We start from the raw sequence: 330,097 nt of genomic DNA, 5'->3' as shown, positions 1-330,097 counted from the left end.
CTGCCCACCCACCCCAACAGCAAGCCCCTCCAGCCCAGCCGCAGGCATCTCAGCCCGTCCGGCGATTGAGGACGAACTCGCCGAAGGCGGTGATCGGCGGCCACCTCGCGGCCGGCGAAGCCGGAAGGTTTCGGGAAGGGGCGGGGTTGGGGAAAGTTAACGGCGTTCCAGTGGCCGCAGCCCTAAGCGCGTCTTGGCCTTCGGCATCGCCGGGTGCAACCCGAGCAGCACGATGCCGCCCACGATGGCCGCGAGGCCGACCACCTGCCAGGTCAGCGCGGCCGCATCCATCCGCAGCTGGTCCCCGAGAAAACCCACCCCGCACACAATCCCCGCCAAGGGCTGCGCAGCAGTCAGCGCGGGCAGCGACATCCGCAGCGGCGCGGTCTCGAACGCGCTCTGGACGAGCAGCAGCCCCGTCACGCCGAGCACAAGCACCGCGTACGGCTGCCACCCCGTGAGCAGATGGGTCAGACCCCCGTCGTCGAACCGCTGCCCGCTCACCCGCGTCAACGCGTCCTGGACTCCGTAAAGGAGACCCGCCGCCATCCCGAGCAGCACGGGCCCGACCGTCCACCGGTGCCTGGACGCCTTCGCGTACGCCGTGAGGAGCATCGCCGTACCCACCATCACGCCCATGATCAGCCACTGCCGCAGCTGATCGGACTCCGCGGTCCCGCCCTGCGGCTGTCCCGCCACGATGAACGCCGTCACCCCGCCCGCGAGCAGCACGAGACCCGCCCAGCCCTGCCGTCCCAGGGGCTGCTTCGTCCGGTACCGGGAGAGTGTCAGCGCGAACAGCAGGTTCGTGGCGAGGAGCGGTTCCACCAGGGAGATCTCACCTTGGGCCAGCGCGAGCGCGCCGAGGACCATGCCGCACACCATCAGGCCGATCCCGCCGAGCCACTCCGGCACCTTCACCAGGTCGAGCAGGAGCCGCGGCGAGAGGAAGTCGCTCAGCGGGGCGCGCTGGGCGGCGTCCTGCTGGAACACGAAGCCGAAGCCCAGGCAGCAGGCGGCCGATACGCCGAGGACGAGGATCAGGACCGACACGTCGTACCTCGAGACGGGGGACGGGACAGGCGCTCAAGGCGGGCCACGGGGTGGGGACTTGGCGGGTACCCGGCCGACGATAGTCCCGTTCTCCGTGCCCCGCTCCGCGAGTGACCCGAACCGGGTAGTTGACGTGGGTCACCCGGGTACTCAGGATCTGACTCACCAGTAACTCCCCCCTTTGGTGCGCCCCCGCCCCCGTACTAGGAGGAACGACCCTTATGGCCTACGACGCAGATGTGATCGTGATCGGCGCGGGTCTCGCCGGGCTCGCCGCGACGGCCGAGCTCGTCGACGCCGGCCGCCGGGTCATCCTGCTTGACCAGGAACCCGAACAGTCCATCGGCGGGCAGGCGCACTGGTCCTTCGGGGGACTGTTCTTCGTGGACTCGCCGGAGCAGCGGCGCCTGCGGATCAAGGACTCGCACGCGCTCGCCCTGCAGGACTGGATGGGCACGGCCGCCTTCGACAGGCCCGAGGACCACTGGCCGCGGAAATGGGCCGAGGCGTACGTCGACTTCGCGGCCGGCGAGAAGCGGTCCTGGCTGCACGGGATGGGCGTGCGGTTCTTCCCCGTCGTGGGGTGGGCCGAGCGCGGCGGGTACGACGCGCAGGGGCACGGGAACTCCGTGCCGCGCTTCCACATCACCTGGGGGACGGGACCGGGCCTTGTCGCACCGTTCGAGCGACGGGTCCGCGAAGGCGTCGCCCGCGGCCTCGTCCAGCTCAAGTTCCGCCACCGTGTCTCCGGCCTCTCCCGCAGCGCGGGCAGCGTCGACACCGTCACCGGAGAGGTCCTTGAACCCTCCGGCGTCGAGCGCGGCAAGGCCAGCAGCCGTGAGGTCACCGGATCCTTCGAGTACCGGGCCCAGGCGGTGATCGTGACGTCCGGCGGCATCGGCGGCAACCACGATCTCGTACGTGCCAACTGGCCCGAGCGGCTCGGCACTCCGCCCGAGCGGATGGTCGCGGGCGTGCCCGCACACGTCGACGGGCGGATGCTCGGCATCGCCGAGGACGCGGGTGCCCGCCTGATCAACCGCGACCGCATGTGGCACTACACCGAGGGCATCCAGAACTGGAACCCCATCTGGGAGAACCACGGCATCCGCATCCTGCCGGGCCCCTCGTCGCTCTGGCTCGACGCGCGCGGCGACCGCCTGCCGGTGCCGCTCTTCCCCGGCTTCGACACGCTGGGCACGCTGGAACACATCATGAAGTCCGGGTACGAGTACACGTGGTTCGTGCTCAACCAGCGCATCATCGGCAAGGAGTTCACGCTCAGCGGCTCGGAGCAGAACCCCGATCTGACCGGGAAGTCCGTGCGCGGTGTCATCGAGCGGGCGCGTGCCGATGTGGCGGCCCCCGTCAAGGCGTTCATGGACCACGGCGCCGACTTCGTCGTGGAGAAGGACCTCGGCGCGCTCGTGCGCGGCATGAACGCGCTGACCAAGGAGCCCCTCATCGACGAGGCGGCGCTGCGCCGCACACTCCAGGCGCGCGACCGCGAGATCGTCAACCCCTTCACCAAGGACCTGCAGATCACCGCGATCCGCGGCGCCCGCAAGTTCGTCGGGGAGCGGCTCATCAGGGCGGCTCCCCTGCACCCGATCCTCGACCCGAAGGCGGGCCCGCTCATCGCGGTGCGGCTCAACATCCTCACCCGCAAGACACTCGGCGGCCTGGAGACCGACCTCTCGTCACGCGTCCTGGCGCAGGGAGGGGATCCGCTTCCCGGTGTGTACGCCGCCGGAGAGGCCGCCGGATTCGGCGGCGGGGGAGTGCACGGCTACCGCTCGCTCGAAGGCACCTTCCTCGGCGGCTGTCTCTTCTCGGGGCGCGCGGCCGGGCGTGCAGCCGCCAAGTCCGTGAGCTGAGAGGTCCGTTCGCCGCTGCCGCCGAGCGATCGGCGGCAGTTGTCCCCATCGTGTCCGAGCGGGCAACCACGCAGGTCGGGATGAAGTCTGAGGGATTCGAAACGAGTTGGTGAAGGCCGTCACGACGGGCTGACCTTGACTGGAGCGCTGCCTGCCGCTTTGCTAAGCGTGATCATCCGTAAGCGAGCCGCGCCGGGGAGGAAGTCCCGCGGTGTCACCACCCCCACCCCCCTTGGGCCGTTCCCGCAAGCGAGCGGCGCACACCTTCGACGCCGCGCTCGACGACGCCGAACTGGTCACCGCCCGCACCGCGTTGGCCCAGGGCCGCTGGACCGAGGTCCGTGCGCTGTTCGCCGACACCGGCGACGACTGGGACCGCAGGGGCCACCGGTTCGACGTACTCGCGCAGGAGCACTCCACCACCGCCTGGACCCGTGACTGGCGGCTCGCCGAGCCCGAGAGCACCGACGCCGCCGTGCTGCTCGGCCATGCCGCGGTGCATCTCGCGCTGCGCGGCAAGGGGCGCCCGGAGAAGGCGAGGGAAGCCTGCCGGGAGGCGGCGGCGCTGGTCCCCGCCGACCCCACGCCCTGGCTCGCGCTGCTCACCCTGGAGCGCACCCTTGGCCGCGAGGAGGACGTCGTCCGGCTCTTCGACGAGGTCCGCCACCGCCACCCCGAGCACCACCACGCCCACCATCTGATGGTGGCCAGGCTCGCCGAGCGGCGCCCCGACGCGGGCCAGGACCCGCTGCACGAGGTGTACGACTTCGCCGCCTGGGCCGCCGAACAGGCGCCCGCGGACTCGCCGTTGGCGGTCCTTCCCGTCGTCGCCCACGCCGAGCGCTACCGCGTCCTCGCCACCGTCGGCAGCGAGCCCGCCGACCCCGCAGCCTCCGGGCACTGGACGGGCCGCCGGGCCCGCCAGGTCATGAAGGCGGCCTTCGACTGGTGGCTGGAGTGGGAGATGCCCGAGAGCAGGGCCCATCCGCGCTGCCGCGTCGACCTCAACTTCCTCGCCCACGCGAAGTTCTGCGAGGGCCGGGCCGCCGAGGCGGCCGCGCTCTTCGCGCGCATCGGGCGGCACGCGACCAAAGACCCCTGGTCTTATCCGGACCGGGACCCGTACACGGCGTTCACCGCCGCGCGCGACGTCGCGCGCGGAGCAGCCTGACCCACCGCACCATTCGTCCCCTGAAAGGACCACCGCGCCATGGCGACGGGAAGTTCGAGCAGTACGAGCGGCACCAGAGCCGCCGGCGCACCCGACAGCGGGATCAGCACCTACGTGGGCGAGGAGCGGGCCCTGCGCGCGGGCCGCCTCGGCACCGCGGGACTGCTGCTCTCCGTGCTCGCGGCGACCGGTCCCCTGATGGTCGTGGCCGGCGTCATGCCCACCACGTACGGCGTGATGGGTGTCGTCGGACAGCCGCTGCTCTTCCTCGTCCTCGGCGTGGTCCTCGGTCTCTTCAGCTTCGGGTACGCGGAGATGAGCCGTCACGTGCACAACGCGGGCGCCTTCTACGCGTACATATCGCGCGGCCTCGGCGGCACCGCGGGCGCCGGTGCCTCGCTGGTCGCGCTCGTCGCCTACAGCGCCCTGCAGGCGGGCCTCTACGGCCTCCTCGGCTTCGAGGTCTCCGGGCTGCTCAACACATACTTCGAGGTCGAAGTCGCCTGGTGGATACCGGCACTTGTCGCCGTCGCCGTCGTCGCCGTGCTCGCCTGGCTGAAGATCGACCTGAACGCGCGGGTCCTCGGCGTGCTGCTCCTGATCGAGGTGGCGCTCGTCGTCATCTTCGACATCGCGGCCATCGCCGACCCGGCCAAGGAAGGCCTGTCCCTGCACGCCTTCAACCCGGACACCCTCACCGGCGCGGGCGTCGCCACCTCGCTCTGCTTCTGCATCGCGGCCTTCACCGGCTTCGAACAGGCGCCGGTGTACGCCGAGGAGACCAGCCGCCCGCAGGTCGTCGTCGCCCGCGTGATGTTCTTCGCCGTGGGCTTCGTCGCGCTCTTCTTCGCGATCAGCTCCTGGGCGCTCACGGTCGCGGCGGGCCCCTCCGGCATCGTCCCGGCCGCGCAGGAACAGAGCGCGGGGCTGCTCTTCGGGCTCACCGAGTCCCGGCTCGGCTCCACCTTCACCGACGTACTCCATGTCCTGTTCGTGACCGGCATGTTCGCGGCGATCCTCTCCTTCCACAACGTGGTCGCGCGGTACGCCTTCGCCATGGGCCGCGAGGGACTGCTGCCCGCCGCGTTCGGGAAGACCAACACCTCCACCGGCGCCCCCGGCACCGGCTCCCTGCTCCAGACGGTCGTCTCCGTCCTGATCGTGGTGGCCTTCGCGGTGACCGACGACGGCCCGTTCGGCGACCCCACCGCACCGGTCCTGCACCTGTTCACCTGGCTCGGCAACATCGGCGCCCTGGGCGTCATCCTCCTCATGGCCACGGCGTCCGTCGCGGTCATCGTCTTCTTCGTCCGCCGCGGCGCCGCTCGCCCCCAGGCCTGGCGCATCACCGCGTCCGCGCTCGCCGCGATCGGCCTGCTCGTCATCGCGGGCTACACGGTCAAGGACTTCGACGTCCTGGTCGGCGCGGGCCCCGGCTCGGCGCTCAGCTGGGTGCTGCCCGGCATCATCCTGCTGGCCGCCCTGATCGGTGTGGTCTACGGCGCGATCCTGCGCTCCACCAAGCCGGACGCGCACGCCAGGATCGGCCTGGGCAACGAGGCGTTCCAGCTGGAGAAGGCGGCGCGTCCGGATATGACGGAACGCTGACGGACACCCGCGGCCCCTGTACCCCGGGGGCCGCGGGTGCTCGAATCGGAGGGTGACAACTCCCCATCCGCACCAGCCCGAAGAGGACCACGGCGAGCGCGGCGGCGCGCCGGTCGGCCGCCGTCTCGTCCTCGGGATGCTCGGCCTGGGCGTCGCGGGCGTGGCCGCCGCGCCGCCCCTCCAGCGGGGCCTGGAGTCCTTCCTGGGCGCCGCCTCCGACAAGGACCCCACCGGCCTGACGGACCTGCTCCCCAACGGCGGCGGCTTCCGCTACTACTCGGTGGCCTCGTCCGTCCCGCACCGCGACGCGTCGTCGTACCGCCTGAAGATCGACGGCCTGGTGGACAGGCCGACGACGCACTCACTGGCGGACCTGCGTGCCCTGCCCCAGACCCGCCTGGTCCGCGACGTCCAGTGCGTGACGGGCTGGCGGGTGCCGAGCACCCCCTTTGAGGGCGTACGGCTCTCCCGGCTCCTGGACGCGGCGGGCGTGCGCCCCACGGCCCGCGCCGTGCGCTTCACCTGCTTCGACGGGACGTACAGCGAGAGCCTTACGTTGCGGCAGGCGCGGCGGGCGGATGTGCTGGTGGCCCTGCGCATGCAGGACAAGGACCTGGGCCACAGCCACGGCGGCCCGGTCCGCCTCTATGTCGCCCCCATGTACTTCTACAAGTCGGCGAAGTGGCTCTCCGGGATCGAGCTCACCGACGAGGTGGTGCCGGGGTACTGGGAGCGCCGGGGTTACGACGTCGACGCCTGGGTGGGTGATTCGAATGGCCGTGACGACGAGCCGACGGAGGTCTGAGGTCGCGCGGTTCAGCCCTGCGCAACGGTGGGCGCATCGCCTGACGGCGCTCCTGACGGGCGTCTGCGTGGCGACGGCGGCCTGCCTCTACCTCCCGTTCCTCGCCGAACTGGTCGGCCGCCGGGCCCTGGTGGTGACCCTCCACACATGGTCGGGCCTGCTGCTTCCGGCCCCCTTCCTGGCGGGCCTGGCCTCCCGCGCCTTCCGCGGCGACCTGCGGCTCCTGAACCGCTTCGGTGCGCACGACAAGGTCTGGCTCCGGTCGGCCCTGCGCCGCAGGGCCGCGCCGCGCCCGGCGGGCAAGTTCAACGCGGGGCAGAAGCTGTACGCCGGCTGGATCGGCGGGGCGGTCCTGGTGATGCTGGGTACGGGCCTGCTGATGTGGTTCACGCATCTCGCCCCGCTGGCTTGGCGGACGGGAAGCACGTTCGTCCACGACTGGCTGGCCCTGGCGATGGGGGTGGTCCTTGCCGGGCATGTGGGGATGGCACTGGGGGACCCGGAGGCGAGGCGCGGAATGCGGACCGGCTCGGTGGACCCGGAGTGGGCGCAACGGAAACACCCACTGTGGCGCAGGTAGCTGCCTCCCCTCCCAACCCCGCCGCTCCGCGGCGGATCTTTCCCGCCCACCCGCCCGATTGCCCCGGAGTTGCCCGCCCACCCCGTCGGTAGGTCTTCCAGCCCGGCCGCAGACCTTTCAGCCCGTCCGGCGTTTGAGGACGAACTCGGCGGAGCCGGTGATGGACGGTCACCCCGGCCGGCGGAGCCGGAAGTGATTCGGGTAGGGGCGGGGTTGGGGAAAAGAACCCCGCCCTGACCCCGGCTAAAGCACCAGCGAAAGCAGCAGCACGAACCCACCCGCGACCACGGAGATGATCGTCTCCATGACCGACCAGGTCTTGATCGTCTGCCCCACGTCAAGCCCGAAGTACTCCTTCACCAGCCAGAACCCCGCATCGTTCACATGCGAGAAGAACAGCGACCCCGCACCGATCGCCAGCACCAGCAGCGCCGTATGCGAGTCGGACATGTCCGCCGCCAGCGGAGCCACAAGCCCCGCCGCAGAGATCGTGGCCACCGTCGCCGACCCCGTCGCGAGCCGGATCACCACAGCGATCAGCCACGCGAGCAACAGCGCCGGAATCGACCAGTCCTTGGAGATGTCAAGGACCATCTGACCGACACCCGAGTCGATCAGCGTCTGCTTGAAGCCACCACCCGCACCGACGATCATCAGCACACCGGCGATCGGCGCGAGCGACTTCTCGACCGTCGTCGAGAGACGGTCCTTGGTGAAGCCGGCCGCCCGGCCCAGCGTGAACATGCCCACGATGACCGCGGTGAGCAGCGCGATCAGCGGCGACCCGATGACGTCGAAGACGCGCTGCACGGTGTGCTCGGGGTTGTCGACGATGATGTCGACCAGCGCCTTGGCCAGCATCATGACCACCGGAAGCAGGATGGTCGCGACGGAGGCGCCGAAGCTGGGGCGCTTGTCCAGGTTGTCCGAGGTGCGCTCGGGGATCATGCGGTCGGGCACCGGGACGTCGACCCAGCGGGCGGCGTACTTCGAGAAGACCGGACCGGCGATGATCACCGTCGGGATGGCGACCAGAACGCCGAGCGCCAGCGTGATCCCCAGGTTCGCGCCCACCGCGTCGATCGCGACGAGCGGACCGGGGTGCGGCGGAATGAGGCCGTGCATCACGGACAGGCCGGCGAGGGCTGGGATGCCGATCCGCATCAGCGAGTAGTTGCCGCGCTTGGCGACCATCAGGACGACCGGGATCAGCAGCACGATGCCGACCTCGAAGAAGAGCGGAAGGCCGATCACCGAGGCGATGAGGACCATCGCCCAGGGCATCGCCTTGCCGCCGGACTTCCCCGCCTTGGCCAGGATCGTGTCGACGATCTGGTCGGCGCCGCCGGAGTCGGCGAGCAGCTTGCCGAGGATCGCGCCGAGGGCGATCAGGACACCCACGCCCGCGACCGTGGAACCGAGCCCCGCCGTGAAGCTGGCGATCGCCTTGTCGAGCGGGGCGCCCGCGAAGGCGCCGAGGGCGAGCGATCCGATGGTCAGGGCCAGGAACGCGTGCAGCTTGAACTTCGTGATGAGCAGGACGATGACGGCGATGCCCGCGAGGACGGCGATACCCAGCTGGGCATGGCCAGCGGAGGTGATCGGCTCGAGGGGGTCCGCTGCCAGCATCTCAACGCTGAGACTGGTCACGGTGGCTTCCTTGTACGTCAGGGGAGAGGGGACGGTGGTGCGGGTGAGGGGGGTTGCGCGCCGGCGGAGCCACCCGCCGGGCGGGTCTACTTGTCGAGGGCGAGCAGGGCCTCGTACGCCCGCTCGCTGATCTCTTGGGGAGTGCCGGTGACATCGACGGCGACGCCCGCCTCGTCCGCGCCGAGCGGCTGGAGCGTGGCGAACTGCGAGTCGAGGAGGGCCGTCGGCATGAAGTGGCCCTGCCGGTGGGACATCCGGTCCTCGATGAGCTCGCGGGTGCCGGTGAGGTGGACGAAAACGAGGCCGGGGGCCTCGGCCCGCAGCCGGTCGCGATAGCTGCGCTTGAGCGCCGAGCTGCTGACCACACCGCCGCGTCCGGCGCGGCCGTGCGCCCAGGCGCCGATGGCGTCGAGCCAGGGCCAGCGGTCGTCGTCGGTCAGCGGGGTGCCGGCCGACATCTTGGCGATGTTCGCCGGGGGGTGGAAGTCGTCGCCTTCGGCGTAGGGAACGCCGAGCCGATCTGCGAGCAGGGGGCCGATCGTGGTCTTGCCGGTTCCTGCCACGCCCATCACTACGACGACGTGTGGGGTGCTCATCGCTGTCCTGCCTCGCTGTCTTCATCGACATCTTCGACGTCATCGACATCGGTCGTGCACGGACCGCCGGTCGGGGGAGAGCCGACGGTCCGTTCACGTCACTGAAACCCATTAGGTCTGACGAATTCAAGAGGCTGTGACGCAAAAGTCTGACTTTTTGTTCCCGAGGGTCCCCACATACCCTGACGTCATGACCGAACCTGCCCGTGGGCTGCACGCTCGTGTACTGGAAAGCCTCGGGCCCGCCATCACCGGCGGTGAGTACCCGCCGGGCAGTGTCTTGCGTACGGATGAACTGGCGCAGCGCTTCGAGGTGTCACGTTCCGTCATCAGGGAAGCCGTGCGGGTGCTCGAGTCCATGCACCTCGTCGAGTCGCGGCGCCGGGTGGGCGTGACCGTACGGCCCACCGAGGAGTGGAACGTCTACGACCCGCAGGTCATCCGGTGGCGGCTCGCGGGCGCCGACCGGCCGCGCCAGCTGCGCTCCCTCACCGTCCTGCGCTCTGCGGTCGAACCGGTCGCCGCGGGGCTCGCCGCGCAGCACGCCACGCCCGAGCAGTGTGCCGCCCTCACGGAGTGCGCGCTCGGCATGGTCGCCACCTCGCGGGGGCAGCAGCTGGAGGGCTACCTCTTCCACGACATCAACTTCCACCGCATTGTTCTGAACGCTTCCGGCAACGAGATGTTTGCTCGGCTTGGCGATGTCGTTGCTGAGGTGCTCGCCGGGCGTACGCATCACCAGGTGATGTTCGAGGATCCGGATCCGGCCGCCGTCACGTTGCACGTGCGGGTCGCCGAGGCCGTGCGCGAAGGCGACGCCGTCCGTGCGGAGGCTCTGACGCGGGAGATTGCGGTGGGTGCGCTGCAGGAGCTGGACATTCTCGCCCCGTAGCTGGGCTTCCCCTGCTGGGGCGCCGTGTGTGTCTGCGGGTGCTTTGTGGCTTGTCGCGCAGTTCCCCGCGCCCCCTGAGGGGCGTCGGCCTGGCCCGCAGCTCATTGGGGCGTCCCCGTCGGGGACAATGAGACCCATGTCCCGACGCCCCACCCGCCGCCCCAAGACCTGCCCCTGCGGGCGCCCCGAGCCGTACGAGTCGTGCTGTGGACGGCTGCACCGGGGGGAGGCGAAGGCCGCCGTGCCCGAGGAGCTGATGCGCTCCCGCTACAGCGCCTTCGTGAAGCGGGACGAGGCGTACCTCCTGCGCACCTGGCACCCGAGGACCCGGCCGCCCCGCGTCGAGTTCGACCCCGGCATGCGCTGGGTGGGCCTGGAGATCCTGGCGACCGCCGAAGGCACGGCGTTCCACAGCACGGGCACGGTCGAGTTCCGGGCCCGGTACACCGACGGGGGCCGCCAGGACGCGCTGCACGAGCGCAGCAGGTTCGAGCGGGTCCACGGGGCCTGGGTGTACGTCGACGGCGACTTCATCGAGTAGCGGGGGGCGCGCGGCGACCCGTACGGGACCGGCCATCAGCGCCCTCTCGCTCTTGGGGCTGCTGTGGGTGGAGGCCCCAGAGGGACTCGCGGACGATCACACGCGCCACGCCACGCCCCCGCCACGGCCCGCCGACGGGCCCAAATACCGCCGCCCGCCTGCCTGTTCGAGCTGCGACGCAGGCCCCACATATAGGCGAGATCCCGCGCTGCGGCCGTCCGGTGCCGCCACTAGCGTCCTAGGCCCTGTCGTCGGACTCCCGCCTGCCCCGCGACGCCTGGCACGTACTCTCCCCGCACCGGGCGAAAGCCCGAGTACGCCCAGTACGAGGGCTTCCACCCGGCACGCCGACAGCACGCACCAGACGCCGCGAGGCCCGCCCTTCGGGCGGACGGCGGGAGTCCGACGACAGGGCCTAGCCCCGTCCCGTACGCCTGCGTGCGAAGGAAACGCCTGATGGCCGACACCGGACAGTACGAGCAGAGTTACGAGCGTTACGTGGGCGGCAGCCCCGAGGCGGAGCGGCGGCTTTTCGAGCGCCTGGCACGCGAACTGATGAAGGTTCAGGTCAAGAACCGGCGGGCGGGCGGCGCCGGTTCACTCGCCCGCACCCAGCATGCGAAGTCCGCACTCGGCGTGGAGAACGCCCGCTTCTCCTTCCGCGACGACCTGCCCGATGCGCTGCGCACCGGGTTCGCCCGGCCCGGCGCCGAGTACCCGGCGACCGTGCGGCTCTCCAACGCGAGCGGCATCCGGCAGGGCGACGGGGTGGCCGATCTGCGCGGCGTCGCCGTGCGGGTGACGGTGTCGGCCGAGGAGAGCCACGACCTGCTCGCCACCAACTACCCGGTGTCGCACGCCCGTGACGCCCGCGAGTTCGTCGCCTTCGCCAAGGCCATGGCGGGCGCGACGAGCCCGCTGAAGAAGGCCCTTGGCCTGTTCGTGAAGCTTCCGCTCGCCGTCGGTCTCTCCGCCGCGACGCGGATGCGCCGCAACATCCAGGCAGCCACCCGCCACAAGGTCGACAGCCTTGCCAGGGAGACCTATTGGAGCCGCGGCGCGATCCTGTGGGGCGACGCGGGCCCGGTCCGCTATCTGCTGCGCCCCGTCGTGGGCAGCGCCCCCGAGCCCAGGCCCGAGCGCCGCGATCCCCGCTTCCTGCACCGCGAACTCGCCCACCGCCTCGTCACGTCGGACGTCGCCTTCGAGCTGTGCGTACAGCGCTACGTCGACGAGCGGCGCACGCCCGTCGAGGACGGCTCCGTGGACTGGAAGGACGCCATCACCCCCGCGGTTCCCATCGGGCGCCTCACCGTGCCACGCCAGGACATCACCACCGCCGAGGCGCAGGCCGCCGCCGGGCGCGTCGAAGAGCTCGCCTTCAACCCCTGGTACACGACCGACGAATTCCGCCCCCTGGGCAACCTCAACCGCGCCCGCAAGGCCGCGTACGAAGCGAGCGCCGCCCACCGCCAGGGGCTGCGCTTCAGCACGGAGGAACCGCTGCGCAACCGCGTGCTCGGCATCCCCGTCGGCGGCTTCTTCCGCGTACTCAACCGCTATGTCCCCTGGCACAAGCTGCCGTTGGAGCCGAGCCTGCTGAACCTGGTCTTCCTGCGCAAGGTGCTCAGGCGCCTCAACCTCATCGACACCGACGTGCACGAGGCGCCCCCGAAGGCCGTCCCCGTGCCGGCGCCCGTCGACGAGCGGCTGCGCACGGCCCGGTCCTACGACGGCACGTCCAACGATCTCTCCGCGCCGTCCATGGGAGCCGTCGGCGCGGCCTTCGGACGCAACCTGAAGCCGGACTACCGGCCCGACCTCTTCGACACCCCGAACCCGGTCACCGTCAGCCGCGAACTCCTGCAGCGCGACACCTTCGTACCGGCGACCACGCTCAACATCCTGGCCGCCGCGTGGATCCAGTTCCAGGTCCACGACTGGGTCAACCACCGCCGCTACCCGGCCGGCGGCAAGACCGTCGAGGTCCCGCTGCCGCCCGGCAGCACCTGGCACAACACCCCGGGCGGGCCACCCGAGAACGTGATGCGCTTCGCCGAGAACGAGGGCATCCAACTGCCGGGCAATCAGCCGCCGATCCTCTTCGCCAACACCGCGTCGCACTGGTGGGACGGCTCCGAGGTGTACGGCGCCGACGAGCGCACCGCCAGGTTCCTGCGCGCCCCGGACGGCGGCGCCGATCTGCGCCTGGAGGACGGGCATCTGCCCATCGGCCAGAACGGCGTCCCGCTCACCGGCTTCAACGACAGCTGGTGGCTCGGTCTCAGCGCGATGCACACCCTCTTCGCCCGTGAGCACAACGCGGTCTGCGCGGCGCTGCGCGGCGAGTACCCGGCGATGAGCGAGGACAGCGTCTACCACACGGCACGCCTGGTCGTCTCCGCCCTCATCGCCAAGATCCACACCGTGGAGTGGACCCCCGCGATCCTCGCCACCAAGGCCATCGACCTCGGCCTGCACACCAACTGGGAGGGCCCGCCCGACAATTGGCTCAACAAACTGGGCCTGTGGCTCCTGGAGTCCCACTCGCTGACCGGGATCCCCAAGACCCTGCCGGACCACCACGCGGCGCCGTACTCCCTCACCGAGGACTTCGTCACCGTCTACCGGATGCATCCGCTGATCCCCGACGACTACGTGATGCGCGAGCACCACTTCGGGCAGCGCCTGGAGAGCCTCGGCTTCAACGACATCCAGGGCGCCGCCGCCGAGGCCGCCATCCGCAAGACGGGCCTGGCCGACACCCTCTACTCCTTCGGCATCGCCCACCCCGGCGCGATCACCCTGAACAACTTCCCGCGCGCGCTGCAGCGCTTCGAGCGCGACGGGGAGATCATCGACCTGTCCGTCGTCGACCTCGTGCGCACCCGCAGGCGGGGCGTGCCGCGCTACAACGACTTCCGCGCGGGCCTGCACAAGCCGCGGATCAGCCGCTTCGAGGACCTGACCCAGGACCCCGAGACCCTGGCACGCCTCAAGGACGTCTACGACTCGGTCGACGAGATCGACACCGTGGTCGGCCTGTTCGCCGAGAACCCGCCGACCGGCTTCGGCTTCAGCGACACCGCCTTCCGCATCTTCATCCTGATGGCCACGCGCCGCCTGCAGAGCGACCGCTTCCTGACCGTCGACTACCGCCCCGAGATCTACACGCCGCTCGGCATGGACTGGGTCGAGAAGGGCGGCATGAAGTCCGTCATCCTGCGGCACGCCCCGGACCTCGCGGGGCTGCTGCCGCGCGAGGCGAGCGCGTTCGCGCCGTGGCGGCAGGTGCAGCCGATGCGGGACGGCGGCAGCGATGCCGCGGGATGACGGCGGGGACGGGCCCCGGGCGGACGGGCACCACCCGGGGCTCGACGACCTCTTCGTACGCCCCCTCCTGGAGACGGTCTGGCGCCGCCGCACCCACCGGGTGAGCCGCGGCGCCAACGTCCCGGCGGGGTCGATGAGTCACGTGTCCGAGCAGGCCCCGCAGCCGCTCACCGAACTGGAGGAGGCGGTCCTGATCGCCCTGACCGGCTGCACCGGTCTGACGATGCCGGACCGCCCCTTCGACGACCCGCGCAACGGCAAACCGATCATGGCGAAGCCGAACCTGACGATGGCGGGGCGCACGGCCGGCAGCCCCGACAACGCGCAGGGCACGCACTTCTTCCTGATCAACGACACGGGGACGTACTACCTGCGCAAGCTGGACCCGGCGCCCGGGGAACCCTTCGACGCGCTGACCCTGACCGACCGCGCCCGGCAGTCCAAGGTCCAGGTCCTCGACCACCGCCTCGACGTCGCCGAGGGCCTGCGGGACTTCCCCGCCTACCTGGACTCGAACCGCTTCCTGTCCAACCTGCCCGGTACGACGCTGCTGTTCCCGGTGGTGGACCTCTCCCACCAGTACATCAACGCCCTGATGTACCTGCTCACACAGCCGGACGGCGCCCGCCCCACCCTGGTGGACGACCGCAACTTCTACCGCCCGGCGGGCGTGAAGAAGTGGATCCGCAACGGCTTCCTGAACGAGAAGCTGAAGCTGCCGCTGGGCGCGCTCGGCCCCCTGCGCACCCAGATCGAGGCGGACCTGCTCCTCCAGAACCTCATGCTGGTGGCCGAGGGGATGGGCCTCGGCGCCTGGATCCACGCCTCCATCAACCCCCAAATAGCGCTGGGCGACCCGAAGTTCAGCCGTGCGTACGGCAAGATGCTCGGCTTCACCTTCGTCACCCCGCGCTGGCGCGTCGCCGACCTGTGGCGCTGGCACATCCCTCTTCCCAGGTACGCCAACGTCCGCTCGCACCCCGTGGGGCTCAAGGCACCGAATGGCGAGCCACTGATCTCCGCCATGTGCCCGCCCGCGTTCGCGTCGATGTCCGACGCGGTGGACGCCGTCATCCGCGAGAAGTTCGGCCCCGGCGGCGTCTACGGCGACAAGGACGTCTTCTCCCGCATCTACCGGGAGGACTACGGCCGGCGCTATCTGGCGGAGGCGAGCGAGTACGAGGACCGGGTCGTCGAATGCGCCCGCGACATCTGCGCGTACATCCTGCGCACCCACCGCCGCTTCCCCGCGCACACGGACGCGATCCACGTCCCCGGCGTCTGGCTCCAGGCGCACCACGTGGAGCGGCCCTACTACGAGAAGTACTTCACGAACGGTCTGACGGACGCCCATCGCCGGCACGGGGAGCTGTGGGACGACTGACCCGCGGTGCGATCCAGCCACCGCCCGCACCCCTGGCCGAAGATCACCTACCGTCGCCGTCCGCTGACCGACCGGGTTGATCAACACCATGCCCCACCAGATAAGCTCCGCTGCAGCGCCGTGAGTTGACGCGATATCGAGATTCGCGCACCCACGGCGCCGTCGCGCTGTCGTACGGGGGATCACGCAGGTGATCGAGGGGGTGCCGCCGTCCCGGGGTACCGAGATGCGATGGGTGCGACCCCTTGGTTGGGTTGTCCACTCTTCGATCGCGTTGGTTTGAGGATGCAGATGGAACTTGCCACTCCGCCGCCGACCGCGGCCCGTGCACCGGCGGCCTGGTACAGCTGGTGGCTGCTGCCGACCGGTCTCGGCGCCGGCAGCGTCGTCATGCTGGTCGCCGGCTCCGAACCGGCCCGAATACCCGCCGCGCTCGTCGGCCTCGCCGGCACCGCCGCCGCCGCGGCATGTGTCCGCCTCCTGTTGCGTACGCGACAGGGCCTGAGCCGCGCCGCCGACGAGTCGCGCACCGCACAGCTCAGCCACTCCCAGCAGTGGCAGCAGCACCTCGCCGCCCTGGAGCGGCAGCACGAGGACAAGAACGCCGCCCAGGAGGCCCAGTGGGCCGACGAGGCCAAGGCGTGGCAGTGGCAGCTCGACCGCCAGCAGGCGCTGGTCGCCCGCCTCGCGGAGGAATTCCTGCCCTCGGCCATCGCGGGCCTGCGCGGCGGCGCGGCGATCGACGACGTGCTGCCCGTCGAGCTTGAGCAAGAGACCGAGATCACACCGGAGTTCAGGCTCGAAGTGCGCAAGGCCCTGCGGACCGGCCTGATCGCCGTCGAGGAGGAGCTCAACCGCAGCACCTCCGCCGAGCAGGCCGTCATCAGCATCGGCAGCCGGATCCACGTACTGACCGGAAAGATCCGTGGCCGGCTGCACGAGATGCAGGGCGAGCACGGCAGGACCCCGGCCGTCGCCCAGGGCCTGATGGAGCTCGACCAGGCGATCGGCCCCGCCGACTGTCTGGCCGCCAGCATCGGCGTGCTCGGCGGCACGGACCGTCCAGGCCGCCAGTGGCAGGAGCCGCAGCGTCTGCTCAGCGTCGTACGCGGCGGCATCGGGCGCATCAAGGACTTCGACCGGATCCAGCTGCGCCAGTTGCCCGAACTCGGCGTCGACGGCGGTCTGGTGGACCACCTCACGCTGATCTTCGCCCACCTCCTGGACAACGCGGCGCGCTACTCGCCGCCCACCGAGCCGGTCGTCGTGTCCGGCAAGGAGGTGCCCAACGGCGTCGGCATCGAGATCCAGGACGCCGGCAAGGGCCTGACCGACGAGAAGAAGCAGCAGGCGCTGCAGGCGCTCGAAGGCATCGCCGAGGGCCCCGGCATCGGCGGCCTCGCGGAGGACGCGCACCTGGGCCTGCGGGTCGTCGGCACGCTGGCCCGCAAGTACGGCATCCGGGTCACCTTCGCCGACTCGCCCTGGCTGGGCACCTCGGTGGTCGTCGTCGTACCGCACAAGTACTTCAGCCCGCTTCCGGCCGCGTCCGTGTCCGTCCCCGCCGCCGCCCAGGCCGGGTCCACCACCGCCGAGGCGCCCGTCGCCGCCACCGCCCCGGCCGCCGAGCCGGTCGCCGCCCCCGAGCAGGCCTCTCCCGCCGAGCCGAACGGCGCCGGCGAAGCCACCGCGGACGTCACTCCGGGCGGTCTGCCCCGGCGCAGGAGCAAGCGTGCCGAGGCCCCCAAGGCGGTCGAGCGGCCGGCGGCCACTCCCGCGCAGCCCGTAGCGCCGCCGGACGCGTCCTTCACCGGCCTGGCGGCCTTCGCCACCGCTGGACGAGAGACCGACGAGCCCCGCACCGAAGAGAGCGACTAGCCACATGACGCAACACGAAACCGACGTGAGCTGGGCGCTCCGCGATCTGACCGAGAGCATCCAGGAGATCCGCTTCGCCCTGGTCGCGTCGAGCGACGGCAAGGCCATCACGTCGTACGGAGCCGACGACCCGGACGACGTGGACCGCTTCGCCGCCGTGGTCGCCGGACTGCAGGCGCTCGCGCAGCCGGTGGCGGACCAATTCCCGAAATTCGGCGGCCAGTTGCGCCTGGCGATGATCGAGGTGGACGGCGGGCACCTGTTCGTGGTGCGGGCCGGAGTGGAGACGTACCTCGGCGTCCTCGCCAAGGAAGGGCTCGATCAAGGGCTGCTCGGGCACCAGATGAGGGACCTGTCCCGCAGGATGGGTGAGCTCCTCGGCACCACTCCGCGCCAGGAGGAGCAGTCTGGATGAGTGGCCCCCACCGGTCCGGCCCCCCACGGCCCACGGAACCGTCCGGTCTCGAGCGCTACTACGTGCTCACCGGCGGTCGCAGTGGTCCAGGTGGGCCGGCGGCCGGCCTCGACGTGGCGACCCTCATCGTCTCCCGCTCCGCCCCCGCTCCCGGTATGCAGCACGAGCACGAGGACATCGTGCGCCGGTGCCGCGATCCGCTGTCGGTGGCCGAGCTGGGCGCCCATCTCGGACTGCCGTTCAACATTCTCGCGGTGCTCGTGGCCGACCTGCTGGAAGCGGGCCTGGTGGACGCCCGTGATCCCATCCCGGCTTCCACACCCGGCCATGGGGCGGACCTCGCGCTCCTTGAGGAGGTACTCAGTGGACTTCAAAGGCTTTGACCGTCCGGACCAGCCGACGACAGCGGGCTCACTGCCCGCCGAGAGCCGCTCGGTCAAAGTGATGATCGCCGGGGGCTTCGGCACCGGCAAGACCACCATGGTCCGCTCCGTGAGCGACATCAAACCGCTCACCACCGAGGAGACCCTGACCCAGGCGAGCATCGACGTCGACCACCTCATCGGCGTCGCCGACAAGACCGAGACCACGGTCAGCCTGGACTTCGGACGGATCGGACTCAACGAACAGCTGGTGCTCTACCTGTTCGGCACGCCGGGCCAGGAGCGCTTCTGGTTCCTGTGGAACGGCCTGTTCAAGGGGGCACTCGGCGCGGTCGTCCTGGTGGACACGCGGCGCCTCGCGTCCAGCTTCCGGGCGATCGAGGAGATGGAGCGGCAGGGCGTGCCGTTCGTCATCGCCCTGAACGTCTTCCCCGACTCCCAGGAGCACCCCATCGAGGAGATACGCGACGCCCTGGACATCTCCGAGCACACCCCGGTCGTCGCCTGCGACGCCAGGGACCGGGGGTCCAGCCGCGATGTCCTCATCGCCCTGATCCGCCATCTCAAGGAACGCTCCGCCGCCGCCCTGGAGGCCGCCCGATGAACTCCCCGACCCCGGCTTCCGAGGGCTGCCCGGTCGCCCACGGCGGTCCGAACGGGCTCGCCCGTCTGTACGGGGAGCACGCGGCCAAGGACCAGCAGGGCATCTACGAGCGGCTGCGCAAGCAGCACGGCTCGGTCGCGCCCGTCCTCCTCGAAGGGGACATACCGGCCTGGCTGGTCCTCGGCTACCGCGAGAACCGGCGGGTCCTTGAGAACCCGCGCCAGTTCGCCCGTGACTCGCGGATCTGGCGGGACTGGAAGGAGGGGCGCGTCGAGAACACCTCGCCCCTGATCCCGATGCTCGCCTGGCGCCCCGACTGCGTCTCCCAGGACGGTGAGCCGCACCGGAGGCTGCGCGCGGCGGTCACGGACAATCTGCAGGCCCTGGCGGACCGCGGCGTCAAGCGGCACGTCACGTACTTCGCCAACAAGCAGATCGACGCGTTCGCCGAGGAGGGCAGCGCGGATCTCGTCGCGCAGTACGCCGAGTACCTGCCGATGCTGGTCCTGACGCGGCTGTTCGGCCTGCCCGAGCGGGAGGGGCGACAGCTCGCGGTGTCCTGTGCGCAGGTCATCAAGGGTGGCGCGGACGCCGTGGCGCACAACGACCGCATCATGCAGATCCTGGAGGCGCTGGCCGAGCGCAAGCGCGCCGAGCCGGGCGCCGACTTCACGACCGGGCTCCTCAGCCACCACGCCGACCTGGACGAGGGCGAGATCCTCAGCCATCTGCGTCTGGTCCTGATCACCGCGCACACCACCACGAGCAACCTGCTCGCCCGGGTCCTGCAGTCCGTGCTCACGCACGCCTCGCACATGGCCGGTCTGGTGAGCGGGCAGCTGAACATCTCCGCCGTGGTGCAGGAGGTCATGTGGAACACGCCGCCGCTCGCCGTCTGCCCGGGGCGCTTCGCCACGGCCGACCTGGAGCTCGGCGGCCAGCAGATCAAGTCGGGCGACCTGCTCGTCCTCGGCCTCGCGGCCGGCAATCTGGACCCGGAGATCCGGCCGGACGCCTCGACCGACCTGCACGGCAACCAGGCCCATCTCGCGTTCAGCGGCGGCGCGCACGAATGCCCGGGGCAGGGTCTCGGCCAGGGCATCATCGAGACGTCCGTCGACGTCCTGCTGCACCGGCTCTCCGGGCTGCGCCTGTCGGTCGAGCCCGGGGAACTCACCACCACCGCCTCCACGTGGGAGGCGCGCCTCGACCGCCTGCCCGTCGAGTTCGCGGCACAGACCGCCGGAGTCTGAGACGCCCCGGGCCGGACCGCGATCGGCGGTCCGGCTCGGGGTTCCTCTGTGTCAGACCGCGGTCAGCAGGTCGTCGAGCGAGCCGCGGCCCTGCTCCTCGGCCACGGCGGCGGGGCTGTCCTTGACCGCCGCGTACCGCCCGGTGGTCAGGGCCCACTCGTAGTTGCCGTTGATCCAGTGCCGCGCGGCCTCCACGCCCATCCGCACCAGGTCACGGTCGGCTTCCGACAGGTTCAGCTCGTCGCACATGGCGGGCACCTTCGCCTCGTACTCCAGGTAGTCGGCAAGGCGCTCCGTGGTCATCCGGATCGCGTCGTCGGCGGCCTCCTCCCAGGAGCAGCCGCGCTCGTGACGCAGCACGACGATGAGGTTGTGGCCGTCCCCCCGGCGCTTCTCGCGCTCGAAGGAGTGGATGTCGTTCATGAACCCGATGGTGTCCGCGGCGGCGTCCCGCAGCCCGATCATCACCGGATGCGCCTGCACCTGGGCGGGCACCTCGAAGCGGCGGCTGCGCTCACCCGCGTCGATGCTGTGGTGGATGCCCACGGTGCGCCGCCGGAAGTCGGTGTACTCCTCGAGCCCCAGGGCGGCGCCCCGCGCCGCCAGGTCGACCTCCTCGGAGTGCGCGACCAGGAACCGCCCCCAGGACGCCGCGAACCGGGTCCGCCATGCCAGGGACATGCCATCCGAGAGCTGCGCCCACACCTCGGCCCAGGCCACCGTGATCGGGCAGACGACACGGGGCTCGCTGCCGGCGGGACGCAGCGGGGTCGCGATGAGCTCACGGGCGACCTCGGCGATGCGGTCGGCGCGGTCGGGCCGGCCCGTGTCGAACTGGTCGTCGAAGAGGAAGGCCAGCGAGAACCAGTTCATCAGGACGACCATGTCGTCGGCCGAGGCGTGCGGATAGGTGCGTATGGCCGCCTGCGGCAGATCCCAGCTCACATACTCCTCGAACCCGGCCTGACTTCGCACCAGGCCCATCTCCCTCACCCATCGCAGGTGTTGCTCACGCGCATAGGCGAGGTGCTCGCTGACGGGGGTGGTGAAGGGGAGGTCGAACCGGACATCCTGCGGCATTCACGGTCTCCTAGAAAGGCGCACGCGGAGTCCCCCCTGAATCCGGCGTGCGAGCGTGTGTTCGATTTATCGATCAACTGCGCTACCAGGCTGCCCGTGTCGTAAACGATCTATGCTGTGACCGAGATCATTCAGTGCGTCAGGAGTGGTCTGTGGGACTGGGGTTGAAGCGTGAGGAAGCAGACGTCGTCAGTTGTTCATCGGCAATTGCCTGCACGACCGACGGCGCCGTGAACGCCCCATGGGCCAGGTAATCGGCCCAGCTTTCTATGCTGAGAACCCTCGCCCACAGACGTCTGGCGTGCCGCTCTTCCACATGATTCGCCAACTCCGCGAGGGCATGTACCTGCTGCTGGGCCTCGGGGATCCGCAGGGCCGTCTCTTCCGCGCGCTCGTAGAGCCCGAGCAGCGTGAGAATCTTCGTCGACTCGGCCAGAACGCGGGACCGTTCCCCCTGGATACGCAAGGTTTCGGACAGGGAATCGATGTCCGCCAGCAATGCGAGGCAACGGTTCGGAGCGCCGGCATCCGCCCATGCGCGGGCGACTCCGAGGAGGGCCAAGGCCTGTTTGTAGGGGTCATGGAGTCCCGGCGCGAGGGCCTGGGCCCAGTCGAGGTCGCCGGCAGCGACGGCGAGGTCGATCAACTCCGTCTGGATCTTTGTCCGTTCGCCTGCCTGCCCGATGCCGCCGGCCAACACTTCAGCCTGGTGTCCGAGGCCCTTGGCCCGTGCGGCATCTCCCATCGTCATCATGGCGCGAGCGAGGTTGAGCAGAGCACGGCTCTGATGGCAGACATTGCTGGTGCGGTCACGCAGACGCGCTTCCGCCGTCTCGGCGAGTTGAAGGGCGCGTTCACGGTGCCCCAGCAGAGCATCGAGGCGCGCTGTGCCCACCATGGCCTCGATCTGCTCCTGCGGGTCGACCAGCGACAGGCCGGTCTCTTCGGCCTGTGCCCGCAACGTGTGGGCGAGGCTGTGTGCACCATCGACGGCATACTTCCGGGCCAGTTCGAGGAGGAGGTGGAGCCGCCTGGCAGGCGTGCGGATCCTTTCGGCGAAGGCCTGTGCCAGTGCGGGCTCCTTCATTTCCACCGCCGCGACCCGTACGAAGGAGACGAGTTCCCCGTCCCTGACGCGAGAGTCCCCCTCCCCGGGCAACTCCGCGATACATTCCGGAACGCTGATGGCTCCACCCCTGACGAGCTGTATAAGCGCCCACATACGTCTGCCCGGGACGGAAATGCTCTGTGCCAGGAGCCGGGCGCGTCCGGGATCTCCCGCCGCCGACACCGCGGCGACGACCGGGACGAGGGCCACCGCCCGCTCGGCGGAAGTCCCCAGCCCTTGGGCCAGTTCTGTGGCGTCCTGCGACAAATCCCTGGCGAGTTCGCGCCGTCCGGCGCTCGCTGCCGTACGGGCCAGGGATGTCAGCAGCTTGGCCCGGGCGGCCGGGTGGGGCAGAGCACGTGCGATGGCCTCGGCCTCAGCCGAGAGCGCCTCCCATCGGGCATGGTCCTCCGCGAGAATGGCCGCGAGCGCCAGACTGTTCAGCGCGCGTGCCCTGTGGAACGGCCCAGGAATCGTGCGCACGAGGCTGAGGGCACTGGTGTGCTCGCCCATGTGCGCAAAGGATCCGGCCACACTCCCGATCGCAGCTGCCCTGTGCGTCGGTTTGGTGATGTCCAGCGCTGTCCGTTCGGCTTGCTCGACGAGCAGCCGGGCGCGAGCCGGTTCACCTGAGGACACCGCTGCCCGAGCCAGCTCCGACAGCGCGCTGACCTGCTGTCGCGGGTCCTCCACCAGGAGAACGACCTCCTCGGCTTCGGCCAAGTCACCTGCCGCGCACAGTGCTTTGGCCACGTCGGCCAAGGCGCGGGCAAGTACGCCTGCTTGACCGGCCGTCACGGCAAGGGCTCGGGCCCGGGCCAGGTCTCCAGTGGTGATCAGCGTCTCTATCAGCGCCAGGAGAGCCCGGTTGCGCTGGTCCGGCATGACGATGCTGTTCAGCACGGCTTCCGCCCGCTCCGGCGCGCCCAGGGCAGCCCACAGCGCCGGCAGCGCAACGGGAACGTTGTCGTTCCTCGCCGTCAGCTCGTCGCGATGCACCGCCAGCCGGGCCATGGCGAGCAGATCCGGGTCCTCGCGCCCGAGGATCATCTCCTGCGCGGCCTTGACCTCCGTGAAGGCCGCGGCGTCGCCGCCCGTCACCTGGAGCATCCGGTTGTGGCGAGCGGAGTCTGTGGCGTGTGTGACCACCCGCGGGAGGTCGTCCGCCATCTGCAGGGCGCGGAAGTAGCCGTGCAGCAGATACTCCGGAGTGTGGACGGGCCAGCCGTCGTTCCGGTGTCCCTCGGCCCACTGATGGAGCCGCTCGCGATATCCGGCCACGCCCTTGCTGCCCAACATGCGCAAAGCCGTGCTGCGCAGCTCGTCGTGGCCAAAGACGTACACCTCTTCCTTGGTCCACGAGCTCAGGAGTGAAGCGAACGTCCGGCCCGAAACCGTATGGATGTGCCGCCCGACCGTGTAGGCGGATTCGCCCGTGAGTTCGGCCAGGTCCTGCTCCCTCAGGCCACCGTCGGCGGCGGTGATGAGGCCGAGGATCTCCCGCTCAAGGCCGGGCGCATCCGCCAGCCGCTGAAGCTCGCGCTCCGCGTCGGCCCTGCATGCCTCGGCATGGGGTGACACCGAGAGGTCCCGCACGACCCCCGGATCGCGCAGCGGGTGGTCATTCGGTACATCGGCGGGAATCGGGGGGTGCGGCCGGCCGGCGACGATGACGCGCAATCCGGCCTGGGGCCTTGCGGGGAGCAGGGCCGCGATGCTGTAGGACTCCGGGTGGGCGGTCACGCCTTGGTCCTCGTCAAGGCCGTCCACGACCAGGACGAGTCGCGTGGCGTTCGCCTGGCACACGCGGGCCGCCTCGTCCATCAGGCCGAGCAGATGGCCGTCGCGTGTCGCGTCGGTCACCTGGGCGGGCATGGGCTGGCCGAGGAAGGCCGCCAACTGCTCCATCACCACATCACAGAACCCGATGCGGTCGTTCTGGCCGGCGAACCCGCCGGTGATGAAGAAGGGGATGAGGTGCACGCCTCTGGGCGGATGCAGGGCGAACCACGAAAGCAGCGCCGACTTACCGGCCCACGCCGGCCCTCGCAGCCACAGATAGGGGCCCTCGTCCGGCTCGGTGCAGAAGGCGGCCAAGGCGGCCAGTTCTTCCGTACGTTCCCGCAGGTGCTCAGGCGCCTTTCGCCGGATCTGCTCTCGGTATCCGGTCCGGGCGACGCTGCCGGGAGCGGTCACGTGGACGCCGCCGTCCACGATCAGAGCGCCGGACACCGCCACGCCACCGACGGCTTGGGCGTGCCCCGTGGCGGTCGCCCCCGCATCCGTCCGCCGCCCCCACAGGGATCCTTGACCGGCCAACAGCACCATCCTTGTGTTCGCTCGCCAGGTCGCGTCACCGACGGCCTCGGCGCCGTGACGCTCTCATGGGCGATGGTGTCAGAACTGGCGGATGCCGCTGGTGGCTTCGCCGTCATCAGCTGCATCGGCTGTACCCGAGCGTGAGACCTCGATCGCCTCGGCGCCGTTCGTGACCGAAACGGCAGCCCCTGACACGGCCGACCCGGATCCCCTTGCCGTCGCTGCTCCGGTGTCCGTCGCCCGGATGCTCTGCCTTGCGGGCGTCCCCGGTGCGGCCGCCGCGACCGCGACGCCCAGTCCGACGACGGCGACGAGAGCCGAGGCCAGAGTCGCAATGTGGTCCGCTTGTCGCGGACCCACAACGGCGAAGACGGTCGCGAGGATGCCCGTCGTCGCGCTGGTGACAAGGAGAACAGCACGCCGTGCGCTCATCGCAGCAGTATCGAGCACGCTCAGCTTGTCCGGGGCCGGATCGGCAGAACAGGAGAGCACCGTCGGCTGAGCCGGTCCCTCCCTCAAGTGGGGGGACAGAACGAAGGCCCCCAGTTGCCTGGGGGCCTTCGTGTTGGTGTCCGAGGGGGGACTTGAACCCCCACGCCCGTTAAAGGGCACTAGCACCTCAAGCTAGCGCGTCTGCCATTCCGCCACCCGGACCAGGTGGTGTCTGTCGCGGTTTCCCGCGGCGACGTGGAAAACCATAGCAAACATTCGGGGCCCTCTGATCACACAGGTCACGCGCGTGAACGGCGTATGTCGGCCGGTGCCCGGCCTTGGGCGTCAGGGGGTGGGCGCGGGAGGATGAAGGGGACCACCAGGAGCGATAGCGGGAGGAACCAGCGTGAGCGAGTCGAGCAGGGCCGACAGGGCAGGCAAGACGGACCGGTCGCAGCCCGTGACCGGCGAGGACGAGGTCGTCGATCTCTGCCGCGATCTCATCCGCATCGACACCAGCAACTACGGCGACCACTCCGGCCCCGGCGAGCGCAAGGCGGCCGAGTACGTCGCGGAGAAGCTCGCCGAGGTGGGTCTGGAGCCGCAGATCTTCGAATCGCACCCCGGACGGGCCTCCACGGTGGCGCGCATCGAGGGCGAGGACCGCTCCCGGCCCGCGTTGCTCATCCACGGCCACACCGATGTCGTACCGGCGAACGCCCAGGACTGGACGCACCACCCCTTCTCCGGGGAGATCGCGGACGGCTGTGTCTGGGGCCGTGGCGCCGTCGACATGAAGGACATGGACGCGATGACCCTCGCGGTCGTGCGCGAGCGCATGCGCAGCGGCCGCAAGCCCCCGCGCGACATCGTGCTGTCGTTCATGGCCGACGAGGAGGCCGGCGGCACGTACGGCGCCCGGTACCTGGTCGACAACCACCGGGAGCTCTTCGACGGCGTCACGGAGGCGATCAGCGAGGTCGGCGGCTTCTCCTTCACCGTCAACGAGCAGTTGCGCCTCTACCTCGTCGAGACGGCCCAGAAGGGCATGCACTGGATGAAGCTGACCGTGGACGGTACCGCGGGCCACGGTTCGATGATCCACAAGGACAATGCGATCACCGAACTGTCCGAGGCGGTCGGGCGGTTGGGGCGGCACAAGTTCCCGGTGCGGGTCACCAAGACGCTGCGGCACTTCCTCGACGAGCTCGGCGACGCCCTCGGCACCGAGCTCGACCCCGAGAACATGGACGAGACGCTCGCCAAGCTCGGCGGCATCGCCAAGCTCATCGGCGCCTCGCTGCAGAACACCGCCAACCCGACCCAGCTGGGCGCGGGCTACAAGGTCAACGTCATCCCGGGCCAGGCCACGGCGCACGTCGACGGCCGCTTCCTGCCGGGGTACGAGGAGGAGTTCCTCGCCGACCTGGACCGGATTCTCGGCCCGAACGTGAAGCGCGAGGACGTGCACGCGGACAAGGCCCTGGAGACCACCTTCGACGGCGCGCTCGTCGACGCCATGCAGACGGCGCTGCAGGCGGAGGACCCCATCGCCCGCGCCGTCCCGTACATGCTCTCCGCGGGCACGGACGCCAAGTCCTTCGACGACCTCGGCATCCGCGGCTTCGGCTTCGCGCCGCTGAAGCTGCCGCCGGAGCTGGACTTCGCCGGCATGTTCCACGGTGTCGACGAGCGGGTTCCGGTGGACGGCCTGAAGTTCGGGGTGCGCGTGCTCGACCGGTTCATCGACGCGTCCTGAACGCCGGTCCGTGCGCCCCCGATTGACCGTATTGCGTGCTGAAACGACACACCGGTAATCGTCAGCGCGTACGCACCGGACTGAAAAGAGTGAAAGCGACCATAAGCTCGTAGCCCCATTAGTTCCTCCTCGTTACAGGTGGTGCGGTCCGCGGCTGGGATCGCATTGCCAACAAGGAGGAATAATGATCAAGAAGGTCGTCGCTGCTGCGGCTGCCACTGGTGGTCTGGTGCTCGCGGGTGCGGGCATGGCCGTCGCCGACGCCGGTGCCCAGGGTGCCGCCGTGAAGTCTCCCGGTGTGCTTTCGGGCAATGTCGTTCAGGCCCCGGTGCACGTCCCGGTGAACGCCTGTGGCAACACGGTCTCCGTGATCGGGCTGCTGAACCCCGCCTTCGGCAACACCTGCGTCAACAAGTGACGTTGCTGTGCCTCACCCCATGAGGGTCTGAGCCGGTCGGCCCCGGAGTGCGTGCCATGCGCTCCGGGGCCTTCGGGCATACCGCGCACGTGCCCCGAGGCGCGTGCGCCTTCCAGAAGGTCATAAGGCAGGTAGAACCTATGCGACAGGTCACTCGAAAAGGCCTGATCACAGTGGCGGCCGCGACCGGCGTACTCGCCATCGGCGGTGGCTACGCACAGGCCGACTCGGGCGCCGCCGGAAGCAGTTCGGATTCGCCGGGTGTGCTTTCCGGCAATTCCGTGCAGCTCCCCGTGCACGTTCCGGTCAACGTGTGCGGCAACAGCGTCAATGTGGTCGGCGTACTCAATCCCGCGGCGGGCAACAACTGCGCCAACACCTCCGACGGGGGCGACAGCGGTGCGCAGCCCTCGGGGGGCGGGGCGCAGGCCGACGTGCACACCGGTGACTCGCCGGGCGTCGGCTCCGGCAACAGCGTCCAGGTGCCGGTCGACGTGCCCGTGAACGTCTGCGGCAACAGCGTCACCATCGGTGGTCTCGGCAACGCGACCACCGGCAACGAGTGTGCCAACGACTCGGGCGAAGGGTCCCCGCCGGGCGGCGAGAAGCCGCCGACGGAGCCGCCGGGCAAGCCTCAGCCGCCCGAGAAGCCGCAGGATCCGGGCAACCCGGAGCACCCCAGCACGCCGGGGGAGAAGCCGCCGGGCGACCGGACCGAGCCGAACCGGCCGGGTACGCAGCTCGTCACCCCGCCCAAGGGCTCCGACCAGCTCGCTCAGACCGGCAGCTCGCTGCCGGTGGGTGTGGCGCTGCCGGTGGGCGCGGGCATGCTGCTCGCGGGGACGGTGCTGTACCGCAGGGCGCGGTCCGCGGCCTGATCGTGGGCGCCGCGTCAGGCGTCAGGCGTCAGCGCGGAACGGAGTGGGCCCCGCCTCGGCGGGGCCCACTCCGTTCCGTACGTATCAGGTCACTCTGTGTCCGTCTCGCGTTACCAAGTGGCCCGCAGCTGGCGGATGATCCGCCGCTTCAGCCGCACCCTGCGGCTGCCGTCCGAGTGCAGGCTCAGGCGGTCCAACTCCCAGTGTCCGTACTCCGCGTGGTCTGTCAGCAGACGCGTGGTTTCCTTGCGGGTGACCCCGCGTGGCACATACACGTCGACAAATTCGTATTCCGGCATCGCATCTATTGTGCAAGTACAGCCCCGGTACGGATAGCGTCTGCACTATGTCTGATGCTGCGCAGCCCACCGCTGCCGAGGTACGTGCCGCCGCCGAGGCGGTCAAGACCGCGCTCGACCGCCACCTTGCCGCGGTCGAACGCAGGTCGGGGGAGGATGACCCGGCCGTCTACGAAGCGTTCAACGAGCTGGCCGCCGCGGCCGAGACCTATGACGAGCTGCTCTACGACCGCTACGACGAGGTCACGCCCTTCGAGATCCCCGGCGCGGACGGCGACGTGCCGCCGTACCAGGGACCCGAGGAGCCGAACGCGCTCAGCGTGCTGATCCGCAGGGACTACACCGTGGCGGAGCCGCATCGGCTGCTCGCCCAGGCCCAGCGGGTCGCGGACCTCGACGCGGACACGGTGGCGGGCGAGAGTCCGGCCGCCGTGGCGGCCGGCAGCAGTGTGCACGCCGCGCTCGGCGTGCTCTTCGGCGAGTTCGAACCGGACGAAATCGCCTCCCGGCACAAGGAGTTCGGCCTGGCGGAGGGCGACTCCACGCTCTGGGTGACCGCCCTCGACGAGCCCGCCGAGCCGGGGGAGTGGCTTGAGCTCCCCTTCGACCAGGCGGACCCGCACCGGATCGTCTGCCGCTTCGACGTCAGCACCGTCTTCGACGACGAACTGGACGACGAGGACCTCGACGCGGAGGTCGCGGCCGCTGCCGCGCTGGCGCTGGAGGCGGTGGAGGAACTGGACGAGTCCGATGACCTCGACGATGCGGACGAGGCGGACGCGGTCGACGTCGTCGACGTGGACGACGACCGCAGTCCGCTGGACGCCGATCGCTGAGCGACCTGCTGCTTCGCCTCAGGTGAGTGGTGTGGTGCCCCCGCCTCCCCCACCCAGCCGCCGGGTCAGCGACAGACCGGGCGGTCAGGCCAAGGGGGGACGGGGGCTTCCCCCGCCCCCCTTCCGGCTTGCCGTCAGGTCGTTGCCGGGACCTGGGGGCGCAGGAGGGTCTGCAGGCGGGTGGTGCGGTCCTTCGGGAGGACTTCCGCGACCGCCCGAGGCAGCGCCTGTTCCGCGCCCTGGACCACCGACAGGTGGCGCTCTCCGCGGCTGAACGCGGTGTAGACCCAGGACCGGGTCAACGCGGCCGTCGCGTCGCCCGGCAGCACCACGACCACCGCGGGCCACGTCAGACCCACCGCCTGGTGCGCGGTCAGCGCCCAGGCGTGGCGGACCGTCTGCTCCACCCGCTCCTTCGGTACGACGACGGGCGCGCCGTCACACTCCAGGTGCAGCCCCTCCGCGTCGGCCCGGACCACCCGGCCCAGAGTCGTGCGGCCCGGCGCCGGGACATGGGCTACGCGGTCGCCCGGGTCGAAGCCGCCGAACCGGCCGGGGCCGGGGTTCAGCCGCTCCTTGAGCGCCGCGTTCAACGCGCGCGTGCCCGCCGCCCCGCCGTGCCCGGGGGTGATGACCTGGGTGTCCTGCGGGGGCACCCCGATCGCCCGCGGCACGGAGTCGGCCACGAGCTGCACCGTGCGGTGCACCGCCTCGCCCGCGTCCCGCACGGGGACGATCACGACCTCCTTGCCCGGTGCGTCGACCTGGTTCAGCTCGCCGATGCCGACACCGGAGACCAGCTCCCCGATGGGACCCGGATCCGGCGTGCGGGAGACGACCTGCGGGCAGCAGCGCGCCGCGACGAGGTCCGCGAAGACCCGTCCGGGGCCCGCCGACCACAGCACGCCCGGGTCACCGCTGAGCACCAGACGGGCGCCGTCCGGCAGGGACTCCACCAGCATCGCGGCGCTCTCCACGTCCAGCTGCGGTGCGTCCAGGACCACCAGGAGGTCGAGGGCGAGCGCACCGTCCCTGTCCCGCCCCGGCCCCTCCACCCCGGAGAGCAGCCCTGCCACGGTCACGGCGGCCGCCTCGTCAGAGCCGACGAGCCCGGCCAGGCGCCGGCGCCCCGCGGCGCTGTGCGTGGCGGCGCACACCCGCAGGCCGAGCGCCTCGGCGGCGGCCGCCAGGGCGGCGGGCTCCGCGCGGGCCGTCTCGCCGCCGGTGTGCAGGACAAGCCCGTGCCCGGCGACCGCGCGGATCAGCTCGGCGGTGGAACCTGTCGCCTCGCCCGCTGCGGCCTCCCAGTCGGCCGCCGACGGTCCCGAACCGTCCTCCTTCGGCAGGGAGTTGATCACCCGGGCGAGCCCGTCGGCGAGGCTCTCCTCGGCCAGTGCGTACTGCTCGAGGCCCACCAGGACGCGGACCGGGCGCTCGGTCTCCTCGCCCTCGCCCTCGTCGTCCGCCGGTGCCGGTGCCGGTGCCGGTGCTCCGGGCGTCTCGATGGCGTCCTGGAAGACGAGGATGTCGCCCTCCGCGATGGCGCCCTGGACCGCCGCGTCCGGGTCCGGCACGGCACGCTGCCCGAGCGCGGCGGTGAGCGCCGACGCGTCCAGGGCCGTGTGCCCGGCGGCCGCCGCCTGCTCCAGGAGCCATACGGTGATCGCGCGCCCTCGGCGCTCGTCGTCGGGCCCGCACTCCGCGCCGAGCAGCGCCCGCGCGAACCCGTCGGCCTGCTCGGTGCGCACGCCGCCGACCCGGAGCAACTGCCAGGGGTCGTCCCGCAGTTGAGCGTCGGCGCCCTCGCCGAGCGCCGCCGCCGTGCGCGCGGCGAGGGCTGCGGGGGCCCCGCCTTCGGCGAGCACGGCACGGACCGCCTCGACGGCCTCGTCGTCGGGCCCCGCGGCGGCCGCCACGGGCTGGGGCCGGCGCACCGGCTGGGGCTCGGGCGCCCTGCGCGGTGCCGGCGCGGGCTCGCGGAAGGCGCTGGCCACCGGCTGCTCGCCGCTCTCCACCGCACGGACGGCCGCCAGCAGGTCGGCGGCCTTGCCGCTGAGCTTCGCCCCCGCGTCGACGGGGCCCTGCTTGGCGGCCTTGCGCTCCTCGATCCGCTCCCGCAGCTCGCGCTGGGCGGCGATCTCGGCCTCGGTCTCGGAGAGTTCCTTGGCTTCGGTGGCGGCCGCTTCGGTGCTGGCGGCGTCGGCCGCGTCGCTCTCGGCGCCGTCAGTGCGGGCAGCCTCCGGCTCGGCGGCTGCCTCCGTGTCGGCCGCGCTGCTCTCGCCTGCCGCCTCCGGTGGTGTCGCGCCCAGCACGCTCTCCGAGCTCGGGGCCTGCGGCCCGTTGCCATCGGGGGCGGCGGCAGTGTCGGGGGTGGCGTCCGCCCCCGCCGTCGCGTCGGAACCGTCCGTGGCGGTGTCGGTGTCGGCCGCGCCGTCGGGCTCCGGCGCCTGCGCCCCGGTCTCCTCCGCGGCAGCGGCCTCCGCTTCCTCCGCGGCAGCGGCTTCCGGCTCCGTACTCACAGCGTGCTCCAGTCCTGATCGGGGTAGCGGTGCACGGGCGCCGACACATCGTCGAGCGCCTGGCAGATCTCGTCAGGAAGACTAAGGGTCTCCACTGACAAAGCGGCCGTGAGCTGCTGCGCGTTGCGCGCGCCGACGATCGGCGCGGTCACTCCGGGGCGGTCGCGCACCCAGGCCAGGGCGACTTGGAGGGGTGTCGCCGCGAGGCCGTCCGCGGCCGTGGCGACCGCGTCGACGATGCGGCTCGCGGCGTCGTCGAGGTAGGGCGCGACGAACGGCGCGAGATGCTCGGAGCCGCCCCGCGAGTCGGCGGGGGTGGAGTGCCGGTACTTGCCCGTGAGCACCCCACGGCCCAGCGGCGACGACGGCAGCAGGCCCACCCCCAGGTCCTGCGCGGCGGGCAGCACTTCGCGCTCGATGCCGCGCTGCAGCAGGGAGTACTCCATCTGCGTACTGGCCAGGCGGGTGCGGGTGCCCGGCGCCGCGAGCTGCCATGTCGCCGCCTTGGCGAGCTGCCAGCCGGAGAAGTTCGAGATGCCCGCATAGCGCGCGCGGCCGCTGCTGACGGCGATGTCCAGGGCCTGGAGCGTCTCGTCGAGCGGTGTGGCGGGGTCGAAGGCGTGCACCTGCCACAGGTCGACGTGGTCCGTGCCGAGCCGGGCGAGCGACGCGTCGAGCGCGGAGAGCAGATGGCCCCGCGAGCCGTCGAAGCGCCGCTCCGGGTCGGGGACGCTGCCCGCCTTGGTGGCGATGACCAGGTCACGCCGCGGCACGAGCCGTTCTATGAGCCTGCCGAGCAGATACTCGGCCTCCCCGTCGCCGTACACATCCGCTGTGTCGACGAGGCTGCCGCCCGCTTCCCAGAACACCTTCAACAGGTCGGCGGCGTCGCTCTCGTCGGTATGCCCCCAGGTGAGGGTGCCGAGTCCGATCCGGGACACGCGAAGGCCGGTACGGCCGAGATGCCTCTGCTCCATGGGCGCTGAGGTTACTGGCCGGGCCCCCGCGGCGGGTGGGGCTGTGGGCAAACCGGCGCCTGTGGACAACTCCGCCACCCGTCCGCCCGCCCCTGACGGCCCTCACCGGCACGCGCTACAGTCCCCGGCACAGGGACGTTACTGCGCAGTAAGGGGATTCGGCCATGCAGCTCGGGATCAACCTCGGCTACTGGGGCGCGGGAATGGACGGCGACAATCTCGCCGTCGCCAAGGAGGCCGACAAGCTCGGCTACGCGGTCTGCTGGGCCGCCGAGGCGTACGGCTCGGACGCCGCGACGGTGCTGTCCTGGGTGGCCGCACAGACCGAACGTATCGACATCGGATCCGCGATCTTCCAGATCCCGGCCCGGCAGCCCGCGATGACCGCCATGACGGCAGCCACGCTCGACTCGCTCTCCGGCGGCCGCTTCCGCCTGGGCCTCGGCGTCTCCGGACCGCAGGTCTCCGAGGGCTGGTACGGCGTCAGGTTCGACAAGCCGCTCGCCCGCACCCGCGAGTACGTCGAGATCGTCCGCAAGGCGATGACGCGCGAGCGCCTCTCCTACGAGGGCGAGCACTGGACGCTGCCGCTGCCGGACGGCCCCGGCAAGCCCATCAAGCTCACGGTCCACCCGCAGCGCGAGCACATCCCGCTGTACATCGCGGCGATCGGCCCCAAGAACCTGGAGCAGACCGGCGAGATCGCCGACGGCGCCCTGCTGATCTTCCCCGCGGCCGAGCACCTGGAGGAGACCGCCATCCGCCACCTGCGCGCCGGGCGCGAGAAGGCGGGCAAGACCATGGACGGCTTCGACATCGTCCCGACGCTGCCGCTCGCGGTCGGCGACGACGTGCGCGGCCTCGCCGACATGTTCCGCCCGTACACCGCCCTCTACGTGGGCGGCATGGGCAGCCGCAAGCAGAACTTCTACAACCAGCTCGCCCAGCGCATGGGCTACGAGAAGGAAGCCGCCGAGATCCAGGACAAGTACCTGTCCGGCGACAAGGAAGGAGCTGCGGCCGCCGTGCCGCACGAGCTGATCGACTCGACCACGCTGCTCGGCTCCGTGGACCGCATCGCCGAGCGGATGCAGGCCTACGCGGCGGCCGGCGTCACCACCCTCACGCTGTCCCCTGCGGGCTTCACCCTGGAGGAGCGGATCAAGGCCCTGCGCGCGGGCACGGAAGCACTGGAGCGCGCCGGACTGGCGTAAGGGGAGGGGAGAGTTTCTGCGGCCGTGGTGGGGGCTCGGGGGGTCTTCCCCGCCACGGCCGTCACGGGGAACAACGCGCCGTGGAGCCCGTCGGTTACGGCCTGGTCCGGCCTGACCGTCCTCCATTTGGCGGAGCCGCCTCGTAGCCCTGTTGCCCGGAAGCCGACATCGCATTTGACTAGTTCTTTGCGGACGTCCGCGCGGAGGGCATGGAGGTGCCACTGATGCTTTCGGCCAAGAGTGTCTTCGAGGAGATCCTCGACAACGACGAGTCGTTCCGGCTGTTCTGCTCCATCGCGGCCAGCGGCGAGTCGCAGGGCGGCTGGGAGAACGGGCGCATCGCGGCGCTGATCCCCGAGAGCGAGCGTGCCCTGGCCCCCAAGGTGGTCCGGCACGGCGCCGACGAGGACAAGCACGGGCGGATCTTCAACGCGCTGATGCGCAAGCGCGGCCTCGAACCGGTCGAGGTCCCGCACGAGACCGACTACACGATGCTTCTGGAGAAGTACGGCATCGGCCTCGCGCACGAGCAGCTGAAGGCCGACGAGCCGCTCACCGTGCAGGACATCGTCACGTATCTCGCGCACAGCAGGGTCACCGAACAGCGCGCCTCCGAGCAGATGCAGCTGCTGCGCAAGCACTTCTCCGACCACCCCGACATCGGCCGCGCGGTCAAGATGATCTCGAACGACGAGGACAACCATCTGGCGTACTGCCACGAGGAGTTGCTCCGCTTCGCCCACGCCGGGCACGGCCGGGCCATTCAGCGCACCCTGCGCGAGAGCGCGCTCGCCGAGATCCGCGTCTACCGCGACGTCAGCCTCGCCGTGATGGACCACATGGGACGCATCCTGGGCTGGCCGAAGGCCAAGTCGGCGGTGCTCGCCGCGGGCATCCACGGCGTCTACGCGTACGAACGTCTTGGCGGCTGGCGGCGGATGGTGTCCCTGAAGATGCCCGAGCGGCGCGACGCGCTGGGCGGGCCCGCCACCTCGGCGCCCGAGTTCGCCTGACGGGAGCCGCAGCCGCCCCTAGAGCCAGCCGCGGCTCTTGAACGTCCGGTGGAGGAACACTTCGAGCGCCGCCATCAGCAGGATCAGGGCCGGGTACGACCACACCCAGTGCAGCTCGGGCATGTGGTCGAAGTTCATGCCGTAGACCCCCGCGATCATCGTGGGGACCGCGGCCATGGCGGCCCACGCCGAGATCTTCCGCATGTCGTCGTTCTGCCGCACGCTCATCTGCGCCAGATGCGCGGAGAGGATGTCGGACACCAGACGGTCGAGGCTGTCCACCGAGTCGTTCACCCGCGTCAGATGGTCGCTGACGTCACGGAAGAACGGCCGGGCCGTGTCCTCCACGAACGGCACGTCCGGCGCGGAAGGGCCCGCTCCGGAGAGGCGCATCATGGGCATCGCCAACGGTCCCGTGGCCCGGCGGAACTCGACGATCTGACGCTTGAACGTGTAGATCGCGGACGCCGTGTTGCGGGTGCCGCCGCTGTCCGGCGAGAAGACCTCCGTCTCCAGGACCTCCAGGTCCGTGTGCAGCTCGCCGGCCACGTCCAAGTAGTGGTCGACCGTGGCGTCGGCGATCGCGTACAGGACGGACGTCGGGCCGTGCTTGAGCACCTCGGGGTCCGCCTCCATGCGATGGCGTACGGCAGCCAGTGGCGACTCCTCGCCGTGCCGGACGGTCACCACGAAGCAGTCGCCGATGAAGACCATGATCTCGCCGGACGAGACGACGTCGCTCTCCGGCTCGTACGCGACCGGCTTCAGGACCACGAACAGCGAGTCGTCGAACACTTCGAGCTTGGGCCGCTGATGCGCCTTCAGGGCGTCCTCCACCGCCAGCGGATGCAGCCCGAACTCCTCGCTGACCTGGTCGAACTCCGACTCCGTCGGCTCGTACAGACCGATCCAGACGAACGCGTCGCCGGTGGCGCGCGCCTCGGCGAGCGCGTCCGAGAAGTGGCCGGAGCACTCGGTCCTCCGCCCGTCGCGGTACAGCGCGCAGTCCACGATCACGGAGCGCATTCTTCCGAACCTCCGCTCGGGGCGCACCCCGTCGGCGGCTTAGGCTGGCCCGCATGCCCACGCTGATCCTCGTCCGGCACGGACGATCCACCGCCAACACCGCGGGCCTGCTCGCCGGGTGGACCCCCGGCGTGGCTCTGGACGAGCGCGGTGCCGCGCAGGCCGCCGCGCTCCCCGGACGCCTCGCGGACCTGCCGCTCGCCGAAGTCGTCACGAGCCCGCTGCAGCGCTGCCAGGAGACCGTCGCGCCGCTGCTCGCCGCGCGGCCGGGACTGCGGTCGCACACCGACGACCGCATCGGGGAGTGCCACTACGGAGACTGGTCGGGCCGCAAGCTCGCCGAGCTGTCCGACGAACCACTCATGGAGGTCGTGCAGCAGCATCCGTCGGCGGCCGCCTTCCCCGGCGGCGAGTCCATGCGGGCCATGCAGACGCGCGCCGCCGAGGCGGTACGCGAGTGGAACGCGCGCGTGGAGCGCGACCACGGCGCGGACGCGGTGTACCTGATGTGCTCGCACGGCGACATCATCAAGTCCCTGATCGCCGACGCCATCGGGCTCCACCTCGACCTCTTCCAGCGCATCTCCGTAGAGCCCTGCTCCGTCACCGCCATCCGGTACACGCGCCTTCGCCCGTTCCTCGTACGTCTGGGCGACACCGGTGACTTCGGGTCGCTCGCGCCCCGCGAGGTACCCGCCGGGGGCGACGCGGCGGTGGGTGGCGATGCGGGAGCACCGTGATCGTCCGCCGCAGTAGGGTGCAGAGGTCACGCCGCACCACCGCAAGTGATCCATCGCAGTCGATCCCAATGGAGACAGGACGTGTCGCGTCAGGTGTTCCTCTACGACCCGCCGGAACGCTTCGTGGCCGGAACGGTCGGGCTCCCCGGTCGGCGTACCTTCTTCCTCCAGGCCACCGCCGGAGCCCGGGTGACCAGCGTCGCCCTGGAGAAGACCCAAGTGGCCGCGCTCGCCGAACGCATGGAGGAACTGCTCGACGAGGTCGTCCGCCGCAGCGGCGGCAACGCCCCCGTGCCGGCCGTCGCGCCCAGCGAGGTCAGTGACAGCGCGCCCCTGGACTCGCCCGTCGAGGAGGAGTTCCGGGTCGGCACGATGGCGCTCGCCTGGGACGGCGACGAGGAGCGGATGATCGTCGAGGCGCAGGCCCTGGTGGAGCTGGACGCCGAATCGGACGAGGATCTCGCCGAGGCCGAGGAAAGGCTTCTGCAGGACGAGGAGAACGGGCCGCCGATGCTGCGCGTCCGGCTCACCGGCGCGCAGGCCCGTGCCTTCGCCAAGCGCGCCCTCGACGTGGTGAACGCGGGGCGGCCGCCGTGCCCGCTGTGCAGTCTGCCGCTCGACCCGGAAGGACACGTATGCCCGCGCCAGAACGGATACCGGCGGGGCGCGTGAGTCCGGCCTCCGGCGCCGACGCCATGGAGCTGCTCACCCGCGGGGAGCTGACCGTGCGCGGGCGGATCCGCGAGGCGTCGAACGCGGTGCTGTACTGCACGGTCGCGTACGAGGGCGAGACGGCAGCCTGCGTCTACAAGCCCGTCGCCGGGGAGCGGCCCCTGTGGGACTTTCCCGACGGGACCCTCGCCCAGCGCGAGGTGGCGGCGTACGAGGTCTCCGAGGCGACGGGGTGGGGTCTTGTGCCGCCGACCGTCCTGCGGGACGGGCCGCACGGCGAGGGCATGTGCCAGCTGTGGATCGAGGGCTCCGAGGAGGAGGCGGACTCGGCGGAGCTGCTTGCCCTCGTCGAGGGCGAGGAGCCGGGGGAGGGCTGGAAGGCGATCGGGTTCGCCGATGTGGGGGAGGGGCGGACCGCGCTGCTCGTCCACGCGGACGATGTGAGGCTGCGGCGGCTCGCCGTGCTCGACGCGGTGATCAACAACGCGGATCGCAAGGGCGGGCATCTGCTGGTCGCTTCCGGGGGGCGGTTGTACGGGATCGACCACGGGGTCACGTTCAACGCCGAGGACAAGCTGCGGACGCTGTTGTGGGGGTGGGCGGGGGAGCCGCTGGGCGCCGAGGCGGTGGCGGTCCTGGAGTCCCTGCGGGACGCGCTGGGGGAGGCGGGCCCGCTTGCGCTGCGGCTGGGCAAGCTGATCACTGGGGCCGAGGTGGACGCGCTCCGCACGCGGGTGGATGCGTTGCTGGCGTCTGGCCTCTACCCGGCGCCCAGCGGGGAGTGGCCGGCAATTCCCTGGCCCCCGGTGTAACGGCACCCGGCAGTGTTGCGTTGTGCCCACCCGTTCCGCCGTGCGGAACGCCTGCCCACAACGAGGAGGGCGGGTGGGCGACTGCGGGGTAATCGGGTGGGTGGGCGGGAAAGATCCGCCGCGCAGCGGCGGTGCAGCCGGCTCCGCACAAGGCGCCCCCGCCCGGTGAAGGCGCCTCCGCCACGATAAACCTTGATCCCCGCTCGTATACGGATGGCCCGTCCGGTTAGGCTCATGACATGCATGCCTGGCCCGCTTCTGAGGTCCCCGCCCTTCCTGGCAAGGGCCGCGACCTCCGGATCCACGACACCGCGACCGGCGGTCTTGTCACCCTTGACCCCGGTCCCGTCGCCCGTATCTACGTCTGCGGCATCACTCCGTACGACGCGACCCACATGGGTCACGCGGCGACCTACAACGCGTTCGACCTTGTGCAGCGCGTGTGGCTCGACACCAAGCGGCAGGTTCATTACGTCCAGAACGTGACCGACGTGGACGACCCGCTCCTCGAACGCGCGAACCGCGACGGCAAGGACTGGGTCGAGCTCGCCGAGGGCGAGACCGCGCTGTTCCGCGAGGACATGACCGCGCTGCGGCTCCTGCCGCCCCAGCACTACATCGGAGCCGTCGAGGCGATACCCGGCATCGTGCCGCTCGTCGAACGGCTCCGTGACATGGGCGCCGCCTATGAGCTGGAGGGGGACGTCTACTTCTCCGTCGAGTCCGACGCCCACTTCGGCGAGGTCTCCGGCCTCGACCGTGCCGCGATGAAACTGCTCTCCGCCGAGCGCGGCGGCGACCCGGAGCGCCCCGGCAAGAAGGACCCGCTGGACCCGATGCTCTGGATGGCCGCCCGCGAGGGCGAGCCGAGCTGGGACGGGGCCTCTCTCGGCCGCGGCCGGCCCGGCTGGCACATCGAGTGTGTGGCCATCGCCCTCGACCATCTGGGGATGGGCTTCGACGTGCAGGGCGGCGGATCGGATCTCGCCTTCCCGCACCACGAGATGGGCGCCTCGCACGCGCAGGTCCTGACCGGCGAGCACCCGTTCGCCAAGGCGTATGTGCACGCCGGCATGGTCGCCCTGGACGGCGCGAAGATGTCCAAGTCCAAGGGCAACCTCGTCTTCGTGTCGAAGCTGCGGCGGGACGGGACCGACCCGGCCGCCATCCGTCTCGCCCTCCTCGCGCACCACTACCGCGCGGACTGGGAGTGGACCGACGACGTCCTGCGGGACGCCGTCGAGCGCCTCGGGCGCTGGCGGGCCGCCGTCTCCCGCCCCGACGGGCCGTCGGCCGACGCGCTGGTCGAGGAGATCCGCGAGGCCCTCGCGAACGACCTGGACGCACCGACGGCGCTCGCCGCCGTCGACCGCTGGGCCGCCCGCCAGGACGCCGACGGCGGTACGGACGAGGGCGCCCCCGGCGTCGTATCGCGTGCCGTTGACGCGTTGCTCGGCGTGGCCCTGTAGCTGCTACCCCCGGGGTCGAATCGCCCTTCGGGCTCGTCCTCAATCTCCCCCAAGCTCTTAAAGAGCAGGGGGGACCCCCTCGACAGGCTCTATACCGAGCCCCTCCGGCTCATCTCGCCCGCATGGGCCGCTCCGGAAATCCAGGAGCGGCCCATCAAAGTCCATGGCCGCGGCGGCCGTTGAAGCGCTAGACCTCCGCCATGAGATCACCCACTCGCTTCAGACGGGCGGCGCTCGCCGCCGCCCTGCTAGGACTCCTCGCGGCCTTCGCCGGACCCGGCGGCGGTGCCGCGCAGGCCGCCGACGAGCCCGCGACCACCGTCGGGGACGTCACGGACTTCGCCGCCGACGGGTCCGTCTACCGGATCGGCGCGGGCAAGGCCGAGGCCCGCGTCAGCTTCGTATCGAAGGAGACGTTCCGGCTCGAACTCGCCCCCGAGGGCGACTTCACCGACCCGACCGGCAAGGACATCGTCCTTCCGCAGGGCGAGCCGCCGAGCACCAAGTGGGCCGACAAGGGCGACCGCTACGAACTGAGCACCTCCCAAGTGACCCTGCGCGCCTACAAGTCGCCCCTCCGGTTCGCGCTCCACCGCGCCGACGGGACCGAGATCTGGGCCGAGTCCAAGGGCCTGTCCTGGACGAAGGACGCCACCACGCAGAGCCTGGCGCGCGGCGCCGACGAGCAGTTCTACGGCGCCGGCATGCAGAACGGGCGCGGCAACACCTCGCACCGCGGCAAGAAGGTCGAGGTGAGCGTCGACTACAACTGGGACGACGGCGGGCACCCCAACTCCGTGCCCTTCTACCTGTCTTCGGAGGGGTACGGCGTCTTCCGTAATACGTACGCGCCGGGCACCTACGACTTCGCCGAGCCGGTGACGGCCACCGCCAAGGAACAGCGCTTCGACGCCTACTACTTCGCCGGACGCGGCAGCGACGCCGCCAAGGACGTCATCGGGCAGTACACGAAGCTCACCGGAAAGCCGTTCCTGCCGCCCGTCTACGGGCTGGAGATCGGTGACGCCGACTGCTATCTCCACAACGCCAACCAAGGGGAACGGCACACCCTCGACTCCCTGAAGGTCGCCGACGAGTATCTGAAGCACGACATGCCGGGCGGGTGGATGCTCGTCAACGACGGCTACGGCTGCGGCTACGAAGACCTCGCCGAGACCGCCAAGGGCCTCCAGGACCGCGACATGCAGCTCGGCCTGTGGACCGAGGACGGCATCGACCAGATCGGCGACCAGGTCAAGGCGGGCCAGCGCGTCGCCAAGCTCGACGTCGCCTGGGTCGGCGACGGCTACAAGAAGGCGCTCGACGGCTGCAAGGACGCGTACAAGGGGATCGAGGACAACAGCGATGCGCGGGGCTTCACTTGGGCCCCGGAGAGCTGGTCGGGCGCCCAGCGCTGCGGGGTGCAGTGGTCCGGCGACCAGAGCGGCAGCTGGGAGTACATCCGCTGGCAGATCCCCACGTACGCGGGCGCGACCATGTCCGGCCTTGCCTACACGACGGGTGACGTGGACGGCATCTTCGGCGGCAGCGCCAAGACGTACGTACGTGACCTTCAGTGGAAGTCGTTCCTGCCGGTCACGATGACGATGGACGGCTGGGCCGCCACCGACAAGCAGCCCTTCCGGCACGGGGAGCCCTACACCTCCATCAACCGCAAGTACCTCAAGCTGCACGAGGCGCTGCTGCCCTATCTCTACTCGCACGGGCACGAGGCGACGAAGACGGGAGTGGGTGCCGTACGGCCGCTGGCACTCGAATACCCCGACGACCCGAAGGCCGCCACCGACGCCGCCAAGTACGAGTTCCTGACGGGCGAGGACTTCCTTGTGGCGCCCGTCTACAAGGACACCACCGTCCGGGACGGCATCTACCTCCCGAAGGGGACGTGGACCGACTACTGGAGCGGTCGTACGTATCAGGGGCCGACGACCGTAGACGGCTACAGCGCCCCCATCGACACCCTGCCGCTCTTCGTCAAGGGCGGTGCCACCGTGCCGATGTGGCCCGGCGGCATCAGGTCCTACAAGGACCGCACCGCCGATTCGCCGATGGCCTGGGACATCTACCCGCAGGGCAGTTCCTCCTTCGAGCTGTACGAGGACGACGGCGTGACCCGGCAGCACCGCGACGGCAAGTACGCCACCCAGCGCGCCGAGGTCGAGGCGCCCCGCGCGGGCAAGGGCGACGTGCGGGTGCGGATCGGCGCGAGCAAGGGTGCGTTCAGCGGGAAGCAGACCAAGCGGCCTTACGCGTTCACGCTGCACACCGGGGACGCGCCCAGCGGCGTGGAGCTCTCCGGCAGGGAGCTGCCCCGGTTCGTGTCGAAGGACGCGTACGAGAAGGCGGCGCAGGGCTGGTTCTACGACCGGGACGACCGGGGCGGGGTCGTCAAGGTGAAGACGGCGGCGCTCCGTACCGACCGGGCCTTCGAGCTCGACCTGGACGACACCAGCGCGGTCGGCGGTGCCGTGCCCGGCGCGACCGCGGCGGTGAGCGCCCCCGCCGGCCAGGAGCTGGGCGCGGGAGCCGCCGGCAAGGTCGCCGTCGACATCACGGCGGGCACGCGGGACGCCACGGCTGTCGAGGTCACCCTCGACGCACCCGATGGCTGGACGGTCGGAACCGCGAAGGCCGACCGCGTACCCGCAGGAACCACCCGCCGCGTCGAGGTGGCCGTCACCCCGGCCAAGGACGCCGACCCCGGTGAGCAGCCGCTCGACGCGAGCGCCCGCTACCGCTCGGCGGGACAGGACCGCACCGCGGGACAGCGGATCGCGGTCGCCGTCATGCCGCCGGCGCCGACGGCCGACACCTGGGCGAGCGACATGGTCTGGCTGAAGGCCGCCAATGGCTACGGACCCGCCGAACGCGACCGCAGCAACGGCGAGTCGGGAGCCGATGACGGCCACACGCTGACCCTCGCGGGAAAGACGTACGAGAAGGGGATCGGCGTGCACGCCGACTCCGTGATCGAGGTCTACACGGGCGGGCAGTGCACGAAGTTCACCGCCGACGCGGGCATCGACGACGAGATCAACGGCTACGGAGAGGTCGCCTTCTCGGTCGAGGCCGACGGCAAGGTGCTGTGGACCTCGCCGAAGGTGACGGGCGCATCGGCGACCGTGCCCGTGGACGTCGATGTCAGCGGGGCCCGGCACGTGGAGCTGAAGGTGAGCGACACCAACGGCTCCAAGAGCGGGGACCACGGGGACTGGGCCGCGGCGAGGTTCAGCTGCGCCTAGCCCCCGCGGGCAGGGAGCGACGCCGGGCGGGAAGGACTCCGCCCGGCGCCGCCGTCTGTTCACGTGGCGGTGGTGACCGTCACTTCGTGACCACGATGGCCAGCAGGTAGCCCGGGTTGTTGGTGTCGTAGTAGCCGATCACCGGCTGCCCGAAGGCGAACGCCTCCTGGACCTCGTCGTGGGTCTGCGGGTTGGGGTTGATGAACGCCCGCCAGGCGCCGTCGACGTGCAGGTAAAGGACCGATGCCTGGCCGGGCAGCGGCTGGACGACGTCCCAGAACGTCGTCGCGATGTTGGACGCGAGCGCCTGCGTCGTGATCTGGGGGGCCTGCGCCTGCGGGACCTGCTCCTGGCCGAACTGCTGGAGCAGCTGCTGGAACGGCTGCTGCTGGCCGAGCTGCTGCAGCTGCTGGCGCAGCTGCGGCGGGACCTGCTGCATGCCCTGCTGTCCCTGCATGCCCTGTTGCCCCTGCATGCCCTGCATGCCCTGCTGGCCGAACGGCTGCTGCTGACCGAACGGCTGCTGGCCCTGCTGCTGGCCGAACTGCTGCGGCGGGGCCGTGCTGGGGCCCTGCTGCTGGCCCTGCTGGGAGCCGTACTGCTGCTGAGGTCCGTACTGCTGGCCTTGCTGCTGCATGGGACTCATTTGCGGGGTGGTGCTCATGCGGGTGCCACCTTCCCTCAATGGTTGTGGTGCTTCAGCAATGCGCGTGCTGCTTTGGTGCCCGTGACGGCGCGTCGTGCGTCAGCCCGTGACGACCAGACCGACGACCTCGTCGTCCGAGAACCAGACCCGTACGTCGGGATGTCCCCCCGCGAAGGCGGCGTGCACCGCCTGGCGGATGTCCGGGGACGGGTCGTTGAGGTTGCGCCACTCCCCGGCGACGAACAGCCGGAGCCGTGGCGGGAGTTCGGGCGGATAGGGCAACAGCTCGTCCCAGTAGCGCTCGGCACGTCCGGAGCCCACCGCGGAGGGCAGCAGGTTCGTGACCGCCGCCTTGATGTCGGGCCGGTTGCCGATCCGCTGGGACGCGGGGCGCCCCGGTGCGTCCTGCTGCGGAGAGCCCGTCGACCTGAGCATCGCCCGCGCCCGGTCCGGGGTCATCAGCTGCTGGCCCGCGGCCTTCAGCATGCCCTGCAGACAGGCCAGGGCGCCGACGACGATCGGCGATGCGGACGAGGTGCCGGAGAACGTGTCCGTGTACCAGGCGATCTCGTCGGCGCCGCCCTGGAGGTCCCCGGGCCGGTCCCAGAAGCCGCCGGTCGTGGTGGTCTCGCGGCCCCAGCCCTGGGCGTCCACGCGGGCCCCGTAGTTGGAGAACGCGAGGCGCGAGCGGTCCGGGCCGTGGTCGCGGCCGTGCGTGCCGGGCGGCGGTGCGCCCGCGCCGACCAGGACGGCGCCCGAAGGCCGGTTGGACGGGTTGAAGGGGTTGCGCCACCACTCGGGGAATTCGTCGGGCCTGCGCTCGTACACCGCGTCGTCCAGGGACTCGGCGCCGTTGCCGGCCGCGCCGACGACGATGACGCCCTTCGCGGTGGCGTACCGGATCGCCGCGTAGTCGTCCGGCCACCACTCCAGGGCGATGTAGCCCTTCTGGTCGTCGCGCGGCTCGAAGTCGAACCGCGGTCCCGGGCGGTGCAGTTCGATGAGGATGATGTCGCCGGGGGACAGGCGCTCCGCCGCCGCGTGGATCGTGGCCGCGGTGCCGAGCGGCTGGAAGGAGGCGGCCGCGGTCACCGACTCCGGCGCGATGCCGGAGATGCCCACGTAGTTGCGGTCGCCGCCGATCACGCCGATCACCGCCGTGCCGTGGTTGCGCCAGGCGATGTCCTGGAGGGGGGTCCCGATGACCACCCCGGCGAGCTTGGACGTGAGGTCCTCGTGCCCGAGCTGCCAGGCGCCCTCGATGTCGATCACCGTCACGCCCTCGCCCGAACCGCCGAGCCGCTGCCAGGCCCAGAGCGCGTCGACGCCCTCGGGGGCCGGGCGCAGATAGCCCTGGCGGCCGGTGAAGTCGGGGGTGACGGGGGCGCCTTCCTTGCGCCGCCCGGAGTCGCCCTCCGGGGACAGCTCCTGGCGCTGCGGCGGTGGCTGCGGCCTGCCCGTCGCGCCGAGCGAGGCGGGGACGGCACCGGGCTTGACGTACGCCGTGTCGATCCCGGGCAGCGCCGCCATCCGCGAGCGCAGCTCCTGGGCGCGGCTCTCGCCGCCGCGGACCCGGTAGAAGAGCGCCAGATCCGGTACGTCGTCGCCGCCGTCACCGTCCCGCTGCATGGCGGACCGCAGTCGGTCCTCGTTGCCGAACAGCGGCTCCAGGGCGAGCTGTTCATCGCTGAGGAACATGTTCAGGGCCGACACATCGGAGCCCGCCGCCGAGCGGATGCCCTGCGTACCGGCCCGCAGCCGGGCCTCGGGCCGTGCGACGACGATCAGCTCCTGCTCGGCCGGCCGGTAGGTGAATCCCGCTCCGTCGGGCCCAGGGCCACTGGCTCCCGGGCCTCCCGCGGGCTCTGCCTGGTCGGTCATCGCTTCACCGCTCCCTTCGGTACTCGGGGTCCTGCGGGTGCCGTGCTGCGCGCTGTGGCCGCGCCTTCGGGGCACACCTTGCTACCGCCCGGCGCGCTCGTCCACCCCCCATTGCCCCAACTGAGTTTGAAATCAAGGTGACCGGGGAAGCCCGTGCAATTCGTCCGGAAGGCGATGTCACGGTGCGATCCGGCCAAGTTCGGGGCAACGCGACGGGGCGGCATCCTTCAGGATGCCGCCCCGCGCTCGTTCAGTCCTCGTGTCCTCGTCAGTCCTCGGAGGAATCAGAGGGTCCGGATTCCTCGCCGGTGCCGCTGCCGCTGCTGCCGGCGCCGCCGCTGTCCTCGTCCGTCCCCGGCCGCTGCTGAGGCTTCGGCGGCCGGGTGCGCTCACCCGGCGTCGGACCCCCGCCGTCGCGCCGCCGCAGATAGCGCTCGAACTCGCGGGCGATGGCCTCGCCGGACGCCTCCGGCAGCTCGGCCGTGTCCCTGGCCTCCTCGAGCGACTGGACGTACTCGGCGACCTCGCTGTCCTCGGCCGCGAGCTGGTCCACGCCCACCTGCCAGGCGCGGGCGTCCTCGGCGAGGTCGCCCAGCGGGATCCGCAGGTCGATGAGGTCCTCCAGGCGGTTCAGGAGCGCGAGCGTGGCCTTCGGGTTCGGCGGCTGCGATACGTAGTGCGGCACCGCGGCCCAGAGGCTGACCGCCGGGACGCCCGCGTGCGTGCACGCCTCCTGGAGGATGCCGACGATGCCCGTCGGGCCCTCGTACTTCGTCTCCTCCAGGTCCATGGTCCGCGCCAGGTCCGGGTCGGAGGTGACGCCGCTGACCGGCACCGGGCGGGTGTGCGGGGTGTCGCCGAGCAGCGCGCCCATGATCACCACCAGCTCCACGCCCAGCTCGTGGGCGAAGCCCAGGATCTCGTTGCAGAACGAACGCCAGCGCATCGACGGCTCGATCCCGCGCACCAGGACGAGGTCGCGCGGCTTGTCGCCGCCCACGCGGATCACCGAGAGCCGGGTCGTCGGCCAGGTGATCTTGCGGACGCCGCCCTCCAGGAAGACCGTGGGGCGGTTGACCTGGAAGTCGTAGTAGTCCTCGGCGTCCAGCGCCGCGAAGACCTCGCCCTTCCACTCCTTGTCGAGATGCGCGACCGCTGTGGAGGCGGCGTCGCCGGCGTCGTTCCAGCCCTCGAACGCGGCCACCATGACCGGGTCGACCAGCTCGGGTACCCCCTCGAGCTCGATCACCCAGGCCTCCTTCCGACGTCCTTTACGTACGCCCCAACCTTACGGCGTCCGCCGGGGCCCTCCGCAGCCCCCTTATGGCCGCTCGGTGACCGGATCACTGCCCCGCCGGAGGGCCGCGCACTCCCTCGGCGCCATGTGCTTTGCCATGTGCTTTACAGCGTCGAGGCGCAGTGCCGGGTCACAGCGTCGAGCGCAGCCACTGCTCGACGCTCGCGATGTGTACCGTCGCCCACGACCTGGCCGCCTCCGCGTCGCGGTCCCGCAGTGCGGTGAGGATCGCCCGGTGCTCGTGCAGGGTGCGGCTGACGGCGTCCTCCTGGGTGAGGCCGCGCCAGATGCGGGCCCGGGTGGTGGGCCCGGAGAGACCGTCGAGGAGCGAACAGAGCACCGAGTTGCCGGACGACTGCACGATGCCGCGGTGGAACTCCAGGTCGCAGGCGACCAGTTCCTCCACCGAAGGGGCCGCGCCGAGGGCATCCAACTGGGAGGTAAGTACGTCCAGTTCGGCCTCGGTGATGTGAGCGCTCGCCATGGCCGTGGCCGCCGGCTCCAGGATGCGGCGCACCGCGAGGAACTCCAGGACCGTGTCGTCGCGGTGGAAGTCGACGACGAAGCTCAGTGCTTCGAGGAGCAGTTGAGGATCCAGGCTGGTGACATAGGTGCCGTCGCCCTGTCGTACGTCGAGGATGCGGATCAGGGAGAGTGCGCGCACCGCCTCGCGCAGTGAGTTGCGCGAAAGGCCCAGGTCGGCGGCGAGTTCACTCTCCTTGGGCAGCCGGTCGCCGGGGCGCAGCGCGCCGGAGACGATCATGCCCTTGATCTTTTCGATGGCTTCGTCGGTGACAGCCATGGGGACCTCGCCTCACAAGACAGAAGACATCCGATGTATTCGGATGATTATGGCGTGTCCCAGGGTTCTTGCGCACGTGGGTCAGGCGAATACGTACATCTCTCAGGGCTAAGATTTCCGTACGGATCGGTCCGAACGGATGTTTCCGTACGGGGCCAGAGAGCGGCCCGAGCTCGACACCTCGCCCCTGGAGGTGCTCGCCCGGCTGCACCGCACCTTCCTGCCCTACAACACCAGGCTCACCACCGCGATCGAGCGGCACGGCCTCGCGGTCGCCGGATTCGACGTACTGACCGCGCTGCGCAGGGCCGGGGCGCCCTACCGGCTCACCGCAGGGCAGCTCGCGGACTCCGGGCTGGTCTCGTCGGCCGGGGTGACGCTGCGCATCGACCGTCTGGAGAAGGACGGCCTGGCCCGTCTGATGTCCAAGCTGGAGCGGTCGATCACGGACTCCGACGGACCTCACGAAGCAGAGGCCTGAGCCTCCGCCTCCGCGCGGTACATCCGGCGCAGCCGCACCGGACGGGATGCGCTGCAGGGCAATGGGGAAGGGGGTCCCCCTGCTCATTAAGAGCTTGGGGGAGGGCGGGAATGATCCGCCGCGAAGCGGCGGTCTAGCCGAACCGCTCGATCCGGACCCGGTCCACCGGCTGGCCCGCGGCCACCAGCAGGCGCGACGCATGCTCCGCGAAACCGTTCGAGCCGCAGATGTACGCCTCCCAGCCGCCATCGGGCAGCGAGGACGAGGAAAGCAGCGGGGCCAGGTGCCGCGCTGCCAGGCGGCCCTCCGTACCCGTGAGGATCACCCGCGTCTCGTCCCCGTACTCATCCGCGTAGATGAGATCCGCCGGCGTACGGGCGGAGACCAGGAGCCGCAGCGGGACGCTCGGCCCCGCCTTCCGCCAGTGCCGCAGCATCGACATCAGGGGGACCACCCCAGAGCCTGCCCCCAGGAGCAGTGCCGGCCGGTCTCCGGGCCAGGCGAAGAAGCCGGACAGCGGGCCCCGCACCTCGACGGTGTCGCCGACGCGGGCCACCGTGTGGAGGTGCCCGGACACCTCGCCGCCCGGCACATGGTCCAGGGTCAGTTCGATCTCGCCGGACGCCTCCGCGTCCCCAGGAGCGGACGCGATCGAGTAGTGGCGCTGGGCGACATAGCCGTCCGGAGCCGTCAGGCGCAGCATCAGGTGCTGGCCCGGCAGATGTCCCTGCCAGTCGGGCACCTTGAGACGGAACGTCGAAGCGGCGGGCGTCTCCCGGCGGATCTCGACGACCGTCGCCCGCTGCCAGACGGCCGCCGCGCGATTGCTCACCGCGATCCTGCCGGGCACGGCGAACCGCGTAGGGGGTACGAAGGTGTCAGTCACCGGAGTAGCGCTCCTCCCGCCAGGGATTGCCCCGGTGGTGATAGCCGTTCTGTTCCCAGAAGCCCGGCTCGTCGTGGTCGAGGAGCCGCAGCCCCGCGATCCACTTCGCGCTCTTCCAGAAGTAGAGGTGCGGGACGATCAGGCGGGCGGGCCCGCCGTGCTCGGGCGGCAGGGGACCGACCCCGTACTCCCAGACGATCCAGGCCCTGCCCTCCGTGACGTCGGACAGGGGGAGGTTCGTGGTGTAGCCGGTGTGCGAGTACGCGACGACGTGCGTGGCCTCGGGGCGCGGCCCCGCGGCGGCCAGGAACGCGTCGAGGCTCACCCCGCCGAAGCGCACCCCGAACTTGGACCAGCTGGTCACGCAGTGGATGTCCCCGCGGTACTCGGACGCGGGCAGCGCGTGCGCCTCGTCCCACGTCCAGGTGCGGGGCGCCGCGACGAGGCCGTCGACGCGGAACGTCCAGTCGTCGGGCGTCAGCTCGGGCGTCACCTCGGCGGACAGGACGGGCCAGCCGTCGGCCGCGTCGTACTGGCCGGGCGGCAGCCGCGGATCGCGGTCGGCGGCACGGGCGCGGCCGGTGAAGCCGCGGGTGGGCTCGAAGGCCGTTTCGGAGGTCATACGGTGCTTGCCACTTCGGAGGTGCTGATCGGTGCGGTGGATGCCGCCGCGTCCCGCAGGGCGCCGAGCGCTTGCTGTTCGTCCACGGTTTCCAGCGTACGGTCGCGCATCAGGACCCGGCCGTCGACGACCGTGTCGCGGACGTCGCAGGACGCGGCGCTGTACGCCAGCATCGACCACGGGTCGTGCCGGGGCGTGAGGTGCGGCCGCGAGAGGTCCAGGACGATCAGGTCCGCTCGCTTGCCCGGTTCGAGCGAGCCGAGCTGGTCGGCGAGGCCCAGCGCCCGCGCCGACTCGATGGTCGCCATGCGGACCGCCTGCTCGGCGCCGACCGCCGTCGGGTCGCCGCCCGCCTTGTGCACCAGCGCCGCGAGGTTCACCGCGCCGAGCAGGTCGAGGGTGTTGGAGCTCACCGCGCCGTCCGTGCCGAGGCCCACCGTGACGCCCGCTTCGAGGAGGTCGGGGACGCGGGCTATGCCGCAGCCCAGCTTCAGGTTCGACACCGGGCAGTGCGCTACCGCCGTGCCGGTGCGGGCGATGGCCGCGATCTCCGCGTCCGTGAGGTCGACGGCGTGGGCGAGCAGCGTGTCGGGGCCGAGCACGCCGAGCGATTCGAGCAGCTCCACGGGGCGCATGCCGTGCTGCTCGACGACGGTTGCCACCTCGCCCGCGTTCTCGGCGGCGTGGATGTGAAGGAGGGCCCCGTGCTCACGGGCGAGCGCTGTGATCGCCGTCAGCTGCTCGGGCACCAGGGTGTACACGGAGTGCGCGAAGAGCACCGGGCGTGTGCCCGGCGCCGGGGTGCGGGCGGCGAGGTCGGCCGCCGCCCAGCCGAGCCGGTCGGCGTAGGCGCGGCCGTCCGGCGGGCCCGGCACGTCCATGAACGTGGGTCCGGTGAGCAGCCGCCACCCGGCGTCGCGGGCCACCGCCTCGGCCGCCTCGTGGAACCAGTACATGTCGAGCGCGGCGGTGACCCCGGCGCGTACGGACTCGGCGATCGCGCCGAGCATCCCCGCCGTGACCGTCTCGGGCGAGAGCCGCTCCGCCTCGGCCGGGATCACCCGGGCCAGAAAGCCCTGCAGCGTGACGTCGTCGGCGATGCCGCGGAACAGCGTCATCGCCAGGTGCGTGTGCGTGTTGATGAGGCCGGGAAGGACGAGACAGCCCTGGGCGTCCAGCTCGTCGGCCGCCTCGTACGTGGCCCGCAGCCGCTCCGCAGGGCCGACCTCGATGATCTTCCCGTCGCGGACGGCGACCGCGCCGTCCGTCACGACGGTGCCCGACGGGTCGACGGTGAGTACGTCGCCGCCGTGGACCAGGAGATCGACGGAGCCGCCCCGGTCCTGGGCCGGCAGGTCAGTGGGGTGCATCGGTTCCGTTCTCCGTGGTCTTCGTCGGCCTGGGGGCGGGGGCGCGGCTCAGTGGTCGGCGCCGGCCAGCAGGCGCAGCGCGTCCAAGGTTATCCGGGCGCCCCGGTCGACTCCCTCGGCGACCACGTTGCGGTGCGGGTTGTAGCCGCCGGTGGCCTCCTCGTCGACCAGCTCGTCGGCGTTGGCGCCGTCCACGACGAGCGCGCCGCCGGCGACCAGGCCGTGCGTGGCGGCGAAGACGAGCAGCGCCGAGAGCTCCATCTCGATGGCGGCGATCCCGGCCGCCGCGTACGCCTCGCCGGGCAGCGGCAGGAAGCCCGGCTGGAACGCGGCCCGCGTCCACACCACGCCCCGGTGGTACGGCGCGTCGGCCGCCCGCGCGGCGCGCTGGAGCGCGATGACCGCCTCCGGGGTCGAGAACGCCGGGTACTCGGCGGGGATCAGCTGCCCCGTCACGCCGTCGTCGCGCACCGCCGCGTCGGCGATGACCAGGTCGCCGTCGCCGATGCCGGGGCGGATCGCGCCCGCCGTGCCGAGCCTCAGGATGGTGGTGACGCCCGCCTCGGCCAGCTCCTGGAAGAGGAGGATCGCCCCCGGCGCGCCGACGCCGTGCGATGCGACCACGACGGGCGTGCCCTGCCAGGTGCCGGTGAAGGTGCGGTACTCGCGGTGGTACGACACCTCCTTCGCGTCGGCGAGGAGGTCGGCGACGGCCGCCGCGCGGGCCGGGTCGCCGACGACGACCGCGCTGGTGGGCAGGCCGGTGCGGGGGACGCGGGTGATGGGCAGTGTGTCGCCGGGCGACGTCGTCATGCGGGTTCTCCTACCGGGGATACGGGAGATGCCGGGGATGGCGGGGATGCCGGGGACTTGCGGCGGCGCCTGCGCGCCGTGGACAGGAAGAGGGCGACCAGCGTCACCACGTACGGAGCCGCGTCGGTCGCCTGCTGCGGCATGCCGAGCCCCTGCAGCCGGAAGCCGACGGCCTCCGCGATGCCGAAGAGCAGCCCCGCGAGCAGCACGCCAAGGGGCAGCGCGCGGCCCAGCATCACGGCCACCACGGCGATCCAGCCACGGCCCGCCGTCATGTTCTCGGAGAACAACGTGACGTTGCCCAGGGCGAGTTGAGCGCCCGCGAGCCCGCACAGGACCCCGGACGTCAGGACGGCCGCGTACTGGTACTTCGCCGGACCGACGCCCAGCGTCGCCGCGGCGTCGGGCGCCTCGCCGACGCCGCGAAGCCGCAGGCCCCAGGGGTGGCGGGCGAGGAACACCGCCGCCACGGCGACGGCGGCCCACGACAGATACACGAGGGCGGAGTGCCCGGACAGGACGGGACCGACGAACGGGATGCCGATGCCGCCGAGCCCCGCCAACTCCGGGTCGGAGAAGGTGCCTTGCACGCCGAAGACCGTACGCAACAGGAATCCGGTGAGCCCGACCGCGAGGAGGTTCAGCGCGACGCCGAGGACGACGGCGTCGCCGCGCAGACTGATCGTCCCGACGGCCAGGATCATCGAGTACGCCGCCGAAGCGAGGGCGGCGAACAAGACACCCAGCCAGGCGCTTCCGGTGAACCAGCTGCCCGCGACGCCGCTGAAGCAGCCGACCAGCATCATGCCTTCGAGGCCGATGTTGAAGACGCCGGCCCGCTCACAGATCGCGCCGCCGAGCGCGGCGAGCAGGATCGGGGTGAGCGCGAGCAGCGCGGAGTGGAACAGGGCGGAGTCGACGCTCATCGCACGCTCACTTCCTTCGCGTCCTGCGGGTCGGTGGGCTTCTTCCTGGCGCGCCGCCACGTCAGATTCAGCCGGGCGGCGAGGAAGACGATGACGACGGCCTGCAGGACCTGGGTCAGCTCGCGCGGCACCTCCGTGGTCCGCTCCATGGCGAGCCCGCCCACTTCGAGCGCGGCGAAGAACAGCGCGGCGAGCGCGGTCCCGATGGGCGCGGCGGCGGCGAGCAGGGCGGCGGTGAGGCCGGTCCAGGTGTGCCCGGCGGCGGTGAGCGACCCGTCGATGAAGCGGTACGGGAAGCTGAGCACGCCGATCGCGCCGACCAGGCCCGCGACGGCGCCGGACAGCGCCATCAGACGCAGCGTCAGCTTGGGCCGGTCGACCCCGGCGTACGCGGCGAAACGCGGATTGAGTCCCGTCATGCGGATCTCGTATCCGGCGGCGGTACGGGCGTCCGCGAAGAGGTACACGGCGGCGGCGACCGCCACGAGCACAAGGCCCACGGTGACGGTCGAAGCCCCGAAGGCGGGCAGCTCCACCCCGTCCGGCAGCCGCCGGGTCTGCGGCAGGCTCGACCCCTCCTCCTTGAGCGGGAAGCGCGCGAGATAGGAGGCGAAGGACATGGCCGGATACCCGAGCAGCAGACTGCTGACCAACAGCGGTACGCCGAACCGGTTCTGGCACACCGCGGCGAGCGCGGCGTACGCGCCGCCGGCCGCCATCCCCGCGAGCAGCGCGGCGACGACGGTGAGCGGCGCGGGCAGCGGCGAGTAGAGCCCCGTGGCGGCGGCCGCGATCCCACCGAGCACCAACTGCCCGTCCCCGCCGAGGTTCAGCAGCCCGGCCCGCATCGGAATGGCGAGGGCGACGGCGAGCCCGATGATGCTGGTTCCGGTGGTCAGCGTGGCCCCGATCCCGTCGGGCCCGAGCGCCCCACTGACGACGGAGCCGTACGCCCCGATGGGATCGGCCCCGGTCCCGATCAGGAAGAGCGCGCCGACGAGAACGGCGGCGACGACGGAGTGCAGAGCGGGCGCACGAAGCACACGCACGCCGAACGCCCCCAAGCTGCCGGGGGACTGCGTCTCGACGGCCATGTCAGGGGGCCTCCTTCACGGGGGCGGTGTCGTCACTCTCGCGCGGAGCGGGGACGACGGAGGGACCGCCATCGGGCCGACTGCCGTGGGAGGCAGCGGCATCGGCACTGCCCGCCGTCGCGGGCCCGAGTGCCCGCTCGTCCGCGGAGGGCGCCGTCTCCGCCGCGGTGTCGCCCGCCACATCGGTCGGTGCCGCGGCGCCGGAGCCGTCCGCCGGGCCCGCCGTGGGGTGCGCGTCGGCCCCGCTTGCCTTCTTGAGCCCGAGTGCCTGTGTGTCCGATGCGGTGCGCGCGGAAGGTGCTGCCTTCGGCCGGTCGTTGCCCGGCTGGCCCGCTGCCGTCGCGGCGTCGGAGCTGTCCCTCGAGCCCGCCGCGGCGCTCGCGTCGGCCCCGCCCGCCATCGCAAGACCGAGCGTCTGCTCGTCCGCCTCGTCGCGGGCGTACTCCGCTGCCACCCGGCCCTCGTACATCACCAGGACGCGGTCCGAGAGGCCGCGGATCTCGCTGAGTTCGGCGGAGACCAGGAGGATCGCGTGGCCCGCGTCGCGGTGGGCGATCAGTTGGTCGTGGATGGTCTGGATGGCGCCGATGTCGACGCCTCGGGTGGGCTGTTCGACGATCAACAGGGGGGATTCATGGGCCAGTTCGCGGCCGATGACCAGTTTTTGGAGGTTGCCGCCGGACAGTGAGCCCGCCGTGTGCCGGGACGACGCCGCCTTGATGCCGAAGCGGTCGATCAGGACGCGGGCGTGTTCGCGGAGCCAGGAGGGGCGGAGCAGGCCGTGGCCCCGGTGGTGGCCCATGGCCAGGTTGTCGGCGATCGTCGCGGCCGGTGCCGTGCCGACCGCCGTGCGGTCCTCGGGGACGTACGCCAGACCCGCCGCACGGCGGCCCGCGGCCGTCGCCTCGGTGATGTCCTGCCCGGAGAGGGTGACGTGACCGGCGGTGAGCGGACGCAGGCCCGCGACCGCCTCGGCCAGTTCGGACTGGCCGTTGCCCGCCACGCCCGCGACGCCGACGATCTCCCCGGCGCGCACGGTGAGCGAGACGTCGTGGACGGCGTCCGTGCTCAGGCCCGTCACGGTCAAGACCTGACCGCCCGGTGTGCCCGATGGGTGCACCCGGTCCAGTTCGACCGCGCGGCCCGTCATCGCCGCCGCGATCCCGTCCGCCGTGGTGTCAGAGGTGCGCATCCGTGCGGCCACCCGGCCGTCCCGCAGGACCGTCACCGCGTCGCTGCCCTCCATCACCTCACGCAGCTTGTGGGTGACCAGGAGGACCGTGCGGCCGTCGTCCGCGAGGGAGCGGAGAACCGCGAAGAGCGCGTCGGCCTCCGCCGGAGTCAGCACCGCCGTCGGCTCGTCGAGGATGAGCGTACGGGCGCCCCGGTAAAGGAGTTTGAGGATCTCGACGCGCTGACGCACACCCACCGGCAGGTCCCCGACCTTCGCCGCCGGATCCACCGCGAGCCCGTGCTCCTTCGCGAGCGCACCCACACGCCGCACCGCCTCCGCCCGGTCCGTCAGACCGAAGCGGCGCGGCTCGGCGGCGTACACCACGTTCTCCGCGACCGTGAAGGAAGGGAAGAGCTTGAAGCTCTGGTGCACCATGCCGAGCCCGGCGGCGATCGCCTCGCTCGGACTGGCGAACGTCACCTCGCGCCCGTCGAGCAGGATCTGCCCGGCGTCCGGCCGCCGGAGGCCGTAGAGCACCGACATCAGCGTCGACTTGCCCGCGCCGTTCTCGCCCATCAGGGCGTGGATCTCACCGCGCGCGACGGTCAGATCCACCCGGTCGTTGGCGAGTGTGCCGGGGAACTCCTTGGTGATCCCGCGGAGTTCGACGGCGGGCGTACCGGCCGTGACGGACTCAGGCCGCGGGGTCATTGACCTTCAGCTTCCCGGCGACGATGTCGTCCCGCAGCGACTCGACGCGCTTGAGCACGTCCTTGTGGCCGGCGATCAGGCACTTGGAGTCCGCGAGCCCCGGCTCGAGCGCCGTCAGCGACATGCCGCCTTCCTTCAGGCCGTACGACACCGTGCTGCCGCCCTTGCCCTTCAGGATCTGCGCGATGCCCTTCTCGACGGCGACATCGGTCTTCTTCAGTACGTTGTCCACGACGTTGCCGGGGCTCGTCAGGCACTGGTTGGCGTCCACGCCGTACGCCTTGAAGCCACCGGACTTCGCCGCCTGGAAGACGCCCGTGTTGCCGCCCGCCGCGGCCGCCATCACCTGGTCGGCCCCGCCCGAACCGAGCGTCGCCGCCTGATCCTTGGCGCGCGCCGCGTCATTGAACGGCGACTGCCCGCCCACGAACAGCGTGCGCGACGTGGCCTTCGGCCGGACCTTCTTCGCACCGGCCGCGAACGGCTCGCTGTAGCGCCGGAACTGCGGGGTGTCGAGGACGTCGACGGCGCCCACCTTCTTGCTCTTGGTGAGCAGACCCGCCTCCGCGCCCGCGAGATACACCGCCTCGTGCTCCCGGAAGACCGCGCACGTGACGTTCTTGTACGTCTTCTTCGTGCAAGCGTCGACCAGCAGGAACTGCTGCTTGGGGTGCGCCTCGGCCTGCTGCGCCGCGATGTCCGAGAACTCGAAGCCGACCAGCGCGATGACGTCGGGCGCGGAGTCCACGGCCGACTGCACGTTCTGCTGCCGCGAGGACGTGTCGCTGCTCTGGAAGACCTTCGGCGTCCCGGCGCCCTGCGCCTTCGCGGCCGACTTCACACCGGAGACGGCCAGTTTGAGGAACTCGTTCTGGGCCACGGGGTCCGGCGTGACGAGCGTGAACGCCTTGGCGCCCTTGTCGCCGTCGGAGCCGCCCTTGTCGGCGGCGGCGTTGCAGCCGGAGGCGAGGAGGACGGCGCCGAAGGTGGCGGCGGCGATCCGGAGGGATATGCGCGTGGAGAGGGACATAGGGGAGCGCCTTCTCGAAGGTGCCTGGGAGCCCAGGCGGCGGCGGGGAGCGGACGGTGCGGAGCAGTGTCGCTCAGCGGCGACAGGAGCGACAGCAACGACAGCGGCACATGCGCCGGGCGTCGCAGGACACGGCGGGGCAGCGCATGACGTCCGTGCCGTAGATGGCGTCGTACATGGCTGTCCTCCTCGCACCGTGGGTCGATCCGTCCTGGGTGGCGGTGAGGGTAACACCGGATTTCGGACAGCCGCACGAACGTCTCGAAATATGGTTCGAGCCCGTCGGGTACGGTGACGGCACCCCTCCTCCCAAGGCCCTAATCGCCCCTGTTTCTTCGGAGTTGACCACCATGACCAGCCAGGATCTGCGCGCCGTCACGTGGACGGCGGCCGCGGAGGGCGGCGCTGTCCCGTCCCTCTCGCTCATCGACCAGACCGCGCTGCCGCACGCCCTGAACCGCCTCGACGTCACCACCGTCGACCAGTTGATCGACGCCATCGTGCGGCTCGTGGTGCGCGGCGCGCCCGCGATCGGCGCGGCCGGTGGTTACGGCGTCGCGCTCGCCATGGCGCAGGGCGAACGCGAGGGCTGGGACCGGGCGCGCCTTGACGCGGAGGTGGCCCGCGTGCGCGCGGCACGACCCACTGCCGTGAACCTGATGGTCTGCGTGGACCGGGTCGCCCCGCTCATCGACGCGGGTCTGCCGGCGGTGCTCGCCGAGGCGGACGCGATCGTGCGGGAGGACCTGGAGGCGAACCACGCGATGGGCGCGTTCGGCGCCGACTGGCTCCTCAAGCGCGTCCCCGCGGCCGCGGACCGCCCGCTGCGGATCCTCACCCACTGCAACACGGGCGCGCTCGCCACGGCGGGCTGGGGCACGGCGCTCGGCGTCATACGCGAACTCCACGGCCGTGGCCGCCTGGAGACCGTGTACGCCGATGAGACCCGCCCCCTGCTGCAGGGCGCGCGGCTCACCGCGTGGGAGCTGGTGCAGGAGGGGATACCCCACTTCGTGCAGGCGGACGGCGCCGCGGCGGGGACGATCCTGCGGGGTGAGGTGGACGCGGCGATCGTCGGGGCGGACCGGATCGCGGCGAACGGCGACACGGCCAACAAGGTCGGCACGGTGGGGATCGCGCTGGCGTGCGCGCACGCGGGGATCCCGTTCGTGGTGGCCGCGCCGACGACGACGGTCGATCTCGCCACGGCGACGGGTTCGGACATCCACATCGAACTGCGGGGCGAGGACGAGGTGTTGGAGTGGGCGGGCGTCCGCACGGCACCGGTCGGCTCGCGCGGCCACAACCCCGCGTTCGACGTGACGCCGGGTTCGCTGGTGACGGGGCTGGTGACGGAGCGGGGTGTGCTGGAGGTTTCGGCGGGCGAGTTGCCGGTGGGCGGGCTGGGCTAAGGGCGCTTTCCTTTCCCCAACCCCGCCTCGGACCCCGCTCTAGACCGCCGCTTCGCGGCGGATCTTTCCCACCCGCCCACCCGATTGCCCGGCAGTCGCCATCTTTATCAGCCCGTCCGGAGGGGCGGGGTTGGGGAAGGCCCCGCAGGGCTACCCCCGGGTCAGCTCCAGCTCCAGGAGCCACTCCACGACCTCCGTACGGTGCCGCGCCTCGCGAGGATCCGCACCCCAGACGTAGATCCCGTGCCCGGCCACCACCACCGCCGGCATCCCCGGCGAAAGCGCCGCCTCCAGCCGATCGCCCAGCACCGCCATGTCCTGACTGTTGGCGATCACCGGCAGCGTCACCTCGACCTCGTGCGTCCCGTGCCCGAGCCCCTTCAGCATCTCCAGGTCACGGAACACCACACCCTCCGGCTTCCGTTGCCCCATGGCCACCGACGCCACCGTGTGGACATGGACGACCGCCCCCGCCCCGGTGAGCCGCGCAACCCGCGCATGCAGCGCGGCCTCCGCCGACGGCCGCCCCGGCCCCAGCGCGGCGCCCGACGCGTCCGTCAACACCACGTCCGCAGACGTGAGTTCACCCTTGTCCCGCCCGCTCGCCGTGACGGCAAGCTGCAGCGGCGTACGCGAGAGGACCACGGACAGGTTCCCTGACGTACCCCGCATCCACCCGAACGAGGCGAACCGCGCCGCCTCGGCGGCCAGGACGGCGCCCGCCTCCTCCAGGTCCAGCGCAGTGGTCCCGCTCATGCCGTGCCCCTCGAAGTCGAAGTCGAAGCCGAAGCCGAAGCCGAAAGATTGATCTCGTCGAAGGCGAACGCCTCCGGATGCCCGCCGACCCCGGCGGCGAAACAGGGCTCCCCGGCCCGCCGGACGCCCACCGTCAGCCACCCGGCCTCCCGCGCCGCGTCCAGCTCACCGGGCCGGTCGGAGAGGAACAGCGTGCGATCCGCACGCACCCCCACCGCCGCCGAAATGGCCCGGTAGGAGTCCGCCTCCTGCTTGGGCCCCGCGTTCTCGGTGTCGTAGAAGCCACTCACGAGCTCCATCAACGACCCCTCGGGCGAGTACGTGAACCACGCGCGCTGCGCCGCCACCGACCCGGACGAGTAGACGTAAAGACGCACTCCGTGCGCCGCCCACCCCCGCAGCACCCCGATCACCTCGGGGTAGAAGTGCGAGACCAGCTCGCCGCGCGCGAACCCCTCCGCCCAGAGGATCCCCTGCAGGGTCTTCAGGGGTGTCGCCTTGCGGTCCTCGTCCACCCAGCCGTGCAGGATCTTCTCGATCCGTCCCGCATCGGCGTCCGGCTCGCCGGCCAACTCCCGTACCTGCGCGACGGCCCGCGCCACCTCCGGCTCATCGCCCCGCGAGGCCAGCAGCGTCCCGAACCGTTCACGCGCGTACGGATAGAGCACGTCCACCACGAACCCCGTGGCGCTCGTGGTGCCCTCGATGTCGAGCACCACGGCATCCACGGAGCCCGCGCTGAAAGAGACACTCACGCGGCGTACCCCGCGTGAATCGTGTCGAAGTCCGGGAAGCGGTCGGCGATCGGGCTGCCGGTGAACGTGCCGATCCAGCCGTCCTCCTCGTGGAAGAAGCGGATCGCCGTGAACGCGGGGGACGTGCCCATGTCGAACCAGTGCGTGGTGCCGCGCGGAACGCCGAGCAGGTCGCCCTTCTCGCAGTAGACCGCGTGCACTTCGCCGCCGACGTGGAGGTAGAAGATCCCGGCGCCCGCGACGAAGAACCGGACCTCGTCATCGTCGTCGTGCGTGTGCTCGGCGAGGAACTTCTGCCGGGCCGCCTTCGCCTTCTCGGGCCAGGCGGGGTCGTCGCTGGGGTGCAGTGCCACCACGTCGACCGTCTGGAAGCCCTCTTCGGCGTTGAGCTTGTCGATCTCCGTGCGGTACGCGGCGAAGACCGTGTCGCTGTCCGTGTCGGCGGGCACGTCCTCGCGCACCGGCCACTGCTCGTAGCGCACGCCGACGGGGGCGAGCGCGGCGGCGATCTCGGCCGGGTCAGTTGTGCGGCGTATGACGGTCTCGGGGCCGGACTCGGCCCATGTCGTCAGGAGAGTCATTGATCACTCCAGGGCAGGTCAGGGATGTCTTCGGATCGTAGCTCCCGGTGTCTGCCCGTCACACGGCGTCCCACAGCGTGGACGGCGCGGCCCTGCGCACCGCCGGCGCGATCTCCTCGGCGAAGCGCTGGAGCGTCTCGATCTGTTCGGCCCGCTCGAGGCCGAACCCGTCCACGGTGATGGACTGCAGGTCATGGCCGTACACCTCGTGGTAGCCGAGGATCTTGTCGATGATCTGCTGCGGGGAGCCGATCAGCTGGGGCCCGTCCGCGATCGCGTCCTCGATGGTGCGGAAGGGCGTGTTGTAGCCCGCCTTGCCCTCCAGGTGTGGCCTGAAAGACTGCCGCACCTTCGCCTCGTACAGCTCGCGGTAGCGCGCGACTGCCTGTTCCGCCGAGTCCGCGACGAGCAGACCGCCGGAGCCCGCCGCCACATGGGCGCGGGCCGGATCATGTCCGTACGCCTCGAACCGCTCGCGGTAGTGCGCGATCAGCTTCGCGTACGCGGCGCGCGGCTGGACGGCGTTGGCGGTGAAGAGCGGGTCCCCATGTCGGGCCGCCAGATCGGGGGAGTTGAGGGACGTCGCCGAGCCGTGCCAGACCCTCGGCACTCCCGCGTACGGGCGCGGCACCGTCGTCACGTTCTTCAGGGCGGGCCTGAACTCGCCCTCCCAGTCGACGTTCTCCTCGCTCCACAGCCGCCGGAGGAGCTCGTACTTCTCCTTCTGCAGATCCCACTGCCGCTCCTCGTCGAGCCCGAAGAGGTCGAAGTGCCCAGCCTCCGCGCCCTTGCCGATGACCAACTCGATGCGCCCGCGGGAGATCTGATCGAGCGTCGCGTAGTCCTCGGCGACCCGCACGGGGTCGAGGATCGCGACGACGGTGACTCCGGTGAGCAGCTTGATGCGCGTGGTCCGCGCCGCCAGCGCGCCGAGCACGACCGTCGGGCTCGACGACAGGAAGGCTCCCGCGTGCCGCTCGCCGACGGCGTATGCGTCATAGCCGAGCTCCTCCGCGGCCACACCGACCTCGATCACATCGGCCAACCGGTCGGCAGAGGAAGGGAGTTGGCCGGTCAGCGGGTGCGGGGCATGACCGATGATCGACAGTACCTGGAACTTCATGACGTCTCTTCCTTGTCTCGGGCCTGCTTGCTCTCAGGCCCGCTTGAACCAGGCCTGGGCGAGCAGCTCGTACGAACGCAGCCGGTCCGCGTGGTCGTGCGTGATGGTGGTGATCAGCAACTCGTCTGCTCCGGTGGCCCGTTGCAGCACGTCGAGCTGCTCCGTCACCGTCTCGGGCGCGCCCACGAACTGGGTGTCGACGCGGTCGGCCACCAACTCCCGGTCCTCGTCCGTCCATTGATGGCGGGCGGCTTCCTCGGGAGTGGGGAACTCGATCGCGCCCTCGGCGCTGCGGATGGACCGCACCCACGGCGCGTATCCGGCCGCGAGCCGCCGCGCTGTCTCGTCGTCCGGCGCGACGACGACATCGGCGGACACCGCCACATACGGCTCGGACAGCACGGCGGAGGGCCGGAACGCCGCACGGTAGGCCTCCACGGCCTCCACCACCGTGCCCGGACTGACGTGGTAGTTCGCCCCGAAGGGCAGCCCCCGCGCCCCCGCGACCTCGGCGCTCTCCCCGGCACTGCTGCCCAGGATCCATACGTCGACGTCGGCGCCGTCACCCGGCGTCGCGTGCGCCTCGACGCCGTCCTCGTCGCGGTAGGTCCCGGCGAGGAGCGCGAGGATGTCGTCGATCTGCGCGTCGTACGCCGGGGTCTGCGCGCCCGGCTGCTGGAGCAGGCTCAACTGCAGCCGGAAGCGCGGCGATCGAAGGAGTCGGGCGAAGCCCGTGAACTTGGGCGGCAGATAGAGGCCCTCGTCCGTGAAGGTGCCCCCGCGCTCGGCTGCGGGCGCCACCGGGGGAGTGCCGCGCGGCCGCCCCGACCGCCCCACGCCCAGGTCGATCCGCCCCGGATGCAGCGCGTCCAGGATCCCGAACTGCTCCACGACCGACAGCGGCGTCTGATGCCCGAGCAGCACCGCGCCCGAACCCACCCGGATCTCCCGCGTCGCCTGCGCGACGGCCTGGATCACCAGGGCGGGCGCGGAACCGGCGACGCCCGGATTGAGATGGTGCTCCGCAAGCCAGTAGCGGCGGTAGCCGAACTCCTCGGCGGCGCGGGCCAGTTCGACGGTGTTGCGCAACGCCGTCGGGGCATCGGAGCCGGAGCTGATGGGGACCAGGTCAAGGACTGCGAGAGGAACCGGAGGCATCCTCCAACTCTCCCCGCGGCGTATTGCACGCGTATGTACGCGGTATGGCAGCGCGGCCGGGTACGCCGAAGGGGCGGCCCCCCAGAGGGAGCCGCCCCTTCGACGATCGACCAGTGCCTACTTCTTGTCGAGCACGTCCTGGACCTTGGCGCGGACGTCGTCCGACGCGAGGCCACGGATCGTCAGGGTCGTGCGGCGGCGAAGGACGTCGTCCGCCGTCTCGGCCCACTCGTGGTCACGGGCGTAGACGACCTGCGCCCAGATCTCCGGCGCGTCCGGCGAGATCCGCTCGGCGAGCGCCGGGTCCTCGTTCGCCAGGCGGGCGATGTCGAAGGAGAGCGAGCCGTAGTGCGTCGCCAGGTGCTTGGCGGTGTCGGCGGCCATCCGCGGTCCTGGCGCGGGGCCGTCGACAAGGAGGCGGTGCGCGACCGCGCGCGGGTTGGCGATGCCGGGCAGCGGAAGCCGCTTCTGCAGCTGCGAGATCGGCTCGTAGTCGTCGCCGAGCGGGTGGCCCGGCAGCGACTCCAGCTTCTTCATCACCGTACGGCCGATGTGGCGGAAGGTCGTCCACTTGCCGCCCGCGACGGAGAGCATGCCGCCCGCGCCCTCGGTGACGACCGTCTCGCGCTTGGCCTTCGAGGTGTCGCCGGGGCCGCCGGGCAGGACCCGCAGACCCGCGAAGGAGTACGTGATCAGGTCACGGGACAGCTGCTGGTCGCGGATGGAGAACGCGGCCTCGTCCAGTATCTGCGCGGTGTCGGCCTCGGTGACCTTGACGTCGGCCGGGTCGCCCTCGAACTCCTCGTCGGTGGTGCCGAGCAGGAGCATGTCCTCCCAGGGGAGGGCGAAGGTGATGCGGTACTTGTCGATCGGGGTCGCGAGCGCGGCCTTCCAGGGGGCGGTGCGCTTGAGGACCAGGTGCGCGCCCTTGGAGAGGCGGATGGAGGGCGCCGCGTCCGGGTTCTCCATCTTGCGCAGGTGGTCGACCCACGGACCGGTCGCGTTGAGCACGAGCCGCGCGTTGACGCCGAACTCGTCGCCGCTCATACGGTCCTTGAGCTCTGCGCCGGTGACCCGGCCCTTGGTGAAGCGCAGGCCCGTGACCTCGGCGTGGTTGAGGACGGAGGCACCGGCCTCGACGGCCGCGCGGACCGTCATCAGGGCCATGCGGGAGTCGTTCATCTGGTCGTCGCCGTACACGGCAACGGCCTTCAGGTTGTCCGTGCGCAGCTCCGGCACGTCCTGCGCGGCCTTGGAGGGGCTGAGCAGGTGGCCGACGCCGTCACCGAACGCGGACAGCGCGCTGTACGCGAAGACGCCCGCGCCCAGCTTGGCCGCGCCGTGCGGGCCGCCCTTGTAGACGGGCAGGTAGAAGGTGAGCGGGTTCGCCAGGTGGGGGGCCACCTGACGGGACACCGCGCGACGCTCGAAGTGGTTCTCCGCGACCAGCTTCACCGCGCCGGTCTGCAGGTAGCGCAGACCGCCGTGGAGCAGCTTGGAGGAGGCGGAGGAGGTGGCGCCGGCGAAGTCACCGGCGTCCACCAGGGCCACCCGCAGTCCCGACTGCGCGGCATGCCAGGCGGTGGAGATGCCCAGGATCCCGCCGCCGATCACCAGGAGGTCGTACGTCGCCTTGGAAAGCTGCTCCCGGGTCTCGGCGCGGCTCGCCACTCCAAAGGAAGCGCGCGAACCGGCAGCCGGATGCGTCCCGAGGGCGGGGACGCTCTGCAGGGTGGTCATGACTTACTCCTCGTCAGCTTTCGTCGTCCTCGAGCCAGCCCATGGTCCGCTCGACGGCCTTGAGCCAGCTCTTGTACTCACGGTCGCGGGTGTCCGCGTCCATGCGGGGGGTCCACTCCGCCGCCCGGCGCCAGTTGGCGCGCAGCTCGTCGGTCGAGGACCAGAAGCCGACGGCGAGACCGGCGGCATAGGCGGCACCGAGGCAGGTGGTCTCGGCGACCATCGGGCGCACCACGGGGGCGTCCAGGAAGTCCGAGAGCGTCTGCATCAGCAGGTTGTTGGAGGTCATGCCGCCGTCGACCTTGAGGGCCGTGAGCTCGACGCCGGAGTCCTTCGTCATGGCGTCGGTGATCTCACGGGTCTGCCAGGCCGTGGCCTCCAGGACGGCGCGCGCGATGTGCGCCTTGGTGACGTACCGGGTCAGACCGGCGATCACACCGCGGGCGTCGGAGCGCCAGTACGGGGCGAACAGGCCGGAGAAGGCCGGTACGAAGTAGGCACCGCCGTTGTCCTCGACCGACGACGCGAGCGTCTCGATCTCGGCGGCGGAGTTGATCAGGCCCATCTGGTCGCGCATCCACTGCACCAGCGAGCCGGTGACGGCGATGGAACCCTCGAGCGCGTAGACCGGCTTCTGGTCGCCGATCTGGTAGCCGACCGTGGTCAGCAGGCCCGAGTAGGAGTTGATGGCCGTCTCACCGGTGTTCATCAGCATGAAGGTGCCGGTGCCGTACGTGGACTTGGCCTCGCCCTGGGCGAAACAGGTCTGGCCGAAGAGGGCCGCCTGCTGGTCGCCGAGCGCGGAGGCGACGGGGATGCCGCCGAGGACGTCGCCGAGGGTGCCGCCGGTAACCTCGCCGTAGACCTCGGCGGAGGAGCGGATCTCGGGGAGCATCGCGAGCGGCACGCCGATGGACTCGGCGATCTTCTCGTCCCACTGCATGGTGTGCAGGTTCATCAGCATGGTGCGCGAGGCGTTGGTGACGTCGGTGACGTGCCGGCCGCCGTTGACACCGCCCGTCAGGTTCCAGATGACCCAGGAGTCCATGGTCCCGAAGAGGATGTCGCCGGCCTCGGCGCGCTCGCGCAGGCCCTCGACGTTGTCGAGCAGCCAGCGGGCCTTCGGCCCGGCGAAGTAGCTGGCCAGCGGCAGGCCCGTCTCACGGCGGAAACGGTCCTGGCCGACGTTGCGGCCGAGCTCCTTGCACAGGGCGTCGGTGCGGGTGTCCTGCCAGACGATGGCGTTGTGCACCGGCTCGCCGGTGTTCTTGTCCCAGAGCAGCGTGGTCTCACGCTGGTTGGTGATGCCGATCGCCTTGATGTCGTCGCGGGTGATCTCGGCCTTGGCGATGGCGCTCGCGACGACCTCCTGGACGTTGGTCCAGATCTCGGCGGCGTCGTGCTCGACCCAGCCCGGCTTCGGGAAGATCTGCTCGTGCTCCTTCTGGTCGACCGAGACGATCCGGCCGTCCTTGTCGAAGACGATGCAGCGGCTGGACGTGGTGCCCTGGTCGATGGCCGCGATGAAGGGGCCTGCGGTGTGTGCGTCGGTGGTCACGGTGTGCTCCAGAGTTCTTGCTCGGCGGTCTCAGGCAGTCTCAGGCGGTCATCGGTAGCGGTCGCGGTCCTACTTGAACGCGAGGTTGTAGATACCGCCCGCGATGGCTCCGCCGATCAGCGGACCGACGACCGGCACCCAGGCGTACGTCCAGTCCGAGCCGCCCTTGTTCGGCAGCGGGAGCAGGGAGTGCACGATGCGCGGACCCAGGTCACGGACCGGGTTGATGGCGTAGCCCGTCGGGCCGCCCAGCGAGAGGCCGATGCCGACCACGACGAGCGCGGTGACCAGGGCGCCGAGCACGCCGATGCCGTTGCCGCCGTCGTTCAGGCCCTGGGTGAGGATCGCCAGGACCAGTACGACGGTCGCGATGACCTCGGTGAGCACGTTCTGCGCGTAGTTCCGGATCTCGGGGCCTGTCGAGAAGATGCCGAGCACGGGGCCGGCCTTGGGCGCGGCCTTCTCGTCGACCATGCCCTCCTCGTGGGGCTTCGAGGCCAGGATCGCCGGGTCGGTCAGATGCGCCTGGAACTGGCCCAGGTAGGTGAGCCACACCAGGACGGCACCGATCATCGCGCCGAACAGCTGCGAGACCAGGTAGAGCGGAACGTCGCTCCACTTGGTGCCGCCCTCGATCGCGAGACCGATGGTGACCGCCGGGTTGAGGTGGGCGCCAGAGACGCCACCCGCCAGGTAGGCGGCAGTCAGCACCGCGAAGCCCCACCCGAAGGTGATCGCGAGCCAACCTGCGTCCTTGGCCTTGGAGGCCTTGAGCGTGACGGCGGCGCAGACGCCACCGCCGAGCAAGATGAGTACGGCGGTACCGATGGTCTCGCCGATGAAGATGTCGGAGCTGGACACCCGCGACTCCTTTGTCCTTCGTCCAGGGGAAGGCGAACCCCGGGTCCCTCCGGTGGTCCGCGACCTCAGGTGAGGTCGTTGCCGGCCCTTGGCCTTGCCACACTCTAGCGCGTAATGCCGGTAGGTGTTCGACAATGCCGACCGATGGACGCGAGTCTCACCCCGGGGTCAGTAGCTCGTCAAGAGCTCTGTTATTGAAAGCACGATCGTTATTGATCGTTCCGGGTTATCGGTGATCACGGGGGTGAAACCGTCCATCGATGGTCGCGCAGAAGGGTGCACCCTGCATGTTGAGCAGGGCCCCGAAGGGGCGCGGGGCTGTGACATGTGCGGCTCCGCCGCGTGGGCGCGACCAGCCACGACGGGCTCGCAGGTGATGGACCGGCCTACCAGCGGAGCTAGAACCGCCCAGCGCCCAGGTCCCGCGACACAGCCCGCGCACAATCCCGTACGGCGGCAATCAGGTCAGACCGGAGCTCGCCGTCCTTCTGGACGCGCTCCACGGCCCCCGTGATGCCGACCGCCCCGACCGGCATGCGCCGCCGGTCGTGAATGGGGGCCGCCACCGAGGCGATGCCCTCCCAGGTCTCCTCGACGTCGGCCGCGTACCCGCGCGCGCGGGTCAGATCGAGTACGCCCTCGAAGTCGTCGGGGTCGACGACGGTGCGCGAGGTGAAGGTCTGCCAGTCGGCCTCGGCGGCCTCGCTGTGCGCCACCGGGTCGTACGCGGCGAGCACCTTGCCGAGCGCCGTGGAGTGCAGCGGCTGCATGGCGCCCACCTCCAGGACCTGGCGGCTGTCGTCGGGCCGGAAGACGTGGTGCACGATCAGGACGCCCTGCTGGTGCAGGACCCCCAGGTAGACGCTCTCGCCGCTGGAGCGGGCCAGGTCGTCGGTCCACACCAGGGCGCGGGCCCGCAGCTCGTGCACGTCCAGATAGCTGTTGCCCAGGCGCAGCAGTTCGGCGCCGAGCTGATAGCGGCCCGACGCGGAGTCCTGCTCGACGAAGCCCTCCGCCTGCAGGGTGCGCAGAATGCCGTGGGCCGTGCCCTTGGCCAGGCCAAGGGCGGAAGCGATTTCCGAGAGGCCGAGCCGTCGCTCCCCGCCCGCGAGCAGCCGCAGCATCGCGGCGGCCCGTTCGAGCGACTGGATGTTGCGTGCCATCGCAGCCCCTTCCTCCGTCCCCTCAGTCACCAACGTTCGACAATGCTGAACACTATCGGTCGTTGTCGACCTCCCGCTAATGAGCGGCAGGCGGTGTTTCCGGCCGTTTCCCCCTCGTTCTACGTGATCACCCTCCGAGCTCCGACGAGGGGTGCCGGGGGCGGGGCGTCCGGCCCGTGAACACCTGAGCGCTTCGGACCTTCGTCCGGCTACCCTGACCGAGTGCGCCTCCAACCGAAGCGCAAAGCCGACAGCCGTCGCACCTCAGGGAGCTCTTTCATGGCCTCGTTGCCGACCCCCTCGTCCGGTCTCTACGACGGGACCCGAGTCGAAGCCTTCCGCGAAGCCCTCGCCACCAGGGTGGTGGTGGCCGACGGAGCGATGGGCACGATGCTCCAGGCGCAGGACCCCACGCTCGACGACTTCCAGCAGCTCGAGGGCTGCAACGAGATCCTGAACGTGACCCGGCCGGACATCGTCCGCTCGGTCCACGAGGAGTACTTCGCCGTCGGTGTCGACTGTGTCGAGACGAACACGTTCGGTGCGAACTACGCCGCCCTGAACGAGTACGACATCCCCGAGCGGAACTTCGAGCTCTCCGAGGCCGGCGCCCGCATCGCCCGCGAGGTCGCCGACGAGTTCACCGAGAAGACCGGGCAGCAGCGCTGGGTCCTCGGCTCCATGGGCCCCGGCACCAAGCTGCCCACCCTCGGTCACGCCCCGTACACCGTGCTGCGCGACGCCTACCAGATCAACGCCGAAGGCATGATCGCCGGCGGCGCCGACGCGCTCCTGGTGGAGACCACCCAGGACCTCCTGCAGACGAAGTCCGCGATCCTCGGCGCCCGCCGCGCCCTGGAAGCCACCGGCGCGAACCTCCCGCTGATCTGCTCGGTCACGGTCGAGACCACCGGCACCATGCTCCTCGGCTCCGAGATCGGCGCCGCCCTGACGGCCCTGGAGCCGCTCGGCATCGACATGATCGGCCTGAACTGCGCCACGGGTCCGGCCGAGATGAGCGAGCACCTGCGCTATCTCGCCCGCCACTCGCGCGTCCCGATCTCCTGCATGCCCAACGCGGGCCTGCCGGTCCTGGGCAAGGACGGCGCCCACTACCCCCTGACGGCGCCCGAGCTCGCCGACGCCCAGGAGACCTTCGTACGCGAATACGGCCTCTCCCTGGTCGGCGGCTGCTGCGGCACCACCCCCGAGCACCTGCGCCAGGTCGTCGAGCGGGTGCGCGGCGTGCAGACGCCCGCCCGTCAGCCGCACCCCGAGCCGGGTGCCGCCTCGCTCTACCAGACCGTGCCGTTCCGCCAGGACACCTCGTACATGGCGATCGGCGAGCGCACGAACGCCAACGGCTCGAAGAAGTTCCGCGAGGCCATGCTGGAGGGCCGCTGGGACGACTGCGTGGAGATGGCCCGCGACCAGATCCGCGAGGGCGCGCACATGCTCGACCTGTGCGTCGACTACGTCGGCCGTGACGGCGTCGCCGACATGGAGGAGCTTGCGGGCCGCTTCGCCACCGCCTCCACCCTGCCCATCGTCCTGGACTCCACGGAGCTGCCCGTCATCCAGGCCGGCCTGGAGAAGCTGGGTGGCCGCGCGGTCATCAACTCGGTCAACTACGAGGACGGCGACGGCCCCGAGTCGCGCTTCACGAAGGTCACCGCGCTCGCCAAGGAGCACGGCGCCGCGCTGATCGCGCTGACCATCGACGAGGAGGGCCAGGCCCGCACCGTCGAGCACAAGGTCGCCATCGCCGAGCGGCTCATCGAGGACCTGACCGGCAACTGGGGCATCCACGAGTCGGACATCCTCATCGACACCCTGACCTTCACCATCTGCACCGGTCAGGAGGAGTCCCGCAAGGACGGCATCCACACCATCGAGGCCATCCGGGAGCTCAAGCGCCGCCGCCCTGACGTGCAGACCACCCTGGGTCTGTCCAACATCTCCTTCGGCCTCAATCCGGCCGCCCGCGTGCTGCTCAACTCCGTCTTTCTCGACGAGTGCGTCAAGGCGGGCCTGGACTCGGCGATCGTGCACGCCTCCAAGATCCTGCCGATCGCGCGCTTCGACGACGAGCAGGTGAAGGTCGCCACCGACCTCATCTACGACCGCAGGGAAGAGGGCTACGACCCCCTGCAGAAGCTCATGGAGCTCTTCGAGGGCGTCTCCACCAAGTCGATGAAGGCGGGCAAGGCCGAGGAGCTCCTGGCCCTGCCGCTTGACGAGCGCCTGCAGCGCCGCATCATCGACGGCGAGAAGAACGGCCTGGAGGCCGACCTCGACGAGGCCCTCCAGGACACGCCCGCCCTCGACATCGTCAACAACACCCTCCTTGAGGGCATGAAGGTCGTCGGCGAGCTCTTCGGATCCGGCCAGATGCAGCTGCCGTTCGTGCTGCAGTCCGCCGAGGTCATGAAGACCGCGGTCGCCCACCTCGAACCGCACATGGAGAAGTCCGACGCCGAGGGCAAGGGCACGATCGTGCTCGCCACGGTGCGCGGCGACGTGCACGACATCGGCAAGAACCTCGTCGACATCATCCTGTCCAACAACGGCTACAACGTGGTCAACCTGGGCATCAAGCAGCCCGTCGCCGCGATCTTGGACGCCGCCGAGGAGCACCGCGCGGACGTCATCGGCATGTCGGGCCTCCTGGTCAAGTCGACGGTGATCATGAAGGAGAACCTGGAGGAGCTCAACCAGCGCAAGCTGGCGGCCGACTTCCCGGTGATCCTCGGCGGCGCCGCCCTGACCCGTGCGTACGTCGAACAGGACCTGCACGAGATCTACGAGGGCGAAGTGCGCTACGCCCGCGACGCGTTCGAGGGCCTGCGTCTGATGGACGCCCTCATCGCGGTCAAGCGCGGGGTGCCCGGTGCGACCCTGCCGGAGCTCAAGCAGCGGCGTGTCCAGAGCAAGGCATCTGCCGCCGTCCTTGAGGTCAACGAGGACGAGGGGCCCGCCCGCTCGGACGTCTCCACCGACAACCCCGTCCCCACGCCGCCGTTCTGGGGCACCCGCGTCGTCAAGGGCATCCAGCTCAAGGAGTACGCGTCCTGGCTGGACGAGGGCGCCCTCTTCAAGGGCCAGTGGGGCCTGAAGCAGGCGCGGACCGGTGACGGTCCGACGTACGAGGAGCTGGTGGAGACCGAGGGCCGCCCGCGCCTTCGCGGCTGGCTGGACGAGCTGCACACCAAGAACATGCTCGAAGCGGCCGTCGTGCACGGCTACTTCCCGTGCGTGTCCAAGGGCGACGACCTGATCCTCCTCAACGACGACGGCTCGGAGCGCACCCGCTTCTCCTTCCCGCGCCAGCGCCGCGGCCGCCGGCTCTGCCTCGCGGACTTCTTCCGCCCGGAGGAGTCCGGCGAGATCGACGTCGTCGGCCTGCAGGTCGTCACCGTCGGCTCGAAGATCGGCGAGGAGACCGCCAAGCTGTTCGCCGCCGACTCCTACCGCGACTACCTCGAACTGCACGGCCTGTCCGTGCAGTTGGCCGAGGCGCTCGCCGAGTACTGGCACGCCCGGGTCCGTGCCGAGCTGGGCTTCGGCGGCGAGGACCCCGCGAATGTCGAGGACATGTTCGACCTGAAGTACCGCGGCGCGCGCTTCTCGCTCGGTTACGGCGCCTGCCCCGACCTGGAGGACCGCGCGAAGATCGCCGAGCTCCTTCAGCCGGAGCGGATCGGCGTACAGCTCTCCGAGGAGTTCCAGCTGCACCCCGAGCAGTCCACGGACGCGATCGTCATCCACCACCCCGAGGCGAAGTACTTCAACGCGCGTTAATCCGCCGCAGTCGTACACTGGTCGGTCCAGTGCAGGCCGGTTGCCCTCTGTCAGAAATGTCTGTCAGAAGGGCGGCCGGCCTTCTCGTCCCTCATGGAAGGTGTGGTCGCATGACCAGTACGGTTCCCGCGCTCGGCACCCGAACGGCCGAAGGCTCCGCGCTGCAGGGCGTTCTTCTCGACATGGACGGAACGCTCGTCGACACCGAGGGGTTCTGGTGGGACGCCGAGGTCGAGGTCTTCGCCGCACTCGGACACACGCTCGACGAGGCCTGGCGCGACGTGGTCGTGGGCGGCCCCATGACGCGCAGCGCGGGTTTCCTCATCGAGTCCACCGGTGCGGACATCACCCTTGCCGAGCTGACCGTGCTGCTCAACAACGGCTTCGAGGACCGCATCGGCCGCACGCTGCCGCTGATGCCGGGCGCCGCGCGGCTGCTCGCGGAACTCGCCGCGCACGAGGTGCCGATGGCGCTGGTGTCCGCGTCCCACCGGCGCATCATCGACCGCGTACTCGACTCGATCGGATCCCACCACTTCGTCCTGACCGTCGCGGGCGACGAGGTGACGCGGACCAAGCCGCACCCGGACCCCTATCTCCTCGCGGCGGCCGGAATCGGTGCGGAACCGGCCAGATGCGCCGTCATCGAGGACACCGCGACCGGTGTCGCCGCGGCCGAGGCCGCGGGCTGCCGGGTGGTCGCCGTACCATCTGTCGCGCCGATTGACCCCGCATCCGGCAGAACCGTCGTCCCCTCGCTCGAACACGTCAACCTGCCTTTCCTGCAAGGCCTGATGGCCGGAAATCGCTGAACCGACGCAGGTGTGACCTTTCCCACTCGACGGGGCATCGACAGTCGTCCTGGAGTGTGCAGGGGAACCGAAATGCGCCGGTTGTGGCGTGGCATTGTGTCCTGATTGAGGGGAACCTGCACGAATCCTTCCGGTGTCGGGTTATCGGTGCGTCCGCGCCCGGTTTCGCTGCGTGATTGAGGGTCAACTCCGGTCTCTTCCGGCGCTTGAGGTGGTGCGGACTAATGTCGACGCGAGAACATCGCCCCACCCCCCAAGAACCGGCTGACCCCACCCCTCGTTGCCGGTTCGTGCGGGATTCAACAGCTCTGGAGAACGTCGAGCATGAACCGTAAGACTTTGGTGCTGCCGGCCGTCATAGGTCTGCTCGCCCCCGCGCTCGCCGCGTGCGGCGGAGCGGGTGGTGGAGGGGGAGACGACGAGATCGCCGTCGGCACCACGGACCGGTTCGCCACCTCGGCCGAGGTTCCGGCGCCCTTCGACCCGGCGTACGCCTATGACGCGGGCTCCTGGAGCGTCCTGCGCCAGACCCTCCAGACGCTGATGATCATGCCGCGCGGCGACGGCGATCCGGAGCCGGAGGCCGCCGAGCGGTGCGGCTTCACCGACACCGGCAACGAGCGCTACGAGTGCACGCTGCGCAAGGGCCTGAAGTTCGCCGACGGCTCGTCGCTGACGGCCGCCGATGTGAAGTTCTCCATCGAGCGCGTGCGCGACATCAAGATCAAGAACCCCAGCGGCTCCGACGGCCTGGTGGCCAACGTCGACGAGATCGAGACGCAGGGCGACCGCGGCGTCGTCTTCCACCTCAAGAGCCCCGACGCGACGTTCCCGTACAAGCTGGCCACGCCCACGGCGGGCATCATCAGCAAGGACAAGTACGGCAAGAACAAGCTGCGCGACGGCTTCGACGTCGACGGCTCGGGCCCCTACACCGCCGAGCACGAGGTCGAGGGCGGCCAGCTGGTCAAGACGGTGTTCTCCAAGAACCCCCATTACAAGGGCGCGTTGACGCCCAAGAGCGACACGATCGAGATGCGCAACTACGCCTCCACCGAGGCGATGGGCAAGGCGCTCGAGAGCGGCGACATCGACATGATGACCCGCACCATGTCGCCCGAGCAGATCAAGAATCTCGACGAGAACCCGTCGAAGAACATCGAGCTGGTCGAGATGCCCGGCCTCGAGATCCGCTACCTCGGCTTCAACACGGACGCGAGCACCGTCAAGTCCAGGGCCGTCCGCCAGGCCATGGCGCAGGTCGTCGACCGCGGCGCCCTCGCGACCGGCGTGTACGGAACCGCCGCCGAGCCGCTCTTCTCGCTGGTGCCGACCACCGTCACGGGGCACACCAACTCGTTCTTCAACAAGTACGGCAACCCCAGCCCGGCCAAGGCCCGCGCCCTGCTGCAGCGGGCCGACATCACCACCCCGGTGAAGCTCACCCTGCACTACACGACCGACCACTACGGCCCGGCCACCAAGAAGGAGTTCCAGCTGCTGCAGAAGCAGCTGAACGACAGCGGCCTGTTCGACGTGTCGATCAAGGGCGCCCCCTGGAGCACCTTCCGCGCCGCCGAGCAGAAGGGCGCGTACGACGTCTACGGAATGGGCTGGTTCCCCGACTTCCCCGACGCCGACAACTTCCTCGCGCCGTTCCTCGACAAGGACAACTTCCTCGGATCGCCGTACGAGAACAGCACCATCAACGAAGAGCTGATCCCGCACTCGCGCCGCGAGGCGGACCGGCTCACGGCCTCCAAGAGCATCAAGAAGATCCAGGACATCGTCGCCGAGGACGTGCCGGTGCTTCCCCTGTGGCAGGGCAAGCAGTACATCGCCGCCCGCGACGACATCACCGGCGTCGAGTGGGCCCTCAACTCCTCGTCGAATCTGCAGCTGTGGGAGCTCGGCCGCGGTGTGAGCGGCTGACCTCCGCACGCACCGGCAGCGAACGCCGAGCTCCGCTCGACGCATGCCGAGTTCCGCTCCACCGATGGACAACAACGACAAGGTACGTACGTGAACTTGCGTAACCAGTGGCTGGCCCTTCCCCTCACGGGAGGACTGGCCGCCGCCCTGCTGACCGGCTGCGGTTCGGAGACGGGCGATGCGGGGGAATCCGGTGACGCGGTGGTCGTGGGGATGTCCGACGACATCCTGGCCACCGACCCGGCTTCCGGCTACGACCCCGGGTCGTGGCTGCTCTTCAACAACGTCTTCCAGTCCCTGATGAGCTTCCCGAACGGGGCCACGGAGCCGGAGCCCGAGGCCGCCAAGGAGTGCGGCTTCACGGACACGGAGACCAAGGTCTTCAAATGCACGCTCCGTGACGGCCTCAAGTTCAGCAACGGCAAGTCGCTGACCTCGAAGGACGTCAAGTTCTCCTTCGACCGCATGCGCACGATCGGCGACGAAGCCGGTCCCGCGATCATGTTCCCGATGCTCGACCGCGTCGAGACGCCGGACACCAAGACCGTCGTCTTCAAGCTCAAGTACCCCGACGCGACCTTCCCCAGCAAGATCGCGTCCGGCGCCGGGTCCATCGTCGACCACCGCTCGTACGACATGAACGCGCTGCGCCGCGACGACCAGGCCACCGGCTCGGGGCCCTACAAGCTGGACTCCTTCTCCAAGGAGGAGGCGGTGTTCTCGGTCAACCCCGAGTACAAGGGCACCGCCAAGGTGAAGAACAAGGGCCTCACCATCAAGTTCTTCCACAACGACCGGAAGAGCCTTAAGCGGGCGATCCTGGACAACAAGGTCGACATCGCCTACCGAGGCCTCGCCGCCTCCGACGTCGCGGACATCGAGCAGGACACCTCCAGCGAGAGCCAGAGCATCGACGTCGTCGAGGGCACCAGCGCCGAGGTGCAGCACCTGGTCTTCAACATGAAGGACCCGGTCGCGGGCAAGCTCGGCGTGCGCAAGGCCATGGCCTATCTCCTGGACCGGGACGCCCTGGTCAAGGAGGTCTACCAGGACACGGCCACGCCGCTGTACTCGATCGTCCCGGCCGGCATCGGCGGTCACAACACCGCCTTCTTCGACACCTACGGCGCCCGCCCGCAGCGCGCCAAGGCCGCGGCCGCCCTGCGCGCCGACGGCGTGAGCGGCAAGGTCAAGCTCACGCTCTGGTCCACGCCCTCGCGTTACGGCCCCTCGACGGACGACGAGCTGAAGGCGATCGCCAAGCAGCTCAACAAGAGCGGTCTGTTCGACGCCGAGGTGAAGTCCATCGAGTTCAAGCAGTACGAGAAGGACATCAAGGCCGGCAAGTACGGCGTCTACGTCAAGGGCTGGGTGCCGGACTACCCGGACCCGGACAACTTCACCCAGCCGTTCTTCGGCAAGGGCAACGTCCTCGACAACGGCTACACGAACAGCGACATCACCGGGAAGATCATCCCCGACACCGCGGCCCAGAGCGACCGCACCAAGACGAACAAGGACTACGCGAGGCTGCAGGACACGGTGGCGAACGAGCTGCCGATCCTGCCGGTCTGGCAGGCCAAGCAGTACGCGGTGATCCGCGACGACGTGTACGGCGTGGAGTCCTGCCTCGACGCGTCGACGGTGTTCCGCTTCTGGGAGATCAGCAAGGGCTGATTCCGGCCGCGTACGTCCGCATACAGAAGAAGGTGGCCGCCCCGAGGGGCGGCCACCTTCTTCTGTCATCCGTTGAACTACTGCGCGCCGGGACGCACCAGACCGCTCTCGTACGCGTACACCGCGGCCTGTACGCGGTCGCGCAGGCCCAGCTTGGTGAGCACATGGCCCACATGCGTCTTGACCGTCGTCTCGCTGACGAACAGGTCCGCCGCGATCTCCGCGTTCGACAGACCGCGGGCCACCAGCTTCAGGACCTCGACCTCGCGCTCGGTCAGCGTGTGCAGGGTGTCCGGCACGGGCTCGTCGCCCGACGGGAGATGCCCCGCGTACTTGTCCAGAAGCCTGCGGGTGATGCTCGGCGCGAGCATCGCCTCGCCGGACGCGACCACCCGGATCGCCTGCACCAGCTCGTTCGCCGGGGCGTCCTTGAGCAGGAAGCCGCTGGCGCCCGCGCGCAGCGCCTCCACCACGTACTCATCCAGGTCGAAGGTGGTCAGGACAAGGACCTTCGCCGGGCCGTCCCGGCCGGGCCCGGTGATCTGCCGGGTCGCCTCGACACCGTCCATCCGCGGCATGCGGATGTCCATCAGGACCACGTCGGGCTGCAGCGCCCGCACCTGGTCGAGAGCCTGCAGGCCGTCTCCGGCCTCGCCGACGACCGCGACGTCCTGCTCGGCCTCCAGAATCATCCGGAACCCGGTGCGCAGCAGTGGCTGGTCGTCGACCAGTAGGACACGGATCGCCACGTAACTCTCCTTCGCTAGCCCGGCCCCATTCTGCCCTGCGCGCCCTCTCCGGACTCGGGCACCCTCACCGCAAGCGGGTACGGCGGGGGAGTCCCGCCGAATTCCGGACATACGGCCTGGTGGTCGCACCAGCCACAGAGCTTCGTCGGCCGCGGCCGCCAGTCACCCGTCTCGGTGGCGAGCGTGATGGCCTCCCACAGGGCGTGCAGCTTCCGCTCGACCTGCTCCAGGTCGGCGATCACCGGGTCGTACGTGATGACGTCGCCGCTGCCCAGATAGACGAGCTGGAGGCGGCGCGGGACCACGCCCTTCAGGCGCCACACCACCAGGGCGTAGAACTTCATCTGGAAGAGCGCGCCCTCCGAATACTCGGGGCGGGGGGCCTTGCCCGTCTTGTAGTCGACGATCCGCACCTCGCCGGTGGGCGCCACGTCCACGCGGTCGATGATGCCGCGCAGCTTCAGGCCGGATTCCAGCTCGGCCTGCACGAACAGTTCCCGCTCGGCGGGCTCCAGACGCGTCGGGTCCTCCAGCGTGAACCACCGCTCGACGAGCTTCTCCGCGTCCCCGAGCCAGCGCGCGAGCCGCCGGCCTTCCTCGTCGTCCGCGAACAGCTCCGTCAGCTCCGGTCTGGCTTCCCGCAGCTTGTCCCACTGCCCCGGGATCAGCGCCTTGGCGCGCGGGGCGGTCCGCTCACCGGCCGGGGCGTCGAAAAGCCGCTCAAGGACGGCGTGCACCAGCGTGCCGCGGGTCGCCGCCTCGCTCGGCTTCTCCGGCAGCTTGTCGATCACCCGGAACCGGTAGAGCAGCGGGCACTGCATGAAGTCGCTGGCGCGCGAGGGCGATAGCGACGCCGGGCGCACGGCCGCCACGGCACCGTCGGTGCTGGTTTCCATGAGGACAGACCCTACGACCCGCCACTGACAACGGCCGCATACCATCGACGACAGACCCTCTCGCCCTGCATGATCGTGCGTGTACCGCGCCGGACAGGGGCGAGGGACGCTTCGAACGAGGGGACATCGTGGACGAAAGCGGCGGGAGCGGCAGGCCGCGGTCCGACGGCACGGACGGCCGGCGGCCGGGCGCGGGCCACGTGAATCCGCCGCGCCCGGTGGACTCGGCCGAGCCCGCGGGGCCGACCCGGAGCGAACCGGACGGCGCCGCACACCCCGGTCCGGAAGCCACGCCGGACGACACGAACCCCGAACGCCCGCCCGCCGACGCCACCGCGCGTCCCGAGGCCCGCGAGGAGACCCCGGGGCAGGAACCCGCCGAGGACACACCGCAGCCGCCCCGCGAGGACGAATCCGGGCCTGCTGATCCCGCCACGACTGGCTCCGCCGAGTCCGGGTCCGCCGCGCCCGGCCCCAACCCGCAGCCCGGCGACGGCCCCGAGAGCCCCCGGTCCGGCGACCGGCTCGTCAAGGCTCCCCGTACGGAGCCGACCGGCGACGCCGCGCCCCGCTCCACCGACACCCACCCCGAGTTCGCGCATGCCAGCCACGGGCCCGCCCCGAAGCCCAAGGCGCAGAAGGGGCCCGGGGGAGGGCTGCTCATGGGGCGGCCGTTCGGCGTGCCGGTGTATGTGGCGCCGAGCTGGTTCCTCGTCGCCGCCCTGATCACCTGGGTCTTCGGCGGGCAGCTCGACCGCGTGCTGCCCGAACTCGGCGGCGCCCGCTATCTCGTGTCGCTGTTCTTCGCCGTCGCCTTCTACGCATCCGTACTCGTCCACGAGCTGGCCCACACCGTCGCCGCCCTGCGCTTCAAGCTGCCGGTGCGCCGCATCCAGCTGCAGTTCTTCGGCGGCGTATCCGAGATCGAGAAGGAGAGCGAGACCCCGGGGCGCGAGTTCATCCTCGCCTTCGTCGGACCGCTGCTCTCCCTCGTGCTCGCCGGGGTGTTCTACGCCGGCATGCGCGTCGTCGAGCCCGGCACCGTCCCCGGCGTACTGCTCGCCGGCCTGATGATCTCCAACCTCATCGTCGCCGCCTTCAACCTCCTGCCGGGGCTGCCCCTGGACGGCGGCCGCATGCTCCGCGCCGTCGTCTGGAAGATCACCGGCAAGCCCATGAGCGGCACGGTCGCCGCCGCCTGGGTCGGCCGCGCGCTCGCCATCTCCGTCCTCATCGGGCTGCCCATCCTCAACCAGTCCGGCGCGCTCGGCGGCGACGCCCAGGACATCGGCGGCATGGACACCGTCACGGACGCCCTGCTCGCCGCGATCCTCGCCGCGATCATCTGGACCGGTGCGGGCAACAGCCTGCGCATGGCCCGGCTGCGCGAACACCTGCCCGAGCTGCGGGCCCGCGCCCTGACCCGCCGCGCCGTCCCGGTCGAGACCGACACCCCGCTCTCCGAAGCGCTGCGCCGCGCCAACGCCGCGGGGGCCCGCGCCCTGGTCGTCGTCGACGCCGACGGCGACCCCATGGCCGTGGTCCGCGAGGCCGCGATCGTCGGCGTGCCCGAACACCGGCGCCCCTGGGTCACCGTCAGCGGCCTCGCCCAGGACATCACCGAGGGCATGCGCGTCTCCGCCGAGCTCGCGGGCGAGGAACTGCTCGACACCCTGCGGGCGACACCTGCCACGGAGTACCTCGTCGTCGAGGACTCCGGCGAGATCTACGGAGTGCTCTCCGCCGCCGACGTGGAGCGCGCCTTCGTGAAGGCCATGGCCCGCCCCAGCTGACGTACGCCACCGTGGTCGGCGGCCCCCGCACGGGCCGGTAGGCTGGTCACATGTCCGAACCGACCGGTGCCGCCCGCCGACGCGGGCCCTTCAAGGTCGGGGACCAGGTTCAGCTGACCGACCCCAAGGGCCGCCACTACACGTTCACGCTCGAGGCCGGGAAGAACTTCCACACCCACAAGGGTTCCTTCCCCCACGACGAGCTGATCGGTGCTCCCGAGGGCAGCGTTGTCCGCACCACGGGAAACGTCGCCTACCTCGCGCTGCGCCCCCTGCTCCCCGACTATGTCCTGTCCATGCCCCGCGGCGCCGCCGTGGTCTACCCCAAGGACGCGGGGCAGATCCTGGCCTTCGCCGACATCTTCCCCGGCGCCCGCGTCGTCGAGGCCGGCGTCGGCTCAGGATCGCTCAGCAGCTTCCTCCTGCGCGCCATCGGCGACCAGGGCATGCTGCACTCCTACGAGCGCCGCGAGGACTTCGCCGAGATCGCCCAGCAGAACGTGGAGCGCTACTTCGGCGCCCCGCACCCCGCCTGGCAGCTCACCGTCGGCGACCTCCAGGACAACCTGAGCGACACCGACGTCGACCGCGTCATCCTCGACATGCTCGCCCCCTGGGAGTGCCTGGACGTCGTCTCCAAGGCGCTCGTCCCGGGCGGCATCCTCTGCTGCTACGTCGCGACGACCACCCAGCTCGCCAGGACCGTCGAGTCCATCCGCGAGATCGGCGGCTTCAACGAGCCGACCGCCTGGGAGTCGATGATCCGCAACTGGCACATCGAGGGCCTCGCCGTCCGCCCCGACCACCGCATGATCGGCCACACCGGCTTCCTGCTCACCGCCCGCCGCCTCGCGGACGGCGTCGAGCCCCCCATGCGCCGCCGCCGCCCCGCCAAGGGTGCGTACGGCGAGGACTACTCGGGTCCCAACGCCGACGGCGGCACCCCGCGCTGACCGGCGCGGCGAGCCACCTCCAACAAGCAGGCGCCGCCGCCGAGTTCCCCGACCGACCGGGGAACTCGGCGGCGGCGCCTTTTCGTTGACAGGACGCCAGACGCGTACCAGAAGAACATCGGCGTACCAGAAACCCATCGGCGCATCAGAAGAACGGCGATTCCCACCGGACCCCGGTGTTCCACCTCACTGTGAGGTATGGCACGATGCTGGCCACCTCCCCCACCGGCACAGCCCTCACAGGAGACCCTCCTAGTGCAGAACCCCGCCGTCCCGGAACTGGCACACACCACCACCCGCCCCATCCACTGGCTGGCCACCGCGGCCGCACTCGCCGCCGTCATCGCGGGCTCCTCCTTCCTGCAGCCCGACCCGGCGAACGCCGCACAGACCGGCTCCAAGCCCTCCGCCAAGAGCGCGGCCGCCCCCGCGCCCGCCCCTGACGCCGATGCCGTCACGTACCCCATCACCTGCGGAAACGTGAAACCCGTCGTCAAGAAGAAAGCCTCCGGCGACCTCGACGGCGACGGCAGACCCGAGACCGTCGCCGTGGTGCACTGCGCCGCCGGATCGGGCACCCCGCCCGACGGCGTCTACGTGATCACCCGCGCCACGGAGGGCAAGTCCCGCGTCGTCGCCACCCTCGTCGACCCGCACGACCGGCAGAACGTCAGCGACTTCGCCGTACGTGACGGAGCGATCACCGCCACGCTCCTCGGCTACTCCTCGACCGACGTGCCCCGCTGCTGTCCCGATCAGCGGGACGACGCCAAGTGGCAGTGGAAGGACGGCACGTTCGCACGGTCCACACCGGCCGGAGCACACAGCGTGTGACGGAACCGACACGAGCAAGGGGTCTGTGCCCGCCGGTCACCGGCGGGCACAGACCCCTTGCTCATCGTTGAGTTCGCGGCGGCCTCAGGCCGCGTCGGGACCATAGACCTCGACGCTGTCCGAAACGCGACGCACATGAATGCAGTCGCCCGGACACTCCTTCGCCGAGTCCACCACATCCCGCAGAAGCGTCAGCGGAACGGGCGTTGTGGCCCCCGGCGCCTGCAACAGCTCGTCGTCGGAGCTCTTCACGTACGCGAGACCGTCGATGTCCAGCTCGAAGACCTCGGGCGCGTACTGCGCGCAGATGCCGTCGCCGGTACAGAGGTCCTGGTCGATCCAGACCTCCAGGGGATCGCCCTCAGGGCCGGTCCCAGCCTCGTTCTGCACGGTCATCTCTCCTGCCGATCGCTGCGTCGAGCCAACCGACTTTGCGGTAAGTCGGGCCAGCCCTGACGGGTGTTGAACGCTTCGACGATACAACCGCCCGCTTTCCGATGTTGTTGGGTGGGTATTCACCTGGCGTGAGGGAGAGCGCAAGGGTGAAGATCGGACACACCCCGACCGTCTTTGTGATCTAGGGGTTTCAATCGACACCCACCCAGGTAGGGTCTGGAAGCGTCCAGCTCCCCTTGGAGGAGGTGAGGACCGTGGCAGCCCACGACGACGACATCAACCGCGGCATCCGGCCGGGGCGAGGGTCTGAAGACCCCGCCGGTCAGGTTGCCTATCTCGAGCAGGAAATCGCCGTCCTGCGACGCAAGCTCGCCGACTCTCCGCGTCATACGAGGATTCTCGAAGAGCGGATCGTCGAGCTGCAGACCAACCTGGCCGGCGTATCCGCACAGAACGAGCGGCTCGCCAACACGCTCCGTGAGGCCCGAGACCAGATCGTGGCCCTCAAGGAAGAGGTCGACCGGCTCGCACAGCCACCGGCCGGCTTCGGAGTCTTCCTCGTGGCGAACGAGGACGGCACGGCGGACATCTTCACCGGGGGCCGCAAGCTCCGGGTGAACGTCAGCCCCAGCGTGGAGCTCGAAGAGCTCAGGCGCGGCCAGGAAGTCATGCTCAACGAAGCGCTCAACGTGGTCGAGGCCATGGAGTACGAGAGCGTCGGAGACATCGTCACCCTCAAGGAGATCCTCGAGGACGGCGAGCGAGCCCTGGTGGTCGGACACACCGACGAAGAGAGGGTGGTCAGGCTCGCCGAACCACTCCTCGACGTCACCATCAGGGCCGGCGACGCGCTCCTTCTCGAACCCCGCTCCGGCTACGTATATGAAGTGGTTCCCAAGAGCGAGGTCGAAGAGCTCGTCCTCGAAGAGGTTCCGGACATCGGCTACGAACAGATCGGCGGTCTGGGCAACCAGATCGAGCTGATCCGTGACGCGGTCGAACTGCCCTACCTCTACCCGGACCTCTTCAGGGAGCACGAACTGCGGCCGCCCAAGGGCGTGCTGCTCTACGGGCCCCCTGGTTGCGGCAAGACGCTGATCGCGAAGGCCGTCGCCAACTCCCTTGCCAAGAAGGTCGCCGAGGTGACCGGACAGGCCGCGGGGAAGAGCTACTTCCTCAACATCAAGGGACCCGAACTCCTCAACAAGTACGTCGGCGAGACCGAGCGTCACATCCGCCTGGTCTTCCAGCGTGCGAGGGAGAAGGCGAGCGAGGGCACCCCCGTCATCGTCTTCTTCGACGAGATGGAATCCCTCTTCCGCACCCGCGGATCCGGTGTCAGCTCGGACGTGGAGAACACCATCGTCCCCCAGCTGCTCGCCGAGATCGACGGCGTGGAAGGCCTGGAGAACGTCATCGTCATCGGCGCCTCCAACCGCGAGGACATGATCGACCCCGCGATCCTGCGCCCCGGACGACTCGACGTGAAGATCAAGATCGAGCGCCCGGACGCCGAGGCGGCGAAGGACATCTTCGCCAAGTACCTCACCGAGCGGCTCCCGCTGCACGCGGACGACCTCGCCGAGCACAGCGCCGACCGGCGCGCCACGGTGCACGGCATGATCCAGTCCGTCGTGGAGCAGATGTACGCGGAGTCCGAGGAGAACCGGTTCCTCGAGGTGACGTACGCCAACGGCGACAAGGAAGTCCTCTACTTCAAGGACTTCAACTCCGGCGCCATGATCGAGAACATCGTCGGCCGCGCCAAGAAGATGGCCATCAAGGCCTTCCTCGAAGCCAACCAGAAGGGCCTCAGGGTCGCTCACCTCCTCCAGGCTTGCATCGACGAGTTCAAGGAGAACGAGGACCTGCCCAACACCACCAACCCGGACGACTGGGCCCGCATCTCCGGCAAGAAGGGCGAACGGATCGTGTACATCCGTACGCTCGTCACCGGAAAGCAGGGCGCGGACACCGGACGCTCCATCGACACGGTGGCGAACACCGGTCAGTACCTGTAGAAGACAGGGCGGCTGCGGGTGTCCTTCACGGGTACCCGCAGCTGTCTGTTTTTCAATGAAGGCAATGATCTCCCCACCAGCGCAAAGGCGCTCTAGGCTCTTCGGTACCGCCGAGTCGCGCAGTGCGGGGACGGGCACCGCACACGCACCGGAGAACCAGCGGTACTTGAGCGCCGTTCCCGAAGGGGAGCGCCGCCGGGCAAGGAGGGCCGCATGACCGTACGGCGAGTAATGGGCATCGAGACGGAGTACGGCATCTCCGTCCCCGGGCACCCCAACGCCAATGCCATGCTCACCTCGTCCCAGATCGTCAACGCCTACGCCGCGGCGATGCACCGGGCGCGACGCGCCCGCTGGGACTTCGAGGAGGAGAACCCCCTGCGGGACGCTCGGGGCTTCGACCTCGCACGCGAGTCCGCCGACGCCAGCCAGCTCACCGACGAGGACATCGGCCTCGCCAACGTCATCCTCACCAACGGGGCACGGCTCTACGTAGACCACGCACACCCCGAATACAGCTCACCCGAGGTCACCAACCCCTGGGACGCCGTCCTGTGGGACAAGGCCGGCGAGCGCATCATGGCGGAGGCCGCCGAACGCGCGGCCCAGCTCCCCGGCGCCCAGCCGATCCACCTCTACAAGAACAACACCGACAACAAGGGCGCCTCCTACGGCACGCACGAGAACTACCTGATGAAGCGGGAGACCCCCTTCTCGGACATCGTGCGCCACCTCACGCCGTTCTTCGTCTCCCGCCAGGTCGTCACCGGCGCGGGACGCGTCGGCATCGGCCAGGACGGCCACGAGCACGGCTTCCAGCTCAGCCAGCGCGCCGACTACTTCGAGGTCGAGGTGGGCCTGGAGACCACCCTCAAGCGGCCCATCATCAACACCCGGGACGAGCCGCACTCCGACGCGGAGAAGTACCGCCGACTGCACGTGATCATCGGCGACGCGAACCTCTCCGAGATCTCGACCTATCTCAAACTGGGCACCACATCCCTGGTCCTCGCCATGATCGAGGACGGGTTCATCGCGGTGGACCTCGCCGTCGACCAGCCCGTGCGCACCCTGCACCAGGTCTCCCACGACCCCACCCTCAAGCGTCTCGTCACGCTCCGTAGCGGCCGCACACTCACCGCTGTCCAGCTCCAGATGGAGTACTTCGAGCTGGCCCGCAAGTATGTGGAGGAGCGGTACGGCTCCGACGCCGACGAACAGACCAAGGACGTCCTCACCCGCTGGGAAGACGTCCTGGGCCGCCTGGAGACCGATCCGATGAGCCTCTCCGGGGAGCTCGACTGGGTCGCCAAGCGGGAGCTCATGGAGGGCTACCGCCGCCGGGACAGCCTCGACTGGGACGCCGCGAGGCTCCACCTGGTCGACCTCCAGTACGCGGACGTACGCCCCGACAAGGGCCTCTACAACCGCCTGGCGGCCCGCGGCAAGATGAAGCGCCTCCTGGACGATCCGGCGGTCGAGCGCGCCCAGGCGAAGCCTCCTGAGGACACCCGCGCGTACTTCCGCGGCCGCTGTCTGGAGCAGTACGCGGACGACGTGGCGGCCGCCTCGTGGGATTCGGTCATTTTCGACCTGCCCGGTCGCGACTCGCTCCAGCGGGTGCCCACACTGGAGCCCCTGCGCGGGACGCGGAACCACGTCAAGGAGCTCCTGGACCGCTGCCGCACGGCAGAGGACCTGGTTCGGGTGCTCTCCGGAGGCTGAAAGACCCGGCGTATGGGAATCATCGAGGTGGTCCCCGGACGTTGCAGTAACTACGGGGCCGATGTCAGACCTGGCTTATAGGGTCTGATCACGTACATCGAACCGAAATGAGCGGGGTGAGGTACATGGCGACCAAGGACACCGGCGGCGGACAGCAGAAGGCGACACGTTCCACCGAGGAGACCGAGGAGCAGACGCAGGAAGCGCAGGGCTCCGAGGACCTCAAGGAGCGGCAGGAGAAGTTGAGCGACGACGTGGACTCCGTTCTGGACGAGATCGACGACGTCCTTGAGGAGAACGCCGAGGACTTCGTGCGCTCCTTTGTGCAAAAGGGTGGTCAGTAACGGGCATGGCGGAGCCGGGGGCGAGTGGTGCCGGGAATGCGTGGCGCACGACCGGGCCGCGCATGACCGGCGGCGTCGACGAGCGTCGATGTGATCCGTCTCAACGCCCCTGCCGTACATGTGGATCACCGCCATGAGACGGGTAGGGTCCGTGGCGTACTGTGCTTCAACTGCAATTCGGCCATCGGCAAGTTGGGGGATGAACCCGACACCGTCCGCCGCGCGGCCGCATACCTGGAAGGAAACGCGTGGAAGCCAACACTCGTAGCACCGGGCGTCTACCAGCTGCCTTCCTGACGCCTGGTTCTTCGTCCTTCATGGACTTTCTGTCGGAGCATCAGCCCGAGATCCTGCCGGGCAACCGGCAGTTGCCGCCCACGCACGGTGTGATCGAGGCGCCGCACGGCACGACGATCGTGGCGACGACGTTCCCCGGGGGCGTGGTGCTCGCCGGTGACCGGCGGGCGACGATGGGCAATGTCATCGCTCAGCGCGACATCGAGAAGGTCTTCCCGGCCGACGAGTATTCGGCCGTCGGCATCGCCGGCACCGCCGGTCTGGCCGTGGAAATGGTCAAGCTCTTCCAGTTGGAACTGGAGCACTTCGAGAAGGTCGAAGGCGCCACGCTCTCCCTGGAGGGCAAGGCGAATCGGCTCTCCACGATGATCCGCAGCAATCTCGGGATGGCCATGCAGGGCCTGGCCGTCGTCCCGCTCTTCGCGGGGTACGACGTGGACCGCGGGAAGGGGCGCATTTTCTCGTACGACGTCACGGGCGGGCGTTCCGAGGAGCACGGCTTCGCGGCCACCGGTTCCGGTTCGGTCTTCGCGCGTGGTGCGATGAAGAAGCTCTACCGCAACGATCTGACGGAGCAGGAAGCGACGACGCTCGTCGTGCAGGCGTTGTACGACGCGGCGGACGACGACTCGGCCACGGGTGGTCCGGATGTCGCCCGCCGGATCTATCCGATCGTCACCGTGATCTCCGACGAGGGTTTCCGGCGGCTGGGGGACGAGGAGTCCTCCGAGATCGCCCGCTCGATCCTTGAGCGGCGCCTGGAGCAGCCCGACGGCCCGCGGGCCTCGCTGCTCTGATCGATCCGTATTCGCCACTGACTGAGTCACTGACAGAAAGGGACGGATAGCCGGTGTCGACGCCGTTCTATGTCTCACCCCAGCAGGCCATGGCCGACCGGGCGGAGTACGCCCGCAAGGGCATCGCCCGTGGTCGCAGCCTTGTTGTGCTGCAGTTCGCCGATGGCATCGTGTTCGTCGGCGAGAACCCGTCCCGTGCGCTGCACAAGTTCAGCGAGATCTATGACCGGATCGGCTTCGCGGCCGCCGGCAAGTACAACGAGTACGAGAACCTGCGGATCGGTGGCGTGCGCTATGCCGATCTGCGCGGATACACCTACGACCGCGACGATGTGACGGCCCGTGGGCTCGCGAACGTCTACGCCCAGACGCTGGGCACGATCTTCTCGAGCCAGGCGGAGAAGCCGTACGAGGTGGAGTTGGTCGTCGCCGAGGTCGGGGAGACGGCCGAGGGCGATCAGATCTACCGCCTGCCGCATGACGGTTCGATCGTGGACGAGCACGGCTCGGTCGCGGTCGGCGGCAACGCGGAGCAGATCAGTACGTATCTGGATCAGCGTCACCGGGACAGCATGACGTTGGCCGAGGCGCTGAAGCTGGCCGTGCAGGCGCTGTCCCGTGACACCAACGGCAGTGAGCGGGAGATCCCCGCGGAGCGGCTCGAGGTGGCGGTGCTCGACCGGACGCGGCCGCAGCAGCGGAAGTTCAAGCGGATCGTCGGGCGGCAGCTCGCGCGGCTGCTCGAAGGGGACGCTTCGGCGCCCACGGATGCCGCCTCCGACACGGAGGAGCCGGACGCGGGTTCCGACTCCGCTTCCGAGTCCGGGTCCACCGAGGAGTAGTTCGGTTCGGCGTACGCCCCGTGTCCTGGCCTTCGGGCCGGGGCGCGGGGCGTACGTGTGTGCGCGGTACGTGGTTAGGGCGCGGGGGCGGTCGAGCCGCGGACGACGAGCTCCACGGGGAGGGTGTCGAGGCGGGGTGTGCGGCCGTCGAGGACGGCGAGCAGCGAGGTCATGCCGTGTTCGCCGAAGCGCTCGGCGGGCAGTCGGACGGTGGTGAGCTCGGGCTCCACTGCGGTGGCCAGGGTGAGGTCGTCGAAGCCGGTCACCGAGAGGTCCTCGGGCACCCGCAGGCCCAGTCTGCGGGCCGCTTTGCAGGCGCCCGCGGCGAGGATGTCGTCGTCGCAGACGAGTGCGGTGGGGCGGGGTCCTGGCGCGGCGAGGGCGGTCTCTGTGACGGCGCGGGCGTCGTCGACGGTGAGGGGTGCCCGCACGGTGCGTACGGCGGCTCCGGTGCCGCGCAGCGCCCCGGCGAGGGCGTCGGCGCGTACGTCGAAGGTCCAAGTGTCGACGCCTGCCGCGAGGTGCAGGAAGTCGCGGTGGCCGAGGGACAGCAGATGTTCGGTGACGCGGCGCATGCCGTCGGCGATGTCGAGATTGACGGTGGCGGTGCCGAGGCTGCCCGCGGGGTCGCTGTCGAGCATGACCAGGGGGAGTTCGTCGCCCTGGATGGTGGCGAGGGCGTCGGAGGCCATGGAGGAGGCGAGGACGCCGTCCAGGGAGGCGCGCGCGGAGTCGAAGGGGTCGCGGGCGGGGCCGATGCCGTCGGGGGAGGGGTAGAGCACGACGCCGAAGCCGTGCTCGGCGGCGACGCGGGCGGCTCCGGTGTAGACGCGGGCGAAGAATTCGTTGGTGAGGGCGGGGACGACCAGGAGCGCGGTCCTGGTCCTGCCGAGGCGGAGGTTGCGGGCCGCGAGATTGGGCCGGTAGCCCAGATCCCGGGCGGTGGCGCGGACCCGCTCGGCGGTGCGCTCGGCGACCCGGCCGCGCCATTTCTCGCCGAACACGAGGGAGACGGTGGCCTGGGACACCCCGGCGGCGCGCGCGACGTCGCGGCTGGTGGGGCGTGTGCCCGCGGTCTCCTGCTGTGGCCCGGCCACTCCTGGTACCTCCCCGGTCGGTGCCGCGGGACGTCGGTGAGGTGGACCCGCGGTGAGCGCTCATGGTACGTATGACGCTCGACGTTATACGTAAAACCTTGGCGCGTCGGTGCCGGGCGAGGGGCGGGAAGCATGGCTGCCGGATACGTGGAGATCCTCCGGACGAGATACGCCGGGCGGCTGCTCGCCGGCACGCTGGTGGGCAGGCTGCCGAACGCGACGGCCGCGATCGCCATCGTGCTGTTCATCCGCGCCGAGGGCGGGACGTACAGCCTGGCCGGCGGTCTGGCCGCGGTGTACGGCGTCGCCAACGCGGTGGGGCAGCCGCTGCTCGGCCGCCTGGTGGACCTCTACGGACAGCCGCGGATCCAGCTCCCGGCGGCGGTGCTCTCCGCGCTCGGCATGGGGGCCTTCGCGTTCACCGGGCCCGACTCGCTCGCCGCGGCCTATGTGGCGGTGGGCGCGGCCGGACTGTTCACGCCGCCCCTGGAGGGCGGCCTGCGCGCGCTGTGGCCCGGCGTCCTCGGCAAGGAGGAGCAGGTGCACACGGCGTACGCGATGGACGCCATAGCCCAGGAAGTCATGTTCACCGTGGGCCCGTTGCTCATCACCGGCAGCGTCGCGCTCTGGTCGGAGCGGGCGGCGCTGCTCGTCGTGAACGCCATCGGCGTCCTGGGCGCCCTCTCCGTAGTGGTGTCGAAGCCCTCGCGCGCGTGGCGCTCGGCGCCCCGCGAGGCGCACTGGCTCGGCGCGCTGCGCTCCAACGGGCTGCTCGCGCTGCTCGGCGCGTTCCTCTTCATCGGCATGGCGCTGGGCTCCATCACCGTGGCCGGCGTCTCGTACGCCGACGGGCACGGCGGTGACGCGGTCTACGGCTGGATGATGGCGGCGATAGGTCTCGGCGCCCTGGTCGGCGGTTCCGTGTACGGGGCGCGGCAGTGGAGCGGCGTACCGGAGAAGCGTCTTACGGTCCTGGTGGCTCTCCTGGCGCTCTGCTACTGGCCGTTGACGCTGGCCCCGGGGCCGGTCGCCATGGTGGCGCTCACGGCCGTGGCGGGTGTCTTCCTGGCGCCCGCGCTCGCCTGCGCGTTCATCATCGTCGACCGGCACGCACCGCGGGGCACGGTCACCGAGGCGTTCTCCTGGCTCGTGACCACGTTCACCGTCGGCGCGTCCCTCGGAACGGCCGCCGCGGGCCCGGTCGTCGAGTGGGGCGGGACGGTGTGGGGCTTCGCGGTGCCGGGCCTCGCCGGTGTGGCCGCGCTGCTTGTTCTGCTGGCCACGGGCCGGGTGCTCGCGCTGCCCGTGGATTCGGCGGTCGTTGCAGGTTCATCGGAAAATGATCGAAACGGTGCTGTCGAACCCGGTTTCAGTGCAGGGCATAAGGCGTAATGTTCAGTCATGGACCGCCGCATTTTCGGGCTGGAGAACGAGTACGGCGTCACGTGCACGTTTAGGGGGCAGCGCCGTCTGTCACCTGACGAGGTGGCGCGCTACCTCTTCCGCCGTGTTGTGTCATGGGGCCGCAGCAGCAACGTCTTTCTGCGGAACGGCGCCCGCCTCTATCTTGACGTCGGGTCACATCCGGAATACGCGACACCGGAATGTGACAACGTGACCGAGCTGGTCACCCACGACAAAGCGGGCGAGCGCATTCTGGAAGGCCTGCTCGTCGACGCCGAACGCCGCCTGCACGAGGAGGGAATCGCGGGCGACGTCTATCTCTTCAAGAACAACACCGACTCGGCGGGAAACTCCTACGGCTGCCACGAGAACTATCTGGTGGCCCGGCACGGGGAGTTCTCGCGGCTCGCGGACATCCTCATCCCGTTCCTGGTCACGCGGCAGCTGCTGTGCGGCGCGGGCAAGGTGCTGCAGACTCCGCGCGGCGCCGTGTACTGCGTCAGTCAGCGGGCCGAGCACATCTGGGAGGGGGTCTCCTCCGCGACCACCCGCTCCCGGCCGATCATCAACACCCGCGACGAACCGCACGCGGACGCCGAGCGCTACCGCAGGCTGCACGTCATCGTCGGCGACTCGAACATGTCCGAGACGACCATGCTCCTCAAGGTCGGCGCCACCGACCTCGTGCTCCGCATGATCGAGGCGGGCACCGTCATGCGCGACCTCACCCTGGAGAACCCGATCCGGGCCATCCGCGAGGTCAGCCACGACATCACGGGCCGCCGCAAGGTGCGCCTGGCCAGCGGCCGCGAGGCCTCGGCCCTCGAGGTGCAGCGCGAGTACTACGAAAAGGCCGTGGACTTCGTGGAGCGCCGCGGCATCCGCACGGGCACGGTCGAGCAGGTCCTCGAACTGTGGGGCCGCACGCTGGACGCGATCGAGGCCGAGGACCTCGACCGGATCGGCACCGAGATCGACTGGGTCATGAAGTACAAGCTCATCGAGCGGTACCGCGCGAAGAACAACATGACCATGTCGCACCCCCGGGTCGCGCAGATAGACCTCGCTTACCACGACATCCACCGTCGTCGTGGTCTGTACTATCTCCTGGAGCGAAAGGGACAAGCCGCCCGTATCTGCAACGACTTGAAGATCTTCGAGGGCAAGTCGGTGCCCCCGCAGACGACCCGCGCGCGGCTGCGCGGCGACTTCATCCGCCGGGCCCAGGAGCAGCGCCGCGACTTCACGGTCGACTGGGTGCACCTGAAGCTCAACGACCAGGCGCAGCGCACGGTTTTGTGCAAGGACCCCTTCCGGTCGGTGGACGACCGGGTGGAGAAGCTCATCGCCGGTATGTGATCGCCGGTTTGTAAACCCCTGAGACGGGTGGTGCGTTGCGGGAACGCAACGCGGGGCGCCGTACGTTCCTCGTACGGCGCCCTTCTCCATGCGTAGAGTTGCGCGCACGCCAACCGACAAGATCGACCGATACGAGGCCCCCACCGTGCGCCGACGCTCACTTCTCCTTGCCGTTCCGGCCGGCCTGCTCACGCTGGCCGGGTGTGGTGACGACAAGGCCGACAAGGCCAAGTCCAGCGACAGCCCGTCCCCTTCCAACCCGAACTCGGCCGCGCCGAAGGCGAAGATCGTGGACGGGCCCGTGCCCGAGATCACGAAGGGGACGAAGTTCGGCCAGAAGCCGACCGTCGCGAAGGGGAACGGCAAGCCGTCCTCCGACCTCGCGGTCAAGACCCTGATCCAGGGCAAGGGGGCCGAGGTCAAGAAGGGCGACTACCTCCAGGCCAACTACCTCGGCCAGATCTGGGCCACGGCGAAGGTCTTCGACAACTCCTACGACCGGGGCAACCCCACGGTCTTCCCGATCGGCGTCGGCCAGGTCATTCCCGGCTGGGACCAGGCCCTGGTCGGCAAGAAGCTCGACAGCCGAGTGGAGCTCGCCATCCCCCCGAAGCTGGGATATGGCAAGGAGGGCAACAAGCAGGCGGGCATCAAGGGCGACGACACCCTGGTCTTCGTCGTCGACCTGGTGAACACCTTCAACGCCAAGAGCTCGGCCAAGGGCGACGAGGTCGCGCAGTCCAACATCGACCTCCCCAAGGTCGGCACGAACACGGACGGCAAGGCCCCCTCGATCGACGTCCCGAAGAAGGACGCCCCGAAGAAGCTCGTCGCGAACTACGTCATCGAGGGCGACGGCGACGAGATCAAGGAGACCGACAGCCTGCTGTGCCAGTACAAGGGCGTGCTGTGGGCCGACGGCAAGGAGTTCGACTCCTCGTACAAGAGCGGTCAGCTCGCCTCGTTCCAGCTTGCGCAGGTCGTCAAGGGCTGGGCGCAGGGCCTGACCGGCAAGAAGGTCGGCAGCCGTGTCCTGATCGTCGTCCCGCCGGAGCTCGGGTACGGTGACCAGCCGCCGCAGGGCAGCACCATCAAGAAGGACTCCACGCTGGTCTTCTCCGTGGACATCCTCGCGAAGATGTGACGCCGGGCGAAGATGTAAGACTGTCCGCGCATGACCATCCGTATCAAGCAGGAGCATTTTCGTGAGCATTGACAAGCCCGAGGTCGATTTCCCGGGCGGCGAGCCGCCGGCCGAGCTGCAGATCAGGGACATCTGGGAGGGTGACGGCGCGGTCGCGAAGGCCGGCGACTTCGTCAAGGTCCACTACGTGGGCGTGGCCTTCGGCACGGGCGAGGAGTTCGACGCGAGCTGGAACCGCGGCAACCCGCTGGAGTTCCAGCTCGGTGCCGGTCAGGTCATCTCCGGCTGGGACCAGGGTGTCCAGGGCATGAAGGTCGGTGGCCGGCGCGAGCTGATCATCCCCGCCAAGCTTGCCTACGGCGACCGCGGCGCCGGCGGCGGCCGCATCGCCCCGGGCGAGACGCTGATCTTCGTCTGCGATCTCGTCTCCGTCTGAGCGCCTTCTGAGCGACGACTGAGGCCAGGGTCTGATCAGACCTGTCCACCGAGGGTCCATGCCTGTCCTGGCATGGGCCCTCGGCTTTTGCCACGACACCCCGGGGCGGTACGGTCGGCGGTCGGAAGCACTGTTGAGAAAGGGCGTCGATGGCCATTGCCAAGGCCGAGCGGCTGATGAACCTGGCGCTGTGTCTGCTCGGGACGCGGCGGCCGCTCAGCAAGCGCGAGCTGCGCGAGTCCATCGAGGCCTACGTCGAGGCGTTCGGGCCCGGCGGCGGTGCCCCGGGCTCCGACGACTCCTTCAACCGGATGTTCGAGCGCGACAAGGACGATCTGCGCGAACTCGGCCTGGTCATCGAGACGGTGGAGAATCTCGACGGTGACGTGGGCTATCTCGCCCGGCGCGACAGCAACCGCCTTCCGCCCATCACCATCGACGCCGAGGAAGCCGCCGCGCTCGGCCTCGCGGCCAAGGTCTGGCAGCAGGCCCGCCTCGCCGGAGCCGCCAGCGGCGCCCTGCAGAAGCTGCGCGCCGCCGGGCTGCCCGAGGACGTCGACCCGTACGAGGCACACAGCGCCCTCGAACCGCGCATCCCCGTGCACGAGGCGTCCTTCGAGCCGCTGATGCTCGCCTGCCGCGACCGCCGCCCCGTCGCCTTCGACTACCGCAAGGCCACCGCGGCCCGCCCCGAGCAGCGGCACGTCGAGCCGTGGGCGCTCGAATGCTGGCGCGGCCACTGGTACCTGGCCGGCTGGGACCGCGACCGCGGGGCCGAGCGGGTCTTCCGGCTCTCCCGCATCACGGGCAAGGTGCGCGCCCGCGCCGGAAAGTTCACCGCCGACGTCCCCGACGTCGTCACGGTGCGCGAGACCGTGGCGAGCTGGGCGGGGGAGAGCGCCGACCGCTCCGCCCTCATCCGGCTGCGCACGGGCGCGGGCTATCCGCTGCGGGCCAAGGCCGCCCACATACGCGAACTGGGCGAGGGGTGGGACGAGTTGGAGATTCCGTACGGGCACGGGCTCGATGCCTGGCTGGTGGAGTTCGGGCCCGATGTGGTGGTCCTGGAGCCCGCGGAGCTGCGGGCCGACGTCGTGGACCGGCTGCGCGCCGTGGCCAAGGGCTGAGGGGACGTACCGAGAATGGCCTCGAACGCCATCGACCAGACCCGGCGGATGCTCTCCCTGGTGACCTATCTGCGCGAGCGCCCGGGCGCCCACGTCAGCGACGTCGCCCGCGCCTTCGGGATCACCCAGGACGAGCTGATCTCCGACCTGGACGTGCTGCCGCTGTGCGGGACCAGCTTCCGCGGCGGCGACCTCCTCGACATCGACACCGACGGCGACCGCATCTGGTGGCACAACCCGGACGACGTGGCGGCCCCTCTGCGGCTCGCCGCCGACGAGGCCACCGCGCTCCTGGTGGCCGCCCGCGCGGTGTCCACCCTGCCCGGGCTGCGCGAGAGCGACCGTCAGGCGCTGCTGCGTGCCACCGCCAAGCTGGAGACGGCCGCCGGCGAGGCCGCAGGGGCCAGCGCACGTCTTTCGGTCACCTTCGAGTCCGAGGGCGGCGTCTTCGCGGACGTCGACCGCGCGATTTCCGAGCGGCGCAGGCTCTGGCTGCGCTATTACTCACCGGCGCGCGACGAGCTGACCGAGCGCGAGGTCGACCCGATCCGGCTCTTCGCCGTCGGGCACACGTATATGGAGGCGTGGTGCTACCTCTCCGAGGCGCGCCGCACCTTCCGCCTCGACCGGGTCGCCGAGATCAGGATCATGGACGAGGCGTCGTCGCCGCCCGAGGTCGAACTGCGGGATCTCTCCGAGGGGCTCGTGCAGCCCGCCGCCGAGGACCCCGAGGTGGTCATCGAGGTGGGGCCCGGCGGCCGCTGGGTCGCCGAGTACTACCCGCACGACAGCGCCGAGGAACTCCCCGACGGCGGCCTGCGGATCACGCTGCGCACCCCGGATCCCACCTCGCTGCGCAGGCTCGCGCTGCGGCTCGGCGGCGACGGGCACATCGTCTCCCCGGCCGATCTCGCGGACAGCGCGCGGCAGGCGGCGCGTGAGGCCCTCGCGGCCTATGACCGACACCCCGAAGGGCCGTACGACAGGCAGGAGCAAGGACGTTGAACACCAGCATCATGTCCGAGATTCCCGGAATGTCGAGAATCGCCCCTGTGCTCTTCAAGGCCGCCTGCCCCGACTGCCGCGCCCGCTTCGAACTCTCCGCGGGCGCCCTGCGGTTGGCCATCGGCGCGTCGGCCCGCACCACCTTCTACTCCTTCACCTGCCCCGAGTGCGGGGTCGCGGTGCGCAAGCCCGCGGGCGAGCGCATCATCGAACTCCTCACCGGCGGCGGGGTGCGGACGCTGCGTCTGCACTCGACCGTCTAGGCTCGGCGCATGTTCTGGGCGATGCTGGCGATTGCCGTGGGGTTCTGCGGCCTGGCCGTGCTCGGCGTTCTGGCGATCCGGGTCTTCCTGGAGGCGCAGCGCCTGAGCTGTCAAGTGACGGAGACCACACAGCGGATCAATCGCGCGGCGGAGGATCTTGAGGCGGCTGCGACGGGCGTGGCCCGTGCGGGCCGGGATGTCCTTTAGGTCCTGTGAATCCCGCGGGTGCCGGGGAGACGCGCATCGACACCGCGGCCTGTCAACTTCCCTTGTACGGCAGGTACGCTGCTGAAGTGGCCCGGAGTGCGAGGCGCGGGCCGCGACCGGGAGTACGCACAGGGATTGCCCTGCGTTCACCCCTGAGCGTTACGATCGCTGCCAGCACGGTGGCCGGACAGCAAGTCCGGCCTGTCCGGCAGCCCCGCCCCTGCCGCCTCGGTGAGAAGGTAAAGACCTATGTTCGGAAAGATCGGCGCCCCCGAGATCATTCTCATTCTCGTCGTCATCGTTCTGCTGTTCGGCGCGAAGAAGCTTCCCGACATGGCCCGGTCGCTCGGCAAGTCCGCGCGCATCCTCAAGAGCGAGGCCAAGGCGATGAAGACGGACGGCAAGAAGGACGAAGCCGCCCCGGCCGACCCGCCCAGCGACCCTTCCGCCGCCCAGCCGCGCACCATCCAGGCCGCGCCCGGCGACGTGACCAGCTCGCGCCCGGTCACCGAGCCCACCGACAGCACGACTAAGCGCTGATCCAAGGCCGGCGACGGCCGGCCTGCCGCACGAGATGAGGACGTGGGTTGCTCAAGTCTGCCCGCAAGAAGGAACAGGATCCCGAGGGGCGGATGCCTCTTGCGGAGCACCTGCGTGAGCTCCGCAACCGGCTCGCGAAGGCCGTGCTGGCCATCATCGTCGTCGCGATCGTCGCTGCCTTCTTCTACAAGGACATCATCGAGTTCTTCACGGACCCGATACTGAGTTCCGTAGGGTGCGAGTCCAGCTTCGCCGAGCTGGCGAAGAAGGGCGGGGACGAGACCTGCGCACGCATCGTGCTGAACGGTCTGATCACGCCGTTCACACTTGCCCTGAAGATCTCCCTGATGGCCGGCGTGGTGCTCGCGTCGCCGATCTGGCTGTACCAGCTGTGGGCGTTCGTCGCCCCTGGCCTGCACAAGAGCGAGAAGAAGTACGCCTACGCATTCGTGGGCGCAGGCTTCCCGCTGTTCATGTGCGGTGGGTTCTTCGCGTACAAGACGCTGCCGACCATGGCGCGTGTGCTGCTCGACTTCTCACCCGGCGGTGTCGACAACCAGCTCCCGCTGGATGAACTGATCGACCTGGTCACCCGCATGGTGATCGTTTTCGGTCTCTCCTTCGAGCTGCCGCTGCTCCTGGTCATGCTCAACCTCACCGGAGCCATCACCGGCAAGCGGATGCTCGGCTGGTGGCGCGGGATGATCATGGGCATCACGGTCTTCGCGGCCGTGGCGACGCCCAGCACGGACCCGCTGACCATGATCATGCTCGCCGGGCCGATCTGGGTGCTGTACTTCGCGGCCACCGCGTTCTCGCTCCTCAACGACCGGCGCAAGGCCAGGATCGATGCCGCAGGGCCCGACGACGACGAGGCGTCCGACCTCGATCTGACGCCCGAGGACGTCGGCGAGATCGAGTCCGTTTCGGCCAGTCGCGCCCTTCCGCAGCAGAGCAGCCCGGACCGGGACCGGGTAAACGGTTTCGACGACGTGACCTGACCTTGTAGGGTCCGGCCGTGACCAGCGAGATCACCCTCTTCGTCAATCCCACCGCGGGACGCGGCCGGGGCGCCCACGCGGCGCAGCCGGCCGCTTCCTCGTTGCGGGCAGCAGGCTTCTCCGTACGCACGGTCATCGGCGAGGACGCCGCCGATGCGCTGCGCAGGGCGCGGGACGCCGTCGAGGGCGGCACGGGGGCGCTGATAGCCGTCGGCGGCGACGGCATGACGAGCCTCGCGCTGCAGGCCGTCGCGCAGACGGACACTCCGCTGGGGGTGATCGCCGTGGGCACCGGCAACGACTTCGCACGGGCGCTCGGGCTCCCGGTGCGGGACCCGGCGGCCGCCGGGGCGGTCGTCGCCGACGCGCTCGACGCCGGACGCACCCGCGCCGTCGACCTGGGGCGGGTCGGCAAGACCTGGTTCGGCACGGTGCTCGCATCCGGCTTCGACTCACGGGTCAACGACCGCGGCAATCGCATGCGCTGGCCCACCGGCCGCTTCAAGTACGACCTCGCGATGGTCGCCGAGCTTGCCGCCTTCAAACCCGTCCCGTACCGGATCACGCTTGACGGCGGCGAGGTCCACGAGGTCGCGGCGACGCTCGTCGCCGTCGGGAACGGATCCTCGTACGGCGGCGGCATGAAGATCTGCGCCGGCGCCGACATGAGCGACGGACTCTTCGACGTCACGGTCGTCGGCGACTGCAGCCGCACGACGCTCCTGAAGGTCTTCCCGCGCGTCTACAAGGGCACGCACCTGGACCATCCCAAGGTCACCGTCCACCGGGCGCGGAAGGTCGAACTGGCCGCCTCGGGTGTGACCGGGTACGCGGACGGAGAGCAGCTAGGAGCGCTGCCGCTGACAGCGGAGTGTGTGGCGGGAGCCGTGCGGATCCTGGTGCCCGAAGGGTCTTGAAGGGTCTTCGGGGCCGTAAGGCAGATAATGATCGTCCGTTGTCAGTGGTGGCCGGTAGGCTCGAAAGCACGATGACAGAGGACCTCTCACCGGCCGAGCGGTACGCGGCGGCGCGCGAGCGCGCTGCCGAGCAGGCCACCGCACTCGCGGGCTTCCGCGAGATGTACGAATTCGGCCTCGACCCCTTCCAGATCGAGGCCTGTCGGGCGCTCGAGACGGGCAAGGGCGTGCTCGTGGCCGCCCCCACGGGCTCGGGCAAGACGATCGTCGGCGAGTTCGCCGTGCACCTGGCCCTGCTGCAGGGCAAGAAATGCTTCTACACGACGCCGATCAAGGCGCTCTCCAACCAGAAGTACGCCGACCTGGCGAAGCGGTACGGCGCGGACAAGGTCGGCCTGCTGACCGGCGACAACAGCGTCAACTCCGATGCGCCGGTGGTCGTGATGACCACCGAAGTGCTGCGCAACATGCTGTATTCGGGCTCGCAGTCGCTGCTGAACCTCGGCTATGTGGTGATGGACGAGGTGCACTACCTCTCCGACCGCTTCCGGGGAGCCGTCTGGGAAGAGGTGATCATCCACCTCCAGGAGTCCGTCACGCTGGTCTCCCTGTCGGCGACGGTTTCGAACGCGGAGGAGTTCGGCGATTGGCTGGACACCGTACGCGGCGACACCCAGGTGATCGTCTCCGAGCACCGGCCCGTGCCGCTGTTCCAGCATGTGCTTGCCGGGCGCCGGATGTACGACCTCTTCGAGGAGGGCGAGGGCCGGAAGAAGACGGTCAACCCCGACCTCACGCGCATGGCGCGCATGGAGGCCAGCCGTTCGTACAACCCGCGCGACCGCCGCAAGGGCAAGATGGTCCGCGAGGCCGACCGTGAGCGCGAGCGCCGACAGCGGTCGCGGATCTGGACGCCGGGCCGCCCCGAGGTCATCGACCGGCTCGACTCCGAGGGCCTGCTGCCCGCCATCACGTTCATCTTCAGCCGCGCGGCCTGCGAGGCCGCCGTGCAGCAGTGTCTGCACGCGGGTCTTCGGCTGAACGACGACGATGCGCGGATGCAGGTCCGCGAGATCGTCGAGGAGCGCACGGCCGCCATCCCGGACGAGGACCTGCACGTCCTCGGCTACTACGAATGGCTCGAAGGCCTGGAGCGCGGCATCGCCGCGCACCACGCGGGCATGCTGCCCACCTTCAAGGAGGTCGTCGAGGAGCTCTTCGTACGCGGGCTCGTGCGCGCCGTCTTCGCCACCGAGACGCTCGCCCTGGGCATCAACATGCCCGCGCGCAGCGTGGTGTTGGAGAAGCTCGTCAAGTGGAACGGCGAACAGCACGCCGACATCACCCCCGGCGAGTACACGCAGTTGACCGGCCGCGCCGGGCGGCGCGGCATCGACATCGAGGGCCATGCGGTCGTGCTGTGGCAGCGGGCCATGAGCCCGGAGCACCTCGCGGGGCTCGCCGGCACGCGTACGTATCCGCTGCGGTCCAGCTTCAAGCCGTCGTACAACATGGCGGTGAACCTGACCGAGCAGTTCGGCCGGCACCGCTCGCGTGAGCTGCTCGAAACGTCCTTCGCGCAGTTCCAGGCCGACAAGTCGGTCGTGGGTATTTCGCGGCAGGTGCAGAAGAACGAAGAGGGGCTTGAGGGCTACAAGGCCTCCATGACCTGCCACTTGGGGGACTTCGACGAGTACGCGCGGCTGCGCCGCGAGCTCAAGGACCGGGAGACCGAGCTCGCCAAGCAGGGGGCCAACCAGCGCAGGGCCGCCGCGGCCGCCGCCCTGGAGAAGCTCAAGCCGGGCGACGTCATCCATGTCCCGACCGGCAAGTACGCGGGGCTCGCGCTCGTCCTCGACCCGGGGCTGCCCGCGGGACGGGTCAACGGCCACCGGGGCCTCGAGCACCAGGACGGTCCGCGGCCGCTGGTGCTTACCGCCGAGCGGCAGGTCAAGCGGCTCGCGGCGATGGACTTCCCGGTGGCGGTGGAAGCCCTCGACCGGATGCGGATCCCGAAGTCGTTCAACGCGCGTTCCCCGCAGTCGCGCCGCGACCTGGCGTCCGCGCTGCGCACCAAGGCCGGGCACATCGTGCCCGAGCGGCACCGCAAGGGGCGCGCTGCCGCCGCCGACGACCAGGAGATCGCCCGGCTGCGCGCGGAGCTGCGCGCACACCCCTGCCACGGCTGCGACGAGCGCGAGGACCACGCGCGCTGGGCCGAGCGCTACTACCGCCTGCGGCGGGACACCGTGCAGCTGGAGCGGCGCATCGAGGGGCGGACGAACACCATCGCGCGCACCTTCGACCGGATCGTCGCGCTGCTCACCGAGATGGACTATCTCCGGGGTGACGAGGTCACCGAGGACGGCAAGCGGCTCGCCCGGCTGTATGGAGAGCTGGATCTGCTGGCGAGCGAATGCCTGCGGGAAGGCGTGTGGGAGGGGCTCAGCCCGGCCGAACTGGCCGCCTGCGTCTCGGCGTTGGTCTTCGAGGCCCGGATGGCGGACGACGCGCTCGCGCCCAAGCTGCCGTCGGGGAAGGTGAAGGCCTCCCTCGGCGAGATGGTGCGGATCTGGGGGCGGCTCGATGCCCTGGAGGAAGAGTTCAAGATCAACCAGACGGAAGGGGTCGGACAGCGCGAGCCCGACCTCAACTTCGCCTGGGCGGCGTACATGTGGGCGTCGGACAAGGGCCTCGACGAGGTGCTGCGGGAGATCGAGATGCCTGCCGGGGACTTTGTCCGATGGTGCAAGCAGGTGATCGATGTGCTGGGGCAGATTGCTGCGGCGGCTCCGCGGGAGGGGTCCACTGTGGCGAAGAATGCGCGTAAGGCTGTGGATCAGTTGCTGCGGGGGGTTGTGGCTTACAGCTCCGTCGGCTGACGGTGGGTGGGGGCGGGCGGGGTTTTTTCTTCCCCGATCCCGCCCCTTCCCGGCTGTGACATTTTGCGGCTCCGCCGCGTGGGGGGCTCTGCCCCCCAGACCCCCGCTCCTCAAACGCCGGAGGGGATGAAAACTACGCCGCCGAGCTCGATCGCGCGGCGTCTCGCTTCGCGACCTCTTCGCGCACGATCGGGATCACCTGGCGGCCGAAGTCGATCGCGTCGTCCAGGAGGTCGTAGCCGCGGACCGAGAGGATGTCGACGCCCAGGTCGTAGTAGTCGAGCAGGGCCTGGGCGACCGTCTCCGGAGTGCCCACCAGGGCCGTTGAGTTGCCGGCGCCGCCGGTCTCCGCCGCGGTCGGCGTCCACAGGGCGCGGTCGTGCCGCTCGCCCGATGCCGCCACCGCCAGGAGCCGCTGCGAGCCCGAGTTCTCCGGGTTCTTCAGCGGGTGGCGGCGGGACGGCGGCGCGCCCGCCTTGCGTGCCTTGATGCGGGCCAGCGTCGCATGCGCCTTCTCCCAGGCCAGTTCCTCCGTCGGCGCGATGATCGGGCGGAACGCCACCTGGATCCGGGGGACGTCGGTGCGGCCCGCGGCCTTCGCCGCCGCCTTCACCGACTCGATCTGTTCGGCGGTCTGCGCCAAAGGCTCGCCCCACAGGCAGTAGATGTCGGCCTCGGCGCCCCCGGCTGCGTACGCGGCGGGCGATGAACCCCCGAACGAGACGCGCGGATGCGGCTGTTGGACCGGGAAGGTGTCGCTGACGAAGTCCTTGAAGCGGTAGTGCGCGCCCTCGTGGTCGAAGGGCTCGTGCGAGGTCCACGCCTTCTTGATGATCTGGATGGCCTCGCGGGTGCGTGCGTACCGCTCGTCCTTGGTGAGGAAGTCGCCCTCGCGCTGCTGCTCTTGGTCGTTGCCGCCGGTGATGAAGTGCACCGCGAGGCGGCCGTCGCTGATCCGGTCCAGGGTCGCGAAGGTCTTGGCGGCGAAGGTGGGGTACGAGACGTTCGGGCGGTGCGCGACCAGGATCTGGAGCTTGTCCGTGCGGGCCGCTATGTAGGCGGCGGCGGGGGAGGGGTCGGGGGAGCCGGATCCGTAGGCGAACAGGACGCGGTCCCAGCCGTGGTCCTCGTGGGCCCGGGCGAGCCTGAGCGTGTAGTCCTTGTCGAAGGAGGCGCCGGAGCGCGCGGTGACTTCGGAGCCTTCGTTGGTCGCTGCGATGCCGAGGAACTCGACGGGCATGGTGGAGCCTCATCTCAACTGGTCGTGGTGTGCGCTGACTTGGAAGCGGTCAGGAGCAACACGACGCGGACCACACGCGACCGAAGTCGATGTGGTCGCGGGTGACCAGCCGGAGCTGAGGGCGCATGCGCCCAGTGGAACAGCCGTCCATACGGAGCGTCAACCACGGCCGGGCGGTGGCGATTCCCCTCCCGCCGAAGTCTCGCCGAAGCCGTGTTCGCGCATGTTCGACGTCATCACTCCACGTGTTCGAATGATCGCCACGCGTGTAAATGAGGCCGAGTGTATGCCTGTCGGTGAGGCCTCTGCAGAGGGTTGCGGAATATGACTCGGCGATGATTCCGGCGGACTAAGCTCGCCCGGAGCGCGGCGAGTTGAAACGAGTTGCGATAGATTCGCGCGCTTGTTCCCAGATCTGTAGATAGTTCGCATACGTCTTCCGTTCTCAACTCCCCACAGAATCCCCCTATTTCCCAGCATCACACCCAATTCCTCCCCCCAAGACGAGTGTTCAGAGGGCATACATGGTGAGTGTTCAATCGCCTCCCGGTGGCCGAGAAGTCCCTTACGCACGTGTGCTGTTGCTGCCCGCCATGCTGATGGCCGCGGCAACCGGAGCCGCCGTCGCGGCGGTCACGGAACCCGCCCGCATCGCGGTCGGCTGGTGCGGCGCGATCGCGACCCTCGTGGTCATCGCGGTCGGCGCCGAAGCGGTGCGCCGCGGCCGGTCCATCCGCGAGAACCACGCGCAGTACGCACAGCGGCTCGCCTCCCTGGAACGGCGCATCGCATCCCATGACGACGAGACCATCCGCCTGGGCAGCGAGATCATCCCCGAGGCTGTGTTCCGGCTCCGGCAGGGCGAAGCACCCTCGGAAGTGATCCGCCACCTGGTCGACGGTGACGAGTCCTTCGCCGAACTCCCGGATTCACAGCGGCAGATGCTCCGCGACGTCCTGGACACCCTGGACACCGGAGAGGCGATGCGCGAGTCCTCGCAGCGCGCCTTCGTCAACATCGCCCGGCGCGTCCAGTCCATCGTCCACCAACAGTCCGCGGAACTGCGCGAGATGGAGGAGTTCCACGGCCGCAACCCCGAGGTCTTCGACGACCTGCTTCGCATCGACCACGGCACCGCGCTGATCGGCCGCCTCGCCGACTCGATCACCGTGCTCGGCGGCGCCCGACCCGGACGCCAATGGCCCAAGCCCGTACCGCTGTACAGCGTGTTGCGCGGCGCCATGTCGCGGATCCTTGAGTACCAGCGCGTCGATCTGCACTCGATCGCCAAGATCGCCATCCGCGGCATCTCGGTCGAACCGCTCATCCACGCCTGCGCCGAGCTCCTCGACAACGCCACCCGCTACTCGCCGCCGCAGACCCGCGTCCATGTGACCGCCGTCGAGGTGCAGACCGGCATCGCGATCGAGATCGAGGACGGCGGCGTCAGCCTCAGCGAGGAGGCCAGGGCGCGGGCCGAGCGCATGCTCGCCCAGGCCCAGGCCGGCATCGACCTGAACGACCTCGGTGAGACCCCGCGCCTGGGCATGGCCGTCGTGGGCCGGCTCTCGCAGATGTACAACCTGCAGGTCTCGCTGCGGCAGTCCGCGTACGGCGGGGTCCGGGCGGTACTCATCGTCCCGCGCGAGATGATCAGCAGCGGGCCCGCGCCCGGCCTCGCGCACGGCATCGGCGCCTCCGCGGTGCCCCGGGTGAACGCGGACGGCGAGCCGATCAAGGAGCCCCACGGCATCCGGCGCAAGAAGCCCCGCGTCATGACGGCGGGACCGCCGCTCTCGAAGTCACAACTCACCGCGGCCATGGAGGACGACGTCCCCGAGGTCACCGAGTGGACGTCGAACGGACTGCCGCAGCGCCGCAGCCGGGTCCGCACATCGTTCAGCCAGCGGGTCGCCCAGGAGGCCGAGGACGCGAAGTACGCGGCCCAGGCCGCGCAGTACGCCCAGCCCTCGACGACACCGGTCGTACCCGAACCGGTGAAGAAGAAGGAGGAGAAGGAGCCCGGTCTGTGGATCGAGGCCTTCATGAAGGGCGTCAAGGGCGACGGGACCACCGCCGGCGATCCGCCGTCCCCCGGGGACCAGACCGAGAACGACCACGGCAACGCCGACAACGCGGACGAGGGGGGCTGGAAGTGATCCAGCAACGGGCCAATTTCGACTGGATGCTCAAGGAGCTCGCCGACGGGGTGCCGCAGACCCGGCAGATCGTGGTGCTCTCCGCGGACGGTCTGCGGATCGCGCGCTACGGCGGCGACCCCGACGGAGCCGACCGGATCGCCGCCGCCTGCGCGGGACTTCAGTCCCTGGCCGCGGCCGTCGCCACCGAGATCCCGCACAGCGAAGGCGGGATGCGCATGGTGATCATCGAGATCGACGGCGGCTACTTCTACATGATGGCCGCGGGCGCCGGTGCCTATCTGGCCGTGCTCGCGGAGGAGACCGTGGACGCGGGCCTCATCGCCAACCGCATGCGGGACCTGGTCGTCCGGATCGGCGCCCATCTGACGAGCCCGCCCCGGCGAGACGGGCAGGCCGTATGACTCCTCCGGAAGGCGACCCTCCTGCCCACCGCGACGACCCTCCCCGGCGTGTACGGCGCAGCCCGGAGAACCCCGAGCGGCTCTACACCATCACGGGTGAGGACACGGAACGGGCGCCGATCGACCTGGTCACCCTGATCGTCGCGCACGGCGAGGCGGCACCCGCGGCGCAACCGGAGCACGCCGTCGTACTGCGGTTATGCAAACAGCCGCTGTCCGTCGCCGAGCTTTCGGCCTATCTGGCGCTGCCGTTCAGCGTGGTCACGATTCTGCTGACGAGAATGCTCGCCGTCGACCTCGTACAGGCGCGCGAGCCGATCGTCCGCTCCACGCTCCCCGACCGTTCCCTCCTCGAAGCGGTGATGCATGGACTTCAGAAACTCTGAGAACACCGACACGATCACCGGACCCAGCAGCGAGGACGTGCTGCCGCACACGGCCACGGCCGCGGTGAAGGTCGTGATCGTGGGCGGGTTCGGGGTCGGCAAGACGACGATGGTCGGTTCGGTCAGCGAGATCAGGCCGCTGACCACCGAAGAGACCATGACCCAGGCCGGCATCGGCGTGGACGACAACTACGGCTCCGAGTCCAAGACGGCCACAACCGTGGCGATGGACTTCGGCCGGATCAGCATCTCCGAAGAGCTGGTGCTCTATCTGTTCGGCACCCCGGGACAGGAGCGCTTCTGGTTCCTGTGGAACGGGCTCTTCGAAGGCGCGCTCGGCGCGGTCGTCCTCGTCGACACCCGGCGCCTGGAAGTCAGCTTCGACGTGATCGGCCGCCTCGAGGAGCGCGGAGTGCCCTTCGTCGTCGCGATCAACGACTTTCCCGACGCGCCGCAGCACGCGATCCCGGCGCTGCGTGGCGCCCTCGACCTGGACGAGGCGGTGCCGATCGTGAAGTGCGACGCCCGGCAGCGCGTGTCGAGCCGGGACACCCTGCTGACCCTCATGCGGTATCTGCACTCCCTGACCGTGGCCCGCGTCTGACCCTCATCTCATCCGCAACCCCGGAGCGACGAACGTGACGACCCCCTCCCACTCCCACCCCGGCACGGACGACCCATCCCTGCCGCCCCCCGGCTGCCCCGCCCACGGCCTCGGACCCGGCGGCCTGCGCCGCCTTTATGGTCCCGAGGCGGATACCGACCTCGCAGGCGTGTACGAGAAGCTGCGCGCCGAACACGGAGCGGTGGCCCCGGCCCTGCTGCACAACGACGTACCGATCTGGGCGGTCCTCGGCCACAGCGAGAACCTCCACATGGTGCGCACCCCCTCGCAGTTCACCCGCGACTCGCGCCAGTGGCGGGCCGTCATGGACGGCACCATGGGCCCCGACAACCCGCTCGCCCCCGTCGTCACCTGGCAGCCCATGGCCACCTTCGCGGAGGGCGCCGAGCATGAGCGGCTGCGCGGCGCGGTCACCGGCGCCATGGGAGGCCTCGACCACCGGGGCATCCGCCGCTACATCAACCGCTACAGCAACCTGCTGCTCAACGACATCTGCCAGGACGGCAAGGCCGACCTGGTGAGCGGGTACGCCGAGCATCTGCCGATGATGGTGATGTGCCATGTCCTCGGCATGCCCGAGGAGTACAACGAGCGGATGGTGCAGGCCGTCCGCGACATGATCAGGGGCACCGAGACCGCCATCGCCAGCAACGCGTACATCATGGAGGCGCTGCTGCGCCTGGTGGCGCGGCGCCGGGCGAAGGCGGAGGAGGACTTCACCAGCAACCTCATGGCCCAGCCCGCGCAGCTCACGGACGACGAGGTCGCGGCGCATCTGCGGCTCGTGCTCTGCGCCGCGTACGAGGCGACGGTCAACCTCATCTCCAACGCCCTGCGGATGGTCCTCACCGACCCGCGCTTCCGTGCCCAGCTCAGCGGCGGCCAGATGACCGTCCCGGAGGCGGTCGAGCAGTCGCTGTGGGACGAGCCGCCGTTCAGCGCCATGGTCGGCTACTTCGCCAAGCAGGACACGCAGCTCGGCGGCAAGCAGATCAAGGCGGGCGACGGTCTGATCTTCGGCATCGCGCCGGGCAACGTGGACCCCGTCGTACGCCCGGATCTCGCCGCCAATATGCAGGGCAACCGCTCCCATCTGGCATTCGGCGGCGGTCCGCACGAGTGCCCGGGGCAGGACATCGGGCGCGCCATCGCCGACACCGGCGTCGACGCGCTGCTGATGCGCTTCCCGGATGTGGAACTCGACGTCGAGGAACACGAGTTGAGGTGGAACTCGTCGATCCTCTCGCGGCATCTGGTGTCGCTGCCGGTGCATTTCGCGCCCAGGCCGCCGCAGGATGTGACGGCCCGGCCGATGGCGAAGGTGCCGGGGCCGCGCAACGACTGGCAGGTGTCGTCCCCGGCACCCCGGCCCGCCCAGCCGGCGCCGGTCGTGCCCCAGCCGGGGCCCACGCCGCCGCCCGCACCGGAGCCGGTGGCCGCGACCGTGCCGCGCCAGGGCGCGTGGCGGCGCTTCGTCACCTGGTGGCGCGGCTACTGACGGGCGTCCGGCCCCTGCCAGGTGTCGTACGCGGTCCAGGCGCCGAGCCCGCGCGCGCTGACGAAGCGGTGCTCGGCGCCCGTGACGGGGTCGGTGAACTCCAGGACACGGGAGAGGAGTTGGAGCGGCCGCCGGAAATCGTCCGGCGGCACGGGCCCCCGCACCACGGGGTAGATCGGATCGCCGAGGATCGGCAGACCCAGGGTGCTCATGTGGAGGCGCAGCTGGTGGGTGCGGCCGGTGTGCGGGGTCAGCCGGTAGCGGGCCAACTCGCCGTTGTGCTCGGCGAGTTGGATCTCGCTCTCGCTGTTCGGCTCGGCGCCCGGCACTTCGTAGGCGGCGATGACACCGCGTTCCTTCACGATGTGACTGCGTACGGTGCGGGGCAGTTCGGCCGCTGGATCGTACGCCGCCACGGCCTCGTACTCCTTGCGGACCCGCCGCTCGCCGAACAGCGTCTGGTAGGCGCCGCGTTCGGCGGGCCGCACGGTGAATAGGATCAGGCCCGCGGTGAGCCGGTCCAGGCGGTGCGCGGCGCCCAGCGTGGGCAGATCGAGCTCCGTGCGGAGCCGGGCGAGCGCGGTCTCGGTGACATGGCTGCCGCGGGGTGTGGTGGCGAGGAAATGCGGTTTGTCGGCGACGACGATGTGCTCGTCGCGGTAGACGACGTCGATGGCGTACGGCACCGGGACCTCGTCCGGCAGATCGCGGTGGAACCACACGAAGGCGCCGGGCACATAGGGCGCGTCCGCCGTCACCGGCACGCCGTCGGCCCCGACGATCCGCCCGTCCCGCAGCATCCCGTCGATCACTCCCGGCCCGGCCTTGAGCCGTGCCACGAGGTGATCCCGCACGGTCTCCCACGCCCCGTCGGCCGGCAGTTTGACCCGCACGGGGTCGACGCCGCGGCGCTGGGGCAGGGGAGAGGGCGGGATGCGGGGCTTGCGGGTCACAGGTTGAAGGGTACGGGGGCTGGCGGGGCGCCTACCGGGTGCGAGGTTGCTTCGTGCGTGGCCCGGCAGCTTCGGCCCGCGCAAGGCCTTCCCGCCCACCCACCCGAATCCCGGGGTCGGGCGTCAGCTGTCGTCCTTGACCCGTGCATGCAGATGCATGTCATGCCAGCCGTCCGCGTGGAGGACCGCGCTGCGCTTGGTGCCCTCCACGGCGAAGCCCGTCTTGAGGGCCACCCGGCACGATGCCTCGTTGGCCACGGAGTGGGTGAGTTCGAGGCGGTGCAGGCCCAACTCGTCGAAGGCCCAGTGCGACAGCGCGGTCAGGGCGCGCGGGGCGATGCCACGGCCGCGGGCCGAAGGCATGGTCCAGTAGGCGACTTCGGCCTGTCCGTCGGCGAGCACGATCAGGCGCAGCGCGATCCGGCCCACCAGCTCGTCCGTGGCGGCGTCGGCGATCGCCCAGTACGCGTCCTTCTCCTCGGACCAGGCCTTGCGCCAGCCGTCGATCCAGCCCCGGGCCTCGTCGACCGACTCGGCGTCCCGCGCGTGCCAGCGCTGTATCAGCGGGTCCTGGAACGCCTCGTACACGGCGGGCGCGTCATCCGGCGACCAGGGTCGGATGACGAGGCCGCCGGGGACGGGAATGGTGGGCTGCGCCTGCCGGGCGAGCGTCCCCGCTGCGACTACGTCAGAGATCTTGAAGGGCATGGGCTCATCGTGACAGCGCCCACCGCTACAGGGGGCCGATTTTCGAGGCCCCGTAGGGGGCGCGGGGCTGTGCCGATATGCGGCTCCGCCGCGTGGGCGCGACAAGCCCCCACCGGCGGGCGGACGGGAGAGGCCCCGTCCCGCCCAGCCAAGCGCAGCGCTACGCCGCAGCCTCCTGCTCAGCCTCCACCTGCGCGTTCCACTCCCGCTTCGACGCCTGCCAGCCATCCTCATTGTGGCCGAGCCGCCAATACCCGGAGATGGAAAGCCGCTCGCGCGGCACCTCACGCTCCACGCGCAGATAGCGGCGCAGCTCCTTCACGAAGCCTGCCTCGCCGTGCACGAACGCCTGGAGGTCGCCGTCGGGGAAGTCCAGCGAGCGCACCGCTTCGACCAGGGCCTCGCCGACAGGGCGCTGCCCGCGGTGCAGCCACTCGATGTCCGCGGCCGAATCGACCTTCTGCTCCTCGTCCGCGTCGCCGACCTCCACGAAGGCGTACGCCTTGGCCCCCTCGGGCAGCGCCTCCAGCGCGGCGGCGATTGCGGGCAGTGCGCTCTCGTCACCGGCGAGCAGGTGCCAGTCGGCCGCGGCGTCCGGGGCATAGCCGCCGCCCGGGCCGAGGAAGCGCACCGTGGTGCCGGGCTGCACGCGCCGGGCCCACGGCCCCGCCAGGCCCTCGTCGCCGTGGATGACGAAGTCGAGGGCAAGCTCGCGGGCCTGCGGGTCCCACCGGCGGACCGTGTACGTACGCGTCACGGGCCACTGGTCGCGCGGGAACTCCGCACGGATCCGCTGGATGTCGAAGGGCTCCGGATACGTCGCACCCTCGGCGGGGAAGAGCAGTTTCACGTAGTGATCCGTGGAATCGCCCGCCGTGAACTCGGCGAGGCCCTCGCCGCCGAGGACCACGCGCTGCATATGTGGGGTGAGGCGTTCGGTGCGCACGACCTGCGCCACATGGGTCTTGGGTGCTGTGCGTGCAGGACGTTCTGCCATGGCGGACGCCTCCCCTGATCAAAATTTGCTTAGGCTTACCTAAGCTAGCACCTCAGTCCTGAAGGGTGGACAACAACCGCTGGAGCGCGCCACCGAGTCCCCATCGCGCAGCGAGCTCGTCCAGGGCCGCCGGATCGCGCGGCTCGCTCGGCAGCGCGAGGTCGATGTCCGGCAGCGGCACGTCGTCCGCGACGCGGACCACCGTCGGAGCGACCGCCACATATGGCCGGGATTCGTCGAGCCGCTTGCGCTGAGATGGCGTCAGCTTGCTCTTCGGGTCGTCCACGGCGGCCATGATTCCGGCCAGATTTCCGTACGCGTCGAGGAGCTTGGCCGCGGTCTTCTCGCCGATGCCGGGCACGCCGGGCAGCCCGTCGCTCGGGTCGCCGCGCAGCAGCGCGAGGTCGACATAGCCGCCGCCGTCCACGCCGTACTTCTCCCGCAGCCAGTTCTCGTCCGTGAGCTGGAGGCTGCCGACGCCCTTGAGGGGGTAGAGGACGCGGATGCCGCGCTCGTCGTCGACCAGCTGATAGAGGTCGCGGTCGCCGGTGACGATGTCGACGGGGCCGGTGGCCCGGGCGGCGTACGAACCGATCACGTCGTCGGCCTCGTACGACGCCGCGCCCACGCGGGCGATGCCGAGTGCGTCCAGGACGTCCTCGATGATCGGGACCTGCGGCGCGAGCGTGTCCGGGGTCTCTTCGGCGTCCGGTCCCTGCTCGACCTCCTCGGCGACGCGATGCGCCTTGTACGAGGGGATCAGCTCGACCCGCCAGTGCGGGCGCCAGTCCGCGTCCCAGCAGGCGACCAGGTCGTCGGGCCGGTGGTCCTGGACGAGCCGGGCGATGAAGTCGAGCAGACCGCGCACCGCGTTGACCGGGGTGCCGTCCGGGGCCTTCACGGAATCGGGGACCCCGAAATAGGCGCGGTAGTACAGAGAGGCCGTGTCGAGCAGCATGAGCCGTCGCGTTTGCTGAGTCACGTTCGCATCATGCCGCACGGCACTGACAGCGCACGGTCTGTTGCGCATCGCGCCGCGCAGTGCAGAGCATGCAACAAATGTGAACTGGAACACGCCTGCGTTTGATTCTTGTATGCGAGGGCAGGCGCGCACGCGGAGCGCTCCCGGTCGATGATTCAACTATTGCATCGGGCACGTAAGCGGGCGGAACCCGCGTCGCTCCACGGCCCGCCGGCGGGGGAGGCGGGCCGTTGTGGTTCAACCCGAGAGGTGTATGTGTCCAGGCTGCAAGCCGAGCACTTGTACAAGGTGTTCGGCAGACGACCCGCTGACGCGGTGGAGAAACTCCGCCACGGAACCGACCGCGATGAGCTGCGCGCCGAAGGCACCACTGCCGCGGTGATCGACGCCTCCTTCACGGTCGAGCCGGGCCAGATCTTCGTCGTCATGGGTCTCTCCGGATCCGGCAAGTCCACGTTGTTGCGCATGCTCAACGGTCTGTCGGAACCAACGGCCGGACAGGTGCTCTTCGACGGACAGGATCTGACCGGTCTGAGCGCCCGTGAGCTGCGCGAGGTGCGCTCCAAGAAGATCAGCATGGTCTTCCAGCACTTCGCCCTCTTCCCGCACCGCAGCGTCCTGGAGAACGCCGGTTACGGCCTCGAGGTGCAGGGCGTGCCCCGCGCAGAGCGCGAGGAGCGCGCCACGGTCGCGCTCGAACTCGCCGGACTGAAGGGCTGGGAGAAGTCCTGGCCCGACGAGCTGTCCGGCGGCATGCAGCAGCGCGTGGGCCTGGCCCGCGCCCTGGCCACCGACGCCGACCTGCTCCTCATGGACGAGTCGTTCAGCGCGCTCGACCCGCTGATCCGCCGCGACATGCAGGACCAGCTCCTCGAACTCCAGAAGCGGCTGAAGAAGACCATCGTCTTCATCACCCACGACCTGAACGAGGCCATGCGCCTGGGCGACCAGATCGCCGTCATGCGCGACGGCCGCATCGTCCAGATCGGCACCGCCGAGGACATCCTCGTGACCCCGGCCAACGACTACGTCGCGTCGTTCACGCAGGACGTCGACCGGGCCCGCGTGCTCACGGCGGGCGCGATCATGGACGAGCCCGAGACCGCCTTCGGTACGAAGACGCCCGAGGGCAAGGAGCTGCATACCGCACAGGACGTGTTGTCCGCCGCTCCGGCGACCGTCTCCGCCGCTACGCCGATCATCGAGCTGTTCACGCCGTGCTCCACCAGCACCGTCGCCGTGGCCGTCACCGACGGCGAAGGCGCGCTCATCGGTGTCGTACCGAGTGAGCGGCTGCTCGCCGTGCTCGGCGAGCCGATGCCCGCCGCGGAGGAGAACAAGGTGATCGCCAGTGCCTAGGATCCACATCGGCGACTGGGTCGCCTCCGGAGTCGACTGGCTGCGTGACAACTGCGAGTGGCTCTTCGACTTCATCAAGCTGGTCGTCGGGAACGCCTACGACGGCGTCAACGCGGTCCTCACCTCGCCCGAACCGCTCATCCTCATCGGCATCTTCGCCGTGTTCGCCTTCTGGCTGCGCGGGCTGCTCGCCGCAGTGGCGACCTTCGCGGGATTCGCCCTTATCGACTCGATCGAGCAGTGGGAACCGGCGATGAACACGCTGTCCCTCGTGCTCGTCTCCTGCTTGATCATCTTCCTGTTCGCGCTGCCGATCGGCATCTGGGCGGCCAAGAACCGCACCGTCAGCGGTCTGATACGCCCGGTGCTCGACTTCATGCAGACCATGCCCGCCATGGTCTATCTGATCCCGGGCATCTTCTTCTTCGGCGTCGGCCCGGTCCCCGGCATGGTCGCGACCATCGTGTTCGCGATGCCGCCGGCCGTCCGTCTCGCCGAGCTCGGCATCCGGCAGGTCGACGAGGAACTGATCGAGGCCGCCGAGGCGTTCGGCACGCACCCGCGCAACACGCTGTGGCGCGTCCAGCTCCCCCTTGCCCTGCCCACGATCATGGCGGGCGTCAATCAGGCGATCATGCTCGCCCTGTCGATGGTGGTCGTCGCCGGCATGGTCGGCGGTGGCGGTCTCGGCTCCACCGTGTACGACGGCATCAGCTCCGTCGATGTCGCGCTCGGCTTCGAGGGCGGTATCGCGGTGGTCATTCTCGCGATGTACCTGGACCGCATGACCGGCGCCCTCAACCAGCGGGTCTCGCCGCTCGGCCGACGCGCCCTGGCCAAGGCCGACTCCGCGCTCGGCGGCCTGAAGATCATGCGGTGGAAGCCGGCCACGCCGGTCGCCATGGTCGGTGTCCTGGTCCTGGCGCTCGTCGCCGGTGGCCTGAACATCTTCGGCAAGGACGACGAAGGCCCCAAGGTCTCCGCGAACGTCGGCCAGGGCCGCACGATCAACATGGGCTACATCGACTGGCCCGAGGGCACCGCCTCCACGTACCTGTGGAAGAACGTCCTCGAGCAGCGTGGCTTCAAGCCCGATGTGAAGGCCCTCGAAGTGGGCGCCCTCTACAACGGCCAGGCGCAGGGCAGCATCGACGTACAGACCAACTCCTGGCTGCCGGCCACGCACGCCCCGTACTGGAGCAAGTACAAGGACCAGCTGGAGGACTACGGCAGCTGGTACGAGCCGACCTCGCTCGAGATCGCGGTGCCCAAGTACGTCAAGGGCGTCAAGACGCTCGACGACCTCAAGGGCAAGAGCGACCTCTTCAAGGGCAAGATCTACGGCATCGAGCCCGGCGCCGGCGAGACGAAGCTCTACGAGGACAAGGTCCAGCGCGACTACGGCCTCAAGGGCAAGTACGAGCTGGTCAAGTCCAACACCTCGGCGATGCTCGCCCAGCTCGACCGCGCGTACGCGAAGAAGGAGCCCATCGCGGTCACGCTCTGGTCGCCGCACTGGGCGTACGACAAGTACGAGCTGACCAAGCTGAAGGACCCCAAGGGCTCCTTCGGTTCGGGCGACGGCATCCACACCCTCGGCCGCAAGGGCTTCGCCGAGAAGGAGCCGCAGGTCGCGCAGTGGCTGAAGGACTTCAAGCTCAGTGAGGCGCAGCTGACCTCCCTCGAAGGCGAGATCCAGGACGCCGGCAAGGGCAAGCAGGACCAGGGCGTCAAGGCCTGGATGAAGAAGAACCCGGGCATCGTCGACAAGATGGCCCCGGTCGCCAAGGCCACGTACGAGAAGGGCAGGCAGGCCGGCGCCGCGCCGAACATCGGCTACCCGGCGTGGGACGAGGGCATCGCCACCACGTACCTGTGGAAGAACGTCCTGGAGAAGCGCGGCTACAAGCCGAAGACCACCAAGCTCGACGTCGGCCCGCTGTTCACGGGCCTGTCCACCGGGCAGATCGACGTCGAACTCGACGGCTGGCTGCCGGTCGCGCAGAAGCAGTACTGGGAGAAGTACAAGAAGGATCTCGTCGACGTCGGTGCGTGGTACGACAAGACGTCGCTCGAAGTCGCGGTCCCGTCCTACGTCAAGGGCGTGAAGACCATGGACGATCTGCGCAAGAACAAGGACAAGTTCAAGGGCAGGATCGTCGGCATCGAGCCGGGCACCGGCCAGATGACGCGCCTCAAGGACAAGGTCATGCCGGCCTACGGCTTGGACGACTTCAACCTGACCAGCGCGGGCACGAGTTCGATGCTCGCCGAGCTGGAGCGCGCGTACGCGAAGAAGGAGCCGGTCGCGGTCGTGCTCTGGTCGCCGCACTGGGCGTACGACAAGTACGACCTCACGCGCCTTGAGGACCCCAAGAAGACCTGGGGTGCCAACAACCAGATCAAGACGCTGGCCAACAAGGGCTTCCCGAAGAAGTACTCGGAGCTGGGCGGCTGGCTGAAGAACTGGCACATGAGCCCTGACGAGCTGATGAGTCTCGAGCAGGCCGTCCAGAAGGCAGGCAAGGGCAAGGAAGAAGCCGGCGTGCAGAAGTGGGTCGAGGCCCACCCGGGCATCGTCGACAAGATGGCGCCGGTGAAGTAGCCGGAACCGCAGCACAGTTGAGCCCCGCCGACGGCAGCGTGCCGTCGGCGGGGCTCAGTCGTTCATGGGCCCAGTAGTTCATGGGCTCAGGAATGCTGGTCGCATTCGCAATGTGCTGGCGTAAGAGCACATCGGAGGCTTTGGGTGACATTGGCTCCTTTCGCAGGTCGCAGGCAGCAACAGCACGGTCAGCGCCCGCAGTTGGTCGGGGACGAGACGGTGACATTTCTGCCTCACTACTGCGAACACCTTGGCCTACAGTGCGTGTTGAGAGTCATGACAACGGGGAACGGGGAACGGGGAAAGTGACCATCGAAGTGACCACTCAGAACACCGAGCAGGAGCCCCACTGTCCGTGCCGGTCCGCACTCCACTCGGGCCTGGAGCCGCCGGCCGTCAGTGATCTGACGGTCCGTGAGAGGGAAGTGATGCTGCTCCTGGGGGCCGGGTTGCCCAACCCCGCCCTCGCCCGGCAGCTCGGGATAGCGGAGCGCACGGTGAAGGCGCATGTCGCGCGCATCATCGAGAAGTTGGGGCTCAGAACCCGTCTCGACGCCGTCGTTCTCGCCATAGTCCACCACGGCCTGTTGTGCCCGGACGGGACAAAAGGCTCCTTGCACTAAAAGGGGCTCCTTGCGCTCGAAGGGGCTCCTTGCACTAAAGGGCAGTGCACAAAGATTCACTATGAAGCGTTCTCCGGGATTCATACGATCCTGCCGGTTGGTCGAGCAAGATCGATGAACGATGAACGGGGAACAACAGAATGGTCATCACGCGCATCTCGCGCATCACCGTCGCGTCGCTGGCTGCGGCGGGAGCTCTGGTCGCGGGTTCGGGCGTGGCCACGGCCACGTCCGAACCCAGTCCTGAGGCCGCGGCGGCCACGGCCGGCGGCGCCGAATCGGCGGCGGGCGGCTCGAGCAAGCTGCGGCGTCTGTACGAGCTGACCCGCTCCACGGAGACGAGCGTCACGGACTGGCGTCAGGCACGCAGGCTCGCCAAGACAGGGGTCGACCGCTGGAACTTCCGGTGGGACACCGACTGGTGCACACGTCTCGCCGACAAGCCGGGCGGCTTCGACTTCCGCCTCTCCTGCGCGCGGCACGACTTCGGGTACCGCAATTACAAGGAACTGATAGGCAAGAAGGCGTTCGCGGGCTCGACGCACGAGCGCCGCGTCGACAAGGCGTTCCTCTTCGACATGAACCGGCAGTGCGCCGCCCAGCCGAACAAGACCAAGGCCGAGCGGGCGCAGTGCCGCAAGAAGGCGAAGGCGTACTACGACCGGGTCAGCTGACCCGGGTGGCTTGACGCCGCTCGAGGCTGCTTGACGGGGGCGGGGTGGGACGTGCCGTGTGGCGCATCCCACCCCGCCTGTCGTACCGGTTGACGGGACGATTCCTTAACCTCGGTGAGGTTCCCGCCAACCTCTGTGAGCCCCCTCCCCGTGACCGTCACCCGCTCCTCCCGGGCCCTGCCCCTCCTGGTCACTCTGGCCCTCGCCCTCATCGGGGTGCTGCTCATCTCGCGCATGCCGACCGCGAGCGCGGCCCCCGCGTCCGCCGGCACCGCACGGTTCGCCGCGCTCGCCGGTGACGTGCGCGCCGCCGACGGGCACCGCTACGACGCCCGGGACGACACCGGCCGCACCATGGACGCCGCCCAGATCACCCAGCGCTCCGACGGCACCTATCTGGCCGTCTACCACACGCTTCTGGACGACGGCCGCTTCCACGCAGCCGTCGCCACCTCCACCGATCTGCGGCACTGGCAGCGCCGCCACGACTTCGGCCCCGGCACCCATCAGGCGTCCCTCGCCGATGACGGGCGCGGTGGATATGTCCTCGCGTACGAGAAGGACCCGGAGAACCACATAGCGGTGCGCGCGTACGCCGACGAGGACGCGCTGCTCGACGGGCGCGCGGCACGGGCCTATGACGCGCCGCGCACCCTCTCGCGGTGCGCGGAGGGCACGCCCGACATCACCGCCGTACACGGCGACACCGTCCACCTCACCGGGCACTACCGCGCCGGCTGCGACACCGACCGCCAGCTGCGCGCCACGCTCACCGGCTTCCGGCACTGGCACGCGGAGCCGGACCGGCGGCTCGACCGGGCCCTGCAGACCTGGGGCAACAGCGGGAACATCGGCGACCGGGCGCCCGTCGAGCTCGACGGGCGGCGGGTGCTCCTCGTGGAGGGGCAGCGGTGGCGCGGCGACTTCGGGAGCTGGCGGACCTATGCCTACGACCCCGTGAGCGGCACCGCGGACCGCCTCGCCATCCGCACGCACGGCGGCAGCAGCGCCTTCGCCAACCCTTCGGCGACGCTCCTGACCGATCCTCAAGGCAGACCTGCTTTGCTGGTGAGCCTCTTCGTTCCGGGGGAAGGGGCGGCTCCCGGAGAGGCGGGGCAGCTTATCTACTGGCGCAAGCTGTAGGCGTCGGTCCTCGCAACGGGGCAGAACCGTTTGGCGAACATGCGTAGGGTGCAGAAAACCCAACAGGGTTGAGAGTGGACCGATGCGCAGAAGGGAGCCGAGGCGATGGACGAGCAGAAGGAAACCCTCCGAGTGGGCTCGGCCGTGCGGCGCCGCCGCCGGCAGCTGGAGCTCACCCTCGCCGTGGTGGCCGAGCGCAGCGGTCTCTCGGTGCCCTTCCTGAGCCAGGTCGAGAACGAACGGGCGCGGCCCAGCAGGCGTTCCCTGCAGCGCGTCGCCGACGCCCTGCTGACCACCGACGTCGAACTGCTCGCCGCCGCCGACCCCGCCTGCACGGTCGACCTGGTGCGCGCCGACGAGGGCGACCGGGAGGGCTCGACGCCCGACGCCCGCGTCCGCAACCTGGTGCGCGGCCACCATCAGCTGCACGCGATCGAGTTCTCCGGCGACCATGACGAGGGGCGCGAATTCCAGCACCGCAACGACGAGTTGATGTACGTCGTGGGCGGCGCCGTCGAGGTCGAGGCGGAGGGCAGGGCACACCGGCTCGGCCGCGGCGACAGCCTGTATCTGACCGGCGGTGTGCGCCACCGCTGGCGGGCGACTGTGCCCGACAGCCAGGTCCTCGTCGTGGCCGTCGCCGACCACATCGAGGCGACGGACGACGCCCGCCGCTGAGGGAGGCCCTGCCATGCCCGGTACGCGGGTCGTCTCCCTCGTCCCGTCCCTGACCGAGGCGGTCGCCGTCACCCTGCCGGGCGCGCTGGTGGGGGCCACGGAGTGGTGCAGCCATCCGGCGGAGTTGGACGTGGTCCGCGTCGGCGGCACCAAAAACCCCGACATACGCGGCATCGTCGCGCTCGCCCCGGACCTGGTGATCGCCAATGAGGAGGAGAACCGCGCCCCCGACCTCGCGGAGCTGCGGGCGGCGGGGATCGAGGTGCTCGTGACGGAGGTACGCGATCTGCCGGGCGCCTTCCGCGAGCTGGCCCGGGTGCTCGCCGCGTGCGGTTCGGGGCGGCCGCGGTGGCTGGACGAGGCGGAAGAGGCGTGGGCGCGGCTGCCGGCGCCGGAGGTCAGGCTGCGGGCGGTGATCCCGATCTGGCGGCGCCCCTGGATGGTCCTGGGCCGCGACACGTTCGCCGGTGACCTGCTGCGGCGCCTGGGCGTCGACAACGCGTACGCGACCCACACCGAACGCTATCCGCGCATCCCGCTGGAGGAACTGCGGGCCGCGGCACGCGACCTGGTGGTCCTGCCCGACGAGCCGTACCGCTTCACGGCCGAAGACGGCCCCGAGTCGTTCCCCGCCCCCGCGGCGCTGGTCAGCGGCCGCCATCTGACCTGGTACGGACCGTCGTTGGGGGAGGCGCCGGGCGTGCTCAGCGGGGCGCTGCGAGCAGCTTTCCGCTGAAGAGGCCGCGGGTGGTGTGGGTGAGGGCCACCGTCCAGGCTGCCACCAGGACGATGAACAGGGCGACGGCCAGCCAGTCGTAGACCGCGAGGCCGGTGTGCTTGCCCAGGCCCTCGGCGCCTGTGACGCACGTACCGACGGGGAAGGTGAACGCCCACCAGGTCATCGCGAAGCGCATGCCCCGGCGTCGGGCCCGCAGCACCATCGCGGCCGCGAGGGCGAGCCAGAGGAGGGCGAAGCCCATCACCGGGACGCCGTAGAGCACGGCGAAGACCGCGAAGCCCTGGTCGTAGGGGGCGGGGACGACGCCCGAAGCGGCCGTGTCGGCGAACTTGTTGACCGCTGTGGTCGACTGGCCGAGCGGGCCGAGGACCAGGAAGAGCGTGGGGGTGAGCGCGAGCGGCAGGGGGCCGCCGGTCATCAGGCGGGCGAAGATCATGGGCAGCATCACCAGGGTGGCGAGCAGACTCAGGCCGAACATCGCGAAGCAGGCGAAGAGCAGCGTCTCCTGCGCCTGTCCCGCCGGGAGATGGGGTACGAGGAGAGGGCCGGCGGCGGCGGACACCATGGGCGCCACGATGGGCAGGAGCCAGACGGGCGATGCCTGGCCCGGCTCTATTCGGTGCCTGACCACCATCAGGTAAGGGATCGCCACGGCCACCGCGAGGCCGATGACGCTGCCGGCGATGAACAGCACGCTGCCGAGCGCCACCGCCGCGCCCGTACCGATCCAGTCCTCGCCCAGGAGGAGGGCGCCGCCGCCGACCGCCACCAGGGCCATGGCGAGACAGCCGTAGAAGGGGGCGACGGCCGGGTCGAGGAGATGGGCGCGGGCCTGGTCGCGGTGGTGGACCCAGTGCAGGGTGCGGGCGGCGAGCAGCGCGGTGAGCATCAGCAGGGAGAGCGCCCAGACCGCCGTGCAGGCGGTCCGCAGGCCGGGTCCGCCGACCGGGCCGGGGAGCGTGGCGCCCGCGTTGGCGATGATCGCCGTGCCCATGACGGCGGCGTACCAGTTCGGGGCGAGGTGACGGGTGGCGGGGGCGCTGCGGCGCACGCTGTGCGCGGGGGCCTGCGGGTGGGCGACGGTGACCATGCGTCCACGGTCCTTCCTCGCCGGGTCCCCCACCAGGAGTCATGCCCCTATGAGGGCATAACCTGGGCTTATGAGTACGACGTCATCCACTCCTGCCGAGTTCTCCGATACGCCGCCGGGGGCGCCGCTCGCCCATCGTGTGCCGGACCTCGGAGCGCTCGAACTGCTGCTCGCCGTGGCGCGGCTCGGCAGCCTGGGGCGGGCCGCGCGGGAGCTCGGCATCACCCAGCCCGCCGCGAGCAGCCGCGTCCGGTCCATGGAGCGGCAGCTCGGGGTGGCGCTTGTGGACCGGTCGCCGCGCGGTTCGCGGCTCACCGACGCGGGGGCGCTCGTCACAGACTGGGCGCGGCGGATCGTGGAGGCGGCGGAGGCGTTCGACGCGGGGGCGCAGGCGTTGCGGGACCGGCGGGACTCGCGGCTGCGGGTCGCGGCGAGCATGACGATCGCGGAGTATCTGCTGCCCGGCTGGCTGATCGCGCTCCGTTCGGCGCGGCCCGACACGGCGGTGTCGCTTCTCGCGGGCAACTCCACGGTGGTGGCGGAGCGGCTGCTCTCCGGGGAGGCGGACCTCGGCTTCGTCGAGGGTCTCACCGTGCCGAGCGGGCTCGACTCGGCGGTCATCGCCCACGACCGGCTGATCGTCGTCACCGCGCCGGGGCATGTGTGGGCGCGGCGCCGGAAGCCGCTGGGGGCCTCGGAGCTCGCGGCGACTCCGCTGATCCTCCGGGAGGAGGGGTCGGGGACCCGGCAGGTCCTCGACGCGGCGCTCGGCGGGCTTGCGCGGCCGCTGATCGAGCTGTCGTCCACTACGGCGGTGAAGGCGTCCGCGGTGAGCGGGGCGGGGCCTGCTGTGCTGAGTGAGCTGGCGGTGGGGGAGGAGTTGGCTTCGCGGCGGCTGGTGGAGATTCCGCTGGCGGAGGTGCGGTTGCGGCGCGAGCTGCGGGCGGTGTGGCCTACGGGGCACCGGCCTACTGGGCCGGCGCGGGATCTGTTGTCTTTGACGCGGGCTTAGAGCAGCGGCCGGGGGTGCTTTGTCTCTGACCTGTGCTGAGGGTGCCCAGGGGTGCTCTGTCGCCGCCCGCCTTCGCCGAAAAGCTTTTCCCGCCCACCCACCCGATCACCCTGCGGTATCGGGTGGGTGGGCGGGAAAGCTTTTCGGCGGCAGGATGCCTACGCCGCCCCCGCCGCCCGTACCAGGGCCCGCATCACCCGCAGATCCTCCCCCATCTCCGGATGCCACTGTACCCCCAACGCCCAGGCGGAGCCCGGGAGTTCGACCGCCTCCACCGTGCCGTCGTCCGCGTGGGCCGAGACCACGAGATCCCGGCCCAGACGGGCCACCGCCTGGTGGTGGTACGTGGGCACGTCCGTTGAAGCCTCCGGCACGATCGACGCGTACAGCGTGTCCGGCACCGGCTTCACCTCGTGCGTGCCGAAGACGCCGATCGCCTCGACATGCCCCTCCATGTGCTGGGTGAGCGTTCCGCCCAGCGCCACGTTCAGGAGCTGCATCCCCCGGCAGATGCCGAGCAGCGGCGTCCCCGACGCCAACGCCGCCTCGATCAGGGCCAGTTCCCACGCGTCCCGCTCCCGCGCGGGCGGCCCCGTGTGGTCCTCGGGCTCCGCGCCGTAGCGGACCGGCTCGACATCGGGGCCGCCCGCGATGACCACGCCGTCGACACGGGCGACGACCTCGGCGGCGTACGAAGGATCGTCCGGCGGAAGCATCGCCGCGCTGCCGCCCGCCGCCTGGACCAGGCGCGGGTAGCCCGCCGGCAGCAGCGCCGCGTCGAGCTCCCACACACGCCAGCGCGCCTTCGACTCCAGGTAGGTGCTGATGCCGATCAGTGGCCTGTCGGTCCCGCTCACCTTCGTCTCCCTCATGCTCAGCCGCGTTCCAGTTCCGCCTCCGCGGCGGCCAGCGCCGCGAACTCCTCCTCCGGCGCCCGTGCGACAAGCCGCTTGCGGCTGTAGAAGCCGAAGTACGCGATTGCCACCACATATACCCCGAGCGCGATGAGTGCCGCCGTCACGTCCACCAGGAACGTCGCCACCAGCGCAGAGCAGGCCAGAACCAGCGCGACGGACGAGGTCACAGTGCCGCCCGGCGTGCGGTACGGGCGCTCGAGGTCCGGCTCGCGGCGGCGCAGCACGATGTGCGAGAGGGACATCAGGGCGTACGAGATGGTGGCGCCGAACACCGCGACGTTCAGCATCCGGGCGCCGTCCCCGGTCGCCGCCGCAAGGCCGAAGCCGATCGCCCCCGGTACCAGGAGGCCCAGGTAGGGGGCCTTCCGGCTGCTGGTGAGCGACAAGTACTTCGGCAGATATCCCGCCCTCGACAGCGCGAAGAGCTGGCGCGATCCCGCGTAGATCAGGGAGAAGAAGGACGCCACCAGGCCCGCGAGGCCCGCGTAGTTGACGATGCGGCTGAGCGTCGTCGCCTTGCCGTCCGGCTGCAGCGCCTCCACCAGCGGATTGCCTGCCTCCTGGATGGCGTTCGCGCCGCGCGCCCCCGCCGATGCGAAGAACGTGAGGAGCGCGAGGACGATGAGGATGGCCATCGACCAGCGGATCGCCCGCGGCAGCGTACGGGCCGGGTCCTTGGTCTCCTCGGCCGCGAGCGGTACGCCCTCCACGCCAAGGAAGAACCACATGCCGAACGGGAACGCCGCCCAGATACCCAACAATCCCATCGGCAGCCAGGAGTTGGACCCGAAGGCCGATGAGTCCACCGCGATGTCGTTCAGCTTCGACGCGTCGAAGTCCATGAACGCCGCGACCGCGAAGACGAGCAGCGCGGCCACCGCGATGCCGGTCACCACGAAGCTGAAGCGCAGCGCCTCGCCGACGCCCCAGAGATGGATGCCGATGAAGATCACGAAGCAGGCCAGATAGACCGGCCAGCCCGAGGTCAGGCCGAAAAGGCCGAGCGATTCCACGTAGTCGCCGATGAAGATGGCGATCGCGGCCGGCGCCAGGATGTACTCGATGAGGATCGCCGTGCCGGTCAGGAAGCCGCCCCAGGGGCCAAGGGCCCGGCGTGCGAAGCCGTAGCCGCCGCCCGCCGTGGGGAGCACCGACGACAGCTCCGCCAGCGAGAACACCATGCACGCGTACATCAGGCCCATGAGCGCCATGGCGATCGCGAGGCCGCCGAAGCCGCCCTCCGCCAGGCCGAAGTTCCAGCCCGAGTAGTCGCCGGATACGACGTACGCGACGCCGAGCCCGGTGAGCAGGAGCCAGCCCGCGCTGCCCCGGCGCAGCGTTCTTCGCTCCAGATAGTCGTCCGCCGGCTCGGCGGTGGTGGGTGGCTTGGTGGACTCCACGGTCATGGCACGGCTCCTATGCGGCGGCGGCACTGCGGCTCGGCGGCTGGATCACTCAGGCGAACTCAGGTGACTCAATGGAACGGATCCATACCTTTGCCGTGCCACCGGCGAGAAATCAAGACCCCTGCGTTACACCGCGGTTAATCACCCCTCACCGCGCCCTTTATGTCAGAAAACCCCGCAGCAAGGCGGCCGTCCCGGCGCAGTGCTCGCGCATGATCTCCCGCGCCCCGTCCGCGTCCCCGTCGAGCACCGCCTCCACGAGCGCGGTGTGCTGGCGTTGCGAATGCTCCAGGTTCCGGACCAAGAGGGGGATGCAGTCCAGGAGGTCGTTGACGGTCGCCCGGACCGCCGCGTACTGCGCGGTGAGCGAGGGCGAGCCGCAGAGCTCGGCAAGGGTCAGATGCAGCAGGGTGTCCAGGCGGCGGTACTCGGACAGCGGTGCGTCATGGGTCTGCGCGAGCGCCGAGCGCAGCCGTTCCTTCTGCTCGTCGTCGAGGCCGTGCGCCGCGCAGAGCCCGGCCGCTCCGACCTCCAGGACCTCGCGGAAGCGCAGCGCGTCCTCGACGTCGACGTCCGCCACGCGCCGCCGCAGCTCGTCCTCGCCGGCCGCCTCGGGACGCGGGCGTACGAACGTACCGCCGTAGCGGCCGCGCCGCGACTCGACGAGGCCCTGGTCCTGGAGCACCTTCAGGACCTCGCGCAGCGTGACCCGGCTGATGCCGAGGCGGTCGGCCAACTCCCGCTCCGACGGCAGGCGTTCACCGCCGGGCACCAGGCCGAGACGGACGACCTGGAGGATCTGCTCCAGGGCCTCCTCGAAGCCGTTGCCCGCCCGCACGGGACGAAGCACCGGCGTCAGCCGGTCATCGGTCGCGGCGCTCGCGTCGTCGGCATCCGTCTGCGACATCTGGCCGTACCCCCTTCCCAATCAATGGTTCTCGGCAATACCTTATGGCTCTCGGCTGACCCAAGGAGGATTTTCCCGTGGCAGACCGCACACCCCCGCTCGGGGTCGAAGAGCTGCGTGCTCTCGTCACGAGCGGCGAGATCGATACTGTCGTCCTGGCCTTCCCCGATATGCAAGGGCGGCTCCAGGGCAAGCGGTTCGCCGCACCCTTCTTCCTGGAAGAGGTCCTGGAGCACGGCACGGAGGGCTGCAACTACCTCCTGGCCGTCGACACGGAGATGAACACCGTCGACGGATACGCGATGTCCTCCTGGGACCGCGGCTACGGCGACTTCGCGATGCACCCCGACCTGAGCACCCTGCGCCGCGTCCCCTGGAACGAGGGCACCGCGATGCTCATCGCGGACCTCGCCTGGAACGACGGCTCACCCGTCGTCGCCGCGCCCCGGCAGATCCTGCGCCGCCAGCTCGACCGGCTCGCCGAGCTCGGCTACACCGCCAACGTCGGCACGGAGCTCGAGTTCATCGTCTTCAAGGACACCTACGAGCAGGCCTGGGACTACGGCTACAAGGGCCTGACCCCGGCGAATCAGTACAACATCGACTACTCCGTGCTCGGCACCGGCCGCATCGAGCCGCTGCTGCGCCGCATCCGCAACGACATGACCGCCGCAGGCCTGGTCGTCGAGTCGGCCAAGGGCGAGTGCAACCCCGGCCAGCACGAGATCGTGTTCAAGTACGACGACGCCCTCGTCACCTGCGACCAGCACGCCATCTACAAGACCGGCACCAAGGAGATCGCGTCCCAGGAAGGTGTCTCGATCACCTTCATGGCCAAGTACAACGAGCGCGAGGGCAACTCCTGTCACATCCACCTCTCGCTCTCCGACGCCGACGGCAACAACGCCATGGCCGGTTCCTCGGACGACCCCGGCGGAATGTCTCCGGTCATGCGCCACTTCCTCGCCGGGCAGCTCGCCGCGCTCCGTGACTTCTCGCTCCTCTACGCGCCCAACATCAACTCCTACAAGCGGTTCCGGCCGGGATCGTTCGCGCCGACCGCCGCCGCCTGGGGCTACGACAACCGCACCTGCGCACTGCGCGTCGTCGGCCACGGCCGCTCGATGCGCTTCGAGAACCGCCTGCCGGGCGGCGACGTGAACCCGCACCTCGCGGTCGCCGGACTCGTGGCCGCGGGCCTGCACGGCATAGAGCAGAAGCTCGAACTGCCCGAGGAGTGCACGGGCAACGCCTACACCGGCGACTACGCGCACGTGCCGACCACGCTGCGCGAGGCCGCCGAGCTCTGGGAGAACAGCCCCATCGCCAAGGCCGCCTTCGGCGACGAGGTGGTCGCGCACTACAGCAACATGGCGCGGGTCGAACTGGACGCCTTCGACTCCGCGGTGACCGACTGGGAGCTCCGCCGCTCCTTCGAACGTATGTGAGGCACCCTTGCTCGACGTACAGAACCTCGACGTACTGAACCCGGCGACGGAAGAGGTCGTCGCGACCGTCCCCGCCGCCACCGCACAGGACATCGACGCCGCGGTCGTGCGCGCCACCGCCGCCCAGGCGAAGTGGGCCGCCGTCGCCCCCGCGGACCGCGCCCGGCTGCTGCGCCGCTTCGCGGTCACCGTCGATGAACACCTGGAGGAACTCGCCCGGTTGGAGGTGCGCGAGGCCGGTCACGTCATCGGCAACGCGCGCTGGGAAGCGGGCAACGTCCGTGACCTCCTCGACTTCTCGGCCGGGGGAGTGGAGCGGCTGAGCGGCCGTCAGATCCCCGTGCCCGGCGGTCTGAACGTCACGGTCCTCGAACCGCTCGGGGTCGTCGGCGTCATCGCGCCCTGGAACTTCCCCATGCCGATCGCCGCCTGGGGCACCGCCCCCGCGCTCGCGGCCGGCAACGCGGTCATCCTGAAGCCCGCCGAGACGACCCCGCTCACCGCGCTCCGGCTCGCCGAACTCGCCCTGGAGGCAGGCCTTCCCGAGGGTCTCTTCCAGGTCCTGCCCGGCACCGGCGCCATCGCGGGCAACGCCCTGGTCGAGCACCCCGGCGTCGCCAAGATCGTGTTCACCGGGTCGACCCGCGTCGGCAAGCAGATCATGAGCAAGTGCGCCGACCGCGTGAAGCGGCTGACGCTCGAACTCGGCGGCAAGAGCCCGAACATCGTCTTCGCCGACGCCGACGTGGAAGCCGCCGCCCTCGCCGCCCCGATGTCGTATCTCGACAACTCCGGCCAGGACTGCTGCGCCCGCACCCGCATCCTCGTGCAGCGCTCCGTGTACGACCGCTTCCTGGAGATCGTGCGGCCCGCCGTCGAGTCGATCGTCGTGGGCGACCCGTCCGACGAGAAGACGCAGATGGGCCCGCTGATCTCCAAGTCCCAGCTGCAGCGGGTGCGTTCGTACGTCGCGGAGGGCAGCGGAATCCACGGCACGGCCCCCGAAGGCCCCGGCTTCTGGTTCCCGCCGACGCTGCTCACCGACGTCGACGCGGACGCGCCGGTGGCGACGGAGGAGGTCTTCGGCCCGGTCGCCGTCGTCCTGCCCTTCGACGACGAGGCCGACGCGATCCGCCTCGCCAACGCCACCGAGTACGGCCTGTCCGGCTCCATCTGGACGCGGGACGTCGGCCGCGCACTGCGGGTGTCCGGAGCCGTCCAGGCCGGGAACCTGTCCGTCAACTCGCACTCCAGCGTGCGCTATTGGACCCCGTTCGGGGGTTACAAGCAGTCCGGACTCGGCCGCGAGCTCGGCCCGGACGCGCTCGCCGCCTTCACGGAAACCAAGAACGTCTTCATCAGTACGGAAAGCACCAGCCCGGAAAGCACGGAGGCCTGAGCACCCATGACCGAACAGAACATCTGCCGCCGCCTGGTAGGCCGCACCGCCGTCATCACCGGTGCCGGCAGCGGCATCGGCCTCGCCACCGCGCGCCGCCTCGCCTCCGAGGGCGCCAACATCGTCTGCGGCGACATCGACGAGACCGCGGGCAAGGCCGCCGCCGAGGAGGTCGGTGGGACCTTCGTCAAGGTCGACGTGACCGACGCCGAGCAGGTCGATGCGCTCTTCAAGACGGCGTACGACACCCATGGCTCGGTCGACATCGCCTTCAACAACGCGGGCATCTCGCCGCCCGACGACGACTCCATCCTGGACACGGGACTCGAGGCCTGGAAGCGCGTCCAGGAGGTCAACCTCACCTCCGTCTACCTGTGCTGCAAGGCCGCCATCCCCTACATGCGGCAGCAGGGCAAGGGCTCGATCATCAACACCGCGTCGTTCGTGGCGCGCATGGGCGCGGCGACGTCCCAGATCTCGTACACCGCGTCCAAGGGCGGCGTCCTCGCCATGTCCCGCGAGCTGGGCGTGCAGTTCGCCCGCGAGGGCATCCGCGTGAACGCGCTCTGCCCGGGCCCGGTCAACACCCCGCTGCTCCAGGAGCTGTTCGCCAAGGACCCCGAGCGCGCCGCGCGCCGCCTCGTGCACATCCCCGTGGGCCGCTTCGCCGAGGCCGATGAGATGGCCGCCGCCGTGGCGTTCCTCGCCAGCGACGACTCCTCGTTCGTGAACGCCACGGACTTCCTCGTCGACGGCGGGCTCACCGGGGCGTACGTCACCCCGCTGTAGGCCCCACGCGCAGATCACCCCGCAGTTCACCCAGCAGTCACCCACCCGTCAGCCGGGCGTCGCACGACGCCCGGCTGACCTGCGTAAACACGGGAGTGTGTTCGTGAACTTCAAGCGCCGCGCCACCGCGGCCACAGCCGTACTCGCCGTCGCCGCAGCCGGTCTCGTCACCGTCCAGGCCACCGCTCAGGCCACTCAGCCCGCTCGGCCCGAGGCCGCGCACTGCCCCGAGCTCACCGTCTCCAAGGGCTGGTACGGCGGGCACGACGGGAACGCAGCCCGCATCCAGAAGATGATCGACACGTACGGGAAGTGCGGCGAGCAGCATCGGAGAGGCGGCGCCAAGCCCGTCGCCACCTTCGACTGGGACAACACGGTCATCAAGAACGACGTCGGCGACGCCACCATGTTCTGGCTGCTGCGCAACAGCAAGATACGTACGCCGAAGAACGCCGACTGGCACACCACGAGCCGCTACCTCACCGACCCCGCGGCCAAGGCCCTCACCAAGGCCTGCCCCGCCACCGGCACCACCCTGCCCACCGGCCGCGACACGGACTGCGCCGACGAGATCGCCTCCGTCTACGCCGAGGGCACCACCAAGAGCGGGGAAGCGGCCTTCGACGGTTTCGACCACCGCCGCATGGAGCCCCAGTACGCCTGGCTCGCCCAGCTCACCCAGGGCTGGTCCGCCCGCCAGATCAAGGGCTTCGCGGCGGCCGCCCGCAAGGAGAACCTCGCGGCGCCCATCGGCACCGAACAGACCGTCGGCACCGGCAAGTTCACCGGCTGGGTCCGCTATTACGACCAGCAGCGGGATCTGATCCGTACGCTCAAGAAGGCCGGATTCGACGTGTACGTGGTCTCCGCGTCGCCCGAGCCCGTCGCCGAGGTCTGGGCGCGGAGCGTGGGCGTCGACGCCCGGCACACCATCGGCATCCGCAACGTCACCGCGCACGGGAAGCTGACGGCCCATCTGAAGGGCTGCGGCACCGTCGAGGACGGCGACGACTCGATGATCACGTACATCGACGGCAAGCGCTGCTGGATCAACCAGGAGATCTTCGGAGTGCGGGGCGCGGCCGCCGAGAAGGTCCAACCGGCGCAGAAGCGGCAGGTGTTCGCGGCCGGCGACTCCGACACCGACATCTCCTTCCTGCGCGACGCCACGGCCCTGCGCCTCGTCCTGAACCGCAACAAGAACGAGCTGATGTGCCGCGCCTACGACAACGGCGACGGCCGCTGGCTGGTCAACCCCATGTTCATCGAACCCAAGGGCAGGCTCGCCGAGCCCTACCCGTGCGCCAGCACCGGCTACACCGAACGGGACGGCTCCGAGGGCCCGGTACGCCGCACCGACGGGTCCGTCATCCCCGACCAGCAGGACACGGTGCACGGGACCTGACCAGGCCTCAGAGATTGATGTACGGTCCATGCGCATGCGCAACAGACATGCCTTGGCGTTGACGCTGGCCACGGCCGCCACTCTGGCGGCCGGGCCGGCTGCACTCCCCGCGGCCGCCGCCACGCCCGCGAACTCCCCCGCTGCGAAGGCCCATTGCCCGCAGCTGTCCACAGAGCTGACCTGGTACGGCGACAACCGTGACCGGCTCCAGCAGATGATCGACGAGCGGGGCCGCTGCGGCCCCCACCGGGGACACGACGAGAAGCGTCCGGTCGCCGCCTTCGACTGGGACAACACCGTCGTCAAGAACGACGTCACCGACGCGACGATCGCCTGGTCCCTCCACCACGACAAGATCCTGCGTCCCGCCTCCTGGAAGTCCACCAGCAAGTGGATGACGGACGAGGCCGACAGGGCGCTCACCGCCGCCTGCGGCACGGACGTGCCGGTCGGCGAGCCGCTGCCCACGTCCACGGACACCGACTGCGCCGACGAGATCTTCGAGGTCCGCGAGGACGGGAAGACGATGAGCGGCGCCGCCGCCTTCGCCGGGGACTGGGACCACCGGCACACCGTCCCGCAGTACGCCTGGGTGCCCCAGCTCTTCGCCGGACACACCGTCCCCGAACTGGAGTCGTACGCCGCGAAGGCCCGCAAGGAGGCCCTGGCCGCCCCCGTCGGCGCCACCCAGACCGTCGGCACGCACGAGATCCCCGCGTACGTCCGCTACTACGACCAGCAGCGCGACCTGATCCGCACGCTCAAGAAGGCCGGATTCGACGTCTACATCGTCTCGGCAGGGTCCGAGCCGGTCGCCGAGGTCTGGGCTGCCGGTAAAGGGGGTGTCGGCATCGACCGGAAGCACACCATCGCCATCCGCTCCGTCCTCGACCACAAGGGCCGCATCACCACCTGGAACCAGGGCTGCGGCGACGTCCCCGTCAACCAGGGCGAGGCCATCCCCTACATCGACGGCAAGCGCTGCTGGATCAACCAGGAGATCTACGGCGTCCAGGGCAAGTCGGCCTGGGACAGGCAGGACTGGTCCCACCGCATCGCGCTCGGCGGCGGCGACGCCGACACGGACGTGACGTTCGTCGACGACGCGACCGGCGCGCACCTGGTACTGAACCGCAACAAGAGCGAGTTCATGTGCCGCGCCTACGACAACGCCGACGGCCGCTGGCTGGTCAACCCCATGTTCATCGAGCCGCTGCCGCGCAAGACGGACCCGTACCCGTGCTCGACGGCCGCGTACAACGAACACGACGGAAGCAAGGGCCCGGTCCTGCGCGAGGACGGCTCGGTCGTGCCTGATCAGGCGGACGCGGTGTTCTGATCTTCGGGGCACGACTTAGAGTGCCGGGATGAGCATGTCGCCCCCTCCCGGCTGGTACGCGGACCCGTCGGCTCAACCGGCACAGCATGTCGAGCGCTGGTGGGACGGGTCCGCCTGGACCGAGCACCGGCGCGCGCCCGAAGCCCCTCACCTGGGCCAGGCGCAGCCGGGGTTCGGCCCGCCGACGCAGCCGCTGCCGGTGCCTTCAGGGGGAGGCGGCCGGGCCAAGGTCGTCGCGCTCGCCGTCGCGGGGGTCGTCCTGGTCGCGTCGATCGTCACCGGGGTCGTGGTGCTCGGCGGCGACGACGGCGAGCCGACCGGCGGCGATCCCGCGCCGACCACGTCGGAGCCGGTGGACACCCCGTCGCCGACCTCACCGACGCCCACCACGTCGGCGCCCGACCCCGACCCCTCCCACCTCGTGGACCAGCTGAACGGCATCACGATCCCCGTCCTCGACGGCTGGGAGAAGGCCGACAACACCGTCGGCAGCGACCCGACCATCTGGACGCCCGACACCTACGACTGCCCCGGCGAGGGCAGCTTCTGCCGGCACGGCACGGTGTACTCCCGCACGGCGACGGCCACCGACGAACGCTCGCCCAAGGCGCTGGCCCTCGGAGACATCAAGGACGCGGCGGACCGGGCGTACGACCAGGACACGATCGGCCGGGAACTGTTCGGCGGCATCACACGGCACGAGAAGGTGAAGGAGGGGAGCGTGGCGGTCGCCGGACGCTCCGGATACCTCGTCCGCTGGCGCGTCTACACCGAGAAGGGCCCCGGCGGATACGTCCAGTCGCTCGCCTTCCCCTCAAGCCTCGGGTCGGAGGCGCCGGTCATCGTCCGCTTCGCCATCGACGCCGGGGACGGCGCGCCGCCCCTCGCCGACCTGGACAAGATGACCAAGGGCATCAGGACGATCGGCGAAGGCGAGACCAGCGGCGGCGTGGGCAACAGCGTGGGCCCCACACCGTGACCCCGCACTAGAGGAACGTGTGGCCCTCGCCCCGATACGTCGGCACGGTCGCCGTCACGCGGTCGCCCTCCACGAGGTGCAGCGCGTCGAACCGCTCGCACATCTCCCCGGCCTTGGCATGCCGGAACCACACCTTGTCGCCGATCAGGAGGTCGTCGGCGGGGGCGCCGAGCAGCGGGGTCTGCACCTCGCCAGCGCCTTCCTGCGGGTCGTAACGCAGCCCTTCCGGGAGGTATGGCACGGGGGAGCGGTCGGGGCCCGCGGCGCCCGACGCCGGGTAGCCGCCGCCGAGCACCGTCACCGTGCCGACGCCGGGCCTGCGCACCACGGGCTGCCCGAAGAGCGCGGCCGGACGCCCGCTGAACGACGTGTAGTTGTCGAAGAGCCGCGGTACGTACAGACCCGACCCGGCGGCGATCTCGGTCACCGCGTCCTCGGCCGCCGTGTGCTGGACGCTGCCCGTGCCGCCGCCGTTGACGAACTCCAGGTCCGGCGCGATCGCGCGCACCGCGCGGATGGTCTCCGCACGGCGGACCGCGAGCTCCTTGCGGGCCGCCCTCTGCATCATCCGGATCGCCCGCGACCTGACCGGATGCCCCGCCACCGCGTCACCGACCCCGGCCACATGCCCCTCGTACGCCATCACGCCCACGAGCCGGAAGCCGGGCCGCCGGGCCACGGCGCGGGCCAGGGCGGCGACCTGGACGGGGGAGTGCAGCGGAGAGCGCCGTGCCCCTATCCGCACCCGCCCCCCGAGGGCCTTGAAGGCGGTGTCCAGTTCCAGACAGACCCGCACCTCTTCGGTCCCCTCGCCCCTGGCCTCGTCGATGAGCTTCAGCTGCGCCGGGTCGTCGACCATCACGGTCACCGACGCGGCCAGCTTCGGGTCGGCGGTGAGCTCGGCGAATCCTGCGCGGTCGGCCGACGGATAGGCGAGGAGCACGTCGTCGAACCCGGACCGGGCGAGCCAGATCGACTCGTCGAGCGTGAACGACATGATCCCCGCGAAGCCGTCCTTGGCAAGGACCCGCTCGAGCAGGGCCCGGCAGCGCACGGACTTGCTCGCGACCCGGATCGGCTTCCCGCCGGCCCTGCGCACGAGATCGGCGGCGTTGGTATCGAACGCCTCCAGATCGACGATCGCGAGCGGGGCGTCCAGGTGTGCGGTGGCCCGGTCGTAGCGGGCTCGGTCTGCGGCGCGGCCTGTCATGGCCGAAGCCTGCCAGACACAATTACCAGAGGGTAGGGGGATGATCCGGGCAGATCGCCCCGGCCCGCGGACTGGTTCCCTGCCGACCTGCCTCTGCCTTTAGAGTTACGCGCACAAGAGCGAGGAAACGGGGGGTGCATGAGCACGGAAGCGCGGCGGACTCCCGTCCCGCCACAGCCCGCGACTCCACCCCCGCCGCCGCAGCCGCCCGCCGCGGCCCGCTTCCCGGATCTGCGCCCGCCGGTGCCGCCCGTGGACCCGGACGCCGAGCCCGCCGACCGGGCGCCCGACGGCGACCGCGACTCCGTCCTCGGGGCCCTGCTTGCCCCCTTCGACCGCGTACGGCAGCCCGTTACCCCGGCCCCGGCGCATCCCCCGAAGCCGGTGGACCAGGAGGGTGACGCGGCATCCGTGACCCAGGCGTCCCCGCCACCGCCGCCCGCATCGGCCCGCTTCCCTGATGCGCCCCCGCCGTCGGCGACGCTGGGCACGCCGGGCACGACGGGTACGACGCGGATACGGGAGCCGGAGCAGGAGCCTGCCCCGGCCGCCCCGGCCGCCCCTGCCGCCCCTCCGGCCGTCCCGCCGCAGCCTCCCGTCCCGCCCCGCCTCGCAGAAACCGGAACAGGCGCCGAGCCCGTGAACGAGACCGCTGCGGACGCCGCCGATTACCGATTGCCCCCGCCGGTGCCGCCGAAGCCCGCTGCGGTCTCCGAGGCGACTTCCCCCCGAACCACCGCCGCCCGCCGGGCAGTTGGTGCCGTAGACCTGACACCGGGCCCCGGTGCCGGGCGCCCCTTCGTGACCTTCGCGCCGCCCGCGCTGTACGACGACAGCACCACCCGGCTGCGGCCCGTCCGCTCCTGGGCGCGCCCCAGGGCGGCCGCCGCCGCTGCCTGCGTGGTGCTCGGCCTCGGCCTCATCGGCGGTGCGGCCACCGGGAGTTGGCTGACCGGCGACGCCGAAGGAGCGGGCAGCACGCAGTCCGCGTACGCCGTCGCGGGCGAGCTCTGGCACAGCGTGCCCGTCGACCGGCTCTTCCCCGTCACCATCAAGGGAGAGGGCGCGGGCCCCGGCGGCGCCGACCGCACCTGGACCCGGATAGCCGTCGCCCCCGACAGCGGCTGCAAGGCGGCCTTCGACCCGCTCCTGCGCAAGGCGCTCGCCCCGGCAGGCTGCCTGCGCCTCCTGCGCGCCACGTACACGGACGCGACCCGCAGCCATGTCACCACGGTGGGCCTGCTGTTCACCAAGGCCGACGCCGACGCGATGCGCTCCCTGCGCACCCGCTTCACGGAGGAGGGCCTCGACCGGCGCGCCGACCTCATGCCACGGCCGTACGCAGCCAAGGGCACCCCGGCAGCCGGCTTCGGCGACGCCCAGCGCGCCTCCTGGACCGTGTCCGTCCTGCCGGACGCCCCCGTCGTCGCCTTCGCCGTCTCCGGTTTCGCCGACGGCCGCACGGTCACCGAACCGGAGCCCGCCGAGGAAGCCATGAAGACCTCCGCCACCACCGCCCCCGCCCAGGCCGGTCTCGGCAACGAGGCGAAGGGCATCGCCGACCGCGTCGAACGAGGCCTGCGCAAGACCATCGCGGCCACGGAGAAGTCCTCATGAGAATCCGCCGGTTGACGACCGCCGCCGTGCTCGCCGGGTCCCTCGCCCTGCTGCCCGCCGTCGCGCACGCCGACGACGGCATCCGCGCACAGCAGTGGGCCCTGGACGCCATGCACACCGACCGGGCCTGGCAGACCACCAAGGGCAAGGGCATCACCGTCGCCGTGCTGGACACCGGCATAGACGCCGAACACCCCGACCTGAAGGGCAATGTCCTGCAGGGCAAGGACATGGTCGGCTTCGGCGCGAAGCGGGGCGACCGCCCCTGGGCCCGGCACGGCACCGCCATGGCCGGCATCATCGCCGGCCACGGACACGGCGCTGGCGGCGGCGACGGCGTGCTCGGCATCGCCCCGGAAGCGAAGATCCTGCCGATCCGCGTGATCCTGGAGGACGGCGACCCGGCCCGCGCGAAGGCCCGCAACACCCGGGGCAACGCCCTGGCCGACGGCATCCGCTGGGCCGCCGACCACGGCGCCGACGTCATCAACCTCTCCCTGGGCGACGACTCCAAGTCCGCCCACCCCGAACCCGCCGAGGACGCGGCCGTCCAGTACGCCCTGAAGAAGGGCGCCGTCGTCGTCGCCTCCGCGGGCAACGGCGGCGAGCGCGGCGACCACATCTCCTACCCCGCGGCCTACCCCGGCGTGATCGCCGCCACCGCCGTCGACGAGGACGGCGACCGCGCCTCCTTCTCCACCCGCCGCTGGTACGCCACCGTCAGCGCCCCCGGCAAGGACATCGTCATCGCCGACCCGGACCGCGAGTACTACGAGGGATGGGGCACCAGCGCCGCATCCGCGTTCGTCTCCGGCGCCGTCGCGCTGATCCGCGACGCCCACCCCGGCCTGACCCCCGCCCAGATCAAGCAGCTCATCGAGGACACCGCCCGCGACGTCCCCGGCGGCGGCCGCGACGACTCCCGGGGCTTCGGCTTCATCGACCCGGCGGCCGCGATCGCCGACGGCGGCAAGATGAAGCCACAGGGGCTGACCTCGGCGGCGTACGAGAAGAAGTACTTCGGTACGGGGCCCGACCCCGACCGGGGCGACGACGGCCCCGCCGGGTGGGTCGGCCCGGTCGCGGGCGGCCTGGGCGTGGCTCTCCTCGCGGCGGCGGTCTACCTGTGGCGCGGCCGGCGGGGAAACCCCGTCCGCTAGGAGCGGGACCGCGGTCGTCGGGCCCCCTGCCACGGTCGATAGGGTCAAGGCCGTGGCGAACAAGAACATCCCGGACCCCGGCTTCTCCGACGACAACGGGTCCGCCGACCCCCGGCTGACCAGCGCGCTCGCCGCCTGGGCCGAGGACCGCACCGCGCACGGCCCGGTCCTCGAAGCACTCGCGGGCGCCCGCCTTCTCGTCCCCGTCGTCGCCGTCCTCGGCGAGGTCGAGGAGGAGGAGAACGGCCTGCGCCGCGAGAAGACCAGCGACATGGCGGTGCCCACCCTCAAGGCGGGCGACCGCAAGGCGCTGCCCGCCTTCACCTCGACCGCGTCCCTCGCCCTGTGGGACCCGGAGGCCAGGCCCGTCGCCGTGCCGCTGCACCAGGCCCTCGCGGCCGCCGCCCACGAGCAGGCCGACACCATCGTGCTCGACCTCGCCGGCCCGGTCCCGTACGAGATCAACCGCTCCGCCCTGATCGCCCTCTCCGAGGGCCGCCGCAGCCAGGACCCGCTGAGCGACCCCGCCGTCACCGCGGCCGTGCGCGCCGCTGTCGCCGCCGAGCCCGCCGTCCTGCGCGCCTACCTCGGTGCGGGCAGCGCGGACGGCACCCTCGCCCTCGTCATCGACCCCTCCGCGGCCCCCGGGGAAGCCGCCCAGCGCGTGGCCCGGCACCTTGCGGCCGACGAAACACTGAGGGCCCGCCTGGTGAGCGGCCTCGACCTGGCACTGCTGCCGGCCGAGGCGACGCCACCGGGCGAGCCCCTTTACGTACGTACGGTGTGAGGACTCAGCCGAAGACCGGGCCCGTGTACTTCTCGCCGGGTCCCTGACCCGGCTCGTCCGGCACGTGGGAGGCCTCGCGGAAGGCCAGCTGCAGCGACTTCAGGCCGTCGCGCAGCGGGGCCGCGTGGAACGAGGAGATCTCCGTGGCGCTCGCGTCCATGAGACCGGCCAGGGAGTGGATCAGCTTGCGGGCCTCGTCCAGGTCCTTGTGGCCCTCGCCGCCCTCGGCGAGGCCCAGGTTCACGGCCGCGGCGCTCATCAGGTGGACCGCCACCGTGGTGATCACCTCGACCGCGGGGACGTCCGCGATGTCACGGGTCAGGGTGTCGAAGTCGGGGGAATCAGGGGAGGAGCCTGCGGGGGACTCGGGGGTGGGGGTCGCGTCGCTCATGTCCCACACGATATGCGGAGCCCTCCGCGGGCGGCGCCGCGGGAGTCCGCGTGCACGCTGGTTAGCCGCTCCCCCCGGGACCTGCTAACCTTGTGTAACGACCGGCCGGATACTCGCGTCCAAACGCAAGGAACCCGGCCCACAAGTGGAGGCTCCGCTTCCCACCTGGCCGCTCCCCGGAGCGGCGGGTCACCGGTCAGGCGGCCACAGTCCCCGAGACTACGGCCCGCCCGAGTTGCGCCCCGCGATCATCGCGGAGGTGCTCCGGTAGTAATGGAGCCCCTTCCTGTGATCGGCCGGGGCATTTTTTGTGCGCCGAGTCTGTTGGTCCGAAAACACAGACGTAACGCGGCTGTCCGCCAGACCGCCGCGTGGTGCTACCGAGGAGGATCCATCAGCGCCGAGCCCCGCATCAACGACCGGATTCGCGTTCCCGAGGTGCGACTTGTCGGTCCCAGCGGCGAGCAGGTCGGGATTGTTCCGCTTGCCAAGGCCCTGGAGCTTGCACAGGAGTACGACCTGGACCTGGTCGAGGTCGCGGCGAACGCCCGTCCGCCCGTGTGCAAGCTCATGGACTACGGGAAGTTCAAGTACGAGTCGGCCATGAAGGCCCGTGAAGCGCGCAAGAACCAGGCGCACACGGTCATCAAGGAGATGAAGCTCCGGCCGAAGATCGACCCGCACGACTATGACACCAAGAAGGGTCACGTCGTCCGGTTCCTCAAGCAGGGCGACAAGGTCAAGATCACGATCATGTTCCGTGGTCGCGAGCAGTCCAGGCCGGAGCTCGGCTACCGACTGCTGCAGCGTCTCGCGAACGACGTCGAAGACCTCGGGTTCATCGAGTCGAACCCGAAGCAGGACGGCCGAAACATGATCATGGTCCTCGGTCCGCACAAGAAGAAGACCGAAGCCATGGCCGAGGCCCGCGAAGCCCAGGCCGCCCGCAAGGCCGAGCGCCAGGGTCGCGGCGACGACTCCGCCGAGGAGTCGCCCGCCGACGCCGACGCCGAGTCGCCCGCCGAGGAGCCTGCAGAGGCCTGATCCAGGACGCGCCTCCCACGCGCGCCCCGGATGACAATCGATACAACTGACGCTCCCTGCCGCCGGTTCGCAGGAACTGGAACCGGCGGGGAGTGCCACTGACGAGGAGAGAACGGCGCTATGCCGAAGAACAAGACGCACAGCGGTGCCAGCAAGCGCTTCAAGATCACCGGCTCCGGCAAGGTGCTCCGTGAGCGCGCCGGCAAGCGCCACCTGCTCGAGCACAAGTCGTCCCGTCTGACGCGTCGCCTCAGCGGCAACGCCGAGATGGCCCCGGGCGACGCCAAGAAGATCAAGAAGCTTCTCGGCAAGTGAGTTCGGGCGCCGAAGACGGCGCCTGAACTCTGACCGGGACCCAATCGATACCGGGCCGTGTGAAGACAACCACGGCCCCGCTACAAGGAGTTAACAAGTGGCACGCGTCAAGCGGGCAGTCAACGCCCACAAGAAGCGTCGGGCGATCCTCGAAGCGGCCAGCGGCTACCGCGGCCAGCGGTCGCGCCTGTACCGCAAGGCCAAGGAGCAGGTCACCCACTCCCTGGTCTACAACTACAACGACCGCAAGAAGCGCAAGGGCGACTTCCGTCAGCTGTGGATCCAGCGCATCAACGCTGCGGCCCGCGCCAACGGCATCACCTACAACCGCTTCATCCAGGGTCTGAAGGCCGCCAACATCGAGGTGGACCGCAAGATCCTCGCGGAGCTTGCCGTCAACGACGCGAACGCCTTCGCGGCGCTCGTTGAGGTTGCGCAGAAGGCTCTGCCGTCGGACGTCAACGCCCCGAAGGCTGCTGCCTAAGCCGTGCGTTGAGCTGAACCGTGACCGGACCCGCAAGCCTGTGGCTTGCGGGTCCGATTGCGTCCGCTGTCTGCCGACTGCGGGTCGTGGGGGCTGGTCGCGCAGTTCCCCGCGCCCCTTACGGGGCCCGACCGCCCCCGTTCAATTCCCGCACCCCGAAGGTGACTTGATGCCCGCCGCTCCTGAGCTGATCTCCTCCAAATCGCCCCGCGTCAGCGCCGCCCGGCGGCTGGCCAAGCGGAACTTCAGGGGTAAGGAGCGGCTGTTTCTCGCCGAGGGGCCACAAGCCGTGCGGGAGGCCGCTGCCTACTCGGACACGCTGGTGGAGCTGTTCGCGACTGTCGACGCCGCCGAGCGGTACGCCGACATCGTGGGGGAGGCCCGCGCCGCCGGGGCCCGGGTGCATCTCGCCGACGAGGACGTCATCGCCGACATCTCGACGACCGTGACGCCTCAGGGGCTCGTCGGGGTCTGCCGGTTTCTGGACACGCCCTTCGAGGACATCCTCGCCGCCCGGCCCAAGCTCGTCGCCGTGCTCGCGCACGTCCGCGACCCCGGGAACGCAGGCACCGTGCTGCGGTGCGCCGACGCCGCGGGTGCCGAGGCGGTGATCCTCACGGACGCCTCCGTGGATCTCTACAACCCCAAGTGCGTGCGCGCTTCGGTCGGTTCGCTCTTCCATCTGCCCGTCGCCGTCGGCGTACCCGTCGAGCGGGCCGTGCAGGGGCTCAAGGACGCGGGCGTACGCATCCTCGCCGCCGACGGAGCGGGCGAGGACGACCTCGACGACGAGCTCGACAAGGGCACCATGGGCACCCCGTCCGCCTGGGTCTTCGGCAACGAGGCCTGGGGGCTTCCGGAAGAGACCCGCGCACTCGCCGACGCCGTGGTGCGCGTTCCGATCCACGGCAGAGCCGAGAGCCTCAACCTCGCGACGGCGGCGGCGGTGTGCCTCTACGCCTCCGCCCGTGCACAGCGTGCCGTGGGAGGGTGCCGTTCCGTAACCCCCAGCTAGTAGTGTGACGGACTCGGGGGCCCACGCCAGTCCTAGAGGTGGGATACGGGGAATGACCATCGGCACGAGCAGATCACCGGGAGCGCAGACCGTCCTGCGCACCCGCGCGGACCCGGGCGGCCTCGGCAGCCTGGGCCTCGACCCGGACGAGCTGCCCGACGGCCTCGTCGTCGCGGACGAGACGGGCCATGTCATCTGCTTCAACACCGCGGCCGCACGCATCACCGCGGTCCGTGCCGCCGACGCCCTGGGCTCACCGCTGGAGCTCGCCCTGCCTTTAGAGGACCTCGAAGGGCGCCGCTGGTGGCAGCTCACCGATCCCTACGGCGGCCTCGCCACCCGTTTCGCCCAGCCCGAGCGCAATCTGCTGCTCCCCGGCGGGCGTGAGGTCCTCGTCTCCGCGCGCTATGTGCGCACCGCGCCCACCGGGCCCGTCCGCCGTGTCGTCGTGTCCATCCGCGACACCGAGGCCCGCCGCCGCACCGAACGCAGCCATGCCGAGCTGATCGCCACGGTCGCCCATGAGCTCCGCTCGCCCCTCACCTCCGTCAAGGGCTTCACGGCGACACTGCTCGCCAAGTGGGAGCGGTTCACCGACGACCAGAAGAAACTGATGCTGGAGACGGTGGACGCCGACGCCAACCGCGTCACCCGGCTCATCGCCGAGCTCCTCGATATTTCAAGGATCGACTCCGGGCGGCTCGAACTGCGTCGGCAGCCCGTCGACATCGGCGCCGCCGTCGGCCGCCACGTCCAGGCCCATGTCGCATCCGGCCAGGACGCCGACCGCTTCCTCGTACGGATAGAGCAGCCGCTGCCCGACCTCTGGGCCGACCCCGACAAGATCGACCAGGTGCTCAGCAACCTCCTGGAAAATGCCGTGCGGCACGGCGAGGGAACGGTCACCATTGATGTGGCGTCCTCGGCGACCTGCTCGACGGCCGTGACCGTGAGCGACGAGGGCCCCGGCATTCCGGAGGAATCGATGGGCCGTGTCTTCACCCGCTTCTGGCGGGGCAGCAAGCGCGGCGGGACGGGACTTGGCTTGTACATCGTGAAGGGCATCGTGGAGGCGCACGGCGGGACGATCACCGTCGGCCGCGCGCCCGCCGGCGGCGCCGAATTCCGATTTACGTTGCCCGTGGGCACTCCGGCGTATCTCCTCTGATCATCACTGATCACCTTTGATCCGCCCGAGCACCGCCCGCGGGCTCATTCACCTGCGCCACCCCCGTTAGACTCGATCCTTGGCACGTTTGCGTCCCCCTATGTGGACGATTCGTCTCCGAGTCGTAGACGGGGACCATCACCAGCCAACCGGAAGCACGGGAAGAGATGTCGGCACCGAACAAGTCGTACGACCCTGTTGAGGTCGAGGCACTGAAACCTGAAGAGATCGAGCGCATGCGGGACGAGGCGCTCGCCGCCTTCGCCGCCGCGGGCGACCTCGAGCAGCTCCAGGAGGCCAAGGTCGCGCACACCGGCGGCACCTCGCCGCTGGCGCTCGCCAACCGCGAGATCGGCGCGCTGCCCCCGCAGGCCAAGGCCGAGTCCGGCAAGCGCGTCGGCATGGCGCGCGGCGCCGTGAGCAAGGCCCTGGCCGCCCGCCAGGCCGAGCTCGAGGCCGAGCGCGACGCGCGGGTCCTGGTCGAGGAGGCGGTGGACGTCACACTGCCGTACGACCGCACCCCGGCCGGTGCCCGGCACCCGCTGACCACGTTCATGGAGCGCGTCGCGGACGTCTTCGTCGCCATGGGCTACGAGATCGCGGAGGGCCCCGAGGTCGAGGCGGAGTGGTTCAACTTCGACGCCCTGAACTTCACCCCGGACCACCCGGCCCGGCAGATGCAGGACACCTTCTTCGTCGAGGGCCCCAAGGGGACTGAGGGAGACGAGTCCGGTGTCGTACTGCGGACGCACACGTCCCCCGTGCAGGCCCGCGCGATGCTCGACCGTGAGCCGCCCGTCTACATCGTCTGCCCCGGCCGTGTGTACCGCACGGACGAGCTGGACGCGACGCACACCCCGGTCTTCCACCAGATCGAGCTGCTCGCCGTGGACGAGGGCCTGACCATGGCCGACCTCAAGGGCACCCTGGACCACATGGTCCAGTCGCTCTTCGGTGCGGACATGAAGACGCGGCTGCGCCCGAACTACTTCCCGTTCACCGAGCCGTCCGCCGAGATGGACATGGTCTGCTACGTGTGCCGTGGCGAGTCCGTGGGCAACCCCGACCGCCCCTGCCGCACCTGCGGCAGCGAGGGCTGGATCGAGCTGGGCGGCTGCGGCATGGTCAACCCGAAGGTGCTCACCGCCTGCGGCGTCGACCCCGAGAAGTACAGCGGATTCGCCTTCGGGTTCGGCATCGAACGGATGCTGATGTTCCGCCACAACGTCGAAGACATGCGAGACATGGTCGAGGGTGACATCCGGTTCACCCGGCCGTTCGGGATGGAGATCTGATGCGGGTCCCGCTTTCCTGGCTGCGGGAGTACGTCGACCTCCCCACCACCGAGACCGGCCGTGACGTACAGGCCAAGCTGATCGACGTCGGCCTCGAGGTCGAGACCGTCGAGCAGCTCGGCGCCGGCCTCACCGGCCCCCTGGTCGTCGGCAAGGTCCTCACCATCGAGGAGCTGACGGAGTTCAAGAAGCCCATCCGCTTCTGCACCGTCGACGTCGGCCAGGCCAATGGCACCGGCGAGCCGCAGGAGATCGTCTGCGGCGCGCGCAACTTCGCCGTCGGCGACAAGGTCGTCGTCGTGCTGCCCGGCGCCGTCCTGCCCGGCGACTTCAAGATCGCCGCGCGCAAGACGTACGGCAAGACCTCGCACGGCATGATCTGTTCCGGCGACGAGCTGGGCATGGGCGACGACGGAAGTAACGGCATCATCGTCCTTCCGCCCGAGCACGAGGTCGGCACCGACGCCATCGAGCTGCTCGAGCTGGTCGACGAGGTCCTGGACATCGCCGTCACGCCCGACCGCGGTTACGCCCTGTCGATGCGCGGCGTCGCCCGCGAGACCGCCACCGCGTACGGCCTGCCGCTGCGCGACCCGGCGCTCCTGGACGTGCCCGCGCCGAACTCGTCCGGCTACCCGGTGAAGATCTCCGACCCGCGCGGCTGCGACCGCTTCACCGCGCGCACGGTCACGGGCCTGCAGCCCGAGGCCCGCTCGCCGATCTGGCTCAAGCGCCGCCTGCAGAAGGCGGGCATGCGCCCGATCTCGCTCGCCGTCGACATCAGCAACTACGTGATGCTGGAGCTCGGCCAGCCGCTGCACACCTACGATCGCTCCCGTATCGAAGGCACGATCGGTGTGCGCCGTGCCGAGCAGGGCGAGAAGTTCACGACGCTCGACGGCGCCAAGCGCGTCCTCGACGCCGAGGACCTGGTCATCACCGACGACCGCGGACCGATCGGCCTCGCGGGCGTCATGGGCGGCGCCAACACCGAGATCGCGGATCACTCCGAGGACGCAGGCACCACCGACGTCGTCATCGAGGCCGCGCACTTCGACGCGATCTCCATCGCCCGCACCGCCCGGCGCCACAAGCTGGCCTCCGAGGCGGCCAAGCGCTACGAGCGCGGCGTCGACCCGCAGGCCGCGTCCGCCGCCGCGCAGCGCACCGTGGACCTGCTCGTCCTGCTGGCCGGTGGCACCGCCGACGCCGGGGTCACCGAGGTCATCGCGCCCTCCGCGCCCCGCACGATCAGCATGCCCGCCGACCACCCGGACAAGGTCGCGGGCATGGACTACGGCCGTGAGACCGTCGTACGCCGTCTGCAGGAGGTCGGCTGCGACGTCTACGGCCAGGACGCCCTGACGGTCACCGTGCCGTCCTGGCGCCCCGACCTCACCGAGCCGAACGACCTCGCCGAAGAGGTCATCCGGCTCGAGGGGTACGAGAACCTCCCCTCGACGCTGCCCAAGCCCCCCGCGGGCCGCGGCCTGACCGACCGGCAGCGGCTGCACCGCCGCATCGGCCGCGCCCTGGCCGGCAGCGGTTTCGTCGAGGCGCCGAACTACCCGTTCATCGGCGAGCAGGTCTTCGACCAGCTCGGTCTTGAGCCCGGCGACCCCAAGCGCCGCGTCGTGAAGCTGGTCAACCCGCTCTCCGACGAGGAGCCCGCTCTCCGTACGACGCTGCTTCCGGGGCTGCTCGGCGCGCTGCGCCGCAACGAAGGCCGCGGCAGCCACGACCTGGCGCTCTTCGAGACCGGCCTGGTCTTCGAGCCGCGCGACGAGCGGCGGATCGCCGTTCGGCTGCCTGTCGACCGGCGTCCCACGGACGAAGAGGTCGCCTCCCTGACCGAGGCGCTCCCCGTCCAGCCGCGGCACGCCGCCGTCGTCCTCGCGGGCGCCCGCGAGCAGGCCGGCTGGTGGGGCAAGGGCCGTCCGGCGGACTGGGCCGACGCGGTCCAGGCCGCGCGCACCCTTGCCGCCGAGTCGGGCACCGAACTGCTCGTGCGCCAGGGCCAGTACGGTCCCTGGCACCCGGGCCGGTGCGCCGAGCTCGCCGTGGTGATCGACGGCGCCGAGCAGGTCATCGGGTACGCGGGTGAGCTGCACCCGCGGGTCGTCAAGGCGCTGTCGCTGCCCGCGCGCACCTGCGCGATGGAGCTCGACCTGGACCGTCTCGAGGACGCGAGCACCGGTGTCCCGCAGGGGCCGAAGATCTCCACGTTCCCGGTGGCCACACAGGACGTCGCGCTCGTCGTCGACGGGGACGTCCCCGCCGCCGACGTCGAGAAGGTCCTTCGTGAGGGCGCGGGTGAACTCCTGGAGTCCATCCGGCTGTTCGACGTCTTCACCGGCGAGCAGATCGGCGCGGGCAAGAAGTCCCTGGCGTACGCGCTGCGCTTCCGCGCCGCCGACCGCACGCTGACCGTCGACGAGGCCTCCGCGGCCCGTGACGCGGCCGTCGCCCTCGCGGCGGAGCGGACGGGTGCGGTGCTGCGCGGAGCGTAGTCACCGTTTGTAGTCGCCACCAGGCGCACAAGAGGCGCAAAGAAGGGCGTATCCGGACCTCCGGGTACGCCCTTCACTCGTTTGAGTGACTAGTAAGCCCTCTCTGGCCCGATCGGCCCAGGCGGTCGACAGAATCTATCCGGCCGCAGGGGCTGATCCGCGCGGCTGCACGGCCTGCACGCTGAACAGGGCCTTAAGGGGGGCCGTCGGCATGATCCGTATGAGGGCTGGAGCTCCCCGCCGGATGCTGCTCACGGCGCGGCGCCGGGGCAGGTTCCGGGCGAGGACCGGAGCGCCGACCGGACGGCGGCTGCCCGGTGCCGACCCGCCGCGGATCCGGCGCGCGCTCACGCTCGGTCTGCCGACGGTGTGGGGCGCGGTCGCCATCACGTACAAACTCGCCTGCCCGCTCGCCCAGCAGGACGGCCTCGGCGCCCGGATCGTCACCAGCGCCGTCTTCTTCGCGGTCGGCACGGGGCTGATACTGCACGTCCGGGCTGGGCTGCTGCGGGAGTTGCGGCAGCTGCGCGAGATCGCGGGCGCCGCCCAGAACGTGCTGCTTCGACCGCTGCCGCCGCGCGTCGAGGGCCTCACCGTCGCGGCCGGGCGGCTCTCCGCATCCCGGGGCGCGTCCGTCGGCGGCGACCTGTACGAGGTCGCGGCCACCGACCATGGCGTCCGCGTCGTCATGGGCGATGTCCGCGGGCACGGCCTCGCCGCGCTCGCGACGGCCGCCGCCGTGCTCGGCAGCTTCCGCGAGGCGGCCCACGAGGAGCCCGAACTGCCGCTCGTGCTGCGGCGGTTGGAGCGGGCCCTCGGGCGGCATCTGCGCGAGCGGTCGCGGGCCGAGCACCCGGCCGGCGGTGGAGCGGCGCCGGAGAGTCCCGTGGCCGAGGAGTTCGTGACCGTACTCCTGATGGAGATCGGCCCGGACGGTGAAGTGACCGCGCTGAACTGCGGCCACCCCTGGCCGCACCGGCTGAGCGGCCGTGCCGAGCCGGTCCGCGGCGGTGAGCCGCTGCCGCCGCTCGGGCCCTTTCCGCTGCCGCCCGAACTGCCCCTGCTGCACTGCGGTTCACTCCTTCCGGGGGAGGCGCTCGTGCTGCACACGGACGGCGTGGAGGACGCGCGGGACGCCGCTGGGCAGTTCTTCCCGTTACGGGAGGCGCTCACCGAAGCGGTGCGGGTCCCGCCGGTCGTGCCGCAGGCCGTGATCCGTGCGGTGTACGACCAACTCCTGTGCCACGCCGGACGGTTGCCCGCCGACGACGCGGCGCTGCTCGTCCTGCGCAACGACCGCAAGCGGGTGCCCTTACAGGGCGAGGCGGTGGGCAGCGCGAGCACGATGAGCTGACGTCCGGTCAGTGGCCCGTTGGTGCGCCGGCCATGCGCCGCCCGGCCCCGCCTTGGAGTTGTCGGGCAGACAGCGGGGCGGACGGCGCCAGTGAGGGCCGCCGTACTTTTCGAGGGGGAGCCGGCGGCCCGGCCGGCCTCCTTGTGAGGAACCTCAGTCAAGCGTGACGGGAGGGGCCGCGGCAGAGCGCGCACCCCCCGGATTCGCGCACTCCGTTCACACCCCGTGTGAAGACACCTCTACTACGCTGGCGACACCGAGCCACCGGAGGGCCTCCATGCAGCCCAACACCCTGCTCGACGCGATCCTCGACGAAGCCGGAATCTCCCACGCTGGCCTGGCCGCCCATGTCAACCAGGCCGGGAAGCAGCGAGGTCTCGCGTTGCGCTACGAACACACCGCCGTCTCCCGCTGGTTGAAGGGCCAGCGTCCGCGCGGCCAGGTGCCCGACCTGATCTGTGAAGTCCTCGCGGGGCGGCTCCAGCGCCCCGTGACCCTCGACGACATCGGCCTCGGCGTGCCGGGCCTGCCGGCCGCGAGACTCGGCTCCGCGGCCTCGACGCTTTCGGGGTTCGTGGAACGGGCCACCGCACTGTGGCGCTCCGACGAACAGCAGCGCCCGCATCTGCTCGGCGCCCCCGCGGTCACCGGCACGCCCGCGGTGATGCCCGTCTGGGAGTGGGAGAACCCGCCCGAGGACGTGGACGTGTCACGCGGCGGACGGCACCCGGTGAGCGTGGCCGACATCGACATGATGCGCGCGGCCCGTGCCCACTACGAGCAGATGTACCGCAAGACGGGCGGCATCGCGACGCGCACCCGCATCGTCGGCTTCCTCAACGCCGAGGCGGCGCCGCTTCTGCGCGGCAGCTACACCGACGCGACCGGACGCCAACTGCACCGCTCCACCGGCGGGTTGGTGGCCATCGCGGGCATCTGCGCCTACGACTCGGACGCGCACGGTCTGGCCCAGCGCTACTTCCACCAGGCCCTGCGCCTGGCAAAGGCCAGTGGCGACAGGGGACTTGGCGCCTACGTCATCGCGCTCCTCGTCAACCAGTCCCTCTTCATGCGGGAGTTCCGGCAGGCGGTGGCCTTCGCCGAGGCCGCGCTGCGCGCCGCGGGGCGCGACCTCACCCCGGCGCTCGCATCCGATCTGTACGCCATGCAGGCCAAGGCGTACGCGCATCTGGGCGACGGCAGGAGCGCGCTGTCCTGCATCCGGCGTGCGGAGGCCGCGGCGGACCGGATCCGGCGGGGACGCGAGCCGGCCGAGACCGGCTATGTCCAGCCCGGGCTCGTCAACGTACAAGTGGCGGAGGCGCTGCTCAGCCTCGGCGACCTCACGGGAGCACGTGAGCACGCGGCGGCCGCCGTGGACACCCCGGCGCACGACCGGGGCCGGGTCCACCGGCTCGCCATGCTCAGCCAGATCGAACTGCGCCAGGGGAACACCGACGAGGCCGTGGCCACGGCGGTGGAAATGGCAGAACAGGCACGGGGGATGGAGTCCCAGCGGCTGCGCGACCGGCTGCGGGCTGTGCGTGAACATCTCGTACGCAGCGACTGCGCCGGCACGGCCGAGGCGGCCGAACTCATCGACGGGGCACTGCGCGTACCTCTGTGACGTGCACCGCGTACCACTGCTCTGAAACCCCCGCTGCTGCGATATTGCCATCTACTCGGCGGAAGGTGGCAGAACCGTGCAGTGGACGAAACAAAGCGAACAAACTGTGTATGGAAACCGTTGGTTCACCGTCAACCTGGCGGATGTCGAACTGCCGGACGGCCGGCATCTCGACCACTTCCTGATACGGCTGCGGCCGGTCGCCGTGGCCACCGTCGTCAATGAGGCCAACGAAGTGCTGCTCCTTTGGCGGCACCGCTTCATCACCGACAGCTGGGGCTGGGAACTGGCCGCGGGTGTCGTCGAGGACGGCGAGGACATCGCGTACGCGGCGGCCCGCGAGATGGAGGAGGAGACCGGCTGGCGGCCGGGCCCGTTACGGCACTTGATGAGTGTCGAGCCGTCCAACGGACTCACCGATGCCAGGCACCACATCTACTGGTCGGACGAGTGCACCTACATCGGCCATCCCGAAGACGACTTCGAGTCCGACCGCCGTGAATGGGTCCCACTCAAACTCGTCCCCGACATGGTGGCCCGTGGTGAGGTCCCGGCCGCCAACATGGCGGCGGCGCTCCTGCTCCTGCACCACCTGCGACTTGGCCAGGACGCGCACTAATGGCCGATGGCCTGCCAGACCGCCACGGCGAGCGCGCCTACCGCCGTGAGGGCGAGAAGGGCGGGCAGCGGCCAGCGAGTGTGCTCGAGTGCGGCGATCCGCATGGTCAGTTCGTCCTGGTTCTTTACGCTCTGTTCGTCGTGTTGGGTGAGCAACGCCAGCTGTCCGTCGACGCGGGCCAGGCCCACGTCCAAGCTGCGGCGTAACTCGGCGAGTTCTTGCGGGACCACGCGATGCTCGGGGTCGGCGGTCACGAGTCCGCTCCTTTCGGTAGCTGTCCATCCCCCTGATGCGCACGGAAAGTCAACTCGCCTGGTGGCCAAGGCGGGAGAGTGTGCGAAGGGCATATGCGAGCCCATTGCGCACACGGTGTGTGAACGCCGCGGGCCCGGCACTCTGTCGAGTGCCGGGCCCGCATGCGGTACGAGATGTCAGGCGTAGGGGTAGAACCCCGAGCCGGACTTGCGGCCGAGCCGGCCCGCGTCCACCATCCGCTGGAGCAGCGGGGGAGCGGCGTACAGCGGCTCCTTGTACTCGGCGTACATGGAGTCGGCGACCGAGGCGACCGTGTCGAGGCCGATCAGGTCGGCGAGCTTGAGCGGGCCCATCGGGTGGGCGCAGCCCATCTCCATGCCGTTGTCGATGTCCTCGCGGCTGGCGATGCCCGACTCGAACATCCGGATCGCGGAGAGCAGATACGGGATGAGCAGCGCGTTGACCACGAAGCCCGAGCGGTCCTGGGCGCGGATCGCGTGCTTGCCGAGGATCTTCTCGACCATGGCCTGCGCGCGGCTGATCGTGCCCTCGGACGTCGTGAGCGCGGGGATCAGCTCGACGAGCTGCTGCACCGGGGCCGGGTTGAAGAAGTGGATGCCGATGACCTGGTCGGGACGCGAGGTCGCGACGGCCAGCTTCACCAGCGGGATGGAGGAGGTGTTGGAGGCGAGGATCGCGTCCTGCCGGGTCACCACCTGGTCGAGCACCTGGAAGATCTCGGTCTTGACCGCCTCGTTCTCGACGACGGCCTCGATCACCAGATCGCGGTCGGAGAACTCCCCGAGGTCGGTGGTGAAGCTGAGCCGGGCGAGCGTCTCGTCCCGCTCCTCTTCCGTGATCTTGCCGCGTTCGGCGGCCTTGGAGAGGGAGTTGTAGAGCCGGGTGCGGCCGATCTCCAGGGCCTCGCCGGTGGTCTCCGCGACCTTCACATCCAGTCCGGAGCGGGCGCAGACCTCCGCGATCCCGGCGCCCATCTGGCCACAGCCCACTACTCCGACGCGTTCGATGTCGGGCATAGAGTCGGTCACCTCGTGCCTTTCGCTGATCAACGGGCCGGCAGGTCCCCCGTTCGAGTGCGGTGCCTGCCCCGCCGACGAACGTTACCGCCGAACCTCCGGTGCATGACGTGCCGGGTCGGGCATGCTGTCCGGTACAAGCAGCGGTTCCGGCGAATATCGGGCAAAGGGGGCGAGCGGATGAGGCGTATGTCACGCCGTGGATTCACGATTGCGGCGGCCGCGATGGTGGCGGGGCTCACAGCGGCGGGCGACGCGGCGGCAGTTCCCGAACGCGCTCCGTCACGACGCGAACTGCGCGGGATGTGGCTGGCGACCGTCGCCAACCGGGACTGGCCGTCGAAGCCGGGCCTCACCGCGGACGAGCAGCGTGCCGAGCTGATCGCGCATCTCGACACGGCCGTGCGGCGCCGGCTCAACGCCGTGATCTTCCAAGTACGGCCCACCGCCGACGCGTTGTGGCCCTCGCCGTACGAACCGTGGGCAGAGTGCCTCACCGGAGTGCAGGGCAAGGACCCCGGCTGGGACCCGCTGGGCACCGCCGTGCACGAGGCACACCGCAGAGGGCTCGAACTGCACGCCTGGTTCAACCCCTTCCGCATCGCCAACCACACCGACCCCTCACGCCTGGTGCCGACGCACCCCGCACGGCTGCACCCGGAGTGGGTCGTGCCGTACGGCGGGAAGCTCTACTACAACCCCGGCCTGCCCGAGGTACGGCGCTTCGTCCAGGACGCGATGCTCGACGCCCTGCGCCACTACGACATCGACGCGGTGCACTGGGACGACTACTTCTACCCGTACCCGGTCGCGGGGCAGGTCTTCGACGACGACGAGGCCTTCGCGCGCTACGGCGGCGGCTTCCCGGACCGGGCCGCCTGGCGCCGGGACAACATCGACCGCCTGGTGCGCGAGATGGGCAGGCGGGTGCACAAGCTGCGCAAGGGCGCGGAGTTCGGGATCAGCCCCTTCGGGGTCTGGCGCAACGCCTCGACCGACCCGCTCGGTTCGGACACCCAGGCGGGCGTGCAGACCTACGACAACCTGCACGCCGACACCCGCGGCTGGGTCAAGAAGGGCTGGATCGACTACATCTGCCCGCAGCTCTACTGGAACATCGGCTTCACCGTCGCGGACTACGGCAAGCTGCTGCCCTGGTGGGCCGATGTCGTCGAGGGCACGGGCGTACGCCTCTATGTGGGCGAGGCCCTGTACAAGGCGGGCGACCCGGCGCAGGCCGCGCCCTGGCAGGACCCGGCCGAGCTGTCCCGCCACCTCACCTACGCCAAGGGGTACCCGCAGGTGCGCGGGCACGTCTACTTCTCGGCGAAGGAAGTGGGCGTCGACAGGATCGGCGCCATGGCGCGGGTCGTCGCCGACCACTATCAGGAGCGCGCCAGGCCCCCGCGCTGAACCGCGGGGCGGCCTGTGCGCCGCTGCCGGTCTACTGGGCCGGGTCCTGGTGCCGTACGACGGTGTCGGGGCCCGGTGACATCACCGTCTCGTGGCCGTCCTCGAGGCGGACGCGGTACGGCGGGCCGCCGTCCGTGCCGAGCACCTCGACGACCTCCGCGATCCGGTCGTGCTGGCCGACGACCCTGCCGTGCACCACCAGCTTGTCGCCTACGGTTGCGCGCATCTGGAGCGACCTCCTCGTCCCACCCGCGGTAGCGATCCGTGGCCGTCAGTCTACGTCGGGTGGTGGGATGAGGCCCTATCCGCGGGCCCGTTGGGTGACGGCGATGCACACGAGGACGGCGGCGGCGGTCAGCGGCGCGGCGATGGTGAGGTGCTCGCCGAGCAGGAACACCGACCAGACCAGGGTCAGCAGCGGCTGCGCGAGCTGGAGCTGGCTCGCCTTGGGTACGCCGATCATCGCCATGCCGCGATACCAGACGACCAGGCCGAGGAACTGCGAGCCGATGGCCGCGTAGAGAAGACCGGCGGTGCTGTGCCCGGTGAGCTCGAAGGACTCGTACTGGAGGGCGACGGCCGCCCCGGCCACGGCGAGCGGCAGGCACAGCACGAGCGCCCAGCCGACCACCTGCCAGCCCGGCATCTCGCGGGCGAGCCGGCCGCCCTCGGTGTAGCCGGCCGCGCAGATCAGGAGCGCGCCGAAGAGATAGAGGTCGGCGGTGGTCAGGGCGCCGCCGCTCTGCTGCACGGTGAACGCGATCACCGCGGCCGCGCCGGCGAGGGCCGCCGCCCAGAACATCCGCGAGGGGCGGGCCCCGGTCCGCAGCGCCGAGAACACGGCGGTCGTCAGCGGCAGCAGGCCCACGACCACGGCCGCGTGCGCGGTGGTGGAGGTCTGCAGGGCGAGCGTGGTGAGCAGCGGGAAGCCGACGACGACGCCGGCGACGACGACCGCGAGCCCGGCCCAGTGGCGGCGCGCGGGGAACGGGACCCGCAGGGCGAGCAGCGCGCCGCCCGCGATGACCGCGCTGAGGACGACCCGCAGGGCCACGAACGTCCAGGGGCCGAAGCCCTCCAGGCCCCAGGCGGTGGAGGGGAAGGTGAGCGAGAAAGCGGTGACGCCGAGCGCGGCCAGGACGGTGCCGGCCCGGCGGGAGCCGTGCCCGGCCGGCCCGGGGCTCGTGGTGGTCCTCCTGGAGCCCGCGGCCTCGGCGGCGGCCGTCCGCGTGGTGCTGCTCGCGACCTCGGCAACTGCTATCCGACTCGGGCGAGTAGCGCTATCCTGTGCTGTCATGCATGAGAGTAGCAGTGTGGCTGAGTTGGCGAAACGGCTGAGGGATGAGCTGGACCGCTACTCACCTGGTGGAAAGCTGCCGTCGAGCCGGGCCCTTGTCGACCGCTTCAGGGTGAGCCCGGTGACCGTGTCGCGGGCCCTTGCCCAGCTGGCCGCCGAGGGTCTCGTCGTCACCCGGCCCGGCGCCGGTGTGTTCCGCGCGGAGCCGCAGGCCGCCCCCGCACCGGCGGGGGACACCTCGTGGCAGGAGGTGTCGCTGAGCGCGGACTCGGCCGCGGAGCTGGTGCCGCGCGCGGTGGACGCCTCCGGTGTCCTGGTCACCCTCACGGCGCCGCCGCCCGGCGTCATCGAGTTCAACGGCGGCTATCTGCACCCCTCGCTGCAGCCCGAGCGCGCGATGGCGGCGGCCCTCGCGCGGGCGGGGCGGCGGCCCGGGGCGTGGGGGCGGCCGCCGGTCGACGGGCTTCCCGAGCTGCGGGAGTGGTTCGCGCGGGGCATCGGCGGCGCGATCACGGCCGCCGAGGTGCTGGTCACCGCGGGCGGGCAGAGCGCGCTGACCACGGCGCTGCGGGCGCTCGCACCGCCGGGCGCCCCGGTCCTCGTCGAGTCGCCGACGTACCCCGGCATGCTGGCGATCGCCCGCGCGGCGGGCCTGCGTCCGGTGCCGGTGCCGGTCGACACCGACGGCGTACGCCCCCAGCTGCTCGCTGCGGCGTTCAAGGCCACCGGGGCGCGGGTCTTCGTCTGCCAGCCGCTGTTCCAGAACCCCACGGGTGCCGTGCTCTGCGCCGAGCGCCGGCCCGAGGTGCTGCGCATAGCCCGCGAGGCCGGGGCCTTCGTCGTCGAGGACGACTTCGTGCGCCGCCTGGTCCACGACGACGCGGGGCCGCTGCCGCGACCGCTCCAGTCCGACGACCCCGACGGCGTCGTGGTGCACGTCTGCTCGCTCACCAAGGCGACGTCGCCGAGCTTCCGGGTGGGCGCGCTCGTCGCCCGCGGCCCGGTCCTCGAACGGCTGCGCGCGATCCAGGTCGTCGACCACTTCTTCGTGCCGAGACCGCTCCAGGAGGCGGCGCTCGAACTGGTCGGCTCGCCGGCCTGGCCGCGCCATCTGCGCCAGGTGGCGGGCCAGTTGAAGGACCGCAGGGACGCGATGGCGGCGGCCCTGCGCATCGGCCTGCCCGAACTGGCCGTGCCGCACATCCCCGCCGGCGGCTACAGCCTCTGGCTGCGCCTTCCCGACGGCATGAACGAGGCGGCCCTGGTGAGCGCCGCCCTGCGCGCGGGCGTCGCCGTCGCACCCGGCCGCCCCTACTTCGCGGCCGAACCCCCGGCGGGACACCTGCGGTTGAGCTTCGCGGCGCTGGCGGGGGTGGGCGAGATCAAGGAGGGGGTGCGCAGGCTGCGTACGGCATGCGACGAGGTGTGGGCCACCACAGGGTGACGGCCCTTCGGCAGGCGAAATCCGCTCGACGGCCGGCCGTGGCGGCTGCCAGCCTGCCCCCATGACCGATACGCACCCGGCGCTTCCCGCCGGCTACGAACTGTCCACCGACCCCGCCCGACTCGACGCCGAGCGCGTCCACCGGTGGCTCTCCACCGACGCGTACTGGGCCCTTGACCGGCCCCGCGAGCAGCAGGACCTGGCGATCGCCGGATCGCTCAACTTCGGTGTGTACGAGTCGATTTCCGGCGACCAGGTCGCCTATGCCCGGATAGTGACCGATCGCGCCACCTTCGCCTGGCTCTGTGATGTGTACGTCGACCGGTCGGTCCGTGGAAAGGGTCTGGGGAGCGCGCTCGTGGCGGGCGTCCGGGACCACTTGGCGCCGTACGGTCTGCGCCGGATTTTGCTGGGCACGGCCGACGCGCACGGGGTGTACGAGAAGGTCGGCTTCAAGGCCCTTGAGGCTCCGGGGAATTGGATGGCGCTGGGGCGTCAGTGAGCGGGCTCGGGGGCGCCCGGGCCATTCGCGTACGCACGGTGAAACCTTGACCTGGGCTGCCGGGCACTCCAACATCACCGCATGCACGTACGCGTCACGCTCATCGCCGCCGCACGCAGCGCCTCGCTGCTCGCGGAGCGCTTCGACGACGACCGGCCGCTCGACCAGGCGGGCTGGCACGAGGTGCAGCTCGCCGCCCCCGCGCTGCTTCCGCTCGCCGCGGCCGAGCTGCGCTACTGCTCGCCCACGCCGCGCAGCCGCGGCACGGGCGACGCCCTGGGCTTCGCGCCGCTGGCCCAGCCTGCCCTGCGGGACTGCGACATGGGGCGGTGGCGCGGTCTGACCCTCGCCGATGTGACGGCGCGCGAGCCGGCCGCGGTCGACGCCTGGCTGCGGGATCCGCGCTCCGCGCCGCACGGCGGTGAGTCGCTCCTGGCCTTCATCTCACGGGTCGGCGGCTGGCTCGACACCCGCCCGGTCGGCGACGGCTCCCGGATCCTCGCCGTGGCGGAGCCCGCGGTGGTCAGGGCGGCCCTCGTCTACGCCCTGAAGGCACCCCCGTCGACGTACTGGAACATCGACGTCCGCCCCCTGTCGACGGTCACCCTGACCGGGCACGGCGGCCGCTGGAGCCTGCGGATCGCGGGCGTGGGGGAGAGCGCCGCCGCGGTGTAGCGCGCTCAGACCGGCCGCTGCCGGGTGTACTCGGTGGTGAGGATCAGGTCCTTGGCCGGGCCCGCGACCCGCCAGCGCGTCCACCAGTGGTCCTCGTCGTACACCTCGAACTCGCCCCGGTAGAGGTCGAGCGCGCACGGATGGTCGGTGCGGTGCCGGCCGGTGCGCAGGTCCAGGCCGTGGAAGGGGCGCCCGTCGGCGAAGCGGACGTCCGCGGTGCCGGGCTCTTCGCCGGGCAGGAAACGCAGGGTGCGCTCGGCGGGGCGTGCGGTGCCCCGCCAGGTGAAGGTGCCCGACTCGTGGTGCACCAGGCCACCGTCCGCCCGGCTGAAGACCGTCGCCCCCGAGAAGTGCCCCTCCGCGTCGCCCGCCAGGTCCTGTGCCGTCCGCTCCACCTGCCAGGTGCCGGCCAGGTACGCCAGTACGTCGGGTACGCCGTACGGCTCGGCTGCTTCATCCGGAAAGGGCATGCCCCGCAGGCTACGCGGGGCCACACCCGGCATGTCTACTTGTCGACGAACGTGAGGCTGCCCTCGTCGTACCGCGTCCCGGCGACCGCGCCCGCCGGTGCCGCCGCGTCGATCGCGGTGAGCTCGTCGGGGGAGAGTTCGAGGGTGGCGGCGGCCAGGTTCTCCGTGAGGTACTTCTCCCGTCGGGTGCCCGGGATCGGCACCACGTCGTCCCCGCGGTGCTGCACCCAGGCCAGGGCGAGCTGCCCGGCGGTGACGCCCTTCTTGGCGGCGAGTTCCTCCAGGGCCTCGACGACGGCCAGGTTCCGCTCCAGGTTCCCGTCGGCGAACCGCGGCTGGCCGCGCCGCATGTCGCCTTCCTGCAGGGCGTCGGTCGAGGTGTAGCGCCCGGTCAGGAAGCCGCGGCCGAGCGGCGAGAAGGGCACGAGCCCGATGCCGAGCTCCCGGCAGACGGGGGCGATCTCCTCCTCGAGGTCCCGGGTCCACAGCGACCACTCGCTCTGCAGCGCGGCGATCGGATGCACGGCGTGCGCCTTCCGGATGGTCCGCGCGCTCGCCTCGGAGAGCCCAAGGTGGCGCACTTTCCCGGCCTCGACGAGCTCGGCCATCGCGCCGACGGTCTCCTCGATCGGCACGCTCCGGTCCACGCGGTGCAGGTAGTACAGGTCGATGTGGTCGACGCCGAGGCGCCGCAGCGACGCGTCACACGCCTCTCGTACGTAGGCCGCGTCGCCCCGGATCCGCGTCGGCTCGCCGAGCTTGTTGGCGAAGCCGAACTTCGTGGCGAGGACCGCCTCGTCGCGCCGGCCGGCCAGGGCGCGGCCGATCAGCTCCTCGTTGTGGCCGTTGCCGTAGAAGTCGGACGTGTCGAGGAGGGTGACGCCGAGGTCGAGCGCACGGTGGATGGTCGCGATGGACTGGGTGTCGTCCGAAGCGCCGTAGGCGTGACTCATCCCCATGCAGCCGAGTCCCTGCGCCGAGACGGTGAGTGCGCCGAGACGGCGCGCGGGAAGGGTGGTCATGCCGGTACCTCCAGGTGGAGCTGGGTGGACGTCTCCGACCCTAGGAGCTGGAGTCGACTCCAAGTCAAGGCGATTATGCGGTGGTTGCCGTGCTCAGGCCTGGCCGGCCGCCTTGTGCAGCTCCGCCACGACGATCTTCTTCATGCCGAGCATGGCCTTCATGGCGCGCTGCGCCCGCCCCGCGTCCGGGTCGGCAAGGAGCTTGACCAGGTCCTGGGGGACGACCTGCCAGGACAGTCCGAACTTGTCCTTGAGCCAGCCGCACGGGCCTTCCTCGCCGCCTTCGGAGAGCTTCGTCCAGTAGTAGTCGACTTCTTCCTGGTCGGCGCAGTCGATGCTGAGGGAGACCGCCTCGTTGAAGGTGAACTCGGGGCCGCCGTTGAGCGCCAGGTACGGCTGCCCGTCGAGCTCGAATTCGACGGTCAGCACGGTCCCGGCCGGCCGCGGGCCGTCCTCGCCGTAGTAGGAGACATTCGTGATCTTCGAGTTCGGGAAGACCGACACGTAGAACTTGGCGGCTTCCTCGCCCTGGGTGTCGAACCAGAGGTTGGGCGTGATGCGGGGCATGACTCTCTCCTGCCGTTCGGTGGAGGCTGCGTCCTCCTGTACTGACCGTGGTCCCTGCGGAAACTCATCGCTGCGGCACAGCTGGAAAGAGCGGCTCGCGCGGCGACACCGCTCGCCGGCCGCGGTCCATGCGGCACATTGCATAAACGTGCAGCGACACGTATAGTCATGCCATCCAAGAGGAGGGTTCCATGGCGGTACGCGCAGCAGTGGCAGGGGCGAGTGGGTACGCGGGCGGAGAGCTTTTGCGTCTGCTGCTCGTCCACCCCGAGGTGGAGATCGGCGCTCTGACCGCCAACTCGAACGCGGGTCAGCGCCTGGGCACGCTCCAGCCGCATCTGCTCCCGCTCGCCGACCGTGTCCTGGAGCCGACGACCACCGAGGTCCTCGCCGGCCACGATGTCGTCTTCCTGGCCCTGCCCCACGGGCAGTCCGCGGCCGTCGCCGAGCAGCTCGGCCCTGACGTCCTCGTCGTCGACATGGGCGCCGACTTCCGGCTGAAGGACGCGGGGGACTGGGAGAAGTTCTACGGCAGCGAGCACGCCGGCACGTGGCCCTATGGGCTGTCCGAACTGCCGGGCGCCCGCGCGGCGTTGGAGGGGGCCAAGCGCATCGCGGTGCCCGGTTGCTATCCGACGGCCGTCTCGCTCGCGCTCTTCCCGGCGTACGCGGCGGACCTCGTCGAGGCCGAAGCGGTGATCGTCGCGGCGTCCGGCACCTCCGGCGCGGGCAAGGCGGCCAAGCCGCACCTCCTCGGCTCGGAGGTCATGGGGAACATGTCGCCGTACGGAGTCGGGGGCGTGCACCGGCACACACCCGAGATGATCCAGAACCTCTCCGCCGCCGCGGGCACCCCCGTCTCGGTCTCCTTCACGCCGACCCTCGCCCCGATGCCGCGCGGCATCCTCGCCACCTGCAGCGCGAAGGCGAAGGACGGCGTCACCGCCGCATCCGTCCGGGCCGCGTACGAGAAGGCCTTCGCCGACGAGCCGTTCGTCCACCTGCTCCCCGAGGGGCAGTGGCCCGCGACCGCCGCCGTCTACGGCTCGAACGCCGTGCAGATCCAGGTCGCGTACGACGAGGCGGCGGGCCGCGTCATCGTGATCGGCGCCATCGACAACCTCACCAAGGGCACCGCCGGCGGCGCCCTGCAGAGCATGAACATCGCCCTCGGCCTCGACGAGGCCACCGGGCTCACTACGATCGGAGTCGCGCCGTGAGTGTGACGGCAGCCAAGGGATTCACGGCCGCGGGCATCGCCGCCGGGATCAAGCAGAACGGCAACCCGGACCTGGCCCTCGTGGTCAACACCGGGCCCCGCCTGGCCGCCGCGGGCGTCTTCACCTCCAACCGCGTCAAGGCCGCCCCCGTCCTCTGGTCGGAGCAGGTGCTCAAGGGCGGCCTGGTCTCCGCCGTCATCCTCAACTCCGGTGGCGCCAACGCCTGTACGGGCCCGCAGGGCTTCCAGGACACGCACGCCACCGCGGAGAAGGTCGCCGAGGTGCTCGACGGGGTGAACGCCGGCGAGGTCGCCGTCGCGTCGACCGGACTCATCGGCGTCACGCTGCCCATGGACAAGCTGCTGCCGGGCGTCGAGACGGCCGCCGGTGAACTCTCCGCGCACGGCGGCGAGAAGGCCGCCATCGCCATCAAGACCACCGACAGCGTGCACAAGACCTCCGTCGTCACCAAGGACGGCTGGACGGTCGGCGGCATGGCCAAGGGCGCGGGCATGCTCGCGCCGGGCCTCGCCACGATGCTCGTCGTCCTCACCACCGACGCCGACCTCGGCGCCGACGTCCTGGACCGGGCGCTGCGGGACGCCACCCGGCTCACCTTCGACCGGGTCGACTCCGACGGCTGCATGTCGACCAACGACACGGTGCTCCTTCTCGCCTCGGGCGCGGCCCAAGTCACCCCGGAGTACGCCGAGTTCGCCGACGCCGTGCGCGAGGTCTGCGACGACCTGGGGCGGCAGCTGATCGGTGACGCCGAGGGCGCCAGCAAGGACATCAAGGTCGAGGTCGTGAACGCGGCGAGCGAGGCCGACGCCGTCGAGGTCGGCCGGTCCATCGCCCGCAACAACCTCCTCAAGTGCGCCCTGCACGGCGAGGACCCCAACTGGGGCCGGGTGCTCTCCGCGATCGGCACCACGTCCGCCGCCTTCGAGCCCGACCTGCTGAACGTCGCCATCAACGGCGTCTGGGTCTGCAAGAACGGCTCCGTGGGCGAGGACCGCGAGCTGGTCGACATGCGCTACCGGGAGGTCGTCATCACCGCCGACCTGGCCGCGGGCGACGAGACCGCCACGATCTGGACCAACGACCTCACCGCCGACTACGTCCACGAGAACAGCGCGTACTCGTCATGAGCAAGGACACGAGCAAGGACAGCGCCGGCCAGCCCACCGCCCGGAAGCACACCGCACTGCCCAAGGCGCAGATCCTCATCGAGGCGCTGCCCTGGCTGACCCGGCACCGCGGCAAGACCGTCGTCATCAAGTTCGGCGGCAACGCCATGATCGACGAGGAGCTGAAGGCCGCCTTCGCGCAGGACGTCGTCTTCCTGCACCACGCGGGCCTCAGGCCCGTCGTGGTGCACGGCGGCGGACCCCAGATCAGCAAGGCCCTCGACCGGCACGGCATCGTCAGCGAGTTCAAGGCGGGCCTGCGCGTCACCACCGAGGACGCCATGGACGTCGTACGCATGGTGCTCGCCGGACAGGTGCAGCGCGAGCTCGTCGGCCTGCTCAACCGGCACGGCCCGCTCGCCGTCGGCCTCACCGGCGAGGACGCGCACACCATCACAGCCACCAAGCACACGCCCCGCATCGAGGGCGAGCTGGTCGACATCGGCCGGGTCGGCGAGATCACCGAGATCGACACCGGCGCCATCGAGGCCCTGCTCGCCGACGGCCGCATCCCGGTCGTCTCCTCGATCGCCCGCTCCCAGGACGACGGACATGTCTACAACGTCAATGCTGATACGGCGGCTGCGGCACTCGCTGCGGCGCTGGACGCCGAGACCCTGATGGTCCTCACGGACGTCGAGGGCCTCTACGAGGACTGGCCCGACAGCGACGAGGTGATCAGCCGCCTCACCGCCGCCGAGCTGGAGAAGCTCCTGCCCGAGCTGGCCAGCGGCATGGTCCCGAAGATGGAGGGCTGTCTGCACGCCGTACGCAACGGCGTCGAGACGGCCCGCGTGATCGACGGCCGTGTCCAGCACTCGATCCTGCTTGAGATCTTCACCGACGAGGGCATCGGCACCATGGTCGTGCCCGACGCAGAGGGGGAAGCGGAATGACCGGCAACCAGGAGCTGACCGCGCGCTGGCAGGGCGCGCTCATGGACAACTACGGCACGCCCCGGCTGCCCCTGGTGCGCGGCGCGGGCAGCAAGCTGTGGGACGCCGACGGCAATGAGTACGTCGATTTCGTCGGCGGCATCGCGGTCAACGCGCTCGGCCACGCCCACCCGGCGATCGTCGAGGCGGTCAGCGCCCAGATCGGCTCCCTCGGCCACGTCTCGAACCTCTTTGTCGCCGAGCCGCCCGTCGCGCTCGCCGAGAAGCTGCTCCAGCTCTTCGGCCGCGAGGGGAAGGTGTACTTCTGCAACTCCGGCGCGGAGGCCAACGAGGGCGCCTTCAAGATCGGCCGCCTGACCGGCCGTTCGCACATGGTCGCCACCCAGGGCGGCTTCCACGGCCGGACCATGGGCGCGCTCGCGCTCACCGGCCAGCCCGGCAAGCAGGAGCCGTTCCTGCCGCTGCCCGGCGACGTCACGCATGTCCCGTACGGCGATGTCGAGGCACTGCGCGCGGCGGTCACCACCGACACCGCCCTCGTGATCATCGAGCCCATCCAGGGCGAGAACGGCGTCGTCGTGCCGCCCGCGGGCTATCTGAAGGCGGCCCGGGAGATCACCGCGGCCACCGGGACGCTGCTCGTCCTGGACGAGGTGCAGACCGGAATCGGCCGTACCGGCCACTGGTTCGAGTACCTCGCGCACGAGGGCGTCCAGCCGGATGTCGTCACGCTCGCGAAGGGTCTTGGCGGCGGACTGCCGCTCGGCGCGACCGTCGCGTTCGGCGCGGCCGCGGAGCTCTTCAAGCCCGGTCACCACGGCACGACGTTCGGCGGAAACCCGGTCGCGTGCGCCGCGGGCCTCGCCGTCCTGGAGACCATCGAGACCGAGGGCCTGCTCGAGAACACCAAGCGGGCGAGCGAAAAGCTGCGCGACGGAATCGAGTCACTCGGCCACCCGCTCGTCGGCCATGTCAGGGGCGCGGGCCTGCTGCTGGGTATCGTGCTCACCGAGCCGCTCGCGCCCCAGGCGCAGCAGGCGGCTCAGGACGCCGGCTTCCTGGTGAACGCGCCCGCCCCCGATGTCGTACGGCTGATGCCGCCGCTGAACGTCCGCGACGACGAGGTGGACGCGTTCCTCCAGGCGCTGCCCGGCGTCCTGGAAACGGCTGCCGAGGCTTTGAAGGCCGCTGAAGCCAACGGGGACGGACGATCCGGAGAATGAGACGACGATGAGTCATGCGCAAGGCAACGAGCACGCGGAGCACCCGGATCACACCGGGCCCGCGGTGCCGCAGACCCGCACCGCGCGCCACCGCCGGATCGTGGACATCCTCAACCGGCAGCCGGTCCGCTCCCAGAGCCAGCTGGCGAAGCTGCTCGCCGACGACGGCCTGACCGTCACGCAGGCGACGCTCTCCCGCGACCTGGACGAGCTGAACGCGGTGAAGATCCGCAATGCCGAGGGCGACCTCATCTACGCGGTGCCGAGCGAGGGCGGCTTCCGCACGCCGCGGGCCCCGCTCGGCGAGTCCGCCAAGGAGGAGCGGATGCGCCGCCTCTCCGCGGAGCTGCTGATCTCGGCAGAGGCCTCGGCGAACCTCGTCGTCCTGCGCACGCCGCCGGGGGCCGCCCAGTTCCTGGCCTCGGCGATCGACCAGGCGGAACTGCACGACATCCTGGGCACGATCGCGGGCGACGACACGCTGATGCTGATCAGCCGGGAGGCTACGGGGGGTCAGGCGTTGGCGGATCATTTGCTGCGGTTGGCTTCCAACGAGCACTGAGGCCGGCCCCTGGGCCTTGGGCGCCGTTGATCACCGGCTTCGCCGAGTTCGTCCTCGAACTCCCCCAAGCTCTTAAGGAGCAGGGGGGGACCCCCCTCGACGGGCTGGAATTCCGCCGTGCCATCCACGCCGCCACCAGGGCCCCGGACACGTTGTGCCACACCGAGAACACCGCCGATGGCAGCGCGGCGAGCGGGCTGAAGTGGGCCGTGGCCAGCGAAGCCGCGAGGCCGGAGTTCTGCATGCCGACCTCGAAGGCCATCGCGCGGGAGGCCGGCTGCCCGAGCCGGGCCAGCTTGCCCGCGCCGTAGCCCAGTGCGAGGCCGAGGCCGTTGTGCAGGAAGACGGCGAGGAACACCAGTGCCGCGGCCGACTTGATGGCCGCGGCACTGCCCGCGACCACGATCGCCACGATGGCGGCGATCGTCAGGGCGGACAGCCATGGCAGTGCGCTCAGCATCCGCCCGATGTGGCGCCCGAAGAGCAGCCGCACCACGAGACCCGCGATGACCGGAAGCAGCACGGTCTTGAGGATGTCCGTCACCATCGACCCCGCGTCCACGGGCAGATACTCGCCCGCGAGGAGCAGCGTCAGCGGCGGCGTGATGAGCGGCGCGAGCACGGTCGAGACGGTGGCCACCGAGACGGAGAGGGCCACGTCGCCACGCGCCAGATAGGTCACGACATTGGACGCGGTGCCGCTCGGCGCGCAGCCCACCAGGATCACGCCGGCCGCCAACTGCGGTGAGAGGCCGAGCGCGTGGGCGATCAGCCAACCGAGCCCCGGCATGATCAGGTAGTGCGCGACCAGGCCGAGCGCGACGGCCCAGGGCCGTTTGACCACGCCCTGGAAGTCGAGCGGGGTCATCGTGAGCCCCATGCAGAACATCACGACGCCCAGGAGGTACGGGACGTTCGTGCCCCAGCCCTTGAAGGCGTCCGGCGCGGCGAGGCCGAGCGCGCCGGCGGCGAGCACGAGGACGGGGAAGACCGTGACGGCGAGCCGGGCCGCCTTGTCGCCGCTCTCCGTCGAGTTGGGGATCGCCTGTTCGGTTTGCACCCCGCGATGCAACGCCGCCGCGGAGTGCGACCGCAACCGCGTCTCGATATGTGGTCGCTACACCTACGATGGAAGCGTCGAGTGTGCCGTGATCAGTACCGCGTGATGGCCGTAGCCCCCGACACCGTCCCGATCGCGATGTGCGGCCGCCGCTCCTCGTCGGCCCACCGCAGGATCTGCCGCATCGCGTCCGCGGAGAGGGACACGCAACCCGCCGTCGCCCCACGCCCGTTGACGTGCAGGAAGATCCCGGCGCCGCGCCCCCGCACCGGACGGTCGTAGTTGAAGCCGATCACCAGGGCGTGCGCGTACTGGGGGTCGTACGTGATGAGGTGTTCGGACTCGGCCGCGCGGCAGTCGGCGGGGCGTGGCTGGGCCCAGCGGTTGTAGGAGCGGGACTCGTTGTCCTGGCACCACCAGGACGTCCTCGTCACGCGGCGGTAGGTGTAGTCCGTGCCCGACGGTGCGCGCTCGATGCCGAAGGCGTAGGGGAGGCGGAAGAGGCCCGTGGGTGTCGTGTTCGTGCCCTGTTTGCGCGAGCCGCCCTCCGTCAGGCCCTGCGCGCCGAACCGCGCGGCCGCCGAGCCGGCCTTCGTCCACCGCCCCGCGCGCCGGTCCCACCACGTGACCGTGCCGGTGGTGGAGCCGGTGCGCGCGGCCAATGCGGTGATGAGCTGGGTGCCGCCGCCGGTGTCGGCCATGCGGTCGGGGAGCGGTGGTCCCGCTGCGGATGTGCCGGGCGCGGACGCGACGGTCGCGGCGGTGGCGAGCAGGGCTGCGGACGCGAGGGCGGCGGCACGTAGGCGCATGGTTCAGACGGTAAGGGGCGGCAGCGGCAACGGCAGGCCCGGCAGGCCGTCGATGCTCTGCGCGATGTGCTCCTTCTTGGTGAAGTACGCGCTCAGCGACGCGTCGTCCTCGCGCCCGAAGCGCTTGGCGTGCAGATCGCGGTCCTCGTCGTACGACATGAACGGAACGTTGTAGCCGCAGGTGTCACGGACGAGTTCGGCCGTCACGACGATGATCGCGCGCAGGCCGTGCGGGGTGGGGTCGATGTCGGGGAAGTGTCCGAGCAGCTCCGCCCAGCGCGGGTCGTCGCGGAAGACGGGCTCGCCGCGCCCGTGCACCCGGACGATGTTGGGCGGGCCCTGGAAGGCGCACCACATCAGGGTGATGCGGCCGTTCTCGCGCAGATGCGCCACCGTCTCCGCGTTGCTGCCCGCGAAGTCCAGGTAGGCGACGGTGAGTTCGTCGATGACCGCGAAGGATCCGGTCAGGCCCTTGGGGGAGAGGTTGATCGTGCCGTCGTCCGCGAGCGGCGCGGTCGCCGTGAAGAAGACGGGCTGTGCCTCGATGAACGTGCGGAGCCGGCCGTCTATGCGTTCGTAAGTCTTTCCCATGCCTAAGGATTATTCATCAGAGATCGTTTGCCTGTCTAACGACTTCGTGTGACGTTCAGGGGAGGGCGAGATTGACGAATCATGCAGTGGACTGCATACTCATGCATATCGCATGACAGTGTATGCATCGAGCACCGTGAGGAGAGAGCCATGACCGAGCGCGTCGTACTCGCCTATTCAGGCGGTCTGGACACCTCCGTCGCCATCGGCTGGATCGCCGAGGAGACGGGCGCCGAGGTCATCGCCGTCGCCGTGGACGTCGGCCAGGGCGGCGAGGACCTGGACGTCATCCGCAAGCGCGCGCTCGCCTGCGGTGCGGTGGAGGCCGAAGTGGCCGACGCCAAGGACGAGTTCGCCGAGGAGTACTGCCTCCCGGCGATCAAGGCCAACGCCCTCTACATGGACCGCTACCCGCTGGTCTCCGCCCTCTCGCGGCCGACCATCGTCAAGCACCTGGTCGCCGCCGCCAACAAGCACGGCGCCACCACGGTCGCCCACGGCTGCACCGGCAAGGGCAACGACCAGGTCCGTTTCGAGGCCGGCATCTCCGCGCTCGGCCCCGACCTGAAGTGCATCGCCCCGGTCCGTGACTACGCGATGACGCGCGACAAGGCGATCGCCTTCTGCGAGGAGAAGCAGCTCCCGATCGCCACCACCAAGAAGTCCCCGTACTCCATCGACCAGAACGTCTTCGGACGGGCCGTCGAGACGGGTTTCCTGGAGGACATCTGGAACGCGCCGATCGAGGACATCTACGAGTACACCGCGAACCCGGCCGAGCCGCGCGAGGCCGACGAGGTCGTCATCTCCTTCAAGGAGGGCGTGCCGGTCGCCGTCGACGGCGAGTCGGTCACCGTGCTGCAGGCGATCCAGCGGCTCAATGAGCGCGCGGGTGCCCAGGGCATCGGCCGGATCGACATGGTCGAGGACCGGCTCGTGGGCATCAAGTCCCGTGAGGTGTACGAGGCGCCGGGCGCCATCGCGCTCATCACGGCGCACCAGGAGCTGGAGAACGTCACCGTCGAGCGCGAACTGGCCCGCTACAAGCGGCAGGTCGAGCAGCGCTGGGGCGAGCTGGTCTACGACGGCCTGTGGTTCTCCCCGCTCAAGCGCGCCCTCGACGGCTTCATCGACGAGGCCAACCAGCACGTCACCGGCGACATCCGGATGACCCTGCACGGCGGCCGCGCAGTCGTCACGGGCCGGAAGTCCGGCGCGTCCCTCTACGACTTCAACCTTGCGACCTACGACTCGGGCGATACGTTCGACCAGTCCAAGGCGCAGGGCTTCATCGAGATCTTCGGTCTGTCCTCGAAGATCGCCGCCAAGCGGGACCTGGCGTAACGGCGATCGCGCAACCACCCTCGTATCGCGAACCACCCTCGTATCGCGTAACCACCCTCATCAAGGAGCACGTGCAAGTGAGCAACAACAACGGCGGTGACGTCCGGCTCTGGGGCGGCCGGTTCGCGGACGGCCCGGCGGAGGCCCTGGCCAAGCTGTCGGCATCGGTCCACTTCGACTGGCGCCTCGCGCCGTACGACATCGCCGGTTCCCGCGCCCACGCGCGCGTGCTGCACAAGGCGGGGCTGCTCACCGAGGACGAGCTGACCCGCATGCTGGCCGGGCTCGACCAGCTCGAGGCCGATGTCGCCGACGGCTCGTTCGTCGGCACCATCGCCGACGAGGACGTGCACACCGCCCTGGAGCGCGGCCTGCTCGAGCGGCTCGGCCCGGATCTCGGCGGCAAGCTGCGCGCGGGGCGGTCACGGAACGACCAGGTGGCGACGCTCTTCCGGATGTATCTGCGGGACCACGCCCGGATCATCGGCGGCCTGATCGCCGACCTCCAGGGCGCGCTCGTCGGCCTCGCCGAGGCGCACCCGGACGTCGCCATGCCGGGGCGCACGCACCTCCAGCACGCCCAGCCGGTGCTCTTCGCCCACCACGTACTCGCGCACGTCCAGTCCCTCTCGCGGGACGCCGAGCGGCTGCGGCAGTGGGACGCGCGGACGGCCGTTTCGCCGTACGGCTCGGGCGCGCTCGCAGGATCGTCCCTCGGCCTCGATCCGGAGGCGGTCGCCGAGGACCTCGGCTTCGAGCACGGCAGCGCGGGCAACTCCATCGACGGGACGGCATCCCGCGACTTCGCGGCGGAGTTCGCCTTCATCACCGCGATGATCGGCGTGAACCTCTCCCGGATCGCCGAGGAGATCATCCTCTGGAACACGAAGGAGTTCTCCTTCGTCACCCTCCACGACGCCTTCTCGACCGGCTCGTCGATCATGCCGCAGAAGAAGAACCCGGACATCGCCGAGCTGGCGCGCGGCAAGTCGGGGCGTCTGATCGGCAACCTCACCGGACTGATGGCGACGCTCAAGGCGCTGCCGCTCGCGTACAACCGCGACCTCCAGGAGGACAAGGAGCCGGTCTTCGACTCCTGCGACCAGCTGGAGGTCCTGCTCCCCGCCTTCACCGGCATGATGGCCACGCTCACCGTGCACCGCGAGCGCATGGAGGAGCTGGCCCCGGCCGGCTTCTCGCTCGCCACGGACATCGCCGAGTGGCTGGTCAAGCAGGGCGTGCCGTTCCGTGTCGCACATGAGGTGGCCGGTGAGTGCGTCAAGGAGTGCGAGGCGCACGGCATCGAGCTCGACCAGCTGACGGACGAGCAGTTCGCCAAGATCTCCGAGCACCTCACCCCCGAGGTGCGCGCCGTCCTGAACGTCCCCGGCGCCCTGGCTTCGCGCAGCGGCCGCGGCGGCACCGCGCCCTCGGCCGTCGCCGTCCAGCTCGCCGAGGTCAAGGCCGATCTGACGGTTCAGCAGGAGTGGGCCGCGGCGCGTAAGTGACGCCGCCGCAGCGCGTGCCGCGTTGACGTGGGCATCGCGGGTTACGTTGGTCGCCATCCGCAAGGAGCCGACCGAACGGAGCCCGCGATGCCCTTCGCACGTCTGGCAGCAGCGACCACCCCCACCGCCCACATCGGGTTCGGCCTCGCCGCCGTCGGCAGGCCCGGCTACATCACGCTCGGCCGCGACGCCGACCTGCCGCCTTCACGCAGCGTCGAGGCCCTGCGCGAGCGCACCCTCGAACTCCTCGACGCCGCCTACGCGTCGGGCGTCCGCTACTTCGACGTGGCCCGCTCCTACGGCCGCTCCGAGGAGTTCCTCGCCGACTGGCTGCACGCACGGCCCGACATCCGGGACGTCGTCGTCGGCAGCAAGTGGGGGTACACGTACACGGCCGCCTGGCACACCCAGGTGGACGGGCCGCACGAGGTCAAGGACCACAGCGTCGCCGCGTACGTCCGTCAGCGCGAGGAGAGCGCCGAACTGCTCGGCGACCGGCTCGACCTCTACCAGATCCACTCCGTCACGCCCGAGAGCCCGGCCCTCACCGACAAGGACCTGCACGCCAGGCTCGCCGAACTGGCCGCCGACGGCGTGACGGTGGGCCTCTCGGTGAGCGGCCCGGAGCAGGCCGCCGCGATCCGCGCCGCGCTCGCCGTGACCGTCGACGGCGAGCCCCTCTTCCGTACCGTCCAGGCCACGTACAACGCCCTGGAGACCTCGGCGGAAGCCGCGCTCGCCGAGGCGCATGACGCGGGGCTCACCGTCCTGGTCAAGGAAGGCATGGCCAACGGCCGCCTCGCGGGGGAGCACGCACCGGCGGCCCTCCGTGAGGTCGCCGACGCGACCGGGCTCGGCTGCGACGCGGTGGCCCTCGCCCTGGTCCTTCGCAAGCCGTGGGCGGGCGTCGTCCTCTCCGGGGCGGCCACCGCCGTACAGCTCGTCTCCAATCTGCACGCTGCGGCCGTCGACCTCGACGCCGACCAGCTGGAGCGGCTCGCGGGGCTCGTGGAGGAGCCGGCCGCGTACTGGGAGCGGCGCGGGCAGCTGCCCTGGAGCTGACCGGCCTCGGACTGACCCACCGGTGACCGCTTGCCGGTGAGAGGCGCGCATATCTCGTGAGACAAATTTGTCTCACACGGTCTATGCTTGTCTCATGTCAGTCGATCGCGACCAGGTGCTGCGCAGCGCCGCGGCGCTCCTCACCCGCAAAGGCTCCGCCACGATGGACGAGGTGGCCCGTGCGGCGGGGATCAGCCGTGCCACGCTGCACCGGCATTTCGCCGGGCGTGACGCCCTCGTACGAGCCCTCGAAGAGCTCGGGATCCAGGAGTTCGAGGCGGCCATCGATGCGGCCCGGCTCGGGGAGGGGAGCGCGGCGGACGCGGTGCGCCGGCTCGTCAAGGAGATCGAGCCCGCGGCGGGACTGCTCGCGTTCCTCGTCACCGAGAACCAGCTCTTCGAGGGCGAGGAGCAGCACGAGGGCTGGGCCCGCCTCGACGCCTCTGTGGCCGCGCTCTTCCGGCGCGGCCAGGAGGACGGCGAGTTCCGCATCGACCTGACCCCCGTGTGGCTCACGGAGGCGCTGTACGGACTGATCGGTTCGGGCGCCTGGGCCGTACTGGACGGCCGTGTGGCCGCCAAGGACTTCTCATACATGATCGCCGAGCTGCTGATCGGCGGCGCGCAACGGAGAGTGGAATCATGACCAGCACCCAACAGCGGACCTCCCAGGCGGAGGTGGAGCGCAGTCCCGGGCGTTGGCTCGCGCTCGCCGTACTGGTGCTCGCCGTGCTCCTCGTCGCCGTCGACGCGACCGTCCTCGGTCTCGCCACGCCGTACATCAGCGAGGACCTCGAACCGACCGGCACGCAGCTGCTGTGGATCGGCGACATCTACTCGTTCGTCATCGCCGGTCTGCTCGTCTCCATGGGCAGCCTCGGCGACCGCATCGGCCGCAAGAAGCTGCTGCTGACCGGAGCGGTCGCCTTCGGTGCGGTCTCGGTGCTCAACGCCTATGCGACCTCGCCCGAAATGCTCATGCTGGCCCGGGCGTTGCTCGGTGTCGCGGGTGCGACGCTGATGCCGTCCACGCTCGCGCTGATCCGGAACATCTTCCACGACCCGCGCGAGCGCAGCCTCGCGGTCGGCATCTGGGGCGCCATGGCGTCGGCCGGTGCCGCCGTCGGCCCGGTCGTCGGCGGTTTCCTGCTCGAGCACTTCTGGTGGGGCTCGGTCTTCCTGATCAACCTGCCGGTGATGGCCGTCCTGGTGCTTGTCGGCATCAAGTTCCTGCCCGAGTCGAAGAACCCGGCGCCGGGTCCCTGGGACCTGATCAGCGTCGTGCTCTCGCTCATCGGCATGATCGCCGTCGTGTACGCCATCAAGGAGGCGGCGGCGCACGGCATCCGCTGGGACGTCGCGGTGGCGGGCCTGGTCGGCGTGACCGCGCTGACCTGGTTCGTGCGACGCCAGCTCACGCTGACCGCGCCGCTCCTGGACATGCGGCTGTTTCGCAACCGCGGGTTCTCCGCGGCCGTGCTCGCCGATCTGCTGACCATCCTCGGCCTGTCCGGCCTGGTCTTCTTCCTCTCCCAGTTCCTGCAACTGGTACAGGGGAGGCAGCCGTTCGAGGCGGGCCTCGCCGAACTGCCCGCCGCGGTGGGCGCGGTGGGCGCCGGTCTGATCGCGGGCATGGTCGCGCGGCGGTTCTCCGTCCGCGCGGTGGTCGCGGGCGGACTCGCGGCAGTCGGTGTCGCGCTCGCGGCGCTCACCACCCTGAGCCAGTCCACCGGCTATCCGCTCCTGGGAGCTCTGCTCCTGATCGTCGGCATCGGCGCGGGCTTCTCGTTCACGGTGACCGCCGACGTCATCCTCTCCAGCGTGCCGAAGGAGCAGGCGGGCGCGGCCTCCGCCGTCTCGGAGACCGCGTACGAACTGGGCGCGGCGCTGGGTATCGCGTTGCTCGGCACCATCGTGACCGGCGTGTACCGGGACTTCACCGCCCCGGCCGGCACCCCGCCCGAGGTGGCGTCGGCCGCGCACGAGTCACTGGGCGGCGCGGTCGAATCGGTGGCGGGGCTTCCGGCCCGGCAGTCCCAGGAGCTGCTGGCCTCGGCGCAGGAGGCGTTTGTCGACGGGCTGCGCTTGGCCGCCGGGGTCGGCGCGGCGGTTCTGCTGGCCACTGCGGTGGCGGCGTGGTTCCTCTTGAAGGGCTCGAAGCTGGAGGACGGCGTCGAGCACTGATCGCTCCGCGGGGTTCTGCGCGTACGGCTGCGGGTGCGTCGTGGCTGGTCGCGCAGTTCCCCGCGCCCCTTCGGGGCGCCCCGTCAGGCTGCCTTCGCCTTCGTCGCGTACATGTCCACGTACTCCTGACCGGACAGCTGCATGACCTCCGTCATCACGGAGTCCGTCACCGCCCGCAGCACATAGCGGTCGCGGTCCATGCCCTCGTAGCGCGAGAACTCCATCGGCTCGCCGAAGCGGACCGTCACCCGGCCGGGCCGGGGGAGCCCCTTGCCGCCGGGCTGGAGCTTGTCCGTGCCGATCATCGCGAAGGGGATGACGGGCGCGCCGGTCATCAGGGTGAGGCGCGCGATGCCCGTGCGGCCGCGGTACAGGCGGCCGTCGGGGGAACGGGTGCCCTCCGGGTAGATGCCGAAGAGCTTGCCCTCCTCGAGCACGCGCCGCCCGGTCATCAGCGCCGCGACACCGCCGTGGCCGCCGTCGCGGTCCACGGGGATCATGCCGGCCCCGGTGAAGAACCAGGCCATCAGGCGGCCCTTGAGGCCCTTGCCCGTGACGTACTCGTCCTTGCCGATGAAGAACACCGGACGCGGGCACACCAGAGGCATGATCATCGAGTCGATGAACGTGAGGTGGTTTCCGGCCATGATGACCGGACCGGTGCCCGGAATGTTCTCGGCGCCTTCCACCCGTGGGCGGAACATCAGACGCAAGATCGGTCCGAGCACTGCCTTGATGAGCGCGAGACGGGACAACGGGCCCTCCGGTGTCAACGGGTCGACGACGAGTATGTGCAGGTGAGGACGATACTCGCGGGTCCCCGCTCACTGCACATCGGGTTCATGCACTCGATACGCAGAGTTGACCTGAGTTTGCGTGGTGTTGCCCCTGGAGCGTCCTCCCTGAGACGACCGTATCCCTGTGGGGCGCGAGTGGCGCGTACTAGTGGTCCTTGTCACGCGCCGCAGTCACCCGCAGCCATGACGTGACGGGCCCCGCACACCAGTGGCCATCCCGCATCACCCTTCCGTTCGGCCCAGGGTCTCCCATCCGTCACGCGGCGGCACCTACGATCGTGCCGCTTTGTCAGGTGCAAGGCAGCACATCGGGAGGAGCGCTCAATGGCCAAGCAGCAGTCGAGGCAGTCGGGGTCGGGGGAGCAGCGGCCGGGGCGGCGCGCGGTGCTCGGGGCGGCGGTGCTCGGGGCGGGCACAGCCGTCGTGGGGCTGCCCGGCGTGGCGAGAGCCGACGCGAAGCACGGACACGGGGGTTACAGGACCCTGCCGGTGCCGACGATCGTCGCGCACCGCGGCACCAGCGGGTACCGCCCCGAGCACACGCTCGGCTCGTACCAGTTCGCCTTCGACATGGGCGCCCATGTCATCGAGCAGGACGTCGTGCCGACCAAGGACGGCCATCTCGTATGCCGTCACGAGAACGACATCACCGCGACGACGGATGTCTCGGCGCACCCCGAGTTCGCGTCCCGCAAGACCACCAAGTCCGTGGACGGCACCTCGTTCACGGGCTGGTTCACCGAGGACTTCACGCTCGCCGAGCTGAAGACGCTGCGCGCCAAGGAGCGCATCCCGGGCACCCGCCAGCGCAACACGCTCTACGACGGCCGCTGGGACGTGCCCACCCTGGAAGAGGTCTTCCAGTGGGCCGACAAGCAGGGCCGCAAGCACGGCAAGCAGATCTGGCTGCACATCGAGACCAAGCACCCCACGTACTTCCGCAAGCTGGGCCTCGGCCTGGAGGAGCCGCTCGCCAAGCTCCTGCGCAAGTACGGCCGGCACAAGAAGGACGCGCCGAACTTCCTTCAGTCCTTCGAGCCGAGCAGCATCCAGCGCCTGAACAAGCTGGTCGACGCGCCGCTGGTGGTGCTCCTGTCCACCGCGGCCTCACGCCCCTGGGACTTCGTCGAGGCGGGCGACCCGCGCACCGTCGCCGATCTCATCAAGCCCGACGGCCTCAAGTGGATGGCGTCGTACGCACAGGGCATCGGCCCCACCCTCGACCTGGTCATCCCGAAGAACCCGGACGGCAGCCTCGGCACCCCGTCCACGCTGGTCAAGGACGCGCACGCGGCGGGCCTGATCCTGCACCCGTACACGATGCGCAACGAGAACACCTTCCTGCCCACGAACTTCAAGAAGGGCACGGACCCGGCCGCCTACGGCGACGCCTTCGGTGCCTTCAAGGCGTACTTCGCGACGGGCATCGACGGCATCTTCTCGGACAACCCGGACACCGCGCTGCTCGCGGCCGCCGACTTCGTCAACGGCTGATCGCCCGGCCCCGGTTGGGGTGAGAGACGGCCGCTCCGGCAACCTGCCGCCGGGGCGGCCGCGTCACGGCGGACATGACCACCCAGCTCATCCCCGCACTGCGTCCGCTCCTCGCCGCCGAGGCGTCCGCCGCCGCCCTGGGCTCCGGCGCCGACCCCGGTGACCTCGAACAGGCCGTCTGGCTGCGCCTCCTGGAGCGGATGGACGCCGACGACCCACCTGCCGACCCGGCCGCCTGGCTGCGCGGCGCCGTCGCCGCGGAGGCGCGGCGCAGCCGGCGTACGGCGGAGCGCGAGGTGCGGTACGCGACCGAACCCGCCGACGACATCGAGTGCGGCCCCGAGCAGCGCGCCCTGCGGGCCGACCGGGACCGCACCCTGTACGCGGCGGTCCGCAGGCTGCCCGGCCGCTGCCCCGGCATCATGGCCGCACTCCTGTCCCCCGAGGACCTCACCTACCGGGAGATCGCAGGCGAGTTGGGAATGTCACAGGGCAGTCTGGGGCCGGAACGTTCCCGATGCCTGGGATGCCTGCGCAGAATGCTCGCGGCGGAGGTTGCAGCTCCTGAACCGCGGGGAAAGGAGCGTTAGACAACCGGCGGAGCAGGTGAGCGGGAGGCATGCACACATGGGCATGAGTGTGACGATCTCGGCGGCGGACGGACAGGACGCCGAGAAGATCCTCAAACTGCAGTACCTGTGCTACCAGAGCGAGGCCGAGCTGTACGGCGACTACTCCATCGAGCCGCTCACACAGACCCTCGACTCCATCAAGGCCGAACTGGCCACGGGCGACGTCCTGGTGGCGCGGCTCGGCGACGAAGTGGTGGCCTCCGTGCGCGGCACGGTCGACCCCGACGGCACGGCGCGGATCAACAAGCTCATCGTCCACCCCCGGATGCAGCGGCACGGACTGGGCGGCCGGCTCCTGGAAGCGATAGAGCAGCGGCTCGGCGCGGGCGGCACCACCAAGTGCTTCCAGCTCTTCACCGGGCACCGCAGCGAGCAGAACCTGCAGCTCTACCGCAAGCACGGCTACACCGCGGTGGGCACCCGGCGGGTCAACGAACGCCTGACGCTGGTCACGCTCTCCAAGGACACGGAGGCCGACACCTACGTCGCTAGCGCGTAGCCCTGCGCGCCTTGTTCAGCCAGAACATGGCGGTGACCGGCAGGATCACCGGGATGAACAGATAGCCCATGCCGAAGTCCGACCAGACCGTGGCGTCGGGGAAGGCGGACGGCTCGACGAGCGTCCACGTGCCCACGGCGAGGACGCCCACCAGCTCGGCGGCGCAGCACACCAGCGCCGCCCTGCGGGCCTTCTCGCCGCCACGGACCAGCGAGTACGTGATGAAGCCGTAGACGAGCCCGGCGATCGCGGACAGCGTGTACGCGAGCGGGGCCTTGTCGAAGTCCGACGAGATCTGCACGGCGGAGCGCGACACGGCGCCGACGACCATCACGCCGTACAGCCAGACCAGGAGGATGCCGGGTCCGGTGATGAGCTTCTGGCGGGCCGGAGCCGCCCCGTCCTTGCCGGGCTCGGTCACCGTCACCTCAGCCTCCCCAGATGTCGTAGAGCCGCACTTCGAGCACGGCGAGGACCACGCCACCGGCGGCGACGGTGATCGAGCCCCAACGGGTGCGCTCCGCAAGCGACATGAAGCCCGCCGCCGGGATGCAGGCGAACGAACCGATCAGATACGCCACGAAGATCGTCGTGCCCTGTGCGGGCTCCTCGCCGCGGGCCAGCTGGACGATGCCGACGATCAGCTGGAGGGTGGCGAGCAAGGTCACCACGCCCATCCCGATGAAGTGCCAGTCCTTGGTCGGCTGGTCCCGGTAGGCGGCGAAACCGCACCACGCGGCGAGCGCGAGCGCGGCCACGGAGGTCGCGATCGTCAGGGCAACAAGCATGCCGTCGACTTTATTACGGGCCCTTCGACCCGATGCGCCCGCCCCAGGGGTGCCCCGTAGGCTCGGACACCATGAAGATCCAGGCTGAAGCGCTCTTGTTCGACAACGACGGAACCCTCATCTCCTCCCTGGAGTCGGTGTACCGCTGCTGGACGCGCCTGGCGCAGGAGTACGGAATCACCGCCGAGGAGTTCGCCCGCGTCGAGCTGCACGGCCGCCCCGCCGTCGAGATCATCGCCGACCTGCTGCCCGCCGAGCGCGTGGCGGAGGCCGTCGTACGCATCGAAGAGCTCGAGGTCTCGGACGTCGCCGGCGGCGTCGAGCTGCTCCCCGGCACCCTCGAACTGCTCGGGTCGCTGCCCCCGGAGCGCTGGGCCGTCGTCACCTCCGCCGGGCGCCGCCTCGCAGAGGCCCGGCTCGCGGAGGTCGGCATCCGCCCGAAGATGCTCATAGCCGCCGACGACATCACGCGCGGCAAGCCCGACCCGGAGCCCTTCCTGCTCGCCGCACGGAAGCTCGGCGTCGACCCGGCGCGCTGCGTGGTGTTCGAGGACGCGCCCGCCGGTCTCACGGCGGGGCGCGCGGCAGGCATGACGACCGTGGCGTTGACCACAACGCACCAGGCCCACGAGCTCTCCGCGGACGTCCTCGTCAAGGACCTCTCGGACGTGTCCGCGCAGGCCATCGCGGGTGGCGTGGAGATCACCACCCAGGACTGAGCAAGGGACCGCGGGTGTCCGCGCCTGTCCACCGGCTGTCCGTATACCGGACAGCGGTGGCGGGCGGCGAGCGCACGCGTGTTTTACTTGTCCGCATGACCACGACGAGCTACCGCACCCCTGCGACCGAGGCGATCACGACGCCCGGTGCTCGTTGTATGTGTCGAATGTGCGCCTTCTGAGGGCCCCCGCACCACCCCTGAGCCTCGCGCCCCGAAGCGAAGCCGCTGTGCCACGCCCCTACGCGACGTACGCCCGATGTACATGACGTAGGAAGCGAGCCTGCCCCGCGCACACGTCCTCCGGTTCTTTTCGCCACCGCGAGAAACCGTGCCGCGTTCCCCACGAATGCCCCGTGCCCGGCTCCACCCGGCCGTGCACTCGACAGTGACGGAAACCCCTGTGATCACCACTTCCGGCCTCACCAAGGTCTACCGCTCACGCGGTCGTGAAGTAACTGCTCTCGACGGCGTCGATCTGCACGTCCGCGAAGGCGAGGTGTACGGCGTCATCGGCCAGTCAGGCGCCGGAAAGTCCTCGCTGATCCGCTGCGTCAACCTCCTTGAGCGTCCCACCTCCGGCACCGTGACGGTCGCAGGACAGGACCTCACCGCGCTCGCCGGCCGCGGGAGCCGCGCGAGCAAGGACCTGCGCCGCGCCCGCAGCCGCATCGGCATGGTCTTCCAGCACTTCAACCTGCTGTCCTCGCGCACCGTGCAGGACAACGTCGAACTGCCCCTGGAGATCCTCGGCCTCAGCGGCGCCGAGCGCTCCCACAAGGCCCTTGAACTGCTCGACCTGGTCGGCCTCGCCGACAAGGCCAAGTCCTACCCGGCGCAGCTCTCCGGCGGCCAGAAGCAGCGCGTCGGCATCGCCCGCGCACTCGCCGGCGACCCGAAGGTGCTGCTCTCCGACGAGGCGACAAGCGCCCTCGACCCGGAGACCACCCGCTCCATCCTCCAGCTCCTTCGTGACCTCAACCGGCAGCTCGGCCTGACCGTCCTGCTGATCACGCACGAGATGGACGTCGTCAAGAGCGTCTGCGACTCCGCCGCCCTGATGGAGCGCGGACAGATCGTCGAGTCCGGCACCGTCACCGAACTGCTCGCGACGCCCGGCTCCCAGCTGGCCGCCGCGCTCTTCCCGGTCAGCGGCGAAGCCACGGGCGAGGACCGCACCGTCGTCGACGTGACCTTCCACGGCGAGGCCGCGACCCAGCCGGTCATCTCCCAGCTGTCGCGCACGTACAACATCGACATCTCGATCCTCGGCGCCGCGATGGACACCGTCGCAGGCCGGCAGGTCGGCCGCATGCGGATCGAACTGCCGGGACGCTTCGAGGAGAACGTCGTCCCGATCGGCTTCCTGCGCGAGCAGGGCCTTCAGGTCGAGGTCGCCGGACATGAAGCGTCTGTACCGCAGGACGCCACGCTGCTGGTCAAGGAAGGTGCCAAGTGACCTGGTCGGAGACGCAGCCCCTGCTGGAGCAGGCCTGTTGGGACACCCTCTACATGGTCGGCTGGTCGACGCTGATAGCCGTCGTCGCCGGACTGCCGCTCGGCATCCTGCTCGTCCTCACCGAGCGCGGCGGTCTCCTGCAGAACGCCTTCCTCAACAAGGCGATCGGGCAGATCGTGAACATCGTCCGCTCGATGCCTTTCATCATCCTCATGGTCGCGCTGATGGGCTTCACGCGCTGGATCGTCGGGACCACGATCGGCCGCGAGGCCGCCCTCGTGCCGCTCGCCATCGGCGCCATCCCGTTCTTCGCGCGGCTCGTCGAGACCTCGATCCGCGAGGTCGACGGCGGGCTCGTCGAGGCCGTCCAGTCGATGGGCGGCTCCACCTGGACCGTCGTACGCAAGGTCCTCGTCCCGGAGTCGCTGCCCTCGCTGATCGCGGGCGCCACCACCACGATCGTCGCCCTCATCGGCTACTCCGCGATGGCGGGCACGGTCGGCGGCGGCGGCCTCGGCGACCTCGCGCTTCGCTACGGCTACCAGCGCTTCGAGACCGAGCTGATGTGGATCACCGTGGCGATCCTCGCCGTGGTCATCTCGATCATCCAGTTCGCGGGCGACTACGCGGCCCGCAGCCTGCACCAGCGAGGTGGCAAATCCGGCGCCGCACCGCGCCTGCGCTTCCTCAAGGTCGCGCCCTCGAAGGCTTCCTGACCTCACTGAAGGCTTCTGAACCCACCCCGCACACCCACGCGGGGCTGCACCACAGAGCACCATCCATGGAGAAAGGCACTTTTCGTGCGTAACACCGCCAAGATCACCACCGCTGTCCTCGCCACCGGAGCCCTCACCCTCGGGCTCTCCGCCTGCGGCTCCGACAAGGACTCCGCAGGGGACAAGGACGGCAAGCTCATCGTCGCCGCCACCCCGACGCCGCAGGGCGAGATCCTGGACTACGTCCAGAAGAACCTCGCCAAGAAGGCCGGCCTCGACCTCGAGGTCAAGGAGTTCACCGACTACGTCACGCCGAACACCGCCGTCCAGCAGGGCGAGGTCTTCGCGAACTACTTCCAGCACAAGCCGTACCTCGACGACTTCAACAAGAAGAACGGCACGGACATCGTGCCCGTCCCCGGGGCCACGGTTCACCTGGAGCCGCTCGGCGTGTACTCCAAGAACCTCAAGAAGCTCGGTGACCTGAAGGACGGCGCCACCGTCGCCGTCCCGAACGACACCACCAACGAGGCCCGCGCGCTCAAGCTCCTCGCGGACAACGGCCTCATCGAGCTCAAGAAGGGCGTCGGCTACGAGGCCACCCCCAAGGACATCGCCAAGAACCCCAAGAACATCAAGTTCAAGGAGCTCGAGGCCCCCACGCTGCCCCGCAGCCTGGGTGACGTCGACGCCGCGGTGATCAACGGCAACTACGCCCTGGAGGCCAAGCCCGCGCTCAGCCCCGCCAAGGACGCCCTCGTCGCCGAGAAGGCCAAGGACAACCCCTACGGCAACTTCCTCGCCGTGAAGAAGGGCGACGAGAACGACCCGCGCGTGAAGAAGCTCGCCAAGCTCCTCACCTCGCCCGAGGTCAAGAAGTTCATCGACGACAAGTACGACGGCGCCGTCGTAGCGGCGTTCTGATCATGCGTACGCCCGTCATGGCAGCCGCGGCCGGGGTACTCGCCCTGTCGCTCGGCCTGACCGCCTGCGGCTCCGAGTCGGGCACGGGAGGCGGCGACGGCGACACGCTCGTCGTCGGCGCCCCCCCGACCCCGGCCGGCGAAGTCCTCACGTACATCAAGGACAACCTCGCGAAGAAGGAGGGACTCGACCTCCGGATCACGGAGTTCACCGACTATGTCGCACCGAACACCGCGCTCCAGGAAGGCTCCCTCGACGCCAACCTCTACCAGCACGCCCCGTACTTGAAGGACTTCAACGAGTCCAAGAAGACGGATCTCGCGCCGGTGACCGAGGTCTATCTGCCGCCGATGGGGGTGTACGCGAAGGAGACGAAGGACGTCGCCGACCTGCCGGCCGGTGCGACCGTCGCCGTTCCCAACGACACCACCAACGAGGGCAGGGCGCTGCAACTCCTCGCGTCCAAGGGCGTCATCGGGCTCAAGAAGGGCGTCGGCGGCACCGCGACGCCCCAGGACATCACGTCCAACCCGAAGAAGCTCACCATCAAGCCGTTGGAGCCCGCCCAGTTGCCGCGTTCCCTGGAGGACGTCGACGCCGCGGTCATCAACAACAACTACGCCCTCGACGCCGACTTGAGCCCCAAGAAGGACGCCATCCTTCTCGAGTCGCCCAAGGACAATCCGTACAACAACGTGCTCGCCGTCAAGAAGGGCGACGAGGACGATCCACGGGTCAAGAAGCTGGCCAAGCTGCTCACTTCACCCGAGGTGAAGCAGTTCATCGAGGACAAGTACAAGGGCTCCGTCCTGCCCGTCGCAGCGAGCTGACGCACAGTCCGTTTCCGCCCTCACCACGGGGTCCTCTCCTGATGAAGGAGCGGACCCCGTGGTGCGTCTGCGCGGCGGCATGCTGCATGCTGGCCTCTTCAGCAGGCCCGAGGGTTCCAGGTTACGGAGCAGCGCATGACTACACCCTTCTCGGTGTTCCCCGACATCTCCATCAGCACGGAGCGGTTGGTGCTGCGCCCGTTCGAGGACGCCGACGTCTCCGCGTACGCGGAGATGATGAACGACGAGCTGGTCACCGCCTGGACGTCCGTGCCCGCGCCCTACACCGAGGCCCACGCCCGCCGCTGGATCACCGAACTCGCGCCCGCCGAGCGCACCGAGGGCCGCGGCATCGTCCTCGCCGTCACCGAGTTCCTCACCCAGCGCCTGGTCGGCATCGTGCAACTGCGGGACACCGACTGGCGCGTGCGCTCCAGCGAACTCAGTTACGTGATCGCCCCCTGGGCCCGCGGCGAGGGCTATGCCTCCGAGGCGGCGCTCGCCACCGCCCAGTGGCTCTTCAACGACCAGCGCTTCGAGCGCATCGAGCTGCGCACCGCCGCCGACAACACCGCCGCCCAGCAGGTCGCGCAGAAGATCGGCTGCATCAGCGAGGGCGTCCTGCGGGGCGCCTGGATAGCGCGTACGAGGAACGGCGGCGATCCGTTCGGCGGCTGGCTCGACGTCCGGACCGACCTCATCGTGTGGAGCCTGCTCCCCGAGGACCTGGAGGGCGTCGGCGAGCAGCTCGCGGACAGCGGATTCAACGCGTTCTCCGACTGGAACTGACCCCTCGGCCACCGCCGGATCCCACCAGGTACGCTCGCCCCTGGCCGCAGGCGCGGTTGCCCCCTGCACCTAACCGGCCCGCACTGCCGACCCGCGAGAACCCAGGAGACCGACGAAGATGGCCGACCGCGTCACGGTGATCGGCTGGGACGGCTCGCCGCTGACCGCCGCCGCGCGCTCGGCGCTCGGCGCCGCCACCCTCGTCGCGGGCGCCGCCCACCACCTGGCGCTCGCCGAAGTGCCCCCGGCCGCCGAAAGGATCCGCCTGGGCAGCGTGAGCCTGGCCGCCCGCCGCATCGCCGCCCACCGCGGCACCGCAGTGGTCCTCGCCGACGGAGACCCCGGCTTCTTCGGCGTCGTACGCACCCTGCGCGCCCCCGAATTCGGCCTCGAGGTCGAGGTGGTGCCCGCCGTCTCCGCCGTCGCCCAGGCCTTCGCCCGCGCCGGGATGCCCTGGGACGACGCCCAGGTCGTCGTCGCCCACCCGCGCACCCTGCGCCGGGCCGTGAACGTCTGCCGCGCGCACACCAAGGTCGCCGTCCTGACCTCGCCCGGCGCGGGCCCCGCCGAGCTCGGCCTGCTCCTCCAGGGCGTCCACCGCACCTTCGTGATCTGCGAGGAGCTCGGCACCGAGCGCGAACAGGTCACCGTCCTCACCTCGGACAAGGCCGCCGACCACACCTGGCGCGACCCGAACGTCGTCATCGCCATAGGCGGCCCGTTCGCCGCGTCCGACACCGGCTGGATCGCCGGGCGCGACCCGGGCACCCCGCGCGGCTGGGCGCTGCCCGCATCCGCGTACGGCGGCGACGCCCAGCTCGGCGAGGGCGAGAGCGACCGGCTGCGGGCCGCCCAACTCGCCCGCATCGGGCCGCGCGTGGGCGACCTCGTCTGGGACATCGGCTGCGGCAGCGGCGCCTTCACCGCGGAGGCCGCCCGGTTCGGCGCCGCGGTCATCGCCGTCGACCGCGACCCCGACGCCTGCGCCCGCACAACGGCCGTTTCCCGCCATTTCGGCGTACAGCCGCAGATTGTGCACGGCACGGCCCCGCATATCCTCGAAGACCTGCCCGAACCCGATGTCGTACGCGTCGGGGGCGGGGGAGCCGCGGTGGTCTCCGCCGTCGCCGACCGCCGCCCCGCGCGCATCGTGACGCACGCGTCGACGCGCGACGAGGCCGAACTCATCGGCAGGGACCTGACGGAGCACGGATACGTCGTGGAGTGCGCCCTGCTGCAGTCCGTCGAGCTCGACACGCGCGCGTGGACGGAGCGGGAGCGGACCGTCGTCTTCGTCCTCTCCGGACAGTTGGCCGATCGCGCCCCGTGACCCTGCCACCGCAGGGCGCGAGGTAGGCTGGCCGATCGTTGTACCGCACCAGAGCGTCCGGCAAATAGTTGGTCAATGTCCGGAAAGCTCGCCCGTTTTGGGGGGTGTGTGGTACGGCATGACCGGAGGGCGCGCAACGTGGCGCAGTCCACAGCGGGCCGTTGCGGATCAAGCTGCCATGACGGCAGGCCGACCGGGACAATGCCTGTTGTCCGTACGCGGTTCGTGCCGCGCGGCACGCACGCTCGTTGAGAATGACGGGCGGTTGGTGCGCCGCTCCGGGCAATGGGGCTTCCCCGGCCGAAGGCCGATGGGTGGTCGAAGAAGCACTAACCGATGGGCGAGGGGTTAAGCATGACCGACACCGGCCAGGTCCCGGCCGAGGGACTGCCGGAGAACGCAGGCTTGGTGGAGCAGCCGGGCGTCGCCGCCCCGGGCGCCTTCACCTACCTCGACCCCTCCGAGAATCCCGCCGATGGCGTCGCCTCCGCCGAGGACGACGACCTGCTCCTGATGCCGGGCGCGCAGGGCGCCTGGAGCGAGGCGCAGCCGGCACCACAGCAGCCGCAGGCCGCCGCCTACGCCGTCGCCCAGCAGGGGAGCGGTCAGCAGCCCGTGGCCGATCCGTCCCTGGGCGGCCAGCCCGTGGCCGCGCAGCCGCAGACCGCGCAGCCGCAGGCCGCGCACCAGCCGGGCCCGCACGAGACGGCGGGCCGTGACAGCGGCTCGGTCGATCTCAACGGCGTCCAGCTGCCCGGCGCGACGGGCCCCGCGCCCGCCTCGCACGCCGGTCCCGCCCGCCGCCCGCTGCACCGCGGGCCGTCGGGCCCCGCCGTGCCCGACGGCACGGGCAGCCCCGTCCGTTCGCTCGCCGACCGCGGGCCCGCCGGAGCGCCGCAGCACGCCGTGCCCGCGCGGCATGCGGGGCCGCCGACCGTCGGCCCCGAGTACCTCGACATCCCTCGCGACGGCGAGGGGATACTGCCGGGTCCGCAGCTCGGCGAGATCCCGCCGCAGGGGGCGACGCCGTGGACGCCGCAGCCGCAGCCGCAGGCTGAGCAGGCCGGGCAGGCCGGGCAGGCCGAGCAGTTCGCGCAGTCTTCGCAGCACGGGCAGCCGGTCGCACCAGCAGAAACGGTCGTCCCGGACGCCACACCCGCACCTCAGAACCCACAGAACGCACAGCCCACACCGGTAGCGCAGGAAGCACAGGTCCCGCAGAGCACGCCGGACGTACTCGCGCCCGAGGCCCCGCAGCCCGCACCGGCCGCCGCCGAGCTGCCCGAACCCACGCCCGCCGCAACGCCCGCCGCCGGCACCCCCGCGGCCGCCTTCCCGCAGGCCGCGGACGACGGTGAGCCCGCGTTCGCCGCCGAGGCGCTGGACGTCCCGGGTGCGCAGGACGCGGATCAGCTGTCGGCCACCGGCCAGGCCGTGCCGCCGCCGGTCGCGGACCAGCAGGTACCCGTGCCGGAGGCGAGCCAGGAGTTCCCGCTCGCCCCCGACGGGGCGCAGTTGTCAGCCGTGGGCATGCCCGCCCACGAGGCTGCCGCCGGTCAGCAGCAGTTCGCCGTCGCCGCCGCGCAGCCCTGGGCGGACGCACCGGTTCCGGGCGACGGGCACCTCCCGCACGCCGGGCAGGGCCCGCAGATCCCGCAGGCCGTCCAGCCCACGGACGCCCCGATGGCCCCCACGCCCGCGCCGCTCGGCCAGTTCGTGCCGGTCGAGGGCTCGGTACCGATGACGCCGCACCTCGCACCGACGCCTCCGCATCCGCATCCGGTGGCCGTGCCCCCGGAGCACTTCGAGGCCCAACAGCCGGAGCCCGCCGAGGCCGAGCCGGCCGCAGAGGCCGCACCGCAGGCGGACGCCCCGGAGACGCCGGGCACCCCGGAGACCCCGGCTCCTGTGGAAGCCGCCGAGGTCCCCCAGGTCGTCGAGGCCCCGCAAGTCGCCGAGGTCATCGAGACCGCCGAGGCCCCCGAGCCCGCGGTCAAGGCCGCACCCCAGCCCGCTGCCACCGTGCCGGCCCCTCGTGACGGCGCGGCATCCATGGCAGGGACGCCCGTACCGGCCGCGGCGGCAACTCCCGTACCGGACACGGCAGAAGCACCCGTCGCCGCCGAGGCGCCGGAGCCCGTGGCCGAGGCAGCCGAACCGGAAGCGGAACCGGAACCGGCGGTCGAAGCCGAAGCTGAAGCTGAAACCGAAGCAACAGTGGCAGTCGAGGCCGAGCCCGCCGAACTGCCCGAGCCCGCCACCCCGGTGGAGCCCGCGGACGAGCCCGCTCCCGTCCAGGCGGCAGAGCCCGCCGAGCCGGTGGACCCGGCTCAGCCGACCCACCCGGCGGAGTCCGCCGCGGCCCCCGGCTACGACGACGCCGAACGCGAAGCCGTCCTGCGCGTCATGCGCGAGCGCCGCGACATCCGCAACGGCTTCCGCGGCGACCCGATCCCGCACGAGGTCCTGCTCCGCGTCCTGGAGGCGGCCCACACGGCGCCGTCCGTCGGCCACTCGCAGCCCTGGGACTTCGTCGTCATCCGCTCGGCGGAGACCCGCCGCACCATGCACGAGCTGGCGATGCGCCAGAAGGACGCGTACGCCAAGTCGCTCCCCAAGGGCCGTGCCAAGCAGTTCAAGGAACTGAAGATCGAGGCCATCCTCGACACCCCGGTGAACATCGTCGTCACCGCCGACCCGACCCGCGGCGGCCGCCACACCCTGGGCCGCCACACGCAGCCGCAGATGGCTCCGTACTCCTCGGCCCTGGCCGTCGAGAACCTCTGGCTCGCGGCGCGCGCCGAGGGCCTCGGCGTCGGCTGGGTCAGCTTCTTCGACGAACGCGAGATGGTCAGAACCCTCGGTCTTCCCGAGCACCTCGAAGTGGTGGCCTATCTCTGTGTCGGATACGTCGACGAGTTCCCGGAGGAGCCCGAGCTGATGCAGGCAGGCTGGTCCAAGCGCCGCCCGCTCTCCTGGGTCGTACACGAGGAGACGTACGGCCGGCGCGCGCTTCCCGGCGAGGACCCGCACGACCTGCTGGCCGAGACCGTCTCCAACATCCGCCCGCTGGACGCGAAGGCGCTCGGCGAGGCGTGGGAACGCCAGAAGAGGATGACGAAGCCGCCGGGCGCGCTCGGCATGCTGGAGATCATCTCGGCGCAGCTCTCGGGCCTCTCCCGGCAGTGCCCGCCGCCGATCCCGGAGCCCGCGGCCGTCGCGATCTTCGCGGGCGACCACGGCGTGCACGCCCAGGGCGTCACGGCCTGGCCCCAGGAGGTGACGGCCCAGATGGTCGCCAACTTCCTCGGCGGCGGCGCGGTCTGCAACGCCTTCGCCAACCAGGTGGGCGCCGAGGTCTGCGTCATCGACGTGGGCGTGGCCAGTGAACTCCCGGCGACGCCGGGCCTGTTGCCCCGCAAGGTGCGCGCGGGCACGGCGGACATGACGACCGGTCCCGCGCTGACCCGCGAGGAGGTCAAGGCTGCGATCGAGGTAGGCATCGAGACGGCCCGCGACCTCGTCGCGGCAGGCAACAAGGCCCTGCTCACCGGCGAGATGGGCATCGCGAACACGACGGCGTCCGCGGCGCTCATCGCCGTCTACACGGACGTGGACGCGGCGGAGGTCACCGGCCGCGGCACCGGCATCAACGACGAGATGCACACCCGCAAGGTCGAGGTGGTCCGCCGCGCCCTGGACCTGCACAAGCCGGACCCGGCCGACCCGATCGGCGTCCTCGCGGCGATCGGCGGCCTGGAGCACGCGGCGATGGTCGGCCTCCTCCTGGGCGGAGCCTCCCTCCGAACTCCCGTCATCCTGGACGGCGTGAGCGCCGGCGCGGCGGCCCTGGTCGCCCGAGCCATCGCCCCCGAGGTCCTCGCGGCCTGCATCGCGGGCCACCGCAGCGCGGAGCCGGGCCACGTGGCGGCCCTGAACAAGCTGGGCCTGCGCCCGCTGGTCGACCTGGACCTCCGCTTGGGCGAGGGCACAGGAGCCCTGCTCGCCCTCCCGGTGGTCCAGAGCGCGGCAAGGGCGATGCACGAGGTGGCAACGTTCGACTCGGCAGGGGTGACGGAGAAGTAGCCGCTCCGTTTGTGGGCAGGCGTTCCGCACGGCGGAACGGGTGGGCACAAACGACCCACGGCCCGCAGACGAACAGGGGTCCGGGGCGAAGCCCCGGTTTCGGGAAGGGGCGGGCTGGGGGAGAGAACCCCACCCCGCCCCAGCCATACTGAACCTGCACGTCAAAGCTTGAACGCAGCCGCTCCACCGCCGCAGCGGCCCGCACAACCCCCCGCCTCGCGAGGAGCCGCAACGCCATGGCAGAAAACCCCGCCTACCCCGTAGGCCTCCGCCTCACCGGCCGCCGCGCGGTCGTCCTCGGCGGCGGCCAGGTGGCCCAGCGCCGCCTCCCCGCCCTCATCGCGGCAGGCGCCGACGTCCTCCTCGTATCGCCGACCGCGACACCCTCCGTAGAGGCGATGGCGGACGCGGGCGAGATCACCTGGGAGCGCCGCCCCTACGCGGAGGGCGACCTCAAGGACGCCTGGTACGCCCTCATCGCCACCGGCGACACCGAGGCGAACACCGCGGCCTCCGCGGAAGCGGAAGCGCACCGCGTCTGGTGCGTACGTTCCGACGACGCCGACGCGGCCACGGCCCTGACCCCCGCGACCGGCCGCTCCGAAGGCGTCACGGTCGCCGTCCTCACCACGGACATCCACGGCCGCGACCCCCGCCGCACCGCCGCCATCCGGGACGCGGTCGTCGAGGGCCTGCGCGACGGCACGCTCGTGGCCCCCCACCACCGCACCCGCACCCCCGGCGTCGCCCTCGTCGGCGGCGGTCCCGGCGACCCGGACCTGATCACGGTCCGCGGCCGCCGCCTGCTCGCCGAGGCGGACGTGGTCATCGCCGACCGGCTCGGCCCGCGCGACCTCCTCGACGAACTGCCGCCGCACGTCGAGGTGATCGACGCCGCGAAGATCCCGTACGGCCGTTTCATGGCCCAGGAAGCCATCAACAACGCCCTCATCGAGCACGCCAAGCAGGGCAAGTCGGTCGTCCGCCTCAAGGGCGGCGACCCCTTCGTCTTCGGCCGCGGAATGGAGGAGGCCCAGGCGCTCGCCGAGGCAGGCATCCCCTGCACGGTCGTCCCCGGCATCTCCAGCTCGATCTCGGTCCCGGGCGCCGCGGGCATTCCCGTCACGCACCGCGGTGTCGCCCACGAGTTCACGGTGGTCAGCGGCCACGTGGCCCCGGACGACGAGCGCTCCCTGGTCGACTGGCCGTCCCTGGCCAAGCTGCGCGGCACCCTCGTCGTCCTGATGGGCGTGGACAAGATCGGCAGGATCGCCGAGGCGCTCACCGCGCACGGCAGGTCGCCCGAGACCCCCGTCGCCCTCATCCAGGAAGGCACGACCGCGGCCCAGCGCCGCGTGGACGCCACCCTCGCCACGGTCGCCGCCCAGGTCGCGGCGCACGAGGTGAAGCCGCCGGCGGTCATCGTCATCGGCGACGTGGTGAACGTGGGCCCCGGCCGCTCGACGTGACGGTGCACAGCCCCGCGTAACCACCACGAGCCCCAACGTAACCACCGGTAACCCAACCTGCCCCCGGGCGTTGGCACCACACCCAGGACAAGGCAGTATCACCCTGTGGCTGATCTCATCACCGTTGACGACCCCGCCGACCCGCGCCTGCGCGACTACACGGGCCTGACCGACGTAGAACTGCGCCGCAAGCGCGAACCCGCCGAGGGCCTGTTCATCGCCGAGGGCGAGAAGGTGATCAGGCGCGCCAAGCAGGCGGGCTACGAGATGCGCTCGATGCTGCTCTCCGCGAAGTGGGTCGACGTCATGCGGGACGTCATCGACGAGGTCCCGGCTCCCGTGTACGCGGTCAACCCGGACCTCGCCGAGCAGGTCACCGGCTACCACGTGCACCGCGGCGCCCTCGCCTCGATGCAGCGCAAGCCGCTGCCGACCGCCGACGAACTCCTGACCACGGCCCGCCGCGTCGTGGTCATGGAGTCGGTCAACGACCACACCAACATCGGCGCGATCTTCCGCAGCGCCGCCGCCCTCGGCATGGACGCGGTCCTGCTCTCACCGGACTGCGCCGACCCGCTCTACCGCCGCTCGGTGAAGGTCTCCATGGGCGCGGTCTTCTCCGTCCCCTACGCCCGCCTCGAATCCTGGCCCAAGGGCCTGGACGGCGTACGCGAAGCGGGCTTCAACCTCCTCGCGCTCACCCCGGACGAGAAGGCGAAGACCCTGGACGAGGCGGCGCCGCACCGCATGGACCGGGTCGCGCTGATGCTGGGCGCGGAGGGCGACGGCCTCTCCACCCAGGCCCTGGTCGCCGCCGACGAATGGGTCCGCATCCCGATGGCCCACGGCGTCGACTCGCTCAACGTGGGAGCGGCCGCGGCGGTCGCCTTCTACGCCGTGGCGACGGGCCGCCCTCAGCTCTGAGAACCCGGCCCCGGGCCTTTTGCCTGCTGCACCGCACGCACATCGTGTACGCCGCTGTCGCCGAGCCCCTGCGCGGGCCCCTGGCACCCCTGCGCCGCCGCGATGCCGAGGGCCACCAGGAGCGTCACGACGACGAACACGAAGAGCCGCTGCCGCAGCAGCCGCGGATTGGCGGGCCTGCGGCCCGTGCCGGTGGTCCGGGGCCCGGATCTGCCACCGGAGCGTGTGGTGTTCCTGGACGGCGCGGGACGCGAACCCGACCGGGAGGAACCGGTACGTGAGGAACCACCGGTCCGTGACGCACCCGGCCGCGACGAGCTGGGCCGCGGCGGGGGAGTGCCCTGCGGATGACGCCGCTGGGTGCGCGGGTCCGTGTACTCCTCGGCGAACCGTCCCGTGGGCCTGTCCTGGTCGTGCCGGGGCGCGGGCGGCCGTACGTCGCTCAGCCCGCCCTGGGCCTCACGGGCCGCGATCTCCTTGAGCCTGAGCGACAGTTGGAGCGTGCTTGGCCGCTCCTCCGGGTCCTTGGCGAGGCAGGCCCGGATGAGCGGGGCGAGCGCGTCCGGAACCCCGCCGAGCTGCGCCTCCTCATGGACGACCCGGTAGAGCATGACCTCCGAACTGCCGTGCCCGAAGGGCGAGTCCGCCATCCCCGCGTACGCGAGCGTGGCGCCCAGGGCGAACACGTCGGTGGCGGGGGTGACGGCGGCGCCGCGCACCTGCTCGGGCGCGAGGAAGCCGGGCGACCCGACGGCCGTACCGACGTGGGTCAGCGTCGAGGCGCCGGTCGCCCAGGCGATCCCGAAGTCAATGATCCGCGGCCCCTTCGGGGACAGCAGGATGTTCGACGGCTTGAGATCACGGTGTACGACACCGGCCTCGTGCACGGCGACAAGACCCTCGGCAAGCGCCGAACCGACCACCGCCACCTCGGCCGCGGTGAGCGGCCCCTCGGCGGCGACCTTGTCGTGCAGGGAGGGCCCGGGAACGTACTGCGTGGCGAACCACGGCCGGTCGGCGTCGAGATCGGCGGCGACGAGGCGGGCCGTACAGCCTCCCCTGATCCGGCGGGCCGCGGACACCTCGCGCGCGAAGCGCGAGCGGAACTCCTGATCCTCCGCCAGATCGGGCCGGATCACCTTCAGGGCGACGCGCTGCCCCCGCCGGTCCGACCCCAGGTAGACGACACCCATGCCGCCGGCGCCCAGCCGCCTGTGCAGTCTGAACGAGCCGACGACACGCGGGTCCTCGCGCCGGAGCCGCATCATCGCCATGTCCATCCCCGCTGCCCGGTCCGTTGTCGTGCCACAGCTTACGTTTCCGCGGCCGGGCAGGTGCAGAGGCCGCGCCCTCGCGGCCCGACCGATTGTCAGTGCCGGGTGGGAAACTTGAAGAGTGCTCAGGGGACCGGGGAGGAACGGGCGTTGGCTCTGCCCTGCCTCCCAACCATCCATCGCTGAAGGGGGATTGATCCCGTGAAGGGTGATCGCGTGGAGATAGTCGTGGACGCCGGGGACACGACGCGGACGTACGAGGTGGTGGCGAGCCGAGCGGGCCGGCGGGTGGAGACGGCGGTCCGCAGAGGAGTCGTCGAAGTGAGCGAAGTCACCCGCAGCGGCTCCGTCGTGCGGACGGCACGGTTCATGGCGACGCGGGTGCTCGCCCTCGTCGAGCAGCCCGTCCCGCGGGAGGACACATCCGAGCAGGCCGCCCGCCCCCTCCGGGAAGACCCTGAGACCTAGGACCCCGTCTCCACCCATGGGAGTACATGAGGGGCGATCGGTCATCCTTCGGGAGGCCCGGCAATCGGTACGAGGGCATGACGCCCAGGAAGCTCCGCGCACCTAAATTTGAAGTCAAGCGGCGGGTGCAGCACTCGTCCCCCGAGGTCAGACACCCGCCGCTGCCAAGTTCATACAGACTCGGTCAGGAGAGGAACCATGGCGGACACGGCATCGCGAACGATGATCCGCACGCAGGGACGTAAGGCATTCGCCACGTTCGGCGTCCGCCCGTCCGGCACGCGCCATCCCCTGGTGGCGACGGCCATGGTTCTTCCCCTGGCGGCCCTGCTCGTAGTCGTCTTCGGCGGCTGGGAAGCGGTGGTCACACAGGCGTCGTCCGTGGGCGTGATGCTGGGGCGCTGAGCGGCGCCCCGGGCCCGGATGAGCGGTCCGGGCGGGGACATCCGGCCAGGAAACCCCGTGGGGACGGGGGTGCGGCGGACGGCAATGAGAAATGCCCGCGCAGCTGGGGAGCTGCGCGGGCACTTCTTTGCGCCTAAACCGGTGCCGCTCTCGCGTAGGTGGCTGGTCGCCGTGGGGGTTGCTCAATTGATGGTTGCGGGCACCGGGCCCCCGGAAGTTCCGGCTGCCAGTTTGTACCCTCTCGGGAAGACCCGTCGACGTACCCCGAGGGACTTGTGACCGCACTGCTGCCCGCCCTCACCGCCAAGGCCCGCTCCACGGCGCACACGACACCCTGCGTCTGCACCCCGGAAGGCGTCCTGGCGGACCGCGACGACGCGACCGTCATCCGCCACGGCGACACCGTGGCCAAGGCCCACGCCCCCGGCACGGACCCGGAAGAGCTGGCGGCCCGCCTGGACGTCGCCGCCGCACTGGGCGGCACCCTGCTCGCCCCGCTCAGGCCGACGCCGGTGGAGCTCCACGGCCGCCTCGTCACGTTCTGGCCCCACGGATCACCGGTGGACCGCGACAACCCCGACGCCGCCCCCTGGGAAGCCGCAGCCACCCTCCTCGCGGACCTGCACAAGGTGCCCGTCGCCAGGCTCCCGCACCCGCTCCCGGACATGCGCGGCCCCGCGAAGGCCGCCCGCGCCATGGCCCGCCTGCGTGCCGCAGGCCCGCATCCCGCCGCCGCCCCCGTCGAGCGCGCCTGGGTCACCCTCCCGGCCTGGGCCAGGGCCGAGGCCCCCGCGCCGTCCCGCAAGCACCTGTGCCACGGAGATCTGCACCTGGGCCAGCTGGTCCGTACCCCCGAAGGGCAGTGGCTGCTCATCGACGTGGACGACATCGGCCTGGGGGAGCCGGCCTGGGACCTGGCCCGCCCCGCCGCCTGGTACGCCTGCGGCCTCCTCGGCCCCGAGGAGTGGACGCGCTTCCTGACCGCCTACCAAGGCGCCGGCGGGCCCGCGATCCCCGCGGCGGGCGCCGACCCCTGGCCCGCCCTGGACGTCCCGGCCCGCGCCCTCACCGCCCAGACCGCCGCCCTGGCCGTCGCGAAGTCCGTCGCCCAGGAGCGGCCCCTCGACGAGATCGAGCAGGCCGTTGTCGACGCCTGTGATCGAATGGCCGCCCTCCCGCCGGAGTTGGCTCCCACCTCCACGAAGTAGGGTGCAACGCACCGAAGCCGGGCAGAGATCCGGCGAAGCAGTCACGACCGGCGAGGAGTTGAGCCGACCATGCAGTGTCCCAAGTGCCATGCACCGATGCACACGTACAACCGCAATGGCGTCCAGATCGAGCAGTGCAGCGGTTGCCGCGGGATATTCCTCGACTATGGCGAGCTCGAGGCCCTGAGCCGGGTCGAGTCCCAGTGGGGCGGCCAGCAGGCCCCGCCCCCGCCGCCCGCCCCGCAGGCGTACCCGGCCGCTCCCGCCCCGCAGTGGGGCGTTCCCCAGCACGGCGGTCACCACGGCGGCCACGGTGGGCACTACGGCCACAACAAGCGCCACAAGAGCTTCGGGCACATGCTCTTCTCCTCCTGACCGGGGAACGACGAAGCCCCCGGCCGTGGAGACGGCCGGGGGCTTCGTACGGATGGTGCGCGATACTGGGATTGAACCAGTGACCTCTTCCGTGTCAGGGAAGCGCTCTCCCGCTGAGCTAATCGCGCAGGTCAACCTGCGTGTGCTGCGTACTGCGTGCGCGATACTGGGATTGAACCAGTGACCTCTTCCGTGTCAGGGAAGCGCTCTCCCGCTGAGCTAATCGCGCGGGACGGTCCCACACCATACGGGACCAGGGGTTATTCAGTTCTGCGTGCGCGATACTGGGATTGAACCAGTGACCTCTTCCGTGTCAGGGAAGCGCTCTCCCGCTGAGCTAATCGCGCTTGGAGGTGGAGACGGGATTTGAACCCGTGTAGACGGCTTTGCAGGCCGTTGCCTCGCCTCTCGGCCACTCCACCAGGAGTGCGGGGTCTCGGGAAGATCCCCCACTTTCCTGCGAGCGGACGACCAGGTTCGAACTGGCGACCTCAACCTTGGCAAGGTTGCGCTCTACCAACTGAGCTACGTCCGCTTGTCTTTCCCGGTCCGCTTGCGCGTCCCGGCGACGTGTTGAACTCTAGCGGATTCCTGGGCCAGTACAAAAACGCGTTTGCGCAGCGTGCTGCGCTGTCACCGGCCCGGGGCGCCACCAGGACGCCGGTCATAGACTCGCAAGCGTGCACAGCCCCCCTCAGACGTCCTCCCAGCGGCCCTCCGGGGCGCCCCTGCCCATGGCGCGCTTCGGCGGCCTGGTGGCGACCGGCCTCACCGACGTGACCAGCGATCCCTCGGCCCTGGACTCCAGCGGCTTCTGGGCGGTCGCCGCGGATTTCGAGGGCGGCCTCGTCTGCGCCCGCTTCGACGACGTACGTGAAGAGCCGGTACCCGCCCCGGTGCCGGGGGCCTGGCGGGGGCCCGCCGCCGGTGACTGGACGTCCTCGCTCGACCGCACCGCGTACACGGAAGGCGTGCGGCGCGTGCGTGCGCACATCGCGGCCGGTGACGTCTACCAGGCGAACCTCTGCCGCGTGCTGTCCGCGCCGGTCCCGGACGGCGCCGACGTGGACGCCCTGACCGCTCTCCTCGCGCGCGGGAACCCCGCTCCGTACGCCGGAACGATCCGCCTGCCCGAGCACGGCGTGGACATAGCCACGGCGTCCCCCGAGCTGTTCCTGCGTCGCGAGGGGCGCGTCGTCGAGTCGGGGCCCATCAAGGGCACGGGCCGCACCGAAGCCGATCTTCTGGAGAAGGACTACGCCGAGAACGTCATGATCGTGGACCTCGTCCGCAATGACCTCGGGCGGATCTGCGTGACCGGTTCCGTCACCGTCCCCGACCTGTGCGTGGTCGAGAAGCACCCCGGGCTGGTCCATCTCGTCTCCACCGTCCGCGGCGAGCTCCGGCCCGACGCGGGCTGGCCCGAACTCTTCGCCGCGGCTTTCCCGCCCGGTTCCGTCACCGGCGCCCCCAAGTCCAGCGCCCTGCGCATCATCGACGCCCTGGAGACCGCGCCCCGCGGACCGTACTGCGGCGGCATCGGCTGGGTCGACGCCGACCGGGGCACCGGTGAACTGGCCGTCGGCATCCGCACCTTCTGGATCGACCGCGGCGAAGGCATGCTGCGGTTCGGCACCGGAGCGGGCATCACCTGGGGCTCGGACCCCGAGGGGGAGTGGCGGGAGACCGAGCTGAAGGCGGAAAGGCTGCTGGCGGTAGCGTCGGGGGCGTACGAAGTGAGTGGAGGGACCTCTTAAGTGAAGATCTGGCTCAATGGCGGGCTGCAGGACCTCGGTACCGCCCGTGTCTCCGTGCTCGACCACGGCCTGACCGTGGGCGACGGCATCTTCGAGACGGTGAAGACGGTCGACGGGCGGCCCTTCGCGCTGACCCGGCACCTGGACCGGCTTGCCCGCTCGGCGCGCGGCCTCGGCCTTCCCGAGCCGGACCTGGACGAGGTGCGCGCGGCCTGCGCCGCCGTGATCGACGCCAACCCGATGCCGCTGGGGCGGCTGCGCATCACCTACACCGGAGGCCTCTCGCCGCTCGGCTCGGACCGCGGTGACCAGGGCCAGACGCTGGTCGTCGCCCTCGGCGAGGCAGACAGGCGCCCCGACGCGACCGCCGTGATCACGGTGCCGTGGACCCGCAACGAACGTGGCGCGCTGACCGGCCTGAAGACCACGTCGTACGCCGAGAACGTCGTCGCCCTCGCGCGCGCCCACGAACAAGGCGCCTCTGAAGCGTTGTTCGGCAACACCGTGGGGCAGCTCTGCGAAGGCACCGGGTCGAACGTCTTCGTCGTGCTCGACGGTGAGATCCACACGCCGCCGGTCGCCTCCGGCTGTCTGGCGGGCATCACGCGCGCGCTGGCCGTCGACTGGACGGGCGCGCAGGAGACCGATCTGCCGCTCGACGTCCTGGACCGCGCCGACGAGGTGTTCCTGACCTCGACGCTCCGTGACGTCCAGGCCGTGCACCGGATCGACGGACGCGAACTGCCGGGCGCGCCGGGCCCGGTGACCGCCAAGGCGATGCGGATCTTCGACGAGCGTGCGGCGGACGACCTCGACCCGTGAGCCCCGAGAACCGGTGAAACCTGGTGACGGAGCGGCCGCGGGACGGGTACAACACCACTGATGACCACGACCCTGCGGCCGACCGGGCCGCTCCAAAAGAGCGCTGACGGCGCGAAGTCACGCACGTACGAAGTGTGTGTGAACAGCCGTCCGGTGGGCGGGATAGAACTCGCCACGCACCCCGTGTTCGGTCCCGCCGTCGCACAGATCAAGGATCTGCGCATCGACGAACCGGACCGCAGGCGCGGCCGCGGCACCGTCGCCGCGCTCGCCGCCGAGGAGGTGGCGCGCGGCTGGGGCTGCCGGCGGATCGAGACGATCGTGCCCGCAGAGGCCACGGCGGCCCACCGCCTCGTCACGTCCCTGGGCTATGTGGAGCGCAACCGCCACATGACCAAGACACTGGCCGCCGCGCCGCCCGCCCTGCCCGTGGGCGTCGAGGGACGGCCGATGAGCGAGGCCGCGTACGAGGTGTGGCTGGCGCGCAAGAAGGACGACTACGCGCACGACTGGATGGAGCGCGGCGTCCCCGAGGCCGAGGCGCGCGCCAAGTCCGACAGGGACCACGCCGACCACCTGGGGCAGGGGATCGCCACCCCGGGGGTGCGGCTCAGCGTCCTCGCCCACGCGGGCACGGAGGTCGGCACCCTGTGGCTGGCCCTGTACGACGACCCCGCGTTCGTCTTCGACGTCGAGGTCGACGCGGAGCACCGCGGCCAGGGGCACGGCCGTTCCCTGATGCTCCTCGCCGAGGCCCAGGCCCACGAGGCGGGCATCAGCCGCATCGGCCTCAACGTCTTCGCGGGCAACGCCCCGGCACTGCGCCTCTACCAGTCGCTGGGCTACGAGCCCGTCACGTACTACGTCTACAAGCCGCTGCTCTAGGCCAGCAGCCGGTCCGTGATCTCCTCGACGCGCTCGCGCAGGCCCTCCTGGCTCTTGCCGCCGTCCAGGCGTTGGCCGTCCACGACGTACGTCGGTGTGCCGGTGACGCCGATCGCCTTGCCCTCGGCCTGGTCGGCGTCGACGATCAGGATGTGCCGGCCGTCGATCAGGGCGGTGTCGAACTCCTCGGCGTCCAGGCCCAGTTCACGGGCCGTCTCGACGAGGACGGCCTCGCCCTTCTTGTCCAGATCCGCGACCTTCCCGAGCACCGCCTCGACGTACGGCCAGCCCTTGCCCTGCCCGAAGGCCTCCTCGGCGGCCTGGGCGGCGGCGAAGGCGTGCTTGTGCTTCTCGAGCGGGAAGTGGCGAAGGCGCAGTTCGACGCGGTCGCCGTACCGGGCGCGCAGGGCGTGTACGTCGTCGAGGGCGCGGGTGCAGTCCGGGCACTGGAGCTCGCACCAGACGTCGATGACCACGGGTCCTGCGGGGCCGGTGAGGTCGGCGGGGGAGGAGTCGTTCATGGGTTCAGTCTTCCACCGACCGGGACCTGCGGAGGATGCCGGACCCGGATATGTCCCTGAGGTCCGCCCAGGACGTGGCTCGGGAGGGCCCACCCGGTGCAGGATGGAAGGGACGACATTGTCACCGTTCACGCCCGCATGCCCTGGAGGACCGGATGATTGCCGAGACCGTCTGTTCCGCCGTGTCCGTGGCCGGCCTGGGCATCGCCGCCGTCACGGCCTACCGAAAGCGTTTCCTCGCGGCGACGCGCCTCGCCGCGTACTCCCTGGTACCGATCGGCCTCGTCATGACCGGCGTCGTGGGATGGCTGGCGGACACCGCCTTCAGCGTGAAGGCGTGGGCGGGCTTCGGCGTCCTGGGTGTCGCCTGGCTGCTCTTCATGACCACCCGGGCCGTGGAGCGCCGCAGCGTCGGCACCCGCAAGGAGCGCAAGGAGGCGGCCAAGGCAGCCCAGCGCGAGGCCGTCGCTCCTGCGGCGTCGGCGCCTTCGCTGGGGCAGGGCGCACGCCCGGCCGCCAAGGCCGAGGTCCAGGCCAAGGCCAAGGGCAAGCCGAAGGCGGCCGCCCCCACGGAGGACTTCAGCGACATCGAGGCCATCTTGAAGAAGCACGGCATCTGACACTCCCCGAACCCCCGAGGGCGGGCTGCGTGAGCTGGGCGGCGAGGCCGAAAGGGCTCAGCCGCCCAGCCGCATCTCGGCGAGGACGTTCACACCGTCGACCCACTTCACGGACCCGTTGGCGCACCGCACCGCGCGCCCCTTCCCGGGGAAGGCCGGGTCGGGCAGGGCGAGTCCCAGGCGGTGGCGGCCGCGCACACCGGACGGCAGGGCGAGCTCCCCGCGCACGGTCGTGACCTTCGGGCCCGAGTGGTCGTCGCCGGTCTCCGCACGGCCCTGCGGCCGCCAGTCCCGCCAGTCCGCCCCGGTGTCCGCCGAGGCGATCGTCCGCCCGTCCGCGTCCAGGAGCGCAAGGCGTACCGGACGCGGGTGCTTCGGCGCCCCGAAGCCGCGGTTGACCACGTCGACCTCCACGGGGATACGGCCGCCGCGGGCGTCCGACAGGTCGTAGCGGGCCTCGCGCACCTCGATCCGGTAGCCCAGGTGGTCCCGCAGATACTCGAACTGCGTGCGCGCCACCGGCCGCCCGTCACGCCCCCGGAAGTAGCCGTCCGAGACCGGAAGCAGCGCGTCCGCGGTCTGCCGCTCGGTCAGCTCCGCCGCCTTCCAGACCGGCACGGTGACCGTGGCGTTGTGCACCAGGGACAGGCTGTCGAAGCGCAGCGTCTGCAGCCGCCGCGCGGCGGGCACCCCGGGGATGACGGTGCTCCACGCGTAGGGGTCGGCGCTCTGGCCCTTGTCCCAGGGCATCTCGCCGTCCATCATCCGCGTCGGCGACACGTCGAGATAGCTCGGCCAGCCGGGATTGTCCGGGACGTAGTAGTCCCACTCGCCCTCGCCGAGCGTCACGTAGTCGTTGTGGAAGCCGACCCGGTCAAGGATCGCCTTGTCGGTGATCATGTCGCGCTTCTCCGCGTACCGGACCTGGGTGTGCATGCCCGGCGGGAGTGCGGCGACGAGCGTCGTGATGATGGCGGTGACGGCGTCGGGATACGTCTCGTGCCGGTAGTAACTCCCGTGCCACTCGCCCCAGGCGCCCAGGAAGCCGGCCTGCCACACCGCCACCGCGTCACTGTTGCGCGCGACCAGCGGCGCGAGCTGCCCGATGTGCCGCTGGATGTCCTGCACGGTGTAGCGCCGGTTCTCCCGCACCCCGTCGTCGTACACGAAGCGCAGGACCGCCGCGCATCCCTTGTGACGCAGCCCCTGGAAGACGCTCTCGATGTTGTCGAGCGCGCTCTGCGGGATCGTGGAGGTCGCGAAGTCCCAGAGGTAGAAGTACAGCTGGGTCAGGTTCGCGCCGGGGCCGTACTCGCGCTCCAGGAGGTCCAGGGTCTTCGCTGCGTCGGGGGAGTGGTCCGCCTCGTTCTGCCAGGGGCTCGTCAGGTCGATCGCGTTGTACGACATCTCGTAGCGGAAGCCGCGGCGCGGGTTGGCCAGCGGCGCGCGGCCCTCCGGGTCGTCCGGGCGGATACCGCGGTGCGGGACCCGCTGCCAGCCGGCCGCGCGGGCGGGGGACGCCGCGGCGAGCGGCACCATCGCGGCCGCGGCCGTGCCGAGCGCGGACGTCAACAGCCGTCTGCGTTCCATGCGCATGTGTGGCTCCCTCGTTCGTGTGGACGGCGGGGGTGCCGAGTCTGACGAGGCGCCGTGCTGGTGAGCCATGGACGGAACGCGCGGGGCGGTGGACTTTTCTGGTCACGGATTTAAGCGAACTCCCGCCCTTTCCGGGCGTGTTGGTCGGCGGTGGTGTCCCGACTGCGTCATCATCGCCGCGAGATGCTGGACACCACCACACCGGGCGATGCCGCCCCGCCGACCGATGAGCGAGCAGCGCCGACCGAGGAGCCGCAGGGCTGTCTCTTCGCGCTCTCCCAGCCACCCCTGATGATCTTCCTGGCGGTGATCGGCTTCCTGCTCCTGATGGGCTCGCTGCACGATCTGCTGAGGCTGTAGCCGCCGGCGCGGGGGCTCAGCCCGCGGCTTCCTTGCGGCGGGCCCGGTAGGCGGCCACGTGCAGCCGGTTCCCGCAGGTCCGGCTGTCGCAGTAGCGGCGCGAGCGATTGCGGGAGAGATCCACGAAGGCGCGTCGGCAGTCCGGCGCCTCGCAGCGCCGCAGCCGCTCCTGCTCACCGGCGACCACGAAGAACGCCAGCGCCATCCCGCAGTCCGCCGCGAGGTGGTCGGCGATGGACGCGCCCGGCGCGAAGTAGTGCACGTGCCAGTCGTAGCCGTCGTGGTCGGTGAGCCGGGGCGTGGTGCCCGCCGCAGCGACCAGTTCGTTGATCACCGCCGCCGCGGCCTGTGGCTCGGGGGAGGCGAAGACCTCGTAGAAGCGGCTGCGGATCTGCCGAACGCCCGCGAGATCACGTTCGGTGAGCACCCCGACGTCGCTGATGTCGTGGCTTCGTACGAACTCGCCAAGCGCTGCTACGTCCGCGAGCCCTTCGGTCTCGGCGCTCTCGTCGTCCGGTGCGGTGTTCACCAGATCGACCACGGCGTCGAGCGCACACCGGGTGTCGTGGGTGATCAGCACGATTCGCTCCCTGGCCTGGGGGTAGTCGGGCCTCCCCCGCTCATGGAGAACGTGGGGAGAGGTGCCCGCCGATGCTGGCCGATGCTAGCGGCTTCCCGGAACACAGCACCGGCGCCGTCCCCGCGGGAATCCGCGGCGACGGCGCCGGTGCCTGGCCTATGCGGTTGTCGTGCCCGAGCCGTCGCCCCGAGTCGGACGGCGCCGGGCGCTCTCGCGCCGCCTGGATCTAGCTTTCGGCCAGGATGTGCGAGAGCTCCGTATCGAGATCGAAGTGGCGGTGTTCTGTGCCGGGCGGCACGGCCGCGTCGGTTCGCTTGAGGAACGATTCCAGTGCCCGCGCCGGGGCCTCGAGCAGAGCCTCACCCTCGGGGGAACTCAGGGCGATGCAGACCACACCCTGACCGTGGCTCCGGGACGGCCAGACTCGGACGTCGCCGGTACCGGTGGGCCGGTGCAGGCCCTCGGCGAGGAGGTCGCGGGCGAACACCCACTCGACGGTTTCCTCGGCTCCGGTGTGGAAGGTGGCGTGCACGGCATAGGGATCGGCCGTGTCATACCGCAGTCCTGCGGGTACAGGCAGTGAGGACTCGCTCGACACAACGAGGCGCAGGTGCAGCTCGCAGCTGACCGTGGTGTTCATAAGCGCCAGGGCCTTTCGCTCAGTGTGCGCTCGGGGATTCGCACGTCGGCGAAATCGACATGCCACCTACGGTGCCGTTGTAAACCCCTCTGAGGGTTTTGCGTGTCTTTAGGTAGCTCGTACGGCGGGGTCTTTGTTCGGGACGTGCGCCCATTCCGGTGACGGGTTTCCGTCCGGTAGGGTTTGGCCGTATGAATACGGGGAGTAACGAGCCGGGGGTCGCGGCCGCGATCGACGGTGAGAAGGCCGAACAGCCGCTTGGATCACGCGCTCCTGCGTTCGTCCAGGCCCGCAAGACACTGCACCTCAGCTGGCAGGTGGGTGTCTTCATCGTGGGGTTCGCGGTGGTTGCCGCGGGCATCGTCATGCTGCCGTTGCCCGGACCGGGCTGGCTGGTGATCTTCGGTGGCATGGCGATCTGGGCCACCGAGTTCGTCTGGGCCCAGCTGGTGCTTCGCTGGACGAAGCGGAAGGTCACCGAGGCTGCGCAGCGTGCCCTCGATCCCAAGGTGCGCCGCCGGAACATCATCCTGACGACCATCGGTCTGGTGATCGTCGCCGTGCTGGTCGCGGTCTACGTATGGAAGTTCGGCCTCGAGATGCCATGGAAGATCAAGGAGTGACCCACGGGTGACTCCGGGGCGGTCGGAGGCACCCGCTGACATGCGGTAATGTTCTCCGTGCGCCCGGGGCGATTAGCTCAGTGGGAGAGCGCTTCGTTCACACCGAAGAGGTCACTGGTTCGAACCCAGTATCGCCCACCCCGGAACTGCGGCCCGGAGGCTTTAAGCCTCCGGGCCGCAGTCGTATTCACCGCTGTTTTACGGGAATTGACGGACCGTCCGGGAAAGTGGACGGAAAGCGGATCAGTGCATTCTGCCGAGTACGTCGCGGACTTTGCGCGCGTCGCGCAGTCGTTGTTCGTACGTCGCGCCGATGGCGAGGAGCAGCATTCCGGCCAGCGCGGGCGGCAGCCAGCGGGGCAGGGCGTCCACCACTTGGACGATGTAGGGCGCCAGTTCGTGCAGTGCGTCCAGGGCGAGGACCGTGCCGCCGATGACGAGCGGTGCCTGGAGCCGGTGCCGCGCGCCGGTCAGCGTGACCAGGAGCGCCGCGGTGCCGAGGAGCAACGGCCGCTGCCAGTGGGCGTCGCCCCACGAGGCGGCGAGGCTGGGCAGCAGGGTCGCGGCGAGACCCGGGCCGTACGCCGTCCAGGAGGACGCGGCGGGGTCGCGGCGGCGGCGCAGGAAGCCGACGACGAGGGCCGGGACGGTGGCGGGCAGCGTGTACGCCTCGGGCACAGTGACGTCCCACGACGCCAGGCGTACCCAGGTCGCCAGGAGGAACAGCGCCCCGGCCGCGTACCCGACCCGGCGACGGTCCGCGCGCACGGCCGTACCCGCGGCGATGACCCCGCCGAGGGCGAGGGCCGTCGCCAGAGTCGGCGGGTGCCCCACGGTGAGCACGATCCCGAGCCCGCCCGCCGCAGCCCCGGTGATCTCGACGACCGGCGTCAGAGGGCGCCGACCCAGCCGCGCCGCGGCACCGGCGGCGAGCGCCGGGACGACGAGGACCAGGAGCCCCGTGTGGTCGGCGCGCAGCTCCAGGGCGGCTCCCGTGGCGCAGACGAGTGCGGTGGCGTACGCGATGCCGGCACCGGCGGCGATGGCGGCCACGCCGCTCGCCGAACGCCGGGAGGCGAGGACGGCGCCGGCCAGGAAGAGCCCGGTGAGGGCGCCGAGCGTGCCGAGGGTCGCCGACGTGGTGGCGAGGGAAAGGAACGCGACGCTCCCGGAGGAGGCGAGCCCAAGCCCCAGCGAGGTGCGGGCAAGCACCGCCGCGTCGCTCCGGACCGCGAGGCCGAGCAGCGCCGCGGTCACGGCACAGTGGACGAAGAGCCCTGCGGCGTAGGGGAGTTCGAAGGCGAACGGCAGGGTGAAGACCGAGGCCCAGGCGAGGGCGAGAGCGACGGGGCGGGCGGCGGCGAGGAGGGCCGCGGCGGGGGAGGGGCGCACGGTGGCCGCACCGAATCCGCCGGTTGCGTCGGCGCCAGGGGTCCCGCCGACTGCGGGGTCTCCGGATGGTCCTGCGGCCTGGGAGCTACCCGCAGGTCCGGGGGGCCGTCCGGCTTGGCCTGTCTCTGCGGCCGGGGTGGTCCCGGTCGCTCCGGCCGGTCCTGCAGGCCTGTTGCTTCCGGCGGTTGAGGGGGCCTGGGCGGTTCGGCCGGTGTCCGCAGCCGGGGCGGTTCCGGCGGCTCCATCCGGTCCCACAACCGCGGTGCTTCCCGCAGCCCCGCCTGCTCCGGCGCCCCCGATGCCCGCGGCCCCGCCCACAGTCGTTTCCGCCGCCCAAGCCGCACCCATCCCCCCGGCCAGGTAGGCCACGACCGCGACGACCCCCAACACCAGCGAAGCCATCGCGGGTTCGGACACCGGCAGGTCTGACAAGGAGGAGAAGCCGTAGGCGGTGTGGGGCGGGGTGGTCGACGACCAAGGGTCGGTGGCCCAGTGCGTGGGGCCGAGCAGCGCGGCGGTGACCGTCGGCAGCGTCCACAGGACCGCGAGGCCGTGCACCAGGAGGGCCGCGCCTGCGATCCCCTTGCACAGGGGGTGCGGCAGCGTGATCCGTACCGTCGCCAACAAGGCGATGGCGCACGCCAGATGGACCGGTACCGACCAGCCGCCGGGCAGCGCCTCCCGGGCGACACCGCCGGCCGCGGCCACCGCGGTCAGAGCTCCGGCGAACGCCGTGCCCGTCGCCGTCGCGGGCGAGGTGTGCGACGTCAGCCAGGCCGTGGCGAGCGCGATCGACGTGGCAAGGGCGAGCAGCGCGGCCGCCCTCGCCGCCTCGGGTACGTCCGTCGCCGACCAGGACAGCCATCCGGCGCTCATCGTGCCCCACAGGCCCGTCGCGCACGCCCCGACGGTGGCGACGACGCGTACGGCGGCGTCGGTGGCCCGCAGCGCGAGCGCCGCGTCGAGGGCAGCCGTCACCAGGAGCGCGGCCGCGATCGCGTGGGTGCCGGAGTCCGACGCCCAGAGGAGCAGGGGGAGTTGAGCGGTCACCACGGCCACCGGAAGCGGCAGTCGCAGCTCGCCGAAGACCCTTCCGTACGCCGCCCACAGTGCGGCGAGCACCGCCGACGCGGCCGCCGCGTACCCCACCGGGTCCGCGTCGGGCAGGGCGACGGCATGGAGGGCGTACGCGTCCAGGACGGTCAGGGCGAGACCCAGGGCCGCCACCGTCTCCGCCGTCGAGCGCAGCGAGCGGTGCAGGAGCAGCGCCGGCACGCCGAGTGCCGTGAGGGTCAGCAGGGCCAGTACGGCACTGCGGCCGCCGATGCCCAAGTGCCCCCAGCTCACCAGCGTGAAGGCGATCGCCGCGACGGTCAGGAGGACGCCCCCGAGGGTGAGCAGCGCGTTCTGCACGTTCGGCGGCGTGGCCTCGGGCGCGTGCCGCGGGTGCGGCGGGGCCGGCGGCGGTGGGGCCGCCGCCCGCAGTGCGCTCAGCAGCCAGGCGCGGCGGTGCAGCAACTGCGCCCTGCGCGCGTCGAGCCGGTGCAGCTCCAGGTCGAGGATCCGCAGCTCCTCGGCCGGGGGCGGAATGTTCGTCATGGTTGTGGAGTGTGGTCAGGGACACAGCTCCGGACATCGGTGCGGATACTCAGGACGTACTCAGATCAGCAGGACGTGCTCAGATCAGCAGGACGTGCTCAGATCAGCAGGACGTGCTCAGATCACGACGTACCCGGATCAGGGCGTACCCGGATCGGCCCGGGTGCCGGACGGCCGCGCTCCCGCACGGCAGACTCGGTCCATGGACTGGTGCCACTACCGCTTCCGCAGCGTCTGGAATCTGCCGGCGCCGCGCACCGACGTGTTCGCCGCACTGGAGCGGGCCGAGGACTATCCCGAGTGGTGGCCGCAGGTCCGCGCGGTGACGCCGGTCGACGAGCGCAGTGGCACCGCCCGCTTCCGCTCCTTGCTGCCGTACGACCTGTACGTCACCGGAGAGGAGCGGCGCCGCGACCCCGGCGCCGGGATCCTGGAGATCGCGATGACGGGGGACCTGGAGGGCTGGGCGCGCTGGACGGTCACGACCGTGCCCGGCGGTACGCGCGCTCTCTACGACCAGGAAGTGGTGGTGCGCAAACCTCTGATGCGGCGCCTCGCGGTGCCCGGGCGCCCCGTCTTCCTCCTCAACCACGCCCTGATGATGCGCGCGGGCGAGCGGGGCCTGAAGGGGTACTTGAGGCGGAGCTGACCGCTCACCTGGAAGCGGTTTGATGGAAACCCGCGAGGACCTGTATTGTTCAGTCCGTTCCCGGGCGATTAGCTCAGTGGGAGAGCGCTTCGTTCACACCGAAGAGGTCACTGGTTCGAACCCAGTATCGCCCACCCGGAGAATGCCGGTCCGTCACCGACGGACCGGTTTTTTCATGCCCGCCTCATGTCCACCTCGTGCCCGCCTCATGCCCGCTCCATGGCGGCACGGCGTCGACGGTCAAGCTGCCGCAGGCAGTTCGGGCCGCAGCGGCCACGCTGGATCCACCGCTTCCGGAGTGCCGCTGCGGGCGAACCACGCCTGCAGCCCACGCGCCTGTGCCGCGTGCCACACCGCCTGCAGCGCGTGCAGCTCGGCCGGCGAGAGCCGTTCGAGACGGGACGCGAAACGGCGCCCCACCGCGCGGACGACATCGAGCGCGGCCTGCGCGTCGGCTGCCGCGTCGTGCGCCTCGTCAAGATCCACCGCGTAGTGCGCGCACAGATCGGTCAGCGTGCGGCGGCCCTTGCGGTAGCGGTCCAACTGCTTGTCCAGGACGCGCGGGTCCAGGACGCACAGCGGTGAGCCCGCCATGTAGTGGCTGAGCGAGGACGCGCGGTGCCTGCGCAACTCCCGGTCCAGGATCGTCAGATCGAAGGGCGCGTTCATGACGACGATCGGGCGGCCCGCCGCGCCCTGCTCCGCAAGCTCCCGGGCTATCTCCTCCATCACCGGCGCCGGCCAGCGGCCGTTGCGCTGCAGATGATCCTCCGTCAGGCCGTGCACCGCGGTGGCGCCCTCGGGCACCGGGACGCCCGGGTTCACCAGCCAGCGGGTGATGCGCGGGCGGGTTCCCGCGCCTTGCTGGACGACGACGGCGGCCGACACAATGCGGTCGGTCTCGACGTCGACGCCCGTGGTCTCCGTGTCGAATGCGGCCAAGGGCCCCTCGTACCAGCACGCCATAGTGACGCAACTCCTCGTTCATGTCCGGCAGATGGCTTTCCTCCCCTGCCCACACCGGTGATACCCGGGCCGTTTGCGCTGTACGCGGCCCGGAGACAACAGAGGTACAGGGCCGGGAAGTTGACCGGCCCACAGCGGGGATTCACTGGTTCGGAAGGCTCGTTGGACATGGCGCTCGCGCAGCCCGAACAGGGTGGGCTGCTGCCCGAGCGGATCGCACCGCCGCGCGGCACACTCGCCACCACCGCCTGTATGGAGACCCTTCAGGTGGGCTATCTGCATGCCGTCGCCGCGGCCGCGGGGTGCTCGCTCTCACAGCCCTTTCCGGACAACGGAATCGACTGGCACGTCAGCCACAGCGCCCCCGGGCACACGGTCGACGACGAAGTCACCATCAAGGTGCAGCTCAAGTGCACGTACCAGATAGCCCCGAACCCACCGGGGCCCGCCTTCTCCTTCACGCTGGACAACCCGCACCTGGAGAAGCTCGCCCGCACACCGGTCTCGGTGCACAAGATCCTGGTCGTGATGCTGGTGCCCCGGTCGCAGGACGACTGGCTGCGTGCCGGCCACGACCGCCTCGACCTGCGGCACTGCTGTTACTGGACCAACCTCGCCGGACACCAGGTGACCGGCCGGCGCAGGACCACCGTGCGCGTCCCGACCTCGCGGATCTTCGACGACAGGGCCCTCTGCGAGATCATGACGCGGGTCGGGACGGGAGGGAGACCCTGATGCACCGCCCGATCGATGAGCCCGTACGTCCCGTTCGCCCGCACCCCATCGAGGCCGCGGGCCCTTGGTCCGATCCGCCCGGCGCGCCCGCCCCCGCCCAGGTCGACCCCGCCGTGCTCGGCGCGCTGCTCGACCGGTACGGCTGGCACAGGCGCGGGGGAGCGGCGGGCCGCTATGCCCGGTGGACCCCGCCGGGACCGGGCGGCGGCACCAGCCTGCTCGTGCCGGAGAGCAGGGCCTTCCCCGACTGCGAGGACCTCATCGGCGAGGCGCTCGTCGCGCTGTCCCGCAGCGCCTCGCCCTCCGCCCGCGACGTGCTCGTGGGGCTGACCGTGCCCAGCGACGAGATCCGCTGGTGGCGGGATGTCCCGGCAGGTCCCGCGGGCACCGCGACCTGGACGGCCGAGGAGCAACTGCGGGCCGCGGCACGGCAGATGCTGCTCGCGGGCGCCCTGGCGGCGCGCGGCCGCGCCGGGTACTACGGCGCGCGGCACCGCGGGCCGGCCGCCGCGTCCCTGGAGAACGTCCTCGTCGGGCCCGCCCCCGGCGGGCGGCAGCTCACCGCGTTCGTGCCCGTCCTGACCGGGCGGCAGCTCGCGGTGCGGCTGCATCAGGCGCTGTACGCCGCCCGCGAGGCCGTCGACTATCAGCGCGCCACCGGCGGTATGGACGCCTTCGACGGTGCCGTCGAGGCGGGCGTCAGCCATGAGCTGACGGAGGCGATCGCGGCCCTGGTGCGGGGCACGGAGGGCGCGCGGATCGCCGTGGCGTGGGCGCCCGCCGCCGGGGTGCCCGATGGCTGCGCCCAGCACACCGAGCCCGTCGAGTTCTCGCCCGGTGACCTGCCGGTCCTCCGGGAGGCGGGCGCCCGCTACCTGCGGGACGAGCCTGCGGTGGCGGTGCGGATCACTGGGGCCGTGGTGCGGATGCGGCGGTCGGGGCCGCGCGGGGACGGCACGGTGCGGGTCCGTGTGCTCGCCGGGGCGGACGTCCATCACGTACGGATGACCTTGGACGAGGAGGCGTACCGCATCGCCGGGCACGCGCACCTGGTGGGCCTGCCGATCCGGGTGCACGGCCGTCTGGAGAGCCGGGGCGGCTTCCGGCGGCTGACCGGGGCGTCCGGGGTGGTGCCCGTACAGGTCGACGAGGGGGAGAAGGACCGCCTGATGAAGTCGCTCCAGGAGAATCTCGACTTCTTCGAGGAGGCCTGCAGCGGCGACTAGGGGTGTCTGGGGCGGGTCGCGGCCGGGGCCCGGGGGATAACCGTTTCGCGATGGGCGCCCCCGGCTCGGTACGATTCGTTTCGCGCGCAGGAGCAGATCTGCCGCGACCCCTTCAGCAAGGAGAGACCGGTGTCAGACGTCCGTGTGATCATCCAACGCGATTCCGAGCGGGAAGAGCGCGTGGTGACGACGGGCACTACGGCCGCGGAACTCTTCCCCGGTGAGCGCACCGTCGTCGCCGCCCGCGTGGCCGGCGAGCTGAAGGACCTCGCGTACGCCGTGCAGGACGGCGAGGAGGTCGAGCCGGTCGAGATCTCCTCCGAGGACGGCCTGAACATCCTGCGGCACTCCACCGCGCATGTGATGGCGCAGGCCGTGCAGGAGCTCTTCCCCGACGCCAAGCTGGGTATCGGCCCGCCGGTCAAGGACGGCTTCTACTACGACTTCGACGTCGAGAAGCCGTTCACGCCCGAGGATCTCAAGGCCATCGAGAAGAAGATGCAGGAGATCCAGAAGCGCGGCCAGCGCTTCTCGCGCCGCGTCGTCACCGACGAGGCCGCCCGCGAGGAGCTGTCGAACGAGCCGTACAAGCTGGAGCTCATCGGCATCAAGGGCTCCGCGTCCAGCGACGACGGCGCGGACGTCGAGGTGGGCGGCGGCGAGCTGACCATCTACGACAACCTCGACCCGAAGTCCGGCGACCTGTGCTGGAAGGACCTCTGTCGCGGTCCCCACCTGCCCACCACGCGCAACATCCCGGCGTTCAAGCTGATGCGCAACGCCGCTGCGTACTGGCGCGGCAGCGAGAAGAACCCGATGCTGCAGCGCATCTACGGCACCGCCTGGCCCACCAAGGACGAGCTCAAGGCGCACCTGGAGTTCCTCGCCGAGGCCGAGAAGCGCGACCACCGCAAGCTCGGCAGCGAGCTGGACCTCTTCTCCATCCCTGAGCAGATCGGCTCGGGCCTCGCGGTCTTCCACCCCAAGGGCGGCATCATCCGCCGGGTCATGGAGGACTACTCGCGGCGCCGCCACGAGGAGGAGGGGTACGAGTTCGTCTACACCCCGCACGCCACCAAGGGGAAGCTCTTCGAGACCTCGGGCCACCTGGACTGGTACGCCGACGGCATGTACCCGCCCATGCAGCTCGACGAGGGCGTGGACTACTACCTCAAGCCCATGAACTGCCCGATGCACAACCTGATCTTCGATGCGCGCGGGCGTTCCTACCGTGAACTGCCGCTGCGTCTCTTCGAGTTCGGCACCGTGTACCGGTACGAGAAGTCCGGCGTCGTGCACGGCCTGACCCGTGCCCGCGGCTTCACCCAGGACGACGCGCACATCTACTGCACCAAGGAGCAGATGGCGGACGAGCTCGACAAGACGCTCACCTTCGTCCTGAACCTGCTGCGCGACTACGGCCTGACCGACTTCTACCTGGAGCTGTCCACCAAGGACCCGGAGAAGTTCGTCGGCTCGGACGAGATCTGGGAAGAGGCCACCGAGACGCTGCAGCAGGTCGCCGAGAAGCAGGGCCTGCCGCTGGTCCCGGACCCGGGCGGCGCCGCGTTCTACGGCCCGAAGATCTCCGTGCAGTGCAAGGACGCCATCGGCCGCACCTGGCAGATGTCGACCGTGCAGCTCGACTTCAACCTGCCGGAGCGCTTCAACCTGGAGTACACCGGGCCCGACGGCACCAAGCAGCGGCCGGTCATGATCCACCGTGCCCTGTTCGGTTCCATCGAGCGGTTCTTCGCGGTGCTCCTCGAGCACTACGCGGGCGCCATGCCGCCGTGGCTGGCCCCGGTCCAGGCGGTGGGCATCCCGGTCGGCGACGCACACGTCCCGTACCTGCAGGAGTTCGCGGCCGACGCCAAGAAGAAGGGCCTGCGGGTCGAGGTCGACGCCTCGTCGGACCGTATGCAGAAGAAGATCAGGACGCAGCAGAAGCTGAAGGTCCCGTTCATGATCATCGTCGGTGACGACGACATGAACGCGGGCACGGTCTCCTTCCGCTACCGCGACGGCTCGCAGGAGAACGGCATTCCGCGCGAGGAAGCCCTTGCCAAGCTCGCCGACGTGGTGGAGCGCCGCGAGCAGGTGTGACCTGCCCCCGCGGACGCGGGTTCGAGGCCCCCGGGAAGCTCAGCTTCCCGGGGGCCTCTTCTCGTCCTCGCGTGTGAAGACCTGCAGCAGCCAGGACGAGAACGACCCGGTCACCGCGCCGAGCAGGGCGAGTCCACAGAACATCAGGCCCACCGCGACGAGCCGTCCCACCGGAGTCACCGGCGTCGCATCGCCGTATCCGACCGTCGACAGGGTGGTGCAGGCCCACCACACGGCGTCGCCGAACGTACGGATCGTGGCGTCGGGTGCCGAGTGCTCCTGCTGGAAGACGGCCAGCGAAGCCGCGAAGCCGAGCAGCAGCGCGCAGAGTCCCGCATAGGCGATCACGCGCGCGTGCAGGGTCAGGCGCGGTGCCTCGTTCCGGCGCTGGACGGCATCGTAGAGCTTGACGATCCGCAGCGGCCGCAGCAGCGGCAGCACCAGGACGACGGTGTCCAGCCAGTGCTTTCGTACGAAGCGCAGCCGCTGCCCGCTCAGCCGCCACCGCACCGCGTAGTCCACGGCGAACGCCGCCCAGGCGGCCAGGGTGAGCGCGAGGCACAGGTCCTTCCACGCCTCCGGAAGCCCAGGGGCGAGCACCCGGACCGCGTACGCGGCCAGGAACAGCACGGACGCCATGGCCAGCGGTGCCTCGGTGCGGGTCTCCCAGCGTGCCTGACGGCTGTCATCGGTCATCGGCCCAGCTTCGCCGCGAGGCAGCGGGCGGCCGCCCCGCCGACACGCTCCGAACGGGCGAAGTCATATGCTGCACAGCATGACGAGTGAGCCGGAGCAGCAGATCGGAGTGGGGACGCAGGACGCGTTCCAGCGCCTGTGGACGCCCCACCGGATGGCGTACATCCAGGGCGAGAACAAGCCGAGCGGTCCGGGGGCCGACGACGGCTGTCCCTTCTGCTCCATCCCGGCCAAATCCGACGAGGACGGCCTGGTCGTCGCGCGCGGTGAGCAGGTGTACGCGGTGCTGAACCTCTACCCGTACAACGGCGGCCATCTGATGGTCGTGCCCTACCGGCACGTCGCCGACTACACGGAGCTGACGGCGCTCGAGTCGGCCGAGCTCGCCGAGTTCACCAAGCAGGCGATGACGGCGCTGCGGGCCGCCTCCGGCGCACACGGCTTCAACATCGGCATGAACCAGGGGACGGTGGCGGGCGCCGGCATCGCCGCGCACCTGCACCAGCACATCGTGCCGCGCTGGGGCGGGGACACGAACTTCATGCCGGTCGTCGGGCACACGAAGGTGCTGCCGCAGCTGCTCGCGGACACCCGCAAGATGCTGGCGGACGCCTGGCCCGCCGCGCTCTAGCCCCGCTCACGCATCGTAGACATCCGCCTTCCTCGGCATCGGGTCCTGCACCGCGCCGCTGAGGAAGCCGGAGCGGGCACCGAACTTCTCGGTGTTGACGCCGTTCTCCTTGAGGACCTTGATGGCCGCCGTGTGCACCACGCGCAGTACCGGCGTGGCCGCGCGCAGCGCGTCGTCGGCCATGAAGCGGTGCCGCCACGGCTTGTCCGCCCAGGCGTGCCGCAGGCCGAAGGGCTCGGGCAGGACCAGCTTGCCGCCGAGGTAGTCCAGGAGCGGTGGGTACCACGTGAAGGGGGCGCGGACCGCGAGGCGTACGACCTCGTCCGCGTCGACCAGCGGCAGCTTGCGGTCGGTGGTCTCCCAGAACTTGATCGGCTTGGCGACGGTCTTCGTCTTGGGGTCGGGCTTGCTGGTGAACAGGGAGTGCACCGGGCCAAGCGCGTGCCCGGTGACCTCGATGCGCAGCGTCTCGTGCAGGACGGTCACCGTGATCAGCATCGTGATCACCAACTGGCCGTCCCAGAGCGTGAACTGGACACCCAGATAGTGGCGGTCGCCGCTGCCGAACTGCTGCTCGTTGCAGATCCGCTGTATCTCGTGGCCGCGGACCTGGAAGGCCTCGACGTCCGTGCCGCTGGGGCGGGCCACCGCCTTCGCGTTCTCCCCGATGGGGGAGACGATCCAGTGCTTTATCGACGGGGTCGGGAAGCCGCCGGTGTGCAGCGGTCCGCGCTCCAGCATGCGCAGCTGGTCGTGCACCGCCCGTATGACGTCCCAGCTGCGAAAGGGGTGGATCTCCTTGTCCTCATCGGCGGCCACCAGCTCCTCGGCGAGCTGCCAGCTGCCCCAGCGGGTGCCCATGCCCAATATGCCCTTGGGGCCCGCGTAGAAGACCGAGTTGCTCTGCTGCTCCGCGGAGAGGCGCGCGAGGCCCTGGCGCAGCCGCTCGGCGGCGGTCTCGCCCGGGCTGCCCGGCACCGCCTCGGGGATCTTGGCGCCGATGCCGCCGCCCGCGAGCAGACTGTCCCAGCGCTCGCGCAGATCCCTTGCCGTGCGCTCGGCGATCAGCTTGGCCCAGAACCAGCCGACCACCGGGACCACGATCGCGGCCCGTACGTACCAGGCCCAGAAGCCGCCGAAGGGCAGCCTCAGGAGGAAGATCACGGCGAGCACGCCCACGGCGACCAGGACGGCCGTCGCGATCGCGTTCGCCCGCTTGTCGTCCTTCTTGATCACCGCCTGGCGGCCCGCGAAGACAAGCAGCCAGGCGAGCAGGCCCGGCAGGAAGAGCAGTCCGCACAGCGCCATCACGGCGGTGAGCCAGCGGTCGCGGTCCTTGCGGATGTTGTTCGCCGCGAGGCAGTGCTCGACGATCGACTGCGGCTCCGTCCCGAAGGACTGGATGAGCGGCTTGCGCGCGCCGCCGAGCATCCGCATCTGGACGGCGCGCGCGAACGCCTCGCCCAGGTTTGGTGCGAAGAGCTTGAACAGGCCGCTCTTCACCTCGGACTTGTGCCACTCGCTGTTGGCGTCGAGGATCTTGTCGGCCTTGCTGTCGCGGTACGCGGCCGACGCGAGGGCATGCGTCGCCGCTGTCTGGCCCGCGGCTCCCGACAGCGGGACCTGCGCGCCGGGCTTGAAGTCGAATACGTCGTCCGCCACTGCCGCCCCCATCGCCGCAAGAATCTCGCTGCTGCGGCTTTTCCCGACTTCCGTACCTGGCACACCTGTTGATCAGGTCATCAGCGTATCGGTGCGCACCGACATCCGTCATGGGGCGGCCGGATGCCGCTCGCCCGGAGGGGAGAGAGCCAGCGGCATCCGGCCAGATCCCTGACGGGATCTCAACTAGGAGACGTCCTGGGCCTGTTCACGGATCCTCTCGGAGAGCTGCGGGGGCATGGGTTCGTGCCGGGCGTAGCTGCGGCTGAACCGTGCGGTGCCCTGCGAGAGCGACCTCAGGTCGACCGCATACCGGCCGATCTCGATCTCCGGGACCTCGGCCCGTACGAGCGTGCGCCCGCCGGGTGCCTGCTCGGTGCCGACCACCCGGCCGCGGCGCCCCGACAGGTCGCTCATCACCGAGCCCACGTGGTCGTCGCCGACCAGGACCTGCACCTCGGCGACCGGCTCCAGGAGATGGATCCTGGCGTCGGCCGCGGCCTCGCGCAGGGCGAGCGCGCCCGCCGTCTGGAACGCGGCGTCGGAGGAGTCCACCGAGTGCGCCTTGCCGTCGAGCAGCGTGATCCGTACGTCGATGAGCGGGTAACCGGCGGCCACGCCCTTGGCGGCCTGCGCCCGTACGCCCTTCTCGACGGAGGGGATGAACTGCCGGGGCACGGCACCGCCCACGACCTTGTCGACGAACTCGATGCCGCTGCCGCCGGGCAGCGGCTCGACCTCGATCTCGCAGATCGCGTACTGCCCGTGGCCGCCGGACTGCTTCACATGACGCCCGCGGCCGCCGGACTTGCCCGCGAACGTCTCCCGAAGGGAGACCTTGTGGGCGACGACGTCGACCTGTACGCCGTACCGGCTGCGCAGCCGCTCCAGGGCGACATCGGCGTGCGCCTCGCCCAGACACCAGAGGACCACCTGATGGGTGTCCTGGTTCTGTTCCAGGCGCATCGTCGGATCCTCGGCGACGAGCCGGGACAAGCCTTGGGAGAGCTTGTCCTCGTCGGCCTTGCTGTGTGCCTGGATGGCCAGCGGAAGGAGCGGGTCGGGCATGTCCCAGGGCTCCATCAGGAGCGGGTCGTCCTTCGCCGACAGGGTGTCGCCGGTCTCGGCGCGGTTCAGCTTGGCGACGCAGGCCAGATCGCCCGCGACGCACTGGGCGAGGACACGCTGCTGCTTGCCGAAGGGCGAGGAGAGCGCGCCCACGCGCTCGTCGACGTCATGGTCCTCGTGGCCGCGGTCCGCGAGGCCGTGCCCGGACACATGCACGGTCTCGTCGGGGCGCAGGGTCCCGGAGAAGACCCGGACCAGCGAGACGCGTCCTACGTAGGGGTCGGACGCGGTCTTCACGACCTCGGCGACCAGCGGTCCTCCGGGGTCGCAGCCGAGCGCGGGCCGCGCCTTGCCGTCCGGTGTGGTGACGGCGGGCGCCGGGTGCTCCAGGGGGGTCGGGAAGCCGCCCGTGATCAGCTCAAGGAGCTCGACCGTGCCGATGCCCTGCCGGGCGCCCTCGGCGGCGGGTGCCGCCGCGAGCACGGGGTGGAAGATGCCGCGCGCCACGGCCCGCTCCAGGTCGTCCACCAGCGTCTTGAAATCGATGTCCTCGCCGCCGAGATAGCGGTCCATGAGGGACTCGTCCTCGCTCTCGGCGATGATCCCTTCGATCAGCTGATTACGGGCCGCCTCGATCAGCGGCAGCTGCTCCTCGCCCGGTTCGGACTCCTTGCGCTCCCCGGAGGCGTAGTCGAAGACCCGCTGCGAGAGCAGCCCGATCAGGCCCGTCACCGGCGCGTGCCCGTCAGGGCCCTTGGCGCCGTGCAGCGGCAGGTACAGCGGAAGCACGGCATCGGGATCGTCGGCCCCGAAGGCCTCGGCGCAGGTCCGCGTCATCTCGGTGAAGTCGGCGCGGGCCGCCTCCAAGTGGGTCACCACGATGGCCCGCGGCATGCCGACCGCCGCGCACTCCTCCCACACCATGCGGGTCGCGCCGTCCACGCCGTCGGCCGCCGAGACCACGAAAAGGGCCGCGTCCGCGGCGCGCAGACCGGCCCTGAGCTCCCCGACGAAGTCGGCGTATCCAGGTGTGTCCAGCAGATTGATCTTGAAGCCGCCCCATTCCACCGGGACCAGCGACAGCTGTACCGAGCGCTGCTGGCGATGCTCGATGTCGTCGTAGTCGGAGACGGTGCCGCCGTCCTCCACGCGGCCCGCCCGGTTCACCGCCCCCGCCGTCAGCGCGAGGGCTTCCACCAGAGTCGTCTTGCCCGATCCGCTGTGGCCGACCAGCACCACATTCCGTACGGACGCTGGGTGGTCGGCCGTCGCTGCCCTGCCGGCGGCTCCGGGGTGTGCGTGTGCCTTGTCGCCCATGCCTTGGCCTCCCGGTCACGTGCACGAAGAGGAGGCTCAGCCCCCTCGGGGATGCTGGCTGCTGTCGGACACGCGGGGCCGCGTGCGGGTCGGCTCCGGCGACGCCCGCTGTGCTTTCGAGCTTTCCACTCGGGTCACGGTGCGTCCATACGTCGTACGCGATCGTGAGGGGGCGAGCCGCTCCGTCAAGGGCGTGACTACGATGGGCCAGCCGGTGGCCAACAGGGCCGCGCGGCTCACCGACCCCTCGGGAAGGCCATGCTGAACAAGTACGCGCGTGCATTCTTCACGCGTGTTCTCACGCCGTTCGCCGCGTTTCTCATCCGCCGCGGGGTGAGCCCCGACGCGGTCACGTTCATCGGCACGGCCGGTGTGGTGGCGGGAGCGCTGGTCTTCTTCCCCCGCGGAGAGTTCTTCTGGGGCACGATCGTCATCACGCTCTTCGTGTTCTCCGACCTGGTCGACGGGAACATGGCGCGGCAGCTCGGCCGCTCCAGCCGCTGGGGCGCCTTCCTGGACTCGACGCTCGACCGGGTCGCCGACAGCGCGATCTTCGGCGGGCTCGCCCTCTGGTACGCGGGCTCGGGCGACAACAACATCCTGTGCGCCGTCTCCATCTTCTGCCTGGCCAGCGGCCAGGTGGTGTCGTACACGAAGGCGCGCGGCGAGGCGATCGGCCTGCCCGTCGCGGTCAACGGCCTGGTGGAGCGCGCCGAGCGCCTGGTGATCTCGCTGGTCGCCGCGGGCCTCGCGGGGCTGCACAAGTTCGGGGTCCCCGGCATCGACATCCTGCTGCCCATCGCGCTGTGGATCGTCGCGGTCGGCAGCCTCGTCACCCTCGTCCAGCGCATGGTGACCGTGCGCCGGGAGTCCGCCGAGGCGGACGCGGCGGCCGCCGGCGAGGCCAAGACCGGGGCCGAGGCACAGGGCAGCGAGGCGACGTCGTGAACGACCGGCTGACCGACGCTCTCTACGGGGCCGGCTGGAGCACGGTCAAGAAGCTCCCCGAACCAGTGGCCGTACGGCTCGGCCGGACCATCGCCGACGCCGTGTGGAAGCGCCGCGGCAAGGGCGTCCTGCGCCTTGAGGCCAACTACGCGCGCGTGGTGCCCGACGCGAGCCCCGAGCGCCTTGCCGAGCTGTCCCGTGCGGGCATGCGCTCGTACCTGCGCTACTGGATGGAGTCCTTCCGGCTGCCGTCCTGGAGCCGGGAGCGCATAAAGGAAGGCTTCGTCCCCAAGGACGTGCACCATCTGACCGACGGCCTGGCCTCCGGCAAGGGCGTCATCCTCGCGCTTCCGCACCTGGGCAACTGGGACCTGGCGGGCGCCTGGGTCACCACCAAGCTGGAGACGCCGTTCACGACGGTCGCCGAGCGGCTCAAGCCCGAGACGCTGTACGACCGTTTCGTCGCCTACCGCGAGGGCCTCGGCATGGAGGTACTGCCGCACGAGGGCGGCTCCGCCTTCGGCACGCTTGCCCGGCGGCTGCGCGACGGCGGCCTGGTCTGCCTCGTCTCCGACCGGGACCTCTCGGCCTCCGGGGTCGAGGTGAAGTTCTTCGGCGACACCGCGCGGATGCCCGCGGGGCCCGCGCTGCTCGCCCAGCAGACCGGCGCGCTGCTGCTTCCGGTCACGCTCTGGTACGACGACTCCCCGATCATGAAGGGGCGCGTCCATCCGCCCATCGATGTCCCCGAGACAGGTACCCGTACGGAGAAGACGTCTGTCATGACGCAGGCGCTGGCAGACGCCTTCGCCACGGGTATCGCCGACCATCCGGAGGACTGGCACATGCTGCAACGCTTGTGGCTCGCTGATCTGGACCCCGCGAAGGGGCCCGGTCAAGGGTCTGACGAGGCGACGCCGTGAAGATCGGAATCGTCTGCCCCTACTCGTGGGACGTCCCGGGCGGCGTCCAGTTCCACATCCGCGACCTCGCGGAGCACCTGATCCGCCTGGGGCACAAGGTGTCCGTGCTCGCCCCGGCGGACGACGAGACACCGCTTCCGTCGTACGTCGTGTCGGCGGGCCGCGCCGTTCCGGTGCCGTACAACGGCTCGGTGGCCCGGCTCAACTTCGGGTTCCTGTCGGCCGCACGGGTGCGCCGCTGGCTGCACGACGGCACGTTCGACGTGATCCACATCCATGAGCCGACCTCGCCATCGCTCGGGCTGCTCAGCTGCTGGGCGGCCCAGGGGCCGATCGTCGCGACGTTCCACACCTCCAACCCGCGCTCCCGGGCCATGATCGCCGCGTATCCGATCCTGCAGCCCGCGCTGGAGAAGATCAGCGCGCGCATCGCGGTGAGCGAGTACGCGCGCCGCACCCTGGTCGAGCACCTGGGCGGCGACGCGGTCGTCATCCCGAACGGCGTCGACGTCGACTTCTTCGCCAACGTCGAGCCCAAGGCCGAGTGGCAGGGCGGCACGATCGGCTTCATCGGCCGCATCGACGAGCCGCGCAAGGGCCTGCCGGTGCTGATGCGGGCGCTGCCGCAGATCCTCGCGGAGCGGCCGGCGACCCGGCTCCTGGTCGCGGGGCGCGGCGACGAGGAGGAGGCCGTCGCCTCGCTGCCCGCCGAGATGCGCTCGCGCGTCGAGTTCCTCGGCATGGTGAGCGACGAGGACAAGGCGCGGCTGCTGCGCAGCGTCGACGTGTACGTGGCGCCCAACACCGGCGGCGAGAGCTTCGGGATCATCCTGGTCGAGGCGATGTCGGCGGGCGCACCCGTCCTCGCCAGCGATCTGGACGCCTTCGCGCAGGTCCTCGACCAGGGTTCGGCGGGCGACCTCTTCACGAACGAGGACGCCGACTCGCTGGCCGCGGCCGCCCTGCGGCTGCTCGGCGACCCCGAGCGCCGCGAGGAGCTGCGTGAGCGCGGCAGCAAGCACGTACGCCGCTTCGACTGGTCGACGGTGGGCGCGGACATCCTCTCCGTGTACGAGACGGTGACGGACGGCGCGGCGGCGGTCGCCGCGGACGAACGGACGGGCCTGCGGGCGCGGTTCGGACTCGCGCGGGACTGAACACCAAGGTGTCGCCGGGCGTTCGGCGCGCCCGGCGGTAAAGCGGCCCGGCCGCCTCGACTAGCCTCAGGCCGGTGACCTCCACACTGATCTGGATCGCGGTAGCCCTCTTCGCGATCGGCCTCTACCTGAGCTGGACCGCCGGACGCCTCGACCGGCTGCACGCGCGCATCGACGCGGCCCGCGCCGCCCTGGACGCGCAGTTGCTGCGCCGCGCCTCGGTGGCCCAGGAGCTGGCCACATCGGGGGTGCTCGACCCCGCGGCCTCCATCGTGCTCTACGAGGCGGCGCACGCGGCCCGGCAGGCGGAGGAGGAGCAGCGCGAGGTCGCCGAGAGCGAACTCAGCCAGGCGCTGCGCGCGATCTTCGGCGAGGCCCAGCAGGTCGAGGCGGTGCGCGAGGCACCGGGCGGCGACGAGGCGGCGAGCGAGCTGGCCGCGGCCGTGCGCCGGGTGCCGATGGCCCGGCGCTTCCACAACGACGCCGTACGCGCGGCCCGCGCCCTGCGCAGGCACCGCAAGGTCCGCTGGTTCCGCCTGGCAGGACACGCGCCGTTCCCGATGGCTTTCGAGATGGACGACGAGCCGCCGGTGGCGCTCGCCGACCGCGCGACCACGTAGCGCCACCGCACGGCTCTGACCAGGGGCGTACGGGAAAAATGAGCCACCGGTCAACCATTGGCCCTTGCTGTGGACTGGTCGCGGGGCGTTATCTCGTAGAAGTAGGCACCCGTCTTCAGCAAGCGAGGTCAACTCCGTGTCCAGCACCCTCTCCAGCAGCAACCAGTCGCCCGAGACCGGCACCGCGCGCGTCAAGCGCGGCATGGCCGAGCAGCTCAAGGGCGGCGTCATCATGGACGTGGTCAACGCCGAGCAGGCGAAGATAGCCGAGGACGCCGGCGCCGTCGCCGTCATGGCCCTGGAGCGGGTCCCGGCCGACATCCGCAAGGACGGCGGAGTGGCCCGGATGTCCGACCCGAACATGATCGAAGAGATCATCGAGGCCGTCTCCATCCCGGTCATGGCCAAGTCCCGCATCGGCCACTTCGTCGAGGCCCAGGTGCTCCAGTCCCTCGGCGTCGACTACATCGACGAGTCCGAGGTCCTGACCCCGGCCGACGAGGTCAACCACAGCGACAAGTTCGCCTTCACGACCCCGTTCGTGTGTGGTGCCACCAACCTGGGCGAGGCCCTGCGCCGCATCGCCGAGGGCGCGGCCATGATCCGCTCCAAGGGCGAGGCCGGCACCGGCAACGTCGTCGAGGCCGTCCGCCACCTGCGCCAGATCAAGAACGAGATCGCCAAGCTGCGCGGCTTCGACAACAACGAGCTGTACGCCGCCGCCAAGGAGCTGCGCGCCCCGTACGAGCTGGTCAAGGAGGTCTCCGAGCTGGGCAAGCTGCCGGTGGTCCTCTTCTCGGCCGGTGGCGTCGCCACCCCCGCCGACGCCGCGCTGATGCGCCAGCTCGGCGCCGAGGGCGTCTTCGTCGGCTCCGGCATCTTCAAGTCGGGCGACCCGGCCGCCCGCGCCGCCGCCATCGTGAAGGCCACCACCTTCTACGACGACCCCAAGATCATCGCCGACGCTTCCCGCAACCTGGGCGAGGCCATGGTCGGCATCAACTGCGACACCCTGCCCGAGGCCGAGCGCTACGCGAACCGGGGCTGGTAATGACCACTCCCGTAGTGGGCGTCCTCGCCCTTCAGGGGGACGTACGGGAGCACCTGATCGCCCTGGCCTCGGCTGACGCCCTGGCCAGGCCGGTCCGGCGCCCCGAGGAGCTCGCCGAGGTGGACGGCCTGGTCATACCCGGCGGCGAGTCCACCACCATCTCCAAGCTGGCCACGCTGTTCGGCCTCCTGGAGCCCTTGCGGGCACGCGTGCGTGCCGGTATGCCGGTGTACGGCACCTGCGCGGGCATGATCATGCTCGCCGACAAGATCCTGGATCCGCGTTCGGAGCAGGAGACCGTCGGCGGCATCGACATGATCGTGCGGCGCAACGCCTTCGGGCGGCAGAACGAGTCCTTCGAGGCGGCCGTCGACATCGCCGGCATCGAGGGCGCTCCTGTGGAGGGTGTCTTCATCCGCGCCCCCTGGGTGGAGTCCGTCGGCGCCAGTGCCGAGGTGCTCGCCGAGCACGAGGGGCACATCGTCGCCGTACGCCAGGGCAACGCGCTCGCCACGTCGTTCCACCCCGAGCTGACGGGCGACCACCGGGTGCACGAGCTGTTCGTCGGGATGGTGCGCGGGAACGCGGCGGCGGGATCCTAGTAGGATCTCCGGGGGTTCCCCGGGCCTTAAGGTGTCGGGGAGTTCGTACTGGTTGGGTAACGCGAAGGAGACAGGCAGATGTCCGGCCACTCTAAATGGGCTACGACGAAGCACAAGAAGGCCGTGATTGACGCCAAGCGCGGCAAGCTCTTCGCGAAGATGATCAAGAACATCGAGGTCGCGGCCCGCACGGGCGGCGCCGATGTGTCCGGCAACCCGACGCTCTTCGACGCCATCCAGAAGGCCAAGAAGAGCTCGGTTCCGAACAAGAACATCGACTCCGCGGTCAAGCGCGGCGCCGGTCTCGAAGCCGGCGGCGCCGACTACGAGACGATCATGTACGAGGGCTACGGCCCCAACGGTGTCGCGGTGCTCATCGAGTGCCTCACCGACAACCGCAACCGCGCCGCATCGGACGTCCGCGTCGCCATGACCCGCAACGGCGGCTCGATGGCCGACCCGGGCTCCGTCTCGTACCTGTTCAACCGCAAGGGCGTCGTGATCGTCCCCAAGGGCGAGCTGTCCGAGGACGACGTCCTGGGTGCGGTCCTTGACGCGGGCGCCGAAGAGGTCAACGACCTGGGTGAGTCCTTCGAGGTGCTCTCCGAGGCCACCGACATGGTCGCGGTCCGCACCGCGCTCCAGGACGCCGGGATCGAATACGACTCGGCCGACGCCAACTTCGTCCCGACCATGCAGGTCGAGTTGGACGAAGAGGGCGCGCGCAAGATCTTCAAGCTGATCGACGCGCTCGAGGACAGCGACGACGTACAGAACGTCTTCGCCAACTTCGACGTGAGCGACGAGGTCATGGAGAAGGTCGACGCGTAGCGCTGCCGCGAGCTGAGCAGTTTCGGCGGGCCGGGTGGGACACACGTCCACCGGCCCGCCGCTGTTGTCAGTGGCAGCGGATAGCCTGGCGTGAAGTTCAAAGATCACCGCCGCGACGAGGGGAGGCCGCGCATGCGCGTACTGGGGGTGGACCCCGGGCTGACCCGGTGCGGCGTCGGCGTCGTCGACGGGGTCGCCGGGCGGCCGCTGGCCATGCGCGGCGTCGGTGTCGTACGGACGCCGCCGAACGCCGAGTTGGGCCACCGCCTCGTCGCCATCGAGCAGGGCATCGAGCAGTGGCTGGACGAGCACGATCCCGAAGTCCTCGCCGTGGAGCGGGTGTTCAGCCAGCACAACGTCCGTACGGTGATGGGCACGGCCCAGGCGAGCGCCGTCGCCATGCTCTGCGCGTCGCGCCGCGGCATCCCCGTCGCCCTGCACACGCCCAGCGAGGTCAAGGCCGCCGTCACCGGCAGCGGCCGGGCCGACAAGGCGCAGGTCGGCGCGATGGTGACCAGGCTCCTGAGGCTCGACGCGCCCCCGAAGCCCGCCGACGCCGCGGACGCCCTCGCCCTCGCCATCTGTCATATCTGGCGCGCCCCCGCGCAGAACCGCCTCCAGCAGGCCGTGGCCCAGAACCGCCTCCAGCAGGCCGCAGCCCTGCACGCATCGAAAGGCCGTACCGCATGATCGCCTTCGTCAGCGGCCCCGTCGCCGCCCTCGCCCCCGATGCCGCGGTGGTCGAGGTCGGCGGCATCGGCATGGCCGTCCAGTGCACGCCGAACACGCTCTCCACACTCCGCGTCGGCCAGCAGACCAAGCTCGCCACGTCCCTGGTCGTACGGGAAGACTCGCTCACCCTGTACGGCTTCGCGGACGACGACGAGCGGCAGACCTTCGAGCTCCTTCAGACCGCGAGCGGTGTCGGACCGCGCCTTGCCCAGGCGATGCTCGCCGTGCACAGCCCCGACGCCCTGCGCCGCGCGGTCGCCACCGGTGACGAGAAGGCGCTCACCGCCGTCCCCGGCATCGGCAAGAAGGGCGCCCAGAAGCTGCTCCTGGAGTACAAGGACCGGCTCGGCGAGCCCCTCGGCACGGGCGGCCCCGCGATCGGCAAGGCCGTCACCTCCGGCTGGAGCGACCAGCTGCACGCGGCGCTGATCGGCCTCGGGTACGCCACGCGAGAGGCCGACGAGGCCGTCGCCGCCGTCACCCCGCAGGCCGAGGCGTCCGAGAAGCCGCAGGTGGGCCAGCTCCTCAAGGCCGCCCTGCAGACGCTGAACCGCACCCGCTAGCCCACCGACCACCAGAACCACACCACGAGGCGACCTCATGAACTGGGACGAGACCACCGACGACACGACCGCGCCGGCGGGTGCGGCCGACCGTCTTGTCGGTGCGTCCGCCGACGGGGAGGACCAGGCGGTCGAGGCGGCGCTGCGCCCCAAGGACCTGGACGAGTTCATCGGCCAGGAGAAGGTCCGCGAGCAGCTCGACCTGGTCCTGCGCGCGGCCCGAGCGCGGGGCGCCACCGCCGACCACGTACTGCTCTCCGGTGCCCCGGGCCTCGGCAAGACCACACTTTCCATGATCATCGCAGCCGAGATGGGCGCCCCGATCCGCATCACCAGCGGCCCGGCCATCCAGCACGCGGGCGACCTCGCGGCGATCCTCTCCTCCCTCCAGGAGGGGGAGGTGCTCTTCCTCGACGAGATCCACCGGATGTCGCGGCCCGCCGAGGAGATGCTCTACATGGCGATGGAGGACTTCCGCGTCGACGTCATCGTCGGCAAGGGCCCCGGCGCCACCGCCATCCCGCTGGAGCTGCCGCCCTTCACCCTGGTCGGCGCCACCACCCGCGCGGGCCTCCTGCCGCCACCGCTGCGCGACCGCTTCGGCTTCACGGCCCACATGGAGTTCTACGAGCCGGCCGAGCTGGAGCGGGTGGTCCACCGCTCCGCACAGCTGCTCGACGTGGCCATCGACCCGGCCGGCGCCGCCGAGATCGCGGGCCGCTCCCGCGGCACGCCCCGTATCGCCAACCGTTTGCTGCGCCGCGTACGCGACTATGCGCAGGTCAAGGCCGACGGCGAGATCGACAGGGACATCGCGGGCGCGGCCCTGAAGGTCTACGAGGTGGACGACCGCGGCCTCGACCGCCTCGACCGGGCCGTCCTGGAGGCGCTGCTCAAACTGTTCGGCGGCGGACCCGTGGGTCTGTCGACGCTCGCCGTCGCCGTGGGGGAGGAGCGCGAGACGGTCGAAGAGGTGGCCGAGCCCTTCCTGGTACGGGAGGGACTCCTCGCCCGCACGCCCCGCGGCCGCGTCGCGACGCCCGCGGCATGGGCGCATCTCGGCCTTGTTCCCCCGCGTCAGGCGGGCGGAATCGGACAAGGGGACCTGTTCGGGGCGTGACGGCGCGCGTACTCGCACGGTCAGGAACTGCGGTGCCATGCTGAGCGTTGTTCGTTAGGTGCGGACTCGCTTAGACTCCGCCGATGCCGTCCCTTGTGGGCGGCGTGCCCACCCCCGTCCATCAGGCCGCTTACCTGCGCGGTCATGCGAAGGAAACTCCGTCCCGTGAATATCGTGACCCTCCTCCCCTTCATCGTGCTCATCGGGGCCATGTTCCTGATGACGCGGTCCGCCAAGAAGAAGCAGCAGGCGGCCGCGCAGATGCGCAATGAGATGCAGCCCGGCACCGGCATCCGCACGATCGGGGGCATGTACGCCACCGTCAAGGAGGTTCACGACGACGCGGTCCTCCTTGAGGTGGCTCCGGGCGTGCACGCGTTTTACGCGAAGAACGCCGTCGGCGCCGTCCTCGAGGACGACGAGTACAACCGCATCGTCCACGGCGTGGGTGCCGACCTGAAGTCGAACACCCCCATCGTTCCGGACGACGCCTCCTCCCTTACCGAGACCGACGAGCCCGCCGCCGACGCTTCCGACGACTCGCCCATCGACCTCGGCAAGAAGGACGCGGACACCGCTCCCGAGGACGACGCCGAGCCGAAGAAGACCGACGGCGAGTCCGACGCGAAGTAGCCACCACCGGGGTCCGTGGGGCGCGCCGCTCGCGCTGCCACGGTCCTCGCAGTGCGTGGGTTTCGTGACGGGTCTCGACACCATTTCATGGCCGCCCACCTGGGAACTCCCCGCTCAGTGACGGGGCAGGGCACCGGACGCCGGGCGGTTGGACAGGGAGAACGAGAAGGTGGCAGCACCTAAGAAGGGCCGAAGGCAGAGCGCCCCGGGCAAGCCGGGCCGCTCTTTGGTCTTCATCCTGATCGCCCTCGTGGCGCTCACCGGGGGGATGTTCCTTTCCGGGAACACCACGCCCCGCCTCGGCATTGACCTCGCCGGCGGTACGAGCATCACGCTCCAGGCGAAGAACGAGCCCGGCCAGAAGAACGCGATCAACCCGACCAACATGAACACCGCGGTCAGCATCATCAACAACCGCGTCAATGGTCTGGGTGTGTCCGAGGCCGAGGTGCAGACCCAGGGCGAAGAGAACATCATCGTCAACATCCCCAAGGGCACGAACGAGAAGCAGGCGCGCGAGCAGGTCGGCACGACCGCTCAGCTCTACTTCCGTCCCGTCCTGACGGTGGCCCCCGGCGAGCCCACCCCCGAGCCGTCCGCCTCCTCGTCCGGCAAGGGCACGGACAAGGACAAGGCGACCGAGAAGGGCGAGGACAAGGCGACGCCCTCCTCGACCCCCACGGCGACGCCCACCTCCCAGGGCCGCGCCGTCACCGACGGCCTGAAGGCCGACGCCACCCCGTCCCCCAAGTCCTCGGACAAGGGCGGCGACAAGGACAAGGCGGCGCCCACCCCCACCCCGTCGGCCGACCCGGCCACCGCGGCCCTGCAGAAGAAGTTCACCGCGCTCGACTGCACCGACAAGGCGCAGCGCGCCAAGGTCGGCGACGGCATCAAGCCCTCCGAGCAGAGCATCGCCTGTGGCAAGAACAACGCCGGGCAGTGGGAGAAGTACGTGCTCGGCCCGGCCGAGCTGAACGGCAAGGACGTCGACGACGCCAAGGCCACCATCAGCCAGCAGAGCGGCGCCTGGGTCGTCAACATGGACTTCACGGGCGGCGGCTCGAAGAAGTTCTCGAAGACCACCAGCAAGCTCTCGCAGCAGCAGCCTCCGATGAACCAGTTCGCCATCGTCCTCGACGGCGAAGTGGCCTCGGCCCCCAGCGTCAACACGACCCTGAGCGCCAACGCCGAGATCTCCGGCAGCTTCACGCAGGAGTCGGCCCAGGACCTCGCCAACATCCTGTCGTACGGCGCGCTGCCGCTCACCTTCCACGAGCAGAGCGTCACCACGGTGAGCCCGGCCCTCGGCGGCGAGCAGCTGCAGGCCGGTCTGATCGCCGGCGCCATCGGCCTCGCGCTCGTCATCATCTACCTGGTGGTCTACTACCGGGGCCTGTCGCTCATCGCCATCGCGAGCCTCCTGGCCTCGGCGGCCCTCACGTACACCCTGATGACGCTGCTCGGCCCGGCCATCAGCTTCACCCTGAACCTGCCCGCGGTGTGTGGTGCGATCGTTGCGATCGGTATCACGGCGGACTCGTTCATCGTGTTCTTCGAACGCGTCAGGGACGAGGTCCGCGAGGGACGCACGCTGCGGCCCGCCGTCGAGCGTGCCTGGCCGCGTGCCCGGCGCACCATCCTGGTCTCCGACTTCGTGTCGTTCCTCGCGGCCGCCGTGCTCTTCGTCGTCACGGTCGGCAAGGTCCAGGGCTTCGCGTTCACGCTCGGCCTGACCACCCTGCTCGACGTCGTCGTGGTCTTCTTCTTCACCAAGCCGCTGATGACGCTCATGGCACGCAAGCCGTTCTTCGCGAACGGCCACAAGTGGTCCGGGCTCGACCCGAAGCGGCTCGGCGCCAAGCCTCCGCTGCGCCGCACGCGCCGTGCCACCGCCCCCGTCGACCCGAAGGAGGCGTGAGATGTCGAAGCTCGGCAATCTCGGCGCCAGGCTCTACCGCGGCGAGGTCGGCTATGACTTCGTCGGCAAGCGCAAGATCTGGTACGGCATCTCGATACTGATCACCATCACGGCGATCGTCGGTCTCGCGGTGCGCGGCCTGAACATGGGCATCGAGTTCGAGGGCGGCGCCGTCTTCACCACCCCGAAGACCAGCGTCTCGGTCGCTCAGGCGGAGAAGTACGCGGAAGAGGCCTCCGGCCACGACGCGGTCGTGCAGGAGCTCGGCTCGGGCGGTCTGCGCATCCAGGTCGCCGGTGTGGACACCACCAAGTCCGACCAGATCAAGGCCGACCTGGCCAAGGACATGGACATCGAGTCCAACGACATCAACGCCGACCTCGTGGGCCCCAGCTGGGGTGAGCAGATCAGCCAGAAGGCCTGGACGGGCCTGATCATCTTCATGGTCCTCGTGGTGATCTATCTGGCGATCGCCTTCGAGTGGCGGATGGCGCTGGCCGCGCTGATCGCCCTGATCCACGACATCACGATCACCGTCGGTGTGTACGCCCTTGTGGGCTTCGAGGTCACCCAGGGCACGATCATCGGTCTGCTGACGATCCTCGGTTATTCGCTGTACGACACGGTCGTGGTCTTCGACAGCTTGAAGGAGCAGTCGAAGGACCTCACCAAGCAGACCCGGTGGACCTACAGCGAGGTCGCCAACCGCAGCATCAACAGCACCCTGGTGCGTTCGATCAACACCACGGTCGTCGCGCTCCTGCCGGTCGCCGGTCTGCTCTTCATCGGTGGCGGCTTCCTCGGCGCGGGCATGCTCAACGACATCTCGCTGTCGCTGTTCGTCGGCCTCGCGGCCGGTGCGTACTCCTCGATCTTCATCGCCACGCCCCTCGTCGCCGACCTCAAGGAGACCGAGCCGGCGATGAAGGCGCTCAAGAAGCGCGTCCTCGCCAAGCGTGCCGCCGCGGCGGCCAAGGGCGAATCCGCGGAGAGCGCCGACAGCGCGGAGCAGGGCGACGACGAGGAGCAGGACCGGGTGCCGGAGGACGCCGCCCCCGCGGGCGTCGTCGGCCCGCGCACCCAGCCCACCTCCCGGGGCCGAGGCCGCGGCCGTCCCTCGGGGAAGCGCCGATGACCGAGACGACCGCAACCACGGAGCTGCTGCTCAGCCGCATCCGGGACGTCGCGGACTACCCGGAGCCGGGCGTGATGTTCAAGGACATCACCCCGCTGCTGGCGGACCCGGCGGCGTTCGCGGCGCTCACCGAGGCCTTCGCGGACCTCGCCGTGCGGCACGGCGCCACCAAGGTCGTCGGCCTGGAGGCCCGCGGCTTCATCCTCGGCGCCCCCGTAGCGCTCAGCGCCGGGCTCGGCTTCATCCCCGTACGCAAGGCGGGCAAGCTCCCCGGAGCGACGCTCAGCCAGGCCTACGACCTGGAGTACGGCAGCGCCGAGATCGAGGTGCACGCCGAGGACCTCGCCGCCGACGACCGCGTCATGGTCATCGACGACGTCCTGGCGACCGGCGGCACCGCCGAGGCGTCGCTGCGGCTGATCCGCCGGGCCGGCGCGCAGGTCGCCGGTGTGGCGGTGCTCATGGAGCTCGGCTTCCTCGGCGGCCGCGCCAAGCTGGAGACCGCCCTTGAGGGCGCCCCGCTGGAGGCCCTGATCACGGTCTGAGCGGACCCACGCACACCCCGAGGCGGGCCCGGAGGAATCCGGTGCCCGCCTCGGGTGTTTCCCCCGTAGAGGCCTCGGGTTCGCCGTGTGGAGAACCTCAGGTGTTTCTCCCGTGGAGACCTGTCTCACGGGCTGAGGGCGAGCCGAAGGTCCAGGATCGATACCATGGGCTCTTCGGGGCCTGACCGGGGGACCCGGATCGCGCACAGGGAGCGCTCTTGCCAGACGAGTCCAAGGCACTCACCGCCGCCAAGGCCGCAGAGCAGGCCGAGCGCGCGGCGGCGAGCACTGCCGCGCCCGCGCAGAACGCGACGCCCGCGAAGAACGCGCAGAGCGCGACGCCCGCGAAGCCGTCGGAGAGCGCGGCCCCCAGCACCACGTCCGCACCGGGCACGCCCGGCGGCAGCGCTCAGCGCGACAAGCCCGCCGAGCAGCCGCGCCCCAAGCCTCCCACCGAGGCCCGCCCCGGCAGCACGACCCCGGCGATCCGCCCCACCGCGGCCAAGAACGAGCGCTCCGGCTCCTCCAACCGCGTCCGCGCCCGCCTGGCCCGGCTCGGCGTCCAGCGCTCGAACCCGTACAACCCGGTCCTGGAGCCGCTGCTGCGGATAGTGCGCAGCAACGACCCCAAGATCGAGACGGCCACGCTGCGCCAGATCGAGAAGGCCTACCAGGTCGCCGAGCGCTGGCACCGCGGCCAGAAGCGCAAGAGCGGCGACCCGTACATCACGCACCCGCTGGCCGTGACGACCATCCTCGCCGAGCTCGGGATGGACCCGGCCACCCTCATGGCGGGGCTGCTCCACGACACCGTCGAGGACACCGAGTACGGCCTCGACACCCTCAAGCGGGACTTCGGCGACCAGGTCGCGCTGCTCGTCGACGGCGTCACCAAGCTCGACAAGGTCAAGTTCGGCGAGGCCGCGCAGGCCGAGACCGTACGCAAGATGGTCGTCGCGATGGCCAAGGACCCCCGCGTCCTGGTCATCAAGCTCGCCGACCGCCTGCACAACATGCGCACGATGCGGTACCTCAAGCGCGAGAAGCAGGAAAAGAAGGCCCGCGAGACGCTCGAGATCTACGCTCCGCTGGCGCACCGCCTGGGCATGAACACCATCAAGTGGGAGCTGGAGGACCTCGCGTTCGCGATCCTCTATCCCAAGATGTACGACGAGATCGTGCGGCTCGTCGCCGAGCGGGCGCCCAAGCGCGACGAGTACCTCGCCATAGTGACCGACGAGGTCCAGGCCGACCTGCGCGCCGCCCGCATCAAGGCCACCGTCACCGGCCGCCCGAAGCACTACTACAGCGTCTACCAGAAGATGATCGTGCGAGGCCGCGACTTCGCCGAGATCTATGACCTGGTGGGTATCCGGGTCCTTGTCGACACGGTCCGCGACTGCTACGCGGCGCTCGGCACGGTGCACGCGCGATGGAATCCGGTCCCCGGCCGGTTCAAGGACTACATCGCGATGCCCAAGTTCAACATGTACCAGTCGCTGCACACGACGGTGATCGGCCCGAACGGCAAGCCCGTCGAGCTCCAGATCCGTACGTTCGACATGCACCGCCGTGCCGAGTACGGCATCGCCGCGCACTGGAAGTACAAGCAGGAGGCCGTCGCCGGCGCCTCCAAGGTGCGCACCGACGTGCCGAAGAAGGCCGGTGGCAAGGACGACCACCTCAACGACATGGCGTGGCTGCGCCAGCTCCTGGACTGGCAGAAGGAGACCGAGGACCCCAGCGAGTTCCTCGAGTCCCTGCGCTTCGACCTCTCCCGCAACGAGGTCTTCGTCTTCACGCCGAAGGGCGATGTCATAGCGCTCCCCGCGGGCGCGACCCCCGTCGACTTCTCGTACGCCGTCCACACCGAGGTCGGCCACCGCACCATTGGAGCACGGGTCAACGGACGGCTCGTGCCGCTCGAATCGACCCTGGACAACGGCGACTTGGTGGAGGTCTTCACCTCCAAGGCGGCCGGCGCCGGCCCGTCCCGCGACTGGCTCGGCTTCGTCAAGTCGCCGCGGGCGCGCAACAAGATCCGTGCGTGGTTCTCCAAGGAGCGCCGCGAGGAGGCCATCGAGCAGGGCAAGGACGCCATCGCGCGGGCCATGCGCAAGCAGAACCTGCCGATCCAGCGGATCCTCACCGGGGACTCACTGGTCACCCTCGCCCACGAGATGCGCTACCCCGACATCTCCTCGCTGTACGCGGCGATCGGCGAGGGACACGTCACCGCGCAGTCCGTCGTGCAGAAGCTCGTCCAGGCGCTCGGCGGCGAGGAGGCCGCCAACGAGGACATCGCCGAGAGCGCGCCGCCCGCCCGCGGCCGCAGCAAGCGCCGGGCCAACGCCGACCCGGGCGTGGTGGTCAAGGGCGTCGAGGACGTCTGGGTCAAGCTGGCCCGCTGCTGTACGCCCGTCCCTGGCGACCCCATCATCGGCTTCGTCACGCGCGGCAGCGGCGTATCGGTTCACCGCAGCGACTGCGTCAACGTCGACTCGCTCTCGCGCGAGCCCGAGCGGATCCTCGAGGTCGAGTGGGCGCCCACCCAGTCGTCGGTCTTCCTGGTCGCCATCCAGGTGGAGGCCCTTGACCGCTCGCGGCTGCTCTCGGACGTCACGCGCATCCTCTCGGACCAGCACGTGAACATCCTGTCCGCGGCCGTCCAGACCTCCCGCGACCGCGTCGCCACGTCCCGCTTCACCTTCGAGATGGGCGACCCCAAGCACCTGGGGCACGTCCTCAAGGCGGTCAGGGGAGTCGAGGGCGTGTATGACGTCTACAGGGTGACGTCGGCCCGCAGGCCGTAAACGGTCCACTACGTAGAGGGGCTCCCGTACATCGCGTACGGGAGCCCCTCTACGTAGACAGCGAATAACTCAGCCGCCGAACTCGTGCAGGCCCTTCAGCGCCTGGTCGAGCAGCGCCTGGCGGCCGTCCAGCTCCTTCTGGAGCTTGTCCGCCTTGGCGTTGTTGCCCGCCGTACGAGCCTTCTCGATCTGCTCGGTCAGCTTGTCGACCGCGGCCTGCAGCTGGCCGGTGAGACCCTCGGCACGCGCGCGTGCCTCAGGGTTCGTACGGCGCCACTCGGCCTCTTCGGAGTCCTGCAGGGCCCGCTCCACCGCGTGCATCCGGCCCTCGACCTTCGGCCGCGCGTCGCGCGGGACGTGGCCGATGGCCTCCCACCGCTCGTTGATCGAACGGAAGGCCGCACGCGCCGACTTGAGGTCCTTCACCGGGACGAGCTTCTCGGCCTCCTCGGCCAGCTCCTCCTTCAGCTTCAGGTTCTCCGTCTGCTCGGCGTCCCGCTCCGCGAAGACCGCGCTGCGCGCCGCGAAGAACACGTCCTGGGCGCCGCGGAAGCGGTTCCACAGATCGTCCTCGTGCTCGCGCTGGGCGCGGCCGGCGGCCTTCCACTCGGTCATCAGATCGCGGTACCGCGCGGCCGTCGGACCCCAGTCGGTCGACCCGGAGAGCGCCTCGGCCTCGCCGACCAGACGCTCCTTGGTCTTGCGGGCCTCCTCGCGCTGGGCGTCCAGCGAGGCGAAGTGGGCCTTGCGGCGCTTGGAGAACGCCGAGCGGGCGTGCGAGAAGCGGTGCCACAGCTCGTCGTCCGACTTGCGGTCGAGGCGCGGCAGACCCTTCCAGGTGTCCACCAGGGCGCGCAGGCGTTCGCCCGCCGCCCGCCACTGCTCGCTCTGCGCGAGCTCCTCGGCCTCGACGACCAGCGCCTCCTTGGCGTGCCGCGCCTCGTCCGACTGCTTGGCCTTCTGGACCTTGCGCTCCTCGCGGCGCGCCTCCACCGTCTCGACGAGCTTGTCCAGACGCGTGCTCAAGGCATCCAGATCGCCGACCGCGTGCGCCTCGTCCACCTGCTGGCGCAGGTGGTCGATGGCGGTCATGGCGTCCTTGGCCGACAGGTCCGTCGTCTTCACCCGGCGCTCGAGAAGTCCGATCTCGACGACCAGACCGTCGTACTTGCGCTCGAAGTAGGCGAGGGCCTCGTCAGGAGACCCCGCTTTCCACGAACCGACCTCGCGCTCGCTGCCGTCGGCCTTGCGCACATACACGGTCCCCGTCTCGTCGACGCGGCCCCACGGGTCGCTGCTCACAGCGCCTCCTCCACATGATGCCTGCGCAGGGCCTCGGGGCCCCCGGCATCGTCCACAGTTTCGTCACCGCCAACATAGGCGACCGGCGGGGCGGCTGTCCGCATCCCGCGCGTCCGAAGTTTGCCTGGCGGGGGTCAGGACTTCGACACGGTCGCCTTGTTGATGACGACCGTCGCGTTCGGGGCGCCCTCGCCCTGCCCGGTGCTCTCGCCGGCGTCGGCGATCTTCTTGAGCACCTTCATCCCGGAATCGGAAATGGTCCCGAACGGTGTGTAGTCGGGCGGCAGCTGACTGTCCTGGTAGACCAGGAAGAACTGGCTGCCTCCGGTGTCCCGGCCCTTCTTCTCCTGGGCGTTGTACTGGTTGGCCATCGCGACCGTGCCCGCCGGATACACGTTCCCCTTCAGGCTCTTGTCCTTGAGGTTCTCGTCCGGGATCGAGTAGCCGGGGCCGCCCTCGCCGGTGCCCTTCGGGTCGCCGCACTGGAGGACGTAGATGCCGCCCGAGACGAGCCGGTGGCACTTCGTGTGGTCCAGATAGCCCTTGTTCACCAGGAAGTTGAAGGAGTTGACCGTGTGCGGGGCCTTCGCCGCCGACAGGTTCAGGTCGATGTCGCCGCAGGTCGTGCTCAGCTTCATCGTGTAGTCGGCCGACTTGTCGATCGTGAGCGCCGGCTCCTTCTTGAAGCTCAGCGGCTTCACCTTGCCGCCCGCGGGCTTCTCGCAGGGGTCCGGCTGCTTGGTGGGGCTCGCGCTCGCCTCGTCCTTCGGCTTGCCGTCGTCGTCGAAGGCTCCCGCCGCGTACGACACCGCGCCGCCGGCCACGACCACCGCGAGCGCCGATGCGATCACCGCGTTGCGCATCCGCGCCCTGCGTCGCGCGGCCTCCCGGCGCTGCTGCTGCCGCAAGAACTTCTCCCGGGCGAGCTGACGCCGCCGCTGATCGTTGCTGACCACCGGGTTCTCTCTCCTCTGCTGGGGACCGCTTCGTGTGCCCCGTACCGTATATGGGTTAGCTGTGGAATCGTCAGCGCCGGTAGTCTCTGATCTGCCGCGACCTGCGCGGTCACCTCCGCCGGACGACGAACGAAGGACGATCGTGCTCATTGCCGGGTTTCCCGCCGGGGCCTGGGGGACCAACTGCTACTTGGTCGCCCCCGCCGCAGGCGAGGAGTGCGTGATCATCGACCCGGGCCACCAGGCCGCCCAGGGAGTCGAGGACGCACTCAAGAAGCATCGGCTCAAGCCCGTCGCGGTCGTCCTCACCCATGGCCACATCGACCATGTCGCCTCGGTCGTCCCGGTCTGCGGAGCCAACGACGTACCCGCGTGGATCCACCCCGAGGACCGGTACATGCTCAGCGACCCGGAGAAGGCCATAGGCCGTGCCTTCGGCGCGCAGTTGATGGGCGAGCTGACCGTGGGGGAGCCCGCCGACCTCAGGGAGCTGAGCGACGGCGCGCAGCTGAAGCTGGCCGGACTCGACTTCTCCGTCGCGCACGCGCCGGGCCATACGAAGGGGTCGGTGACCTTCCAGCTCCCCGAGTCCGCCGAGGTTCCCTCGGTGTTCTTCTCGGGCGATCTGCTCTTCGCCGGCTCCATCGGACGCACCGACATGCCCGGCGGATCGCACGCCGAGATCCTCGAGTCGCTGGCGCGTGTGTGCCTGCCGCTCGACGACTCGACCGTGGTCCTGCCCGGTCACAACGAGCACACGACCATTGGCCGTGAGCGCGCCACCAACCCGTATCTGCGCCAGGTGGCCGCCGGCCTGGGAGCCGACGCGGCTCCCCGACGAGGAATGTGACGAGAGAACTCCCGTGAGCACCTTCAAGGCCCCCAAGGGCACCTACGACCTGCTTCCGCCGGACTCCGCGAAGTACCTCGCGGTCCGCGAGGCGATCGCGGCACCGCTGCGGAACTCCGGTTACGGATACGTGGAGACTCCCGGCTTCGAGAACGTCGAGCTGTTCTCGCGCGGCGTCGGCGAGTCCACCGACATCGTCTCCAAGGAGATGTACGCCTTCGAGACCAAGGGCGGCGACCAGCTCGCGCTGCGCCCCGAGGGCACCGCGTCCGTGCTGCGCGCGGCCCTTGAGGCCAACCTCCACAAGGCGGGCAACCTCCCCGTCAAGCTCTGGTACTCCGGCTCGTACTACCGCTACGAGCGCCCGCAGAAGGGCCGCTACAGGCACTTCTCGCAGGTCGGCGCCGAGGCGATCGGCGCCGAGGACCCGGCCCTGGACGCCGAGTTGATCATCCTGGCCGACCAGGCGTACCGCGCGCTCGGCCTGAAGCAGTTCCGCATCCTCCTCAACTCGCTGGGCGACAAGGAGTGCCGCCCCGTCTACCGCGCCGCGCTGCAGGACTTCCTGCGCGCGCTCGACCTGGACGAGGAGACACGTCGACGTATCGACATCAACCCGCTCCGCGTCCTGGACGACAAGCGTGACGACGTCCAGAAGCAGCTGGTCGGCGCCCCGATGCTGCGCGACTACCTGTGCGACGGGTGCAAGGCGTACCACGAGCAGGTGCGCGAGCTCCTGACGGCGGAGGGTGTCGCGTACGAGGACGACCCGAAGCTGGTCCGCGGCCTGGACTACTACACGCGCACGACCTTCGAGTTCGTCCACGACGGCCTCGGCTCGCAGTCCGCGGTGGGCGGCGGCGGCCGCTACGACGGCCTGTCCGAGATGATCGGCGGCCCCTCGCTGCCGTCCGTCGGCTGGGCGCTCGGCGTGGACCGCACGGTGCTCGCCCTGGAGGCGGAGGGCGTCGAGCTCGAACTGCCCTCGGCGACCAGTGTGTTCGCGGTGCCGCTGGGCGAGGAGGCCAGGCGGGTGCTGTTCTCCAAGGTGACGGAGTTGCGCAGGGCGGGCGTCGCGGCGGACTTCTCGTACGGCGGGAAGGGCCTCAAGGGCGCGATGAAGAACGCCAATCGCAGCGGCGCGCGCTTCACGGTCGTCGCCGGTGAGCGTGACCTCGCCGAGGGCGTCGTGCAGCTCAAGGACATGGAGTCCGGGGAGCAGACGGCGGTCGCGGTGGACGGGATCGTGGCGGAGCTGAAGTCGAGGCTGAGCTGAAGTCCGGGCTGAGCTGAGGCGCTCGTCAAACGCCGGACGGGGCTGAAGGATCCAGCCCCGTCCGGCGTTTGACTCATCCCGGCAACCCGAACCGCATCGAATTCGCCAACCGAACGCCCGGGGACCTCCGTGCGTACTTCCTTATGTCCATCGAACGGTGGACACCCGGTCGCGTGCGGCACAATGTGCGTGCCCGCAGGCCACCCACAAGCGACGGAACGGCGTGATGAGCAAAACGATGTCAGCGAAGGACGATGCCCTGGACGGCGGGGAGCGGACGGACGTTCCGGGTGCCGTCGGCGGGAGCCGCGCACTTGCCCTGCTCCTGGTGATCACGGGCGCGGCCGGTCTGCTCGCCTCCTGGGTGATCACCATCGACAAGTTCGAGCTCCTGAAGGACCCGAACTTCACGCCGGGCTGCAGCATCAACCCCATCGTCGCCTGCGGCAGCATCATGAAGAGCGAGCAGGCCGAGGCCTTCGGGTTCCCCAACCCGATGCTGGGCCTTGTCACCTACGCCATCATCATCGGCGTCGGCATGAGCCTGCTCGCCGGGGCCCGTTTCCCGCGCTGGTACTGGCTCACCATGAACGCGGGCATGCTCTTCGGCGTCGGATTCTGCACCTGGCTGATGATCCAGTCGCTGTACGAGATCAACGCGCTCTGCCTGTGGTGCTGCCTGGCCTGGGTCGCCACGCTCCTGATGTTCTGGTACGTCACGTCCTTCAACGTCCGCAAGGGCTTCCTGCCCGCCCCGGGCTGGGTCAAGAGCTTCTTCGAGGACTTCACCTGGGCCCTGCCGGTGATGCACACCGGCGTCATCGCGATGCTGATCCTCACGCGCTGGGGCGCCGACCTCTGGGCCTGACCGGCGCCCGGAGGGATTGTCAGTGGGGTGACATAGGGTTCTGGACGTGGAGCCCGACCTGTTCACCGCCGCAGCCGAAGACCGCCAGGAGAAGGACCCGTCCAGCAGTCCCCTGGCCGTCCGGATGCGCCCGCGCACCCTCGACGAAGTCGTCGGCCAGCAGCATCTGCTGAAGCCGGGCTCCCCCCTGCGCCGCCTCGTCGGCGAGGGCGGGGGAGGGCCCGCGGGGCCCTCCTCGGTATTCCTGTGGGGCCCGCCCGGCATCGGCAAGACGACGTTGGCGTACGTCGTCTCGAAGGCCACGAACAAGCGCTTCGTCGAGCTCTCCGCGATCACCGCGGGCGTCAAGGAAGTGCGCGCGGTCATCGACGGCGCCCGCAGGGCGATGGGCGGTCACGGCAAGGAGACCGTCCTCTTCCTCGACGAGATCCACCGCTTCAGCAAGGCCCAGCAGGACTCCCTGCTCCCGGCGGTCGAGAACCGCTGGGTCACGCTGATCGCGGCGACGACCGAGAACCCGTACTTCTCGATCATCTCCCCGCTGCTCTCGCGCTCCTTGCTCCTCACCCTCGAACCGCTCACCGACGACGACCTGCGAGGCCTGCTGCGCCGGGCCCTCAGCGCCGAGCGGGGCCTCGGCGACGCGGTCACGCTGCCCGACGAGGCCGAGGCGCATCTGCTGCGCATCGCCGGCGGCGACGCCCGGCGCGCGCTCACCGCCCTGGAGGCGGGCGCCGGATCGGCCATCGCCAAGGGCGAGAAGGAGATCACCCTCCAGACCCTGGAGGAGTCGGTCGACCGGGCCGCCGTGAAGTACGACCGCGACGGCGACCAGCACTACGACGTCGCGAGCGCCCTGATCAAGTCCATCCGCGGCTCCGACGTGGACGCGGCGCTGCACTATCTGGCCCGCATGATCGAGGCGGGTGAGGACCCCCGCTTCATCGCCAGGCGCTTGATGATCTCCGCAAGCGAGGACATCGGCCTCGCCGACCCCACGGCCCTGCCCACGGCGGTCGCCGCCGCCCAGGCCGTGGCCATGATCGGCTTCCCGGAGGCAGCGCTCACCCTCAGCCACGCGACGATCGCCCTCGCGCTCGCCCCGAAGTCGAACGCCGCGACGATCGCGATCCAGCAGGCCCAGGCGGACGTCCGCGCGGGCCTCGCCGGACCCGTGCCGCCCCATCTACGCGACGGCCACTACAAGGGCGCGGCCAAGCTCGGCCACGCCCAGGGCTATGTGTATCCGCACGACGTCCCGGGCGGCATCGCGGCCCAGCAGTACGCCCCGGACGCCATCGAGGGCAAGCGCTACTACCAGCCCACGAGATACGGCGGAGAGGCGCGGTACGCCGACGTGGTCGAGCGGGTCCGCGCCCGCCTCAAGGGCGAGCAGCCCGAGGCCTAGCCAGGCCCCGAGCCCTGCGGCTGAGGCACCCGCGCCCACCCGGTACACTTGCCCGCAGTGCTGCGTCCCGTGTCCGGTCTCGTACCGGCATCACCAGAACGGGACATCCAGCCGGAGCCCCGGATCTCACGGTCCAGGAATCTCCAGGAGCGTCGCGCACCGTCGAAGGTGTCGCGGGCAGCCCACCACCATCTCGTACTCCGGGAAACGGTCGGTGGGCCACTCGCGTGCTGCACGTATGTGCCCAGACCAGGGAGCGGCTGCCCGCCGGATCCAGATCCACCGGATCCGATGGGTTTCCCAGGCTGCGGATTGCGACCTCCCTTAACCCTGGTGAAGCCGTATTCACAGAGAACAGAGAGGTTGGTTCATGCCGAACCAGTCCCGCCCCAAGGTCAAGAAGTCGCGTGCCCTCGGCATCGCGCTGACCCCGAAGGCCGTCAAGTACTTCGAGGCCCGTCCCTACCCGCCGGGCGAGCACGGCCGTGGGCGCAAGCAGAACTCGGACTACAAGGTCCGTCTGCTCGAGAAGCAGCGTCTGCGCGCGCAGTACGACATCAGCGAGAAGCAGATGGCCCGTGCCTACGACCGCGCCAAGAAGGCCGAAGGCAAGACCGGTGAGGCCCTGGTCATCGAGCTGGAGCGTCGTCTCGACGCCCTGGTTCTGCGTTCGGGCATCGCCCGCACGATCTACCAGGCCCGTCAGATGGTCAGCCACGGCCACGTCGAGGTCAACGGCGGCAAGGTCGACAAGCCGTCGTTCCGCGTCCGTCCCGACGACGTCGTGATGATCCGCGAGCGCAGCCGCGAGAAGCCGCTGTTCCAGGTCGCGCGTGAGGGTGGCTTCGCCCCCGACGGCGAGACCCCGCGTTACCTCCAGGTCAACCTGAAGGCCCTGGCCTTCCGTCTGGACCGTGACCCGAACCGCAAGGAGATCCCCGTGATCTGCGACGAGCAGCTCGTCGTCGAGTACTACGCCCGCTGACCCGGACGTAGCTCTCCCTGCTTCAGCCCGTCGCCCGGCCGCCCCTCGTGGGCGGTCGGGCGACGGGTTTTTGCGTGCCCTGTGCCGCTGCCGAGGGCCCGTGCCACCGCCGCGTCGGGCGTGAGCCGCGCCCCGGCGTCCCTGCACTCCTCGTAGCGCGCGTCGCCCAGCTGCTCCCTGGCCTGCGACTCGCACAGCACATGCGGCCCGCCGAAGTACTCGGAGCCGAACAGCGGCTGGCCCACCGAAGGCCAGATACGGGACGCGGCACCCTGCAGCACCGCCGCCTCGGCGGGATCGCCGTCCGCCACGGTGAACAGGGCAAGCAGCTCGATCGCGAGCACCGTGCCCAGCAGATCGTGGAAGGAGTGGTCCAGGGCCAGGCACCGCTTCACCAGATCACGGGCGGTGGCCGCCTCGCCGCGCGTCCAGGCCGCGAAGCCGAGCACATACAGGGCGTACGCGAGAGTCCAGCGCTCGCCGTGGTCCTCGCAGACCCGGCGTACGTCCTCGCACAGGTCGACCGCGTCGGCCAGATCGCCCCGGAAGGCCAGCACCATCGCCAGCTCGACCTGGCCCATCAGGACATTGCTGTTCAGCTCGCCGATCGCGTGGTACTGGTCGAGGGCCGAGCGCAGCAAGGCTTCCGCGCGCGGCATGTCGTCGCCGAGCAGTGCGAGGCACCCGATGCGGTGCACGGCGTACGCGGCGGCGACGGCGCTGCCGGTACGTTCCGCCTCGTCCCTGCACTCCTGCAGCGCGGCGAGCGCGGCGACCGTGTCGCCCTGCAGGACCGCCACATAACCAAGGACCCACAGCGCCTTCAGCCGGGACTCGTCATGGCCGCCGTCCAGCTCAAGGGCGCGGTCCAGCCAGTGCCTGCCCTCCGCGAGGCGCCCGCAGCCGACCCAGTAGAACCACAGGCTGCCCGCCAGGTACTGGCCCAGATGCGTCTCGTCCGGCTCGGTCAGGCAGTACTCCAACGCGCCCCGCAGATTGGGCAGTTCGCAGTCGACGAGCGCGGCGACCCGCGCCTGCCGGGGCGAGAACCAGTCCAGCTCGCACCAGGTGGCGAACCCCATGTACCAGTCGCGGTGGCGGCGCCGCATCCGGGCGTCGTCGCCCGTCGCCGCCAGCCAGTCGGCGCCGTACGCCCGGACCGTGTCGAGCATGCGGTAGCGCACACCCGCAGGTCCTTCCTCACGGGTCACCACGGACTGCGCGAGCAGCTCGCCGAGCACGTCGAGGACGTCGTCGGAGCGCAACCCGTCGCCGCTGCAGATGTACTCGGCCGCCTCCAGGTCGAAGGGGCCGCAGAACACCGAGAGCCGCGACCACAGCAGCCGCTCGTCGGCCGTGCACAGCTCATGGCTCCAGCCGATGGCCGTACGCAGGGTCTGGTGCCGCGGCGGTGCGTCCCGCCGGGTCCCCGTCAGGAGCCCGAACCGGTCGTCGAGCCGGTCGAGCAGCTGCGCCGGCGACAGCGACCGCAGCCGCCCGGCCGCCAGCTCGACGGCCAGCGGGATCCCGTCGAGGCGGCGGCACAGCTCCGCCACGTCGGCGCCGTTCTCCTCGTCCAGGGTGAAGCCGGCGAGGCCCGCCGCCGCCCGGTCGGCGAAGAGCGCGGCCGCGTCAGCGGTGGGCAGCGGCGCCAGCGGGAAGATCCGCTCGCCGCCGGTGTCCAGCGGCCGGCGCCCCACCGCGAGGACCCGAAGGCCGGGGGAGCGCACCAGCAGATCCCGCACCAGCGAGGCGCAGGCGTCCACTAGGTGCTCGAACCCGTCGATGACGAGCAGGACGTCCCGCTCCGCGAGATGGTCGAGCAGCACCTGGCGCGGCGGCCGGTGCGTGTGGTCCGTGAGCCGCAGCGCGTCGGCGACCGCGTGCTCCACCAGATCCGGGTCGCGTACGGCGGCGAGCTCCACCAGCCAGGCGCCGTCCCGGGGCCCGGCGTCCGCGGCGGCTCGGGCGGCGAGCCGCGACTTGCCGACACCGCCGACGCCGGTCACCGTCACCAGGCGTCCGGCCGCCAACGCCGAGGCGAGATCCGCGAGTTCGGCCGACCGGCCGATGAAGGCGTTGAGCTCAAGGGGGAGGTTGCCGGTGCGCGCCGCGGCGGCAGGAGAAGCATCCGGGCGGTCGACTGGGCGCTGATCGCGTCGCATGAGATACGGAGCGTACTCATCCGTAAGCAGTCAGTACAATCAGTTCGCGCAACTCCCTTGACCGTACGCGGTAATGCGGTGCGGAGCCGTCGCCCCGGCGCGATAGGGTCGGAGGACGACTTTTTGATGTTCAGGGCCGATGTTCAGGGAGCGGTGCACAGTGTCCGGTGGAGAGGTGGCCGGGATTCTCGTGGCCGTCTTCTGGGCGATCCTGGTCTCCTTCCTGGCCGTGGTGCTGGTGAGGCTGGCCCAGACGCTCAGGGCGACCACCAAGCTCGTCGCGGAAGTGACCGAGCAGGCCGTGCCGCTCCTCGCGGATGCCTCCACCGCCGTACGCTCCGCGCAGACCCAGATCGACCGGGTCGACGCCATCGCGTCCGACGTCCAGGAAGTGACGTCGAACGCGTCCGCGCTCTCCACGACGGTGGCCTCCACCTTCGGCGGACCCCTCGTCAAGGTCGCGGCGTTCGGCTACGGGGTGCGCAGGGCCCTGGGCCGCAAGGCAGGACCCGAATCAAACAATGTGCCCCCGGCGCCCGCCCGACGTACCGTGATCGTGGGGCGCACGGTGCCCTCCGCGCGGCGACGGGGCAAGCGGAAGAAGGACTGACGCAGCGATGTTCCGCCGTACGTTCTGGTTCACCGCGGGCGCCGCTGCCGGTGTGTGGGCCACCACCAAGGTCAACCGCAAGCTCAAGAAGCTGACCCCCGAGAGCCTCGCCGCGCAGGCCGCGAACAAGGCGATCGACGCCGGTCACCGCTTGAAGGACTTCGCACTCGACGTCCGGGACGGCATGGTCGAGCGCGAGTCCGAACTCGGCGAGGCGCTGGGCCTGAACCGCCACCCCGATGCCGAACTCCCCGCGCAGCGGCGCTTCGCGGTCATCGAGAACCACAGCGACAAGAACAAAACGAAGTACCTCGAGAACACGAAGTTCTCGTACAACCGGAATGAGGACCACTGATGGAGTCGGCAGAAATTCGTCGCCGCTGGCTGAGCTTCTTCGAGGAGCGCGGGCACACCGTCGTCCCTTCGGCGTCGCTCATCGCGGACGACCCGACTCTGCTCCTCGTCCCGGCCGGCATGGTGCCCTTCAAGCCCTACTTCCTGGGTGAGGTCAAGCCGCAGTTCTCGCGCGCCACGAGCGTGCAGAAGTGCGTGCGTACGCCGGACATCGAAGAGGTCGGCAAGACCACCCGGCACGGCACGTTCTTCCAGATGTGCGGCAACTTCTCCTTCGGCGACTACTTCAAGGAAGGCGCCATCAAGTACGCCTGGGAGCTGCTCACCAGCTCCGTGGCGGACGGTGGCTACGGCCTTGACCCCGAGCGCCTCTGGGTGACGGTCTACCTGGACGACGACGAGGCCGAGACGATCTGGCGCGAGAAGGTCGGCGTCCCCGCCGAGCGCATCCAGCGCCTGGGCAAGAAGGACAACTACTGGTCCATGGGCGTCCCCGGACCCTGTGGCCCCTGCTCGGAGATCAACTACGACCGCGGCCCCGAGTTCGGCGTCGAGGGCGGCCCGGCCGTCAACGACGAGCGCTACGTGGAGATCTGGAACCTGGTCTTCATGCAGTACGAGCGCGGCGAGGGCACCTCGAAGGAGGACTTCGAGATCCTCGGCGAGCTGCCCAGCAAGAACATCGACACCGGCCTCGGCCTCGAACGTCTCGCCATGATCCTGCAGGGCGTGCGGAACATGTACGAGACCGACACCCTGCGCGTCGTCATGGACAAGGCCACCGAGCTGACCGGCGTCCGCTACGGCGCCGACCAGGGCTCGGACGTCTCCCTGCGCGTCGTCGCCGACCACATGCGTACGTCCGTGATGCTCATCGGCGACGGCGTGACGCCCGGCAACGAGGGCCGCGGCTATGTGCTGCGCCGCATCATGCGCCGCGCCATCCGCAACATGCGGCTCATGGGCGCCACGGGCCCGGTCGTCGCGGAGCTCGTCGACACGGTCATCAAGTCGATGGGCGAGCAGTACCCCGAGCTCCAGACCGACCGCAAGCGCATCGAGACCGTCGCCCTCGCCGAAGAGGCCGCCTTCCTCAAGGCCCTCAAGGGCGGCACGAACATCCTCGACACCGCCGTCACCGAGACCAAGGCCGCCGGCGGCAAGGTCCTCTCCGGCGACAAGGCGTTCCTGCTGCACGACACGTGGGGCTTCCCGATCGACCTCACCCTGGAGATGGCCGCCGAACAGGGCCTCTCCGTGGACGAGGACGGCTTCCGGCGCCTGATGAAGGAGCAGCGGGAGCGCGCCAAGGCCGACGCCCAGGCCAAGAAGACCGGCCACGCCGACCTCGGCGCCTACCGCGAGATCGCCGACGCCTCCGGCGCCACGGACTTCACCGGCTACACCCTCACGGAGAACGAGGCCGTGATCGTGGGCCTCCTGGTCGACGGCCTCTCGTCCCCGGCCGCCCGCGAGGGCGACGAGGTCGAGGTCGTCCTGGACCGCACCCCCTTCTACGCCGAGGGCGGCGGCCAGATCGCCGACTCCGGCCGCATCCGGCTCGACAACGGCGCCGTCGTCGAGATCCGTGACGTACAGAAGCCGGTCCCCGGCGTGCACGTCCACAAGGGTGTCGTCCAGGTCGGCGAGATCACCGTCGGCGACCAGGTCTGGGCCTCGATCGACAAGCACCGCCGCAATGCCATCGCCCGCGCCCACTCCGCCACGCACCTCACGCACCAGGCGCTGCGCGACGCGCTCGGCCCCACGGCCGCCCAGGCCGGCTCCGAGAACCAGCCGGGCCGCTTCCGCTTCGACTTCGGCTCCCCGTCCGCCGTACCCACGGTGGTCATGACGGACGTCGAGCAGAAGATCAATGAAGTGCTTTCGCGTGAACTCGACGTGCAGGCCGAGGTCATGTCGATCGACGACGCCAAGAAGCAGGGCGCCATCGCCGAGTTCGGCGAGAAGTACGGCGAGCGCGTGCGCGTCGTCACCATCGGCGACTTCTCCAAGGAACTGTGCGGCGGCACGCACGTCCACAACACCGCCCAGCTGGGTCTGGTGAAGCTGCTCGGCGAGTCGTCCATCGGTTCGGGCGTGCGCCGCATCGAGGCCCTGGTCGGCGTCGACGCGTACAACTTCCTGGCCAAGGAGCACACGGTCGTCGCCCAGCTCCAGGAGCTGGTCAAGGGCCGCGCCGAGGAGCTGCCCGAGAAGATCTCCGCCATGCTCGGCAAGCTGAAGGACGCCGAGAAGGAGATCGAGAAGTTCCGCGCGGAGAAGGTCCTCGCGGCCGCCGCCGGTCTCGTCGACTCCGCCAAGGACGTACGCGGCGTCGCGCTCGTCACCGGGCAGGTGCCGGACGGCACGGGCGCCGACGACCTGCGCAAGCTGGTCCTCGACGTACGCGGCCGCATCCCGGGCGACCGCCCGGCCGTGGTCGCCCTCTTCACCACGGCCAACGGCCGCCCGCTGACGGTCATCGCCACCAACGAGGCCGCCCGCGAGCGCGGCCTCAAGGCCGGCGACCTGGTCCGTACGGCCGCCAAGACCCTCGGCGGCGGTGGCGGCGGCAAGCCGGACGTCGCCCAGGGCGGCGGCCAGAACCCGGCCGCGATCGGCGACGCCATGGCCGCCGTCGAGCGCCTCGTCACCGAGACGGCCTGATGTCCGATTCCGCAGGGGGCATGCGCCGGGGCCGACGCCTCGCGATCGACGTCGGCGATGCCCGCATCGGGGTCGCATCGTGCGACCCCGACGGGATCCTCGCCACTCCGGTGGAGACGGTGCCGGGACGCGATGTCCCGGCCGCCCAGCGCCGGTTGAAGCAGCTCGTCGACGAGTACGAGCCGATCGAGATCGTCGTCGGCCTCCCTCGCTCCCTCAAGGGGGGCGAGGGCCCGGCGGCCGTCAAGGTCCGCGCCTTCACCCAGGACCTCGCCCGCATGGTGGCACCCGTACCGGTGCGCCTGCTGGACGAGAGGATGACCACAGTGACGGCGAGTCAGGGCCTGCGCGCCTCGGGCGTGAAGTCCAAAAAGGGCAGGTCTGTCATCGATCAGGCGGCCGCCGTCATCATCCTTCAGCAGGCCCTGGAGTCCGAACGGGCGTCAGGTAAAGCTCCGGGCGAGGGCGTCGAAGTGGTCATCTGATCGCGATACGGTAACGTTCCGCGCGATGCGGCGGCGTTCGAACAGCTGCCGCACAGCATCAAGAGGCGGAACGGTTGCCCTCCTATCCAGTCGGCGGCCCCGCCTCGCGGCTTGTAGGGGATCGATGACTGAGTATGGCCGGGGCCCAGGCTCCGAACCGTGGCATCCCGAGGACCCGTTGTACGGGGACGGCGGATGGGGAGGACAGGCGCCCGCGGGCGGCCCGTCCACCTACGGCGGCCAGGGGCAGTACCACCCGCAGCAGCCGCATCACCCTCAGCAGCACCCCCAGCAGTCCCAGTACGACGACTGGAGCACGGGCCAGCAGCAGGCCTACGGTCAGCAGCAGTACGACGGCACCGGTGCGCATCAGCAGTACGACGGCACCGGCGCCCAGCAGCAGTACAACGGCGGCTGGGACACCGGCCGGCAGGGCCAGGTCCCTTACGGCGGCGACCCGGTGGACCCCTACGGCGGTCAGCCGGGTGGCTATGCCGGGGAGAGCGCCGACTACTACGGCACCCCCGATGCCTACCCGCCGCCGGAGCCGCCGCACCGCCGCCGCCCGGCCCCCGAGCCGGAGCCGGACTGGGATCCGGGCCCCGACCAGGGCGAGCACGCCTTCTTCTCGGGCGCCGACGACGATGACGACGAGTACGACGACGAGCCGGGCCGCAAGGGCGGCCGCGGGGACCGTCGTGGCGGCCGGGGCGGCAAGAAGCCGAAGAAGCGCCGCAGCGGTTGCGCCTGCCTGGTCGTGACGCTGGTCTTCGCCGGCGGTCTCGGCGGGGTCGGCTATTTCGGCTATCAGTTCTATCAGGACCGATTCGGTACGTCGCCCGACTACGCGGGCGAGGGAACCGGAACCGCCACCGTGGACATCCCGAAGGGTTCCGGCGGTTACGTCATCGGCCAGAAACTGAAGGACGCCGGGGTCGTCAAGAGCGTGGACGCCTTTGTTTCTGCGCAGGCGCAGAATCCCAAGGGTGAATCCATTCAGGCCGGTGTCTATGTCCTGAAGAAGGAAATGTCGGCGAAGAGTGCCGTCGAATTGATGCTGAGCCCTAAGAGCCGGAACAACCTCATTATTCCTGAGGGTAGGCGGAATTCCTGGGTCTACGCACAGATCGACACCCGTCTGGGTCTCGACAAGGGGACGACTGCCGGTATCGCCAAGAAGGAATGGAAGTCCCTCGGGATTCCGGACTGGGCGAACACAAACAAGGACATCAAGGACCCGCTGGAAGGGTTCCTCTACCCCTCCAGTTACCCGGTTGCCAAGGGTCAGAAGCCCGAGGCCGTCCTCAAGAAGATGGTGGCCCAAGCCAGCGAGAAGTACGACGAGTTGGGCCTCAAGTCCAAGGCGGACGCTCTGCAGCTCGACGACCCGCTGCAGGTCCTCACGGTGGCCAGCCTGGTGCAGGCCGAGGGTATGACGCACGACGACTTCAAGAAGATGGCGGCTGTCGTCTACAACCGTCTGAAGACGTCCAACACCGTCACCAACCAGAAGCTCGAGTTCGACTCGACGTACAACTACCTCAAGGGTCAGAGCGAGATTGACATCCCGATCTCAAAGATCCGCAGCGATCCCGACCCGTACAACACCTACTACCACAAGGGCCTCCCGCCGGGACCGATCGGAAACCCAGGGGACGAAGCACTGAAGGCCACAGTGGATCCGGACGACGGTGGCTGGATGTTCTTCATCTCCGTTGACCAAAAGAAGACACAGTTCACCAAGACGCTGGCCGAGCACGAGAAGCTGGTCGCGGAATTCAATGAACGGCAGAGGAATGGCGACTGAGATCGGCCGCCGAGCGGCGGTCCTCGGCTCCCCCATCGCCCATTCCCTCTCCCCGGTGCTGCACCGCGCCGCATACGGGGAGCTGGGTCTGGCCGACTGGACGTACGACTTGTTCGACGTCGACGAGGCGGCGCTGCCCGGCTTCATCGCCGGGCTCGGCCCCGAGTGGGCCGGGCTTTCCCTGACGATGCCGCTCAAGCGCGCCGTGATCCCGCTGCTCGACGAGATCAGCGAGACCGCGGCCTCCGTCGAGGCGGTCAACACGGTCGTCTGCACGGATGACGGCCGACGCGTCGGGGACAACACCGACATCCCCGGCATGGTCGCCGCCCTGCGCGAACGGGGCATCGAGCAGGTCGAGTCCGCGGCGATCCTCGGCGCGGGCGCCACCGCGTCGTCCGCGCTTGCCGCGCTCGCGCGGATCTGCACGGGCGAGGTCGTCGCGTACGTACGCAGTGAGGCGCGCGCCGCCGAGATGCGGCAGTGGGGCGAGCGGCTCGACGTGGAGGTGCGGACGGCGGACTGGGCGGACGCCGAGCGTGCGCTGAGCGCGCCCCTGGTGATCGCCACGACTCCGGCGGGCACGACCGACGCGCTCTCGAAGGCCGTGCCCGAGCGGCCCGCCACCCTCTTCGACGTGCTGTACGACCCGTGGCCCACCGCGCTCGCGGCCCGCTGGTCGGGGTACGGCGGTGCGGTGGTCAGCGGTCTCGACCTGCTTGTGCACCAGGCGGTGCTGCAGGTCGAGCAGATGACGGGGCGGGCTCCCGCGCCGCTCGACGTGATGCGGAAGGCCGGGGAACACGCGCTCGACGGACGTTAAGATCCACTCTGTTCGGCAGCGATCAGGGGGAGTGCATCGTCGATGGAGAGTGTCGTGTCCGCGGCCGGGAACGGGGTGACGCTGGCCTCGGGCCGGTGGGACGTGTTCGAGCTGCTGATCCAGTTCTTGTCCCGGTTCCTGCTGCTGCGGTTCCTGCCGGTCTGGCTGCAGTTGACCATCTTCGGCCTTGTTCTGACCGCCGCTGTCACGGTATGGGCCGTCCGGCGCGCGAGGGCGAACGCCGGACCCGGGGAGGCTGCCGCGGAGGCCGAGGACTGAGCGGCGTCGTCCGGCTGGTGGACCGGGGGCCGGGTCCCGGGCCCCGGCGTGGGAGGATCAGACGTGGCGGGCCAGGGCCGCGCACCCGGCCGCGCCACGCAGTTCCAGGCGCGAGCATGAGGAGCACCGTTGAGCAGGTTGCGTTGGCTGACCGCGGGCGAGTCCCACGGACCCGCACTTGTGGCGACGCTGGAGGGTCTTCCCGCCGGCGTGCCGATCACCACGGAGATGGTGGCTGACCACCTGGCCCGGCGGCGCCTCGGCTATGGGCGCGGTGCGCGCATGAAGTTCGAGCGTGACGAGGTCACCTTCCTGGGCGGCGTCCGGCACGGCCTGACCATGGGCTCACCGGTCGCGATCATGGTGGGCAACACCGAGTGGCCCAAGTGGGAACAGGTCATGGCCGCCGACCCGGTCGACCCGGAGATCCTCGCCGACCTGGCCCGCAACGCCCCGCTGACCCGCCCCCGGCCCGGCCACGCCGACCTCGCGGGCATGCAGAAGTACGGCTTCGACGAGGCCCGCCCGATCCTGGAGCGCGCCTCCGCCCGCGAGACCGCGGCCCGCGTCGCGCTCGGCGCGGTGGCCCGCTCGTACCTGAAGGAGACGGCCGGGATCGAGATCGTCAGCCATGTGACCGAGCTGGCGAGCGCCAAGGCCCCCTACGGCGTCTACCCGACCCCCGCCGACGTCGAGAAGCTCGACGCCGACCCGGTGCGCTGCCTCGACGCCGACGCGTCGAAGGCGATGGTCGCCGAGATCGACCAGGCCCACAAGGACGGCGACACCCTGGGCGGCGTCGTCGAGGTGCTCGCGTACGGCGTCCCGGTCGGGCTCGGCTCGCACGTGCACTGGGACCGCCGGCTCGACGCGCGGCTCGCCGCCGCGCTCATGGGCATCCAGGCCATCAAGGGCGTCGAGGTCGGCGACGGCTTCGAGCTCGCGCGGGTGCCGGGCTCCAAGGCGCACGACGAGATCGTCTCCACCGACGAGGGCATCAAGCGCACCTCCGGCCGCTCCGGCGGCACCGAGGGCGGCCTGACCACCGGTGAACTGCTGCGCGTCCGCGCCGCGATGAAGCCCATCGCGACCGTGCCGCGCGCGCTCGCCACCGTCGACGTCGCCACCGGCGAGGCCACCAAGGCGCACCACCAGCGCTCCGACGTGTGTGCCGTTCCCGCGGCCGGCATCGTCGCCGAGGCGATGGTCGCGCTCGTCCTGGCCGACGCCGTCGCCGAGAAGTTCGGCGGCGACAGCGTGCCCGAGACCCGACGGAACGTGACGTCGTACCTCGACAACCTCCAGATCCGGTGACCGGCCCGCAGATCGTTCTGGTCGGGCCCATGGGCGTGGGCAAGTCGACGGTGGGCGCGCTGCTCGCCGAGCGGCTTGGCACCGCCTACCGGGACACCGACGCCGACATCGTGGCCGCGCAGGGCCGGGAGATCGCGGACATCTTCGTGGACGAGGGTGAGCCGTACTTCCGTGAGCTCGAGCGGGATGCCGTGCGTACGGCACTCGCCGAGCACGACGGGATCCTCGCCCTCGGCGGCGGCGCGATCCTCGACGAGTCGACCCGCGCGCTGCTCGCCTCGCAGCCCGTCGTCTATCTCTCGATGGACGTCGAGGAGGCGGTCAAGCGCACCGGCCTGAACGTCGCGCGGCCGCTGCTCGCGGTCAACCCGCGCAAGCAGTGGCGCGAACTCATGGACGCCCGCCGCCACTTGTACGCCGAAGTGGCCCGCGCCGTCGTCGCCACCGACGACCGCACCCCCGAAGAGGTCGCCCAAGCGGTCCTCGACGCACTGGAGTTGAAGGAAGCATGACGGAGATTTCGGGGCAGGCGCCCACCCGTATCCAGGTCGGCGGCACCGCGGGCACCGAGCCGTACGAGGTGCTCGTCGGGCGGCAGCTCCTCGGTGAGCTGCCCGGCCTGATCGGCGAGCAGACCAAGCGCGTCGCGATCATCCACCCCGAGGCGCTCGCCGAGACCGGTGACGCGCTGCGCCAGGACCTGGCGGACCAGGGGTACGAGGTCGTCGCGATCCAGGTGCCGAACGCCGAGGAGGCCAAGACCGCCGAGGTCGCCGCGTACTGCTGGAAGGCCCTTGGCCAGTCCGGCTTCACCCGCAGCGACATCGTCATCGGTGTCGGCGGCGGTGCCACCACCGACCTCGCCGGGTTCGTGGCCGCGACCTGGCTGCGCGGGGTGCGCTGGATCGCCGTACCGACGACCGTGCTCGGCATGGTGGACGCGGCGGTCGGCGGCAAGACCGGCATCAACACGGCCGAGGGCAAGAACCTGGTCGGGGCGTTCCACCCGCCGGCCGGTGTGCTCTGCGACCTGGCCGCGCTTGACTCGCTGCCGGTCAACGACTTCGTGTCCGGGCTCGCGGAGATCATCAAGGCCGGCTTCATCGCCGACCCGACGATCCTCGAACTGATCGAGGAGGACCCTCAGGCGGCGCGCAGCCCGCAGGGCCCGCACACCGCCGAGCTGATCGAGCGCTCCATCAAGGTCAAGGCCGAGGTCGTCTCCGGCGACCTCAAGGAGGCGGGCCTGCGCGAGATCCTCAACTACGGGCACACCCTCGCCCACGCCATCGAGAAGAACGAGCGCTACAAGTGGCGGCACGGCGCCGCCGTCTCCGTGGGCATGGCCTTCGCGGCCGAACTCGGCCGCCTGGCCGGGCGCCTGGACGACGCGACCGCCGACCGGCACCGCACCGTCCTGGAGTCGGTCGGGCTGCCGCTGAGCTACCGCTACGACCAGTGGCCCAAGCTCCTGGAGACCATGAAGGTCGACAAGAAGTCCCGCGGTGACCTGCTGCGGTTCATCGTCCTTGACGGCCTCGGCAAGCCGACCGTCCTGGAGGGCCCCGACCCGGCGGTCCTGCTCGCCGCGTACGGCGAAGTGGCGAACTAGAGCGCCTGAGCGGCGCACTGGATCAGCAGTGTGACGCACTAGAACAAGCCACGGGCACCCTGCGGCTTCCCCGGCCGTTCACACAACGCCGGCCGGGGAAGGTACCGTTCGGTACGGGTGGCCCCGGCCGCCGCCCGACCAGCGTCAGTCGCACGAGACGGAGTGGCACCGGATGCAGCACGCAGTGGGATCTCCGCTGCCGCCGCCCCATCAGCCGGGGCACGGATCGGCCACCGGCTGGTCCCCGGCCGCACACCACCCGAGCGGTCCGCCGCCGGGTGCCGCGCCGGGCGGCCCCCCGCCTCCCGCACCGGGTTTCGCGGGCGCGCCGGGCACGGCCCAGCACCCGCACGCCCCGGCGCCGCAGCACGCGGGCCCGGGCGTCCCCCAGCCCCAGCACAACCACGTCCCCGGCGGTGCCCCCGTGCCGCCGACCCCGGACACGACGGGCCACATCCAGCTCCCGCCCGGCGGCCCCGTCGCCATGCCGAGCCCGCCGCCCGGCATGGCCCAGGCGGACACCGGCGCCACCACGCTCGCCGTCCTGTTGATCGGCCCCGCGGGCGCGGGCAAGACGAGCGTCGCCAAGTTCTGGGCCGAGCACCGCCGCGTACCGACGGCCCACATCAGCCTCGACGACGTACGCGAATGGGTTCGCTCGGGCTTCGCGGACCCCCAGTCGGGCTGGAACGACCACTCGGAGGCCCAGTACCGCCTGGCCCGCCGCACCTGCGGCTTCGCCGCGCGCAACTTCCTGGCCAACGGCATCTCCTGCATCCTCGACGACGCGGTCTTCCCCGACCGCCCGGTCGTCGGCCTCGGTGGCTGGAAGCGGCACGTGGGCCCCGGCCTGCTGCCCGTCGTCCTCCTCCCCGGCCTGGAAATCGTCCTGGAGCGCAACGCGGAGCGCAGCGGCAACCGCCGCCTCACGGACGAGGAAGTGGCCCGCATCCACGGCCGCATGGCCGGCTGGTACGGCTCGGGCCTCCCGATCATCGACAACTCCCAACTGGACGTCCCCGCAACGGCCCGCGTCCTGGACGACGTCCTGGCCCGCTCGATCGCGAGCCCGCCGAAGTGGTAGTCCCGGCCCTCGCCTGACGCCCCGGGGACGTCCGGGTCCGCTCGGTCGGGTGCGCTGAACGGGCCGTCCCTCGCCGCCGCTCATAGGCTCGTGCCATGTCAGAGGTCTACGCGGCCCGCCGTGAGCGGCTGAGGGAGCGTTGTGCCGCGGGTGGCAGCGCGTCGGCGTTGGTGTCCCGTCCCGCCAACGTGCGGTATCTCGCGGGGGCGGCGCCCCTCGGGGCTGTGCTTCTGCTGGGCAGGGGCGAGGATCTGCTGGTCTGCGGGCGGCCGCCCGGCGAGGAGCAGGGTGCGGGGCGGCCCGACGATGCGCTGCGTGTGCAGGTGCTCGACGGGCCCGATGGGGATCCCGCCGTGGCGGGCGCCGATTGCGCGGCCGCGCAGGGCGTCGAGACGCTCGCCGTGGAGGAGCACCATCTGACCGTCGCCCGGCATCGCGCGATGGGTTCGGTCGCGCCCCGGCTGCGTCTCGCGGATCTCGGGGGAGCGGTCGAGCAGCTGCGGCTGATCAAGGACGAGGAGGAGATCTCCTGCCTGCGGATCGCCTCCGAGATCGCGGACCAGGCGCTGAGTGAGCTCCTGGAGTCGATTCTCGTGGGGCGGACCGAGCGTCATCTCGCGCTGGAACTGGAACGTCGACTTGTCGACCACGGTGCGGACGGGCCCGCCTTTGCGACCTCCGTCGGCACCGGACCCAATTCCGGGCGCGGCGGCCACCGCCCCTCCGACCGGCGCGTCGAAGAGGGCGACTTCCTCTCCGTCTGCCTGGGCGCGATCTACGGCGGCTACCGCTCTGAGATCGGGCGTACGTTCGTCATCGGTACGTCGCCCGCGGACTGGCAGATCGAGTTGTACGACCTCGTCTTCGCCGCTCAGCGGGCGGGCAGGGAGGCGCTCGGGCCGGGTGCCGCCTACCGTGACATCGACCGCGCGGCACGGCATGTACTGGACTCCGCGGGGTATGCGGACGGCCTTGCTCCGCTGATGGGACACGGGGTGGGGCTCGAAATCGACGAGGACCCGCAGTTGGCGCCCGCGGCCATGGGTAAACTGGACGTCTGCGTGCCGGTCACCGTCGAACCGGGGGTTCACCTCCCGGGACGGGGTGGTGTCCGGATCGATGACACGCTCGTCGTGCGCCCCGAGGCGGACGGCGGACCCGAGCTACTCACCATTACGACCAAGGAGCTGCTCGCGCTCTAGCTTTCAGCTGTTGCGCGTGCCCCGGGGTCGTCCACGTCAGTCCAGGAGATTCCGCAACCGTGGCTTCCACGAACGACCTCAAGAACGGCCTGGTGCTCAAGCTCGACGGGGGCCAGCTCTGGTCCGTCGTCGAGTTCCAGCACGTCAAGCCCGGCAAGGGCCCCGCCTTCGTGCGCACCAAGCTCAAGAACGTGCTGTCCGGCAAGGTCGTCGACAAGACCTTCAACGCCGGCGTCAAGGTCGAGACGGCCACGATCGACAAGCGCGACATGCAGTTCTCGTACATGGACGGCGACTACTTCGTCTTCATGGACATGGAGACCTACGACCAGCTGCACGTCGACCGCAAGGCCGTCGGTGACGCCGCCAACTTCCTGATCGAGGGCTTCACCGCCACCGTCGCGCAGCACGAGGGCGCGGTGCTCTTCGTCGAGCTGCCGGCCGCCGTCGAGCTCGTCGTGAAGGAGACCGAGCCCGGCGTCCAGGGCGACCGCTCCACCGGCGGCACCAAGCCCGCCACGCTGGAGACCGACCACCAGATCCAGGTGCCGCTCTTCATCACCACCGGCGAGAAGATCAAGGTCGACACCCGCGACAGCAGCTACCTCGGCCGGGTGAACAGCTAACCGTGGCTGCTCGTAATACGGCCCGCAAGCGCGCCTTCCAGATCCTCTTCGAGGCCGACCAGCGGGGGGCCGACGTCGTGACGGTCCTCGCGGACTGGGTGCGCCACTCGCGGTCCGACACCCGGCAGCCGCCGGTGAGCGAGTTCACCATGGAGCTGGTCGAGGGGTACGCGGGGCACGCGCGCCACATCGACGAGCTGATCTCCCAGTACGCCGTCGGGTGGACCCTCGACCGGATGCCGGTCGTGGACCGCAACATCCTGCGGCTCGGCGCGTACGAGCTGATCTGGGTGGACGGGACGCCCGACGCGGTGGTCCTGGACGAGGCCGTCCAGCTCGCCAAGGAGTTCTCGACGGATGATTCGCCGTCCTTCGTCAACGGCCTTCTCGGCCGTTTCAAGGACCTCAAGCCGGGGCTGCGACGCGACGAGTCGTGACCTGAGCTCACAGGCCGTACAGAGGGCCCGCAGTCACGCGCTGCGGGCCCTCTGGCGTACGCGGGCGACAACGGGCGCACCACGGGCACCCCTGGGTCTCCCAGGCGCTCCTCAGGGCGCACAAAGCCGCCGGGGTGGCCGGAACCCATTGGTTCCGGCCACCCCGGCGGCACGTTTCTGCTGAGTTCTCCCTTGCGGGAGTCAGACGTCGTCGTGGGCGACGGCGCGACGCGCGTCGGCGTCCAGGACGCCCCAGCTGATCAGCTGCTCGGTGAGGACCGAAGGCGATTGGTCGTAAATGACGGCGAGGGTGCGCAGGTCGTCCTGGCGGATCGAGAGCACCTTGCCGTTGTAGTCACCGCGCTGCGACTGGATCGTGGCCGCGTACCGCTGGAGCGGGCCCGCCTTCTCGGCCGGCACGTGCGCGAGGCGCTCCAGGTCGAGGACGAGCTTGGGCGGCGGCTCGGCGGCACCCCCCGGAGCGGTGCCGGGCAGCAGCTCCTGGACCGGGACTCCGTAGAAGTCCGCCAGCTCGGCGAGGCGCTGTACGGTCACGGCGCGGTCGCCGCGCTCGTACGAGCCGACCACTACCGCCTTCCAGCGACCCTGGGACTTTTCCTCGACGCCGTGAAGGGAAAGGCCCTGCTGGGTGCGGATGGCGCGGAGCTTGGCCCCGAGCTGTTTGGCGTATTCGCTGGACATAAAGCTCCCCGGACGCTGGGACAACGTGCGGCTCCGCCGCGCTGCTGGTAACTCACTGTGAGGTTACGCAGCGTTACTTGGCTGCGTCAAGCCGAATGGTCCGTACCGCCCCTTCCGAGGGGGGTCGTGACCGGCGGTGTTGCCATTGCTGGTACCGTTGATGGCGCAAATCCGACGTCCTTTAAGGTCCGTCCCGTGAGGCGGAGAAGGAGGTCCGTTTCATATGGACACGCACGACACGAACGAACCCGATGTCGCCCGGCCCGTGCTCGAAGGCCCGGACATCGCACGGGTGTTGACCCGTATCGCCCACGAGATCGTCGAGCGCGCCAAGGGCGCGGACGATGTGGTGCTGCTCGGCATTCCCACCCGCGGTGTCTTCCTCGCGCGGCGCCTCGCCGAGAAGCTCGAAGAGATCACCGGACGGAAGATCCCGGTTGGCTCACTCGACATCACCATGTACCGCGACGATCTGCGCATGCATCCGCCGCGCGCACTCGCCCGCACCGAGATCCCCGGTGACGGCATCGACGGCCGCCTCGTCGTCCTCGTCGACGACGTGCTCTTCTCCGGTCGCACCATCCGCGCCGCCCTCGACGGTCTGAACGACATCGGGCGCCCGCGCGCGGTGCAGCTCGCCGTCCTCGTCGACCGCGGCCACCGCGAACTCCCGATCCGCGCCGACTACGTCGGCAAGAACCTCCCCACGTCGCTGCGGGAGACGGTCAAGGTGCAGCTCGCCGAGGAGGACGGCCGGGACGCCGTACTGCTCGGTGCCAAGCCCGCCTCCGCGTAAGACCGGCTTCCCCACGGGCCCCGGGGCACACCCCTGCGCGCCCGCGTGCCCGCACACCTCCCCATCACGGAGTACACCCAGATGATGCGACACCTCATCTCGGCCGCCGACCTCACCCGCGACGACGCCGTTCTCATCCTCGACACCGCCGAGGAGATGGCCCGGGTCGCCGACCGGCCGATCAAGAAGCTGCCCGCGCTGCGCGGCCGTACGATCTGCAACCTCTTCTTCGAGGACTCGACCCGGACCCGGATCTCCTTCGAAGCCGCCGAGAAGCGCCTCTCCGCGGACGTCATCAACTTCGCCGCCAAGGGATCCAGCGTCTCCAAGGGCGAATCCCTCAAGGACACCGCCCAGACCCTGGAGGCGATGGGTGTCGACGCCGTCGTCATCCGGCACGGCGCGTCCGGCGCCCCCTACCGGCTCGCCACCTCCGGCTGGATCGACGCCCCCGTGATCAATGCGGGCGACGGCACCCACCAGCACCCCACGCAGGCCCTGCTCGACGCCTTCACCATGCGCCGCCGCCTCGTCGGCAAGGACGAGGGCCTCGGCCAGGACCTCAGCGGCAAGCGCGTCACCCTCGTCGGCGACGTCCTGCACAGCCGCGTCGCGCGCTCCAACGTCGACCTGCTGCACACCCTCGGCGCCGAGGTCACCCTGGTCGCCCCGCCCACCCTCGTACCGGTCGGCGTCGACACCTGGCCCTGCGACGTGTCGTACGACCTGGACCGGGTGCTCCCGAAGTCCGACGCCGTGATGATGCTGCGGGTGCAGCGCGAGCGCATGAACGCCGCGTTCTTCCCCACCGAGCGCGAGTACTCGCGCCGCTACGGCCTGGACGGCGAGCGCATGGCGAAGATGCCCGAGCACGCCATCGTCATGCACCCCGGCCCGATGGTCCGCGGCATGGAGATCACCGCCGAGGTCGCCGACTCCGACCGCTGCACGGTCATCGAGCAGGTCGCCAACGGCGTCCACACCCGGATGGCCGTCCTGTATCTGCTCCTGGGCGGGAATGAACCCGCCGTCACCCACACCCGCCCCACCGGCTCCGAGGAGAAGTAAGACATGAGCAAGACCCTGATCCGCGGTGCGAAGGTGCTTGGCGGCGAGCCCCAGGACGTGCTGATCGACGGCGAGACGATCCTCCAGGTGGGGACCGGCATCGACGCGGGCGACGCGACCGTCGTCGAGGCCGAGGGCAAGATCCTGCTGCCCGGCCTCGTCGACCTGCACACCCACCTGCGCGAGCCCGGCCGCGAGGACTCCGAGACCGTCCTGACCGGTACGCGCGCCGCCGCCTCCGGTGGCTACACCGCCGTGTTCGCCATGGCCAACACCTTCCCGGTCGCCGACACCGCCGGCGTCGTCGAGCAGGTCTACCGACTCGGCAAGGAGTCCGGCTACGCGGACGTGCAGCCGATCGGCGCCGTCACCGTCGGACTCGAGGGCAAGAAGCTCGCCGAGCTCGGCGCCATGCACGAGTCCGCCGCCGGAGTCACCGTCTTCTCCGACGACGGCAAGTGCGTCGACGACGCCGTGATCATGCGCCGCGCCCTGGAGTACGTGAAGGCCTTCAACGGCGTCGTCGCCCAGCACGCGCAGGAGCCCCGCCTCACCGAGGGCGCCCAGATGAACGAGGGCGTCGTCTCCGCGGAGCTCGGTCTCGGCGGCTGGCCCGCCGTCGCCGAGGAGTCGATCATCGCGCGTGACGTGCTGCTCGCCGAGCACGTCGGCTCGCGGGTGCACATCTGCCACCTGTCGACCGCCGGGTCCGTCGAGATCGTCCGCTGGGCGAAGTCGCGCGGCATCGACGTGACGGCGGAGGTCACCCCGCACCACTTGCTCCTGACCGACGAGATGGTCCGCTCGTACAACCCGGTCTACAAGGTCAACCCGCCGCTGCGCACCGAGCGCGACGTGCTGGCGCTGCGCGAGGCGCTCGCCGACGGCACCATCGACATCGTCGCCACCGACCACGCGCCGCACCCGCACGAGGACAAGGACTGCGAGTGGGCCGCGGCCGCCATGGGCATGGTGGGCCTGGAGACCGCGCTCTCCGTCGTCCAGCAGACGATGGTCGAGACCGGCCTGCTCACCTGGGCCGCGGTCGCCGACCGGATGTCCGTCAAGCCCGCCGAGATCGGTGGGGCGAAGGGCCACGGCCGCCCCGTCTCGGAGGGTGAGCCCGCGAACCTCACGCTCGTCGATCCGGCATACCGTGGGGTCGTGGACCCCGCGGGCTTCGCCTCGCGCAGCGGCAACACCCCCTACGAGGGCCGTGAGCTGCCGGGCCGCGTGACGCACACGTGGCTGCGGGGCCGCGCCACGCTCGTCGACGGGAAGCTCGCGTGACATCTCTTCTGGAACTGGCCGCCGAGAAGGAATCGGCGGACGTGACCGACTGGGCCGCCCGCGCCGGCTGGGTCGTCGGGCTCCTTCTCTTCATCGCGCTCGTCTACTGGCTGATGCGCGAGGGCTGGAAGTGGCGCGGCACGCTCCAGAGCGACCTGCCGGCGCTTCCCGTGGTGCCGGATGACGCGGGCCCGGCGAAACTTGAGCTCAGCGGCCGCTACCACGGCTCGACCTCGGCAGGGCAGTGGCTCGACCGCATCGTGGCGCACGGTCTCGGCACCCGCAGCCGCGTGGAGCTGACGCTCACGGACGCGGGCCTCGATGTCGTGCGCCCCGGGGCCGCCGACTTCTTCGTCCCGGTGGCCCAGCTGCGCGAGGCCCGCCTCGACAAGGGCATCGCCGGCAAGGTCCTGGCCGAGGGCGGACTGCTGATCGTCACGTGGGAGCACGGCGAGAAGCTGATCGACTCGGGCTTCCGCTCGGACCACGCGGCCGAGCAGGCCGAGTGGGTCGAGGCCATCAACAACATGATCAACACCAAGAGCACGAACAGCACTACGGAAGGCACCGCACGATGACGACCTCCACCAGGGGAGCCAGCAAGGTTCCCGCCGTACTCGTCCTGGAGGACGGCCGCATCTTCCGCGGCCGCGCCTACGGGGCCGTGGGGGAGACCTTCGGCGAAGCGGTGTTCTCCACCGGCATGACCGGCTACCAGGAGACGCTGACCGACCCCTCGTACCACCGCCAGGTCGTCGTCATGACGGCCCCGCACGTCGGCAACACCGGCGTCAACGACGAGGACCCCGAGTCGCAGCGGATCTGGGTCGCCGGATACGTGGTGCGTGACCCCGCGCGCGTGTCCTCCAACTGGCGCTCCCAGCGCACCCTCGACGAGGAACTCGTCAACCAGGGCGTCGTGGGCATCAGCGGCATCGACACGCGAGCGCTCACCCGCCACCTGCGCGAGCGGGGCGCGATGCGCGTCGGCATCTTCTCCGGCAACGCGCTTCCGGATGAGGGCGTGATGCTCGCCGAGGTCCGCCAGCAGCCCGAGATGAAGGGCTCGAACCTCGCCGCGGAGGTCGCCACCAAGGAGACGTACGTCGTCCCCGCGATCGGCGAGAAGCGCTTCACGGTCGCCGCCGTCGACCTCGGCATCAAGGGCATGACACCGCACCGCATGGCCGAGCGCGGCATCGAGGTGCACGTCCTGCCCGCGACCGCGACCGCCGATGACATCTACGCGGTCGAGCCCGACGGCGTGTTCTTCTCCAACGGTCCCGGTGACCCGGCGACCGCGGACGGCCCCGTTGCCGTCATGCGAGCCGTCCTGGAGCGCAAGACGCCGCTGTTCGGCATCTGCTTCGGCAACCAGATCCTCGGCCGCGCCCTGGGCTTTGGCACGTACAAGCTGAAGTACGGCCACCGCGGCATCAACCAGCCGGTGCAGGACCGCACCACCGGCAAGGTCGAGGTCACCGCGCACAACCACGGATTCGCCGTGGACGCGCCGCTCGACAAGGCCTCCGACACCCCATACGGACGCGCCGAGGTCTCCCACGTGTGCCTCAACGACCAGGTGGTGGAGGGGCTCCAGCTCCTCGACCAGCCCGCGTTCAGCGTCCAGTACCACCCCGAGGCGGCTGCCGGCCCGCACGACGCCGCGTACCTCTTCGACCGCTTCGTATCCCTGATGGAGGGCCAGCGTGCCTAAGCGCACCGATATCCAGTCCGTCCTGGTCATCGGCTCCGGCCCGATCGTCATCGGCCAGGCAGCGGAGTTCGACTACTCCGGCACCCAGGCCTGCCGCGTGCTCAAGGCCGAGGGCCTGCGCGTCATCCTGGTCAACTCCAACCCGGCGACGATCATGACCGACCCGGAGATCGCCGACGCCACGTACGTCGAGCCGATCACCCCCGAGTTCGTCGAGAAGATCATCGCCAAGGAGCGCCCCGACGCGCTGCTTCCGACGCTGGGCGGCCAGACGGCCCTCAACACGGCGATCTCGATGCACGAGCAGGGTGTGCTCGAGAAGTACGGCGTCGAGCTCATCGGCGCCAACGTCGAGGCGATCAACAAGGGCGAGGACCGCGACCTCTTCAAGGGCGTCGTCGAAGAGGTCAACAAGAAGATCGGGCACGGCGAGTCCGCCCGCTCGTACATCTGCCACTCCATGGACGACGTCCTCAAGGGCGTCGACGAGCTCGGCGGCTACCCCGTGGTCGTCCGCCCGTCCTTCACCATGGGCGGCGCCGGCTCCGGCTTCGCGCACGACGAGGAGGAGCTGCGCCGCATCGCCGGACAGGGCCTCACGCTCTCGCCGACCACCGAGGTGCTCCTTGAGGAGTCCATCCTCGGCTGGAAGGAGTACGAGCTCGAGCTGATGCGCGACAAGCACGACAACGTGGTGGTCGTCTGCTCCATCGAGAACTTCGACCCGATGGGCGTGCACACCGGCGACTCGATCACCGTCGCGCCCGCGATGACGCTGACCGACCGCGAGTACCAGATCCTGCGTGACGTCGGCATCGCGATCATCCGCGAGGTCGGCGTCGACACCGGCGGCTGCAACATCCAGTTCGCGATCGACCCGAAGGACGGCCGGGTCATCGTCATCGAGATGAACCCGCGCGTCTCGCGGTCCTCCGCGCTCGCGTCGAAGGCCACCGGCTTCCCGATCGCGAAGATCGCCGCAAAGCTGGCCGTCGGCTACACGCTGGACGAGATCCCGAACGACATCACCGAGAAGACCCCGGCCTCCTTCGAGCCGACCCTCGACTACGTCGTGGTCAAGGCGCCGCGTTTCGCCTTCGAGAAGTTCCCGTCGGCGGACTCGACGCTGACGACCACCATGAAGTCGGTCGGCGAGGCCATGGCGATCGGCCGCAATTTCACCGAGGCGCTGCAGAAGGCGCTGCGGTCGCTGGAGAAGAAGGGCTCGCAGTTCACCTTCGTGGGCGAGCCCGGCGACAAGGCGGAGCTCCTGGCGGAGGCCGTGCGGCCGACCGACGGGCGCATCAACTCCGTCATGCAGGCCATCCGCGCCGGCGCCACCCCGGAGGAGGTCTTCGAGTCCACGAAGATCGACCCGTGGTTCGTCGACCAGCTCTTCCTGATCAAGGAGATCGCGGACGAGCTGACCGCCGCCGAGCGCCTGGACGCCGACCTCCTCGCCGAGGCCAAGCGGCACGGCTTCTCCGACGCGCAGATCGCCGAGATCCGCGGCCTGCGCGAGGACGTCGTCCGCGAGGTGCGGCACGCCCTCGGTGTCCGCCCGGTCTACAAGACGGTCGACACCTGCGCCGCCGAGTTCGCCGCGAAGACGCCGTACTTCTACTCCTCGTACGACGAGGAGAACGAGGTCGCCAAGCGCGACAAGCCCGCGGTCATCATCCTGGGCTCGGGCCCCAACCGCATCGGACAGGGCATCGAGTTCGACTACTCCTGCGTCCACGCCTCCTTCGCCCTGAGCGACGCGGGCTACGAGACCGTGATGGTCAACTGCAACCCCGAGACCGTCTCCACGGACTACGACACCTCCGACCGGCTGTACTTCGAGCCGCTCACGCTTGAGGACGTCCTGGAGATCGTCAACGCCGAGGCGCAGGCAGGCCCCATCGCGGGCGTCATCGTCCAGCTCGGCGGCCAGACCCCGCTGGGCCTCTCGCAGGCCCTGAAGGACAACGGCGTGCCGGTCGTGGGCACCTCGCCCGAGGCCATCCACGCCGCCGAGGACCGCGGCGCCTTCGGCCGCGTGCTCGCCGAGGCCGGCCTGCCCGCGCCCAAGCACGGCACCGCCACCACCTTCGCCGAGGCCAAGGCCATCGCCGACGAGATCGGCTACCCCGTCCTCGTCCGCCCGTCGTACGTGCTCGGCGGCCGCGGCATGGAGATCGTGTACGACGAGGCCCGCCTCTCCTCGTACATCGAGGAGTCGACCGAGATCAGCCCCTCGCGGCCGGTCCTCGTCGACCGCTTCCTGGACGACGCGATCGAGATCGACGTGGACGCGCTCTACGACGGCACCGAGCTGTACCTCGGCGGCGTCATGGAGCACATCGAGGAGGCCGGCATCCACTCCGGCGACTCGGCGTGCGCGCTGCCCCCGATTACGCTCGGCGGCTTCGACATCAAGCGGCTTCGCGCCTCCACGGAGGGCATCGCCAAGGGCGTCGGCGTCCGCGGGCTCATCAACATCCAGTTCGCGATGGCCGGCGACATTCTGTACGTCCTCGAAGCCAACCCGCGTGCCTCGCGCACCGTCCCCTTCACCTCGAAGGCGACCGCGGTGCCGCTGGCCAAGGCCGCCGCGCGCATCTCGCTCGGCGCGACCATCGCCGAGCTGCGTGCCGAGGGCATGCTGCCCGCGACCGGCGACGGCGGCACGCTGCCGATGGACGCGCCGATCTCGGTGAAGGAAGCCGTCATGCCGTGGAGCCGCTTCCGCGACATCCACGGGCGTGGCGTCGACACGGTCCTCGGCCCGGAGATGCGCTCCACCGGTGAAGTCATGGGCATCGACTCGGTGTTCGGCACCGCGTACGCCAAGTCGCAGGCGGGCGCCTACGGCCCGCTGCCGACCAAGGGCCGCGCGTTCATCTCCGTCGCCAACCGCGACAAGCGCTCGATGATCTTCCCGGCGCGCGAACTGGTCGCGCACGGCTTCGAGTTGCTCGCCACGTCCGGCACGGCCGAGGTGCTCAAGCGCAACGGCATCAACGCCACCGTCGTGCGCAAGCAGTCCGAGGGCGAGGGCCCGAACGGCGAGAAGACGATCGTCCAGCTGATCCACGACGGCGGCGTCGACCTCATCGTCAACACCCCGTACGGCACCGGCGGCCGCCTCGACGGCTACGACATCCGTACGGCCGCCGTGTCCCGCTCCGTGCCGTGCCTCACGACGGTCCAGGCGCTCGCCGCCGCCGTCCAGGGCATCGACGCGCTCAACCACGGGGACGTGGGCGTCCGTTCACTCCAGGAACACGCGGAGCATCTGACCGCGGCCCGCGACTAGCAGCCCACTAGGGGGACACCGATCCGGTGTCCCCCTTCTGGTGAGGACATCTCCATGTACAAACTCTTCTTCAACCTCGTCTTCAAGCGCATGGACCCGGAGCAGGCCCACTACATGGCCTTCCGTTGGATCCGGCTCGCGGCCCGCATCCCCGTGCTGCGCACCTTCGTCGCGGCCGTCCTCGCGCCGCGCCACAAGGAGCTGCGCACCGAGGCCTTCGGGCTGCGGATGCACGGTCCCTTCGGGCTCGCGGCGGGCTTCGACAAGAACGCCGTCGCGATCGACGGCATGTCGATGCTGGGCTTCGACCACATCGAGATCGGCACGGTCACGGGCGAGCCGCAGCCGGGCAACCCCAAGAAGCGTCTTTTCCGCCTCGTCAAGGACCGGGCGCTGATCAACCGCATGGGCTTCAACAACGAGGGCTCGGCGGCCGTGGCCGAGCGCCTGGGCGCCCGCAATGCCGTCTTCAAGACGGTCGTGGGCGTCAACATCGGCAAGACCAAGGTCGTGCCCGAGGAGGAGGCCGCCGGCGACTACGTGAAGTCGACCGAGCGGCTCGCCGCCCACGCCGACTACCTCGTGGTCAACGTGTCGTCCCCGAACACCCCCGGCCTGCGCAACCTCCAGGCCACGGAGTCGCTGCGCCCGCTCCTGACCGCCGTACGCGAGGCGGCCGACCGCAGCGTCACCGGGCGGCGCGTGCCGCTCCTCGTGAAGATCGCCCCCGACTTGGCGGACGAGGACATCGACGCGGTGGCGGACCTGGCCGTCGAGCTCGGCCTGGACGGCATCATCGCCACGAACACGACCATCGCCCGCGAAGGACTCGGTTTGCAATCCGAACCTTCGCTCTACGGAGAGACGGGCGGCCTCTCCGGAGCTCCGCTCAAGGAGCGCTCCCTCGAAGTCCTGCGCCGCCTCTACGCGCGCGTGGGCGACCGCATCACGCTCGTGGGCGTCGGCGGCATCGAGAACGCCGAGGACGCCTGGCAGCGGATCCTCGCCGGCGCCACCCTGGTGCAGGGCTACAGCGCGTTCATCTACGAAGGGCCTTTCTGGGGCCGCGCGATCCACAAGGGCCTCGCCGCGCGCCTTGGGGCGAGCCCGTACGCCACCCTCGCCGACGCCGTCGGCGCCGACGTGAGGAAGCCCGAATGACCAGCATGAGCGTCCTTGAACCCTTCGGTACGCGTCTTCGCCACGCCATGGACGAGCGCGGCCCGCTCTGCGTCGGCATCGACCCGCACGCGTCCCTGCTGTCCGCATGGGGTCTGAACGACGACATCGCGGGCCTGGAGCGGTTCACCGGGACGGTCGTCGAGGCGCTCGCCGGGACCGTCGCCGTCTTCAAGCCGCAGAGCGCGTTCTTCGAGCGCTTCGGGTCGCGCGGCATCGCCGTACTGGAGAAGGCGGTCCAGGAGCTGCGCGCGGCCGGTGCCCTGGTGGTCATGGACGCCAAGCGCGGCGACATCGGCTCGACGATGGCCGCGTACGCCGAGACCTTCCTGCACAAGGACTCGCCGCTGTTCAGCGACGCCCTCACCGTCTCGCCCTACCTGGGCTACGGCTCGCTGAAGCCGGCTGTCGACCTCGCGCGTGAGAACGGCACGGGCCTCTTCGTGCTCGCCCTCACCTCGAACCCCGAGGGCGCCGAGGTGCAGCACGCGGTGCGTGAGGACGGCCGCACGGTCGGCGCGACGATGCTGGGGCACCTGGCCGCCGAGAACGCCGACGCGCAGCCGCTGGGGTCCTTCGGCGCGGTCGTCGGGGCGACCCTGGGGGACCTGTCCTCCTACGACCTCGCGATCAACGGCCCGCTGCTCGCCCCCGGGATCGGGGCTCAGGGGGCCACGCCCGCGGATCTGCCGGGTGTCTTCGGGGCGTCCGTACGCAATGTCGTGCCGAGCGTCAGCCGCGGGGTCCTGCGGTACGGTCCCGACGTGGCGGGGCTGCGTGACGCGGCCGCCCGTTTCGCGGACGAGATCCGTGCGGCCGTCGCTTCTGCCTGAGATCGCTCTCTCCGCCCCGTTCCGGACTTCCGGAGCCGGGGCGGAGCTGTTTTTACGCCCTCGGAGGACGCCTGGGGACGGGCGCATGCGTTTCCTTGATGGCTCACCAGGCCAAATCCGGGGCGAAATGCCTGATATGTACGGCTCGACAGAGGCTGACCAGGACTTTTCGTCTGTTCTCGCTGACTCTGGCGGCCATGGCCGCTAGTCTCCGACGAGAGCGAACGGGCAAGCGCGTTGCACGTTGCTCACCAGGTGTGGGGCGACTAGGTTCCTCACCGGTCCGTATCCGACAGTTCGACATCCGAGGTGACGTAGGCGTGGCTCTTCCGCCCCTTACCCCTGAACAGCGCGCAGCCGCGCTCGAAAAGGCCGCCGCGGCTCGCCGGGAGCGGGCCGAGGTCAAGAATCGACTCAAGCACTCCGGCGCCTCGCTTCACGAGGTCATCAAGCAGGGTCAGGAGAACGATGTCATCGGCAAGATGAAGGTCTCCGCCCTCCTGGAGTCACTGCCCGGCGTGGGCAAGGTCCGCGCCAAGCAGATCATGGAGCGTCTTGGCATCTCCGAGAGTCGCCGCGTGCGCGGTCTCGGCTCGAATCAGATCGCATCACTGGAGCGTGAGTTCGGCGGCAGTGCCGCTGGCTGATGTTCTCAGGCACTCCTGAGAACCTGGATAATCGCTGCATGGCTGCAACATCCCGGGGGACGACCCCCGTGCCCCCGGACGTACGTCCGCGGCTGACCGTGCTCTCCGGCCCCTCCGGGGTCGGCAAGAGCACGGTCGTCGCTCATATGCGCAAGGAACACCCCGAGGTCTGGCTCTCGGTCTCGGCCACGACCCGCAAGCCGCGGCCCGGCGAAAAGCACGGCGTCCAGTATTTCTTCGTCTCCGACGAGGAAATGGACAAGCTGATCGCCAATGGCGAGCTGCTCGAATGGGCCGAGTTCGCGGGAAACCGCTATGGCACACCGCGGGCCGCGGTGATCGAGCGCCTGGAGGCGGGCGAGCCCGTTCTCCTGGAAATCGATCTGCAGGGCGCGCGCCTGGTGCGCGAGTCGATGCCCGAGGCGCAGCTGGTCTTCCTCGCTCCGCCGAGCTGGGACGAGCTGGTCCGCCGGCTCACCGGCCGCGGGACCGAGGCGCCCGAGGTCATCGAGCGCAGGCTCGAGGCCGCGAAGACCGAACTCGCCGCCGAGGAAGAGTTCGATACGACCCTGGTCAATACCTCCGTCGAGGACGTGGCCCGTGAGCTGCTAGCCTTGATGAAAGTTGTTTGATCTTCACCACGGTTCGACCATCATGGCTCGACCACAGTTTGATCTTCATTTCCCCATCGGAAGGCAGAGCGTGTCCTCTTCCATCACCGCGCCCGAGGGCATCATCAACCCGCCGATTGATGAGCTGCTCGAAGCTACCGACTCGAAGTACAGCCTCGTGATCTACGCCGCCAAGCGCGCGCGCCAGATCAACGCGTACTACTCGCAGCTCGGTGAGGGCCTGCTGGAGTACGTCGGCCCCCTGGTGGACACGCACGTCCACGAGAAGCCGCTCTCGATCGCGCTCCGCGAGATCAACGCGGGTCTGCTGACGTCCGAGGCCATCGAGGGCCCGGCTCAGTAGGCATCAGTTTTCTCTGAGCATTTCTTTGGCCACAGGCCCGGCAGCGCGACTGTCGGGCCTGTGGTGTGTCATGGAGTCGTACGTTCCCGAGTGCGGGGATCCGAGTGCGGGGAGGCACCGTGGGCAAGCCCAAGGTCGTTCTGGGGGTCAGTGGCGGGATCGCCGCGTACAAGGCCTGTGAGCTGCTGCGGCGGCTGACCGAGTCGGGCCACGACGTACGCGTCGTGCCGACCGATTCGGCGCTGCACTTCGTGGGGGCCGCGACCTGGTCGGCGCTGTCCGGCAACCCGGTCTCGACCGAGGTGTGGGACTCCGTCCACGAGGTGCCGCACGTCCGGATCGGTCAGGCGGCCGACGTCGTCATCGTCGCCCCGGCGACCGCCGACATGATGGCGAAGGCGGCCCACGGCCTCGCCGACGACCTCCTGACGAACACGCTCCTGACCGCCCGCTGTCCGGTGATCTTCGCACCCGCGATGCACACGGAGATGTGGGAGCACCCCGCCACCCAGGAGAACGTCGCCACGCTCCGCCGCCGCGGCGCCCTCGTCATCGAGCCTGCCGTCGGCCGCCTCACCGGCGTGGACACGGGCAAGGGCCGCTTCCCCGAGCCCGCCGAGCTCTTCGAGGTCGTACGCCGTGTCCTCGCACGCGGCGACCTGGCCCGCGACCTCACGGGACGGCACGTGGTGGTCAGCGCGGGCGGTACGCGCGAACCGCTCGACCCGGTCCGCTTCCTCGGCAACCGCTCTTCCGGCAAGCAGGGCTACGCGCTCGCGCGCAGCGCGGCCGCCCGGGGAGCCAGGGTCACGCTGCTCTCGGCGAACGCCGCGCTGCCGGACCCGGCGGGCGTGGACGTCGTGCCCGTCGGCACGGCCGTCCAGCTCCGCGAGGCGGTCCTCAAGGCCGCGGCGGACGCCGACGCGGTGGTGATGGCCGCCGCCGTGGCCGACTTCCGGCCCGAGACGTACGCGACCGGGAAGATCAAGAAGAAGGACGGCCAGGAGCCGGCCCCGATCGCCCTGGTCCGCAACCCCGACATCCTGGCCGAGATCGCGGGCGACCGGCCGCGCCCCGGCCAGGTGGTCGTCGGCTTCGCCGCCGAGACCGACGACGTCCTCGCCAACGGCCGCGCCAAGCTGGCGCGCAAGGGCTGCGATCTGCTGGTCGTCAACGAGGTCGGCGAACGCAAGACGTTCGGCTCCGAGGAGAACGAGGCGGTCGTGCTCGGCGCGGACGGCAGTGAGACGCCGGTGCCGTACGGCCCGAAGGAAGCTCTGGCGGACACCGTCTGGGATCTGGTGGCGGAACGCCTGACGAAGTAGTCGCTGAACGTTCAGTGATGGAAGTGATCGTTGAACGTCTGGTGAAGTCGGGGCGTAACCTCGAGAAAGCAGTAGAGGATCGGCTTTCCGACCAAGGGGCGCAAACCCCGAGGTCGGATGTCACATTCGCCCCACTGGGCGCGTCAAACCCGGGAAATTCGGGCGCGAGGCCCTCTGGTGGAGACCGATCGTCGTACCGCACAATGCAGTGCCGCAGGTCACAGCGCTCCCAAGTGGCGAGACACGTGGTCCGGCGGCCCAGTACGACCGATAAACTGGTCTCGGACGACGTCGAGCGCAGCTCTCGGCCCGTCCACCAATGATCAGCCAGCAGCCGCTGCAACCACAGGGAGCGATGTGTCCCGCCGTCTCTTCACCTCGGAGTCTGTGACCGAGGGTCACCCCGACAAGATCGCTGACCAGATCAGCGACACCATTCTCGACGCGCTTCTGCGGGAGGACCCGAAGTCCCGGGTCGCCGTGGAGACGCTGATCACCACCGGCCTCGTGCACGTCGCCGGCGAGGTGACCACCAAGGCCTACGCGCCGATCGCCCAGCTCGTGCGCGAGAAGATCCTCGAGATCGGTTACGACTCCTCGAAGAAGGGCTTCGACGGCGCCTCCTGTGGCGTCTCGGTGTCCATCGGTTCGCAGTCCCCCGACATCGCGCAGGGCGTCGACACGGCGTACGAGAAGCGCGTCGAGGGCGATGAGGACGAGCTCGACAAGCAGGGCGCGGGCGACCAGGGCCTGATGTTCGGCTACGCGTGCGACGAGACGCCGGAGCTGATGCCGCTCCCGATCCACCTCGCGCACCGCCTGTCGCGCCGCCTGTCCGAGGTCCGCAAGAACGGCACGATCCCTTACCTCCGGCCGGACGGCAAGACCCAGGTCACCATCGAGTACGACGGCGACAAGGCGGTCCGCCTGGACACGGTGGTCGTCTCGTCCCAGCACGCCTCGGACATCGACCTGGACTCCCTCCTGGCCCCCGACATCCGCGAGTTCGTGGTCGAGCCCGAGCTGAAGGCCCTCCTCGAGGACGGCATCAAGCTGGAGACCGAGGGCTACCGCCTCCTGGTCAACCCGACAGGACGCTTCGAGATCGGCGGCCCGATGGGCGACGCCGGCCTCACCGGCCGCAAGATCATCATCGATACGTACGGCGGCATGGCCCGTCACGGCGGCGGCGCCTTCTCCGGCAAGGACCCGTCGAAGGTGGACCGTTCGGCGGCGTACGCGATGCGCTGGGTCGCCAAGAACGTCGTCGCGGCCGGCCTCGCGGCCCGCTGTGAGGTCCAGGTCGCCTACGCGATCGGCAAGGCCGAGCCGGTGGGCCTGTTCGTGGAGACCTTCGGCACGGCCACGGTCGACACCGACAAGATCGAGGCCGCCATCGCCGAGGTCTTCGACCTCCGCCCGGCCGCGATCATCCGCGACCTGGACCTGCTCCGCCCGATCTACGCCCAGACCGCGGCGTACGGCCACTTCGGCCGCGCGATTCCCGACTTCACGTGGGAGCGGACGGACCGGGTCGAGGCGTTGCGGAAGGCTGCGGGGCTGTAAGGCTCGCGCTTCAAGGCTCTGGGCCCGGCTCTCCTTCGGGAGGGCCGGGCCTTCGTCGTCGGCGGGTACCCGGTGGTGGGCCCGGCGCGGAGGGAATGGGTTGGCGCGGCCGGTTCGGTGCTTCGTAGGGTGGTGCTCTCCCAGTCCTGGGAGAACTGACTGTCGAGGCGCCCGGTGCGATGGTTGCGGGTACTTCCGGGAGATGACTCCCTCGCAGGTTCGAATCCTGCTGCCGGTCTTCGATCGGTATGGCCGAGTGGGCGATGGCAGAAGCGCCCTTGGTGGCGTTCGTGATCCGCGGCCGGCTTGATCTCGGGCGCCCGGCGGTGTCAGTGCGGTCTGGTAGGAATGCAGCTGTGAGCAGGGAGAACGGGTCGGGTGTGGGTGAGGGTGCCGAAGGTGGGGTGCCTGAGCCCGAGCAGCTTGCGTTGATTCGGGACAGTGTGCGCAAGGCCAAGGTGCCGCGGGCCAAGCCGCGGACGTGGCGGGGGGCCGCGGTGGCCAAGGAGTTGCCCGTGGCGCGGGTTCTCGTCGACAAAGGGGTGCTGCATCTCGATCGGTACTTCGACTATGCCGTGCCCGAGGAATTGGATGAGCAGGCGCAGCCCGGGGTGCGGGTGCGGGTGCGGTTCGGGGCCGGGGCGCGCAATGTGCGGGGCGGGCGGCGTGAGGGTGGGGGGTTGATCGACGGGTTTCTTGTGGAGCGGGTTGCCGAGTCGGATTACTCCGGGCCTTTGGCCGCCCTGGCGCAGGTCGTTTCGCCTGAGCCTGTGCTCGATGCGGAGTTGTTGGGGCTTGCTCGGGCTGTAGCCGATCGGTACGCGGGGAGCCTTGCGGATGTGCTGCAGCTGGCGATACCGCCGCGGCACGCGAAGGCCGAGGCGCGGGAGTTTCCGGAGCCGCCGGCGCCGCCCGCGGCCCCCGACCCTGGTTCGTGGAGGCGGTACGAGCGGGGTCCTGACTTCCTCGCCGCGTTGGCTTCGGGCGGTGCGCCACGTGCCGTGTGGACGGCGTTGCCGGGACCCGAGTGGGCCGCGGAGATCGGGCGGGCCGTGCAGGCGACGCTGGCGTCGGGGCGGGGGGCCCTGGTCGTGGTGCCGACGGTGCGGTTGGCGGCGAGAGTCGATCAGGCGCTGCGGGACCTGTTGGGCCCGGGGCAGCATGCGCTGCTGACCGCCGACGCAGGTCAGCAGAGCCGCTACCAGGAGTGGCTCGCGGTGCGGCGCGGTGCCGTGCGAGCGGTGGTGGGGACGCGGGCCGCGATGTTCGCTCCCGTACGGAATCTGGGTCTTGTCGTCATCTGGGACGACGGGGACGCCCATCACAGTGACGACAACGCTCCTTTCCCGCATGTCAGGGAGGTGCTGGAGTTGCGGACCTCCCGGGACAAGTGCGCCTTCCTGTCAGGGAATTGGACGTGCACTGTCGAAGCCGCGCAGCTGGTGCGCAGCGGGTGGGCCGCTGCGCTGGCCGCACCACGGGAGGAAGTGCGGCGGGTCGCTCCGCTCGTACGGACCGTCGGTGATCATGATCTGGCCCGGGACGAGGCGGCGAGGGCCGCTCGGCTGCCCAGTCTCGCCTGGGAGATCGCACGCACCGCGCTGCGCGACGGCCCCGTGCTCGTGCAGGTGCCGCGGCGTGGCTATGTCCCGCGCCTCGCCTGCCAGCGGTGTCGGGAGCCCGCCCGCTGCCGGCAGTGTGCCGGGCCGTTGGAGGCACGGGAGGCGACCGGAGTCCTCGCGTGCGGGTGGTGCGGGCGTGAGGAGGGGCATTGGCACTGTTCCTCGTGCGGCGGGTTCCGGCTGCGGGCGCAGGTCGTGGGGGCGCGGCGGACCGCCGAGGAGTTGGGCCGGGCGTTCCCGGCCGTGCCGGTGCGGACGTCGGGGCGTGAGCAGGTGCTCGATACGGTGCCGGGGGCGCCGGCGCTCGTGGTGAGTACTCCGGGGGCCGAGCCCGTTGCCGAGGGCGGTTACGCCGCCGCTCTGCTGCTCGACGGGTGGGCCATGCTCGGGCGGCCCGATCTCCGGGCGGGGGAGGAGGCGCTGCGCCGGTGGATCGGGGCATCGGCCCTCGTGCGTCCGCAGGGCGCGGGCGGCACGGTGGTGGTCGTCGCCGAGCCGACGCTGCGGCCTGTGCAGGCGTTGGTGCGGTGGGATCCCGTGGGGCATGCGGTGCGGGAGCTTGCGGAGCGGGCGGAGCTGGGGTTTCCGCCGGTGTCACGGATGGCTGCGGTGTCCGGGGCGCCGGAGGTGCTTTCCGCCTTTCTCGCGGGGGTTGAACTTCCGGCGGATGCGGTTGTGTTGGGGCCTGTTCCGGTGCGTGAGGCGGTGCCGGGGGGTGGGCGTCGGGCTGGGGGTGCGCCTGTGGGGGAGGCTTGGGAGCGGGTGTTGATTCGGGTGCCGCCGGGGAGTGGGGCCGCGCTTGCCGCTTCGCTGAAGGTGGCGCAGGCGGGGCGGATGGCCCGCGGGGCGGCGGAGCCTGTGCGGATTCGGGTGGACCCGTTGGATATCGGCTAGGCCCTGCTGTCCTCGCCGCGGTCGTCTCGCCTGCGGCGGGCCTCGCCTCCGGCGTGGGGTGCGCGGTGTTGTGCCGGTGCTTGCCGCCTTGTTGTGTTGGGGCCCGGCGGTTGTGCGTTGTGCTCACCCTTCCCCAAGCTCTCGGCTTCGCTCGAGCAGGGGAGACCCCACCCGCCGTGCGGAACGCCTGCCCACAACGAGGGCGGCGGAATTGTTGAGGGTGGGGGTGGTGTGCGGAACGGCTGCCCACCACGGGGGCAGCCGGTCGGCCTGGGTGTGCGGAGCGCCTGCCCGCAATGGGGGCGGCCGGTTGCCCTGGGTGTGCGGAACCGGCTGGCCGCAACGGGGCGGCCAGTTGGTCGGGGGCGCAGCAAGAGGCGCCGGGTGCGTGCGTAGCGGCGTTGTGCCAGGCGCGGTAGAGGTCCCGCATAGCGCTGCCCCCCGCCCTTGGAAGGGGGGGAGGCAGCTAAGTGTCAGGTACGGGCTAGCCGTTGCGGGGGCTGGGGAAGGCTGGGGGGCGGGGGTCTTCTCGGAGGGCGGGGCTGCCTGCCGTCGGCTGGGTCGGCATCGCGCGGGCCGCGGGGACCGAAGGCACCGAGGGAAGCGGTGCGCCGACCGGGACCGGTGGCCGGGCGGTCGCGGCCGCAGCCGCCGCCGCGGTTGACGGTGCTGCCTCGGTAGCGCGCTCCGCCTCGGCCGCCGCCTGCGTCGTGGCCCTGCGAGCTCCGTAACGGCGGTGCACCGCCTGCTTGGTGACCCCGAGGGCCGAGCCCACCGCGTCCCACGAGAAGCCCAGCGAGCGGTCGAAGTCCACTGCCGCGGTGACCAGCGTCTCGACGCTGTCCCGCAGTTCCTGGGCGAGGCGGACGGTCGGGGCGGGGGCCCGCCCGTACACGACGAAGCCCGCGGACGGGCTGGAGCGGCGCGGGCGGTAGACGTTGCCGAGCTGGGCGGTGAGGGTACGCAGTGCGTCCACCTGCCGGCGGACCCGCTCGATGTCCCGCACCAGGAGGTGCAGGCTGGCCCGTGCCTGGGCGTCGTGGGTTGCGTGGTCGGCCATGAACAAGCCTCTCGAACCGGCGTTGAAAAGGATTCGGGCCGCATCCGCGGCCCACTGTGGTCAACTCTTTCTTGACCAACGCGCTAGCTCGTGTGGGGTCACGGTGCAGGGGCGTATGCGCATATGCACAGGGCGCGCGTCCATGCGTACGCCCCCGGGAGGGGAACGGCCAGGCCCGGGCGGGCGCCCCGAGGCGAGCGGCCAGGGAGCGCGGCTCATAGACTGGTGCGCTCCCGTCACGTTCCCGCCCGAGAGGCCGACAGCCACCGATGAAGCTCGTCTTCGCAGGCACCCCCGAAGTCGCCGTCCCCGCCCTGGACGCCCTGATCGCCTCCGGCCGGCACGAGGTGGCCGCCGTCGTCACGCGCCCCGACGCCCCGGCGGGCCGCGGCCGCAGGCTCGTCGCGAGCCCGGTCGCGCAGCGCGCGGAGGAAGCCGGCATCGAGGTCCTCAAGCCCGTGAAGCCGCGTGACGAAGCGTTTCTGGCGCGGTTGCGGGAGATCGCGCCCGACTGCTGCCCCGTGGTGGCGTACGGCGCGCTGCTGCCCCAGGTGGCCCTGGACGTGCCGGCCCGCGGCTGGGTCAATCTGCACTTCTCGCTGCTGCCCGCCTGGCGCGGCGCCGCGCCCGTGCAGCAGGCGCTGATGGCGGGGGACGAGATCACGGGTGCTTCCACCTTCCTGATCGAGAAGGGGCTCGACTCCGGGCCGGTGTACGGGACCGTCACCGAGGTCGTCCGGCCCACCGACACCAGCGGTGACCTGCTCACCCGCCTCGCCTTCGCGGGCGCGGGGCTGCTCGCCGCCACCATGGACGGCATCGAGGACGGCACCCTGAAGGCCGTGCCGCAGCCCGCCGAGGGCGTCACCCTCGCGCCGAAGATCACCGTCGAGGACGCCGAGGTGGACTGGGCGGCCCCGGCTCTGCGCGTCGACCGCGTGGTGCGCGGCTGCACGCCCGCGCCCGGCGCCTGGACCGTCTTCCGCGAGGAGCGGCTGAAGATCATCCAGGCCGCGCTCGCCCCGGACCGCACCGACCTGGCGCCCGGTGAGCTCTTCGCCGCCAAGAACAACGTGTACGTCGGCTCCGGTTCGCACGCCGTGGAGCTGCTCTGGGTCCAGCCGCAGGGCAAGAAGCCGATGCGCGGCGCGGACTGGGCGCGCGGGGTGCGGATCGCCCCGGGCGAGCGGGTCGGCGCCACCGACGTAGGCTGAACGAATACGCCTCATCACCATCAGCGGAGCACCTTTGAACGACCAGCCAGGCCGGCCTCCCCGTAAGCAGGGGAAGCCCGGCAAGCCCCATCGCCGTCCCAAGAAGGACCCCGTCCGATTCCTCGCCTTCGAGGCGCTGCGGGCCGTGGACGAACGCGATGCGTACGCGAATCTTGTCCTGCCGCCGCTGCTGCGCAAGGCACGGGACAAGGGTGACTTCGACGCGCGTGACGCGGCGCTCGCCACCGAGTTGGTCTACGGCACGCTGCGCAGGCAGGGAACGTACGACGCGATCGTGGCGGCCTGCATCGACCGGCCGCTGCGGGAGGTCGACCCGCCGGTCCTTGATGTGCTGAACATGGGGGTGCATCAGCTGCTCGGGACGCGTATCCCGACGCACGCCGCGGTCTCCGCCTCCGTCGAGCTCGCGCGCGTCGTCCTCGGCGACGGGCGGGCCAAGTTCGTCAACGCGGTGCTTCGCAAGGTCGCCGCCGACGATCTCGACGGGTGGCTGGAGAAGGTCGCGCCGCCCTACGACGAGGACGCCGAGGACCATCTCGCCGTCGTCCACTCGCACCCCCGCTGGGTCGTCTCGGCGCTCTGGGACTCGCTGGGCGGCGGGCGCGCCGGGATCGAGGACCTGCTCGAGGCCGACAATGAACGGCCCGAGGTGACGCTCGTGGCCCGCCCCGGCCGCTCCACCGCCGACGAACTGCTCGACTCCGTCGGCGAGGAGTCCGCGCTGCCGGGCCGCTGGTCGCCGTATGCCGTGCGGCTCAGCGAGGGCGGCGAGCCCGGCGCGATCGGGGCCGTGCGCGAGGGGAACGCGGGCGTCCAGGACGAGGGCAGCCAGCTGGTCGCCATCGCACTTGCGAACGCTCCGCTGGAGGGGCGCGACGAGAAGTGGCTTGACGGCTGTGCCGGTCCCGGCGGCAAGGCCGCCATGCTCGCCGGTCTCGCCACGCAGCGCGGTGCGGCCCTGCTCGCCGCCGAGAAGCAGCCGCACCGGGCCCGCCTCGTCGCGCAGGCGCTGCGCGGCAACCCTGGCCCGTATCAGGTCATCGCCGCCGACGGCACCCGGCCGCCGTGGCAGCCCGGCACCTTCGATCGGGTCCTGATGGACGTGCCCTGCACCGGACTCGGCGCCCTGCGCCGCCGCCCTGAAGCACGCTGGCGGCGCCGCCCAGAGGACCTCGACGGCTTCGCACCGCTGCAACGGGGGCTGCTGCGCACGGCGTTGGAGTCCGTGCGCGTCGGCGGCGTCGTCGGCTACGCGACCTGTTCACCGCATCTGGCGGAGACGCGTGCCGTCGTGGACGACGTACTGAAGCACCTTGAGGGTGCCGCGGGTGCCGAACTCATCGACGCGCGCCCGCTGTTGCCCGGCGTCCCGGCGCTGGGCGACGGGCCCGACATCCAGCTGTGGCCGCATCTGCACGGCACGGACGCGATGTACCTAGCGCTGATCCGGCGCACCGCCTGAGCCTGCTTCCGCCGCCTGAGCAGGGGCCGCCGGGTCCTTGCTCAGCGGATGCGGCCACCACACCTTCGGGCCCACGTCCAGGAACAACGCGGTGACCAGGACGGACCGCACGACGAAGGTGTCGAGCAGGACGCCGAGTGCGACCGCGAAGCCGATCTCGGCGAACGCCACCATCGGGAGCGTGCCGAGCGCGGCGAAGGTGCCCGCGAGGACGAGGCCGGCCGATGTGATCACCGCGCCGGTCGCGGCGAGGCCCGTCAGCACGCCCGCACGGTTGCCCTGGCGTCCCGCTTCCTCACGGATACGGGTCGACAGGAAGATGTTGTAGTCGATGCCGAGCGCCACCAGGAACACGAAGACGAAGAGCGGGAAGTCCGTCGACTCGCCCGCGTAGTCGAAGATGTACCGGAAGGCGAGCGCACTGAGGCCCAGCGCGGCGGAGAAGGACAGCACGACCGTCCCGATCAGCAGCAGCGGGGCGACAAGGGCCCGCAGCAGCACGCAGAGGATCATCAGGACGACCACCAGGACGAGCGGGATGACCAGCTTGTTGTCGTGGGTGGTCGCGGTGTCCATGTCGAGCAGGGCGGCCGTGCCGCCGCCCACCATCGCGTCCGCGTCGGGCACCGCGTGCACCGCGTCGCGGACCCGCTCCACGGTCTGCTTGGCGGCCTCGCTGTCGGCCGGGTCGGTCGGGGTCGCCTCGAACAGGACCCGGCCTTCGGCCTCCGCCTTCGACCCCGGTGGCACGCCGATGCTCGCCGGGTCGACGCCGCGGGTCGCTGCTACGGCGCGGCCCACCTCCTCGCCCTGGCCGGTGTTCGCCACGATCACCAGTGGGTCGCCGCTGCCCGCGGGGAAGTACTCGGCCTGCACCTCCTGGCCCACGATCGAGTCGGGCTTCTCCGTGAACGAGTCCGCGTTGCTGAGCCCCTCGGCCCGCAGCTGCGTCAGACCGAACGCCATCGCCGCCAGGGCCACCGCCGTGACCGTCCAGGTCAGCCGCGGCCGGTGGGCGATACGGCGGCCCGTGCGGGCCCAGACGCCGTGCTCGGTGGGTTCGTCCGAGCCCACGTGCGGGATCAGCGGCCAGAACAGCCACCGGCCGCAGACCACCAGAAGGGCGGGGAAGAGCGACAGCATCGCGAGCAGGGCGACCGCGACGCCGATGGCCGCGACGGGGCCGAGGCCTCGCGTCGAGTTCATGTCGGCGGTCAGCAGGACAAGCATGCTCAGGACGACCGTGGCGCCCGACGCGATGACCGCGGGCCCCGCCCGGTGCAGCGCGAGCTGCATCGCCTCGTGCCGGTCGTCGTGGCGGCGCAGCTCCTCGCGGTACCGGGCGACCAGGAGCAGGGCATAGTCCGTCCCCGCGCCGAAGACGAGCACGGTGAGGATGCCGGCGCTCTGGCCGTTGACCGTCAGGCCGCCGTACTCCGCCAGGAGGTAGATCAGCGCCTGCGCGGCGAACAGCGAGACGATCACGGAGATCAGTGGCACGAGGAGCAGGATCGGACTGCGGTAGGTGACCAGCAGGATCACGATGACGACGGCGCCCGCCGCGAGCAGCAGGGTCGAGTCGATGCCCTCGAACGCCTCGGAGAAGTCCGCCGACGTACCGCCCGGCCCGGTGATGTGCACCGCGAGCCCGTCCGAACCCTCGCCCACGTCCTCGCGGATGGAGTCGACGGCGGGCCCGATCCGCTCCCAGCCCTTCTCGTCCATCGTGATGGGTACGAAGATCTGGGCCGCCTCGGCGCTGTTCGGGTCCTTGGTGTCGAAGACGGGGCCGCGGGTCTCCGCGCCGCGGATGCCGTGGTCGCTCAGCTGCTTGAGCTCGCTGACGTCCTTGGCGATCTGCGCGCGGTCCTGCGCGGTCAGGCCGCCCTCACGGGCGTACACGACGACCGCGGGAATCTGCTCCGGCCTGAAGTCCTCGGAGATTTCCAGGACTTGGGTGGACTCGGCGGAGCCGGGCAGCCAGGACGAGGCCTGGTTGTCCTGGGCGTCCGTGAGCTTCTGGGCGAGAGGTGCCGCGACGACGATCACCACCAGCCAGAACAGCACCACAAGCCACTTGGTGCGCTTCCCGCACACCAGCCAGGCCACACCGCGGCCTGCCTGGCGCTGTCCTTCCGGCTGTACTCCCGGCTGCTTGTCCGTCCGCTCGTCCGGCATGGCTACCCCCGCTGCCCCACGTCGTGCCGGTGGACCGCCCAGCATGGCACGCGGTCCTTGGTCAAGAGGGTCTCTCGGCCCACGCTACGGACGGCGGTGAGCAACGGGCGCCGGGCATGGCAGGCTTGGGGCATGGCCGTGCAGATCAACCCCAGCATCCTGTCCGCGGATTTCGCCCGTCTTGCCGAGGAGGCAAAGGCGGTCGAAGGTGCCGACTGGCTCCATGTCGACGTCATGGACAACCACTTCGTCCCTAACCTCACCCTGGGGGTGCCGGTCGTAGAGTCTTTGGCCCGTGCGACGGACACGCCGCTGGACTGCCATCTGATGATCGAGGACCCCGATCGCTGGGCTCCCCAGTACGTCGAAGCGGGCGCCGGATCCGTCACCTTTCACGCGGAGGCGGCTGCCGCGCCCGTCCGCCTGGCCCGTGAGATCCGCGCCAAGGGCGCCCGCGCCTCCATGGCGCTGAAGCCCGCGACGCCCATCGAGCCGTACGAGGATCTGCTCCCCGAACTCGACATGTTGCTGATCATGACGGTCGAGCCGGGTTTCGGTGGTCAGGCGTTCCTCGACATCATGCTGCCGAAGATTCGCCGGACCCGCGAGTTGATCAGCAAGCACGGTCTCGAGCTCTGGCTCCAGGTGGACGGCGGCGTCTCGGCCGCGACGATCGAGCGCTGCGCCGACGCGGGAGCCGACGTCTTCGTCGCCGGTTCGGCCGTCTACGGCGCGAAGGACCCGGCAGCGGCGGTACGTGCATTGCGCAGCCAAGCGGCGGACGCGTCCGCGGCGGCCGCATGGGCATGCGGCCACTGAGCCACGGGAACGTGAACGCAGTCCTTCAGGGCTGATCAAGCACGCCGGATCTGCAAGGATGAACGGCGAACCCAGGTTGCGCTGCGGCAACGCGCTCGAAACCGCAGCAACACTCGTGAAGCCGCAGAAATGCGTGTGAATGTGTGAACGACAATTGAGTGAATGACAGTGAGGAGATCGTCGTGTCGACGGGCGGCCGGTCAGCCATGCGGATGGGACCCGCGGAGCTGGTGCAGGCGGCGGCCATGGCCCGCCGCTTCTATCTCGAGGGCAAGTCCAAGATCCAGATCGCGGAGGAGTTCGGCGTAAGCCGCTTCAAGGTGGCCCGGGTCCTGGAGACCGCGCTCGAGCGTGATCTCGTACGGATCGAGATCCGTGTGCCCGCGGAGCTGGACGCGGAGCGCTCGGACGCGCTGCGCGCCCGCTACGGCCTGCGGCACGCGGTCGTCGTGGAGTCGCCGGCTCCCACCGAGGAGATCGACGATTCCCCCGACCCCGAGAACCTCGGCGAGGTCGCGGCCGATCTGCTCGGCGAGCTGGTCACCGAGGGCGATGTGCTCGGCCTCGCGTGGGGCCGCTCGACCATCCACATGGCGGCCGCGCTCGATCAGCTGCCGCCGTGCACGGTCGTGCAGTTGACGGGTGTGTACGACGCAGGGACCGCCGAGCGCGGTTCGGTCGAGGCCGTGCGGCGGGCCGCGCAGGTCTCCGGCGGCGAGGCCCACCCGATCTACGCGCCGATGCTGCTTCCCGACCCGGCCACGGCCGCCGCGCTGCGGAACCAGACCGGGATCGCGCGGGCGTTTGAGTACTTCGACAAGGTCACCGTCGCCGCCGTCTCCATCGGCTCCTGGGAGCCCGGTATCTCGACGGTGCACGACATGCTGTCCGACGAGGAGCGTGCGCATTACGCCTCGCTGGGTGTGGCCGCGGAGATGTCCGCGCACCTTTTCGACGCCGAGGGGCGTCGGGTGGGGCGGGACCTGGGGGAGCGGTGCATCACCGTCGAGGCGGACCGGCTTCGGCGGATTCCTGAGGTTGTCGCCATTGCGGGTGGGCAGCGGAAGGCTGCTGCCATTGACGCGGTGCTGCGTTCGGGGCTCGTGACCAGCCTCGTCACGGATACCGCTGCCGCCGATCAGTTGTTGGTCATGGGGCCGACGCCGCATCCTGCGTTGGATCGGGCGGATCCGGACGGTAGTTGATTTAGCTGCGGGTTGTGGGGGCTTGTCGCGCCCACGCGGCGGAGCCGCACATGTCACAGCCCCGCGCCCCTTCAGGGCGCTGCACCGACGACCACTACGCGTCCTTCAAGGCGGTACTGAGATGACGTCCGAACCCCTCGTGCCCCTGCTCGACGCCGCCCGCGGCGTCGGTCTGAGCACCGTCTCGCTCGATCTGAGCGGTGTGAGCGACAAGCGCGGTTTCATGGACCGCTGTGCCCGCGCGCTCGATCTGCCCGACTGGTTCGGGCACAACTGGGACGCGCTCGCCGACTGCCTCACCGACCTGCCCCGGGTGCCGTCCGGGCCCGGCCTCCTGCTGGTCGTCTCCGGCTGGCAGGCATACGCGCAGGCCGCGCCCCAGGAGTGGATCGTCGCCCAGGAGGTGTTCACCGACGCGGTGGCGTACGCGCGTGAGCGGAGCACCGGCCTGGAGATCATTCTCGCGTTCGGGCCCGCGGCCGCCACGGAGCGTGGCGGGGCGTGAGCCGAGCGTTCCGCTTCTGGGGGTCGCTTGGACGATCCGACCAGAGGTCCCGTGACCTGCCTGGGTGATCATCCCAGGCGGTTCGACCCCCACGGCATGGGACACTGAAGTACGTGCTTTTCCCCCGGCTAACTGTCCGGGGGCCACCTCTGATCGACTGGGATGAGCAGCACGTGCGCTTCCTCAATGACATCCAGCCTGCGTACGACCTGACGTACGACGACGTCTTCATGGTGCCGAGGCGCTCCGCCGTCGGCTCGCGTCAGGGCGTAGACCTTTCGTCGCCGGACGGCACCGGGACCACGATCCCGCTGGTCGTCGCCAACATGACCGCGATCGCCGGCCGCCGCATGGCCGAGACCGTCGCCCGCCGCGGTGGTCTCGTCGTGATCCCGCAGGACATTCCGATCGAGGTCGTCACCGACGTCATCGCCTGGGTCAAGACGCGCCACCACGTCCTGGACACCCCGATCGTGCTGGCCCCCCACCAGACCGTCGCGGACGCGCTGGCCCTGCTGCCCAAGCGCGCGCACAACGCCGGTGTCGTCGTGGACGAGGACCAGAAGCCGGTCGGCGTCGTCACCGACACGGACCTGAACGGCGTGGACCGCTTCACCCAGCTCTCCGAGGTCATGTCCAGGGACCTCGTGCTGCTCGACGCGGACATCGACCCGCGCGACGCCTTCAACAAGCTGGACCACGCGAACCGCCGCTATGCGCCCGCCGTGGACAAGGACGGCCGCCTGGCCGGCATCCTGACCCGCACCGGCGCCCTGCGCGCGACCCTCTACTCGCCCGCCCTCGACGCCAACGGCAAGCTGCGCATCGCCGCCGCCGTCGGCATCAACGGCGACGTCGCGGCCAAGGCCAAGCAGCTCCTCGACGCGGGCGCCGACACGATCGTCGTCGACACCGCGCACGGCCACCAGGAGTCGATGATCGCCGCGGTCAAGGCCGTGCGCGGGCTCGACCCGCAGGTGCCGATCGTCGCGGGCAACATCGTCGCCGCCGAGGGCGTCCGGGATCTCATCGAGGCCGGTGCCGACATCATCAAGGTGGGTGTCGGTCCCGGCGCCATGTGCACCACGCGCATGATGACCGGCGTCGGCCGGCCGCAGTTCTCCGCGGTGCTGGAATGCGCCGCCGAGGCCAAGAAGTTCGGCAAGCACGTGTGGGCCGACGGCGGTGTCCGTCACCCGCGTGACGTCGCGATGGCGCTGGCCGCCGGTGCGTCGAACGTCATGATCGGTTCGTGGTTCGCGGGTACGTACGAGTCCCCGGGCGACCTGCAGCAGGACGCCAACGGCCGCCTCTACAAGGAGTCGTTCGGCATGGCCTCGGCGCGTGCGGTGAAGAACCGCACCAGCGAGGAGTCGGCGTACGACCGTGCCCGCAAGGCGCTGTTCGAGGAGGGGATCTCGACCTCCCGGATGTTCCTCGACCCGGAGCGTCCCGGTGTCGAGGATCTGATCGACTCGATCATCGCGGGTGTTCGTTCCTCCTGCACGTACGCCGGTGCGGGCTCGCTCGAGGAGTTTGCCGAGCGGGCGACCGTGGGTGTGCAGAGCGCTGCCGGTTACGCGGAGGGCAAGCCCCTCCACGCCAGCTGGAGCTAGGTGCTCCGGGGGAACTGCGCTTGTTCGACTGCGGGTCGGCCGTGGCCGGTCGCGCAGTTCCCCGCGCCCCTCAGGAACCCTGCAGTGCGGCCCTGTACGCCTCGATCGGCGGGCGGGGCTGCCTGCCCAGCAGGGTGCGCAGTGCGCCGCGGTCCTCGATGGCCGTGCCGTCCAGGAAACCACCGGCTATCGCCGAGTACGTGCTCATGAGCATCGGCACCTGGAAGGGCAGTGCCTGGCCTGCCGCGGTGATCGCCTCGCGGGTCGCGGCGAGGGTGCCGGGTTCGTACGAGCCGTTGAGTGCCGCGGCCAACTCCTCGCCGCCCAGGGGCTGTTCGCCGACGAGTTCGTAGGTGCGGCCCGCGTGCGGGGACGGATCCGTCGCCACTCGTACCGCGGCCTCGGCCAGGTCGTCGCGGGCCACGGCCGCGAGCCGGCCATCGCCCAGGGGCGCGGCGATGGTGCCGTCGGGGCCCGGTGCCGCGATGGCGGCAAGGAACTCCGCGTACAGGCCGTTGCGCAGGATCGTCCAGTCCATCGAGGAGCGGCGCAGTCTGCGTTCCGTCCAGCGGTGCGCGAGCGCGTACGTCAGATGGTCGCCGTCGCCGCTGAGGCTGGTGTAGACGAGGTGCCGCACGCCCGCCTTCTCCGCGGCCGAGATCGCGGCCTCGTGGCGGGCGACGACCACGTCGTCCTCGGCGGCCCCGGCGGAGATGACCAGGAGCGTGTCCACGCCGCCGAAGTCCAGGGACGCCGGATCGTCGAAGTCGGCGCGGCGGCCGCCGGGAGCGGGGTGGCGGCTGCCGATGACGACGTCGTCGCGGCCCGCGAGGCGGGCTGTGGCGAGCTTGCCGAGGGCGCCCGTGGCGCCGGTGATCATGAACATGGGATCGTTCCCCCGTGGTGAGTGGTTGCGCTGGTATCCGGCCCGGTGGCCGGGCCTGTGACCATGGTGATCGGCGGCGCGCGGCCGCGTAAGGAGGCACTTTCATGTCAGCAGGGCACACCGCGGTAACCACCCCGCCGGCTCCTGAGGCGGTCGTCGAGCCGGTGATCAGTTGTGCGACCCCGCAGGACGAGTGCGGGGTGCGGGACGTCCTGGACCGGCTCGGCGACAAGTGGTCCGTGTACGTGGTGGTCGAACTCGCCTCGGGCGTCCTGCGGTTCAAGGAGCTGCAGCGCCGGATCCACGGCGGCATATCGCAGCGGATGCTCACCCTCACCGTGCGCCGTCTGGAGCGCGACGGCCTGGTCAAGCGCACGGTCTACCCGACGATTCCGCCGCAGGTCGAGTACGAGCTGACCGAGATGGGCCACAGCCTCACCCACCTCGTCAAGGCGCTCTCCGACTGGTCCATCGACCACCGCCCGGCGATCGCCGCCGCCCGCGAGTCCTACGACGCGGTCCAGGGCTGACCGCGGCGCAGGGCCGCCGTCACCGCGTCCGCGAGCAGGCAGTGGCCCGCGTCCCCCGGATGTACGCCGTCCACCAGATGCCGGGATTCAAGGAGACCGCCGCCGGGGAGCAGTGCGGCCCCCGCGTCCCCGGCCGCCCGCTCCACCGCAGAGCGCAGTTCGCCGAGCGTGGCGCCCAGGGCGTTCGGCACCGACTCGGCGTCCGGGCGCAGCACGGGGGAGAGGACCAGGAGGGGAACCCCCGGGTGGCCCTGGCGCACCAGGGTCAGGAACGCCCGTGTCGTCTCGTGGAGCAGCCCCGCGGAATGCGGCGTACGGGACCAGCAGTTCGTGCCGAACGCGACGGTGATCAAGTCGGCCTGCAGGGAAGCGAGTTGCTGCGCGGACGCGAGTTCGCCGCGCGCCGCTCCCGCGTACCCGAGGTTCACCGTGTCCAGGCCGAGCGCCCGTCCGGCGAGCGCGGGCCATGCCAGATGGGGGCGCGACGCCGACCAGCCCTCCGCGATGGAGTCGCCGTAGACGAGCCAGCGCGGTCGCCGTGCGGCGGGCTCGATCGTGCCACCGCCGACGGGGCGCAGGCCGGTGAGGGCGGGGCGCAGTGTCTCCGGCAAGTGAAGGGTGAAGTCACCGTCGGGGTACGGGAGTTCGATCCGCGCGACGTGCGAGCCCGGTGCCGCGGGGGTGTCGAAGGCTTGGGCTCGCGCGGGCGCGTCCTCCTGTGAAGGCGTGCCGACGGCTTCCGTGCCGCTGCCCCGTCGCGCGGGGGCGGGGGTGTCCGCCTCCTCGCCGGAGTCCGCGAGCAGCGTGAAGACGGGCGGTGCGTTGCGGTAGGAGTCCGTATCCGAGGGAGGCGAGGCGACGTACGTCACCTCCACCGCCCGCACCCCGCACGCGCTGAACTCAAGCCGCACTCCGGCCGGGAGGCCCGCCCGTTCCCAGGTGTCGGCCGGTAGCCGGTCCCGGTCGGCGGGGTCGGCGCGCAGCGCACGGCCGTCCGGTGACCACCATGTGGCGCCCCGCGTGAACTCCTTCACCGTGCACCGTGCGTGGTGAATTCGAGGCGTGTTCCGGCCGGGAGGCCGGCCTGTTCGCGGGTGTTGGCGGGCAGTCGGTCCCGGTCGGTTGGGTTGGCGCGCAGCGCGCCGCCGTTCGGTGGCCACGATGCGGCGCCCCGTGTGAACTCCTTCATCGTGCACCGCGCGCGCTGAATTCGAGGCGCCCCGGCCGGGAGGCCTGTCCGTTCCCAGGTGTCGGCCGGTAGCCGGTCCTGGTCGGCGGGGTCGGCACGCAGCGCACGGCCGTCCGGTGGCCACCATGCGGCGCCCCGCGCACCGCCCGCGGTGAACTCAAGCCGCACCCCGGCCGGGAAGCCCGCCCGCTCCCGGGTGTCGGCGGGATCGGTGCGCATCGGGCGGCCATCGTGTGCCCACCACGACACGCCCCGCACGAACTCCCTCACCGCGCGCCCCCGATCGTCGGGTAGGGGAACTTCACGCCGACCCCGCCGTCCACGACCAGCGTCTGCCCGGTGACGTACGAGGACAGCGGCGAGGCGAAGAAGAGCAGGGCGGACGCGATGTCGGAGGTCTCGGCGACGCGGTTCAGCGGCGCGTTGCGGGCGTTGCGCTCGCGGCCCTCTTCGCCGATCAGGGCCGCCACCCGCGGGGTCCACACGACGCCGGGTGCCACCGCGTTGACCCGCACCCCGCGCGGGCCGTACTCCACCGCCGCCGAGCGGACCAGCGAGACCAGGCCCGCCTTGGCCGCGCCGTACGCCGCGTGCAGGGGTGCCGCCGTGAGGCCCGACACCGACGCCACGAAGACCAGCGGGCCGCCGCCCGCTTCGGCGAGCGCCTCGCCGCCGTACTGGACGGCCAGCCAGGCGTGCCGCAGGACCATCGAGAAGTGCCAGTCCCAGGATTCGTCGTCCAGCTCCGCCAAGGGTGTGTAGCGGGCCATGCCGACGATGTCGACGACGCCGCGGATCGCGCCCAACTCCCTTTGGGTGTAGGTGAAAAGCTCCCGCACCTCCTCGCGGTGCGTCACGTCCGCGACGTACGCGACGGAGTCCGTCTCGGCGGCGACCGCCTCCGCGCGGTCCTTGTCGACGTCCACGCAGAGCAGCCGTGCCCCCGCCGCCGTGAGGGCGTGCGCGGTCTGGCGGCCGATGCCGTTGCCCGCGCCGAGCAGGACGAGGAGGCGGCCGTCCAGGCGGTGCAGGGAGGCGTAGTCGGGGATGGGGGAGGTGTCGAGGCTGCCGGTCATCGGGCCGCCTTGCGGGGCCGGTACGACGCCAGTTCCGGGATGACTTCCTTGCCCAGGATCTCTATCGTCCGCAGGATCTCCTGATGCTCCAGATAGCCCCACTGGACGTAACAGATGAGCTGGTCGATGCCGAGGTCGGCGTAGTGCTTGGCCTTGCGGACGATGGTCTCCGCGTCGCCGATGAGGATCATGTCGCCGTCGTTGAACTCCTGGACGGGGACGCTGCCTTCGATGATCGGGGTGAGGAGCGGGAAGGTCCGCTCGCGCTCCTCGGCGTTCAAGTGCGGCAGTTCCCAGTCGAGCGTGAACTGGGCGAGATTGCGATACCACCAGGCGACGGAGTCCCAGACCCGCTGCGAGGGGCGGTCCGTCGCGTGTACCAGGGTGTACGCGCTGACGCGGTTCGTCGTGACGTCCGTGATCGGTGCCGGGGTGCGGCCCGCCTCGCGGTAGGCCGTCACCTGCCGGGCCATCGCCTCGAGCGGCTGCATGATCGAGAAGGAGAGCAGGCAGAGGCCCGCCGCGCCCGCGACCTCCGCCGAGCCGGGGGACGTGGCCGCCATCCAGCACGGTGGGTGCGGGTCCTGGACCGGCTTCGGGGTCACCATGCGGCGGGGGAAGGTGAAGCGCTGCGACTCGTACGCGAAATACTCCTCGCGCCACATGCCCGTCACGATCTCGATGGCCTCGCGCCAGTCGGAGCGCGACTGCTCCCGGTCGACGCCGAATGCCGTCTGCTCCATGGGAGTTGAGCGGCCGGTGCCCCACTCCACACGGCCGTCCGAGAGCACGTCCACCGCCGCGACCTTCTCGGCGATCCGCTGCGGCGGGGTGAAGCCGAAGGGGGTGAGCGTGACGCCGAAACCGAGGCGGATGCGTTCGGTCAGCGCCGCGAGGTGGCCGAGCAGGACTTCCGGCGCGGGGCAGTGCGAGCGGCCCTCGCGGAAGTGGTGCTCGACAGCCCACACCGTGCGGAAGCCGACGCGGTCCGCGAGCCGGATCTGCTCCACGGCCTCGCGGTAGGCGCGCTGTTCGGCGGTGCGCTGGCCGTGCGGATGGGGTCCGTTCCAGGGCTTCGGTACGTCGATCTCGTACAGCACATCGAGGTCCATGGCCTGCTGCCTCCCTCTCGACCGGGGTGCACGATGGGGGAGATCTGACGAAGTGTCAACCACTTCCCCTGAGACCTGGAACGCAACGGACGAAACGGACCGCGCAACGAAGACCCGCAGGAATCGGAAGTACGCAACGATCATCCGCCGCTGCGCAAGGTTGCTGCATTACGTGAGTGAAGCCTGACTCATAGAGTCATCCGCTGAACGTGGTGTGGCGGGGACCGCCTGCTCGGCGGTCCCCATCCATGCATGGGTGCTGCCACCGGTCCCGCCGCCCTGACCGGCAGCGATGAAGGAGCCAGCGCGTGCTCGACCAAGGCGCACCCCCGCAGAACCGCCCAAGCCCCCCGGGAGCCGCCGGACTCGGCAGCCGTCTCATGCGGCGCAAGCCGGTGGAAGCCCTGGTCGCCGAGGGTGGCCAGGGTGAGGGTGGCTCGCTCCGCCGCTCGCTCGGCATGTGGCAGCTGACCATGATCAGCATCGGTGCCACGCTCGGCACCGGCATCTTCGTCGTCCTCGGCGAGAGCGTCCCCAAGGCCGGACCCGCCGTCACCATCTCCTTCGTGATCGCCGGACTCACCGCCCTCTTCTCGGCCCTCTCGTACGCCGAGCTGGCCGGCTCCATACCGGTCGCGGGCTCCTCCTACTCGTACGCGTACGCAACGATGGGCGAACTCATCGCCTGGGTCTGCGGCTGGTGCCTGGTCCTGGAGTACGGCGTGTCCGTGGCGGCCGTGGCCGTCGGCTGGGGCGAGTACCTCAACGAGCTGCTCGACGGCACCATCGGTGTCACCATCCCGGACGCGCTCTCCGCGGCGCCCGGCGAGGTCGACGGCGCGATCATCAACCTGCCCGGCCTGATCGTCGTGCTGCTCGCCATGGTGTTCCTGCTCGGCGGCGCCAAGGAGTCGGCGCTCGCCAACACGATCATGGTCATCGTGAAGATCGCCGCGCTGATCCTCTTCTGCACCATCGGCTTCATGGGCTTCAAGTCCGGCAACTACTCCGACTTCATGCCGCTCGGCACGGCCGGTGTCAGCGCCGCCGCCGCGAGCCTCTTCTTCTCGTACATCGGCTTCGACGCCGCATCGACCGCCGGTGAGGAAGCGAAGAACCCGCAGCGCGACCTGCCCCGCGCGATCATGCTCTCGCTGATCATCGTCACCGCGCTCTACGTCCTGGTCGCCGCCGTCGCCGTCGGCGCATGGAACTGGAAGGACTTCGAGGGCTCCGAGGCCACGCTCGCCGCGATCATGAACGACGTCAGCGGCCAGAGCTTCTGGGGCACGCTGCTCGCCGCCGGCGCGGTCATCTCCATCGCGTCCGTCGTCCTGACCGTCCTCTACGGCCAGACCCGCGTCCTGTTCGCCATGTCCCGCGACGGCCTGGTCCCCAAGGTGTTCGGCAAGGTCAGCAAGAAGACGGGCACGCCCCGTGTGAACACCGTCATCGTGTCGCTGTTCTGCGCCGCCCTCGCCTCGGTGATCCCGCTCGGCAAGCTCGTCGACGCCACCAGCATCGGTACGCTCTTCGCCTTCGGCCTGGTCAACATCGCCGTGATCGTGCTGCGCCGGACCCGCCCCGACATGCCGCGCACCTTCCGCGTGCCGCTCGGCTGGCTCTTCCCGGTGCTCGGCTTCGGCTTCTGCGCGTACAACATGTTCAGCCTCGACTCCATCACCTGGACGGTCTTCGGTGTCTGGATGGCCGTCGGCCTCGTGTTCTACTTCCTGTACGGCATGAGCCGCTCCCGATTGGCCACAGCAGAGAAGTGATCCACCCCCAGTGCGACTGAACGATCTCGACGAACGCATTGTGCACGCCCTCGCCGAGGACGCCCGCCGTTCCTACGCCGACATCGGCCAGCTGGTCGGACTCTCCGCGCCTGCCGTGAAGCGGCGTGTGGACCGGCTGCGGGCGACCGGGGCCATCACGGGGTTCACCGTGCGGGTGGACCCCGCGGCCCTGGGGTGGGAGACCGAGGGGTTCATCGAGATCTACTGTCGCCGTAATACCTCGCCGGAGGCGATCAAGCGGGGGCTTGAGCGGTATCCGGAGATCGCGTCCGCGTCCACCGTTACCGGGGACGCGGACGCGATCGTTCAGGTTTTTGCTGCGGATATGCGGCATTTTGAGCGGGTGCTTGAGCGTATTGCGGGGGAGCCGTTTGTTGAGCGGACCCGGTCCGTTCTTGTCCTGTCGCCGCTGATGCGGCGGTTCTCCTCGGGGTCGCCTGCCTAGTTCTTCCACTGCGGGCCCGTCGTGGCTTGTCGCGCAGTTCCCCGCGCCCCTGACGGGGCGCTACCGCACGTGGAACGTGCCGCTCCCCGGCCTCGTCTTCTCGAACGGGGCCGCGCTCACGCACTTGGGCATGTCGTCCGGCAGGTCGTTCGGGATGCCCACCATCGCCCAGCTGTAGCCGAAGCCGTCCTGCTTGCCCTTGTCGTGGACCGTCAGGCCGACCCGCTTGCCGACGGACTCCTTCAAGCCGCCGTCCGCCTTGGTGACGACCGCCGAGACCGTGGCGACCTTTCCGCCGGTCAGCAGGCAGTCCACCCGTGCCTCGGCCGAGCCGCCCCACTTGGGGTTCTCCATGTAGTGGCTGAACTTGATCGTGCCGTGGGCCTTGCCCGGGTCGGCCTTGTCCTTCTCGTCCAGACGCGCGTCGAAGGCGAACGTGATCTCGTCGCCCTTCGGGCGGTCGATCATCGCGGTGCCGGTCAGTGCGGCCGCCTCTCGGTGCTGCGCGTCCGACGCGACGGCCGGTACCGCAACGCCGGTGGCGAGCACGACCAGGACTCCCAAGGCTGCGGCGACACGGGTACGGGTCAAGGTCATGAGGGGTCCTCCGTCTGCGGTGGCTTCGCCCGGTAGCTCCGGGCGGGATCAACGCTCCCGTGCGCCGGCGCCCCGCGCATCGCACGCGAGGCGGTGATCGCCTCCGCCGCGCGGCGGGGACGCCGGCTGCCCGGGCCCTCCCCGGGGAGGAGCCGCCAGACCCCCGTCCGGGCGGCTCCTCGTCCGTGGTCGCGCCGGTCAGTTCGTCGGGTACGGCACCTTCCACGGCACGACCCGGAAGTCGCCGGTGCCCTGCCTGACCTTCTCGTGCGGCGCGGAGCTGGTGCACTTGGGCAGCTTCTTGGTGCCGTCGGGACGGCCCACGGCCGCCCAGCTGTAGCCCACGCGGTCCTTCTTGCCCTGGTCGTGGACGGTGAAGCCGACGCGGCCGCCCTTGATGTCCTTGAGGTTGGAGTCGGTGATGATGCCGGTCGCGGTGGCCACCTTGCCGCCCGTCATCAGGCAGTCGATGCGGCCCTTCGCCCAGCCGCCCTTGCCGCCCGGCTTGTCCAGGTGGACGAAGCGGAAGGTGCCGGTGGCCTTCGACGGGTCGCCGTTGTCCCTCGCCGCCAGATGCGCGTCGAAGGTGAACGTCACGTCCTCGGTGGTCTTGCGGTACATCTTCGCCGAGCCGGTGAGCGCGGCGGCCTCACGAGGCTTGGCCTGGTGTTCGGCATGTGACGCGGCGCGCGCCGACTCGTCGCCGGAAGCGACGGCCACACCCGCCGCGCCCGCCGTCATGAGGAGCGCGGCGCCCACGGCGATGACGCGGGGGTAGTTGCGGGTGCTAGGCGCGGTCGTGCGGCTCATGGAAGTCCTCCGTCTGCGAGGCCGTTCACCCGGCGTTTCCGGGTGAGATCACGCTCTCGCGGAAGGGGGGTCCGGCACGTCCGGCCACGGGCGGGACTCCGCTTCCGCCGCGCGGCGGGGACCTGTGGCGGACCCCTGCACCCGGAGGAGGACACCCCCGATACCCGGGGCGCACGGCGCCGCGCAACGAATCGCCGCTCCGGGCCCACCCTGCGCAACAGATCGCGCGGCAGCCCGCAACGCTCGCGCCTTGTCCGGGCAAGGCCGCCGACCGTACCGTCTAACGGACCCCACCATCCCCTTCGTACGCCATGAGGATCCGCCATGCCTGCGCTGCGCACCGCCCTGCTCCAGAGCTCAGGGCAGCTCGGATCCGTCGCCGAGAACCTGAAGGGGCTCGACGACGCGGCGGGCCGCGCCGCCGCCGCGGGGGCGGGGCTGCTCGTGGCGCCCGAGCTCTTCCTGACCGGCTACGCGATCGGCGACGACATCCCGCGCCTGGCCGAGCCCGCCGACGGTCCCTCGGCCGCCGCCATCGCCGAGATCGCCGTACGCCATGGTGTCGCCGTCGCTTATGGCTACCCCGAGCGCGACGGAGGGGGGCACCTCCCGCTCGAGCGAAGCCGAGAGCGGGGGAAGGTCTTCAACGCCGTCCAGCTGATCGGCCCCGACGGCGCGCGCCTGGCGAACTACCGCAAGACCCACCTCTTCGGCTGCTTCGAGCGCGACCACTTCACCCCCGGCGAGCAGGCCGTCGTCCAGGCCGAGCTCGGCGGTCTGCGGATCGGCCTGATGATCTGCTACGACGTGGAGTTCCCGGAGAACGTCCGCGCGCACGCCCTGGCCGGCACCGACCTGCTGCTCGTGCCCACGGCCCAGATGCACCCCTTCCAGTTCGTCGCCGACTCCGTCGTGCCGGTGCGGGCCTTCGAGAACCAGATGTACGTGGCGTACGTCAACCGGGTCGGCAAGGAAGGGGAGTTCGAGTTCGTCGGGCTCTCCACGCTCGCCGGTCCCGACGGCGTCGCCCGCGCCCGCGCCGGACGGGACGAGCAGCTGGTGTTCGGCGACGCCGACCCGGAGTTCCTGGCCGCGTCGCGCGAGAACAACCCCTATCTGCGCGATCGCCGCCCGGGTCTGTACGCGTCGCTGATCTGACCACCTCCCGAGCTTCCCCTTCTTCTGTTCTGCCGTTCCCGCAAGGAGTCCGTACCCCATGACGTCCACGGTGCCCAATGCCGTCCAGCACACCGACGCGCAGCCGCCGATCACCATGTTCGGTCCCGACTTCCCCTACGCGTACGACGACTTCCTCGCGCACCCGGCGGGCCTGGGCCAGATACCGGCGACCGAGCACGGCACCGAGGTCGCCGTCATCGGCGGCGGCCTCTCCGGCATCATCGCCGCGTACGAGCTGATGAAGATGGGCCTCAAGCCCGTCGTCTACGAGGCCGACCAGATCGGCGGCCGCCTTCGCACCGTCGGCTTCGAGGGCTGCGACGACTCGCTCACCGCCGAGATGGGCGCGATGCGCTTCCCGCCGTCCTCGACGGCGCTGCAGCACTACATCGACCTGGTCGGCCTGAAGACCAAGGCGTTCCCCAACCCCCTCGCGGAGTCGACCCCTTCGACGGTCGTCGACCTCAAGGGCGAGTCCCACTACGCGACGTCCGTCGACGACCTGCCGCAGGTCTACCGCGACGTGATGAACGCCTGGAACGCCTGTCTGGAGGAGGGCGCGGACTTCTCCGACATGAACCGCGCCCTGCGCGAGCGCGACGTACCCAAGATCCGCGAGATCTGGTCCAAGCTCGTCGAGAAGCTCGACAACCAGACCTTCTACGGCTTCCTCTGCGAGTCCGAGGCCTTCAAGTCCTTCCGGCACCGCGAGATCTTCGGCCAGGTCGGCTTCGGCACCGGCGGCTGGGACACCGACTTCCCCAACTCCATCCTGGAGATCCTGCGCGTCGTCTACACCGAGGCCGACGACCACCACCGCGGCATCGTCGGCGGCAGCCAGCAGCTGCCGCTTCGCCTGTGGGAGCGCGAGCCGCAGAAGATCGTGCACTGGGATCTCGGTACGTCCCTGAAGTCGCTGCACGAGGGCGGCGAGCCCAAGCCCGCCGTGACGCGGCTCGACCGCACCGCGGGCAACCGGGTCACCGTCACCGACGCCTCGGGCGACATCCGCACGTACCCTGCGGCGATCTTCACCGCCCAGTCCTGGATGCTGCTCTCCAAGATCGCGTGCGACGACTCGCTCTTCCCCATCGACCACTGGACGGCGATGGAGCGGACCCACTACATGGAGTCCTCCAAGCTCTTCGTGCCGGTGGACCGTCCTTTCTGGCTGGACAAGGACGAGGAGACCGGGCGTGACGTCATGTCGATGACGCTGACGGACCGCATGACCCGGGGCACTTACCTGCTCGACGACGGGCCGGACAAGCCCGCCGTCATCTGCCTCTCGTACACGTGGTGCGACGACAGCCTGAAGTGGCTGCCGCTTTCGGCGAACGAGCGCATGGAGGTCATGCTGAAGTCGCTCGGCGAGATTTACCCGAAGGTCGACATCAGGAAGCACATCATCGGTAACCCGGTGACCGTGTCCTGGGAGAACGAGCCCTACTTCATGGGCGCCTTCAAGGCGAACCTGCCGGGGCACTACCGCTACCAGCGGCGCCTGTTCACGCACTTCATGCAGGATCGCCTGCCGGCGGACAAGCGGGGGATCTTCCTCGCGGGGGATGACATTTCCTGGACGGCGGGATGGGCCGAGGGTGCCGTGACGACTGCGCTGAACGCCGTGTGGGGCGTGATGAACCACTTCGGCGGTGGGACGGACGCGACCAACCCCGGGCCCGGGGATGTGTACGACGAGATCGCTCCCGTCGAGTTGCCTGAGGACTGATCTGATTCAGGAGCGCCGTTTTACCTGGGGCGCGTGGGAATCTGGCGGGCCGTTGTGGCTGGTCGCGCAGTTCCCCGCGCCCCTTTAGGGCTCAGACCCCGGCTGCTCGTGCCGCCTCGTACACCTCTGCCGCCAAGTCCTTCAGTTCCTCGCCGTCCCTTGCGCTGCCCTGCAGTTCGATGAGGATCTCCTCCACCGCGCCCACCGCGGCGTGTGCCGCCAGGTCCTCGACGATCTGGGCGACGTTCCCCTGGAAGGGGGCGCGGCCCTCGCCCTCGTACGCCTTGGCGCTGCACCGCGTGTTGACCCGCAGGACGCTCTGGATCGGCTCCTTGCGCCCCTGCTCGGCGGCGGCCTCCTGGACCTGCTGCCACTGTTCGGCGAGCCCGTCGGCGCCCATGCCGATCGGCATCCAGCCGTCCGCACGTGTGACGAGCCTGCGCAGCGCGCGCGGGCTGTTGGCGGGCAGCAGGATCGGGATGGGGCGGGCCGGCTTCGGACCGACCACGGCCGACGTGATGGTCGTCAGCTCGCCCTCGTACGACACCGGGTCCGGGCCCCAGACCGCGTGGCAGACGTCGATGAGTTCGTCGAGGACCTTGCCGCGCTTCTTGAAGGGGGCCATGCTCGCCGCCGCGTACTCGTCGAGCGACCAGCCCGTGCCGAGGCCCGCGACGACCCGGCCGCCGCTCGCCGCGTCCAGACTGGCCAGGGAGCGCGCCAGCTGGAACGGCACGTGCAGCGGGGCGACCAGGACGCTGGTGCCCAGGCGGGCCCGCTCCGTGGCGGCCGCGGCCAGCGTCAGGGTGATCAGCGGGTCGGGCACCGAGCGGTAGGTGTCGGGCCAGGGCAGGCCCTCGATGCCGTAGAGCCCCTGGGTGGCGGGCTCGGGGAACAGGATGCGTTCGTACACCCACAGGCTCTCGTACCCGATCTCCTCGGCGGCTCGGGCGACAGCGGGGACGTCTCGTCCCATGTCGTACTGCCGGCCCTGCGGGAGGCTCAGTCCGAGTCGAGTGGCCATGGTGGTGCTCCTTCGCATCCGGGGTCCCACGCGTCAACGTACAGCGATCAACGGGGAGTTCCGCAGAGGAGCGCGATGACTGGCCGGATCAGTCCGGCAGCGGGGTGAGCAGCATGCGGCCCACCAGGCCCGCCGCGCCGTCCAGGCGGATGCGCAACTCCTCGGCCACGGCAGGGAGTCCCCGCAGCGCCCACAGCGCGCGCGCCGCCGCCCACGCTCCGTCCCTGGCCCGCTCCAGGCTCCAGGAACCGACCAGATGGGTCAGTGGATCGGCGATCTGGAAGAGATCGGGGCCCGGCATCAGATCTTCGCGGATGCGCTCCTCCAGCGAGACGAGGATGTCGCCCACGCGATCGAACTCGTCCTCGACGTCCGCCGGTTCGCAGCCGAGCGTACGACAGGTGTCCACGACGGCCAGCGGCAGATCGTGCCCGATGTGCGCGTTGATGCCCGCGAGCGCGAACTGCAGCGGACGTACACCGGGATGGCGGCGGAACTGCAGCAGGGGCCGCCAGCACGCCGGCGACCTGTGCTGGTCGGCCGCCGCGTCGACGGCCCGCAGATAGCGCTCGGCGAACAGCACGTCCAGCGTGATCGCGGTCCCGGAGTCGGCGAACCGGCCGCTGTCCAGGTGCCGGTCGACCTCTTCGGTGACCGAGAGATAGACCTCGTTGAAGACGCCGACCCCGTCGCCCGAGGGGAGGTCCGCACCGAGAGCGCGCATCCGCGTCACCACCCCGTCAACCCCCTGTGCCGGGCCTGTGAACTCCGCAAACCGCTCCAACTGCGCCATGGTGGCAGGGTCCCAGTCATAGGCTGGCCCGAGTGTCACCGCACCGGGCGCTTCCCCAGAACGGGGGAACGGCGTCCGTGTGTGCCCCTGGGGAGGGGAGCTGTACACCGTGTCCGGGGGGACACGGAGGAGGGGGAGGAGCAGCACCGTGTCAGGCAATCGCGCACGACATCGCGCCGCACGACGGGCCGAGCGCAGGAGTGCCGCCCGCCATGGAGTCATGGTGGCGGCGGCCTCGGTGGTGGCCGCCGTCGGCACCGTCACGGGCATGGTGTCCGCGCTCGACGAGGGCGGCGGCAAGGACCAGGCGCGCCCGAAGGTGACGAAGTCGCCGACGCTCGAACCGCTGCCCGCGGTGCCGACGCCGTCCGCTTCCGAGTCCTCGGCGAAGCCGTCCCCCGCCAAGTCCTCCGCGAAGCCGAAGCCGAAGCCGAAGCCTGAGCCGAAACCGAAGCCGTCGACGCGGCGCCCGGAGAAGCCGGCCGCCAACTCCCTCTACCGGTACGGCGATTCGCAGGTGCTCGACTGGGTCAGGGCCAACCGCGGTGACCCGCGGCGGCCGCTCATAGAGTCGAGGATCGCCGACCAGCCGGCCGCCGTGTGGTTCGCCGACTACTCGCCGGGGACCATCACGTCACGCGTGCGGGCCGTGACGTCGGGCGCCGGAGGCCGGGTCCCCGTCGTCGTCCCGTACGCGATACCGGACCGGGACTGCGGGGGCGCATCGGAAGGCGGGGCGCCGGATCTCGCCGCGTACGACGCGTGGATCGAGAAGTTCGCCGCGGGGCTCGGCTCCGGCGAGGTCATCGTCATCCTCGAACCGGACGCGATCGCGCTCTCCGAGTGCCTGTCGGCGGGCGAACGGGCCGACCGGTACGCCTCGCTGGCCCGCGCGGGCCGCACCCTCAAGGCCGCCAACCCCAAGGCCCGGGTCTACTACGACGCGGGGCACTCGGGCTGGAACGCCGCCACGAAGCAGGCCGGAAGGCTGCGCGCGGCGGGCGCGGCGTCGGCGGCCTCGTCCGACGGGATCTTCACGAACGTATCGAACTTCCACCGCACCACCGAAGAGGCCGCCTACGCCCGCGAGGTGCTCTCCGCGCTCGGCGGCCCGTCGGGCCTCGGCGCCGTCATCGACACCAGCCGCAACGGCAACGGCGCCCCGGCCGACGGCGAGTGGTGCGACCCGGCGGGCCGCAAGCTCGGGCAGAGCCCGACGCTGCGCACCGGCCAGGCCCGTATCGACGCCTATCTGTGGATCAAGCTGCCGGGCGAGTCCGACGGCTGCAAGGGCACGCCGGGGACCTTCACACCCGGGTACGCCTACGACTTGGCGCGTGGCTGAGCGTCGTCGGCGCCCGTTTCCGGGTCCGTCTCGTCGTACGAGGACGTGCCCTCGTCGAGCAGGGGCTCCTGCGTCTTGAGGTGCGGGGGCGCGAAGGCCCGCAGGACGTGATAGCCCGTGATCACGACGATCGTGCCGAGCGCGATGCCGCTCAGCTCGAAGTTGTCGGTGATCTTCAGGGAGACGCCGCCGACGCCGATGATGATGCCCGCGGCGGCCGGGACCAGGTTCAGCGGATTGCGCAGATCCACCTTGGCGTTGATCCAGATCTGGGCGCCGAGCAGGCCGATCATGCCGTAGAGGATGACGGTGATGCCGCCGAGCACGCCGCCCGGGATGGCCGCCACGACCGCGCCGAACTTGGGGCAGAGGCCGAAGAGCAGGGCGAAGCAGGCGGCCGCCCAGTACGCGGCGGTGGAGTAGACGCGGGTCGCGGCCATCACGCCGATGTTCTCGGAGTACGTCGTGTTGGGCGGGCCGCCGACCGCCGTGGAGAGCATGGACGCGGCGCCGTCGGCGGAGATCGCGGTGCCGAGCTTGTCGTCCAGGTCGTCGCCGGTCATCTCGCCGACGGCCTTGACGTGGCCCGCGTTCTCGGCGACAAGGGCGATCACGACGGGCAGCGCGACGAGGATCGCCGACCACTCGAAGCTCGGGGCGTGGAAGGACGGCAGGCCGATCCAGTCGGCGTTGCCGACGGCGGAGAGGTCCAGGCGCCAGTGGTCGACGACCTTGCCGGAGCCGTCCGCCGAGTGGATCTTGCCGAAGACCAGGTCAAGGGCCCAGGACAGGGCGTACCCGAAGAGCAGCCCCAGGAAGATCGCGATGCGTGACCAGAATCCGCGCAGGCACACCACGGCCAGGCCGGTGAACAGCATCACCAGGAGGGCCGTCCACTGGTCCTGCGGCCAGTACGTGGACGCGGTGACCGGTGCCAGGTTGAAGCCGATGAGCATGACGACGGCGCCGGTGACGATCGGGGGCATCGCCGCATGGATGATCCGCGCACCGAACTTCTGGACGGCGAGGCCCACCAGGAACAGTGCGGCGCCGACCACGAAGACCGCGCCCGTGACGGTGGCGGAGGAGCCGCCCTGCGCGCGGATGACCGCGGCCACGCCCACGAAGGAGAGTGAACAGCCCAGGTAGCTGGGCACCCGGCCGCGCGTGGCGAGCAGGAAGATGGCGGTCGCGACGCCCGACATCATGATCGCCAGGTTCGGGTCGAGGCCCATCAGGACGGGCGCCACGAACGACGCACCGAACATGGCGACGACGTGCTGGGCGCCGAGCCCGAAGGTCCGCGGCCACGAGAGCCGCTCGTCGGGTCGGACGACGGCTCCGGGCGCGGGGGTGCGCCCGTCGCCGTGCAGTCTCCAGCGCACGCCGAGATCCATGGTTCTGTTCCGCCTTCTGTGCGCCCGACCTGTTGTCAAGACCTGAATGAGTCAGCGCAATGTTAAACGGGCGTAAGGTCCGCGAATGTTCGGCAGGTGTTTCAGGCGACGGCCGGTCCAGGCAGGCGACGGCGGGTTCAGGCCTTCGGGCCCGGTGCCGTCGCGTCCGCCGCGGCGACCGGGGTGGCGTCGCGGCCGTCCGTGCGCAGGACGCCCGCGAACACCGCGAGCCCGCAGGCCAGCACCGTCACCAGGCCGAAGGAGACGACCAGGCTCGTCGCGTCGGCGAGCGTGCCGATCGCCGACGGGGCGATCAGACCCGATGTGTACGTGATGGTCGCGACGCCCGCGATGGCCTGGCTCGGGTTCGGGCCGCTGCGCCCGGCCGCGGCGAAGGCGAGCGGCACCACGACCGCGATGCCGAGTCCCATCAGGGCGAACCCGCCCATGGCCATGGCCGGATGCGGCGCGGCCACCACGAGCACCCCGCCGAGTGCCGCGACCACGCCGCCGACCCGCACGGTGCGCACCGCCCCGAACCGGTCGACCACCGCGTCGCCCGCGAGCCGTGCGATGGCCATGGTGAGCGTGAACCCGGTGGTGCAGGCCGCGGCAAGACCGGCCGAGCTGTCCAGGACGTCCCGCAGATAGACCGCCGACCAGTCCAGGCTCGCGCCCTCCGCGAAGACCGCGCAGAAGCCGACCGCGCCGATGAGCAGGGCCGACTTGGGCGGCAGCGAGAAGCGCGGCGGCGCTTCCTCCTCGGGGGCCGCCTGCAGGTCGAGCACGCCCTGGCAGGCGATGAGCCCGATGGCCGTGAGAGCCACGGCCGCCAAGGCGTGGTGCAGCCGGGCGTCCGAGCCGAGGTGGGCGGCGACCGTGCCGGCCGCGGAGCCGATCAGGGCGCCGACGCTCCACATGCCGTGCAGGCCCGACATGATCGACTTCTTCATGCGGGTCTCGATCTCGACGCCGAGCGCGTTCATCGCCACGTCCGACATGCCCGCCGTGGCGCCGTACACGAACAGGGCCACGCAGAGCGTGAGCAGGTTCGGCGCGAGCGAGGGCAGGATCAGCGCCATCGTCCACAGGGCGAGAAGGCCGCGCAGCGCCGTGCGGGCGCCGAAGCGGTGGCTGACCCAGCCGGCAAGCGGCATCGCCACCGACGCGCCGATCGCGGGGAAGGCCAGGGCCAGGCCGAGGAGGCCCGCGCTGAGGTCGGCGTGCTCCTGGATCCAGGGGACGCGGGTGGCGAAGGAGCCCGTGACGGCGCCGTGCACACAGAAGACAGCGGCCACGGCGTGCCGCGCCCGCTTCAACTGCCGTGCTTCGTAGACCACTTCACTCATCGGTGCTTCGCCCCTCCCAGCGTCTGCCCCGCTACGGCGACAGGTACCGCCCCGCTACGGCGACGTAAACTATCAGGAATCCTGCCTGATAAATAGCAGCTTTATGGAAGGATCCCCGGCATGCCCGCATCACCGAGCACCGCCCGGGCCATCAACGACCGGCTCGCCCTGGGGCTCCTGCAGCGCGAAGGGCCGCTGACGGCCAACCAGTTGAAGCAGCTGACCGGCCTGTCGCGGCCGTCGGTCGCCGATCTCGTCGAGCGCCTGCAGGGCTCGGGGCTGATCACGGTGGTGGGGGAGGCGGGCGCGCAGCGCCGGGGCCCCAACGCCAGGCTGTACGGGATCGTCGCCGACCGGGCCCACCTCGCGGCCCTCGACGTACGCACCGGAGGCCTCTCCGTGGTGGTCACCGATCTGCTCGGCGCGGTGCTCGCCGAGGCATCGCTGCCCATCGGCGGCGACACCGGAACCGAGCCCGCCGTGGAGCGCGCCGTCGCCCTCGTCGAACGCACCGCCCACGAGGGCGGCGCCCGGCGGCTGCACACCGTGGGCATCGGCGCGCCCGGCCTCATCGACCCCGCATCCGGCGAACTGCGCGACACCACCTCGCTGCCCGCCTGGCACCGCAGGCTCGCGGGCGCGCTCCAGGAGCGGCTGCCGGCCCGTGTCCTCGTCGAGAACGAGACCAACCTCGCCGCCCGCGCCGAACAGCGCGAAGGCGCCGCCAGGGACCGCGACACCTTCGTCCTGCTCTGGCTCGGCGAGGGCGTCGGTGCCGCCGTCGTCCTCGACGGGGCGCTGCGCCGCGGCGCCTCGGGCGGCACCGGGGAGATCGGCTTCCTGCCCGTGCCCGGCACCGCGTCGCTGCCGTCCGCCACCGGCTGCGACGGCGGCTTCCACTCGCTGGCCTGCGCGGCCGCGCTGCGCGAACTCGGCGCCGAGCACGGGCTCCTGGAGCCGGGGGAGAGCGCCGCCGACGTGCTGAGCCGCGCCGTCGCGACCGGCCACGGCGGCTACCTCGACGCGGCCGCCGACCGGATCGCCGTCGGCGCCGCCGCGATGGCCGCCATCCTCGACCCCGGCTGCGTCGTCCTCGGCGGCGAGCTGGGCCGGGCCGGCGGCGACGCGCTCGCCGCCCGCGTCGGGGAGCGCGTCACCGCCATGTCCCCCCTGCGTACCGAGGTCAGGGCGAGCACGCTGGGCGGCTCCGCCGTGCTGCGGGGGGCGCTGCTTGCCGCCAGGGAGGCGGCGCAGGAGGAGTTGTTCGGGCCGGGGCGCTGAGCGGGGCGGTTGGGGCCCCGCGTTGGACGCACCGTCTGTCACCGGCTTCGCCGAGTTCGTCCTCAAACGCCGGACGGGCTGACTATTGCCCCCCGAACCGGGCCGCCAAGAACTCCTCGAACGTCCCCTTCCCCACGGCCTGTTCGGGCGCCAAATGACCGCCCGCGCGGAACGCCCGGTACGTCTTGCCCGCGAGCCGCAGCGGCACCAGCGGGCGCCGCTTGCCGCTCGCCCGCAGATAGGCGCGGGCGAGGTCCGGGAACGTGCGTACCTCGGGTCCGCCCATGTCCTCGACCCGCCCGGCGGGCGGCGCCACCGCCAACTCGGCAAGGCGGGCCGCCACTTCGCCGACCTCGACCGGCTGGTCGCCGACCCCCGACGGCAGCAGCATCACCGGCAGCTTCGCCGAACTCTCCAAGACCTGCAGGACGAGATCGTGGAACTGCGTGGTCCGCAGCACCGTCCAGCCGAGCCCCGAATCCTCGATCAGCCGCTCCACGGCGAGCTTCGTCTTGTAGTAGCCGAGCGGTACCCGGTCGACGCCGACGATCGAGATGTAGACGAGGTGCCCGACGCCGGCCCGCCGCGCGGCCTCGATCAGATGGCGTGCGGCCTGCTCGTCGCCCCCGCGCGGGCTGCTCGCACAGTGCACGATCACGTCCGCGCCCGCCATGGCCGCGTCGAGCCCCGTGCCCTTGCGCAGATCGACGGCGTACGACGGGGAACGGCGGCTCAGGACGCGTACGTCGTGGCTGTCCGCGCGCAGCCGCTCCACCACGGGGCGGCCGAGGGTTCCCGTGCCGCCGGTCACCAGGATCGTGGTCATCGCAAGGCTCCTTCGCTGTCCGGGACGCCGCACCGGCGTCCGTCACCAGCTGAGAACCGGGCAGTGATCAGGAATGTGACAGCTGCCCGGCCACGAAGCCGAGCTTGTCGGGATTGACCACCGCCCGCAGGGCGCTGACCAGGCCGTCATCCCGGAAGTCGAACGTCGCGACGCCCACCACCGTGCCTCCCACCGTCGCCACGATCGCGGGCCCGCCGTTGACCTCGGCGTACGCGAGATCCATGGCCCGGGCGAAGTTCTCCATGCCGCCCACCAGGAAGCGCAGCACCTTCTCGCGCCCGACGATCGGCCTGCGCGCGGCGGTGACCTTGCCGCCGCCGTCGCCCCACCACGTCACGTCCGCAGCGAGCACCTTCTCCAGGCCCGCCAGATCGCCGTCACGGGCCGCCGCGATGAACGACTCCACGAACTCCTGGCGCCGCTCGGCCGCGGCCTCGAACCGCGCCTGCTCTTCGGTCACCGCCCGCGTGGCCCTGCGGTACAGCTGGCGGCAGTTGGCCTCGCCGATGTCGAGCACTGAGGCGATCTCCCGGTGGCTGTACGCGAACGCCTCCCGCAGCACGAACACCGCGCGCTCCACCGGCGTGAGCCGCTCGAGCAGGATCAGCAGCGCCATCGACACCGCGTCCCGCTGCTCCGCCGACTCCAGGGGGCCGAGCGCACCGCCGGACGTGATCACCGGCTCCGGCAGCCAGGGCCCCACGTACTGCTCACGCCGGGCCCGCGCCGAGGTCAGCCTGTTCAGACAGAGGTTGGTGACGACCTTGGCCAGCCAGGCAGCCGGCTGGCCGATGTCCGCGCGCCGGGCGCCGCTCCACCGCAGATACGCGTCCTGGACGGTGTCCTCGGCCTCCTGCGCGGAGCCGAGCATGCGGTAGGCGAGGGAGAACATCCGCGGGCGGTGGGACTCGAACTCTTCGGCGAGTGATGCTGTCGTCACGCGCTCAGCGTGCCAGAGCGCGGCGCATCGCCGCCGGTCAAAGCGGTACGAGCGGCTCCTGTGAGCCAGGCCACAGGGGTTCGCCCGTATGGGCGTCGATCAGGCGTGGCAGACTGGCCTCGTACCAAAAGCAGCGCACTCCGGGGTCGGTGTAATTCCGAACCGGCGGTTATAGTCCGCGACCCGGTCGCCTCCAGCGACCGGTTGACCAGGTGAAATTCCTGGACCGACGGTGAAAGTCCGGATGGGAGGCAGTGCGCGGCGGGCGGGCATTCGTGCACGTCGCCGAGTGGCTTGTTTTTGGGATACCCGTTTCTTGCGGGTTCCCCAGGGAGAAGTCTCGTTTTCCGGCGTCGCTCCCGATGCCGCAGTCCGTACGTTCTGTCGTCATCGACAGGCCCCGGAGTCCGTGCCCTATGAGGCAGGAGGACCCGGTGGCCACCGCAGCCGCAGCGAACGACCACGAGCGCATCGCCATGCGCCGCGCGATCGCGCTCGCCGCTCTCGGACTCGGTTCCACCAGCCCCAATCCGGTCGTCGGCTGCGTCATCATCAACGCCTCGGGCCGGACCGTCGGCGAGGGCCATCACCAGCGCGCGGGCGGCCCGCACGCCGAGGTCCACGCCCTGCGCGCGGCCGGTGAGAAGGCCCGCGGCGCGACCGCCCTGGTCACCCTCGAACCCTGCAACCACACCGGACGCACAGGGCCCTGCGCCCAGGCGCTCATCGACGCCGGGATCGCCCGCGTCGTCTACGCGGTCGGCGACCCGAACCCCACCGCGACCGGCGGCGCGCAGCGACTGCGCAGCGCCGGAATCGACGTGGAATCGGGCCTGTTGGAGGACGAGGCCGCCGCGGGGAACGCCGCCTGGCTGACTTCTGTGCGGCTCGGCCGCCCCTACGTCACCTGGAAGTACGCCGCGACACTCGACGGCCGCATCGCCGCCGCCGACGGCACGAGCCGCTGGATCACCTCCGCCGAGGCCCGCGCCGACGTGCACCGGCTGCGCGCCGAGTGCGACGCGGTCGTGGTCGGCTCCGGCACCCAGCGCGCCGACGACCCGCACCTCGCCGTACGGGGCGTCGAGGGCGCGGTGCAGCCGCTGCGCGTCGTCGTCGACACCAACGCCACCGCTGTCACGCCCGGAGCCCGCGTCCTGGACGACGCCGCGCCCACGCTCGTCGCGGTCGCCGATGACGCGGCCACCGAACTGGAAGCACTTGAAGCCGAAACGGTGCGACTCCCGCGCGCGGAGGGCGGGTTGGACATCCAAACCCTCCTCGCCGAGCTCCACGCGCGCGGGGTGCGATCCGTACTCCTCGAAGGCGGGCCGACGCTCGCCGGAGCGTTCGTCGCCGCGGGCGCCGTCGACCGCGTCGTCGGCTATCTCGCCCCCGTGCTGCTCGGCGCGGGCCCCGCCGTCCTGGCCGGCGGCGGAATCACGACCATCACCGATGCGTTGCGCCTCGACGTGAGCGAGAGCGTCCGCATCGGCCCCGATCTGCGCATCACCGCCACCCTTGCAGCGAAGGAGCACTGAGTGTTCACCGGAATCGTCGAAGAGCTGGGCGAGATCACCGCCGTCGAGAAGCTGGCCGACGCCTCGCGCTTCCGCCTCCGTGGCCCCGTCGTCACCGAAGGCGCGAAGCACGGCGACTCCATCGCGGTCAACGGCGTCTGTCTGACGGTCGTGGAGCACGAGGGCGACGAGTTCACCGCCGATGTGATGGCCGAGACGCTCGACCGCTCCAGCCTCGGCGCGCTCGCGGTCGGCTCGCGGGTCAACCTGGAGCGGCCCACGGCCGTCGGCGACCGCCTCGGCGGGCACATCGTGCAGGGGCATGTGGACGGCACAGGCGAGATCGTCGAGCGCAAGCCGTCCGAGAACTGGGAGATCGTCAAGGTCTCGCTCCCCGCAGGACTCGCCCGCTACGTGGTGGAGAAGGGCTCCATCACGGTGGACGGCGTGAGCCTGACCGTCGTCGACGCGGGACCCGACTACTTCACCATCAGCCTCATCCCCACCACCCTCGCGCTGACCACGCTCGGCATCAAGCAGCCCGGCGACCCGGTCAACCTCGAGGTCGACGTCATCGCGAAGTACGTCGAGCGGATGCTCGGCGACCGCGCCGCCGCTCCGGCTCCCGCTCAGGAGGCCACGCAGTGAACTGGCTCAACTCCGAAGCCTTCACGGCCTTCGGGCAGCATGTGATCTGGTCCGACATGGTGGGCAACACCGTCGGCCTGATCGCCCTCGCCCTCGGCTGGCGGCGCTCCATATGGACCTGGCCCGCCCAGTTCCTGTCCGGCGTCATCCTCGTCGCCGCGTACGCGTCCGCGCAGCTCTCCGGCGGCGTCGGCAAGCAACTGCTCGTCATCGGCGTCGCCCTGTGGGGCTGGCGGCTGTGGACCAACGGCAAGCAGCAGGCGCAGGACGGCTCCATCGCCGTCCGGTTCGCGACCTGGAAGGAGCGCGGCGTGCTGCTCGGCGGCACCGCCGCCGGCACCCTCGCGGTCGGCGCCCTGTTCTCCGCCGTACCCGATCTGTCCTGGAACCCCTGGCCCGACGCCTACATCTTCGTCGGCACGCTCGCCGCGATGGTCGCCCAGGCGCGCGGTCTCGTCGAGTTCTGGTTCGCCTGGCTGCTGGTCGACGTGGTCGGCGTGCCGCTCGCGTTCAGCAGCGGCCTCGCCTTCTCCGGCCTTGTGTACGTCATCTACCTCGCCCTCGTCCTGTGGGGCCTGCGCGACTGGTGGCTGCGGTCGCGCACTGTGTCCTCGGAGTCCTCGCAGCCCGTCATGGAAGGAGCCCCGGCATGACTGCGGCACCTGTTTGGTACAGCACGGGTCACGAGGAAGACGCCTCGGACCTCGCCCTCGACCCCGTAGAGGCGGCCATCCGCGACATCGCCGCCGGACGGCCCGTCGTGGTCGTCGACGACGAGGACCGGGAGAACGAGGGCGACCTCGTCATCGCCGCCGAGAAGGCGACCCCCGAGATCATCGCCTTCATGATGAGCGAGTGCCGCGGCCTGATCTGCGCGCCCATGGAGGGCGACGAGCTGGACCGTCTCCAGCTCCCGCAGATGGTCGAGAACAACACCGAGTCGATGCGGACGGCCTTCACCGTCTCCGTCGACGCCGGCGCCGCGCACGGCGTCACCACCGGCATCTCCGCCGCCGACCGCGCCACCACGCTCCAGATGCTCGCGGCCGGCGCCTTCGAGCCCACCGACTTCGTGCGCCCCGGCCACATCTTCCCGCTGCGCGCCAAGTCCGGCGGCGTCCTGGCGCGCAACGGCCACACCGAGGCCGCGGTCGACCTGGCCCGGCTCGCGGGCCTGCGCCCCGCCGGGGCCATCGTCGAGATCGCGGGCGAGGACGGCACGATGCTCCGCCTGCCGGAGCTGATCCCGTTCGCCCGCAAGCACGGCCTGACGATCATCTCCATCGAGGACCTGATCGCCTACCGCCGCTCCTCCGAGCCGACGGTCCGCCGCGAGGCCGAGGTCCACCTGCCCACCGCGTTCGGCGAGTTCACGGCGTACGGCTACCGCTCCACCGTCGACGGCGTGGAGCACGTCGCCCTGGTGCACGGCGACATCGGCAAGGGCGACGACGTCCTGGTCCGCATCCACTCCGAGTGCCTGACCGGCGACGTCTTCCACTCGCTGCGCTGCGACTGCGGCCCCCAGCTGGAGGCGTCCATGCGGCGCATCACGGAGGAGGGACGCGGCGTCGTGGTCTATCTCCGCGGCCACGAGGGGCGCGGCATCGGTCTGCTCTCCAAGCTGCGCGCGTACGAACTCCAGGAGCGCGGCAGCGACACCCTGGACGCCAACCTGGAGCTCGGCCTGCCCGCCGACGCCAGGGACTACGGCGCCGGCGCCCGCATCCTCGACGACCTCGGCGTCCGCAGCCTGCGCCTGATGACCAACAACCCCGACAAGACCGACGCGGTCGTCCGGCACGGCCTGAAGGTCACCGGACGCGAGCCCATGGCGGTCCACGCGGGCGAGCACAACCTCCGCTACCTGCGCACCAAGCGGGACCGGATGGGGCACGACCTGCCCGGGCTCGACACGCCCGAGGTGTCGGCCTGCGGCAACCAGTAAGTACTGACGCAAGAAACCCCGTACAAGAACCAGGAGAAGCGCGTGAGCGGCAAGGGTGCACCCGAACTGAGCGTGAAGAACTGCGGCGACCTGCGGGTCGCGGTGATCGCCGCGCAGTGGCACGAGAAGGTCATGGACGGCCTCGTCGACGGCGCGCTGCGCGCCCTGCACGAGCTCGGCATCGACGAGCCGACCGTCCTGCGCGTGCCCGGCAGCTTCGAGCTGCCGGTCGTCGCCAAGGTCCTCGCGGGCCGCGGCTACGACGCGATCGTGGCGCTCGGCGTCGTCATCCGCGGCGGCACCCCGCACTTCGAGTATGTGTGCCAGGGCGTCACCCAGGGCCTGACCCAGGTCAGCATCGACACCGGGGTGCCCGTCGGCTTCGGCGTGCTGACCTGTGACACCGAGGAGCAGGCCCTGGACCGCGCGGGCATCGAGGGCTCCCGCGAGGACAAGGGGCACGAAGCGGTCACCGCGGCCGTCGCCACGGCGACGACGCTGCGTTCCGTCTCCGAGCCCTGGCGGTGAACGGGCCGAGGAGCCGCGTAAAGTAAGCGACATCATGTCCAAGAAGACTTTCGAGGAGCTCTTCGCCGAGCTCCAGCACAAGGCCGCCAACGGCGACCCCGCAACCTCCCGCACCGCCGAGCTGGTCGACAAGGGCGTCCATGCCATCGGCAAGAAGGTCGTCGAGGAGGCCGCCGAAGTCTGGATGGCCGCCGAGCACGAGGGCAAGGAAGCCGCCGCCGAGGAGATCTCGCAGCTCCTGTACCACGTGCAGGTGATGATGGTCGCCCGCGGCATCTCGCTCGACGACGTGTACGCCCATCTCTGAGCCGTACGCCCAAGCCCGACCCGACTCCCCTTAACGCAAAGGAATACCGCCTCATGCTGCGCATCGCCGTCCCCAACAAGGGTTCACTGTCCGGACCTGCGTCGGCGATGCTCCATGAGGCCGGATACCAGCAGCGCAAGGAGTCCAAGGAGCTCGTCCTCGTCGACCCCGAGAACGAGGTCGAGTTCTTCTACCTGCGGCCCAAGGACATCGCGATCTACGTCGCGACCGGCAGGCTCGACATCGGCATCACCGGCCAGGACCTCCTGGTCGACTCCGGTGCCGACGCCGAGCCGATCCTGCCGCTCGGCTTCGCCCGCTCCACCTTCCGGTTCGCCGCGAAGCCGGGCACGGCGACCGTCATCGAGGACCTCGCCGGCAAGACCGTCGCGACCTCGTACGAGGGAATCGTCGCCAAGCACCTCGCGGACAGCGGCGTGGCCGCCTCCGTCGTGCACCTGGACGGCGCCGTCGAGACCGCGATCGAACTGGGCGTCGCCCAGGTCATCGCGGACGTCGTGGAGACCGGCACCTCGCTGCGGAACGCGGGCCTCGAGGTCTTCGGCGAGCCGATCATGAAGTCCGAGGCGGTCGTCATCCGGCGCACCGGCGCGGACGGCGACGACCCGAAGGTGCAGCAGTTCCTGCGCCGCCTGCAGGGCGTCCTGGTCGCCAGGTCGTACGTGATGATGGACTACGACTGCCGCGCCGAGCACCTGGAGCGGGCCGTCGCCCTCACCCCCGGTCTTGAGTCGCCGACGGTCTCGCCGCTGCACAACGAGGGCTGGGTGGCCGTGCGCTCCATGGTCCCGGCCAAGGAGGCGCAGCGTGTCATGGACGACCTGTACGCCCTCGGGGCGCGCGCGATCCTGACCACGGCCATCCACGCCTGCCGCCTCTGATGACCCGGCAGGAGACCCCGGCCATGCCCGACCAGACCGACCTTCCCGCCCTTCCCGTCACCTTCCGGCCCGGCCGGACGCGGGCCGTCCTGCTCAGTGCGGGAGCCGCGATCCTCGTGGTCCTCACGGTGATCGCCCTGCTCATCCCGGGCCTCAGCCCGGGGGAGCGGACCAGCTTCATCTTCACCGGCGCCCTGCTCTTCGGCGTGCTCGCGCTCCTGAGCAGGCCGAAGGTCGTCGCCGACGAGTCGGGCGTGACCGTCGTCAACATCGCCACCAGCAGGCGCCTCGCCTGGGCCGAGATCGTCCAGGTCAACCTGCGGCCCGGCGACCCGTGGGTGTTCCTCAACCTCAGCGACGGCACGAGCCTGCCCGCGATGGGCATCCAGCCCGGCATCGCCAAGGCACAGGCCATCGCCGACGCCCGTGCCCTGCGCGCCCTCGCCGACGCACGCACCCCGCAGGGCTGACGCTTCGGGCCGGGTCTTGATTAATCTGGTGGCGGGGCACGCCCGGTGTGCCGCCCCGCCCCTGACGGGCCCGCCCGGCCCCCAGGGGCTCCTGCTACCCGAGGAGTGACTCCCTCCGGCGATGGACGGTTCGTCCTGTAGTACATGCGCCGCCCCCTCCCGACATACCGGGACTGGTCTGACCAGGGAGGCGGCGGCATGACGACTTCCCTGCTGCTCCTCGGGGCGGCATTTCTGCTGATTCTCGCCAACGGCTTCTTCGTGGCCGCCGAGTTCGGGCTCGTCACCGTCGAGCGCCCGGACGCGGAGAAGGCCGCCGCCGACGGCGACCGACGGGCCCGTACGGTCGTCGCCGCCCTCAAGGAGCTGTCCTTCCAGCTCTCCGGCACCCAGCTCGGCATCACCATCACCTCGCTCGTGGTCGGCATGCTCGCCGAGCCGGCGCTCGCGCATCTGTTCGCGGGTCCGTTCACGGCGACCGGCCTTCCGGAAGGCGCCGTACCGGGCGTCTCCGTAGTGGTCGGCATGCTGCTCGCGTCCGCCGTGCAGATGGTGATCGGCGAGCTCGTCCCGAAGAACTGGGCGGTGTCGCGGCCGCTGCAGGTCGCGCGCTTCGTCGCGGGCCCGCAGCATGTCTTCGCGCGGCTCTTCAGGCCCGTGATCTCCCTCCTGAACGCCGTCGCCAACCGGATCGTGCGGGTGTTCGGCGTGGAGCCCGCCGACGAGCTGGCCTCGGCCCGCACCCCCGGCGAGCTGGTCTCCCTGGCCCGGCACTCGGCGCAGGCGGGCACCCTCGAACAGGACACCGCGGACCTGTTCGTACGGACCCTCTCCCTCGGCGAGCTGACCGCGCAGCACGTGATGACGCCGCGCGTGAAGGTCTGCGCGCTGCAGACGTCGGCGACCGCCCAGGACGTGGTGAACCTGACCCGCGCCACGGGACTCTCGCGCTTCCCCGTCTACCGCGAGCGGATCGACGAGATCGTCGGCATGGTGCATCTCAAGGACGCCCTCGCGGTCCCGGCGCACGAGCGGCTGCGGACGCCCGCGGGCCGTATCGCGCAGGTACCGCTCCAGGTCCCGGAGACGCTGCCCGTGCAGCAGCTTCTCGAGCAGCTGCGCAGTGAGCAGCCGATAGCCGTCGTCGTCGACGAGTACGGCGGCACGGCCGGTGTGGTCACCCTGGAGGACATCGTCGAGGAGCTCGTCGGCGAGGTCCGCGACGAGCACGACGTGCACGATCTGCCCGAACTCGCGGCGGCACCGGCGGAGGACGGCCGTCCCGCCTGGGACGCCGACGGCAGCTGCCGCGTCGACACGCTCCAGCGGATAGGGCTCGACGTCCCCGAGGGGCCGTACGAGACCGTGGCCGGCCTCGTCGCCGATCTGCTCGGCCGCATCCCCGCCCCCGGAGACCGGGCCGAACTTCCCGGCTGGCGGCTCGCGGTGCGCCAGGTCGATCACTACCGCGCGGAGCGGGTACGCCTCGTACGGACCGGGGACATCAGCGGTACCCCACAGGCACAGGTCGCGGAGGCCGTCCGATGAGCGTGCTCCAACTCCTGTTCGCCCTGCTCCTGGTGCTCGCGAACGGCTTCTTCGTGGGGGCCGAGTTCGCGCTCGTCTCCGTACGCCGCAGCCAGATCGAGCCGCTGAACACCAAGCGGGCCCGCCAGGTCCTCTACGGCCTCGAACATCTGCCGCAGATGATGGCCGCCGCGCAGTTCGGCATCACCGTCTGCTCGCTGACGCTCGGCGCGGTCGCCGAACCGACCGTCGCGCATCTCCTGGAGCCCGTCTTCGAAGCGGCGCACATCCCCGAGGGGATCATCCATCCGCTCGGGTACGCCATCGCGCTCGCCGTCGTCGTCTTCCTCCACCTCGTCATCGGCGAGATGGTCCCGAAGAACCTCGCGATGGCGGCCCCGGAGAAGACCGCCCTGTGGTTCAGCCCCGGCCTTGTCGCCTTCGCCCGGCTGTGCCGGCCGGTCACGGTGGCACTCGGGGCGTGCGCCAGGCTCGTACTGAAGCTCTTCCGGGTCGAGCCCAAGGACGAGGTCGAGGCGGTCTTCACCAGCGAGCAGCTCAACCGGCTCGTCGGCGACTCCGGCCAGGCCGGACTGCTCGAACCCGAGGAGCAGGAGCGCCTCGAGGACGCCCTGGAGCTTGGCTCGCGCCCGGTGACGGACGTCCTGCTCGACCGGGCGTCCCTGGTCACCGTGGGCGCCTCGGTCACCCCGAGCCAGGTCATCGAGCTCACCGGGCGCACCGGCTACTCCCGCTTCCCGGTCTGCGCGGAGAACGGCGCCTTCATGGGTTACCTGCACGTGAAGGACGTACTGGATCTGACGGACGGCGCGGAGACGGACCGGGCGGTGCCTCAGCAGGTCTGGCGCCCCATGACGACCCTGCGCGCCGAACTCCCGCTGGACGACGCCCTGACGGTGATGCGCCGCGCCGCCACACATCTGGCGCAGGTGGCCGACGCGTCGGGCAAGGTGCTCGGCCTTGTCGCACTGGAGGATGTGCTCGAGCTCCTGGTCGGCGAGGTCCGTGACCCGGCGCACCGGGTGTCGGTGCCCCGCAGGCCCCAGGAGGTGCGGGACGGCGCCCTGGTCGGCTGAGCCTCGTGGTCACATTCGGGGCGGATCCTGCGGCCCCCGCCCCGAAAGCACCTCTCCGTACGCCTGCATGAGGTCCGGAAGGCGCAGTGTCGACAAGTCGTCACGGTCCGGTTCTCCGGGATAGCCGGACAGCCGCAGGTCGCGGTAGGCGCAGCTCTTCTCGTAGAGCGTGCGCAGGAAGCGGCCGTTGCCCAGCTCGTCGATCCAGGACTGGTCGACGACATGGCCGCTGATGGAGCGCAGCTCGTCCAAGGCCTCCTCGTCCCACACGTCGCCGTTGTCGGCGGCGAGGACCTCGCCGATGGCGGTGAGCTCCAGAGGGCGGTACGAGGGGAAGTCGACCCGCGTCGTGAAGCGGGACGAGAGGCCGGGGTTGGCGGCGAGCAGTCGGTCCATGCCCTCCGGGTAGCCGGCCAGGATCACGACCAGGTGGTCGCGGTTGTCCTCGGCGCGCTTGAGGAGGACCTGCAGGGCCTCGTCGCCGTACGCGTCGCCCTTGCCGTAGCCCGAGTTGGAGAGCGAGTACGCCTCGTCCACGAAGAGGACGCCGCCGATCGCCGAGTCGATCAGTTCGTTGGCCTTCACGGCGGTCTGGCCCAGATACTCGCCGACCAGGTCCGCGCGCTGCGCCTCCACCAGGTGGTCGCCGCCGAGCAGCCCGAGCGCGTAGAACGCCCTCCCCAGAATGCGGGCCACCGTGGTCTTGCCGGTGCCCGAGGGGCCCGAGAAGACGAAGTGTCGTTTCGGCGGCTGTACGGGCAGCCCCTGTGCGGCCCGCAGGCGCGCCATGTTCAGCTGCGCCGACAGCGCTTTGACCTGGCGCTTCACCGGCTCCAGGCCGACCATCCGCTCCAGCTCGGCGAGGGCCGCCTCCAGGAGCGCGGGGTCCGTCGGGCCCGGCGGCAGCTGTGGCAGCCCCGGCTGGACCGGGATCACGGCCTTCTCGCGCACCGCGTCGGTCTCGGACGGGCCGCCGCCGGGCGGCAGTTCGGGCTCGGTGACCTTCAGGTCGCGGCCTTCCGTGCCGACGAAGAGCGGATCGATGCCGTCCGGGGCGTCCATCACGTCCTGCCCGAAGCCGGAAAGGGCGATCGACGCCAGGTCGGTGACCTCGTCGTACCCGTCGCCCTCGGCGATCGCCGCGAGCCGCGCCGAGGTGTCCATGAACGCCGGGTCCACCCGGTGCACCGCCCGGTACAGCGGCAGCGCCGCCGCCGAGCGGCCGGTGCCCTCGTGGGCGCGGGCCAGCCAGTAGCGCAGCTCCTTGCGCTGCGGCTGCTCGCTGCGGCAGCGCATCAGGGCGGCGGACAGGAGCGGCTCGGCCTGCCCGTACATCTCCAGGCGTACGCGGGCCATTCCGCCGAAGAGGCCGGCCTCGATGCCCAGCATGGCGTCGTCGATGAGCGAGTCCGTGTGCCGGACCAACTGCTCCCAGTCCTTGACCAGATAGGACCGGCAGGCGTGCAGAAAGCGCACCTGCGGATCGGCGTCGACCGGTGGCAGGCCCGCCAACGCCCGGTCCAGTTCCGGGACATGGCGCCCGTCGAGCCAGTGCGAGGCGTGCGCGAGGAGTAGATCGCGTGTGCTCTCCAGGACGGGCTGCACCCACCAGCCGAGCCAGTACCAGGAGTTGAGCGTGCGCCCGTGCCGGGCGCGCTGCTCACCGAACCGGTCCCGGTGCTGGAACATCCGTAGTAATGCCGTCGTCGTGTCGATGCGCAGCGCGTGCAGTCCGAGCCAGCCGTCGGCCATCCCCGGATCCATGCGCACCGCTGCCCGGAACTCCTCCTCCGCCTGTGGGTAGGCGCCCATCGTGTAGGCGTCGACGCCCCTGATCCAGGCGAGGTCGGCCGGGGCGGGTGAGCCCTGCGTGCCGAAGTCCATCACGTCCCCCACAAACCGTGCCCCCGTTTACCGCCAGGCCGGTGCCCGTCGGCAACTTCGCTGAACCGCCGTGCTGCGGACGGGAGTTGTCTCGGTGCGCGGAGCAGCCGTCCGTAAGCCGCACCGAAAGGCATCGTACCTGCGGGGGAGTGCTCGGCCGTAGGGTGCCGCAGCGCGGGATCAGCCAGGTCGGGCCGGGTGAGGCGGCACGCGGCCGTCACCGAGTGTGAGCGAATGGCGGCTCGGAGCGCCCGGAATCCAGGCGAGGGGGCAGAACGAAGCCCCCGATCACGGGGGAACAACCGGGGGCTTCGCGTCTGCGGGCGGCCCCGAAAGGCCGCACATTCAGAACGTAAGTCCTGTAAGGGCCCTCGGTCAAGCGGAGTTGAGGCACTCATGGAAACTCGGCCGAACTTCCGGAAGTGACTTTCCGGAGGTTCAGTGCACCGCGGACGGCCCTTCACCGTGCGTGACGATTTGGCTCTGCACTGCGGTCTCATCGGGCCCCGTGAGCACCTCATATCCCTCGCGGCACTGTCGTACCAAAGAGTGCGCGAAGGGCCTTGAGGGGTCTTCGGAGAAGTGCCGGCGCTCCGCGGGTTCCCACCCGTCCCAGAAGTCACTCTGCTCCGCTCCGTCACGGTGGCGCCCCCGTTCCCACGCCTCTTCCCGGGGCAGCTCCATCCACAGGAGCCTCGCCAGGAACGGGCGCAGCGCGCGCCTGCCCGCGCCGACACCTTCGAGGATGACCACGGGCGCGGGCGGCAGGGTGCGGGTCTCGGGGCCGAAGCGGCGCGCGTGCCAGTCGTACGTCTCGTAGCGCGCGTGCTCACCGCGCGAGAGCGGCACGATCACCTGCCGCCGCAGCCGCTCCGTCCACCCGAAGAGCTCGTCGTGGCTCGCTATGTCGTCCAGGCGCACCACGGGGGCGCCGTCCAGCGCTTCGGCCAGGCGCAGGGCGAAGGTCGACTTGCCGGAGCCGGCGTGTCCGTCGACGCCGACGAGGCGGACGGGGCCGCAGGAGGGCGGCAGGCGCCGCAGGGTGTCGGCGACCTGGGACAGGGGTGTGGCGTGTGCGGTCATCGCTCACCAGCGTACGGGGGCGGAGCTCGCTGATCGGCGGGCACGGAATGTTCCGCTCCGCGCGCCGTGCCTGCTCACGCCAGTGGTCGAGGCCAATATTGGTGGCAGCGGTGGTCCCCGAAGCGCTGGCAGAAGTCGGCGTGCAGCAGCCATAGTTGGCCTACCGCGTGTACCTGACCTGCCCCTTCCGGATCCGTCCGGAACCCACGTCGACTGGGGGTCCCGCCATGGACCGAGCTGATGACATGTCCCGCAGAACCGTCCTCGCCGCGGCCGCCGCACTGGCCGCCGTCACCGCAGGCACCGGCACCGCGCTGGCCGCGGGCGGCACGCCCGCGGCGCCGCGGGCGCAGCGGCCGGTGAGCAACCGCTTCTGGACGTCGTACGCGGACTGGAGCGCCGGCACCGCGAAGGGCACCCGTGCCGTCGCCGGGGCCCGTCCCGCCGTGGAGATCGCCAAGGCCGCGGGCCGCACCGACTACGCCGATCCGCACACCGGCACGACCGCCACCTGGGAGTACGCCCAGTGGACCTCGCCGGTGCACCGTCCCACCGTCCCCGCCACGGAGGTCGTCGCCTCCTGGAACGCCCGTACGCCCGTCGGCACCTGGCTCCAGGTGGAGCTGCAGGGAACGTACTCGGACGGCAAGAAGACCCCTTGGTACGTCCTGGGGCGCTGGACCTCGGGTGACGACGACAAGAAGGACATCCGCCGCACCTCGGTCGACGACCAGAGCGACGGCAAGTCCAGCATCTGGACGGACACCTTCTCCATCGACGACACGACGACGGGCCTGCGGCTCGCCTCCTACCGGCTGCGGCTGACGCTGTACCGCAAGCCGGGCGCCACGGTGACGCCCGCCGTGTGGCGGCTCGGCGCGATGGCGTCCGCCGTCCCCGACCGCTTCACGGTGCCGGCGTCGAAGCCGGGCCTGGCCAAGGAGCTGACGGTCCCGCGCTACTCGCAGGAGATCCACGTCGGGCAGTACCCGGAGTACGACAACGGCGGCGAGGCCTGGTGCAGCCCCACCTCATCGCAGATGATCATAGAGTTCTGGGGCCGCAAGCCGACCGCGGACGACCTCGCCTGGGTCGACCCCTCCTACGCCGACCCGCAGGTGTGCCACGCGGCCCGCTACACCTTCGACTACCAGTACGCGGGCTGCGGCAACTGGCCCTTCAACGCGGCCTACGCGTCGACGTACAAGGACCTCCAGGGCGTCGTCACGCGCCTCGACTCGCTCACCGAACTGGAGTCGCTGATCGCCGCGGGCATCCCGGTCATAACGTCCCAGTCGTTCCTCAGGGAGGAGCTGACCGGCGCCGGTTACGGCACGGCGGGTCACCTCATGACGGTGATCGGCTTCACGGCGGACGGCGACGTGATCGCCAACGACCCGGCGTCACCGACCAATCCGGCGGTGCGCCGGATCTACAAGCGGCGTGAGTGGGAGAACATCTGGCTCAGGACCAAGCGCTACAACGCCACCGGCAAGGTCGTCTCCGGCACGGGAGGCGTCTGCTATCTGTACTTCCCGACGAAGCTCTCCGCCGCCCAGAAGTCCGCGCTTGCGGCCGTGGGCATCCGCTGACGGCGTGACGAGGGGGCCCCACCCGAAGCCGGGTGGGGCCCCCTCGTGCGCGGGATCAGTTCAGCGGCGCCGAAGTGGCGTAGTAGAACGTCATCTTGGGCCAGCCGCGGGACATGGCGATCTCGTTGAAGGCGTCCACGATCTCCATCGGGGTGATCTGCTTCGCGGCGGGCGCGTTCTCGACGTTGAGCTTGAACGAGAATTGCATCATCGCGTCGATGTCGCCGATGCTGACGTCGCCCGCGAACTCGGTTCCGTTCGCGACGTTGGCGTCCGACGACTGGGCGGCGTCCGCCTGGGCCGCCGCGGCCGGCTCGCCCTCGGCGGCGCGCGCCGACCCGGCTCCCGCCAGGGCGGCACCCGCCGCCGCGCTGCCCGAATAGCCCAGTAGGGCACGTCTGGATACTCCGGTCATGGTCCCCTCCTCATACACACTGATCTCCCCCCTGGAGATCAACTGTGAGCATATGGACGGACATGACGCCGCGGAGCCGAACGAGATCATCCGCTTCGTCCGGCCCCGCGGAGTACGTCACAAGGACGTCACTTCGCCGGATCCACCACCCAGTCCGGGTGCCCCGGCATCGGCGGTGTCTTCGAGCCGTAGAGCCAGGGCCGCAGGAAGCCTTCGAGGTCCTCGCCCGCGACCTTCGACGCCAGGTCGATGTACTGCTGCGTGCTCGCCGTCTTCCCCCGGTAGGTGCTGATCCACGCCCGCTCGATCTTCTGGAACGTCGCGTCGCCGACCTGCTCGCGCAGCGCGTACAGGACCAGGGCCGAGCCGTCGTAGCGCATGCGCTTGAAGAGGTTCGGCTCGGTCGGCTCGGCGGGGGCGCCGAAGTCGCGGCGCCACTGGTCATGAGCTTGGTACGCGGTCTTCATCGCGGCCTCGAAGCTGTCGCCGCCGTGCTCCTCGGAGTACATCCGTTCGTAGAAGCGGGCGTGGCCCTCGCTCACCCACAGGTCGGACCAGCTCGCCAGGGCGACGCTGTCGCCGAACCACTGGTGGGTCAGCTCGTGCACCATGTTCCGCTCGGCGTCGACCTTCGTGCCCAGGAGGTCGGCCTTCGGGATCAGCGAGAGCGTCTGGGTCTCCAGGGCGACGGCCAGGTCCGTGTCGCCGACCAGGAGGCCGTACCGGTTGAACGGGTAGGGGCCCAGCCTCTCCTGAAGCCACGTCAGATGATCCGGCGTGAGCTTGCGGTACTCCGCCGTCGGCTCGACCAGGGCGTCGGGGACGACGTCCCGCAGCGGAAGGCCGCCGGGCCCCTTGGAGTCGATCAGCTTGAACTTGCCGACCGCCATCTGGACGAGCTGCGTGGACAGCGGCTGCTCGGAGTCGTACGTCCAGCGCACCCGGTCACCGGGGCGCTCGGTGCGGTCGACCAGCCTGCCGTTGGCGACCGCCGTGCGGTCCTTCGGCGTGGTGATGCGGAAGGTTATCGGCGCCCGCTGGCTGGGGTGGTCGTTCGCCGGGAAGATCAGCCGGGCCCCGTTCGGCTGCGGATAGACCACCGTGCCGTCGGCCGTGGGTATCCAGCCGTAGTCCTCGATGGCATCGTCGCGGTGCCGCGTCTGGGTCGGGTCGGCGGTGTACGTCACCTTCGCGGTGAACGAACTCCCCTTGGGTAACGGGGACTTGGGCGTGACGGTCAGCTCGTCGCCGTCGCGGGATGTGCCCGCCGCCGAGCCGTTGACCTTGACGCCGTGCAGGGTGTTGCCGCCGAAGTCCAGGTTGAAGCGGGACAGCGACTGCGTGGCGGTGGCCCTGATCGTCGCCGTCGCCTCGAACGGCGTCTTCGGGGCCTGCCAGTCGAAGTCGAGGGTGTAGCGGTCGACCCGGTATCCGCCGTTGCCGTCCAGCGGGAACATCGGGTCGCCCAGGCCCGGCGCTCCGGGTGACGGGGCGGCCGGGGCGGACGGCGCGGCCTGCGAGACCGTTCCTGTGAGGGCGGCCGTCACGGTGACGGCCGCCGCGAGGGCGAGCCGTGCTCTGCGGCTGGGCGTCCGGTACGTGCTCATCGGAAACCTTTCGGTCGGATGGTTGCGCGGACGAGCCGGCGGGAAGATGCCCCGCCGTTCGTAGTGAGACGCACGGCCGACGGCCCCGGTTGTACCGGGCGCCGCGACCATGGGCTCCCGCGTCCCGTGACCGTGAGCTCCCGCGTCCCCCGACCATGGGCTCCCGCGTCCCGTGACCCTGGCCGACCGCGTCCCGCGCGGGCCCGGCGGCGCGTGACCAAGCTCTCGCCCGCGGCGGCGGAATCCGGTGGCATGGTGGACGGGTCAGTGGGGGGATGCCACTGCCGACCGATGTAGCGAGAGTTGCCATGACTGCGAGCACAGCCACCGCCACCGCGCCCCGTGCGGTCACCCGCACCGGCGGCCCCAAGGAAGACGGCCCGAAGATCCTCGAGCATGTGCTCGGCTGGACCCTTGTCGTCGTCCTCGCGATGCTGGTCACGCAGACCGGGCTGATGTGACCTCGGTCTCGTAGCTCTCCGTGGTGCGGTCCAGATCCGCCCGCCAGTGCCGGTGTGGCACGCCCACCAGGCCGTACAGCCACCGCACGGGCGAGCGCCGCGCCAGCAGGGTCACGCCCGCGAGCACGGCGAAGAGCGGAAGCCCGATCCACCCGCCGACGAGGCGCACCAGGACGCTCGCGATCAGCGCGCCGATGAAGGGCAGGCCGTAGACCCCGGCCGCCGCGATGGCGATCGCCAGGACCCTGTGCACCTTGCGGTCCTCGTCCGCGCCCGGCAGCGACCAGCCCTCCATCAGCCAGCCGATCTCGGTGAGCAGCATCGTGCCGATCACCGCCGCGCCGAAGATCAGCAGCGCGAGGAAGGTGCCGGACGTCAGGAAATCCAGTACGTGGTTGACCACACTGTCCTGCCGCCACCGCGCGAAGTCCCGTGCGCCGGGCGCGAGGAACCGCTCGTACCCCCGGCCGTCCCAGCCGTGCACCAGCGTCCCGAAGAGCAGGAAGTAGCCGCCCACGCACTGGAGATACGCCCAGTAGCCGGCCCCCACAAGCACGAGCGCCTGCGCCACCAGGAACCCGAGGACGGCGGCCACGGGGATCCCGCCCGCGTAGAAGAGCACGAACCCCGCCCACACCCCCTCGTGCCCGTCCGCGACGTGCATGGTCGCCCACGCCGGGTTCTGCCACAGCAGGAAGAGCCCCGTCGGGACAAGCAGCACCGCCGAGAAGAGCACCGTGAGCGCCAGATACGGATTGGCGGCGCGGCTGCGGGTCCGCGGGCCCTCGCCCGCGTTGATCCGCTCCCACACCTGCAACTGCCGCCCCGCGGACATCGCGAACGTCGCGCCGATCGCGTACGCCCAGAACAGGGCGGCCTGGATCTGGATCATGCGCGGGCCTCCGCCGTCATGGGCTCGCCTTCAAGGTGAGCCCGTCCGTGACGATCAAGTCCGATGTGACCAGGGCCTGTTCGGCGCTCACGTCCGTCATGAAGACGAACGGCGGCACGACGGGCGGCACCGGCAGCTTGTCGGGCGTGAAGGTCAGACAGAGCAGCCCCTCCAGGCAGCCCTTGAACTTGGTCAGATAGAGCGTGACCGAGCCGCTGAGGTCCAAGGTGTCGGCGCCCAGGGCGAGTTCACGGTTCCCGTCACGGGTCTTCAGCCGGTAGTCGGTGAGCGAGGCGGCCTTCATCCGCAGCACCATGACCTTCAACGGGCCCTCGGCCGTGGGGATCTCGCGTACGCCGGCCAAGGTGAAGCCCTGTGGTGCGAAGAGCGTCGTGGTGACGGTCGGCGGCGTGCTCGGCGCCACGATCGCGTCCCCGGGAGCCGCCTTGGCCGGGCTCCCGCTCGTGATCCCGGCGAGGATCAGCACGGGAAGGAGCACGGCGAGCGTCCGCGTGCCCTGCCCGTCCCGCACCTTCGGCACCTCGGGCGACTCCTCGTCGCCCTCCGGGACCGGCGTCCAGCCGAAGCCCATGGCGCTGCCGGCGATGCCGAGCACCATGCCCACCAGGAACCCGCCGAGATTGGTGGCCGCGAACGAAAGCACCGACAGAATCAGGGCGTTGACGCTCACATAGTGGTGGGCGTGCGGAAGCAGCCACAGAAAGATCCCAGCCGCGATGAGCGCGAGCCCGATGCCGATCGCGGCGAGCCCGCCGAGCCCCAGGCTGACCAGGACGGTCAGCGGCGAGAGCGGCACGAGCAGCAGCTCGGCGCCGCCCAGGATCAGCAGCAGACCGCCCCAGAAGGGGCGGGTCCGCCGCCAGCGGCGCAGCACCCGGCGCGGCTCCCGCAGCGGAAGCCGCTGATCGAGCCAGCCGCCGCCGTCCCGCGTGAACGCCTTGACCCCGGCTCTTCGGCCGCCGGTCAGAAGCACTTCTTGCCGCCGACGCTGACGTCGAGCTTCATGCCCTTGAGCCGGAAGTTCCCGCCGGTCGCCGACCAGGCGTGCGACTTCACGCCGGACACGGTGATGTCTCCGGCCTGCAGGCCGAACTTCCCCTTCTCGCCCTTGACCCCGGGCACCTCGTCGAGCGTGGAGGCGTCCCGGCCGATCTGGGCCGTGCCGAAGCGGGCGTCGCCCTCCAGGTCCTCGCCGTCGATCACCAGATTGCTCGCCGTGACCTGGCCCGCATCGCCGCCCGCGGTCAGCTTGAACACCACCGTGCCCACCGGGGTCTTGACCTCGGCGGCCTGGCAGATGTCGGACAGCGTCGCGTCACCGATCCCGAGGAGCGCCACCGGGTGCCCCTTGCCGTCGATGTCCCGGTCGGTCTGTACGTAGGAGGAAAGGCCCTGGCTGGTGAGTTTCCCCGACGAGACCTGGAAGCTGGTGCCCGAGACGGCGAAGGACGCGGCGAGCGCGCCCTCGGCCATCACGGAGGCCATCGCGCCGACGGCCAGGACGGCCGGCAGGGCCACAACGGCCGTCTTCTTCCAGGAAGTTCTGCCTTCGCGTACCGCGCTGCGTGCTGCGCCCACTGTCTTCCTCCCGTACGTCGTTCCGCGTGCACAGGCGTGCGTAAGGGGAGTGCGTGAAGCGCCGTCGGGAGCCGAACCGGCAGGTGGCACGGTTCTGCCATACTGCGGACATCCCGAGGCAGTTGGAGACTAGGGCCGAAATTGAATAATAGTCAACAGCGTGGCACCGACCGCTCCGTGGCGCGCCGCGCCGAACTCATCACCATCGGCCGGAAGTTGTTTGCCGACACGTCCTATGACGCCCTGTCGATGGACGACATCGCGAAGCAGGCGGGCGTCGCCAAAGGGCTGATCTACTACTACTTCAAGTCCAAGCGCGGGTACTACCTCGCGATCATCGAGGACTCCGTCGCCGACCTGGTCGCGCGCGCCGGACGCCACGACGACCTGCCGCCCGTCGACCGGGTGCAGCGCACCATCGACGGCTATCTGCGCTACGCCGAGCACCACCAGGCCGCCTACCGCACCATCATCAGTGGCGGCGTCGGCTTCGACGCCGAGGTGCACGCCATACGGGACGGTGTGCGCGAGGCGCTGATCGCCACGATCGCCGCAGGGGCGTACGGCCGCAGCGACATCCCGCGGCTCGCGCGCACCGCGCTGCTCGGCTGGCTGTGCAGCGCCGAGGGCATCACGCTCGACTGGATCGGCCACCGGGAGCTGGCCCGCGAGACGGTCTGCGACCTGCTCGTCCGCACCCTCGGTGACACACTGCGCGTCATCGAGGACTTCGAGCCGGCGTTTCCGGCGCCGGCGCGGCCATGAGGACGGGGCGGGAGCCGCCGACCGGCTCCCGCCCCGAATCCCCCGTGCGAACGGTCAGTTGATGGACTTGATCAACTCACCGTCGGACGTGTCTCCGCTGAGCTCCCAGAAGAACGTGCCGCCGAGGCCCTGCTGGTTCTTGTAGTCCATCTTCCCCGCGATGGTCGCCGGGGTGTCGTAGCTCCACCAGTTGGTGCCGCAGTGCGCGTACGCGGTCCCGCCGACCGTGCCGTTGGCCGGGCACTTGGCTTTGAGTTCCTTGTAGTCGTCGATGCCCTGCTCGTACTTGCCCGCCGCCGGTCCGGTCGCGGTGCCGCCGGGCTCCTTCTGCGTGACGCCCGTCCAGCCGCGGCCGTAGAAGCCGATCCCGAGAAGCAGCTTCTCGGACGGGACGCCGAGCGCCTTCAGCTTCTTGATCGTGGCGTCGGAGTTCCAGGACTCCTTGGGGATGCCGCTGTACGAGGTGAGCGGCGAGTGCGGGGCGGTCGGGCCCTGCGCGTCCCAGGCGCCGAAGAAGTCGTACGTCATCGGGTTGTACCAGTCGACGTACTGGGCCGCGCCCGCGTAGTCGGCGGCGTCGATCTTGCCGCCGTCCGACGCGTCCGCCGGGATGGCCGCGGTCACGAGATTGCCGCTGCCGAACTTCGAACGGACCGCGGACATCAGGTTCTTGTACGCCTCGCGCCCGCTGGTGTCACAGGTCAGACCGCAGGCGTTGGGGTACTCCCAGTCGATGTCGATGCCGTCGAAGACATCGGCCCACTTGGAGTTCTCGACCAGGTCGTAGCAGGACTGGGCGAAGGCCTCGGGGTTCTTCGCGGCCTCGGTGAAGCCGCCCGACCAGGTCCAGCCGCCGAAGGACCAGAGGACCTTCAGGTTCGGGTTCTCCTTCTTCAGCTTGCGCAGCTGGTTGAAGTTGCCGCGCAGCTCCTGGTCCCAGGTGTCGGCGACGCCGTCCACCGACTGGTCGGCGGTGTACGCCTTGTCGGTCGCCGCATAGGCGTCGCCCATGGTGCACTTGCCGCCCTGGACATTGCCGAAGGCGTAGTTGATGTGCGTGAGCTTGGCGGCCGAGCCGGACGTCTTGACGTTCTTGACGTGGTAGTTCCGGTCGTAGACACCCCATTCGGTGAAGTATCCGACGACCTTGGAACCGGCGGCGGCCTTCGTCGCCTCCGTCGCGGAGTCCTTGTCCTGTCCGGCGGCGGCCGTGCCCGCGCCGGCCAGCAGACCCGCGCCGAGTACGGCGCAACAAGTGGTGGCGATGAGCGCCTTGAACCGGGCGCGGGGGGTGTGCGGTCTGAGCATCGTGTCTCCTCGTGGGGGGGAAACAGGGAGGGGGGAAGTGGTGCTGTGGACCTGCGTGGGCGTCTTGGCATGAACGCGTTAAGACGCTCGGGGGAACAGTAGGAGGACTAGACCAGTGCGGTCAATGGTTCGTACCAATCCGGTGATCGCCCGCGATCGTCCGTGATCGCCTGTGATCTTCGGCTATCTTTTGAGTAAGCGGTCGTTAACCAGTGACTGGCTGCCGCCGATCGGGCATACTCAACGCGCCACAGCCGCTGGTCAGCCGCTTCCGTGACCCGGAAGGAGACCCCGGCCCGGCATCGTTTCCCGGCGGCGTCGCCTCACCCTGGTGGCGCCCGCCGCAGCGCCCGACAGGGAGGAGAGCGTCATGCCCGACCACGCCCCGCAGCCGGTGGACCGTCAGCTGCCCACGGATGAGGCCAGGGATCTGCTCTCACTGGTCCGGGACATCGCCCAGCGCGAGATCGCCCCGGACGCGGCCGAGGAAGAGGACGCCGGGCACTTCCCGCGCGAGGTCTTCACCCTCCTGTCCGATTCCGGACTGCTCGGTCTTCCGTACGACTCGGAATTCGGCGGCGGCGACCAGCCGTACGAGGTGTATCTGCAGGTCCTCGAGGAGCTCGCCGCGGCCAGGCTCACCGTCGGCCTCGGCGTCAGCGTCCACTCCCTGTCCTGCCACGCGCTCGCCGGCTACGGCACCAAGGAGCAGCAGAGCGAGCACCTGCCCGCGATGCTCGGCGGCGGACTGCTCGGGGCGTACTGCCTCTCCGAGCCCGCGTCGGGTTCGGACGCGGCTTCCCTGCGGACCAAGGCCGTGCGCGAAGGCGACGACTGGGTGCTCACCGGAACGAAGGCGTGGATCACGCACGGCGGGGTCGCCGACTTCTACACCGTCCTGGCCCGCACCGGCGGCGAGGGGGCGCGCGGCATCTCCGCGTTCCTGGTGCCGGGCGACGCCGAGGGCCTGAACGCGGCGGTGCCGGAGAAGAAGATGGGCATGAAGGGCTCGCCCACCGCCCAGATCAACTTCGACGGGGTACGGGTGTCCGACGCCCGCCGCATCGGCGAGGAGGGCCAGGGCTTCGCGATCGCGCTGTCCGCGCTCGACTCGGGGCGGCTCGGCATCGCGGCCTGTGCCGTCGGCGTGGCCCAGGCGGCGCTGGACGCGGCGCTGTCGTACGCCACCGAGCGGCGGCAGTTCGGCCGGCCGATCGCGGACTTCCAGGGCCTTCGGTTCATGCTCGCGGACATGGCGACGCAGATCGAGGCGGGCCGGGCGCTCTATCTCGCCGCCGCCAGGCTGCGCGACGCGGGCAGGCCGTTCTCCAAGCAGGCGGCCATGGCCAAGCTGCTGTGCACGGACGCCGCGATGAAGGTCACGACGGACGCCGTGCAGGTGCTCGGCGGCTATGGCTACACCGCCGACTTCCCGGTGGAGCGCTTCATGCGCGAGGCCAAGGTGCTGCAGATCGTCGAGGGCACCAATCAGATCCAGCGGATGGTCATCGCCCGTCACCTCGCGGGTCCCGACTCGCGCTGAACTGCCCCCGCCTGACCGGCGGCGCCGCGAGCCGGACCCACTCCGGGTCGTGGCGCCCCGGCAGCGTCTTGCCGCGCTCGGCCCAGTTCCGGACCATGGCGCGGTAGATGGGCGGGTCCGGCAGCTGCGGCTGGGGTGGCTGTGGCGGCTGGGGGGATTGGGTGCGGTGGGGCGGCTGAGGGTGCTGCGGTGACTGGGGGCGCTGGGAGTATCGGGGAACCGATTCTGCGGGGGGTGCGGGGGCCGTAAGGAGGGGGCGCCTGCGGCGGCCGGTCGGCGGGAGGGTGGCGGGCATCGGGGTGGGGGTGGTCATACCGGGCCAACGCGCACCGAGCCGGACAGGTCACCGCCGGTGGAATCGAGCCTCAGTTCGCGACATGCCCGTGTGCGGTGATGTGCGGGCGCACGGAGCGGGCGGCCCGGTGAACGCGGGCTGACACGTGTCTGGCTCCGTCACGCGGTCTGACGTACCGTCAACTCCGCGCCGGGGGCCGTTGACCTGCCCCGCGCACTCGCAACTGCCGTGCGCCCAGGGAGGTTTGCCGTGGCAGAGGACCGTCCCGTTCCGCTCGACGAGTACCCGATCCACCAGGTCCCGCTCTCGATGAAGCACGTCGCGACCGGCGACCGCAACGCCTACGACCGCTGTATCTTCCACCTCTTCGACCACAAGGGCCGCGCGCTCCTCATCCTCGGGCTCGGCGTCTACCCGAACGTCGGGGTGATCGACGCCTACGCCACCCTGCGCACCGGGGATACGCTGCACGCCGTACGCGCATCGGACGCGCTCGGCGACGACCGGATGAACCTCTCCGTCGGCCCGCTCGGCATCACCGTCGAGGAGCCGCTGCGACGCCTGCGCCTGAGGTGCGCCGCCGATCCCGGTGACCCCGACTCCCTTTCGTACGACATCACTTGGTCCGCGAGCTTCCCCGCCCTGTGGGAGCCCCACCACATCCAGCGGCGCGGCGACCGGCTCTCCCTCGAAGGGCGCCGCTTCGTCCAGGCGGGCGGCTGCTCCGGGCAGATCCGCATCGGGGGCAAGGAGATCGCGGTGACGGCGGGGGAGTGGACCGCGACCCGAGACCGGAGCTGGGGCGTGCGGCCGATACCCGGCGAGGAACGCGGGCGTCTGGAGGAGGAGTTCGGCACCGAGGGCTTCCACTGGATCTGGAGCCCGGTGCGCTTCGACGACCGTTTCCTCATGGTCATCACCCAGGAGGACGCGGACGGCCACCGCACCCTCAACGAGGCGACACTCGTCCGCGAAGGCCACCGCGACCGCCAACTCGGCTGGCCCCAGGCCGACATCACCTACCGCCCCGGCACCCGCCACCCCGAGCGCGCCGTCATCCACCTGACCGACCCCGACGGCCGCAAGCCCCTGGAGCTCGGCGTCGAGGTCCTCGCCTCCCTGCCGCTCGCCGTGGGCGCCGGCTATCCGCCGGCGGACGACTGGCAGCACGGCACCTGGCAGGGGCGCGGCTGGAGCGACCGGCGCGCCTACGACCTGTCGGACCCCGCCGCGCACCCCATGGCCGCGTACGGAGTCATCGACCATGCCGCCCGTTTCACCCTCAACGGGCAGACGGGGTACGGCATTTTCGAGCACGGCAGCTTCGGCCGCCACGACCCGAGCGGCTTCACCGGCTTCGACTCCGTCGCCCCCTGAGATCCGCAGCCAAGGAGAGGAGCTCCGCGATGGCCACAGCACCCCGCCCCCGTACCACCACCCGCGACCCCGAGGAGCTGGCCCGCCGCCTCACCGCCTGGCTCGCCACGCGGCTGCCCGGCGCCAAGGCCACCGGCGTTCGGGTCCCCGAGTCCAACGGCATGTCGAGCGAGACCCTGCTCTTCGACATCGAGCACCCCGAACCGCCGCTGCGGGCCTGCGCGTTGCGCGTGGCAGCGGACCCGGCCGCGTACACGATCTTCCCGGTCTACGACCTGCCGCGCCAGCACCGCACGATGCGCCTGGTCGCCGAGCGCACCGATCTGCCGGTGCCGCGCGTGCTCTGGCTGGAGGAGGACCCGGGGCCGCTGGGCGCACCCTTCTTCGTCATGGAGCGGGTCGAGGGCCGCGTGCCGCCGGACGTCATGCCCTATACGTACGAGGGGAATTGGCTGCACGCGGCGAGCGACGCCGAACGCGCTCACCTGGAGGAGGCGTCGATCGGCCTGGTCGCCCGCCTGCACGACCAAGTGCCGGTCGAGGAGGCCCAGTTCCTCGCACTGCCGGGCGAGGGCAGCCCGCTGCGCCGGCACGTCGCCGCCCAACGCGCCTACTACGCCTGGGTGGTCGACGGCCTGCCGCGCTCACCGCTCATCGAGAGCGCCTTCGACCGGCTCGATGAAATGTGGCCCGACGAAGAGGGCGACGCCGTCCTCAACTGGGGTGACGCGCGCATCGGCAACGTCATCTACGACGGCTTCGAACCCGCGGCCGTACTCGACTGGGAGATGGCGGCGCTCGCACCCCGCGAGGTCGACCTCGGCTGGCTGGTCTATCTGCACCGCTTCTTCCAGGACCTGACGGTGAGCTTCGGGCAGGACGGCCTGCCCGACTTCCTGCGCCGGGACCGCATCGAGGAGCGCTACGCCCAACTGACGGGCCACACACCGCGGTCCATGGACTTCCACACGCTGTACGCGGCGCTGCGGCACGCCATCGTGATGCTCCGTGTCGCCTACCGCCAGGTGCACTTCGGCGAGGCCGCGGTCCCCGAGGATCCGGACATGCTGATCCTGCACCACGCCAGCCTGGCGGCCATGGTGCAGGGCAGCTACTGGTGAACGCTCAGGCGGCCGAGCGCCGGATCTGCCGGGGCACGCTCAGCGGGCGCGAGCCCTGGCCGCCGACGTGCGAGAAGGGCTGCGTCCGCCAGTCGAGTCCCTGAGGGAGCGTCAACAGCAGGGCGGTGTCCTGCTCCTGAGCATCCATCGACTCGTCGGCGGGCGCAGCGTCGGCCGCCGCGCGGCCCGTGCCCGCGCAGACCGTGAGCCCGAACGGGTTCCACGGAGTGGGGCACAGCGCGTGCTCGGGCAGTACGTCCTCGTCGGCCAGGAGCGCGATCGGCTGCGCGCAGTCCGGGCAGGTCACGCGGTACATCTCGAAGGTGTCGTACGCGTCGAAGTCCGCGCCGTGCTCGGCCGGTTCGGAACCCGGTTCGACGCCCTCCGATGCGAGGGCGGACGCGGATTCGTCGGAGCGCTGCTGCTTGCTGCGGGCAGAGCGACCGGGGCGCTTCAAGTTCTGCATGGGAATCTCCCCCTTGGGTGGGCCGAGAAGGCGCTGCGGCCTCGACCACAGCAAGCACTTCCCGTCCCGTCGTAGAGGTAATCGTGGCATCCCTTTGGACACAGTCACAGGCATGTGGCGTTCGTCACATGCCGGAAGAAGGTGTCCGACCTCGGCTCTCAGGTATCCGGAGGGATCAAGAGCCCTGTAGGTTCGGCGCATGGAGGAGCTGGACCGACAGATCGTGCAGCTGCTCGTCAAGGACGGGCGGATGAGCTACACCGACTTGGGCAAGGCCACGGGCCTGTCCACATCGGCCGTGCACCAGCGGGTACGCCGCCTGGAGCAGCGCGGTGTCATCCGTGGCTACGCCGCGGTCGTGGACCCCGAAGCGGTCGGGCTGCCGCTGACGGCCTTCATCTCGGTGAAGCCCTTCGACCCCAGCGCGCCCGACGACATCGCCGAACGCCTCGCCGGCGTCCCGGAGATCGAGGCGTGCCACAGCGTGGCGGGCGACGAGAACTACATCCTCAAGGTGCGCGTGGCGACGCCCCTGGAGCTGGAGCACCTGCTGAGCCGGCTGCGCGCCCTGGCCGGCGTCTCGACGCGGACGACGGTCGTGCTCTCCACCCCGTACGAGGCACGGCCCCCGCAGGTCTGAGACAGCCGCGGGCGCAGTCCGAGAAGGCCGCGGGCGCCCCCTGTGCGGGGCGCGCACCGGCAGGGGCCAGACTGGTCCCATGATGGAGAGCACCGCCCCCCAGAACCCCCCTCAGGGTCACCGCACCGTGCTGCTGCGCGGCGGAGACGTCCACAGCCCCGCCGACCCGTTCGCCACGGCGATGGTCGTCGAACGCGGGCACGTCGCCTGGGTGGGATCCGAAGGGGCAGCCGACGCGTTCGCCGACGGCGTGGACGAGATCGTCGACCTGGAGGGAGCCCTCGTCACCCCGGCGTTCACCGATGCGCATGTGCACACGACCGCAACCGGCCTCGCCCTGACGGGACTCGACCTGACGGGTGCGCGCTCCCTCGACGAGGCGCTCGCCCTCGTCCGCGGACACACCGCCGCGCGCCCGCACGACCGCGTCCTGCTCGGCCACGGCTGGGACGCCGCCCGCTGGCCCGGCGGCCGCCCGCCCACCCGCGCGGAGCTCGACGAGGCGACCGGCGGCCGCCCCCTCTATCTCTCCCGCATCGACGTCCACTCGGCGGTCGTCACCACCGCGCTGCTCGACCTCGTCCCCGGCGTCACCGGGCGAACCGGCTTCCAGGCGGACGCCCCGCTGACCGCCGACGCCCACCACGCGGTGCGCGCCGCCGCCCTCGGCGCGCTCACCCCGCAGCAGCGCACCGATGCCCAGCGTGCGGCCCTGCGGCGCGCCGCCTCGCTCGGCATCGGCTCCGTGCACGAGTGCGCGGGACCCGACATCTCCGGCGAGGACGACCTGACCGGACTGCTCCGCCTGGCCGCGGGCGAGGCCGGGCCGCGCGTCGTCGGCTACTGGGCCGAGCAGGGCGCGGAAGGCATCGCCCGTGCAAAGGAACTGGGTGCGGTCGGCGCCGCGGGCGACCTCTTCGTCGACGGCGCCCTCGGCTCGCACACCGCCTGCCTGCACGAGCCGTACGCCGACGCCGCCCACACCGGCACCGCCTACCTGGACGCCGCCGCCGTCGCCGCGCACGTCATCGCCTGCACCGAGGCCGGCGTCCAGGCCGGCTTCCACGCCATCGGCGACGCCGCGATGACCGCCGTCGTCGAGGGCATCCGCGCCGCATCCGAGAAGGTCGGCCTGCCCCGCGTCCGCGCCGCCAGGCACCGCGTCGAACACGCCGAGATGCTCACCCCCGAGACGATCGCCGCCTTCGCCGAACTGGGCCTCACCGCCTCCGTGCAGCCCGCCTTCGACGCCTTGTGGGGCGGTGACGACGGCATGTACGTCCAGCGCCTCGGCGCCGAGCGGGCCCGCACCCTCAACCCGTACGCCGCCCTGCTGCGCACCGGCGTCCCGCTCGCCTTCGGCTCGGACAGCCCCGTCACCCCGCTCGACCCCTGGGGCACCGTCCGCGCCGCCGCCTTCCACCGCACCCTCGAACACCGCGTCTCCGTACGTGCCGCGTTCACCGCCCACACCCGCGGCGGCTGGCGGGCCATCGGCCGGGACGACGCGGGCGTCCTGGTGCCGGGCGCACCCGCCGACTACGCCGTGTGGCGCACCGACGACCTGGTCGTCCAGGCGCCCGACGACCGCGTCGCCCGCTGGTCCACCGACCCGCGCTCCGGAACGCCGGGACTGCCCGATCTGACGCCGGGGGCCGAGCTGCCCGTCTGCCTGCGCACGGTCGTGTTCGGGCAGCCGGTCTTCGTGCGGCCGGACGAGTGATGTCCCGGCGGTGTGTACGGCCGATCGCGGTCCTTCGCCGCCTCCCGCGACCTGCGCATCCGCCGCACTGACCTGGCTGTCTCTCCAAACGGCCCAGGTCAAACGGCTATTGACAGAACGCAGCCGTCGGCCGGTAGGTTCGGCCGGGTCCACCACAGGACGTCCGACCGGGGAACCTCCACGCAGCCGTCGAACGCCGCTGGGCCATGGGAGGTGTGCCGCACCGGCGCACCACCACTGGGAGCCAGGTCCAGCGCCTGCGCCGCGGACGCGAGGGAACGTTCCACCGAGTCGGCGGGTGTGACCCGGGTGGGGCCCGGACGCTCAGTAGACAACGGCTCTCGGTCGACCCGCAGCCAGCGGGCCCCAGGTCGGCCCGAAGGGTGCCGGGCCCCGATCCGCAGTACTCCGTTCATCTGCCCGTGCCGCCGTGGCCACTCAGGACGCGGCCACTATGGTGGTCCTCTGCGTACGAACGAAGGGGCAGTAGTGAACGACGGCGGTGGGGTCTCCGAAACCGGTGACCAGGGGAGGCAGTTCGGCCCGCTCGGCATGGCCTTGGTGATCATTCCGACCTACAACGAGGCGGAGAACATCCAGTCCATCGTCGGCCGTGTCCGGGCCGCCGTGCCCGATGTGCACATCCTCGTCGCCGACGACAACAGCCCCGACGGCACCGGCAAGATCGCCGACGAGCTCGCGGCCGACGACGACCAGGTGCACGTACTGCACCGCAAGGGCAAGGAAGGCCTCGGAGCCGCCTACCTCGCGGGCTTCCGGTGGGGTCTCGACCACGACTACGGCGTGATCATCGAGATGGACGCCGACGGCTCCCACCAGCCCGAGGAGCTGCCCCGGCTGCTCACCGCCCTCAAGGGCGCCGACCTCGTCCTCGGCTCGCGCTGGGTGCCGGGCGGCCGGATCGTCAACTGGCCCAAGTACCGCGAGTTCATCTCCCGCGGCGGCAGCACCTACTCCCGGCTGATGCTCGACGTGCCGCTGCGCGACATCACCGGCGGCTATCGCGCGTTCCGCCGCGAGACCCTCGAAGGCATCGGCCTCGACGAGGTCGCCTCGCAGGGCTACTGCTTCCAGGTCGACCTGGCCCGCCGGGCCATCAAGGCCGGGTACCACGTCGTCGAGGTGCCGATCACGTTCATCGAGCGCGAACACGGCGACAGCAAGATGAGCCAGGACATCGTCGCCGAGGCGCTCTGGCGCGTCACGGCGTGGGGCGTGGGCGAGCGCGTCGGCCGCGTCACGGGCCGCAAGCCCCGCTGAGGCCCGCACCGGCCCCCTGCAGGGGGCCGGTGCGGGGGCAGTGAGAGGTGGTCGGTGCCGGTCAGCTCCTTGGTCGCCCCCGCGCCGAGC

Annotated in this window: 302 protein-coding genes, 8 tRNA genes, 1 pseudogene and 1 riboswitch; of the genes and pseudogenes, 208 read left to right on the top strand and 103 right to left on the bottom strand. The window is 70.6% G+C overall.

Features of this window, described 5'->3' with window-relative positions; all coding sequences use genetic code 11:
• Positions 1–156: 156 nt before the first annotated feature.
• Positions 157–1,053 carry a DMT family transporter gene (locus AB0G47_RS22080; RefSeq protein WP_360772404.1) on the bottom strand — a complete coding sequence of 299 codons (897 nt, stop codon included), beginning with the start codon at positions 1,051–1,053 and terminating at the stop codon, positions 157–159.
• Between the two features lie 221 nt (positions 1,054–1,274).
• On the opposite strand from AB0G47_RS22080, the gene AB0G47_RS22075 reads away from it, so the two are divergent.
• From AB0G47_RS22075 to AB0G47_RS22055, 5 genes are all read left to right on the top strand, one after another.
• On the top strand, positions 1,275–2,930 hold the full coding sequence (locus AB0G47_RS22075; RefSeq protein ID WP_360772401.1) for an FAD-binding dehydrogenase: 1,656 nt from the start codon (positions 1,275–1,277) through the stop codon (positions 2,928–2,930).
• A gap of 211 nt (positions 2,931–3,141) precedes the next feature.
• Positions 3,142–4,101 carry a hypothetical protein gene (locus tag AB0G47_RS22070; protein WP_360772398.1) on the top strand — a complete coding sequence of 320 codons (960 nt, stop codon included), beginning with the start codon at positions 3,142–3,144 and terminating at the stop codon, positions 4,099–4,101.
• A 39-nt stretch (positions 4,102–4,140) separates the two neighbouring features.
• Positions 4,141–5,709 carry an APC family permease gene (locus tag AB0G47_RS22065; RefSeq protein WP_360772396.1) on the top strand — a complete coding sequence of 523 codons (1,569 nt, stop codon included), beginning with the start codon at positions 4,141–4,143 and terminating at the stop codon, positions 5,707–5,709.
• Positions 5,710–5,845: 136 nt separating this feature from the next.
• Positions 5,846–6,514 (top strand): molybdopterin-dependent oxidoreductase, encoded by a 669-nt coding sequence (locus tag AB0G47_RS22060; protein WP_360772453.1) that lies wholly within the window; start codon positions 5,846–5,848, stop codon positions 6,512–6,514.
• Entirely contained in the window at positions 6,483–7,094 is a 612-nt protein-coding gene (locus AB0G47_RS22055) for a cytochrome b/b6 domain-containing protein (RefSeq protein WP_360772393.1), read from the top strand. Before AB0G47_RS22060 ends, AB0G47_RS22055 begins: the two co-directional genes overlap by 32 nt.
• A gap of 243 nt (positions 7,095–7,337) precedes the next feature.
• Here AB0G47_RS22055 and AB0G47_RS22050 read toward each other — a convergent pair whose 3' ends face one another.
• Together AB0G47_RS22050 and AB0G47_RS22045 are read right to left on the bottom strand one after the other, a co-directional pair.
• Entirely contained in the window at positions 7,338–8,744 is a 1,407-nt protein-coding gene (locus tag AB0G47_RS22050; RefSeq protein WP_360772390.1) for a gluconate:H+ symporter, read from the bottom strand.
• 86 nt (positions 8,745–8,830) lie between these two features.
• Complete coding sequence (locus tag AB0G47_RS22045) at positions 8,831–9,340, bottom strand: gluconokinase (RefSeq protein ID WP_360772387.1); 510 nt, start codon at positions 9,338–9,340, stop codon at positions 8,831–8,833.
• Positions 9,341–9,530: 190 nt separating this feature from the next.
• On the opposite strand from AB0G47_RS22045, the gene AB0G47_RS22040 reads away from it, so the two are divergent.
• From AB0G47_RS22040 to AB0G47_RS22000, 9 genes are all read left to right on the top strand, one after another.
• Positions 9,531–10,232 carry a FadR/GntR family transcriptional regulator gene (locus tag AB0G47_RS22040; RefSeq protein WP_360772384.1) on the top strand — a complete coding sequence of 234 codons (702 nt, stop codon included), beginning with the start codon at positions 9,531–9,533 and terminating at the stop codon, positions 10,230–10,232.
• 136 nt (positions 10,233–10,368) lie between these two features.
• Positions 10,369–10,773: a YchJ family metal-binding protein gene (locus AB0G47_RS22035; RefSeq protein WP_360772382.1), complete on the top strand. Its 405-nt coding sequence runs from the start codon at positions 10,369–10,371 to the stop codon at positions 10,771–10,773.
• A gap of 456 nt (positions 10,774–11,229) precedes the next feature.
• Entirely contained in the window at positions 11,230–14,106 is a 2,877-nt protein-coding gene (locus AB0G47_RS22030; RefSeq protein ID WP_360772379.1) for a peroxidase family protein, read from the top strand.
• Positions 14,093–15,490, top strand: coding sequence for a hypothetical protein (locus tag AB0G47_RS22025; RefSeq protein WP_360772376.1), 1,398 nt, complete (start codon positions 14,093–14,095; stop codon positions 15,488–15,490). The genes AB0G47_RS22030 and AB0G47_RS22025 overlap by 14 nt, the downstream gene beginning before the upstream one ends.
• A gap of 291 nt (positions 15,491–15,781) precedes the next feature.
• Entirely contained in the window at positions 15,782–17,368 is a 1,587-nt protein-coding gene (locus AB0G47_RS22020) for an ATP-binding protein (protein WP_360772373.1), read from the top strand.
• A 4-nt stretch (positions 17,369–17,372) separates the two neighbouring features.
• The gene (locus tag AB0G47_RS22015) at positions 17,373–17,783 is read left to right on the top strand and encodes a roadblock/LC7 domain-containing protein (protein WP_360772370.1); all 411 of its coding nucleotides are present in this window, start codon (positions 17,373–17,375) and stop codon (positions 17,781–17,783) included.
• Positions 17,780–18,166, top strand: a complete 387-nt coding sequence (locus tag AB0G47_RS22010; protein ID WP_360772367.1) for a DUF742 domain-containing protein — start codon at positions 17,780–17,782, stop codon at positions 18,164–18,166. The genes AB0G47_RS22015 and AB0G47_RS22010 overlap by 4 nt, the downstream gene beginning before the upstream one ends.
• Positions 18,147–18,770: an ATP/GTP-binding protein gene (locus tag AB0G47_RS22005; RefSeq protein ID WP_360772366.1), complete on the top strand. Its 624-nt coding sequence runs from the start codon at positions 18,147–18,149 to the stop codon at positions 18,768–18,770. The genes AB0G47_RS22010 and AB0G47_RS22005 overlap by 20 nt, the downstream gene beginning before the upstream one ends.
• Positions 18,767–20,023, top strand: a complete 1,257-nt coding sequence (locus tag AB0G47_RS22000) for a cytochrome P450 (RefSeq protein ID WP_360772364.1) — start codon at positions 18,767–18,769, stop codon at positions 20,021–20,023. The genes AB0G47_RS22005 and AB0G47_RS22000 overlap by 4 nt, the downstream gene beginning before the upstream one ends.
• Before the next feature lie 51 nt (positions 20,024–20,074).
• On the opposite strand, the gene AB0G47_RS21995 is transcribed toward AB0G47_RS22000, so the two are convergent.
• The 4 genes from AB0G47_RS21995 to AB0G47_RS21980 form a co-directional block, all read right to left on the bottom strand.
• Positions 20,075–21,103 carry a 7-epi-alpha-eudesmol synthase gene (locus AB0G47_RS21995; protein WP_360772361.1) on the bottom strand — a complete coding sequence of 343 codons (1,029 nt, stop codon included), beginning with the start codon at positions 21,101–21,103 and terminating at the stop codon, positions 20,075–20,077.
• Positions 21,104–21,242: 139 nt separating this feature from the next.
• Positions 21,243–24,443: a hypothetical protein gene (locus AB0G47_RS21990; protein WP_360772360.1), complete on the bottom strand. Its 3,201-nt coding sequence runs from the start codon at positions 24,441–24,443 to the stop codon at positions 21,243–21,245.
• 165 nt (positions 24,444–24,608) lie between these two features.
• On the bottom strand, positions 24,609–24,962 hold the full coding sequence (locus AB0G47_RS21985; RefSeq protein WP_360772357.1) for a hypothetical protein: 354 nt from the start codon (positions 24,960–24,962) through the stop codon (positions 24,609–24,611).
• A gap of 134 nt (positions 24,963–25,096) precedes the next feature.
• Positions 25,097–25,184: transfer RNA gene (locus AB0G47_RS21980), tRNA-Leu, on the bottom strand.
• Positions 25,185–25,422: 238 nt separating this feature from the next.
• On the opposite strand from AB0G47_RS21980, the gene AB0G47_RS21975 reads away from it, so the two are divergent.
• The 3 genes from AB0G47_RS21975 to AB0G47_RS21965 all read left to right on the top strand — a co-directional run bounded on the left by AB0G47_RS21975 (position 25,423) and on the right by AB0G47_RS21965 (position 28,017).
• Entirely contained in the window at positions 25,423–26,721 is a 1,299-nt protein-coding gene (locus AB0G47_RS21975) for a M20/M25/M40 family metallo-hydrolase (protein WP_360772450.1), read from the top strand.
• Between the two features lie 184 nt (positions 26,722–26,905).
• Positions 26,906–27,139: a chaplin ChpH gene (gene chpH / locus AB0G47_RS21970; protein ID WP_360772354.1), complete on the top strand. Its 234-nt coding sequence runs from the start codon at positions 26,906–26,908 to the stop codon at positions 27,137–27,139.
• A gap of 140 nt (positions 27,140–27,279) precedes the next feature.
• Complete coding sequence (locus AB0G47_RS21965; RefSeq protein WP_360772351.1) at positions 27,280–28,017, top strand: chaplin family protein; 738 nt, start codon at positions 27,280–27,282, stop codon at positions 28,015–28,017.
• 110 nt (positions 28,018–28,127) lie between these two features.
• Here AB0G47_RS21965 and AB0G47_RS21960 read toward each other — a convergent pair whose 3' ends face one another.
• Entirely contained in the window at positions 28,128–28,316 is a 189-nt protein-coding gene (locus AB0G47_RS21960; protein ID WP_360772348.1) for a DUF5703 family protein, read from the bottom strand.
• A gap of 47 nt (positions 28,317–28,363) precedes the next feature.
• On the opposite strand from AB0G47_RS21960, the gene AB0G47_RS21955 reads away from it, so the two are divergent.
• Positions 28,364–29,152, top strand: coding sequence for a hypothetical protein (locus AB0G47_RS21955; RefSeq protein ID WP_360772345.1), 789 nt, complete (start codon positions 28,364–28,366; stop codon positions 29,150–29,152).
• A 134-nt stretch (positions 29,153–29,286) separates the two neighbouring features.
• Here AB0G47_RS21955 and AB0G47_RS21950 read toward each other — a convergent pair whose 3' ends face one another.
• Both AB0G47_RS21950 and AB0G47_RS21945 read right to left on the bottom strand, forming a co-directional pair.
• Positions 29,287–31,671, bottom strand: coding sequence for a helix-hairpin-helix domain-containing protein (locus tag AB0G47_RS21950; RefSeq protein ID WP_360772342.1), 2,385 nt, complete (start codon positions 31,669–31,671; stop codon positions 29,287–29,289).
• Entirely contained in the window at positions 31,668–32,648 is a 981-nt protein-coding gene (locus tag AB0G47_RS21945) for an aldo/keto reductase (RefSeq protein ID WP_266868795.1), read from the bottom strand. The genes AB0G47_RS21950 and AB0G47_RS21945 overlap by 4 nt, the downstream gene beginning before the upstream one ends.
• Before the next feature lie 164 nt (positions 32,649–32,812).
• Here AB0G47_RS21945 and AB0G47_RS21940 point away from each other — a divergent pair, with 164 nt between their 5' ends.
• Both AB0G47_RS21940 and AB0G47_RS21935 read left to right on the top strand, forming a co-directional pair.
• Positions 32,813–33,862 (top strand): LLM class F420-dependent oxidoreductase, encoded by a 1,050-nt coding sequence (locus tag AB0G47_RS21940; protein WP_360772340.1) that lies wholly within the window; start codon positions 32,813–32,815, stop codon positions 33,860–33,862.
• 224 nt (positions 33,863–34,086) lie between these two features.
• Positions 34,087–34,875, top strand: a complete 789-nt coding sequence (locus AB0G47_RS21935; protein WP_360772337.1) for a ferritin-like domain-containing protein — start codon at positions 34,087–34,089, stop codon at positions 34,873–34,875.
• Between the two features lie 18 nt (positions 34,876–34,893).
• On the opposite strand, the gene corA is transcribed toward AB0G47_RS21935, so the two are convergent.
• A complete protein-coding gene (gene corA, locus AB0G47_RS21930) occupies positions 34,894–35,892 on the bottom strand; it encodes a magnesium/cobalt transporter CorA (protein WP_360772447.1) in 999 nt (332 codons plus the stop codon).
• 62 nt (positions 35,893–35,954) lie between these two features.
• On the opposite strand from corA, the gene AB0G47_RS21925 reads away from it, so the two are divergent.
• The 5 genes from AB0G47_RS21925 (at position 35,955) to AB0G47_RS21905 (ending at position 42,857) form a co-directional block, all read left to right on the top strand.
• On the top strand, positions 35,955–36,641 hold the full coding sequence (locus AB0G47_RS21925) for a histidine phosphatase family protein (protein ID WP_360772335.1): 687 nt from the start codon (positions 35,955–35,957) through the stop codon (positions 36,639–36,641).
• 81 nt (positions 36,642–36,722) lie between these two features.
• Entirely contained in the window at positions 36,723–37,313 is a 591-nt protein-coding gene (locus AB0G47_RS21920) for a DUF3090 domain-containing protein (protein WP_266868801.1), read from the top strand.
• Positions 37,277–38,125 carry an SCO1664 family protein gene (locus tag AB0G47_RS21915; RefSeq protein WP_360772332.1) on the top strand — a complete coding sequence of 283 codons (849 nt, stop codon included), beginning with the start codon at positions 37,277–37,279 and terminating at the stop codon, positions 38,123–38,125. Before AB0G47_RS21920 ends, AB0G47_RS21915 begins: the two co-directional genes overlap by 37 nt.
• A 239-nt stretch (positions 38,126–38,364) precedes the next feature.
• On the top strand, positions 38,365–39,594 hold the full coding sequence (mshC, locus tag AB0G47_RS21910) for a cysteine--1-D-myo-inosityl 2-amino-2-deoxy-alpha-D-glucopyranoside ligase (RefSeq protein WP_360772329.1): 1,230 nt from the start codon (positions 38,365–38,367) through the stop codon (positions 39,592–39,594).
• 200 nt (positions 39,595–39,794) lie between these two features.
• Entirely contained in the window at positions 39,795–42,857 is a 3,063-nt protein-coding gene (locus AB0G47_RS21905) for an NPCBM/NEW2 domain-containing protein (protein ID WP_360772326.1), read from the top strand.
• 79 nt (positions 42,858–42,936) lie between these two features.
• Here AB0G47_RS21905 and AB0G47_RS21900 read toward each other — a convergent pair whose 3' ends face one another.
• The 4 genes from AB0G47_RS21900 to AB0G47_RS21885 all read right to left on the bottom strand — a co-directional run bounded on the left by AB0G47_RS21900 (position 42,937) and on the right by AB0G47_RS21885 (position 47,483).
• Positions 42,937–43,521, bottom strand: a complete 585-nt coding sequence (locus AB0G47_RS21900) for a hypothetical protein (RefSeq protein WP_360772324.1) — start codon at positions 43,519–43,521, stop codon at positions 42,937–42,939.
• An 81-nt stretch (positions 43,522–43,602) separates the two neighbouring features.
• Entirely contained in the window at positions 43,603–45,384 is a 1,782-nt protein-coding gene (locus AB0G47_RS21895; RefSeq protein ID WP_360772321.1) for a S8 family peptidase, read from the bottom strand.
• Between the two features lie 268 nt (positions 45,385–45,652).
• Positions 45,653–46,633: a PAC2 family protein gene (locus tag AB0G47_RS21890; RefSeq protein ID WP_360772318.1), complete on the bottom strand. Its 981-nt coding sequence runs from the start codon at positions 46,631–46,633 to the stop codon at positions 45,653–45,655.
• A 178-nt stretch (positions 46,634–46,811) separates the two neighbouring features.
• Positions 46,812–47,483, bottom strand: coding sequence for a FadR/GntR family transcriptional regulator (locus AB0G47_RS21885; protein ID WP_360772316.1), 672 nt, complete (start codon positions 47,481–47,483; stop codon positions 46,812–46,814).
• 139 nt (positions 47,484–47,622) lie between these two features.
• Here AB0G47_RS21885 and AB0G47_RS21880 point away from each other — a divergent pair, with 139 nt between their 5' ends.
• Complete coding sequence (locus AB0G47_RS21880; RefSeq protein ID WP_360772314.1) at positions 47,623–47,964, top strand: MarR family transcriptional regulator; 342 nt, start codon at positions 47,623–47,625, stop codon at positions 47,962–47,964.
• Positions 47,965–48,097: 133 nt separating this feature from the next.
• Here AB0G47_RS21880 and AB0G47_RS21875 read toward each other — a convergent pair whose 3' ends face one another.
• Genes AB0G47_RS21875 through AB0G47_RS21840 form a run of 8 tightly spaced genes read right to left on the bottom strand, consistent with a single transcriptional unit; the run spans position 48,098 to position 56,590 of the window.
• The gene (locus AB0G47_RS21875) at positions 48,098–48,850 is read right to left on the bottom strand and encodes a ferredoxin reductase (protein WP_360772312.1); all 753 of its coding nucleotides are present in this window, start codon (positions 48,848–48,850) and stop codon (positions 48,098–48,100) included.
• Positions 48,843–49,472 carry a sulfite oxidase-like oxidoreductase gene (locus tag AB0G47_RS21870; protein ID WP_360772310.1) on the bottom strand — a complete coding sequence of 210 codons (630 nt, stop codon included), beginning with the start codon at positions 49,470–49,472 and terminating at the stop codon, positions 48,843–48,845. Before AB0G47_RS21870 ends, AB0G47_RS21875 begins: the two co-directional genes overlap by 8 nt.
• Positions 49,469–50,842: an amidohydrolase gene (locus AB0G47_RS21865; protein WP_360772307.1), complete on the bottom strand. Its 1,374-nt coding sequence runs from the start codon at positions 50,840–50,842 to the stop codon at positions 49,469–49,471. Before AB0G47_RS21865 ends, AB0G47_RS21870 begins: the two co-directional genes overlap by 4 nt.
• A gap of 48 nt (positions 50,843–50,890) precedes the next feature.
• Complete coding sequence (locus tag AB0G47_RS21860) at positions 50,891–51,655, bottom strand: purine-nucleoside phosphorylase (protein WP_360772305.1); 765 nt, start codon at positions 51,653–51,655, stop codon at positions 50,891–50,893.
• Positions 51,652–52,581, bottom strand: a complete 930-nt coding sequence (locus AB0G47_RS21855; RefSeq protein ID WP_360772302.1) for an ABC transporter permease — start codon at positions 52,579–52,581, stop codon at positions 51,652–51,654. The genes AB0G47_RS21860 and AB0G47_RS21855 overlap by 4 nt, the downstream gene beginning before the upstream one ends.
• On the bottom strand, positions 52,578–53,675 hold the full coding sequence (locus AB0G47_RS21850) for an ABC transporter permease (RefSeq protein WP_360772300.1): 1,098 nt from the start codon (positions 53,673–53,675) through the stop codon (positions 52,578–52,580). Before AB0G47_RS21850 ends, AB0G47_RS21855 begins: the two co-directional genes overlap by 4 nt.
• A gap of 1 nt (position 53,676) precedes the next feature.
• Positions 53,677–55,560: an ABC transporter ATP-binding protein gene (locus AB0G47_RS21845; RefSeq protein ID WP_360772297.1), complete on the bottom strand. Its 1,884-nt coding sequence runs from the start codon at positions 55,558–55,560 to the stop codon at positions 53,677–53,679.
• Positions 55,544–56,590 (bottom strand): BMP family ABC transporter substrate-binding protein, encoded by a 1,047-nt coding sequence (locus tag AB0G47_RS21840; RefSeq protein WP_360772295.1) that lies wholly within the window; start codon positions 56,588–56,590, stop codon positions 55,544–55,546. The genes AB0G47_RS21845 and AB0G47_RS21840 overlap by 17 nt, the downstream gene beginning before the upstream one ends.
• Positions 56,591–56,940: 350 nt before the next feature.
• Between AB0G47_RS21840 and mtnA the strand changes: the two genes are divergently transcribed.
• Entirely contained in the window at positions 56,941–58,002 is a 1,062-nt protein-coding gene (mtnA, locus tag AB0G47_RS21835; protein WP_360772293.1) for an S-methyl-5-thioribose-1-phosphate isomerase, read from the top strand.
• 150 nt (positions 58,003–58,152) lie between these two features.
• Here the strand turns inward: mtnA and mtnB are convergent, their stop codons facing one another.
• The 9 genes from mtnB to AB0G47_RS21790 all read right to left on the bottom strand — a co-directional run bounded on the left by mtnB (position 58,153) and on the right by AB0G47_RS21790 (position 67,697).
• Positions 58,153–58,758, bottom strand: a complete 606-nt coding sequence (gene mtnB, locus AB0G47_RS21830) for a methylthioribulose 1-phosphate dehydratase (RefSeq protein WP_360772290.1) — start codon at positions 58,756–58,758, stop codon at positions 58,153–58,155.
• Positions 58,755–59,513, bottom strand: coding sequence for an acireductone synthase (gene mtnC, locus AB0G47_RS21825; RefSeq protein WP_360772287.1), 759 nt, complete (start codon positions 59,511–59,513; stop codon positions 58,755–58,757). Before mtnC ends, mtnB begins: the two co-directional genes overlap by 4 nt.
• On the bottom strand, positions 59,510–60,094 hold the full coding sequence (locus AB0G47_RS21820; protein ID WP_360772285.1) for a cupin: 585 nt from the start codon (positions 60,092–60,094) through the stop codon (positions 59,510–59,512). Before AB0G47_RS21820 ends, mtnC begins: the two co-directional genes overlap by 4 nt.
• Positions 60,095–60,152: 58 nt before the next feature.
• Entirely contained in the window at positions 60,153–61,217 is a 1,065-nt protein-coding gene (locus AB0G47_RS21815) for an LLM class flavin-dependent oxidoreductase (RefSeq protein ID WP_360772280.1), read from the bottom strand.
• Positions 61,218–61,250: 33 nt separating this feature from the next.
• Positions 61,251–62,375, bottom strand: a complete 1,125-nt coding sequence (locus AB0G47_RS21810; protein WP_360772278.1) for an LLM class flavin-dependent oxidoreductase — start codon at positions 62,373–62,375, stop codon at positions 61,251–61,253.
• A gap of 117 nt (positions 62,376–62,492) precedes the next feature.
• Positions 62,493–64,115: a glycerol-3-phosphate dehydrogenase/oxidase gene (locus tag AB0G47_RS21805; RefSeq protein WP_360772275.1), complete on the bottom strand. Its 1,623-nt coding sequence runs from the start codon at positions 64,113–64,115 to the stop codon at positions 62,493–62,495.
• 13 nt (positions 64,116–64,128) lie between these two features.
• Positions 64,129–65,673 carry a glycerol kinase GlpK gene (glpK, locus tag AB0G47_RS21800; RefSeq protein ID WP_360772272.1) on the bottom strand — a complete coding sequence of 515 codons (1,545 nt, stop codon included), beginning with the start codon at positions 65,671–65,673 and terminating at the stop codon, positions 64,129–64,131.
• A gap of 69 nt (positions 65,674–65,742) precedes the next feature.
• On the bottom strand, positions 65,743–66,534 hold the full coding sequence (locus AB0G47_RS21795; protein ID WP_360772269.1) for an MIP/aquaporin family protein: 792 nt from the start codon (positions 66,532–66,534) through the stop codon (positions 65,743–65,745).
• A 398-nt stretch (positions 66,535–66,932) separates the two neighbouring features.
• Positions 66,933–67,697: an IclR family transcriptional regulator gene (locus AB0G47_RS21790; protein ID WP_360772266.1), complete on the bottom strand. Its 765-nt coding sequence runs from the start codon at positions 67,695–67,697 to the stop codon at positions 66,933–66,935.
• A 279-nt stretch (positions 67,698–67,976) separates the two neighbouring features.
• Here AB0G47_RS21790 and metH point away from each other — a divergent pair, with 279 nt between their 5' ends.
• The 4 genes from metH (at position 67,977) to AB0G47_RS21770 (ending at position 75,919) form a co-directional block, all read left to right on the top strand.
• Positions 67,977–71,498, top strand: coding sequence for a methionine synthase (metH, locus tag AB0G47_RS21785; protein ID WP_360772263.1), 3,522 nt, complete (start codon positions 67,977–67,979; stop codon positions 71,496–71,498).
• Between the two features lie 110 nt (positions 71,499–71,608).
• The gene (locus AB0G47_RS21780) at positions 71,609–72,310 is read left to right on the top strand and encodes an HAD family phosphatase (protein WP_360772260.1); all 702 of its coding nucleotides are present in this window, start codon (positions 71,609–71,611) and stop codon (positions 72,308–72,310) included.
• Positions 72,311–72,634: 324 nt separating this feature from the next.
• Positions 72,635–74,242 (top strand): ABC transporter substrate-binding protein, encoded by a 1,608-nt coding sequence (locus tag AB0G47_RS21775; RefSeq protein WP_360772257.1) that lies wholly within the window; start codon positions 72,635–72,637, stop codon positions 74,240–74,242.
• A 90-nt stretch (positions 74,243–74,332) separates the two neighbouring features.
• Positions 74,333–75,919 carry an ABC transporter substrate-binding protein gene (locus AB0G47_RS21770; protein ID WP_360772254.1) on the top strand — a complete coding sequence of 529 codons (1,587 nt, stop codon included), beginning with the start codon at positions 74,333–74,335 and terminating at the stop codon, positions 75,917–75,919.
• A 77-nt stretch (positions 75,920–75,996) separates the two neighbouring features.
• Here AB0G47_RS21770 and AB0G47_RS21765 read toward each other — a convergent pair whose 3' ends face one another.
• Positions 75,997–76,668, bottom strand: a complete 672-nt coding sequence (locus tag AB0G47_RS21765; RefSeq protein ID WP_135332738.1) for a response regulator transcription factor — start codon at positions 76,666–76,668, stop codon at positions 75,997–75,999.
• Between the two features lie 14 nt (positions 76,669–76,682).
• Entirely contained in the window at positions 76,683–77,564 is an 882-nt protein-coding gene (locus tag AB0G47_RS21760; protein ID WP_360772251.1) for a RecB family exonuclease, read from the bottom strand.
• 128 nt (positions 77,565–77,692) lie between these two features.
• Here AB0G47_RS21760 and AB0G47_RS21755 point away from each other — a divergent pair, with 128 nt between their 5' ends.
• The 3 genes from AB0G47_RS21755 (at position 77,693) to AB0G47_RS21745 (ending at position 81,144) form a co-directional block, all read left to right on the top strand.
• Entirely contained in the window at positions 77,693–79,357 is a 1,665-nt protein-coding gene (locus tag AB0G47_RS21755) for a site-2 protease family protein (RefSeq protein ID WP_360772248.1), read from the top strand.
• Between the two features lie 50 nt (positions 79,358–79,407).
• Positions 79,408–80,310: a tRNA (adenine-N1)-methyltransferase gene (locus AB0G47_RS21750; RefSeq protein WP_135335457.1), complete on the top strand. Its 903-nt coding sequence runs from the start codon at positions 79,408–79,410 to the stop codon at positions 80,308–80,310.
• A gap of 255 nt (positions 80,311–80,565) precedes the next feature.
• Positions 80,566–81,144, top strand: coding sequence for a hypothetical protein (locus tag AB0G47_RS21745; RefSeq protein WP_360772244.1), 579 nt, complete (start codon positions 80,566–80,568; stop codon positions 81,142–81,144).
• An 84-nt stretch (positions 81,145–81,228) separates the two neighbouring features.
• Here AB0G47_RS21745 and AB0G47_RS21740 read toward each other — a convergent pair whose 3' ends face one another.
• Positions 81,229–81,540, bottom strand: coding sequence for a ferredoxin (locus tag AB0G47_RS21740; RefSeq protein ID WP_266868853.1), 312 nt, complete (start codon positions 81,538–81,540; stop codon positions 81,229–81,231).
• Positions 81,541–81,794: 254 nt separating this feature from the next.
• On the opposite strand from AB0G47_RS21740, the gene arc reads away from it, so the two are divergent.
• The 6 genes and pseudogenes from arc (at position 81,795) to prcA (ending at position 87,566) form a co-directional block, all read left to right on the top strand.
• A complete protein-coding gene (gene arc, locus AB0G47_RS21735) occupies positions 81,795–83,561 on the top strand; it encodes a proteasome ATPase (protein ID WP_360772241.1) in 1,767 nt (588 codons plus the stop codon).
• Between the two features lie 213 nt (positions 83,562–83,774).
• A complete protein-coding gene (gene dop, locus AB0G47_RS21730; protein WP_360772238.1) occupies positions 83,775–85,286 on the top strand; it encodes a depupylase/deamidase Dop in 1,512 nt (503 codons plus the stop codon).
• A 125-nt stretch (positions 85,287–85,411) separates the two neighbouring features.
• Entirely contained in the window at positions 85,412–85,630 is a 219-nt protein-coding gene (locus AB0G47_RS21725; RefSeq protein ID WP_055555575.1) for a ubiquitin-like protein Pup, read from the top strand.
• A gap of 93 nt (positions 85,631–85,723) precedes the next feature.
• Positions 85,724–85,927 (top strand): annotated as a pseudogene (locus AB0G47_RS21720) (endonuclease VII domain-containing protein); the annotation flags it as partial.
• A complete protein-coding gene (prcB, locus tag AB0G47_RS21715) occupies positions 85,879–86,724 on the top strand; it encodes a proteasome subunit beta (protein ID WP_360772234.1) in 846 nt (281 codons plus the stop codon). The pseudogene AB0G47_RS21720 and the gene prcB, both read left to right, overlap by 49 nt.
• 53 nt (positions 86,725–86,777) lie before the next feature.
• The gene (prcA, locus tag AB0G47_RS21710; protein ID WP_360772231.1) at positions 86,778–87,566 is read left to right on the top strand and encodes a proteasome subunit alpha; all 789 of its coding nucleotides are present in this window, start codon (positions 86,778–86,780) and stop codon (positions 87,564–87,566) included.
• Between the two features lie 74 nt (positions 87,567–87,640).
• Here the strand turns inward: prcA and AB0G47_RS21705 are convergent, their stop codons facing one another.
• On the bottom strand, positions 87,641–88,663 hold the full coding sequence (locus tag AB0G47_RS21705; RefSeq protein WP_360772228.1) for a LacI family DNA-binding transcriptional regulator: 1,023 nt from the start codon (positions 88,661–88,663) through the stop codon (positions 87,641–87,643).
• A gap of 132 nt (positions 88,664–88,795) precedes the next feature.
• Between AB0G47_RS21705 and AB0G47_RS21700 the strand changes: the two genes are divergently transcribed.
• From AB0G47_RS21700 to AB0G47_RS21645, 12 genes are all read left to right on the top strand, one after another.
• The gene (locus AB0G47_RS21700) at positions 88,796–90,055 is read left to right on the top strand and encodes an MFS transporter (protein ID WP_360772225.1); all 1,260 of its coding nucleotides are present in this window, start codon (positions 88,796–88,798) and stop codon (positions 90,053–90,055) included.
• Positions 90,056–90,064: 9 nt separating this feature from the next.
• A complete protein-coding gene (gene pafA / locus AB0G47_RS21695; protein WP_135334215.1) occupies positions 90,065–91,426 on the top strand; it encodes a Pup--protein ligase in 1,362 nt (453 codons plus the stop codon).
• A gap of 145 nt (positions 91,427–91,571) precedes the next feature.
• Positions 91,572–92,570, top strand: a complete 999-nt coding sequence (locus AB0G47_RS21690; protein WP_360772444.1) for an FKBP-type peptidyl-prolyl cis-trans isomerase — start codon at positions 91,572–91,574, stop codon at positions 92,568–92,570.
• A 61-nt stretch (positions 92,571–92,631) separates the two neighbouring features.
• Positions 92,632–93,006, top strand: coding sequence for an FKBP-type peptidyl-prolyl cis-trans isomerase (locus AB0G47_RS21685; protein ID WP_360772222.1), 375 nt, complete (start codon positions 92,632–92,634; stop codon positions 93,004–93,006).
• Between the two features lie 149 nt (positions 93,007–93,155).
• Positions 93,156–94,133: a WYL domain-containing protein gene (locus tag AB0G47_RS21680; RefSeq protein ID WP_360772219.1), complete on the top strand. Its 978-nt coding sequence runs from the start codon at positions 93,156–93,158 to the stop codon at positions 94,131–94,133.
• A gap of 15 nt (positions 94,134–94,148) precedes the next feature.
• Positions 94,149–95,138, top strand: a complete 990-nt coding sequence (locus AB0G47_RS21675; RefSeq protein WP_360772216.1) for a WYL domain-containing protein — start codon at positions 94,149–94,151, stop codon at positions 95,136–95,138.
• Between the two features lie 11 nt (positions 95,139–95,149).
• Entirely contained in the window at positions 95,150–95,401 is a 252-nt protein-coding gene (locus tag AB0G47_RS21670) for a hypothetical protein (RefSeq protein ID WP_360772441.1), read from the top strand.
• 9 nt (positions 95,402–95,410) lie between these two features.
• Positions 95,411–95,608, top strand: a complete 198-nt coding sequence (locus AB0G47_RS21665; protein WP_360772214.1) for a hypothetical protein — start codon at positions 95,411–95,413, stop codon at positions 95,606–95,608.
• Positions 95,609–95,857: 249 nt separating this feature from the next.
• The gene (gene tatA / locus AB0G47_RS21660; protein WP_344520689.1) at positions 95,858–96,148 is read left to right on the top strand and encodes a Sec-independent protein translocase subunit TatA; all 291 of its coding nucleotides are present in this window, start codon (positions 95,858–95,860) and stop codon (positions 96,146–96,148) included.
• A 47-nt stretch (positions 96,149–96,195) separates the two neighbouring features.
• Positions 96,196–97,149 (top strand): twin-arginine translocase subunit TatC, encoded by a 954-nt coding sequence (gene tatC, locus AB0G47_RS21655; RefSeq protein ID WP_360772209.1) that lies wholly within the window; start codon positions 96,196–96,198, stop codon positions 97,147–97,149.
• A gap of 17 nt (positions 97,150–97,166) precedes the next feature.
• On the top strand, positions 97,167–98,066 hold the full coding sequence (locus AB0G47_RS21650; RefSeq protein WP_360772206.1) for a diacylglycerol kinase: 900 nt from the start codon (positions 97,167–97,169) through the stop codon (positions 98,064–98,066).
• A gap of 71 nt (positions 98,067–98,137) precedes the next feature.
• Complete coding sequence (locus AB0G47_RS21645; RefSeq protein WP_360772204.1) at positions 98,138–100,948, top strand: DEAD/DEAH box helicase; 2,811 nt, start codon at positions 98,138–98,140, stop codon at positions 100,946–100,948.
• A gap of 133 nt (positions 100,949–101,081) precedes the next feature.
• Here the strand turns inward: AB0G47_RS21645 and AB0G47_RS21640 are convergent, their stop codons facing one another.
• Entirely contained in the window at positions 101,082–102,188 is a 1,107-nt protein-coding gene (locus AB0G47_RS21640; RefSeq protein ID WP_360772201.1) for an LLM class flavin-dependent oxidoreductase, read from the bottom strand.
• A 524-nt stretch (positions 102,189–102,712) separates the two neighbouring features.
• Between AB0G47_RS21640 and AB0G47_RS21635 the strand changes: the two genes are divergently transcribed.
• Genes AB0G47_RS21635 through AB0G47_RS21615 form a run of 5 tightly spaced genes read left to right on the top strand, consistent with a single transcriptional unit; the run spans position 102,713 to position 107,260 of the window.
• Positions 102,713–104,347, top strand: a complete 1,635-nt coding sequence (locus AB0G47_RS21635; RefSeq protein ID WP_360772198.1) for an ATP-binding protein — start codon at positions 102,713–102,715, stop codon at positions 104,345–104,347.
• Positions 104,344–104,751, top strand: coding sequence for a roadblock/LC7 domain-containing protein (locus AB0G47_RS21630; RefSeq protein ID WP_266868873.1), 408 nt, complete (start codon positions 104,344–104,346; stop codon positions 104,749–104,751). The genes AB0G47_RS21635 and AB0G47_RS21630 overlap by 4 nt, the downstream gene beginning before the upstream one ends.
• Positions 104,748–105,137 (top strand): DUF742 domain-containing protein, encoded by a 390-nt coding sequence (locus AB0G47_RS21625; RefSeq protein WP_360772196.1) that lies wholly within the window; start codon positions 104,748–104,750, stop codon positions 105,135–105,137. Before AB0G47_RS21630 ends, AB0G47_RS21625 begins: the two co-directional genes overlap by 4 nt.
• Positions 105,118–105,741 carry an ATP/GTP-binding protein gene (locus tag AB0G47_RS21620; protein ID WP_360772193.1) on the top strand — a complete coding sequence of 208 codons (624 nt, stop codon included), beginning with the start codon at positions 105,118–105,120 and terminating at the stop codon, positions 105,739–105,741. Before AB0G47_RS21625 ends, AB0G47_RS21620 begins: the two co-directional genes overlap by 20 nt.
• 34 nt (positions 105,742–105,775) lie before the next feature.
• Positions 105,776–107,260 carry a cytochrome P450 gene (locus AB0G47_RS21615; RefSeq protein ID WP_360772190.1) on the top strand — a complete coding sequence of 495 codons (1,485 nt, stop codon included), beginning with the start codon at positions 105,776–105,778 and terminating at the stop codon, positions 107,258–107,260.
• Here the strand turns inward: AB0G47_RS21615 and AB0G47_RS21610 are convergent.
• The 4 genes from AB0G47_RS21610 to AB0G47_RS21595 form a co-directional block, all read right to left on the bottom strand.
• Positions 107,254–108,213, bottom strand: coding sequence for an RluA family pseudouridine synthase (locus AB0G47_RS21610; protein ID WP_360772188.1), 960 nt, complete (start codon positions 108,211–108,213; stop codon positions 107,254–107,256). The two genes, AB0G47_RS21615 and AB0G47_RS21610, sit on opposite strands and share 7 nt — an antisense overlap.
• A gap of 123 nt (positions 108,214–108,336) precedes the next feature.
• Positions 108,337–108,921 carry a GNAT family N-acetyltransferase gene (locus tag AB0G47_RS21605; protein WP_360772187.1) on the bottom strand — a complete coding sequence of 195 codons (585 nt, stop codon included), beginning with the start codon at positions 108,919–108,921 and terminating at the stop codon, positions 108,337–108,339.
• A gap of 160 nt (positions 108,922–109,081) precedes the next feature.
• Entirely contained in the window at positions 109,082–109,918 is an 837-nt protein-coding gene (locus AB0G47_RS21600) for a siderophore-interacting protein (RefSeq protein WP_360772184.1), read from the bottom strand.
• 52 nt (positions 109,919–109,970) lie between these two features.
• Positions 109,971–110,876 carry a 5'-3' exonuclease gene (locus AB0G47_RS21595; RefSeq protein WP_360772438.1) on the bottom strand — a complete coding sequence of 302 codons (906 nt, stop codon included), beginning with the start codon at positions 110,874–110,876 and terminating at the stop codon, positions 109,971–109,973.
• A gap of 279 nt (positions 110,877–111,155) precedes the next feature.
• Here AB0G47_RS21595 and AB0G47_RS21590 point away from each other — a divergent pair, with 279 nt between their 5' ends.
• From AB0G47_RS21590 to AB0G47_RS21560, 7 genes are all read left to right on the top strand, one after another.
• Entirely contained in the window at positions 111,156–112,259 is a 1,104-nt protein-coding gene (locus AB0G47_RS21590) for a glycine betaine/L-proline ABC transporter ATP-binding protein (protein WP_360772181.1), read from the top strand.
• The gene (locus AB0G47_RS21585; RefSeq protein WP_360772178.1) at positions 112,252–114,864 is read left to right on the top strand and encodes an ABC transporter permease/substrate binding protein; all 2,613 of its coding nucleotides are present in this window, start codon (positions 112,252–112,254) and stop codon (positions 114,862–114,864) included. The genes AB0G47_RS21590 and AB0G47_RS21585 overlap by 8 nt, the downstream gene beginning before the upstream one ends.
• Before the next feature lie 305 nt (positions 114,865–115,169).
• Positions 115,170–115,487: a helix-turn-helix transcriptional regulator gene (locus tag AB0G47_RS21580; RefSeq protein WP_360772175.1), complete on the top strand. Its 318-nt coding sequence runs from the start codon at positions 115,170–115,172 to the stop codon at positions 115,485–115,487.
• A 140-nt stretch (positions 115,488–115,627) separates the two neighbouring features.
• Complete coding sequence (locus AB0G47_RS21575; protein ID WP_360772172.1) at positions 115,628–116,161, top strand: phospholipase A2; 534 nt, start codon at positions 115,628–115,630, stop codon at positions 116,159–116,161.
• 150 nt (positions 116,162–116,311) lie between these two features.
• Positions 116,312–117,304 carry a hypothetical protein gene (locus AB0G47_RS21570; protein WP_360772169.1) on the top strand — a complete coding sequence of 331 codons (993 nt, stop codon included), beginning with the start codon at positions 116,312–116,314 and terminating at the stop codon, positions 117,302–117,304.
• Positions 117,305–117,409: 105 nt separating this feature from the next.
• Entirely contained in the window at positions 117,410–117,982 is a 573-nt protein-coding gene (locus AB0G47_RS21565; protein WP_360772166.1) for an XRE family transcriptional regulator, read from the top strand.
• Between the two features lie 13 nt (positions 117,983–117,995).
• A complete protein-coding gene (locus tag AB0G47_RS21560; protein WP_360772163.1) occupies positions 117,996–118,718 on the top strand; it encodes a helical backbone metal receptor in 723 nt (240 codons plus the stop codon).
• Here the strand turns inward: AB0G47_RS21560 and AB0G47_RS21555 are convergent.
• Positions 118,687–119,811, bottom strand: a complete 1,125-nt coding sequence (locus AB0G47_RS21555; protein ID WP_360772161.1) for a TDT family transporter — start codon at positions 119,809–119,811, stop codon at positions 118,687–118,689. The two genes, AB0G47_RS21560 and AB0G47_RS21555, sit on opposite strands and share 32 nt — an antisense overlap.
• A gap of 70 nt (positions 119,812–119,881) precedes the next feature.
• On the opposite strand from AB0G47_RS21555, the gene AB0G47_RS21550 reads away from it, so the two are divergent.
• Entirely contained in the window at positions 119,882–120,823 is a 942-nt protein-coding gene (locus AB0G47_RS21550) for a LysR family transcriptional regulator (RefSeq protein ID WP_360772158.1), read from the top strand.
• A gap of 158 nt (positions 120,824–120,981) precedes the next feature.
• Here the strand turns inward: AB0G47_RS21550 and AB0G47_RS21545 are convergent, their stop codons facing one another.
• The 3 genes from AB0G47_RS21545 to AB0G47_RS21535 form a co-directional block, all read right to left on the bottom strand.
• Positions 120,982–121,695 carry a gamma-glutamyl-gamma-aminobutyrate hydrolase family protein gene (locus AB0G47_RS21545; protein WP_360772155.1) on the bottom strand — a complete coding sequence of 238 codons (714 nt, stop codon included), beginning with the start codon at positions 121,693–121,695 and terminating at the stop codon, positions 120,982–120,984.
• Positions 121,696–121,697: 2 nt separating this feature from the next.
• Positions 121,698–123,146: an ethanolamine permease gene (eat, locus tag AB0G47_RS21540; RefSeq protein ID WP_360772152.1), complete on the bottom strand. Its 1,449-nt coding sequence runs from the start codon at positions 123,144–123,146 to the stop codon at positions 121,698–121,700.
• Between the two features lie 160 nt (positions 123,147–123,306).
• Positions 123,307–124,053: an FCD domain-containing protein gene (locus tag AB0G47_RS21535; RefSeq protein WP_360772151.1), complete on the bottom strand. Its 747-nt coding sequence runs from the start codon at positions 124,051–124,053 to the stop codon at positions 123,307–123,309.
• A gap of 77 nt (positions 124,054–124,130) precedes the next feature.
• Between AB0G47_RS21535 and AB0G47_RS21530 the strand changes: the two genes are divergently transcribed.
• The 6 genes from AB0G47_RS21530 (at position 124,131) to AB0G47_RS21505 (ending at position 131,412) form a co-directional block, all read left to right on the top strand.
• Entirely contained in the window at positions 124,131–125,501 is a 1,371-nt protein-coding gene (locus tag AB0G47_RS21530; RefSeq protein ID WP_360772149.1) for a glutamine synthetase family protein, read from the top strand.
• Between the two features lie 7 nt (positions 125,502–125,508).
• The gene (locus AB0G47_RS21525; protein ID WP_360772147.1) at positions 125,509–126,900 is read left to right on the top strand and encodes an aldehyde dehydrogenase family protein; all 1,392 of its coding nucleotides are present in this window, start codon (positions 125,509–125,511) and stop codon (positions 126,898–126,900) included.
• A gap of 6 nt (positions 126,901–126,906) precedes the next feature.
• Positions 126,907–127,689, top strand: coding sequence for a 3-oxoacyl-ACP reductase (locus tag AB0G47_RS21520; protein ID WP_360772145.1), 783 nt, complete (start codon positions 126,907–126,909; stop codon positions 127,687–127,689).
• Between the two features lie 103 nt (positions 127,690–127,792).
• Positions 127,793–129,094, top strand: coding sequence for a haloacid dehalogenase-like hydrolase (locus AB0G47_RS21515; RefSeq protein WP_360772142.1), 1,302 nt, complete (start codon positions 127,793–127,795; stop codon positions 129,092–129,094).
• 34 nt (positions 129,095–129,128) lie between these two features.
• A complete protein-coding gene (locus tag AB0G47_RS21510; protein WP_360772139.1) occupies positions 129,129–130,433 on the top strand; it encodes a haloacid dehalogenase-like hydrolase in 1,305 nt (434 codons plus the stop codon).
• A gap of 28 nt (positions 130,434–130,461) precedes the next feature.
• Positions 130,462–131,412 carry a DUF2510 domain-containing protein gene (locus AB0G47_RS21505; RefSeq protein WP_360772136.1) on the top strand — a complete coding sequence of 317 codons (951 nt, stop codon included), beginning with the start codon at positions 130,462–130,464 and terminating at the stop codon, positions 131,410–131,412.
• A 7-nt stretch (positions 131,413–131,419) separates the two neighbouring features.
• Here the strand turns inward: AB0G47_RS21505 and AB0G47_RS21500 are convergent, their stop codons facing one another.
• Positions 131,420–132,622, bottom strand: coding sequence for an amino acid deaminase/aldolase (locus AB0G47_RS21500; protein WP_360772133.1), 1,203 nt, complete (start codon positions 132,620–132,622; stop codon positions 131,420–131,422).
• A gap of 138 nt (positions 132,623–132,760) precedes the next feature.
• On the opposite strand from AB0G47_RS21500, the gene AB0G47_RS21495 reads away from it, so the two are divergent.
• Genes AB0G47_RS21495 through AB0G47_RS21485 form a run of 3 tightly spaced genes read left to right on the top strand, consistent with a single transcriptional unit; the run spans position 132,761 to position 136,186 of the window.
• Positions 132,761–134,239 (top strand): hypothetical protein, encoded by a 1,479-nt coding sequence (locus AB0G47_RS21495; protein WP_360772130.1) that lies wholly within the window; start codon positions 132,761–132,763, stop codon positions 134,237–134,239.
• Entirely contained in the window at positions 134,236–135,399 is a 1,164-nt protein-coding gene (gene mycP, locus AB0G47_RS21490) for a type VII secretion-associated serine protease mycosin (RefSeq protein WP_360772127.1), read from the top strand. The genes AB0G47_RS21495 and mycP overlap by 4 nt, the downstream gene beginning before the upstream one ends.
• 52 nt (positions 135,400–135,451) lie before the next feature.
• The gene (locus AB0G47_RS21485) at positions 135,452–136,186 is read left to right on the top strand and encodes an SseB family protein (RefSeq protein WP_360772124.1); all 735 of its coding nucleotides are present in this window, start codon (positions 135,452–135,454) and stop codon (positions 136,184–136,186) included.
• 4 nt (positions 136,187–136,190) lie between these two features.
• On the opposite strand, the gene AB0G47_RS21480 is transcribed toward AB0G47_RS21485, so the two are convergent.
• Entirely contained in the window at positions 136,191–136,577 is a 387-nt protein-coding gene (locus tag AB0G47_RS21480; protein WP_360772122.1) for a DUF1844 domain-containing protein, read from the bottom strand.
• A 321-nt stretch (positions 136,578–136,898) separates the two neighbouring features.
• Here AB0G47_RS21480 and infC point away from each other — a divergent pair, with 321 nt between their 5' ends.
• From infC to AB0G47_RS21430, 10 genes are all read left to right on the top strand, one after another.
• Positions 136,899–137,621: a translation initiation factor IF-3 gene (infC, locus tag AB0G47_RS21475; protein WP_360772435.1), complete on the top strand. Its 723-nt coding sequence runs from the start codon at positions 136,899–136,901 to the stop codon at positions 137,619–137,621.
• 120 nt (positions 137,622–137,741) lie between these two features.
• A complete protein-coding gene (gene rpmI, locus AB0G47_RS21470) occupies positions 137,742–137,936 on the top strand; it encodes a 50S ribosomal protein L35 (protein WP_135330421.1) in 195 nt (64 codons plus the stop codon).
• A gap of 97 nt (positions 137,937–138,033) precedes the next feature.
• Positions 138,034–138,420, top strand: coding sequence for a 50S ribosomal protein L20 (gene rplT, locus AB0G47_RS21465; RefSeq protein WP_360772118.1), 387 nt, complete (start codon positions 138,034–138,036; stop codon positions 138,418–138,420).
• Between the two features lie 169 nt (positions 138,421–138,589).
• Positions 138,590–139,435, top strand: a complete 846-nt coding sequence (locus tag AB0G47_RS21460) for an RNA methyltransferase (protein ID WP_360772116.1) — start codon at positions 138,590–138,592, stop codon at positions 139,433–139,435.
• 52 nt (positions 139,436–139,487) lie between these two features.
• Positions 139,488–140,603, top strand: a complete 1,116-nt coding sequence (locus AB0G47_RS21455) for an ATP-binding protein (protein WP_360772112.1) — start codon at positions 139,488–139,490, stop codon at positions 140,601–140,603.
• 167 nt (positions 140,604–140,770) lie between these two features.
• Positions 140,771–141,898 carry a phenylalanine--tRNA ligase subunit alpha gene (gene pheS / locus AB0G47_RS21450; RefSeq protein ID WP_360772109.1) on the top strand — a complete coding sequence of 376 codons (1,128 nt, stop codon included), beginning with the start codon at positions 140,771–140,773 and terminating at the stop codon, positions 141,896–141,898.
• Positions 141,898–144,408, top strand: a complete 2,511-nt coding sequence (gene pheT, locus AB0G47_RS21445; protein WP_360772106.1) for a phenylalanine--tRNA ligase subunit beta — start codon at positions 141,898–141,900, stop codon at positions 144,406–144,408. Before pheS ends, pheT begins: the two co-directional genes overlap by 1 nt.
• Positions 144,409–144,775: 367 nt before the next feature.
• Positions 144,776–145,762 (top strand): PP2C family protein-serine/threonine phosphatase, encoded by a 987-nt coding sequence (locus AB0G47_RS21440; protein ID WP_360772432.1) that lies wholly within the window; start codon positions 144,776–144,778, stop codon positions 145,760–145,762.
• A gap of 277 nt (positions 145,763–146,039) precedes the next feature.
• A complete protein-coding gene (locus tag AB0G47_RS21435; protein ID WP_360772103.1) occupies positions 146,040–147,389 on the top strand; it encodes a transcriptional regulator in 1,350 nt (449 codons plus the stop codon).
• Between the two features lie 76 nt (positions 147,390–147,465).
• The gene (locus tag AB0G47_RS21430; RefSeq protein WP_360772101.1) at positions 147,466–148,008 is read left to right on the top strand and encodes an NUDIX hydrolase; all 543 of its coding nucleotides are present in this window, start codon (positions 147,466–147,468) and stop codon (positions 148,006–148,008) included.
• Here AB0G47_RS21430 and AB0G47_RS21425 read toward each other — a convergent pair.
• Positions 148,005–148,262, bottom strand: coding sequence for a hypothetical protein (locus AB0G47_RS21425; protein ID WP_360772098.1), 258 nt, complete (start codon positions 148,260–148,262; stop codon positions 148,005–148,007). The two genes, AB0G47_RS21430 and AB0G47_RS21425, sit on opposite strands and share 4 nt — an antisense overlap.
• 177 nt (positions 148,263–148,439) lie before the next feature.
• The gene (locus AB0G47_RS21420) at positions 148,440–149,300 is read right to left on the bottom strand and encodes a 3-hydroxybutyryl-CoA dehydrogenase (protein ID WP_266868918.1); all 861 of its coding nucleotides are present in this window, start codon (positions 149,298–149,300) and stop codon (positions 148,440–148,442) included.
• 180 nt (positions 149,301–149,480) lie between these two features.
• Here AB0G47_RS21420 and AB0G47_RS21415 point away from each other — a divergent pair, with 180 nt between their 5' ends.
• Positions 149,481–150,713: a family 10 glycosylhydrolase gene (locus AB0G47_RS21415; protein WP_360772096.1), complete on the top strand. Its 1,233-nt coding sequence runs from the start codon at positions 149,481–149,483 to the stop codon at positions 150,711–150,713.
• A 31-nt stretch (positions 150,714–150,744) separates the two neighbouring features.
• Here AB0G47_RS21415 and AB0G47_RS21410 read toward each other — a convergent pair whose 3' ends face one another.
• Positions 150,745–150,939, bottom strand: a complete 195-nt coding sequence (locus AB0G47_RS21410; protein WP_344528111.1) for a DUF1918 domain-containing protein — start codon at positions 150,937–150,939, stop codon at positions 150,745–150,747.
• Positions 150,940–151,014: 75 nt separating this feature from the next.
• A complete protein-coding gene (locus AB0G47_RS21405) occupies positions 151,015–152,010 on the bottom strand; it encodes a DMT family transporter (RefSeq protein WP_360772093.1) in 996 nt (331 codons plus the stop codon).
• Here AB0G47_RS21405 and AB0G47_RS21400 point away from each other — a divergent pair.
• From AB0G47_RS21400 to AB0G47_RS21390, 3 genes are all read left to right on the top strand, one after another.
• On the top strand, positions 152,009–153,454 hold the full coding sequence (locus AB0G47_RS21400; protein WP_360772090.1) for a PLP-dependent aminotransferase family protein: 1,446 nt from the start codon (positions 152,009–152,011) through the stop codon (positions 153,452–153,454). The two genes, AB0G47_RS21405 and AB0G47_RS21400, sit on opposite strands and share 2 nt — an antisense overlap.
• Before the next feature lie 61 nt (positions 153,455–153,515).
• On the top strand, positions 153,516–153,956 hold the full coding sequence (locus AB0G47_RS21395) for a GNAT family N-acetyltransferase (protein ID WP_360772087.1): 441 nt from the start codon (positions 153,516–153,518) through the stop codon (positions 153,954–153,956).
• 81 nt (positions 153,957–154,037) lie between these two features.
• A complete protein-coding gene (locus tag AB0G47_RS21390; protein ID WP_360772084.1) occupies positions 154,038–154,631 on the top strand; it encodes a histidine phosphatase family protein in 594 nt (197 codons plus the stop codon).
• Between the two features lie 5 nt (positions 154,632–154,636).
• Here AB0G47_RS21390 and AB0G47_RS21385 read toward each other — a convergent pair whose 3' ends face one another.
• The 3 genes from AB0G47_RS21385 to AB0G47_RS21375 form a co-directional block, all read right to left on the bottom strand.
• On the bottom strand, positions 154,637–155,101 hold the full coding sequence (locus AB0G47_RS21385) for a DUF6314 family protein (RefSeq protein ID WP_360772081.1): 465 nt from the start codon (positions 155,099–155,101) through the stop codon (positions 154,637–154,639).
• A 35-nt stretch (positions 155,102–155,136) separates the two neighbouring features.
• On the bottom strand, positions 155,137–156,123 hold the full coding sequence (locus AB0G47_RS21380) for an aldo/keto reductase (RefSeq protein ID WP_360772078.1): 987 nt from the start codon (positions 156,121–156,123) through the stop codon (positions 155,137–155,139).
• Between the two features lie 93 nt (positions 156,124–156,216).
• Positions 156,217–156,690 carry a VOC family protein gene (locus AB0G47_RS21375; RefSeq protein ID WP_360772076.1) on the bottom strand — a complete coding sequence of 158 codons (474 nt, stop codon included), beginning with the start codon at positions 156,688–156,690 and terminating at the stop codon, positions 156,217–156,219.
• 191 nt (positions 156,691–156,881) lie between these two features.
• Between AB0G47_RS21375 and argC the strand changes: the two genes are divergently transcribed.
• From argC to AB0G47_RS21350, 5 genes are read left to right on the top strand one after another with little or no spacing between them, the layout of a single operon-like run.
• Positions 156,882–157,910 (top strand): N-acetyl-gamma-glutamyl-phosphate reductase, encoded by a 1,029-nt coding sequence (gene argC / locus AB0G47_RS21370; RefSeq protein ID WP_360772073.1) that lies wholly within the window; start codon positions 156,882–156,884, stop codon positions 157,908–157,910.
• A complete protein-coding gene (gene argJ, locus AB0G47_RS21365) occupies positions 157,907–159,061 on the top strand; it encodes a bifunctional glutamate N-acetyltransferase/amino-acid acetyltransferase ArgJ (protein ID WP_360772070.1) in 1,155 nt (384 codons plus the stop codon). Before argC ends, argJ begins: the two co-directional genes overlap by 4 nt.
• Complete coding sequence (gene argB / locus AB0G47_RS21360) at positions 159,058–159,996, top strand: acetylglutamate kinase (RefSeq protein WP_360772067.1); 939 nt, start codon at positions 159,058–159,060, stop codon at positions 159,994–159,996. Before argJ ends, argB begins: the two co-directional genes overlap by 4 nt.
• Positions 159,993–161,219, top strand: a complete 1,227-nt coding sequence (locus AB0G47_RS21355; RefSeq protein ID WP_360772064.1) for an acetylornithine transaminase — start codon at positions 159,993–159,995, stop codon at positions 161,217–161,219. Before argB ends, AB0G47_RS21355 begins: the two co-directional genes overlap by 4 nt.
• 7 nt (positions 161,220–161,226) lie before the next feature.
• The gene (locus tag AB0G47_RS21350) at positions 161,227–161,781 is read left to right on the top strand and encodes an arginine repressor (RefSeq protein WP_135330399.1); all 555 of its coding nucleotides are present in this window, start codon (positions 161,227–161,229) and stop codon (positions 161,779–161,781) included.
• On the opposite strand, the gene AB0G47_RS21345 is transcribed toward AB0G47_RS21350, so the two are convergent.
• From AB0G47_RS21345 to AB0G47_RS21335, 3 genes are all read right to left on the bottom strand, one after another.
• On the bottom strand, positions 161,723–162,841 hold the full coding sequence (locus tag AB0G47_RS21345; protein ID WP_360772061.1) for a bile acid:sodium symporter family protein: 1,119 nt from the start codon (positions 162,839–162,841) through the stop codon (positions 161,723–161,725). The two genes, AB0G47_RS21350 and AB0G47_RS21345, sit on opposite strands and share 59 nt — an antisense overlap.
• A 92-nt stretch (positions 162,842–162,933) precedes the next feature.
• The gene (locus tag AB0G47_RS21340) at positions 162,934–163,650 is read right to left on the bottom strand and encodes a L,D-transpeptidase family protein (protein WP_360772058.1); all 717 of its coding nucleotides are present in this window, start codon (positions 163,648–163,650) and stop codon (positions 162,934–162,936) included.
• Positions 163,651–163,653: 3 nt separating this feature from the next.
• Positions 163,654–164,241: a pyridoxamine 5'-phosphate oxidase family protein gene (locus tag AB0G47_RS21335; protein WP_360772055.1), complete on the bottom strand. Its 588-nt coding sequence runs from the start codon at positions 164,239–164,241 to the stop codon at positions 163,654–163,656.
• Positions 164,242–164,391: 150 nt separating this feature from the next.
• On the opposite strand from AB0G47_RS21335, the gene AB0G47_RS21330 reads away from it, so the two are divergent.
• From AB0G47_RS21330 to AB0G47_RS21310, 5 genes are all read left to right on the top strand, one after another.
• The gene (locus tag AB0G47_RS21330; RefSeq protein WP_360772052.1) at positions 164,392–165,585 is read left to right on the top strand and encodes an argininosuccinate synthase; all 1,194 of its coding nucleotides are present in this window, start codon (positions 164,392–164,394) and stop codon (positions 165,583–165,585) included.
• A 77-nt stretch (positions 165,586–165,662) separates the two neighbouring features.
• Positions 165,663–167,093, top strand: a complete 1,431-nt coding sequence (gene argH / locus AB0G47_RS21325; protein WP_360772049.1) for an argininosuccinate lyase — start codon at positions 165,663–165,665, stop codon at positions 167,091–167,093.
• Between the two features lie 87 nt (positions 167,094–167,180).
• Positions 167,181–168,155, top strand: coding sequence for an aldo/keto reductase (locus AB0G47_RS21320; protein ID WP_360772047.1), 975 nt, complete (start codon positions 167,181–167,183; stop codon positions 168,153–168,155).
• Between the two features lie 94 nt (positions 168,156–168,249).
• Positions 168,250–168,801, top strand: a complete 552-nt coding sequence (locus AB0G47_RS21315) for a TetR/AcrR family transcriptional regulator (protein WP_360772045.1) — start codon at positions 168,250–168,252, stop codon at positions 168,799–168,801.
• The gene (locus AB0G47_RS21310) at positions 168,798–170,339 is read left to right on the top strand and encodes an MFS transporter (protein WP_360772043.1); all 1,542 of its coding nucleotides are present in this window, start codon (positions 168,798–168,800) and stop codon (positions 170,337–170,339) included. Before AB0G47_RS21315 ends, AB0G47_RS21310 begins: the two co-directional genes overlap by 4 nt.
• Positions 170,340–170,422: 83 nt before the next feature.
• Here the strand turns inward: AB0G47_RS21310 and AB0G47_RS21305 are convergent, their stop codons facing one another.
• Positions 170,423–171,043, bottom strand: coding sequence for a lysophospholipid acyltransferase family protein (locus AB0G47_RS21305; RefSeq protein WP_360772040.1), 621 nt, complete (start codon positions 171,041–171,043; stop codon positions 170,423–170,425).
• A gap of 417 nt (positions 171,044–171,460) precedes the next feature.
• On the opposite strand from AB0G47_RS21305, the gene AB0G47_RS21300 reads away from it, so the two are divergent.
• The 3 genes from AB0G47_RS21300 (at position 171,461) to AB0G47_RS21290 (ending at position 173,761) form a co-directional block, all read left to right on the top strand.
• Complete coding sequence (locus AB0G47_RS21300) at positions 171,461–172,630, top strand: glycerophosphodiester phosphodiesterase (RefSeq protein ID WP_360772037.1); 1,170 nt, start codon at positions 171,461–171,463, stop codon at positions 172,628–172,630.
• Between the two features lie 74 nt (positions 172,631–172,704).
• Positions 172,705–173,220 carry a sigma-70 family RNA polymerase sigma factor gene (locus AB0G47_RS21295; protein ID WP_360772034.1) on the top strand — a complete coding sequence of 172 codons (516 nt, stop codon included), beginning with the start codon at positions 172,705–172,707 and terminating at the stop codon, positions 173,218–173,220.
• Between the two features lie 37 nt (positions 173,221–173,257).
• Complete coding sequence (locus AB0G47_RS21290) at positions 173,258–173,761, top strand: GNAT family N-acetyltransferase (protein ID WP_360772031.1); 504 nt, start codon at positions 173,258–173,260, stop codon at positions 173,759–173,761.
• Here AB0G47_RS21290 and AB0G47_RS21285 read toward each other — a convergent pair.
• Together AB0G47_RS21285 and AB0G47_RS21280 are read right to left on the bottom strand one after the other, a co-directional pair.
• Complete coding sequence (locus AB0G47_RS21285; RefSeq protein ID WP_360772029.1) at positions 173,751–174,188, bottom strand: hypothetical protein; 438 nt, start codon at positions 174,186–174,188, stop codon at positions 173,751–173,753. The genes AB0G47_RS21290 and AB0G47_RS21285 overlap by 11 nt on opposite strands.
• Position 174,189: 1 nt before the next feature.
• Positions 174,190–174,549, bottom strand: coding sequence for a hypothetical protein (locus AB0G47_RS21280; protein WP_360772026.1), 360 nt, complete (start codon positions 174,547–174,549; stop codon positions 174,190–174,192).
• Positions 174,550–174,620: 71 nt separating this feature from the next.
• Between AB0G47_RS21280 and AB0G47_RS21275 the strand changes: the two genes are divergently transcribed.
• The 10 genes from AB0G47_RS21275 to AB0G47_RS21230 all read left to right on the top strand — a co-directional run bounded on the left by AB0G47_RS21275 (position 174,621) and on the right by AB0G47_RS21230 (position 187,794).
• Positions 174,621–175,268: an HAD family hydrolase gene (locus AB0G47_RS21275; protein ID WP_360772023.1), complete on the top strand. Its 648-nt coding sequence runs from the start codon at positions 174,621–174,623 to the stop codon at positions 175,266–175,268.
• 402 nt (positions 175,269–175,670) lie between these two features.
• Complete coding sequence (locus tag AB0G47_RS21270; protein ID WP_360772021.1) at positions 175,671–176,726, top strand: ATP-binding cassette domain-containing protein; 1,056 nt, start codon at positions 175,671–175,673, stop codon at positions 176,724–176,726.
• Positions 176,723–177,442 carry a methionine ABC transporter permease gene (locus AB0G47_RS21265; protein WP_266868950.1) on the top strand — a complete coding sequence of 240 codons (720 nt, stop codon included), beginning with the start codon at positions 176,723–176,725 and terminating at the stop codon, positions 177,440–177,442. The genes AB0G47_RS21270 and AB0G47_RS21265 overlap by 4 nt, the downstream gene beginning before the upstream one ends.
• An 84-nt stretch (positions 177,443–177,526) precedes the next feature.
• Positions 177,527–178,366, top strand: a complete 840-nt coding sequence (locus tag AB0G47_RS21260) for a MetQ/NlpA family ABC transporter substrate-binding protein (protein ID WP_360772018.1) — start codon at positions 177,527–177,529, stop codon at positions 178,364–178,366.
• A gap of 2 nt (positions 178,367–178,368) precedes the next feature.
• On the top strand, positions 178,369–179,196 hold the full coding sequence (locus AB0G47_RS21255; protein WP_360772015.1) for a MetQ/NlpA family ABC transporter substrate-binding protein: 828 nt from the start codon (positions 178,369–178,371) through the stop codon (positions 179,194–179,196).
• Positions 179,197–179,331: 135 nt separating this feature from the next.
• A complete protein-coding gene (locus AB0G47_RS21250; RefSeq protein ID WP_360772012.1) occupies positions 179,332–179,985 on the top strand; it encodes a GNAT family N-acetyltransferase in 654 nt (217 codons plus the stop codon).
• A gap of 118 nt (positions 179,986–180,103) precedes the next feature.
• Entirely contained in the window at positions 180,104–181,315 is a 1,212-nt protein-coding gene (cbiE, locus tag AB0G47_RS21245) for a precorrin-6y C5,15-methyltransferase (decarboxylating) subunit CbiE (RefSeq protein WP_360772009.1), read from the top strand.
• A 354-nt stretch (positions 181,316–181,669) separates the two neighbouring features.
• A complete protein-coding gene (gene cobT, locus AB0G47_RS21240) occupies positions 181,670–185,401 on the top strand; it encodes a nicotinate-nucleotide--dimethylbenzimidazole phosphoribosyltransferase (RefSeq protein ID WP_360772006.1) in 3,732 nt (1,243 codons plus the stop codon).
• Between the two features lie 236 nt (positions 185,402–185,637).
• Complete coding sequence (gene cobA / locus AB0G47_RS21235) at positions 185,638–186,870, top strand: uroporphyrinogen-III C-methyltransferase (RefSeq protein WP_360772003.1); 1,233 nt, start codon at positions 185,638–185,640, stop codon at positions 186,868–186,870.
• Positions 186,871–186,975: 105 nt separating this feature from the next.
• Complete coding sequence (locus AB0G47_RS21230) at positions 186,976–187,794, top strand: RNA methyltransferase (protein ID WP_135336239.1); 819 nt, start codon at positions 186,976–186,978, stop codon at positions 187,792–187,794.
• On the opposite strand, the gene AB0G47_RS21225 is transcribed toward AB0G47_RS21230, so the two are convergent.
• A complete protein-coding gene (locus AB0G47_RS21225) occupies positions 187,785–189,074 on the bottom strand; it encodes a serine/threonine-protein kinase (RefSeq protein ID WP_360772000.1) in 1,290 nt (429 codons plus the stop codon). The genes AB0G47_RS21230 and AB0G47_RS21225 overlap by 10 nt on opposite strands.
• A gap of 195 nt (positions 189,075–189,269) precedes the next feature.
• Between AB0G47_RS21225 and AB0G47_RS21220 the strand changes: the two genes are divergently transcribed.
• The 4 genes from AB0G47_RS21220 (at position 189,270) to AB0G47_RS21205 (ending at position 191,524) form a co-directional block, all read left to right on the top strand.
• On the top strand, positions 189,270–189,536 hold the full coding sequence (locus AB0G47_RS21220) for a hypothetical protein (RefSeq protein WP_266868958.1): 267 nt from the start codon (positions 189,270–189,272) through the stop codon (positions 189,534–189,536).
• A gap of 198 nt (positions 189,537–189,734) precedes the next feature.
• On the top strand, positions 189,735–189,941 hold the full coding sequence (locus AB0G47_RS21215) for a hypothetical protein (protein ID WP_135336237.1): 207 nt from the start codon (positions 189,735–189,737) through the stop codon (positions 189,939–189,941).
• A 275-nt stretch (positions 189,942–190,216) separates the two neighbouring features.
• On the top strand, positions 190,217–191,149 hold the full coding sequence (locus AB0G47_RS21210) for an aminoglycoside phosphotransferase family protein (protein ID WP_360771995.1): 933 nt from the start codon (positions 190,217–190,219) through the stop codon (positions 191,147–191,149).
• 69 nt (positions 191,150–191,218) lie between these two features.
• The gene (locus AB0G47_RS21205; protein WP_360771992.1) at positions 191,219–191,524 is read left to right on the top strand and encodes a zf-TFIIB domain-containing protein; all 306 of its coding nucleotides are present in this window, start codon (positions 191,219–191,221) and stop codon (positions 191,522–191,524) included.
• A gap of 53 nt (positions 191,525–191,577) precedes the next feature.
• Here the strand turns inward: AB0G47_RS21205 and AB0G47_RS21200 are convergent.
• The 5 genes from AB0G47_RS21200 to AB0G47_RS21180 form a co-directional block, all read right to left on the bottom strand.
• A tRNA-Val gene (locus tag AB0G47_RS21200) sits at positions 191,578–191,652 on the bottom strand.
• Positions 191,653–191,681: 29 nt separating this feature from the next.
• Positions 191,682–191,753: transfer RNA gene (locus tag AB0G47_RS21195), tRNA-Val, on the bottom strand.
• Positions 191,754–191,799: 46 nt separating this feature from the next.
• A tRNA-Val gene (locus tag AB0G47_RS21190) sits at positions 191,800–191,871 on the bottom strand.
• A gap of 1 nt (position 191,872) precedes the next feature.
• Positions 191,873–191,946, bottom strand: a tRNA-Cys gene (locus AB0G47_RS21185).
• Between the two features lie 40 nt (positions 191,947–191,986).
• A tRNA-Gly gene (locus tag AB0G47_RS21180) sits at positions 191,987–192,059 on the bottom strand.
• A 199-nt stretch (positions 192,060–192,258) separates the two neighbouring features.
• Between AB0G47_RS21180 and AB0G47_RS21175 the strand changes: the two genes are divergently transcribed.
• Genes AB0G47_RS21175 through AB0G47_RS21165 form a run of 3 tightly spaced genes read left to right on the top strand, consistent with a single transcriptional unit; the run spans position 192,259 to position 194,988 of the window.
• The gene (locus tag AB0G47_RS21175; protein ID WP_360772429.1) at positions 192,259–193,281 is read left to right on the top strand and encodes a chorismate-binding protein; all 1,023 of its coding nucleotides are present in this window, start codon (positions 192,259–192,261) and stop codon (positions 193,279–193,281) included.
• Positions 193,282–194,103: an aminodeoxychorismate lyase gene (locus tag AB0G47_RS21170; protein WP_360771989.1), complete on the top strand. Its 822-nt coding sequence runs from the start codon at positions 193,282–193,284 to the stop codon at positions 194,101–194,103.
• Positions 194,104–194,163: 60 nt separating this feature from the next.
• Complete coding sequence (locus tag AB0G47_RS21165; RefSeq protein ID WP_360771986.1) at positions 194,164–194,988, top strand: GNAT family N-acetyltransferase; 825 nt, start codon at positions 194,164–194,166, stop codon at positions 194,986–194,988.
• Here AB0G47_RS21165 and AB0G47_RS21160 read toward each other — a convergent pair.
• Positions 194,985–195,509, bottom strand: coding sequence for a DsbA family protein (locus AB0G47_RS21160; RefSeq protein ID WP_360771983.1), 525 nt, complete (start codon positions 195,507–195,509; stop codon positions 194,985–194,987). The genes AB0G47_RS21165 and AB0G47_RS21160 overlap by 4 nt on opposite strands.
• Before the next feature lie 155 nt (positions 195,510–195,664).
• On the opposite strand from AB0G47_RS21160, the gene AB0G47_RS21155 reads away from it, so the two are divergent.
• On the top strand, positions 195,665–196,129 hold the full coding sequence (locus AB0G47_RS21155; RefSeq protein ID WP_360771980.1) for a hypothetical protein: 465 nt from the start codon (positions 195,665–195,667) through the stop codon (positions 196,127–196,129).
• Positions 196,130–196,186: 57 nt separating this feature from the next.
• On the opposite strand, the gene AB0G47_RS21150 is transcribed toward AB0G47_RS21155, so the two are convergent.
• On the bottom strand, positions 196,187–197,725 hold the full coding sequence (locus AB0G47_RS21150) for a DUF4874 domain-containing protein (RefSeq protein ID WP_360771977.1): 1,539 nt from the start codon (positions 197,723–197,725) through the stop codon (positions 196,187–196,189).
• 183 nt (positions 197,726–197,908) lie between these two features.
• Between AB0G47_RS21150 and AB0G47_RS21145 the strand changes: the two genes are divergently transcribed.
• Positions 197,909–198,085: a hypothetical protein gene (locus AB0G47_RS21145; RefSeq protein ID WP_167828961.1), complete on the top strand. Its 177-nt coding sequence runs from the start codon at positions 197,909–197,911 to the stop codon at positions 198,083–198,085.
• Positions 198,086–198,101: 16 nt separating this feature from the next.
• Here AB0G47_RS21145 and AB0G47_RS21140 read toward each other — a convergent pair whose 3' ends face one another.
• Both AB0G47_RS21140 and AB0G47_RS21135 read right to left on the bottom strand, forming a co-directional pair.
• The gene (locus AB0G47_RS21140; RefSeq protein ID WP_360771974.1) at positions 198,102–198,665 is read right to left on the bottom strand and encodes a CGNR zinc finger domain-containing protein; all 564 of its coding nucleotides are present in this window, start codon (positions 198,663–198,665) and stop codon (positions 198,102–198,104) included.
• A gap of 226 nt (positions 198,666–198,891) precedes the next feature.
• Positions 198,892–199,305, bottom strand: coding sequence for an SsgA family sporulation/cell division regulator (locus tag AB0G47_RS21135; protein ID WP_003959770.1), 414 nt, complete (start codon positions 199,303–199,305; stop codon positions 198,892–198,894).
• Positions 199,306–199,496: 191 nt separating this feature from the next.
• Between AB0G47_RS21135 and AB0G47_RS21130 the strand changes: the two genes are divergently transcribed.
• Together AB0G47_RS21130 and AB0G47_RS21125 are read left to right on the top strand one after the other, a co-directional pair.
• The gene (locus tag AB0G47_RS21130) at positions 199,497–199,928 is read left to right on the top strand and encodes a TIGR02611 family protein (RefSeq protein WP_360771971.1); all 432 of its coding nucleotides are present in this window, start codon (positions 199,497–199,499) and stop codon (positions 199,926–199,928) included.
• Between the two features lie 66 nt (positions 199,929–199,994).
• Positions 199,995–200,066, top strand: a tRNA-Val gene (locus AB0G47_RS21125).
• A gap of 105 nt (positions 200,067–200,171) precedes the next feature.
• On the opposite strand, the gene AB0G47_RS21120 is transcribed toward AB0G47_RS21125, so the two are convergent.
• Positions 200,172–202,919, bottom strand: coding sequence for a hypothetical protein (locus AB0G47_RS21120; protein ID WP_360771968.1), 2,748 nt, complete (start codon positions 202,917–202,919; stop codon positions 200,172–200,174).
• Between the two features lie 202 nt (positions 202,920–203,121).
• Between AB0G47_RS21120 and AB0G47_RS21115 the strand changes: the two genes are divergently transcribed.
• Positions 203,122–203,568, top strand: coding sequence for an SRPBCC family protein (locus AB0G47_RS21115; RefSeq protein WP_360771965.1), 447 nt, complete (start codon positions 203,122–203,124; stop codon positions 203,566–203,568).
• Between the two features lie 62 nt (positions 203,569–203,630).
• Positions 203,631–203,702, top strand: a tRNA-Val gene (locus tag AB0G47_RS21110).
• Between the two features lie 106 nt (positions 203,703–203,808).
• On the opposite strand, the gene AB0G47_RS21105 is transcribed toward AB0G47_RS21110, so the two are convergent.
• Complete coding sequence (locus AB0G47_RS21105; protein ID WP_360771962.1) at positions 203,809–204,534, bottom strand: 3'-5' exonuclease; 726 nt, start codon at positions 204,532–204,534, stop codon at positions 203,809–203,811.
• Positions 204,535–204,702: 168 nt separating this feature from the next.
• On the opposite strand from AB0G47_RS21105, the gene AB0G47_RS21100 reads away from it, so the two are divergent.
• The 3 genes from AB0G47_RS21100 to thrS all read left to right on the top strand — a co-directional run bounded on the left by AB0G47_RS21100 (position 204,703) and on the right by thrS (position 208,601).
• Positions 204,703–205,269, top strand: coding sequence for a DUF4365 domain-containing protein (locus AB0G47_RS21100; protein WP_266868974.1), 567 nt, complete (start codon positions 204,703–204,705; stop codon positions 205,267–205,269).
• Positions 205,266–206,495, top strand: coding sequence for a hypothetical protein (locus AB0G47_RS21095; RefSeq protein ID WP_360772426.1), 1,230 nt, complete (start codon positions 205,266–205,268; stop codon positions 206,493–206,495). Before AB0G47_RS21100 ends, AB0G47_RS21095 begins: the two co-directional genes overlap by 4 nt.
• 129 nt (positions 206,496–206,624) lie before the next feature.
• On the top strand, positions 206,625–208,601 hold the full coding sequence (thrS, locus tag AB0G47_RS21090; RefSeq protein WP_360771960.1) for a threonine--tRNA ligase: 1,977 nt from the start codon (positions 206,625–206,627) through the stop codon (positions 208,599–208,601).
• 39 nt (positions 208,602–208,640) lie between these two features.
• On the opposite strand, the gene AB0G47_RS21085 is transcribed toward thrS, so the two are convergent.
• Positions 208,641–209,297 (bottom strand): potassium channel family protein, encoded by a 657-nt coding sequence (locus AB0G47_RS21085; protein ID WP_360771957.1) that lies wholly within the window; start codon positions 209,295–209,297, stop codon positions 208,641–208,643.
• 67 nt (positions 209,298–209,364) lie between these two features.
• On the opposite strand from AB0G47_RS21085, the gene AB0G47_RS21080 reads away from it, so the two are divergent.
• Positions 209,365–209,928: an HIT domain-containing protein gene (locus AB0G47_RS21080; protein ID WP_360771955.1), complete on the top strand. Its 564-nt coding sequence runs from the start codon at positions 209,365–209,367 to the stop codon at positions 209,926–209,928.
• A gap of 6 nt (positions 209,929–209,934) precedes the next feature.
• Here AB0G47_RS21080 and AB0G47_RS21075 read toward each other — a convergent pair whose 3' ends face one another.
• Positions 209,935–211,602, bottom strand: coding sequence for a hypothetical protein (locus AB0G47_RS21075; protein WP_360771952.1), 1,668 nt, complete (start codon positions 211,600–211,602; stop codon positions 209,935–209,937).
• A 174-nt stretch (positions 211,603–211,776) separates the two neighbouring features.
• Complete coding sequence (locus AB0G47_RS21070; RefSeq protein ID WP_360771950.1) at positions 211,777–213,975, bottom strand: elongation factor G-like protein EF-G2; 2,199 nt, start codon at positions 213,973–213,975, stop codon at positions 211,777–211,779.
• A 258-nt stretch (positions 213,976–214,233) separates the two neighbouring features.
• Between AB0G47_RS21070 and pgsA the strand changes: the two genes are divergently transcribed.
• The 15 genes from pgsA to AB0G47_RS20995 all read left to right on the top strand — a co-directional run bounded on the left by pgsA (position 214,234) and on the right by AB0G47_RS20995 (position 229,569).
• Complete coding sequence (pgsA, locus tag AB0G47_RS21065) at positions 214,234–214,923, top strand: phosphatidylinositol phosphate synthase (RefSeq protein ID WP_360771947.1); 690 nt, start codon at positions 214,234–214,236, stop codon at positions 214,921–214,923.
• Positions 214,920–215,846: a phosphatidylinositol mannoside acyltransferase gene (locus tag AB0G47_RS21060; protein WP_360771944.1), complete on the top strand. Its 927-nt coding sequence runs from the start codon at positions 214,920–214,922 to the stop codon at positions 215,844–215,846. Before pgsA ends, AB0G47_RS21060 begins: the two co-directional genes overlap by 4 nt.
• The gene (locus AB0G47_RS21055) at positions 215,843–217,003 is read left to right on the top strand and encodes a glycosyltransferase family 4 protein (protein ID WP_360771941.1); all 1,161 of its coding nucleotides are present in this window, start codon (positions 215,843–215,845) and stop codon (positions 217,001–217,003) included. The genes AB0G47_RS21060 and AB0G47_RS21055 overlap by 4 nt, the downstream gene beginning before the upstream one ends.
• 74 nt (positions 217,004–217,077) lie before the next feature.
• Positions 217,078–217,623 carry a hypothetical protein gene (locus AB0G47_RS21050; protein ID WP_135333393.1) on the top strand — a complete coding sequence of 182 codons (546 nt, stop codon included), beginning with the start codon at positions 217,078–217,080 and terminating at the stop codon, positions 217,621–217,623.
• A 136-nt stretch (positions 217,624–217,759) separates the two neighbouring features.
• A complete protein-coding gene (pdxS, locus tag AB0G47_RS21045) occupies positions 217,760–218,674 on the top strand; it encodes a pyridoxal 5'-phosphate synthase lyase subunit PdxS (RefSeq protein ID WP_266868985.1) in 915 nt (304 codons plus the stop codon).
• Complete coding sequence (gene pdxT, locus AB0G47_RS21040; RefSeq protein WP_266868986.1) at positions 218,674–219,276, top strand: pyridoxal 5'-phosphate synthase glutaminase subunit PdxT; 603 nt, start codon at positions 218,674–218,676, stop codon at positions 219,274–219,276. Before pdxS ends, pdxT begins: the two co-directional genes overlap by 1 nt.
• Before the next feature lie 78 nt (positions 219,277–219,354).
• Positions 219,355–220,107, top strand: coding sequence for a YebC/PmpR family DNA-binding transcriptional regulator (locus AB0G47_RS21035; protein WP_190082512.1), 753 nt, complete (start codon positions 219,355–219,357; stop codon positions 220,105–220,107).
• A gap of 132 nt (positions 220,108–220,239) precedes the next feature.
• A complete protein-coding gene (gene ruvC, locus AB0G47_RS21030; protein ID WP_360771934.1) occupies positions 220,240–220,797 on the top strand; it encodes a crossover junction endodeoxyribonuclease RuvC in 558 nt (185 codons plus the stop codon).
• Positions 220,794–221,402, top strand: a complete 609-nt coding sequence (ruvA, locus tag AB0G47_RS21025; protein WP_266868988.1) for a Holliday junction branch migration protein RuvA — start codon at positions 220,794–220,796, stop codon at positions 221,400–221,402. Before ruvC ends, ruvA begins: the two co-directional genes overlap by 4 nt.
• 37 nt (positions 221,403–221,439) lie before the next feature.
• The gene (ruvB, locus tag AB0G47_RS21020; RefSeq protein WP_360771930.1) at positions 221,440–222,522 is read left to right on the top strand and encodes a Holliday junction branch migration DNA helicase RuvB; all 1,083 of its coding nucleotides are present in this window, start codon (positions 221,440–221,442) and stop codon (positions 222,520–222,522) included.
• Between the two features lie 165 nt (positions 222,523–222,687).
• Complete coding sequence (gene yajC, locus AB0G47_RS21015) at positions 222,688–223,155, top strand: preprotein translocase subunit YajC (protein ID WP_360771927.1); 468 nt, start codon at positions 222,688–222,690, stop codon at positions 223,153–223,155.
• A gap of 169 nt (positions 223,156–223,324) precedes the next feature.
• Positions 223,325–225,076, top strand: coding sequence for a protein translocase subunit SecD (secD, locus tag AB0G47_RS21010; RefSeq protein WP_360771924.1), 1,752 nt, complete (start codon positions 223,325–223,327; stop codon positions 225,074–225,076).
• A gap of 1 nt (position 225,077) precedes the next feature.
• On the top strand, positions 225,078–226,211 hold the full coding sequence (secF, locus tag AB0G47_RS21005) for a protein translocase subunit SecF (protein WP_360771922.1): 1,134 nt from the start codon (positions 225,078–225,080) through the stop codon (positions 226,209–226,211).
• Entirely contained in the window at positions 226,208–226,756 is a 549-nt protein-coding gene (locus tag AB0G47_RS21000; protein ID WP_266868994.1) for an adenine phosphoribosyltransferase, read from the top strand. Before secF ends, AB0G47_RS21000 begins: the two co-directional genes overlap by 4 nt.
• Positions 226,757–226,974: 218 nt before the next feature.
• The gene (locus tag AB0G47_RS20995; protein WP_360771919.1) at positions 226,975–229,569 is read left to right on the top strand and encodes a RelA/SpoT family protein; all 2,595 of its coding nucleotides are present in this window, start codon (positions 226,975–226,977) and stop codon (positions 229,567–229,569) included.
• 69 nt (positions 229,570–229,638) lie between these two features.
• On the opposite strand, the gene AB0G47_RS20990 is transcribed toward AB0G47_RS20995, so the two are convergent.
• On the bottom strand, positions 229,639–230,871 hold the full coding sequence (locus AB0G47_RS20990) for a DUF349 domain-containing protein (protein WP_360771916.1): 1,233 nt from the start codon (positions 230,869–230,871) through the stop codon (positions 229,639–229,641).
• 134 nt (positions 230,872–231,005) lie between these two features.
• Positions 231,006–231,827 carry a peptidylprolyl isomerase gene (locus tag AB0G47_RS20985; RefSeq protein ID WP_360771913.1) on the bottom strand — a complete coding sequence of 274 codons (822 nt, stop codon included), beginning with the start codon at positions 231,825–231,827 and terminating at the stop codon, positions 231,006–231,008.
• Positions 231,828–231,969: 142 nt separating this feature from the next.
• Between AB0G47_RS20985 and AB0G47_RS20980 the strand changes: the two genes are divergently transcribed.
• The 5 genes from AB0G47_RS20980 (at position 231,970) to rpsD (ending at position 237,214) form a co-directional block, all read left to right on the top strand.
• Entirely contained in the window at positions 231,970–232,677 is a 708-nt protein-coding gene (locus AB0G47_RS20980) for an MBL fold metallo-hydrolase (RefSeq protein WP_360771910.1), read from the top strand.
• A 13-nt stretch (positions 232,678–232,690) separates the two neighbouring features.
• A complete protein-coding gene (gene hisS, locus AB0G47_RS20975) occupies positions 232,691–233,953 on the top strand; it encodes a histidine--tRNA ligase (RefSeq protein WP_360771907.1) in 1,263 nt (420 codons plus the stop codon).
• Positions 233,954–234,191: 238 nt separating this feature from the next.
• A complete protein-coding gene (locus AB0G47_RS20970) occupies positions 234,192–234,821 on the top strand; it encodes a vitamin K epoxide reductase family protein (RefSeq protein ID WP_360771904.1) in 630 nt (209 codons plus the stop codon).
• 46 nt (positions 234,822–234,867) lie between these two features.
• Positions 234,868–236,229 (top strand): replication-associated recombination protein A, encoded by a 1,362-nt coding sequence (locus AB0G47_RS20965; protein WP_360771902.1) that lies wholly within the window; start codon positions 234,868–234,870, stop codon positions 236,227–236,229.
• Positions 236,230–236,599: 370 nt separating this feature from the next.
• Positions 236,600–237,214: a 30S ribosomal protein S4 gene (rpsD, locus tag AB0G47_RS20960; protein ID WP_135330893.1), complete on the top strand. Its 615-nt coding sequence runs from the start codon at positions 236,600–236,602 to the stop codon at positions 237,212–237,214.
• Here the strand turns inward: rpsD and AB0G47_RS20955 are convergent.
• Positions 237,202–239,379: an AAA family ATPase gene (locus AB0G47_RS20955; RefSeq protein WP_360771898.1), complete on the bottom strand. Its 2,178-nt coding sequence runs from the start codon at positions 239,377–239,379 to the stop codon at positions 237,202–237,204. The two genes, rpsD and AB0G47_RS20955, sit on opposite strands and share 13 nt — an antisense overlap.
• Positions 239,380–239,539: 160 nt before the next feature.
• Here AB0G47_RS20955 and AB0G47_RS20950 point away from each other — a divergent pair, with 160 nt between their 5' ends.
• The 14 genes from AB0G47_RS20950 (at position 239,540) to nusB (ending at position 252,682) form a co-directional block, all read left to right on the top strand.
• Positions 239,540–239,989: a DUF948 domain-containing protein gene (locus tag AB0G47_RS20950; protein ID WP_135330894.1), complete on the top strand. Its 450-nt coding sequence runs from the start codon at positions 239,540–239,542 to the stop codon at positions 239,987–239,989.
• A 7-nt stretch (positions 239,990–239,996) separates the two neighbouring features.
• Positions 239,997–240,344, top strand: coding sequence for a DUF6167 family protein (locus AB0G47_RS20945; protein ID WP_135330895.1), 348 nt, complete (start codon positions 239,997–239,999; stop codon positions 240,342–240,344).
• A complete protein-coding gene (alaS, locus tag AB0G47_RS20940; RefSeq protein WP_360771895.1) occupies positions 240,344–243,013 on the top strand; it encodes an alanine--tRNA ligase in 2,670 nt (889 codons plus the stop codon). Before AB0G47_RS20945 ends, alaS begins: the two co-directional genes overlap by 1 nt.
• Positions 243,014–243,033: 20 nt before the next feature.
• Complete coding sequence (ruvX, locus tag AB0G47_RS20935; RefSeq protein ID WP_266869918.1) at positions 243,034–243,498, top strand: Holliday junction resolvase RuvX; 465 nt, start codon at positions 243,034–243,036, stop codon at positions 243,496–243,498.
• 124 nt (positions 243,499–243,622) lie between these two features.
• Complete coding sequence (gene mltG / locus AB0G47_RS20930) at positions 243,623–245,305, top strand: endolytic transglycosylase MltG (protein ID WP_360771893.1); 1,683 nt, start codon at positions 243,623–243,625, stop codon at positions 245,303–245,305.
• Positions 245,295–246,128, top strand: a complete 834-nt coding sequence (locus AB0G47_RS20925; RefSeq protein WP_360771890.1) for a shikimate dehydrogenase — start codon at positions 245,295–245,297, stop codon at positions 246,126–246,128. Before mltG ends, AB0G47_RS20925 begins: the two co-directional genes overlap by 11 nt.
• Before the next feature lie 42 nt (positions 246,129–246,170).
• Positions 246,171–246,407 (top strand): hypothetical protein, encoded by a 237-nt coding sequence (locus tag AB0G47_RS20920; protein WP_360771887.1) that lies wholly within the window; start codon positions 246,171–246,173, stop codon positions 246,405–246,407.
• A gap of 129 nt (positions 246,408–246,536) precedes the next feature.
• Complete coding sequence (aroC, locus tag AB0G47_RS20915; protein WP_360771884.1) at positions 246,537–247,721, top strand: chorismate synthase; 1,185 nt, start codon at positions 246,537–246,539, stop codon at positions 247,719–247,721.
• Positions 247,718–248,233: a shikimate kinase gene (locus tag AB0G47_RS20910; protein WP_360771882.1), complete on the top strand. Its 516-nt coding sequence runs from the start codon at positions 247,718–247,720 to the stop codon at positions 248,231–248,233. Before aroC ends, AB0G47_RS20910 begins: the two co-directional genes overlap by 4 nt.
• 5 nt (positions 248,234–248,238) lie before the next feature.
• Positions 248,239–249,333, top strand: coding sequence for a 3-dehydroquinate synthase (gene aroB, locus AB0G47_RS20905; protein WP_360772422.1), 1,095 nt, complete (start codon positions 248,239–248,241; stop codon positions 249,331–249,333).
• Positions 249,334–249,505: 172 nt separating this feature from the next.
• Positions 249,506–250,417: a Pro-rich N-terminal domain-containing protein gene (locus AB0G47_RS20900; protein ID WP_360771879.1), complete on the top strand. Its 912-nt coding sequence runs from the start codon at positions 249,506–249,508 to the stop codon at positions 250,415–250,417.
• A gap of 95 nt (positions 250,418–250,512) precedes the next feature.
• Positions 250,513–251,619 (top strand): M24 family metallopeptidase, encoded by a 1,107-nt coding sequence (locus AB0G47_RS20895; protein ID WP_360771877.1) that lies wholly within the window; start codon positions 250,513–250,515, stop codon positions 251,617–251,619.
• A gap of 59 nt (positions 251,620–251,678) precedes the next feature.
• The gene (efp, locus tag AB0G47_RS20890) at positions 251,679–252,245 is read left to right on the top strand and encodes an elongation factor P (protein WP_266869015.1); all 567 of its coding nucleotides are present in this window, start codon (positions 251,679–251,681) and stop codon (positions 252,243–252,245) included.
• A 2-nt stretch (positions 252,246–252,247) separates the two neighbouring features.
• A complete protein-coding gene (gene nusB / locus AB0G47_RS20885) occupies positions 252,248–252,682 on the top strand; it encodes a transcription antitermination factor NusB (protein WP_360771873.1) in 435 nt (144 codons plus the stop codon).
• Between the two features lie 201 nt (positions 252,683–252,883).
• Here nusB and bldD read toward each other — a convergent pair whose 3' ends face one another.
• Positions 252,884–253,384 carry a transcriptional regulator BldD gene (gene bldD / locus AB0G47_RS20880; RefSeq protein WP_135330908.1) on the bottom strand — a complete coding sequence of 167 codons (501 nt, stop codon included), beginning with the start codon at positions 253,382–253,384 and terminating at the stop codon, positions 252,884–252,886.
• Positions 253,385–253,607: 223 nt separating this feature from the next.
• On the opposite strand from bldD, the gene pyrR reads away from it, so the two are divergent.
• From pyrR to AB0G47_RS20810, 14 genes are all read left to right on the top strand, one after another.
• Positions 253,608–254,180 (top strand): bifunctional pyr operon transcriptional regulator/uracil phosphoribosyltransferase PyrR, encoded by a 573-nt coding sequence (pyrR, locus tag AB0G47_RS20875; RefSeq protein ID WP_266869017.1) that lies wholly within the window; start codon positions 253,608–253,610, stop codon positions 254,178–254,180.
• Positions 254,181–254,261: 81 nt separating this feature from the next.
• Positions 254,262–255,248, top strand: coding sequence for an aspartate carbamoyltransferase catalytic subunit (locus AB0G47_RS20870; protein WP_360771869.1), 987 nt, complete (start codon positions 254,262–254,264; stop codon positions 255,246–255,248).
• A 3-nt stretch (positions 255,249–255,251) separates the two neighbouring features.
• Entirely contained in the window at positions 255,252–256,538 is a 1,287-nt protein-coding gene (locus tag AB0G47_RS20865) for a dihydroorotase (protein WP_360771866.1), read from the top strand.
• A complete protein-coding gene (locus tag AB0G47_RS20860; RefSeq protein ID WP_360771863.1) occupies positions 256,535–257,116 on the top strand; it encodes a hypothetical protein in 582 nt (193 codons plus the stop codon). Before AB0G47_RS20865 ends, AB0G47_RS20860 begins: the two co-directional genes overlap by 4 nt.
• Positions 257,113–258,255 (top strand): glutamine-hydrolyzing carbamoyl-phosphate synthase small subunit, encoded by a 1,143-nt coding sequence (gene carA, locus AB0G47_RS20855; protein WP_360771861.1) that lies wholly within the window; start codon positions 257,113–257,115, stop codon positions 258,253–258,255. Before AB0G47_RS20860 ends, carA begins: the two co-directional genes overlap by 4 nt.
• On the top strand, positions 258,248–261,556 hold the full coding sequence (gene carB / locus AB0G47_RS20850; RefSeq protein WP_360771857.1) for a carbamoyl-phosphate synthase large subunit: 3,309 nt from the start codon (positions 258,248–258,250) through the stop codon (positions 261,554–261,556). Before carA ends, carB begins: the two co-directional genes overlap by 8 nt.
• 54 nt (positions 261,557–261,610) lie before the next feature.
• Positions 261,611–262,717: a quinone-dependent dihydroorotate dehydrogenase gene (locus tag AB0G47_RS20845; RefSeq protein ID WP_360771855.1), complete on the top strand. Its 1,107-nt coding sequence runs from the start codon at positions 261,611–261,613 to the stop codon at positions 262,715–262,717.
• A gap of 5 nt (positions 262,718–262,722) precedes the next feature.
• On the top strand, positions 262,723–263,568 hold the full coding sequence (gene pyrF, locus AB0G47_RS20840; protein ID WP_360772419.1) for an orotidine-5'-phosphate decarboxylase: 846 nt from the start codon (positions 262,723–262,725) through the stop codon (positions 263,566–263,568).
• 320 nt (positions 263,569–263,888) lie between these two features.
• Positions 263,889–264,215, top strand: coding sequence for an integration host factor (locus AB0G47_RS20835; RefSeq protein WP_055698939.1), 327 nt, complete (start codon positions 263,889–263,891; stop codon positions 264,213–264,215).
• A gap of 38 nt (positions 264,216–264,253) precedes the next feature.
• Positions 264,254–264,847 (top strand): guanylate kinase, encoded by a 594-nt coding sequence (gmk, locus tag AB0G47_RS20830; protein ID WP_360771851.1) that lies wholly within the window; start codon positions 264,254–264,256, stop codon positions 264,845–264,847.
• 70 nt (positions 264,848–264,917) lie between these two features.
• Positions 264,918–265,190 carry a DNA-directed RNA polymerase subunit omega gene (gene rpoZ / locus AB0G47_RS20825; RefSeq protein WP_005319902.1) on the top strand — a complete coding sequence of 91 codons (273 nt, stop codon included), beginning with the start codon at positions 264,918–264,920 and terminating at the stop codon, positions 265,188–265,190.
• 119 nt (positions 265,191–265,309) lie between these two features.
• The gene (gene coaBC, locus AB0G47_RS20820) at positions 265,310–266,515 is read left to right on the top strand and encodes a bifunctional phosphopantothenoylcysteine decarboxylase/phosphopantothenate--cysteine ligase CoaBC (RefSeq protein ID WP_266869027.1); all 1,206 of its coding nucleotides are present in this window, start codon (positions 265,310–265,312) and stop codon (positions 266,513–266,515) included.
• 357 nt (positions 266,516–266,872) lie between these two features.
• Positions 266,873–268,081, top strand: coding sequence for a methionine adenosyltransferase (metK, locus tag AB0G47_RS20815; RefSeq protein WP_360771847.1), 1,209 nt, complete (start codon positions 266,873–266,875; stop codon positions 268,079–268,081).
• 356 nt (positions 268,082–268,437) lie between these two features.
• Positions 268,438–270,597 (top strand): primosomal protein N', encoded by a 2,160-nt coding sequence (locus tag AB0G47_RS20810; protein WP_360771845.1) that lies wholly within the window; start codon positions 268,438–268,440, stop codon positions 270,595–270,597.
• A gap of 484 nt (positions 270,598–271,081) precedes the next feature.
• Here AB0G47_RS20810 and AB0G47_RS20805 read toward each other — a convergent pair whose 3' ends face one another.
• The gene (locus tag AB0G47_RS20805; RefSeq protein ID WP_360771842.1) at positions 271,082–271,657 is read right to left on the bottom strand and encodes a hypothetical protein; all 576 of its coding nucleotides are present in this window, start codon (positions 271,655–271,657) and stop codon (positions 271,082–271,084) included.
• Between the two features lie 269 nt (positions 271,658–271,926).
• Here AB0G47_RS20805 and fmt point away from each other — a divergent pair, with 269 nt between their 5' ends.
• Together fmt and AB0G47_RS20795 are read left to right on the top strand one after the other, a co-directional pair.
• A complete protein-coding gene (gene fmt / locus AB0G47_RS20800) occupies positions 271,927–272,871 on the top strand; it encodes a methionyl-tRNA formyltransferase (protein WP_360771839.1) in 945 nt (314 codons plus the stop codon).
• 34 nt (positions 272,872–272,905) lie between these two features.
• A complete protein-coding gene (locus AB0G47_RS20795) occupies positions 272,906–274,354 on the top strand; it encodes a transcription antitermination factor NusB (protein ID WP_360771836.1) in 1,449 nt (482 codons plus the stop codon).
• Here AB0G47_RS20795 and AB0G47_RS20790 read toward each other — a convergent pair.
• Positions 274,328–276,532, bottom strand: a complete 2,205-nt coding sequence (locus tag AB0G47_RS20790) for an MMPL family transporter (RefSeq protein ID WP_360771833.1) — start codon at positions 276,530–276,532, stop codon at positions 274,328–274,330. The genes AB0G47_RS20795 and AB0G47_RS20790 overlap by 27 nt on opposite strands.
• Before the next feature lie 132 nt (positions 276,533–276,664).
• On the opposite strand from AB0G47_RS20790, the gene rpe reads away from it, so the two are divergent.
• The 4 genes from rpe to AB0G47_RS20770 all read left to right on the top strand — a co-directional run bounded on the left by rpe (position 276,665) and on the right by AB0G47_RS20770 (position 280,677).
• Entirely contained in the window at positions 276,665–277,351 is a 687-nt protein-coding gene (gene rpe / locus AB0G47_RS20785; protein ID WP_360771830.1) for a ribulose-phosphate 3-epimerase, read from the top strand.
• Positions 277,352–277,509: 158 nt separating this feature from the next.
• A complete protein-coding gene (locus AB0G47_RS20780) occupies positions 277,510–278,556 on the top strand; it encodes a sugar-binding domain-containing protein (protein ID WP_135329993.1) in 1,047 nt (348 codons plus the stop codon).
• Between the two features lie 121 nt (positions 278,557–278,677).
• Positions 278,678–279,061 (top strand): barstar family protein, encoded by a 384-nt coding sequence (locus tag AB0G47_RS20775; RefSeq protein WP_360771827.1) that lies wholly within the window; start codon positions 278,678–278,680, stop codon positions 279,059–279,061.
• A 173-nt stretch (positions 279,062–279,234) separates the two neighbouring features.
• A complete protein-coding gene (locus AB0G47_RS20770; protein ID WP_360771824.1) occupies positions 279,235–280,677 on the top strand; it encodes a GuaB1 family IMP dehydrogenase-related protein in 1,443 nt (480 codons plus the stop codon).
• Positions 280,678–280,747: 70 nt separating this feature from the next.
• Here the strand turns inward: AB0G47_RS20770 and AB0G47_RS20765 are convergent, their stop codons facing one another.
• Positions 280,748–281,563 (bottom strand): NAD(P)H-binding protein, encoded by an 816-nt coding sequence (locus tag AB0G47_RS20765; protein WP_360771822.1) that lies wholly within the window; start codon positions 281,561–281,563, stop codon positions 280,748–280,750.
• Positions 281,564–281,667: 104 nt separating this feature from the next.
• Here AB0G47_RS20765 and AB0G47_RS20760 point away from each other — a divergent pair, with 104 nt between their 5' ends.
• The gene (locus AB0G47_RS20760) at positions 281,668–282,093 is read left to right on the top strand and encodes a helix-turn-helix domain-containing protein (protein ID WP_360771820.1); all 426 of its coding nucleotides are present in this window, start codon (positions 281,668–281,670) and stop codon (positions 282,091–282,093) included.
• On the opposite strand, the gene AB0G47_RS20755 is transcribed toward AB0G47_RS20760, so the two are convergent.
• The 4 genes from AB0G47_RS20755 to AB0G47_RS20740 are packed head-to-tail and all read right to left on the bottom strand — an operon-like array spanning position 282,072 to position 285,470.
• Positions 282,072–283,127, bottom strand: coding sequence for a GDSL-type esterase/lipase family protein (locus tag AB0G47_RS20755; protein ID WP_360771817.1), 1,056 nt, complete (start codon positions 283,125–283,127; stop codon positions 282,072–282,074). The genes AB0G47_RS20760 and AB0G47_RS20755 overlap by 22 nt on opposite strands.
• Positions 283,124–283,501: a hypothetical protein gene (locus AB0G47_RS20750; RefSeq protein ID WP_360771815.1), complete on the bottom strand. Its 378-nt coding sequence runs from the start codon at positions 283,499–283,501 to the stop codon at positions 283,124–283,126. Before AB0G47_RS20750 ends, AB0G47_RS20755 begins: the two co-directional genes overlap by 4 nt.
• Positions 283,502–283,548: 47 nt before the next feature.
• Positions 283,549–284,358 carry an SDR family oxidoreductase gene (locus AB0G47_RS20745; protein ID WP_360771813.1) on the bottom strand — a complete coding sequence of 270 codons (810 nt, stop codon included), beginning with the start codon at positions 284,356–284,358 and terminating at the stop codon, positions 283,549–283,551.
• Positions 284,355–285,470 (bottom strand): LLM class flavin-dependent oxidoreductase, encoded by a 1,116-nt coding sequence (locus AB0G47_RS20740; protein ID WP_360771810.1) that lies wholly within the window; start codon positions 285,468–285,470, stop codon positions 284,355–284,357. Before AB0G47_RS20740 ends, AB0G47_RS20745 begins: the two co-directional genes overlap by 4 nt.
• A gap of 308 nt (positions 285,471–285,778) precedes the next feature.
• On the opposite strand from AB0G47_RS20740, the gene AB0G47_RS20735 reads away from it, so the two are divergent.
• Together AB0G47_RS20735 and AB0G47_RS20730 are read left to right on the top strand one after the other, a co-directional pair.
• Positions 285,779–287,248 carry an amino acid permease gene (locus AB0G47_RS20735; protein WP_360771808.1) on the top strand — a complete coding sequence of 490 codons (1,470 nt, stop codon included), beginning with the start codon at positions 285,779–285,781 and terminating at the stop codon, positions 287,246–287,248.
• Positions 287,249–287,258: 10 nt separating this feature from the next.
• The gene (locus AB0G47_RS20730; RefSeq protein WP_223773496.1) at positions 287,259–287,714 is read left to right on the top strand and encodes an Lrp/AsnC family transcriptional regulator; all 456 of its coding nucleotides are present in this window, start codon (positions 287,259–287,261) and stop codon (positions 287,712–287,714) included.
• A 60-nt stretch (positions 287,715–287,774) separates the two neighbouring features.
• Here AB0G47_RS20730 and AB0G47_RS20725 read toward each other — a convergent pair whose 3' ends face one another.
• Together AB0G47_RS20725 and AB0G47_RS20720 are read right to left on the bottom strand one after the other, a co-directional pair.
• The gene (locus AB0G47_RS20725; RefSeq protein WP_360771805.1) at positions 287,775–288,311 is read right to left on the bottom strand and encodes a Repetin; all 537 of its coding nucleotides are present in this window, start codon (positions 288,309–288,311) and stop codon (positions 287,775–287,777) included.
• Positions 288,312–288,509: 198 nt separating this feature from the next.
• Positions 288,510–289,121, bottom strand: coding sequence for a Repetin (locus AB0G47_RS20720; protein ID WP_360771802.1), 612 nt, complete (start codon positions 289,119–289,121; stop codon positions 288,510–288,512).
• A gap of 333 nt (positions 289,122–289,454) precedes the next feature.
• On the opposite strand from AB0G47_RS20720, the gene AB0G47_RS20715 reads away from it, so the two are divergent.
• A complete protein-coding gene (locus AB0G47_RS20715) occupies positions 289,455–290,279 on the top strand; it encodes a carbon-nitrogen hydrolase family protein (RefSeq protein WP_360772416.1) in 825 nt (274 codons plus the stop codon).
• Positions 290,280–290,337: 58 nt separating this feature from the next.
• Positions 290,338–292,032 carry an NAD(P)/FAD-dependent oxidoreductase gene (locus tag AB0G47_RS20710; protein ID WP_360771799.1) on the top strand — a complete coding sequence of 565 codons (1,695 nt, stop codon included), beginning with the start codon at positions 290,338–290,340 and terminating at the stop codon, positions 292,030–292,032.
• A 91-nt stretch (positions 292,033–292,123) separates the two neighbouring features.
• Here the strand turns inward: AB0G47_RS20710 and AB0G47_RS20705 are convergent, their stop codons facing one another.
• Positions 292,124–293,056, bottom strand: coding sequence for an LLM class F420-dependent oxidoreductase (locus AB0G47_RS20705; protein ID WP_360771797.1), 933 nt, complete (start codon positions 293,054–293,056; stop codon positions 292,124–292,126).
• An 88-nt stretch (positions 293,057–293,144) separates the two neighbouring features.
• Positions 293,145–293,849, bottom strand: a complete 705-nt coding sequence (locus tag AB0G47_RS20700; RefSeq protein WP_360771794.1) for a DUF5995 family protein — start codon at positions 293,847–293,849, stop codon at positions 293,145–293,147.
• 220 nt (positions 293,850–294,069) lie between these two features.
• Here AB0G47_RS20700 and AB0G47_RS20695 point away from each other — a divergent pair, with 220 nt between their 5' ends.
• On the top strand, positions 294,070–295,194 hold the full coding sequence (locus AB0G47_RS20695; RefSeq protein WP_360772413.1) for a glycoside hydrolase family 6 protein: 1,125 nt from the start codon (positions 294,070–294,072) through the stop codon (positions 295,192–295,194).
• Here the strand turns inward: AB0G47_RS20695 and AB0G47_RS20690 are convergent.
• Together AB0G47_RS20690 and AB0G47_RS20685 are read right to left on the bottom strand one after the other, a co-directional pair.
• Complete coding sequence (locus AB0G47_RS20690) at positions 295,173–296,591, bottom strand: solute carrier family 23 protein (RefSeq protein WP_360771791.1); 1,419 nt, start codon at positions 296,589–296,591, stop codon at positions 295,173–295,175. The genes AB0G47_RS20695 and AB0G47_RS20690 overlap by 22 nt on opposite strands.
• 137 nt (positions 296,592–296,728) lie before the next feature.
• Positions 296,729–297,940 carry an MFS transporter gene (locus AB0G47_RS20685; protein ID WP_360771790.1) on the bottom strand — a complete coding sequence of 404 codons (1,212 nt, stop codon included), beginning with the start codon at positions 297,938–297,940 and terminating at the stop codon, positions 296,729–296,731.
• A 120-nt stretch (positions 297,941–298,060) separates the two neighbouring features.
• Here AB0G47_RS20685 and AB0G47_RS20680 point away from each other — a divergent pair, with 120 nt between their 5' ends.
• Positions 298,061–299,221 carry an ROK family transcriptional regulator gene (locus AB0G47_RS20680; RefSeq protein ID WP_360771787.1) on the top strand — a complete coding sequence of 387 codons (1,161 nt, stop codon included), beginning with the start codon at positions 298,061–298,063 and terminating at the stop codon, positions 299,219–299,221.
• 82 nt (positions 299,222–299,303) lie between these two features.
• Here AB0G47_RS20680 and AB0G47_RS20675 read toward each other — a convergent pair whose 3' ends face one another.
• Together AB0G47_RS20675 and AB0G47_RS20670 are read right to left on the bottom strand one after the other, a co-directional pair.
• Positions 299,304–300,047, bottom strand: a complete 744-nt coding sequence (locus AB0G47_RS20675; RefSeq protein WP_360771785.1) for an NAD(P)H-binding protein — start codon at positions 300,045–300,047, stop codon at positions 299,304–299,306.
• Between the two features lie 67 nt (positions 300,048–300,114).
• Positions 300,115–301,008: an RNA polymerase sigma-70 factor gene (locus AB0G47_RS20670; protein ID WP_360771783.1), complete on the bottom strand. Its 894-nt coding sequence runs from the start codon at positions 301,006–301,008 to the stop codon at positions 300,115–300,117.
• A gap of 131 nt (positions 301,009–301,139) precedes the next feature.
• Positions 301,140–301,270: riboswitch (FMN riboswitch) on the top strand.
• Between the two features lie 154 nt (positions 301,271–301,424).
• On the opposite strand from AB0G47_RS20670, the gene ribD reads away from it, so the two are divergent.
• From ribD to AB0G47_RS20620, 10 genes are all read left to right on the top strand, one after another.
• The gene (ribD, locus tag AB0G47_RS20665; RefSeq protein WP_360771780.1) at positions 301,425–302,549 is read left to right on the top strand and encodes a bifunctional diaminohydroxyphosphoribosylaminopyrimidine deaminase/5-amino-6-(5-phosphoribosylamino)uracil reductase RibD; all 1,125 of its coding nucleotides are present in this window, start codon (positions 301,425–301,427) and stop codon (positions 302,547–302,549) included.
• Positions 302,550–303,176 carry a riboflavin synthase gene (locus tag AB0G47_RS20660; protein WP_360771778.1) on the top strand — a complete coding sequence of 209 codons (627 nt, stop codon included), beginning with the start codon at positions 302,550–302,552 and terminating at the stop codon, positions 303,174–303,176. It abuts the gene before it with no gap.
• Positions 303,177–303,232: 56 nt separating this feature from the next.
• On the top strand, positions 303,233–303,829 hold the full coding sequence (locus AB0G47_RS20655) for a nicotinamide mononucleotide transporter family protein (RefSeq protein ID WP_360772410.1): 597 nt from the start codon (positions 303,233–303,235) through the stop codon (positions 303,827–303,829).
• Positions 303,826–305,124 (top strand): bifunctional 3,4-dihydroxy-2-butanone-4-phosphate synthase/GTP cyclohydrolase II, encoded by a 1,299-nt coding sequence (locus tag AB0G47_RS20650; protein WP_360771775.1) that lies wholly within the window; start codon positions 303,826–303,828, stop codon positions 305,122–305,124. The genes AB0G47_RS20655 and AB0G47_RS20650 overlap by 4 nt, the downstream gene beginning before the upstream one ends.
• A gap of 42 nt (positions 305,125–305,166) precedes the next feature.
• Positions 305,167–305,652: a 6,7-dimethyl-8-ribityllumazine synthase gene (gene ribH / locus AB0G47_RS20645; protein ID WP_266869063.1), complete on the top strand. Its 486-nt coding sequence runs from the start codon at positions 305,167–305,169 to the stop codon at positions 305,650–305,652.
• 34 nt (positions 305,653–305,686) lie between these two features.
• Complete coding sequence (locus tag AB0G47_RS20640; protein WP_135330016.1) at positions 305,687–305,959, top strand: phosphoribosyl-ATP diphosphatase; 273 nt, start codon at positions 305,687–305,689, stop codon at positions 305,957–305,959.
• A gap of 53 nt (positions 305,960–306,012) precedes the next feature.
• The gene (gene hisG, locus AB0G47_RS20635; protein WP_360771772.1) at positions 306,013–306,861 is read left to right on the top strand and encodes an ATP phosphoribosyltransferase; all 849 of its coding nucleotides are present in this window, start codon (positions 306,013–306,015) and stop codon (positions 306,859–306,861) included.
• Positions 306,862–306,884: 23 nt separating this feature from the next.
• Positions 306,885–307,331 (top strand): PH domain-containing protein, encoded by a 447-nt coding sequence (locus AB0G47_RS20630; RefSeq protein ID WP_360771769.1) that lies wholly within the window; start codon positions 306,885–306,887, stop codon positions 307,329–307,331.
• 198 nt (positions 307,332–307,529) lie between these two features.
• Positions 307,530–308,879, top strand: a complete 1,350-nt coding sequence (locus AB0G47_RS20625; protein ID WP_360771767.1) for a hemolysin family protein — start codon at positions 307,530–307,532, stop codon at positions 308,877–308,879.
• A complete protein-coding gene (locus AB0G47_RS20620; protein ID WP_360771764.1) occupies positions 308,876–309,955 on the top strand; it encodes a hemolysin family protein in 1,080 nt (359 codons plus the stop codon). The genes AB0G47_RS20625 and AB0G47_RS20620 overlap by 4 nt, the downstream gene beginning before the upstream one ends.
• A 9-nt stretch (positions 309,956–309,964) precedes the next feature.
• Here AB0G47_RS20620 and AB0G47_RS20615 read toward each other — a convergent pair whose 3' ends face one another.
• On the bottom strand, positions 309,965–311,839 hold the full coding sequence (locus AB0G47_RS20615; protein ID WP_360771761.1) for an AAA family ATPase: 1,875 nt from the start codon (positions 311,837–311,839) through the stop codon (positions 309,965–309,967).
• A gap of 438 nt (positions 311,840–312,277) precedes the next feature.
• Positions 312,278–312,922, bottom strand: a complete 645-nt coding sequence (locus tag AB0G47_RS20610; RefSeq protein ID WP_360771759.1) for a hypothetical protein — start codon at positions 312,920–312,922, stop codon at positions 312,278–312,280.
• 227 nt (positions 312,923–313,149) lie between these two features.
• On the opposite strand from AB0G47_RS20610, the gene AB0G47_RS20605 reads away from it, so the two are divergent.
• The gene (locus AB0G47_RS20605) at positions 313,150–314,514 is read left to right on the top strand and encodes a peptidase C39 family protein (protein ID WP_360771756.1); all 1,365 of its coding nucleotides are present in this window, start codon (positions 313,150–313,152) and stop codon (positions 314,512–314,514) included.
• A 55-nt stretch (positions 314,515–314,569) separates the two neighbouring features.
• Here AB0G47_RS20605 and AB0G47_RS20600 read toward each other — a convergent pair whose 3' ends face one another.
• Positions 314,570–314,929, bottom strand: a complete 360-nt coding sequence (locus AB0G47_RS20600; RefSeq protein ID WP_360771754.1) for a hypothetical protein — start codon at positions 314,927–314,929, stop codon at positions 314,570–314,572.
• Positions 314,930–315,057: 128 nt separating this feature from the next.
• A complete protein-coding gene (locus AB0G47_RS20595; RefSeq protein ID WP_360771751.1) occupies positions 315,058–316,536 on the bottom strand; it encodes a M1 family metallopeptidase in 1,479 nt (492 codons plus the stop codon).
• 308 nt (positions 316,537–316,844) lie between these two features.
• Here AB0G47_RS20595 and AB0G47_RS20590 point away from each other — a divergent pair, with 308 nt between their 5' ends.
• Positions 316,845–316,997, top strand: a complete 153-nt coding sequence (locus tag AB0G47_RS20590; protein ID WP_266869074.1) for an SCO1431 family membrane protein — start codon at positions 316,845–316,847, stop codon at positions 316,995–316,997.
• Here AB0G47_RS20590 and AB0G47_RS20585 read toward each other — a convergent pair.
• From AB0G47_RS20585 to AB0G47_RS20575, 3 genes are all read right to left on the bottom strand, one after another.
• Entirely contained in the window at positions 316,975–317,889 is a 915-nt protein-coding gene (locus AB0G47_RS20585; RefSeq protein WP_360771748.1) for a hypothetical protein, read from the bottom strand. The two genes, AB0G47_RS20590 and AB0G47_RS20585, sit on opposite strands and share 23 nt — an antisense overlap.
• 16 nt (positions 317,890–317,905) lie before the next feature.
• Complete coding sequence (locus tag AB0G47_RS20580; protein ID WP_360772407.1) at positions 317,906–318,802, bottom strand: DUF6114 domain-containing protein; 897 nt, start codon at positions 318,800–318,802, stop codon at positions 317,906–317,908.
• 71 nt (positions 318,803–318,873) lie between these two features.
• Positions 318,874–319,488, bottom strand: coding sequence for a DUF6230 family protein (locus AB0G47_RS20575; protein ID WP_360771746.1), 615 nt, complete (start codon positions 319,486–319,488; stop codon positions 318,874–318,876).
• Positions 319,489–319,665: 177 nt separating this feature from the next.
• On the opposite strand from AB0G47_RS20575, the gene AB0G47_RS20570 reads away from it, so the two are divergent.
• The gene (locus tag AB0G47_RS20570; protein ID WP_360771743.1) at positions 319,666–320,253 is read left to right on the top strand and encodes a TetR/AcrR family transcriptional regulator; all 588 of its coding nucleotides are present in this window, start codon (positions 319,666–319,668) and stop codon (positions 320,251–320,253) included.
• A 54-nt stretch (positions 320,254–320,307) separates the two neighbouring features.
• Here AB0G47_RS20570 and AB0G47_RS20565 read toward each other — a convergent pair whose 3' ends face one another.
• A complete protein-coding gene (locus AB0G47_RS20565; protein WP_360771740.1) occupies positions 320,308–321,561 on the bottom strand; it encodes a glycoside hydrolase family 18 protein in 1,254 nt (417 codons plus the stop codon).
• A 370-nt stretch (positions 321,562–321,931) separates the two neighbouring features.
• On the opposite strand from AB0G47_RS20565, the gene AB0G47_RS20560 reads away from it, so the two are divergent.
• The 3 genes from AB0G47_RS20560 to AB0G47_RS20550 all read left to right on the top strand — a co-directional run bounded on the left by AB0G47_RS20560 (position 321,932) and on the right by AB0G47_RS20550 (position 325,897).
• Positions 321,932–323,104: an acyl-CoA dehydrogenase family protein gene (locus AB0G47_RS20560; protein WP_360771738.1), complete on the top strand. Its 1,173-nt coding sequence runs from the start codon at positions 321,932–321,934 to the stop codon at positions 323,102–323,104.
• A 544-nt stretch (positions 323,105–323,648) separates the two neighbouring features.
• On the top strand, positions 323,649–324,776 hold the full coding sequence (locus AB0G47_RS20555) for a hypothetical protein (protein ID WP_360771735.1): 1,128 nt from the start codon (positions 323,649–323,651) through the stop codon (positions 324,774–324,776).
• A gap of 29 nt (positions 324,777–324,805) precedes the next feature.
• On the top strand, positions 324,806–325,897 hold the full coding sequence (locus AB0G47_RS20550) for a phosphotransferase family protein (RefSeq protein WP_360771732.1): 1,092 nt from the start codon (positions 324,806–324,808) through the stop codon (positions 325,895–325,897).
• Positions 325,898–325,901: 4 nt separating this feature from the next.
• Here the strand turns inward: AB0G47_RS20550 and AB0G47_RS20545 are convergent, their stop codons facing one another.
• Positions 325,902–326,363 carry a hypothetical protein gene (locus tag AB0G47_RS20545; protein WP_360771729.1) on the bottom strand — a complete coding sequence of 154 codons (462 nt, stop codon included), beginning with the start codon at positions 326,361–326,363 and terminating at the stop codon, positions 325,902–325,904.
• Between the two features lie 199 nt (positions 326,364–326,562).
• Between AB0G47_RS20545 and AB0G47_RS20540 the strand changes: the two genes are divergently transcribed.
• The 3 genes from AB0G47_RS20540 to AB0G47_RS20530 all read left to right on the top strand — a co-directional run bounded on the left by AB0G47_RS20540 (position 326,563) and on the right by AB0G47_RS20530 (position 330,007).
• Positions 326,563–327,003 (top strand): Lrp/AsnC family transcriptional regulator, encoded by a 441-nt coding sequence (locus AB0G47_RS20540; protein WP_030789227.1) that lies wholly within the window; start codon positions 326,563–326,565, stop codon positions 327,001–327,003.
• A 79-nt stretch (positions 327,004–327,082) separates the two neighbouring features.
• Positions 327,083–328,726, top strand: a complete 1,644-nt coding sequence (locus tag AB0G47_RS20535; RefSeq protein WP_360771726.1) for an amidohydrolase — start codon at positions 327,083–327,085, stop codon at positions 328,724–328,726.
• A gap of 489 nt (positions 328,727–329,215) precedes the next feature.
• A complete protein-coding gene (locus tag AB0G47_RS20530) occupies positions 329,216–330,007 on the top strand; it encodes a polyprenol monophosphomannose synthase (protein WP_360771723.1) in 792 nt (263 codons plus the stop codon).
• Positions 330,008–330,097: the final 90 nt, after the last annotated feature.

The organism is Streptomyces sp. NPDC021622 (assembly GCF_040640795.1).
Classification (GTDB): domain Bacteria; phylum Actinomycetota; class Actinomycetes; order Streptomycetales; family Streptomycetaceae; genus Streptomyces.
Note: the sequence above shows the minus strand (reverse complement) of the source record. Positions and strands in the feature narration are given on the sequence as shown.

Coding starts and splice junctions, on each gene's coding strand:
- AB0G47_RS22075 (WP_360772401.1), top strand. CDS start 1,275: ATGGCCTACGACGCAGATGTGATCGTGATCGGCGCGGGTCTCGCCGGG.
- AB0G47_RS22065 (WP_360772396.1), top strand. CDS start 4,141: ATGGCGACGGGAAGTTCGAGCAGTACGAGCGGCACCAGAGCCGCCGGC.
- AB0G47_RS22060 (WP_360772453.1), top strand. CDS start 5,846: ATGCTCGGCCTGGGCGTCGCGGGCGTGGCCGCCGCGCCGCCCCTCCAG.
- AB0G47_RS22055 (WP_360772393.1), top strand. CDS start 6,483: ATGGCCGTGACGACGAGCCGACGGAGGTCTGAGGTCGCGCGGTTCAGC.
- AB0G47_RS22045 (WP_360772387.1), bottom strand. CDS start 9,340: ATGAGCACCCCACACGTCGTCGTAGTGATGGGCGTGGCAGGAACCGGC.
- AB0G47_RS22040 (WP_360772384.1), top strand. CDS start 9,531: ATGACCGAACCTGCCCGTGGGCTGCACGCTCGTGTACTGGAAAGCCTC.
- AB0G47_RS22035 (WP_360772382.1), top strand. CDS start 10,369: ATGTCCCGACGCCCCACCCGCCGCCCCAAGACCTGCCCCTGCGGGCGC.
- AB0G47_RS22030 (WP_360772379.1), top strand. CDS start 11,230: ATGGCCGACACCGGACAGTACGAGCAGAGTTACGAGCGTTACGTGGGC.
- AB0G47_RS22025 (WP_360772376.1), top strand. CDS start 14,093: ATGCCGCGGGATGACGGCGGGGACGGGCCCCGGGCGGACGGGCACCAC.
- AB0G47_RS22020 (WP_360772373.1), top strand. CDS start 15,782: ATGGAACTTGCCACTCCGCCGCCGACCGCGGCCCGTGCACCGGCGGCC.
- AB0G47_RS22015 (WP_360772370.1), top strand. CDS start 17,373: ATGACGCAACACGAAACCGACGTGAGCTGGGCGCTCCGCGATCTGACC.
- AB0G47_RS22010 (WP_360772367.1), top strand. CDS start 17,780: ATGAGTGGCCCCCACCGGTCCGGCCCCCCACGGCCCACGGAACCGTCC.
- AB0G47_RS22000 (WP_360772364.1), top strand. CDS start 18,767: ATGAACTCCCCGACCCCGGCTTCCGAGGGCTGCCCGGTCGCCCACGGC.
- AB0G47_RS21995 (WP_360772361.1), bottom strand. CDS start 21,103: ATGCCGCAGGATGTCCGGTTCGACCTCCCCTTCACCACCCCCGTCAGC.
- AB0G47_RS21985 (WP_360772357.1), bottom strand. CDS start 24,962: ATGAGCGCACGGCGTGCTGTTCTCCTTGTCACCAGCGCGACGACGGGC.
- chpH (WP_360772354.1), top strand. CDS start 26,906: ATGATCAAGAAGGTCGTCGCTGCTGCGGCTGCCACTGGTGGTCTGGTG.
- AB0G47_RS21965 (WP_360772351.1), top strand. CDS start 27,280: ATGCGACAGGTCACTCGAAAAGGCCTGATCACAGTGGCGGCCGCGACC.
- AB0G47_RS21960 (WP_360772348.1), bottom strand. CDS start 28,316: ATGCCGGAATACGAATTTGTCGACGTGTATGTGCCACGCGGGGTCACC.
- AB0G47_RS21955 (WP_360772345.1), top strand. CDS start 28,364: ATGTCTGATGCTGCGCAGCCCACCGCTGCCGAGGTACGTGCCGCCGCC.
- AB0G47_RS21945 (WP_266868795.1), bottom strand. CDS start 32,648: ATGGAGCAGAGGCATCTCGGCCGTACCGGCCTTCGCGTGTCCCGGATC.
- AB0G47_RS21940 (WP_360772340.1), top strand. CDS start 32,813: ATGCAGCTCGGGATCAACCTCGGCTACTGGGGCGCGGGAATGGACGGC.
- AB0G47_RS21935 (WP_360772337.1), top strand. CDS start 34,087: ATGCTTTCGGCCAAGAGTGTCTTCGAGGAGATCCTCGACAACGACGAG.
- AB0G47_RS21925 (WP_360772335.1), top strand. CDS start 35,955: ATGCCCACGCTGATCCTCGTCCGGCACGGACGATCCACCGCCAACACC.
- AB0G47_RS21915 (WP_360772332.1), top strand. CDS start 37,277: ATGCCCGCGCCAGAACGGATACCGGCGGGGCGCGTGAGTCCGGCCTCC.
- mshC (WP_360772329.1), top strand. CDS start 38,365: ATGCATGCCTGGCCCGCTTCTGAGGTCCCCGCCCTTCCTGGCAAGGGC.
- AB0G47_RS21905 (WP_360772326.1), top strand. CDS start 39,795: ATGAGATCACCCACTCGCTTCAGACGGGCGGCGCTCGCCGCCGCCCTG.
- AB0G47_RS21900 (WP_360772324.1), bottom strand. CDS start 43,521: ATGAGCACCACCCCGCAAATGAGTCCCATGCAGCAGCAAGGCCAGCAG.
- AB0G47_RS21895 (WP_360772321.1), bottom strand. CDS start 45,384: ATGACCGACCAGGCAGAGCCCGCGGGAGGCCCGGGAGCCAGTGGCCCT.
- AB0G47_RS21885 (WP_360772316.1), bottom strand. CDS start 47,483: ATGGCTGTCACCGACGAAGCCATCGAAAAGATCAAGGGCATGATCGTC.
- AB0G47_RS21880 (WP_360772314.1), top strand. CDS start 47,623: ATGTTTCCGTACGGGGCCAGAGAGCGGCCCGAGCTCGACACCTCGCCC.
- AB0G47_RS21870 (WP_360772310.1), bottom strand. CDS start 49,472: ATGACCTCCGAAACGGCCTTCGAGCCCACCCGCGGCTTCACCGGCCGC.
- AB0G47_RS21865 (WP_360772307.1), bottom strand. CDS start 50,842: ATGCACCCCACTGACCTGCCGGCCCAGGACCGGGGCGGCTCCGTCGAT.
- AB0G47_RS21860 (WP_360772305.1), bottom strand. CDS start 51,655: ATGACGACGTCGCCCGGCGACACACTGCCCATCACCCGCGTCCCCCGC.
- AB0G47_RS21855 (WP_360772302.1), bottom strand. CDS start 52,581: ATGAGCGTCGACTCCGCCCTGTTCCACTCCGCGCTGCTCGCGCTCACC.
- AB0G47_RS21850 (WP_360772300.1), bottom strand. CDS start 53,675: ATGGCCGTCGAGACGCAGTCCCCCGGCAGCTTGGGGGCGTTCGGCGTG.
- AB0G47_RS21845 (WP_360772297.1), bottom strand. CDS start 55,560: ATGACCCCGCGGCCTGAGTCCGTCACGGCCGGTACGCCCGCCGTCGAA.
- AB0G47_RS21840 (WP_360772295.1), bottom strand. CDS start 56,590: ATGTCCCTCTCCACGCGCATATCCCTCCGGATCGCCGCCGCCACCTTC.
- mtnA (WP_360772293.1), top strand. CDS start 56,941: ATGACCAGCCAGGATCTGCGCGCCGTCACGTGGACGGCGGCCGCGGAG.
- mtnB (WP_360772290.1), bottom strand. CDS start 58,758: ATGAGCGGGACCACTGCGCTGGACCTGGAGGAGGCGGGCGCCGTCCTG.
- AB0G47_RS21820 (WP_360772285.1), bottom strand. CDS start 60,094: ATGACTCTCCTGACGACATGGGCCGAGTCCGGCCCCGAGACCGTCATA.
- AB0G47_RS21815 (WP_360772280.1), bottom strand. CDS start 61,217: ATGAAGTTCCAGGTACTGTCGATCATCGGTCATGCCCCGCACCCGCTG.
- AB0G47_RS21810 (WP_360772278.1), bottom strand. CDS start 62,375: ATGCCTCCGGTTCCTCTCGCAGTCCTTGACCTGGTCCCCATCAGCTCC.
- AB0G47_RS21805 (WP_360772275.1), bottom strand. CDS start 64,115: ATGACCACCCTGCAGAGCGTCCCCGCCCTCGGGACGCATCCGGCTGCC.
- AB0G47_RS21790 (WP_360772266.1), bottom strand. CDS start 67,697: ATGGCACGCAACATCCAGTCGCTCGAACGGGCCGCCGCGATGCTGCGG.
- metH (WP_360772263.1), top strand. CDS start 67,977: ATGGCCTCGTTGCCGACCCCCTCGTCCGGTCTCTACGACGGGACCCGA.
- AB0G47_RS21780 (WP_360772260.1), top strand. CDS start 71,609: ATGACCAGTACGGTTCCCGCGCTCGGCACCCGAACGGCCGAAGGCTCC.
- AB0G47_RS21775 (WP_360772257.1), top strand. CDS start 72,635: ATGAACCGTAAGACTTTGGTGCTGCCGGCCGTCATAGGTCTGCTCGCC.
- AB0G47_RS21760 (WP_360772251.1), bottom strand. CDS start 77,564: ATGGAAACCAGCACCGACGGTGCCGTGGCGGCCGTGCGCCCGGCGTCG.
- AB0G47_RS21750 (WP_135335457.1), top strand. CDS start 79,408: ATGTCCGAACCGACCGGTGCCGCCCGCCGACGCGGGCCCTTCAAGGTC.
- AB0G47_RS21740 (WP_266868853.1), bottom strand. CDS start 81,540: ATGACCGTGCAGAACGAGGCTGGGACCGGCCCTGAGGGCGATCCCCTG.
- dop (WP_360772238.1), top strand. CDS start 83,775: ATGACCGTACGGCGAGTAATGGGCATCGAGACGGAGTACGGCATCTCC.
- AB0G47_RS21725 (WP_055555575.1), top strand. CDS start 85,412: ATGGCGACCAAGGACACCGGCGGCGGACAGCAGAAGGCGACACGTTCC.
- AB0G47_RS21700 (WP_360772225.1), top strand. CDS start 88,796: ATGGCTGCCGGATACGTGGAGATCCTCCGGACGAGATACGCCGGGCGG.
- pafA (WP_135334215.1), top strand. CDS start 90,065: ATGGACCGCCGCATTTTCGGGCTGGAGAACGAGTACGGCGTCACGTGC.
- AB0G47_RS21680 (WP_360772219.1), top strand. CDS start 93,156: ATGGCCATTGCCAAGGCCGAGCGGCTGATGAACCTGGCGCTGTGTCTG.
- AB0G47_RS21675 (WP_360772216.1), top strand. CDS start 94,149: ATGGCCTCGAACGCCATCGACCAGACCCGGCGGATGCTCTCCCTGGTG.
- AB0G47_RS21670 (WP_360772441.1), top strand. CDS start 95,150: ATGTCCGAGATTCCCGGAATGTCGAGAATCGCCCCTGTGCTCTTCAAG.
- AB0G47_RS21665 (WP_360772214.1), top strand. CDS start 95,411: ATGTTCTGGGCGATGCTGGCGATTGCCGTGGGGTTCTGCGGCCTGGCC.
- tatA (WP_344520689.1), top strand. CDS start 95,858: ATGTTCGGAAAGATCGGCGCCCCCGAGATCATTCTCATTCTCGTCGTC.
- AB0G47_RS21645 (WP_360772204.1), top strand. CDS start 98,138: ATGACAGAGGACCTCTCACCGGCCGAGCGGTACGCGGCGGCGCGCGAG.
- AB0G47_RS21640 (WP_360772201.1), bottom strand. CDS start 102,188: ATGCCCGTCGAGTTCCTCGGCATCGCAGCGACCAACGAAGGCTCCGAA.
- AB0G47_RS21635 (WP_360772198.1), top strand. CDS start 102,713: ATGGTGAGTGTTCAATCGCCTCCCGGTGGCCGAGAAGTCCCTTACGCA.
- AB0G47_RS21625 (WP_360772196.1), top strand. CDS start 104,748: ATGACTCCTCCGGAAGGCGACCCTCCTGCCCACCGCGACGACCCTCCC.
- AB0G47_RS21620 (WP_360772193.1), top strand. CDS start 105,118: ATGGACTTCAGAAACTCTGAGAACACCGACACGATCACCGGACCCAGC.
- AB0G47_RS21605 (WP_360772187.1), bottom strand. CDS start 108,921: ATGCCCTTCAAGATCTCTGACGTAGTCGCAGCGGGGACGCTCGCCCGG.
- AB0G47_RS21600 (WP_360772184.1), bottom strand. CDS start 109,918: ATGGCAGAACGTCCTGCACGCACAGCACCCAAGACCCATGTGGCGCAG.
- AB0G47_RS21595 (WP_360772438.1), bottom strand. CDS start 110,876: ATGCTGCTCGACACGGCCTCTCTGTACTACCGCGCCTATTTCGGGGTC.
- AB0G47_RS21575 (WP_360772172.1), top strand. CDS start 115,628: ATGGTCATCACGCGCATCTCGCGCATCACCGTCGCGTCGCTGGCTGCG.
- AB0G47_RS21565 (WP_360772166.1), top strand. CDS start 117,410: ATGGACGAGCAGAAGGAAACCCTCCGAGTGGGCTCGGCCGTGCGGCGC.
- AB0G47_RS21560 (WP_360772163.1), top strand. CDS start 117,996: ATGCCCGGTACGCGGGTCGTCTCCCTCGTCCCGTCCCTGACCGAGGCG.
- AB0G47_RS21555 (WP_360772161.1), bottom strand. CDS start 119,811: ATGGTCACCGTCGCCCACCCGCAGGCCCCCGCGCACAGCGTGCGCCGC.
- AB0G47_RS21550 (WP_360772158.1), top strand. CDS start 119,882: ATGAGTACGACGTCATCCACTCCTGCCGAGTTCTCCGATACGCCGCCG.
- AB0G47_RS21545 (WP_360772155.1), bottom strand. CDS start 121,695: ATGAGGGAGACGAAGGTGAGCGGGACCGACAGGCCACTGATCGGCATC.
- eat (WP_360772152.1), bottom strand. CDS start 123,146: ATGACCGTGGAGTCCACCAAGCCACCCACCACCGCCGAGCCGGCGGAC.
- AB0G47_RS21535 (WP_360772151.1), bottom strand. CDS start 124,053: ATGTCGCAGACGGATGCCGACGACGCGAGCGCCGCGACCGATGACCGG.
- AB0G47_RS21520 (WP_360772145.1), top strand. CDS start 126,907: ATGACCGAACAGAACATCTGCCGCCGCCTGGTAGGCCGCACCGCCGTC.
- AB0G47_RS21510 (WP_360772139.1), top strand. CDS start 129,129: ATGCGCAACAGACATGCCTTGGCGTTGACGCTGGCCACGGCCGCCACT.
- AB0G47_RS21505 (WP_360772136.1), top strand. CDS start 130,462: ATGAGCATGTCGCCCCCTCCCGGCTGGTACGCGGACCCGTCGGCTCAA.
- AB0G47_RS21500 (WP_360772133.1), bottom strand. CDS start 132,622: ATGACAGGCCGCGCCGCAGACCGAGCCCGCTACGACCGGGCCACCGCA.
- AB0G47_RS21495 (WP_360772130.1), top strand. CDS start 132,761: ATGAGCACGGAAGCGCGGCGGACTCCCGTCCCGCCACAGCCCGCGACT.
- mycP (WP_360772127.1), top strand. CDS start 134,236: ATGAGAATCCGCCGGTTGACGACCGCCGCCGTGCTCGCCGGGTCCCTC.
- AB0G47_RS21480 (WP_360772122.1), bottom strand. CDS start 136,577: ATGAGCGACGCGACCCCCACCCCCGAGTCCCCCGCAGGCTCCTCCCCT.
- rpmI (WP_135330421.1), top strand. CDS start 137,742: ATGCCGAAGAACAAGACGCACAGCGGTGCCAGCAAGCGCTTCAAGATC.
- AB0G47_RS21460 (WP_360772116.1), top strand. CDS start 138,590: ATGCCCGCCGCTCCTGAGCTGATCTCCTCCAAATCGCCCCGCGTCAGC.
- AB0G47_RS21455 (WP_360772112.1), top strand. CDS start 139,488: ATGACCATCGGCACGAGCAGATCACCGGGAGCGCAGACCGTCCTGCGC.
- pheS (WP_360772109.1), top strand. CDS start 140,771: ATGTCGGCACCGAACAAGTCGTACGACCCTGTTGAGGTCGAGGCACTG.
- pheT (WP_360772106.1), top strand. CDS start 141,898: ATGCGGGTCCCGCTTTCCTGGCTGCGGGAGTACGTCGACCTCCCCACC.
- AB0G47_RS21435 (WP_360772103.1), top strand. CDS start 146,040: ATGCAGCCCAACACCCTGCTCGACGCGATCCTCGACGAAGCCGGAATC.
- AB0G47_RS21420 (WP_266868918.1), bottom strand. CDS start 149,300: ATGCCCGACATCGAACGCGTCGGAGTAGTGGGCTGTGGCCAGATGGGC.
- AB0G47_RS21415 (WP_360772096.1), top strand. CDS start 149,481: ATGAGGCGTATGTCACGCCGTGGATTCACGATTGCGGCGGCCGCGATG.
- AB0G47_RS21410 (WP_344528111.1), bottom strand. CDS start 150,939: ATGCGCGCAACCGTAGGCGACAAGCTGGTGGTGCACGGCAGGGTCGTC.
- AB0G47_RS21400 (WP_360772090.1), top strand. CDS start 152,009: ATGCATGAGAGTAGCAGTGTGGCTGAGTTGGCGAAACGGCTGAGGGAT.
- AB0G47_RS21405 (WP_360772093.1), bottom strand. CDS start 152,010: ATGACAGCACAGGATAGCGCTACTCGCCCGAGTCGGATAGCAGTTGCC.
- AB0G47_RS21395 (WP_360772087.1), top strand. CDS start 153,516: ATGACCGATACGCACCCGGCGCTTCCCGCCGGCTACGAACTGTCCACC.
- AB0G47_RS21390 (WP_360772084.1), top strand. CDS start 154,038: ATGCACGTACGCGTCACGCTCATCGCCGCCGCACGCAGCGCCTCGCTG.
- AB0G47_RS21385 (WP_360772081.1), bottom strand. CDS start 155,101: ATGCCCTTTCCGGATGAAGCAGCCGAGCCGTACGGCGTACCCGACGTA.
- AB0G47_RS21380 (WP_360772078.1), bottom strand. CDS start 156,123: ATGACCACCCTTCCCGCGCGCCGTCTCGGCGCACTCACCGTCTCGGCG.
- AB0G47_RS21375 (WP_360772076.1), bottom strand. CDS start 156,690: ATGCCCCGCATCACGCCCAACCTCTGGTTCGACACCCAGGGCGAGGAA.
- argC (WP_360772073.1), top strand. CDS start 156,882: ATGGCGGTACGCGCAGCAGTGGCAGGGGCGAGTGGGTACGCGGGCGGA.
- argB (WP_360772067.1), top strand. CDS start 159,058: ATGAGCAAGGACACGAGCAAGGACAGCGCCGGCCAGCCCACCGCCCGG.
- AB0G47_RS21355 (WP_360772064.1), top strand. CDS start 159,993: ATGACCGGCAACCAGGAGCTGACCGCGCGCTGGCAGGGCGCGCTCATG.
- AB0G47_RS21350 (WP_135330399.1), top strand. CDS start 161,227: ATGAGTCATGCGCAAGGCAACGAGCACGCGGAGCACCCGGATCACACC.
- AB0G47_RS21340 (WP_360772058.1), bottom strand. CDS start 163,650: ATGCGCCTACGTGCCGCCGCCCTCGCGTCCGCAGCCCTGCTCGCCACC.
- AB0G47_RS21335 (WP_360772055.1), bottom strand. CDS start 164,241: ATGGGAAAGACTTACGAACGCATAGACGGCCGGCTCCGCACGTTCATC.
- AB0G47_RS21330 (WP_360772052.1), top strand. CDS start 164,392: ATGACCGAGCGCGTCGTACTCGCCTATTCAGGCGGTCTGGACACCTCC.
- AB0G47_RS21320 (WP_360772047.1), top strand. CDS start 167,181: ATGCCCTTCGCACGTCTGGCAGCAGCGACCACCCCCACCGCCCACATC.
- AB0G47_RS21315 (WP_360772045.1), top strand. CDS start 168,250: ATGTCAGTCGATCGCGACCAGGTGCTGCGCAGCGCCGCGGCGCTCCTC.
- AB0G47_RS21310 (WP_360772043.1), top strand. CDS start 168,798: ATGACCAGCACCCAACAGCGGACCTCCCAGGCGGAGGTGGAGCGCAGT.
- AB0G47_RS21305 (WP_360772040.1), bottom strand. CDS start 171,043: ATGTTCCGCCCACGGGTGGAAGGCGCCGAGAACATTCCGGGCACCGGT.
- AB0G47_RS21300 (WP_360772037.1), top strand. CDS start 171,461: ATGGCCAAGCAGCAGTCGAGGCAGTCGGGGTCGGGGGAGCAGCGGCCG.
- AB0G47_RS21295 (WP_360772034.1), top strand. CDS start 172,705: ATGACCACCCAGCTCATCCCCGCACTGCGTCCGCTCCTCGCCGCCGAG.
- AB0G47_RS21290 (WP_360772031.1), top strand. CDS start 173,258: ATGGGCATGAGTGTGACGATCTCGGCGGCGGACGGACAGGACGCCGAG.
- AB0G47_RS21280 (WP_360772026.1), bottom strand. CDS start 174,549: ATGCTTGTTGCCCTGACGATCGCGACCTCCGTGGCCGCGCTCGCGCTC.
- AB0G47_RS21275 (WP_360772023.1), top strand. CDS start 174,621: ATGAAGATCCAGGCTGAAGCGCTCTTGTTCGACAACGACGGAACCCTC.
- AB0G47_RS21255 (WP_360772015.1), top strand. CDS start 178,369: ATGCGTACGCCCGTCATGGCAGCCGCGGCCGGGGTACTCGCCCTGTCG.
- AB0G47_RS21250 (WP_360772012.1), top strand. CDS start 179,332: ATGACTACACCCTTCTCGGTGTTCCCCGACATCTCCATCAGCACGGAG.
- cbiE (WP_360772009.1), top strand. CDS start 180,104: ATGGCCGACCGCGTCACGGTGATCGGCTGGGACGGCTCGCCGCTGACC.
- cobT (WP_360772006.1), top strand. CDS start 181,670: ATGACCGACACCGGCCAGGTCCCGGCCGAGGGACTGCCGGAGAACGCA.
- cobA (WP_360772003.1), top strand. CDS start 185,638: ATGGCAGAAAACCCCGCCTACCCCGTAGGCCTCCGCCTCACCGGCCGC.
- AB0G47_RS21225 (WP_360772000.1), bottom strand. CDS start 189,074: ATGGACATGGCGATGATGCGGCTCCGGCGCGAGGACCCGCGTGTCGTC.
- AB0G47_RS21215 (WP_135336237.1), top strand. CDS start 189,735: ATGGCGGACACGGCATCGCGAACGATGATCCGCACGCAGGGACGTAAG.
- AB0G47_RS21205 (WP_360771992.1), top strand. CDS start 191,219: ATGCAGTGTCCCAAGTGCCATGCACCGATGCACACGTACAACCGCAAT.
- AB0G47_RS21175 (WP_360772429.1), top strand. CDS start 192,259: ATGGCGCGCTTCGGCGGCCTGGTGGCGACCGGCCTCACCGACGTGACC.
- AB0G47_RS21165 (WP_360771986.1), top strand. CDS start 194,164: ATGACCACGACCCTGCGGCCGACCGGGCCGCTCCAAAAGAGCGCTGAC.
- AB0G47_RS21160 (WP_360771983.1), bottom strand. CDS start 195,509: ATGAACGACTCCTCCCCCGCCGACCTCACCGGCCCCGCAGGACCCGTG.
- AB0G47_RS21155 (WP_360771980.1), top strand. CDS start 195,665: ATGATTGCCGAGACCGTCTGTTCCGCCGTGTCCGTGGCCGGCCTGGGC.
- AB0G47_RS21150 (WP_360771977.1), bottom strand. CDS start 197,725: ATGCGCATGGAACGCAGACGGCTGTTGACGTCCGCGCTCGGCACGGCC.
- AB0G47_RS21145 (WP_167828961.1), top strand. CDS start 197,909: ATGCTGGACACCACCACACCGGGCGATGCCGCCCCGCCGACCGATGAG.
- AB0G47_RS21135 (WP_003959770.1), bottom strand. CDS start 199,305: ATGAACACCACGGTCAGCTGCGAGCTGCACCTGCGCCTCGTTGTGTCG.
- AB0G47_RS21130 (WP_360771971.1), top strand. CDS start 199,497: ATGAATACGGGGAGTAACGAGCCGGGGGTCGCGGCCGCGATCGACGGT.
- AB0G47_RS21120 (WP_360771968.1), bottom strand. CDS start 202,919: ATGACGAACATTCCGCCCCCGGCCGAGGAGCTGCGGATCCTCGACCTG.
- AB0G47_RS21115 (WP_360771965.1), top strand. CDS start 203,122: ATGGACTGGTGCCACTACCGCTTCCGCAGCGTCTGGAATCTGCCGGCG.
- AB0G47_RS21105 (WP_360771962.1), bottom strand. CDS start 204,534: ATGGCGTGCTGGTACGAGGGGCCCTTGGCCGCATTCGACACGGAGACC.
- AB0G47_RS21100 (WP_266868974.1), top strand. CDS start 204,703: ATGGCGCTCGCGCAGCCCGAACAGGGTGGGCTGCTGCCCGAGCGGATC.
- AB0G47_RS21085 (WP_360771957.1), bottom strand. CDS start 209,297: ATGACCGATGACAGCCGTCAGGCACGCTGGGAGACCCGCACCGAGGCA.
- AB0G47_RS21080 (WP_360771955.1), top strand. CDS start 209,365: ATGCTGCACAGCATGACGAGTGAGCCGGAGCAGCAGATCGGAGTGGGG.
- AB0G47_RS21075 (WP_360771952.1), bottom strand. CDS start 211,602: ATGGGGGCGGCAGTGGCGGACGACGTATTCGACTTCAAGCCCGGCGCG.
- AB0G47_RS21070 (WP_360771950.1), bottom strand. CDS start 213,975: ATGGGCGACAAGGCACACGCACACCCCGGAGCCGCCGGCAGGGCAGCG.
- pgsA (WP_360771947.1), top strand. CDS start 214,234: ATGCTGAACAAGTACGCGCGTGCATTCTTCACGCGTGTTCTCACGCCG.
- pdxT (WP_266868986.1), top strand. CDS start 218,674: ATGACCACTCCCGTAGTGGGCGTCCTCGCCCTTCAGGGGGACGTACGG.
- AB0G47_RS21035 (WP_190082512.1), top strand. CDS start 219,355: ATGTCCGGCCACTCTAAATGGGCTACGACGAAGCACAAGAAGGCCGTG.
- ruvC (WP_360771934.1), top strand. CDS start 220,240: ATGCGCGTACTGGGGGTGGACCCCGGGCTGACCCGGTGCGGCGTCGGC.
- ruvA (WP_266868988.1), top strand. CDS start 220,794: ATGATCGCCTTCGTCAGCGGCCCCGTCGCCGCCCTCGCCCCCGATGCC.
- ruvB (WP_360771930.1), top strand. CDS start 221,440: ATGAACTGGGACGAGACCACCGACGACACGACCGCGCCGGCGGGTGCG.
- secF (WP_360771922.1), top strand. CDS start 225,078: ATGTCGAAGCTCGGCAATCTCGGCGCCAGGCTCTACCGCGGCGAGGTC.
- AB0G47_RS21000 (WP_266868994.1), top strand. CDS start 226,208: ATGACCGAGACGACCGCAACCACGGAGCTGCTGCTCAGCCGCATCCGG.
- AB0G47_RS20970 (WP_360771904.1), top strand. CDS start 234,192: ATGTCAGCGAAGGACGATGCCCTGGACGGCGGGGAGCGGACGGACGTT.
- rpsD (WP_135330893.1), top strand. CDS start 236,600: ATGCCGAACCAGTCCCGCCCCAAGGTCAAGAAGTCGCGTGCCCTCGGC.
- AB0G47_RS20955 (WP_360771898.1), bottom strand. CDS start 239,379: ATGCGACGCGATCAGCGCCCAGTCGACCGCCCGGATGCTTCTCCTGCC.
- AB0G47_RS20945 (WP_135330895.1), top strand. CDS start 239,997: ATGTTCCGCCGTACGTTCTGGTTCACCGCGGGCGCCGCTGCCGGTGTG.
- alaS (WP_360771895.1), top strand. CDS start 240,344: ATGGAGTCGGCAGAAATTCGTCGCCGCTGGCTGAGCTTCTTCGAGGAG.
- ruvX (WP_266869918.1), top strand. CDS start 243,034: ATGCGCCGGGGCCGACGCCTCGCGATCGACGTCGGCGATGCCCGCATC.
- mltG (WP_360771893.1), top strand. CDS start 243,623: ATGACTGAGTATGGCCGGGGCCCAGGCTCCGAACCGTGGCATCCCGAG.
- AB0G47_RS20925 (WP_360771890.1), top strand. CDS start 245,295: ATGGCGACTGAGATCGGCCGCCGAGCGGCGGTCCTCGGCTCCCCCATC.
- AB0G47_RS20920 (WP_360771887.1), top strand. CDS start 246,171: ATGGAGAGTGTCGTGTCCGCGGCCGGGAACGGGGTGACGCTGGCCTCG.
- AB0G47_RS20900 (WP_360771879.1), top strand. CDS start 249,506: ATGCAGCACGCAGTGGGATCTCCGCTGCCGCCGCCCCATCAGCCGGGG.
- AB0G47_RS20895 (WP_360771877.1), top strand. CDS start 250,513: ATGTCAGAGGTCTACGCGGCCCGCCGTGAGCGGCTGAGGGAGCGTTGT.
- bldD (WP_135330908.1), bottom strand. CDS start 253,384: ATGTCCAGCGAATACGCCAAACAGCTCGGGGCCAAGCTCCGCGCCATC.
- pyrR (WP_266869017.1), top strand. CDS start 253,608: ATGGACACGCACGACACGAACGAACCCGATGTCGCCCGGCCCGTGCTC.
- AB0G47_RS20870 (WP_360771869.1), top strand. CDS start 254,262: ATGATGCGACACCTCATCTCGGCCGCCGACCTCACCCGCGACGACGCC.
- AB0G47_RS20865 (WP_360771866.1), top strand. CDS start 255,252: ATGAGCAAGACCCTGATCCGCGGTGCGAAGGTGCTTGGCGGCGAGCCC.
- carA (WP_360771861.1), top strand. CDS start 257,113: ATGACGACCTCCACCAGGGGAGCCAGCAAGGTTCCCGCCGTACTCGTC.
- AB0G47_RS20845 (WP_360771855.1), top strand. CDS start 261,611: ATGTACAAACTCTTCTTCAACCTCGTCTTCAAGCGCATGGACCCGGAG.
- pyrF (WP_360772419.1), top strand. CDS start 262,723: ATGAGCGTCCTTGAACCCTTCGGTACGCGTCTTCGCCACGCCATGGAC.
- gmk (WP_360771851.1), top strand. CDS start 264,254: ATGGCTGCAACATCCCGGGGGACGACCCCCGTGCCCCCGGACGTACGT.
- AB0G47_RS20805 (WP_360771842.1), bottom strand. CDS start 271,657: ATGGCCGACCACGCAACCCACGACGCCCAGGCACGGGCCAGCCTGCAC.
- fmt (WP_360771839.1), top strand. CDS start 271,927: ATGAAGCTCGTCTTCGCAGGCACCCCCGAAGTCGCCGTCCCCGCCCTG.
- AB0G47_RS20790 (WP_360771833.1), bottom strand. CDS start 276,532: ATGCCGGACGAGCGGACGGACAAGCAGCCGGGAGTACAGCCGGAAGGA.
- rpe (WP_360771830.1), top strand. CDS start 276,665: ATGGCCGTGCAGATCAACCCCAGCATCCTGTCCGCGGATTTCGCCCGT.
- AB0G47_RS20775 (WP_360771827.1), top strand. CDS start 278,678: ATGACGTCCGAACCCCTCGTGCCCCTGCTCGACGCCGCCCGCGGCGTC.
- AB0G47_RS20765 (WP_360771822.1), bottom strand. CDS start 281,563: ATGTTCATGATCACCGGCGCCACGGGCGCCCTCGGCAAGCTCGCCACA.
- AB0G47_RS20760 (WP_360771820.1), top strand. CDS start 281,668: ATGTCAGCAGGGCACACCGCGGTAACCACCCCGCCGGCTCCTGAGGCG.
- AB0G47_RS20750 (WP_360771815.1), bottom strand. CDS start 283,501: ATGCGCACCGATCCCGCCGACACCCGGGAGCGGGCGGGCTTCCCGGCC.
- AB0G47_RS20745 (WP_360771813.1), bottom strand. CDS start 284,358: ATGACCGGCAGCCTCGACACCTCCCCCATCCCCGACTACGCCTCCCTG.
- AB0G47_RS20740 (WP_360771810.1), bottom strand. CDS start 285,470: ATGGACCTCGATGTGCTGTACGAGATCGACGTACCGAAGCCCTGGAAC.
- AB0G47_RS20725 (WP_360771805.1), bottom strand. CDS start 288,311: ATGACCTTGACCCGTACCCGTGTCGCCGCAGCCTTGGGAGTCCTGGTC.
- AB0G47_RS20720 (WP_360771802.1), bottom strand. CDS start 289,121: ATGAGCCGCACGACCGCGCCTAGCACCCGCAACTACCCCCGCGTCATC.
- AB0G47_RS20710 (WP_360771799.1), top strand. CDS start 290,338: ATGACGTCCACGGTGCCCAATGCCGTCCAGCACACCGACGCGCAGCCG.
- AB0G47_RS20705 (WP_360771797.1), bottom strand. CDS start 293,056: ATGGCCACTCGACTCGGACTGAGCCTCCCGCAGGGCCGGCAGTACGAC.
- AB0G47_RS20700 (WP_360771794.1), bottom strand. CDS start 293,849: ATGGCGCAGTTGGAGCGGTTTGCGGAGTTCACAGGCCCGGCACAGGGG.
- AB0G47_RS20695 (WP_360772413.1), top strand. CDS start 294,070: ATGGTGGCGGCGGCCTCGGTGGTGGCCGCCGTCGGCACCGTCACGGGC.
- AB0G47_RS20690 (WP_360771791.1), bottom strand. CDS start 296,591: ATGGATCTCGGCGTGCGCTGGAGACTGCACGGCGACGGGCGCACCCCC.
- AB0G47_RS20685 (WP_360771790.1), bottom strand. CDS start 297,940: ATGAGTGAAGTGGTCTACGAAGCACGGCAGTTGAAGCGGGCGCGGCAC.
- AB0G47_RS20680 (WP_360771787.1), top strand. CDS start 298,061: ATGCCCGCATCACCGAGCACCGCCCGGGCCATCAACGACCGGCTCGCC.
- AB0G47_RS20675 (WP_360771785.1), bottom strand. CDS start 300,047: ATGACCACGATCCTGGTGACCGGCGGCACGGGAACCCTCGGCCGCCCC.
- ribD (WP_360771780.1), top strand. CDS start 301,425: ATGAGGCAGGAGGACCCGGTGGCCACCGCAGCCGCAGCGAACGACCAC.
- AB0G47_RS20655 (WP_360772410.1), top strand. CDS start 303,233: ATGGTGGGCAACACCGTCGGCCTGATCGCCCTCGCCCTCGGCTGGCGG.
- AB0G47_RS20650 (WP_360771775.1), top strand. CDS start 303,826: ATGACTGCGGCACCTGTTTGGTACAGCACGGGTCACGAGGAAGACGCC.
- AB0G47_RS20640 (WP_135330016.1), top strand. CDS start 305,687: ATGTCCAAGAAGACTTTCGAGGAGCTCTTCGCCGAGCTCCAGCACAAG.
- hisG (WP_360771772.1), top strand. CDS start 306,013: ATGCTGCGCATCGCCGTCCCCAACAAGGGTTCACTGTCCGGACCTGCG.
- AB0G47_RS20630 (WP_360771769.1), top strand. CDS start 306,885: ATGCCCGACCAGACCGACCTTCCCGCCCTTCCCGTCACCTTCCGGCCC.
- AB0G47_RS20625 (WP_360771767.1), top strand. CDS start 307,530: ATGACGACTTCCCTGCTGCTCCTCGGGGCGGCATTTCTGCTGATTCTC.
- AB0G47_RS20620 (WP_360771764.1), top strand. CDS start 308,876: ATGAGCGTGCTCCAACTCCTGTTCGCCCTGCTCCTGGTGCTCGCGAAC.
- AB0G47_RS20615 (WP_360771761.1), bottom strand. CDS start 311,839: ATGGACTTCGGCACGCAGGGCTCACCCGCCCCGGCCGACCTCGCCTGG.
- AB0G47_RS20610 (WP_360771759.1), bottom strand. CDS start 312,922: ATGACCGCACACGCCACACCCCTGTCCCAGGTCGCCGACACCCTGCGG.
- AB0G47_RS20605 (WP_360771756.1), top strand. CDS start 313,150: ATGGACCGAGCTGATGACATGTCCCGCAGAACCGTCCTCGCCGCGGCC.
- AB0G47_RS20600 (WP_360771754.1), bottom strand. CDS start 314,929: ATGACCGGAGTATCCAGACGTGCCCTACTGGGCTATTCGGGCAGCGCG.
- AB0G47_RS20595 (WP_360771751.1), bottom strand. CDS start 316,536: ATGAGCACGTACCGGACGCCCAGCCGCAGAGCACGGCTCGCCCTCGCG.
- AB0G47_RS20590 (WP_266869074.1), top strand. CDS start 316,845: ATGACTGCGAGCACAGCCACCGCCACCGCGCCCCGTGCGGTCACCCGC.
- AB0G47_RS20585 (WP_360771748.1), bottom strand. CDS start 317,889: ATGATCCAGATCCAGGCCGCCCTGTTCTGGGCGTACGCGATCGGCGCG.
- AB0G47_RS20565 (WP_360771740.1), bottom strand. CDS start 321,561: ATGCTCAGACCGCACACCCCCCGCGCCCGGTTCAAGGCGCTCATCGCC.
- AB0G47_RS20560 (WP_360771738.1), top strand. CDS start 321,932: ATGCCCGACCACGCCCCGCAGCCGGTGGACCGTCAGCTGCCCACGGAT.
- AB0G47_RS20550 (WP_360771732.1), top strand. CDS start 324,806: ATGGCCACAGCACCCCGCCCCCGTACCACCACCCGCGACCCCGAGGAG.
- AB0G47_RS20545 (WP_360771729.1), bottom strand. CDS start 326,363: ATGCAGAACTTGAAGCGCCCCGGTCGCTCTGCCCGCAGCAAGCAGCAG.
- AB0G47_RS20540 (WP_030789227.1), top strand. CDS start 326,563: ATGGAGGAGCTGGACCGACAGATCGTGCAGCTGCTCGTCAAGGACGGG.
- AB0G47_RS20535 (WP_360771726.1), top strand. CDS start 327,083: ATGATGGAGAGCACCGCCCCCCAGAACCCCCCTCAGGGTCACCGCACC.